The organism is Maribacter sp. UH1 (assembly GCF_056839145.1).
This window is the reverse complement of the sequence record NZ_CM166387.1, coordinates 4,063,747-4,525,119: the sequence shown is the minus strand read 5'-3', so window position 1 is coordinate 4,525,119 and position 461,373 is coordinate 4,063,747. Positions and strand designations below refer to the sequence as shown.

Annotated in this window: 425 protein-coding genes, 2 tRNA genes and 1 riboswitch (2 of these 428 cut by a window edge); of the genes, 209 read left to right on the top strand and 218 right to left on the bottom strand. The window is 34.2% G+C overall.

What is annotated here, in order from left to right; translation table 11 throughout:
• From UH1x_RS19680 to UH1x_RS19630, 11 genes are all read left to right on the top strand, one after another.
• Positions 1 to 178: the end of a glycosyltransferase family 4 protein gene (locus tag UH1x_RS19680; protein WP_482623804.1), read on the top strand. Its footprint begins 974 nt before the window's first position; the window shows 178 of its 1,152 coding nt (coding positions 975-1,152); the start codon falls outside the window, past its left edge; its stop codon occupies positions 176 to 178.
• 1 nt (position 179) lies between these two features.
• Positions 180 to 1,133 carry a hypothetical protein gene (locus UH1x_RS19675; protein WP_482623802.1) on the top strand — a complete coding sequence of 318 codons (954 nt, stop codon included), beginning with the start codon at positions 180 to 182 and terminating at the stop codon, positions 1,131 to 1,133.
• Between the two features lie 4 nt (positions 1,134 to 1,137).
• A complete protein-coding gene (locus tag UH1x_RS19670) occupies positions 1,138 to 1,545 on the top strand; it encodes a hypothetical protein (RefSeq protein WP_482623800.1) in 408 nt (135 codons plus the stop codon).
• Positions 1,545 to 2,648 (top strand): glycosyltransferase family 4 protein, encoded by a 1,104-nt coding sequence (locus UH1x_RS19665; RefSeq protein ID WP_482623798.1) that lies wholly within the window; start codon positions 1,545 to 1,547, stop codon positions 2,646 to 2,648. Before UH1x_RS19670 ends, UH1x_RS19665 begins: the two co-directional genes overlap by 1 nt.
• Positions 2,645 to 3,253 carry a hypothetical protein gene (locus tag UH1x_RS19660; RefSeq protein ID WP_299799759.1) on the top strand — a complete coding sequence of 203 codons (609 nt, stop codon included), beginning with the start codon at positions 2,645 to 2,647 and terminating at the stop codon, positions 3,251 to 3,253. The genes UH1x_RS19665 and UH1x_RS19660 overlap by 4 nt, the downstream gene beginning before the upstream one ends.
• Complete coding sequence (locus UH1x_RS19655; protein WP_482623796.1) at positions 3,253 to 4,059, top strand: hypothetical protein; 807 nt, start codon at positions 3,253 to 3,255, stop codon at positions 4,057 to 4,059. Before UH1x_RS19660 ends, UH1x_RS19655 begins: the two co-directional genes overlap by 1 nt.
• A gap of 416 nt (positions 4,060 to 4,475) precedes the next feature.
• On the top strand, positions 4,476 to 5,105 hold the full coding sequence (locus UH1x_RS19650; protein WP_482623794.1) for a TIGR04282 family arsenosugar biosynthesis glycosyltransferase: 630 nt from the start codon (positions 4,476 to 4,478) through the stop codon (positions 5,103 to 5,105).
• A 55-nt stretch (positions 5,106 to 5,160) separates the two neighbouring features.
• On the top strand, positions 5,161 to 8,181 hold the full coding sequence (locus UH1x_RS19645) for a TonB-dependent receptor (protein ID WP_482623792.1): 3,021 nt from the start codon (positions 5,161 to 5,163) through the stop codon (positions 8,179 to 8,181).
• Between the two features lie 33 nt (positions 8,182 to 8,214).
• Positions 8,215 to 9,156, top strand: a complete 942-nt coding sequence (locus UH1x_RS19640; protein WP_482623790.1) for a nucleoside hydrolase — start codon at positions 8,215 to 8,217, stop codon at positions 9,154 to 9,156.
• A gap of 5 nt (positions 9,157 to 9,161) precedes the next feature.
• Positions 9,162 to 10,136: a phosphotransferase gene (locus tag UH1x_RS19635; protein ID WP_482623788.1), complete on the top strand. Its 975-nt coding sequence runs from the start codon at positions 9,162 to 9,164 to the stop codon at positions 10,134 to 10,136.
• A 490-nt stretch (positions 10,137 to 10,626) separates the two neighbouring features.
• Positions 10,627 to 11,478: a formate/nitrite transporter family protein gene (locus tag UH1x_RS19630; protein WP_482623786.1), complete on the top strand. Its 852-nt coding sequence runs from the start codon at positions 10,627 to 10,629 to the stop codon at positions 11,476 to 11,478.
• Between the two features lie 195 nt (positions 11,479 to 11,673).
• Here UH1x_RS19630 and UH1x_RS19625 read toward each other — a convergent pair whose 3' ends face one another.
• From UH1x_RS19625 to UH1x_RS19600, 6 genes are all read right to left on the bottom strand, one after another.
• Positions 11,674 to 12,438 carry a phosphoribosyltransferase family protein gene (locus tag UH1x_RS19625; RefSeq protein WP_482623785.1) on the bottom strand — a complete coding sequence of 255 codons (765 nt, stop codon included), beginning with the start codon at positions 12,436 to 12,438 and terminating at the stop codon, positions 11,674 to 11,676.
• A 4-nt stretch (positions 12,439 to 12,442) separates the two neighbouring features.
• The gene (locus tag UH1x_RS19620; protein WP_482623783.1) at positions 12,443 to 12,988 is read right to left on the bottom strand and encodes an NADAR family protein; all 546 of its coding nucleotides are present in this window, start codon (positions 12,986 to 12,988) and stop codon (positions 12,443 to 12,445) included.
• A gap of 11 nt (positions 12,989 to 12,999) precedes the next feature.
• The gene (locus UH1x_RS19615; protein ID WP_482623781.1) at positions 13,000 to 14,454 is read right to left on the bottom strand and encodes a nicotinate phosphoribosyltransferase; all 1,455 of its coding nucleotides are present in this window, start codon (positions 14,452 to 14,454) and stop codon (positions 13,000 to 13,002) included.
• A 10-nt stretch (positions 14,455 to 14,464) separates the two neighbouring features.
• On the bottom strand, positions 14,465 to 14,902 hold the full coding sequence (locus UH1x_RS19610; protein ID WP_482623779.1) for a nucleoside 2-deoxyribosyltransferase domain-containing protein: 438 nt from the start codon (positions 14,900 to 14,902) through the stop codon (positions 14,465 to 14,467).
• 98 nt (positions 14,903 to 15,000) lie between these two features.
• Positions 15,001 to 15,675, bottom strand: coding sequence for an NUDIX hydrolase (locus UH1x_RS19605; RefSeq protein ID WP_482623777.1), 675 nt, complete (start codon positions 15,673 to 15,675; stop codon positions 15,001 to 15,003).
• Positions 15,676 to 15,774: 99 nt separating this feature from the next.
• Positions 15,775 to 17,028 carry an NAD(P)/FAD-dependent oxidoreductase gene (locus tag UH1x_RS19600; RefSeq protein WP_482623776.1) on the bottom strand — a complete coding sequence of 418 codons (1,254 nt, stop codon included), beginning with the start codon at positions 17,026 to 17,028 and terminating at the stop codon, positions 15,775 to 15,777.
• 97 nt (positions 17,029 to 17,125) lie between these two features.
• On the opposite strand from UH1x_RS19600, the gene UH1x_RS19595 reads away from it, so the two are divergent.
• Complete coding sequence (locus UH1x_RS19595) at positions 17,126 to 17,488, top strand: DoxX family protein (RefSeq protein WP_482623774.1); 363 nt, start codon at positions 17,126 to 17,128, stop codon at positions 17,486 to 17,488.
• Here the strand turns inward: UH1x_RS19595 and UH1x_RS19590 are convergent.
• From UH1x_RS19590 to UH1x_RS19570, 5 genes are all read right to left on the bottom strand, one after another.
• Entirely contained in the window at positions 17,483 to 17,848 is a 366-nt protein-coding gene (locus tag UH1x_RS19590) for a DoxX family protein (RefSeq protein WP_482623772.1), read from the bottom strand. The two genes, UH1x_RS19595 and UH1x_RS19590, sit on opposite strands and share 6 nt — an antisense overlap.
• 39 nt (positions 17,849 to 17,887) lie before the next feature.
• Positions 17,888 to 18,052 (bottom strand): Lacal_2735 family protein, encoded by a 165-nt coding sequence (locus UH1x_RS19585; protein ID WP_348326626.1) that lies wholly within the window; start codon positions 18,050 to 18,052, stop codon positions 17,888 to 17,890.
• Between the two features lie 185 nt (positions 18,053 to 18,237).
• The gene (locus UH1x_RS19580) at positions 18,238 to 18,825 is read right to left on the bottom strand and encodes a dual specificity protein phosphatase family protein (RefSeq protein WP_482623770.1); all 588 of its coding nucleotides are present in this window, start codon (positions 18,823 to 18,825) and stop codon (positions 18,238 to 18,240) included.
• Between the two features lie 71 nt (positions 18,826 to 18,896).
• Entirely contained in the window at positions 18,897 to 19,673 is a 777-nt protein-coding gene (locus UH1x_RS19575; RefSeq protein ID WP_482623768.1) for a hypothetical protein, read from the bottom strand.
• A gap of 103 nt (positions 19,674 to 19,776) precedes the next feature.
• Complete coding sequence (locus UH1x_RS19570; protein WP_482623766.1) at positions 19,777 to 20,580, bottom strand: hypothetical protein; 804 nt, start codon at positions 20,578 to 20,580, stop codon at positions 19,777 to 19,779.
• Positions 20,581 to 21,043: 463 nt separating this feature from the next.
• On the opposite strand from UH1x_RS19570, the gene UH1x_RS19565 reads away from it, so the two are divergent.
• Entirely contained in the window at positions 21,044 to 21,688 is a 645-nt protein-coding gene (locus UH1x_RS19565; RefSeq protein ID WP_482623764.1) for a thiamine phosphate synthase, read from the top strand.
• Positions 21,689 to 21,733: 45 nt separating this feature from the next.
• Here the strand turns inward: UH1x_RS19565 and UH1x_RS19560 are convergent, their stop codons facing one another.
• From UH1x_RS19560 to UH1x_RS19550, 3 genes are all read right to left on the bottom strand, one after another.
• On the bottom strand, positions 21,734 to 25,228 hold the full coding sequence (locus tag UH1x_RS19560; protein WP_482623763.1) for a prolyl oligopeptidase family serine peptidase: 3,495 nt from the start codon (positions 25,226 to 25,228) through the stop codon (positions 21,734 to 21,736).
• A 277-nt stretch (positions 25,229 to 25,505) separates the two neighbouring features.
• Positions 25,506 to 28,733 (bottom strand): WD40/YVTN/BNR-like repeat-containing protein, encoded by a 3,228-nt coding sequence (locus UH1x_RS19555; protein ID WP_482623761.1) that lies wholly within the window; start codon positions 28,731 to 28,733, stop codon positions 25,506 to 25,508.
• Between the two features lie 311 nt (positions 28,734 to 29,044).
• Positions 29,045 to 29,782 (bottom strand): DUF5995 family protein, encoded by a 738-nt coding sequence (locus UH1x_RS19550; RefSeq protein ID WP_482626528.1) that lies wholly within the window; start codon positions 29,780 to 29,782, stop codon positions 29,045 to 29,047.
• 372 nt (positions 29,783 to 30,154) lie between these two features.
• On the opposite strand from UH1x_RS19550, the gene UH1x_RS19545 reads away from it, so the two are divergent.
• Genes UH1x_RS19545 through UH1x_RS19535 form a run of 3 tightly spaced genes read left to right on the top strand, consistent with a single transcriptional unit; the run spans position 30,155 to position 33,107 of the window.
• A complete protein-coding gene (locus tag UH1x_RS19545; RefSeq protein WP_482623760.1) occupies positions 30,155 to 30,571 on the top strand; it encodes a DUF6789 family protein in 417 nt (138 codons plus the stop codon).
• Positions 30,572 to 30,578: 7 nt separating this feature from the next.
• Complete coding sequence (locus UH1x_RS19540) at positions 30,579 to 31,313, top strand: flavodoxin family protein (protein WP_482623758.1); 735 nt, start codon at positions 30,579 to 30,581, stop codon at positions 31,311 to 31,313.
• 48 nt (positions 31,314 to 31,361) lie between these two features.
• A complete protein-coding gene (locus UH1x_RS19535) occupies positions 31,362 to 33,107 on the top strand; it encodes a thiamine pyrophosphate-dependent enzyme (protein ID WP_482623756.1) in 1,746 nt (581 codons plus the stop codon).
• A 175-nt stretch (positions 33,108 to 33,282) separates the two neighbouring features.
• On the opposite strand, the gene UH1x_RS19530 is transcribed toward UH1x_RS19535, so the two are convergent.
• From UH1x_RS19530 to UH1x_RS19460, 15 genes are all read right to left on the bottom strand, one after another.
• A complete protein-coding gene (locus UH1x_RS19530) occupies positions 33,283 to 34,056 on the bottom strand; it encodes a 3-keto-disaccharide hydrolase (RefSeq protein ID WP_482623754.1) in 774 nt (257 codons plus the stop codon).
• Between the two features lie 199 nt (positions 34,057 to 34,255).
• Entirely contained in the window at positions 34,256 to 34,735 is a 480-nt protein-coding gene (locus tag UH1x_RS19525) for a DUF4625 domain-containing protein (RefSeq protein ID WP_482623753.1), read from the bottom strand.
• Positions 34,736 to 34,793: 58 nt separating this feature from the next.
• On the bottom strand, positions 34,794 to 35,621 hold the full coding sequence (locus UH1x_RS19520; RefSeq protein ID WP_482623751.1) for a DUF4625 domain-containing protein: 828 nt from the start codon (positions 35,619 to 35,621) through the stop codon (positions 34,794 to 34,796).
• A gap of 62 nt (positions 35,622 to 35,683) precedes the next feature.
• The gene (locus UH1x_RS19515; protein WP_482623750.1) at positions 35,684 to 38,056 is read right to left on the bottom strand and encodes a TonB-dependent receptor; all 2,373 of its coding nucleotides are present in this window, start codon (positions 38,054 to 38,056) and stop codon (positions 35,684 to 35,686) included.
• 154 nt (positions 38,057 to 38,210) lie between these two features.
• Positions 38,211 to 38,513, bottom strand: coding sequence for a hypothetical protein (locus tag UH1x_RS19510; protein WP_036154617.1), 303 nt, complete (start codon positions 38,511 to 38,513; stop codon positions 38,211 to 38,213).
• A gap of 138 nt (positions 38,514 to 38,651) precedes the next feature.
• Entirely contained in the window at positions 38,652 to 39,089 is a 438-nt protein-coding gene (locus UH1x_RS19505) for a hypothetical protein (protein WP_482623748.1), read from the bottom strand.
• On the bottom strand, positions 39,079 to 40,329 hold the full coding sequence (locus tag UH1x_RS19500; RefSeq protein ID WP_482623746.1) for an ABC transporter permease: 1,251 nt from the start codon (positions 40,327 to 40,329) through the stop codon (positions 39,079 to 39,081). Before UH1x_RS19500 ends, UH1x_RS19505 begins: the two co-directional genes overlap by 11 nt.
• Positions 40,326 to 40,955, bottom strand: a complete 630-nt coding sequence (locus UH1x_RS19495; RefSeq protein WP_482623744.1) for an ABC transporter ATP-binding protein — start codon at positions 40,953 to 40,955, stop codon at positions 40,326 to 40,328. The genes UH1x_RS19500 and UH1x_RS19495 overlap by 4 nt, the downstream gene beginning before the upstream one ends.
• Before the next feature lie 17 nt (positions 40,956 to 40,972).
• Positions 40,973 to 42,169, bottom strand: a complete 1,197-nt coding sequence (locus tag UH1x_RS19490; RefSeq protein WP_482623742.1) for a GTP-binding protein — start codon at positions 42,167 to 42,169, stop codon at positions 40,973 to 40,975.
• Positions 42,166 to 43,083 carry a GTP-binding protein gene (locus UH1x_RS19485; RefSeq protein ID WP_482623740.1) on the bottom strand — a complete coding sequence of 306 codons (918 nt, stop codon included), beginning with the start codon at positions 43,081 to 43,083 and terminating at the stop codon, positions 42,166 to 42,168. The genes UH1x_RS19490 and UH1x_RS19485 overlap by 4 nt, the downstream gene beginning before the upstream one ends.
• A gap of 23 nt (positions 43,084 to 43,106) precedes the next feature.
• The gene (locus UH1x_RS19480) at positions 43,107 to 44,786 is read right to left on the bottom strand and encodes a PhoX family protein (protein ID WP_482623738.1); all 1,680 of its coding nucleotides are present in this window, start codon (positions 44,784 to 44,786) and stop codon (positions 43,107 to 43,109) included.
• A gap of 7 nt (positions 44,787 to 44,793) precedes the next feature.
• On the bottom strand, positions 44,794 to 45,288 hold the full coding sequence (locus UH1x_RS19475) for a hypothetical protein (protein ID WP_299317219.1): 495 nt from the start codon (positions 45,286 to 45,288) through the stop codon (positions 44,794 to 44,796).
• Positions 45,289 to 45,324: 36 nt separating this feature from the next.
• Positions 45,325 to 46,089, bottom strand: coding sequence for a hypothetical protein (locus UH1x_RS19470; RefSeq protein ID WP_482623736.1), 765 nt, complete (start codon positions 46,087 to 46,089; stop codon positions 45,325 to 45,327).
• A 21-nt stretch (positions 46,090 to 46,110) separates the two neighbouring features.
• Complete coding sequence (folE, locus tag UH1x_RS19465) at positions 46,111 to 46,779, bottom strand: GTP cyclohydrolase I FolE (RefSeq protein ID WP_482623734.1); 669 nt, start codon at positions 46,777 to 46,779, stop codon at positions 46,111 to 46,113.
• Complete coding sequence (locus tag UH1x_RS19460; protein ID WP_482623733.1) at positions 46,769 to 47,173, bottom strand: MerC domain-containing protein; 405 nt, start codon at positions 47,171 to 47,173, stop codon at positions 46,769 to 46,771. The genes folE (UH1x_RS19465) and UH1x_RS19460 overlap by 11 nt, the downstream gene beginning before the upstream one ends.
• 81 nt (positions 47,174 to 47,254) lie before the next feature.
• Between UH1x_RS19460 and UH1x_RS19455 the strand changes: the two genes are divergently transcribed.
• From UH1x_RS19455 to UH1x_RS19415, 9 genes are all read left to right on the top strand, one after another.
• On the top strand, positions 47,255 to 47,635 hold the full coding sequence (locus UH1x_RS19455) for a Fur family transcriptional regulator (RefSeq protein ID WP_482623732.1): 381 nt from the start codon (positions 47,255 to 47,257) through the stop codon (positions 47,633 to 47,635).
• A gap of 146 nt (positions 47,636 to 47,781) precedes the next feature.
• Positions 47,782 to 48,084 carry a hypothetical protein gene (locus UH1x_RS19450; RefSeq protein ID WP_482623731.1) on the top strand — a complete coding sequence of 101 codons (303 nt, stop codon included), beginning with the start codon at positions 47,782 to 47,784 and terminating at the stop codon, positions 48,082 to 48,084.
• Positions 48,085 to 48,329: 245 nt separating this feature from the next.
• A complete protein-coding gene (locus tag UH1x_RS19445) occupies positions 48,330 to 49,019 on the top strand; it encodes an ABC transporter ATP-binding protein (RefSeq protein WP_299317213.1) in 690 nt (229 codons plus the stop codon).
• 7 nt (positions 49,020 to 49,026) lie between these two features.
• On the top strand, positions 49,027 to 51,522 hold the full coding sequence (locus tag UH1x_RS19440) for a TonB-dependent receptor domain-containing protein (protein WP_482623729.1): 2,496 nt from the start codon (positions 49,027 to 49,029) through the stop codon (positions 51,520 to 51,522).
• 2 nt (positions 51,523 to 51,524) lie between these two features.
• Complete coding sequence (locus UH1x_RS19435) at positions 51,525 to 52,964, top strand: ABC transporter permease (RefSeq protein ID WP_482623728.1); 1,440 nt, start codon at positions 51,525 to 51,527, stop codon at positions 52,962 to 52,964.
• Positions 52,965 to 54,305: a DUF3526 domain-containing protein gene (locus UH1x_RS19430; protein WP_482623726.1), complete on the top strand. Its 1,341-nt coding sequence runs from the start codon at positions 52,965 to 52,967 to the stop codon at positions 54,303 to 54,305. It begins immediately after the preceding gene.
• Between the two features lie 214 nt (positions 54,306 to 54,519).
• Positions 54,520 to 56,583 (top strand): tetratricopeptide repeat-containing sensor histidine kinase, encoded by a 2,064-nt coding sequence (locus UH1x_RS19425; RefSeq protein WP_482623725.1) that lies wholly within the window; start codon positions 54,520 to 54,522, stop codon positions 56,581 to 56,583.
• A 212-nt stretch (positions 56,584 to 56,795) separates the two neighbouring features.
• Positions 56,796 to 57,170 carry a response regulator gene (locus UH1x_RS19420; RefSeq protein WP_482623723.1) on the top strand — a complete coding sequence of 125 codons (375 nt, stop codon included), beginning with the start codon at positions 56,796 to 56,798 and terminating at the stop codon, positions 57,168 to 57,170.
• Between the two features lie 122 nt (positions 57,171 to 57,292).
• Positions 57,293 to 58,039: a hypothetical protein gene (locus tag UH1x_RS19415; protein WP_482623721.1), complete on the top strand. Its 747-nt coding sequence runs from the start codon at positions 57,293 to 57,295 to the stop codon at positions 58,037 to 58,039.
• Positions 58,040 to 58,051: 12 nt separating this feature from the next.
• Here the strand turns inward: UH1x_RS19415 and UH1x_RS19410 are convergent, their stop codons facing one another.
• Positions 58,052 to 59,134, bottom strand: a complete 1,083-nt coding sequence (locus UH1x_RS19410) for a serine hydrolase domain-containing protein (protein ID WP_482623719.1) — start codon at positions 59,132 to 59,134, stop codon at positions 58,052 to 58,054.
• A gap of 207 nt (positions 59,135 to 59,341) precedes the next feature.
• A riboswitch (SAM-I-IV-variant riboswitch) is annotated at positions 59,342 to 59,439 on the top strand.
• A 69-nt stretch (positions 59,440 to 59,508) separates the two neighbouring features.
• On the opposite strand from UH1x_RS19410, the gene UH1x_RS19405 reads away from it, so the two are divergent.
• From UH1x_RS19405 to UH1x_RS19370, 8 genes are all read left to right on the top strand, one after another.
• On the top strand, positions 59,509 to 60,789 hold the full coding sequence (locus UH1x_RS19405; protein ID WP_482623717.1) for a Na+/H+ antiporter NhaC family protein: 1,281 nt from the start codon (positions 59,509 to 59,511) through the stop codon (positions 60,787 to 60,789).
• A gap of 193 nt (positions 60,790 to 60,982) precedes the next feature.
• Positions 60,983 to 61,504, top strand: a complete 522-nt coding sequence (locus UH1x_RS19400) for an RNA polymerase sigma factor (protein WP_482623715.1) — start codon at positions 60,983 to 60,985, stop codon at positions 61,502 to 61,504.
• A 37-nt stretch (positions 61,505 to 61,541) separates the two neighbouring features.
• Positions 61,542 to 62,450 carry a FecR family protein gene (locus UH1x_RS19395; protein WP_482623713.1) on the top strand — a complete coding sequence of 303 codons (909 nt, stop codon included), beginning with the start codon at positions 61,542 to 61,544 and terminating at the stop codon, positions 62,448 to 62,450.
• Positions 62,451 to 62,481: 31 nt separating this feature from the next.
• Entirely contained in the window at positions 62,482 to 64,977 is a 2,496-nt protein-coding gene (locus UH1x_RS19390; RefSeq protein ID WP_482623711.1) for a TonB-dependent receptor plug domain-containing protein, read from the top strand.
• 169 nt (positions 64,978 to 65,146) lie between these two features.
• Entirely contained in the window at positions 65,147 to 66,601 is a 1,455-nt protein-coding gene (locus UH1x_RS19385; RefSeq protein ID WP_482623709.1) for a vanadium-dependent haloperoxidase, read from the top strand.
• 145 nt (positions 66,602 to 66,746) lie between these two features.
• Positions 66,747 to 67,958, top strand: a complete 1,212-nt coding sequence (locus UH1x_RS19380; RefSeq protein ID WP_482623708.1) for a cytochrome-c peroxidase — start codon at positions 66,747 to 66,749, stop codon at positions 67,956 to 67,958.
• Between the two features lie 414 nt (positions 67,959 to 68,372).
• The gene (locus UH1x_RS19375) at positions 68,373 to 69,233 is read left to right on the top strand and encodes an outer membrane beta-barrel protein (RefSeq protein WP_482623706.1); all 861 of its coding nucleotides are present in this window, start codon (positions 68,373 to 68,375) and stop codon (positions 69,231 to 69,233) included.
• Positions 69,234 to 69,488: 255 nt separating this feature from the next.
• Complete coding sequence (locus UH1x_RS19370; protein ID WP_482623704.1) at positions 69,489 to 71,516, top strand: oxidoreductase; 2,028 nt, start codon at positions 69,489 to 69,491, stop codon at positions 71,514 to 71,516.
• 119 nt (positions 71,517 to 71,635) lie between these two features.
• Here the strand turns inward: UH1x_RS19370 and UH1x_RS19365 are convergent, their stop codons facing one another.
• Positions 71,636 to 72,925 (bottom strand): putative glycoside hydrolase, encoded by a 1,290-nt coding sequence (locus UH1x_RS19365; protein WP_482623702.1) that lies wholly within the window; start codon positions 72,923 to 72,925, stop codon positions 71,636 to 71,638.
• 119 nt (positions 72,926 to 73,044) lie between these two features.
• Between UH1x_RS19365 and UH1x_RS19360 the strand changes: the two genes are divergently transcribed.
• Positions 73,045 to 74,388 carry a hypothetical protein gene (locus UH1x_RS19360; protein ID WP_482623701.1) on the top strand — a complete coding sequence of 448 codons (1,344 nt, stop codon included), beginning with the start codon at positions 73,045 to 73,047 and terminating at the stop codon, positions 74,386 to 74,388.
• A gap of 96 nt (positions 74,389 to 74,484) precedes the next feature.
• Here UH1x_RS19360 and UH1x_RS19355 read toward each other — a convergent pair whose 3' ends face one another.
• The 5 genes from UH1x_RS19355 to UH1x_RS19335 form a co-directional block, all read right to left on the bottom strand.
• Entirely contained in the window at positions 74,485 to 74,784 is a 300-nt protein-coding gene (locus UH1x_RS19355) for a hypothetical protein (RefSeq protein ID WP_482623700.1), read from the bottom strand.
• 124 nt (positions 74,785 to 74,908) lie between these two features.
• Positions 74,909 to 75,703 carry a 5'-methylthioadenosine/adenosylhomocysteine nucleosidase gene (locus UH1x_RS19350; protein WP_482623698.1) on the bottom strand — a complete coding sequence of 265 codons (795 nt, stop codon included), beginning with the start codon at positions 75,701 to 75,703 and terminating at the stop codon, positions 74,909 to 74,911.
• Positions 75,694 to 76,998: an NCS2 family permease gene (locus UH1x_RS19345; RefSeq protein ID WP_482623696.1), complete on the bottom strand. Its 1,305-nt coding sequence runs from the start codon at positions 76,996 to 76,998 to the stop codon at positions 75,694 to 75,696. Before UH1x_RS19345 ends, UH1x_RS19350 begins: the two co-directional genes overlap by 10 nt.
• Before the next feature lie 153 nt (positions 76,999 to 77,151).
• Positions 77,152 to 77,892, bottom strand: coding sequence for a hypothetical protein (locus tag UH1x_RS19340; RefSeq protein WP_482623694.1), 741 nt, complete (start codon positions 77,890 to 77,892; stop codon positions 77,152 to 77,154).
• Between the two features lie 251 nt (positions 77,893 to 78,143).
• Positions 78,144 to 79,418, bottom strand: coding sequence for an arylsulfotransferase family protein (locus UH1x_RS19335; RefSeq protein WP_482623692.1), 1,275 nt, complete (start codon positions 79,416 to 79,418; stop codon positions 78,144 to 78,146).
• A gap of 276 nt (positions 79,419 to 79,694) precedes the next feature.
• Between UH1x_RS19335 and UH1x_RS19330 the strand changes: the two genes are divergently transcribed.
• Positions 79,695 to 80,387, top strand: coding sequence for a nitroreductase family protein (locus UH1x_RS19330; protein ID WP_482623690.1), 693 nt, complete (start codon positions 79,695 to 79,697; stop codon positions 80,385 to 80,387).
• 66 nt (positions 80,388 to 80,453) lie between these two features.
• Here the strand turns inward: UH1x_RS19330 and UH1x_RS19325 are convergent, their stop codons facing one another.
• Together UH1x_RS19325 and UH1x_RS19320 are read right to left on the bottom strand one after the other, a co-directional pair.
• Positions 80,454 to 80,636, bottom strand: a complete 183-nt coding sequence (locus tag UH1x_RS19325; RefSeq protein ID WP_316930801.1) for a BBE domain-containing protein — start codon at positions 80,634 to 80,636, stop codon at positions 80,454 to 80,456.
• A gap of 34 nt (positions 80,637 to 80,670) precedes the next feature.
• A complete protein-coding gene (locus tag UH1x_RS19320) occupies positions 80,671 to 82,023 on the bottom strand; it encodes an aminopeptidase P N-terminal domain-containing protein (protein ID WP_482623688.1) in 1,353 nt (450 codons plus the stop codon).
• Positions 82,024 to 82,261: 238 nt separating this feature from the next.
• Here UH1x_RS19320 and UH1x_RS19315 point away from each other — a divergent pair, with 238 nt between their 5' ends.
• A complete protein-coding gene (locus UH1x_RS19315; RefSeq protein ID WP_036154549.1) occupies positions 82,262 to 83,122 on the top strand; it encodes a sigma-70 family RNA polymerase sigma factor in 861 nt (286 codons plus the stop codon).
• Between the two features lie 82 nt (positions 83,123 to 83,204).
• Here UH1x_RS19315 and UH1x_RS19310 read toward each other — a convergent pair whose 3' ends face one another.
• From UH1x_RS19310 to UH1x_RS19300, 3 genes are all read right to left on the bottom strand, one after another.
• Entirely contained in the window at positions 83,205 to 84,557 is a 1,353-nt protein-coding gene (locus UH1x_RS19310) for a DEAD/DEAH box helicase (RefSeq protein WP_482623686.1), read from the bottom strand.
• An 89-nt stretch (positions 84,558 to 84,646) separates the two neighbouring features.
• Positions 84,647 to 85,216, bottom strand: a complete 570-nt coding sequence (locus tag UH1x_RS19305; RefSeq protein WP_482623684.1) for a hypothetical protein — start codon at positions 85,214 to 85,216, stop codon at positions 84,647 to 84,649.
• Positions 85,217 to 85,337: 121 nt separating this feature from the next.
• Positions 85,338 to 86,552, bottom strand: a complete 1,215-nt coding sequence (locus UH1x_RS19300; RefSeq protein WP_482623682.1) for a patatin-like phospholipase family protein — start codon at positions 86,550 to 86,552, stop codon at positions 85,338 to 85,340.
• Between the two features lie 246 nt (positions 86,553 to 86,798).
• Between UH1x_RS19300 and UH1x_RS19295 the strand changes: the two genes are divergently transcribed.
• The 6 genes from UH1x_RS19295 to UH1x_RS19270 all read left to right on the top strand — a co-directional run bounded on the left by UH1x_RS19295 (position 86,799) and on the right by UH1x_RS19270 (position 91,672).
• Positions 86,799 to 87,383 (top strand): TetR/AcrR family transcriptional regulator, encoded by a 585-nt coding sequence (locus UH1x_RS19295; protein ID WP_482623680.1) that lies wholly within the window; start codon positions 86,799 to 86,801, stop codon positions 87,381 to 87,383.
• 1 nt (position 87,384) lies between these two features.
• Complete coding sequence (locus UH1x_RS19290) at positions 87,385 to 88,056, top strand: NAD(P)H-binding protein (RefSeq protein WP_482623678.1); 672 nt, start codon at positions 87,385 to 87,387, stop codon at positions 88,054 to 88,056.
• 10 nt (positions 88,057 to 88,066) lie between these two features.
• A complete protein-coding gene (locus UH1x_RS19285) occupies positions 88,067 to 88,699 on the top strand; it encodes a nitroreductase family protein (protein WP_482623676.1) in 633 nt (210 codons plus the stop codon).
• A gap of 50 nt (positions 88,700 to 88,749) precedes the next feature.
• Entirely contained in the window at positions 88,750 to 89,907 is a 1,158-nt protein-coding gene (locus tag UH1x_RS19280; protein ID WP_482623675.1) for an iron-containing alcohol dehydrogenase, read from the top strand.
• Positions 89,908 to 90,045: 138 nt separating this feature from the next.
• The gene (locus tag UH1x_RS19275) at positions 90,046 to 90,945 is read left to right on the top strand and encodes an EamA family transporter (protein ID WP_482623673.1); all 900 of its coding nucleotides are present in this window, start codon (positions 90,046 to 90,048) and stop codon (positions 90,943 to 90,945) included.
• A gap of 115 nt (positions 90,946 to 91,060) precedes the next feature.
• Positions 91,061 to 91,672, top strand: a complete 612-nt coding sequence (locus tag UH1x_RS19270; RefSeq protein ID WP_036154532.1) for a DEAD/DEAH box helicase — start codon at positions 91,061 to 91,063, stop codon at positions 91,670 to 91,672.
• An 11-nt stretch (positions 91,673 to 91,683) separates the two neighbouring features.
• Here the strand turns inward: UH1x_RS19270 and UH1x_RS19265 are convergent, their stop codons facing one another.
• The 12 genes from UH1x_RS19265 to nfsB (UH1x_RS19210) form a co-directional block, all read right to left on the bottom strand.
• Positions 91,684 to 92,451, bottom strand: a complete 768-nt coding sequence (locus UH1x_RS19265) for a patatin-like phospholipase family protein (RefSeq protein WP_482623671.1) — start codon at positions 92,449 to 92,451, stop codon at positions 91,684 to 91,686.
• Between the two features lie 30 nt (positions 92,452 to 92,481).
• On the bottom strand, positions 92,482 to 93,066 hold the full coding sequence (locus UH1x_RS19260; protein ID WP_482623669.1) for a DUF6134 family protein: 585 nt from the start codon (positions 93,064 to 93,066) through the stop codon (positions 92,482 to 92,484).
• A 196-nt stretch (positions 93,067 to 93,262) separates the two neighbouring features.
• Positions 93,263 to 93,853, bottom strand: a complete 591-nt coding sequence (locus UH1x_RS19255) for a DUF6515 family protein (protein ID WP_482623667.1) — start codon at positions 93,851 to 93,853, stop codon at positions 93,263 to 93,265.
• A 173-nt stretch (positions 93,854 to 94,026) separates the two neighbouring features.
• Positions 94,027 to 95,934, bottom strand: coding sequence for a monovalent cation:proton antiporter-2 (CPA2) family protein (locus UH1x_RS19250; RefSeq protein ID WP_482623665.1), 1,908 nt, complete (start codon positions 95,932 to 95,934; stop codon positions 94,027 to 94,029).
• 43 nt (positions 95,935 to 95,977) lie between these two features.
• On the bottom strand, positions 95,978 to 96,529 hold the full coding sequence (locus UH1x_RS19245) for an NAD(P)H-dependent oxidoreductase (RefSeq protein ID WP_482623663.1): 552 nt from the start codon (positions 96,527 to 96,529) through the stop codon (positions 95,978 to 95,980).
• Positions 96,530 to 96,571: 42 nt separating this feature from the next.
• Complete coding sequence (locus UH1x_RS19240) at positions 96,572 to 97,195, bottom strand: MarC family protein (protein WP_036154525.1); 624 nt, start codon at positions 97,193 to 97,195, stop codon at positions 96,572 to 96,574.
• Between the two features lie 154 nt (positions 97,196 to 97,349).
• Positions 97,350 to 98,840 carry an aldehyde dehydrogenase family protein gene (locus tag UH1x_RS19235; RefSeq protein WP_482623661.1) on the bottom strand — a complete coding sequence of 497 codons (1,491 nt, stop codon included), beginning with the start codon at positions 98,838 to 98,840 and terminating at the stop codon, positions 97,350 to 97,352.
• A 25-nt stretch (positions 98,841 to 98,865) separates the two neighbouring features.
• Entirely contained in the window at positions 98,866 to 99,804 is a 939-nt protein-coding gene (locus UH1x_RS19230) for an NADP-dependent oxidoreductase (protein WP_482623659.1), read from the bottom strand.
• Between the two features lie 18 nt (positions 99,805 to 99,822).
• Entirely contained in the window at positions 99,823 to 101,259 is a 1,437-nt protein-coding gene (locus UH1x_RS19225; protein WP_482623657.1) for a carboxymuconolactone decarboxylase family protein, read from the bottom strand.
• 167 nt (positions 101,260 to 101,426) lie between these two features.
• Positions 101,427 to 102,050 carry a putative quinol monooxygenase gene (locus tag UH1x_RS19220; protein ID WP_482623655.1) on the bottom strand — a complete coding sequence of 208 codons (624 nt, stop codon included), beginning with the start codon at positions 102,048 to 102,050 and terminating at the stop codon, positions 101,427 to 101,429.
• Between the two features lie 29 nt (positions 102,051 to 102,079).
• Complete coding sequence (locus UH1x_RS19215) at positions 102,080 to 102,928, bottom strand: hypothetical protein (RefSeq protein WP_482623654.1); 849 nt, start codon at positions 102,926 to 102,928, stop codon at positions 102,080 to 102,082.
• Between the two features lie 22 nt (positions 102,929 to 102,950).
• Entirely contained in the window at positions 102,951 to 103,604 is a 654-nt protein-coding gene (gene nfsB / locus UH1x_RS19210) for an oxygen-insensitive NAD(P)H nitroreductase (RefSeq protein ID WP_482623652.1), read from the bottom strand.
• A 225-nt stretch (positions 103,605 to 103,829) separates the two neighbouring features.
• Here nfsB (UH1x_RS19210) and UH1x_RS19205 point away from each other — a divergent pair, with 225 nt between their 5' ends.
• Positions 103,830 to 104,213 carry a winged helix-turn-helix transcriptional regulator gene (locus tag UH1x_RS19205; protein WP_036154512.1) on the top strand — a complete coding sequence of 128 codons (384 nt, stop codon included), beginning with the start codon at positions 103,830 to 103,832 and terminating at the stop codon, positions 104,211 to 104,213.
• Positions 104,214 to 104,281: 68 nt separating this feature from the next.
• Here UH1x_RS19205 and UH1x_RS19200 read toward each other — a convergent pair whose 3' ends face one another.
• The 5 genes from UH1x_RS19200 to UH1x_RS19180 form a co-directional block, all read right to left on the bottom strand.
• On the bottom strand, positions 104,282 to 105,400 hold the full coding sequence (locus UH1x_RS19200) for an esterase-like activity of phytase family protein (RefSeq protein WP_482623650.1): 1,119 nt from the start codon (positions 105,398 to 105,400) through the stop codon (positions 104,282 to 104,284).
• 81 nt (positions 105,401 to 105,481) lie between these two features.
• Positions 105,482 to 106,270 (bottom strand): SDR family NAD(P)-dependent oxidoreductase, encoded by a 789-nt coding sequence (locus tag UH1x_RS19195; RefSeq protein WP_482623648.1) that lies wholly within the window; start codon positions 106,268 to 106,270, stop codon positions 105,482 to 105,484.
• Positions 106,271 to 106,344: 74 nt separating this feature from the next.
• Positions 106,345 to 107,307: a 2OG-Fe(II) oxygenase gene (locus UH1x_RS19190; RefSeq protein ID WP_482623647.1), complete on the bottom strand. Its 963-nt coding sequence runs from the start codon at positions 107,305 to 107,307 to the stop codon at positions 106,345 to 106,347.
• A gap of 245 nt (positions 107,308 to 107,552) precedes the next feature.
• Positions 107,553 to 108,392: a zinc-dependent alcohol dehydrogenase family protein gene (locus tag UH1x_RS19185; RefSeq protein ID WP_482623645.1), complete on the bottom strand. Its 840-nt coding sequence runs from the start codon at positions 108,390 to 108,392 to the stop codon at positions 107,553 to 107,555.
• A gap of 300 nt (positions 108,393 to 108,692) precedes the next feature.
• Positions 108,693 to 109,538 (bottom strand): enoyl-CoA hydratase/isomerase family protein, encoded by an 846-nt coding sequence (locus tag UH1x_RS19180; RefSeq protein WP_482623643.1) that lies wholly within the window; start codon positions 109,536 to 109,538, stop codon positions 108,693 to 108,695.
• A gap of 169 nt (positions 109,539 to 109,707) precedes the next feature.
• On the opposite strand from UH1x_RS19180, the gene UH1x_RS19175 reads away from it, so the two are divergent.
• Positions 109,708 to 110,118, top strand: coding sequence for a hypothetical protein (locus UH1x_RS19175; RefSeq protein ID WP_482623641.1), 411 nt, complete (start codon positions 109,708 to 109,710; stop codon positions 110,116 to 110,118).
• Here UH1x_RS19175 and UH1x_RS19170 read toward each other — a convergent pair whose 3' ends face one another.
• The 10 genes from UH1x_RS19170 to UH1x_RS19125 form a co-directional block, all read right to left on the bottom strand.
• Positions 110,119 to 110,985, bottom strand: a complete 867-nt coding sequence (locus tag UH1x_RS19170) for an AraC family transcriptional regulator (RefSeq protein WP_482623639.1) — start codon at positions 110,983 to 110,985, stop codon at positions 110,119 to 110,121. It abuts the gene before it with no gap.
• A gap of 12 nt (positions 110,986 to 110,997) precedes the next feature.
• Positions 110,998 to 112,644 carry an FAD-dependent oxidoreductase gene (locus UH1x_RS19165; RefSeq protein ID WP_482623637.1) on the bottom strand — a complete coding sequence of 549 codons (1,647 nt, stop codon included), beginning with the start codon at positions 112,642 to 112,644 and terminating at the stop codon, positions 110,998 to 111,000.
• 11 nt (positions 112,645 to 112,655) lie between these two features.
• Positions 112,656 to 112,925, bottom strand: a complete 270-nt coding sequence (locus UH1x_RS19160) for a UBP-type zinc finger domain-containing protein (protein WP_482623635.1) — start codon at positions 112,923 to 112,925, stop codon at positions 112,656 to 112,658.
• 18 nt (positions 112,926 to 112,943) lie between these two features.
• On the bottom strand, positions 112,944 to 113,417 hold the full coding sequence (locus tag UH1x_RS19155; RefSeq protein WP_405397003.1) for a Dps family protein: 474 nt from the start codon (positions 113,415 to 113,417) through the stop codon (positions 112,944 to 112,946).
• Positions 113,418 to 113,674: 257 nt separating this feature from the next.
• Positions 113,675 to 114,511, bottom strand: a complete 837-nt coding sequence (locus UH1x_RS19150) for a DUF4437 domain-containing protein (protein WP_482623633.1) — start codon at positions 114,509 to 114,511, stop codon at positions 113,675 to 113,677.
• A gap of 281 nt (positions 114,512 to 114,792) precedes the next feature.
• Complete coding sequence (locus tag UH1x_RS19145; RefSeq protein WP_482623631.1) at positions 114,793 to 115,275, bottom strand: cupin domain-containing protein; 483 nt, start codon at positions 115,273 to 115,275, stop codon at positions 114,793 to 114,795.
• 148 nt (positions 115,276 to 115,423) lie between these two features.
• Positions 115,424 to 116,431: a zinc-binding alcohol dehydrogenase family protein gene (locus UH1x_RS19140; RefSeq protein ID WP_482623629.1), complete on the bottom strand. Its 1,008-nt coding sequence runs from the start codon at positions 116,429 to 116,431 to the stop codon at positions 115,424 to 115,426.
• Positions 116,432 to 116,451: 20 nt separating this feature from the next.
• Positions 116,452 to 117,111 carry an oxygen-insensitive NAD(P)H nitroreductase gene (gene nfsB, locus UH1x_RS19135; protein ID WP_482623627.1) on the bottom strand — a complete coding sequence of 220 codons (660 nt, stop codon included), beginning with the start codon at positions 117,109 to 117,111 and terminating at the stop codon, positions 116,452 to 116,454.
• A 209-nt stretch (positions 117,112 to 117,320) separates the two neighbouring features.
• Positions 117,321 to 117,620 (bottom strand): putative quinol monooxygenase, encoded by a 300-nt coding sequence (locus tag UH1x_RS19130; protein ID WP_036154492.1) that lies wholly within the window; start codon positions 117,618 to 117,620, stop codon positions 117,321 to 117,323.
• A gap of 61 nt (positions 117,621 to 117,681) precedes the next feature.
• Positions 117,682 to 118,311 (bottom strand): alpha-ketoglutarate-dependent dioxygenase AlkB family protein, encoded by a 630-nt coding sequence (locus UH1x_RS19125; protein WP_482623625.1) that lies wholly within the window; start codon positions 118,309 to 118,311, stop codon positions 117,682 to 117,684.
• A gap of 163 nt (positions 118,312 to 118,474) precedes the next feature.
• Between UH1x_RS19125 and UH1x_RS19120 the strand changes: the two genes are divergently transcribed.
• From UH1x_RS19120 to UH1x_RS19100, 5 genes are all read left to right on the top strand, one after another.
• Positions 118,475 to 119,371 carry an AraC family transcriptional regulator gene (locus tag UH1x_RS19120; RefSeq protein WP_482623623.1) on the top strand — a complete coding sequence of 299 codons (897 nt, stop codon included), beginning with the start codon at positions 118,475 to 118,477 and terminating at the stop codon, positions 119,369 to 119,371.
• A 221-nt stretch (positions 119,372 to 119,592) separates the two neighbouring features.
• Complete coding sequence (locus UH1x_RS19115) at positions 119,593 to 120,333, top strand: SDR family oxidoreductase (RefSeq protein WP_396634443.1); 741 nt, start codon at positions 119,593 to 119,595, stop codon at positions 120,331 to 120,333.
• Positions 120,334 to 120,351: 18 nt separating this feature from the next.
• Positions 120,352 to 121,749, top strand: a complete 1,398-nt coding sequence (locus tag UH1x_RS19110; protein ID WP_482623621.1) for an NAD-dependent succinate-semialdehyde dehydrogenase — start codon at positions 120,352 to 120,354, stop codon at positions 121,747 to 121,749.
• A 233-nt stretch (positions 121,750 to 121,982) separates the two neighbouring features.
• Positions 121,983 to 122,981, top strand: a complete 999-nt coding sequence (locus UH1x_RS19105) for an NADP-dependent oxidoreductase (protein WP_482623619.1) — start codon at positions 121,983 to 121,985, stop codon at positions 122,979 to 122,981.
• Positions 122,982 to 123,023: 42 nt separating this feature from the next.
• Positions 123,024 to 123,701, top strand: a complete 678-nt coding sequence (locus UH1x_RS19100; protein WP_396634446.1) for a type 1 glutamine amidotransferase domain-containing protein — start codon at positions 123,024 to 123,026, stop codon at positions 123,699 to 123,701.
• A 75-nt stretch (positions 123,702 to 123,776) separates the two neighbouring features.
• Here UH1x_RS19100 and UH1x_RS19095 read toward each other — a convergent pair whose 3' ends face one another.
• The 4 genes from UH1x_RS19095 to UH1x_RS19080 form a co-directional block, all read right to left on the bottom strand.
• Positions 123,777 to 124,451 (bottom strand): SCO family protein, encoded by a 675-nt coding sequence (locus UH1x_RS19095; RefSeq protein ID WP_482623618.1) that lies wholly within the window; start codon positions 124,449 to 124,451, stop codon positions 123,777 to 123,779.
• Positions 124,448 to 125,071 (bottom strand): toxin-antitoxin system YwqK family antitoxin, encoded by a 624-nt coding sequence (locus tag UH1x_RS19090; protein WP_482623616.1) that lies wholly within the window; start codon positions 125,069 to 125,071, stop codon positions 124,448 to 124,450. The genes UH1x_RS19095 and UH1x_RS19090 overlap by 4 nt, the downstream gene beginning before the upstream one ends.
• Positions 125,072 to 125,076: 5 nt before the next feature.
• Positions 125,077 to 125,868 (bottom strand): YHYH protein, encoded by a 792-nt coding sequence (locus tag UH1x_RS19085; RefSeq protein WP_482623614.1) that lies wholly within the window; start codon positions 125,866 to 125,868, stop codon positions 125,077 to 125,079.
• A 96-nt stretch (positions 125,869 to 125,964) separates the two neighbouring features.
• The gene (locus UH1x_RS19080) at positions 125,965 to 127,530 is read right to left on the bottom strand and encodes a carbohydrate-binding domain-containing protein (RefSeq protein ID WP_482623612.1); all 1,566 of its coding nucleotides are present in this window, start codon (positions 127,528 to 127,530) and stop codon (positions 125,965 to 125,967) included.
• A gap of 37 nt (positions 127,531 to 127,567) precedes the next feature.
• On the opposite strand from UH1x_RS19080, the gene UH1x_RS19075 reads away from it, so the two are divergent.
• Positions 127,568 to 127,729: a hypothetical protein gene (locus UH1x_RS19075; protein ID WP_482623610.1), complete on the top strand. Its 162-nt coding sequence runs from the start codon at positions 127,568 to 127,570 to the stop codon at positions 127,727 to 127,729.
• A gap of 62 nt (positions 127,730 to 127,791) precedes the next feature.
• Here the strand turns inward: UH1x_RS19075 and UH1x_RS19070 are convergent, their stop codons facing one another.
• The 4 genes from UH1x_RS19070 to UH1x_RS19055 form a co-directional block, all read right to left on the bottom strand.
• Positions 127,792 to 128,409 (bottom strand): hypothetical protein, encoded by a 618-nt coding sequence (locus tag UH1x_RS19070; protein WP_482623608.1) that lies wholly within the window; start codon positions 128,407 to 128,409, stop codon positions 127,792 to 127,794.
• Positions 128,410 to 128,419: 10 nt separating this feature from the next.
• Positions 128,420 to 129,481, bottom strand: a complete 1,062-nt coding sequence (locus UH1x_RS19065; protein ID WP_482623606.1) for a YHYH protein — start codon at positions 129,479 to 129,481, stop codon at positions 128,420 to 128,422.
• Between the two features lie 35 nt (positions 129,482 to 129,516).
• Positions 129,517 to 130,236 carry a DUF6090 family protein gene (locus UH1x_RS19060; RefSeq protein ID WP_482623604.1) on the bottom strand — a complete coding sequence of 240 codons (720 nt, stop codon included), beginning with the start codon at positions 130,234 to 130,236 and terminating at the stop codon, positions 129,517 to 129,519.
• Positions 130,237 to 130,382: 146 nt separating this feature from the next.
• Positions 130,383 to 130,664: an EF-hand domain-containing protein gene (locus UH1x_RS19055; protein WP_482623602.1), complete on the bottom strand. Its 282-nt coding sequence runs from the start codon at positions 130,662 to 130,664 to the stop codon at positions 130,383 to 130,385.
• Between the two features lie 189 nt (positions 130,665 to 130,853).
• Between UH1x_RS19055 and UH1x_RS19050 the strand changes: the two genes are divergently transcribed.
• From UH1x_RS19050 to UH1x_RS19040, 3 genes are all read left to right on the top strand, one after another.
• Complete coding sequence (locus UH1x_RS19050) at positions 130,854 to 131,951, top strand: sensor histidine kinase (RefSeq protein ID WP_482623600.1); 1,098 nt, start codon at positions 130,854 to 130,856, stop codon at positions 131,949 to 131,951.
• A complete protein-coding gene (locus tag UH1x_RS19045) occupies positions 131,944 to 132,618 on the top strand; it encodes a LytR/AlgR family response regulator transcription factor (protein WP_482623598.1) in 675 nt (224 codons plus the stop codon). Before UH1x_RS19050 ends, UH1x_RS19045 begins: the two co-directional genes overlap by 8 nt.
• Before the next feature lie 188 nt (positions 132,619 to 132,806).
• Positions 132,807 to 133,364 carry a DUF4494 domain-containing protein gene (locus UH1x_RS19040; protein ID WP_482623596.1) on the top strand — a complete coding sequence of 186 codons (558 nt, stop codon included), beginning with the start codon at positions 132,807 to 132,809 and terminating at the stop codon, positions 133,362 to 133,364.
• 95 nt (positions 133,365 to 133,459) lie between these two features.
• Here the strand turns inward: UH1x_RS19040 and UH1x_RS19035 are convergent, their stop codons facing one another.
• From UH1x_RS19035 to UH1x_RS18935, 21 genes are all read right to left on the bottom strand, one after another.
• Positions 133,460 to 133,963: a GreA/GreB family elongation factor gene (locus UH1x_RS19035; protein WP_482623594.1), complete on the bottom strand. Its 504-nt coding sequence runs from the start codon at positions 133,961 to 133,963 to the stop codon at positions 133,460 to 133,462.
• 175 nt (positions 133,964 to 134,138) lie between these two features.
• Positions 134,139 to 134,882, bottom strand: a complete 744-nt coding sequence (locus UH1x_RS19030) for a LytR/AlgR family response regulator transcription factor (protein WP_482623592.1) — start codon at positions 134,880 to 134,882, stop codon at positions 134,139 to 134,141.
• Between the two features lie 69 nt (positions 134,883 to 134,951).
• The gene (locus tag UH1x_RS19025) at positions 134,952 to 135,971 is read right to left on the bottom strand and encodes a hypothetical protein (protein WP_482623590.1); all 1,020 of its coding nucleotides are present in this window, start codon (positions 135,969 to 135,971) and stop codon (positions 134,952 to 134,954) included.
• Positions 135,971 to 137,293 (bottom strand): YHYH protein, encoded by a 1,323-nt coding sequence (locus UH1x_RS19020; protein ID WP_482623588.1) that lies wholly within the window; start codon positions 137,291 to 137,293, stop codon positions 135,971 to 135,973. The genes UH1x_RS19025 and UH1x_RS19020 overlap by 1 nt, the downstream gene beginning before the upstream one ends.
• Positions 137,294 to 137,339: 46 nt before the next feature.
• The gene (locus UH1x_RS19015) at positions 137,340 to 138,374 is read right to left on the bottom strand and encodes a sensor histidine kinase (RefSeq protein WP_482623586.1); all 1,035 of its coding nucleotides are present in this window, start codon (positions 138,372 to 138,374) and stop codon (positions 137,340 to 137,342) included.
• 6 nt (positions 138,375 to 138,380) lie between these two features.
• Positions 138,381 to 139,601 (bottom strand): ABC transporter permease, encoded by a 1,221-nt coding sequence (locus UH1x_RS19010; protein ID WP_405414689.1) that lies wholly within the window; start codon positions 139,599 to 139,601, stop codon positions 138,381 to 138,383.
• A 2-nt stretch (positions 139,602 to 139,603) separates the two neighbouring features.
• Positions 139,604 to 140,347, bottom strand: a complete 744-nt coding sequence (locus UH1x_RS19005) for an ABC transporter ATP-binding protein (RefSeq protein ID WP_482623584.1) — start codon at positions 140,345 to 140,347, stop codon at positions 139,604 to 139,606.
• Between the two features lie 2 nt (positions 140,348 to 140,349).
• Entirely contained in the window at positions 140,350 to 141,576 is a 1,227-nt protein-coding gene (locus UH1x_RS19000) for an efflux RND transporter periplasmic adaptor subunit (protein WP_482623582.1), read from the bottom strand.
• 4 nt (positions 141,577 to 141,580) lie between these two features.
• Positions 141,581 to 142,912, bottom strand: a complete 1,332-nt coding sequence (locus UH1x_RS18995) for a TolC family protein (RefSeq protein WP_405396967.1) — start codon at positions 142,910 to 142,912, stop codon at positions 141,581 to 141,583.
• 158 nt (positions 142,913 to 143,070) lie between these two features.
• A complete protein-coding gene (locus UH1x_RS18990; protein WP_482623580.1) occupies positions 143,071 to 146,073 on the bottom strand; it encodes a WD40/YVTN/BNR-like repeat-containing protein in 3,003 nt (1,000 codons plus the stop codon).
• 159 nt (positions 146,074 to 146,232) lie between these two features.
• On the bottom strand, positions 146,233 to 147,081 hold the full coding sequence (locus UH1x_RS18985; protein ID WP_482623578.1) for an MORN repeat-containing protein: 849 nt from the start codon (positions 147,079 to 147,081) through the stop codon (positions 146,233 to 146,235).
• A 21-nt stretch (positions 147,082 to 147,102) separates the two neighbouring features.
• Entirely contained in the window at positions 147,103 to 147,936 is an 834-nt protein-coding gene (locus UH1x_RS18980) for a DUF2490 domain-containing protein (protein WP_482623576.1), read from the bottom strand.
• A 3-nt stretch (positions 147,937 to 147,939) separates the two neighbouring features.
• Entirely contained in the window at positions 147,940 to 149,829 is a 1,890-nt protein-coding gene (locus tag UH1x_RS18975) for a hypothetical protein (RefSeq protein WP_482623575.1), read from the bottom strand.
• A 190-nt stretch (positions 149,830 to 150,019) separates the two neighbouring features.
• Positions 150,020 to 151,570 carry an SDR family NAD(P)-dependent oxidoreductase gene (locus UH1x_RS18970; RefSeq protein ID WP_482623574.1) on the bottom strand — a complete coding sequence of 517 codons (1,551 nt, stop codon included), beginning with the start codon at positions 151,568 to 151,570 and terminating at the stop codon, positions 150,020 to 150,022.
• Positions 151,571 to 151,607: 37 nt separating this feature from the next.
• Positions 151,608 to 152,909: a DEAD/DEAH box helicase gene (locus UH1x_RS18965; protein ID WP_482623572.1), complete on the bottom strand. Its 1,302-nt coding sequence runs from the start codon at positions 152,907 to 152,909 to the stop codon at positions 151,608 to 151,610.
• 31 nt (positions 152,910 to 152,940) lie between these two features.
• Complete coding sequence (locus UH1x_RS18960) at positions 152,941 to 153,387, bottom strand: KTSC domain-containing protein (protein ID WP_482623570.1); 447 nt, start codon at positions 153,385 to 153,387, stop codon at positions 152,941 to 152,943.
• Positions 153,388 to 153,484: 97 nt separating this feature from the next.
• The gene (locus UH1x_RS18955) at positions 153,485 to 158,374 is read right to left on the bottom strand and encodes a DNA repair ATPase (RefSeq protein WP_482623569.1); all 4,890 of its coding nucleotides are present in this window, start codon (positions 158,372 to 158,374) and stop codon (positions 153,485 to 153,487) included.
• Between the two features lie 62 nt (positions 158,375 to 158,436).
• A complete protein-coding gene (locus UH1x_RS18950) occupies positions 158,437 to 160,503 on the bottom strand; it encodes an SPFH domain-containing protein (RefSeq protein WP_215939250.1) in 2,067 nt (688 codons plus the stop codon).
• Positions 160,504 to 160,517: 14 nt separating this feature from the next.
• The gene (locus UH1x_RS18945) at positions 160,518 to 161,228 is read right to left on the bottom strand and encodes a hypothetical protein (RefSeq protein WP_482623567.1); all 711 of its coding nucleotides are present in this window, start codon (positions 161,226 to 161,228) and stop codon (positions 160,518 to 160,520) included.
• Between the two features lie 4 nt (positions 161,229 to 161,232).
• Positions 161,233 to 161,946: a PspA/IM30 family protein gene (locus tag UH1x_RS18940; protein ID WP_405414713.1), complete on the bottom strand. Its 714-nt coding sequence runs from the start codon at positions 161,944 to 161,946 to the stop codon at positions 161,233 to 161,235.
• A gap of 12 nt (positions 161,947 to 161,958) precedes the next feature.
• Entirely contained in the window at positions 161,959 to 162,354 is a 396-nt protein-coding gene (locus tag UH1x_RS18935) for a type III secretion system chaperone family protein (RefSeq protein WP_405414716.1), read from the bottom strand.
• 240 nt (positions 162,355 to 162,594) lie between these two features.
• Here UH1x_RS18935 and UH1x_RS18930 point away from each other — a divergent pair, with 240 nt between their 5' ends.
• Entirely contained in the window at positions 162,595 to 163,350 is a 756-nt protein-coding gene (locus UH1x_RS18930; protein WP_482623564.1) for a helix-turn-helix domain-containing protein, read from the top strand.
• A 56-nt stretch (positions 163,351 to 163,406) separates the two neighbouring features.
• Here UH1x_RS18930 and UH1x_RS18925 read toward each other — a convergent pair whose 3' ends face one another.
• On the bottom strand, positions 163,407 to 163,598 hold the full coding sequence (locus tag UH1x_RS18925) for a cold-shock protein (protein ID WP_027067037.1): 192 nt from the start codon (positions 163,596 to 163,598) through the stop codon (positions 163,407 to 163,409).
• A gap of 281 nt (positions 163,599 to 163,879) precedes the next feature.
• Between UH1x_RS18925 and UH1x_RS18920 the strand changes: the two genes are divergently transcribed.
• Positions 163,880 to 164,722, top strand: a complete 843-nt coding sequence (locus UH1x_RS18920) for a hypothetical protein (protein ID WP_482623561.1) — start codon at positions 163,880 to 163,882, stop codon at positions 164,720 to 164,722.
• Positions 164,723 to 164,725: 3 nt separating this feature from the next.
• On the opposite strand, the gene UH1x_RS18915 is transcribed toward UH1x_RS18920, so the two are convergent.
• The 3 genes from UH1x_RS18915 to UH1x_RS18905 all read right to left on the bottom strand — a co-directional run bounded on the left by UH1x_RS18915 (position 164,726) and on the right by UH1x_RS18905 (position 167,687).
• The gene (locus UH1x_RS18915) at positions 164,726 to 165,565 is read right to left on the bottom strand and encodes an aminotransferase class IV (protein ID WP_482623559.1); all 840 of its coding nucleotides are present in this window, start codon (positions 165,563 to 165,565) and stop codon (positions 164,726 to 164,728) included.
• 153 nt (positions 165,566 to 165,718) lie between these two features.
• Positions 165,719 to 166,909 (bottom strand): PQQ-dependent sugar dehydrogenase, encoded by a 1,191-nt coding sequence (locus UH1x_RS18910; protein WP_482623557.1) that lies wholly within the window; start codon positions 166,907 to 166,909, stop codon positions 165,719 to 165,721.
• A 148-nt stretch (positions 166,910 to 167,057) separates the two neighbouring features.
• Positions 167,058 to 167,687: an SDR family oxidoreductase gene (locus tag UH1x_RS18905; protein WP_482623555.1), complete on the bottom strand. Its 630-nt coding sequence runs from the start codon at positions 167,685 to 167,687 to the stop codon at positions 167,058 to 167,060.
• A gap of 184 nt (positions 167,688 to 167,871) precedes the next feature.
• On the opposite strand from UH1x_RS18905, the gene UH1x_RS18900 reads away from it, so the two are divergent.
• The gene (locus tag UH1x_RS18900; protein ID WP_482623553.1) at positions 167,872 to 168,156 is read left to right on the top strand and encodes a hypothetical protein; all 285 of its coding nucleotides are present in this window, start codon (positions 167,872 to 167,874) and stop codon (positions 168,154 to 168,156) included.
• 63 nt (positions 168,157 to 168,219) lie between these two features.
• Here the strand turns inward: UH1x_RS18900 and UH1x_RS18895 are convergent, their stop codons facing one another.
• A complete protein-coding gene (locus UH1x_RS18895) occupies positions 168,220 to 169,320 on the bottom strand; it encodes an alkene reductase (protein WP_482623552.1) in 1,101 nt (366 codons plus the stop codon).
• Between the two features lie 209 nt (positions 169,321 to 169,529).
• Here UH1x_RS18895 and UH1x_RS18890 point away from each other — a divergent pair, with 209 nt between their 5' ends.
• The 5 genes from UH1x_RS18890 to UH1x_RS18870 all read left to right on the top strand — a co-directional run bounded on the left by UH1x_RS18890 (position 169,530) and on the right by UH1x_RS18870 (position 174,071).
• On the top strand, positions 169,530 to 171,782 hold the full coding sequence (locus tag UH1x_RS18890) for a TonB-dependent receptor (RefSeq protein WP_482623550.1): 2,253 nt from the start codon (positions 169,530 to 169,532) through the stop codon (positions 171,780 to 171,782).
• A 78-nt stretch (positions 171,783 to 171,860) separates the two neighbouring features.
• Positions 171,861 to 172,703, top strand: coding sequence for a helix-turn-helix domain-containing protein (locus tag UH1x_RS18885; RefSeq protein ID WP_482623548.1), 843 nt, complete (start codon positions 171,861 to 171,863; stop codon positions 172,701 to 172,703).
• A 90-nt stretch (positions 172,704 to 172,793) separates the two neighbouring features.
• Positions 172,794 to 172,970, top strand: a complete 177-nt coding sequence (locus tag UH1x_RS18880; RefSeq protein ID WP_405414746.1) for a hypothetical protein — start codon at positions 172,794 to 172,796, stop codon at positions 172,968 to 172,970.
• A 113-nt stretch (positions 172,971 to 173,083) separates the two neighbouring features.
• Complete coding sequence (locus UH1x_RS18875) at positions 173,084 to 173,617, top strand: carboxymuconolactone decarboxylase family protein (protein ID WP_482623546.1); 534 nt, start codon at positions 173,084 to 173,086, stop codon at positions 173,615 to 173,617.
• A 67-nt stretch (positions 173,618 to 173,684) separates the two neighbouring features.
• The gene (locus UH1x_RS18870; RefSeq protein WP_036154402.1) at positions 173,685 to 174,071 is read left to right on the top strand and encodes a hypothetical protein; all 387 of its coding nucleotides are present in this window, start codon (positions 173,685 to 173,687) and stop codon (positions 174,069 to 174,071) included.
• A 94-nt stretch (positions 174,072 to 174,165) separates the two neighbouring features.
• On the opposite strand, the gene UH1x_RS18865 is transcribed toward UH1x_RS18870, so the two are convergent.
• Positions 174,166 to 175,719 carry a DEAD/DEAH box helicase gene (locus tag UH1x_RS18865; RefSeq protein ID WP_482623544.1) on the bottom strand — a complete coding sequence of 518 codons (1,554 nt, stop codon included), beginning with the start codon at positions 175,717 to 175,719 and terminating at the stop codon, positions 174,166 to 174,168.
• A 120-nt stretch (positions 175,720 to 175,839) separates the two neighbouring features.
• Between UH1x_RS18865 and UH1x_RS18860 the strand changes: the two genes are divergently transcribed.
• Positions 175,840 to 176,424: a pseudouridine synthase gene (locus UH1x_RS18860; protein WP_482623542.1), complete on the top strand. Its 585-nt coding sequence runs from the start codon at positions 175,840 to 175,842 to the stop codon at positions 176,422 to 176,424.
• Here UH1x_RS18860 and UH1x_RS18855 read toward each other — a convergent pair.
• From UH1x_RS18855 to UH1x_RS18845, 3 genes are all read right to left on the bottom strand, one after another.
• Positions 176,396 to 177,349 (bottom strand): EamA family transporter, encoded by a 954-nt coding sequence (locus tag UH1x_RS18855; RefSeq protein WP_482626527.1) that lies wholly within the window; start codon positions 177,347 to 177,349, stop codon positions 176,396 to 176,398. The two genes, UH1x_RS18860 and UH1x_RS18855, sit on opposite strands and share 29 nt — an antisense overlap.
• 18 nt (positions 177,350 to 177,367) lie before the next feature.
• A complete protein-coding gene (locus tag UH1x_RS18850; protein ID WP_482623540.1) occupies positions 177,368 to 177,826 on the bottom strand; it encodes a cold-shock protein in 459 nt (152 codons plus the stop codon).
• 1,625 nt (positions 177,827 to 179,451) lie between these two features.
• Positions 179,452 to 180,237, bottom strand: coding sequence for a hypothetical protein (locus tag UH1x_RS18845; RefSeq protein WP_482623538.1), 786 nt, complete (start codon positions 180,235 to 180,237; stop codon positions 179,452 to 179,454).
• Positions 180,238 to 180,407: 170 nt separating this feature from the next.
• On the opposite strand from UH1x_RS18845, the gene UH1x_RS18840 reads away from it, so the two are divergent.
• On the top strand, positions 180,408 to 181,025 hold the full coding sequence (locus tag UH1x_RS18840) for a GntR family transcriptional regulator (protein ID WP_482623536.1): 618 nt from the start codon (positions 180,408 to 180,410) through the stop codon (positions 181,023 to 181,025).
• A gap of 3 nt (positions 181,026 to 181,028) precedes the next feature.
• Here UH1x_RS18840 and UH1x_RS18835 read toward each other — a convergent pair whose 3' ends face one another.
• Both UH1x_RS18835 and UH1x_RS18830 read right to left on the bottom strand, forming a co-directional pair.
• Positions 181,029 to 181,628 carry a hypothetical protein gene (locus UH1x_RS18835; protein ID WP_036154390.1) on the bottom strand — a complete coding sequence of 200 codons (600 nt, stop codon included), beginning with the start codon at positions 181,626 to 181,628 and terminating at the stop codon, positions 181,029 to 181,031.
• 2 nt (positions 181,629 to 181,630) lie between these two features.
• Positions 181,631 to 182,119, bottom strand: a complete 489-nt coding sequence (locus UH1x_RS18830; RefSeq protein WP_482623533.1) for an RNA polymerase sigma factor — start codon at positions 182,117 to 182,119, stop codon at positions 181,631 to 181,633.
• Between the two features lie 148 nt (positions 182,120 to 182,267).
• On the opposite strand from UH1x_RS18830, the gene UH1x_RS18825 reads away from it, so the two are divergent.
• The gene (locus UH1x_RS18825; RefSeq protein WP_482623532.1) at positions 182,268 to 182,414 is read left to right on the top strand and encodes a hypothetical protein; all 147 of its coding nucleotides are present in this window, start codon (positions 182,268 to 182,270) and stop codon (positions 182,412 to 182,414) included.
• Positions 182,415 to 182,417: 3 nt separating this feature from the next.
• On the opposite strand, the gene UH1x_RS18820 is transcribed toward UH1x_RS18825, so the two are convergent.
• From UH1x_RS18820 to UH1x_RS18810, 3 genes are read right to left on the bottom strand one after another with little or no spacing between them, the layout of a single operon-like run.
• Positions 182,418 to 183,506: an amidohydrolase family protein gene (locus UH1x_RS18820; protein WP_482623530.1), complete on the bottom strand. Its 1,089-nt coding sequence runs from the start codon at positions 183,504 to 183,506 to the stop codon at positions 182,418 to 182,420.
• A gap of 1 nt (position 183,507) precedes the next feature.
• Positions 183,508 to 184,134: a nucleotidyltransferase family protein gene (locus UH1x_RS18815; RefSeq protein ID WP_482623528.1), complete on the bottom strand. Its 627-nt coding sequence runs from the start codon at positions 184,132 to 184,134 to the stop codon at positions 183,508 to 183,510.
• Entirely contained in the window at positions 184,131 to 185,138 is a 1,008-nt protein-coding gene (locus tag UH1x_RS18810; RefSeq protein ID WP_482623526.1) for an XdhC family protein, read from the bottom strand. Before UH1x_RS18810 ends, UH1x_RS18815 begins: the two co-directional genes overlap by 4 nt.
• A 210-nt stretch (positions 185,139 to 185,348) precedes the next feature.
• On the opposite strand from UH1x_RS18810, the gene UH1x_RS18805 reads away from it, so the two are divergent.
• Together UH1x_RS18805 and UH1x_RS18800 are read left to right on the top strand one after the other, a co-directional pair.
• Positions 185,349 to 186,440 carry a vWA domain-containing protein gene (locus tag UH1x_RS18805; protein ID WP_482623524.1) on the top strand — a complete coding sequence of 364 codons (1,092 nt, stop codon included), beginning with the start codon at positions 185,349 to 185,351 and terminating at the stop codon, positions 186,438 to 186,440.
• Positions 186,441 to 186,644: 204 nt separating this feature from the next.
• A complete protein-coding gene (locus tag UH1x_RS18800; RefSeq protein WP_396634487.1) occupies positions 186,645 to 187,475 on the top strand; it encodes an OmpA/MotB family protein in 831 nt (276 codons plus the stop codon).
• Between the two features lie 70 nt (positions 187,476 to 187,545).
• Here UH1x_RS18800 and UH1x_RS18795 read toward each other — a convergent pair whose 3' ends face one another.
• Genes UH1x_RS18795 through UH1x_RS18780 form a run of 4 tightly spaced genes read right to left on the bottom strand, consistent with a single transcriptional unit; the run spans position 187,546 to position 191,633 of the window.
• Positions 187,546 to 189,009 (bottom strand): M14 family metallopeptidase, encoded by a 1,464-nt coding sequence (locus tag UH1x_RS18795; RefSeq protein WP_482623522.1) that lies wholly within the window; start codon positions 189,007 to 189,009, stop codon positions 187,546 to 187,548.
• 22 nt (positions 189,010 to 189,031) lie between these two features.
• A complete protein-coding gene (locus tag UH1x_RS18790) occupies positions 189,032 to 189,694 on the bottom strand; it encodes an N-acetylmuramoyl-L-alanine amidase (protein ID WP_482623520.1) in 663 nt (220 codons plus the stop codon).
• Complete coding sequence (locus UH1x_RS18785) at positions 189,691 to 190,116, bottom strand: 3D domain-containing protein (RefSeq protein WP_482623518.1); 426 nt, start codon at positions 190,114 to 190,116, stop codon at positions 189,691 to 189,693. The genes UH1x_RS18790 and UH1x_RS18785 overlap by 4 nt, the downstream gene beginning before the upstream one ends.
• Before the next feature lie 5 nt (positions 190,117 to 190,121).
• A complete protein-coding gene (locus tag UH1x_RS18780; protein ID WP_482623516.1) occupies positions 190,122 to 191,633 on the bottom strand; it encodes an FG-GAP repeat domain-containing protein in 1,512 nt (503 codons plus the stop codon).
• 107 nt (positions 191,634 to 191,740) lie between these two features.
• Between UH1x_RS18780 and UH1x_RS18775 the strand changes: the two genes are divergently transcribed.
• The gene (locus UH1x_RS18775; RefSeq protein WP_482623514.1) at positions 191,741 to 192,145 is read left to right on the top strand and encodes a DUF2452 domain-containing protein; all 405 of its coding nucleotides are present in this window, start codon (positions 191,741 to 191,743) and stop codon (positions 192,143 to 192,145) included.
• 72 nt (positions 192,146 to 192,217) lie between these two features.
• Positions 192,218 to 193,552, top strand: coding sequence for a serine hydrolase domain-containing protein (locus UH1x_RS18770; protein ID WP_482623512.1), 1,335 nt, complete (start codon positions 192,218 to 192,220; stop codon positions 193,550 to 193,552).
• Between the two features lie 422 nt (positions 193,553 to 193,974).
• Here UH1x_RS18770 and UH1x_RS18765 read toward each other — a convergent pair whose 3' ends face one another.
• Positions 193,975 to 194,817: a 1,4-dihydroxy-2-naphthoyl-CoA synthase gene (locus UH1x_RS18765; RefSeq protein WP_036158183.1), complete on the bottom strand. Its 843-nt coding sequence runs from the start codon at positions 194,815 to 194,817 to the stop codon at positions 193,975 to 193,977.
• A 184-nt stretch (positions 194,818 to 195,001) separates the two neighbouring features.
• On the opposite strand from UH1x_RS18765, the gene UH1x_RS18760 reads away from it, so the two are divergent.
• The 4 genes from UH1x_RS18760 to UH1x_RS18745 all read left to right on the top strand — a co-directional run bounded on the left by UH1x_RS18760 (position 195,002) and on the right by UH1x_RS18745 (position 198,111).
• Positions 195,002 to 195,730, top strand: a complete 729-nt coding sequence (locus UH1x_RS18760; RefSeq protein ID WP_482623510.1) for a phosphatase PAP2 family protein — start codon at positions 195,002 to 195,004, stop codon at positions 195,728 to 195,730.
• A 108-nt stretch (positions 195,731 to 195,838) separates the two neighbouring features.
• Positions 195,839 to 196,603, top strand: coding sequence for an SDR family NAD(P)-dependent oxidoreductase (locus tag UH1x_RS18755; RefSeq protein ID WP_482626526.1), 765 nt, complete (start codon positions 195,839 to 195,841; stop codon positions 196,601 to 196,603).
• 215 nt (positions 196,604 to 196,818) lie between these two features.
• The gene (locus UH1x_RS18750; RefSeq protein WP_482623509.1) at positions 196,819 to 197,373 is read left to right on the top strand and encodes a porin family protein; all 555 of its coding nucleotides are present in this window, start codon (positions 196,819 to 196,821) and stop codon (positions 197,371 to 197,373) included.
• A gap of 165 nt (positions 197,374 to 197,538) precedes the next feature.
• Entirely contained in the window at positions 197,539 to 198,111 is a 573-nt protein-coding gene (locus tag UH1x_RS18745; RefSeq protein ID WP_482623507.1) for a DUF2911 domain-containing protein, read from the top strand.
• Positions 198,112 to 198,346: 235 nt separating this feature from the next.
• On the opposite strand, the gene UH1x_RS18740 is transcribed toward UH1x_RS18745, so the two are convergent.
• Positions 198,347 to 199,270, bottom strand: coding sequence for a LysR substrate-binding domain-containing protein (locus tag UH1x_RS18740; protein ID WP_482623505.1), 924 nt, complete (start codon positions 199,268 to 199,270; stop codon positions 198,347 to 198,349).
• Positions 199,271 to 199,378: 108 nt separating this feature from the next.
• Here UH1x_RS18740 and UH1x_RS18735 point away from each other — a divergent pair, with 108 nt between their 5' ends.
• The 14 genes from UH1x_RS18735 (at position 199,379) to UH1x_RS18670 (ending at position 212,226) form a co-directional block, all read left to right on the top strand.
• The gene (locus tag UH1x_RS18735) at positions 199,379 to 200,899 is read left to right on the top strand and encodes a catalase (protein WP_482623503.1); all 1,521 of its coding nucleotides are present in this window, start codon (positions 199,379 to 199,381) and stop codon (positions 200,897 to 200,899) included.
• A 63-nt stretch (positions 200,900 to 200,962) separates the two neighbouring features.
• Positions 200,963 to 201,475, top strand: a complete 513-nt coding sequence (locus UH1x_RS18730; protein WP_482623501.1) for an ankyrin repeat domain-containing protein — start codon at positions 200,963 to 200,965, stop codon at positions 201,473 to 201,475.
• 146 nt (positions 201,476 to 201,621) lie between these two features.
• Positions 201,622 to 202,611, top strand: a complete 990-nt coding sequence (locus UH1x_RS18725; protein ID WP_482623500.1) for a 2-hydroxyacid dehydrogenase — start codon at positions 201,622 to 201,624, stop codon at positions 202,609 to 202,611.
• Positions 202,612 to 202,667: 56 nt separating this feature from the next.
• Positions 202,668 to 203,600 carry a carbon-nitrogen hydrolase family protein gene (locus tag UH1x_RS18720; RefSeq protein WP_482623498.1) on the top strand — a complete coding sequence of 311 codons (933 nt, stop codon included), beginning with the start codon at positions 202,668 to 202,670 and terminating at the stop codon, positions 203,598 to 203,600.
• A gap of 21 nt (positions 203,601 to 203,621) precedes the next feature.
• Complete coding sequence (locus UH1x_RS18715; protein WP_482623496.1) at positions 203,622 to 204,578, top strand: NAD(P)-dependent alcohol dehydrogenase; 957 nt, start codon at positions 203,622 to 203,624, stop codon at positions 204,576 to 204,578.
• Positions 204,579 to 204,676: 98 nt separating this feature from the next.
• Positions 204,677 to 205,777, top strand: coding sequence for a polysaccharide lyase family 7 protein (locus UH1x_RS18710; protein WP_482623494.1), 1,101 nt, complete (start codon positions 204,677 to 204,679; stop codon positions 205,775 to 205,777).
• Between the two features lie 138 nt (positions 205,778 to 205,915).
• Entirely contained in the window at positions 205,916 to 206,707 is a 792-nt protein-coding gene (thiM, locus tag UH1x_RS18705; RefSeq protein WP_482623492.1) for a hydroxyethylthiazole kinase, read from the top strand.
• Complete coding sequence (thiE, locus tag UH1x_RS18700) at positions 206,700 to 207,341, top strand: thiamine phosphate synthase (RefSeq protein ID WP_482623490.1); 642 nt, start codon at positions 206,700 to 206,702, stop codon at positions 207,339 to 207,341. The genes thiM and thiE overlap by 8 nt, the downstream gene beginning before the upstream one ends.
• The gene (gene tenA, locus UH1x_RS18695) at positions 207,320 to 207,973 is read left to right on the top strand and encodes a thiaminase II (RefSeq protein WP_482623488.1); all 654 of its coding nucleotides are present in this window, start codon (positions 207,320 to 207,322) and stop codon (positions 207,971 to 207,973) included. Before thiE ends, tenA begins: the two co-directional genes overlap by 22 nt.
• A complete protein-coding gene (gene thiD, locus UH1x_RS18690) occupies positions 207,961 to 208,773 on the top strand; it encodes a bifunctional hydroxymethylpyrimidine kinase/phosphomethylpyrimidine kinase (RefSeq protein ID WP_482623486.1) in 813 nt (270 codons plus the stop codon). The genes tenA and thiD overlap by 13 nt, the downstream gene beginning before the upstream one ends.
• Before the next feature lie 187 nt (positions 208,774 to 208,960).
• The gene (locus tag UH1x_RS18685; protein WP_482623484.1) at positions 208,961 to 209,785 is read left to right on the top strand and encodes a carboxypeptidase-like regulatory domain-containing protein; all 825 of its coding nucleotides are present in this window, start codon (positions 208,961 to 208,963) and stop codon (positions 209,783 to 209,785) included.
• A 253-nt stretch (positions 209,786 to 210,038) separates the two neighbouring features.
• Positions 210,039 to 210,665 carry a Crp/Fnr family transcriptional regulator gene (locus UH1x_RS18680; RefSeq protein WP_482623482.1) on the top strand — a complete coding sequence of 209 codons (627 nt, stop codon included), beginning with the start codon at positions 210,039 to 210,041 and terminating at the stop codon, positions 210,663 to 210,665.
• Between the two features lie 65 nt (positions 210,666 to 210,730).
• Positions 210,731 to 210,955, top strand: coding sequence for a YgaP family membrane protein (locus UH1x_RS18675; protein WP_299799551.1), 225 nt, complete (start codon positions 210,731 to 210,733; stop codon positions 210,953 to 210,955).
• A 290-nt stretch (positions 210,956 to 211,245) separates the two neighbouring features.
• On the top strand, positions 211,246 to 212,226 hold the full coding sequence (locus UH1x_RS18670) for a PLP-dependent cysteine synthase family protein (RefSeq protein WP_482623480.1): 981 nt from the start codon (positions 211,246 to 211,248) through the stop codon (positions 212,224 to 212,226).
• A 16-nt stretch (positions 212,227 to 212,242) separates the two neighbouring features.
• Here the strand turns inward: UH1x_RS18670 and UH1x_RS18665 are convergent, their stop codons facing one another.
• Positions 212,243 to 214,087: a PLP-dependent aminotransferase family protein gene (locus tag UH1x_RS18665; protein ID WP_482623478.1), complete on the bottom strand. Its 1,845-nt coding sequence runs from the start codon at positions 214,085 to 214,087 to the stop codon at positions 212,243 to 212,245.
• A 132-nt stretch (positions 214,088 to 214,219) separates the two neighbouring features.
• Between UH1x_RS18665 and UH1x_RS18660 the strand changes: the two genes are divergently transcribed.
• The 8 genes from UH1x_RS18660 to UH1x_RS18625 all read left to right on the top strand — a co-directional run bounded on the left by UH1x_RS18660 (position 214,220) and on the right by UH1x_RS18625 (position 222,443).
• The gene (locus tag UH1x_RS18660) at positions 214,220 to 214,507 is read left to right on the top strand and encodes a hypothetical protein (protein WP_482623476.1); all 288 of its coding nucleotides are present in this window, start codon (positions 214,220 to 214,222) and stop codon (positions 214,505 to 214,507) included.
• A 69-nt stretch (positions 214,508 to 214,576) separates the two neighbouring features.
• Positions 214,577 to 215,407 (top strand): hypothetical protein, encoded by an 831-nt coding sequence (locus tag UH1x_RS18655; protein ID WP_482623475.1) that lies wholly within the window; start codon positions 214,577 to 214,579, stop codon positions 215,405 to 215,407.
• Positions 215,408 to 215,478: 71 nt separating this feature from the next.
• Positions 215,479 to 216,135, top strand: coding sequence for a suppressor of fused domain protein (locus tag UH1x_RS18650; protein ID WP_482623474.1), 657 nt, complete (start codon positions 215,479 to 215,481; stop codon positions 216,133 to 216,135).
• 103 nt (positions 216,136 to 216,238) lie between these two features.
• The gene (locus tag UH1x_RS18645; RefSeq protein ID WP_482623472.1) at positions 216,239 to 217,099 is read left to right on the top strand and encodes a hypothetical protein; all 861 of its coding nucleotides are present in this window, start codon (positions 216,239 to 216,241) and stop codon (positions 217,097 to 217,099) included.
• Between the two features lie 188 nt (positions 217,100 to 217,287).
• On the top strand, positions 217,288 to 218,652 hold the full coding sequence (locus UH1x_RS18640) for a Kelch repeat-containing protein (RefSeq protein WP_482623470.1): 1,365 nt from the start codon (positions 217,288 to 217,290) through the stop codon (positions 218,650 to 218,652).
• Between the two features lie 48 nt (positions 218,653 to 218,700).
• Entirely contained in the window at positions 218,701 to 219,888 is a 1,188-nt protein-coding gene (locus tag UH1x_RS18635) for a TlpA family protein disulfide reductase (protein WP_482623468.1), read from the top strand.
• Between the two features lie 300 nt (positions 219,889 to 220,188).
• The gene (locus tag UH1x_RS18630; protein ID WP_482623466.1) at positions 220,189 to 221,493 is read left to right on the top strand and encodes an aminotransferase class I/II-fold pyridoxal phosphate-dependent enzyme; all 1,305 of its coding nucleotides are present in this window, start codon (positions 220,189 to 220,191) and stop codon (positions 221,491 to 221,493) included.
• A gap of 287 nt (positions 221,494 to 221,780) precedes the next feature.
• Positions 221,781 to 222,443 carry a hypothetical protein gene (locus UH1x_RS18625; protein ID WP_482623465.1) on the top strand — a complete coding sequence of 221 codons (663 nt, stop codon included), beginning with the start codon at positions 221,781 to 221,783 and terminating at the stop codon, positions 222,441 to 222,443.
• Positions 222,444 to 222,669: 226 nt separating this feature from the next.
• Here the strand turns inward: UH1x_RS18625 and UH1x_RS18620 are convergent, their stop codons facing one another.
• From UH1x_RS18620 to UH1x_RS18595, 6 genes are all read right to left on the bottom strand, one after another.
• Positions 222,670 to 223,551: an NAD(P)-dependent oxidoreductase gene (locus UH1x_RS18620; protein WP_482623463.1), complete on the bottom strand. Its 882-nt coding sequence runs from the start codon at positions 223,549 to 223,551 to the stop codon at positions 222,670 to 222,672.
• 78 nt (positions 223,552 to 223,629) lie between these two features.
• Positions 223,630 to 224,877 carry a glycosyltransferase gene (locus tag UH1x_RS18615; RefSeq protein WP_482623462.1) on the bottom strand — a complete coding sequence of 416 codons (1,248 nt, stop codon included), beginning with the start codon at positions 224,875 to 224,877 and terminating at the stop codon, positions 223,630 to 223,632.
• Positions 224,878 to 225,254: 377 nt separating this feature from the next.
• Positions 225,255 to 227,468 carry a hypothetical protein gene (locus UH1x_RS18610; protein ID WP_482623460.1) on the bottom strand — a complete coding sequence of 738 codons (2,214 nt, stop codon included), beginning with the start codon at positions 227,466 to 227,468 and terminating at the stop codon, positions 225,255 to 225,257.
• Positions 227,469 to 227,632: 164 nt separating this feature from the next.
• Entirely contained in the window at positions 227,633 to 229,144 is a 1,512-nt protein-coding gene (locus tag UH1x_RS18605; protein WP_482623458.1) for a DEAD/DEAH box helicase, read from the bottom strand.
• Positions 229,145 to 229,242: 98 nt separating this feature from the next.
• On the bottom strand, positions 229,243 to 230,172 hold the full coding sequence (locus UH1x_RS18600; protein WP_482623456.1) for a 2-hydroxyacid dehydrogenase: 930 nt from the start codon (positions 230,170 to 230,172) through the stop codon (positions 229,243 to 229,245).
• 3 nt (positions 230,173 to 230,175) lie between these two features.
• On the bottom strand, positions 230,176 to 230,685 hold the full coding sequence (locus UH1x_RS18595; RefSeq protein WP_482623454.1) for a DUF6155 family protein: 510 nt from the start codon (positions 230,683 to 230,685) through the stop codon (positions 230,176 to 230,178).
• A gap of 172 nt (positions 230,686 to 230,857) precedes the next feature.
• Here UH1x_RS18595 and UH1x_RS18590 point away from each other — a divergent pair, with 172 nt between their 5' ends.
• Complete coding sequence (locus tag UH1x_RS18590; RefSeq protein ID WP_036154298.1) at positions 230,858 to 231,721, top strand: sigma-70 family RNA polymerase sigma factor; 864 nt, start codon at positions 230,858 to 230,860, stop codon at positions 231,719 to 231,721.
• A gap of 757 nt (positions 231,722 to 232,478) precedes the next feature.
• A complete protein-coding gene (locus UH1x_RS18585) occupies positions 232,479 to 233,771 on the top strand; it encodes an interleukin-like EMT inducer domain-containing protein (protein ID WP_482623452.1) in 1,293 nt (430 codons plus the stop codon).
• Here UH1x_RS18585 and UH1x_RS18580 read toward each other — a convergent pair.
• From UH1x_RS18580 to UH1x_RS18555, 6 genes are read right to left on the bottom strand one after another with little or no spacing between them, the layout of a single operon-like run.
• Complete coding sequence (locus tag UH1x_RS18580) at positions 233,761 to 235,074, bottom strand: YaiO family outer membrane beta-barrel protein (RefSeq protein ID WP_482623450.1); 1,314 nt, start codon at positions 235,072 to 235,074, stop codon at positions 233,761 to 233,763. The genes UH1x_RS18585 and UH1x_RS18580 overlap by 11 nt on opposite strands.
• The gene (locus UH1x_RS18575; RefSeq protein WP_482623448.1) at positions 235,074 to 237,455 is read right to left on the bottom strand and encodes a sulfatase-like hydrolase/transferase; all 2,382 of its coding nucleotides are present in this window, start codon (positions 237,453 to 237,455) and stop codon (positions 235,074 to 235,076) included. The genes UH1x_RS18580 and UH1x_RS18575 overlap by 1 nt, the downstream gene beginning before the upstream one ends.
• A gap of 5 nt (positions 237,456 to 237,460) precedes the next feature.
• Positions 237,461 to 238,891 carry a glycosyltransferase family 2 protein gene (locus tag UH1x_RS18570; RefSeq protein WP_482623446.1) on the bottom strand — a complete coding sequence of 477 codons (1,431 nt, stop codon included), beginning with the start codon at positions 238,889 to 238,891 and terminating at the stop codon, positions 237,461 to 237,463.
• Positions 238,884 to 241,265 (bottom strand): HEAT repeat domain-containing protein, encoded by a 2,382-nt coding sequence (locus UH1x_RS18565; RefSeq protein ID WP_482623444.1) that lies wholly within the window; start codon positions 241,263 to 241,265, stop codon positions 238,884 to 238,886. Before UH1x_RS18565 ends, UH1x_RS18570 begins: the two co-directional genes overlap by 8 nt.
• Before the next feature lie 13 nt (positions 241,266 to 241,278).
• The gene (locus UH1x_RS18560) at positions 241,279 to 241,644 is read right to left on the bottom strand and encodes a response regulator transcription factor (RefSeq protein WP_482623443.1); all 366 of its coding nucleotides are present in this window, start codon (positions 241,642 to 241,644) and stop codon (positions 241,279 to 241,281) included.
• A 1-nt stretch (position 241,645) separates the two neighbouring features.
• Positions 241,646 to 243,406, bottom strand: coding sequence for an ATP-binding protein (locus UH1x_RS18555; RefSeq protein ID WP_482623441.1), 1,761 nt, complete (start codon positions 243,404 to 243,406; stop codon positions 241,646 to 241,648).
• A 142-nt stretch (positions 243,407 to 243,548) separates the two neighbouring features.
• Between UH1x_RS18555 and UH1x_RS18550 the strand changes: the two genes are divergently transcribed.
• The gene (locus UH1x_RS18550) at positions 243,549 to 244,838 is read left to right on the top strand and encodes a dipeptidase (RefSeq protein ID WP_482623440.1); all 1,290 of its coding nucleotides are present in this window, start codon (positions 243,549 to 243,551) and stop codon (positions 244,836 to 244,838) included.
• Here the strand turns inward: UH1x_RS18550 and UH1x_RS18545 are convergent.
• Entirely contained in the window at positions 244,835 to 245,239 is a 405-nt protein-coding gene (locus UH1x_RS18545) for an acyl-CoA thioesterase (RefSeq protein ID WP_036154283.1), read from the bottom strand. The genes UH1x_RS18550 and UH1x_RS18545 overlap by 4 nt on opposite strands.
• Before the next feature lie 274 nt (positions 245,240 to 245,513).
• On the opposite strand from UH1x_RS18545, the gene UH1x_RS18540 reads away from it, so the two are divergent.
• Positions 245,514 to 245,924: a glyoxalase gene (locus tag UH1x_RS18540; protein WP_482626525.1), complete on the top strand. Its 411-nt coding sequence runs from the start codon at positions 245,514 to 245,516 to the stop codon at positions 245,922 to 245,924.
• Here the strand turns inward: UH1x_RS18540 and UH1x_RS18535 are convergent.
• On the bottom strand, positions 245,913 to 246,593 hold the full coding sequence (locus UH1x_RS18535) for a DUF2461 domain-containing protein (RefSeq protein WP_482623438.1): 681 nt from the start codon (positions 246,591 to 246,593) through the stop codon (positions 245,913 to 245,915). The two genes, UH1x_RS18540 and UH1x_RS18535, sit on opposite strands and share 12 nt — an antisense overlap.
• Before the next feature lie 94 nt (positions 246,594 to 246,687).
• On the opposite strand from UH1x_RS18535, the gene epsC reads away from it, so the two are divergent.
• Both epsC and cysM read left to right on the top strand, forming a co-directional pair.
• Positions 246,688 to 247,479 (top strand): serine O-acetyltransferase EpsC, encoded by a 792-nt coding sequence (gene epsC / locus UH1x_RS18530; RefSeq protein WP_482623436.1) that lies wholly within the window; start codon positions 246,688 to 246,690, stop codon positions 247,477 to 247,479.
• Entirely contained in the window at positions 247,472 to 248,356 is an 885-nt protein-coding gene (cysM, locus tag UH1x_RS18525; RefSeq protein WP_482623434.1) for a cysteine synthase CysM, read from the top strand. Before epsC ends, cysM begins: the two co-directional genes overlap by 8 nt.
• A gap of 75 nt (positions 248,357 to 248,431) precedes the next feature.
• Here cysM and UH1x_RS18520 read toward each other — a convergent pair whose 3' ends face one another.
• The 3 genes from UH1x_RS18520 to UH1x_RS18510 all read right to left on the bottom strand — a co-directional run bounded on the left by UH1x_RS18520 (position 248,432) and on the right by UH1x_RS18510 (position 251,075).
• The gene (locus tag UH1x_RS18520; RefSeq protein ID WP_482623432.1) at positions 248,432 to 248,974 is read right to left on the bottom strand and encodes a hypothetical protein; all 543 of its coding nucleotides are present in this window, start codon (positions 248,972 to 248,974) and stop codon (positions 248,432 to 248,434) included.
• Positions 248,975 to 249,162: 188 nt separating this feature from the next.
• Complete coding sequence (corA, locus tag UH1x_RS18515; protein ID WP_482623430.1) at positions 249,163 to 250,257, bottom strand: magnesium/cobalt transporter CorA; 1,095 nt, start codon at positions 250,255 to 250,257, stop codon at positions 249,163 to 249,165.
• 32 nt (positions 250,258 to 250,289) lie between these two features.
• The gene (locus tag UH1x_RS18510; protein ID WP_482623428.1) at positions 250,290 to 251,075 is read right to left on the bottom strand and encodes a tRNA pseudouridine synthase A; all 786 of its coding nucleotides are present in this window, start codon (positions 251,073 to 251,075) and stop codon (positions 250,290 to 250,292) included.
• Between the two features lie 285 nt (positions 251,076 to 251,360).
• Here UH1x_RS18510 and UH1x_RS18505 point away from each other — a divergent pair, with 285 nt between their 5' ends.
• From UH1x_RS18505 to UH1x_RS18495, 3 genes are all read left to right on the top strand, one after another.
• Entirely contained in the window at positions 251,361 to 251,846 is a 486-nt protein-coding gene (locus UH1x_RS18505; RefSeq protein ID WP_482623426.1) for a hypothetical protein, read from the top strand.
• Between the two features lie 231 nt (positions 251,847 to 252,077).
• A complete protein-coding gene (locus tag UH1x_RS18500) occupies positions 252,078 to 252,776 on the top strand; it encodes a response regulator transcription factor (RefSeq protein WP_482623424.1) in 699 nt (232 codons plus the stop codon).
• Positions 252,773 to 254,269, top strand: coding sequence for a sensor histidine kinase (locus UH1x_RS18495; protein ID WP_482623422.1), 1,497 nt, complete (start codon positions 252,773 to 252,775; stop codon positions 254,267 to 254,269). The genes UH1x_RS18500 and UH1x_RS18495 overlap by 4 nt, the downstream gene beginning before the upstream one ends.
• Positions 254,270 to 254,370: 101 nt before the next feature.
• Here UH1x_RS18495 and UH1x_RS18490 read toward each other — a convergent pair whose 3' ends face one another.
• The 3 genes from UH1x_RS18490 to UH1x_RS18480 form a co-directional block, all read right to left on the bottom strand.
• The gene (locus UH1x_RS18490) at positions 254,371 to 255,519 is read right to left on the bottom strand and encodes a Calx-beta domain-containing protein (RefSeq protein WP_482623420.1); all 1,149 of its coding nucleotides are present in this window, start codon (positions 255,517 to 255,519) and stop codon (positions 254,371 to 254,373) included.
• 210 nt (positions 255,520 to 255,729) lie between these two features.
• Entirely contained in the window at positions 255,730 to 257,199 is a 1,470-nt protein-coding gene (locus tag UH1x_RS18485) for a MoxR family ATPase (RefSeq protein ID WP_482623419.1), read from the bottom strand.
• A gap of 15 nt (positions 257,200 to 257,214) precedes the next feature.
• On the bottom strand, positions 257,215 to 258,366 hold the full coding sequence (locus UH1x_RS18480; protein WP_482623418.1) for a vWA domain-containing protein: 1,152 nt from the start codon (positions 258,364 to 258,366) through the stop codon (positions 257,215 to 257,217).
• Positions 258,367 to 258,843: 477 nt separating this feature from the next.
• Here UH1x_RS18480 and UH1x_RS18475 point away from each other — a divergent pair, with 477 nt between their 5' ends.
• From UH1x_RS18475 to UH1x_RS18450, 6 genes are all read left to right on the top strand, one after another.
• Positions 258,844 to 259,584, top strand: a complete 741-nt coding sequence (locus UH1x_RS18475; protein ID WP_482623416.1) for a DUF1853 family protein — start codon at positions 258,844 to 258,846, stop codon at positions 259,582 to 259,584.
• 216 nt (positions 259,585 to 259,800) lie between these two features.
• On the top strand, positions 259,801 to 260,379 hold the full coding sequence (locus UH1x_RS18470) for a hypothetical protein (RefSeq protein ID WP_482623414.1): 579 nt from the start codon (positions 259,801 to 259,803) through the stop codon (positions 260,377 to 260,379).
• 216 nt (positions 260,380 to 260,595) lie between these two features.
• Positions 260,596 to 261,285, top strand: coding sequence for a DUF6624 domain-containing protein (locus UH1x_RS18465; protein WP_482623412.1), 690 nt, complete (start codon positions 260,596 to 260,598; stop codon positions 261,283 to 261,285).
• 211 nt (positions 261,286 to 261,496) lie between these two features.
• On the top strand, positions 261,497 to 261,919 hold the full coding sequence (locus UH1x_RS18460) for a hypothetical protein (RefSeq protein WP_482623410.1): 423 nt from the start codon (positions 261,497 to 261,499) through the stop codon (positions 261,917 to 261,919).
• Between the two features lie 61 nt (positions 261,920 to 261,980).
• Positions 261,981 to 262,316, top strand: coding sequence for a hypothetical protein (locus UH1x_RS18455; protein WP_482623409.1), 336 nt, complete (start codon positions 261,981 to 261,983; stop codon positions 262,314 to 262,316).
• 102 nt (positions 262,317 to 262,418) lie between these two features.
• A complete protein-coding gene (locus tag UH1x_RS18450) occupies positions 262,419 to 262,847 on the top strand; it encodes a VOC family protein (RefSeq protein ID WP_482623407.1) in 429 nt (142 codons plus the stop codon).
• A gap of 98 nt (positions 262,848 to 262,945) precedes the next feature.
• Here UH1x_RS18450 and UH1x_RS18445 read toward each other — a convergent pair whose 3' ends face one another.
• Positions 262,946 to 263,791 (bottom strand): DUF4249 family protein, encoded by an 846-nt coding sequence (locus UH1x_RS18445; protein WP_482623406.1) that lies wholly within the window; start codon positions 263,789 to 263,791, stop codon positions 262,946 to 262,948.
• A gap of 3 nt (positions 263,792 to 263,794) precedes the next feature.
• The gene (locus tag UH1x_RS18440) at positions 263,795 to 266,203 is read right to left on the bottom strand and encodes a TonB-dependent receptor (protein WP_482623404.1); all 2,409 of its coding nucleotides are present in this window, start codon (positions 266,201 to 266,203) and stop codon (positions 263,795 to 263,797) included.
• Between the two features lie 191 nt (positions 266,204 to 266,394).
• On the opposite strand from UH1x_RS18440, the gene UH1x_RS18435 reads away from it, so the two are divergent.
• Positions 266,395 to 268,203: a glycoside hydrolase family 2 protein gene (locus UH1x_RS18435; RefSeq protein ID WP_482623402.1), complete on the top strand. Its 1,809-nt coding sequence runs from the start codon at positions 266,395 to 266,397 to the stop codon at positions 268,201 to 268,203.
• Between the two features lie 35 nt (positions 268,204 to 268,238).
• Here the strand turns inward: UH1x_RS18435 and UH1x_RS18430 are convergent, their stop codons facing one another.
• Positions 268,239 to 269,039 (bottom strand): hypothetical protein, encoded by an 801-nt coding sequence (locus tag UH1x_RS18430; protein WP_482623400.1) that lies wholly within the window; start codon positions 269,037 to 269,039, stop codon positions 268,239 to 268,241.
• Between the two features lie 360 nt (positions 269,040 to 269,399).
• On the bottom strand, positions 269,400 to 269,912 hold the full coding sequence (locus UH1x_RS18425; RefSeq protein ID WP_482623399.1) for a VOC family protein: 513 nt from the start codon (positions 269,910 to 269,912) through the stop codon (positions 269,400 to 269,402).
• A 118-nt stretch (positions 269,913 to 270,030) separates the two neighbouring features.
• On the opposite strand from UH1x_RS18425, the gene UH1x_RS18420 reads away from it, so the two are divergent.
• The 3 genes from UH1x_RS18420 to UH1x_RS18410 all read left to right on the top strand — a co-directional run bounded on the left by UH1x_RS18420 (position 270,031) and on the right by UH1x_RS18410 (position 271,065).
• Positions 270,031 to 270,351 carry a winged helix-turn-helix transcriptional regulator gene (locus tag UH1x_RS18420; RefSeq protein WP_482623398.1) on the top strand — a complete coding sequence of 107 codons (321 nt, stop codon included), beginning with the start codon at positions 270,031 to 270,033 and terminating at the stop codon, positions 270,349 to 270,351.
• 66 nt (positions 270,352 to 270,417) lie between these two features.
• Positions 270,418 to 270,606, top strand: coding sequence for a hypothetical protein (locus UH1x_RS18415; protein WP_396634561.1), 189 nt, complete (start codon positions 270,418 to 270,420; stop codon positions 270,604 to 270,606).
• Between the two features lie 45 nt (positions 270,607 to 270,651).
• Positions 270,652 to 271,065, top strand: coding sequence for a GNAT family N-acetyltransferase (locus UH1x_RS18410; RefSeq protein ID WP_482623397.1), 414 nt, complete (start codon positions 270,652 to 270,654; stop codon positions 271,063 to 271,065).
• 188 nt (positions 271,066 to 271,253) lie between these two features.
• Here UH1x_RS18410 and hisIE read toward each other — a convergent pair whose 3' ends face one another.
• The 21 genes from hisIE to UH1x_RS18305 all read right to left on the bottom strand — a co-directional run bounded on the left by hisIE (position 271,254) and on the right by UH1x_RS18305 (position 291,519).
• Positions 271,254 to 271,862, bottom strand: coding sequence for a bifunctional phosphoribosyl-AMP cyclohydrolase/phosphoribosyl-ATP diphosphatase HisIE (gene hisIE / locus UH1x_RS18405; protein WP_482623396.1), 609 nt, complete (start codon positions 271,860 to 271,862; stop codon positions 271,254 to 271,256).
• 148 nt (positions 271,863 to 272,010) lie between these two features.
• Complete coding sequence (gene hisF, locus UH1x_RS18400) at positions 272,011 to 272,766, bottom strand: imidazole glycerol phosphate synthase subunit HisF (protein ID WP_482623395.1); 756 nt, start codon at positions 272,764 to 272,766, stop codon at positions 272,011 to 272,013.
• 23 nt (positions 272,767 to 272,789) lie between these two features.
• Positions 272,790 to 273,305 carry a DinB family protein gene (locus UH1x_RS18395; protein ID WP_482623394.1) on the bottom strand — a complete coding sequence of 172 codons (516 nt, stop codon included), beginning with the start codon at positions 273,303 to 273,305 and terminating at the stop codon, positions 272,790 to 272,792.
• The gene (gene hisA / locus UH1x_RS18390; protein ID WP_482623393.1) at positions 273,298 to 274,029 is read right to left on the bottom strand and encodes a 1-(5-phosphoribosyl)-5-[(5-phosphoribosylamino)methylideneamino]imidazole-4-carboxamide isomerase; all 732 of its coding nucleotides are present in this window, start codon (positions 274,027 to 274,029) and stop codon (positions 273,298 to 273,300) included. The genes UH1x_RS18395 and hisA overlap by 8 nt, the downstream gene beginning before the upstream one ends.
• Positions 274,030 to 274,032: 3 nt before the next feature.
• A complete protein-coding gene (locus UH1x_RS18385) occupies positions 274,033 to 274,455 on the bottom strand; it encodes a GNAT family N-acetyltransferase (RefSeq protein WP_303600585.1) in 423 nt (140 codons plus the stop codon).
• The gene (gene hisH, locus UH1x_RS18380; protein ID WP_482623392.1) at positions 274,455 to 275,036 is read right to left on the bottom strand and encodes an imidazole glycerol phosphate synthase subunit HisH; all 582 of its coding nucleotides are present in this window, start codon (positions 275,034 to 275,036) and stop codon (positions 274,455 to 274,457) included. Before hisH ends, UH1x_RS18385 begins: the two co-directional genes overlap by 1 nt.
• A gap of 84 nt (positions 275,037 to 275,120) precedes the next feature.
• Entirely contained in the window at positions 275,121 to 276,257 is a 1,137-nt protein-coding gene (gene hisB, locus UH1x_RS18375; RefSeq protein ID WP_482623391.1) for a bifunctional histidinol-phosphatase/imidazoleglycerol-phosphate dehydratase HisB, read from the bottom strand.
• Positions 276,258 to 276,281: 24 nt separating this feature from the next.
• A complete protein-coding gene (locus UH1x_RS18370) occupies positions 276,282 to 277,247 on the bottom strand; it encodes a DUF2167 domain-containing protein (protein ID WP_482623390.1) in 966 nt (321 codons plus the stop codon).
• A 17-nt stretch (positions 277,248 to 277,264) separates the two neighbouring features.
• Positions 277,265 to 278,305: a histidinol-phosphate transaminase gene (gene hisC, locus UH1x_RS18365; protein ID WP_482623389.1), complete on the bottom strand. Its 1,041-nt coding sequence runs from the start codon at positions 278,303 to 278,305 to the stop codon at positions 277,265 to 277,267.
• A gap of 43 nt (positions 278,306 to 278,348) precedes the next feature.
• Entirely contained in the window at positions 278,349 to 279,632 is a 1,284-nt protein-coding gene (gene hisD / locus UH1x_RS18360) for a histidinol dehydrogenase (RefSeq protein ID WP_482623388.1), read from the bottom strand.
• 24 nt (positions 279,633 to 279,656) lie between these two features.
• A complete protein-coding gene (gene hisG, locus UH1x_RS18355; RefSeq protein ID WP_036154215.1) occupies positions 279,657 to 280,514 on the bottom strand; it encodes an ATP phosphoribosyltransferase in 858 nt (285 codons plus the stop codon).
• A gap of 235 nt (positions 280,515 to 280,749) precedes the next feature.
• Positions 280,750 to 281,565: a prohibitin family protein gene (locus tag UH1x_RS18350; protein WP_405414953.1), complete on the bottom strand. Its 816-nt coding sequence runs from the start codon at positions 281,563 to 281,565 to the stop codon at positions 280,750 to 280,752.
• Positions 281,566 to 281,575: 10 nt separating this feature from the next.
• Complete coding sequence (locus UH1x_RS18345; RefSeq protein WP_482623387.1) at positions 281,576 to 283,603, bottom strand: VWA domain-containing protein; 2,028 nt, start codon at positions 283,601 to 283,603, stop codon at positions 281,576 to 281,578.
• 67 nt (positions 283,604 to 283,670) lie between these two features.
• Positions 283,671 to 284,420: a 3-oxoacyl-[acyl-carrier-protein] reductase gene (gene fabG, locus UH1x_RS18340; RefSeq protein ID WP_036154209.1), complete on the bottom strand. Its 750-nt coding sequence runs from the start codon at positions 284,418 to 284,420 to the stop codon at positions 283,671 to 283,673.
• Between the two features lie 106 nt (positions 284,421 to 284,526).
• Positions 284,527 to 285,399 (bottom strand): succinate--CoA ligase subunit alpha, encoded by an 873-nt coding sequence (gene sucD, locus UH1x_RS18335; RefSeq protein ID WP_036154207.1) that lies wholly within the window; start codon positions 285,397 to 285,399, stop codon positions 284,527 to 284,529.
• A 71-nt stretch (positions 285,400 to 285,470) separates the two neighbouring features.
• Positions 285,471 to 286,406, bottom strand: coding sequence for a UDP-3-O-(3-hydroxymyristoyl)glucosamine N-acyltransferase (locus UH1x_RS18330; RefSeq protein ID WP_482623386.1), 936 nt, complete (start codon positions 286,404 to 286,406; stop codon positions 285,471 to 285,473).
• 42 nt (positions 286,407 to 286,448) lie between these two features.
• Positions 286,449 to 287,015 (bottom strand): elongation factor P, encoded by a 567-nt coding sequence (efp, locus tag UH1x_RS18325; RefSeq protein ID WP_405414960.1) that lies wholly within the window; start codon positions 287,013 to 287,015, stop codon positions 286,449 to 286,451.
• A gap of 44 nt (positions 287,016 to 287,059) precedes the next feature.
• Positions 287,060 to 287,845, bottom strand: coding sequence for an acyl-ACP--UDP-N-acetylglucosamine O-acyltransferase (gene lpxA / locus UH1x_RS18320; RefSeq protein ID WP_036154201.1), 786 nt, complete (start codon positions 287,843 to 287,845; stop codon positions 287,060 to 287,062).
• 1 nt (position 287,846) lies between these two features.
• Positions 287,847 to 289,247: a bifunctional UDP-3-O-[3-hydroxymyristoyl] N-acetylglucosamine deacetylase/3-hydroxyacyl-ACP dehydratase gene (locus UH1x_RS18315; RefSeq protein WP_482623385.1), complete on the bottom strand. Its 1,401-nt coding sequence runs from the start codon at positions 289,245 to 289,247 to the stop codon at positions 287,847 to 287,849.
• A gap of 2 nt (positions 289,248 to 289,249) precedes the next feature.
• A complete protein-coding gene (gene lpxD, locus UH1x_RS18310; RefSeq protein ID WP_482623384.1) occupies positions 289,250 to 290,266 on the bottom strand; it encodes a UDP-3-O-(3-hydroxymyristoyl)glucosamine N-acyltransferase in 1,017 nt (338 codons plus the stop codon).
• A gap of 23 nt (positions 290,267 to 290,289) precedes the next feature.
• Complete coding sequence (locus UH1x_RS18305) at positions 290,290 to 291,519, bottom strand: HD domain-containing protein (protein ID WP_482623383.1); 1,230 nt, start codon at positions 291,517 to 291,519, stop codon at positions 290,290 to 290,292.
• An 86-nt stretch (positions 291,520 to 291,605) separates the two neighbouring features.
• Between UH1x_RS18305 and porX the strand changes: the two genes are divergently transcribed.
• The 6 genes from porX (at position 291,606) to UH1x_RS18275 (ending at position 296,456) form a co-directional block, all read left to right on the top strand.
• Positions 291,606 to 293,150 carry a T9SS response regulator signal transducer PorX gene (porX, locus tag UH1x_RS18300; RefSeq protein WP_482623382.1) on the top strand — a complete coding sequence of 515 codons (1,545 nt, stop codon included), beginning with the start codon at positions 291,606 to 291,608 and terminating at the stop codon, positions 293,148 to 293,150.
• 10 nt (positions 293,151 to 293,160) lie between these two features.
• The gene (tsaE, locus tag UH1x_RS18295; protein ID WP_036154190.1) at positions 293,161 to 293,574 is read left to right on the top strand and encodes a tRNA (adenosine(37)-N6)-threonylcarbamoyltransferase complex ATPase subunit type 1 TsaE; all 414 of its coding nucleotides are present in this window, start codon (positions 293,161 to 293,163) and stop codon (positions 293,572 to 293,574) included.
• A gap of 229 nt (positions 293,575 to 293,803) precedes the next feature.
• On the top strand, positions 293,804 to 293,935 hold the full coding sequence (locus UH1x_RS18290) for a hypothetical protein (RefSeq protein ID WP_482623381.1): 132 nt from the start codon (positions 293,804 to 293,806) through the stop codon (positions 293,933 to 293,935).
• Between the two features lie 107 nt (positions 293,936 to 294,042).
• Positions 294,043 to 294,699, top strand: coding sequence for a hypothetical protein (locus UH1x_RS18285; RefSeq protein ID WP_482623380.1), 657 nt, complete (start codon positions 294,043 to 294,045; stop codon positions 294,697 to 294,699).
• 97 nt (positions 294,700 to 294,796) lie between these two features.
• On the top strand, positions 294,797 to 295,996 hold the full coding sequence (locus UH1x_RS18280) for an alanine dehydrogenase (RefSeq protein WP_482623379.1): 1,200 nt from the start codon (positions 294,797 to 294,799) through the stop codon (positions 295,994 to 295,996).
• Positions 295,997 to 296,066: 70 nt separating this feature from the next.
• Entirely contained in the window at positions 296,067 to 296,456 is a 390-nt protein-coding gene (locus UH1x_RS18275; RefSeq protein WP_482623378.1) for a DUF4258 domain-containing protein, read from the top strand.
• A gap of 7 nt (positions 296,457 to 296,463) precedes the next feature.
• Here the strand turns inward: UH1x_RS18275 and UH1x_RS18270 are convergent, their stop codons facing one another.
• Positions 296,464 to 297,630, bottom strand: a complete 1,167-nt coding sequence (locus UH1x_RS18270) for a proline dehydrogenase family protein (RefSeq protein WP_482623377.1) — start codon at positions 297,628 to 297,630, stop codon at positions 296,464 to 296,466.
• Positions 297,631 to 297,740: 110 nt separating this feature from the next.
• On the opposite strand from UH1x_RS18270, the gene aroB reads away from it, so the two are divergent.
• Both aroB and UH1x_RS18260 read left to right on the top strand, forming a co-directional pair.
• Positions 297,741 to 298,802 carry a 3-dehydroquinate synthase gene (aroB, locus tag UH1x_RS18265; protein WP_482623376.1) on the top strand — a complete coding sequence of 354 codons (1,062 nt, stop codon included), beginning with the start codon at positions 297,741 to 297,743 and terminating at the stop codon, positions 298,800 to 298,802.
• Between the two features lie 108 nt (positions 298,803 to 298,910).
• Entirely contained in the window at positions 298,911 to 299,240 is a 330-nt protein-coding gene (locus UH1x_RS18260) for a hypothetical protein (protein ID WP_482623375.1), read from the top strand.
• Here UH1x_RS18260 and UH1x_RS18255 read toward each other — a convergent pair.
• The 3 genes from UH1x_RS18255 to UH1x_RS18245 all read right to left on the bottom strand — a co-directional run bounded on the left by UH1x_RS18255 (position 299,237) and on the right by UH1x_RS18245 (position 301,542).
• Entirely contained in the window at positions 299,237 to 299,758 is a 522-nt protein-coding gene (locus UH1x_RS18255) for a DinB family protein (RefSeq protein ID WP_482623374.1), read from the bottom strand. The genes UH1x_RS18260 and UH1x_RS18255 overlap by 4 nt on opposite strands.
• 84 nt (positions 299,759 to 299,842) lie before the next feature.
• Complete coding sequence (locus UH1x_RS18250) at positions 299,843 to 300,322, bottom strand: Lrp/AsnC family transcriptional regulator (protein ID WP_027066901.1); 480 nt, start codon at positions 300,320 to 300,322, stop codon at positions 299,843 to 299,845.
• 116 nt (positions 300,323 to 300,438) lie between these two features.
• The gene (locus UH1x_RS18245) at positions 300,439 to 301,542 is read right to left on the bottom strand and encodes a M14 family metallopeptidase (RefSeq protein ID WP_482623373.1); all 1,104 of its coding nucleotides are present in this window, start codon (positions 301,540 to 301,542) and stop codon (positions 300,439 to 300,441) included.
• A gap of 261 nt (positions 301,543 to 301,803) precedes the next feature.
• Here UH1x_RS18245 and UH1x_RS18240 point away from each other — a divergent pair, with 261 nt between their 5' ends.
• The 3 genes from UH1x_RS18240 (at position 301,804) to UH1x_RS18230 (ending at position 303,419) form a co-directional block, all read left to right on the top strand.
• The gene (locus UH1x_RS18240; protein ID WP_482623372.1) at positions 301,804 to 302,160 is read left to right on the top strand and encodes a helix-turn-helix transcriptional regulator; all 357 of its coding nucleotides are present in this window, start codon (positions 301,804 to 301,806) and stop codon (positions 302,158 to 302,160) included.
• A gap of 69 nt (positions 302,161 to 302,229) precedes the next feature.
• On the top strand, positions 302,230 to 302,607 hold the full coding sequence (locus UH1x_RS18235; protein ID WP_482623371.1) for a hypothetical protein: 378 nt from the start codon (positions 302,230 to 302,232) through the stop codon (positions 302,605 to 302,607).
• Positions 302,608 to 302,609: 2 nt separating this feature from the next.
• The gene (locus UH1x_RS18230; RefSeq protein ID WP_482623370.1) at positions 302,610 to 303,419 is read left to right on the top strand and encodes a TerC family protein; all 810 of its coding nucleotides are present in this window, start codon (positions 302,610 to 302,612) and stop codon (positions 303,417 to 303,419) included.
• A gap of 112 nt (positions 303,420 to 303,531) precedes the next feature.
• On the opposite strand, the gene UH1x_RS18225 is transcribed toward UH1x_RS18230, so the two are convergent.
• From UH1x_RS18225 to UH1x_RS18210, 4 genes are all read right to left on the bottom strand, one after another.
• On the bottom strand, positions 303,532 to 304,488 hold the full coding sequence (locus UH1x_RS18225) for a sterol desaturase family protein (RefSeq protein WP_036154174.1): 957 nt from the start codon (positions 304,486 to 304,488) through the stop codon (positions 303,532 to 303,534).
• A gap of 114 nt (positions 304,489 to 304,602) precedes the next feature.
• Positions 304,603 to 305,031 carry a large-conductance mechanosensitive channel protein MscL gene (gene mscL, locus UH1x_RS18220; RefSeq protein WP_482623369.1) on the bottom strand — a complete coding sequence of 143 codons (429 nt, stop codon included), beginning with the start codon at positions 305,029 to 305,031 and terminating at the stop codon, positions 304,603 to 304,605.
• An 8-nt stretch (positions 305,032 to 305,039) separates the two neighbouring features.
• Positions 305,040 to 307,700, bottom strand: coding sequence for a DNA gyrase/topoisomerase IV subunit A (locus UH1x_RS18215; RefSeq protein ID WP_482623368.1), 2,661 nt, complete (start codon positions 307,698 to 307,700; stop codon positions 305,040 to 305,042).
• A gap of 25 nt (positions 307,701 to 307,725) precedes the next feature.
• On the bottom strand, positions 307,726 to 309,591 hold the full coding sequence (locus UH1x_RS18210; protein WP_036154168.1) for a DNA topoisomerase IV subunit B: 1,866 nt from the start codon (positions 309,589 to 309,591) through the stop codon (positions 307,726 to 307,728).
• Positions 309,592 to 309,829: 238 nt separating this feature from the next.
• Between UH1x_RS18210 and UH1x_RS18205 the strand changes: the two genes are divergently transcribed.
• Both UH1x_RS18205 and UH1x_RS18200 read left to right on the top strand, forming a co-directional pair.
• Positions 309,830 to 310,735, top strand: a complete 906-nt coding sequence (locus UH1x_RS18205; RefSeq protein WP_482623367.1) for a DnaJ C-terminal domain-containing protein — start codon at positions 309,830 to 309,832, stop codon at positions 310,733 to 310,735.
• Position 310,736: 1 nt separating this feature from the next.
• A complete protein-coding gene (locus UH1x_RS18200) occupies positions 310,737 to 311,030 on the top strand; it encodes a chaperone modulator CbpM (protein ID WP_482623366.1) in 294 nt (97 codons plus the stop codon).
• Here the strand turns inward: UH1x_RS18200 and ychF are convergent.
• A complete protein-coding gene (gene ychF / locus UH1x_RS18195; protein WP_482623365.1) occupies positions 311,027 to 312,121 on the bottom strand; it encodes a redox-regulated ATPase YchF in 1,095 nt (364 codons plus the stop codon). The two genes, UH1x_RS18200 and ychF, sit on opposite strands and share 4 nt — an antisense overlap.
• Positions 312,122 to 312,321: 200 nt before the next feature.
• Between ychF and UH1x_RS18190 the strand changes: the two genes are divergently transcribed.
• The 3 genes from UH1x_RS18190 to UH1x_RS18180 all read left to right on the top strand — a co-directional run bounded on the left by UH1x_RS18190 (position 312,322) and on the right by UH1x_RS18180 (position 317,106).
• Entirely contained in the window at positions 312,322 to 312,900 is a 579-nt protein-coding gene (locus UH1x_RS18190) for an RNA polymerase sigma factor (RefSeq protein WP_482623364.1), read from the top strand.
• Positions 312,901 to 312,957: 57 nt separating this feature from the next.
• Positions 312,958 to 313,971 carry a FecR family protein gene (locus UH1x_RS18185; RefSeq protein ID WP_482623363.1) on the top strand — a complete coding sequence of 338 codons (1,014 nt, stop codon included), beginning with the start codon at positions 312,958 to 312,960 and terminating at the stop codon, positions 313,969 to 313,971.
• Positions 313,972 to 314,340: 369 nt separating this feature from the next.
• Positions 314,341 to 317,106: a TonB-dependent receptor gene (locus UH1x_RS18180; protein WP_482626524.1), complete on the top strand. Its 2,766-nt coding sequence runs from the start codon at positions 314,341 to 314,343 to the stop codon at positions 317,104 to 317,106.
• Positions 317,107 to 317,269: 163 nt separating this feature from the next.
• Here the strand turns inward: UH1x_RS18180 and UH1x_RS18175 are convergent, their stop codons facing one another.
• On the bottom strand, positions 317,270 to 317,620 hold the full coding sequence (locus UH1x_RS18175) for a 4Fe-4S dicluster domain-containing protein (protein ID WP_405415008.1): 351 nt from the start codon (positions 317,618 to 317,620) through the stop codon (positions 317,270 to 317,272).
• Between the two features lie 89 nt (positions 317,621 to 317,709).
• On the opposite strand from UH1x_RS18175, the gene UH1x_RS18170 reads away from it, so the two are divergent.
• The 9 genes from UH1x_RS18170 (at position 317,710) to UH1x_RS18130 (ending at position 326,042) form a co-directional block, all read left to right on the top strand.
• Entirely contained in the window at positions 317,710 to 318,780 is a 1,071-nt protein-coding gene (locus UH1x_RS18170; protein WP_482623362.1) for an acyl-CoA reductase, read from the top strand.
• Positions 318,781 to 318,844: 64 nt separating this feature from the next.
• Positions 318,845 to 319,909: a 3-phosphoserine/phosphohydroxythreonine transaminase gene (gene serC, locus UH1x_RS18165; RefSeq protein ID WP_482623361.1), complete on the top strand. Its 1,065-nt coding sequence runs from the start codon at positions 318,845 to 318,847 to the stop codon at positions 319,907 to 319,909.
• Positions 319,910 to 320,092: 183 nt separating this feature from the next.
• The gene (locus tag UH1x_RS18160) at positions 320,093 to 321,043 is read left to right on the top strand and encodes a D-2-hydroxyacid dehydrogenase (RefSeq protein WP_482623360.1); all 951 of its coding nucleotides are present in this window, start codon (positions 320,093 to 320,095) and stop codon (positions 321,041 to 321,043) included.
• A gap of 71 nt (positions 321,044 to 321,114) precedes the next feature.
• On the top strand, positions 321,115 to 321,747 hold the full coding sequence (locus UH1x_RS18155; protein ID WP_482623359.1) for a DUF937 domain-containing protein: 633 nt from the start codon (positions 321,115 to 321,117) through the stop codon (positions 321,745 to 321,747).
• A gap of 67 nt (positions 321,748 to 321,814) precedes the next feature.
• Positions 321,815 to 322,279, top strand: a complete 465-nt coding sequence (locus tag UH1x_RS18150) for a DUF6146 family protein (protein WP_482623358.1) — start codon at positions 321,815 to 321,817, stop codon at positions 322,277 to 322,279.
• Between the two features lie 30 nt (positions 322,280 to 322,309).
• Complete coding sequence (locus UH1x_RS18145) at positions 322,310 to 322,624, top strand: DUF6787 family protein (RefSeq protein WP_482623357.1); 315 nt, start codon at positions 322,310 to 322,312, stop codon at positions 322,622 to 322,624.
• Between the two features lie 58 nt (positions 322,625 to 322,682).
• Positions 322,683 to 322,988 carry a DUF2645 family protein gene (locus tag UH1x_RS18140; RefSeq protein WP_482623356.1) on the top strand — a complete coding sequence of 102 codons (306 nt, stop codon included), beginning with the start codon at positions 322,683 to 322,685 and terminating at the stop codon, positions 322,986 to 322,988.
• Between the two features lie 71 nt (positions 322,989 to 323,059).
• Positions 323,060 to 325,453, top strand: a complete 2,394-nt coding sequence (locus UH1x_RS18135; protein WP_482623355.1) for a TonB-dependent receptor — start codon at positions 323,060 to 323,062, stop codon at positions 325,451 to 325,453.
• 34 nt (positions 325,454 to 325,487) lie between these two features.
• A complete protein-coding gene (locus UH1x_RS18130) occupies positions 325,488 to 326,042 on the top strand; it encodes a type 1 periplasmic binding fold superfamily protein (RefSeq protein ID WP_482623354.1) in 555 nt (184 codons plus the stop codon).
• 66 nt (positions 326,043 to 326,108) lie between these two features.
• Here UH1x_RS18130 and UH1x_RS18125 read toward each other — a convergent pair whose 3' ends face one another.
• The 4 genes from UH1x_RS18125 to folE (UH1x_RS18110) form a co-directional block, all read right to left on the bottom strand.
• Positions 326,109 to 326,597: a monoheme cytochrome C gene (locus UH1x_RS18125; protein ID WP_482623353.1), complete on the bottom strand. Its 489-nt coding sequence runs from the start codon at positions 326,595 to 326,597 to the stop codon at positions 326,109 to 326,111.
• Positions 326,598 to 327,818: a sulfite oxidase gene (locus UH1x_RS18120; protein ID WP_482623352.1), complete on the bottom strand. Its 1,221-nt coding sequence runs from the start codon at positions 327,816 to 327,818 to the stop codon at positions 326,598 to 326,600.
• Between the two features lie 52 nt (positions 327,819 to 327,870).
• Positions 327,871 to 328,170: a hypothetical protein gene (locus tag UH1x_RS18115; protein ID WP_036154141.1), complete on the bottom strand. Its 300-nt coding sequence runs from the start codon at positions 328,168 to 328,170 to the stop codon at positions 327,871 to 327,873.
• A gap of 82 nt (positions 328,171 to 328,252) precedes the next feature.
• Complete coding sequence (folE, locus tag UH1x_RS18110; RefSeq protein ID WP_036154140.1) at positions 328,253 to 328,852, bottom strand: GTP cyclohydrolase I FolE; 600 nt, start codon at positions 328,850 to 328,852, stop codon at positions 328,253 to 328,255.
• A 229-nt stretch (positions 328,853 to 329,081) separates the two neighbouring features.
• Between folE (UH1x_RS18110) and UH1x_RS18105 the strand changes: the two genes are divergently transcribed.
• Genes UH1x_RS18105 through UH1x_RS18095 form a run of 3 tightly spaced genes read left to right on the top strand, consistent with a single transcriptional unit; the run spans position 329,082 to position 331,090 of the window.
• Positions 329,082 to 329,762, top strand: a complete 681-nt coding sequence (locus tag UH1x_RS18105; RefSeq protein ID WP_036154139.1) for an ABC transporter ATP-binding protein — start codon at positions 329,082 to 329,084, stop codon at positions 329,760 to 329,762.
• Between the two features lie 9 nt (positions 329,763 to 329,771).
• The gene (locus tag UH1x_RS18100; protein ID WP_482623351.1) at positions 329,772 to 330,329 is read left to right on the top strand and encodes a CPBP family intramembrane glutamic endopeptidase; all 558 of its coding nucleotides are present in this window, start codon (positions 329,772 to 329,774) and stop codon (positions 330,327 to 330,329) included.
• The gene (locus UH1x_RS18095) at positions 330,326 to 331,090 is read left to right on the top strand and encodes a TIGR02757 family protein (RefSeq protein WP_482623350.1); all 765 of its coding nucleotides are present in this window, start codon (positions 330,326 to 330,328) and stop codon (positions 331,088 to 331,090) included. Before UH1x_RS18100 ends, UH1x_RS18095 begins: the two co-directional genes overlap by 4 nt.
• On the opposite strand, the gene UH1x_RS18090 is transcribed toward UH1x_RS18095, so the two are convergent.
• From UH1x_RS18090 to UH1x_RS18080, 3 genes are all read right to left on the bottom strand, one after another.
• On the bottom strand, positions 331,087 to 332,925 hold the full coding sequence (locus UH1x_RS18090) for a cytochrome-c peroxidase (protein WP_482623349.1): 1,839 nt from the start codon (positions 332,923 to 332,925) through the stop codon (positions 331,087 to 331,089). The two genes, UH1x_RS18095 and UH1x_RS18090, sit on opposite strands and share 4 nt — an antisense overlap.
• A 76-nt stretch (positions 332,926 to 333,001) precedes the next feature.
• The gene (locus UH1x_RS18085) at positions 333,002 to 334,624 is read right to left on the bottom strand and encodes an alkaline phosphatase PhoX (RefSeq protein ID WP_482623348.1); all 1,623 of its coding nucleotides are present in this window, start codon (positions 334,622 to 334,624) and stop codon (positions 333,002 to 333,004) included.
• A gap of 189 nt (positions 334,625 to 334,813) precedes the next feature.
• Positions 334,814 to 335,950 (bottom strand): Gfo/Idh/MocA family protein, encoded by a 1,137-nt coding sequence (locus UH1x_RS18080; RefSeq protein ID WP_482623347.1) that lies wholly within the window; start codon positions 335,948 to 335,950, stop codon positions 334,814 to 334,816.
• Positions 335,951 to 336,170: 220 nt separating this feature from the next.
• Between UH1x_RS18080 and UH1x_RS18075 the strand changes: the two genes are divergently transcribed.
• On the top strand, positions 336,171 to 337,655 hold the full coding sequence (locus tag UH1x_RS18075) for a S10 family peptidase (RefSeq protein WP_482623346.1): 1,485 nt from the start codon (positions 336,171 to 336,173) through the stop codon (positions 337,653 to 337,655).
• 13 nt (positions 337,656 to 337,668) lie between these two features.
• Here the strand turns inward: UH1x_RS18075 and UH1x_RS18070 are convergent, their stop codons facing one another.
• Positions 337,669 to 338,124 carry a hypothetical protein gene (locus UH1x_RS18070; RefSeq protein WP_482623345.1) on the bottom strand — a complete coding sequence of 152 codons (456 nt, stop codon included), beginning with the start codon at positions 338,122 to 338,124 and terminating at the stop codon, positions 337,669 to 337,671.
• A gap of 112 nt (positions 338,125 to 338,236) precedes the next feature.
• On the opposite strand from UH1x_RS18070, the gene UH1x_RS18065 reads away from it, so the two are divergent.
• From UH1x_RS18065 to UH1x_RS18055, 3 genes are all read left to right on the top strand, one after another.
• Complete coding sequence (locus UH1x_RS18065; protein WP_482623344.1) at positions 338,237 to 338,695, top strand: hypothetical protein; 459 nt, start codon at positions 338,237 to 338,239, stop codon at positions 338,693 to 338,695.
• Positions 338,696 to 338,704: 9 nt separating this feature from the next.
• On the top strand, positions 338,705 to 339,394 hold the full coding sequence (locus UH1x_RS18060; RefSeq protein WP_482623343.1) for an SGNH/GDSL hydrolase family protein: 690 nt from the start codon (positions 338,705 to 338,707) through the stop codon (positions 339,392 to 339,394).
• Between the two features lie 86 nt (positions 339,395 to 339,480).
• The gene (locus UH1x_RS18055; protein WP_482623342.1) at positions 339,481 to 341,031 is read left to right on the top strand and encodes a M28 family peptidase; all 1,551 of its coding nucleotides are present in this window, start codon (positions 339,481 to 339,483) and stop codon (positions 341,029 to 341,031) included.
• 131 nt (positions 341,032 to 341,162) lie between these two features.
• Here the strand turns inward: UH1x_RS18055 and UH1x_RS18050 are convergent.
• Positions 341,163 to 341,238: transfer RNA gene (locus tag UH1x_RS18050), tRNA-His, on the bottom strand.
• A 156-nt stretch (positions 341,239 to 341,394) separates the two neighbouring features.
• Here UH1x_RS18050 and UH1x_RS18045 point away from each other — a divergent pair.
• Together UH1x_RS18045 and UH1x_RS18040 are read left to right on the top strand one after the other, a co-directional pair.
• A complete protein-coding gene (locus UH1x_RS18045; RefSeq protein ID WP_482623341.1) occupies positions 341,395 to 343,446 on the top strand; it encodes a tetratricopeptide repeat-containing sensor histidine kinase in 2,052 nt (683 codons plus the stop codon).
• 196 nt (positions 343,447 to 343,642) lie between these two features.
• Entirely contained in the window at positions 343,643 to 345,733 is a 2,091-nt protein-coding gene (locus UH1x_RS18040; protein WP_482623340.1) for a tetratricopeptide repeat-containing sensor histidine kinase, read from the top strand.
• Here the strand turns inward: UH1x_RS18040 and bshB1 are convergent.
• Positions 345,730 to 346,446 carry a bacillithiol biosynthesis deacetylase BshB1 gene (gene bshB1 / locus UH1x_RS18035; protein ID WP_482623339.1) on the bottom strand — a complete coding sequence of 239 codons (717 nt, stop codon included), beginning with the start codon at positions 346,444 to 346,446 and terminating at the stop codon, positions 345,730 to 345,732. The genes UH1x_RS18040 and bshB1 overlap by 4 nt on opposite strands.
• A gap of 26 nt (positions 346,447 to 346,472) precedes the next feature.
• Positions 346,473 to 347,624: a trans-sulfuration enzyme family protein gene (locus tag UH1x_RS18030; protein ID WP_482623338.1), complete on the bottom strand. Its 1,152-nt coding sequence runs from the start codon at positions 347,622 to 347,624 to the stop codon at positions 346,473 to 346,475.
• A gap of 281 nt (positions 347,625 to 347,905) precedes the next feature.
• Here UH1x_RS18030 and UH1x_RS18025 point away from each other — a divergent pair, with 281 nt between their 5' ends.
• Positions 347,906 to 349,177: a M14 family metallopeptidase gene (locus UH1x_RS18025; RefSeq protein WP_482623337.1), complete on the top strand. Its 1,272-nt coding sequence runs from the start codon at positions 347,906 to 347,908 to the stop codon at positions 349,175 to 349,177.
• A 71-nt stretch (positions 349,178 to 349,248) separates the two neighbouring features.
• Here the strand turns inward: UH1x_RS18025 and UH1x_RS18020 are convergent, their stop codons facing one another.
• Positions 349,249 to 352,428, bottom strand: a complete 3,180-nt coding sequence (locus UH1x_RS18020) for a cytochrome c biogenesis protein (protein WP_482623336.1) — start codon at positions 352,426 to 352,428, stop codon at positions 349,249 to 349,251.
• A gap of 138 nt (positions 352,429 to 352,566) precedes the next feature.
• On the opposite strand from UH1x_RS18020, the gene UH1x_RS18015 reads away from it, so the two are divergent.
• The 10 genes from UH1x_RS18015 (at position 352,567) to UH1x_RS17970 (ending at position 361,145) form a co-directional block, all read left to right on the top strand.
• Complete coding sequence (locus UH1x_RS18015; RefSeq protein WP_482623335.1) at positions 352,567 to 353,331, top strand: Rossmann-like and DUF2520 domain-containing protein; 765 nt, start codon at positions 352,567 to 352,569, stop codon at positions 353,329 to 353,331.
• Positions 353,315 to 353,842: a KdsC family phosphatase gene (locus tag UH1x_RS18010; RefSeq protein WP_482623334.1), complete on the top strand. Its 528-nt coding sequence runs from the start codon at positions 353,315 to 353,317 to the stop codon at positions 353,840 to 353,842. Before UH1x_RS18015 ends, UH1x_RS18010 begins: the two co-directional genes overlap by 17 nt.
• Before the next feature lie 3 nt (positions 353,843 to 353,845).
• Positions 353,846 to 354,433 carry a Maf family nucleotide pyrophosphatase gene (locus UH1x_RS18005; protein ID WP_482623333.1) on the top strand — a complete coding sequence of 196 codons (588 nt, stop codon included), beginning with the start codon at positions 353,846 to 353,848 and terminating at the stop codon, positions 354,431 to 354,433.
• A 22-nt stretch (positions 354,434 to 354,455) separates the two neighbouring features.
• Positions 354,456 to 355,403 (top strand): septum formation inhibitor Maf, encoded by a 948-nt coding sequence (locus tag UH1x_RS18000; protein WP_482623332.1) that lies wholly within the window; start codon positions 354,456 to 354,458, stop codon positions 355,401 to 355,403.
• 3 nt (positions 355,404 to 355,406) lie between these two features.
• A complete protein-coding gene (locus tag UH1x_RS17995; RefSeq protein WP_482623331.1) occupies positions 355,407 to 355,985 on the top strand; it encodes a mechanosensitive ion channel domain-containing protein in 579 nt (192 codons plus the stop codon).
• 82 nt (positions 355,986 to 356,067) lie between these two features.
• Positions 356,068 to 358,599 carry a PIG-L family deacetylase gene (locus tag UH1x_RS17990; RefSeq protein WP_482623330.1) on the top strand — a complete coding sequence of 844 codons (2,532 nt, stop codon included), beginning with the start codon at positions 356,068 to 356,070 and terminating at the stop codon, positions 358,597 to 358,599.
• Between the two features lie 111 nt (positions 358,600 to 358,710).
• Positions 358,711 to 360,447, top strand: coding sequence for a sodium:solute symporter family protein (locus UH1x_RS17985; protein WP_036154106.1), 1,737 nt, complete (start codon positions 358,711 to 358,713; stop codon positions 360,445 to 360,447).
• A gap of 20 nt (positions 360,448 to 360,467) precedes the next feature.
• Positions 360,468 to 360,614, top strand: coding sequence for a galactokinase family protein (locus UH1x_RS17980; protein ID WP_482623329.1), 147 nt, complete (start codon positions 360,468 to 360,470; stop codon positions 360,612 to 360,614).
• A 129-nt stretch (positions 360,615 to 360,743) separates the two neighbouring features.
• The gene (locus UH1x_RS17975; RefSeq protein ID WP_482623328.1) at positions 360,744 to 360,914 is read left to right on the top strand and encodes a hypothetical protein; all 171 of its coding nucleotides are present in this window, start codon (positions 360,744 to 360,746) and stop codon (positions 360,912 to 360,914) included.
• The gene (locus tag UH1x_RS17970) at positions 360,915 to 361,145 is read left to right on the top strand and encodes a hypothetical protein (protein WP_482626523.1); all 231 of its coding nucleotides are present in this window, start codon (positions 360,915 to 360,917) and stop codon (positions 361,143 to 361,145) included.
• A 70-nt stretch (positions 361,146 to 361,215) separates the two neighbouring features.
• Here the strand turns inward: UH1x_RS17970 and UH1x_RS17965 are convergent, their stop codons facing one another.
• Together UH1x_RS17965 and UH1x_RS17960 are read right to left on the bottom strand one after the other, a co-directional pair.
• The gene (locus tag UH1x_RS17965; RefSeq protein WP_482623327.1) at positions 361,216 to 362,061 is read right to left on the bottom strand and encodes a DUF2911 domain-containing protein; all 846 of its coding nucleotides are present in this window, start codon (positions 362,059 to 362,061) and stop codon (positions 361,216 to 361,218) included.
• A gap of 77 nt (positions 362,062 to 362,138) precedes the next feature.
• Positions 362,139 to 363,428, bottom strand: a complete 1,290-nt coding sequence (locus UH1x_RS17960) for a hypothetical protein (protein ID WP_482623326.1) — start codon at positions 363,426 to 363,428, stop codon at positions 362,139 to 362,141.
• Positions 363,429 to 363,595: 167 nt separating this feature from the next.
• Between UH1x_RS17960 and UH1x_RS17955 the strand changes: the two genes are divergently transcribed.
• The 3 genes from UH1x_RS17955 to UH1x_RS17945 are packed head-to-tail and all read left to right on the top strand — an operon-like array spanning position 363,596 to position 366,094.
• Positions 363,596 to 364,093: an SRPBCC family protein gene (locus UH1x_RS17955; protein ID WP_036154100.1), complete on the top strand. Its 498-nt coding sequence runs from the start codon at positions 363,596 to 363,598 to the stop codon at positions 364,091 to 364,093.
• Positions 364,094 to 364,783 carry an SDR family NAD(P)-dependent oxidoreductase gene (locus tag UH1x_RS17950; RefSeq protein ID WP_482623325.1) on the top strand — a complete coding sequence of 230 codons (690 nt, stop codon included), beginning with the start codon at positions 364,094 to 364,096 and terminating at the stop codon, positions 364,781 to 364,783.
• On the top strand, positions 364,784 to 366,094 hold the full coding sequence (locus UH1x_RS17945; RefSeq protein WP_482623324.1) for a cryptochrome/photolyase family protein: 1,311 nt from the start codon (positions 364,784 to 364,786) through the stop codon (positions 366,092 to 366,094).
• Position 366,095: 1 nt separating this feature from the next.
• Here UH1x_RS17945 and UH1x_RS17940 read toward each other — a convergent pair whose 3' ends face one another.
• On the bottom strand, positions 366,096 to 367,145 hold the full coding sequence (locus tag UH1x_RS17940) for a DUF6340 family protein (RefSeq protein WP_482623323.1): 1,050 nt from the start codon (positions 367,143 to 367,145) through the stop codon (positions 366,096 to 366,098).
• Between the two features lie 261 nt (positions 367,146 to 367,406).
• Between UH1x_RS17940 and UH1x_RS17935 the strand changes: the two genes are divergently transcribed.
• Positions 367,407 to 368,834, top strand: coding sequence for an amidohydrolase (locus tag UH1x_RS17935; RefSeq protein WP_036154093.1), 1,428 nt, complete (start codon positions 367,407 to 367,409; stop codon positions 368,832 to 368,834).
• Positions 368,835 to 369,177: 343 nt separating this feature from the next.
• Positions 369,178 to 370,176 carry a pirin family protein gene (locus UH1x_RS17930; RefSeq protein WP_482623322.1) on the top strand — a complete coding sequence of 333 codons (999 nt, stop codon included), beginning with the start codon at positions 369,178 to 369,180 and terminating at the stop codon, positions 370,174 to 370,176.
• 80 nt (positions 370,177 to 370,256) lie between these two features.
• Here the strand turns inward: UH1x_RS17930 and murA are convergent, their stop codons facing one another.
• The 3 genes from murA to UH1x_RS17915 form a co-directional block, all read right to left on the bottom strand.
• Positions 370,257 to 371,564 (bottom strand): UDP-N-acetylglucosamine 1-carboxyvinyltransferase, encoded by a 1,308-nt coding sequence (murA, locus tag UH1x_RS17925; RefSeq protein ID WP_036154089.1) that lies wholly within the window; start codon positions 371,562 to 371,564, stop codon positions 370,257 to 370,259.
• 16 nt (positions 371,565 to 371,580) lie between these two features.
• Positions 371,581 to 372,237, bottom strand: a complete 657-nt coding sequence (locus UH1x_RS17920; RefSeq protein ID WP_036154087.1) for a DUF4290 domain-containing protein — start codon at positions 372,235 to 372,237, stop codon at positions 371,581 to 371,583.
• An 81-nt stretch (positions 372,238 to 372,318) separates the two neighbouring features.
• Entirely contained in the window at positions 372,319 to 372,606 is a 288-nt protein-coding gene (locus UH1x_RS17915; RefSeq protein WP_482623321.1) for a DUF493 family protein, read from the bottom strand.
• Between the two features lie 87 nt (positions 372,607 to 372,693).
• Between UH1x_RS17915 and UH1x_RS17910 the strand changes: the two genes are divergently transcribed.
• From UH1x_RS17910 to UH1x_RS17890, 5 genes are all read left to right on the top strand, one after another.
• The gene (locus tag UH1x_RS17910) at positions 372,694 to 373,263 is read left to right on the top strand and encodes an AAA family ATPase (RefSeq protein WP_482623320.1); all 570 of its coding nucleotides are present in this window, start codon (positions 372,694 to 372,696) and stop codon (positions 373,261 to 373,263) included.
• On the top strand, positions 373,256 to 375,151 hold the full coding sequence (locus UH1x_RS17905; protein ID WP_482623319.1) for a RecQ family ATP-dependent DNA helicase: 1,896 nt from the start codon (positions 373,256 to 373,258) through the stop codon (positions 375,149 to 375,151). The genes UH1x_RS17910 and UH1x_RS17905 overlap by 8 nt, the downstream gene beginning before the upstream one ends.
• Position 375,152: 1 nt before the next feature.
• The gene (gene fmt, locus UH1x_RS17900; RefSeq protein WP_482623318.1) at positions 375,153 to 376,100 is read left to right on the top strand and encodes a methionyl-tRNA formyltransferase; all 948 of its coding nucleotides are present in this window, start codon (positions 375,153 to 375,155) and stop codon (positions 376,098 to 376,100) included.
• 173 nt (positions 376,101 to 376,273) lie between these two features.
• Complete coding sequence (locus tag UH1x_RS17895; protein ID WP_027066835.1) at positions 376,274 to 376,546, top strand: HU family DNA-binding protein; 273 nt, start codon at positions 376,274 to 376,276, stop codon at positions 376,544 to 376,546.
• Positions 376,547 to 376,657: 111 nt separating this feature from the next.
• On the top strand, positions 376,658 to 377,218 hold the full coding sequence (locus tag UH1x_RS17890) for a YqgE/AlgH family protein (protein ID WP_036154077.1): 561 nt from the start codon (positions 376,658 to 376,660) through the stop codon (positions 377,216 to 377,218).
• Here UH1x_RS17890 and UH1x_RS17885 read toward each other — a convergent pair.
• On the bottom strand, positions 377,215 to 378,072 hold the full coding sequence (locus UH1x_RS17885) for an aminotransferase class IV (protein WP_482623317.1): 858 nt from the start codon (positions 378,070 to 378,072) through the stop codon (positions 377,215 to 377,217). The genes UH1x_RS17890 and UH1x_RS17885 overlap by 4 nt on opposite strands.
• A 52-nt stretch (positions 378,073 to 378,124) precedes the next feature.
• Positions 378,125 to 378,508, bottom strand: a complete 384-nt coding sequence (locus UH1x_RS17880) for an START-like domain-containing protein (RefSeq protein ID WP_036154073.1) — start codon at positions 378,506 to 378,508, stop codon at positions 378,125 to 378,127.
• Between the two features lie 138 nt (positions 378,509 to 378,646).
• On the opposite strand from UH1x_RS17880, the gene UH1x_RS17875 reads away from it, so the two are divergent.
• Positions 378,647 to 378,720 (top strand) — tRNA-Met (locus tag UH1x_RS17875).
• A gap of 301 nt (positions 378,721 to 379,021) precedes the next feature.
• Here the strand turns inward: UH1x_RS17875 and UH1x_RS17870 are convergent.
• The 14 genes from UH1x_RS17870 to UH1x_RS17805 all read right to left on the bottom strand — a co-directional run bounded on the left by UH1x_RS17870 (position 379,022) and on the right by UH1x_RS17805 (position 398,307).
• The gene (locus UH1x_RS17870) at positions 379,022 to 379,813 is read right to left on the bottom strand and encodes an aspartate dehydrogenase domain-containing protein (RefSeq protein WP_482623316.1); all 792 of its coding nucleotides are present in this window, start codon (positions 379,811 to 379,813) and stop codon (positions 379,022 to 379,024) included.
• Between the two features lie 116 nt (positions 379,814 to 379,929).
• Complete coding sequence (locus UH1x_RS17865; RefSeq protein ID WP_482623315.1) at positions 379,930 to 381,381, bottom strand: SLC13 family permease; 1,452 nt, start codon at positions 381,379 to 381,381, stop codon at positions 379,930 to 379,932.
• A gap of 2 nt (positions 381,382 to 381,383) precedes the next feature.
• Positions 381,384 to 382,193 carry an aspartate/glutamate racemase family protein gene (locus tag UH1x_RS17860; RefSeq protein WP_482623314.1) on the bottom strand — a complete coding sequence of 270 codons (810 nt, stop codon included), beginning with the start codon at positions 382,191 to 382,193 and terminating at the stop codon, positions 381,384 to 381,386.
• 28 nt (positions 382,194 to 382,221) lie between these two features.
• Positions 382,222 to 383,115 carry a BPSS1187 family protein gene (locus tag UH1x_RS17855; RefSeq protein WP_482623313.1) on the bottom strand — a complete coding sequence of 298 codons (894 nt, stop codon included), beginning with the start codon at positions 383,113 to 383,115 and terminating at the stop codon, positions 382,222 to 382,224.
• 12 nt (positions 383,116 to 383,127) lie between these two features.
• Entirely contained in the window at positions 383,128 to 383,991 is an 864-nt protein-coding gene (locus tag UH1x_RS17850; RefSeq protein ID WP_299316796.1) for a creatininase family protein, read from the bottom strand.
• A gap of 49 nt (positions 383,992 to 384,040) precedes the next feature.
• Positions 384,041 to 384,889: an MBL fold metallo-hydrolase gene (locus UH1x_RS17845; protein WP_482623312.1), complete on the bottom strand. Its 849-nt coding sequence runs from the start codon at positions 384,887 to 384,889 to the stop codon at positions 384,041 to 384,043.
• Positions 384,890 to 385,082: 193 nt separating this feature from the next.
• A complete protein-coding gene (locus UH1x_RS17840; RefSeq protein ID WP_482623311.1) occupies positions 385,083 to 387,125 on the bottom strand; it encodes an amidohydrolase family protein in 2,043 nt (680 codons plus the stop codon).
• Positions 387,126 to 387,173: 48 nt separating this feature from the next.
• Positions 387,174 to 388,295, bottom strand: coding sequence for an FG-GAP repeat domain-containing protein (locus tag UH1x_RS17835; RefSeq protein ID WP_482623310.1), 1,122 nt, complete (start codon positions 388,293 to 388,295; stop codon positions 387,174 to 387,176).
• Positions 388,296 to 388,303: 8 nt separating this feature from the next.
• The gene (locus UH1x_RS17830) at positions 388,304 to 390,295 is read right to left on the bottom strand and encodes an amidohydrolase family protein (protein WP_482623309.1); all 1,992 of its coding nucleotides are present in this window, start codon (positions 390,293 to 390,295) and stop codon (positions 388,304 to 388,306) included.
• A 51-nt stretch (positions 390,296 to 390,346) separates the two neighbouring features.
• The gene (locus tag UH1x_RS17825) at positions 390,347 to 391,489 is read right to left on the bottom strand and encodes a dipeptidase (protein ID WP_482623308.1); all 1,143 of its coding nucleotides are present in this window, start codon (positions 391,487 to 391,489) and stop codon (positions 390,347 to 390,349) included.
• A gap of 120 nt (positions 391,490 to 391,609) precedes the next feature.
• Positions 391,610 to 393,013 (bottom strand): RagB/SusD family nutrient uptake outer membrane protein, encoded by a 1,404-nt coding sequence (locus UH1x_RS17820; protein ID WP_167333105.1) that lies wholly within the window; start codon positions 393,011 to 393,013, stop codon positions 391,610 to 391,612.
• A 12-nt stretch (positions 393,014 to 393,025) separates the two neighbouring features.
• Positions 393,026 to 396,364 (bottom strand): TonB-dependent receptor, encoded by a 3,339-nt coding sequence (locus tag UH1x_RS17815; protein WP_482623307.1) that lies wholly within the window; start codon positions 396,362 to 396,364, stop codon positions 393,026 to 393,028.
• A gap of 136 nt (positions 396,365 to 396,500) precedes the next feature.
• On the bottom strand, positions 396,501 to 397,565 hold the full coding sequence (locus tag UH1x_RS17810) for a FecR family protein (protein ID WP_482623306.1): 1,065 nt from the start codon (positions 397,563 to 397,565) through the stop codon (positions 396,501 to 396,503).
• Positions 397,566 to 397,665: 100 nt separating this feature from the next.
• Positions 397,666 to 398,307 carry an RNA polymerase sigma factor gene (locus UH1x_RS17805; RefSeq protein WP_036154059.1) on the bottom strand — a complete coding sequence of 214 codons (642 nt, stop codon included), beginning with the start codon at positions 398,305 to 398,307 and terminating at the stop codon, positions 397,666 to 397,668.
• 382 nt (positions 398,308 to 398,689) lie between these two features.
• Here UH1x_RS17805 and UH1x_RS17800 point away from each other — a divergent pair, with 382 nt between their 5' ends.
• The 9 genes from UH1x_RS17800 to UH1x_RS17760 all read left to right on the top strand — a co-directional run bounded on the left by UH1x_RS17800 (position 398,690) and on the right by UH1x_RS17760 (position 407,279).
• Entirely contained in the window at positions 398,690 to 399,097 is a 408-nt protein-coding gene (locus UH1x_RS17800) for a hypothetical protein (RefSeq protein ID WP_482623305.1), read from the top strand.
• Positions 399,098 to 399,305: 208 nt separating this feature from the next.
• The gene (locus UH1x_RS17795; protein ID WP_482623304.1) at positions 399,306 to 400,019 is read left to right on the top strand and encodes a hypothetical protein; all 714 of its coding nucleotides are present in this window, start codon (positions 399,306 to 399,308) and stop codon (positions 400,017 to 400,019) included.
• 215 nt (positions 400,020 to 400,234) lie between these two features.
• Positions 400,235 to 400,714 (top strand): hypothetical protein, encoded by a 480-nt coding sequence (locus UH1x_RS17790; protein WP_482623303.1) that lies wholly within the window; start codon positions 400,235 to 400,237, stop codon positions 400,712 to 400,714.
• Between the two features lie 107 nt (positions 400,715 to 400,821).
• Entirely contained in the window at positions 400,822 to 401,388 is a 567-nt protein-coding gene (locus UH1x_RS17785) for an ankyrin repeat domain-containing protein (RefSeq protein ID WP_482623302.1), read from the top strand.
• 234 nt (positions 401,389 to 401,622) lie between these two features.
• Entirely contained in the window at positions 401,623 to 402,222 is a 600-nt protein-coding gene (locus tag UH1x_RS17780; protein ID WP_482623301.1) for a toxin-antitoxin system YwqK family antitoxin, read from the top strand.
• Between the two features lie 148 nt (positions 402,223 to 402,370).
• Positions 402,371 to 402,703: a hypothetical protein gene (locus UH1x_RS17775; protein ID WP_482623300.1), complete on the top strand. Its 333-nt coding sequence runs from the start codon at positions 402,371 to 402,373 to the stop codon at positions 402,701 to 402,703.
• A 117-nt stretch (positions 402,704 to 402,820) separates the two neighbouring features.
• Positions 402,821 to 403,090: a hypothetical protein gene (locus UH1x_RS17770; RefSeq protein ID WP_482623299.1), complete on the top strand. Its 270-nt coding sequence runs from the start codon at positions 402,821 to 402,823 to the stop codon at positions 403,088 to 403,090.
• Positions 403,091 to 403,711: 621 nt separating this feature from the next.
• Positions 403,712 to 406,081, top strand: a complete 2,370-nt coding sequence (locus UH1x_RS17765; protein WP_482623298.1) for a TonB-dependent receptor domain-containing protein — start codon at positions 403,712 to 403,714, stop codon at positions 406,079 to 406,081.
• A 52-nt stretch (positions 406,082 to 406,133) separates the two neighbouring features.
• A complete protein-coding gene (locus tag UH1x_RS17760; RefSeq protein ID WP_482623297.1) occupies positions 406,134 to 407,279 on the top strand; it encodes a PepSY-associated TM helix domain-containing protein in 1,146 nt (381 codons plus the stop codon).
• A 294-nt stretch (positions 407,280 to 407,573) separates the two neighbouring features.
• Here UH1x_RS17760 and UH1x_RS17755 read toward each other — a convergent pair whose 3' ends face one another.
• Together UH1x_RS17755 and UH1x_RS17750 are read right to left on the bottom strand one after the other, a co-directional pair.
• Entirely contained in the window at positions 407,574 to 408,251 is a 678-nt protein-coding gene (locus UH1x_RS17755) for a DUF481 domain-containing protein (RefSeq protein ID WP_482623296.1), read from the bottom strand.
• A 240-nt stretch (positions 408,252 to 408,491) separates the two neighbouring features.
• On the bottom strand, positions 408,492 to 412,055 hold the full coding sequence (locus UH1x_RS17750) for a BamA/TamA family outer membrane protein (RefSeq protein WP_482623295.1): 3,564 nt from the start codon (positions 412,053 to 412,055) through the stop codon (positions 408,492 to 408,494).
• A 347-nt stretch (positions 412,056 to 412,402) separates the two neighbouring features.
• On the opposite strand from UH1x_RS17750, the gene UH1x_RS17745 reads away from it, so the two are divergent.
• Both UH1x_RS17745 and UH1x_RS17740 read left to right on the top strand, forming a co-directional pair.
• Complete coding sequence (locus UH1x_RS17745; RefSeq protein WP_482623294.1) at positions 412,403 to 412,921, top strand: NUDIX hydrolase; 519 nt, start codon at positions 412,403 to 412,405, stop codon at positions 412,919 to 412,921.
• Positions 412,922 to 412,996: 75 nt separating this feature from the next.
• Complete coding sequence (locus tag UH1x_RS17740) at positions 412,997 to 413,605, top strand: MORN repeat-containing protein (RefSeq protein ID WP_482623293.1); 609 nt, start codon at positions 412,997 to 412,999, stop codon at positions 413,603 to 413,605.
• A 103-nt stretch (positions 413,606 to 413,708) separates the two neighbouring features.
• Here the strand turns inward: UH1x_RS17740 and UH1x_RS17735 are convergent, their stop codons facing one another.
• The 7 genes from UH1x_RS17735 to UH1x_RS17705 form a co-directional block, all read right to left on the bottom strand.
• On the bottom strand, positions 413,709 to 415,202 hold the full coding sequence (locus tag UH1x_RS17735; RefSeq protein ID WP_482623292.1) for a M48 family metalloprotease: 1,494 nt from the start codon (positions 415,200 to 415,202) through the stop codon (positions 413,709 to 413,711).
• Positions 415,203 to 415,209: 7 nt separating this feature from the next.
• Positions 415,210 to 416,403: a DUF6882 domain-containing protein gene (locus UH1x_RS17730; RefSeq protein WP_482623291.1), complete on the bottom strand. Its 1,194-nt coding sequence runs from the start codon at positions 416,401 to 416,403 to the stop codon at positions 415,210 to 415,212.
• A 39-nt stretch (positions 416,404 to 416,442) separates the two neighbouring features.
• A complete protein-coding gene (locus UH1x_RS17725) occupies positions 416,443 to 417,096 on the bottom strand; it encodes a hypothetical protein (RefSeq protein ID WP_482623290.1) in 654 nt (217 codons plus the stop codon).
• A gap of 12 nt (positions 417,097 to 417,108) precedes the next feature.
• Positions 417,109 to 418,080 carry a hypothetical protein gene (locus UH1x_RS17720; RefSeq protein ID WP_482623289.1) on the bottom strand — a complete coding sequence of 324 codons (972 nt, stop codon included), beginning with the start codon at positions 418,078 to 418,080 and terminating at the stop codon, positions 417,109 to 417,111.
• Between the two features lie 42 nt (positions 418,081 to 418,122).
• Positions 418,123 to 418,533 (bottom strand): hypothetical protein, encoded by a 411-nt coding sequence (locus tag UH1x_RS17715; protein ID WP_482623288.1) that lies wholly within the window; start codon positions 418,531 to 418,533, stop codon positions 418,123 to 418,125.
• A 107-nt stretch (positions 418,534 to 418,640) separates the two neighbouring features.
• Entirely contained in the window at positions 418,641 to 419,378 is a 738-nt protein-coding gene (locus UH1x_RS17710) for a LytR/AlgR family response regulator transcription factor (protein ID WP_482623287.1), read from the bottom strand.
• A complete protein-coding gene (locus tag UH1x_RS17705) occupies positions 419,375 to 421,228 on the bottom strand; it encodes a tetratricopeptide repeat-containing sensor histidine kinase (protein WP_482623286.1) in 1,854 nt (617 codons plus the stop codon). Before UH1x_RS17705 ends, UH1x_RS17710 begins: the two co-directional genes overlap by 4 nt.
• A 315-nt stretch (positions 421,229 to 421,543) precedes the next feature.
• Between UH1x_RS17705 and UH1x_RS17700 the strand changes: the two genes are divergently transcribed.
• The 10 genes from UH1x_RS17700 to UH1x_RS17655 all read left to right on the top strand — a co-directional run bounded on the left by UH1x_RS17700 (position 421,544) and on the right by UH1x_RS17655 (position 438,925).
• A complete protein-coding gene (locus UH1x_RS17700; RefSeq protein ID WP_482623285.1) occupies positions 421,544 to 422,707 on the top strand; it encodes a DUF3095 family protein in 1,164 nt (387 codons plus the stop codon).
• 131 nt (positions 422,708 to 422,838) lie between these two features.
• On the top strand, positions 422,839 to 423,183 hold the full coding sequence (locus tag UH1x_RS17695) for a hypothetical protein (RefSeq protein WP_482623284.1): 345 nt from the start codon (positions 422,839 to 422,841) through the stop codon (positions 423,181 to 423,183).
• A 2-nt stretch (positions 423,184 to 423,185) separates the two neighbouring features.
• Complete coding sequence (locus UH1x_RS17690) at positions 423,186 to 423,344, top strand: lmo0937 family membrane protein (protein ID WP_482623283.1); 159 nt, start codon at positions 423,186 to 423,188, stop codon at positions 423,342 to 423,344.
• 93 nt (positions 423,345 to 423,437) lie between these two features.
• Complete coding sequence (locus tag UH1x_RS17685) at positions 423,438 to 425,075, top strand: ABC-F family ATP-binding cassette domain-containing protein (protein ID WP_482623282.1); 1,638 nt, start codon at positions 423,438 to 423,440, stop codon at positions 425,073 to 425,075.
• Between the two features lie 857 nt (positions 425,076 to 425,932).
• Entirely contained in the window at positions 425,933 to 434,848 is an 8,916-nt protein-coding gene (locus UH1x_RS17680; protein ID WP_482623281.1) for a beta strand repeat-containing protein, read from the top strand.
• Between the two features lie 473 nt (positions 434,849 to 435,321).
• Positions 435,322 to 435,783: a hypothetical protein gene (locus UH1x_RS17675; protein WP_482623280.1), complete on the top strand. Its 462-nt coding sequence runs from the start codon at positions 435,322 to 435,324 to the stop codon at positions 435,781 to 435,783.
• A gap of 270 nt (positions 435,784 to 436,053) precedes the next feature.
• Positions 436,054 to 437,196: an alpha/beta fold hydrolase gene (locus UH1x_RS17670; RefSeq protein WP_482623279.1), complete on the top strand. Its 1,143-nt coding sequence runs from the start codon at positions 436,054 to 436,056 to the stop codon at positions 437,194 to 437,196.
• 38 nt (positions 437,197 to 437,234) lie between these two features.
• Complete coding sequence (locus tag UH1x_RS17665; protein WP_482623278.1) at positions 437,235 to 437,804, top strand: hypothetical protein; 570 nt, start codon at positions 437,235 to 437,237, stop codon at positions 437,802 to 437,804.
• A 9-nt stretch (positions 437,805 to 437,813) separates the two neighbouring features.
• Complete coding sequence (locus UH1x_RS17660) at positions 437,814 to 438,416, top strand: hypothetical protein (protein ID WP_482623277.1); 603 nt, start codon at positions 437,814 to 437,816, stop codon at positions 438,414 to 438,416.
• A gap of 74 nt (positions 438,417 to 438,490) precedes the next feature.
• Positions 438,491 to 438,925 (top strand): hypothetical protein, encoded by a 435-nt coding sequence (locus tag UH1x_RS17655; protein WP_482623276.1) that lies wholly within the window; start codon positions 438,491 to 438,493, stop codon positions 438,923 to 438,925.
• An 85-nt stretch (positions 438,926 to 439,010) separates the two neighbouring features.
• On the opposite strand, the gene UH1x_RS17650 is transcribed toward UH1x_RS17655, so the two are convergent.
• Positions 439,011 to 439,667, bottom strand: coding sequence for a helix-hairpin-helix domain-containing protein (locus UH1x_RS17650; RefSeq protein ID WP_405415300.1), 657 nt, complete (start codon positions 439,665 to 439,667; stop codon positions 439,011 to 439,013).
• A gap of 274 nt (positions 439,668 to 439,941) precedes the next feature.
• Between UH1x_RS17650 and UH1x_RS17645 the strand changes: the two genes are divergently transcribed.
• The 13 genes from UH1x_RS17645 (at position 439,942) to UH1x_RS17585 (ending at position 452,313) form a co-directional block, all read left to right on the top strand.
• Positions 439,942 to 440,271: an ArsR/SmtB family transcription factor gene (locus tag UH1x_RS17645; RefSeq protein ID WP_159303781.1), complete on the top strand. Its 330-nt coding sequence runs from the start codon at positions 439,942 to 439,944 to the stop codon at positions 440,269 to 440,271.
• A 74-nt stretch (positions 440,272 to 440,345) separates the two neighbouring features.
• Entirely contained in the window at positions 440,346 to 440,813 is a 468-nt protein-coding gene (locus UH1x_RS17640) for a DUF6428 family protein (protein ID WP_482623275.1), read from the top strand.
• A gap of 21 nt (positions 440,814 to 440,834) precedes the next feature.
• Complete coding sequence (locus UH1x_RS17635; protein ID WP_482623274.1) at positions 440,835 to 441,467, top strand: arsenate-mycothiol transferase ArsC; 633 nt, start codon at positions 440,835 to 440,837, stop codon at positions 441,465 to 441,467.
• Positions 441,468 to 441,469: 2 nt separating this feature from the next.
• Positions 441,470 to 442,525, top strand: coding sequence for an ACR3 family arsenite efflux transporter (arsB, locus tag UH1x_RS17630; RefSeq protein WP_482623273.1), 1,056 nt, complete (start codon positions 441,470 to 441,472; stop codon positions 442,523 to 442,525).
• A 234-nt stretch (positions 442,526 to 442,759) separates the two neighbouring features.
• A complete protein-coding gene (locus UH1x_RS17625; RefSeq protein WP_482623272.1) occupies positions 442,760 to 443,578 on the top strand; it encodes an oxidoreductase in 819 nt (272 codons plus the stop codon).
• A gap of 28 nt (positions 443,579 to 443,606) precedes the next feature.
• Complete coding sequence (locus tag UH1x_RS17620) at positions 443,607 to 444,713, top strand: MBL fold metallo-hydrolase (RefSeq protein WP_482623271.1); 1,107 nt, start codon at positions 443,607 to 443,609, stop codon at positions 444,711 to 444,713.
• Positions 444,714 to 444,723: 10 nt separating this feature from the next.
• A complete protein-coding gene (locus UH1x_RS17615) occupies positions 444,724 to 445,638 on the top strand; it encodes a helix-turn-helix domain-containing protein (RefSeq protein ID WP_482623270.1) in 915 nt (304 codons plus the stop codon).
• A 157-nt stretch (positions 445,639 to 445,795) separates the two neighbouring features.
• Positions 445,796 to 446,398 carry a TetR/AcrR family transcriptional regulator gene (locus UH1x_RS17610; RefSeq protein ID WP_482623269.1) on the top strand — a complete coding sequence of 201 codons (603 nt, stop codon included), beginning with the start codon at positions 445,796 to 445,798 and terminating at the stop codon, positions 446,396 to 446,398.
• A 53-nt stretch (positions 446,399 to 446,451) separates the two neighbouring features.
• A complete protein-coding gene (locus UH1x_RS17605; protein ID WP_482623268.1) occupies positions 446,452 to 447,231 on the top strand; it encodes a haloacid dehalogenase type II in 780 nt (259 codons plus the stop codon).
• 25 nt (positions 447,232 to 447,256) lie between these two features.
• Entirely contained in the window at positions 447,257 to 447,991 is a 735-nt protein-coding gene (locus UH1x_RS17600) for an SDR family oxidoreductase (protein ID WP_482623267.1), read from the top strand.
• 15 nt (positions 447,992 to 448,006) lie between these two features.
• Positions 448,007 to 448,822, top strand: coding sequence for a hypothetical protein (locus UH1x_RS17595; protein ID WP_482623266.1), 816 nt, complete (start codon positions 448,007 to 448,009; stop codon positions 448,820 to 448,822).
• Between the two features lie 288 nt (positions 448,823 to 449,110).
• Positions 449,111 to 450,829, top strand: coding sequence for a purine-cytosine permease family protein (locus UH1x_RS17590; protein WP_482623265.1), 1,719 nt, complete (start codon positions 449,111 to 449,113; stop codon positions 450,827 to 450,829).
• Between the two features lie 2 nt (positions 450,830 to 450,831).
• Positions 450,832 to 452,313, top strand: a complete 1,482-nt coding sequence (locus UH1x_RS17585; protein ID WP_482623264.1) for a mannitol dehydrogenase family protein — start codon at positions 450,832 to 450,834, stop codon at positions 452,311 to 452,313.
• Here UH1x_RS17585 and UH1x_RS17580 read toward each other — a convergent pair.
• Positions 452,310 to 452,711, bottom strand: a complete 402-nt coding sequence (locus UH1x_RS17580; protein ID WP_482623263.1) for a hypothetical protein — start codon at positions 452,709 to 452,711, stop codon at positions 452,310 to 452,312. The two genes, UH1x_RS17585 and UH1x_RS17580, sit on opposite strands and share 4 nt — an antisense overlap.
• A 93-nt stretch (positions 452,712 to 452,804) precedes the next feature.
• Between UH1x_RS17580 and UH1x_RS17575 the strand changes: the two genes are divergently transcribed.
• The 6 genes from UH1x_RS17575 to UH1x_RS17550 form a co-directional block, all read left to right on the top strand.
• Positions 452,805 to 454,316, top strand: coding sequence for a sensor histidine kinase (locus UH1x_RS17575; protein ID WP_482623262.1), 1,512 nt, complete (start codon positions 452,805 to 452,807; stop codon positions 454,314 to 454,316).
• A gap of 3 nt (positions 454,317 to 454,319) precedes the next feature.
• Positions 454,320 to 455,372, top strand: a complete 1,053-nt coding sequence (locus tag UH1x_RS17570; RefSeq protein WP_482623261.1) for a response regulator — start codon at positions 454,320 to 454,322, stop codon at positions 455,370 to 455,372.
• 68 nt (positions 455,373 to 455,440) lie between these two features.
• Positions 455,441 to 456,277, top strand: coding sequence for a universal stress protein (locus UH1x_RS17565; protein ID WP_482623260.1), 837 nt, complete (start codon positions 455,441 to 455,443; stop codon positions 456,275 to 456,277).
• 115 nt (positions 456,278 to 456,392) lie between these two features.
• On the top strand, positions 456,393 to 459,224 hold the full coding sequence (gene uvrA, locus UH1x_RS17560; RefSeq protein WP_482623259.1) for an excinuclease ABC subunit UvrA: 2,832 nt from the start codon (positions 456,393 to 456,395) through the stop codon (positions 459,222 to 459,224).
• A gap of 42 nt (positions 459,225 to 459,266) precedes the next feature.
• Entirely contained in the window at positions 459,267 to 459,953 is a 687-nt protein-coding gene (locus UH1x_RS17555) for an LOG family protein (RefSeq protein WP_303599267.1), read from the top strand.
• A gap of 8 nt (positions 459,954 to 459,961) precedes the next feature.
• A protein-coding gene (locus tag UH1x_RS17550) for a M1 family aminopeptidase (protein WP_482623258.1) crosses the window boundary here: on the top strand, positions 459,962 to 461,373 show its start. 1,438 nt of this gene lie beyond the right edge of the window; the window shows 1,412 of its 2,850 coding nt (coding positions 1-1,412); its start codon is at positions 459,962 to 459,964; the stop codon falls past the right edge of the window.

Genomic DNA, 461,373 nt, shown 5'->3' with positions numbered 1-461,373 from the left:
TTTACTTTTTGAGCCCGATAGAGAACAAGATTTGGCACGTTGTATTCGGTTTATATTAGATGAGCCAGAACGAAAGAAAACCTATATAGCCAATGCTTTTGAAAAGGTGAAAAGCACTTTTTTGTGGGAAGATCAGAAAGAGAAATTGAAAAACATATACCAAGATTTAACGCTCTAGTATGGATAGACAAGGCAATGTATTAAATAAAGAACAATATATAGGAGCCCCTATAGAAAGAGCACACTTACACCGTGGTTTTAGTTCTAAAAAAACACCTATAAAGTGGATTCGTTTTTTTAGGGCCTGTGTAATGCAACGAGAAATAGCCAGAGAACAAAAGAGTAAGAGAATTAAGCAAATTTGGTTCATTCTTCTCGGTGTCTTCTTATGTAATTTTGTGGCAATTCCTTTGAACTTTATATCCGAGACTTTAGGAGCAATTTTTACGGTAATAGGTATGCTCACTTGTCCTGGGTTGATAGTTGCGGGTATCATGACCTATTTAACGAACAAGAAGTTTAAAAAGAATTATACAGAGGGTTTTGATTTTTTTGCCGACTATTTTTCTGCCTTGTTTACCTTAATTGAAGAAGATTTGCAGTTAGATTCTAAAATAGCATTAGAGGCGAATGTAAAAGATACGGTAACGGAAGAAAACCTTATTAAGAATGAGTCGTATACTAGTGAAACTAGAGGGTTTATATCAGGAATTGAAAAAAACTATGAACGTGTCATTAGTAAAGGGTCCTGTTTTTTTAATGATGAATCGCTTATCTTCTTTCAGTTTAGCGAAAGAACAAGGGAGCGTATTATTAAAAAAAGAGGAAGTAGCGGTAAAAGAAAAACAAAACATAAGTATAGGGCTGCCTATCCTTTTACCATTAAAATGAAAATACCAAAGCACAAATACCAATTAAACCCAAGCGTGGATACATCACAAATAAGTTTTGCTGAAGATGATGAGTATTACGTATTTAAGGTTTACCGAAAATTTGATGTTAAAAAGGAAAATCCGGATCAATACAATCCGTATGAAGAAAGTAGTATTTCTTCATTTGCTGTAGATTATTTCTCTTTAGAAGTTATTAACCTGATCAACACCTGCTACAGTTGTGTAACCCCTAGCGCTTAATTTTATGGAAGATACAATAAAACATTGCGAAGAATATACAGGACTTTTTGTTGTTCGCAATTGCGAAAATAAGGCAACTGTAGTTTGTGAGAAATGCAAGAAAAATGTGTGTAATATACATGCGTTTAAAGCCAACAAAATTATAAGTCAAAATAGTGGGCCTGAGGTTTATAGAAAAAAGAACGCCATATTATGCATCAGTTGTTTTGTAGAATTCGATGCACGACTTACCAATGATATTGAACTCTATTCAAAAGATAGATCAGTTTGGAGAAGAAAAATGATCAATAGATTCCATGCGGAATATCCGTACATGGTATTCATGGCAGATGATTACGGTAGTTTATTCGATAGTAGCTCAACAATTTTCCTTCATGATGATTCTGATGATGGATCTTATTTTGATAGTTAATGAATATACTGTTAATCACTCAAAATTATCCGCCAAATAAAGGAGGAATGGCTGTTTCTTGTGATCGCTTGGTGCGTAATTTTAAGCGGAACGGAATTACGGTACATATCATTCATTTTACGAATAGAAAGAAAAAATTTAGAACAGATACCGTCGTAAAAGGAACCTATTCCGCTGTGCCTATAGAAAACTCTGAGGAGTTTACATTATCGCTAGCGTCAGAATTTATACAGCAACTCCCCTATTTAGATACATTGACCCATGTTGGAGTATTTGGAGGCAACCTACCGCTTAATATAGGTCCAATTTTATCTAAATGGCTACAAAAACCACTTATTACCTTTATAAGAGGAAATGATTTTGACGAGGGTATCTTTTCAAAGAAGCGAAATCAGTTATTATACGCACTAGACAACTCTAGCTATGTATTTACCGTCACGAAGGAGAAAAGAGAAAAAATTGACCGCCTAGTAACACATGACAATACTTATTTTACGCAAAACGGAATTGATACCGCGTTATGGAAACCGTCCAAAAGTCATCTTAAACGAATAGATGAATTAAAAAAGTCGTTCAATTCTAAAATACCTATAGCCTTTGTTGGGCAATTAAAAGCCAAAAAAGGGGTTGTAAACTTTGTAGAGACCTTTGCGAAATTTCCGCACAAGAACGATTTTGTACTGTGTTTAATAGGTGATGTAAGCGAAGAAACAAAAACATACATTCTAAATTTAGAGGTCAATGTTCAGTTTTTTGCTTTTGCGAACCAGAATGAACTTGTATCGTTTTACAATGCCATTAGTATCGTTGCCATACCTTCTTTTTATGACGGTATGCCAAATGTACTGTTAGAAGCAGCAGCAACAAAAAACATTGTAATCGGTGCAAATGTTGGAGGAATAAAAGATGTTATTCGTACTAAAGTCGATGGGTTTTTATACCACCCCTTGCAGACTAATGAACTGTTAGATATTCTGTTGCAAATACATAAAATGACACCTGCAGAAAAGGAAGCTATGGGTGAGGCATTATATCAGAAAATTAAAACGAAGTATACAGAAGAAATAGAAATATCAAATTACCTAAATATTTTAAAACCATGAGAAAATTACACCTACTTTTTGTACTGTCATTACTTCTATTAGGAAGCTGTAAAACAGAAAACAAGAACTCGTCTAGTCCTGCAGAAACCACTACAACTGCTAGTGCAACTACAAATAGCCTTGATGTTACCATTGCAAACGCCGACGGAGCGTTAATAGGTGGATTTGACGTATCGCCAATAAAGATCGTTGCGAACAATACGACGTATACTTTTAAAAGTAAGCCAGATAAGCATAAGTTCTACGCTAACGGAAAAATGAAGTATGAAGTAAAATTCAAAGAAGGAAGTTTAAAATTACGCGATGAAGATTCTGATTTGTTATGGAAAGTGAAAATATACCCAGACAAGGTAAAAATCTCTGATAACGAAGAGAATGAAAATGCTTTTGAAGTCCGCCCTTATGATGATAAGATTAAGGTGAAACGTGATGGTGAAGAGTTATACAGGGTAAATTTAGAAGGAAACATCGTAAAAGTGAATGACAAAGAAGCATTTACACTTTCATCAAACCAAGAAAGTTATGTGTATGCTATTTTGGCAATAGATGAGATACCTAATGAGCATAAAATGTTCATTATAGCAGAATTATTAAATAAGATATAGTGTATTTATTTTATGTCTATGGTGCTGGTTTTGGGCATATAAATAGGATTCTCAATTTTATATACACTCAAAAAATTCCGCTAAAGAATTGTGTGCTATTAACGAATTCTATCTATCACGACCAGGTACCAAAAGATATAAAAACGCTATATAAAGAAGATGTATTTTTTAAGAATCAAGATCGGTTCAGCCTCTTTCTACAAAACTGCGTAAAGGAGTATAATATAGATACATTGGTTGTTGATGTTTTCCCGGCAGGATTTTACGGAGAACTCGAAAAAAGCATCACAGCCATTACTACCATACAGACCATATTACTGGCTCGCATATTAAGCAAAGACTACTTTGAAAAATATGGGAGTCCGGTTTATGAAATTATCTATACACTTGAAAACGGAATTACGTTAGCGAATTATCAATATAAAAAGGTGATTCCGTTTACGCTACAACTTAAACCGAGAGAACGTTCACAAGATGTAGTACTTAAGAAACCTTATTTTCTGGTCATGCACTCCTCCCCTATAGATGAGGTTTTGCTATTGTACAAACAAGCGCTATTGTATCGCACCGATGAACACATTTATATCTATTCATTTTGTGTTATAGATAAGCAGCTAAACCTTGAAAATACAAGCAGTATTAGTGGAAATAGAATAGACGGTCACATATTAGATAATGCTTCAAAAATATTTACGGGCTGCGGATTTAATAGTACGCTAGAGACCGAAAAATATAGAGAAAAACAACATATACTACCTTTTAAAAGAAAGTATGATGATCAGTTTTTAAGAAAGCAGTTGCTTTAAATTGTTCGTTATAATTTCAAATACTATAGATTTTTGGTAATTCAAATAGCTATATAATTTACCATCTGAAGTTACGCTAAAAGAAGAAACCACATTTTTTATCTAATTGATAAGCTATAGTGTTATTAGATTTTTTAATGAAGTCGCTTTGGTGTTGCAGGTTTAAATTTGATCTGAGTCCATTTGAACTACCATAGGTTTAATATCATTCGATTTTTTGGCATTTTGAAATTTAGTACAGTCAAAATGAAATAAAAGAATTGGGTCCTCTCAAAATTTTAACAAATAGAATTGTAGTGTTTTAGATAACTTCACGACCAACGGTTTAAAAATCTACCATTATCACTAAGTTAAGTACTACTGCCGTTCTTGTTTTTGCACTTTCTTCAGAAGAAGAGAGCAAGCATAAACATTTTATGAATTCTGGTGAACTTTCAGAAAAGTTAACGGCTAACAGTATTAGAAAAGCAGAAGCTGCTAATTTAGACTGTATACTTTATACAGAGAAACAACAAAAAGGAAACACCTTTGGGCAACGTTTTAGCAACGCCATGTTATCTGTTTTTGCTTTAGGCTATGATAATGTAATTGTTATTGGTAACGACACGCCTCAGTTACAATCTAAGCATATAAAAGAAGCCCATCAAAGGCTTCAACAAAATCAACCGACCATAGGTCCAAGTTTAGATGGCGGATTTTATTTATTGGCTATTTCTAAAGACCAATTTAAGGCAAAAACATTTCAGACTTTTGATTGGCAAACTAATAAAATCTTTAGTCAGGTTCATCAGTATATTACTATTGAACTTAATGCAGATCAAACACAAAATACAATTCATTGTCTTTCTGCTTTTTATGATCTTGATCATATAACCGGAGTTAAAAAGGTACTTGCCCAATTGGGTGCATCTTTCAAATTAATAAGTACCTGTTTACAAAAATTAATAGAAGCTTCTATTTTAATTGTCCGAAACAGTCAAAATTTAAATGCTACATATTTCTTAGCCTGCTTTTACAATAAAGGCTCACCCAGCTGCATACATTAAACCAAGCTTTAATTTAATGTATCAATTGCACCAACTGGTGCTTTCAAAAATTTTTATGAAAAAATATTTAAGTATAGCACTCTTGCTATGTTGTGCTGTGCTGTCTGCACAAGAAGATTTAGTAGTTACTGTTATTGATTTTAACACCAATAAACCCATTGAAGGAATCACTGTATCGTTATTAAATAAAAACATGGCCTACGAGGTCAATAAAAACACATCAGCTTCAGGTACGGTCTTTTTTAATTCTATACCTGTAGTAAATGGATATCAAGTAGTCTTTGATGGTGACGATACGTATGCAGCCCAAGTTTCAGAACTTTTAGATGTACGCTCAAACCAAGAACTTAGTTTACAATTTTTATTAATTCCTTCCTCCTCCGTAACCGAAAGTTTAGATGAAGTAGTAGTTTCTTCAATAGCCGGTGCTCGTATTAACAGAAAATCTGCAGAAGTTTCTTTTGAACTAAAAGAAGCAGAATTGAAAGAGTTACCCGTAGAAGGTAGAGATATAACCAGGGCTTTGTTTAGGTTACCAAATGTATCTCAGGCTACTGGTTTTTTTCCAGAGGCACCAAATGTAAGTATCAATGGTGGTAATGGTTTATTTACTTCATATCTAATTGATGGTCTGGATAATAATGAACGTTTTTTAGGAGGTCAAAAATTTGCTATACCAGTTGGGTTTACTAAAGATATTACGGTTTTAACCAATAACTATTCTGCAGAATTTGGACTTTCTAATAATGGTGTTATCAACGTAACCACTAAATCTGGCGGTAATGAAATTGAGGGTGAAGTGTTTTTTGTTACAAGACCGGGTGCTTCTGTAGATGCTAGTTCTGCATTTGCACAACGCGATCTTTCAGGAAACCAGGTTCAAGATGGTTTTCAAAGATACCAACAAGGTTTTGCTATTGGGGGTCCGTTAGTAAAGGATAAAACGTTCTTTTATCTAAATGCAGAATATACTAGAGATCTTAAAGACAACCTCTTAAACTCAGAACAACTAAACGTTAACGAAACCGTGAGAGGTAGTAATAATTTTACTTATATCTCTGCAAAGATTGATCAAAATTGGTCTAAAAACTTTAGAAGTTCGTTACGTGCCAATGTTGGTTTGGTAACTATAGAAAGACAAGGTGGAGGTCTTGAAGGCGGAGTTCTTTTTCCGTCTGCAGGAAATTTTCAAGATCGAAACTCATTAAATATCGCCTTTAAAAATGATTTTATAGGAGATAAATACAGTTTACAAAGTAATTTTCAATATTCTCGTTTTAGATGGGATTATGGTAGACCTATAGATGCAGATAGTCCACGTGTTACTATTTTAGATCCAGGATCAGCAGCAATAGCTATAATTGGTCGTCCGGGTTTTGATTTTGATGCATTGGAAAACACTTTTCAATTTCAACAAAAAGGTAAATTTTATTTAGGTAATCATACATTGAAAGCAGGTTTAGGGGTTATTTCTGGTAACCATAGTCTTACTGGCGGTGGTAACCCAAGCGGAAACTATTCGGTAAGATTAACTCAAGATCAACTTAATCAACTTAGTGCAGCTAACCTTGGTAGTAGTTTAAGTATTAACGATTTACCTTCAGATGTTACGGTTACTTCATATGACGTAGAATTACGCCCACAGTCTTTTGGCACTACCCAGAATATTTATTCAATTTATCTAGAAGATGAATGGAGTGCTACCGATAAACTTAAAATTACTTACGGTTTACGATATGATTATGATAACCTTTCTAAAGGTGGTAGTGATAAAGGAGATTTAAATAATATAGCACCACGTTTTAATTTTAACTATCAGCTTGGTGATAATGCAAGTATACGTGGTGGTTATGGTATTTTTTACGATAAAATCAATTATGCTATTTATAGTGATGCCTTACAACAAAATACGAACGGAGCAGATTACCGTGTACAACTTCAAGAATTTATTGATTTAGGTTTACTACCGGCAGATACCAATATTGACCGCGTTACTTTCGAAGGTAATTTAGCAGCATCTTTTGTAGAGGCAGATAATATTAGTTATTTAAACGGGCCGTCTGGCGAAACGTTACAAGCGAATAGAGAAAAGGTTTTTAGTAATGAGCGTCGTATACTAAATCCTGATGGTTACAAAAACCCATTTACACATCAATTTACTTTAGGTTACCAATTACAAATAGATCAAAGTAGTTTGTTTTATGTGGATTTGGTACATAATGAGGCTCGCGATTTATTTAGGCTTCGTAATTTAAATGCAGCGGCAGAATTTCCAATTGATTCGAATTTTACACAAGATGATGTGCGAACTGCGGCAGAAGCAGATTTGTCAAGACCTATACCAATTGAAAATGGTGGTGCAACTATAAATGGAGAACGTTTAACAGGTATTGCCCGTAGCGTAGTTATTACAGAAAGTGAAGGTCGATCACGCTACTCTGCTTTAAGTCTTAACTATCAAAAAGACCGTGGTGAAGGCATATTTGGTTACCGTTTTAACTATACGCTATCTTCTTCTAAAAATGATACGGAGGGAATCAATTTTAGAGCAATGGACGGTAATAATTATGATCTAGAATTTGGACCATCTATAAACGACCGAACACATCTTATCAATGCCATTGGTAGCTTATATCCAGTAAAAGGTTTATCTGTTACCCTTGCAGGGTTATTACAAAGTGGTCAACCTATTAACAGAATACCGAATACGACCATTGTTACTTCAGATTTTGAACAATTTTTAACGCGTGATTTAAATGGTGATGGTACTGGTTTTGGTGAAAACTTTACGGGTAACAGTGACCGCTCTCCAGGAGAGAGTAGAAATAGCGACCGTTTACCTTGGTCATATACTTTTGATTTGGCAGCACAATACCAATTTGAATTATCAAAAGGAAATAAAATAGAGCTAAGAGCAGATGTTTTTAACCTTTTTAATAACGTAAACTTAAGTGGTTTTAGTAATAATGCTACGCAGAGCAACCAGATTCAAGAAGGACCGGCAGATAGCGGTTTTATAGCAAGAAATGCTGCACCACCAAGACAGTTTCAATTTAGTGCTAGATATTTGTTCTAATTGATGAATTATAAAATTTAAAGTAGAAAATTTATGTTGAATAAAATACATTGGGTGTTGTCTCTTTTCGTGGTTTTAATAACCATAAATGGATGTAAGGCACAGTTAAACCAGAAGGTTGAAAAAATTCCTCTAATTATAGATGCCGATACAGCAAATGAGGTTGATGATCTTTTTGCCCTTGTTCGTGCTATAGAAGAACCAAAGTTTAATTTGTTGGCAATTACATCGGCGCAGTTTCACACCTCGCCATATGCTAGCGATAGTACGGTCGTTGAAAGTCAGCAAATAAACGAAAGGTTAATGAGTTTGTTAAACCAAACAGACATTGCGTTACCCTTGGGTAGTAACGATCCTCTTATGGCAAATGATGCCCCACAAAATTCAGAGGCGGCTCAATTTATTATTAAAAGTGCCCATGAAATAAAAGATGGAAATAAATTACAATTGGTCATTTTAGGATCTTGTACCAATGTAGCCTCTGCTATTTTATTAGATAGTACCATTGTACCTAAAATACAAGTGAATTATTTGGGCTTTTGGCATGATCAAGAAGTAAATAGTTATGACAAGAACGAGTTTAATTCTAGAAATGACAGTATTGCAGTAAATGTAATCATGAATTACCCTAAGCTAAAGGTAAGAGTAATGACAGCAACTACAAGTCAACATCTTGTGTTTCAGAAAACAACTGTAGATGCACACTTAAAGGGAAAAGGCGGAATGCCCGATTATTTGGTAAACCGTTGGGAGACTTACCAAAGATGGTGGACAGAGAAAGATCCAGAGAAAACAGAATGGATTATGTGGGACGTTGCTATTATTGAGACCTTGGCCCATCAAGAATGGGCAACCTTAAAAACCTTTAAGACCCCAAAAGAAAACGTACAGCGCGATATTGAAGTATATACGAAAATTGACGTTGAGCAAATGGAAAATGATTTTTGGAAACATATGAACCAACTTATTAAATAATATAGATGCAATTAACAGCTAATATTAATATAGAACTTTTGAGTACTTTTTTGAGCAAGGAAGGTATTTTAGTGGAAGGTGAAAAGGTAGAAAGCACCGAAAAACCAGGAGAAGGTAATATGAATGTTGTGTTACGTGTACGTACTAATCAACGAACTTTTATAGCAAAACAGTCTAGACCATTTGTACAGAAATATCAAGATATTCCAGCACCTGTAGATCGTATTGCAGTAGAGCATCAATTTTATCAGACTATTGAAAAAGGAACAATAGATCAACATTTACCAAAAGTACTAGGGTTTCTTTCTAAAGAACACCTATTGTTTCTAGAAGATTTAGGTGATAGCGAAGATTTTTCTTTTGTGTATAATACACGAGAAATCTCTAAAAGGCATATAGAACAATTAACGTCTATAGCTAGGGGAATTCATGAAAGTACACTTACCAGTTCTTACCCTGAAAACATAGAATTACGTAAACTAAACCATCAACACATATTTGTACTGCCTTTTTTAGAAGAAAACGGTTTCTCTTTAGATGATGTACAAGAAGGTTTACAGGCATTATCATTACCACTAAAGCAAGATTTGCTATTAAAAGAAAAAATAGCTGTTCTTGGAAAATTGTATTTGACTACAACAGGTGGCGTATTGTTACATGGCGATTATTACCCTGGCAGTTGGATGTGTAAACAAGATGAAATATTTGTTTTAGATCCCGAGTTTAGTTTTTTAGGGTTCGCAGAATTTGATTTAGGTGTTATGGCGGCTCATCTTTTTATGGCAACAGGCAATACTAGTATATTAGAAGAAATCATAGAAGGTTATCAACGCCCAATAAATAAATCACTAATGCGAGAATTTGCGGGTATGGAGGTTTTGCGTCGTTTAATAGGTTTAGCTCAATTACCATTGAAACGTTCACTAGAAGAGAAGAAAACCTTGCTTAGCACAGCTCGATCTTGGGTAGTGGGTGGCTAAGGTTTTTAGTTGTGCGTTGACAAATTTTTTTAGATTAATTTTTATGTCTAGTTCATTTTAAAACGATTTTAAGTAACAATCTTATAAACTGGCTAGTTTATATTGAGTAACATATTCATCATCAATTTCTTTGAAGCTATTGATGCAACAGATGTGGTCAATGGTTTCTTTTAATTCATCAAAGCCTTATTTGAATTGTGCATGGGTGATATATTGGTACACCTCATATATTACTGTCTATTTTTTAAGGTTATCTAAAAATTCATCCGGAGTAACTATACTTAGGCTCATTATGTATTTTTAAGAAAATTGGCATGTATAAATTCTATGCTGTGCAGTTAGTTTCAAAACCAAATATTTAAAGTAGCGTAAACCTTACCAGTAGTACCATAGGTTTAGTTGATTATTGTAAGTGTTTATATAACAGTATATTGTATAAATATAGAGATGAGTTGATTACAGCTGCCTTTATAAAATCAACTATTACATTATGGAAAATAAAGAAATAGAACAGGAAGACCATCAGAAAAAACTGGAAAAGAAATCTGAAGAAATTAAAGATGGAAATGAATACAGTGTAATTCTTAGTAGGGTTATTCATGAAGGAGAAGAAATTTTCAAGATAAAAAACAATGCCATGTTTTTAAGTGCAGTAATTGCCGGCTTGGAAATTGGGTTCAGTTATTTTATGATCTGTGCATTTTATTATTTATTAAATGGAACTGTAGATACTACCATTATTTTTAAACTTTTTGCAGTGGTATACCCTGTAGGGTTTATATTGGTTATCCTTGGAAAATCTGCACTATTTACTGAGCAAACCTCTGTATTGGCATTGCCCATGTTAAATGGACAGCGCAGTATCTGGGAGTTGTTTCGAGTATGGGGCGTAGTTATTTTAGGTAATATTATTGGAGGTAATATTTTTGCTTTTTTTATAGGATTACTTGCTCCGCATCTTCATCTTTTTACAGAAGAGACCATGGTAGAAATTGGTACTCATGTAGTCAAAGAAAGCTCTTGGGTTTTATTGGCAAGTGCGGTTGTAGCCGGATGGTTAATGGGATTATTAACCTGGTTATTGAACAGTACTATGAATTCGCTTACTCGTGTTGTATTAATAATTATGATAACTGGTGTGATAGGTTTTGGAGGATTTCACCACAGTATTGTGGGCAATATAGAGGTGTTTGGTGCTTTTTTACATTCTAGTGATATAAGCTTTCTAGATTACCTTTGGTTTCTATTTTTAGCTTTACTGGGTAATAGTATTGGTGGTGCTGTTGTTGTGGGTCTTTTTAAATACCGAATTTTTGAATCTAATTACAAAGAGAAGGTTTAATGTTGTAGTTGAATATGCCACAATCACTTTAGCGTTTCTTAATGTTGTTAGTAGCGAAAAACATATGAATTCTTTACAACTTCCCCTTGGTAAATACTATTGAAACCAACATATATTTGAAGATTGTAATTAAAATATAGACATAAAAAATAGCGCATTACTACGCTATTTTTTATTTTACTATTATGTAGAATTTTACAATCCTTCTAACTTGAATTGCGTTACAAAATCATCATCAATATCCTTATAGCTATTGGTACAATAAATATGGTCAATCGATTCTTTTAATTCACCAAAACCGTAGTTGAATTGTGCGTGGGTGACATAAAGGTACACCTTTTCGGCACCTTGTGTTTTCAAGGCTTCCGCCAAAAATTTGAATGTTCTTCCGCCATCAGCTAAATCGTCTATAATTAGACATTCTTTACCTTTCACATCACCTTGTATACTAATTACAGGAGCACCATCTATTCTCACTTTATTAGAGGGTACTAAATCGCCATTTAGTTTTTCGGCAATTTCATGAGTCGTTTTATACGCACCAGCATCTGGACTCACCAATACTGGGTTACCTATTTGGTTATATGCTTTTTCAACAAAAGCGAAATGAGATATTTTCTCTGAATTATCAATTAATGCCAATGAAATAGGGCTGTGCGGATGCAAAATAGCAACGTTATCAAACCTCATGTCATTGATAAACTTGCAAATGATTTTTAAGTCGAATGATTCACCTTTATTAAATCGTCTATCTGAGCGTTGCCCGATTAGGCAAAATATGGTGAGTTTAGCTATGGCTGTTTTATTAGTCGCATTTTCAGCATCCCAAGCTTCTTTAATAGCAGCAGCTCTGAACAAATCTTCATAACTGTTCCCTCTAATTTTAATATGGATATCTCCGCCTTCAATTATTTTAGCAGCTACTTGTCCGTCGTTAAATTTTTTAATTTCGTATTTCATATCATTATTCTTTTAAAGAATCTCTAACTTCCATTAAAGCGTATCCTAATAAGTTTTGACCTTTCCATTCAGCTGGATTTTGAACAGATTCATCATTTGCCTTCATCCCTATACCCCAAATATTATCATAAGGACTTGCCTCCACTAAAATTCTATTTTTTGTATTAAGCAAAAAGGTTAATAAATCTTCGTTCTGTATAAATTTTAAATAATTTCCTTTCTTTACAATTTCATATTTATGTTTATTCCAAATATCAGCATCAAAGTTGATAATTTGTCTTCCAAATTTTTTTACTTCTCCAGCAGAAACACTGTTCAAAATTTTAGATAATATTTCTTCATTTTTAAACAGTCTTGCTTTTTCAGCCATCATCCAATGTTCAGCTGTAAGATAAGTTATTCCTTTGTGCTCGAATTCTTTTTCAAACCATTGACTAAAGCATGATTTGCCTATTTTACCATTTTTTAATGGTTGATGCCCCCAGAAAAATAAATATTTAACCTCTTTGTTTTCTATCAGATTTTCTAACCATTTATTATTATATTTCATATTCAGCCATCTTAAAGATTACTATTAATACGTTCTCTAATCTCCTGTATATTTACTTGGTTCACAAATTTTCCATCTTCATAGATAACTTGAAGCTCTCCGGTGTTTTCCTCTTCAGGAGTCACTTGATCTACCAATACATATTCACCGTTTTGTAATTCAACCTTTATCAATCCTTTTGCAGATTTTTTAACTCCGTCATCGGTTATAGGATCTTTGAAGATTTCTCTACGTTCACCATTTACCACAACAGAAGTTGCTTTCATAGCAAAACCAAAAGTATCTCTTGTATTGAACTGATAGGTAAAAGAACCAATACCCAATACTACATTGGTCGTAGCAAAACCTTTATCGCTCAAGCGTTGGCAGATAGCCTCTGCTCTTTCTGTGGTAATACTGTCACCATAAATAGCACCAATATGCGAGTCTAATACTTTAAAACCTTGTTCGTTGACAGTTCCGCCAAAAATATCCCAAAGTAGCTCCACTACCCCTTTATCTTTAGGTGTGTTACTTCCAAGTGTGCTAGATTCTCCACAAATAATATCAACAGGATCGCCGCTATCTGGTCTTATGACAAGTTTACCATCTCTAGAAAGTACTTCTTCTTTTAGTTGTGGAAGGTACTCTGTAAGTACTTTCCATAGATCCCAAGTATCGCTAACCACAGATAAAATTCCTGTTGGGTAGGTGTTCATCAAAGCTCTAAACGTACCTATTTCATCATCTTTAGTACCTGCACACATTACAGAGTGTTCGGTAGCATTTACAGAACCTACAACAAAACCTTTTGCATTGTAATAGTGACGCAAACTACTAATTACTGGAAGCGTATCTGATCCTAAAAATACAGATGCATGACCCATACCAGATGATATTGCACTTTGCAAGCCGCCCATACCTCTCATAGAGAAATCGTGTCCTTGAAAATCGATAAAAGCCAAATTGTCCTTATCGGTTTGAAGTGTCCATTTTTTGAAAATTCGTTTGTAACATAAAGCGATAGAAGCCGAAGTCATGGGTTGCCATAACATGGTAGATAATATGGTTTCTAGGAAATTAGTAATCCAGTAGAACTTTTTATCTGTGTTTACGACGGTTACCATAGGTACTCTAATAGGAACCTCTACCCCTTCTACAATCGATTTTACTTTAATAGGTAAATACTGTAAATCATGTAATTCTTCATAATGAGTTACGTCATAGTCTGTACCTAAATAAAGCGATAACTCTTCTTTCAATTCATTACAGACCTGTGCTTTTGGCTTAGAAAAAAAGTTGTCCTGAAAATAATCATGTAACCATTGAAAAACATATTGTTGTCCAAATGAAACCACTTTGTCGCAACCTTTAGGAGCGTATTTATTACTTCTGGGTGTCCAGTTAGAATATACTTCTTCTGTTCCCTTTGGGTATTGTTGGTGGTGTCCTGTTTTGTATCCGTCTGTTAGTAGTAATCCGTTCATAATTATATATTTAAATACTGTTTTTCAACAGTGTTTTCGCTTCTGTGATGTTGTTAAAAATTGGTGTGTTGTACTTTTCGCAAAGGGTATGTACATAATTGCTCTTGTGGAATTCTTGGGGACAAATAACAATAAGTTTGTTTGACCTTACATACATACCTAGTTCTACTAAAGAAATTGGTGATAGCGCATCTGGCAGAAAATTAAGTAAGATCATATCTGATAGCTGTAACGCATTTAATTCCCAATTGATATGCCGCTTCATTTCTTTTGCATTAAGGTGGTCATGATTATTATTTGTTGGGTCAAAAATGGAATACGTACCAAATTCGGCACTTATTTCATCTCTCCAACTGCCCTCCTGTTTGTGATCCATGCTACCTGCTAGAAAAATAGAACGTTGGTTACGTTTATTTATTGGTAGTATGTCGTTAGATGTATACATCATTTAAATCAATTTGCGTATTTATAACGCAAATATAGAATATAAATTAAGTTTACAAAGTATTATTTGTGTTTATTTTACGCAAACTATAAATTAGTTGTTTAAATTTCGAAGATGATTCCTTCTTTTTTAAGCTTGAAGTACCTGTTTTTATTGAACATAAAGAGGTTTGCAGGTCTGCCAGAACCTTTGGAAACTTTTTCGTCTAACTCATCTAAAACATTCAAGCTTAAGATTTTCTTTCTGAAATTACGTCTATCTACGTCCCTACCCAATAACGTAGTATACAATTTTTCTAAGTCTGAAAACGGAAATTTGGTGTCCAACAATTTAAAGCCGATAGGTTCATAGGTAATCTTTGCCTGTAACCTTGTAATGGCAAGTTTTAAAATTTCGGCATGATCAAAAGATAGTTGGGGCAAGTTGTTGATGTGAAACCACTGTGCCTCTTCAGCATCTGTGGAAGCCAATAATTTGAAAGCGCTCGGTTTTATTAATCCAAAATACGCAACGGAAACCACTCTATTTCTAGGGTCTCTATTTGGATTCCCAAAAGTATATAGTTGTTCTAAGTAGTTAATTTTAATTCCCGTTTCCTCCTTCAACTCTCGCTCTACTGCTTCTTCTAAAGATTCTGAGTCTAAAACGAATCCGCCAGGAATAGCCCATTTTCCTTTAAATGGCTCATATTTTCGTTTGATAAGTAAAACAGATATCGTTTCAGATTCATAACCAAAAACGACAGCGTCTACAGAAAGTTTGATGGATTGTTGCATACTATGCGTATATTTTACGCTAATATATGGAATTATAATTATTCACGTTAAACACTTCCTATCACTACTTTCTAGCTTATCACGGTTTCAAAGTGACTATTATTTAAAAATACCTTGTAAATTTTCTAAAACACCAAGCGCAGCTTTCTCCCCAGCAATCATAGCTGCATTTAAAGATCCATTTAGTTGTAAATCTCCAGCTAAATAAACGGTTTCTTTTAATCGTGTTTCTGAAGGCGATATCTCGTAATTTAAATCATTCAATTTTGGTAGTGACTTTGGTATACGGTAGTGTTTTATAAATGTAGAAGAAGTAATACCACAAAGTTCTTTTAACTCTGTTTGCACTTGGTCTATTAAGCTTTTACCAGTTAAACCCTGATTGTCTACAACAGTAACAGAAAGCAATTCTTTACCTGCGTTTATGGCGGTTTTAAGACTTGTATGGTAAAAGATGTTATTGATGACAGTTCCTTGATCAGGAATTAATCCGATAAGGGGTTTTTTAATCGTTCTGTTCTCCGTTTCAAAATATAAGGTATCACAGCTTTGCCATTCAATGGCTTGATTCTTTAAATTTTGAATCAAGTTACTCGCTTCTGTAGCCACAATGATAAAATCACTTTCTATTTTTTGCCCATCAGCAAGCAGAATTTTGCTATCGCCAATAGAAGATACAGACGTGTTATATTTTATAACGGTATTTTTTAATTGATGTAGTAGTTGTTTAGGAATCTCTTCAATACCACCTTTAGGCAATGCAGCATTACCTTCACCAAACATTTTATAAACAAATTCGAACATTCTGCTAGAAGTTTCTAGCTTGTTTTCTAGAAAAATTCCGCTAAAAAAAGGTGTAAAGAAATCGTCAATTATTTCAGAGGAGAAACCTAAATCTGTCAAATAAGAAAATGTTGCTTGCTCTTCATCAGAAAAAATTTCGTCTATAGATTTTTTCTTTAGGCTAGTATTTAATTTCAGAATTTTCAACTTATCGGCAACAGTACCAACATTGGCAAACAACGTAGAAAACAATAAGGATGCATCTCTTAGCGGATCACCAATAACTTCCTGTTTTCCATTTTTGAAAATAGAAGCTCCAGGTAAGAAATTTTGTAGTTCTAAAGAATCATAATCAAGATATTTTTGAGCTGCAGGATATGCGGTTAATAATACTTGAAAGCCGTGATCCAACTGATAGCCGTTTATGACATCTGTTTTGACTCTACCGCCTACCCTATCGCTAGCTTCAAGTAATACAGGAGAATATCCTTTTTGCTCAAGCACCGTTGCTGCTGTTAAGCCACTAATTCCGGCACCAACAATATGTATTTTATAATCCTGTTTATTCATTTTAAAATTTTGTTTAACTAATTTTGCATAAATATAAACAAAATTAGTATTTTTGAAACAAGGTTGATAATGACCTTTACTACAAAACTACTTTAAAATGAATTATTTAATCATTGCTTGTCAAATAATAGTTGGTCTTAGCATATTGAACGTTTGGCTGATACAGAATAAAAAAGATACCAAATGGCGTGGTGGAAATGCAAAAACGATTATAGAGGAATTTAAGGTCTACGGTCTTTCGGAAACAATGTGTTATGTTATTGGTTTTTTAAAAGTAACGTTGGCGGTTTTACTTATAATAGGTATTTGGGTACCTGTATTGACACAACCGGCAGCTTTGGGTTTAGCAGCTTTACTGTTAGGTTCTATTGTAATGCATTTTAAAATAAAAGATCCTTTGTTTAAATCGTTTCCTGCAGCATTGTTTTTAGTGTTGTGCCTTTATATAGCTTTTTTATAAAATCTGTAATTCATTAAGCTGCTGGTAATAACTTATTGCGATATACAAATTTACAAGAGCTAAAATCAAAGATGGTAATGATTCTGGTATGCTGTCCTTAATTTTTATCCTAACCGCAAATCCTAAAAGCATTAGAAGTGTTAGTCCTGCAGCGGCTACAAATGTTAGAATGGGTGAAAAAAAATATCCTAAAAGTAAACCCAAACCTCCTGCAAGTTGCAGGTATGCAGTGAGAACTCTTTGCTTTTTTAAACCAAATCTAGCGAACTCATTTTTCATTTTTTTTGAAAACAAGCATTCTATGCCATAATACAAAAACGCACTGCTTGATAGAAATATAGCTATTTTTAGAATTATCATTTATTTTATTACTGAATGTTTGCGTGAAGGTGAAATGAATTAAGATAACTGTTCTATCTTCTTCATGATCTCATCTGCTTCAAACGCTTTCTGATCACTCATTTTCCTATTGGTTGTTGAAAGTGTATGTGCTTCTTTTAAAAGCTTCTCATATTGAGAACGTAGTTTATCTTTCTCTGATTTCTTTTTAAATAATCCGAACATAGTTTTAGTATTTCTGAAGATTATATCTAGTAATAGACTAGGATATAAAGATACGTAATGTTTAATTATTTTTGAATTTAATTAAACAAAATATTTTTTAGGTATGTAATTAGAAAAGAATAGTTTCTTATCTACTACGAAAAACTATAGTATGGATTAGCTTAAAATATGGATGCTGAACTTACTTAATTGGATTTTGATAATCTAACAGCCGCTAGTTTGTCTTTAAGTTTGTCAACGTCTAGCGTTTCTAATAACGTTATAAGATTAGGGAATCTTGTTCTGTGATATCCAAAGCGTATATCTATGAATTCAGCAATAGCTTTTTCTTTACTCCAATTATCAAACACCATTCTAGAGGCAGCTATGATAGCTCCAGTTCTATCAGAACCGTGCCAACAATGAACAAGAACAGGTTTTTCGGCTTGTTGTATACTATTTAAAGCATTGAAAATATCATCAAAATCTATGGTTGACGCTTTTAATGGAATACGATCTAAATCTAAATTTAGACCTTTTGTTTTTTTTGCATCCGTTGCTTGACGTCTAAGATTTACAATAGATTTTATACCCATTGCCTGCAGCTCTTTCATCCCTTTTTTGGACGGTTGTTCTGAGCGGTACATGCTATCATTTAATTTATATAGGTTATGAAAATTAGTAGATGCGATTTTCTTGGAAGATGAATCTTGAACAATATACGTGGGTTTGGTAAAAGCAAATGATAAACATGAGAAAAGTACGATGATATAAAATGTTTTAGTTGTGTGCATAAATTGAGTTCTAAATATGGTTTTGAAATAAAGAATATATAGGCATATTTCAGCAATAGACCTGCTATTTTTTAAATTACTGTGCCATTGTTTAACCAACGTTGTAACAACCCATCGTTATGAGAAATGGCTACAAGATGAAATTTTGTAAAACGCTTAAATACTCTTGATTCCTTTAAAGTTTCCATACAAACCGATACAGGATTTAGGTAGTTGGAATGTATTAATAATAACTCTCCATCACGTTTTAATAAATATCCCACATGCCCCTCATCAAAACCTATAAAATAAAGTCCCTCTTGGGTTAATGTATCTATTTCTTCAAACGCCTTTTCATGAGTTTCTTCTTCTACTTGAGTAATTACCGAGCCACAACTAATCATTTTAGCCTCGTCAATAGGTGATTTTTGTGCTAATTTATATCGATTGATATTTACGCCCATATCTCTTAGTGTCGTAGAAATAAAATAACCACATGCAATATTGCCCTCATTAGGCGTAGCTGTATGTCCGCCAAAACTCCAAGGAGTACCATACCAATGCGGTATTATTTTATCTACTAATTGATTGGCAAAAGCTGTTTTAATATGGTTTAAAGAAATAGTACCTAACCTAAGGTCTTCTTTTAGTTGCAACCTAAGTTGATCGGTATTTTCTTTAGTACTGGCATAAGAATCCATAATAGAATCTGATGACGTACTAAGTAAGGGTATTTCTTCACCAAAATTCTTAGATTTTTTTACTGACGAAAATGTTTGAGTAGTGATATAATCTTCTTTTACCTTGTCATTATTAGGTGATATTTCATTTGAAAACCCTAAAGAAAGTAGAAGTGAAAAAAGAATCATAGGTTAGTGTAGATTAGAGATAAGCCGTTTTTATTAGAACGTATTAGTAATGAGTAAATTACATATAAAAAGTTAAAGTTTTATCAAGCTTTAAAAGAGAGAATCAGACACTTAAATTTACGGCCCACCATACATCATAATCTCTAGGTACTAGTGGTCTATAACTCTGAAAACCTTGATCTGCAATTCTAAGTCCGCTAATCAAACCATTCTCATCAAATACGTAGCTTATGAAAATAAATGAATGTCCGTATGGATCTAGTTTTTTAACGTCGGTACCCTTTACAACCTCTTTATAATCTTCTTTATAACGCCAAACTTGCATGAGTGCGCCAGGTTCTAATTTTCCATTCCAAATACCTGTTGAATCGACTAATGTTCCCATACCAGCATAGGCAATAGCACCGGCATTACCTTTGCCCCTATATGTTTTAGGTAGCGTTTGCCAGCTTTCGTCTGGTTTTGAAGCCGTCACATAAAGTAAATTGAATACCTGTTTAGGAGTGTATGTAGCAGTAGCCATGCTGTCTGGTAAATCTTGATAAGGCAAATGACCGTGCACTTCTTTGTATGCGTTTTCAAAACGATTTTTACTTACCGAAAGGCAATGACCACCCGGTTCTTTAATTGGGCTATTGAGATAATTTTGAACTATTTTTTTGGCAACTGGACTATTGTTGGCCAATTTAGACGATATCGTATTTTTGTTCTCTTCTGTAACGTTTTTTTTAAGTGCCAACGAATCTTTAGGATTCGTTATTATACTTATATCTGTTGGTTTTAGACTGATATATGAATGGTCATCAAATCCATAATTTTCAACGATGGGTTTTGTTAAAGGAGTGGTGTCCTGTGTAGGTATGATTTTTGACTCAGCGCTAGATATGTTGGAGTTTGTATCGTTCATTTTGGTGGAAGTACAACCCAAAAAGATAAGAACGATAAAAGGGATATACCTAATTGATTTCTTTAGCAACATTTTTAATTGGATGTGTCTCATATTACAAGCTTGTAATCACATTTCATTAAATTGACAGGCTAAATTTATTAGCCATTTACTCCTGTACTTTTAAATACCAGTACTAGTATAAAGATAACATAATTACAGCCTTAATTCAAGCTGATTGATTACAATAGAAATTAAGTTCTATCACTCTATTGATGTAGTTAATTGTTCATACTATTCGGATTTTTTTCACCTAGATATTATCACACAAGACAATAGTTAATTTAATAATTGCTGTTGATTATAGCGATAATATATACTCGTGAGGGTAACTGCTAATTCAGGCAGTTATAAACTATAAGTTGTAATGAATTACCTGGTTTTGCACCGTTGATACCGCACAAATAGCCAAAATACAGCATAGATGATGCTACCTAAATTACATTATATAGCACAAGGAAATTCAGGGAAAGAGCTATTAGAGAATATTCAAAAGGCATGTACTTCTGGTATCGAATTGGTGCAGTTAGGTATAGCAGACGTTTCTGAGAAGAAGTTTTTGAAAATAGCAACTGAAGCAAGAGAAATTACCGCTTATTATCAAACGAGACTACTCATAGAAAATCGGTTCCAGATTGCAAAAGATATAAAGGCAGATGGTGTTGTATTATTAAACAAGGACATCTCCCCTAACGAAGTACGAAAACAGCTGTACACTTGGCAAATGATCGGAGCAATAGCGAATACGGTTCAAGATTGTGAAGTATTGTTGACTAAAGAAGTGGATTATATTGGTTTAGGTCCTTTTAAACATACTATTAATGAAGAGAACTTGAATGCAGAATTGGGTTTAAACGGTTTCACGCTTATTACAGAATCTTTACAAACAGAAACCCCAATTATTGCATACGGAGGCATTACTACTGAAGATGTTACCGGCTTGTTGGCATCGGGAGTTTCAGGTATTGCTGTGTCAGATGGAATAACCCAAAATTTTAATGCTATTAAAGTATTCAACCAATTATTGAAAGCATCTTCTTCTGCAGAGCAGCGGTATACGTTTGAGTAAAGTGAAAGATGTTTTTTGCCAACAAACTATCATTAATAAAAATTTTTAAGGAGTATCTTTTGGTGTGGTATATAAATCATAAATTAAAGCTAGTTTATAAGCACTATCCCTAAAACCAGCAAAGCGTCCAGACCCGCCACTGTGTCCATTAGAAAAATCTGTTTTTAATAAAAGTACATTATCATCGGTCTTGTTAGCTCTTAGTTTTGCTACCATTTTAGCAGGTTCCCAGTATCCTACCCTAGTATCATTCAAACCTGTAAAGAACAGCATATTCGGGTAGTTTTGTGCTCTCACATTATCGTACGGACTGTAAGACTTAATGTATTCGTACGCCTTTTTGTTTTTAGGATTTCCCCATTCGTCAAACTCCCCTACTGTTAATGGCAAATTCTCATCTAACATTGTGTTGATAACATCAACAAAGGGTACATTCAAAATAACGGTTTTAAATAATTCAGGGCGTTCATTGACTACGGCACCCATTAACAAACCACCGGCACTAGCACCTTCCGCTACGATACTACCTTCTTTTGCATAATTTTCTTCAATTAAGTATTCGGCACAAGCTATAAAATCTGAAAAGGTGTTTTTCTTATGAAACATTTTACCGTCTTCATACCATTCCCTACCCATATCATCTCCGCCCCTTACATGTGCAATAGCATAGACATAACCATTATTTACTAAATGGTGCACTGTTGGCCCTCCATTAAGATTTTGACCATAACCATAAGCACCGTAAGACGTTAAATATACTTTATGATTACCGGGTCTGCGTTTTGCACGCCATTTATTACTAATAAGTGTAAGTGGAATTTTTTTACCATCTTTTGCGGTAACCCATTTTCTTTCTATTACATAATTAATAAAAGGCAAGGCATTAGAATTACCGTGTTGTTTGAGCAAGCTTTTCTCCTTGGTTTTCATGTTATAGTTATAAGTAGTCAAAGGGGTTTCAAAAGAACTATAATTGAATTGCAAACTATCGGTTTTAAAATCTGGATTATAACCAATACCAATGTTATTAAACTCTTCTTCGGTTTTAATAAAATGACTTTCACTAGTAGCTTGGTCAATTATTTTAATGCGAGATTGTGCGTTTTCTTTTTCGTTGATTACAAAATAATTATCAAATATTTGAAAGTTTTGAATTAGAATACCATCTTGATGAGGAATAAAATCTTTCCAATTATCTTTTAGTATATCATCAATTGTTGTGGTAACTACTTTATAATTGATGGCATTTTTATTGGTTAATATATAAAACTTGTCTTTGTAATGTGTGGTATGGTAAATATGATTTTTTTCTCTGGGTTGAACAACTTTAAATTGACCTTTAGGTGTATTGGTTTTTAAAAACCAGCTTTCAGAAGATACACTGTTGCCAGTATTTAAGAATATATATTCTTTAGATTTTGTCTTTGCAATGCTAACACTAAAACTAGGGTCTTTTTCCTCGTAAATTATGGAATCGTATGTAGCATCTGTTCCAATGATATGTCGGTATACTTTTGATGCTTGAAAGGTTTCTTTCTCTACATCAACATATAAAAATGTGGAGTTGTCCAACCATACCATGTTGCCAACATTGTTAATGGAGTCTGATAGAAACATGTTATTACTTAGGTCTTTTATTTTTAAGATATATTCATCTTTTCCTGTAGTATTTTCATAAACTGAAATGAGCTGATTATTTGGGCTAACAGGTCCTATCCCTGCATTATAATAGCCTTTGTCTTTTGCCATTTTATTTACATTCAATAATTCTTGAACGCTATCATTTTTTATAGCTTTACGATAGTAGACAGGGTATTCGTCATCTTCGCTGTAGGTACTATAATAGAGATATCCGTTCCTTTTGGTTTGTAAAGAGGAGCTATTTTTTTCGATACTCTTAATCAAATCTTTATAAATGGTTCGTTGTGCTTTTTTAAGAGGAATATTGTAGTTGTCCGTATATGTATTTTCTTTTCGTAAATAATCCATTACAGCTTTATTATTTACAGGTGATTTGGTGTCTTTTAACCACGCATAATTATCGGTTATATTTTCACTATGTATTTTAAAAGTAAAAGGCTCTTTTTTAGCAATGGGTATTGGCATAGAATCATTTCTAATATGCTTATCCCGAAATTGCTCTTCTAGAGGTTTACCAGACTCCATGTCGGTCCTAATCGTAGTATTTATTACGGTAATTGGGTTTTCTGTGGTATAGTTTTGCCAGAAATCATCATCGTATTCTAAAGGAAGTTCATATAACTGATTAGAAGTAGTGTTTGCGAAGTTTTCTTCTTCGGATATTTTAGTTTGATTATTTTGGTCAATATTGGTGGTATTGAATTCTGAAATGGCAGAATAATATGTGGTGGTAACATCGGTAGTGTCCTTGTATATGAACTCATCTTCATGCCGCATTTTATTAATATAATATTGATTCCCTTTTTTCTTATAACTAACATCTAATTTGTAATCAAAATGCTTCACTTCCATATCACCATATCCACAGAAATATTCTTTAAGCTGATTTGGCACTGAACATTCATATCGTACTATGGCAAAATCATCTTGGTTTATATGAATTTTACCTTTTAGTAATTTATGTTTATTAGCTTTATTCCATTGTTTCCTATTATTGGGAGATGAAATGGCATCTAATTCCTCTTTTGTGATTTTGGTTTCAAAGTCAAGCACATATAGCCAGCCCCCAGATGCATTCTCCACTTCAGAGATTTTATAAGTAAAATCTCTAATTGCCTTATTTCCTAAAAAACTCTGCTGGTATTTAACTCTATTTCTGGCGAATAAACCTAAAGGTCCGCCTTCAATATTAGCATCGAATTCTCTTTTGCTTAGGTTAAAACTAGAACGAGAATTAATGATATTTGTTCGTTCTTCTTTTAACGTTCTATGATGAAAATGAATACGATGTAATGAGTTAAGCGAAAAATTAAATGTACCGCTACTAAATGAATAATCATATGGGTTTTGATAATCTTTGTACTTGTATTTTTTATTGGTATAAGGTGTTGCATAATAATCGCAAACGGCATCTGAGTATTTTATATATGCACCATTCTCTTTTAAAGTTTCACGATAATAACCAGTTATTTTTGTTGGAGAGTCCGCATAATTGACAGGTATGTTCTTAATTACTTTTTTTAGTAAAGCCTTGGCACTAGGCATTTTTTTAGGGGTCACCACCACTTCTGATAATTGCAGATTACTAGAAGTCATTTTAAAAACACTATTATTCATCCCTTTAAAATCTTCTACGGTAATGTGCAAATCTTTATAACCAACATAACCAAGGGTTATGGTATGCGCATCATATTGCGCAGGTATTGATAATCTAAATTTACCATCAGCATCTGTTACAGTCCCTAAGGGAACACTATCAATTTTTATATAAGCATAAGGAAGTGGCGCGGTATCCTTTTTATCAATGACAGTTCCCGTTACTACGGTTTGGCAAAATGTATTAAAACTTAAGAATAGAAAAAGTATAAGCGAAGTTTTAGAAAAGAAGCTGATTGTCATATGTTTCTTACTATAGTTGGTGTTTAGCTTTACAAATAAAAATAACCATTTATGTAAATACAATCTAATTCTCTTAAACTTCTGGTAAAGTTTAGTGCATTAAGAAGTTCATATAGAGCATTTAAAAATATAAAAGTGTCCGTAGTTAATTTCTTTGAAGGTGAACATAAAAATACCGCTTAAAGCTAGCTGTATAATTATACGTCTATGCTTTTAAGCGGTATAAGATATTCTTATAAAGCAGTATTACTGGTACTGTTTATAGTGAAGCTAGAAATTAATTTTTAATAAGTCCCTGTCCTTCAATCCATGGTGCACCAGATTTTTTCAATTCGCTTTCAAGTGCTGGCAATTCGCTTTCTATTACAGGTTGAAGTTTTGCTTTTACTTTCTTAAGTTGACTTTGAACACGACTTAAAAAAGCTTGGTGTTCATCTGTTGGTCCGTAAGTATTTCCAAGGGCTCTCCAACCAATTGAATTTCCTTCGCTTGCCGTAGGGTTAGAACGCTCACCAACTTCTTCTTTGATTTTATTACCATTCAGCTCTTTATCAATAGCCTGCAGTGTGTTTTTAGTAGCGTATACTCTTTTATATAAATCATCTGAAGGATTAGATGCCTTATTTAAAGCACGTAACATGGCATCAACAGTTTTTTGACTAGTAGATAAAGCAATTTCCGTGGCTGTTAAATCTTGTTGAAAAGCAAAAGTAGCTTCTCTAAAACTATCTACTACTTCATTTGATTTTCTAGGTAATGAGCTTTCAAAAACAGGTTCTACACTGAACGATTCCGGACCTTGTAATACAGTATTTACACCATCTACACGCTTCATTAGTGTTACTGAATATTCTCCCGGTGTAACCATTATACCACCTCTACGGCGACCTCTTCTACCTTTAGGTTCTTCTAAGCGCTCTCCATTTTTATTAGGATAACTTAAATTCCAACTAACACGATTAAATCCTTCTTTGTTGGTACCTTTTACGGTATTTATAACATTACCATTTGCATCTTTTATTACCAATACGATTGACGGACCGTCTTGTAAATTTTCAGCTTCAAGAGCATCCCAACCAGGAAATTTGCCTGTTCCTTTCTTCTCTGCAGCTTTTCTAATGTCTTTTTTCGACTTTAACTTATCTGACATGAAGTATGTAAACGTGGCACCAAAAGGTGGATTTTTACCTATCCATTCCGCATCACCTTGGCTACCTACTCTACTTGATGGCTTATACCATGGCACTGTTTTAACAGGGAAAAGTTTAGCCGTAGCAGTAACATCATATTCACGTAATGGTGAAATATCATCTAAGATGTAAATACCTCTAGCAAAAGATCCAGCTACCAAATCATTCTCACGACGTTGAATAGTAATGTCTCTTATCGGAATGGTTGGCATACCAGCTTCAAGCTTTGTCCATTTTCCACCTCCATCAAGCGTTGCGTACACGCCGAATTCTGTTGCGGCAAATAGTAAATCTTTTTTTACATGATCTTGTACCAATCTCCAAATCAATAGCTTGTTAGGTAAGTTTCCATTGATAATAGACCAAGATTTTCCTTTATCGCTACTTTTAAGAATGTACGGTTTATAATCTCCGTATTTATGATTGTCTAATGCTGCATATACTACATTAGCATCGAAAAGGTCTGCTCTAACATCATTTACAAACGGAGTATTAGGTATACCTTTTATAGTGTTCAAACTAAACTTCCTCCATGTTGTTCCGCCATCTTCGGTGACCTGAATAAGTCCGTCATCAGTACCTGCATAAATCAAACCTTCTTGTTTAGGAGACTCTGCCAAAGAGGTAATAGTATTGTAGTTAGACATTGCTTTGATATCCCAAGCATTATCCCAGCTTTGCGATGTTCCATAATACGGGAACTCCATTCGTTCTTGGTTCAAGGTAAGGTCTTCTGAAATAGGATTCCAAGCATCTCCCCTATTTTCTGATTTCCATACACGTTGCGAAGCAAAATAAAGCCTTGTAGGGTTATGTGGACTCACAAGAATTGGAGCATCCCAGTTAAAACGTTCAAACGGGTCACCTTCTCTAGCTTGAGGTTGTATAAATACACTTTCTAATGTTTTACTATCAATTCGCCATAAAGCCCCTTGTTGAAATTCGCCATAGGTAATATCAGGATTACCAGGTTCTGTTGCCGTTTGTGCACCATCTGCACCTAAAGTTTTCCACCAATCTGCACTGGCAATACCATCTGAACTTCTTGTTCTTGAAGGTCCGCCATGTGAGCCATTATCTTGAGTACCGCCGTACACATTATAAAAAGGTTTGGCATCGTCAACGGCAATTTTAAAATATTGGGTAATAGGTAGGTTTCTTACATATTTCCAGCTTTCGGTATTATCAAAACTTTCATATAAACCACCGTCTGTACCAATAAGCAAATAATTAGGATCGGATTTTTTAAAGACTAGCGCATGACTATCACTATGCTGGTTAGACCTGCTCATTTGCGTAAATGTCTTACCGTGGTCTTTGGTAACCAAGGCGCTATTATTCATAAAATAAACGGTGCCTTCTTCATGTGGCGAAGCAATAATTTCTTGATAATAATGCGGACCTGTACCACCAGAAACGGCATCTGATTGTTTTACCCAAGACTCACCACCATTGCTGGACATATAAAAACCACCTTTAGTTCTATCAAGCTCTAGCGCTGCATAAATAACTTCAGAATTAAAAGGCGACATGGCTAAGCCCGTTTTACCAAGATTAGATTTTGGTATACCGTTTTTCAAAGGTTTCCAAGTCTCTCCGCCATCTGTACTTTTATGAAGTCCTGATCCAGGACCACCACCAAGATAACCGGCAACCGTACGGTGTCTTTGCCATGTAGCAGCGTATAAAACATCAGGATTTGTTGGGTCTATTAACATATCTGTTGCACCAACCCATTCGGCATCGCCCAAGGTACGTTTCCAAGTTTTACCGCCATCTGTAGTTTTATAAACACCACGATCACCGCCTTTGCTCCATAATGGACCTTGTGAAGCTACCCATAGCGTATTGGAATCTGTAGGGTGTACAATGATTTTTGATAGGTGTTCAGAATTTTCTAAACCCATATTTTTCCAAGTCTTACCATCGTCATGGCTAACGTAAATTCCGTCACCAAAAGCGGCATGGCGACCACCTACATTTTCACCTGTACCTACCCAAATAGTATGTGGGTTACTAGGGTCTATGGTTACACAGCCCATGGAGTATACATCTTGTTTCTCAAAAATAGGTTTCCAGGTAGTACCAGAATTCATTGTTTTCCACATACCGCCAGAACCTACGGCAACATACCAGATGTTTTCATTTTCTGGGTGAATGGCAATATCGGCAATACGGCCAGAGGTCATTGCCGGACCAATATTCCTGAATTCTAGCCCAGCAAAGGGGTTTTTACTTTTTTCTTGCGCACGCAAAGTGTGGCCTAAACTACTAATGCATAGCAATAGTAGAAGGGACTTGATAATAGTCTTCATAGTTAGATTGGTTTGAGATAATGTTAATTTATAAATAACTATAAAACAATAGATTGAAAGGTAAAATATTAGTGCGATACTAAGGGGTTATATCCGTTAGATATATGACCAAAATCCATTTATTTTATATGCTTGAATTTAGCGAAATGAGATAGTTTTTTGGCAGTATTTAATATGGTTTTAACGTACAATTACAAATTTGATAATTGCAAAGGGAATATTTCATAATTGAACACAAAACAATAATATTTTTTAATGAAATACAACTAAAAATGTTAAAGGAAAAATTGGTTTTTCATTGGCAATTAAAACTAATCCTCTCTTAACTTGGAAATTACCAGACCTACATTCTTTTCTTCAAACTTGCCTAAAAACTTTAGGGCGTAAGTAGCAATTTTAGATTTTGGAGCTTTTATAAATTCGCCAAGTCTTAACACGGTGTTGTCCATTTTATGAATAGCGGCATCTTGGTGACCATCTCCTAATCCCCAAAGTAGATTTGCATTGTACCATGATAGTGCTCTGGCTTTACCTAAGCTAAAGTTGATAATTTCTTCATCGGTATTTTTTCCTGCAATGTCCAATAGAAAAAGTAAGGGAGAAACCCTACTTAATCTGTCTTGCATTTCATTGACAATATTGCCAAGAATGGTATTTACCGTATTAAAATCATTTTCTATATCAATTATTTCTTTGCCTTGCATTACAGTGCTTGCTGCTAAACCCAAATCCAGATTAATGTGGGTATTGATGCCTAACATGATATGTTGTAGAATGGTTAGTGGGTCGTTTTTAGTATCAAATGCAAACTGCCAAGATTTACTGATAGGTTGGTTTGTTGTATAACCGTTGTATGCATCTATATAGTAGTTGGCAAAGGCAACATCAAAAGTTTCCATTCGGGCATTATCCTCAAAATTCCCTAATTGTACCTCATTCAGAATTTCAGCAGTAACCCTTCTATATAAAAAAGCAAAATATCCTATGCGGTCATTGTTTACTATAGCATTATCAATGATTTCGTCCAATTGATTTAGAACTTCCTGTATGGTGGTTGGTCGGCTGATGGCAGTAATTGTTTAATTAATTAAAACTTATTTGTTGGTTAGAAATTTCAAGTTAAGCAAATGATTAGAAGTACTTCATTAAAATTTTAAAATCATTTTAAAAGTATTACGTCAATCATTGTAATTAGGTGTTTTATAGCTGAAACATGCCTCTTAAATGATTTCAATAACATAAAATTAAAACAGTATTTATAGTCTTCACGTTAATAAAATAATGGTATGAACTAATGATTTAATGCAACTAAAAATATCTTGCATACTGATAATCAGCTTCATATTAAAAATAGAAAAGTGTGTATGGGTAGCAATTCATATAGACTATAATATTTATAAAAAGCAAAAAATAGTATTTAAATGAAAAATGAATTACCAAAATTGGTATTAGCAGGTATTTTAGGAACAGTGGTAATGACCATAATAATGTTGGTAGCACCACATATGGGCATGCCAGAAATGGCACCATGGAAATTATTGGCAGGCGCTATGAACTTACCCATAGTAGTAGGTTGGGTCTTACATTTTCTTATGGGAATTCTATTTGCTTTAGGGTATGGTTATGTATTTGCTCCTAAAGTCAACATCTCTAATCTTTTCTTGAAAGGAATTGCCTTTGGTATCGTAGCACTTATTATGGCACAGATTGGTATGAAGGTAATGGGAGTGCTATTTGAAATGCCACCAATGGATGGTTCTATGCCAATGCGATTAGTAGCGATGTTAATTGGTCACATAGTATTTGGTGTGGTTACTGTAAAAACTATAGGAAAATAAGAACAATATGAAAAAGACAGATTTTAGTACGTTAAAAGCAATATTCATCAATTGTACCTTAAAAAAATCACCATCTAAAAGTCACACAAGTAATTTAATTGATGTGTCGGCTAAGATTATGAAATCAGAAGGTGTTGATGTAGAGGTTTTAAGACTTGCAGATTTTGACATACCGGTTGGTGTACAGCCAGATATGACCAAAGAAGGATATGATAAAGATGATTGGCCAGAAATTTATAAAAAGGTAATGGCAGCTGATATATTAGTGATAGGTACACCTATTTGGTTAGGTGAACGTTCATCGGTAGCTACAAAACTTATTGAACGATTATACGCTATGAGCGGATACCAAAATGATAAGGGGCAATACGTGTATTATGGCAAAGCGGGTGGTTGTATTATTACCGGTAATGAAGATGGAGTTAAACATTGTTCTATGGGGCTATTATATGCACTTCAACATATAGGCTATAGTATACCACCACAGGCAGATGCTGGTTGGATAGGTAAAGTTGGACCCGGACCCAGTTATGGAGATACGGAATGGGATGGCGAAAAAATTGAGCCACCAGTAGGTTTTGATTCTGAATTTACGAATCGTAACACCACTTTTATGTCATACAATCTAATGCATTTAGCTAAAATGTTGAAGGATAACGGAGGATATTCTTCTTACGGAAATTCAAGAAAAGATTGGGATGATGGCACTCGTTGGAATTTTGAAAATCCGGAGTATAGATAGAAAATGGATGCATAGTTCATCCAATTTAATAATATAAAGAAATTAATTATGAGTAAAAATGTATCAGAACAACTACTAGATATTTTACAAAGTGTTGGAGTAGACAAAGTATATGGAGTAACGGGTGATGCCTTAAACTTTTTTGTTAAAGCAATAGAAGAACGAGACACTGTTGATTGGATCGGCATGAAACATGAGGGTAACGCATCTTTTGCTGCCTTTGGTCATAGTCAAACCAGTAACAATTTATCGGTGTGTGCAGGTACTGTTGGTCCTGGAGCTTTACACTTGATTAATGGATTATACAATGCTAAAAAAGAACGCACGCCGGTAATCGCTATTACAGGTCAAATTAACCAGAAACAACAAGGTACCAATTACTTCCAAGAAGTAGATTTAAAAAAGGTATTTGATGATGTTTGTGATTATCAGGCGGTGATAGAAACCCCAGAACAGGCACCCATGGTTATACAACGAGCCATTAAAATTGCCATGGCTAATAATGCTGTTTGTAGAATAGAGTTACCTGCAAACGTTGCAGAAATGAAGGCGGAAAACGAACATTTTATTCATCCCATTAAAAAATATACATCTCGTTTGGTACCTGATGACACCAGCATTATAGAAGCAGCTAAACTATTAAATAGTGCGAAAACAGTAGGTATTTTAGCAGGTGACGGTTGTCGTGAGAGTCGTAGTGCAGTATTGGAGTTGGCTAAAAAACTACAAGCACCTATAACCCATAGTTTACGTGCTAGCGATATTTTTGATCATGATACTGATAATGTTGTAGGGCTTACTGGCTTAATAGGAAATCCTTCAGGTTATAATGCCGTCATGAATTGTGATTTATTACTGATGCTAGGTACTGATTTTCCATATATAGACTTTCTTCCACATCAAACAAAAACGATACAAGTAGATATTAGACAAGAAAATATAGGAAATAGAACCTCAGTATCACTAGGTGTATGGAGCGATATATCATCATTTTTAGAATTGTTGAATCCGAAAGTTGATCAGAAAAGCGATACAGCGTTTTTAGATAAATTAAGAGGTAATTTTATAGATTGGAGAGCGAATATGAAAAAACAAGCCTCTCCTACCCGTGATCATGAACCATTGCATCCACAAATATTTGCAGACTTGGTAAACGAGCATGCAGCAAACGATGCCATTTTCACCGTAGAAACCGGTACCTCTGCTATATGGGCGGCACACCATATCTCTTTTCATAGTCAAAGAAGAGTTATTGGTTCTTTTAATCATGGTTCTATGGCTGTAGGGTTACCTTCTGCCATTGGCGCTCAATTTGCAAATAAGAATAAAGAAATATGGGCATTTTGTGGAGACGGAGCCTTTAATATGTCTATGCAAGATTTTATAACAGCTGTTAAATACGAATTGCCAATTAAAGTCTTGATATTCAATAATTCAGAACTAAGCTTTGTTAAGTTAGAAATGGAAGAAGCAGGTTTGGCAGCAAGCCTAGACGCTTTACATGAAACCAATGTCAATTTTGCTGAATATGCTAAACTTTGTGGTGGCGATGGTGTTAGGGTCGAGCATGCAGAAGATATCGATGCAGCCATTATACAAGCTAAAGCAAGTAAAAAACCATTTATTATTGATGCTGTAGTTAATAGTGGAGCATTGTCCTTACCGCCTCATATTGGCATTAAAGAAGCTATTGGCTTTGGTACCTCTAAAGTAAAAGAAGTAGGTCAAATAATTAGTGGAGATAAGGGACAATGGGAAAACTTAAAAAAAGAGTTGTATTCTTATTTTGATTAATATTTAGGAAGGTTTGGTATTATGAGTATACCAGCTTTTTAAAGTGATTCTTTATATCTAAAATATGAGATATGAAGAATCACTTTTATTTACAGTAACTTTTTTTGCCTTGCATTACACTTGCTATTAAATTCAAATTTATATTTACGGTATTTGTAATAGAAGTTATTATTTATTACAATTCCCTAATTTTTATATTTCGAAACCAAGACTCAAAATACCAATTTTGAAATGCAATTTTACCTTGGGTTGCTTTACCGAAGCCAGGTGCGTTTTTAAATTTTGAGTTGGCAACTTTATTTTTCCAAGCGGCGGAATTTATTTCTTCTTGGGCCGTAAGTACGCCGTTAAGATAAAACTTAATTTTTCCGTTTTGTTGAATAATTCGTGTGGTATTCCATTGCCCAACCGGATTTGCTTCAACGGTATTTAGTTGTGGAGCTAAGCCCCATATAGTACCTGGTCTTTTTAAAGGAGTTTTAGTATCCATATGTTCTGGTTCCAATAACTGGTACTCAACACCAGTATTGTATGTTGCTTTGTATTCAGGAGTTTCTTGCACATTGATAAATGCACCACCGTTTCCTCTAAGTGCCATTTGCCATTCAAATTGCAACTCATAGTTTTCGTAAGCCTTATTGGTTACTAAATCCCCAAATATTTTACTTTCATCCGTAGCATTACAAAAAATCATACCATCTCTTACTTCCCAAGCAGAAAATTTGGTGGAATCTGGTTTATTGAAAAGATGCCAGCCTTCTAATGATGTACCATTAAAAAGTAAGCTCCAACCCTGTTCCTTTTCAATATCCAATAATTGATTATGTATCTTATTTTTAGCTGCTATTTCTTTAGAACGATTAATTTGGAACTCCTTTTTCTTTTCAGTTTTGCAAGACGTAAAAATTAGTATAACTAAGAGTGAGATAAAAAGGCAAGATTTTGTCATTGACTTAATTTATTATAGTAAAATGATGAATTCGGTCAGGTAATATCAGAAATAAAGTGGTGATTTCAAATAGAAATCACCTCTTTATATAGAAAAGGGAATCAAAATTCTTTTACCATGCAGAAAACCCTTTACTTCACTAATTCATGATAAATCTTAATTACCAATTGTTCGTAGTAATTTCTTTATAATATAATGGTTACTCCACAATTTTGATATCAATAGATGTTCTACTTTGCCAGCCAGTGGCATCTGTAACCGAATAGGCACAGTGGTAATCGCCTGTATCAATATCAGTTGGGATGGTTACTGGAATATTTATTTCATAGCTGGTCAAGGAACCTTCAATTGTAAAATTTTCTACATAAATCAAAGGATTAACAGGGCTTTGAATTTCGCCTAAATCGCATTCGGTTACTTGGTCATCATGGGTATGATGGTCAAAATTATGATGGATATCAATACTGTATGCAGCAAGTTCGCTGTTATCGGTCACCATAGCCCTAAAATTATAAGTTTCTCCTCTGGAAAGCAAAGCACAGCCTTGAGGAAACCCAGCGGTATAATTAACACTTATAGTTGGTTTCTCTTCGTCTATTTCAGTGCTGTCATCACTAGAACAAGCTGCTATTAGCAGTATAATGACTAAAAAATAAAAATTTTTAAATGTAGATTTCATAAGATTAGATTTAAAACCGCACAGCATGTAAGTGTGCTGTACGGTTTTGTTTTATTAATTAAACGGTAACATCTATATGCGTTTCATATTCAATAGTGTCACCATCCTCATCTTCAACAGTAAAGATGATATGATATTCTCCTGCAGGAGCAGTAGCAGGTACATCTATATGCTCATGGAATTCTGCTTCGGTTTCTTCGTGATAGCCTTCTAAAAATTCTTCTTCATAATCCCATTCTACTTCTCCTTCACCAGGTGTAACACCGTCTGCATGAATATCTACAGCAATACTATGTATGCCATGTGCAGCAAGAATCATAAATTCAATATGAAAGTCATCTCCTCTTGCAACCGTTTCATCCATTTCAAAGCCACTAATAGTAATGGTGTCCATGATTTGAAGGTGGCCATCTACTTCTGTGCTATTCCCCAATTCGTCGGTTACCAAAAGTTCAATATGGTACTCCCCTGAAGGAATATTGCTAGGAACATCTACATGCTCATGAAATTCAGGATTAATTACCAAGTATTTAGCATCTGTAAATACTTGTTCAAACTCCCAATCTACTTCGCCTTCTCCAGCAGTTACCTCGTCTGAATGAATAGAAAGCGTTATGCTGCTAACTGTAGCTTCTGCATTGATTTCTGCAGCTAAATGAATGTCTGCACCTTTGAAGGCATATGCTTCTTCTGATTCATGGTCATGGTCATGATCGTCATCCCCATCTTCGTCATGGTGCCCTTCACCATATTCAAAACTGATAATTTCGGGAGCGCTTAACTCAATACTGTCATCATCATCGCTACTACATGATTGTAAAAAGAGTCCTGCAGACGCAATGAGTGCTAAAAATTTTAAATTCGGTTTCATAATAGTTGTTTTCATTGTACTAATTTTTAATTTGATTACTGATTACTGATTACTGATTACTGATTATTGATTATTGATTACTGAAAGGGTATTGTTAGTGATAATGAGATATTTCTACCGGCTTCTGGCACATCTATGAGCCTATAAAAACTAGTATGATTAAAATATTTGGTGTCAAATACGTTGTTCAGTTTTACGCGCATTTCTAGCGGTAAATTATTTTTGAATGCATCTATTTCTGTTAAGAAAGACATGTTTAAAACTTGATAGCTGTCTGTTTTTTCTTCTGGTGGCACAATTTCTTCTTGTGCTGTGGTAATTCTATAATCCGCAATCAATTGTGGTTTGTTAAAAATCAAAAGCTTTTCAAATTGATATCGGGCAGATAACAATCCGGATAACGGCGGAGAAAACGGTAACGTAAATCCTTCTTTAGGACCACTGGTTTGCTCTGAATACACATACTCTAGCGATGCATCTAACTGCAAGTTTTTAGTAATAGTAGCACTTGCGTTGAATTCACCACCTAGTCTAAATACTTCAGCCTGCGTGTACTCGTAAATTTGTATGGTTTCGTAATAACTTGAAGTTGGATTCAGATAAATATAATTTTGAAAAATATTTACAAACGGACTAACGCCAACACTGAAAGAGTTTTCAGTATGTTCTACGGATAAGTCTAGCTGATACGAAACTTCGGGGTCTAAATCTAGATTACCTCTTTCGTAGCGATACATGTGATAGTTAACTCCGTCAGACGCAAGTTCGTTAGCCAATGGCATTCTAAAACTTCTACCTACATTTATTTTGTAACTGGTTTTATCATGAATATAACTTAACCCTAAAGAAGCACTAAGACTCCCAAAATCTAAGGTTTTGTCTTTAGACCTTTGTTGGTGAATATATGATGTGGAACCATCGGCATTATTTACAGTTGAAGGATACCAATCATAATATGCCTTGGTATCTACCCTACCGACATCATAACGCAATCCGCCTAAGACATGAAAATTAGAATTAATCTCAAACTGATCATACGCAAAAACACCCGCTGTAAAACGGTTGTATTCTGGTATTAGAAATCCCCAACCACCAATATTATTATTTTGATATTCCGTGTTTAGACCAACCACCATATCATGTTTATCGGTAGGGTTAAAGTCGTCTCGAAAATTTAAAGAGTAGGTGTTTTTAATGAACAACCTTTCTTTAGTGTCCGGTGGTGTAGGCATATACCCGTGCGGTACAGGTTCTGAATGTTCTTCTCTATTATTGTTTTGATAACCAAGATCTATATGTAATAAATGTTCCCCGGCACTGATTGAAGTATTATTCGTTATTTTAAAGTGATTTACTTTGTGATATGGAAGGTCAACATCTCTGTTAGAGCTATCATAATCTATACTAGAAGTTCGTACTTCTAAACCATGTGCATTTGCAAAGAATCCATTTTTTGCATTTACATTACTAAAAACGGTTTCAGATTTGAATCCCTCAGTTACATAACCAATACCTAAACTGGCATCTGCTTCGTTACCTGCAGTGTTCCTTAAATTATTATCATCTAGTTCAAAAACATAGTTTTCATAATTGATTCTATCTGCGGGAACTTTATAGTCCCCGTAGTCTCTATAAGTAAGTCGCCCTCGGTAGAACCATTTATCTTTTCTAGATGTTATACCAGCTGAAACACCCAACAGATCATTATTACTTTCTCCAAGAATATTGACTTCACCACCAAAAGAATTAGGTAACGGAGTTTGGTTAGGTTGAATATCTACCACACCGGCAATAGCATCAGAACCATATAATAAAGAAGCTGGACCTTTAATGATTTGAATGTTTTCAATACCATGTTGGTCAATTTCTAGACCGTGGTCATTGCCCCATTGCTGTGCTTCGTGTTTAATACCATTTTGTACCACCGCAACCCTATTAAAACCCAAACCTCTTATAGCCGGTTTTGACTGCCCAGAACCAATATTGATCGTACTTACACCGGCAATTTTACTCAAAGTTTGCATTAAGGTGTTTTCTCTATTCTGTTCAAGAAATTCTTTGGTAACCGTTTGGGTAACAATAGGAACTTCTAAAGCTTCTCTTTTTTTTGTTTTACCGTTAACCTTTACCTCTTCAAGAACCGTAGCAGATTCAATTAGAAAAACCTTTACTTCCTCCATATTTTGTTCTACTTCAACAATAATGGTTGTTGGTTCACATCCTATATGAGATACGGTAAAGGAGTATGTACCTTCACGTACATTATTGATGGAAAAAGCGCCAGTTTCTGATGAAACTGCATAAAGATTATTCCCTATAATTGTTGCACCTTGGGCAGGTGTAAAGTCTTTTGCGTGTTGCACAACCCCTTTTATTTGATACGTCTGTTGCGCAAACGCTGTTGAGCAAAGACTAAAAATTAGCCAAATACCCAGTATTTTCTGAAACATAATAGTGTACTATAAGATTGAATAGTTGTCCTTCAAAAAGGACCAAGGCAAAATCAAGACATATAGCTTATTGAAAATAATAGAGTTGTAAATAACGGTTACCCATTGTAGGAACGTTGTAAACTCAATTTCTAAGCGAATATGTAAAGAATACTTATAGTTTTATTGGTGGTGGTCTTGAAAAAAGAGCTCTTGTAATAAGGCTGCTAGTGGTAGAGTAACTATAGTTGTTAGTTACTTCAATCGGTATTAAAAATATAATATGTTCTAATTGGATATCATTGGAATCTGGAGCAATACTTGGGGTCAGATTATGTGTAATGGCATGGTCACATATGGCACATGTATCATCAGCATCATCAATATGAGACATCGCATGAAGACCTGTCAATTTCATGGCTAGAAAAAGAACGAGGAGCAAGCTGGTGATATTTATTTTATATCGACTAAGTTTCATTAAAATGAAAACAGTTTTAAGCGATGGTGTAACAATGTGTTAAAAAATATCTGGTAAATATATCACTTTTTTACTGTAACGCAACTAAGTTGCATTAGTAATTTTAATTGGAAGTATATAATTTTAATTATGCAATTTCTATTTCAATTTGTAACCAGAACAGTCGGTTAGTATGTAATTAAAATGTTCAATATCGTCTTTGTTAAGTTTTAAAGTGCCTGTAATTACAACGATATCATCGGTTTTAAAGCTGGGTTTCGATTTAAATTGAATTTCTACTGCCGTCTCCGGTCCGCCATTACCACAAAAGAAACACGATGCTAACGGGTTTTTAGATAACACAATTAGTTCTCCGGTTGGTGAAATATCTAAATAATAGCCTGATAAGGAAACCTGTTTACCCACAAGGTCGGACATCTCTTTACTAAATTCTGGATATAAGAAATTAGAATCATAGGAAACAAAATACTTTTCAGTGTATGAAATATCTGCCAATTTTTCCCATGTAAGTTCTACTTGGCCTAGGGCGCTTATGGAAATTAGCATTATTAGTATATGGAGGAATCTATTTTTCATCACTTATAATTTTTGAAATATTCATTTTTAATATAGGTAGTATGGCTAAAACAATTGATACCATAGCTATAACTATAATAATACACAATGTTTGTACCATATCAGGAGTTGAAAATGTAAGTACAATATCTTGCTGAAACTGAGATTTGAACATACTTATAATAAACTGCAAGCCTACCTGCGAAAATATGAAACCTAAAATCAATGAAACAGTTAACATGATAATACCTTCAGCGGCTACAATACAAAACAACTGAAAATTACTTGCACCATAGGTACGCATTAGGGCAAGATCAAAAGCACGTTCTTTGACCATTTTGTAAAGGCTAATGAAAATGGTTATGCATGAAATGAGCAATATGACATATGCGATCCAAGAAATGGCTTTGACCCCAACACCGGTAAATTGAAATAACCGTTCTAATTCATATTTAGGCAATGCAGCTTGCATATTGGTTTGGGCATTAATATTTCTGGGCATTGTCATTAATCCCATAGGGCTTTTGAACGAAACTAGAATAGAGGTGACTTCACGTTCATCTATTTCATGTGTATTACGTTCATGTTCATGTTCATGATTTTCTTCATGTTCATGTGTATCATGAATTTCCTCTTTTTCTTCCTTATGATGGTGTACATCCCAAATACTAGAAAGGTTGGTGATGATCAGTCTGTCAATTACTTTATAGGTAGGTTTATAGATACCAACAACTGTAAAAGATTGATCATGTTCTTCAATCGTATTTTCTGTCAGTCCATGAGAACTCAGAAACGTATCGCCTAGTTTTAGTCCTAATTTTTTAGCGACGTCATTACCTAAAATGACCTCTAAGGATTGATTCACTTCTTTTCCCTCTAATAGCTCTGCCTCATAAAGTTTTGCAAAACCTAAAGTAGATCCTACAATACGATAACCTTTATAATTGTCACCATAGGATATAGGAACAGCGTCTTTGACCATAGGGTTTTTAGACAGCTTTTGTACTTCTGTATACGGAATATTTCCCGTAGGATTATCAATATGTAACACAGAGGAAAGTACCAACTGCAACGGACTCCCCTTTGCTCCTACTACCATTTCAATGTTTCCTAATCCGTTTTCGAACTGATTTTGTATTGAGCTGTCAAACTGCTGTATACCTAACAATAGAGCAACACTAATGGAAAGCGAGAAAATGCTAAGAAACGCATAAAGCGGTTTATGAAATAGGTTTTTAAGACTGATGATTAAGTTGTTCATAACGTCATCACATTTTTAAATGATGATTTAATTCGTGCGTCATGGGTGATGACCACTAAATTTGCTTGATGTTGTTTGGCTTGTTGTTGTAATAAATTCATCACAATTTCGCAATTTTCATCATCCAAACTAGAAGTAGGCTCATCAGCTAATATGAGTTTTGGCTGATGAATTACAGCCATGGCAATACCTAAACGTTGCAATTGCCCTACACTAAGTTCATTTACTTTGCTTTTCTTGTTTTCAATTAAATCTAATTGCTTCAATAAAGCATCTATATTTTTTTCATCGCTAGCTTTTTTACTAAAAAAAAGTCGTGCCTTTAAATTATCATACACATTTAAAGATGTAATAGCATGACTTTTTTGAAAGACAAGCCCAATGTGTTGCCCTCTAAATGTATCTAATTGCGAATGGGATAAGGAGTTGATAAGTACTTCATCAATTTTAATAGAACCAACAGTTGATTTTTGTAAACCGGCTAATAAATGAAGCAAGGTAGTTTTACCAATCCCAGATTTACCAAGAATAACTAAATGTTCTTGCTCCTTTAGAGTAATATTAGGAAAGCGAAAAAGCTGTTCCTTATTCTTATATTGAAATTCAAGTTGATCTGTTTGTACCATATAATTTTACGGCGTTTTTATGCTATGGGCCATCGATCTTGTTGTGGAAATAGTTGTTCTTTCCATAAGTCTATCTCTGGTTCAGTTAGAACACACTTTTCTAATTCAGTAATCATTTCTTTTTTATCCACATGCTGCCCTATGAACACCAATTCTATTTTTCTATCTCCAAAAAGCACATCCCAGTCAGACTCGATATCACTTTGGTTTTCAGCAAAAGCACCATAGCTAACGCGTTCTGCCAAAGGCATTGAAGCCCACCAAACCCCAGCGGAATCAGCTTTGCAAGAGCCTCCTGCAGAGCTCCATAGTAAAGCTTGGTCTGAACGTGAAGCTAACCAGAATAAACCTTTACTTCTAATTATATTCTGTGGAAATCGTTGATTTAAGTAATTTAAAAAACGCTCTGGGTGAAATGGTTTTTTACTTCTAAAAACAAAAGAACTTATACCATATTCTTCAGTTTCCGGTATATGTTCATTTTCTAACTCTTGTAGCCACCCTGCTGAAGCTTCGGCTTTTTCATAATCGAATAAACCGGTATTGATTACATTTTCTAGCTCAACATTAGAATTTTCAGCATTGATAATACGCGCCTCTGGATTTAATTTTCCAATAATTACACGTAGTTCATCAAGTTGGTCTTCTGTCACCAAATCAACTTTATTAAGAATAATCACATTGGCAAATTCAATTTGATCGGTCAATAAATTAACGATTGTTCTATCATCACCCTCAATATTGGTGAGGTCTCTTGTCGTTAGATAATCTGAACTAGAAAAATCCTTTAAAAAATTATAGGCATCGACTACGGTCAGCATGTTATCTATATAGCTAAAACGACTTAAATCAATATTGCTATCTTCGCTTTCAAAAGTAAAGGTCTGCGCAACAGGAATTGGTTCGCTTATACCGGTACTTTCAATTAACAAATAGTCAAACCTATATTGGGTAGCCAATTTTTCAACTTCTATCATTAAATCTTCTCGTAGCGTACAGCAAATACAGCCGTTAGACATTTCTACAAGTTTCTCCTCGGTTCTAGAAAGCGTATTTTCATTTTCTATGAACTGAGCGTCTATATTTACCTCACTCATATCATTAACGATTACGGCAACCTTTAAACCTTTTTTGTTATGTAGAACATGGTTTAGCAAGGTTGTTTTTCCGGCTCCTAAAAAGCCACTTAATACGGTTACAGGCAATTTTTTCATGTGTTGACAATTTTGTTTGTGCCTAAGCTTAAATTAATGGCGTTTTCTAAAGTTTGAGGTGTACTACCTGGTCCAATGGTTAATAGTTTAGATCCCGTTACAGGAATACCATTAAATGGTCTTATAAATACTTCACCATCCGGATTTCTCTCAAAATAGGTGTATTCGTTTGCATTATTTATTTGAGTACACCCTTTTACTCTAAGTATACTTTTAGGTAGTTCTTTACAAATATGATATATAGCTTCTGTATTAGATAGGTTTGGAAAATCTGTAGAGCAAGAAGACCAATGTGCTTTTTGGTGGTCTAGTTTTTTTACTGTTTTTTTAGTGGGTTCCAACTCTGGAAGAAGAGAAACATTTAACTCCTCTAAAGTGACAATTTTCGCTGTTGGATTACATGATGTAATGTCTTTTCTAACTTCCAATTCTCTTTTTTTTGTAACTTTTTCTAAATGTGTGAGTACAATGAGAGAAGAGACTTGAATTTGATTCCATTCCAGTTCGTTATGTTCTCCTCTTAGCTGCCAGTTTTTAGTATCTACTACTGATATTTGTATAGGTGGCAAATACCTTTCATTTAGCCCTACTCCTAAAAATTCTAACAGCGAACACGCGTCAGAAGTTCCATTTGCTTCAATTAGTGTAATTCCGTTTTTTCGTTTGGGAATTCTATTTACTGCATCTCTAAGTTCCATAATGCCGCTACAGCAAATACAACTACCACTTAATGCTTTAATAGATTTTAAATCTAACTTGTTGGTCAACTGTTGGGCATCCATATAGGCATTCTCATAATCGTTAAGAACAATGAAAGGATCCCAACCTTTGTCAATATAGCTATTGGCCAAGAATTTTAATAAGGTCGTTTTTCCGGCACCTAAAAAACCAACTACGGTAATAATAGCTTCCATTGTACAATTGGTTTTTTACGGAATTAAATTTCAATTCGGTTCAATAAATTCATTTTTTCAATTAAATCTCCAGTAATAGCAACTACAGCAGGCTTAGGAATATTATCTGCATCAAAAGGCCATGTACTGGTAGGATTATTTTTGTCTACGGTTTGCTCACCTGGGTGCTGAACACTTAAAAACAATGTTTTACCATCTGGTGAAAACCAAGGACCTGTAAGTTCTGCATCCTTTGGAGCAGATACAACACGAATTACTTTTCCGGCATCGGGTCCAAATCTTGGTATTACAAATAGGCTATTGTTTTTAAAAGCCATGTAAGGCTTATCTTCTTTATTCATAGAACTGCCAGACATATCTGTAGTGATCCAAAGATTGCCCGACATATCAAAAGCTAAATTATCTGGGCACGAAAATCCGTTTTCATCGCCTCCCGCCAAATACGTTTCGGCTTTAAAACTCAAAGCGTCAAAAGCTCCGTTGTTTTCTTCGATTTTCAAAATAGAACCGTGAAAATCTCCTTTGGGTTTATTATTGGTGAGTGTAATAAAAATGTTGCCGGTTACAGGGTCTATTTCTATATCTTCAGGTCTGTTCAAAGCTGTGGCACCAAGAAGCTTGGCTGCTTCTCTTGCCCTGATCAATACCTCGGTCTGATCTTTGAAATTACTTTTTAATACAGCTTGAGTTTCCCAATCTAGTGCCAGCCAAATACCATTGATAGTATCGGCTACATATAAGGTTCCTTTTTTTAAGGAACCTGGCTCAGATGAAATAAACTTGTATAAATGTTCATCATTTTTATCATCTGCCGTATAGGCAACTACCCTTTTGTCGTCTAATTCATATAAGGTGCAGCATTCGTGGGCAAATCTGCCTAAGGCAATATGTTTTTGTGCTGTGCCATCTTTTGGGTTTACTTCAACCACCCAACCATAATGCTCTGGTGGGTAGTTATAAAAATTTTCCCAACCGTAATAACTATTTCTATGTGTGGCTACTTTAGCTTCGTCATATTCCGTTTCTCCAAAAAAACCATCATAGTTTTCTTCACAGGTAAGAAATGTTTTCCATGGTGTTATACCGCCTGAGCAGTTGCTATTTGTGCCAATAATAGTTGATTTGCCTTTTATGGGGCTGTCCCAATTAACGCTTATTGGTGTTTTACCATTAATTCTGCGATTATGAGGGTCGTTTTCAACCACTTTCCATGCGCCATTTTCTTCTTTGATCCTTACAATAGTACCACCAACATCATACATCTCTTTATCAACTTGCTCTTTGGTTCTATGTTCAGAAGGGTTTTCATATTTTTTGGCATCAAAATCAGATACATAAAGCGGATTTACATACTCGTGGTTTACCCATAACAATCCGTCTTTTGGATTATTGTCATCGAAAGGAATAAAACAGGTGAAATCATTATTAAAACCAAAAGTGTCAGTATCACTAATTTTATCGCCCCATTTAATGACGGTATGGTAATCAAGTCCGTTAGCCAAAACCAAATCATCTTTATTAGTTGCGGATAAACCCATTAAATCAAAAGCTTTTAATGTACTAAGCTTTTCTTTTGAGATTTGTCCAAACCCATTAGTTGGTGTTGCCGTGCTACCACAACTAATTAAAAACTGTGGCATAACTACAGTAACTAGCCCTGCTTTCCCCATAAAGGAGATAAATTTTCTACGATTGTATGACATAACATTTTTAATTAAAATGGAATTTTTCTTGACAAATTAAATTTGAATAAATAGGATAAAACTTATGTTCCTGTTCGTTGTAAATTTTTCCTTTTATAGTAACGGTTGGTAATAACATAGGGCTTAAATCGTTGCTGAGTTCTTTAATTTTAAAATTCAAATAATATGAAAACAGTAGATTTTCAAATTGGTTATTGTTCCAAAATTTTGAATACCTCTTTTGTTCTTCAATTTTTTTATAAAGATGTTCTAACCCAGTTATATTTTTAAAGATTTGAGTCTCTAGCGCATCTAAAATAATTTTGTTTTTACTGGAGAGTATAAAAAATATAGTTCCAATATTTTTTGTTTTTATTAATGTTTTAAGGCATTCTACTGTTTTTATATCCTTTGAAAAAGTATTCCCTAACGAGGTGTAAAAATAATTTTCGTAACTATACATCGCGTTAATTACCGGTTCTAAATTATCTGTAGGACACAAAAGAAATAGGTTGTTTTGCATTAAGAAAAATATGATAAAATGATAATGGTAAAAAAATTATAAGTTTTTAAATGCTTCTGTTTCCATAATGGATATCGATTCAAAATTGTTTGACTCTTCCGTGTTTATAACATCAAAGTTTCTAACATCAACATAGTCATTAAATTCTTCACTAGTGTTAATTATTACACCACCAAGAAGAAAAATTCTTTTACAAGAGAATTCACTTAAACTCATTTTTACCAATTGTTTTATTTGTTTATCAATGGCAATGTAAGTGTAGTCCGTTATGGCTTTTTTCGGATTATCAGAATTGATGATATCATGTTTAAAAGGCATTAATGACTGTTCCAATTGAATTTGTTGATGATCGTAGTACACGTTTTGTGGAACATAAATTGGTTCTTCACTTTTTTCGCTAAACCGTTCTAAAGCAAGCATTAGAGCACCACAACTGTTTGTTAGCCTAGATTGACCAATTCTGCGCATACGACCAAGTTCACCTTCATCTGTTATGCCAATATGTGGGCCGTAGAAAATAAATGCATCTCCATCATCTGGAATGTGGTGAGAAAAAGCGACCATGCCTGTGAATCCAGAAAAGGGTAATCCACCTAGTCCGCCCATGGTAAATGGTCTACTTAATACTTTACGGAAATCTGTAGAAACATTTACATCATCTGAACAGACTGATGTCGCAAAAAGCATTTTTTTGAGGTCTGATTTATATTCCGTTTCCAAAAGAGATAAATAACTATCGGTTATTTCAGCTCCAGTTTTTGCAGTGGGATAATATTTGTTTACGGTTTCTTTGATTTCCATGATTGTGTCGTTTAGATGATTTTATAAATTGTCTCCTTTCTGTAATGCATTGAAAAATTCTGATCTTATTTCAGGTTTATTGAATTCGCCATCATATTCAATAGTAGTAGTAAAACTATCTTTATCCTTAATGCCCCTAGAAGACACACAAAGGTGTTTGGCGGTAATCATAACAATAACATCTTTGGTATTTAATATCCCTTGTAAATCTTTTAAAATTTGTAAAGACAATCGTTCTTGTACCTGTGGGCGATGTGAGTAATAATCAACCAAGCGGTTAATTTTAGACAAACCGATAACTTTATCCTTTGGAATGTATGCAATATGTGCATGCCCGGTAATAGGTAAAAAATGATGCTCGCAAGATGAATCTATAGTGATATTTTGCTCAATAAGCATTTTCTTGTACTCATACTTATTTTCGAAAACCGAAAGCTTCGGTTTGTTTTTTGGGTTTAAACCGTAAAACAACTCTTTGACATACATTTTTGCGAAACGGTATGGCGTACCAGATAAACTATCATCGGTTAAATCTAGACCTAGCTCTTCCATTATTTTAGAAAAATAGTGCTGAATACTTTCTATTTTCGCATCATCACTTTTTAGAAAGGCATCTTCCCTTAACGGAGTTTCTACGTTTGAGGAAATATGATTGTCCCCTACAATCTCTATGTGTTCTTTATCCTTCATTTACACAACAATTATCTGTAGCACATTTACAGTGTTTTCTATTATATAAATGCAACATTACCAAAGCAATGGCGGGAATATAGATTGCAGATTCAGGTATGGCTAGTAGCTCTAATTTTTCATTTAAAATTATTCCGGCTAACACAGACCAACTTAACCATAGCATTGGTTTCATCCATTTAAGAGTCGTGGTTTTGGTTGACCAGAAAATGGCAAAAAATGAAATTGCCAAAAATAGGTAATCCATAAATTTCCACCATGTCGGCGGACCGTCACAACAAGTTACAGCACTAGCTTGTGCTAAGAATAAAAATGGTGTAACAACGCAATGAGCAAGACATAATGAACTGGCAAAAGTTCCTAAAATGTCCGATTTTTGTTTAATTAATATCATTGAAGTTTTTGTTAATACAACTGAGTTGCAAATGTAGATATAATATTTGTTAATGCAACAAGGTTGCGTTATATTTGTTTTATGGGAGTAATTAGAAAGACTAAAGCAGTAGAAGTTTTACTTAAAGAATTCAATACTAATTCAGTAGCTATTTCTGCAAAAGCATTAATTGAACAGTTGGGTGATACCTTTAATAAAACCACTATTTACCGTGTTTTAGACAAGTTAGAAGATGATGGTATTCTACATTCTTTTTTAGGTAAAGAAGGCTTAAAGTGGTATGCAAAATGTAATGGTTGTACTTCTACCGAGCATAATGATGTGCATCCCCATTTTCAATGCCTTAGCTGTGGCAGGGTAGATTGTTTGACCTTTACCGTACCACTACCACAAATACCGAATAGAAAAATTGAAGTTACTCAGTTATTGATTCAAGGCAAATGTGAAGAGTGTTTTGTGTAAAAAAATGTGTCTTCAGTAATTTTATTTAAATTGAATTTCAGCCTTTATTTTATATAGGGATGGGCTTGTTTTGACGACTTCAAAAAAGGTTTTCCAAAATAAATTCTCAATTAAATCATAAAAGTTTTTATTTTTACCGCTTGTAAATGAAAAACGCCAAGCATCTTATTGCCCTGTTTTATATTACCTTGATATTGTTATTCAAGGTAGCTGGCTTGCATGCACTTTCTCATCATGCAGATGAAACAGACATTCAACATTGCGAGGTTTGCCATATTACCACTGCGGTTAATTTCACTCCGCTTTTAGAAACACAACCTCTAGTAGTATCACCAACAGAATTTTACAATTGGGAGTCAACGATTACCATTGTCACTCCTGTTGTCGCCTTAAATGAAAGGCATTTGTCTAGTTATCTCTTTACTAGACCACCACCACAATTTATCTAGTCCGTATGTATGTTGTAGTATCTTAATTCTTAGGATGACTGCACCTATTTTCTATTGTTATTTTAATTTTAAAGTCACCATTTTTTTGGAGGTTATTATTTCATTATAACTATAATCTGGCATATGGATGCTGTCTTAATCTCTAGACAGATCTTCAATAATATTCAATACCCGTTTACTGTATTTATTACGGTTATACGGAGTGTTGCTACAAGTACTACCAATTTTTAATACACAATACTTATATGCTAAAGGCAGTAAATATTACCAAGTCCTATAACGGAAAAATGGCATTGAAAGATGTTTCTTTTGAGGTCTCTAAAGGAGAGATTTTTTGTTTGTTAGGACAAAACGGAGCAGGAAAAACCACCACTATAAATATATTTTTAGGTTTTATTAAAAAAGATGGCGGACAAGCTTTCGTTGCCGATAAAGAAGTGGGTAAAGATGATACTAATCAGCTAACTGCTTATATACCTGAAACTGTGCAGCTCTACGGAAATCTTACAGGGATTGAGAATCTTAATTTCTTTAGCAAGTTGGCAGGCTTCACCTATTCCACATCAGAATTAGAAGCGTTCTTAACAAAAACAGGATTACAAGCAGATGCTCAACACCAAAGGCTATCTGGTTATTCTAAGGGAATGCGTCAAAAAGTAGGAATTGCTGTTGCACTTGCCAAAAATGCAGAAGTAATTTTTATGGACGAACCTACTTCTGGTCTAGACCCTAAGGCAACAGCAGAATTCACTAAAATTTGTAAAGAACTCGCAAAAATGGGTAAGGTCATTTTTATGGCTACACATGACATTTTTAATGCCGTAGAATTAGGTACCACCATTGGTATTATGAAAGAAGGTGTTTTAGCACAACAACTAAAAGCCAGTGAGATTAACGCAAATGAATTAAATCAACTTTACTTAGAAACTATATAACTAAAACATGAAACACTATATAACCATACTAGCTTTACTTGTTTGTAACATTACATTGGCACAAATTGCTGTAAGCGGAAAAATTTTGGATAATGACGGATCTCCCATTTTTGGAGCTACTATTTCCTATAATCTTGAGAATACTTCTAAAAAAGGAGGTACTGTAACTGGAGACGATGGTCAATTTAACTTTGACCTTTCCGAAACCGGAAACTATCAGATTTCGGTGAGCTACATAGGTATGCAAAGCCAAAGTTTTAATAAATCATTCAACCAATTTACCAATTATGATTTGGGTACGATCAACCTTCAAGAGAGTGTTGAACAATTACAGTCTGTAGAAGTCATTGGTAGAGCAAGAACAGATTACAATAGTGACTATTCTTTTTCGGCTACCAAAGTGGCAATTGCCAATAAAGAGCTACCACAAGCTATAACATCTGTTACCAAAGAATTAATTGCAGACCGTCTTGCTTTTCAAGTGCCAGATGCTGTAAAAACGGTAAGTAATGTTTCGGTAACGGGCTTATACAATCACTATAATATTCGAGGTATTACACAAGCGGATGACGGGCAGGTGTTAAACGGTATGCGTACACGCCAATACTATTTTTTACAACCAATTACCTCGCATCTAGAGCGTGTTGAAGTTATAAAAGGTCCATCATCAGTTACATTTTCAAGTGCCGATCCAGGTGGTACGGTAAACATGGTTACCAAAAAGCCTTTGGCTGAAAAGCGTAGTGAAGTTTCTTTGACTACTGGAAGTTTTGGAACCATAAGAGCTACTGCGGATTTTACGGGACCATTGAACGAATCAAAAACATTATTATATCGTTTCAATGCTGCAATTCAAGAAGCAGATTCATTTAGAGATGTGGTAAACAACAATGCCATTTTGTTTTCGCCTTCTTTAAGTTATATACCTAATGAAACAACGTCGTTAAATGTAGAAATGATTTATAGCGATGCCGTAGGTAATTTAGATAGGGGTCAGCCAATTTTCGGTGCTATAAATGGCGAATACGATATTAATAGTACACCAATTACAATGAATGTTGGTGCATCAAGTGATCACTATAAAAACAAGGAGTTCATTTTCATGGCGAACTTTAGTAAAAAATTGACCAAAAATTTAGGCTTTAATGCACAATTTATGAAGCAAACTTGGGATGAAGATTTAGCCGAACATAGAGTTGATGGTACAGCGGTGGATATTGACGGAAACGTGATTCCTACCTTGGCTAGAATGCGATATGATGAAAGACAACAATATTGGGAAACCGATAATTTTAGTACCTACTTTACGTACGACATTAAAACAGAGAAAATAACCAACAAGATTTTAGTTGGTTATGATGCTACACGTTGGGAAAGAAAAATTGGAGCCGGATTTCTACGTGCCAGAAGGTACTTGACAGTAGATGGTGGTCAGTCTAACTATGACCCTGCAAATGCAGCCAACTTTCAGCAAATGGTGGTAGATGGTGTAACCATGCCAGTGCCTGCCGTTCCTCATTTTAATCTGGAAGATCCTTTTAACGGTGCTAGAAATACAAATGCATATAATCTAGCAGAATTGAGTATTCCAGCAAACTTGAACACTTCAAATGGTTTCTATATTCAAAATCAGTTTAAAGTAGGTAAGTTCTCTGCTTTATTGAACTTGCGATATGAGCGTTTCACTGATATTTTTGATTATGAAGGCGATGAGCAAGAGTTTACAAATGATGCCATTGTACCGAGAATTGGTTTAACCTATGAAGTTACCAATACTGTTAGTGCATATGCTACCTATTTAGAAGGTTTTCAGCCACACACTAATACTGTTTCATTATCGCCAACGGCAGAAGGTTTCTTTTGGTCCACTTCACCAAGCAGATTTGATCCATTGGAAAGTAGCTTAACGGAGTTTGGAGCAAAAGGAGAATTTTTGAACGGAAAAATATTTGCCAACCTAGCTATCTTCAACATTACTCAAAAAAATATCCTTTTAGGTGATACCTATGATTTGGACAATTTAACTACAAGAGGTGAACAAAGAAGCAGAGGTTTTGAGATGGATGTATCTGGTTACATATCACCTAATTTTCAAATTACCGCATCTTATGGTTTTGCAGATGCTGAAATTGTAGAAGATGCCATAGAAGAGTTTATTGGTGAACCTATAGGAGGAGCTCCAAAACACAATGCGAATATTTGGGGGAGATATGATTTTACAAATGAAACCTTAAAAGGAATCGGCTTTGGTTTGGGTGCTCAATTTATGGATGAGCGATATACGTGGTACAACCCAACGTACGATACCGATAGACTTCTATTGCCATCATACACGGTTTTTGATGCAGCAGTGTATTACAAGCCAAATAATACAGGAATACAATTAACCTTAAAATTGAATAATCTGTTTAATGAAACATATTGGTTAGGTGGTCTTAACCCTTCTAGACTAGGTCCTGGGGCACCAAGAAACGTATTGCTAAATGCAACTTATAAATTCTAATAATGAGGAAGAACGTAATAAAACTGTTAGCGCGCCAATTATGGCAAGATGCCTTTAGATCTAAGGTCATGTTGATAGCATCTGCTTTGATGCTGTTCTTGCTACTCTTTTCTGCGTATAGTGGTTATGAGAATTACCATGACCAGAATTTTACACGAGATGAAATTCAACATGAAGTACAGGAAAGCTGGGAAAATAATCCGGATAAGCATCCACATAGAATGTCACATTATGGGTCTTTTGCGCTAAGACTAAAACACGTTTTAAGTGTTTTTGATCTTGGTATGGAAAACTTTGTAGGTAATGCCGTTTTCTTGGAGGCGCACAAGCAGAATACCGTTAATTTTTCCGAAGCCAGTATGTCTACGGGACTTTTACGTTTTGGTGAAGTTAGCCTAGCTATGTTATTAAAGGTAATCGTTCCTTTATTGATTTTCTACTTAGGCTTTGCGACCATAGCTCAAGAAAGGGAAAATGGTACCCTTAAACTTTTAATAGGACAAGGAATAACAAGAAAGGAAATCGTATTTGGAAAATGGATAGGTTTATGGAGCTTGTCACTCATTTTTTTGACCTCAATTTTTTTGGTATTACTTCTTTTTGTTTTGTTAGAATCCCATGATAGCATGCTTACCGATAGTTTTTTTAGGTATTTAGTTCTGCTAATTTCCTATTTTTTATTCTTTGGAATATTAAGCGCCATCACTATTTTGGTGTCAGCTTTTAGCGCAACCGCTAAAGGTGCCTTGATAAAGTTGTTAGGTATATGGTTGTTATTCGTTATCATAGTTCCAAAATCATTACAAGCAATGGGTTTTTACTTATACCCTACTCCTTCTAAAATAGAAATGGAAACAGCTGTTGAACATGATTTGATTGAATTGGGAGATAGTCACAATCCAGACGACCCACATTTTAAGGCATTAAAAGACTCTGTTTTATTAGCTAATAAGGTTACGGATGTTAATGACCTTCCTTTCAATTATGGCGGTTTTGTGATGTCTAAAGGAGAAGAATTAAGTGCTGAAGTTTACCTTGAACACCAAGAAGGACTATATGAAGTTTATCATAAACAAAACAATTTGGAGCGTTATTCCGCATTCATAAATCCGTATTCTGCCATTAAAAATTTATCAATGGCATTTTCAGGAACAGATTTTCAATCTTTTCTTCATTTTAAGGATGAGGCAGAAACCTATCGCTTCAAATTAGCTCAGGATATGAATCAGTTGCAGATGGATTTTATTCCTAATAAAGGCAAAGAAGGACCTAATACTATATCTAGTGATTTTTGGAAAGAGTTTCCTCCTTTTCAATATCATTTTTTAAGTATAAGAGAGGTGTTTAAAAATGAGGTAACCTCTTTAATAGCCCTATTATTATGGAGTATTTTATCCGTTTTTGGATTATTGAAATTATCAACTAACCTAAAAGCCATATAGATGTATAGTTTGTTATTTAAATCGTTTTTTAGAACGAAAATATTCTTGGTTAGTCTTGTTTTATTAATGTCTGTTGGTGTGATAAGCATTTTCATAGGAAAGCAATACTTGGTAAAACAAGAGAAAACGATAGCCGCAGCCCAAGTATTTCAAGAAGAAAGTATTAAAAAGAATATAGAATATCATAGTGAAGATTTAGGATTGCTTTTGTATTATTTACGTTTTACGCTAGCGAAAAAACCTGAAAATATAAGTGCAATTTCAATTGGGCAGAGCGATGTAAATCCGTTATTACAAGCTGTAACCATTCGTGGTTTGGAAGGGCAAAAATATGATACCGATTTTGAGAATCCGTCATTGCTCATGTCGGGTAATTTAGACCTAGGCTTTGTTATTATTTACTTATTTCCGTTGGTATTAATAGCCATGACCTTCAACCTATATTCAGAGGAAAAAGAATTAGGAACTTGGCGTATTTTAGCAGCACAAACGTCAGAAAAAGCCGGATTTTTATTTAAAAAGATGGCAGTAAGAATACTCTTTGTATTTGTGGTATTAATTGTTCTCATGTTTTTGGCAAGTACTATATTACAGATTTCAATGAGCGCCAATTTCTGGGCTATTTTTCTACAAAGTATATTGTATCTATTATTTTGGAGTGCTTTATGTTTTTGGATGGTATCATTATTAAAAAATTCAAGTTTTAATGCATTGGCATTGATTTCAATTTGGGTAGTATTGACCATTTTAATTCCTGCATTAGTGAATAACTATGTTATTAATACCTACCAAGTGCCAGAAGCCTTAGATGCCATGGTAGAGCAAAGAGATGGTTATCATGAAAAATGGGATATGGAAAAGGATGTTACCATGAATGGGTTTATAGGAGCCTACCCGCAATATGTAAATTATGAAGTACCACAAGATAGATTTAGCTGGATCTGGTATTATGGTATGCAACATATGGGTGATATGGCTGCCAAAAAAACAAGTAAAGAAATGAAAGATAAAATTATGCAACGTAATATGGTGAGTGAAAAAGTAGCACTTTTTATACCAACAATGCATGCACAATTAAGTATGAATAACCTGGCTGGCACAGATATGATAAGCCATTTAGGTTTTTTAGATGCATTGACTAAATTTCATGAAAATCTAAGATTGGGCTTTTATGACAAAATTTTCAGTGAAAAGTCCCAGAGTTCAGTAGACTGGACAAAGCACAGCCTTAAATTCTACAATGTAGTATATAGTTTTAGTTGGTTAAAGTTATTATTGCCAACATTTTTAATAACTCTTGTTATTGGATTAATAGGAATTTTTAATCTTAGAAAACTATGATGGTGACTGCGTATAAATATAATTATCGCATGTATTTAAATTGATGATCTAGTAAAGAAATTTACATTTTAATTTTTTCCCTTTGCCCCTACTTTTCAAGCATACTGAATTTTAATAAATACAATTTGTATGAATTTACCTACAATTAATGATGTTTTGCAACATTAATATTTTTATGTAATTAATGTGTAGTATCTTTTTTGAAAAATAAATAATGAAAAAGGTATTTTATACAACTAACCATTTCTATGTTTCAGTTTTTTTGATGCTTTTCAGTATTGTCACAATATTGGCTCAATCAGAGCAAAATACCTTAAGAAAAATTGAAGAATTAAAATCTTCTACGGGTTTTAACGAACAGAATGAAGAATATATCGACTTAGTTTTAGAATTAGCAAAATTAAAAATTAGATCAAATGCTGACAGTGCTTCTATTTTGCTTAAAGAAGGATATGATCTAAGCTTAGAAATGCAATATAAAGCAGGTGAAAGTACCGCGCTATCTACCTATGGGTATTTATATTTTGAAGAGGGCAAAATAGAAAAAGCTCATGAGTATAATACCAGGGCCTTAGATTTAGCTAATTCCTATAATCTTAATAAGCCAAAGTTAAAAGCTTTGAATAATATGGGTCTAGATTATTGGTTACAAGGAGAAGAAGATAGAGCCCTAACTAAATTTCTAGAAGCATTAGCTGTTGCCACAGAAATTAATGATGTGGATAGAATAATCGGTATCAATGTAAACATAGCCAATTTGTATAGTTCTAATGGTGATAATGAAACTGCCTTGACATTTCTGGGAAAAGCAAAAAAACTAAGTACAGAACTGGCAAATGAAGAAGTACTGGCTTATACCCTAATTAATATGGCATCTATATATGCTGATGCAGGTGATTTTGAAGAAGCTGAAAGAATGGTAAATCAGAGTTTAGCATTTTTTAAAAAACAGCAAAGTATAGATTGGATGTCCCATGCTTTTGAACAAAAAGGGTCTATTGCATTGGAACAAGAAAAATATAAAGAAGCCCTGGGTTATTATTTAGAATCAGAAAAATTATGTGATGAAATAGATTTTAGTTACGGTTATACACTTGTATACAATGGTTTAGCAGAGTGTTATTTAGAAATGAACAATATAGAGAAGGCAGAGGAATATGGGTTAAAAGGTTTAGCTATTTCTACTGAGCAACAAATTGCAGGATCCATTAAAAAGTCAAATTTATTATTATCTAAAGTTTACCATCTTAAAGGAGAAGATGAATTAGCATATAAGTATCAATCTACTTATATGGATTTACACGAAAAAAGTTCAACAGAGAAGTTTAAAAAAGGACTTGGTATTTTACGTAGTAAAACAAAGTATGAGAATGAAAAGCGACAATTAATTGCGAATCAAGAAAAAGCTATTGCTGAACAAAAGAAATATGTCTACTTAGCAATTGCGGCACTTGCAATCGTTTCCTTATTTCTTGTTTTATTATATAGAACAGGAAAACTCCAAAAAAAATACAATGAAAAGCTACAGGAAAAACAAGATGCTTTACTAATGCATGAGGCACAACTAGAAGAATCCAATAAAACAAAAGACAAACTATTCTCTATTATTGCCCATGATTTAAAGGGACCTATAAATTCTTTCTACACGCTTATGAAAATGACCTCCAATGAGACTATTAGCAAAGAAGATTATAATACTTTTTTTCCACAAGCTTTAAGGGATATTCAAGGTATTTCTGAAATGTTGAACAATTTATTAATATGGGCAAAAACACAAATGAAAGGTATTGTATTAGATCGTTCTAATATTAAGGTTTGTAAAATTGTAATGAATACAGTTTCAATTTTAACTCCCTTGGCTGAAAAGAAAGAAATTGATATCTTAAATAATATTCCAGAGAATACCATTAGTTATAGTGACGCCAACCATGTCATTATTATAGTCAGAAATTTAATTAGTAACGCTATAAAATTTACAAATAAGCAGGGTAAGATAGTCATTAGCGTTACAGAGAAGGAAGATGAATTACAAATAGAAGTTGCAGATGATGGCGTTGGTATGGATAAAGAAACACAAGAAATGCTTTTTCAAAAAAAGCATATTAAATCAACTTTTGGTACTAATAATGAGAAAGGCACTGGTTTAGGATTGTCTATATGTAAAGATATGGTAGAAAGTAATGGTGGTAGATTATGGGTAGCAAGTGAACCAAATAAAGGAACTTCAATATTTTTTACCATACCAAAAAAAATGGATAATTTAAAAATAGCATCTTAACTATAGTTGCTATAGCGGTAAAATAAATGCACAAATTTAGAGAGCTTGGCTTTATAAATAGGGAAATATTTACTTTTAAAATTCCGAATTAAATTTAGTGTTTTAGATGGGAAATTAACATATAAAGACACTTTCTCACCTTTCAACAGAATTAATTTTTCATTTTCAGACAATGGGGTACTTTTCGTCTCTCAAACCTCAAACTCAGATTAATGAAACTCGAACTAGTAATTGTAGATGACTCTCACCTCTGGTTGTCATTAGCAGAAAAGCTTGCCAAAACGCATCCGTTGGTTGGTAAGGTAACAATCTTTGAAGACTCATATGATGCCTGGGTACATATACAGATAAACAAACCACAATTTGTTATTTCGGATATAGAAATGCCAGGAATGAACGGACTTTCGTTCTTAGAAATGTTCAGTAATAGGTTGCCTTTTATTTCAACTTCTACTAAACAAGAATTTGAAGAAGTGGCAAGAGAGCTTGGTTGTGTAGACTTTATTACCAAACCATTTACCAAAACAGATATACACCATGCTATAGATTCAGTTTACTATCACATGTACGGTAAAAAAGTAAGTTGAACTGATAATTTTCTTACCAATAATTAAGGATGGTAATAGCATCTTATTGGCATACATAATATTTAGATTGGTTATATTTACTTTTTTAGTAAATTCTTGTATCTCAAAACATACATATAACCATGACCCCCGATAAAGATATTTTTAGTACTAAACAAGGTAGATGGGACTTTGCAATTGCCATTGCCGTAATAGCCCTATTCTCTATTTTCATCTACATGTATATGTTTAATAATGAGAATGAAATGACAGAGGCAACTCCTGATTTGGAAACATCGAAAGAACAATTACCTGCTTCTTATCATTCAGAAGATCGAGAGTATGTATATACAAATTCAGAAACTTATGTGCCGGTGACAATACCTGCAAAAGATGCAATTGACCCTAATAAGAAAATTGCAATTATTATTTCTGATGCCCCACTTACTGAGGCTGATTTAGTAGATGATAAAATAGACTCGGTAGTTAAGCAAGAAATAGTAGATAAACCAGAAAATACATTGTCGACCGAATCTGTAAAAACAATGGTAGACACAGTAACTACAGGTGTTGGGGCAAAAGAAATTAAAGAACCAGTTGTAGAAAAAGAAGATGTATTAACAGAGAAATCAAAAACAGTATCAGTAGCTAATACAACTTCAGAATTAAATTGTATGGCTATGGTGGGTGTTTTTAAAGATCAGAATAACATAGCTGCAATTATTACAAAACTAAAAGCTTTAGGGTATACACATGAACAAGGCGCATACCCAAAAGGTTTAACTTACATAAGTGTACCTGTTGATTGCGAGAACGAATCAAAAAAGAAGCAACTTATATCAGAATTAAATAAAGCATTCGGTATTGATTCATGGGTTAAAAAGAGATAAGTTCTTAAAACCTTAAGGTAATTCATAATCTAAGCCTGAATATATACTTAAGGCACCAATTACAATATCATTTGGCACCATGTTTACACCATTAGACAAATAGGTAAGGGTTACATCATCTGACGGAAAGTAGATACTTAAAGATTGATAACCGTCTACCCTGCCATCATGTCCAAATCCACTTTTATTATAAAACGGAATTGTGAAGAGACCGAAGCCATAACCATCATTCATCGTTGTCATTTTATTAAGCGAACTTTCAGAAACCAACCTTCCGTCAAACAAAGCATTATAAAATACATTTACGCCTTTAGGTGAAGATACCAAAGAGCCGGTGCCTTGGAGAATGGTATAATGAGTTTCAACCAAAGCGACCCAATTTTCACTTTCTAATTGATAAGAATATGCTTCATTGTCTGTAGCATTGATTTCTTCTCCATTATAAGTATTTGTAAGTCCTAACGGTGTAGCCAATCTATCTTTAAATGAACTAGCATAAGTTTTCTCGTCAATATCTTCAATTATAAATGATAGCAAAAGGTAATTGGTATTGGAATATTCAAATTTCTCATTTGGATTAAAATTAGTACCGTTTTTAATGAAAATCTCTAAAAGTTTCTGTCTAGAGGCAGGTTGTATTCGGTCTTCTGGGTCATATTCACCCTCAGTAAAATTGAAGAGTCCGCTTCTATGATTCAATAATTGTTCTATAGTAATAATTTTGGCATTAGGTATTTCTGGAAAGTAATTGTCTATTGTAGTTTCTAGAGTCAATTTGCTTTCTTCAACTAGCTGCATGATCATGGTGGCCGTAAATGCTTTAGTAACAGATGCTATTCTGTATTTAGAATTTTTGTTGCCCTCAATTGAATTTTCTACGTCAATAAAACCAAATGAATATTGATAATCCTCTTTACAATTTTTAAAAATGGATATACTGCCCATTCCTAAGTTTTGTTTTTCAATTCTTGAAAAAAACAAGTCCATTTTATCTCGGTCAAAATTTTCACCGAATTCTTCTATTTGAGTTGAACATGCTGTAGTAAAAACAACTAACAAACATGCGAAAATAACTTTAAAGTAATTTGTAATCATATGTAAATGTTTGAATTAGTTTGTGTTATGGAATCAAACTTCGACCATTAAATAGTACGTTGTTGTTAATTAAATAATAATTGACGTTAAAATTTATGTAATAATTCACGAGTGAATACCGCAATCTATTGTAAGAATAATTTGTAGATAAATTAACCTTATTTAAGATTTAGTCATCAGTTTTATACATTATTTTTGCGCCCTTAAAATAATTATCAAGAATCTCAAAAAAGGAGATAGCAACCTGCAATAACAAGCAAGGTGCTAAATAGATAAGCCAATTAATTGGAACAAATGTTAATTCATAATCCTTCTAATTTTTAGCTATTTCTTTTTTTGATTGTGAAGAAAGAGAAATGGAAAGTACCAAAAAGATGACCCCCAAATTTTCTGCCTTAATACCTTTGTTGGTATTTGTATTTACCTTTTTAGGCGTAGGTATCTATCAAAATGATTTCTATGCCCTACCCGCACCTATTGCGGTAATTGTGGGTATTGTAGTTGCGTTCATACTATTTAGGCAATCGATATCAGATAAAATCGATACGCTTTTAAAAGGTTGTGGAGATGATAAGATATTGACGATGTGCCTTATCTATTTATTGGCAGGTGCTTTCGCTGCAATTACTAATGAAACAGGTAGTGTAGATGCCATTGTAAATCTTGGTTTAGACCTTATAGCCATACAATACATATATGTGGGCATTTTTATCATTGCCGGGTTTTTATCTGTCTCAACAGGAACTTCTGTTGGCGCTATCGTAGCCTTGGCGCCAATAGTAGTAGGTTTTGCCGAAGAAAGCAATGCAGAGCTGGCAGTATTATGCGGGGCGTTATTGGGCGGTAGTATGTTCGGTGATAACCTATCTGTCATTTCAGATACAACTATTGCAGCAACCCAGTCTTTAGGTTGTAAAATGAGTGATAAGTTCAAACAAAACATTAAAATAGCTGTGCCAGCAGCGATATTTACCATTGTTATACTAGTTTTTCAAGGCTTAGGGTTAGAATCCGTTGCATCTGAAAACACGATCTATAATTATGATATTGTAAAGATTTTACCGTATGTGTTGGTAATTGTCCTGTCTATTGGTGGAGTCAATGTATTTGTGACGCTATTACTAGGCGCTATAGCTGCAGTTGTATTAGGAATTGTTCATCAAGATTTTACTCTGATTGAGTCCGCCAAAATTGCTTACACAGGATTTACCAACATGACAGAAATATTTCTTTTGTCTTTATTGACCGGAGGACTGGCGGCATTGGTAGAAAGAAATGGCGGAATAGAATTTATATTGGTCAATATTAGAAAGCTGATAAAAAATAAGAAATCGGCACAATTTGGTATAGCTACATTAGTGAGTACAATTAATATGGCAATAGCCAATAATACCGTTTCAATTATAATTGCCGGACCAATTGCAAAGATTATTAATGACGAGTATCATTTAGATAATAAAAAGACGGCTTCTATTTTAGATATTTTTGCCTGTATTTTTCAAGGTTTACTTCCTTATGGAGCACAGGTCTTAATGATTTTAAGCTTCTCTAAAGGGGAAATAGATTATTTAGATTTGGTAAGTAATACATGGTATCTAATGCTTTTGTTTATGTATACGTTACTGTTTATTGGGGTAAGACCTTTACGTAAATAATAAGGTTTTATAATTAAGAACTTAATCTCATTAGTATTATAAACACATAACAATACTCCATAGATAATATTTGAATACTTTGAGTATTATCTTGAGGTAGTTTACTTTAGAGTATCTTGCATTTAAAAGCTTCAATAACTAATATTGGGGTAATAGACCTTATAATTGGTCTTTTAGAATTTAATATTAAAGAATGGGTCAAGAACCATCGGTTTGCGAAGAGAGCGTTTATAATAACATTTATCGAACCCATGCAGAAGGTTTGCGAAATTACCTTTACTATAAGTTTGGCGATATGCAGCGGGCAGAAGATATTGTACATGATTCTTTTGTTAAATTGTGGTCTATGTGCAGTACTGTCGTTTATAAAAAGGTAGCCAGTTTTCTATATAGTATTTCAAGAAATCTAATGATCGATACGCTGCGTAATAAAAAAGTTGCTTTAAAATTTGAAAAAGGATTGGTTAAGGAACAAGATAATGAAGACCCTTATTTTAAATTAAGAACAAAAGAATTTCAGTTAAAACTAGAATCCGTTATTTCAGATTTACCAGAAAAGCAACGCGAGGCTTTTTTAATGAATAGAATAGATAAGCTTACATACAAAGAAATAGCGATTAGGCTAGAGGTCAGCGAGACAGCTATTGAAAAACGTATTTCAAAAGCTTTAATAAAATTGAACAGTATTACAGAAATTAAAGATTTTTCTATTTAGCAGGTTGGTTAAATAGTTTTTTAAACGTATTACTAGTATGAGCAAGCATTTAGAAGATAAAAATTTAATTGCCCGTTGGATGGATGATCGTTTAAGTAACGAGGAGAAAGAACAACTGAAAGAATCGGGTGAACTAGATGCGCTTAAAACTGTAATTGATGATATAGATACCTGGAAGGTAAAACCATTTGATCTAGAGGCAGGTTTAGCCAAATTAAAAGAAGAGAATAAGACAGTTGTTCCATTAAAAAAGAGCAATAAAAACTGGCTGCGTATTGCCGCAAGTGTAGCTATATTACTGTCCTGTAGTCTGCTTTGGTATTTCACGTCTACTAGTTCCACTACTATTGCTACCAAAATTGCAGAGAGTAAAACAGTTGAACTACCAACAGGTTCTTTGGTTGAATTAGATGCGGCATCAAGTATAACATATGATAAAGATGATTGGGAGGACAGTAGAATGCTTACTCTTTCAGGTCAAGCATTTTTTAATGTAACTAGCGGTGCTCCTTTTGTGGTGCAAACTCCCACGGCACAAGTTTCTGTGTTGGGTACACAGTTTAATATAAGTACACAAGAGGAACAGTTTTCGGTATATTGCTATGAAGGTAAAATAGAAGTTTCGTATAAAAACAATTCAGAAATTATTACGAAAGGGCAAAGTGTTTTTTTAGTAGGTGGCAAATTTAAAAAAGACCAACACCAATATTTGAGTCCGGAATGGATGAATGGTTTAAGTTCCTATGATAGAACTCCGCTAAAAACAGTTATAGCTGATGTGAAACGCTATTACAATGTAGATGTAAATCTTCCACAAAAGTATGATACACTTCAGTTTACGGGTACAATAGCGCATAAAGATTTGCAACAAACTTTAAATACCATTTTTACCACCATGGAAATAAAATACGAGCTTCAAGAGGGTAATACCGTTATTTTTGAATAGTATTGAACGTATAAAGCATAATATGAGACCCATGTATAAGCATAAGAGAACACTACTTCAGTTTCTTGTTCTTAGTTGGTGTTGTATTTTATTTCCTTGTATATCATTTTCTCAAAACGGTCCTACATTAAAATTAGTAGATTTTTTAGATGAATTAAAAGCCACTTACAATGTAGATTTTATCTATAACCATACCCTTTTAGATCAAGTTGTACTGCCCTCCTCTTCACATGATTGTGAATCGTTAGAAAATTGTTTATCGAATATAAATGAAGAGGCTCCTGTCAAATTTGTTAAAGACGGAATCAACTCATATATGGTTGTGCCTATAAGAAATGATATTTCATTTAATGTTATAGATGCAGAAAATAGTGAGGTCATTCCTAATATAACTATCCAAATTAATAAGGGAGAAGAGCGCTTTTTGTATCCTATTAATTCAAGGTATACCATCAAGAATATATTCGCATTAGATTCGGTTCATATACGTGCTTCCTTTTATTCCAAATTAGATATAATAGCTTCTGCGTTGGATGCATTAAAAACACCTGTGCGCTTAGAACATGCTATGATTCATTTGAATGAAGTTCAAATTACTGATTATTTGACAAGAGGTGTTAACGCTAAGATTAGTGATAATACCTTTCATATAGATATGCGGTCATTGGGTTTACTAGCAGGGGAAACTGATGGTGATGTTTTTAATGTAGTTAAAAATATACCGGGAGTACATACGCCAAGTGGTAAACCAGGAAGTTTAAATTTTAGAGGAAGTACATTTGACCAATCACTTATTGAAATTGACGATATCCCCATTTACCATAACGGGCATTTTTATGGCGCTATAGCACCCTATAATCCTACAATAGTTAACGAAATTGAAATTCAAAGAAATACCCTTTCTGCAAAATGGGGAGGTCGTGTTGGGGGGCTAATGCATATTACCACAAGCAATAATGTACCGGACTCTACAGCATATAACGTTCAAGCAAATACTGTATATGCCGGTGCTACGGCAAAAATTCCTATTGTAAAAGATAAGCTTGCCTTATATGTAGCCGGTAGGTCTAATTACCCAAGTATTAATTCTCCAAAACTTACCGCCTTTTCTATTCTAAATTTTCAAGGTAGTCGTTTAGAAGATGTTGCGGATAAGGTCAATAGCGAAAATTTTAAAGTTGGATTCTATGATATTAATTCAAAATTGGTTTATGATATCAATGAGAACCATAAAGCCACGATCAGCTACATAAATATTCAAAATATTTTATCGGCAACCTTAGAAGATTCTGAGGATAAGGACAATAAAGATTTTAGGGATTTATCGTTGAATAACTGGGGAATGAATATGAAATGGGAAGGCACTTTGTCAGAGAAACTCAAAGTCCAAGCACGAATCAGTAAATCTATATTATACATCGATAACAAAAGTGAAGGCTTTTTAGCATCTGAACGTTCAAGTTTTGAAAAATACGCTAACACCATTGATGATACACGCCTTATAACAGAAGTTCAATTACAGTTAAACGATAATACCGAACTAGAAACTGGATATACCTTAACTGATTATAGTTTAAGGTTCGATGAGCGTAATGATGAGAATAGTGTAAACAATCGTAGAGATCAAGATGCATTAACTCATAGTGCTTTCTTATCGATCAATAAAAATTGGAACGATAATATAACGGCTAGTTTTGGTATGCATACCGATTATTACGAACCTAATAAAAGGTTTTATGCAGACCCAAGAATTTCAGTTAATGTTAGGACAAGTGATGCCTTTTATTTTAAGACTTCGGTAGGTCGATCTCATCAATTTATTCAAAAAAAGATTCGAGACGATTTTGATGATTTTAATAACCAGACTCAGTTTTGGTATCTTCCTGATCAAACTACTTCGGTACTTGAGGGCTATCAGACAATGTTAGGTGCCTTGTACAACAAATCTGGTTGGTTAATAGATTTTGAATTGTATAGTAAAAATACCAACAATGTAACTTTACAAACCAATATCAGCAACCTACAGAAAGGCAAGTTGAAAAGTATGGGTGCAGATTTGTTCGTAAAAAATAGATGGAACAATTTTGAAACCTTGTTTAGTTATTCGTTAAGTGAAGTAAATACGGACTTTAATGAAACCTTGCCGATATTTTTTGACCAACGCCATATTCTACATGTTACAGCTTTATGGCATTTAGATCCTTTTAATTTGGCGGTAACTTGGGGCTATTTTACCGGTATGCCTGTAATAGTACCGAATTTCGATAGTAGTAGCTCAATTTCACAAAGCGATTTGGATATTGGCTATACCGATCGTTTTCCTAGTATGCATCAATTAGACGTATCAGCAACATATGAATTCACAAATGCTAAAAAAGGTTGGAAGGGCATTGTGGGCTTGTCATTTGTGAATCTTTATGACCAAGATAATATCGTAAACATATTTCAGAATGAGCCACCGGTAGATGACCCCTACCGTAAAACTATAGGCTTCGCTCCTAACCTACAACTTAGCATACAGTTTTAGGTGATCCACTAAAACAAAACACCATTTAATCTTACCAATTTTAAAGTATTCTAAAACTAATTCTATTTTTTTTCAAATTAGGGGTTGGGTAAATCGAACTCTTGATCGTATTAAGGAAAAGGCATAAATAAGCCTTCAATTAAACAGTAACCTTAATACAAAAAATGTTATGCGAAATAATCAATTAAGATGGTTAATAATAATTCTAGCGGTGATTTTAGTACAAGCTTGTGCCAAAGATGAACTTGATGTACTTGAACTAAGCGATGCCGAAGTAGAAGATCTTAATACAGTAGAACAAGATTCTTTAACAGCTAGAAGACAGAACAATAGAAACAACGGTTTAAACCCATCAGAAGAGACAGTACAGCTTATAACGGATTGGAACGATCTGTGGTTAGTATTAGATCGATACACCAACGGATTAAGACCTAACACTACGGCAAGAGCACTTGCTTATATTCATTTAGCTGGTTATGAAACAGCGGTAGCTGATATGGATGGTTACGGATCTACTAGAAATCAATTACAAGGTTTTAATCTAGACCAAGATGATAGACCTGCCAATGTAGATAGAAATTTAGCACTAAACACTTGTTATGCTTTGGTTTTCGATCATTTTATGTTCAGTGTATCCAATAATGCTAAATCTGGTATTGCCACTTTAGAAAATGAAATGGCAGAAGAATTATCTGAAAACTTATCTCAAGAAGAAATAGAAGATTCTGAAGAGTGGGGAGCATTGGTAGCAGAAATGGTCATTGCCTATAGTCAAACGGACAATGCTGCGGAAACACAACAATTAGATCCTAATCCTGCCTCATACGTGGCACCTGTAGGAGTTGGTTTATGGGCTGCATCTGAAGGTGAAAGTGCATGGTTTCCTTATTGGAATCAAGTTAGAACTTTTGTGATTTCTCCTGAACAAACCTCTAGTACGCCCCCACCTTTTGATCATAATGAAAATAGAAATAGTGGTTATTACGAACAAATGGAAGAAGTGGAGATCTCTGCTACAACTGCCAGATTATCGGATAATGAAGATCTGTGGATTTCAGAATTCTGGTCAGATGATGTAGAAGGTTTGATGATGAGTCCTCCTGGACGTCAGTTTTCAATAGCAAATCAGCTTATTGAGCAAGAAGATTTAGATTTTGAAGAAACCTTAGAGCTATTATTGAAATTGGGTTTCGCCATGAACGATGCAGCAGTTTCCGCTTGGGATGATAAATATACTTACAACACGGAGCGTCCAAGTAGATATATTTTAGAATATATAAATGATGATTTTCAAACGAATTTAGCACGGTTTATTTCCTCTCCAAATCCTGCATTTCCTGCCTACCCTTCTGGTCATGCAACCTTTGCAGCTGTGGCATCTGGAGTATTTATAGACATATTTGGTGGTGATGCAATTAATTTCACGGACAGAACCCACGCAGGTCGTTCAGAATTTAGAAGCGACTCTAGAAGCTTCAATTCTTTTTCTGAAATGGCAGAAGAAAACGGATATTCTAGAATACCATTGGGTGTTCATATACAAGCAGATAGCGATGAAGGTGCTCGTTTAGGTTATGAAATTTCAGCAGCTATAAACAGTTTCAACCTTTCCCCAAATTTTTAAGCTTAAACTCTTAATTGTAAAGGTTTCGCCGTTGCTGGCGAAGCTTTTACAATTATAAAAACATCTATCCTGCCAAAATTTAAAAGACCAGAATGACAAAAAACTACTTTTTAATTTTTATCAATCCCTTTAAAATCAATTTAATATGAAAAAGTATGTTGTCACTTTATGTCTAATGACATTTATAATCATTTCTTGTGCAAAAGATGAGTATATAGAAATTCCTGAAGATGAGGAAGAAGTAGTTTTGGTTGAAGATGAAAGTGAAATTGATACCACGGTAGAAGAAGAAACATTAGATATTGTGAAGGTGGATGATTCCATTCTAAACCTACCTGATTCACCTTTTAATTATGCCAATATTCTTTTACCTGATTTTTTCTTTGACAATGATGTCAGAGATGAGGATAATACTCCCAATAATAATGCTACAACAGATAATGGAGCAACTTTAGGGAGGGTTCTGTTCTATGATAAGAACCTGTCAATGAACAACACTGTTTCTTGTGCTTCTTGCCATATACAAGAAAACGGATTTTCCGATCCCAATGCATTAAGTACAGGGTTTAATGGAGAGTTGACTTCAAGAAATTCTATGGGTTTGGCAAATGCCAGGTTTTATGAGAATGGAAGATTCTTTTGGGATGAAAGAGCCGCAACCCTAGAAGCACAAACCTTAGTACCTATACAGGACTTGGTTGAGATGGGGTTAACATTGCCTGAACTTGAAGAGAAACTAACACAACAGCCTTATTACGCAGCTTTATTTACAAATGCTTTTGGCGATGAAACAATAACAAGCAATCGCGTAGCATTGGCATTATCACAATTTATAAGATCAATGGTTTCCTACGAATCTAAATTTGACGAAGGACTTGCTCAGACACAAGATATAGATGACAATTTTCCCAATTTTACTACATCTGAAAATAGAGGTAAGCAGTTGTTTATGAGTAATCAAACGCGATGTTTTGATTGTCATGCCACCAATGTATTTGTTGGGGATGATGCAAGAAACAACGGGTTGGATGCTACCATAACAGATCCGGGTGTAGGTGGTATAACCGGAAACAACAATGAGTTAGGTGAATTTAAAGTGCCATCATTAAGAAATATAGCCTTAACCGGACCGTATATGCATGATGGTAGATTTGAAACTTTAGAAGATGTTGTAGAACATTATAACAGTGGTGTCCAAAATAATCCTAATCTAGATAATAGATTAACCCAAGGTAATAATGTCCGTCGATTAAACTTGTCTGATACAGATAAACAAGCCTTGGTAGATTTTCTAAATACCTTAACAGATGATGAGTTTATAAACGATGAAAAATATGCCAGTCCGTTTATAGAATAAACCAATTTTAAAAACTGGATATTGATTTTTTGGAAGCGCTATTTTTAATTAAAACACCTTAGCTATTATAAGGTAATCATCTTAATAGTTATTGATTAAGTATTGAGAGAATACGTGTTATATCCTAAAAAATTATTAATAAGATTGATATTGGCCTTTAAAATTGATTAATTAATAAAATATAAGGTGAAATAAAGTGTAAATTTTAATTTGAATGTTAAAGCATGCACTTACATATAAGAACTTTCCCTAATAAAGTAACTTTGATAGACTAATTTAAAAGTTACATTTAAACTCGTAGGGATTCATTTAAGTCTTATGACTTAAAACATTGTTTATGAGTTGTTTGTGTGGGTTTATTTTTGCTTTTTAAAAAATTAGGTTAATCAAATTTCAACTTATAAATCATTTATTATGAAACACTTAATCGCTGTATGTACAGCTCTTTTATTAAGCTCGGTATCCTACGGGCAATGGCAAGTATCTGCTAGTTCAGGATTGGCATTTGGTAGTGCAACCATGAAATTAGGAGAAAGAGTTAATGCCTCTGATACAGAGAACTCTTACGGTAGTTATGGAGAAGGCGTAAATTTTCAATTAAGAGGTACGTATTTTTTTGATGAATCTTTTGGGGTTGATTTAGGTGTTGGTTACTTAAAAGGTACAGACCAAGATGTGTCAATTGTAGATTTACCAAGTACGGAAGTAAATGCAATAGCAAGAGCACGTGCATTTGGTGCTTCAGCATCTGTAGTTTATAAGTTTACCAATAACATTTACGGACGTTTTGGGGCATTAATTAAATTAGGTGGAAAAACAGAAGGAGTTATTTATCAAAAATCTGTATTTTCTGAAGCGGAAGCAGAAGCTTTTGGAGTGCCAAACGGATCGTATTCTGAAACAAATTATAAAGAAGATTTCCATGGTCATTTCCCTTTAGGTTTTGTAGGTGCACTTGGGTATAAGTACGATCTAGATTCTAATTTTAGCCTTTTTGCAGAAGTAGAGTATTATGGTATTAGTTTAAAGCGTAAAGATTCTGAAATCTCTGAGTTTAACACAGATGTTAAACTTCCTGATGGAACTGTTGCTGTAAGTGGTTTATATACCATTGATAATTTACCAGAAGGCATAAATAGAAATACTACATATGTAGATGAGTTATCTAATACTAACACAGACACTACTCAAGAACTATCTCAAAAAGTTCCTTATTCTTCATTTGGTTTAAATATTGGTGTTACTTATAAATTTGCAAAAGCAAGTAAGGAGTAATATTAAAGAGTTTATAATAAAAGCCCCTATTGAAACTGTTGTTTCAATAGGGGCTTTTTATATGTTTCAATTAAGAAAGTATGTTATTTAATTCAGCTTTTTGAAGAACTTTGAATGCGCTTGTTTGGCACTAATTATAAATAATCTGTAAACCATTATGATAAAAAAATAGAGCTACTAACTAAATGTTCAATATTTAAAACGTACCTTCAACTATTATGCATGCATAGTAAATTGAATTTAATTAGTAGTAAGATGACCAAGTACAAACATATTTTTGAGCCTTTGGATTTAGGATTTACCACCCTTAAAAATCGGATTTTAATGGGTTCTATGCACACCGGATTAGAAGAGGAAAAAAATGGAATAGATAAAATTGCCGCATATTATGCCGAACGGGCAAAAGGCGGAGTCGGATTAATAGTAACTGGCGGAATAGCGCCAAACGTACAAGGTTGGACAGGTCCTTTCTCTGCACGTATGAGTTCTAAAAAGCATGCGAAACATCATAAGGTCATTACTGATGCCGTACATAAAGAAGGTGGTAAAATCTGTATGCAAATTCTACATGCTGGCAGGTATGGGTATCATCCTTTTGCTGTGGCACCATCCGCTATAAAGTCCCCCATCTCCCCTTTTAAACCTTTTAAGCTCAATAAATCCGGTATTAATCGCACCATTCGTGATTTTGTAAATTCGGCTCAACTTTCCAAACTAGCGGGTTATGATGGCGTTGAAATTATGGGTTCTGAAGGTTATTTAATAAATCAATTTATTGCAGAAAGAACAAATAAACGTACCGATAATTATGGCGGTAGCTATGAAAACCGAATGCGTTTACCAATTGAATTAGTGAAGCAAACACGTGAAGCCGTTGGTCAAGATTTTATTATTATCTATCGCTTATCAATGTTAGATTTGGTAGAAAAAGGAAGCACTTGGCAAGAAGTGGTTGCCTTAGGTAAAGAAATAGAAAAAGCTGGTGCCACCATTATAAATACAGGAATTGGCTGGCATGAAGCCCGTATACCAACTATTGCAACATCTGTACCTAGAGCGGCATTTACTTGGGTGACCAAAAAAATGAAAGAAGAATTATCTATTCCGTTAGTTACGTCTAATAGAATAAATATGCCCGAAACTGCTGAGCAAGTTTTAGCGGAAGGTCATGCAGATATGATTTCTATGGCACGACCATTTTTAGCAGATCCAGAGTGGGTCAATAAGGCTGAAGCTGACAAGGCAGATGAGATAAATACCTGTATTGGTTGTAATCAAGCATGTTTAGACCACGTTTTTCAACGAAAGGTTGCTAGTTGTTTGGTAAACCCAAGAGCTTGTCATGAGACAGTTCTTAATTATAACCCAACAGAAACAAAGAAAAGAATAGCCGTTGTTGGTGCAGGACCGGCAGGATTGGCAGCATCTACAGTAGCCGCACATCGTGGACATGATGTTACACTTTTTGATGGCGAAAAAGAAACAGGCGGACAATTTAACCTAGCTAAGCAAATACCGGGTAAAGAAGAATTTTACGAAACCATTCGCTATTTTAACAAACAACTAGAGCTGCATAATGTAACTGTAAAATTGAATACCAGAGTTAGTGCAGAAGACTTGAAAAATGGCAATTTTGATGAAGTAATTGTAGCGACCGGAATAAAACCAAGAACTCCTAAAATTGAGGGAGTAGACCATTCAAAAGTCCTAAACTATATTGATGTTTTAAAATTTAAAAAATCGGTTGGCAAGCGTGTTGCTGTTATTGGTGCAGGCGGAATTGGTTTTGATGTTTCTGAATATTTAGCCCATGAAGGTGAAAGTACGGCCTTAAATATTGATGCTTGGCTTAAGGAATGGGGAATTGATAAGACTTTAGAAGCTCGTAGTGGTATTGAGAATATGCAATCAGAAATGCATCCTTCGCCTAGAGAAATATTTATGTTTAAGCGCAGTAAAGGTAAGTTTGGTGGTAATCTGGGTAAAACCACAGGTTGGATTCATAGGTCAACATTGAAAAAGAAAAAAGTACAGTTTATCAATGAAGTGCAGTATACTAAAATAGATGATGAAGGTTTGCACTATACTCAAAATAATGAGCAGAAAATACTTGCAGTAGATACTGTTGTTATCTGTGCAGGACAATTACCATTTAAAGAACTTTTAGAACCATTGGAAGCAAAAGGCATGAAAGTACATGTAATTGGTGGTGCGGATGTTGCTGCCGAATTAGATGCTAAACGTGCCATAAATCAGGCTTGTAGATTAGCCGCGGAAATTTAATGCTATAGTAACAAGTGAAGTCATATCGTAGAATGATTTAATCTTTTAGAGGTATGAACGCTCCGTTTTCATACGTTAGTTTTAGAATTTGATTTTTGTGCTGTTATATCTATCGATTATTATTCACTTAACTTTCTAAGCACAGTTCCGCTTAAGGCATTCACTACAATAGAACTTACCTCTTCCCCTACTTCATTTAAATAAGATGTGTCTAAATCTACTTGTATGGTACCAGAATCATTAGCGTTAACGAAAACCAAGGCACGAGAAAATTCTCTTTGGTAGAGTCCGTTTTCTAGTTGCGTATAGCTGCCAGTGGCTTCACCAAAATTCCAATTGTATTCATCTCTCCATGGTGATGGGTCATTATAGTCATCGGTAATTTCTTGTTCAGAAAAATAAGTATTACCGTTGTTTACTAACCAATAGCTGGCGAAAGCATAATAAAAACCTTGATTGTCGGTAATAGAAGTGTGTGGTTGCACTAAGGTAATTTTATCATCCAATTCATTAACTACTACCTCATTGATTTGAGGAATATAACCTTCAGAATAGTCAGAAAGGTAATTTCCATTACCGAAAACAAGCCACCATTCATCTAAAGCACCATCAAGATGTTGCATATAGTCTTCCCAAACCCCTGGGTGTAATCTAGTATCGGTTATATTGGCTATCCCTATTTTATTATCCGTATTTAATCTAGAATGTATTGTGGTCAGCATAGATTTGTATGCAAATTGAAACTCGGCATCGGTTTCATAATTTTTAGGAAAGACATTTTCGTGGTAGGTATCTAGTATGTAAATAGCATTGTCCATAAGCACTCCGTCCCATCCGTTTGCCACAAGTTCATCACCAACTTGATCTGCCCAAAATTGTTGATATTCAATATTACCAATATCCATTTGCCAATGATTGGGGTAGCCTGTGTATTCCAATCTATTATCGTTTTCATCAACTAAAAACCACTCTGGGTGGTTGGTGTTTGCATATTGATAACCAACACCTGTAGGTATATACTCATCGTCAACCTCATTCTCAACGGCATAACTTCTTGTTGATGTAAGATCTTTATAAACTAACATTTTTAAATCAGGATTTACTGCCTTAAATTTTTGCACATACTCATGAAATAAGGCATTCATGACAATGATATCTCGTCTCGGTGCTTCGGTTTCTATTGTTGCGTCTGGTATTTCTTCATGATGCAGATACAACCAAAATAGTTTAGTTTGGTTGACCACTGTATCCGTTAAAATTTCTTCCAATTCTTGTACATCTTCGTCTATATCTAAAGTAGAAGGTTCATTTACATCCAGTTCATTTTCAACATCATTTTTATCACTGCTACATCCATAGGTAAATGTTACAATTACTATTAAAACTAATCTGAAAACAACTTTTTTCATTCTACATTTTTAAGACCTTAAAGATCGGAAAATAAAACTCAAATTACAGAAAACCATTGTTTTAACAACTATATCCATATTTCTAAACGTACATAACATAACCCCAAAATTAAAACGCTATGCGAAAATTGAAGACTTACCTATGGTTGTTAAGCCTTAGTTGTGCCATAATTGGCTGTACTAATGAAGAAGCTATTTTACCAGTAAATGACAGTAATGACGCTGAAATTGAAACAGCAGAAGAAACAGTTGAAGAAGCGGAAGAAACGGAGCCGACAATTGATGAAAATGTAACCTCAGTAGACGTAGCAACAACACTCGTTGCAAACGACCTTGAACCCCACCCTATGCAAGATATTGCAAAACCAGATTATTTAGAAACTATAGTAAATCCGTCTTTTGGAACTATTATTCGTAGAATTTCTAATGCTGGTGCTGGAGGGGTTATTAAACCTATGTACAGTACGATACAAGCTTGGAACGCCGATGAAAGTAGAATGATTTTATATGACCAAACTAATGGAGTTCATCAATTGTTAGATGGAATGAGTTATGAATTTATTCGAAATCTTGATGATGTGCGCCCAGATGATTTAGAACAATTATTTTGGGATTTTAACGACCCTAATATTTTATATTATTTAGACTCCGTCACAGATGAGTTCATTAAGTACTCCGTGTCTTCTGGGAATAAAGAGGTGCTGGTGAATCTAAAAGAACTTACTAATTGTACGGGAAGCATTAGTATGGGTAATGATGTACAAATGATGTCTTGGGATTCTGATGTTATTGGATTTCGATGCGATAATAGCGAGACGTACTCCTATAGATTTTCAACTGAAGAACTCATAACCTTCAATTTAAATGATGTAAACTATACAGCAGCTATGCCAGCACCTAGTGGAAGCTTGTTTTATCATAATGTATCGTCATATGATGCAGACGGTAATTTTAAAGCGAGACTAAATAAGAGTAAACCAGAACATTCATGTTTAGGTAAAATGGTAGATGGTACCGATACCGATTTTTCTGTTAGTTTTGATGCAGGACCAAATGGTGGATGCCAAGGAAATATCATTGCTTATGATTTGAATACAGGTGAATGTCTACCTGTTATTTCGGAAGATTTAGGATATGCATATCCTAAAAAGGGAACCCACATTTCTGCAGTAGCCCATAAAAATCCGGGATGGATCGCTGCATCCATGATCGGTTTTGAAGGAGATGGTCAGGCATTGTTAGATCAAGAACTGGTAATAGCTAGTGTTGAGCCAGGTAATGTTCAAGTATACAGAATAGGACATCATAGAGCAGATGAAGATGAATTTGACTATTGGGGAGAACCGCATGCCGTTATTAGTCCCACAGGTACACGAGTACTTTTTGGTTCTGACTGGAGCGGTAGCGAAGACGGTACATCAGTAGAGTCATATGTAGTAGAGCTGCCTTCGTTTAATCCTTAGGTACTGAATACTTAGTGAGATGTTGTCTTGTTCTAGAATAGAAACTAAAAAAGGCGTATTCATTAGAATACGCCTTTTTTAAAATCATCTTATATATTACTTCAACAAGGCAAGAATACCCTCTAATTCCGTAAGATTAAGACTTGAATTATTATCGGTATCCAAAGTACTGAAATTTTCAGAAACTTCACCAATAGCTTCAGAGGAGCTAATAGCTTGATCGTTGTTCGTATCTAAAAGGCTAAATAAGTTAGCTACTTGTTGAACTGTAGAATTAGAACTTAAAGAACCTAATAGTTGAGCAGCATTTGAAACCTTAGAGGTATCCATATTTTTTACGCTATTACAGCTAGTTATTGTTGCTAATAGAATGAATGTTGCAATTACTTTTTTCATGGTTATGTGTTTTAATTTAAGAGCAAAAGTAATCTTAACGATGTGTTATTAAAAAGATTATATACAAATAAGCTATATAAACCTATTAACCGCCTTTATTTATAGATGAAAACATGAGGTAATTTTATAGCGTATTTTCAAGTAAGGCCAAAACCATTTGTGCAGAATTAATAGCGGCGATTTTAACAAATTTATAATAATCTGTATGCGCATTGGTATTGGCATTATCGCTACAACTACGTATTACAATATAAGGTAGTTTCAACATTGTGCAAATCTGAGCTACTGCGGCTCCTTCCATTTCAGTGGCAAGCGCATTAAAATTAGAGTATAAAGCCTTAGCCTTTTTAGCATTGCTTACAAAAGTATCACCCGTAGCAATAGTACCTACATAGAATTTAGGCACTCTACCTTTAAATGCTTTTAGTTGAATTGTATTGGAGACTATTTTACTAGTATGAAGTAATGTACTATCTACAGAAAGGAGTACAGGATTTTTAGTATTCTTAATAAGATTTCGTGTTGGCCAAGTTATAAACTCATTATCTTGTAATTGCCCAAAATCATATTGAACCAAACTATCGGCAATAACAATATCACCTGGTTGTATATCTGGGTGCAATCCGCCTGCGACACCAGTAAAAATAAGCGCTTTAAGTTTAAAGTGTGTAGTGAGTATTGCCGTACTGTATGCTGCATTTACCTTACCAATACCAGCCTTTAATAGAACAACCTCCTTATTTTTAAGTTTACCGGTATAGAATATAATTCCGTTTTTTTCAATTTCTTCTTTACTTTCTAATTGCCCCTTTAGTAGTTCTATTTCTTCGTCCATAGCACCCATAATTGCAATACGTTGGGCTTTTACTCCGCATAAAGTAAATAGCATTAGAAAAATTAGATAGTGTCTTATAGCCATAGGTAAAGAATTGATAATGCATTTATAATTAATAACACTGGGTTTATTTCCGATTTCTTGCCAACAAAGAGCTTGAGTAAGGTATATGTTAGAAAACCAAAAATGATTCCTGTGGTTATGCTGTACGTTAATGGCATTAGTATCATGGTAAAGAAAACAGGTATAGCTTCATCTGCCGTATTCCAATCAATTTTAGTTAACGGTTTCATCATAAAAGAACCTACTAAAACCAATGCAATAGAACTAGCTATGCTTGGAACTATGGATAACAATGGAGAGAAGAATAGAAACGGTAAAAAAAGAATACCTGCAGTAATTGCTGTAAGTCCCGTTTTGCCACCTTCTCGAATGCCTACGGCAGATTCTATATATGCAGTACCGGAACTAGTGCCTACCAAGCCTGAGAATATGGTGGTAACCGCGTCTACCATTAAAGATTTTTTAAGATTTTTTGGGTTTCCGTCTTCATCTTTATAGCCAGATGCTTCTGATAAACCTACGAATGTAGAAAGACTATCGAATAAATCTGTAAAGGCAAATACAAAGATTACTGGTAAAAATGCATATTTAATAGATCCTAATAAGTCGGCTTTAAATAATAAGCTGAAGTCTGGCAAAGAGAAAACTCCTGAATAATTAACAATAGTGGGTATACCATAGTTTACAAGAGAGGCATCTCCCCACCATCTACCAATGGGCCAAGCAAGAATAGTAGTTAATAGTATACCTATAATCATAGCTCCCGTAACCCTTTTAGCTATTAATATGGCAGTAATGAGTAGCCCTACTAAAAAAGTAAGACACATAGGATCTTTAAGCGAACCTAGACCAACCAAGGTAGCTTTATCATCAATAATAAAACCTGCATTTTGGAAACCTATAAACGAAATAAAAAGTCCAATACCGGCGGCGATAGCAAATCTTAGAGAATGTGGTATGGCTAGTACGATTTTATCCCTGACTTTAAGAACACTTAAGATTAGAAATAAAATACCTGCCCAGAATACGGCGCCCAAGGCAGCTTGATAACTTAAGCCTAAGCCTAGTACGGCAGTATAGGTAAAGAAAGCATTTAAACCCATACCAGGTGCAATAATAAAAGGGTTTTTAGCATATAACCCCATCATAATACTACCAAAGGCACAAACAAGAACCGTTGAGGTTACCGCTGCAGAAAAAGGCATTCCGGAAGCAGAAAGAATTGCTGGGTTTACAATGATGATATAAAATGTTGCTAGAAATGAACTGATACCTGCCAGTATTTCAGTTTGTATAAATGTACTTCTATCTACCATGAAGATTAAAATACTAAGAAAAGAAGCATTTTACACCTATCGTAGACGGAATCTTAAAACATTTTTTGAATCAGCATTTATAACTGTATATTTTAGGGATTAAATCTAATGTAGCACTTATAATTATTGATTTTAAAATGTGAAGCGATCCATTTAACCCATGTCTACTTTAAACCAAATATCAAGAGATGATTCTTCTGGTCTATCATTTTGCTGTGGTGGTCCACCTTGAGATCCGCCACGACCACCGCCGCCTTGACCTCCACCAGGTCCGCCCTGACTTCCTCTACCACCGCCACCGCCTTGGCCACCGCCGCCAAAACTGATGTTAGTATCTTTGTCTTTAGATTCTTTTTCCCTTTTTGGAGTAACGATGCCAATGGATAGTTTAGAGAAGTTAGCATTGCTAATTTCCTGTTTAGGAATAACTAGTTCGTATTGAAGTTCTTTGCTGCCTTCATCATAATTATATGTAATGGAAACTCCAAGCTTGTTTAAGTCCAAATGAAACTCTTGTACCAAATCTAGATTGGTAAATTCAGCCATTTTTGGCATCTCGGCAATCAACTTAGCTATGTCAGGTCCTCTTCTTTCATCTTGGTCTAGCTCCTCTCTATTCCCATTTTCTCTATCGTTTCTATTTGGGCGTTCAGGAGGTGCAATATTAATTGGATATTGCACCGAGACATTCTTTTTTCGCTTGCCCTTAACATCAAAATATACGTAAAAGCCTTTATGTAGCATAGTAAGCATTGTTGCTTGATCTACTGTACTTAACTGTACGTGAACATTTTCATCATTAATAAAACTGCTGTAAGTGATGTTGTCTTCTGTATTTTGCGCTTGGCTTGTTGTTAATACTAAAAGTAATAGTAGTTGAATATATAATCTCATGTTTTAAGTGCTATTTGCTTTAATGGATTTCAAACTTAATGCATATAAAGGGGGCATAATTTTAATTTAAGCGAATGGCAGCTATTTTTTAACGAAAGGATACTTGTATTCAGTAGTACATTAACGTGTAACCAAATGTTTTGATAGTTTTAAATATGAAACAACTTGATCTTAGGTATAACAAAAAGAGTCCCAATATTTCTAAAGGAACCCTTTCTTACCAATCAATCAATTAAACCAAAAAACTATTTTTATAGACCTAGAGCTGATATTGCTTCATCATCTTTAGTAAATGCATAGGCTCGCCACGGTCTGCTGTAATTTGTAAATCTCCATAAAACATCGCCACTACTATTTACTTCCCAAATTGTACCTGTACCCTCCGCAATTAGGGTATTCCCATTACTCATTCGCACACCACTACCTAGTCCGTTACTATATAAATCAGAATCTGTAAACTCCCAAATAAGTTCAGGCTCATTATCTTGCCCAGCTATTAATTCAAAAGGGGGACTCAATTGATATTCGGCTACAGCAGATTGATTATCATATTTGTTGTTAACGAATAGCAACATTTTATTATCATCGAATAAGTTTGGATAGTGTACTCTATTTAATGTGACCTCACCAATATTGTCATACGCCAACGGATTTCCAAAACGATAAACTAAATCACCTCCCAAACCATAGTTGCCGCCTGTACTAGAAGCTGCCTCTTCCGTTGAGGTACTATGATCAATTACCCATACCTCACTGTAAAAGTTAACGGTCATATAAAGCAAATCATTTTCTTCGTCTAATGTAATACCGTTTACATGTGTAATATCTCCATCAGTTTGGTCATTATTGTAATTGATGTCAATCAGGTTTGGAACATCTGCCACTACCCCAAAGTTCTCTTTACTTTCATCAAAATCTTGTACAATATGATCTGTAACATGCCATTCCCAAACTACCTCCTGGGTTAATGGGTTTATTTCTATAATAGCATCCGGATAAATATCAAAATTTCCAGAAAATCCCATTTCAGCAGCATCATCTTGACTAACCTGTTCCCAAATAGGGAAAATGATATTTCCGTTAGAAAGGTAATTTACATCATGGTGCGATATATAGGTGTCACTAGAGTAATCAACATTCCAAGCAATAGTTTGATCTGCGTTGATTTTTCTAAAACTACCACCATAACCACCATAGGTAATTTGTGGATTACCTACCTTAATAGTAGCTACTAAACTACCATCGCTAAGTAGCTCGGCATCATTACCCAGTTGGTCTCCATCAAAATCCCAATCGTACAAGCTATTACCATCGTGGTCAATTAAAAATACACCATCATCCGGTGCAACTGCTAGTATATAAGAATCGGAATCTACGGTACTACTAGCCTCTTCTGTTTCGTCGCTGTCGATTGTTGTAGTATCTTCCGAAAGGGTTAAATCATCGCTATCATCGCTACAAGAGATTAATAATAGAATTGATACGCAAACAGAGGTGAAACCTACTTTTAAAACTGATTTTCTCATACTTCTTATATTTAAGATTAGGTAATTTTTGGGTATTCTATTTGTAGCACTAGTTAAGCAACATGATAAATATAGAATTACCATGCATGCAGTATTTTCCCATTCAGCGTAAAGTGAGTATTATTAAGTAAATGGATGGTTTTACTATGTAAACGAATTATGAATAGTTTAAAAAATCATCTAAACGCCTATTTCATTAGTAAACTGCCTTAAATAGTACAGTAAAAAAACAATATCTTTGGAAGGGTAATCAGCAATTAAAACTCATTAAAAGCAATGACATCTAAAGCTAGTATAGAAGTAAACGGACACACGCATGTACTTTATAAAGAAAATGCATTGTCTAAAGAAGAACTCATTGTCAAAAGTGAGGCCTTTTATAAACATTTAGATGAAAGAAGATCTGTTAGAGAATATGCAAATACACCTGTACCAAAAGAAGTAATTGAAACTTTAATAAAAACAGCTTCTACGGCTCCGTCAGGTGCGCATAAACAACCTTGGACCTTCTGTGCTGTTTCTAATACTACATTAAAGGCAAAAATCAGAGAGGCTGCCGAAGCAGAAGAAAAGGAAAGTTATGAAAGTAGAATGAGCGACCGTTGGTTGAAAGATTTAAAACCGATGGGAACAAACATGTACAAGCCCTTTTTAGAAGATGCACCTTGGCTTATTATCGTTTTTAAAAAAGTACATGATTTAGATAGCGATGGTAAAAAGGTAAATAATTACTACGTTAATGAATCTGTAGGTATTGCCGCAGGTATGTTAATAACTGCAATACACAATGCGGGTTTAGTTACATTAACTCATACTCCTAGCCCAATGAACTTTTTAGCAAAGCTATTGGGGAGACCAAGTAATGAACGTGCATTTTTGTTGTTACCGGTAGGCTACCCCAAGACACCAACGTATGTGCCAGATATTGAAAGAAAACCAATAGAAGCTATTTCAGAGTTCTATGAGTAATACTTTAAGTAATGATACTTTAAATCCTATTTAATAATATTTTAGATAGGATTTTTTATTAGCACATTAGAAAGCAGGCATATTAATTCTAATATTTTTGGTAGATGGTTTAATATTCTGATTTACTCTAAATAAATTCTGTGGGTCATAGCTATTTTTAATTTTAACCAGTCTCACATAATTGTGTTTGTAACTAGCTTTAACACGCTCTTGACCTTCATTCATCATGAAATTTGAATATGCCCTAATTTAGAAATAGCCAATATATAAATTGGGTTTCTTATTACTTCATCAAACCTTCTAAGGCGTCAGGGGTTCTTGGTAAATCACTACTTAAAACTTCACAACCATCTTCAGTGATAAGAATCATATCTTCAGTAAATACTGAAATGTTTTCATCATGATTATAATACCAAGGCTCTACAGTAAAAACCATACCTGGTTTTAGAGCTGCAGAGGATAGGTTTGGATCTCCGGTCGAAAGCCCTAAATGATGACCAAAAAACAAGCCAACTTGCATATATTTTTTTGCCTCATCAGGAATAATACTATTAGTTAGTGTCTGTACATCTTTAAATGTAATACCGGGTTTTAGAAACTTAATTATCTCATCTGCTATTTTAGTTTCCATGACAAGAATCTCTTTCTGTCTATCGGTAAATTTACCAGATACGGGAAAGGTTCTACCAATATCACTAACATACTGCTCATACTCACAACCGACATCAAAAATAACCAAGTCGCCTTTATCCATAACTCTATTTCTACGGTTATAGTGGGTTGCTAATATTCTCCAAGGCCAATGAGAATTTGGTCCTGATTTAATTATGGAACCAAAAGCTAGTCGTTGAGAACCGTTAATTTTAAAGTCGCCTTCTAAAATACCTTCTAGGTAACGCTCATCTACACCAGGTTTAATCATTTTTGCAGATTGCTTAATACCTTCTACCGTTATATTAGCAGCCTTGCGAATGATTTCAATTTCAGCTTCAGATTTAATCATACGTACATTGGCAACTGCATCGTACATATTTTCATGTTTCAATTTGGGATGTTTTTTGACCAAGGCCTGTAACAGAACTTGAACAGGAGAATGGGTAGCTATGTAGGCATCAGATGCATAAGAAATGTCACCTTGTCGTCCATTATTAATTAAAATGGTGTTTTCCTTTTTACTTTCAGTATCCATTAGAAGGGTAAAGTCTTCAATAGATGCAAGAGTTACTCCGGTTTTTTCTGTAATATGCTTATCATACAATAAAGGTCTACCTGGAAAATCATTTGTACGAGAGCCATTTTCAAATCGTAAATCTCGTTCAGGAGTGTATATAGTTACTGATTTGTTGGCTACATTCATAACCAAAATGGCATTTGGTAATTCTAATCCGGTGAAGTAATAAAAATCATCTGCCTGTCTAAATGTTTCTCCGAATGAAAATCCGTCATTAGCAGGAATAATCACTATTCCTGTTTTGCCTTGTTCCGTTAAAATATTTATTAGGTTATCTCGTCGTTCTCTTAACTCTTCTTTTGCAAAAGGTAATGCTGTCCATTCAAAATAAGATTGCACGGGAGTTTGGCTAAAAAGAAAGCTTGTGTAGAAAAATAAGATAATGATAGAAGAGGTCGTTTTCATCTTGGTTTGTTATGGTTAGTCCGAATTTCGAGCTTTTTTCTTGAGGATAAACCTCTAGGGATAACTATTATCTAAGTATTAAAGATTTGATAAAATAAGATCAAAATATCATATAATTTTAAATTTAATTAATCAATTTTTGAAATACATTAAAATAATTATAACAAATACTTAATTTCATTAGGATATTATTAAAAAATAGCTTAAGTTATAACAACGATAAAAATTAAAATAATATATGAGGCAACTGAAGATCACTAAGCAAATTACAAACAGAGACACTAAATCATTAGAAAAGTACTTTCAAGAAATATCAAAAATTGATTTGATTACCGCAGATGAGGAAGTGGAGCTAACTAGAAGAATACGCGAAGGAGATCAAAATGCCCTAAATACCTTAGTAAATGCTAACCTACGTTTTGTAGTATCTACAGCAAAACAATATCAAGGTAGCGGATTACGACTTTCAGATTTAATCAATGAAGGAAATATTGGTTTAGTGAAGGCTGCAAAACGTTTTGACGAAACCAGAGGTTTTAAGTTTATATCATATGCCGTATGGTGGATCAGACAATCCATACTACAATCTATTTCTGAGCAATCTCGTATGGTACGTATTCCATTGAATAAAATTGGGGAAATAAGTAAGATAAATAAAGTATTTTCTACGCTAGAGCAATCTTTACAAAGACCACCAAGTACTACGGAAATAGCTAGAGAACTTGATATGAGTAGCACGCAAGTAAAACTTGCTTTAAAAAATTCCGGAAGACACTTGTCTATGGATGCCCCTTTTCAAGAAGGAGAATCATCTAATTTATATGATGTGGTTAGCTCTAAAGATGCAAACAGACCAGATGCCGGTATGATGATGGATTCACTTAAAACAGATCTTAATCAGGCATTAAATACATTACCAAGCAGAGAAAGTGAAATAATTAAACTCTACTATGGAATAGGTGAAAGTCACCCTAAAAGTTTAAGTGAAATTGGCGAGCTTTTTGATTTAACTAGAGAACGTGTTAGACAGCTTAGAGAAAAGGCTGTTCGCAAGCTTCGTAATAAATCTCAAAACGAAGTACTAAAAGCATATTTGTAGAAGACAGTTTAAAATATTAAAAAAAAAGCCGACTTATTTAAGTCGGCTTTTTTATGCATTAAGATGTTGTAAATGAAAACTATTAGTTGTTCCCAATATGTTTTGTTTTCTTTTTCGACTCTTCAGGTTTTATATGTAGACTTGTGGTTTGGGCTATATGGTTTGCCAATATTTTCTCTACCAATTCTTCTTTGGTCAAGTGATGGAAAATGGTTCTTACTTTAGTTTTAAATTCTTCAGATACTTCGCGATTAGGCTTGGTTTTAAAGATTTTTTTAGCCCAAAGTAATGTGTTGTTTTCTTCGATACTCTGTGCATCTGCTTTTTGGTATTTTGAAAAAGAAATACCTAATTCCTTTTCAAAATCAAATACTTCTGCAACTTCTTCTTTTTGTAAAATGGTTAATGAAAGTCCCTTCGCTCCTGCTCTAGCTGTACGTCCGCTTCTATGAACATAGGCATCATAGGTGTCCGGTAAATGGTAATTGACTACATAACCCAATTCTTTAATATCTAAGCCACGAGAAGCTAAATCCGTCGCCACAAGAATATTGATATGCCCTTCTATAAACTGACCCATTATACGATCACGAATTCCTTGAGATAAACTACCGTGCAAAGCACCTGATGAAAATTTATTTATAGCTAATTTTTTAGCCAACTTATTAACTGCCGCTTTTGTTTTACAGAAAATGATACCACGTTGCCCTTCTTTTGTATTTAAAAAGTGCATAAGCACATCTAATTTTTCAATAGGCTCAACTACCACATATTTATGATCAATACCTTTATGTCCAAGGGTTGCCATATCTGCCTCTTTATGTACTACATGTTTAGACATGTAGTTTTGAACCAATTGTTTAATAGCTCCGGACATGGTAGCGGTGAAGAGAAATGTACGTCTAGCTTTAGGTATACCGGCAATAATAGTATCTAAATCTTCTTTCAAAGCAGTGACCATTTCATCGGCTTCATCTAAAACCAAATACTTTAGTTTTTTAATATCAATAGCCTCACGTTTTACCAAATCAACTAAACGACCAGGCGTAGCTACTACAATATGAGTATCTTCTTTTAAGCGTTCTATTTGAGGTTTTATAGGTATACCACCGCATACTGAAGCAATTGATATTGCAGGACTATGTTTGGCATATGAAATTAGGTTGGCATGTATTTGTTGTGCCAATTCTCTTGTTGGTGCTAAAATAACAGCTTGTACTGCTATATTTTCTGTATTGATTAATTGCAGTAATGGTAAGCCAAATGCAGCAGTTTTACCAGTTCCTGTTTTTGCTAATGCAACAAGGTCATCTTTTTTATTTAGGACAACAGGAATACATTTTTTCTGTATATCTGTAGGTACTGTAATTTGTAATTCCTCTAAACTCTGTTGAATTTGTTTATTGATTCCTAAATCCGAAAACTGATTTGACATAAAATAATTTTCGGCAAAGATAGGTACAGTTATTCAGGGAGTAACAACAATCTGTTTATAAGTGATGTAGATTCCCGGTAATGATTCATTTAATCTACCCAACCCCACGGAGCTTCTGGTTCTTCAATCGGCTTAGTAATATCCATTACCACTTTAAAGACACGATCGGTTCCTAATCTTCTTAAATTATAAGTAAAAGTAGAATCGTTTAATGTAATCCACCAAACATTGGTTGCAGCACCAGGTATCATTTTTTGAGTTGCGACATCTGCTGAGAAAAACTGAATATCAGCTTTACCCACATTACTTGCTGTACCACCATAAAAATTCACATCATCTTCAGTGCCGTCTTCATGCCTATGGTCATGTTTTAAGGTAAGTATTCCATCATTTTTAGTTAAAACCCATGTTCTAGATTTATCGTCACCAACATAAAACGGAATCTTAATTTCGTTATCGCTACATGCCCTAACATGCATAACAAGTTTTTTGCCACCAAAACTTTCATTTTCTTCAGGTAATGCTAAACTACCTTCGTATGCCTTACCACAATGAGATTTTAAATTGTTCCAAAATACTTCAGAAGGGCTAGTTTCTTGAGCCATAAGTGGTACTGCAAATAAAAAAATAATGATGTAAAATTGTTGTTTTAGTGTCATGGTGCAGGGTTATATATTTTTTCAAAAATAGGTAAAAGCATTTATAAACTATACTACGATTGCAAAGCCAAGTATTTAATAAAATATGTTAGTTAAAACTGGGAAATTTTAAGTTGGAAATTTATTCAGCAGCTTCCCAACTCTTCCACCTTTCCATCCCCTCTTGATACCATTTATCGCCTTTAATAAAAGATAAATCGTTATTGCGCTCCACTTTAAATTCTATGGGTTGATTATATAACTTTCCGCTTTTCCAAGCATTAAAACAATTGATCAATGTTTCAATTTCTTCATCTTTGGTTAGGTCCATATCCAATCTGTATAAATCTTGAACTAAAGGAATTATTGATGTTTCGGTTTGCTCATCATAATGAATTAAGGGTGATAAGCGAATAATTTGCTCATTAAGTAATTTGTCCGTAGCTACCTGTAAAAACATCATAGCAATATAGTTGGCCGTATCTGGTGGTTGGTATAAAATTGTTTTTGCTTGGTGTAACACCGTTTCTTTAAAGAAGTTGAATTGCGGTTTCCATTTAGAGAAAGCAAATTTCTTTCTTCTAAAAATTAGTGCAATCTGTTTCCAATCCCAAAAGTTTTTTTTCGCTTCAGACGACATTAATGAATTACTGGTGCCTAGAGATATAATCTGAACCGTTTTTAAGTCAACACCTAGTTTATAGGCTTCTATGATTCCAGCTAGAATAGGGTTATTGAATCCGCCTAGGGCACCATCCCATAACTCATAATATATGTTACTTTGCTTAGCTTTAAAACGTGCCGGGAAATCAAAATATTGAACAGGGGCGTTAGATGATCCGTTTATAGCTTGGGTAAGTCTAACGGAATCGTAAGTATCTGGGTTTGTTGAGAACGATTTAAAGAATTTAGCACGATTATTTAAGGCATCATATGTGGCAACTACTATTTTAAGGGATGCTTTACCAATCAGTTTTGGAATTTCATCCATCTGTATTTCATCAATCTGAGGAAATAGATTTTCAAAAGCTTCCTTTTTTTTAGTTGCACTATATTTTGGTCCAAATCCCGCATTAAAAAGGCCTAAATAGTCAACAGGAAAATAACGATCTTTAAAAGAGTTCTTATGAAAAATAAGTTCTCGGTTTTTCTTTTCCTTAAAAAGGGAAATGGCTTTGTCAATGGTATAATTTTCAGCTAAAGCAGCAAGAACGATACTACCACCCGAATTGGCAATTACAAGATCAATTTTCTTTAAAATATCGTGACCCGTTAAATTGCCATATCTATCTTTTAAGGTAAGTAATTGAATAATAGCCCAACTGCCACCACCGTCTAGAGATAGAATTTTGTACATTTTAAATAATAATTTAGGAAATCAAGTTAAGGGATTCAATTTAAAATTGAAAAGGACGTGGGAACTACCTGTATTGCACTTTCTAAAGTTAGAGAAATTAGAAATAAGTTGTTTGTAGAATGTTCTTAGAAATTATAAGGATATTATGTTTTTTTACATTCCTTCCACGCTATTTAAATTAAAGTTCTGTTAATAAAAAAGAATGAACGTTCATTTTCTGTAACTTTGTACCAAGAAATCATAGTTATGGCAGCATTACAGAAAAGCATAGACAAACGAAACGCATTAATTAATGCCACTATAGAGTTGGTGAACAATGATGGATTTCATGCTACACCAATGAGTAAGATTGCAAAAATGGCCTGCGTATCTCCAGCCACCATATATCTATATTTTGAAAACAAACAAGATTTGGTGAATAAAACCTATATAGAGGTTAAGGCTAATTATACGGCTTATGCTTTTGCCACATATGATGAAACTATGCCGGTTGAAGAAGGTTTTAAAGTAATTTGGAAACGTATAGCCGAGTTTAAGTTAAAGGAAAGCGCCGACGCCATGTTTCTTGCGCAATGTGATAATACCCCAATGATAGATGAAGCTAGCAGGCAAGAAGGCATAAAGCACTTGCAACCCCTACTCGATTTATGGGCACGTGGTAAAAAAGAAGGTGTTATAAAACCATTGTCAGATTATATGTTATATGCCTATTCAATTAATCCGCTTTCATTTTTAATGATTACTCAAAACCGAGGTTCTGTAACATTGGATAAGGAGCATTTAGTCCAGGCCTACGAAGCTGCATGGAGCAGCATTAAAACGTGTAAGTAGAATGAAAAAGACAGCCATCATATTAGGAGCTTCGGGTTTAACAGGAGGATTATTGTTGAAGAAATTACTTATTGACGATAGGTACAATACTATAAAATTATTTTCTAGATCAAGAATTGAGGGCTTGCCAAGTAAAGTACAGCAGTTTATAGGAAACCTTTTAGACTTAGAACAGTTTAGAAAAGAATTTATAGCAGACGAAGTGTATTGTTGTATAGGTACTACTGCAAAGAAAACTCCAGATAAAAAACGCTACAAAGAAATTGATTACGGTATACCTGTTGCTGCGGCAAAATTGGCAAAAGAAAATGGAATCCCTACCTACTTAGTGGTTTCTGCAATGGGTGCAAATAAAAAAAGTAAGGTGTTCTATAATAGAACAAAGGGAGAAATGGAGCAAGATGTTGTCAACCAAGGCATACCCCATACATCAATTTTAAGACCGTCATTAATTGGAGGAGAAAGAGATGAACAACGAACACTTGAAAAAATAGGACTAATAGTATTTAAAGCCATTCAGCCGTTATTTATTGGTCCGTTGAAAAAATATAGAATTATCAATGCAGAAAGCATTGCTCAGGCAATGTTGAATTTAGCAAATACAACGAGTAATACCGATGTTATCATAACATCAAACGATATAGAACAATTAGCAAAACGCAACTTAAATTAGAAAGATTAAAATGGAATTATTAGATAAATTAAATTGGAGATATGCCGCTAAAGCTATGAACGGTGAAAAAGTAGCCGAAGATAAAGTAGAACGCATTTTAGAAGCAGCGCGTTTGGCCCCAACATCAAGCGGCTTACAGCCTTTTGAAATTATAGTGGTTAAAAATCAAGATATTAAGGAACAAATAAGACCTGTAGCTTGGAACCAATCTATGATTACCGATTGTTCTCACCTACTTGTCTTTGCAGCTTGGGACACCTATACCGAAGATAGAATTAATTACATGTTCGATCTAACCAATGAGATTAGAGGTTTTAAGAACGAAGGATGGGAAAACTATCGTAAGATGTTACTAGATTCTTATCCACAAAAAGATGAAGAAGAAAACTTTAACCATGCTGCAAAACAAGCATATATCGCTTTTTCACAAGCGATAGCGGCAGCGGCTTTTGAAAAGGTAGATGCAACCCCAATTGAAGGTTTTGATCCTGCTGCGGTAGACAAAATTTTAGGCTTACGTGAAAAAGGATTACGTAGTGCTGTTTTGTTACCACTAGGTTATAGAAATGAAAGTGAAGACTGGTTGGTTAATCTAGTAAAAGTTAGAAAACCAATGAAAGATTTGGTAACGGTTATAGAGTAATCGTTTATCAAACCATAAATAGATATTACAAATTAAAAAGAAGAGAGAAAATGAACAATTTTGAATTTAAGAACCCTACCAAGATTATTTTTGGAAAGGATACCATAGCGAAATTAGAAAGTGAAATTCCTGCAGATGCTAAAGTACTAATGCTTTACGGTGGTGGTAGTATCAAGAAAAACGGTATTTACGAACAAGTTACCAAAGCATTGTCTAATATAGATGTAACAGAGTTTGGCGGTATACCTGCTAACCCTGAATATGCCTTACTTATGGAGGCCTTACAGGTAATAAAAGATAAAAACATTACTTATTTATTAGCAGTTGGTGGTGGGTCTGTAATAGACGGAACAAAATTTTTATCTGCAGCAGCGGTATATGATGGAGATACCCCTTGGGATATACTTACCAAAAATGTGAGAACCAAAAAAGGAATGCCTTTTGGGACCGTATTGACCTTGCCGGCAACAGGTTCGGAAATGAATTCAGGTGCTGTAATTACAAGAGCGGAAACCAAAGAGAAATTAGCCATGGGCGGTCCAGGATTGTTTCCTGAGTTTTCAATTTTAGATCCACAGGTTATTAGTTCAATTCCTGAACGTCAATTAGCAAACGGAATAACAGATGCTTTCACACATGTATTGGAGCAATACATGACCTACCCAATAGGTGCATCTTTACAAGATAGATTTGCAGAAAGTATTTTGCAGACATTAGTAGAAGTTGCTCCTAAAGTATTGAAAGATCCTACCGATTATACACCTGCCGCAGATTTTATGTGGAGCTGTACAATGGCATTGAACGGATTAATTCAAAAAGGAGTTCCTGGTGATTGGGCTGTGCATATGATGGGTCATGAGTTAACCGCATTATTCGGTATTGACCACGCACGTACATTGGCTGTAATTGCACCAAGTCACTACAAATATAATTTTGAAGCTAAAAAAGAAAAATTAGCTCAGTACGGGGAACGTGTTTGGAATATTACCGAAGGTAGTATCGATGACAAAGCATATGCTGCTATTGAAAAGACCGAGGAATTCTTTCATGAATTAGGTATCGATACTAAGTTATCCGATTACACTAAAGAGTATGAAGGCACTGCCGAAGAAATATCTAAGCGATTTACAGATCGTGGATGGAAATTAGGTGAACGTCAGGCTTTAATGCCAGAAGATGCACAGAAGATTGTGAAAATGGCTTATTAGGTTAAGCGAAGTATTTTTAAAAAGGGCTGTCTAATTTAGACAGCCCTTTTTTATTTCCGGTTATACCAATTACAAATCACATATGAATGACTTATCTAGAAGGTAGAATAGTCAAAAACCAATATCTTCGCGCGCATTATGTGGATGTACCTCGGACTTTTAGCAGCGCTTTTTTTAGGATTACACAACTTATGTAAAAAACATGCCGTACAAGGTAATGATGCCTTTTCTGTTCTTTTAGGCACCTTAATTGCTGGTTTTTTATTGTTTTTACCATTATTTATCGGTTCAAAATACTATCCTGAAGAATTACAAGAAATTGATTTATTTGTATCTGATATTTCCTTGAAAACACATGGGTTTATAGTTATAAAAGCCATGATTATGGCTTCTTCTTGGATATTGGCATATCAAGCTTTAAAACATTTACCCATTACCATTGTAACCCCAATACGTTCTGCAGGTCCGTTTTTTACTTTTATCGGTGCGATTTTCATTTATCAAGAACGCCCTAATTTCTGGCAATGGATTGGGTTTTTCCTAATTATTTTTTCCGTATTTCTTTATTCTAGAATTGGTAAAAAAGAAGGTATTCATTTTAAAAGTAATAAATGGATATATGCAATTATTGGCGCTACTTTTTTAGGAGCTTCAAGTGGTTTGTATGATAAGTTCTTAATACAAAGTTTAAATCTGAATCCCCCTACCCTTCAATTTTGGTTCTGTACTTACACCATGTTGATTATAGGAATGGTAGTGGTCATTACAAGAGCTACTAATGCTAATTTAAAAGGTTCTTTTAAATGGCGGTGGACAATACCTATGGTGGGTATTCTTTTACAAACGGCAGACTATTTCTACTTTAAAGCACTACAAGATCCTGAAGCATTGATCATGTTATTATCTGCCATCAAGCGAAGTCAAATATTGATAGCTGTAGTCGTTGGCGGTTTTATCTTTAAGGAACAAAATAAGCGTAAAAAATTAGTGCCGTTAGCGGGTATTATGCTTGGTGTCTTTCTTATTCTTTATTCATAAGAAATTCCGTATTGCTTTCTTCTCATAAGAAAATAGAGTGCTATAATAGGGTTAGCCCGTTAGTAGACTGTATCTTTGTAGCATTATAGTATGTTTAATTAGTTTAAAGTAGCAAATGTCATTTAAGAAACTGAATCCACACTTATTGGAAAGACTAGAATACCTTTCCATTACAGAACCAACTTCTTTCCAGAAGAAAAGTATTCCCGTAATTAAAAGCGGAGCAAATGTATATTGTACAGCTCCAAAGGAAAGTGGTAAAACTACAACCTTAATCTTGACAACATTACAGAAACTAAAATGTAAAGCCGAAGGCAATGCGCCAAGAGCTGTTGTTGTGGTTGAGAATAAAGAAAAGGTACTGGAACTTTATGATAAGTTTTTTGAATACACCAAGTATACGGATATGAGACTATATGCCAGTTATAAGGAATTGCATATCGATATTCAAAAATCTGAAATATTTGAAGGTATAGATATACTTATTACAACACCTACTACCCTACACAAGTTGTTTTTATTGAATGGAGTAAGTACGTCACAATTGAAGATCTGTAGTATTGATGATGGTGATTTTTTAATTCAGAAATCAGACTATACAGCAATGATTACGGTTGCACAAAGTATTATGAAATGTCAATATGTGATATACTCAGAAAAAATGCATCCTAAATTAGAGCGTTTTGAAGATTATTTTATGGAACGTGCAAGTCATGTAAAACTATAATATAAGCTTTCCTATTGCTTAGAATATCCTTGTTTACGTAGCACATCTATAGTACTATTATAGCCAATATCAAAAATGGCATCTATTGATCTCATGTCAAAAGTTGCATATTCACAAAGCTCTTCAGGAGAAACTACAAACTCGCATTCTGAAAATTTTGCTATGGATTCTGATGCTGATTTTATTTTATACGCTCTTTCCAAAACATTGTACGAATGTTTTAAATCTTTTATTTTAATAGATTTTAGCGCGTTTACATAGCTGCCTATTATTTTATCGCAGTGTGGTTGTAAAGGCTCAATAGGGAAATTGTTCAATACACCACCATCTACGTAGAAAGACCCATTAATATTAATAGGTGAAAAAACACCGGGAAAAGTTGCAGATGCAAGTACTGGTTTTATCAATTCACCGGTATCAAAAATTTTTAATTCCCCTTTAACGATATCCGTAGCTGTTATAAAAAGCTCCTTAGGAAGTGATTCAAATCTATCGGTAGGGAAAAACTTTTTAAACTCATCATAAAACTTCTCGGTGTCTATAAAACCGGGTTTTTTACGGGCGAATCTGTTGGCATGAAAAATAGGAATTACTTTGAAGAATTCTAAAATATCTTCCCATTTTACACCACCTGCATATAATGAACCAACAATAGCACCCGCACTAGTACCAGATATATGAGTTGGGTAAATACCATGTTCCTCCAAGGCTTTTATTACACCAATATGTGCTACTCCACGTATGCCACCGCCTGAAAGTACTAATCCGGTATTTATCATAACTGTTCTATGTTATATTTCTTAAAATAATCATTTTTGGGCAACAATGTCAAATTTTATCAATCCTCCATTTATTTCTGCTTTTTCTAAAAAGCCATCTTTATAATGATATATATTCTCGTTGTTTTTAGCATTTATCTTTTTGTACGAATGATTGCCTAAAGGTATAATCGTATTAAAACTTCCGTCTTGTTCAGAATAGCACCGTTCTATGTCTACTGGTTCCACAAAATATAGCAATATGGTAGCGTACTGGATATCTTCTTGTACCACTAACTCATTTTTATCGTTTTTTGAAATCTGGTAATAATCTATTTCCCAATTGGTAAGAATGTCGGCATAGGGTTTATCATTGACATCTATAAGTACATTAGCCCTCTTCAATTTATTATTTTCATAGATAACATTGTACAAGTAATTTACATCTATTTCTTTGATGATGCGCGTGTTTATGGTAGTTACACTTTGATAATGAATTTTAGAATCTTTAATGGTTTTAGAAGCTTTTAAACTACCTATTACATTGTCTTTATGTACAATATCAAAGAAAAGTGTGTTTTTTAGAGGCTTTACATCATTTGATATAGAACCAATTGATCCTAAAAAAATAAACATACATACTATAATGAAATGATTTATTGATGACATCTTTACGTATAAAGGGGTTCTTGATTGCAATCTACTATACTAAGGTAAAAGTAAGTAATTCGGTTTTTTATAAACCTAACCAATATCATGTTTTATTGATTGGAATAAAAAAAGGGCTTACGAATATTTTCGTAAGCCCTTGACTTTTAAAACGTTTTTTTAATTACTCCATATCAATAATACCTACAACTTCATAAGCTCTTGATCCATTTACTTGTATTTTTTCATACAGTATATTAGAGTATTCATAATATGTAAATCCATCAATAGTAACTTTCTCATATCCATCAGGTAGTTCGCTAACTACTGTACCAATTTCAGGATCTACAACTTCATATCCAGAATTGGCTTCAACGTAGAAGGTGCCACCAACATTAAAATACAAATGGTTATTGAAACGTACCCTAGCATAGTTTGGAGGTAGGCTATTTATTCTAAATCCAATTTTAGGCGCTATGGCAATATATCTACCACGAGATGCGGTATAGTATTTATTATTTGAATAGAAATAATTTTGCCCATTATGTTTTACTACAGTTTTATTAGGTACAGTCCTAACTGCTACCACTTTTTTCTTGGGTGTTTTATACTGAACTCTTTTACTTGAAACTCTACCTGGAGCTTTTGTTACTGTAGTAGTCCTAGTAGTAGTTGTTTTTGTTGACGTTCTTTTACGTGTTTGTGCTGTACTTGGCAATGCGAATGCCATTAAAAATAATCCTAGTATTACATATGTTTTAGTATTTGTTTTCATCGTTTTAAATTTAAAAGGTTAAACTTTTATTTTTACGTTCAATACTTTGACATGTAAATGCACTTGTGGTTTAATCTATATGCTAGTTATTAAGTTAGAAATAGACGAATTGGCACATTCTGTCTATGAATTAGCCTATTTTATAGAAGTATAAAAAAGCCTTTTAGAAGACTTTAGTTGGTTGATGAAGAATTGTTGTTTTGTTGGTCTTTTATTACCTCTCTAATAGATTCACTGTCCCAATGATTATCGTATTCGACGATACCCCTTTTAAAATCTTCTTCCAACAATCGTTCCTGTTCCTCTAATTCTTTACGGACTTTAAATATATAATCTTCATTTCCCTTAGGTTCAGCTGCCAATCTTCTTAAGCTGGTCTCATCATATTTAATGAAATTCTGTACTTGCCTGTTCAATGTGTATTTTCTAAAGCCGAGTTTGCTTAATACGTCTTTTGCTAGAGATAAAGAGGTGTCCAATGATTCTCGGTAAATGTTTTCAAAGCCCATATTCAGCAATTCATAAGCGTCATTTCTATTTTGGGCACGTATCATTAATTCTACATGAGGATATTTTTCTTTAACAAGCTTGGTGATTTCTAGTGTTACCGGCGGATTATCTATGGCACATATCAAAATTTTAGCTTGAGCAATACCCGCAGCTTCAAGAAGTTCTAATCTAGTAGCATCCCCATAGTATACTTCAAATCCCATTTTACGAAGCACATCTACCCTATTTGAATCTTGGTCTAGAATAGTTGCCTCTATACCGTGAGAACGTAAAAAACGACCAACGGTACTACCAAAGTGACCAAAACCGACTAGAATAACATTTTGAGATTTTGCAATATGGTCCATGGGTCTTTTAATGGACTCTTTTGTGCCAATTTTTGGTAACATAAATCGTTCGTTTATAATACTTATAATTGGGGTAATGGACATGGTCAGGGCTGTTATTACAAGCATAATGTCCATCTGTTCCTGATTCAGTATTTTCAATTGAAATGCAAAGGATAGAAGAACAAATGCAAACTCCCCAATTTGTGCCAAGCTAAATGTTAGTAATAGGTTTTGGTCAAGCTTAAGTTTAAATACTTTACCTGTAATAAACAGTATCAATGCTTTAATCAATATTACTGCTAGTAATATACCGCCAATGGTCAACGGAATTTTAGCAATGACCACAAAATTAATAGATGCGCCAACAGCTATGAAAAACAAACCTAATAGCAGGTTTTTAAAAGGCTCAAGATTACTTTCAAGTTCATGTTTGTATTCGCTACTAGAAAGTACAACGCCACCTAAAAACGCACCTAAAGCAGGTGATAGACCAACGTATTCCATTAGATAGGATATACTGAATACAATTAACAAAGCAGAGGCGAATAACAATTCCCTAACCCCTGTTTTTGCAACTCTTCGTAACATGGGTACGATCAAATATTGACCTGCACCGATAATTAACACTACAGACAAGATAATAGCCAGTGTTTGGTAGCCCATGGGCAAGCCATCTAAAAGATTACCGGATGCTTCATGACTGTCTATGGCAGCTTCACTATCAGAGTTTGAAAGCAAAGGAATTGCACCTAACATGAATATTACGATGATATCTTGAAATAACAATATAGAAAATGCCGAATTACCGAAGGTAGTCTCCATGAGTCCTTTTTCATCAATAGTCTGCATTGCAATGGCAGTTGAGGATAATGCTACTGCCATAGAAATAACCAAGGCAACTTTCCATTCAAAATTAAGTAGTATAAAAAAAAGATAAGAGAGTATCATAGTGCCGGCAACTTGTAAACCACCCATTCCTGCAATAGATTTACGCATATTCCAGAAGTTTTTAGGCTCAATTTCCAATCCTATCAAAAATAGCATCACCACCACTCCGAACTCGGCAAAATGAAGAATATCTTCTCCCTCTTCACCTATAAAACCTAAAACATACGGACCTATTAAAACGCCTGCAATTAAATAGCCTAAAACAGAACTTAGACCTAATCTTTTGGCTATTGAAACACAAATGATTGCTCCCAATAAAAAAACAATGGCATCAAAAAGTAGACTTCCGGTCATAATTGGTTAGTTGGTTGGTGAAGTTTATAAAACTAATTACCTTTTATGTGGTTACAATGGCTTCTTTACTTTGTAATTGATCTATTAACATGCTATAATTTTTCCCGTAAATCTTAAGATCTTCATCAGATAACTTATAAGTGCCCATAACGGTAAATGGCTTTTGATAGTGCATTAAACACAAATTGGCAGTTTGTTCAAAAGGTCTTAAAAACTCGGTAATGGTATAGCTATTTGTTCCTTGGGTACAATATAATTCTTTGTTGCCCCCTGTGGTAATAGCGTTTAAACAAATTTTAGAAGATAATGCCTTTCCCTTTGGACCGTATGCCCAATTGAATTCCAACACCATATCGATCCATTGTTTTAATAACGGCGGACAACTATACCAATACAAAGGATGATGCCAAATAATAACATCATGTTCCGCTAACAGTTTTTTCTCAAAAGGAACATCTATATGAAAATCTGGATACTCTTCATATAAGTCATGAAAAGTAACGCCTTCTTTATCTTTGATATAATTCACCAATACATTGTTCGCTCTTGATTTTTCAAACTTCGGATGGGCAAATAAAACAAGTACCTTCTTCATATTCCAATTCGTTTTAAAAAAAGTATCCTTTAATTTAGGTATTTATTTTGTAATCAGGTTAAAGGAAATTTTTATTCCTTCGATAATCATACCCGTTCCTATGATGGCAATAATTAAACCCATAATCTTACCGATAACAGAAATCACGTTGTAACCCACCAATCGTACAATTAAATTACTGAGCCTAAAAGTCAGATAAGTAAGTATACTCATGAAACCGAAAACAGCGATAACGATTGCTATATGAACAGGTTGCGAATTAGAAACAAAGTTCATAGCGGTTACAATAGTGCCAGGACCAGCTAGAATAGGAATTGCCAAAGGTGAAACAGCAATATTTTCATCAATATTTACGTGTTTTATATTCTTTACATTAGATTGTTTTGATTGCAGCATGTCAAAACCGATATAAAATATTAAGATACCACCTGTAATTTTAAAGGCGGGAATACTAATATTAAACAATTCGAAAATATATTTTCCTAAAAGGACAAATACCAATACAATGATAAAGGCAATAAAATTTGCTCTTTTGTTGATATCGGCTTTGGTTTTTTCATCTGCCCCTTGGGTTAAAGATAGAAAAACGGTCATGTTAGATATTGGGTTAGTAATGGCAAAAAAACCAGTAAAAACAGCAATAGAAAACGTAATTAAATCATCCATTATTTTAAACGAAATTTAATCGTGCAAGAACTTGATTTCTTACTGAAATTCCAAGAATATTTTAAAACTTTTACCAATTGTTAGAATATAAGAAAAGCTGAGACTAATTGGAATTAATCTCAGCTTTTAAAAATGTAGCTTAAATTACTTTTGACTACTGAAAATCAGCTGCTTTAAAAGGATATTTTCTTGGTGTTTTTTGAATGGTAATCCAATGTGCTACGGTAAACGATTTCACGCCCCATTGTCCATTAAAACGTCCTAGACCTGAGTTTTTAACTCCACCGAATGGTGCATAGGCACTATCATTAACTGGTTGATCATTAATATGTGTCATTCCAGCTTCAATACCTTGTGCAAATGCCATTCCTTTTGCTTCGTCTTGTGTAAATACAGAGCTAGATAAACCGTAGTCTGTAGCATTTGCTAAGCGTAAAGCATCTTCCGTATCTTTTGCGCGAGCAATGGATACTGCTGGTCCAAAAATTTCATTTTGAAACAACGGACAGTTTTCATCTACATCTACAAAAACGTGTGGTGGCATATGTAAACCTTCTGCTTCTCCACCTAAAGCCATTTTGTAACCTTGTTCTTTTGCATCGTCTATTAACCCTTTAACAGTATCAAACTGATTTTGATCAATTATAGGACCTACAAACGTATCCGGATCATTCATATCCAACCGTTTCAAGGTCTTTACTTTTGCTATAAACTTTTCTGTAAATTCGTCGTAGACCTTATCTTCAACGATAATTCTGTTGATAGCCATACAGATCTGACCTTGGTTCATAAATTTGCCCCAAGCAGCAGCTTCAACCGCTTGATCTATATCTGCATCTTCTAGCACTACAAACGGACTGTTACCTCCCAATTCTAACTCGATATTTTTAATAATATCTGCTTCCAGAGCATTTTTACCAACTTGACGACCCACTGGTGTTGAGCCTGTAAACGAAATTAGTTTTGAAATAGGATGCTTTGTAATCGCAGTACCAATAGTACTTCCTCCACCTGGTAAAACGCTTAATAACCCTTTCGGGAAACCTGCCTCTTCTAAAAAAGAAGCGAAAATTAATCCGCCTGTTACTATAGACGTTGATGCCGGTTTTAAGACCACAGCATTACCAACCGCTAAAGCTGGACCTAAAGTACGAGCTGTTAATTGACCAGGAAAATTCCAAGGAGAAATTAAACCGATAACACCTAATGGTTTTCTAACAGCCATAGATTCTTTGCCATCAATATCTTGTGGTAATATTTTACCTTCTACTTGTAATGGTAAATGCACAGCACTTTCAAAAACGCTAGCTACTAATTCTGCTTCAAAATACCCTTTTGCTAAGGTTGCTCCTACTTCTTTTCTTGCCCATTCTGCAAACTCTTGCTTTCGGTTTCTAACTACTTCGGCTAGTTTTAGCATCATTCTACTCTTTTCAGGAGGTAATACGGCTGCCCATTTTTTCTGCGCAACTGCTGCTTGTTCAAAAGCCTCATTTACATCATCTGTAGTAGCTCCATTTAAAGAGAATAACTCCTCTTGGTTCCAAGGGTTAATATCCCTGATTGCTGGTCCCTTTCCGTCTTTCCATTCGCCACCAACAAATATTTTTCTCGTATAATTCGGTAATTCTTCTTGTAATTTCATTTTCATTGTGTTTTAATAGTTGATACTAAAGTGTCACGATTACTTTACCCACTGTTCTTCCTTTTTCTACTTCGGTATGAGCAGCAGCCATATCTTCAAAAGCAAACGTTTTGTAAATGTTTGGTTTAATGCTACCGTTTTCTAACATTCCTTTTAAGGTATTCATATCTTCACCGCCAGAGTGTACTAAAATGTCTGAAACGGTTTTGTTCTCCTTTTTAGCTGATGTTTTTAAGTCATCTAAGTCCATACCTACTGTTGTATAGGCTGTACCACCGCTTTTTAAAACTTTTACTGAATTTTCTAATACTTCACCACCTTGCGTATCTAACACAAAGTCGATATTAGATATAATTTCTTCAAACTTTTCAGTATGATAATCAATTGCGTTATCTGCTCCAATAGAGGTAACAAATGCACTGTTTTTTGCCGAGGCAGTAGTATTCACAAAAGCTCCCATTGCTTTTGCAATTTGAATCGCAAAATGACCAACACCACCAGAACCTGCTTGTATTAGCACTTTATCACCTTTGTTAATCCTTCCTTCTAAGATTTGTAATGCAGTTAAAGCAGCTAAGGTTGTAGCTGCAGCCTCTTCAAAAGAAACGTTGTCTGGCATTATAGCTAAATGTGCTTCTGGCGCAGCAACAAATTCCGCGTAAGCGTTACCTACACCAGGAAAGTTTACCATACCAAAGACATTGTCGCCTATTTTAAAATTGGTAACATCAGTACCAACTTCTGTTACGGTTCCTGCTATGTCCCAGCCTAAAATAACAGGTCGTTTTTCACCGTACATCATATTCAGCATTTTATCTTGATACTTTGGTTTTACGTCTGCCGGGTTTAATGAAATAGCCTTTACCGCTACTAATACTTCGTTATCTTTTGTGCTTGGTTTTGCTACTTCTGCTAAATGAAGGTTTTCTGGTCCTCCTGCCTTTTCTAATACTATTGCTTTCATAGTGTTTCTATTTTTAAATTATTTTTTATTGTAGACAATGGTCATTCCCTTGCCTTGCTTAAGTGTTAAGCGCATTTTGGTACCTGTAACTTCAATTACAAGTTCATCATACCCTAAATCCATATCTCCGATTTTGCTTGTTCTGGTGAAGAAATTATTCTTCCAATCCCAAGTACCTGTCAAAACTTTACCTCCAAAAACTCCAAATATTTGACCGTCGTGAGTAGCAACAGATTGCCCGTCTTTGTCACCATAAAAATTATCGGCAGCTAACTTTAAATATTCTTCTTTTGTGTTTATTCGTTTCCAATTTTCATCTACAGGTATAGCTTTACTAATCGTTGATGGAAGTGTGTAAGATGCTATTGAATTACTAAATAGAACTGGAGTAAATAACACATTGTTTTCTATGATAATATCTGCTAAACCTTTCGGGAAGTTTCCAATTAATTGTCGCGTATTCTCATTTATATAAAACAAGTCACTAACCGTACCTCCTGTTACTAAAAAACCATCATTAACAGCAGTTAAACCGTCTAAAGCTCCTAGTTGATAACTGCTTTTAAACCGTGTTATCGTTTTATCTTTTAGGTTGACTTTATATAGACTACCGAACTTATCTGGTGAAATTTCTAAAGTCAATTCTTCACCAAAATTTGCAATAACTAAGTCTTCATTTTGAATATAAAGTCCGTTTGGATGCTTAATTTCTGGGGATTGAAACCAAATCTCTAATTTGTTATTTACTAATGTGAAAATCTTACCACTTGCTATATCAGAGATAAAAACCTGTCCGTTTTTAGAAACCACGACATCATTTAATGACACAACATCTGGAGAAGTAATGCTATTTACGACTTTACCATTTTTAACATTGATAATATGTAGCTCCTTACCATCGCCAACGTATAATTTGTCTTGATATAGTGCTAAGCCTGCAGGCGAATTTAAACCTGTTACCCATTTATAATTATCAACTTTTCCGTCCTTTGAAATTCTACTTATATACCCTTTGTTATTTTGATTTACGTTAGAAACATACAACCAATTCTCTGTTGGTGATGCCACAATAGACTCAGGCATAGAAAAACCATCTAATTCCCAGTTTTTAACTAATTGTTGTGTTGTATTTATGTGATTAGATGCCGTATAGTTTGTTTCTTCTAAAACTTCCTTTAAAGTAAATATGCCATTATTTGCAGCTGGAAAGCCCGTATACAAGCTTAACAAAATCATAGTTTCTGAAATCTCATTTGGCGTAGCACCTAAATTTAAGGCAGCCTTTATATGCGACTTTAACTGCGACTTTGCATTTGCTTGTGTAGTAAGACTAGCAATTATTAATAATTCTTTGGTTTTAAAATCTATGCCTTTTCTGTTATAAATTTCTCCAAAACCATAGCGAATAATATAATCTGCCATATCTGGAGAGACACTTTTAAAAGCTGTTTCCAAACCTTTTGAAGCTCCTTCGCCATTAACCTCATTAACAATTTTTACGCCTGTTTTATAGTTGTCTTCTTTAGTGTTTTGCGCATTACTGGAGTAAGCTAAAACTAAAGTGAATAATAAAATTAATTACTTTTTCATAATATTTGTTCTTTATAAAGTTGGGTTATCTCTTAAATTTCTGTAACGAAATTCATATACTGCTTTAAATCACCAATGACAGCTTCTTCCATCAGTTTGCCTGTTTTTACTGCATAAGGTTGATTAAAGTGAATATCCCAAACATCAGATTCTTTTCTCCAATGCTCGTAAACTACTAGGGTATCTTCTTGATTATCTACTGTATACAAATCAAAAAGAATGTTGCCTTCTTCCTCATTTCTTGTGTGGGTAATGTGATCTTCAAACTGTTCAAGAAGTGCTTCTCTAAATTCCGTTTTTAGTTTAAAAATGAAGAAAATAATAAATACGTCATCTTCAGGATTTGCAGATTTTGAATGGTCTGGAAGCGGATTTGTATCGCCTAAAAAGTAGAAATCAGGAGCCGACTGTAAGGCGGTCTGTCCTACTTCCATTAACTTCTTGGTATGTGGCTCGTTATCGTGAGCTGTAATAGCAGCTTTGTCTGCCCAACGTTCATAAACAAAAAACACATTGTCTTCTGCTTTAGATACAAATACTTTAATCTCCTTATTACCAGCTTCTTTTTGTGTTGCCGCTTGTACTTCTTTAAGCGTTGCTACAAACGTATCTTTGTGTTCTGGTTTTGCTGTAAATTTTACAATTGTACTTTTCATAATAATGTTCTTTAAAATTGAAGTACCTTTTATTTTAATGGAGTAAGTGGTACTTTTTGAATGATTGTAACCTCTTTTATTTTTGCAAATCTGTCATTTGGATTATCCTTTACAATCCAATGGTGAGAAGTAGTTGCGGTTAATTTTTGACCTTCTTTTGTTATCCCTTTCCAAACAAAATCTACGTTGACTTCATATTCATTTTCAGAAATTACTTCTACAATAAAGTTCTCTGGAAAATGACTGCTTTCCTTCAATTGTTTTGGTGTTCCATTCAACCATTGTTCTAATTGCTCTATGGTAACAATAGGTTCGCTATTTGTTGAAAAATTAAGTTTAAATCCATCTGCTAATACCTCTTTAAAAGGCGCAACATTACCATCTAACTGTTCCATATTTAAGAGCCAGTAATGCATAAGAGATAACATTCGGTTTTCTGGATATGCATCCTCAAACGTTGGATCTTTAATCTCGCCAGTAGGGTTAATATTAATTTCTGTAAACACAGGTAAAAGCGCACCAGGAACCTCTTTTAAAAATGTGCTGTAATGCAAAGGATAACTGTCATTAGAACCGTCTGACTTTAAATTTTGATAAATAATATCAGCTTCTAAATTAATAGTACCGTTCTCTAATTTATTAACTTCTATATTTTGAATATGATGCGCATTTTTCCATCCTTTATAAACTTTTAATCTTTCAGGATAATTTTCTTTGCCTTGCATTTCTCCAGCTGCAGATTTCATTTTTATATCATCTGCTAAAATTTCTAACTGATTTTCTAGTCGCTGTTTATTTTCAATATCACGTTCATAAAAAAGATACCAACGGTGATATTGTACGATAGCTGCGTGAATAATTTTTGTGTTTGTTTCCATCATTATTGGGTTTTAAGACTGATTATAACTGTGTGATAACTGTTTCTTCAGGAAACCTTGACTTTGGTAATTTTGCATTAAAGTCACTGTCTTTTCTATAACCTAAAGACACAACTGCTAAAGCGGTGAAGCCTTTTTCGCGTAAGCCAAACTCTTCATCTAAGGCTTTTACATCTACACCTTCCATTGGGCAAGCATCAATACCTAAGGCAGCTGCACCTAATAAAAGTGCCCCCATATTTAAATACACTTGCTTTTCCATCCAGTGTGGTAAATCTTTAAGGTCATAGCGGTGAATGTTTGCAAATAGCATACGACCACCGTGCATTTGATCTTTAAACTCCTGTGCTGCAAAACGACCATCTTGGTCTTCTTGCTCCAAAATGCTATTCATATAATCTTCGTCTGCATCTGTGCGAGCTGCGATAACAATTGCGTGAGATGCGTCTAAAACTTTTGGCGTGTTGAATTTGAAAAAACCTTGTGTACCTTTTGCAATTCGCTCTTTACCTTCTTGGGTATCTGCAATTAAAAAATGCCAAGGTTGTAGGTTTACACTAGAAGGACTTAAACGCAGTACATCTTTTATTTGTTGAAAATCTGCATCTGATATTTTCTTAGTTGCATCAAATTCTTTTGCAGAGTAACGCTTGTTTAATATTTCTGTTAGATTCATTTTATGATTTATTTAACTTATTGATTATTAATACTATCAAAATTATAGTACAAATGTATACGTGAAGTTGATACGCGTCAATAACGGTCAAGAAGTATAGTATCTAAAATGAGTTGTAAAATTCTGTATATCAGAAACTTAAATATAATAATAATTACTATAAAAAATATAGTTGCGCACTATTTTAAAGTGCACTATCTTTGCACCTTTTAAAATGTTATGAAAATGGACAGAAAAGAACTGTTTGAAAAGAAACCAAAAATTAAAATCAATAATAAAATATCATTCTGCCCAACGAGCGCAGCAATGGAATTGATAGGTGGAAAATGGAAGAGTGTGATACTAACGCATTTAATAGGCGACAAAAAACGCTACAACGAGTTGCGTAAAGAAATTCCTGGTATTACTGAGCGCACGTTGAGTTTACAGTTAAAACAATTAGAAGCAGATGGTATGGTAAACAGAAAAGTGTTTACTAAAAAACCACCTTTAAAAGTAGAATATACCCTTACTGAGTTTGGGCAAACATTAGTTCCAATTCTGAACCTAATTGTTGATTGGGGATTACACGCAGCAGAAACAAAAGGGGAATTTTTGTTTGAGGAATAGAAATTCGGTTAAATACGAGCCCCTTCTTATCATGAAATAAGAAGGGATTCAATTTTGATTCTCTGTACTTATTTCTGTACTTCAAAAAGTATAACTTGATTAAGTTGTGGACCATAAAGGCTAAAATTATTATCGGCCACCACTATTAAAGAGCGATTACCGTTTGCAAAGTCAGGACCAAAAGAGATTCCTTCAATATTGTCGACAATACCGTTGGTTAATTCATTTCTAATATTCTCAAAATTGAATAAAAGCTTCTTTGTTACTTTGGTATAGCGCTCACCTTTTAAACTATTGATACCACTTACATCAGTCGCTTTTGAAGCCTCAACATCATAAATTTTAACAGTGTTGCCTCCGTCAGAATATCCCATAGAATAAGAACGTTCTAGTACAAAAAATCTATTGGTATCGTACTCTAGAATCTCAACAATACCATTTAGTTCAAATGTAGCTCCGTCAATTGCAGGACGGGTAACTTTGTCCAATTCATATACTATTTCCTTTTCGGAATGCCCTGTTTCTTTATTTATGAAAGCTATTCTTACAGGTGAATCTGTTTCTTCTAAAGTTGGTTCAACTCCGTCTTCTTTCAATGGTAATTCCATCGCAACCCAATAGCCTTTTTTAAGTTTACTTACAGATATTCCCTCAAAAACACCATTATGGCGAGGTCCCAAATCTGGATTCTCATTAGGTAAATAGCGATTAGCAAGATTCAATTCTTTAACAAAATTACCGACTGAATCTGAAATGCGTACGAAAGGTCTCAGACCTTTCTTTATATTTCCTTCACTTGTCCAAATAAAGCATCCATCATCATATCTAATAGATTCGGGATCGACAAATCCTTCTGGTATTACTTCGTCAATTGAATCTTTAAAATGAGTAACGGATGTTATTTCAATCGAATCAAATCCGTTAATATCATAAGAAATATTGGCGCTATAAAAGCGTGGAAAATCACTGTCATCACTAATGGCGTACCAAATTCCATTTGCATAATCTATACCTGATAACCCACCTACCCTGGTGTTGGCAAATGTTGTTTCATCAGGCAAAAGATATTCATCTATAAAACGCAAATTGATATCGGTATCTTTTGGTGGTGATTTTTTAATATTACCACAAGCAGAAACAATAAATAATCCTATTATTGAAAGAAATGTTCGTACTGCAAAGCTCATGTATGGATTTTGAAAACTAAAATTTATACTTGCGAAAGTAAGTCTAATACTATGGTCATTTAAAATTATAGCGCGCGAAAATTATTTAATCAATTTCTTCGTTAACTCAACCAATTCTTTAATTTTTTCATCATCATAGGCATCTGGGTGTGCTTGAGCATAACCTCCTTTATCATTATCAAAATAAGCGTTTGTTTTCGCTTTGTCGGTCATACTTAAATCATAAAGAATATCTACTCCCTTTTCTGTAGGAGACCAATGTTGACCGTAGGCTTCCTTTGCCATCTTGGTATTCAATAACGAACCTGGGTTTACTGCAACAACCAAAATACTTGGTTCCTTTTTTGCCAAATTAAAACTCCACATGGTCAGCGCTAATTTACTTTGTGCATAGGCATCATTAGCCCCTAAACTCATTTCACCTTTTAATGCACTTAAAGAAACTGGGGATTGTGCCGCAGAACTAAGATTTACGATTCTAGGTGCATCGGCTTTTTTCAATAACGGTAATACCGCATTTGTAAATTGATATGGTGCTAAATAATTCACAACCAAACGAATATCTACTCCGTTCGAAGCAGTATCAGTTTTAGCTTTTAAAACACCTGCATTGTTTACCAAAACATCAATTTTCGGCATTTTTTCAGCAACTTCTTTAGTCATTTGTTTAACCTCTGACAAATTTGAGAAATCAGCTAGAAAACCTACTACATTGTCATTCTTTGATTCCGCTTTGATTTCTGTTACAGTAGCTTTTAACTTAGTATCAGTTCTACCATGAACACCAACAAAATGACCTTCTTTCGCCAAACGAAGCGCGAGTAGCTTTCCTATACCGTCTGTGCTTCCCGTAATTAATATATGTTTCATTTTTTAGACTTTAGTATTTTATAAATGGAATTTTGGCAGAATATGTTCTGCCAAAATTCTGTTTTCTTTTATTTTTAAAACGGTGCATAGGTATCTTTGGGACCCTCTGGTAAACTCCAACGCTCGCGAGCCGTAATATTTTCTGCCGCAACAACTTTTGATGTTGAATTATCAACGCTGTCATAACTACTTGCACCTCCTCGTGGTATTTGCATACGATCTCCATACAGCCATACAACCAAGTTACTACGTTGTCCACTTGTAATTGGATGGGTAGCATGAGGTACTTTGCCAGTATGAATTATTGCCTTACCGGGTTCAAAGATAGTTTGAACAACCTTTCTCGTAGACGTATCGTGAAAATCGACTTGTGAACCTGTAAATTTTTCTTCAGGTAAGTTAATATTGATATTCAAAGTAGCTGCAGAAGCATCCGTATGGGCATGCAAATCTTTATCTTTATCTGGGTTATACTGAATAGAAAAACCAAAGGTTTGGTTATCGTAGCCATAAGTACCTAGTAATAAACGGGCGATCGGGCGCATATAGCGATCCATGATTTCGTTATAAAAAGCCTGAAAATTAGGTGCAGCAAGGTGTCCTTCTGAACGTGGGTCTAACATAACGCCATAACGATTCAACTGAATGCCATAAGGTGCACGTCTGGGAATTTCAGAATTTACCGTAGCTTCTAGATATTTACGAAAATCTGCTAGACGTTCTAGATCAAAAAACTGAGCAGAATATACTCCAGGAATAATCTCTTCCCATAAATCAGCAACAGCATTTTCCTTTTCCGGATTTTCCCAAGCATCGTTTATAGCTTTTCTTAATTTTGGGTCAAGTAAGGTTTCATCAGGAACTAGCAAACCGTCTTTATTTTCAATTTCCCATTCGCTCCAAGCATCTTCAAGCAACTTTCGGTTACTATTCCAAAATTGTGACACAGAAGGATCACGATTTAGTGAAGCTTCGCGAGTTGGTAGTGTAAGCGCACGAGCTTGTGCGAGTGCATTTGTATTTGTTATTGTTTTCATGATATATTTGTTTTTCACCAAAACCTCTTTAAAAGTATTTTTGGTTTTATTTACTTATTCTGATAACAAAGTTAGTATGAGACAGCAGTAATTTTTTGGTAGTAAAAACGGTTGTTTAGGTAAATTTCAAGGTTTTGTTTTAAAGCAAAAAAATGCCCCAGAAATGGGGCATTCAACAGAACATATTAATCGACATGTTTAGAGCCTGCAACTCTAATCCTACTACATATTTTATTTACTATTATCTAGTTTTCAACCACAACTTTACCAATGGCTGTACCACTAGCTAAGTGTGCATAAGCATCAGCAACTTGCTCCAATGAAAATTGATTTTCATCAACAATCGGAGTTAAATGACCTTCGTTAGAAATTTCAGCTAATTTTTCTAAAATACTACCGTGATTTTCTCTTTTGAAGTTATGTAACATCGGAATCAACATAAAGACCACTTGTAATGATGCTCCTTTAAAGTGCAACGGAGTTAAATCGATTTCCAACAAGGAAACCGTTGTGGAAATATGACCGTTTAGGGCAACTGCTTCCATAGAATTTGTCAGGTTTGGACCACCAACGGTATCAAAAACAACATCAAAACCACCATCGGTATATTTTGCTGTATAATCTGCTACTTTTTCAGTTTTAAAATCGATAAAGGTTGCCCCGAATTTTTCAACAATTGCTTTTTGTTTGTCACCTGTACCAGTAGCAAAAACTTCTGCTCCAAAATATTTAGCCAGTTGTACCGCTAAATGACCAACACCGCCAGAACCACCATGAATTAATACTTTTTGACCTGCTTTTAAGCCTGCTCTTGTCAAACCTTCATAAGCTGTAATTGCAACTAAAGGTAAAGCTGCAGTTTCGCGCATAGTCAAGTCTTTTGGTTTGTGACCAATTAAATTGCTATCAGCTACAATGTATTCTGTCAATGTTCCAGGTAAATCTGCTAATCCACCAGCACAACCGTATACTTCATCTCCTACAGCATAACCCTCTACACCTTCTCCAACAGCTTCAATTACTCCGGAAAAATCCATACCTAATAAGGCTGGTAAAGCTGGTGACAATGGTAAATCTGACCCCATTTTTTTTAATCATCATATCAATAGTATTGACACTAGATGCCGCAATTTTCACTAAAACGTGATTTGCTTTTATTGCTGGTTTAGCTATTTCTGAAACTTCAAAATTTGCATTTTCTCCGTAACTGTTTAATAACATTGCTTTCATAATCTTTCTTCTTTATTTATTTTGTTAATCTTTAATTGTTTTTCGTTGTTCGTTGTTCGTTGTTCGTTTTTCGCTGTGCGCTATGCGCTCTACATAAAAATTGAAAAGCGATATGCGAAATGCGCTTGGCGCAAAGCGTATGGCGCTCAGCGCCCTTAATTTACTTCTTGAATATCCATAACCATTTGTTCCCAATTCTTTTGGTTGTTATGGTCAAACTGTGCTCCGTTATCATCTGCATAGGCAAAACGTTTTATAGCCGGAGTTTTACTTGTTGCTTGAAATAATTGGTATGCTTCTTCTTTTAAAGCTTCTTTTATTGGTAAATCTATAGATGCATATACTGCACGTTTACTAGCGGCAATAGAATCTGCTGGAAATTGAGATATACGTTGTGCTAAGGCATCTACATAAGCTCCAATTTCATCTGCCTCTAATGCTTTGTTTATAGTCCCGAATTTTTCAGCTTCATCGGCATCCCAATCTTTTGCTCCTAGAATAATTTCTAGTGCTTTTCCTAATCCTGTTTGTCTAGCCATGCGAGACGCTCCACCTCCACATGGTAAAATTCCCATGCCAACTTCCATCTGCATGAACTTAGCCTTTCCTCTAGCTGCAAAACGCATATCTAACGCCAACGCCATTTCGTGTCCGCCACCACGCGCAAAACCTTCAATTTTTGCTATAGTTGCTTGTGGTACGTTACTTAAGCGTTCTAAAACAGCTTGTAAATCCAATAACTGTACTTCGTTTCTTGGAACTGCTTCTATAGACATATCTCTAAGCAAGTTGGTATCATAATGACATACCCAATAATCTGGATTAGAAGATTCAAAAACTACCACTTTTACACTTCTATCTCTTTCTAATCGTAAACAAAGGCTGCTTAAATCTGCTAGCATTTCTTGTCCCTGTACGTTTACTGGTCCGAAGTTGATGTCTACGGTTAAAATTCCGCCTTTTTGTTTTGCCGTAAATGTTTGAAAGTTCTTGTAGTCCATAATATTTATTTTTTGGTTGCTATGCGTTCTGTATTAATTACAGTACAAAGTTATCTAGGGACACAAGGTTAAAATGGGTAAAAAACAAAGTGGTTTAGGTAAAAAAAGAGGTAATTGGTGATTTTTTAAGTTTATGTAAGTAAATTACTCCAATATAATTGAGACTAACATGAGTACATCTTGCAAGCCAGCACCACAGAATAAAAAAGAATTCATTTCTGTTATCGGAGAAATACTAGTTAAGGATAATGGTAAGAAAAAATATTACACACCTGAAGAAGTGAAAAAAGCCCATAGAAAGAGTAAGTGGTATGATTATGTGGATTTATCATGTTGGGCAATGTCCGTTTTTACATCTCATGAAGCCTTTGATTTGTATCATGAATTAGCGGGTGAATCTTGTGATTATGTTGCGATGAAAACTGAAATGCTAAGCGGAATTTCTGCCTCTATCGTCACAGATTGGACCGATATTCCAGCTATTGACTTAGATGCTTCTTGGTTAGATTTTGGCGATGTGTTTGATGGTTTGCTAGAGGGTGTTGGAGAATTTGTTTCAGGAATTTTTGATGGTATTTAATTATGCAGAAATACTAGCTTTATAAGCCCCAATCGTCATCCCTTTATAGCTTTGGAAAGTCTTATTTAAGTGGCTGGAATCTGTAAAGCCTAATTCCAATGCTATTTCTGAAAATTGCATATCCGTATACTTTAATCGGGTTTCTACAAGTTTTAACTTGTAGTTGATGATGTACTTCTTTAATGAAACATCAGTATGCTTTTTAAAATATTCACTCATATAATTATCTGACATATGAAACTCCTCTGCCAGACTTTTGGTGGTAAGCAATTCGGAATTGTAAATATTGGCGTGAATGTAGTTGATGATTTGTTGAATTTTAGATGACTTCACATTCTTTACCGTATCTGCCGTATTAATGAATTGAATATTTCTAGCAATAAGATGTAGAATAACCGATACGGAATTTTGAATGATAAAAATATCAAAGGTCTGCTCGCTCATATATTCAGTCGCAACCATGTTAATAAGAGATACCAAGTGTGACCGGTCAGATTCGGTTGCAAATTGCATTTCACGAAGCTGATGACTTTCGCTATTTAGTATTTCTTCGATTTTTCGAAACCAATCGTTAACCGGTAAGGTTTCGTTTAGCGCAGATGTTTTTTTAAAAAAGCTCTTTAAAAATTTTATTGCCACTGTGGTGGTGGCAGAATCAGGGTTAACGATATAAATATCGTCAGGAATAAAAACAAAAACACTGTTAGAAGTATAGGGTACGGTATTACCGTTTATTTTAATAGTTCCTGTTCCTTTTTCAAAATATACAATTTCAAAAAAACGAATGGTAGTATACTTACAGAACTCAAAAAATGTTTGGTCTTTGTATTTCGCAATAACGATATTCTCTATAATAGTTCTAGCCATGAGTATAAAAGGTTACTTTACAGTTTTTACTTCGTTTTCCAGAGCTAAAAACTTATGGATGTCACTCACCACAATAGACCCCTCGCCTACTGCGGAAGCTACACGTTTTACAGAACCTGAACGCACATCGCCCACAGCAAAGAGTCCGGGTAAACTGGTCTCGAAAGTATAAGGCTTTCTATTGTTGAATACCGTTTCGTTTTTAAGGGCATTATCGCAAATGGTGAGACCCGTGTGCACAAAGCCTTTTGCATCGGTATCGATAATATTGTCTAGCCATTCGGTACAGGGTTTGGCGCCAACAAAAGTGAATAGGTAATTGATGTTATTCTCAATTAACGTCTCATTCTTTTTGATTTCAACCTTTTCTAAATACGTATCCCCGTCAACTTTAACCACGTTACTACTGGTCAATACTTCAATATTTTCGCAAGCGATGATACGTTGCACCAAATAATCGCTCATTTTGGCACCAATATCCTCATTTCTGATGATTACATAAACTAGGTGTGCATAATTAGCTAAAAATAATGCTGCTTGTCCCGCAGAATTACCACCGCCAACAATACCTATTTCACTATTCTTGCACATATTGGCATGCATAGATGTGGCGCTATAGTAAATACCAGAGCCTTCAAATTTTTCAATTCCCTCTAAAGGCAGTCTTCTATATGCAGCGCCGGTTGCAGCAATTACCGTTTTGGCTTTTAATGTTGAAGTGTTGTTAGAGTTGATTTCATAGTAACCTTCTTTTCGTTCAATGCCTTCCACTCTATGCGGTACCGAAATAGTACAACCAAACTTTTGAGCTTGAATGTAGCCGTTGTTGGCTAAATCCCTACCTGAAATACCTGTGGGAAATCCTAGGTAATTTTCAATCTTAGAGCTCTTGCCAGCTTGTCCGCCAGGAGAATTACTATCAATGGTCAATACACTCAATCCTTCTGAAGATGCGTATACGCTAGCAGCCAAACCTGCAGGCCCAGCGCCTACGACCAAAACATCATAGATTTCATCATCTAGTTCTAACCGAACTCCCGTACACATACCAATTTCATCAATTGATGGGCGAATAGAAATCTTATTCTGACTATTGATCAATACCGGTAAATCTGATTCCTTTAAGTTGAATGTATCTAACATCTGTACCAATCCGTCTTCCTTATCAGAATCTATAAAATTGTACCAGATATCATTCTTATCCATAAAATCACGGATAGCATACGTTTCATTAGAATGTTCAGAACCTATTAACTTTATACCCTGAACGTTGTTTTTTAATGCATCTTCCCGCAATAAAAAGGCGTTTAAGAGTACATCGCTAATATCGCTGAATTTAGCAATGGCGCTTTTTAGCTTTTCGGGACTAATTCGTATTAGTTGTGTATTTTCTAAAGTTTCTCCACATACACCAACCGTTCTATGAGATAAAATACTACTTGATCCAGAAAATTGATGCCTTCTATGTATGGTAAGGCTATCATCTTTTTTATCAGGATCAATAATTCTAATTCCGCCAGTAAGCACTACGAAAAAATCATAATGTTGATCACCAAAGTCCAACACCACGGTGGGCTCTTTATAAAATTCGATTTCACCGTAAGATTTAAGCTTCTCTACTTGCAGATCGGTAAGTTCTGGATATTTAGGGTCTATCATGATTGGTTGGTTTAATACGATACAAAAGCTTCATCTTTATAACACCAAAGCCATCTCTCGTTAGGTTCGGCAGAACTAATAACGGGATGGCTTGTTCTATTAAAATGAGCGGTAGCATGCTTGTTTTTAGAATCGTCACAGCACAGTGTAACACCACATTCTTGACATGTGCGTAGATGTACCCAGACATCGCCAAGTTTTACACATTCTTCACATACGTGCTCAGTAGCAGTTTTTAATTCTGAAATGGCATTAATATGTACACATGCATCTTGCTCCATGAAATATTGTTCTTATAATTAACTTACACTGGCACGTAACATCCAAGCCATTTCTTCATGTTCTTGTAAAAGTCCAGTTAAGAAATCTGCTGTACCTACGTCTTTCAAATCTTCTTCAATAGTTGGTATAATTTTTCTGATTTCAACTATAATAGTATCGTGGTCTGCTAATAGTACTTTCATATAATTTAAACTAGAATTATCACCTTCTATTTCTTCTGATAAGTGAGTTAATTCTAAAAATTGCTTTAGAGTACCTGGTGCATAATGACCTATTTTTCTAATACGTTCAGCTACACCATCAATAAATTCTTTAATAGCATTGTAATGATCTTCAAAGAATACATGTTTTGTATGAAAATCAATGCCTTCTAAATTCCAATGAGCCCTTAAGGTCTTGGTATAAAGTACATATTCATCTGCTAAAACTTTTGCTAAGTGCTCAGCGACTTTTTCTCTATTTTCTTCTGTAATTCCGATGTTCGTTTTCATATTTTCTTGTTTTTTATTTAATTCTTAAACTTCTCAGACAAATTAAGCATAGAAATTGATTTTTGCTAGTTCTTAATAAATTGTAAATAGCTCATTTACAATAATTATTAATGCTTTCAATCGCTATTTTTCAATCTGTAAGATTTGTTTTACGAATTATGCTATTCTTAAAAAAAATGAACATATTTAAGCTCGGTTTGTACGGGTAATATGGTTATTTACTAGGACGATGAGCGAAATATGTAAACCTAAATAGTTTAAATGGTCACTTCAAAATCACCGTTACTTCTTATATAAAGAACCGTTTCTTTAGCTGTTGAAATGATTGAGGTTGCGTTTTCTTCTGCGCCAAAATATGAAGGAGCGTCTAATTGATTTTTAGTTCCCTTTTTAGAGAACTGATGAGTTATACCACCAGAAATAACTACAGCTCTAAAATTAGGACTTAAATTTTTAATGCTTCCGCTAAAACCTACTGGTAATCTTAAAAGTGTTGCACGCAATTGATTTTTCTCGTGGCTTCCCCATAAAAAAGCAGTTTCAACATTACTCTTTGCAGAAACCCATTCAATATCGTTAGCATTTAGCCAAACCATATTGGTTTTGTCTACATTAATTGGTCTTTCGCCATTATCAAAAGCTTCAGATGTTGGTTGCACCAAATAAGGTCCTTCTTGAATATCCAAAAAAGCCATATTTTCATTATCATCAGCTGCTGTAATATGTGCTTCTCCTGCTGGTTGCTGCCAATAAGATCCTGCTGGCAACCACTGTTTTTCTGCTTTTTCATCGTCATTGTGTAATAAACCTTGTATTACAACACCTCTATAAGTAATGTTGTGAATGTGTGGCGGCGATGAAAATCCTTTTTTAAATTTCACTAAAAATCCTGCAGGTTCATTTTTTGTACGATCTCCCCAAAGTTTTCCGGCAGCCGGACTTTTGTCTCCACGTAATGGGTTTAACCAACCCCATTCTACATTGTCTGCCGTTACCACCTCATTTACAGATTTGGCAGGATCCGTTGTTGGTGTTTGTGCACTTGTATATGCCGTTGCTATTATTGCTAATACAAGTAATATTGTTTTTTTCATTTTGATATGTTTTATTTTTTTCTATTAATATTGTTTTAAATTGTTTGGTGTTTAATGGCAAACGTGTTCCTAAATTCTCGATACATTTTTATTTCAATGCTACTTCAATAAAACCACTCGAAGTGACAATCTCTTATATTGATTAATAGTTAAAATGTCAGTTCGAGTGAAATTCTATTTTCAGAATTTTATATCAAAAACCTATAATCTAAAAGGTTTCTAGATTCCTTCCCGTTGGTCACCAAAATTTTGGTGCATCAAAATTCAATCGAAGTGACTTACTAATTTTCTTTATCTGTCTTTTTTAAATAATCTGGTAATTCTTTGCTTAACCAATCTTGGCGTACAGGAACATGAACATCTAAATCCACTGTTTTTTCCAATGCCCAAAATTCGTGTGGTACATTTTCTGGAAAAACAATTACTTCTCCGCCAGAAACAATTACAAATTCCTCTTTGCCATCAATTATAGTCTTGATTTTTACCTTACCGGACATAATGTATGTTATCTGCTCATTAGGGTGTTTGTGCCAAGGAATATGTGCTCCTTTTTCCAAATCAAAAATGGTCATTTGCCCTTTTTCACCGTGAAACCATTTTCTTTTAATGCCTTCACCTATGGACTCAGATTCCATTTCATCAAAATTGAAATGTTGCACTTTTGAAGTGGCTACAGAATCTATGGTATTTACTTGAGCATTTGCCGTAGTACTTATAAATAATGCTGTTATAGCTACTGCTGCAAGTGTAATTTTAATTTTCATTTTTATAATTTTATGTTAGATATCCGTTGGAATGAAATTTTAAAAGTCATTAGTATCGAAAAGCAAGCGTGTTCCCAAATTCTCGATACATTTTTATTTCCATGCTATCTCAATAAAAACACTCGAAGTGACATTTATGATAATGGGTTTAAAATCCTTCTAAAACAATTTTACCTTTTGCTTTACCCGTTTCTAAAAAAGCATGCGCCTTTCTAAGATTTTCAGCGTTTATAGTTCCAAAATTTTCTCCTAACGTAGTTCTAATAGTTCCGTTGTCGATTAATTCAGAAGCTTTGTTTAAAATGTTATGCTGCTCTATCATATCTTCGGTCTGAAACATAGAGCGTGTAAACATTAACTCTATGTGCGTAGAAACTGCTTTACCTTTAAAAGGCATTACATTTAGCGATTTTGGATCGTCTATAAATCCGAATTTCCCTTGAGGTTTTATCAGTTTAGCAATTTCATCTACGTGGTGTTCCGTAGCATTTAAGCTTACTACATATTCTGGAGCCGGTAAATTGTATTTCTCGAACTCTTCGCTCAATTTATTTCTGTGGTTAATAACCGTGTCTACACCTAATTCTTTTAACCAAGACGTAGTTTCTTCACGAGAAGCCGTCCCAATAATATTTAGCTTCGTCAGTTTTTTAGCCAATTGCACCAAAATAGAACCTACACCACCGGCAGCACCGATAACCAAAATAGATTTATTGGCATCGTCTTTAGATACCTCTAATCGATCAAACAACATTTCATAGGCTGTAAGTGTGGTTAATGGTAATGCAGCAGCTTCAGCATAAGATAAACTTGAAGGTTTTTTACCCACAATACGCTCATCTACAACTTGATATTCGGCATTACTTCCTTGTCGTGTTAAATCACCGGCATACCAAACTTCATCTCCTACATTAAACAAGGTTACATCTTCTCCAATAGCAGTTACAATTCCCGTTGCATCCCAACCAATTACACTCCAATTATCATCTGGAGAAGGTCTATTGGATCTAATTTTATAATCTACAGGATTTACTGAAATTGCTTTTATTTCTACTAAAATATCTCTTCCCGTAGCTTTTGGAGTTTCCAATTCTACATCTTGCAAAGACTTTATATTGTCTATTGGAAGGTTCTCTTTGTATCCTATTGCTTTCATCTGTATTAGAATTTTTAAAATTATATTATCGTAAAAATTTCACTTTCCGCTAATCTAGATTTTGGCGTTTTATCAGGAGAGTTGAAATCAGATTCCGCTCTATATCCTAAAGAAACAGCAACTAAAGAGGTGAATCCTTTTTCTCTTAATCCGAATTCTTCATCTAAAGCTTTTACATCAATACCCTCCATGGGTGTAGCATCAATACCTAAACTTGCAACGCCTAATAAAAAATTTCCAATGTTAAGATAGACTTGCTTTTCCATCCAGTGCTGTAAATCTTTTAAATCGTATTTATGAATCCCTGTAAAAGCTTTTACAGCCCCTAAAAATCCATTTTTAATATCCTCATTAGGAAATCTTCCATCTTTATCTTGAGTGTCTGCAATGTGCTGGTAGTATGCATCATTCGCATCAATTTTAGAACAAAACAATACAACAGCAGAGGCATTAGTTACTTTTGGCTCATTGAAGCTAAAAAAACCTTGAGTTCCTTTTGCTATACGTGCTTTACCTTCTGCAGTTTCGGTAACTATAAAATGCCAAGGTTGAAGGTTTACACTAGAAGGACTCATTCTCAACAAGTTTTTGACTTTAGTCATATCTGCATCAGATATTTTCTTGCTTGTATTGTATTTTTTTGTTGTGTATCTCCAATCTAATGTTTCTTGTAAATTCATCTTTTTATATTTAATACCGTTGATTCTTATTTTAAAACAAAGATATATACACAAAACACTAAAGTAAGAGTACAAAAAAAGGAGAATAAGGTATAAATAGAGGTTTTTAAGTGGTAAAATCTTAAAATATTGCCAAAAGAAGCTTGTTACAGGTAAAATTACCGGTTTTTAATACATTAATTTAATGTTAAGCCTTTATAATTACAATTCTAATTGGTAAGCTCTGTCATTTTATAAGCAGAAACATTCTCAAGCTTATCTTTAGAGGCAAGTCTATAGGCAGCAATGTGATCACTTTGTGAATGTTTGGTCAAATAATCTTGATTCACCCATTTCTCGTGGAATAAAAATAGATTCGGGTTATCGTTATCTTGATGTAAGTCGTAAGCAATACAACCTTCTTCTCCTCTAGTGGGACTAATAAGTTTTAGCAATTCGGCTTTTATTTCTTCTCTAAATTCTTCTTTTACTAAAATGTGTACCACTAAGGTTAAATACGATTTTTTCATAAGATGCTGTAAATTGGTTCTAAAGTTAGAACTATAAAAGTAAAGATTGATGATGGATAAATTAACCAATCCACCTAAAGGTTAGGTTAATTCTTGGGGAAATCTGTTTTGCGGTCTTCGGTATTTTATGTTTCCAGTTTTCTTGGGTGGCGCCTTGCATCAATAAAAGACTGCCATTTGCTAATGGGATATCTACACGTTTTAAATCTGTTCTTGATACATGTTTTAATTGAAAAGGTCTGGTTGCACCAAAGGTAATTGAAGCAATAACCGTATTTTTTCGTTGTTCTCCTTTATAATCTTGATGCCAGTCTACACTATCTTTTCCGTCGCGATAATAATTGAGCAAACAGCGTGTAAATTTAATAGCTACCTCCTTCTCTATACGTTCTTTAATGAAAAGTAAATCATCATTCCATAAATGCATTTTACTTTTTGTATTCGTGTATTTAATGTCTTTGTCAACATCTCCATACCAAGCGGTCAACCTAGGGTAATCTACCAATTTACCGTGAATGCTAATTTGTTCTTGCTGCCATGGCGTATTATGAAGCAGACTTTTATACAGCTTGTTACTCTCTTCAATACTGAAGAAATTTTCGAACAACGTAATATCCGCTCCTGGTAAATCAAAAGTAGTTTTACGAACTTCTTCCGTTGAAAACAAATTGGTTTGATTAAATAAATCCATTTGAAAATAACATCTAGTAATCATCTATTATTACAAAGATACTGGCTTTGATAGTATTATGAAGTAGTTACAGAGGTTTAAATGGTATAAATAAAGGTTAATATTTGTAACGAGTATTTGTTTTACACTATTTTCGTTCATATATCACTTAATTATCCTAAAAATGCAAGTATTAGAAGCGTATAAACCTTTTGAAATACAAGAAATTGAGCTGGCGGATTGGAAACAACGACCTGTTAAAAATAATTTTTTTGAGCTGGTATTAATAAAGGAAGGAGAAGGTACCCAGTGCATCAACTACAATGATTACGCCTACGGCAAAAATAGCATGTTTTTGCTACCGCCTTTAAAATGCCATTCTTTTGCCATTGAAAAACCGACACGTTTTGTCTTTTTAAAGTTTACCGATTCTTTCTTTAAAAATGCGAATAGAATAACTATTGATAGAAATGAGTGGTTTAAAGAGGCATCGTACATTTTGTCAAATTATAATCAGTTGCCAGGTGATATCATTAAGAACGAATTAGACCGCAATTATCTTGAAAGCCTTATTGAAATGATACTCCAAGAGTCTAGAAATTATGGGGAAGAGTCTATAAATTTAGTGACTAGTTTAATGACTTGTATACTGGAAATTCTGATCCGTAATATAAAAAAGGGTAGCTACTTTGAATTATCAAAGAATAATTCTGATGAAAGAATCGCTAGAATGCTCGCTTATATAAATTCTAATATTCATAAGACAGAATTGTTAAAAGTTGAGAACTTGGCAGATGTTTTTATGATGTCACCCACTTATGTTAGTGAATATTTTAAAAAGCAAGTGAGCATGTCTTTAAGAGAGTATATCATTAAGGCAAAATTAAAGCTTGTAGAAATTCGCCTGCTAAATTCAGACTATACCTTGACCCAAATAGCAGATGATTTAGGTTTTACAGATGTAAGTCACCTTTCAAAAACCTTTAAGCGCTATACAGGTTCATCTATTCGTGATTTTAAAAATAAAGGAGAATACATGTTATTAAAAAGAGCATCTTGTACATCTACCATAAGTGCTTAAATAATTATTTTTTAAACTTCACTACAAAGGCACTATTTACTTTTTTCGCTAAGGCATATATTTTGTTCTAATGTGCATTATTAGGATATGACATTCTCCGTTTTTTTAACTCACATACGGTAAATATTTGTTCGTTTCCTTTTCCGTCAATTCTTATTTTAATCTAGTCAAAAGACATCTTTCATTCAGCGTAATTTAGTTTGAAATTAAAAAAAGACGCAATGAATTTAGAAGATAAAGTAATAATTATAACTGGCGCATCTAGTGGAATTGGTAAAGCAACTGCAGTAAAACTAGCTGAAAACGGTGCCAAAGTAGTGTTAATGGCACGTAGTGAAGATGAATTGAACGACCTTAAATCTGACATCGTAAAAAATGGAGGTCAAGCTTTGGTCGTGCCAGGTGATGTAACCAAAAAGGATGACTTTGAAAAAGTGGTTTCAAAAACCAAGCAAGAATACGGCAAAGTATCTGGTTTGGTAAATAATGCCGGATTAATGCCTTTATCATTTGTTGAAAAGTTGAAAACAGATGAATGGGACAAAATGGTGGATGTCAATATTAAAGGTGTTTTAAACGGTGTAGCAGCAGTTTTACCTGCGTTAAAAGAAAATAAAGGTGGAAACATTATTAATATTTCTTCCATGGCGGCAAATAGATATTTTCCTGGTGGAGCAGTGTACTGTGCTACAAAATCTGCAGTAAAAATGTTTTCAGAAGGGCTTCGTCAAGAATTGGCACCTAAATATGGCATCAATATTACATCTATTGAACCAGGTGCTGTGGCCACTAACTTAACGAGCACCATTTCAGATGAAGATATTAAGGAGAAAATGAAAGAAATGCAGAAAATGGAAACCTTAGAAGCCGAAGATATCGCGAATTCTATTTTCTATGTATTAACCCAGCCTGAAAGAGTTAATATCAATGACGTTTACTTGGTACCAAGTGAGCAACAATAATAATTTAAATAAAAAAATATGTCAACGACAACAAAACAAGATACATTCAAGACAATAAATCCCACAACGGGCAAAGAGATTGCTTCACACACCTACATGACAGATGAACAGGTTGAAGAAAGCATTCAACAGTCTCACAAAGCGTTTTTAAAATGGAAAACAAAATCTATTGAAGAGCGCGGCGAGATTATTAAATCGATAGGTAAAGAGCTTCAGAATTACAAGAAAGAACTTGCTGAGTTAATGACCGATGAAATGGGTAAATTGCTTTCACAGAGCAATCATGAAGTAGATTTATGTACTTCCATCTGTAATTATTCTGCAGAGAATGCACCAGAATTTTTAAAAAGCGAAGAACGTAAATTAGACAACGGTAGAGGAATAATTACCTATTCCCCTATTGGGATTATATATGGAATACAGCCATGGAATTACCCAAGCTATCAGGTATTACGATATACGATAGTAAACTTGATGGCGGGTAATAGTATTTTACTAAAGCATGCATCGAACGTAACAGGAACAGCTAAGTTATTGAAATCAATTTTTGATACGGCAGGTTTACCAGAAGGTCTTTTCAATGTCATGGTGATTGAGCACGAGCAATCTAATGCTATAATAGAGCATAAATTGGTACGTGGTGTTACCTTAACCGGTAGCCCTGTAGCTGGAGAAAAAATTGGAGAAAAAGCCGGTGCACAATTAAAGAAAACAGTATTGGAATTAGGTAGCAATGATGCCTATTTGGTACTTGATGATGCAGATATAGATTTAGCTGTAGAAAAAAGTGTAATGGGGCGTATCTATAACAACGGAGAAACTTGTATTGCCGCAAAGAGATTTATCGCTACGGAAAAAGTATATGATGAGTTTAAGGAAAAGTTTGTGAAAGCGATGGATGCTCTAAAAGTTGGTAATCCTAAAAATGAAGATACCGAATTAGGACCTATGGCGCGTGAAGATCTTAGGGATAAAATTCACGAGCAAGTACAGGAAAGTGTGGAAAATGGAGCCGATGTATTGTGCGGAGGAAAAATTCCTGAAGGGGAAGGTTACTTCTACCCTACTACCGTACTAAGTAATGTAAAACCAGGTCAACCCGCTTACGACGATGAGTTATTTGGACCCGTTGCTTCTTTGATAAAAGCGAAAGACGACGAAGATGCTATGCGTATTGCCAATGATAGTAGATTTGGTCTTGGTGGCGGAATATTTTCCAAAGATGTTGAAAAGGCTACAGAACTAGCAGAAAAACATTTTGACACGGGAATGGTATTTATAAACTCCTTCGGATTGGCAGAACCAAGTATGCCATTTGGCGGAGTAAAAGACTCTGGTTATGGACGTGAACATGGCGGTTTCGGGATGAAAGAGTTCGTAAATGTGAAGTCCATCATTATAGTGGATGATAAATAAAAGAACTTAAAAAGGGGCAGTCAAATGACTGCCCTTTTTATATGGTATAACTATGTTTTTTATAAACTTTCGTTAAAAAATGAATGTTCATTCTTTTTTGTAATATCTTTGAAGTGTCTAAAAAGAAATGGATTAAAAATGTGATATGTGTTATAGCAAAGTATACCTATAATAGCATTTGTAATCACATATCTCTTTGACAATAATTTAGAATAGAATTTAAATAATAACTTATGAATAAGTCCATTAATTTAAAAAAACGTCCGGTAGGTACTCCTACCCTTTCTGACTTTGAATTTGTTGAAACTGACGTAAATCCCAGCATTTCTGAAGGTCAACTATTGTTAGAAGCCAAATATATTTCTGTCGATCCATATTTAAGAGGTCGTATGAGCGATGCGAAGTCATATGTACCTCCATTTAATTTAGATGAGCCCATAAGCTCTGGGGTTGTTGCGGAAGTAGTTGAGTCTAAAAATAGTAATTTCAGTAAAGGAGACTTTGTATCAGGATTATTGCAATGGAAAGAAAAGCAAGTTTCAACAGGTGAAGGTTTGCAAAAAATAGATAAAAGTAAGGCTCCACTTAGTGCATATTTAGGTATCGTCGGCATGACGGGCTTAACAGCTTTTTTAGGTCTTCACGAAATTGGGAAGCCTAAAAAAGGGGAAACTTTAGTAGTATCTGGTGCTGCAGGTGCCGTTGGTAGTGTTGTGGGTCAGATAGGTAAAATTCTCGGCTTAAATGTTATTGGTATTGCCGGTACGGATGAAAAGATTGATATGCTAAAATCTGAATTTGGTTTTGACCATGGTATCAACTACAAAACCACTAAAGATATGCAAGCTGCCATAAAAGAAGCAGCCCCTAACGGTGTAGATATCTATTTTGATAATGTAGGCGGACCTATATCCGATGCTGTTCTCTTCAATATCAATCAGTTTGCAAGAATTATTATTTGTGGTGCTATATCAGTTTATAATAAAACAGAAATTCCAATGGCAGTAGCTGTACAACCATTCTTAGTTAAGAATAGTGCATTAATGCAAGGTTTTATAGTTTCTAATTATGCGGACAAATTCCCTGTAGCCATGAAGCAATTATCTACTTGGTTGGGTGAAGGTAAATTAACGTACAAAGAAACCATTGTAGAAGGATTTGAGCATACACCACAAGCATTCTTAGATATGATGGATGGTAAGAATAAAGGTAAAATGATAGTTAAGGTGTAACTATTTAATTAACTATAAATTAATAACTTAAAAAAAATAACAATGAAAATATTATTTGTATTAACGTCTCATGATGAATTAGGGGACACAGGAAAAAAAACAGGATTTTGGATTGAAGAGTTTGCCGCTCCGTATTACGCATTATTAGACAAAGGCGCTGAGATTACGGTAGCTACTCCAAAAGGTGGTCAAGCACCAATTGATCCAAGTAGTGATTCTGAAGACGCTCAGACAAAAGATACAAAGCGTTATAAGGATGATAAAGATGCGCAAAGCGTTATTAACAATACAAAGAAATTAGCAGACGTAAATGCTTCTGATTTTGATGCGGTATTTTACCCAGGTGGTCACGGACCTTTATGGGATTTAGCGAACGATGCTACCTCAATTAAATTGATCGAAACATTTAATGAGCAAGCGAAACCAGTAGCATTTGTATGTCACGCGCCTGCAGCCCTAAAAGGTGTTAAAGGAACTGATGGAAATCCTTTAGTAAAAGGTAAGAAAGTAACCGGATTCACAAATAGTGAGGAAGCGGCTGTACAGTTGACAGAAGTTGTTCCTTTCTTAGTAGAAGACATGTTACAAGAAAATGGAGGAATCTATTCTAAAAAAGAAGATTGGGCAGCATACGCAATCCAAGATGGTAATTTAATTACAGGTCAAAACCCTGCATCATCTGAATTGGTTGCGGAGAAGTTATTGGCAGCTTTGAAATAATATTTAGAATATTTAATAAAAAAGCCCGTAAACAATAGTTTACGGGCTTTTTATGTTTACTACTTAATCAATCTATCAACTTTCTTCTAATAATGCTTCAACATCGGTTATCAATTGCGCTATCGAAGCTCGGTTGAGTCCGTTATAAATACCGCGTATATGTTTATTTTTATCAATCAACAGAAAGTTTTCTGTGTGTAGAAAATCGTCAATATCCTTAGGAATACCTAAATCATTTTCCACAAAATATTCATTTCTTCCTAAATTGTAAATTTCGTTTTTATCACCAGTAACTAAGTGCCATTTAGAATCTATTACTCCGTTTTTTTCGGCATAAGTTTTAAGTACGGAAACCGAATCTATTGAAGGAGTTACTGAATGTGAAAGAATAGCTACTTCATCATTGTCTAAAAACGCTTCTTGTACTTTGGTCATATTATTCGTCATTTTAAGACAAATACCAGGGCAAGTAGTAAAAAAGAAATCAGTAATATAAATTTGGTTTTCGAAAGACTTCTGTGTCAATGTATCTCCTAACTGATCTACCAGCTTAAAATCAGGAATTTTGTGAAATTGTTTTTCTTCATCAGTATTAGGAGTTATCCAATGTGGGGTAAATGATTCATCATTATAATAAGGCAAGTGCTCTACCCTACTGGTCTCTTTAACCTGTATGTTCTCTTTTTTTACTGTTTGTTTACAAGCAGCAAAAAGAAGTACAACAACTATAGAAAGTACTGTCTTGTTCATAATAATTCGTTTTCTGATCTAATTACAACTTCATCTTCTAATTGATAGCAAGAATTGGCTCTTCTTAATCCAAAAATACGTCCGTTTTTGGCTTCGTAATTTACATACAAGGTTCCGTTTTTTAGCCACGCTTTTTGTAATCCCTCCTCTTGTCCATTTACTAAATTGCGTTCTTTTGCCAATTGACCGTCTGGATACCATTTTTTCTCCTTACCATGCATTTTGCCATTAACATACATGGCATCTTGTGCCAATTGTCCATTTTCCCACCATGATTTATAACTGCCTTCTATTCTGTTATCTTTATAATAATACTCTACCCGCAATACGCCGCTTGCGGAAAACCTTTGCACAACACCTTGTCTTTTTCCTTCAATAAAACCCACCTTTTCAGCCAGTTGCCCATTCTCATGTAAAGCTAATGAATAGCCATCATAAGGTGAGTTTTTATAATACCATGTACCTTCTAATTGATTTAGTTCTAATTCTTCCTTAAACTTAGTTACATTTTCAATAACCAATTGCTCTTCCTTATTTTCTGTTGTTTCAGGTGCATGTTTACAGCTGTTCAATGAAATGAACAAAAGCGAAACGAATAAATAAAGAGAAGTGAATTTCATAAATATTAGTATCCTTGGTATGGACCGGCAAAAGCCAAGTACGAACCTGTTGTTGAATATACCTCATTAATGATATGGTAGTGATATTCCTCTTCACCATCTGTATATTGTGTAGTGGAAGTATGTCCGCCAGAAGCATCTAAATCCGTAGGATAATCTCCGGTTGCACTACATTTTCTTCCGTAAAGAAAAATGCCATCCAATAATATACCTACTAGGTTATCATCATCATCCGTAAAAGCTTTAGGCTCTAAATGGTAATGATAAACTCCAGGACCAATATGAGCACCTGTCCAGTCTAAACTACCTGCAGCCTGGTCTAACGCCCCACCACCTTCTTGATCATTAAAAATTGAGGAACCACTTACTGCTATACCAATAGTATTCAATTCTGTTTCTACAGTGCTCCCCGTTAAATTAGGAGTAGCATCTACACGAATAGTTGTTGCATTATTATTGCTGGACATAATGCTAGGGGTTTTATCCACATCATCTTCCTCTCTGTAAAGAGAATTACCCTCTCCCCAATAAACAGTTTCATGATTAGGTAAACCTGTGGTCTCAATGACCACCTCAGATCCGTCTAAATAAATGGTAACTGCATCTGTATTAAAAGCAGCATATGCAGCATGCAGTTCAGTAGCGATTTCTTCATCTTCCTCTTCACTATCAGAACTTACAATATCTTCAAGAACATCATCATCTACACTATCACTACTACATGCTACTAAGGTTATAAACGAAAGGGCTATTACTAATGAAATGGATAAAAAACTTTGGGAACTATTTTTTCTCATAATATTTAGTTTATTTGGGCATTTTTAAGCGCTGACTATAAAGAGTTTTTTTACTTAATTAAATCGTATTGATTTGTGATACTATTTTAGATTAATCTATCTACCACCATTCTCACCTTGTGGACCTAGGTCTCCTCCAATTTGAGTCACTGTACCATCAATGGTAAAGAAATCACCTGAATCCGTTCCTCCACTGTAAGTTCCTGAAGTATATAGCCCGTTGCTTTCAGAACCGTTACTCACGGTACCTCCTGTATAGATTATATATGTTTCTCCTGTCTCTAATTTTGCATTGGAATATATAATGGTGTTTACACGATAAGGAACTTCATATGTTAAGGCTTCAGTACCATCTTCTGATTGAATGTTCAATAAAGTATTGGCACTTATACCATCAAAAATTACGGTGTTTTGAGTACTTGCACTTTCTGTAGGAAAAGAAGTGTTTAAAGCTAAACCTAAAATAGTACCACCTGTAACCTTAAATAGATTATCATCTGTATCAAAGCTTCCATCAGGTTCGTCTGTTCTAACGGATATGGCAATTGTAGTACCACCGGTAATCGTTATACCTTCATTACTATCTATGGCATCGTTAAGTGTGCTTTTTACAAAAGTATTACCCCCATTGATGTATAAGGTTCCAATAGCATTGAGTCCGTCATCATAAGCATCAATATTTATAGTACCATCATTTATGGTCATCATACCTTTGGCTTCCATTCCTTCTCCTTCAGAAGTTGTAATGGTAAACTCACCACCATTTATTGTTAAATTAGGAGTAATTGAATCATCTGGTTCATCTTCATCATCAATATCGTAAGAAGCAACGATTCCATCATCTATAGCATTTATATTAAACGTACCGGAATTAATGATGATATAACCTTCTTCACAATCCATACCATCACTGCTTGCATTTATATTGATCGTACCTCCATCGACTATGATATAATCATTAGTATGCATTCCATCTGATGCAGCTTCAGACACCGTAATTGTACCGCTAATAACCCTGATGTAATCATCACTTGCAATACCATGTTTATAGTTACCGGCAACATTAAGAGTACCTGTTCCAGAGAAAACCAATTGACCTTCACTAAAGAATGTAGCTTTGGCATCTTCATCATCTGGGATATCACTATAACTAGCAGCATCGATTAGATTGTTTGTACCCTCTAATAACACGAAAATGGTTTTTGATGATTGAATGTTTATTGCAGGACCATCATTATTTGTAATACTTAAATCGGTAAGTGATAATTTAAATTTTTTATCGCTGTACATTTTTAACATTCCGTCTGTAGTGGTCCCTGAAACTTCATAGGCTACTTCTGAAATAGTGGAACTAACCGTAACATCTGCTCCGTCTTGTGTAATAACTACATCATCTGGAACCGGATTGGTAATTGTAACAGATGTTTCTGAAAATACAATTTCAACCGTATTTGTAAAAGTGGCGTTTTCTACTAAATCATCTTCGTCGGCACCCGTATTATCTGTATCACCTTCTGCCGTACCAGATGCATTAGTACTTGTTATTTCTATTTCTTCCGTGGATATTGCTATGTCATTTTCACTATCATCACTACTACAAGAACTAAAAACTACTAGTGCTAATATGAAACTCGTCGCCGTTTTAAATGCTCTATACTTCATAATATTAAGATTTAATCGATTGTTGATTTAATATTTAATGACACAAGTATATGAATATGTTGGTAGCAGAATTTTAACATTCAGTAAATCACATATAGAATTAAGTGAATACCTATTCTTTTATGGTCAACTAATTTTAGAAAATGAATATATAGCTGAAAATGTAGGCGTTGGAGTAACCAAACCGGTTCGGTTTTGATTAAAACAAAAATGGAGCAACTCATATTAGTTGCTCCATTTTAAATAATATCTAGATATTATTTATAGATCATTGTTTGAAAAAATAATCTTGTGTATTAATAAACTAAAAGCTAAAAGGCTCAATACGATCAAAATGATATATTTAGAATCAAAACCTGCATTTTGTTGATTAACTATAACAAACTTATTTCCGCTAGCTTTGAGTTCTAAAGAATGCTCGTTTTCATTATTTAAGATAAACTGATCTTTACTGAAGCCATCTTTAAAAATGAACAATGCACTTTGGCTTCTACCAATATCCTTAAAGGTGGTGTTTGTTACCTTTAAGGACTGTAAATTAGAAGGTATTCCAAATACTTCGAATACGACTTTAGTTTCATGCCCTAGCTTTACTATACCTTGACCAAAGTTGATTTTTGAGCCATTGTCATAGCTAATTTCAAGGTTATTCTTAATATGCTCTAAAACCATTTGTTGAAACTCCTCGGGGGTTTTATACGGAGTTTCAGAAAAATGTGTTCGCACTTCTTGCTGAAAAGCCGTTAAGGAAGAACTAATCTGAAGTACCCAAATATTATTTTCTTTCTCTACTAACATTGTGGTAGAGACATCTGGGTTATGAGCATAACCTAGCATGGAACATAGCACTACGATACAAACTGATATATACTTTTTCATATCCTTGATTTTAATTTACGTACGCACCCTTCAATCCATCGATAAAATTATTGTTCCCTGCTGCATCTACGTGATAATGATAACCTCTTGTATCATCTGTATGCCCTCTTAATTCATCTAAGTCAGTAGCCTCTACACCACTACTGTCCGCTAGTTCGTAAATACCGAAACCGTCTAGAGCATAACCTATTAGTGCGGCATGACCATCATCTTGAATTATTTTTGTGCTAAAACCTGTAGCAGCATGATAATGGTATCCTTGGTTAACATTGATATGCCCTCCAGCATCATCAAAAGGAGCTAATGTATAAGCACCCAATATATTATCAACAGGCGCCGGAGCAGAAAATTCAATTCCATTTAAGGCAACACCACGTGTTGAAGGAGCTGAAGTTGTTCCCGGACCACCTGGTCCACCACCACCAGTAGTAAAAAATACAGCTGTTTCTTGTATTACAGGGGTAATAGGTATTGTCCAAGTCTGACTTAGATCGGTTATATAAGAAGGAAGACATTCTACACAAAAATTCTCATATTCGTCACCAACATTTGGGTTAGCCGCATTTTCACAATCTTCTTGTGTATCGGTAATATAAATATCACCATTAGCATCGTACATTAACCAATTTGGGTCATCATAGAATGTCGCCATATTTTCAACGAAAGCACCATCTACATCATATACTTCGCCACCTTCTAACCAAATACCACCTTCTGTAGCGTCATCTTCAATATTACCAGGGCACCAAGGTCCCATTTCATGATCTCCAGGTAGACTGGTAGTTACTATTTGATAGCAATCAGTTTCTGTACCATCTGATAATGTGCAGGGTACGGTTGTAATAGTAACAGAGCCATCTGTTGTATAAAAGTAAGAAGCATCTACACTTACCGTATTTGTATCTTCATCAGTGGTGTCATCGTCTGTGTCGTCAGAAGTTGTATCGTCTTCATCTTCAATTACCGAATCATCTGTAGTTGAAGAGTCATCACTGCTACAACTTACAAAACCAATAGCGGTAAAGGCGAAAAGGAAGTAGGCCAAAATCAAATATTTGTTTTTTTGTATCATAATTTTAGGTTTAAATTGATAATATATTAAAGGAATTAAGGTCTGTTCAATTCTTGATTCAACTTTGTGGCAATTGTTTTAGTTTTCTCTTTTAAGCTTTTAGCAATCGTCAATTGACCCTTGGTCTGTAGTAATCTGTCTATTACACTATTTTGATATTCACGACTAACAAGTAGTTCTGGGTAATTAGACTGATTCCCATAATTTTTAATACGTTGATAATTATAACTATTCTGCGGCAAAATTTCCATAAGAGAAATGTGTTTTTCTATTACGGGTTTCAAACGATCTGTAATTATATTTTCAATCTTGTTTTGTTGATTATTAAAACTATCTAATTCGTTAGGGTATGCAGAAATTAATTGTTTAAGTGAATCACTTTCAATAAACTCGAATTTATTGGTAGCATTGATAGAATTAATGGCTTCATCTCTTACTATTGTCTTGTTGTAATTTAAATTTACTATCAGAGATTTTGCATCCTGTGTTAATTTCTTGGGCTGTGTTCCTAGATAATTAATGGTATTTTGAAGCATTTGTATACTTCTTGTGTATTCTACAATAGCACTATCTAAAACAACCAAATTCGTATCTAATTCTTGGCTTAAACTTTTATATATTTTAATCTCAACAACTCTATTTTTTCTAGTCTCATTCATATTATTGATTTTCCAGGCAATTAAAAGACCCACCACAATCAATAAAATTTCACCTAGAGCATAAATGAAATACGTTTTAAATTTTTCTAGTTTCAATAACTTACTTCTAACCTTTCTGAATAAGACCATACTTTTGTATTTACCTTCTTATTTTAAATAAAGCTTCATGATCACTCATGAAGCTTTGGGCTAACTACAACAAAAATTATTGATTCAAATTTTTATTTAAAATGAGAGAAAAATTAATTTCTAGGTCTTCCTTTTGGTTTTGGAGCCTCATCAAATTCTTCTTCTGAAATAAAACCATCTTCATTGGCATCTATTTCAGAAAAGTTATCCTTTAAAGGACCTTTTACTTCATCTTCCGAAAGCTGACCATCTTCATCTGCATCCATTTCTTCTAAAAGTTTGGCATATGTAGGTGGTTCTTTTCTTTCTCCTCTAGATTGTGCGTTAACAGCTACAGTTCCAAATGCAACTAACATTGCAAATAGTAATCCTGTTTTTAAAGTAATACGTTTCATATATTTTAATTTTATAGTTAATATTCGAATACAAAGATGTAAGAAACTTTAATGTAATATGAGCGCATTAAGTATTTGCTGTTTACTTTTAAGTGAATGCCATATTATAAACAGCGAACTCTTTATTATAACCTATTTATCGCCATATTTACGGGGTATGTTTGATTTTTTATTCCTTTTATTTGCATCATGAACAGACATAAGAATTTTATATTTCATGTAGCCCTATGGTTACTGATTTGGTCAATTGCATGGATTTTTAGTGGCAGTGATATTCAATTTGCAGTTGAGAATGGATTGGCACTCTTATTTCAGATTGTAGTAATTGCGATATTGATTTATTATACGGTTCCACAATTATTACTTAAAAAAAAGTATATAGCATTTACTATAGTTTCTATAATTACGGTTTTTGTGGTCACGCTAATTTTAACCAATATTGTTCCTGATCAAATACTAGGATCTGAAAATACGATAAGACAGATGCCTGGTCCTGGATTTGGACAGGGACCCGGAGCTGGCGGACCAGGAACGGGACCTAGATTTGAAGATGGACCACCATTAGATATTAATCGTAGACCACCTTCAAGGTATTTTATTAATTTGTTACTAATTGCCTTAGCTTATGTGATTGCTACCCTTGTTGAAATATTTTTATTTGCTCGGCGAAAAGAAGAGGAAATCGTAATCAATAAAAATGAGGCTTTGCAGACAGAGTTGAAGCTATTGAAATCACAGATTAATCCGCATTTTTTATTCAATGCTTTGAACAATATATATGCATTGTCTGCCATAGATTCTGGAAGAACACAACAAAGTATTAGTTACTTGTCAGATATGCTTAGGTATGTTTTATACGAGTGCGAGCAAGAAATTGTGCCACTTTACAAGGAGATAGATTACATTGAAAATTACATAAAACTGTTTTGTCTAAAAAGTAGTAAAACATATCCTATAACGACGACTTTTTCAATTGAGGATCAAAATGTTGAAATAGTACCTATGTTATTGATTCCTTTTTTGGAAAATGCCTTAAAGCATAGTAATATTGAAAAAGTAACAGGAACCTTTATTAATCTTAAAATTACTGCTACCGAAAGTAGTATTGATTTTGAGCTAGAGAACAGTAAACCTGAATTTAAGGTAGTAAAGGATGATGTTGGCGGTATTGGAATAGATAATGTAAAAAAACGATTGGCAATTCTATACCCAAACCGTCATGAATTACTAATTAATGAAACCACAGAGGCTTTTAAAGTGAATTTAAAACTGCAGTTGAATGAATAGTATAAATTGTATAGTCGTAGATGACGAAGAATTGGCACGAGCCCTACTGATAAGTTATATCGAAAAATTAGATTTTTTGAATTTGGTGGGAGAGGCTGAAAATCCGTTAGAGGCTTTACAATTAATGAAAGAACATGATGTAGATGTTTTGTTTTTGGACATTCAAATGCCTGAGATAAAAGGAACTGATTTTGCTAAAATGGTAGATTCTAATACTAAGATAATTTTTACCACAGCATACTCCCAATATGCTTTGGAAGGATATGAATTAAATGCAGTAGATTATCTATTAAAACCAATAACGTTTGAACGTTTTGTTACTGCTGTAAATAAGGTGAAAAGCAATAAAATAGTAGAAAAGTCCGATTCATTTACTATTAAATCCGGCTATGATTTACATAAGGTGAAATTTGAAGATATTCAGTATATAGTTAGCGATAGCGAGTATGTTACCTTCCATATGGCTGACAAGAAAATTATAAGTAATCAACGTTTAAAAGCCTTAGAACAAGAGTTGCCGAGTGCCATGTTTATGAGAGTGCATAGATCATATATCATTAATAAAAACAGTGTAACCGGCTTAAAAGGTAGAGATTTATTATTGTCTGATGTTATGATACCCGTTAGTGATTCTTACTATGACCGGGTAAAAGATGAATTGTTTTAATTCGTAATTCTTTCCAATTTTATACTATTCAATTGTTCAATATTTCAGAAATTATTGAATAACTTCTAAGTGTCTAATTTTAAGTAGACTACACTCATCACTCTTAAATTGTGAATATCTATTGCATTTTTTGGCTTTTCAAACTATGACTAAGAAGTATATTTAGCACCCCAAAATAAAAGGAAATTATGAGTGCAACGTGGTACGAGTGTAAAATAAAATATAGAAAGCTAGACGAAGCTTCAGGAATGTTAAAGGTAAAAACAGAGCCATTTTTGGTTGATGCCATTTCCTATACTGAAGCCGAAAGTAGAATCACCGAAGAAATGTCGGTTTACTTAAGCGATACAGAAGAAATTAAAATCACCAATATTAAGGTGGCAAATTTTGCCGAGATTCATCCGTTCGAAAATTCAGACAGATGGTTTAAATCTAAAGTTTCTTTAATTGCTTTTGACGAAGAAAGTGGTAAGGAACGTAAAACGAACATGTATTTACTAATACAGGCGAATGATGTAAAGGAAGCTTATGACAATACCATAAGTGTTATGAAAGATACTATGGGTGAATACTCTGTGCCGTCAATAGCAGAATCTCCAATTATGGATGTTTTTCCATATTTCTCTGGTGAAGAAGATGATATGGAACGAGTAGAAAAATTCAATGTATTAAAAGATTCGGTTCTAGTTGATAATTCAATGGATGAAGAGTTGGAGCTAAGTGATGTAATGTCAAGCGAAGAATAAGCGCTGTTAGATATATAACATGAAAAAAGAGGACCCACTGGGTCCTCTTTTTTATTATATCAATATAAAGTTTACTGCTTTTAAGACTGTGTTTATTACATGTACGATATCTCTATAATTTTAAAAATACGTTCTACTTTACCTAATTGCAATGTTGCAATATCACCAACATGTTTAGAAATTAATAGTCGTGCAATAGGTGATAGAAACGAAATTTTACCTTTCGCTATGTTTGCCTCATCAACACCAACTATTTGAAATTGTTGTGGTGTTTCTGCATTATCAATTACTACTGTTATAGTGGCACCGAAACGAATTTCATTTTGTGGTTGATTTTTTAGGTCTACAATTTTAGCACTTGCAATTCGCTCATTCAGTAATTGTAATTTCGCATTGATAAAATTACTTGCAATACGTCTTTCATTCTCATTGTCATGTTGTAAAGATTCTTTTTCAACCAAAAAGCCATTCCTTTCTGCTAACAAATTATTATACCCAATTTTAGTAACGTAATTAACGGCTCCGTTAGGTAAATCTGCCCTAGGCGGCACCATCGGTATTTCTTCCTGATCTTCTTCTTTTACAAACCCTCTGCTCATTGTTATTTAGTTTGTAATGAAGTTAAAGGTTATGGCAATGAGGTATTAATGAGATTAAAAATATAATTATCTCAAATAATCAAATTTTAAGAAAATAGTGCTTTATAATATTAATCGTCTTTAAGTAGAAATGCAATCAGATAGCTTTTTTTATCAATGGTATCAATTTTTAACCTTAAGAATTTAATGAATTGTCATTAATGTATTCTAGAAATCGGGGCTTGTACTGTTCAGAGACCGTAATGCGTTGCTTATTGATAATGATTTGACTACGTTCAATTACTTCAACATATTTTAGAGCTACAATGAATGATCGGTGTACACGCATAAAATTAGCAGCAGGTAGTTCTTCTTCTAAACTTTTAAGACTCATAAGAGTTAATATAGGTTTAGGATTATCTATTAGCCAAATTTTAATGTAGTCTTTTAATCCTTCAAAATATAATACATCTGCCAACTTAATTCGCAGTTGTTTGTATTCTGACTTTACGAAAAGAAACTCCTTTTCTTGCGGTATTTCTTGAGTTTGATTGGTTTTATTTCCTCTTACTAATGAAAACCACTCTAAAGCTTTGTTGGAAGCAGTTAAGAATTCAGCGTAATCAAAAGGTTTAAGTAGGTAATCTAAAGCCTCTACTTTAAAGCCTTCTAAGGCATATTGGTCAAAGGCGGTGGTGAAGATGACCTTAGAATTTTTTGGTAACATTTTAGAAAACTCAATTCCTGTTAAATCTGGCATTTGAATGTCAAGAAAAAGAAGATCAACCTGTTCTATATTTAAAAACTGCATAGCTTCAATTGCGCTATTACATTTTCTAATCAACTTTAAATATGGGGTTTTTTCTACATAACTCTCTACTAGATTAACAGCCATAGGCTCATCATCAACAATCATACAGGTTATTTGAATAGCTTCCATATTAGTTTTTAAGATAAATTAAAGAACAGTGTTTTCTTGTATTCAATCAGTTACTTTACAATGAGATATTTATTCTACAGTATACCTAACAAGCACTTCGTTATCCAAAATTACATTAGTAGACCATATAAACTGGGCATCAGCAGAATTATTATCGAAAATATCTGTAAAGTTGGTATATGACGGTTTGTTGTCTACGCCAATAACATCATTTGCATATTCAGATGCATTAGGCCATTTACTATCATCAAAGCTTGTTGATTGCCAATCTGATGGAGTTTGCCAGTGTAAGGCAAAGTAAGAGGTTCCATCATCTGAATCTTCGGTACTGCAATTATCACTTAATCTCAAAGCACCTTTTTCAGAAACACATGATAAATCTTTTATTGGTGCGATGTAATAAGTCTGTGCTTTCCAATTTGAATTTGTAGTGGCAATAATTTCATTATTAGCATTTTTGAAAACGCCAACCATACCACCATCTCCAGGGTGAAATGCTTTTCCCCTATTGCTTTCTGATCCTAGCCCACTATTCTCTTCCCAGTCGACTAGCTTCATGGCGATAGTAAAAGGAGTATTTACTTTAAACCGAACCATGTTAGAATTAAATTGGGTAAATGGAACATTATCTTTACCAACAGGCATACCGTTTATGTACATTTCAAAATAATTGTCAGCAAATATGTAGGCCGTAATTACTTCGCCATCTGCATCTACTTCAACGATATCTTTACCATCTAATGCTGCTAAAGCATCTTCTGCAGAAGCATATTCAACTTTGGTACACGGGTTGAACAAATCTGAAGCCAAAGGGAAATTATCATCGGTGAAATTAACTGTTGACGGTACAGTCCAGCTACTACCATCTATTGCTGTAGATGTTCCAATAGGTGCTTTTCTACCTCTATCACATTCATATATGTTTTCAGTTTCAACTGTTGCAGGTCCTTGAGAAACTGAAGCTGTACCTTTGTAAATACTAATATCTGATTGTGGTGTTGCCTCTTTTTGTGCAGTTTTATTACTATTCTTACAACCAATTATTGTAAAAGAAATAAGCGCAAGTATTACTATTGAAGTTTGTTTCATTATTTTCTAGGTTTGTACGTTTCTATAGTTGATGTTCCATCAGGATTTAAGAATTCGTAGGTGTAAACATTTTCCTTATTCCATCCATAATTTATAATATAGTCTTTAGAATCTAAGTGATAAGTTAAAGAGTACGCGTTAATACCTGTAGATTCAAAATTTATAATTTCAGCTCCGCGTAAAGGTCTTAATGCAGGTCTAAGTTCTTGCGTTCTAGGTTGTGGATAAACTTGGTTTTCAGGAGCTTTGGTTTTAGGGTCTAGCACTACTTCACCTCTCATACCTGCAATAAAATAGGGATATTCATTAATAGTGTGGTATTCATAAGATCCGTCTGAGTTTAGTATACCTAAGTATTCGTCTAGAGTCTCCGTTGTTTTTCCATAAACAGGAAAACCATCAACGGCATAGGCTACAGGGTTGCCTTCTCCTACTTGATCTTGTAAATGTAACGGTGGTAAATGATAATGGTAATCATCTGCACGACCGCAATGTCCACCCCATTTATCTAATTCTCCAATAACATTAGCATCTTCACCTCTATTGTTTAAAGGATTAAAAATTGGAATACCATTAACAGCAACCGCAATTGCACCTTTTAAGAGATTCGTTTTAGTAGAAAGTGGATGTTCCGCCATTTTTGGATGCGTAGGTATAGCCCAACTATTATCACCCGTATAATCTTGTTTGATAGGCACTTGTTGCTGCCAGTTTGTAATACCAACCATCATGTCATGATCTGGTAATCCATTTGATGAAACATACAGGTAGTTCTCATCTGAATGCGTTGTAACACCGTCAAATTTTTTAAAAAAAGTTTGCATAAGCGAAACATCATTTGCTGGCACTTGCACAGTACTGGTTTTAGTAGTACCGGTATTTTTACATGATACTATTAAAATGACACTTAAACCAAGTACTCCGTGAGTTAAGTATATTACTTTTTTTTGTTTTATCAATTTGAAAACAGAAAAGGACAAAAGGAAAATACCTAAACCAATAAGTGCCCAATGAAAACTTGATAATGATTGTGAATCAACCTCAATAGCTTCGCTGTTATTTAAAGAATGAATGAATTTATTCTTTGTTTTAATAAACTTTTGATCAGCTTCTGTAAAGTCTGTAATTTGAAAAATTTGAATAGTTTGATTGCCGTCCATAAGCCAAACTTCACCATTTTCATATGATATAAAATTAGCTTTGATAATTTTATTATTGGCTGGTAATTCCCATTGTCTTAAAGGGTCTCCATGACCACCTTCGTGTGCAAAAAGGTGAATTTGTACTATGAGTGAAATAATCAGTAATAGGTTAATTTTCATATGATTATAATTACAAATTTGTAATTAATTCTATTCAAATCGCTAGTTAAGTCTCTATCTGCAAATTGACCTTGTAGACACCATCTCTAAGTTCTTTTTTGAAAGAATGTTTATTAGGATATAATAATTGTAGTCGTTTTTCCAAGTTCGGTAAACCAATGCCACTACCACTTTTGTCACTATCTTGTTTTGGAAAATTATGATTTTCAATAGTGAAATCCACCTTATTTCCTTTAATAGCCATGTCAATAGAAATCATACTTTTTGTACTGGCAGAAACACCGTGTTTAAAAGCATTCTCAATTAAAGATATAAATAATAATGGCGAAATTTTAATTTGTGAATCACTAACTGGAAAACTAGATTCTACTTCAGTTTTATCTGTTAATCTTAACTTCATTAACTCGATATACTTTCTCATAAATTCAATTTCTTTTGAAAGTGTCACCAATTCTGTATTCGTTTCATAAAGTAAATACCGCATTAGTTTACCTAAACTATGTATGGTAGATTTAGCTTTATCCGGCGAAATATCAACCAATGAATATATGTTATTTAAAGAGTTGAAAAAGAAATGCGGTTGAAGTTGATATCTTAGATGTTGTAATTCTGTTTGTAACTTAAAATTATCAGCTTCTTTTCGCTCTGCTTCTGTCTTCACCCATTTTTTAGTCGATTTAATAGCTATGGACAGTAATACAGGAGCCGCATAAGACAGCATTTGGACATATATGAACAATTTAAACGGTGGTCCTTCCCTATTTGCATTTGGGGGTCTATTATTAATTAGTTCGCTAAAATAATTGTCTTCAATAAACTCTTTCAATAAAATAAAGAAACCGATTAAGACTAGATTGACGATGATAAAAATCAGTGTTTTATTAGAGAAAAGAAACCTGTCTATGAGTACAAAAAAGTTTAAATAAAATATTACAGCATAGAATAACATTGGTATTAAGAAATGTGCAATCAACCTATTTGTATCCAAATCTTGCCCGTAAGATAGAACGAAGGGCATGCTAAACAACACCAGCCAAATTATAAGATGCTGCGCAATTACTATTTTTTTATTCTTGTACATAATTATTTATTCATAACGTAAAGCTGTAATCGGGTCTAAAGCAGAAGCTTTTCTTGCAGGATACCATCCAAAGAAAATACCTGTAACCGCACAAACAGCAAACGAAATTATTATAGAATACATCGCTACGCTTGTAGGCCAATGTAAGAACTTTTCAATAAAAACAGTAGCGCTAAGCCCTAATAATACCCCAAGCACACCGCCCGTAATACTTATTAAAATTGCTTCTATCAGAAACTGCAACAAAATATCAGATCCTTTACCACCTACCGCCATACGTAGTCCAATTTCTTTAGTACGCTCCTTTACTGATACGTACATGATATTCATAATACCAATACCACCAATAAGCAATGAAATACTGGCAACAGCAACTAAAAGTACAGTTAGCATTTCACTAGTAGAACTAAATGTTGATATTAATTCTTCCATAGACCGTACGGTAAAATCATCTTCTTCATTATCCATGAGCTTGTGTTCTTCACGTAGAATATCGGTGACCTCTATAACAGCATCGGGAGCGTCATCTTCACTAACGGCCGACCCCATTATTTGATTCAAATAATCTATTGCTAAAATTCGTTTTTGAACCGTTGTATAAGGAGCAATGACAACATCATCTTGATCTTGACCAAAGGTATTTTCTCCTTTTTCTTCTAAAACTCCTATTACCTTAAACGGAATATTATCAAAACGTATCATTTGCCCTACTGGTTCTTGCCCGTCGGGAAATACATTATCGACTACCGTTTGCCCAAGAATGACCACCTTAGAGGCAGATTTTACTTCGGCATCGGTGAACATGCTACCGCTTTGAAGACCAACAACTTTAATTTCTAGATAATCAGGGTTTACACCGTATATAGTACTAGGCCAGTTGTTTGCACCACTAATGACTTGTCCGCCACCGTTCACCACTGGTGTAATGTAGCTCAATAGTGTAGATTTTTCTTTTATGACTTCATAATTATCTAGTGTCAACGTTTGCACATCACCACCACTACCTCTTGCCGGTCCTCTATCATCCGTACCAGGTCTTATGGTAATCATATTAGATCCCATGCTAGAAATGGTACTTCTTATGCTTTCTTTAGAGCCTTCACCAATGGCCAGCATTGCAATTACAGATGCTACACCTATAATAATACCAAGCATGGTTAACAATGTTCTCATTTTGTTGAGAACAATAGCCTTGAATGCAATTTTAAGTAGATTTAATATTCTCATAATCAATGATTTTCTTGTGGCAATTTTGCCAATTCCTCCGCTGCAGATTGTACTTTATGGTTCTTATAATCTTGCATAATACTTCCATCTTTTAATACAATTGTTCTACTGCTAAATGTTGCTATATCTGGCTCATGAGTAACGAATGTGATGGTAATTCCCTTTTTGTTCAAATCTTGAAACAGTGACATAATTTCATAAGATGTTCTCGTATCCAAATTTCCTGTTGCCTCATCGGCCAATATCATTACCGGGTTGTTTACTAAAGATCTTGCAATGGCCACACGCTGCTGCTGTCCACCAGAAAGTTGAGAAGGAGTATGATGTAATCTATCTCCTAAACCAACCATTTCAAGAGCTTTAATAGCACGTTCCCTGCGTTCTTCCGTAGATACTTTACTATTATATAAAAGTGGAAGCTCTACATTCTCAATGGCTGAAGTTCTAGCTAAAAGATTATATGATTGAAATATGAATCCGATTTTTTCATTTCTGATCGTCGCCAATTCATTTCTACTTAAATCTTTCATGCTTACACCATCAATTTCATAGGTGCCCGATGTAGGTTGGTCCAAACATCCTAAAATATTAAGCATCGTACTCTTACCAGATCCACTAGAACCCATGATGGTTACAAATTCACCTTCTTCAATAGTAAATGATATACCACGTAAGGCATGAACCGTTTCGGTACCCATGGTAAACTCACGCTTTAAGTTTTCAATTTTTATGATTTCTTTACTCATGGTTATTTCTTTTTACCTCCCGGACGTTGTGGCATAAACGGACTCTCTTCTGTACCTCCTGCTGGGGCACCAGATTGAGTAGCTTCTGATTTTAAACTATACACCAGTTTATCTCCTTCATTAATACCGCTTAATATTTGAACGTTTACTCCGTCACTAGCTCCTAAAGTCACCTTTTTTGGAGAAATAGCACCATTGGATTCGAGAACCCAAACCCTTGTACTATCATCATTTTCATCAGGTTTTGGTCCCCCACCTTTTGGAGGTTCCACAGTCAATTCTTCTTGTTCATTATAAGCCATCATTTCAGGGGGAGTCGGCTTAAAATTTATAGCCTTCGCTTCTACGGATAGCACATCTTTTAATTCTAAAGTATAGATTGAAATGGTAGCTGTAAGACCTGGTTTCAATCTTAAATCAGGATTATCGGCTTTAATAACCACTGTATAGGTCACCACGTTCGATGTAATTGTAGGGTCCAACCTTACCTGCGTTACCTCACCTTCAAATTCTTGACCTTGGTAGGCATCCACAGTAAAACTTACACGTTGTCCCTCTTTTACTACACCTATATCTGCCTCATCAACGTCAGCTTCCACTTGCATTTCTTTTAAATCTTGGGCAATGGTAAATAGTGTTGGTGTACTGTAACTTGCGGCAACGGTTTGTCCTTCATCAATATCTCTAGATAGTACTACACCATCAATTGGAGAATAGATATTGGCGTAACCTAAGTTGGTTCTCGCTTGCTGTAGATCAGATAAACGTTGTGTAACCGTACCTTTTGCAGTCTCATAATTGAAAAAGGCATCGTCATAATCAGATTTGCTAATGACTTGATTGTCATATAAGGACTTTTGTCTGTCGTAAATAGTTTGTAAATAATTACGATTGCTTACCGCATTATCGTATGAAGCTTGTGCCTGCGTCATAGCTGCTCTAAGGTTGGTTTTATCTAATTCAGCAATCAATTGTCCTTCTGTAACTACACTATTATAATCCACATAAATCTTCTCTACAACACCCGAAACTTGCGTACCTACATCAACTTGATTTATAGGTTCAATAGTTCCTGTTGCTGTTACCATTGTAGTTACATCACCTTTTTTGGCAGCTACTGTTTTGGCTTCAATAGCAACAGTATCATCACCCTTAAAAAAGCTATATGCAACAAAAGCCAAGATGACCAAAATGACACCGCCTATTATGATATTTTTTTTATTTTTCATTTTGTTAAAGTTTAATTTCGTTTCCTTGATAGAATTGTAATAATTGATGGTATAAAATATTTAGGTATTTAGATTGTAAATAATTCTGTTGGGCATTTGTATACGTATTTTGACTGACTACAAGGTCTGTAGTACTTAAATCTCCCAACTCATATTTCTTTTGAGCTAGATTATACGACTGTTCTGCGGCATCTTGTGATGCTTCTGCAGCAACTAACTGCTCTTGCGATGATAATGCGTTTTGGTATGCTGTTTCTACTTTTTTAATTACCTCTTTTTCTACTGTTTGTTTTTGTATTTCAGCTTTTTCTATATTAAAAGATGCTATTTGTACCGCGGACTTTGTTTGGTTTCTATTGAAAATCGGTATACTAAGACTTAGACCCAATCTTTGATTAAAATTGACATCTAATTGATCTGTGAAATTGTTGTCGCTAATACTTGTGTAACCAGATCCAACACTACCGGTCAATGACAACGTTGGTAAATAACCGCCTTTTGCTATATCTAGCTCTTTTTCATTAATTTCTATAGTGGTTGCACTAGCTTCCACTTCCGGTAAGTATGAAAGGGCATTGGTATAAATAGCCTCTCTATTTAACTCAAGGTGAATTAAATCTTCATTTTCATCCACGGTTTCAATCTGTAAATCTTCTAATGGAGATAATTCTAATAACTGCTTTAGCGTGATGATGTTTAGTTCATAGTCGTTTTTAGCTGCAATAACATTGTATTTATTAGTTGCGGCTTGACTTTGCGCCTCAGTATAATCGCTCAAAGCAATAGTACCGGCTTCTAATCTAGATTTTGCCCGAATTACCTCTTTTTCAGAGGCATTAAGATTGTTTTCGGCAATAGTAATTCCTTCTTTACTATATAGTGTTTGTAGATATGATTCTAATATGCTGATAACAATATTGTTTTTGGCCTCTTGTGCCAATAAACTATTTTGTTCAATTAAAAGTTTGTTCTGCTTAACCTGATTGGTTAACTGATTACCCTGAAAAAGTGTGACGGAACTATTTATTCCAAGATTGGTACTAAGTATTTGATCAGAAACATAATCACTGGTTATGGGGTCAATAGAAGTACCGCTAGAAAAATTTTGAGAAGCACTACCAAAAAGATTCGGTAGTTTGGCAGATTTGGACTGATTGTAATCTACTTCAGAAATACTAGTATTTAAATCGGCATCTTTTAAAGTGATATTATGCTCAATGGCATAAGAAATACAATCTTCTAGTGACCATATTTTTGAAGTCGTATTGGTTTCTACATCTTGACCAAATGTAAATTGGGTAAGTAGAATGACAGCTATGAATATATAATGTTTCATTTAAGCGTGTTTATAATTAACACTCCAAATGTGAAACTTTATACTTCCTTATTAAAAAGGAATAGAAGTCTACCTTATATTTTTATACAGAAAGTGGAATTTTATCGATGAGAATTTTTGGGCAATTACTATTTAAACTGCAATTGCCCATTTTTAGTTTAGTTCAATTCCACTTGATTTTTTATGGTATTAAACTGTAATTGAAGCTCTTTTAAACGCTCTACTTCTTCATTGCCAGGTATTTTATCTGCACCGCCAACGATGTAAGATAAATAGGCAATTTGAGGCACTAGCATTTGCTGCGGATAAGCTCCTTCATCATTCTTGATTTCTTTTAATATTTTCTCTAAAGAAGCTTTTTTGTCTCCTGTTGTTTTCTTGATTTCTTTCTCTAATTGCGATTGAAATTTTCTAGCCTCGGTTAGTAGTGCTAACACTTTGTTTTCAAATACTAAATGATCTTTTATAATTGTTTCATCAATGCCTTCTTCGGCTAATCTTGGGTCAACCAAAATCTCAAAAGGTTGCTCAAATGTTTCTTTACCTACTGTCAGTTTTGCCGTGTAAGTTCCTGGCAGTACCATTGGTCCATTTTTGTAGCTTCTAGATTCTTTGTCGCTCCATGCTCCTTTTTGGCGCATATCCCATTGAAATCTATTAATACCTTTTTTAGTTTCCAATTTATTATCAAAGTAACTAAAAGCCATACTAAGCGCCATATTCTCTACTTCTTCTTTACTGGATTTCACTTTTGTAGAGTCACTTATGATAGTTGCTATAGATTGATTGTTAGCATCTAAAATTTCTAATTGTACTTCGGTTTTAAGTTCTTTTGGTAGGTAGTAATCAATTAGAACTCCCGTTGAAGGATAATTAGGAAATCCTTTTGCTCTTCTAGGCGTACGATATCTAAAGGTATTATCTGGTTTAAACAATACAGGGGTATCGTCTAAATTAGCAATAGCAGAATCTCTTAAAGAGGTAATGTTATCCAATACCCAAAAACCACGTCCCATGGTACTTAAAACTAAATCGCCTCTTTGTATAATGATATCGGTAATTGGTGTTACCGGTAAATTTTGCTGAAAAGATTTCCAATCTTTTCCATCGTTCAAAGAAACGAACATGCCGTATTCAGTACCTGCATATAAAATTCCCTTTGTTTCAGGGTCTTCACGCAATACTTTAGCAGTATAGTCAGACGGAATACCGTTTGTAGCAGTACTCAATAATTCCCAAGTTTTACCATAATCTACCGTTTTATAGAAATACGGAGTAGTATCACCTAATAAATGTCTATCTACAGATATATATGCTATCGCAGGATTAAATTGAGAAGGTTCAATAGACTCCACTCTACCACCTTTAGGCATTTTCTTAGGCGTTACGGTCGTCCAAGTTTGTCCGCCATCTTGAGTCAAAGAAACCACACCATCATTAGATCCTGTCCAGATTAAATCTTTTTTAATTTTTGATTCTCTTATGGAATATATAGTACTGTAGTATTCCTCACCGGTAATGTCTCTGGTAATCGGACTGCCGGAAATCACTTGCTTATCAGCTTCAAAAGCAGTTAAATCCGGAGAAATCGTTTCCCAAATAACACCGTCGTTCCTTGTTTTATGTACAAACTGAGAACCCATATACACAACATCTGGATCATGTGGTGAAACATGAACAGGAGCTACACGCTGAAAACGATATTTTAAATCTTTAGGATTATGTCCATAAATATTAGAAGCACCAATAGAATATTCCCTACCTACACCTGTAATTTTATTGTAAACACTAAATCGTCCTTTACAGTTGTTATAAACGATATTATGATTGCCTGGTTTTGGTATTGAAGGACCGGTTTCACAACCACCTACTTCAATCATAACCTGCGTACCCTGAGCGGAAGTTCCACTAGGTGCTGAACTTGGTATGGCAATGGTGGTATTATCTTGTTGTGCACCATAGATCCAATAAGGATATTGGTCATCCACAGCAACTTGATATATTTCTGCCGTTGGCTGATTGAATTGCGATGACCATGTTTTACCACCATTATGAGAAACATTGGCACCACCATCATTACATTGTATTAGTAAATCTGGATTATTAGGGTTTAACCATATATCATGATTATCGCCGTGTGGAACCGACATCATCGTCCAATCTTTTCCGCCATTGGTAGATTTTAATAATGGGTTGGCATTGGAATACACTATGTCAGGATTGGTAGGGTCTAATTCTATATTAATATAATAGAAAGGTCTATTGACCAACCCTTTATGATTAGATGTCTGTACAAAGGTTTTACCTTGATCTACAGATTTGTATACACCGCCTTCATCACCAGGAGCTTCAATTACAGCATAAAGAATACTTGAATCTACTGCTGAAACTGCTAAATCTATTTTACCGATTAGTCCTTGTGGTAATCCTGTTTCTAGTTTAATCCAATCTTTACCGCCATTTACAGATTTATAGATTCCTCCTTCTTTGTTTTCTCCTCCAGATATAATAGTCCAAGGTGTACGTTGTGCTTTCCAAGCAGCAGCATAAACAATATTAGGGTTTCCGGGTAATAGCTCTATATCTGCAAATCCGGTTGTGTTAGATATGTGTAGCATCTTTTCCCAAGTAACACCACCATCTATAGTTTTATAAATACCACGTTCTTCATTCGCTTTAAATGCATCGCCAATTGCTGCAACCCAAACGATATTGTTATTGGTAGGGTCAATTTCAACCGCACCGATTTGTCCAGCTTTTGCTAATCCAATATGATCCCAGGTTTCTCCGGCATCTATAGATTTATAAACTCCTTTACCACTAATGATGTTACTACGAAGTCCATCAGAACCAGTACCAACATAAACGATATTAGGATCATTGACGGCAACTTCAATAGCTCCAATAGAGGGCGTATCAAAAAAACCATCAGAAACATTGTTCCAAGATGTACCGTAATCATCGGTTTTCCATACTCCAGCACCTGAAGCTCCTAGATAAAAAGTGCCCGGTAAAACAGGTGTACCGGTAACCGTGGTAACACGACCACCTCTTGATGGACCAATTGTACGATACTCCAATGCTGAAAAATCTTGAGAAAAAAGGGATGAAGAAATGCATACAAATGATGCAATGGCTAGGTAACGAAAGAACGATTTCATTTAGGTTTGAATAATAGTTTGGTTAAGACCTAAAGTTACTTAAACCATTACGCAAAACATACGTTCAAGATGATTTTTGCGATTTTCTTATTTTGACAATTCTTTATTGAGATTAGAACTGATCTATTTGATAAAATTTATGCAAAATAAATTCCGGTACTATTTTTTGTTCAATTTGTCAGCTTCCTTAAGCTTATCATTCTCCCAAATGCCACTAATAACAGAGCCTTCTTTCTTGTGAAAAATACCTTTGCCATTTCGCTTGTCGTTTTTCCACTGTCCTTTATACTTTTCACCGTTAGGCCAAAAATATGTTCCCTCACCATTTCGCATGTCATCTTTATAGCTGCCAATATAATATTCACCATCAGGCCAATAAAAAGTACCGTTGCCTTCACGTAAATTATCTTTCCATTCACCTTCATACCTGCTACCGGTTTCAAGAACAGCAATACCTAAACCATTGGCCTTATTGTTTTTTACTTGCCCTACATAATGTAGACCAGTTCCTTTTTTACTAGTAAAACTCAGATATTCACCAAAAGATTTATTGTTCAGTTGCTTACGCATGTTATTTAACTGAACTCGCGCTTTTTCTAGGGCAAAATTAAGAGAATCAATACTTCTTATTTCACTTTGAGATACCGGAGCTATAGCAATTGAATCTACAGAGATTTTTTCAGTTCCCTTTTCAGAAGTATTTACCGTATTATTTTGCATTAATTTTTGAGCCAGGGCAATCCGTAATGGAATAACGCTGTTCAGCTCTTCATGATTTTGAAGTGTGGTATTATAAGATTCAATTGCTTTATTATAATCACCTTCCATTAATACAGAATCAATTGCCACTAATTCTTTATTACCGGTTACAAGTACATCCAATTCCTCTTTTGCCTTGCTACTCTCCCCTATCTCATTTTCTAGAGTACTGGATTTAACTCCGAAATAAAGAGCTAGTGCAGAAATGATAGCAAGCAAACTGTATAATGTAATATCCTTTTTTTTCATACTTTTCTTATTACTGACCCTCTAGTCCGTTAAGTGAATTTCAGGAAGTTTGTTCTTTACCTTTCTAAAATCAGGAGAATAGTAAACATGAAATCTCATTGCCCAGCTTTGCTTATAATATCCTCCGTTAGCTAAATCTTGCCCTTGGGAATACATTGCTCCTGCTGCAACTGTTAATCTTGGTGTTAGAATATAACCTAGTGTAGTGGTTAAACGCAGATCTTCCATAGGGCTTGCAACAACCGCTTTTCCACTTTGCATGATCAATTCTGCCTCTGGTGCAACGTAAAAAGTTTTAGGTTTTAATTTATGATTGTTCAGAGGAATTTTCATTCTAAACATATACCTCCAACGATTTCTAAAGATGTATTCACTATTTTCGGCAAAACCTTGCGTCCATCTATGTTCTATACGAATACGATGATAAATCATCATACTGGCAAGTGATTGTGCAAACTGATATTGATGCCAAATACGCCATTCTGGTACTAAGTTACGATCTGTAGAAGCTTCATCGGTATTGAAGTTAAGTCTTAAAACTCCACCTAATCGAACATTAAAATATTTAGAGTGAATGTACCCAATGGCATGTCTATTATATACCTGGGCTACCTGACCAAAAAATGGTGTAGCTTCTGTTTCCTCTAATCTAAGGTGAGTTTGCGCATCCCAAAATAAGCGTTTGCCAATTCTAATATTACCATAAGTATTGATCCAGGTCTTTGTACCTAAATCTTTATATTTTGAATACTCAGGCAATTCTACAGCCTCTTTCTCTTGTGAAAATCCTTGAAATATTAGAAAAAACAAGAATATGAATCTAAGCTTTAAGCTATATGTACGAAACGTTTTCATAGGCTATTGCTTTGCAGTGTTTTGTACATTCAACATTTCTAATATAGTAATAGGGTCTTTTTGCCTCTTTAACTTGCGTTCAAGTTTTTTGGTGTCCTGGTCTTTTAATTCTAGAATCTTGGTATATGTAGCATTGATAGTGCTGTTTAATTCTTTAGTAGTATCGCAAGACAAGTGTTGGTCTATCTCATTTAAGAAATAAGGTTCTAACGTTTTTGAATAAGCTGATGTTATTCGTTTTTTAATATCCTCATCCATCAAAGTTGCCATAAACGGATTCCAAATTTTATCAGTATAGCTTTCTTTAATTGTAGTTTGATATATTGGCATTTGTGAAACCGTCTTAGATAACTCGTTTAAATTATTTAGACATTCAACAGTTGTTCTAGCAGAAGCTAATCTGTTTTCTGCAGATTTCACTTTAGAATAGTCGTTTATAGTTTTACTGGTAAAAGACTTCAGTTGCTTTAAGGCTGTCGCGTATTTTAAAGGAATATTTGAACTGGTAGAATCAATAAAAATCATCATTGAATCATTTCTAATAATGATTTCTTCTTCCAAGCTAGCCAATTCGTTTTGTCGTTTTTCTTGAGTAAGTGTTTCTTTTACTTCATTTGCAATAGACAATATACCGTCATAGCCCATTTTAGCAACAGCTTCAATTTTTTCTATGTTGGGAGTGTCAGCTGATATTGAAACGCTTGAAGGAATTATATAAGATTTAGAAGATATAACACTATCTATTTGTATCTCAATATCCATTTGAGGTTTTGGAAGTCCGTTAGCAAACACATGATTGATTAATTGCTCTTGAGAAGTGTATTCCAATATGCCCAGTGAATCATAATTTACAATTTCTTGAATAGGATTTAAGAAATTCTCCTTCAATTGAACTACCGTATTATATTGATAAGCAGTATTGTTATCGGATAATCTTAAGATGTTCAATTGTGAATTATGCAAGATAGACTCACCTAACTCATGTGCTTTTTTATAATAAGATACAATGCTATCAATTTTAGTGACCTCTAAGGAATCAAGCGGGTAATAAGGGACCTTTACTTTTAACTCTGGTAGAAATTTTGATTTACCCAATTGAGATAATATTTCATCAACTTCTTGATAACGTGCTGCATTTTGCTTTAAAAGTTCTGGTAGACTATTATGATGAAGAATATCAACATCTACTTGCGAAAGTTGAATTTCTAAAGCATTAATATAACCCGCATTTAGATTGATGATTTTAGTTTTACCGTTATACCCTTGGTAAGCCTTTATAGTTTTATGATCGTTTTCATCATCTACTCTAATAGACTGTAATAGTCCATCTTTAAAAAACCAGCTTTCAGATTGGTCCATACCATTAGAAGGAAACAAGGACCACTCGTCATGCGCCAAACCATCACGTAGAAATCTACCTACAAGTGTATAGTTTTCGTTATTGATGCTAAAGTTTTGCTGTGGTACACCGTTATCGAAAGAGATAACACTTTTAAATAAGGTCTTAGATATTTCGGAATTTTCTATTTCTTCTTCTACAATAGTCCATTTACCATTGGGCTTACCCATTTTAATTTTACCGATAGCAGATTTCTGAATTCCACTCACTAGAACACGGTATTGATAATCTATAACCTCAGACTGACTTTTTGAATTGAATTCTCCGAATTGAAATTTCCAAGGACCATTTGCCGTACCGTCTACGAAAGCACCCTTAAATTGAAAGGAGTAATCTTGTTTCTCTAAGAGTTCTTGAAGATTGGAACGTAGTACTGTAAAATCGCCATCAAGAACGGTGTCGTTCTCAACAATTTTATAAGAATACGTTGCTTTACCATTATACTTCCCTATTTGTAAAGGTCCGTTATAGGTTTGTATTTCTTGTGCATTCATGGGAATTGATATTCCGATGATAATGAACACAAGAAATTGTAGTAATACTTTGATAGTTAGCCTAATCATGTCGCAAAAAAACGAAAATAGATTCAGACTAGTAAATTAGAACAGTAAGAATATTAACTTTTTATTAAATGTTTTTAAACAATTGAGAATGAAGTAATAAAAACTGTAAATCATTATATTATTACCAATCAATTGGGAAGTAATCCTTTAAAAATTTACCACACCAATGTTTACCCGTATTGATACCGTCAAAAAGTGGATCCATTACTCTAGCAGCACCGTCAACAATATCTAAGGGTGGTTGAAAATCGTGTACTTCTTGCTTCTTCTTAGCCAATTCTGCAGGGTCTTCGTCAGTTACCCAACCCGTATCCACTGCATTCATGAAGATTCCGTCTTTTGCTAATTCCCCAGCAGCAGTATGTGTTAACATGTTCAAGGCGGCCTTCGCCATATTGGTATGTGGGTGACGAGATTCTTTAAAGAAACGGTGGAATTTACCTTCCATCGCAGTTACGTTAATAATATGTTTCTGTCCCGTGTTCTTTTTCTTCATCAGCTCTGCCAAGCGATTGCAAAGTACAAAAGGCGCTACGGAATTAACCAGCTGAACTTCAATCATTTCAGTAGTTTCAATCTCGCCTAACTTTAAACGCCAGCTGTTTGTTTTACGCAAATCTACTTGTTGTAGATCGGCATCTAATTCACCCGTTGGAAAAACCTCTTGGGCTACCAATGCATTGTCAAAACTATACGGAATCTGAGACAGCTTTGCAGAAGCTCGTATACCAATACCAGGTTCTGGTCCGTGCCAAGTAACCGGCATGTTTTGATTTGGTGATGCTTGTTTACTAAATCCTTTTAATTCTTGTAAGCAACTTTCATGATCACTTAATACCATTTGTGCAAACTTAGGTAGTGAAGAGATTTCTTTCTCTTCATTTTCCATAAGATGGTGGTAAAACCCAGCGGGTCTACGTACAGTCTGTGCTGCATTATTAATTAAAATATCTAGCTTATCATATTGCTGCTCAATGAAATTGCAGAATATTTCAACACTAGGTATATGACGTAAATCCAAACCATGAATTTTCAGTCTATGCCCCCATTCCATAAAATCTTCTTCCTTGGAAAAGCGAAGTGCGGAATCTACGGGAAAACGTGTTGTTGCAATAACGGTTGCGCCACCACGCAGTAACATTAATGTAATATGATAACCAATTTTTAAACGAGATCCGGTAATAACCGCAACTTGACCTTTTACATTGGCATTTTGGAATCTTTTCGCATAATTGAAATCGCCACAATCGCTACACATGGTATCATAAAAGTGATGAAGTTTTGTGAATTCTGTTTTACAAACGTAACAGTTACGTGGAGTGGTCAATTCTGGTAAATCTTTACTTGCCAATTCAGCAGCGGGTAATAATTTAGGAGCGACAAATACATGAGCTTCACGGGCACTACGAATACCAGTTTCTTTACGTGCATGCTTGTCACGAACGGCTTGCTTTCTTTTAGCGTTTCTTTTGGCATCTTTTACCCTTTTCGCAAACTCTTGTTTACTAGGGCGAGACAATTGGCCAGCTACTTTAATTAAGGCAATGCGTCTCTCTTCTGGAATTTCAAATATCTGATTGGTATCGTTTACCAATCTATTTAAAATTTCAATACAACTTTCAATCTCTGTTAAATCGATTTCAGTTTCGTTTTCGTGTTGTTTATCCTTCATCATACTACCTTAAAAAGGGCAAAAATACTAACAATGATTAAAGTACGGTAATGCGCACTTTTTTCTTTTTTAAACGGGAATTGTTCAATTGATTTGCAAGTTGGTCAGATTTATTCTTTGGCACCGCCACAAAAGCACAATCTTGCTTTAATTCAATATCGCCTAATTCTTCTCTATTCAATCCTCCTTGTTTAAAGAAAAGTCCCGCAATATCACCTTTTGATATTTTATCTTTTCTTCCGCCAGAAATAAATAAGGTCTCCCAAAGAGGATCTCCTAACCTATTGGTTTTACTTATGTTTATTCCGCTAGATTTCTTAATGAATTCGGGTAACGATTCTTTGTCCCATTGCAAAACATATGCAGTTCCCTTTTCATTTACACGTGCCGTTCTACCGTTACGGTGCGTAAACTCTTCTATTCTATGCGGTAATTCGTAATGAATAATGAATTTTAATTCAGGTATATCAATACCCCTTGCGGCTAAATCTGTCGCAATCAAAATACGACTACTGCCGTTTCTGAATTTGATTAAAGCACGCTCACGGTCTTTCTGTTCCATACCACCAGAAAAGCACTCATGTTGAATGTGTTGTTGGCTTAAATAATCACTAACACTTTCAATACTATCCTTGTAATTACAAAAAATAATGCCTGGTTCTTCGCCTATATATTTTAGGAGCTGAACAAGCGTTTTTAATTTGTCTTTATCTTCTGAAATAACAGTGCTGATCGTAAGTTGTGATGGTCTATCATTTTTAAGAAAATTGACTCGCTTCGGATTTTCCATGCCTACAAATTTCGGTATCTTAACACCTTCAGTTGCAGAAGTAAGAATACGTTTTTTAAGGTTTGGAAGCTCTGCAAGAATCTCACTCATCTCCTCTTCAAAGCCTACTTCTAAAGATTTATCGAATTCGTCAAGAACCAAAGTTTTAATATGATCTTTAGTAAAACGGTCTGCAAAGAAATGGTCTAGAATTCTACCAGGAGTACCTATTAATATTGCAGGAGTATGTTTTAGTTCAATTTTATCTTTAGACATGGGTCTGCCACCATAAATGGCATTCACTTTAAAACCAGTACCCATATTTCGAATGACCTGTTCTATTTGAATGGCCAATTCTCTGGAAGGAACCAAAATCAATGCCTGAACTTCAGGGTCGTCATGGTCTAAAATATCTAAAACCGGTAAAAGAAAAGCCAATGTTTTTCCTGTACCGGTTGGAGAAAGTAAAATGGTATTATTCGATGATGAGATAGCATCTAACGCACGCTCTTGCATCGGATTTAACGCATCAATATTCAATTTTGATAAAATCTCTTTTTGATTTTTCATGCGTCTTTGATAACCATTAATTTATATACGATTATGCCTCTTGAAGGTCACGTTTCGATTTTCTGTATAGATAATTTGGGAAAATTGTTCTTTTCGCGAATCTGTTCAATTTGTTAGCATTGATCATTTTCTGAAAAATAGGTTTTGTTACGCCAAAATACTCATACGTAGCACCATCAACGAAAGTAACTTCTAATACCAAACCATTATGCTGGAAATCGGCAACGCCAGAGTTAATAGACTCATTGTATACTTCTTTATTAGCTTCTTTGGTTTCAGGAGCAATACTTACTAAAAAGTGGTATCCGTCAATAATACGACGGCTTTGAACCTCTGCTTCTTCTCTTTTCTCGTCACCCTCTTGAAATTTGTCTGGATGCCATTCTTTTACCAATTTTCTATAGGTAGACTTAAGAGCTTTAAGTTCAATTTCTTTTTCAACCCCGAAGAGTTTCTTATATTCATTAATACGCTTCATAATGCAGCTTTTTTGCGGGTGCAAAACTACATCTTTATTTTGACGTGAAAGCTTGAATTTCAGTAATAAAAGAAAAACTATCTTATATATTTAAACCTTAATCATTATTTAGTCCCTTTTCAAGAACCGATTTGATACCGGCAAGATTATCAGAGAATTCCATCATCTGCGAAAGTACTTGAGCCATCTCATTGGCATTACCAAACCCTTTTAATTTATTGTTCTTTACAAATTGCTCCTTTATAGCACTCCAACGAGCATCTTCTTCCGTAGTAAGATTACCGATCAGCTCATTGTACTTTAACAAGTTTGCTTCTGCAGAACCAGTTAAAGTCTGCGCTTCATTCTCATAATGTGAACGTAAAAGCGTGTTCAATTCCCGCTCATTCATTATAGGCACAATCTGAGCCACCAATTTATTCATATCTCTATAAGAGCCTTGAAGTTTAAAAGAAGGTTCTGTACGGTATTCATCTTGCATTGCGGCACTTTTAATGTACGTTGCATTTACTTTCAACAATACATCTCTTACCCGCAATACTTTTTCGAGAACCTTTTTATATTCTTCAACTTCTTGACTAGAATGGTTTCCAATTAATTGACCCTCATCAGATTTAGATTCAATTTGTTCTACCAATGTATACACATCATCAAATTCTTTACTCGCCAATTGTTGTAAAATAGGATTTGCTGTAAGTGAATTTTCTACAAGGCTGAGTCTAAATAAATGTTCGGTTTCGCCAATAATATCACCAAGGTTATAAATATCGGCACGGTTGGCTAACATATCTGGAATCTGAAATTTCTCTCCGCTTTCCGTATATGGGTTACCTGCCATAATTACGCAGAATTTTTTACCACGTAAATCGTATGTTTTAGGCTGACCTTCGTATACACCTTCTATCTTACGAGTACCATCTGATAAAGAAATGAACTTTTGTAAAAATTCTGGATTACAATGCTGAATATCATCAATATAAAGCATGACATTATTCCCCATTTCAAAAGCAAGGTTCAGCTTTTTAAGCTCTTCACGAGCAGCACTGTTTTTTGCAGAGGCTGGATCTACATTGGTAACCTCATGACCAATTGCCGGTCCATTTATTTTAACGAAAATTAAACCAAGTCGGTTTGCTATATATTCCATCAAGGTGGTTTTACCATACCCTGGTGGCGATATTAAAAGCAACATACCCATTCTATCGGTACGTTTGTTTGCACCTACCGTACCTAGTTGTTTCGCTAAATTGTTACCGAAAATTGGAAGATATACTTCATCAATTAATTTATTACGTACGAAAGACGTAAGCACTCTTGGCTTAAATTCCTCTAACTTTAAATCAATTTTCAGCTTTTCGGTTATTTCGTGTTTTGTCTTTTTAAACTTTAAAAATGCCGGAACTTCATCTGACACAAATAAGCTCATTCTAGAAATGAAATCATGATAATTGAACGTATAAACTCCTTCAACAATAGTTTCATGAGAACCCCTTAAGTCTTTTAAACTTTCATTCGGTGAAACTGCTTTGATTTTAGAAGCAGACTCATCTCTAAACAGAATGGCTCCTACAATTTCATTTTCATATCTGTTTAAATTAATATTAGCATCGACATCTTTTTTAGATTTTAAAAATGCACCTACCCATTGTTTCACCAAACGAACTTTAGATGAAAATTTTGGAGCTTCTTCAACACTTTTCTTAAACTTTAAATCTGCATTTTGAGATTTAAGTAATTTTAAAAATTCATCTTTTAATTGAATAGCAAAGCCACTATACACGAATTCAGAATCCGATTTTAGTTCTTCAAACAAATAATCAGCAATATCTTCGCTTAATAGCGTGTCAAATAGCTTTGTTTCTTCAGAAAAGACTTCTATTTTCTTTTTTAATCCTTCAATGATAGAAGCGTATTCTTTAGATTCAGGAAAATATTGCAATACCTCTCCTGCAGCTTTTAAACCTTTATCTAATTCGGCTTTAACATCTTTATCCAAATCATACCAGAAAAATTGGGCATACCCACGAATTTCTGGTCGGTAAGTAAGTAAATCTAATTCATGGTGTTTATGTACCAAAAGCTTCAGTATTCTTGAAGCATCAACATCATGAACCCCTTTTATATAGCCTTCAGAATAGTCGTTTCTACTTTGTTCTTGAACAAGCTTCAACAACTCTTCATCACTTAAAGGAAGTAAATCGTCTTCGGTGAACTTTGAAAATATTTTGTAACCTAAATATGCAGCACGATAAATATCATCGGTTTCAGAAATATATTCCTGATTCCATAAGTGCCTATTCTTAACAAATTCTTCATTGTTCAGTACTTTGTAAAAATCGGTTCCTGTTAAATGATAATTGAGTTCGTTATCATGAAAAACAATGGTAAGGTCTAACTGTTGTTTGTTAACGCCGAATTTGTGTTTACCTAATCTAATAACACTATCGCCATCTTCATAAAGATCAAGCTTATCCTTTAACTTTCTAAGAGCATCTTCCCTAGCCGTTTTCAATTGGGTTTCAATCTCTTCAGCTTTACCACTATCATCAAGCTCTTGCAATTGAGAAATAATATCACGCAGCTTATTGATCATTAAATCTGACGCAAAGTATCCGTTGATTTCTACGGCAGAATTAAAACTCTGTGCCTTTTTCTGTACCCCTTTTAATATTCTGGCTGATGCATTGGCTAATGCGCTAGATTTTTTATTCCGTTTTTCAATTAAAGAGTTCTTTCTAGCATCAAAAGCAGCATAAACCTCTTCTCTCTTTTCAATAATAGTCTCGATAAATTCTTCAAAATCGGTGAATTTACCCTCTAGTTCCTCTAATTGAATAGATGTTTTAGTTTGATATTCATCACACTTTTCTGGTGTAGATGCCATATCTAGGTAATTGATGATACTCTGATCGATCAATTTCAATTGTGCAGCAAACTCTGCCTTGGCTTCAGATATACCAAGAGAATTTCTTTTGTTTTTTAAAGCCGCCTTAAGTTCATTTATAGTTGAGAAAATCAATGAAATATCATCGATTATCTTAGTGGAATGGGCAGTATCTTCAATTTCTAGATTAGAAACTATATCGATCAGCATTTCTAGTTGCGTACTGATCTCATTAATTTCTTCTTCCTTCTCTTTAGCTACAATTACCTTTTCAACAGTAGCTATAAATTCTTTTTTATCTTTTAAAGCGTCATGGTATGGTTGTAATGCATTCGGGTTTAAAAGAAACTGAACACAACGTTCTGATATTTTTTTGGTCTGCTCCCCTATTTGTTCTTCCAGGACCTCAATATATTCTAAATCAATATATCGTACTTCTTTAAGCGAAATAGCTTCACCTCTTAAAGATCGCAACCTGGTAAGTAATGCAACAAACTCATCAATACTTTTAAATGAGGTGCTTTTGATTTTATTAAATAACTCCTCAGAATTCTGTTGAATTAGTTTTGATTGATTTTGAGCATTTTTACGGAGTTGAACCACTTTTTCAAACTCATCAATAGCAGCGTTAGATGCTTTGTTGATTTCTTCAATAGGCTCGTTTAATTGATGTGTATCTGGCTCTGGCAACCAATAATACGCATCTAAAATATCTTTCGAGAACTTTGCAATATCACTATATAGTCCGGCGTAGTTGTCGTTTTTATTCAACAATGTAATTAAGCCATTGACTTCTGCCATAGCCTTTACAATATCTTTGTTTCCTATTTTATAAAGTAAGGTGTCTTCATGCTGTGAAGGCACGTAATCACCTTTTAAATAAGGTGTTTGCCAAATTTGAACAACATGGTGCTTGGTTTGTTCTTGCTCTGTTTTGAAATAACAAAGTTCACCGTTTTCTAAAATCGTAAATCCGTTACAGATTATCGGTGTCTTAATAACCTGACTTATGATATTATAAGACATGAGGTTATATAAACCTTCTGCAGCAGAATAAAAAACATAAAGAAAATCTTCTCCATTCGGAGAAATAATACGTTCTTGAAATTTTACATTAGAGATAGCATTATCAAAAATGTGATACTCTCCCGTTTGCAAGTAATACCCTGTTGGAAAGATGATACCTTGATCATCTGGCAGTAAAATACAGGCATCTTTAACAGAATCAATTTTTTGAACCTCTCGCATTTTGTCATTAAAAACAAAATAACGGGCAGCTTCTTGAAATGGTTTTATCTCTAAAATTAAAAGGTTGCCTAAATCTCCAAAACGATATTGACCGTCATCTAAAGTTTGGTCAACATATTCTACGGGTTCATCTAAAATACCCTTACCTTCAGCAGTATTGTCCTCAATTTTAATGGTAAGATCACCGCCAATGGTTTCTACAAATACTCGGTCTTTAATTGAAACATGAGAGTGAACTCCATAACGATGCATATCTCTAGTAGCTTCTTGCCATTTAAACTCTTGTTGAACAGGAAATTTGTATTCATGTTCGCTACGGTTATCAATATATTTTAGCGAATTGTCTACCACTAACCATTTAAAGGTTTTGATATCCGTAGGACTCTCACTTAGCTGAAAAACCATATGTAGATAATTTCCAATTACAGCAAAGTTGGAAAATATCGTATTTCTATAGTATTTATATAAATTGGTGAAATCTGTTTTAAAGGTCGCATCTTCTAACAGATCAAGATCAGCAGCTTTAAAACTGTTATCTGTAAAAGTGTAACTGCTAAAAACATCTTTAATATTTATTTCGGTTCTAAGACCAAAATGAACATTATACCCGAACAGGCAAGTGTCACCAAAAGAAACAATATCTCTTGCTATACAATTGTTCTCTGTATTGATTCTATCATTCGCAATAAGTTTAGTTTCTAATGATCCAAAAACGGTTTTTCTATCATCGTTTAGATTAATTAGCTTACTCTGTAACAATTCCTTCTGCTTTTGCAGTCGGTTTTTAATTACATCATAAGTACCACCATCTAAAATATGTTCTTCCGTTTTGTCTGTTCGGGATTCTTCTGCCATAAAAATAACTAGGCTTTAGTACTACATTAATAAATTACTTTAAAACTCTAAGTGTTAAGCGTCTATTTTAATTTTTTATCGCCCATACCTAACCCTTTTGCAAGGTTAAATAGATTGCTAAACAGCGTTTGCTCTTCACTATCGTTAGACTTTGATTTTAAGTCCATCAGTAAATTTGCTATAGTTACGTTTTTAAGGTCTTCAGTAGAGATACCATATTTATCAGCGAATTCTTTTACCTTTTCCAAAAGATTCCCTTTGACATCATCGCTGCCTAAAATAGCATCTTTTACATCTTGTATGTTAGTACTGTTTTCAACCAATCTATCATAGCCTTTACCTTTGGTTATTTGACCGATAATTTGATCAAAGAACATGGTCTCACCACCAACAATATCAATCTTGGCAGCTTTTAATGCATCACCAATAACCTGTGCTTGTGCATCGGCAATATCTTTCTGGATATTAATGTGGGCAAGATCAACTTGTAATTCTTTGTCTAAACGCAGTTTAAATTCTTCGTGTTCTTTACCAACACCATCTAATTTCTTCATTGCATTTGCCTTCTCTTCTATACCAGCAGCATCTGCCATCGCTTTTTCTTTGATAACATCAGCCTCTGCTAATCCATCTTTACGCTTAGCTTCTGCTTTTGCTTCAATACCAACAGCTTCAGCTTTGGCTTTCTTCTCAATGATGATGGCTTGTACAATTCCTTCACGTTCAAAGGCATCTGCTTTCGCATGCATAACTTGAGCTTCAGACATACCCACCGTTGCCTCTTCTTTAGCTTGTGCTTCCGCTAAAATTTTACGTGCTTCAGCCTCTTTCTCACTAGCCTCTTTATGAGCCAATGCTTCAATATTGATTTCTTCCGCTTTTTGTTTTGCAGCCTCTTTTTGAGCCTCTGCCGCTTTAATCGTTTTAATTAAATCTTCTTGAGCGTTTGCTTCAGCAATTGTAATCTTCACTTGTTTCTCACGATCGGCAGTTTTGAAAGCTTCAATATCCTTCATGTTCTCTTGCTCTTCTACTACTCCTTTTTCAAGAGTAACACGATCACGAATAACATCTTGTATATTCTTTTTCTCTACTTCAACAACTTTTTCTTTTTCAATCTGTGCCAGCGTAACAACTCTTTCTCTTTCCGTAGCTTCTAAAAGTCTGTCTTTTTCTACTCTTTCCGTCTCTACGGCATCTGTACGTTGCTTGTTTTTCAAAGCGACAATAATTTGACGCTCCATATTCTCTTCAGCAACTTTTACTTTTTCTTGGGTAGCAATACGAGCAGTTTCTGACTTTAAACGCTCTTCTTCGGAAACTTTTAAAGTTTCTGCCTCTTCGCGAGATTTTATGTTCGCGATTTCTCTTTTTTGTTGTTCTTCTTTTTCCGCTAACTGCTTGTCTAGCTCTAGAATAGCTTCACGAGCTTCTACGTCTTGTTTACGAATGGTTTTCTCCTCGTCACGCTTAATAAGGTTTGATTTTACATTTTGTGCAGCCGTAAGGTCATTAATCTTCTTGATACCTTCTGCATCAAGAATATTATCTGCTTTCAAATGCGCTACGGCAGTTTGCTCCAGATAATCTATGGCACAATCTTCTAAGGTATAGCCATTTAGGTCAATTCCAATAATATCAACGATCTCATCTCTAAACTCTCTACGCGCTTCATATAATTGAATAAAATCGAACTTTTTACCAACGGTTTTTAAGGCTTCGGAAAACTTGGCTTCAAAAAGCTCTTCAAGTGTTTCTTGTCTAGAAGCTCTTTGCACACCAATGGTCTGAGCAACTTTTTTAATAAGGTCAACTTCATTATTTACCCTAACGAAGAATGCTACTTTAATATCTGCACGCATATTATCCTTACAGATAAGACCTTCTGTCGCCAATCTTTCAATTTGAATTTTCTTTACTGAAATATCCATAACTTCAACTCTATGAAATACTGGCACTACATACAGACCTTTGTCCGTAGCTACTTTAGTTCCTCCAAATCCGGTTCTTACCAAGGCTTGACCTTGATGAACTTTTTTGTAGAACATTGCTATGATTGCAAAATAAACAATGATAAGGAAGAGGATTACCCCCAAACCTATACCGATAATTGAAAAGATGGATTCCATAAATGATTTAAGTTTTATTGGTTATAAGATTGTACTAAAAAGTGTGTGTGATCCGCAGATCGTTTGATGATTAAAACCGAACTACCGTAGGTTAACGGTTTACGATCCAAAGATTTTACATAGATAGAATGACTATTACCATCTGCTTTTACTTCTGCATTACCCATTTTATCTTCGCTAATATTAGATAACAAAGTGGCTTGCCTGCCCAAAAAATCAACAGGAGCATCGCCATCTTTATTCAGTTGCTTGAAAAAGCCCTTGAACGGAGTGGTAAATAATTTATTGACGAACAATGCTGGAAAAAGCGAAGCGATCATAATAATAAATCCTATATAATTGTCATAGGTAAACGTCAATGTGGTCGCTAAAGTTGTAATCAACCACCAAACAAATATCCAGCAGGTAAACGTGAACATAAAAGGCAGTCCTACAAAGTTGAAATAGATAAGGAATATTTGCCACCATTTTAGTGGTCTACGTCTCTTTCCTATGACATCTTCCTGGTTGACTTCAGTGTTAGAAATATCTTCAAAATCAAGATTACCACCTTCAATACCAGCGTCTAGATCTACATCGGCGTCTACATCTATATCGACATCAACATCTAGGTCAAAATCAAGACCACCTATCATGGTTATGATCCAATACACCAGAAGGAGTATCAATAATAAGGTTAACGTGATATTTACCTCAGAAAATAATATGTCTATTAGTTGATTCAAATTTTTATTTTTTGGATTTGTTAAACCCTAGTTGTTCTTTAAGTTTTTGAAGTTCGTCATCTGCAGCGGCTTCAGTAGTATCGGCAGCTTTGTCAAGTTCTTCATCTATAGATTTACTCGAATTTGCGATATCACCATAAGCTTCTGCCAAGGCTTCTTCTTGCGCAATTTTCTCCTTCATTCTTTCAAGCATAGAAACAGTACCGGTGCTATCCAATTCAGCCATTTGCTTGTTTAGGTTTTTGGTGGCATTACTAACCTTAACACGTGCTTTAAGTGTTTTAAGCTCATTCTCCCAATTGCCTATGTTTGCTTTTAAAGCTTCTACATTACCTTGCATTTGACTCACATTAGCTTCAAATTTTTCAGTTTCGGTTTTTGTAGCTTCTAATTGCTTTTCATTGGTTTCCTTCTGCATTAAAGCTTCTTTAGCAAGTCTGTCCGCTTCAGCAGCGTCCATTTCTTTACTATTAGCCTTCTTTAAAATTATAATGGCTTTATCTTGATACTCTTTTGCTTTATTTTTATAAACATCTTGATCGTTCTTAGAACGTATGGCAAGTGCTTTAACTTGTGCAAGAGCCTCTAAACTTTTTTCCAAGTCTAGCTTCATATCCCTAATGCCTTGTTCGGTCATCTTAATAGGATCTTCCATTTTATCAATTGCTGAATTAGTTTCAGCCTCTCCTATTTTAAATAGTCTTTTAAATATATTCATGATTTTTTATTTTTAGTATTTAGAAAATTCAATTATTTGATCTGAGTATTCACTCATTAATAAGCTTAGAGAATTTAAGCTGGCTTCTATTTCATTTAAGTCCATATTCTCGATCTGTAACGTATCTCTGAATATGACCCTGTTTGCGGTTTCATCAAGAACGAAAGCTCCATGAATGATATCTCTATTCTTCTGTAGTAAACTTTTAAATATCTTTTCAGATTGATTATGAACAGAAAATATAAATTGTTCCATAATCAAAATTGGAGGTGATACTCCTAGAATGAGATTTTTAATTCCGAAATCTTCTTTCTCTACAACCAAAATACCGTCTGCTCTATTCTCTTTAACGATATTAAAGTTTAATTGAAGAAGATAATCTCTGGTTATATTAAAATGGTTTTTCATATTGGTTAGTTTTTGTAGGTGGATTCTTAGATTCAATAATACAACATATTATTGGTGTGTTTTCTTAAAATCAGATTAAGAACGCTAAAATGTAAACAACGACGATGAACATAATATTGTGTTTTAAATTGGTTAATAAAAAATAACAGCTCAAAATAATAGCAATTCAAATATTTATTGCTAATTTTGTTAGACAAATATAATACTATTTTTAGTATTTGCAAATATTATTAGCAAAAAATGTCATACTTCGGGAAGAATATCAGAAAAATTAGAAGCTTAAAAAGCCTTAGCCAACAGGCATTTGCTGAGCTGTTTGACCTTAAAAGAGGGACTTTAGGTGCATATGAAGAAGGAAGAAGTGAACCTAAATTAGAGACACTAATAAAAATTGCTAATTATTTTAGCATACCTATTGATGACCTACTCACAACTGAATTAACGGTCAATAATTTATTAAAATTCAAAGGCAATTTAACAGTAGAACAAGATTTAGGTGAACAAGAATTTTTTATAAAAGTACCTTGTATTACCGCATTAAATCAAAGTGATTATCTTAAGTATTACAGTAAAGATTCTTACATACAAGACTTACCTTTTTTATCATTACCTATAAATCCTGATAAAAAATTTAGAGCTTATACCGTACAGAATTTAGAAATGAGCAAGAACGAATCTGGCATGTTTCCTAAAGATATTGTTATTGGTGAATTAATACCGCCTGAGGTTTATTCTAAACTGAATAATGGGACTTTAGTATTTACGGTAACCAATCAAAATATCATTTTAAGAAGATTATTTATTACAAATGATAATTTTGTACTACGTGCCGAACATAAAAATGTTGATGATATCTTACTTGATTTAAAAGCGATTAAAGAGATGTGGCGTGTTAGGTATGTGTTTTATCATAGATTACCGGAGACCAACTTTAACTTAGAAGAAAAATTATTTCAGTTAGCACAAGATTTTGATAAACTCAAAAAAGAGCGATAATAAAAAAGCCCTTCATTTCTGAAAGGCTTTTTCTTAAACTTGAAAGTATATATGTCTTAGATAACTTTAACGTTCACTGCGTTTAAACCTTTGTTACCTTCTTTAAGTTCAAATTCAACTTCATCGCCTTCACGAATCTCATCGATTAAACCAGAAATGTGTACAAAGTGGTCTTTTTCAACTCCTTCTTCAGTGATAAAACCGAAACCTTTTGTGTCATTGAAAAATTTTACTGTTCCTTTACTCATTGTAATGTAATTTAATTTATAATACTTATTAAGGCGCAAAGATGACGCCAATAGTTGAGAAACAGCGTTTAAAGTTCTTTTATATCTGTTTTTTGTGAAGACTTTAAGAGTTTTCGTACTTAAATTGAGTTAATAGAAGGTTTGTGGTCATATTATTTCTCAAATAAACCATCCCAAATCTGAAAAATAACTGATTTATTGAATTTATGTTCAATTGTATAATCATAATTTATAATACTTTAGTAGAAACAACTTCATAACAACATACAATACTCATTTCAATGAAAAACTTATTCTTGTTCAAAAATGTCCTGTTTGGGCTACTATCTACATTATTTATTTCTTACAGTATTATAGCCCAAGAACCTAAATTCAATATTTCTAAAGATTTACTGTTAGTTCAATTAGATTGCAAAACAGATATAGACGATTTACACACTGCAGCCGGTTTGGCAACACTTTTAAAACATCCAGATTACAAAGATTTAAATTACTTCGCTGTTGCTGGTACTTATGGCATTCAAAAAGGATTATATGTTCCGCCAAATGAATTAATGAAAATGGCGTTTAAAAGTAATTGGGCAGATGCGGACAAGGAATGGGAAGCATCTTTAGATAAAGTGGTCTATAAAGCGCTGAAAACGATAAAAGACGGAGGTTCGGTTTGGGTTGCCGAAGCTGGGCAATCAGATTTCACTGCAGATTGGGTAAAGAAGTTGTCAGAAAAGAACTCTTCAATAAATATAAAAGAAAGTATTCATGTAGTTCAACATAGCGATTGGAACGAATCTGTTACTGAACCAACTAAATTAAAGTATGCTCAAACTGTAACGGACTACCATAAAATAGCAGATGGTAATGAGGTTGGCAATGGTACACCGGGTTTAAAGTCTGATGGTAAGGTTGATTGGGAATCTAAATTAAACGATGAACATTTGACCAAAGTTTGGAATACTGCTATTCGTTTAGGAAATGAATATAATGGTAAGGACGGCAGATATTTAAATGAAAGTGTTGCAGAAGGCGGATTGGATTTTTCTGATTTAAGTGAAGTTTGCTATATTTTAAACCTTATGAGCATTAAAAATACAGATGAGTTCTTTACCTATTTTATGGTAGAGTAAAACCTATTTTAGTTTTAAAAAGGCCTCTTGCAATCTTTTTGTAATGGGGCCTTTTTTACTTCCTGAATATAGCTGGTGGTCATCAATATTTTGAATAGCTGCAATTTGTGTACTGGTACCTGTTAAGAAGGCTTCATCAATACTTTCAATTTCAGCTACCTTAATGGCTTTTTCTATAATTTTAATACCAAGTAAGTGGCATAGTTCAATGACTACAATTCTGGTAATACCATTAAGAATATGCTCATCTGCTGGGTGAGTATATACTGCTCTGTCTTTTACAAAAAATAAATTACTGTGAGATGCCTCCGTAAAAACGCCATTTCTATGTAAAATGGTTTCATAACAATCATGCTGCATAGCTTCTTCGTTCAGCATTACATTTCCTAAAAGAGAGGTCATTTTAATATCGCATCTAGACCACCTAAAATCTTTTCGTGTAATAACATGTGCATTCACCAAATTTATTTCAGGCAAAAGTTTTGGTACAGCATACATCATTACTGTTGGTTTTATGTTTGACGGAAAAGAATGTTGTCGCGGTGCTACTCCCCTAGTAATCTGTATGTACAGCATACAGTCCACATCTGTCAATTGAGCAGCGTGTAATAATTTGGGTATTTCATTTTTAAGAATAGCTACATCAAAATCAATATTAACTTTATGTAAACCGGATTGCAGTCTTGCCAGGTGCTCTTTTTTATAAAAGAAATTTCCATTTATTTGAACCATAACCTCATAGAGACCGTCACCGAAAATAAATCCGCGGTCAAAGACAGAAATTTTTGCTTCAGCAGAATCTACAATCTGTCCGTTTAAATAAACTTTATCTGGATAACTCATATTATTTTAAAACCTATTAAGTATTAATGGAGCATTAAGGTTATAACTATGTACAATTGAACCATAAATATAGCTACAGAATAAATAACTCTGGCATGGTTGCATAAAAAAAGCAGCCTTATGGGCTACTTCTTTATACATTTTATCTATTTATTAATTGTTGCTGGCTAAAGCTGTTTTGTTATAAGATAACCTATAAATGGCATCACCATAATCATCTGATATAAGCATAGATCCATCTTTTAAAACTAACATATCTACCGGTCTACCTGAAGCTTTTTGTTCAGATTCATCTAACCAGCCATCAATGAAAATTTCGTTATTTACAACTTCGCCATCTTCAATATCAACCATCATAATTCTATAGCCTACTTTCTTACTTCTGTTCCAAGAACCGTGTTCCGCAATGAAAGCTTTGCCCTTATATTCTTCTGGGAACATAGTACCTGTATAAAATTTTATGGCCAAAGGAGCAACGTGAGCATCTAGCTGCAAAGCAGGGTCAACAAAATCTGAACAAGGTCTTAAATCTCCAAATTCTGGATCTTTAACAATACCACCATGGCAAAATGGATACCCAAAATGCTGACCAGCTTCGGTAACTGTATTCAATTCGCAAGGAGGAATATCATCTCCCAACATATCACGACCATTATCTGTAAACCACATTTGCTTTGTATCAGGATGCCACGTAAAGCCAACTGAATTTCTAACTCCTCTAGCATATATTTCACGATTACTACCATCAGCATCCATTCTTGAAATCGTCGCAAAACGTTCATCTTCATCGGTTCGGTTACAAATATTACATGGTGCACCTACCGGTACATATAATTTATCATCAGGTCCAAAGGCTATGTATTTCCACCCGTGGTGAAATTCCGTCGGAAAATCATCATAGATCAATTCCTTCTCTAACTCACCATCTATTTGGTCTTCAATATTTGGGTATTTCCAAAGACTACCTGGTTGCGCAACATATAAATCACCATTTCTCATGGCAATTCCGTTAGGCACTTCCATAGTATCAAGCACTATAATATTGTCCGCTTTAAAATCTCCATTAGTATCTTGTATGGCATATACATTATTTTCTGTTCTAGTGCCTACGAACAATGTTCCGTTATCACCCATTGCCATAGAACGAGCGCCGTCTACTCCCCTAGCATATACTTCAATTTGAAAACCTTCTGGAAGATTCAGGTCTAGTAACGCCAAATCCGTACTATCAAGTTCAATTTCTTTTGCCGTACTATCATTGTTTTCTTTCTTATTTTCTTTACAGGAGTGTAATGCTATAACTACGGACAAAACCATAGCTAATTTTAAAAATGAAGTTTTCATATAGAGGTAGTTTAATTTGATACGAAGATACACAACAGGATTTACTATCAAGATTTTTTGAATACAGTTGTAGATTATTATAATTAAAAAAAAGTCTGTCATAACCAAGTTATGACAGACTTTAACCAACCAAACAATATTTTAATATTTAGGAGTTTCCATCCATAGCCTTGCCAATAAGGGTGTCACCTTGTATAATTTCAAATGTACTATTTATGGCAGCATCATCATGTAAAGACCTTACCAGTGTTTGTGCAACATCATCTCTAGTAATGGAGCCTTGCTTATTCAATTTTGATTTAAGTTCGATTTTACCTGTGCCAGCATCATTGGTCAATGATCCCGGTCTAACTATTGCGTACATTAAATTTTTAGATTTAAGGTATTCATCGGCATTGTGTTTTGCTTTTAAGTACTCTTTTAAATCACTGGCTTCCTCAGGATTGTCCGCACCCATCGAACTTAACATGACAAACTTTTTAATATTCGCTTGCTTAGATGTATCGATAAGATTTTTTGCACCTTCTTGATCAACTTCAACTACTTTTTTACCACCAGATCCGGCAGCAAAAATCACTTTATCAATATTTTCTACAGTATGTGATAAGTCTTTTTCTAAATCACCTAAAACCGTTTTTATATTATCTTTTTCAAATTGTTCTTGCTGCTCTTTTTTGCGCACCATGGCTACTGGTTCAAAGTATTGAGAACTTTTTAAAAGGTTAACTATTTTTTTTCCTGTGGTACCGTTAGCACCAGCAACTAATACATTTTCCATCTTCAAATTGTTTATTTGCAAGTTGGCTAAAATATACAGCTATCATTAATTCGTAAAAAGAAAATCTTAATGCTAAACGTTTGTTTCCTCAGTTTTAGCTAGCCTATTTAATTGAGCTCATAACCATTTGTTTTGTGCTAACAGGAACAAATAAGAAAAGGTAATTTTCAAAAAAAATATTCATATGAAAACTGAAAATAAAACAGAGACTTATAATTCTGATATTCCCCAAGAAGATTTACAAGCTTTAGGAGAAAAGGTGAAAAACACCCGTACGGATAATGGTGATGATAGCCAATTATACGACAGAAATAGAAAAGTTGATTTTGCTGGAAAAGATTTAGATATACCTGGTAGAAGTCTTCCTCAAAATAAGGTTTCAAAATCTTTAAAAGATGAAGAGAACCAGTTATATAGTTTAGGTGGTGCTGAAAATGAAAATTTAGAACATAATAACGATGATATTTAATTAGTGTTATTACACAACATTAAAAAAGGCAGCCATTGGCTGCGTTTTTTTTATACATTATTTTTAATTATTCTTTCCATAAGTTGGGTAGTCTAAATATCCTTCTTTTCCTGGTGTGTAAAAGGTATCGGTATCCCAATCTGCTAATGGGTAGTTGTATGTAAACCGTTCCACCAAATCAGGATTGGAAATAAACGGTTTACCGAATGCCACCAAATCCGCATTACCCTCTTCGATTACCTTGTTGCCTGATTCTTGATTAAAACCAGCATTGATCATTAGAGTACCATTATAAAGAGGTCTAAAATGTTTTGCAATGTGTTTTACTGCAAACGGTATATTAGAAACATCATTAAAAGGTTCGGATAAATGCACATAGGCTAAATTGTAGTCATTTAACTTTTTAATGATATGCTCAAAAGTAGGAATTGTTTCCTCGTCCATGGTAATACCGAACATTCCGTTTAAAGATGGGTTAAATCTAACACCGATTTTTTCTTGTGCGATAGCCTCTTTAATAGCATCTAATACTTCAAAAAAGAAACGAGTTCTATTTACAATGCTTCCTCCATACTCATCCGTTCTGTGGTTAGATGTTCCATTAAAAAATTGATGAAATAAGTATCCATTGGAAGAGTGAATTTCAACACCGTCAAATCCTGCTTCCATAGCATTTATAGCTGCGTTCTTAAAATCTGCTACCGTTTGCTTAATGTCTTCAATGCTCATGGCTTTTGGTGTAACCGTATCTTTAAATCCTTCTGGAGTATATGACTGTGCATTCGGGTTTATGGCAGATGGCGCTAAAGGCAATTCACCATTATGGAAATCTGGGTGAGACATTCTACCCACATGCCAAAGTTGTATGAAAATCTTACCTCCCTTATCATGTACTGATTTCGTTACTTTTTTCCAGCCTTCTACCTGTTCTTTTGAATAAATGCCAGCTGTATTTACATAACCAACGGCATCTTTAGAAACCTGCGATCCTTCAGTAATAATTAATCCTGCGGAAGCTCTTTGCGAATAATAGGGAGCATGTAAATCTTCTGTAGGGATATTACCTTCATTAGCAGCTCTACTTCTTGTCATAGGTGCCATAACCACCCGATTTCTTAGGTTTAAAGTTTTATTATAAGGGGTTAATAATGCTTGATTGCTCATATGTCTATATTTTGTAAAGTATGTTTTTTGTCGTACAAAGTTCAAATAATAACAAGTAGTTTATTGACTCTAATCGTTAAAACAATGTTATAAAACGTATAAAAAATAGATTGCTTCACCAATATTTTATTTTTGTTATTCTAAAAAAAAACCTTTCTAGATTTTTATCGTAGGTAGAGATAATGACAACTTTTCCAAAATATTATTTTATGATTCATAGCCGTAAATGGGCACTAAAACTTACCATATGTATTTTTATATTGAGTGCGACAACAGTTGTAAATGCCCAAACTTTAAAAGGTAATGTTACCGATGCCGAAGGTATTGCTTTAGAAAACGTAGGAATCTTTAATCAGACTTCAGGTGAACATAGCCATACAAATTTATCAGGTACATTTTCGCTCACTTCTACATCGGTAAATGACTCTGTTTATTTTTCTAATTTAGGATTTAAAACATTTATTCTTGTAGTAAATCAAGACCATTTAAAAGAGGGTATAAATATCACTTTAGAAGAATCTAGTATTAATTTAGAACAGGTTGTGGTCGTTTCTAAAGTTGATGCCATGAGTAGAATTGTGAATGTAGATGTACAGAACGACCCTGTAAAATCCTCTCAAGAGATTCTTAGAAAAGTGCCGGGTCTGTTAATTGGTCAACATGCCGGCGGTGGTAAAGCTGAGCAGATTTTTTTAAGAGGATTTGATATTGATCACGGTACCGATGTAGCCATAAGTGTAGATGGTATGCCGGTAAATATGGTATCTCATGCACATGGTCAAGGGTATGCCGATTTACACTTTGTAATACCGGAAACTATAGATAATATCAACTTTGGTAAAGGTCCGTATTACGCGGACAAAGGCGATTTCAATACAGCCGGTTATGTAGATTTGAGTCTTAAGAAAAGCATTGATAAGAGTATGGTCTCTTACGAAGCGGGACAATTTAATACAAACAGATTTGTAGGTCTTTTCAATGTTTTAGAAAGCAGTAAGAGTAGCGCATATGTAGCATCTGAGGTATATTTAACTGACGGCCCATTTGATTCTCCACAGAATTTTAACCGTGTAAATATTCTAGGACGATATAATTATAAGGATATAGGGAAAGAGGAATTAACTTTAACTGCATCGCGTTTTCAAAGTAAGTGGGATGCTTCTGGACAAATTCCACAACGCGCAATTGACCAAAGAATAATAGGTCGTTTTGGTGCTATAGATGATACAGAAGGCGGACAAACTAGTAGAACAAATTTAATGTTGAACCATACTAAATTTTTAGGTGAAGATCAATTTTTAAAAACAAGGGCTTTTGTCAGTAAATATGATTTTGAGTTGTTCTCAAATTTCACCTTCTTTTTAGAAGACCCAGTAAATGGAGATCAAATACGCCAGTATGAAGATAGAACCATAATGGGAGCTGAAACTGTCTTTGAACAAATAGATATAGCCGTTGGTGCAGATGACAGGTTTAAATATTCTGCGGGAATAGGATTTAGAAACGATAACGTAGATGATGTAACCTTAGAGCATACTTTAAACAGGAAGACGGTTTTAGAACAATATGCCTTTGGTGATGTAGATGAAACCAATATGCACGGTTTTGTTGACGGTGAATACAAAACAGGTAACTGGACATTTAATCCGTCCGTTCGGTTCGACTATTTCAACTTTGACTATGAAAACAAACTGAGTGAATTATATGATAATAAAAGCGAAAACAAGGCTATAGTGAGTCCTAAATTGAACACTATTTATTCAGTAAATAAAGACTGGCAGTTATTCTTGAAAACTGGCTTAGGTTTTCATTCAAACGATGCCCGTGTAGTTACGGAAAACGAAGGTAGAGATATTCTTCCAAGAGCATATGGTGTTGATTTTGGAACTATAGTGAAGCCAGTGGATAAATTGGTGTTGAACGCAACCTTATGGGGCTTATTTTTAGATCAAGAGTTTGTATATGTTGGTGATGCAGGTATTGTTGAACCAAGTGGAAAAACTAGAAGAGTTGGTGTAGAAGTTGGTGCACGATATCAAATGTTAGATTGGTTATATTTATATAGTGATGTTAATTATACCTATGCTAGAAGTACAGAAGAAGCTGATGGGGAAGATTATATTCCACTAGCACCAGATTTTACTGCTGTAGGCGGATTGTCTTTTAGTGATATTGGTAATTTTTCAGGTAATTTGAATTATAGATATTTAGGTGATAGAGCGGCTAATGAAGATAATAGTATTGTTGCAGAGGGTTATTTTGTAACAGATTTAAACCTAAACTACCATATCAATAATTGGACAGTTGGTGTAATTGTTGAAAATCTATTCGATACCGAATGGAACGAAACTCAGTTTGCTACAGAAAGTAGACTGTTCAACGAAACCGCATCAGTAGAAGAAATTCATTTTACACCTGGTACTCCGTTTTATTTAAGAGGTAAGGTTGCTGTTAGATTTTAAAGAGTTGTTCTAAAAAGATTTTAAAAGGATGATTTGTTACTTCTGTAATGAATCATCCTTTTTTTAGACCAAGGCAGCATGCAAGAAGTTTTTAAAGATTTTAGTACCGGTGGATTACTGAAAATTGGTAATGAATTATTACTAGAATCTTATAGAAAACCAAAGCAAGCCGGAATCTATATCTTTATAAGAACCACAAATCAAAAAGCTTCTATAGAAGTAGATGGTGTTCCATATACCATTTCTGAAAACAGTTTACTGGCATTAACACCAATTCAGTTCTTACATTATACAGAAGGCAGTAATTTGATCGTCTATCAATTTAACAGAGAGTTTTACTGTATAAAAGACCATGATCAAGAAGTTAGCTGCGCTGGCTTATTGTTTTTTAGTAATGCACATATTCCCGTTATAGATTTAGAAGAAAAACAACAACGAAAGTTTGATACGCTGCACGAGGTGTTTGTTGATGAGCTAGAAACTGAAGATACCATTCAAGCAGAAATGCTTCGTATGCTTATGGCTCGTTTTATGATTATGAGTACGCGACTACTTAAAGCAAAAGAAGGGTTTAGCGAAGCTACCAATGATGTCAAAGTAGATTTGCTCAGAAACTTCAATTTGCTGGTTGAAGAATATTACAAATCGGAACATTCGGTTGCTTTTTATGCCGATAAGTTATTTAAATCTCCAAAAACACTCTCCAACACATTCTCAAAATTTAATACCACTCCCCTACAAATTATTCATGAGCGTATTATTCTTGAAGCAAAGAGATTACTTATTTATACAGATAAGACCACAAAAGAAATTTCTTATGAAATTGGTTTTGAAGATGCCTCTCATTTAAGTCGCTTATTTAAAAAACAAACTCAGCAATCTCCGTCTGATTTCAAGAAACAACTTAAAAAATCATTTTAGGGAAAAATTGACAATACCTCGGGTAAAATTGCCCGTTTTAAGATTCTTAATACCTAGATCTTTGTAGTGTAGAATTAAAACATCAAAGACATGAACTTAAAACACAAATCAATCTTCAATTTAATTGAAATATTTACCTCTAAGAAAACGGTTATACCTAACACTATCAATGTAGATAAGCATTGTCAACATAATCATTTGTCAGATTACTATTGTGATTCTGATAGTACTTCAAGACTAACAAAAGCATTCGGTTCTTTTTTATAAAGGAAAAATTGACATGTAGAAAGGAAGTCTCTACATAATAAGAGTTCCATAGCGAAGCTACCTTTGTACCAGATAATTTAAAGAACAAATCAATAATAATTAAACATAAAAATATGAGCACATTTAATATACCAACAAGAGAAGATGTAAGCGAAAACAATAAAGCGATTTTCGATAATTTAGAAAAAGCTTTGGGCTTTGTTCCTAACTTATATGCAACATATGCAAATAGTGATACGGCATTAGAAAACTACTTGAATTTTGCCAACGCAAAAACATCATTATCAGCTAAAGAGAAAGAAGTTGTCAATTTAGCGGTTAGTGAAGTAAATAACTGTGTCTATTGTTTGTCTGCACATACGGCAATAGGTAAAATGAACGGATTTACTGATGACCAAATTCTTGAACTAAGAGCAGGTAAAGCATCTTTTGACTCCAAATTGGATGCTTTGGCTCAATTAGCAAAAAACGTTACAGAGAATAGAGGACGTACAGATGAAAAAGTTTTAGAAAATTATTTTGCTGCTGGTTATACAAAAGCAAATTTAATTGACACCATTTCATTAGTAGGTGACAAGACAATATCAAACTACATACATAGCACTACTCAGGTGCCAGTTGATTTTCCTGAAGCAGTTGCTTTATAAATACAATTTTACAAACAATAATTATTAATCTATCCATTAGAGCAAAAGCTCACTAAATTTTAAACACATGAAAAAAGTATTATCAATTTTAGTAATCGTATTAGCATTTTCTTTCAACGCAAACGCTCAAGACAAAATGATGAAGCAACCAGTTAAGAAAATTGCTTTAGAGCAAACAACTGGTGAGTTTACACAAAAATCAATTACAGTTAGCGAAGGAACTTATGTTTTTGATGTTGCGAACAACAACGTGGGTAAAGACGTTGGTTTAGTTTTGGTTAAAAAAGGTATGGATGCATCTAAACCAGAAAATCATATCCAAACGGCTTATGTAACAGCTGCGGTTAAAAATAATACTGTAGGTCATTCTAAAGCTACAAAATTGGAAAAAGGAGAATATGTATATTTCTGCCCTTTAAACCCAACTCCGCAATACAGTCTTATTGTTGAATAAGAAGTAATTAGCTATAAATAAAAAGGGCTGTTCTTTAAGAACAGCCCTTTTCGTTTTTATAATATCTATGGAAATAGAAAACTATTTTCTTTGATTAATCTTCTGGCGGATGCCCGTGAATATCTTCAAATACCCTATCGAAATTTTCACGTAAGTAAGCATTCAATTTTTTTTGGTAATCATCTTTCAGCCAGCTTAAGAAATTATATGTACTCTTACTTATGCATTTTCCATATACATGAATACGATTATCAATATCTTCCTTTAACAATTTTGCTAAAGCTAGTGCATCATAAACATCTTCACTATTTTCAATACACATATAAGCATGATGTGCAATGGATCGTTCTAAAACAACTTTTGAAGATTCCCCTGCAAACGTTGCCGTTTCGTAAGTTTCTTTAATATCAAAATAAGTGTCTTCTGAGTTCTTGAATTCTGCTTTTACTTCTTCGGAAAGCTCAAGTTTAAAATCACTTTCAATATCCTCATCATCCTTAATACGGTCCATGTAGAAATTGGGAGACTTGAATATAGCTCCCCAATCTAAATCTGCACCCCATGGTCCAAAACGATAAAGGTTGTTACCTAAATCTATAACCGTAAATTTAGATTTGTTATTCAAAACCCTAGAACCCCTACCGATCATTTGATAATAAAGAGTAAGAGATTTTGTTGCCCTATTTAAGATAATAGTATCAATAGTAGGCTCATCAAAACCTGTGGTCAATATACTTACGGATGTTAGTATAGCATCAGGTGTTTCTTTAAACCATTTTAATATTTGCTTACGCTGCTTTTTGGTAGCAGTATTATCAAGATGCATAATATTTAGACCAGCAGCTTGAAAAGTATGGTATACCTGTATAGAGGTTTCAATACCATTGTTGAAAATCAATGTCTTTTTACCTTTAGAATGTTTGGTATAAGCTTCTAATAGCTTACTTAACATTGCAGGGCTTGTATATAGATCAGCCGAAGATTTTACGGTATAATCACCATTAGATCCAATTTCAAGAGACGTAAGTCCCATGTCGTACTGAAATACCTCCGCTCTTGCCAAGAAATCATTGGCAATAAGATTTTCTATGGTTTCACCTGGTATAAGCTCATCATAGTTTTTGTTCATTGGTAAGTCCTTGTTAGAACTTAACGGGGTTGCCGTAACACCAAGAACAAAAGAATTTTCGAAGAACTTAAAAAGTTTTGTGAAAGAATTATAGTGAGCTTCATCAATAATAACCAAACCAACATCAGAAATATCTAGTTGGTCATCGTTCAACCTATTGTTTAAGGTTTCTACCATGGCTACATAACAACTGTAACGTTCATGGTCATCAAGATTAGCCTTGCTGTTTACTACTTTATTAACAACGCCAAAACTAGTAAGCATGGCAGAAGTTTGGTTACAAAGTTCAATACGATGCGTCATTACCAAAACCTTCTTATTGTGGTTTTTGAGGTATTGACGTACCATTTCTGAAAAAATCACTGTTTTACCACCACCGGTAGGCAATTGGTATAGAAGGTGATAATCTTCTCGTTCTGAATCGAACTTGTCAAAAATTTGTTGAATAGCTCCTTGTTGATAGCTGTAAAGTTCCTTGTCGGTCTTTCTATCTTGTAATTCAAAAACTGTCTCTTGCATAAAATCTTCTCTGGAGTTTACAAAGGTAACATTCTCCGCAAAACATTACTAATACATGGGTTAAAAAGGGTACCTTTTGCGACCATGTGTAAACTATATTAACCATAAGCGTATAAATTATTGGAACATTTACATTATAAAGTGTACAAACCAGTAGGTATGCTAAGTCAAATGACTTCTGGTGAAGACCGTCAACGTCGCAAAAAACGATTTTTGACAGAACTTCATGATTTTCCAGAGGGAATAATGCCAGTAGGTAGATTAGATGAAAAATCTGAAGGTCTTTTGTTAATGACCACTGATGGAAAATTAAGCGATACTATAAATAGAGCAGGTATAGAAAAAGAATATCTAGCACAGCTGGATGGTCTGATAACCACAGAAGCTATAAAAGAAATATCTGAAGGAGTAACTATTGGCATATTTGGTAAAAAGTATATGACCAAACTATGTAATGTAATAATACTAAACGAACCTCCTGCCTTGCCCGATGCTGATGTACAATTACGAATTGGTAGACACAGACCCACCTCATGGATACGTATTGTAATTACGGAAGGTAAGTTTCGTCAAGTGCGTAAAATGACGGCAGCCGTAGGGTTTCCAACATTACGTTTAATACGGGTAAGAATTGGTAATATAGCATTAGAAAAAATGCAACCTAATCATGTTGTACCTATTTCAGATTTTCCACCGCTTTCTTAGGAATTCTCTTTCCTGAAAAACGGGAAAAAATAGTAAGACTCTTTTTGCTGTTTATAAAGTAGACTCCCGTTAAAAGCACAGCCGATGCAATTGCAGATTGTAAAGTAATATCCTCATTTAGAAAATACCAACCTAAAAGCATAGCTACAATTGGGTTTACATATGAGGATGTGGCCACTTTCTCTGGCGAAACTATTCGTAGCAAATAATTGAAGGCAGTAAAGGTGACAATACTACCAAAAATAATTAGTAGCAACATGGAAGTTATAACAGGCGTGCTCCAGTGAACAGGAGATATCCATTCTTCACCAAATAAAGTACTGATGATTAATAATGAAATTCCGCTTGTAAGCATTTGATATCCAGTATTCACAAAGAAATTTTTAGGTAAATCTGCCTTACCAACAAATAAACTACCATAAGACCAACTAAGCATACATATAAATATGAGTACCATACCTAAAACAGCACCGTCTTGGGCAATAATATCATCTTGACCAACTAGGAGAGAAATACCGGTAATACCCAAGATCACTCCAATAATGGACATAGGTTGTATTTTCTTGCCTTGTAAAATCCGCATCATTAGTAAAACAACTAATGGCTGTGCAGAAACTTCTAATGCAGCAAAGCCGCTGTCTACAAATTTCAACGCCCATACAACTACTCCGTTCCCAAATGTTAGGAATAGAAAACCTGCAAGAATAGTATTCTTGAATTGCTGTTTGGTAATTTTAAGGGAGAAGCCTAATATCTTAGATATGATAAAGATTAGACTACCAGCTGTAACAAAACGAATACCTGCCAACATAAAGGCAGGTAATTCCGTTACTGCAATTTTATTCCATAAATAGGTGGATCCCCAAATGAAATAAATGGCAAAAAATGACAATACTACCAGAACGGTGTTGCGTTGCATTTTCACCATTAAAAATATTTAGAACTAAATCTTCTTAACACGAACGGCGTTCATGCCTTTCATGCCTTTTTCTAACTCGTAAGAAACTTTGTCGTTTTCCATAATTTCATCAATAAGACCACTAACATGAACAAAGTATTTTTCATTGTTCTCTGCGTCTATGATAAAACCAAAGCCTTTAGTAGTATCAAAGAAAGAAACCTTTCCGTTTCTTACTGGATCAAATTCTTCAACTTCACCTTCTTCTTTCTTAGGAATACCTAAAACAATATCTTCAGCCTCTACTTCCACCTTCATTGAAGGGTCCGGTGGTGTGTCAACTAAGTTACCGTTGAAGTCTACATAAGCCAATGGAATACCAGAAGTACCATTTTCTTTTGCAGCTGCTTTACGAGCAAGCATTTTTTTCTTCTTTTCTTCACGCTTTTTTAAGCGCTTTTTTTCTTTTTCAGTTTTATTAAATGTTTGTTGCGATTTTGCCATTCGTAATTTTAATGATAATAATAGATTTTGCAATAAAGGAATTGAAATACGTGTTGACGTGTATAACGAACGGTAAGTTTTTGAGTAAACTATTATTCCGTTTGTTGTAAGGTCATTGCAAGAATTATGTGCATCCCTTTAAAGTTCTACAAAGATATGATTTGTATTTCAATTATTTAGCATTAGAGGGACTCAAACTATCAAAGTTTTAAGCTACTTCCATTTAAATTGAATATATCATCACTATATAAAGCAAAATTTTAATGTTTTTTGCCCATTCTCCTACTTCATTATTTATAGAATAAATGAAAATTGAAAAAGAATTGTTAAAATTAATTTTTTGATAAAAAATATAAAATGCTGATTATTAGTATTTTGAATGAAAAATATAAAATTAATTTGTTAAAAATAGTACCTTTTTATACATAGTACTGTAACAAAATAAAACATTCGTCGTCTTGTAAGTATAAGAAAATTATTAATCATCAATTAAAAATCAAATATCATGAGAACTTTCATCAGAAACACACCGACAGAAACAAGAAGAAACACTTTCTTTTCAAGTTTTAAAAACAGTAAAAGAGTACAATGGGTAGCATCAAGAAATCACACTCATTAGTAAAACATCAATCATTCATCAATCACACGGCTAATCACCGAAACTAAAAACGAACATCATGAGAACTTTCATCAGAAACACACCGACAGAAACAAGAAGAAACACTTTCTTTTCAAGTTTTAAAAACAGTAAAAGAGTACAATGGGTAGCATCAAGAAATCACACCCATTAGTAAAACATCAATCATTAATCAATCACACGGCTAATCACCGAAACTAAAAACAAATAACATGAGAACTTTCATCAGAAACACACCAACAGAAACAAGAAGAAACACTTTCTTTTCAAGTTTTAAAAACAGTAAGAGAGTACAATGGGTAGCATCAAGAAATCACACTCATTAGTAAAACATCAATCATTCATCAATCACACGGCTAATCACCAATTAAAAAACGAACATTATGAGAACTTTCATCAGAAACACACCGACAGAAACAAGAAGAAACACTTTCTTTTCAAGTTTTAAAAACAGTAAAAGAGTACAATGGGTAGCATCAAGAAATCATACCCATTAGTAAAACATCAATCATTCATCAATCACTCGGCTAATCACCGAAACTAAAAACGAACATTATGAGAACTTTCATCAGAAACACACCAACAGAATCTAGAAGGAATTCATTTTTTACCAATTTTAAAAACAGTAAACGAATACAATGGGTAGCGTCTAGACATCATACACACTAAGAATACATCATTCAAAATTAAATCATTAATCAATTCGGCTAATCACCGACTAAAAAACGAGCTTCATGAGAACTTTTATCAGAAACACACCGACAGAATCTAGAAGAAATACATTTTTCTCAAGTTTTAAAAACAGCAAACGCATTCAATGGGTTGCGAGTAGAAATCATACCCACTAATTTATGTAAATCTAAATATGGGCTTCTATTTCAAATTGTATTTAAATAGACACGGATAAATTAGACGGAGATTAAGTCTAAAAAAGAAAAAGGATAAAACCTGTAGGCCTTATCCTTTTTTTTCTTTTAAAATTATTGTTTTAATCTTCTAATGTAATCTCCTCTACTACTCCATTAGGGTAAGTTAACGTAGCTACATCATCACATGTAGAATCTCCAAAATCAACATTAACTGTTAATCCGTTTTTTGTTAAATCCATATCTCCTCCAGATACATAAGAGCAGATAATAGCGCTGGTTAGTGCATTATTTACAGTAACATTATAGGTGTTCCCTTTATATTGTACTGTCCAATTCCCCGTAATACTAAACGTAGTAGTTACTTCTCCAAAAATTAAAGTAGTAGCCCTTACGCCATTATCAGAAATAATAGAACCATCTTCCATCTCTGCAATCATATCACTGGTAACCTCAAAGGTTATTGCACTACTATCTATATTAGAGGTAAATACGAACGACCTTGAACCGTTAATTTTTATGTCTCCGATATAGAAATCATCATAACTTGCAGTAAAGGAACCAGATTGATCCTCTAAATCATAAGTTACGGTAAGCACCCCATTTACATTCTCAGTACCATTAAGTACACAATTATTAAATGTAGCAACATAACCGGTTTCTGAATATACGGCAGAATAACAATCAAAACTGTAAGATTTACCAGTAGATTCAGCATTGGCATTTAAATTAAAAAGTGCTAAGTCAACACCATTGGTAATTTCATCAATTTCTAATACTGCCTTCAAATCTGATTGGGTCAGACTAACTTCTTCATTAACAGTATCATCATCACTACAGCTATAACCAATAACTACAACAGTAATTAATATAATAGGCTTTTTGAATATCCATTTTAAATATTTCATTTTTTCTTATTTGTAGGTTGAACTCTTGGAACGTTCAATAATGGATTATAGTATTGATAGAAGGCATATTAACGCTGTATTTTCGATGAAATATAACTTGATTATAAAAGTTATGAGTAAAACGATTTAAATCGTATACGATATATTATATTTGATGTATGCTGGTAAAAATGAACTTAAGAGATCAAGTACGGGATTATCTGTTATCTGAAATGACAACAGGTAATCTTAAAACAGGAAAGACCATTAATTTAGCAGCGTTAGCACGGCATTTAAAAGTTAGTGTTACTCCTATTAGAGAGGCTTTAACCCAATTACAACAATCCCATATTATAAAAGCCGTACCCAATAGAGGATTTATAATAGCAGAATTAGATGTAGAAGAGGCTGAAGATTTGTATGAGTTGGTTGCAAATTTAGAGGTCATGGCCATTGAAAACTCAGAGTTTACCGAAGAACATATTATTGAACTTAAGGAACAGCAAGAGGTATTTGAAAATGCCAAAGATGCTATTTCTAGAATTCAGGCAGATTTGGAGTTTCATAGGTTATTGACCAAAAAATACAAAAATGACTTGGCTTTAAAAATACTACATGATCTAAAGACACGTATTTTTTTTTATGAACGTGCCTTTACAAATGATGACTCCTTCTATAACAAATCTGACAATCAACATGAATCCATTATTTCAGCAATTGCAGACGATAACGTACCTACGGCTTCCCTCCTACTAAAGATGAATTGGATGTTGATTTTAAATTACGTTCAAAAGAAACTTACCGAGTAAAAACTACTCTAAATCTTGTAATAGTTCTTGTGCAGAACGGGTTACTTTAAGGTAACCATTATATGCCCATTTGCAGAAAAACACCATAGCAATCATAGTAATAGCAAATATTACATATTGTTCTGTTTTTAAACTGGTTAGAAAGACATTTTTATTTGAAATAATTTTGGATGTAACTGGTACTATAAAGAAGAGTCCAACAAAACCAATAGCTATACCTACTTGTTGCAATTTTAAAAGTCTATTCTTAGTCTTTAAGTAAAACTTTAAATTGTCTTTATATGAGCCGTTTAAAATATCAATGTTCTTTATTGTTTTTAAGGTAGTTAGCACCATAACAGGTAGTACAATTAAAAATAACAAAGTAAGTATGCCACAAACTTGCAAATACCACGTATCTAATTTACCAAAGTTTAGAATAACAAAAAATGCAATGGCAAAACAGACAAAAGCGCCTAAGGTTTCATACTTTGTAATGGTAGTGAATTTGTTTTGATATTTCTGTTTGGTCATGTCTAATATGATTTTATTCGTTAATTTTTTTTGATGATTTAGTTCATCGCTTAATTGTGTCCAGGCGGACTGTAATTCTTCTAGTTCCATGATTATTGTTTTGTCATGTTCGTTTTTAATTTCTTTTTTATTCGAGATATCTTTGTACCGACATTACTGGCGCTCAAGCCTGTAATGTCTGCTATTTCATTATAGCTTTTACCTTCTAATAGGAGAAAAATAAGTCCTTTTTCTAAGGTGTTTAAATGCTTTAAATGCTGATAAAGTAGTTTTAATCGCTCGTCATACGCATCATCATTAGTATCTGATTGCTTTAAAAAAACATCTGCAATGGGGACCGAATCTGGTCTTCTCTTTTTTTTCTTAATAAATGTGATTGAAGTATTCATAGCTACGCGATACATCCAAGTTGTTATTTTTGAATCGTTACGAAAAGAGTTAATATATTTCCAAAGCTGGTAGACCACTTCTTGAAACAGGTCTTCTTGATCTTCTTTGTTTTCGGTGTAGATTGAAGTCACCTTATATAACAATGCCTGATGCTCTTGTATTAATTCAGTAAAGACTTCTTCTTTTTGCATTTATAAAAATCTATTTACCCATTAGTATGCCTTTTACACAGTTTGTCACACTTTAAAGTAAATTCTTTTTTAAATTAAAGTAAAAACATGCTAACTCATACAACATGAGACATGTATGTGCGTTTTAGTAAAAAAATAAATATAAGGTATGCAGTTCTTAAATCCAGAAATTGAAGCGTTGACCAAGAGAAAAACCACACGAAGTTTAGTTAAGAAAGAGGTCTCATGTGGTATTTTTCAAGATGTAAAAGATATTCCGGTAGTTGCCGAAGCCGTTGTACTTAAAAAAGTATAACTACTATTTAAACAGCAATGCGTCTAATCCTGGAATTAGGTTTAACGCATTTTGGTAATATAGTTTTTTCAGCACATCATCAGGTAGGTTCAATCCGTACATGGACCAAAATGCGTGATATTTCTTATAATAAGGAAAATACTCATCGTTGCTTTCCAATACTCTAAAGTACGTAGGGAATTCTTCTGGTTTCCAACTATCCTTACCGAACAGTACCCTGTCTTGATACTTAATAAAGAATGCCCTAGCATTCTGAGGTTGTCTACCAAGCTCTGCAATTACTGCAGATATACCCACATTCATATTTGGCATTTCATCTAATAGCTCTCCTAATTTTTTAAGGTTGTTAGCATGCCAACCCATGTGAGCATTTATAAATTTGGTATTCGGATGTTTTTTGAATACGTTATGTTGCTCCTGAATAATTTGCTCGAAAGGCGCAGGGTCAGTAGCTGTACGCTTTCTTCTAGGGTGCGTTTTTAATTCTAACCAACGTTCGTTATCAGCATCCATATCATCCCAAAAAGACTTTGGGTCAGCAGCATGAATCAATACCGGTACTCCCATTTCTGCGCATTTAGCCCAAATGGGGTCTAAACGGGGGTCATCTATTGCCAAACGATTACCGTCTGCATCTTTATTACGTAATCCTAAACTTTTAAAAATCTTTAATCCCTTAGCTCCGTTCTTAATATCTTGTTCTAATTGGGCTGCAGCCTGTTTTCCCCATTCCATATCTTTTGCTCCTTCAAAATCTACATTGGCAAAAACTACAAACCTATTAGGGTAACTTTTATTGATATTATCAATTTTCTCCTTGAGACTTGGTCCAGACCTTCCACTCAAGTTCACCATTATGGCTTCGTTCATAACATCCATATAAGAAATTAATCCGTTTAAAGCCTCAACTGACATATCTCGTTGATGGCTATGAACGTCTATAAAAGGAAATTTAGCTTTAGTTATTTCGCCACCAGGCACCACCAACGTAGATGTAGGGTTATATTCTTCAAAACCCATTTCTTGGGCTGTTATAGTAGTAGTTAGTACTAACGTTAGTATAGCATAAACGGTATATTTTAATTTGATCATATTAGGTGTTAAGTGTGTTATTGGTTCGCTTTAATAGATTTTGGTATTCTAGGTTTGTGTCCACATCAATCATTTGATCTGCTGCCTCCAAAGAAATAATTGCATTGCCTTCATTGTTTAAAATTTCCTTGGCACCGAAATCTCCTTTTAAAGTAGTTAATTTTTCGAACAGCAATTTAGGAAACAATGCGGGTACACCCACTTTTTTATGATAGTTTGTTGCAATGATTTTTAATGGATTTTTTGTAACCTCTTCAATTAATGAATCTAAGTATACAGAACTCAATAATGGCTGGTCTGCAAGGCAAATTAAAACACCCTCCAAGCTAGGTGTTTGCTTAAGTAACACTTTAACCCCGTGGGCAATACTTTCGCCCAACCCATTTTCCCAATTAGAATTTACGATTATTTCAATATTTTTTTCCTTCAAGCTACACTCAGCACTAATAAATTCAGCGTTTGAACCTAGTACGACATGAATTGATGTTGCATTGGTCTGTTGAACAGTTTTAATGGTTTCCATTAAGAAATTAGAATCTTTCCATGGCATTAACTGCTTGATGCCTTCCATTCTGCTAGAAGCACCAGCTGCCATAATAAGAACTGCTATATGCACATCTTTCTTCAATGAACAGATTTCAATTTGTCTTTCAACATTACAGGTTGTGTTTTTCTAATTACGGTCAATATTTCCGCAAGAATAGATATTGCTATTTCTTGCGGCGTTTCAGCTCCAATATTTAATCCTGCAGGACCATGAATATTCTCAACAAAATCTAAGTCAATATCCATATCATGTTCCAATAATTCAGATAGCAATTTCTCCCTTCTTTTAATTGGTCCTAAAATTCCTAAATATGTAGGTTTACTATTTTTTAATCTTATTAAATACTTCAAGTCTTTTACATAACTATGTGTCATTAAAAGAATAGCGGTATTCTTATCTATTGTTTCAACAGGAAATTCTTCTGGTTCAAAGTCTAATAATCTATCAATGCCATGAAAATCAGCAATAGTTTTATTCTCTTTTGGTGTTACGGCAACGTTCACTTCCCATCCCATACCCAATCCAAAATGAGCTAGTTGAACCGCATCATGCTCACCTCCTATCAATAAAAGGCGTTGGCAAGGTTCTAATGTCTGCAAAAAGTGTAGACTATTTTGTTGTTCCTTAGTACTAGAATTAAATGTATAGGTAACAGAATTTAGACTTATAAATGTACCGTATCCTTCTAAATCTCCATATTCTTTTATGTAAGATGTGTTAAGCTTGAACGATTTCCTATTTTCTATAACGAAATTAAATTCCGTAATAAGAGCCTCCTCTGGTGAAAAGGATTCCAATAAGATATAAAGTAAACCTTCACAACCTAATCTGAATCTACCATCATAGGTCATTAATTTTGTAATTCCATTCTCAAATACCGATTGTGCTTGAAACAAAACTTCTTTCTCTACACAACCACCACTAACTGCACCTATCATTACATCATCTTCACGAATAAGCATGCGAACCCCAGGTTTCCGATAAGAAGAACCATCTAAATCTACGACAGTTGCAAGGACACACTTCAAATTTGCCAATTTAGCAATGCTGTACTCCTTAATTATTTTCTTGAATTCGTGAGTCATTAACCGTAGATTTTACACCTTCTAAAGTACTAAAATTAATGCATATATTCCTAAAGCTTATTCGTCTTAAAGCCAAATAAATAAAGGTGTTCACATAATTTCAAATACCTAATTTCTTCGGCTTTAACAATCTTTAACATTTATTTTTTCATTCCTCATAATTTAAATAAACTTTGTTCGTTCTGCTAGTTGAACCTATAATTAATTAATATGAAAAATTTCTTGAAGTCCTTTAGTGTATTGTTTATGATAGCACTATTTGTTTCTTGTGGTAATGCAGATGATGATGTTAGTTTGAACTTAAATACAGGAGACGGACTAGGAGAAGGTACCGTGGTAGATGATTGTTTAGGACTAGAAGAAGGTGAACTGGTTCTATCTATACAAGATCAATACACTACCCTACCTGGTAAAGTATCTGTATTTTTTAGAGTATCCGATACTGGTGGAAATCCGGTTCCCGGCTTAACGGCAGATCAATTTACAATTTATGAGCAAGGTAGAAATGACGATTGTTTTAATACGATATCTACATCAGAATCATCGGCACGTATATCACCAAACTCTCAAATTTTCTCAAATAACACATTGCTAGTTTTAGATTTAAGTAATAGTGTTTTGAGCAGTAGCTTAGAAGAATTAAAATTGGCTTCCACTAGTTTCATTGAAGCAGTTATGCCAGAAACAGCAAATGAATCCGTTAAAATGGCTATCTACTGGTTTGATGGTGAAGATGAATTACACTTGTTAAATGAATTGACATCTTCAAGAGTTGAACTTACCGAAGCTGTTGACGGAATAACAGATGATATCAGCAATGACCCTTCTACAGATTTATATGGTGCGGTAATAAAATCTACTGATATCGCGTCTGATTTAGTAAAAGTATCTACTGAAGGTGGTAAAATAGGTGCTGCATCTGTAGTATTGTTTACAGATGGTACAGATCAAGCTTCACGTTATACGGAGGATGCCGCTTTAAAGAAAGTAAATGAGGCAAATGCTAATATCTCTTTTTTCAGTATTGGTTTAGGAGCAGAAATAGACACTGAGGTTTTAACTGCTATAGGTAAAACAGCAAGTGTTTTTGCAACCAATAAAGATGAATTGGAAACAACGTTTAGAGACATCTCTGAAAAGGTTTCTGAAAGAGCCAATAGCTTTTACTTATTTGAGTACTGTAGCCCTAAAAGAGATGGTAGTGGAGAAAACAATTTAGCTATTGAAATCAATACCGGTTCTAGACAAGGAGCAGTACAAACCAAGTTTAGTGCAAACGGATTTACAGGAGGTTGTGAATAAGTAATTCTCACACAGAATATAAGAAGAAGCATGAAAATGCTTCTTTTTTTTGCTCTAATATGAAATGAACAACGTATTGATAATCATCTCATTGCACTAGTAATTTGCAGGGCGAAGCTCTTTCATATTAACATTTAAACATCCGTTTATCGATTTGTGCCGTATATAAAACCGATTAGACTAATATTAATTAAAAAGAACAAAATGAAAAAATTATCCTTAGTTACTATAGTATCGGTAGCACTTTTATCGTCTTGTGTTTCTAAAAAGAAATATGTTGCTTTAGAAGATAACTTATCTCAAACTCAAAGTACATTACAAAAGACCCAAGTTGAGAAAGAAGAGCTACAAGCTCAAATGACAAAAATTGAAGCTCGTGTAGAAGAGTACAATTCAAAAATCAACTCATTAAAAGAGATGAACGATAGCCAGTTCACAAGTGTTGATGATGTTGCCGTTATGAGTAACAATACAAAAGCTAAGATGAGAAATACATTGAAAAATGTTGATCCAGCAAAATTAGCCGGTGCAAAAACACTACAAGATTCAATGAACTTGGCTGTTTCTTATAAATTGAAACAATCAATTTCTGAAGAAGGTGAAGATATCAATGTTAGTATTGATAAGACTGTTGTTATGATCAATATCTCTGATGAGTTATTATTTAACACAGCTAGCTATAATGTAAGCAGCAAAGCAAACAACATTTTACAAAAATTGGCTGACGTAATTAAGTCTGAGCCAAGTATGGAAGTTATGGTTGAAGGTCATACGGATTCTAGAACAATCAACACTCCTATGGTTACCGATAACTGGGATCTAAGTGTAAAACGTGCTACATCTATTGTACGTAAATTACAGAAAGAGTATGATGTTGATCCTTCTCAATTAATAGCTTCAGGTAGAAGTAGCTACTTACCTTTAGTAGAAAATGACACTAAAGAAAACATGGCTAAAAACAGAAGAACTAAAATTATCATCTTACCTAACTTAGATAAATTCTTTGCTCTTTTAGATGCAGAAGATGCTATGTAAGAATTACAATTCTATATACATTAAAAGGGAAGCATTGCTTCCCTTTTTTTATGCTTAAAAATTAAATTTATTATCTAAATATCATTGCATTTGGTACTTGAATCTGAGGTTTATTAAGGTCTACTAAGAATCCGTTAATTACCGCGTAAGCTATAACTCCGTCTTTTTCTAAGAAGAAAGTCGGGTTGATTCCCGGCATTAAATTCAATTCTGGAACTGTATATTTTTCTCCAATTAAATGAACAGGGTAAGGTGAGTTAATATTTTTAGCAGGGAAGGATGATAAACGCAAATATCCATAACCTTGTTTTAATATATCGGTAAAATTTAATCCTTGTACATCGTTAAAGTTATTTAAAGTCTTTGGGTATACTTTTGCTTGTTTGATTGTATAACCAGTAGCATCTAACGTTTCGTAACCATAATACGTTGATAGATCACCTTGATCTAAAATTCTACTACTATACCAGAAAGAGTTATGGTCAGGGTAATCAACTTCAATCTGGTTCATACCTATATCTATTTTATAGGTATTACCCATAAGTTCGTAGTTTGCGCCAACAATTTTTAAATCGAACAGCTTTCTATCATTCTCCGGAATTTTCTCGTATTCATCAATATCGATAGCTTCATAAGACTTTTGAGCGATAGTATAAATGGCAGATAAAATAGAGGTATAATTCAGTTTTCTGATTTCTTGCTTTTCAACATCCTCGGGAAATCCGCCAGATTCAATTAAAATAGTACTCGTCCCCCATTTTTGAATATTATCCCCAAAAGCTCTTGGCTCAAAATCATCATTATATCTACCTACTTGCCCGGGAGCATATTTTTGAAGAATATCGTTCATAAAAACAATAATCTTCATGGCATTACCACGAGTTTCATTAATATCTTTTTCATAATTATAAGCAGGAGCTAGATAAGAGATTGTAGCTGGTTTTTCCGTACGTTCCGCATTATAATACGTGCTTTGATCATGAAGATTGAATCCGAAATCGGCATTAAGACTATCTCTAACTCTTTTCAAGGTTTGAGATTCTGGGGACTGTAAACGCAGCGCATCCCTATTAATATCTATCCCTAACAAATTTCTACGTTGGTAAAGTTCGGCTCCATCAGGGTTGAGCATTGGTAAAAAATGAACGGTAAGATTGGTAAGAATAGCATCTTTCTCTGCTTTAAAATCAGCACTATCAAAGAAATTAAGAATATCAAAAATAGCTTGTGTAGCCGTTGGTTCATCCCCATGCATTTGAGACCAAAGAAAAACATTGGTTTCGCCTGTTCCAATGCTTACCAAGCTTAAATCTTTACCGCCAATAGATTTACCTACGTTACCTACTTTAAATTTAGCATTGGCAGAAAACCTATCAATAAGGGGTTGTATGTCGTTTCTTTTAATTCGCCTTTTACCAATGGTACTTTCTTTGTAATTCTCATAAGTGTCGTACAACTGAGTGGTAATATTATCTGATTGCCCAATTGCAGAAAACGTGCATAAGCTTAGTATGGAGAGTAATAATTTTTTCATTTATAGTTCTTCTATTTTAATGTTATTTTGTCTTTGGTAACTCTTTAAAATTCAATTTCTTGACCGCTTTTCTGACCTTGCCCATGAACTCGGTTCCCGGATCAGTTTTCACAGTTCTATAACCTTCATCTTTTTCTAACCAGAGTGGATGATTTTCAAAAAGGGTGTATTCATAATGTCCGATTAAATAATCGATATCGTACTTATCTTTCAAATACTTTACCAGCCAAATATTAGAATTCAACTGTGCTTTTGTCAAAGGTAGCTCTTCAGTACCACCAACATTCTCCACTCCAATGGCACAATGGTTGAGACCAATGACATGGCGCGCCATGGTAGTTTCTGGTAGTAACTGATATATAGTACCATCTCTATCTACCATAAATTGAGAAGATACATTTAAGCCGCTTACATTTTTAATATCTGGTCTCCAATTAGGTAAGGTTACCGGGTCAAAGGCTTCAAATGATTTTTCGAAAGTGGGAATGACCGTCCAATGTAAAACAATCATTTTAGGTTCAATTTCCGGAGAATCTTGCTCCAAACCATATCTATTTTGCAGATATTCTACAGTTAATATTTTACGTTCCTCATTAAACGTAATGGGGTGCTCCACAATAGTTTTGGAGGAAGAACAAGCAGTTAAAATACAAATAAATAAAAGGTAAATAATAAGATGTTTCATTCTTCAAAAATTTCTAAGCTATCCTTAGCAACAGCGTATGATATGGTAATTTTACGTCTACCCCATTCCTTGGCTTTCTTTACATCTTCTCCCATGTAAATATCAATACGGTTGCGCCAACGAGAATGCATTTTATCTTTTACCAAAAATATACCATCAAAGGTATCTATCTTCACCATGGTATTATAGCTTAATCCTTTCTTTAATAAATCTCTAGAAACAGCAATCCATTTTTGACCGGGTTTTATAGAATCTCCCCATGCAGTAATAGCTGGGTGTTCATAAGACGTTTGGTATGGCAGGGAGTTATACGCAGTTGCGGTAACATTAATAGGAACCCAATTATACTTATCATCCATAGGTTTCTCTGAACAGCTTAAAGCTATTATCAAGATTATTATAATAGATGATCTTTTTATCATACCTACTAATGTAGCTTATTTTCTAAAATTAAAAGATCCGTCTTACTTTCTTTCCACGCTTTTTCTAAATATTCTGGTACAGGCGTAAAAGAAAAAGTAAGTGAACTTAACACGATATCTTCATCACCATCCGCATCAATATCGGCAGCATCCATTAAGAACCACCTCCCCATTTTAATATCTTTAAAGTGCTGCTGCTTAAATTGGTATTGCTCAGTGTTTATATTCTCTAAATACACGAAATTATATTCTGGATGGTTTTCATAATCAGGAAAAGTAGCTAAGAGAGCCAAATCTAAATCACCATCTTGATCAAAATCATTTGCTATTACTCGTGTTGCGCCATTTAAAGGATGAAAATAGGTTTCCTCAAAATTATTTTCACCGTCATTCATATGAATACGCATACCGTGGTATGGTTTGTTTACAAATGATTTATCGGCATTATCGCCGTTTACGGTAATGATATCATCATATCCGTCACCATTATAATCTACCAATTCAAACCAACTAGAACCGTAAACCGGACTAAAGCGTATTACTTTCTCGGCTGTAAATTCTAAGTTATCCTCTTGATATAAAATATAAACAGCCTCATCACCTTGCGACACCATGACCACTAAATCATCTTTGCCATCCTTATTCATATCCTTAGGTATAACCCTTAATGTACCTGGTAAATCTAATAGCGTTCTTTCTTTATAAAAACCATAATTATCTTTTCGCAGTAAAGTCAGTTTCCCTTTTAAATCTCCAAATTCGCTAATAACAATTTCTTCATTTCCGTCATTGTTCAAATCAGAATACATAGTATGTACGGGTCTATGTAATGAATCTTGTAAAACTGCGGTAGCATTACCATGGCGCAATACAGATTGCCCTCTAGGAATTTCATTAGGGTCCATCTTACCCATATTTGTGACATAAATACTATCCTTAAGTATTCTAGCATCAATTATGGCAGAATCAAAATCTCCTAATAACTTAGAAGACTTTGTATTAAGGTTAAACTCGTTTAACTGCCCGTTACGAGTACCCGTAATTATATTTTTTGAATCGTCTTCTATTTTTATGTAAGTGATTAAGCTACCTCCCATACTATCAAGACTAATGGGCATGGTTTTAAATTGAGATAGCGGTGTACTTTCTGCAATGGCATTGTCATTATTTAAACTATCTGGTGCAAGCTCAATAATATACTTTTGTAATAAGTCCCAATTTTCTAAAGGTATCAATGGTTTTGAAGGATAAACACCTGTTTTTATTACAGCAATCTGTTCATGAAAAGGTAATTTGTAGTAAGGATGTTTTTCTGGAGTAATAATACCCATTCTAGCTCCCATTTCTGGTAAAACATAGTCTTGCCAAATATTTTTAGGTAATGATTGAATATCTGGAGCTACATGACAGCTAGCGCAATAGCTATTGTAAAGAACAACTTCTCTAGAAGGCTTTTCCGTATTACACGAAAAAAGCGAACACAATAAAATGAAGTAAAGGCAAGACTTAAAATCCATTAGAATTAAATAGTGTTATTAAAATTGGAATTGAAAAATGGAAGATACCCATACGTAAATAATCTAGCAAGATATAAATGCTTGCTTTTCTTTAAATTTGTAGGGCTATGAAAAAAGAAAAGAAACCAGATAATGTAGTTTTCAATGAAGATACTCAAGAGTATCATGGTAAACTATCACCTTTTGCAACAGGAGTATCGGCTCCAAAAATCACTCCTCCAGACGTAACTTCTTGGAAGAATACGCATATTGTAAGTGCCAATAATCAGTTTAAAGCAGAATATGAAGCATTACAAGAATCGTATAAAAAACTGATGGATAATTTTGAATACAATAATCTTGTATACAGTGCTAAATTTAGCTTTGAGCCTATTGTTGGTAAAGAATACCATTTGTATAAAGCAAAAGATGAAAGTACATTTCTATCATTGATTTTACCTCAGGAATGTAACTTTGACTATGTTGGTAGTTTTAAACTTACATCTGATAAAACATGGGAGAAATTGAAGTAATTCAGATAATTGAACGGTTTATGTCAAAGTAGAATTTGAACACATTTTAATTTTATAAAGAACACGATAAGAATGAAGAAAACAAAACTGCTTTTAGGTATTGTATTAGTCGGTATTATTGCTGCGGCATATTTCAACTACCCCAAACTAAATCTAATCTCAGGCTATGCATCGAAAAACATGGCTTCTAGTGTTTTTATTGCAGATAGAGACCCAGATGACATTACATTGAACGATAATGATATGCCTTTGATTAAATTGGCAGATACAGAGGTGTCAAATGAGAATACATCTGCGACTGCCAAGGTATACGGACTAATGCCTAGAACAGCGGTGTATAAAGAAGGACTTGGAGCTGTACTAACTAACAAAGAGTTTTCTAAACATAATTTCGACATTGTCCCCAATAGATTTATTGTGAAAGATACATTGCCTTTCCCCTATGGAAATAGCGGAGTGATTGATACTATTTTAGAAAATGTAGCCTACGATAAATTAGAAGTAGCATTCGAAAATGCTTTTAAAGATCCAGAACAAAAAACAAGATCTCTTTTAGTTGTTCATAAAAATCAAATTATTGGAGAGCGTTACATTCGCGGGTTTACGAAGGATACAAAAATTCTTGGTTGGTCAATGACCAAAAGTATTTTATCTACGCTTTATGGTATTTTAGAATATCAAGATAAAATTGATATGGAGTATAAGCCATTTTCTGAAAAGATCGGCATGAAGAGTCCGAAAATGAATATAACATTGAATCACCTATTACGTATGCAAAGCGGATTGGAATGGGACGAGAACTATTTTAAAATTTCCGATGTTACTCGAATGCTATTCTTGGATTCGGACATGACTTTGTCTCAACGTAATAAAAGAATAATAGCCCAGCCAACAGAAATTTGGAACTACTCCTCTGGTACCACAAATTTGCTGTCTGGTATTCTAAGAGAGCAGTTCAGCTCCCATCAAGAATATTTAGATTTTCCATATAAAGAACTGATCGATAAAATAGGAATGAATTCCATGCTCTTGGAGACCGATTTATCTGGTAATTATATTTTGTCTTCATACGGATGGGCAACTACCAGGGATTGGGCAAAATTTGGACTGTTATATCTGAATAAGGGAGATTGGAACGGTAATCGTATATTTTCAGAATCCTGGTCAGACTATGTAGCAAAACCTACAATCCATTCTAACGGAACTTACGGAGCTCATTTTTGGCTGAATGCCGAAGGAAAGTACGAAGACATTCCTAAAGACTTGTATTCTGTAAACGGATTTCAAGGGCAACGCATTTTCATAATACCCTCAAAAGATCTTGTGGTCGTCAGAACCGGATTAAAAGAACAGACCGATGAACAATTCAATACCTTATTGAAAGAAATAATAGCTTCAATTCGATAAAAGGGGCAAAATTTTAACCTTTTCAATACAATACCACATTTTTGAACATGTTCACAACAGAATTCTCTTGTCTGGCAACAATAGTTTCAAAGAACCCTAAATGATATATACATTTACAGTGTTATTAAAAACGAATTAAAAATTTTTCATTTTCATATAGTGTTCTCGTAAAAGAGTCTGATCTTCAATGATCGGACTCTTTTTAGTTTAGGGCGTTTTTTAGTATTCAGTATTCAGTTGGCAGTATCAGTTTTCAGTGTTCAGAAGAAACAGTATTAAGTAAAAAGTATTAAGTACTGTTTTATGATACCTAAACGCTTTGCGTTTAAACAACCATCAACGAACAACCATCAACGAACAACCATCAACCATCAACGAACAACCAACAACCAACAACCAACAACCAACAACCAACAACCAATTTACGGTAGCCAATTATCCTTACCAAAATTAGGTTTACGTTTTTCTAAGAAAGCGTTTCTACCTTCTTTTGCTTCTTCGGTCATATATGCTAGTCTTGTTGCTTCACCTGCAAATACTTGCTGACCCACCATTCCATCATCTGTTAGGTTCATAGAGAACTTCAACATTTTTATAGAAGTTGGTGATTTCTCCAAAACCTCTTGTGCCCATTGAAAAGCGGTGTCTTCTAGCTCATCATGAGGTATTACGGCATTTACCATACCCATATCAAAAGCATCTTGTGCAGAATAGTTTCTGCCTAAAAAAAAGATCTCACGTGCTTTTTTCTGTCCCACCATTTTAGCTAGGTACGCAGATCCATATCCACCATCAAAGCTGGTAACATCGGCATCGGTTTGCTTAAAAATAGCATGTTCTTTACTAGCTAAAGTCATGTCGCAAACCACATGCAGACTGTGTCCGCCACCAACGGCCCATCCAGGTACTACGCAGATGACCACTTTCGGCATAAAACGAATCATACGTTGTACTTCAAGTATATTTAAACGGTGCTGACCATCTTGACCAACATACCCCTTTTCTCCCCTAGCCTTTTGATCACCTCCAGAACAAAAAGACCATATTCCGTCTTTAGTAGAAGGACCTTCCGCAGAAAGCAAAACTACTCCAATAGAAGTATCTTCTTGAGCATCGTAAAAAGCTTTAATTAACTCACTTGTCGTATGTGGCCTAAAAGCATTACGCACATTAGGTCGGTTGAAAGCAATACGCGCTACGCCGTCACATTTTTTATACGTAATATCATCAAATTCTATAGCTGTTTTCCAGTTGGGTGATTTCATAATTTCTAACAATTCTATTATCGTATAAAGATAAGGGTTCAAAGTATACCTGTCCAAATTTCAAGACGCTGTTAAAGAACCTAACATGTAGTAATTAACTGAATCGAGTTAGTTATCGATTTCTTTGAAACAGTAGATGTGCCCAATTACTGCTATGTTTACGGCACAAACAACAGAATGTTTCATGAAACAATCCCTTTTTACTTTTATAAAATCGCTTCGTGAATTTTTAGCGAATAAATTAAACCAATACAACACAACATTACCCTATGTAATTACAGTAATAATTGCTTTGGTCATCGTCGTTGGCGGAATTAATTTATTTGTAGAATTGACAGAAACCCTAAAGACAGAAACCCTTGCCACTTATGACACTGCAATTACAGATTATGTAATTTCTTATCGTACACCCAGTTTAACATCTTACTTTAAGTTTATGACCTATGTTGGTGATGTGTATGGATATTTAATAGTACTAGTGGTATTTCTCTTAATCTCACTTTTAGTCTTTAAACGCTGGAAATACGTGGTACAGGCAACATTGATATTAGCTTTGGCTACCATTTCTAATATGGTATTGAAAAGATTTATTGACCGTGCAAGACCAGGTATTGAACATTTAGTTTCTGTAGAAACGTTGAGTTATCCTAGCGGTCATGCAATGAGCGCGATGGCATTCTACGGGTTTCTAATTTTTCTGGTCACCAAGTTCCATATTCAGAAAATGATGAAATATGTATTGATTATCGCCTTAACAGTTATTATTTTAAGCATTGGAATAAGTAGGATTTATTTGGGAGTCCATTTTCCTTCGGATATAGCAGGTGGCTTCATTGCCGGGTTCATTTGGGTAGTCTTCTGTGTACTTGTATTTGATTTGATACAATTGTTTAGACGTGATCCTAAAACATAAACGGCATAAAGTTTTAATATATTAATAACCTTGCTTATACCTTATTAAAAAATTGATATTGATATTTTAGTGAGCTATAAAAAACACAAATAAATTTTAAGAAGTAGAATTATGTCAAGAACGAAAATAGCATTGGTAACCGGTGGTAGCCGAGGAATTGGAAAGAATATAGCATTAAAAATCGCAGAAAAAGGTTTGGATGTTATTTTAACCTATCACTCTAAAAAAGATGCTGCAGAGAAGGTTATAAAAGAAATTGAAAAACTAGGTCAAAAGGCAGTAGCGTTTCAATTAGATACCAGTGACACCTCTAATTTTTCTAGTTTCCTTAAAACGGTTTCCATGTATTTAAATGAAAATTACCGTACAGCTAAATTCGATTACCTGATAAACAATGCAGGAACGGGAATTTACAAGCCATTTCTAGAAACTACCGAAGCTGATTTTGATGCTATGATGAACATTCATTTAAAAGGCGTTTATTTCTTAACTCAGCATGCCGTTGAACAATTAAATGATGGTGGCGGAATCATTAATATATCATCTGGATTGGTAAGGGTAACGATACCTGGCTCTTCTGCCTATGCAAGTATGAAAGGTGGTATAGATGTATTAACAAGATTTTTGGCAAAGGAACTTAGTGATAAAAAAATACGTGCAAATGTAGTAGCTCCTGGTGCTGTAGGAACAGACTTTGGTGGTGGGGCAAATAAGGATAATGAGGAAAGACGTGAAAAAATTAGTAGTAACACCGCACTTGGTCGAGTTGGTGAACCAGAAGATATTGGTGGAATTGTTGCTTTTTTATGTACGGAAGATGCCGGTTGGATCAATGGTCAGCGTATAGAAGCAACTGGTGGGATGATGCTATAAAACCATAATTTAAGAATTATTTTTTAACATAAATAAACTGTGAATACAGGTTTGAACAATTCTTAAAACAAACAATGAGAGTGTAATTAATACATTTTTAAAAATTTGATAATCAGTGATTTATTACACATTGTCATGAAAGTTAAACATATGTGAAAAGTGAGAAAAATCATCATAAATAAGTTTTATTTGTAATTAAATAAATCAAAAAAATTATGCAAAAAATTTTTCTTTTTACTGTAGCCACTTTTCTTTTATTTACAACGACTAATGCACAAGATTTTCAATTAGGTGCCAAAGCCGGTATTAATTTTGCACAAATTAACGGTGACAACACAAACGATTTTGACCCTATTACCGAGTTTCATTTTGGTATGGTAGCAGAGGTGCCGCTTTCCGACTCTTTTTCATTTCAACCCGAGGTACTATTTTCGGGTCAAGGCTATAGCCTAGATGATGATATTATTAACTTAGATTATGTAAATATTCCATTTTTGGCTAAATATTACGTTACAAAAGGATTAAGCATTGAGGCAGGTCCACAATTAGGTTTTTTAGTTTCGGCAAAAAATGAAAATACTGATGTAAAAGAATTTTTTAATAAAACCGATTTATCTTTAAATATTGGTCTAGGCTACAAATTAGGAAGCAATATTAACTTTGCCGTTCGCTACAATTTAGGCTTATCTGATATCAATGATTTAGACGGCTTTTCAGATAAATACAAAAATGGAGTAGTTCAAGTATCTATTGGCTATTTTATATTTTAGTTAATAAACAATAACTATATTTTAAAGGTTGATTATTAGAATTTAATAATCAACCTTTTTTAATTTCAGAATGTCTCATTTTGAAACATATATCCTACAATAAACTGAAATGCTAAACTGATAATACTTAAATTTCATATATAAATAACCACAAACATTTCAAGTATGAAAAATTTTTTCTTGGCAGTAATTGTATTTATTGTTTGTATTAACCTTGGATATTCTCAAGATTTTAGAGGATTAGATAAAAGTCCGCTAGACAGAGTGTATTTACCTGATCATTTTGCCCATGACATAAAATTTGCTCCTGAAAGAAACCTACCCGATTCTCCCATTCTCAGGGTAGATTATAGTAGACCTCAAAAAAATGGCCGTGTGGTTTTTGATGGTATGGTCAAATACAATGAAATTTGGCGATTAGGTGCCAATGAAGCTACAGAGATTAAAGTGTACAAAGATGTAAACATAGATGGAAAATTACTTAGAAAAGGTATCTATACCATGTATGCCATACCTACCGAAGAAGTATGGACAATAATCTTTAATAAAGATGTTGATCAATGGGGTCATTATAGTTATGATGAGAATAATGATGTCTTAAGATTAGATGCACATGTACTACACAATAATGCTCCTGTAGAAGAATTTACTATTCAATTTGAAGATTCGGAGAACGGTATTGCATTAATGTATATTGCTTGGGACATGGATAGGGTTGAAATACCGATAAGCTATTAGAGGGCTAAATTGTTTAGTTTTAAATAATTGCCAATCTAACGTTTTAAGGTCCTGACCACACTAAAGATATGGGGTATTTAGTGTTAAAGAGTTATTCACACGAATACTTAAAATCATAGAAAGCAACATCTGTACAGACACATAAAAATCATTTGTTTTAGCTCAAATCAATTGGTCCAAATTCTAACGTTATAAAAAAACAAACTTGTAGGTTTTCTTTATCTCATAATTAAAACTACCTCCAATTAATTTTAATAAATCGCTTATTTTTCTCAAATTCTTTTGGAGTTTTATCTAATATTTCTAAACGTAAGGCATCAATTAAAACATCTTTAGAAAATGTGTGGTGGGTTACCAAACTAACTTCACGTATAGGTTTAGGTTCGTGAAAATGAAGTATACGGCCCTTGTCATTATCGTTTATAGCCATTTCTGGCACTAAAGTGAATCCGCCATAATTATCGACCATTCTTTTAAGAGCTTCAATAGATCCACTTTGAAATTGAATATTCTTGTTATTATCGCTATTTCCACAAATATTCAATACTTGATTTCTAAAGCAATGCCCATTTTCCAGAAGCCAAATATTATCAAGGTTTTCTATCTCGGTAACACTTAACGTATTCTTCTCCTTTATAAAACTATCTTCTTGCCCGTAGAAAATGAATGGTTCGTTATATAATTTTATTTCTCGAATAAAAGGTTCATTTAATGGTGTCACCAAAATACCTAAGTCTATTTCTTTTTTTTGCAATGCTAAAATAATTTGATCGCTCTCCATTTCTTGAATTTTCAGAATGGTATTGGGATATTTCTCTGAGAAAGTACCTGAAATCAAAGGAATCAAATAAGACGAAATCGTAGGTATAACAGCCATTCTGTACTCCCCTTCTAGATTGTCAAGTTCCACATTCACCATGTTTTTTAATTCCTTTATTTCATGAAGAATAACTTTAGCTTTTGCGATAAAAACTTCCCCAAAATCTGATGGTTTAAAAGGCGATTTACTTTTATCGAAAATTAAAAATCCTATTTCATCCTCTAATTTTTTTACTTGAATGGTAATTGTAGGTTGTGTTACAAAACACTTTTCCGCAGCCGTAACAAAGTGTCTATAAGTATCTAAGGCAATTACGTATTCTAATTGTTGTATGGTCATTTATGGTACATATTAATTTTACCAATACAAGTATATAGAGTATTAATTTGATTGATACGGGTATGTAATTGAATTTTGCAGCAACCTTATAAATTAAATCTATATAAAATGAAAAAGAAATTAGCATCACTTATCATGCTTTCAGTTGGTATAATGGGTTTCTCCCAAACCACCGAAACTATTACAACTAATGGAGGTGTACCTGTTGGTGATAATCAAAACTCAAAAACTGTAGGCGAATACGGTCCGGTTTTATTAGAAGACATCTATTTAGTTGAAAAATTAGCTGCTTTTGATAGGGAAAGAATTCCAGAAAGAGTAGTTCACCCAAGAGGTGCGGGAGCTTCTGGATATTTTGAAGCTACAAAAGATATGTCAGCTTACACTAAAGCAGTTCCTTTTTCCAATGTAGGTAAAAAGACAGAATTGGCTGCACGTTTTTCTACAGTTATTCATGGCAAAGGATCTCCAGAAACAGCAAGAGACCCACGTGGTTTTGCCGTTAAATTCTATACCGAACAAGGAAACTATGATATTGTAGGTAACAATTTGCCAATTTTCTTTATTAGAGATGCTATCAAATTTCCTGACATGGTACATTCCTTAAAACCATCTCCAGAAACCAACAAGCAAGATCCTAACAGATTTTTCGATTTCTTTTCACATGTACCCGAAGCTACACATATGCTTACTAGATTGTATACTGATTTAGGTATTCCTAAAGGATATCAGTTTATGAACGGTAGTAGTGTTCATGGTTATAAATGGATCAATAGTGAAGGAAAAGTAACCTATGTAAAATATGCTTGGGTATCTAAACAGGGTGAAAAAAACTTAACAACTGAAGAAGCTGCAGCGCAACAAGGTAAAGATTGGCAACATGCTACGGTAAGCTTAAGAAAAGATATTGACGATAAGAATTTTCCGCAATGGGATCTTTATGTTCAATTAATTAAACCAGAAGATTTACATTCTTTTGATTTTTGGCCATTAGATGCTACCAAAGATTGGCCAGAGGATAAGATTGAGAAAATAAAGATTGGTACTATGACATTAAATCAGAACCCTATAAATTATTTTGAACAAGTAGAAAGTATAGCCTTTTCTCCTGGAGCATTGATTCCGGGTGTAGAGCCATCAGAAGACAAGTTATTACAAGGTAGATTATTTTCATATTTTGATACACAAAGACATCGTTTAGGTCCTAATTTCTTGCAGTTAGAGATAAATAAACCATTAGAAGAGCCAAAGAATTATAATTCTGATAGTTGGAACAGTGCCGGAAATAAAAGATTTGAAAATCCGGATGTAAATTATCAACCAAGTTCTAAGGCTACATTAAAAGAAGACCCTCAGTATAAACAGTCAGAAACTACTTTAAAAAATGTGACCATTACTCAAAAGAAAATCACAAAGACTAACGATTTTGCACAAGCAGGTGATTTCTACAGATCATTATCAAAACAAGAGCAGAACAATTTAATTAAAAATTTGAAGGGTGATTTAGGACAGGTTACAGATAGAAACATTCAAATGAAAATGATAGGTTACTTCTATCAGGCAGATAGCGATTTTGGCATGAGAATAGCAAAAGAACTAGGCTTTTCTCAAAAAGATTTTATGCACTAGAATAAAAGTAACAATTAACTAAGGGGATGCTTAGTAGCATCCCCTCTTTAATATTTAAAAATTATGAAAAATATACTAATACTATTAATTATGATCAGTACAATTACAAGCAGCGCTCAAGATATTTTTGATGTATCACGTAGTGGAGATATCGATTCTCTTGAAAAAATATATGACTTAAATAAAAATGCTATAAACGCGGTTGATAATAAAGGTTTTACTCCTTTAATTCTTTCAGCATATAATGATCAAAAAGAGGTGGTAGCATACTTGTTAGAAAAAGGGAGTAATGTAAATGCACAAGATGCATCGGGTAATACCGCTTTAATGGGAGTTTGCTTTAAAGGAAATATTGAAATCGCTAAAATGCTTATTGATCATGGGTCAGAAGTGAATCTACAAAACTACAATGATGCTACAGCACTTATTTATGCAAGTACTTTTGGTCATACTGAAATAGCTGATTACTTGCTTAAAAACAAAGCAGATGCATCTATAATGGATAATAGAGGGAACACAGCATTAAAACACGCACAGATGCAAGGTAATACAGAAGTTATTGCACTTTTAAAATAAATTACATATCATCTGATTAAATCACAAAATGCCTTTAAAAAGGGCATTTTGTGGTTTTTGTATTTATCATATTATTTAAAAATGAATATGTTCTTTGCAAGGTTATATTTATCTTCAAATTATATTTCATCCTTAAATAACCAATAATGAGAATAGCTGTTTTTAGTACCAAAACTTACGATCAAGAATATTTTGAAAAATATAATAAGGAGTATAACTATTCTTTTTCTTTTTATGAAACAGCATTAAATCCTGATACTGCCAAATTAACTGCAGATTGTGATGCGGTCTGCGTTTTTGTAAATGATATTGTAGATGATAATACTATAAAAATATTATCCAAAAATGGAATTCAACTAATTGCGTTACGCTGTGCCGGCTACAATAATGTAGACTTGGATGCTGCTGCAAAAGAGAATATAAAAGTTGTAAGAGTTCCTGCGTATTCTCCAGAAGCGGTTGCTGAACATGCCTTAGCGTTAATTCTAACCCTAAATCGTAAAACACATAAGGCTTACAACCGTGTTCGAGAAGGTAATTTTTCGCTTAAAAACCTCATTGGCTTCAATTTAAACAACAAAACCATTGGCGTTATCGGTACAGGGAAAATTGGAGAAACATTCTGTAAAATTATTAAAGGATTCGGGTGTAAGATAATCGCCTATGATATTGCTGAAAACGAGAATTTAGTAAAACTAGGTGTTGAATATATGCCATTGGAAAAGGTTTTTGAACAGTCGGATATTTTATCACTTCATTGCCCGTTGAACAAGCATACCAAGCATATAGTGAACAAAGCCTCTATAGCATCAATGAAAGACGGAGTTATGATTATTAATACCAGCCGTGGTGAATTGATAAAAACCGAAGATGCCATTGAGGGACTTAAGAATAAGAAAATTGGGTATTTAGGTATTGATGTTTACGAGCAGGAAGAGAATCTTTTCTTCGAAGACCATTCTGAAGTTATTATTGAGGATGATATGTTATTAAGACTATTAAGCTTCCCAAATGTATTAATTACTTCTCATCAAGCGTATTTTACTAAGGAAGCCATGGATCAAATAACTACTATTACCTTAGAGAATATTAAATCATTTGTAAATAAATTAGAGCTGAAGAATGAAGTGATATAATTAAACTTCTGACGTTATCAATAATTATTAACTTACTATGAATATATAACCTATACATGAAAGTAAAAGTCTGCCTTATTCAAGATAGTCCCGTTTTTTTTGACATAGAAAAAACTATCGATAAAATAGAAAACCTTGTAAAAACCCATGCCAAGCAAGGGTGCGAATTAATCGTTTTTCCGGAATCTTTTATTCCTGGTTATCCAAGAGGGTTTTCTTTTGGTGCCGTGGTGGGCAGTAGAACTGACGAAGGCAGAAAGCTATATGCTGACTACCATAATAACAGCTTAGATTTAGAAGGTAAAGAGTTACAAAGATTAGTGAAACTAGCCAAAACCGAGAAGGTTTATTTGGTGATTGGCATTACAGAAAAGCAATCTAACAATGGTAGTCTATATTGCTCCATGCTGTACATCTCACCTACTGACGGCTTTTTAGGTGTTCACCGAAAAATAAAACCTACAGGCAGCGAACGTATTATCTGGAGTGAAGATGATGGGAAATCCTTGGTGAGTTTTAATACAAAAATAGGAAAGCTCGGCGGACTCATTTGCTGGGAAAATTACATGCCGTTAGCGAGAATGTCGATGTATAAAAAGGGTGTAGAGATTTATATAGCACCTACGGCAGATTCCCGAGAGGAATGGACATCTACTATGAAACATATTGCATTAGAAGGCAGATGCTTCGTTTTGGGCTGTAATCAGTATTATACAAAGTCCATGTATCCAGAAAAATACCAACATTTGGTTGCCAACGAACCTGAAAATTTATGTTGCGGTGGTAGTGTAATCGTTTCTCCATTAGGTAAAGTAATTGCAGGTCCTTTTTTTAATAAAGCAGGAGCGTTAATTGCAGAGATAGATTTAGATGAAATAGTACATGCAAAGTTAGATTTTGATGTCATCGGGCATTATTCACGTAACGATATTTTCGAATTTAATGCTGTAAATCAGCCAAATATGAAAGTCGAAAAAGGATTAACTTAATCTTACAAATTCTTCGAAAAGATGAAAGCTTTTACTAAAAGAATATATGGCGGTCCAGAAGTGCTAAAACTAGAAGAAGTTGCCAGACCTGTAGTTAAGGATAATCACATTTTGGTAAAGGTAATGGCAAATTCGGCAAATCCGGCAGATTGGCATATTCTTCGTGGAAAACCTTTTTTAGCAAGATTCTCTTTCGGACTGTTCAAACCAAAGCAGCTTGTTTTAGGTACTGATTTTTCAGGGATTGTCGAAGAAGTAGGAACAAACGTAACAGCTTTTAATATTGGCGATAAAGTGTTTGGAGAATCAATAGAAGGTGGTGCTTTTGCAGAATATGTATGCATAAAAAGTAGCGTTTGTGCAAAAATACCAGAGCATATAGATTTCCCTATAATGGCAAGTATACCTGTTGCCGCACAAACCGCTTACCAAGCATTAATTACTCATGGTAAGTTACAAATTGGAGAATCTGTTTTAATCAATGGAGCATCAGGAGGTGTTGGTCATTTTGCAGTTCAAATAGCAAAAATTTATGGTGCTAAAGTAACTGCGATTTGCTCCAACAAAAATGTTGATTTTGTAAAATCAATTGGAGCCGATAATGTCATTGCCTATGATAATGTAAACATTCATGAACATAATGGTAATTACGACTTAATTATTGATACACACGGAAACCTAAAACATGCCGACTATAAAAGAATGGGTAAAAGAGGCATTATTGTTGGTTTTACCACGATGATTCATATGGTTTCTGTTCTTTTTAAAAATGCATTTAGTAAGTTCCCTTTAACCCAATTTACAGCCGAAGCGAACACCCAAGATTTAGAAATTTTGGCATCTCTAGTAAAAGACAATAAGATGAAGGTTCATATTGAAAAGATATATCCATATACTCAAATACCAGATGCAATTACACATTTAGAGAAAATGCGAACCCGAGGTAAAGTGGTTATGGTTTGGAATAATACACTTTAAATATTGTAACCCTTTCTCTTTGCGGTAAACGAATATTCCAAGATTCTTCTTAAAACACTTAAACTATTCATATCTTATCGGTTCATACCATAAGAAAAATGAAAAAATATTCTATTGCCTTAACTTCATTACTATTAGTCTTCTGTTTTACTAGTTGCAAGAATACTACTAAAAAAACATCAGATTCAACCGAAGATACATCCGCAGAAAACCAGTCCGATGAAACCGTTTACGCAAGTAATGTAATTCCATTTTTCGATGATTGGAAATTGATTTTAGGTGATGGGTCAAATGTTGGTATTGCCAATGATTTTGAAAATAAGGACTTCTTCTATACTGAAAATGAAAATGGAGAAGAATGGGTAGTTTTTAAAGCACCCAACGGCGGTGATACGCATGGCACCTCTAATAATACGAGAACAGAGTTGGCACAAATTAAAAAGTGGTATCCAGAAACGGCAGACGATAAATTAACGGCTACTTTAAAAGTTATGAATGTATCTTCTACAGGTAATGCTCGTGTTGCAGCAACACATGCCGTAGTTGTTGGACAAATTCATAGTGCAGATGCATTTGAGAACGAACCTTTGAAAATTTTCTACAAGAAATACCCTGGTCATACTAAAGGTTCCGTATTCTGGCATTATGAAATAAATACTGCTGGGGATGATAATGCAGGTAGATGGGATTACTCATCGGCAGTTTGGGGCAATGACTTTTCCGTAGTTGGAGAAACAGCAGATACCTATCCTGCAGAGCCAGAAGATGGTATTGCATTAGGGGAAGAATTCAGCTATGAGGTTGTTGTAAAAGATGGCATTATGAGCTTGAAGTTTATGAGTGACGGACATGAAACCAAAACGTTCACCAAAAATTTATTGGAATCGGAATACACTACAAAAGCAAATATACCAGAGCAAACCAAAAAAATATTCTTCCCTATCGGTCAAGATGGTGTGGAACGCAAAGAAGCTTACACAGGCGAAGGTTGTTTTTTTAAATTAGGAGCGTATAATCAAACCAATGGTAAATCTCCAGCCGTAAACATGAATTGGTGTTCAGGTGCAGAAACGCATGGTGGCGATATTCAAAAGCAATATGCAGATGGTAATTATGCAGAAGTTTGGTTCAAAACAGCCAGTATAAGCATTAGTGACGCTGCCGTTTCAAATGAAGGTTATTTTACTAAAAACGATTAAAGAGGTCTCCAAAACGAATTTACGTCTAAAGAATATCTCGTTAATAACTTATCATAAAGGTAATACGGTATTATGTTCTATTTTTTTTGAAAATGACGATCTTAGTTGTTCTATAAAATAACCGAATACAATTATTTAATGAGCAATATTTCATCCGTATTAGAACAAGTAAAAACTAAAGGACCATTAGTTCATAACATTACCAATTATGTAGTCATGAATAATACCGCCAATGCATTATTGGCTGTTGGTGCATCTCCTGTAATGGCTCATGCTAAAGAAGAGGTCAAAGATATTGTTACGATTTCTTCTTCGCTGGTTATCAACATGGGTACGTTGAGCGAAAAATGGGTAGAAAGCATGCTTATGGCTGCTGAACAAGCAAAAGCAACCAACACTCCGTTTGTATTTGACCCTGTCGGTGTCGGTGCATCTGCATACAGAACAGAAGTTGCCCAAAAAATTATAGAGACAGCTACGCCCAATGTAATTCGTGGTAATGCATCCGAGATTATGGCATTGGCAAAACTGACGAATTCTACAAAAGGTGTGGATAGTACTATGCATACCCAAGATGCTGTTGAAGGTGCTACCCTATTATCAAAGAAATTTAATAATACGGTGGTTATTAGTGGCGAAACCGATTATATCATTACTGGCGATACCGTTAGTAAGATTGAAAACGGGAGTCCGCTTATGGCTAAAATTACCGGTATGGGCTGCACGGCAACTGCCATGGTGGGTGCATGTTTAGGTGTGGAAGAAAATGCTCATTTGGCAGCTACAGCGGCAATGGCAATTATGGGTGTTGCAGGAGATATGGCTAATGACAAGAGCGCCGGACCAGGTAGCTTTCAAATGCATTTTTACGATAGCCTTCACGAACTTTCGCCAGAAGTCTTAGCTGAAAAAGTAAAAACGAATGCCTAAAGTAGATTACGCTTTAATGTTCGTGACGGATGATAGCATTAGGGATGACAATACCTTCTTTGCCATCTTAGAAGCTGCTTTAAAAGGCAGGGCAACTATCATACAATTACGAGAGAAAACTTTAGATACTTTGGCTTTTTATAACCGTGCATTACGGTGTAAAGAATTATGTAGCACCTATGGAATTCCATTGATAATTAATGACCGATTAGATATTGCACTTGCCATAGATGCGGACGGTGTACATATTGGTCAAACCGATATGCCTTATGATGTTGCTCGTAGATTATTGGGGAATAGTAAGATTATTGGACTATCGGTTAGTAACAAAAAACAAGCCGAACATCAGGATGCGCTATCGGCAGATTATATTGGCATATCCCCTATTTTTTCAACGAATACAAAGACGACGGATTTAGCAAAACCTTTAGGCATTACGGGATTAAAAGAAATACGAGAACTATACAAAAAACCAATTGTTTGCATTGGCGGTATAGATAAAAAAAACACACAAGACATCATAGCAAATGGGGCGGACGGAATAGCAGTAGTTTCTGCTATTTCTAAAGCAGCAAACCCAGAAGCGGCAACAAAAGAACTTAAAGATATTATATGCAAGACTGGTACAAACTAGCAAGAAAAAATACAGATTATATTCTAGAAGCCATAAAAGAGCAATCCTTCATTAAAGAACTGATGAACGGAACGCTACCAACAGACATTTTTCAATTTTATATTAATCAAGATGCCATGTATTTGGCGGAATATAAAAAGGTATTAGCAACTATTGGCGTAAAATGTGAGCATGTCGATGATACCCAGTTTTTTCTAGATTCGGCCACAGGAATTATCAATGTAGAAAATGCCTTGCATCAAATTTTTCTAAAAGATAATCAGTTGGCTCACGAGCCCTCTCCTACTTGCGAACTATATACAAGTTATCTAAGTCGTATAGTGGCAAATCATTCATTAGAAGAAGCATTGGCAGCTGTTCTGCCTTGTTTTACCATTTACAAAGAAGTTGGAGATTACATACAAGCGAATCAGACGAACAAAGCCGATAACCCCTATCAAGATTGGATAGATACTTATGGCGGCGAAGCATTTGCAACCTCGGTAAACAATGCCGTAATTATCACCAATAAGTATGCTGCAAACGCTTCAGAAGAAGTATTGCAAAAAATGAAAACTGCCTTTGTAAAAGCATCTAAATTAGAATGGATGTTTTGGGACAGCGCCTATAATAAAGAAGCATGGAAGATATAAAGACGCCATACAATAGTGTATTGTCCATAGCCGGAAGCGATTCTGGTGGTTGTGCCGGTATACAGGCAGATATTAAAAGTATTAGTGCCTGCGGAGCATATGCTGCTACAGTAATTACTGCAACTACAGCGCAGAATACAATGGGAGTTACGGATATACATGCTATACCCATCGCTCATTTAAAAAAGCAATTAGATGCTGTTTTAAGTGATATTGATTTTGGAGCCATAAAAATAGGTATGCTTCATTCATGCGAGGTAATAAAGGTTGTCCAGGATAAATTAAGCGAATACAAGGCAAAGAATATCGTCTTGGATCCTGTAATGGTCAGTACCTCGGGTCACAAGTTAATTGCTGACGACGCCATTGCCTGTTTAAAGGACTTTTTACCAAACGTCAATTTAATTACTCCTAATATTCCTGAAGCAGAATTATTGATCGACGAGAAAATAGATAGTGAAAACATGGAAGCGATGGCAAAGAAAATTGGGGAGCGCTACCAAACTTCGGTCCTTCTAAAAGGCGGACATATTGATAATGGAACTATTGTAATGACAGATGTTTGCTACAATCACGAAACCAAAGAAGTCAATTTAATAACCAATCCAAAGGTAAATACAAAAAATATTCACGGTACAGGTTGTAGCCTATCGTCAAGTATTGCTGCATTCTTAAGTTTGGGTGAGCCAATAGAAATTGCCATTAGAAATGGCTGTAATTATGTGAACCAAGCCATCATTGCCGGTCAGCATAAAACTCTTGGTAATGGTAACGGACCTATCAATCATTTTGGGTTTTAATTAAACTAGTATCATCATTAAAAATGATGTAAGAAAAGACTTGGTCATATGTATGTAAATAACGAATTTCGTTATCAAGCACTAATAACAAGTAACTGATATTTAGTAGCATACTAACTAACATAAAATAGAACAAGGCGGAGTATAAAATTACTTATAACTTCCATTGAATTTTACAAGAATCATAATGAAAAAATCTATTTTTACGATTACAATATTACTTTTTACATATTCAATTTTTTCACAAAAGGTAGTCTCAGGTACTGTTGTGGACAGTGAAACCAACGAAACAATACCGTATGTAAATATTGGTATACTAAAGCAGACTTTGGGTACCGTTTCAAATGAATCAGGTAAGTTTGAATTTGAGGTAAAAGACGATTTCATGAAAGATACTATTAGGGTATCATCAATAGGTTATAAAACAATTTCGTTGGTAGCATCTGACTTTATCGAGAAAATGAAGGTCAATGCTGTACTTCCTCTAACTGCCGATGTAACTGAATTAAACGAAGTAACCATTACCGCCAGAGAGTTAAAAGAAAAGGTATTAGGCAATAAAGCAAGATCAAAATCTCTTAAACTTGGCTTTAGTGTAAATGAATTAGGTAATGAGCTTGGCATAAAGATCAATATTAAGCACAACCCAACATTTCTTAAAAGCTTCAATACTCATATAGTAACAAACACCAATACTTCTTTAAAGTATCGTTTAAATATTTATAGCATTAAGAACGGACTACCAGATAAAAAAATAGTAAATGAAAATATCATTTTCCCTATTGATGTAGAGAAGGGTGATTTCTCTTTGAACCTAGAAAAATATAGAATTTATGTTGAAGATGATATTTACTGCACTATAGAATTAATTGAAACGCCAAATGAAGATGATGATATTGGTTTTTCAGGTTCACTATTCGGTCACGCTATGATTGTTAGAACTACTAGCCAGGCAGAATGGGAAAAAGTAGGTACCATTGGCGTTGGTTTTAACTGTACGGTTAAGTACTAAAGTTTCTATAACTAGTATTTATTTGTCAATATAAAAACTTAGGTCATGTAATGGACCAATTAATCATTTTAGGCTGTAGTTAATTAACTGTTTCGTTAATAACCTGATTATAAGTCATATTGTTAGTAGTTGATTTCAATTTTTGAAAGAACAAAATTCGTTATTATCCGTTAAATGAACTTTTTGCATAGCATTCCGAACTATTAAAACTCTAATTAGCTTAAAGTAATGAGAAACCAAATAAAAATAAAACTTGGAGTTTGACAGGAAGATATTATCATTTTTAAAGCCTCAATTACTTGAAAGTATATTGGAGAAATCTTCTATTCAGGAATTTGAAAAAGGAACTGAATTATTAAAAGAAAGGCAATACGTTAAAGTACTTCCTATTGTAATCGACGGACTATTAAAAGTTTATTCAAGCTTTGATGAAAAAGAGTTGCTTTTATATTATATAGAACCATCGCAAAGTTGTGTTATGACATTTTATTCTGCATTAAAGAATACACCGAGTAAAGTGTTCGCTACTGTTGAAGAAAAATCAACCATCTTATTACTTCCGATAAAGTTTCTTCCAAAATGGATACAGGATTATCCCGACTTCAATGAACTTTTTTTTAATCAATACAACCTAAGATATCTGGATTTATTAGAAACTATAGGCCATTTGTTAAATGATAAAATGGACAAAAGATTATTCGAACATCTTGAAAAGAAATCACTTCTGACAAATGGAAATCCTATTAAAATGAGCCATAGTCAATTAGCAGCTGAATTAGGAACCGCACGAGAGGTAATATCTAGAGTATTAAAAAAGCTTGAAATGGACGGAAAAATTAAACAAGAACCCCAGGGAATTAAAATTATTTCTTCCCTGTGACTGTGGTCACAGGTATTCACCATTATTTTTTTCAATTTTGCCCGTATAATTAAAATATTCAAAATATGAAGAAAAATGTGGGTTCAGCAGACAGTATTATTAGAATAGTAATCGCTGCTATAGTTGGGGTTCTTTTTTACACAGGAACAATTTCAGGAATTTTAGGGATTGTATTATTAGTTTTAGCTGGTGTATTATTACTAACAGGATTTGTTAGTTTTTGCCCACTTTATTCAATTTTTGGAGTAAGAAGTTGCCCTATTGATACCAATGATAAAAGCAAGAACTAGTAACATATATTGCCTGTAATTGTAAAATGATTTTTCTACCGGAGGGCCGGTATCGAGAAACTTTGGTTCACCTTAAGGTTCTCGATACCCTCCTACTTGGCTCGTTAGCCAATTTCTCGTGCCTCGAAATTCACTCGATTTGACAATTCAATATTAGAATATTCGCGTGTTCCAAATAAACAAATAGCCGCTCTCCGCTCGCTATTTCGAAAATCAATTATTGATGTATCTGCAACAATTTTGCTTTGGTCGATCTAGTTTTATAACTTTGGTCGACTTTAAAAGTAGCTATGGAATACGCAGAAAATATACTTGGTACAATTGGTAACACTCCCCTTGTAAAAATTAATTCACTTACAGAAGAGTTACCTTGTTTGGTATTGGCTAAGTACGAGACTTTTAACCCTGGCAACTCGGTTAAAGACCGTATGGCGTTAAAGATGATCGAAGATGCAGAAGCTGATGGTAGGTTACAACCAGGCGGAACGATCATTGAAGGAACCTCTGGAAATACGGGAATGGGACTCGCATTGGCCGCCATTGTAAAAGGTTACAAATGTATTTTTGTATTGGCGGATAAACAGTCTAAAGAAAAGTGTGATATTTTAAGGGCGGTAGGTGCAGAAGTTGTGGTTTGCCCCACAGCCGTAGAACCAGAAGACCCAAGATCGTACTATTCAGTTTCTAAACGATTGGCAAAGGAAATTCCGAATAGTTGGTATGTAAATCAGTATGACAACCCTAGTAATGCCCAAGCACATTACGAGAGCACCGGACCAGAAATCTGGAAGCAGACCGATGGCAAGATCACTCATTTTGTAGTTGGTGTGGGAACCGGCGGAACCATATCTGGAGTAGGAAAGTATTTAAAAGAACAGAACCCTAATGTAAAAGTTTGGGGTGTAGATACCTATGGTAGTGTATTCAAGAAATACCACGAAACGGGCATTTTTGATGAAAAGGAAATCTACCCATATGTAACTGAAGGTATTGGTGAAGACATTCTGCCAAAAAATGTGGATTTTGACATTATTGACGGGTTCACCAAAGTAACCGATAAAGACGGCGCGGTATATACCCAACGTTTGGCAAAAGAAGAAGGCATGTTTTTAGGAAATTCAGCCGGATCTGCCATTAAAGGCGTGTTGCAGTTAAAAGAACACTTTACCAAAGATGATGTCGTTGTGGTATTGTTCCATGATCACGGTAGTCGTTATATTGGTAAAATGTTCAATGATGATTGGATGCGTGAAAAAGGCTATATAGAATAACTTTTTTCATCAGCGGTTACATACTATCCACAAACTGCTTGAATACTTTTTTATGCTGCTCCAAATCTAAATCTGGAGAAAGGGATACACGGGCAATATAGTCCTTGTCATCTTCTTTCGTAGTGCCTTGCGTAGAAGTAGCCGGTATGGTCCAATAACAACCATGTAACTGTCCGTAGCTTACACAATACTTACTTTCATTTGGTATCTCGGTGATCATTAAGTTGATTAACCTATGATTCTTTTCCCGTTTGTAAGCTTCACGTTCTTCTGCGGTGTTTCCTTTTGTAGGTAGGTCTAATGAAAAGACCGATGGTGTAAATCCTTCCGCTGCCAATTCATCCGATACAAAATTGATTTTAGCGTCTGGCAATGTTTCTGAAATAAACTTTACAAATTCGTGAGTATTCTCATAAGCTTTATGGATTCTCTCGTTCATAGACGGCATTTGCTTTGCCAAAATTTCATACTGCAAATCGGTTGCTTCATTATCGCAAAGGCTTAAATGCAGTTCTATTTTTTGAATTAAAGCCTCCGCCTTTTTATTCGCTATACAATAACCTGCCGTACATTTTCCGCCACTTGGAAATTTTGATCCGCTTGCAAAAGAAATGGTTCTAACGGATGAAAGAATATCGGCATCTTCCAGAAAATGGACATTAGGGCAAAACGTCTGATCCAAAATAAATACGGGATCTATAGCCTCTCCTCCACTTGCAGTTTTTCGCTTAGCACTCAAGGCTTCCCTTAGTTTATCCAGCTCAGGAACTTCAACCCTTGGGTTAGTCGGTATTTCTGCAATAATAAAAGGTACGGCATCTTCTTTGGCTAATTTATTCAGAACCGTATCTATACTCTTAACCATATCATTGTCCCCATCCACAGGTAAATCAACAATTTCAATAGCATCGCTACAGGCTGCTACTCGCCTAGCCTGGTCATTGGTACCACCATAACAGTTTGGAGGTACAACGATTTTGATGGCCTTCCCCTTGTGATCTTCCAATGCATGATGTACCAAGCCCATCATAATGGCGTATTGTATGGATAATCCGCTAGAAGCTACCAGTGGCAATGTATTGGCACCGCTCACCTCTCGTATGACATTTAATACGGCAGCCTTGTTTTCTGCTGAATTTTCCTTTTTAGTATTGCTTGTAGTTTGATGAATCAAAGACTGTAAAGCTACCAAACAGTTTGCGGGAGTCATAGCAACGGTCTCTCTTCTTCTTACGTGTTGAATGTCTGAAATATAGGTTGTATTCTGCTCACCATTCACCAAAAGCACGCTACCCAAATCACCATGAAGATTAATATAAAAATCTATATTCGGGTTGAAGTTTACAGCGGTAATCTCATCTTGTTCAGATACAAAAATGACACTACCATCAAAAGCCTCTATAGAAGAAGCTGAATCAACTTGCTTTATATCAAACGTATAACCATAAACAGCCCGCAATACGTCCACATCAAGAACACTGGGTAATTCACCAGTGTAGGCAATCAACGTATTGCTCTGCTTAAATAAATTTGTTCTTAAAATGGATAAAATAGGCATGGTCTCTGACTGAAAACTTATTACCTGTTCAGATTCAAGATGATTGATATTGCCAATAGCCCATTCTAAAATACAAGATAACGGATGCCCAAGTCTAATGTAATCATAAGCCGTAGGTAAATTTTCTAATGCAGCTGGGCTTGAATTATGCTCCTTCGCTAAAACTTCAAACTGGTCTAAAAACTGAACTTTTGCTAATTCTTCATTATAAATATCCAATCGATGGGTTGTTAAGTTTAACCAATCAGAAGGCATATTCTCCAATACATTTTTTAAATAATCTAGCATTTTATTTAGCTCCATTTTTATCCTCATTTTCACTATTCAAAATTACGTAATTAAAAAAACTTTATTGAAAATTATACAATTTCTATGTCAATGACGTTTATATAATCTCCCCCAACAATTTTGTGTTTTAACAAATAGAATAGAAGTATGAAGCTTTTTATTTTAAGTTCTATAAACCTATTACAATCTATAGAATCTTTCTTTTCTAACCCAGATGTTATACAAACAATTATTGCTGTTGTTATAATTCTATTTGGGCTTGCACACTTGTTTAGATTAGATAAGTATAAAGGCTTAGGCTGGCTTGTTAGCCCTGCTAGTAGTAGGCAAAGAGCTTGGTTTAACACCATTGGCGAAAAATGGTACAGCAGATTAATGGGAAGTATTTTTACAATCTCCGGTTTTTTACTATTGTATTTAATGTGGGGATTTTAATATCTAATAGATTTACATACAATACTTTATAATCAATAATTATTCAACCAAAACTAAAAATTAAACAAAATGGGATTAAAAGACATGTTCATCAATCTAATGCGAAAAGTTGATACGGGTTTCGACACAGAAGATTATACGTATGAACAATTAAAAGAAATGGAAGGGCAAGGCTTTGATGTAAAAGAATTGCTTGAAAAATTCGAAAAAGGAGAAAATAAAAATCAACTTTTAGACCGTATTAGGTATGAAAACGTGGATATGGAAACAAGTAAAATTCCAAATCCTACCGACGTTAATTTACTGAAGCCATACATGTATTCAAAAATTGATATCAATTCAGAATTATTCAAGAAGAGCTTGTCTGCACCTTTAATGGGTAAAGACAAATGGTTAGAAAAAGTAAAACAGGGCGAAGTTATTTTGTCTACCGTTATACAATGTGCGCCACAATTGTGGGAAGTTAATGAAGATGTAGGCTATGGCATGCTAGTTTGTGCATTGGTTGAAGAAGGAGAATACAAGAATACTCCTTTGTTCTTAAAAGCGGTAAGTGCGCTCCTAAATAACTTTAGAGACTTGGAAGAAGATGAATTACCAGAAGGTTTATCTGAACAAATGATTAAATTGTATTATGATTTAGATAATCCGGATTCTACTTTCGATATTAAAATAGATCAAAGTTTATTGGACGCTTATGCGTTTGAATTCGATAATAAAAAGGTTAGTTCAAGTGATATTAGAGTTGCAACTATTGGTTTTTCAGATATAGAAAATGATAAACTACCTAGAAAAGCTATAGGCTCTGACGGACTACTACCATTCATTGCTTTTAATGATAGAAACGAATTTCATGTCAATAATTATAAAGTAGTACATGGTTCTCTTTACAGCATTTAAAATTATATAAAATAGTATTATCAATAGTCTCATAAAATCATTTGTGAGACTATTTTTTTAAATTACAACGAATGGATAAAGAAACATACAAAAAGAATTTTACTGAAGAAGATGCCGTTGGCTGGTTATCCATAGATAATTCACTAGAAAAAATCTATGGTAAAACTGAGCCTAAACATTATGGCCCTTTATGTGGTATTCATTATTCAGTTGGCGGTTCGGACCCCATAGATGGTGCCAGTATATATGAGGCAACAAACCAAGAACCCCATAAACACATGATAAGTTATGGCATGTCTGAGCTCTATTATAACGAAGATAAAACAGATGAAGAATTTAGTAAATGGGGATTTGAATTTACTTTTAGACTAAAGCCATTTAATGAAGATAAAGATGAGCCTATTTGGGCAATTCAGGTCATGAATAACCTAGCTCGTTATGTTTTTAAAAGTGGAAAATGGTTTGAAGAAAATCATTTCATACCTGCAAACGGACCTATTCGTTTAAATACCGACACAAAAATTACCGGTTTTGTATTTGCCCTGGATCCAGAACTAGGTACTATAGAAACACCACACGGAGAAGTTGCTTTTTTACAATTAGTAGGTATTACAGAAAATGAAGTAGAACGGTTAAAAGCAAACCCTACAACTACAGAAGTTGAAAAACTGATTAATGAATTAAAGAAAGATAATCCGTTGCTGATAACAGATTTGGGGAGAGAGTAACCAATGTCATATGTACTATAAACAATACGAATACGAACCTTTATAACCTATTATTTGCATAATTAAAAGAATACAGTTTTCTAGAAAATAATATATATAGACAATGATTTTTGATTTTAAAGATTTCGCTAAATACAAGTATGATATTCTAAATAATAAACTTCCAAATAGTTCAGAATCAGGTATTGCATTTACGCCGACTAGAATTATTAATTCAGATTTTCTATCTGAGAGCTTGAGTTTTATAGAATTCAACAATTACGATTTCAATGAATCTACAATTGATTTTTTAAAAACAAACAGTACCTATTTAAATCAAATAAGTTATTTAAGTTTTTGGAACTCAAAAATCATTAATCTTTCATTATTACAATACTTAAAAAAGGTTGAATTTCTAAGTGTTTCGCATATCTCATATTCTAATTTTAGCTTCAACGGTCTGGAATTTTCTGAAAACTTGAAAACACTTTGTCTATTAAAAACAGGTAAAATCAAAGACTTTAAATCTATTGCTTCAAATAATACAATTGAGAATTTTTCAATCATTCAACCTACAAACATTAAACAAACTTCTGGATTAGGTAATTTAAAGGGATTAAAATATTTGAATATTGAAGGCTCAGCAGATAAGATTTATCACCTAGAAACACTTAACGAAATTGAGACATTAGCTTCTTTAGAAAAAATAAAATTACATAGGGTTAAAATTCCTTTTGAAGAACTAATAGCCTCACTTAAATTACCCAGAAATATAGAGTTTGAAATAGATACAAATATTTATGAAACAGAAGAATACAAAGAGCTAAGTCAAGAACTTAAAAATGTGAAGTCATCAGTGTTTAATCCGTACATAGAAAGAAGAGATTTTTTTGAACCCATAGGAAAAGGTAAAAGAATCATTAAAAAAACGGACAAAAAGTTAGTTGAGAAATTAGAACGGTTACAAAAGGAATGGGATAATTGATTATGCACTATTTCTAAATTTGCGAAATTTTAGAATTTGCACAGCAACCTATAATCTCTTGCACTAATATCTTCCTACAAATAAAGTAGTAAAAAGTTGTATTAATTCATCTTAAAAACGAACTTAGTATTCATCTGCTAAAAAAGGTTTAAAGGTCTTTTAGCACTACCTTAAATTTAATTTTACAAATGCAAGCAAGAATAATATTAACACTACTCCTATTTTTTTCTGTTTTTACTGCAGTTTCACAAAGTATCAGTGGTAAAATATTAGATACTGAAACCAATGAACCAATAGAATTTGTTAATATTTATATAGAAAAAATAGAGAACGGAACAACTTCTAACAAAAAGGGCGAATTTAATCTAAAGCTTAATAAAAAAATTAAATCAAGAGAAATCATTCGTTTCTCTAAAATTGGTTTCACAACAAACAGCTATACCCATTCAGAGCTTGAACAATTAGATTTTGTTGTCCGTTTATCAAAAAAGACAGAGAAACTCAGTGAGGTTACGGTTACATCAAACAAAAAGTTAGATTCAAAAGTACCGTATAAAAAATTATCCTCTTTAGAAAAAGGAGTCCATCAATTTGGCACTGAAATAGTAGACAATAAAATTTATGTTATCGGTGGTGATGAATCCATAATAATCGACACAGCAAAAAAGGCCCTTAATGAGGTGAGCATGAATCCCAATGCCGGAATGGCAGACCTTATAAAGGAATATAAAAGCAATCTTTCGTGGGAAAGATATAGTAACAAACTACAGACCTATGATATCGAAAAAGATAGCTGGTCCATATCAAACCTAGAGTTTAGAAAACGAGCATATCATAAAACCGTTTATATAAATAACAAGCTTTACATTTTAGGAGGCAAAACTTTGTCACCAAACCAAAAATTTGAATATCTAGATGCTAAAATTGAAGTGTTAGACCTCAAAACCAAAGAGATTGTTGTTGATGATATGAATCCACATCAAGCTATAAATTTTGCAGCAGTATCGTATCAAGATAATATAGTGGTTATGGGTGGATCCAATAAACTGAAAAGAAACGGAGAAAAAATCTATAGCGATAAAAACCATATTTACAATATAACTTCTGGATATTGGTATGATTTACCCAAAATGACAAAACCTAAAGAAGCCAATGGGATAATGGCAAATGAAAAAATTTATCTTATTGGTGGTAGCAATGACGCTCCGTTAACAGAAATTGAATCTTATGATCTTTCCAGTGGAATATGGAATAAAGAAGGAGATTTACTTTATGGTATAGAAAATCCGGCGCTTTCATATAACAACAATGTTATTTACATTTTTAGTAATGGTAAAATTCAGACATTTAACATCATAACCAGGGTTTTAAATGAATATAGAATTGGCTTAAATTTGAAAAATGCTTCTATGTATTGTTATGAAGACAAGCTTTATATATTAGGCGGCTATACAGAAGATAGTTATACAAAAACACCTTCTAAAAACTTATATGTAGTGGATTTAATAGCGTTTAAGAATACTAAAATAATAAACGTAAATAAGCCGAATTAAAATAAGTACAAAACTTTTGACGAACCAGTTGACAGTAATTTGATAGAAATGAACACTACTACTTTTAAAATTATTATCGGTGTCGTCTTTTTAGTTTTAAACCTTACAGCATGTAATACTCCCGTAGTCATAAAAGGCACATTAAAAGGTGCTGAACAGGAAAACACCACTATTTATTTAATTAAACCGGATGACCTACAGCATGTGGCAGCTTCTTATTTAGGGAAAGTCGTAGACTCCGCTATTGTAGATACTGACGGAAGCTTTGCGTTTCATAACCTACCTGATACCAAAGAACCAACATTATATGAATTAAGCGTGCAACCCACAGGAAAAGCCGGCAACTATTTCAACAATGACCTTGATACCAGTGCCAATTATATGCCCATAGTTTGGCAAAATGGGTATGAACTACAAATAACTACAAAGCTTACCGAATTTCAAAAAAGCTTTACTATAGCTAATCCTTCAGAAATGAATAGTGCTTTGCTGAACTTAAGGGATATAAAGCAAGAAGCTTACCAAACCCAGCTTGCCAACAAGCAATGGAATGTGGAAGATGGTGATGAATTAATGGCAAAAGAACATGCCGTATTACAATACCAAACAGCGTTGATGGAATTTGCAGAAAGCACTCCGCAATTATTACCTGCGGTTGTTGCTTTACGTTGGGTAAGCCCGGAAAACGATTATGAACGAATTCCGGAATTTTTAGTGGACCAATGCACCAAATGGAAGAAAACACAACCCAATCACCCATGGGTCAAACAACTGTGTAAAGAAAGCGAACCGAAAAATTTACCGGTATTGATAGGTGATAAATTTCCTAATATTCAATTTCCTATGATGACAAAAGACACCTTGCTTTTAAAAGATGTATTGGGTAAAAAATTGACCATTGTGGACTTATGGGCATCTTGGTGTGCGCCTTGCAGAATAGAAAATAGAAAAGTCCTTGCGCCCCTTTATGATGAATACCAAGACCAAGGTTTACAAATAATTGCCTATGCCTTAGAAAGTGATGAAAGAAGCTGGAAAGCCGCAGCAAAACGCGATGGTGCCGATCGTTGGTTGCAATCATCTGACTTACAAGGAGACGATGCCCCTTTCTTAAAGAAAATACGTGTACGTACCATACCTGCTAACTTCATTTTAGATAGTAACGGAGTAGTCATTGCCAAAAATATACATGGGGAGGAATTAATGGATTTGGTGAGGAGTAGTTTTAAAGATTAGGTAGATATTACCCTTAAAAACCACTTTACAATTACCTTTCTCGTTAATAACTAGGGATAACTCCCTTTGTAAGTACTTGCTTTCAATTCTTGAAATAACGAACTTCAAAATAATCCACTAAGAAGAATTGAAATTCTTCTTAGTACAATGCTATGCATGATGCATGTCGACAGTGTTAACTTGAAAATTTGGTGCAAGAAATTAACTTTGACAAATGAAATATATAAACAAAGGAAGCTAAAAAGATTGTAGAGTATGCAAGAAGTTTAAATAAAATCTAACCAAAAAGAATTATAGTAAATGGACAATATTCAAGATGTAACATCAGAATTGCAAACTGATTTAGCACTAAGAGCTTTGGCTAATAAGTTGACGGAAAAAGGAATTACAGATGTAGGTATAATTTCAGAAGTCATGAATATTGCAAAAAAGGCACAGATAATTGATAAGGCATATCCTTTTGAGAGATATACTGAATTCGGTAGCAATACACATGGATCAGTCATTTCGGAATTTTCTGGAGAAAGTAAGCAATGCATCTTATGGTGTATAAATCATTACCTCGGATTAAATAGAAATCCCGATGTAATCACTAAAGTTTGTGCGGCTGTAATGAAATACGGCACAGGATCCGGAACATCAGCATTGTCTGGAGGTAATAATTCTTTACATATTGAAATTCAAGATCGAATAAAAACATTGACTGGTAAAGAAAGTGCATTAGTTTTTCCAACTGGCTATTCTACTAATTTAGGTGCAATTTCGGCTATTGTTGGTAAGAATGATCTTGCTCTTTTTGATAGAGAGTGTCATGCTTCAATTATTGACGGTATTAAACTATCTAAAAGAAAAATGCTATCCTTTAAACATAATGATGTTCAAGACTTGGAAAAAAAATTATCAGAATATTCAGATAGATTTGAAAACATTCATGTTTTTGCTGAATCAGCATACTCCATGAGTGGTGACCTTTGCCCCATAAAGGAAATAATATCATTAAAAGAAAAGTACAAATTTTATCTATACATTGACGAATCACACACCTTTGGACTTTATGGAGAAAAGGGAAGAGGATATTGCCATGAACAAGGTGTTAGCGACAAGGTTGATTTTATTATGTCAACTTTTTCAAAAGCAACCGCATCTATAGGAGGGTTTATTGCAACCAAAGAAAAATTTAAAACACTAATTGAATGGTCAAGCAATGCTGTAATGTTCCAAGCTTGTTTCACTCCTGCTGACGCTGCTGCAATTCTTGCAAGTCTAGATGAAATAGAAAATAACCCAGCTCTTATAGAAACACTTCATAAAAATAATAATTATATGCGTTCCAAATTGATAGAAGTTGGTTTCAATCTTGGCAAAAGCAAGTCACCTGTAATTCCGATTTTCATTCCTGATTACAAAAAACTCTTGAAATTTTCACAGGATTTGTATAACGAAGGTATTTTTTCTGTTGCAGTTGTTTATCCCGCAGTTAGTATAAATGACGGTAGAATTAGATTTATTGTAAACTCAAGTCATACATTTGAACAAATTGAAACAACTGTAAACATATTAGAGAGACTTGCAATAAAATATGAATTGATAAATAATGTATCATGACCGCACATAAAATTTTCTTGTGGACTTCAAAAAATTGTTACATAATCCCGCCGAAGTAAGAATGCATAACTTATTTCTAAAACTTATTTAATCCCATCTTCGATAACAAAACCATAAATGTACCCCTTATTCTTCTCCACAATCCGCTTACTCATAAACTTGGTAGGTATTTAGGTTTTAGTATTTGCATTTAATTTTTATAAAAACGAACTTCGGTGTCATCTGTTAAATAAAATTGCAACTTTTATTAGTTCCTCGATAGCAGTAATTAAAGTAAAATAGAAAAATTGATTAAAGAATACAAAAGAGATTTATCTGAATCGGATAAGAAAGTTATTTTAAAGGAAGTGAAAAAAACAAAATCCTACTTCCCAAAAACAAAAAAATCTGTTCTACTTAAACTTACAGTTTTACTAGGTTTCATAATTATTATTTACAATTTCCCTACGCTATGGTTAATCATTCCAATACTAATAATATCGTTCTTCATGATATGGATGTTAGTAATGGAAGTAAATGATTTAGCCCGTTTACCTAAATTCTTAAAAGAAAAAGAGTCGATAATTAAAACAGGTATCGCAAGAGTACGAGAAATAAATATAGATCGATATGCCAAAATTAAAAGCTACAATGACGAAGGAAATCATTATATCATAGAACGAGATGGTAAATTGATTATGATAGGTGGTCAGGAATTTGATGGGGTAAGAAAGCTCAAGAATAAGATTGAATATATAGATCTTATGGACTCAAGCAAAACATATTGTTACAATACAAGAGTTATAAAAAATGGTCAAAGCCTAGAGCCATATCATGTATTTAAAGGCAAACTACCTGAAGAATTGATGAATTCAGAACTATGGAATCAATTAACGGAACAAGAACCATTTGATGGTAAACTTGAAGATTTAGATAAATACATAAAAAGTAAAGCTGCTAACAAGGTGTAAAAACGCATTTTACGTGGAACGATAACGAAACCCCAACTAACCCCTATTCTTCTCCTCTATCCATTTACTAATAAACTTTGTAGCAGTTAGAACTCTAGATTGAGCTTTAAATAAAAAAGCTAAGCTTCGTACGTACAGTAAAACTAAAAAGTTTCTTTGCTTTCGCACCAAGCTTAGCTTGACAGTTGTGTGAACTATTTCACACAACTAAAAAAATCTTAATTGATTATTTCTTCAACTTCACGAAATAATCAAAGATTTCAGGGACATTTGCACTTGCCATACCTTCATCAAAAGCAGCCTGTAGGCTAGCAGAAGTAGCAGAAGCAACCTTAGATTCTGTACCAAGATCGTCCATCATTTGTACAAAATAACCAAGATCTTTATTCGCATTAGCGATAGAAAAACCTAAATCACTAACATGATCTACTGCGTAGTTTTTACAAAACTTCATGAACGGTGAATTCGAAGGTCCGGAAGACATAATATCAAAAAGTTGTTGTCCATCTACACCGGCAAGTTTAGCTGCTGCAAAAGCTTGTGACATAGCTACAACGGTAGTCATTCCCATAAAATTATTAATCAACTTAGTCGTATGACCAGCACCTAGAGGACCTAAATGAAATACATGTTCTCCTTGAACATCTAATATAGGTTTTACCTTTTCAAAGGTATCTTTATCGCCAGCAGCCATAATGTTTAGTAATCCGTCTTTTGCATGAGCCGGTGTACGACCAAGCGGAGCATCAATCATACCAGCGCCTTTTGTAGCAAGGTCTTTACCAATTTTCTGTGTAGATGCAGGAATTGATGTTCCAAAATCGATCAAAACAGTACCTTCTTTAATACCTTCAAGAATACCATTTTCACCGTAAACGATTTTTTCTACAACAGCAGAAGTCGTTAAGCAGAACATGATAATGTCGCTATTTTCAGCTAATTCTTTTGGAGAGGCAGCTTCTTTAGCATTACCGCGAGCGATAACAGTTGCTACTGCATCTTTGTTAAGGTCCATTACATTTAGTTGGAAACCTCTTTTTTGTAAGTTCTCAACCATGTTGGCGCCCATTAGGCCGAGTCCTATAAATCCGATAGTAGGGTTTTTCATATTTGTTTAATTATTTAGTACAAAGATTTAAATCTGCTAGTTAACATATTTTACTAGTTTAAAAAAGAAACTTAGCAACTATCCTCTATTCTTCTCCTCAATCCACTTGCTCATGAATTTGGTAGCAGTCATAGTTTGATGTTGCAATAAAGCTCCCGTAAAGTTTTGAATTCTATGTGTTATTAGCCCTTTTTGAAGCTGATTAATTTTATCAATAAATAGGTGCTCTAAACTGTGTTTGTTATACAAAGTATTTACTAAAGTTTTTCCTTGATCCTGAGCATTTTGCCAGGTAAGTTGAGTGGTATACAATCTAACAGCAGCTTCCACAAAAGCGGTATGGTCGTTTTCTATATAGCCATTCCAGTCCAGAATGCCGTGCATACCCTCAGCACCAATAGTTGTGGTAACGCTAGGTGTGCCGTTTTGCATAGCTGAAAGTAGTTTTCCTTTAATTCCCGCACCAAAACGTAGTGGAGCTAGACATACTTTTGCCGATTGCATGACTTCATTGACATCTTCAGTCCTACCGTGCACAAGAAATCCGGTTATAGGGTTATGCATTTCTAGAATTTGCTGTGGCAAATATGCTCCGTAAATATGCAATTTAGCTGCTGGTAATTGTCTATGAATTAAAGGCCAAATAATCGATTTTAAGCATTTAACCGCATCTATATTAGGAGCATGCTTTCCGCCACCAATAAATACAAAATCCGTTCTTTCCTCAAAGGTTTTCCAAATGGTCTTTGTAGTGACCTCGTCAACCATAAAAGGAAGTAACAACAATAGACTTTTATCTATTTTGATGACATCGGTCAGCAATTCCAATTCATAATTAGAAATTATCAAAGAGAGATCGCAACGATAAATACTGGCAATTTCTCGCTTGGTTTTATCATCTGCTAACCAAGCATCTGTAGTAAATAAAATATCTTTTTTAAAGCATTGCTCACGCACATGACGTAGAGAATGTAAATCTTCAGTATCTAAAACACGAAGCGCATCAGGGCAGTTTTCCGCCACGCGCCACCCAAATTGCTCTTCGGTCAAAAAGCGATCGAACAACACTACATCAGGATTCAAATCTTTTACAAAAACATCAAAAGAATTATCGTTCATTTTAATATCCGCCGTTTGAAAACCAAGAGCTTCAATATCCGCGGAATAATCCGATTTAGAAGCCGCCGAAGCAACGGTAATACCATATCCCTGCTTTTTAAACACCTCTATTAATTGCATCATACGAACCCCAGCAGCAGTAGATGCAGGCTCTGGCCATACGAGGGCGATTACGAGAAGGGTTTTATGATGTTCTTTAGAGTACAAAGTCCGAAGTATTAAGTACAAAGTTCGGCAAATGGTTATTGGTTGGCAAGTTTTTAGTGCTCCGTATCAGTTGGCAGTGTTCAGTGTTCAGTTGAATTACGTCTTTGCAAGGAGCTTTTCGCGACGTGGCAATCTGTTCGTTTATTACTAGAAAATAGTTTTCAGTGCTCAGTTTCAGTAGGCAGTCTGAGCGTAGCCGAAGACCCTTGCTAGTTCGTTATTATGACAACTGGCGTGTTCCAAAAAATCGTATAGTCGAGCTTTGCTCGCAATTAGAGCAAAACAACCAACAACCAACAACCAACAACCAACAACCAACAACCAACAACCAACAACCAACAACCAACAACCAACAACCATCAACCATCAACTAACAACTAATCCTCCCCAGAAACACCAATTTCATCAAGCACTACTACCCCATAATCTGTTTGATCAAAAATGAATTTGATAGAACTTATGGATTCCACATTAAATTCCGGATTTAAATTAGAGAGTGTTTTCATTGGAAAATGGTAGGTCTGCAACTGCACTTCCCAATCATTACCGATCATGTCTTTATCCAAGAACTTGAATTTGGTGAATCTAGTTTTTAAAGGTTTCGTTATGCCTTTAATTTTACTCACTTTTAAAGCACTGGTTTGTCCGTTATTGTCTGTTAATTGCACCGTAAAATCTAGTTGTGGTACTTCCCGTTTATCATCATCACTTTTGGCTTCCTTTTGTGCATCGGTCAAATTAACATCTAGCCATTCGTGGTTTCCTGCTCCCAGCGTGAATTGTAAACTAGAGTTTGTTGAAAACGGAATAGAATCATCCGCAGAAAGCGTTAGTTCATACATTCCTTTTTCAGAGGAATTCGTTGCATTTTCATCATCCCATCCTAAGATAACCGCGTTGTTTTCTTGACTACCTTCATCACGCGTAAGTAGATTTTGTTCTTTCCATAAAGCAATATTGGTCGCTTGTATTTTTGTGGAATCTATTGCCGTGGTAATATCAATATCTTCCTCAAAATCGGCTATAGTATGAAAATCAGATGACTCAAAAGAAGTCAAATAATGCTCAACAGGTAACCATTCTTTTGCCGTAGCTACTTTCTTGAATATAGAGCAATATGATTGATTTCCTTTTAAAGTAGCCTCAGCAAAAGCACTGATAAAGACTTTGGCAGCTTCTTGCTGCTCGGCTTCTTTTAGCAATGGCTCTAGATTTAACAACCATTTTGAAGGAGCTCCAAAATCCGAATTGCCCCAAGTGGAATTAAACTGCCCGTGATTAGCATGGTGAATATACACTCCCGATTTAAATCGAGAGACAGAATCCGTATACTGCAAACGTCGGTAAGGTCGCATTCCCCAGAAGCTCACTTCATCGGAATCATAAGAACCCTGTATACTCAAGAAATTTATATTATTCAATACTATTTTACGGTCATATCTATAATCTGTAGGTGCCAATGCCACTACCCCTTTAATATTAAAATTAAAATCGAATTTCTCTTTAGCCTCATCAGGAAAATAAGGTAACGGATTATACGCCGCAGCAATGGAAACCGCTTCTCCACCACGAGAATGACCAACGAGCATAATATTGTCCATATCTACTTTTTGGGAAAGCTCATGACCATCTTCACCGTTCCAGTTTCTCCACTGCTCTAAATGCTTTAGCAATAACCAGGCACGAGCTGGCATTTCCTTACCTCTAAAATCACCCGACCAATGTCCGTTCAAAAAATTCTCATCGACCGACACTGCTATTATTCCCCTACTGGCCAACAAATTGCCCAAATAGCCATAACCATCATCAGAATAATCGATCATACTATGATTACCGTGCACGATTAGGGTCAAAGGAAATGGACCATTGCCCTCTGGCATGTACACCCTACCATTTAAGGGAAAGTTTTTAGCCCCGAAACCCCAATACCGTTCGCGCCATTTTTTCTTTTTACCTTTCCAATCCGGTATTAACCATTTGCCATCAACAGCATTGGTTTTAAAAGTAATACCTTTTGAAAACTCTTCACGTTGCTCATCTGTACCGCTACCATAGGTAAATGTTTTCACTGCATAAGAACCTACTTCAGCTGGATTTGTAAACGATGCTTCTGGGAGTATTGACCCACTTTGTTCTGCAAATGCTAGAGGTGTTTCCTTCTCATAAGGGTCAGAACCACTATTTGACAAAGCGTAAAATATATAGCCCACACCAATAAAAGTGATGAACAAGAAAAGGCTTGAAAATAAATTACGTTTTAGTTGATACCTGTATAAGGCAATGCAAAATGTAATACCCAATGCTATGATAGCACTATAAAATACCGTTGGCCAGCCAAAACCAATATATTTTAAAATAATTAAAACACCAATGGTACTAAGTACGGCCGTTGAGGATTTTAAAGGAATATTTTGTAAACCCCTTCCAATAAGAATAAAGAGTCCGTAGATAATTAAATTAACGAGCAAACCAATACTAATGACAATACACATCATTATAATAGGATGCCATCCCGTAAGAAAATGATATCCGGTAATGCCGTAAAATATAATAGTTAAAACAAGGGTAAGATAAAGTAAGTGGTTTTTCATTAGTTGAGAGCGTTGTAGTTGTTCAAGCTCTTGAATTTAACCAACTTCTAGCGATATAAATAACGCCATGCCAATTTTTAAAAATAAGATAATAAAGACCTCATTAGAATATAGAATCAATAACCAGATAAGCTATAATTCTTAATACCTAATCCACATGTAAATCACATTTTAGCGGCAAACAATTTAGAGATCTTAGAACGTAATTTTCGTTCATAATCTTCTTCCAGCCATTCTTTATAGTTCTTGGTATTGTTCATAATACAATAAGAATACTGACGTACACGGTATTTTATTTCTTCCTTCAGTTTTTTAGCTAGAATACGAGCATCAAAAACATCTTCAGAATTCTCTACACAAATTTTTGCATGCTGCTCTATACTTTTCTCCAAGACCAATTTGGATTTTTCTCCGTTGGCGAAACTTTTCTTGTATTCCGCTTTAATGTCAAAATCGATATCGGTAGAATTTGCAAATTCCGCACGTAGATCTGCCGGCATTTCATAGACAAACTCTCGTTCTATCTCCTCGTCGTTCTTAATATTCTCTAAATAAAAATCCGGAAAATGGAAAATCTCTTGCCAATCGATTCCCGCATTCCACAGTCCAAAACGGGCTACATTGTTACCCATATCAATAACATTGAATTCTTGCTTTTGAGGCAAGTATCTAGAACCACGACCGATCATTTGAAAATACAAGGTCAGTGAACGTGTTGCACGATTTAAAATAATGGTCTCTACGCTAGGTTCATCAAAACCTGTAGTCAAAATACTTACCGAAGTTAAAATAGCATCGGGTGTTTCTTTAAACCATTTAAGAATCTCTTTTCGCTCTGCGGCATTATTCTTATTATCTAAGTGACGAATATTATAACCCGCTTTTCTAAAGGTTTCACAAACGTATCTAGACGTATTTATACCATTATTAAAAATCAAGGTCTTAGTGCCTTTTGCAATTTCATTATACGCAGAAACCAACTTGTTGAGCATACTGTGGTTACCGTAAAGCTCATCAGAAGACTTTACCGTATAATCACCACTAATACCTAATTTTAATGTTTGTAGGCTAACATCATAATTATACATGTTTGCCTTAGCCAAGAACTTTTTCTGAATCAAGGATTCTATAGACTCCCCCACAATCAACTTTTTATAGTTGTCTTTCATGGGGAGCTTAATATTTGAACTTAACGGAGTTGCTGTTACCCCAAGGATTACAGAGTTCTCAAAAAACTTAAAAAGCTTACGGAAAGAATTATAATGTGCCTCATCAATAATAACAAGACCTATGTTATTGATTTCAACTTTCTCTTCCTGTAATCTATTGTTCAGTGTTTCTACCATGGCAACAAAACACATGAACTCGTCTTGGTCTTGCCACTCTTTTACCTCGCTATTTATGATTTTGTTCTTTACTCCAAAACCGTTCAGCATTCTAGAAGTCTGCTGACTTAGTTCTATACGGTGCGTAAGTACAATAACCTTTTTATTAGTCTTTGCAATATAGCGTTTGGCAATTTCAGAGAACACCACGGTTTTACCACCACCGGTAGGTAATTGGTACAGAAGGTTGGAATTATCGCCATTCTCTTCTAAATATTTAAAAATAGAATGTAGATCCTCCTCTTGATAATCGTACAGGGTTTTCTCAGTAGTATCGTTTTGTAGCTTCAAAAGGTTTGTAGGCGTTTATTTATGTTAATAATGCAAAAACCTTATAAAATTATAAGATTTTTATGGGTCTAGGAAATAAAAAACTTGAAAAAACAATTTTAGTATCCCTTGTCAGAATCTACTAAATTTTGCAATTTTTCTCCAGAGCTCAACCTTTTATAATTTTCAACTATCTGCGGAATCACAGAACTGGTATCTGAAACACTAGCGTAATGCGGAGTCATGTGCACCTTTTTATGATTCCAGAAAGGATGGGTTTTAGGTAAAGGTTCCGTATGATACACATCTAGGCAAGCACCGGATAAATGACCAGAATCCAGCAAGGCAATTAAATCATCATCTACCATATGACCTCCACGGGCAACATTAATAACAAATGCATTCTTGGGCAGCTGAGATAAAAGTTCTTTATTTAGAACACCCTCCGTTGCGGGAGTCAATGGTAGTAGGCATATTAATATATTTGTAGCACTTAGAAATTCTTTTTGTTCCTCTGCCCCAGCAAATGTTTGTACGCCTTCAATTTCTTTTTTACTCCTACTCCAACCTTGTACATTAAAATTAAAAGAAGAAAGATCACTGGCAGTAAGCGCGCCCAATTCACCAAGACCTAAAATTCCTATGGTAACATCTTTAATGCGCATGTACTGTTTGGGTTCCCAAACATGAGATACTTGATCTAACTTATATTGATTTAAATTTTTTAGATGTGCTAGAATAACCGCCAGCACATGTTCAGACATATCACTAGCAAGGTAAGGGTCAACAATACGTGTAATAGGTATGTTCTTAGGACGCGTATCATCTTCAAAGATATAATCCACACCAGCACCTGCGGAAGCAATGCATTTTAGATTAGGATAATCAGCCAATGACCCCTTAGGGTGTTTCCAGATAACCGCCATGGAGATTTCCTCTTTTGGGTGATCCTCAAGATAGCTGTATACTTTTACAGAGGTATCAGCATTCTGTAAGGCATTTTTCCAAAGGTCTATTCTATCATCTTGTCGTATTACTACTATTGCCATAAGCTAATCTATAATATCCAATGCCTTTGAGAATTCGTCTTCAAAAAGCCATTTTTGATTCTGGGTTTCTGTGTAAATTTTTAGGATACGCTCTCTGAATTCCGGAAAAATTCCTTGGACGGTAGAAAACTGTATCACTTCATTAAATGAATTGAGCATACTTCTGTAGAAGGAGTCCGGTACGTTCTTCTCCATAGAAAATGTCTGTGCAATTTCTAGATTATAGCACATTACATCAGCAATTAAATGAGGGTCTACCCCTAGTTTTATAAAATGCTTTATAAATTTCTGAGCTACGGAACGCCTGGCTTTTGGCCTTCTGCGCTTTAGCGGAAAATATTCATTGGATATTTTTGCTTTGGCATCTTGTACCAACTTATCTTCTTTGGGGTTGAAGGCAAAATCATAATAAGTTTTTACGGTAGGAAATTTTTCGTACAACTCTAGTATTTGCTCTTCAAGCGCTTTTTTAGGAAGCTTGGATATATACGTTTTTAATGCCCGTTTACTCATAAAAATATAGTGTCTATATTCAAAAATAAGCTTTACAAAAACAACCTCCTAAAAGCTTAAATCTTTGTTAAAGCTAATAAAAGCTGTAGAAGTATAGTCAAATTCATTAGGAAAATTGAATTAATTGCACTATACTGTAAACTTGTACAACTTCTAAATTCGAAACAAACATATGAGGCAACTAAAGATTATCAAGCAGGTAACGAATCGTGAATCGAAATCCCTAGATAAATACTTGCAAGATATCAGTAAAATTGATTTGATTACAGCGAATGAAGAGGTAGAATTAGCGCAGAAGATTCGAGAAGGTAGTCAAGCAGCTTTGGAAAAATTAACGACAGCGAACTTAAGGTTCGTAGTTTCCGTAGCAAAACAGTACCAAAATCAAGGTCTTAAATTACCTGATTTAATTAATGAAGGAAATTTAGGATTAGTTAAAGCAGCAAAAAGATTTGATGAAACAAGAGGATTTAAGTTTATATCCTATGCCGTTTGGTGGATCAGACAATCTATACTACAAGCTTTAGCAGAACAATCTAGAGTTGTTCGTTTACCATTAAACAAAATTGGTTCGATCAATAAGATCAAAAAGACATTTTCTTATTTAGAGCAGGCTCACGAACGTCCGCCTTCTCCAGAAGAAATTGCAAAAGAATTGGAAATGACGGTTTCTGAAGTGAAGCAATCACTTAAGAATTCAGGTAGACATGTATCTATGGATGCACCATTACGTGAAGGTGAAGATTCTAACCTATATGACGTTTTACGTTCAGGTGAGTCTCCAAGACCGGATAATATTTTATTACAGCAGTCATTAAATACTGAAATTAATAGAGCATTAGATACCTTATCTCCTAGAGAGGCAGATGTTGTTAAGCTTTATTACGGTATTGGTGATCAACAATCAATGACTTTAGCAGAAATCGGTCAAACGTTCGATTTAACAAGAGAGCGTGTTAGACAAATTCGTGAAAAAGCAATACGTAAATTACGTCATGCTTCTAGAAGCAAGTTGCTTAAAACGTATCTAGGCTAAACATTTATACTGTTTTAAAAAAAGAAAGCGCCCGTTTTTAACGGGCGCTTTCTTTTTATCTAATGTTTGGGAACACTAAGAATAGGATAATTTGTTGATATTAAAGTTTACTAGGATACTATTGAGATCCTGGATAAAATTTTGATACGATGAAAAATCTTGATTTTGGTGTGCCATGGGAATATTTTTTTTGGTTAAGGTTTTGGTTGACTTACATATAGTCCAACTCAGCTAATTCGTTGATACTAAGAATTTCGTTTAAATCTTGAAGAAAAACTAAGTATTCTTCTCCGTAGGTGTCGTAAAGCATATTCTAGTAGGTTTAAAAGTTAATCTTGATTTGGGTAATTATATCTTGAAGTAAATATATACCGATGTTGAGATTGTGACAACAAATTGTGGTGAACCAATTTAAAACTGTTGTAAAACATACACAAATGTGTTGTTTAGGGTTAAAAAACTGGAAACACTAGGTTTTATAGGGGTTTAGAGGAGTGTATTTCATCCTATTTATTGGTATTTTAACGATATAAACTTTTAAATAGACTTATTTACAGACAGTTACATGATAAAATCTTATATAAAAAGCTCAAATAGTTTTTAAATTAAGGTTATAAATGTTTTAATTTTTCTTAAACATATAATGAATCATGCCACCATACATATTGAATTATACCTTTACAATACACTATCTATATATCCGTTTTCAAAGTAACCTTATTAGTATAACTTTGATAAAGTTGAAAATTATAATTTGATGAAGAGATTCTCCCCTATCCTTTTAAGCTATAAAATGGTTTTACTATTAGTTATCCTTTTTGTAGGAAGGCCGGTAAATGCAGCTAGTATAGTTTCTTTAACTTCTTCTACTCAAAATTCAGAGTCGATAGCATTAGTATTAAACAGTCATAGTTTTAATACACATGAACGCAGCACTTTTACCTACGCCTCACAAACCGAAGCCATAGAACGCGGGTTAACCATAGTTCATTTACAAGCAGATAATACGTTTGAGTTCAAGACTTTTGATACTTATGGCAGTAAAGAAGATGTACAGGCATTTGTAGCAGTACTATCTAAAATGATAGACGCTAATGCTGTATTTGCCATACTAGCACATGATAGTGCAGCAGAACAATTAACAGGATTTAAAAATCAATTGAACCAATTGGGTTTTGTTCAATTAAGTAATCTAAAGGGAAGACAAGCTTACACCATGAACAATATTAATGGTGAGATTACTGAACAGGTAAATGATAATTCAATCACAGAAACTATAGACATTAATAACAATACTAATGACAAGGAAATTTATTTTCCAAGAGAAGTTTATGAATTTGAATCTAGTATAGATAGATACATAGCCCATGCCGGCGGTGAGATCAATGGTGTAAAATCTACCAACTCTAAACATGCATTAGATGAAAATTATAAAAAGGGATTCCGCAATTTTGAATTGGACATCATAGAAACATCAGATGGTAAATTAGTTGCGGCACATGATTGGAACATGTGGGCACGATTTACAGATTATGCTGGAAGCTTACCTCCTACGCACGCCCAATTCATGAAGCAAAAAATATATGGCGATTATACTACTTTAGATATGGAAGGCATCAATACATGGTTCAAAAACCACCCAGATGCTACATTGATTACAGATAAGGTAAATGACCCTATAGCCTTTTCTGACGCCTTTGTAGATAAAGACCGTCTAATTATGGAACTATTTAGTGTTATGGCAGTAGAAAAAGCATCTGAGCATGGCATACATACCATGATTTCACAAGAACCGCTATTAGCAATAAAAGGAGATAAAGTAAACTTTCTTAAAGTTAACAACGTGAAGCATGTTGCGGTATCTAGAAGGATAGTATCTAGTCAAAAGAAATTGATGCTACAGTTAAGAGACGCAGGAATTAAAGTATATGTCTTTAACGTAAACTTCGATGCTGGTAAAGACGAACAATATGTCTACGATAATGAACTAGGTTTAATCTACGGGATGTATGCCGATAAATGGATACCTGCTATGCAGTCTAAAAATTAAACTCATAGGTTAAACCGGCAGATATGGAATAGAAATAACTGCCAGGATCAAAAGATTGCTCTTGTCGTAATACGCCCACATTAGTTCTGTAGGCACTTAGATTATTCTTACTTGTGAATTGGTATTCAAAACTTAATCGTTGTGATTCTATATACAATAACGTTTCTGCCAACAATTGATCTCCTGATGTAAACTGCCTTAACTCAGGTGAAAAACCTACGCCTGCGTTTACCCCCATATAATTCTTGGCATCCTTTAAATATTTACGCACCAACAAGTTTCCAGAAATATTAGTCAGATTATCAGACTCAGGTGTTATATAGGAGCGTAAAGAAAAATAGTAATTGCCCGTATAATACCCCAAAGAGTTGGTAATAGATTTGACATCTTTAGTCGCAAAGTTTATAAATCTACCACCGGCAGAAAATTCAATTCCGCTTTTATGATTATAATACACATCTCCACCTACTTTATGATTTGGATATAAGTCCGACTCAGAATACCCATAATTAATATAGGCATAAAATCCTTTTGCAATTTTAGGATATAAATCTAGATCAAGCTGAATCCCGTTCTTACCAACTCTATTACTGTTATTAATTCTTGGTATAATAGCACCATAAGGAGTTTGTCTTTTATATGAAATACTAGATGTGGTTATAGGATCAAAACGTTGATCATAGAACGTAACGGAACTATTGACCATAACCGTATTCTTTAATTTCTCTTCAGTTACTGGTGTTACATGTACATTCTCAATTTCCGCTACATTAGTTTCGTTAGGGACAGCAGATGAATTTTTAGAATCGGTAAATTTAGTGTTGACCGTACTTTCAATATTAAACCAGCCATCTTGATTATATTCCGTACCCTTTATTCCATCCGTAGCTACGGTCTGTAATCTTTTTAATTCTTGGTCGTTTTCTATATGAACCAATGCTTTGTTGGCAAGACCTAATGCAGTAGCGTAATTCTTTGCATATAATTCATTTTTGACTGCAGAAAGCCAGGCTTCTCTATTTGTTTTATTTTTTGATAAAATGGTATTGAATTCCGATCTCGCTAAATCATAATCACCTCTCCAACTCAAGGTGCTAGCCCATAATACTGAAGTCTTGATTCCAGTTTCTGGCTCATTTACCAAATTATACAGCATATTATGAGCAGTATTGGTATTACCCTCATATGCCAAAGCATAAGCAGTTTCAAAAGAAGGTACGGTATTGTCCATACTTTGCCCTTTAACCTTTAAAGCAAAGGCTAGTAAAATCAATAGCATGATATGTAACTTACCCTTCTTCATTACTCTATGGATGCTAACGTATTTTTAGCTTCTTTATTTGTGTTTTTGTGAATATCGATTCCTGCTTTTCGTGCAGAATTTTTAGCCCTGGAAATCTTACTGGAAATTTCATTGGCACTAGCACTATTCTCCTGCACCATATTGACCAAAGCTAGACCTTCGGTATGTTTATCATACCAAAAATACACATCAAAAAGTGCGGCATAAGAATCTATATAATTAGGATTCATAGCAATGCACTCTTTTAAAATTTTAACCGACTCCTCATAGTTTCCTTTCCAGATATGCAATCTGCCCGTTAAAATTTTAGTATCTATATGACTAGGTGATTCTGAAAGAATATAACGACATAACAAAAGGGCATCATCCCATTTTTTGTCAAAAGCCAAATCTCTGGCCTTAAAGAATGAACGGTCAAAATTACTTCCATCATAAATACTATTGATCCAAGTGACTTCCGCCGGAGTAAATTTTTCTTTTTGTACTGAGAAAATGGTTAAACTATCGGGAATTATCTTGTTCTCTGAAGTAACGTAGTGATTTACCGATTTAAAGCGTTCTAAAGTTTTTTCTACCGACCCGCCACCAAATGTAGAACTGATATCCATATCTTCATCAAGCTCCATGATATCACCATCAGTATATAATATTTCTTTACTGATATACTCCTTTAGCTCATTCTTATTTCGCATTAAAGGAATGTTCTTGGTAGACCTGAATGCAGTTTCCATATCAAGGGCACCACCCATCCAGGCTACTTTTTTAGGCATTTTTAATTCGTATGAATCTGAGAGTAATGCCAATATAGAAGGGGTTACATCAAAATGAGAAGATATAGAACTCATCTTACGGGTTCTTTTCAACATTGGGCTGTACATGATCAGCGGTACATGAAAACGACTAATATTATTACGCTGTGGTATAGGAATAAGTCTATGGTCACCCGTAAAAATGAAAATGGTATTCTCATAATTAGGCTGAGATTTATAAGACTCCATGAACCATTTTATAGCATCATCTGTATACAATAATGTAGCAAAAACATTGTCGTTCTTTTTAACTATTTTTTCTACCCTAGAATCAAAATCACCTTTAACCAAAATATCTTTAACCTGTCTTTCAAAAAAATCTTGATTAGGCGGGATAAAGGGTTCGTGCGTACTAATAGTCATGTACACTTCTAATCTAGGTTGGTCTTCGCTTCTTTCTAGACTTAGGCTTTTCTTGAATAATTCCTTATCAGGATATCCCCAAGAAGAACCCGCGGCATCTTCTTCCTGTTTTTGATATTTATTTCCGAATCCTGATTTATCCAATACAAAATCTAAATTCTCACTTCTTAAAAATCTATCTACTTTATCGAAAGAACTGTTGGTTCCCTGGTAAAAAGAAGTATGATACCCATTGTTTTTAAGTACACTGAACATGGTTAATTTATTAGGGTACTCTTCCAACTCCATAAATCCGCTTTTACCAAAAGGCAATGAACCTAACAATGATGGTAAAACACCAAATGTTCTACCAGTATTGCTCAAGAAATTTTCCCAGTATAATGATTTGGTCGTTAGGGAATCTAAATACGGAGTAAACCCTCCAAACTCGGCTCCTTCACCCACAAAATCCCTACCTAAACCTTCTACCATTACAAAGACGATATTTGGTTTTTCTTCTTTTAACTCAAAATAATCTCCCAATACATTCTCAATATTAGGACCTTGCACCAAAGGATATTCTTCAGTTGACGTATATGAATTATCTTCAGAACTTGTATTGTAAACGTTAACGGCCAAGTACTGTACTTTGTTCTGATTTATAGGTTTACCATCGGTAAATAAAGAAGCCATAAACAAGCTGAACAATACTATGGTAAAAGGATACATCTTACTAATTCTATGATAGAATTTAGAAGTGATTCTATATAGTCCCAAAAAGAGACCTATTAATACAATTGAAGCAATAAGCAGATAAACAGAAATCATGAAACCGCCAGAGTTAGCTAATGTAATTTTCATGTCGTCATAGCTATACCCTAAAATATCCGATCCTAAAGGCACTAAAGTTGTACAGTAATATGCGGTAAGAATTGCCTCAAAGATCAAGACCAAACTAAGCAATCCGAAGACAAGATTGAAGCCATATTTAGAACGTAGATTTTCCCAAAAATTAAAAGGAAACACCATGACGATACCCATTAATGCGGTAAAGCCTATTTGATGTACAATAGCTTTTAATAAACTAACGGAAAAAATAGTATCGATAACCCCTTTATAGTACAGCATACCATATTGAAAAAGCGTTAACACGAATAAACATCCAAAAAAGGATATCATAAGCCGCGTATACTGCTTTAAAGAATATCTATCTATACTACTTGTGTTCATTACTTCTAAGATGCTTTTGCAAATCCTTTTCTAACTTGGGATCCCCAACCAGATTTTATTTTAAATAATTTTTTATAATTACCCCTAACCGCAGCATATACTACAATAGGATGAAAAATGAATGGCTCCAAAACAGCCAAGCCCATTAATATTAAAATGTCTTTAGTTTTTCTGTATTGATTATATGAATACACATCCCATAGAATGGCATAGAAAGAAATCATGATCGAGAATAGAAAAATGGCCAAGGTTATCATGAAAAAGAATTCCCAATTTAGAATACCCAAATAGGCAAAAAGAATGATGGTGAAAAAACCAAAAAACTCCAATAATGGAGAAAGCCATTCATAGAAAAACCAATATGGATAGCTCAACAAGCCCAATCTACCATATTTGGAATTGAACAACATATCTTTATGCTTGAACAATGTCTCTAGATTACCACGAGCCCAACGATCTCTTTGATTCACTAATATTTTAAGATCCTCAGGAACTTCTGTCCAACATAACGGATCTGGTATATATTCTATGGTATATGGTTCTTTTCTATCATGCATGTATCTACGCATTTTAAAAACGATTTCCATATCCTCACCTACGGTATTAGTATCATAACCACCAACCGCCAATGCAATTTCACGTTCAAAAAAACCAAATGCTCCAGATATTATAAGTAGGCTATCTATTCTACCCCAAGCCATTCTTCCTAAAATAAAAGAACGGGTATACTCTAACAATTGAAATCTTGCCAGCCAATTGGTAGGCAACCTTATTTCTTCTAACTGACCACCTTGTATAACACAAGAATTGGCTACACGTATAACACCACCAACGGCAATAACCCTTTTTTTGGAACGTTGAAAAAATGATTTAACCACATGTAACAAAGCATCTGGTTGTAAAAGACAATCAACATCTATACAACCAACATATTTACTGGTAGATAATGAAACACCTGCATTTAAAGCATCAGACTTGCCACCGTTCATTTTATCCACCACGGTCAACTTTTCAAAAGCCCTGTTTTTTGATTTATAGATACCACGTACTGGTTTAGATTTCCAGTCTGGATCCATTGCCACATCTATCTTCTCAAGGTCATAAGAATCTATTAGTTTCTGTAACGTATCATCTTTACTACCATCATTAACCACCATTACGTCATAATTGACATATTGAAGCGACAATAAAGAACGAATGTTTTCTACAATAGTCAACCCTTCATTATAGGCAGGAGCAATAATAGTAATTGTTGGAGCTAGCGGAGATGCCATTATTTTGGAAATGTCCGTAAAACTGTTTTTATTTCTATAGTGAAGCGAATTTCTTGTGGAGAAATAAGCCATAAGAGAAAAAAGAATAAACAGAATTATGGTAAACACAAAGAATACAAAGTTGATGTATTCCAGTACCACACCAAATAGCTCACTATCCATTTATCTTATTGTATAAAGAGTTGGACATGGAACATAACTGATCAAACAATGTAGAACCATTATCGTTAGACACTATTTCCTTCTGATCAGTAGGTTCATTTAATTCTAGTTCAAAGTCAAGATTAAAAATTGAATCTTTATCTAATGCAGTAACCGGTGTCTGCTTATTAACGGGCGACTGAGATTTTATATGCTCTAGAACTTCTGTAGCTTTTGCAACAAGTGATTTTGAGTTAGATTCCAGAATACTTTCAAGTAAATGAATTTCTTTTTGGTCACCTACTACCAACATCTCATTTAACAACATCAATTTTGTTTCGTAATCTGCTAGATTATAAACATCTTTAAAAACACTTTCCGTAAGGTCGTTTTCTTCTGAAAACAATTCATTTGGACGCGGAGATTGATAACTGAATTTTTGAATGAGTTCATTAGCCCTATCTATAACAACATCAGAACTATTCTCTTCAACAATTTGGTATAGTAAAATTAGTTCACGGCAATCTCCAAGTTCAGATATATTTTCCAATAATACCATGGCATCAAGCTCTTCTTGACGCATAAAATTTGGAGAAAAAGAAATATCATTATTTTCAAATGAGATTATGGTTTCTTCGGCATCGGCGTCTTTAACCACAACTTTCTTTTTATCCTGATCATCAGAATTCATTGAAGACCAATCAATTTCATTGATTGTCAATTCTGAATTATTTTCGGTCTTAATAGAAGTTATTTCATTCTTTTTTTCTTCAAAAGATGCATCATCTAAAGCAAATATGGGCTCAAATTCATCTTGTTCAATAGCCAAAGTTTCTTCTGTAATTGTGGCTTCGTCCACCACTAAAGGAAGAAAATTAAAAGATAGCTCTTCTTCAGCTTGTTCTTCATGCTCTTTTTTGGATACAGGTTCAATTTCTTCCAAAGGCTCTTCTATAATCTCTTTTGCTATCTTTTCGCTATTAATATGTGGCAAAAAGCTTAAATCAATATCATCAATTGATTTTACTTCTTTAATTTCTTTAGGAAACAATTCAAGCTCCACTTCTATATCTTCTAAATCCTCTTCTTCTGAAATAGCTTCTTCAATCAAACCTTCATTAATCGACGCTTCTACTTGAAGGTCTAAAGCTTTATCCTGTTCAACAGATTTTATTTCGATTGTATCTTCTTTAACTTCAGCATCAACTTCTATCTCTGTAGAGATTTCATTAATAATGTCGTGTAAAGGAATTTCCTCAAGAACATCAACTACTTCATTTTCGTTATCTTGGGTTAAATCATCTAATTCAACATCATAAAAATCTGAGGTTGCTATATTTTTGGTAGGTAATATTCTTTCTGGATCAATTTTATTTAGAGTACCTACAACCTTACTCTTAATATTGAAGTTACGTTCTGTCAATTGTAAATTTTCTAAAAAAGAAACATCTGCTGTTGTTCCCAACTCACCAATAGCATCTAGAATAGCTATTTTAATATCATGGCTTGCCTTAGTATACACAAGCTTTAAAGTGAGTAAAGCATTCACAAAATGAAAATCTTTAATACATTCAATAGCCTCTGCCTGTATATCTCGGTTTTTATGTTTTAATAATGTGATAATTGACTGTTCAGCATCGTTCTGGCTATAATATTTAATTAATCGCAAAGCGAATAATACTACGTGTGTATTGGTGGATGTTAACCAAAGACCAAATTGTGGTGGTGTATAGTTTGGTTTATGTCTAAGTACATCCAGAAGTTTTAACTGTTGCCATTCCGCTATTTTGTATTTTGTATTATCAAGAAAATACTTAATACCCTCTTCCTTAAGATTAACCACAGCAATTTCTGCCTGTTTACGAATGGTACTTTGTCTATGGTTTATAAATTTTATGATCAATCCGTAAGCATCTTCTACCTCCATGGTAGTCAATTCTAGAATCCCGCTGGAAACAACTTGCCATTTACTACTTCTCAGCTTTTCATAAGCGTCATGATGCAATCCTAAGTCCTTATATAAATCAATAAGAACGGTTTGCGAGCTTCCGGAAAGGTCCTTCCGCAAATCCAATAATACCTCTGTAAGCACATCTCGATCAAAATTATTTTTGATCAATTCGCGTATTTGCACTTTAAGATTTAGATAATTCATTTTTTCCTCCTTTGTATTTGAATCTTCATAGAATAGAAATTCATTGATCATAGGGGAAAACTCGACCTTTTTATCTTTTGTACGACTGTTGTTAGATGTAATTTTATTTCTAATGATGAAAACACCCACAAAGTAAATTACAGCCAATACAAAAAACAGTATAGTAAGCCACCATAGATATTCTAAATTGAATTCTGGTGCGGTAATCAGCGGTATTTTAATTTGATTAGGGGGAATCAACAAATTATAATATTTATTTATTTATTTCTCTTGCTATGCGTACTAATAGTTCTGTTGGACTTACTGGTTTAGTGATGAAATCATTTGCTCCTAATTCAAAGGCGGTGAGAACATTTTGCTCATTACCTGCCGATGAAATAATTATTATAGGTGTATTCGATTTTAGGTCATTACGTACATAATCAATAAGCTCTATACCAGAACAATAAGGCATCATGATATCACTCACGATAATGTCTGGCATTTCATTCTTTAAATATTCCTTTACTTCTTTTCCGTTAGGTGAGTGATGTACGGAATAGCCACCTTTTTTCAGCCTAAAATTTAATAAAGAGGCTAAAAGTTGGTCATCATCTGCTAATAGTACACGCTTACCCATATTATTTCTTGTTCATTAATTCTAAACTCTGATTTAAATTATCCTCCAACAAAGGATAATCATTTAAGAAAACCTCATATAGTTCTTTTACTTTTTCAGGTTGATCGGTTTTGCAGCTTTGTTCTAGCTCAACTATTAAGCTTCGCATACCATCTGCTTTGATCATAGCAAACCCAGCTTTAAGTTTATGGGCAGACAAGGCTATTTGTTTTAAATCTAGAGTCTTCAAATGAATCTTTACATTACCTATAAACTCAATAGCGTTAAGTTTAAATAACTTTACTAGTTCATTCAACATATCTATTTCTCCAAAACAATCTTTCAATAATTGGTTTAAATTTAAAACCGTGGTCTCTTTAGGTTCAATCATAGGTTTTTGTAGTATTGATGAAAAATCTGCCTCTTTATTTTTTGTTTCTTTATTCTTTAAAATTGTGTTCAATAAATCGTCTAGGGTATATGGTTTTAATAAGAAATCATTGATTCCTATTTTTTTACAATCTTTGCTGTCCTGTTCCGTAAAATCTGCACTAAAAGCAATAATGGGAACCGAATTAACTCTTGAGTTTTTGTGGTCTCTAATGGCTTTGGACACCTCAAATCCGTTTTGACCGGGCATTTTTAAATCCATCAGAATTAAGTCAATTTTTCTAGAAGACAGTAAATACAAGCCTTTATCCAAATCAATATCAGCATGAACGGTACAGCCATATTGAGTTAACTGTTCAACGATTAAGTGTTGGTTCATTTTATTATCTTCAAATACCAATATTTCAGTACCTGCCAGTAACTTGCTGTCTTTACTATTTTTAGATTTCTTTAATTTCTTGCTTGGTGATGACTGCTTAGTTCCTAAAGAATAAGGCATTCTAAATCTTACAGTTGTACCGCTATTAACGGTACTATCAATTTCTATTTCACCGTTTAGCTTATCTACAATTTCTTTTGTGATAGTTAATCCAAGTCCGGTACCGCCATACTTGTTAGCAGTATTCTCTTCGGCTTGAGTATAACCATCGAAAATTGAATCTATCTTTTCTTGAGATATACCTATCCCAGTATCAGCAACAGAAAATTCTATGAAAAAATCATTGTTTTTTCTATGCTTTGTAAAGACCTCTAATTTTATAAAGCCTCTTTCAACAAATTTTACAGAGTTTCCTAAAAGGTTCAGTAATACCTGAGATAATTTAGATGGATCACCTTTAACAATTTTAGGAACATTTTCATCTATATCTATGAGTAGTTCAATTTTACGATCTACTATTAATGTTTCACATAAAAACATAACATCTTTAAGTAAACTATGCAGATTAAAGTCAACCGACTCAAAATTAGTATTACCAGAAGACATCTTGGAATACTCTAAAACTTCATTGATAAGTTTTAAAAGTGTATTTGAAGCAAATTGTATGGCATCTACTTTTTTATGCTGACCCTGAGTAAGCTTTTCTTCTTTTAAAAGATTGGCAAAACCTATTATACTATTTAATGGAGTACGTATTTCATGGCTAACATTAGCTATAAATTGCTTTTCTGAAAGTTCTTTTTTGCCATCAGCTTCAACCTCTATTTTCTTAGGTACAATTTGCTCCGCTTTAGGGGTATAAATATGTTTTTCCAAACTTGATCTAAATGCATTAAAAGAGTCTTTTAGCTCTTTAGCATCATTGGCATTTAACTCCTCAAAAGAGAACTCACTAACCGTTCTTTCCAATTGAGATAATTGACCAAGTAAATCCTTAGATTTTGAAATTGCCATAAATAGGTATTCTTTAGTTTAAGGGGGTTGTTATTTATAATTACCTAAAAATGGGTCAATACTATTGTGTGGACAATAAAAAGTTCTCAAAGGGTGGTTATTTGTTGTGAATACACTTAAATTGTAGGTCTAAACTTACTATATGAAACAGCTTATCTATTTTTTATGTTTTACAACCATTATTTCTTGTGGAGAAAAAAAAGAGAAAATTGAAGAGACCACATTAGAAAAAGCACATCGTATTCATGATGATGTCATCACTATAGATACCCATAATGACATCAATGTAAAAAACTTCACAGATAGTGTAAATTACAGTCAGAAGCTAGATTCTCAAGTGAACTTACCAAAGATGAAAGAAGGTGGTTTAGATGTTACTTGGTTGATAGTTTATACAGGTCAAGATACACTAACAGATGAAGGCTATGCCAAGGCAAAAGAGAATGCCATGTCTAAATTTGATGCAATACATAAATTATGTGAAGAAATAGCTCCTAATGATATTGAACTAGCGTTAACTTCTGCAGATGTTACCCGAATTGCTGAGTCTGGAAAAAAAGCAGCCATGATCGGTGTTGAAAACGCCTACCCTATTGGTACGGATATGTCTCAGTTTAAAACCTACCATGATTTAGGCGCACGCTACATTTCTTTGGCACATAATGGCCATAGTCAATTTTCAGATTCAAATACCGGTGAGAAAGACGACGTTTGGTTACACAATGGTTTAAGCGATCTTGGAAAGCAAGCGGTAGTGGAAATGAACAAATTGGGTATTATGATAGATATTTCCCATCCATCTAAAGAAGCCATGAAGCAAATGATAGCATTATCAAAGGCACCAATTATAGCTTCTCACTCATCAGCTAGAGCATTATGTGACCATAGTAGAAATTTAGATGACGAGCAATTATTATTGATGAAAGAAAATGGCGGAGTTGTACAGACAGTAGCCTTCAGCTCTTATTTAAATACAGAAAAGCATGAAGCTAGATCTGCATATATGAAATCGATATATCAAAAAGTAGCGGATTCTTTAGATATTAAGTGGTATGAACGTTCTCAATTTTCAAGTTTATCTGACTCAGAAAAAGAAGCTTTTATGGATAACTACCCAAAGGTTTTGAAAATAGGAAAGGAATTAGCAGCTACTAACACTGATGCACCAGAAGCTGTAAATGTTGGCGATTTTGTTGACCACATAGATTATATGGTAAAATTAATAGGTATTGATTATGTTGGTATAAGTTCTGATTTTGACGGAGGTGGTGGTATTGAAGGTTGGAGCGATGCCTCTGAAACCTTTAATGTAACCTTAGAACTTGTAGAAAGAGGATACTCTGAAGAAGATATAGCAAAATTATGGGGAGGAAACCTTATGCGAGTACTTGATGATGTACAGGCAGTTGCTAAAGAAATGGGTGAAAGTTAATTAACTTCACCCATTGCCGCTAGACGGTCTTTAACAAATTCTATTTTGGTTTTACCATGTGCTGCAGGTTTACCATTTTCACCAAGGTTTACCATAATGATATTATCAACGGTAACAATAGTTTCGTGGTTCATTTTATTACGTACCTCACAATTCAAGGTTAAAGAGGTTTTACCAAACTTAACTACTTCAATACCAATTTCTATCACATCACCTTTTACAGCGGCACTCATGAAATTAATTTCTGACATATATTTAGTAACCACTTTACCATTTTCTAGTTGAATAATAGCATATAGTGCTGCCTCTTCGTCGATCCAAGCCAATAATCTACCTCCAAACAATGTACCGTTAGAGTTTAAATCACCTGGCTTAACTAATTTTCTAGTATGAAATCTCATAGCTTCTTTATTTTGAAATTCTACAACGCAAAGTTAGTCCTAAAATTTTTCAATACTTACATTTTCTACTTCTAAGCAGACCGATTTGCCAATTGTAACAATTACGTATTTAATAAGTTACATATTAACAATTGTTGCTTGTTAGAATTATTAGAACCCTAATATTATGAGCAGTTTTTTGTCTCTAGCATGATTGTTCATAACAGGTTAAAAACTTATTACAGGGGTTAAATATCAATTTTATCTTATATGTACCTTTAGGTAAAATCAAAACATAATGGACAGGACACAGAAATTGCAATCTATTCGCCCTTTAATTGCCTCTGCCAAAATAATGCCCAACATGAGTGATGATGAAAGGTTTCAAAACCAGACATTACGCCCAATTATAAAACTTCAAAACGATTTACTTCTAGCATCTTACCAGAATTATATCCATAAAATGAAGAATAGTTTTTATGAACTAAAGATAGAAAAACGCATAGGCTACATTGCCAATTCAATTCAAAAAGATGTTAAGTTCAGAAACTCCTTAAAGGGAATGATCATTGGTCAATTTACTGTTGAAGAGTATGAAATCTATATTAAAAACTCTTCTGCGTTAAATAAAAGAATGATGAATATGGTCGTAAAAAGAATTCAAGATCAAATTCAATATTTTGAAAAATATGAACTAGTCCAATAAAGATTCGCCATTTAAATTAGTAGTTAGAATATTACTCATTAAATCAAAATAAGGGCGAATAGCTATATAACTTTCATTAACTATATCTGCGAAATCATCTGACAATACTTCTTTGTCTGTAAAGTTCTTTACGAAGATGAATTGTTTTTTGCGAATAAATTTAATGTTGGGGTCTTCTTTATCAAATCCTTTTGGTGCGGTTTTCAATTCATCACCAACTAAGTCTCCCCAAATAGATTTAAATTTTTTATCCTCTATAATATCGGTTAAGTCCGTGGTATCTATCTCCCACTCTTTTCTAATACGAAGCAAATCATTTTTTTCAGGATTCCAGAATCCTGTTGCAATAAAACTGTTTCCTGGTTCTATCTGCAAGTAATATCCACCTCTACGATGCTTACCTGCTCTAGCGAAAGAAGCGGAAAGGTGTGTTTTATAGGGTGTCTTATTTTTAGAAAAACGAACATCCCTGTAAATTCTAAATACTTTTAATTTTTCAATTTCATCATGTAATTTTAGTTTATCAAGCACATGATTAAAAAAGCTTTTCACCTTAGTCTCTTCTGCTTTAAATTCAGCCTTATGTTCCGTAAACCAATCCCTGTTGTTATTTTTCTTTAATTTATTTAAAAATTGAAATGTGCTTTTTGTAATATTCGTTTCTAACATTCGACTTAGCTGTTGTGATTTTAAGCTAAAGTTAACCATTAGATGAGAAGTACTTTTACTTATTTGGTTAATTTTGATGAACTAATGAAGAACCATGGACCATCGATCTATTATCGAAAAGATTAATACCCACAAGAAACAACCGAATTTAAGATTTCGTTTAAAAAAGAATACCGAAAAATTCACGGACCTTCTTTTTTATATGCTGTTCGATATTGAAACACCAGTAGCAGAAAGCTTAAATGCTCTTGAAAAGCAATTTGACGAACTGGTAGATCTGGCATGTTGGGAAAGTGATAAACCTTGTAAAAAGGTTTGGGAGAATTATGTAGAAAAATTGCCTTTAGTTTTGGAAAGCTTAAATCTGGATGCCGAGGCAACCGTTAATTGTGATCCTGCTTCTTTATCCATTGAGGAAGTATATATGGCCTACCCTGGTTTTTATGCTATTTCCGTATATAGATTAGCACATGAACTTTACAGGACGGGATTCCCCTTAGTACCCCGTTTAATGACCGAATATGCTCACCGGCAAACAGGTGTAGATATTAACCCTGGTGCTCAAATAGGAAAATCTTTTCACATTGATCACGGAACAGGTGTTGTCATTGGTGAAACCGCCATAATTAAAAATGACGTAAAAATATATCAAGGTGTTACTTTAGGCGGATTGTTTGTTGCGAAAAAGCTACAGCAGACCAAACGGCACCCTACCATTGAAAATAATGTAACTATATATGCCAATGCCACTATTTTAGGTGGAGAAACAGTTATTGGAGCAAATAGCATCATAGGAGGAAATGCTTGGATAACTGCATCAGTACCACCAAATTCAACAGTATTTCATACACCAGAAATTAAAATAAAAACATTACCCCATGTCTAATTCAATTGTATCGCTAATAGGTAATACACCACTAGTAAAATCAAGAGTATTAAATACAAACCCCAATGTATCCGTTTATTTTAAAATGGAAGGACACAATCCTGGTGGTAGTGTAAAAGATCGCGCCGCATACAACATGATCAAAACCGGTTATGATAACGGAGATTTTACCGCTAATGATAAATTAATAGAAGCTACTAGTGGAAATACCGGTATAGCCCTAGCTATGATTGCCGGGATATATGGTCTTGATATTGAACTGGTCATGCCAGAAAACTCTACCATAGAACGCGTACAGACCATGAGAGCATATGGTGCTAAAGTTACCCTGACTTCCTCTGATATAGGTATTGAAGGGGCACGTGATTATGCTGAAAATAAGGTAAAGAATGATGGTTATATCATGATGAACCAATTTGGTAATCCAAATAACTGGAAAGCACATTATAATACTACTGGACCCGAGATATGGAAAGATACCGAGGGTAAAGTAACTCACTTTGTTTCTGCAATGGGTACCACTGGTACTATAATGGGTACTTCTACTTTTTTAAAGGAGAAAAACAGTGATATTCAAATTGTAGGGGTTCAACCTAGTGACAATGCTCGCATACCAGGAATTCGAAAATGGCCACAAGAATATCTGCCAGAAATATTCGATGCTAAAAAAGTAGATCGTATTATGGAGGTAAATGAAATGGAAGCTAAAGCAATGGCAAGAAAGTTAGCCAAAGAAGAAGGTATTTTTTCAGGAATGAGCAGCGGAGGTGCTGCTACCGTTGCATTACGTTTGGCACAAGAGATTGAACATGGAGTTATTGTCTCTATAGTTTGTGATCGTGGAGATCGTTATTTATCATCAAACTTGTTTGATTAAGCAATTTATAGACATGATATAAAATAAAAAAGAGCCGTTATAACGGCTCTTTTTTGCATTCAGAAAGTTAGCATATTACTTCTCTAACATGGCAGTTTCTTTAGGTTTACTATACTCTTCAACCAAAAATTCTAAATTTTCACCATGCTCATTAGTAAATACATAAGTTGTTTTATTATTCATCATTTTTTTGCTTTTAAGGCTTATATTTTCAACAACCTTTAAATTATCACCTTCATTCATGGCTACCACCAATTCATCGTTTTTAGAAACTAAAACAAAATCTTCAGGTGTTTTAGATTCATAGCTAAAAACAATCTTTTCATCAAAATCATCATCATCGTCATTATCTATATTGACCGTTTTAATAATGGTGGAAACGCTGTCCACTACCCTATCTTGATCAACTTTACCTTCATCTTCTTTGGAACGTTCAATGGTGTTTAAACGCTTCGTGGTAATTTCAACGGTATTCTTTACTAATTTTTTACCATCGTTTACAGTATAAGATTTTGAGATCTTGGTATCCAATACTTCTTGATCTTTTTCTTGAGCCATTACCGTTCCTGTTAGTAACAACAATCCAGCAATAGACATATACATCGTTCTAATTTTCATATATAAATTTTTAAAATTAACTTTTGACTTCATCTTAAAAGATATGAAGTCTCTCACATCTAATATTTTAGATATTGGCAAGTTATATGAAAACAGAAATAGTCAGTGACCCATAAAAATTAATAATTAATGGATTTGATTTTAAGAAATAAGAACAGTAAAATGTGATGTTTTAAGTACTTATGAATTTATAGCCATTTTTTCTTTTTAAAATAAATCATCATTCCAACAAAAAGAACGATCATTACTACCCATACAACATAATAACCGTATTTGTAATGAAGTTCAGGCATATGGTCAAAGTTCATACCGTAAATACCCGCAATAAAAGTTAAAGGAATAAAGATAGAAGCCATAATGGTTAAAACTTTCATAACCTCGTTCATTTTATTACTCATATTACTCATGTACATTTCCATTAAACTCATAGACATTTCACGGTATATCTGTAAACTTTCGTTGATTTCTATCGCATGATCTAAAACATCACGCAAGAACAATTTGGTATCCTTTGTAATCTTAGGGTTTTCTGAATCTATCAGCCTACTGATCAATTCTTTTACAGGATAAATCCATCTTCTAATCTTTAAAATTTCTTTCTTTAATTGCTGAATATTTTGTGCTACAATGGGTTCAGGGTTCTGATAAACCTCTTCCTCTAAATTCTCTATTCTATTATTAAGATTTTCAATAGCTAAAAAGTAATTATCTACGATAGCATCTAATAAGGCAAAAAATAGATAATCTGCCCCTCTTGTTCTAATACGACCAAGCTTCCCGGTAATTCGTTCACGTAAACCATTAAATACATCTGCCTTAACCTCTTGGAAAACCAAAACTGTGTTTTCATGCAAAACAATGGCTATATGCTCCCCTATAATCTCATCTTCTCCAGATATGTATAGCATTCTGAATACTCCAAAAATATAATCATCATATTCATCTATTTTAGGTCGCTGCTCCGTATTAACAATATCTTCAAGTACTAAAGGGTTCAGATTATAGTGTTTACCTAGCTTTTCAATAAAAGGCTCATCAGTAATACCTACCACATTTACCCAAGTAATTTTATCTGCACATTCCTCTTTAAAAAACTGGTCTAAATTTTCAAACTCATTTGTTTCAAATCCGTCGGCATTATAGGTGGTGCTATATATGACACTATCACTTCGTTCCTTATCACCCATATAACTTATGGTTCCCGGAGCTTTGCCTAACTTATTTTGTTGGCGAGATTTCTTCTTTTTTCTTTTAGGGAAGTTGAGCTTTTTGTTTGTAGCCATGAACAATTTTATTAATATGTTAAAACTACGTTTTAATTATTGAAGTGTAATTGGTTTAACATTAATCCAGATCCAGGGGCGATCGTATTAAGTTTATGCGTAGACCCGGTAACCAAAGATGCTTTGATTTCATCTAATGTCAATTCATTTTTACCAAGCTGTACCAACGCGCCCATAATCATACGAATTTGATATCTCATAAACCCGTTACCTATAACCTTTAAAATATAACTCTGTTCAGGAAAAAAATTTGCAGTAAGTACATCATTTGCCTCTATGGTACATGAATCAATTTCACGAACGGTTACGGTATTTGGCTTTACCGAGGCTGTATAAACGCTAAAATCATGTGTCCCTGCAAACAAAGAAGCTCCTTGCTTCATTAAATCCAAATTAAGTTCATCAATGTAATTTGTAATAAAAGGAGCGCTAAATGGGTGGTTCTTTGATCCGAAGGAAAAAAAGTAATGATATTCTTTTGTTTTGCTATCCTTTATAATATTAAAATTTGCATCCACAGATTCAATAGATAATAGACGAATATCTGATGGCAAGTTTTTATTAAAATCCATTAGAAAAGTATCAAAATCTAAAATAGGATGTTCAACAAAGAGCTCAAAAGCCCCGTCAAGTGAAGAAACCTTAGAATCTGTTCTTCCTGCTCCTAAAATTTTAAACGGACTATTGGGGTTTAGAAAGGTATATGTTTTATTTAGCATACCTACAATTGTTTTTAGCTTTGGTTGCTCTTGCCAACCATTAAATCTAAAACCCAAATACTGAAGTCTAACCAAATAACAAAACCGCTGTTTCTTCATAATGTAAATGTAATTACATTATATATAAGTAGACACACAATTTCATAGTTAGGAAAATGAACCAAATAATAAAGTGGTAATAGTACTATGAACTCCTACAATTATATTATCAGTTTTTTATTGTTAATTTACAGATAATTGAGTAATATTAGCGTATGATTAACTTAAAACCAAGGACTTGAACAACGAAGTTAGCCGTTCATCGATTTGTTTTAAGTTATAGCAAAGCTTCCCCGTAATTGCAAAGAAATAATGGTTCTCCCGAACCCATGAAAACTAAATTTTATGAATTCTATTAAAGGATTATTTACTTGGAAGCGAACATTGATTGTATCCATTGTTGTACTATTTTTACTGAACATCTTTAGTTTTTACGGGTTGTATACCAATAAATTTTATTTTTTTAAAATAGATAATTACCTCTTCCCTATATTATCGATCATCCACTTTGTATTTCTTTATGTGCTTTGGTTTAAAATCAATGAAAATGAGCTAAGTGACCCACCTATGAGAACATTAGAATATGCTCTTTATGGCATATCATTAGTATACATATATAAAATGGTAGATACGATGATAGTATTATCTAGCTATTCAGAATTTGAGAATCATCTTATACCAAGTACTTTCTTACCTTTAGGTTACATCATGCTGGCACTTTATGCAGTTCTATTACTGGTGACACTTTTGGCTATAGTATATAGAAAAGAGCTAGTAGGCACCTATATTTTTGATGATATGAACCAACATGTTGATCACTGGAACAATTAATAATCAATAACATATACAAACCTCGATAAGAAATTATCGAGGTTTTTTTTTGCCTTTTATTTACAAGCATATTTTTATAAAATGATAAAAAATGCAAAATAATTATTTGATGACCATGTAATTATAAAAATATAATGCGACCTACTATGTAGTAAAATAACCTTGTACCAAACGATTTTATCACCGATGTGATTTTTCTGTGATACTTTTTTTCTTAATTCGTAATCCACTATGAAACGTATATTAATTATTGAGGATGATCCTGAAATCATTAAACTATTAGAACTTCATCTTTCTGATGTTAGCTATGAAACTACTATGGCTATGAATGGGAATGAGGGACTGCAATTAGCCTTAGATTATGATTTTGAACTAATACTGTTAGACCTTACACTACCCGGCTTGGATGGTGTTGAAGTATGTAGAAAATTACGTGCAACCAAGAACACTCCGGTAATTATGCTAACCGCAAAATCTGAAGAAATCGATAGGGTTTTGGGTCTAGAAATTGGAGCAGACGATTATATGACAAAACCCTTTAGTATAAGGGAGTTGTTGGCTAGAATTAAAGCTGTTTTAAGACGCTCGAATAAAGTAGAGAAGAAACAAGAAGACACTTCGATTATTCTTGCAGAAGGGCTTAAAATAGACATAGACAAACGTAAAGTAGTTTTAGGAGATTACAAAATAGACTTATCGCCTAAAGAGTTCGAATTATTGGTGTTAATGGCATCTAACCCAGGAAGGAATTATACAAGAACGGAATTATTGAATATTATTTGGGGCTATAATTTTGAAGGCTATGAGCATACCGTAAATTCTCATATCAATAGATTACGCGCCAAAATAGAATCAGATATGGCAAACCCTAACTACATATTAACCACTTGGGGAGTAGGTTATAAATTTAATGAAGAGATAATGGCATGATGAATAATGACAAAACCCTTACTCCAAAATTGGTGAAAAAATTATGGTTGGCATTTATATTGTTAATTGTATTAATGGGAGCATCATATATATTTATAACAGGCTACCTAACACTAAATTATAACCAAGCAATTACACAACGTATAAATGCAAATGTTGCAGATCATGTTATTCAAGAAAAGTTTACCAATGCCGCTCCATTTTTAGAAGACGGTAATGTTAATAAAGAACTTTTTGGAGATTTAATGCATGATATGATGGCCGTAAATCGCGGCATTGAAGTTTACTTACTGAATAAATCTGGCGATATTTTATATTCGGTAGTTCTTGAGCATAATGAAAATGAGCCAATGAAGTCTGTTTCTTTGGAACCTATTCATAAATTCATTGAGAGCAAAGGCGAAGAATTCGTTTTAGGCGATGACCCTTTAAATGCAGAAGAACAAAATATTTTTTCGGCAGCTCCATTTAATATAGATGGTCGTGAAGGTTACATTTATATCATTGTTGCAGGTAAAGAGTTAGCGCAGATTAGTGATAGCTTATTTAGTTCTTATTTTACCAAATTAAGTATTGGCGCTATTATTTTGACCATGCTATTTTCTGCCTTAATTGGAATTTTAAGTATATGGTTTTTAACAAAAAATCTTAGAATTATCACCCAGACCGTACGTAAGTTTCAAGAAGGCGATTTAGACATTAGAATAGAAAATCCTGAACAATCAGATATTGAAGTGGTTGCCTTATCTTTTAATGAAATGGCGGATACCATAGTAGATAACATGGATAAAATGAAATCTGTAGATAATTTACGTAGAGAATTAATTGCCAATGTTTCTCATGATTTACGCACGCCCTTGGCTGTTTTAAAAGGATACATTGAAACGCTTCAGATAAAAAAAGATTCACTTTCAGAAAGTCAAAAAGAAGAATACTTAAAAATAACACATAACAATATTGATAAACTCTCAAGCTTAATAAACCAGTTATTTGAGTATTCTAAATTAGAGGCAGAACAAGTAACACCTATTAAGGAGCCTTTTTCTATTACCGAGCTTTCTCATGATTTAATAGCAAAATTTAAACTTCTAGCAAAGGAAAAAGAAATTCACCTACAGTTAGAAAATCCTGAGGATAATTGTATGGTACATGCAGATATAGGGTTAGTTGAAAGAGCATTACAGAATTTAATTGAAAATGCCATAAAGTATACGGAACCTAATGGTAAGGTTACATTAAGCCTAGTAAAAATGGGCAAACAAATTGAAATTAATATAACAGACACTGGAAATGGCATACCAATAAACGACCAGCCATTTATATTTGACAGGTACAAGCAAGTAAATAAGAATACTCAAAAAAGAGGTTTAGGCCTTGGTTTGGCAATAGTCAAAAAAATTATGGATTTACATGATACAACAATCGTAGTATTAAGTAAACCATATGAAGGAAGTTCGTTCATATTTAAATTGCCCGCTTATCAATTACAATGAATTTAATTATTGCTATGAAAAAGAGAAAGCCCTATCCAAAATTGGATAGGGCTTTCTTATTATTTCGATAGCTCAAATATAAACTACCTTAAATAAACTTCTTAATTAGAAGTAATTATTTGTGTTATTGTATAAACACCATCTAAAACTTCTAATTCAAATACTGCTACGCTACCATCTACAAATCTATTATTTGCTTCAAAGGTATATGGACCTCCATACGTACCGCCAAATTCATCTAGGAAATTAAAATTCACCGTTTCTGAAGTTAAACCATCAAATTGAAATGCAACCAACTCTATATCATATGTTCCATTTGCTAAGGGAGAAAAATCAAATTTATTAATAAATAAAGATTCACTTCCTTGTTCAGAAGATGATGATGATTCAACTGTATTACCATTAGAATCAGTTATACTTAATTCAAATAGATCACTTTGTGTAGACCATGTGCTGGTTATCTGTAAACCTTCATTAATTTCAGTAGTTGTTATTGCAATACTAGCATTTGACCCTATAGTAACATCATCATTTTCTACGCCATTTATAGTGACTGTAATACTTTTTTCACCTGACGCTGTTATTATACCATCATTAGCATCAACCGTAATCGATTTAGAAGATTGACCTGCTTGAATAATTAATTCACCATTACCCTCAACACCGTATCCGCTATTACCAGTAATACTACTATAATAAACTACAATATCTTCGTTTAAAGCTTTACTTAAATTAAAGTTTAACGTATAAAATGAATTCTCTTCAATGGTAATAGATGAAGTTTCAAAACCTAATAAAGCTTCACCGTCTGTAATGTCAATTTGTACAAAGCTGCCATTTTCACTTGGCGTAATGGTATTAGATAATTCTGCTAAACTAATAACAATGTTTTCCACACCGCTTTCAAAAAGGTCGTCAGAAATTATAGTAAGTTCTGTTGTGCCTGTTAATTCTCCTGCCGAAACAGTAATTGAACTTGAGCTAACAGAATAATCAGAATTTAAAGCTGCAGAACCTGCAAAATTTAATTGTATGGTAACAGCTTCTTCTTGTGCAGCTTCAATTGCTGCAGAAATAATAATTACTTGTTCATCAGATTCTGTAGTCATTGATGTGCTAGAAGCAAGCGAAACTTTAGACAAGTCGATTGCAGTTGGAACTTCAACAATTTTTTCTACTTCAATCTCCTCGGTCTTCGTACACGAAAATAATAGAGCAGCAACTGATAAATACATCAGGGTTTTTCTCATAATAATGAATAAATTAATTAATGGTTATTAAAATCTTATTATAAAGGTATGTTAATACATTTATAAGCGAAAACAGTAATAAAATAGAATTATAAGTAAATTCCTACATATAACCATGTAACTAATTAAATTTCAACACCTAAAGAATCATTAAAAATTTAACATTTATACGAATAAAAAAAGCCCTTTCATTGTTGAAAGGGCTTTTTTCTAAATATCTTTTAAAAAACTGCTGTAAAGGTCTTTAAATTCAAACCCATCGGTGAAACGCTGTTTGTTCAATTTTTTGTAAGAAACTAGCCCCCAGAGTAAAAGCTCTTTTAAGAAATAAACATCTTTAGCATCATAATCTGGCTGATGGTCTTTTAATAACTGATTTAAAGCAGGAATACCATCTAAAGCACGTTTATATTCTTCATCAGTGAAGTCGTCCATCAATTCAAAGCCTTCTCCTTGAAAAAACCAATGTAACAATTCATCGTAAACCGTTTCTTCATCTTTACGTTCAAGTTTATTGATTTTCGGAAAATACTTTGGAAACAATGTTTTTACAGCATCATCTATAAGAATACCAGCAACTCCGTCAGCTCCCTCCTGCTCTCCTTCATAAACCAATTCTATTTTACCGGTAATTGCAGGAATGATTCCTAAGAAATCGCTCAAACGAACCATGGTACTATTTCCACCGTTCAATAAAGATCTACGCTCAGCGGTACTTAACAAGTTTTCAAAAGCAGTAATACTGGTACGTGCACTGACACCACTCTTAGCATCGACATATTCACTATCACGAGCTTCAAATATAATTTGCTCTAATAAGTCTTTTGCTAAATCTGGAACATAAACTGCATCTGTTTGTCTAGAATCTAACTTAGCTTCTTGCTCGGTAATTTTTCTAGCTATCTCAATATCATCTGGGTAATGGGTTAAAATTTGAGACCCAATTCTATCTTTCAGCGGAGTAACGATACTACCTCTATTCGTATAATCTTCTGGATTAGCCGTAAATACAAACTGAATATCCAAAGGCAACCTCAATTTGAATCCACGTATCTGGATATCTCCTTCTTCCAAAATATTGAATAAAGATACTTGTATACGTGCTTGTAAATCCGGTAATTCATTAATTACGAAAATACAGCGGTTGGCACGAGGTATCATCCCGAAATGAATCACTCTGTCATCTGCATATGACAATTTTAGGTTTGCTGCTTTTATAGGATCTACATCTCCAATTAAATCTGCCACGGTAACATCTGGAGTAGCCAATTTTTCAGCAAAACGTTCCTCTTTATGCATCCAAGTAATAGGCGTATCATCGCCTTTTTCTTTGATAAGCTCCATCGCATATCTAGACATCGGTTTCATAGGGTCATCATTTATTTCAGAACCTTCTACAACGGGTATATATTCATCTAACAGATTTACCATTAAATGCGCCAAACGTGTTTTTGCCTGACCACGCAATCCTAATAAGTTAATATTATGACGAGATAGAATAGCACGCTCTAATTCTGGAATTACAGTATCTTCATAACCCCAAACCCCAGGAAAAGCATCTTCTCCTTTCTTAATTTTTTCTACAAGATTGTCTCGCAACTCATCTTTTACACTTTTAGTTTCGTATCCGGCAGCTTTTAACTCCCTTAGTGTGTGTATATTTTTATAATCTAATTTCATAAAATTTTCTTAGTCTTATTTCAATCTTTTTTTTCTGTTTGCTTCGTAATCTTCAAATATCATTTCACCCAATCCTTTTAATCCAGTGAAAAAAGCCTTCCCCTTATTCGCTTCGGTAAAATGTCGAATAAATTGCATTAAGTAAGGATCTTGAGCGATCATAAATGTTGTTATCGGTATATGTAGTTTACGAGCCTGGCGCGCCATATTATAGCATTTCTCCACAATAAAATCATCTAAGCCAACACTGTTCTTGTAATATGTACCGTCTGGCATGCGAAGACAACTTGGCTTACCATCGGTAATCATAAATATCTGTTTGTTGGTATTACGTTTTCTACGAAGCATATCCATTGCTAATTGCAGACCAGCCACTGTATTGGTATGATACGGACCAACTTTTAAATACGGTAAATCTTTAATAGGTATAGGCCAGGCATCATTACCAAATACCAAAATATCTAAAGTATCTTTTGGGTATCTAGTCGTAATTAGTTCCGCCAATGCCATAGCTACTTTTTTAGCAGGAGTAATTCGGTCTTCGCCATACAAAATCATACTATGACTAATATCGATCATAAGTATGGTACTCATTTGGGCTTTGTGCTGGGTATCTTCTACCACCAAATCATTTTCACTTAAATGAAAACTGCCTACACCGTGATTGATTTGAGCGTTTTTAAGACTCTCGGTCATAGATATGTTTTCTAGACCATCGCCGTAACGGTATTCCCTAAGGTCGCCCGTATGCTCATCTCCTTGTCCAGATTTACCAGTTTTATGATTACCGGCACCACTTCTTTTAAGTTTACCAAAAATTTGGTCTAAAGCACGCTGACGTATTATACGTTCCATCTTTGCGGTAATGGAGATATCCCCACCGCCGGAACCTTCTTCGCCGTCTTGTGCGTCGCCACCGCCATCTTTAAACTCTTCGCGTATGTATCCCTTAGCCTTTAAATCCTCAATAAAGTCTTCAATGGTATAGTCTTCAGTAGTAAGTTCATACTCCTTGTCTAATTCTCGTAACCAATCAATAGCTTCGTCAAAATCTCCAGAAGTGTGTGTAATAAGCTCTTGGAAAATATCGAAAAGCCTATCAAAAACTGATTGTTCGGGTGCTTCATAAGTTTCAAAGCGGAACCCCTTTCTTATATTCATAGCCATACTATAAAATTAACACTTTTAGGTTGGATGCCCTCGCCTTTTGGGAAATGTTAACGTTGTTGTTTAATGTTGGTAGTTTGTTGACCGTTGATGGTTGTTCGTTATTGGTTGATGGTTCTTCGTTGTTCGTGTTGAGTTGGACGCTGTTCGCTTATCGCTGAACGCAATACGCTGTGCGCTTTTCGAGTGGCGCAAAAGAATTCGTCTTTGCGAGGAGCTTTTTAGCGACGAAGCAATCTGTTTGTTTCGTGTAACTAAGCTACAAATTGCAATGCATGTAAGCGAAAGGCGCGCGGCGTTTTGCGCATAGCGTTTTAAAAAGTAACTTCGGCTACGCTCAGTCACCGGTATTCAGCAACACTATTTACAAACAACCAACAACTAAAAAAATACACTATCAACAAAAAACCAATTACACTTCAACAATTCAAAGGTTTTTTAAGCACGCCGTCGCTTTGGGAAGGTGAACAGTTTGGTGTGCCTCAGTTTCAATTTCCTGAAGTAGCGATAGATAGTTTTTTGCCCAGTCCCATTCCAGAGAATTTACGGTTGGGGCATCAGATGGAATATGTGTGTAAGCAGTTTCTAGACCAAAGTGATGCATATGATGTGCTTGTTCATAATTTACCCATACGAAATGGTAAACAAACCATTGGTGAAATAGATTTTATACTGAAAGAAACCGCAACACGGCAATTGATACACGTAGAACTTACCTATAAGTTTTACTTAATTGACATGGAAATAGAGAACCCAATTCATCAATTAATAGGACCAAATAGAAGCGATGCGTTTTATAAAAAACTACAGAAAATCAAAAACAATCAATTCTCTTTACTACATACCAATATTGTACGTTCTGTACTTCTAGAGAAAGAAATAGATACTACAAATATTAAACAACAAGTATGTTTTAAAGCACAACTATTTAAACCTTATAAAGCTGATAGTTTACAACTAGACCCATTTAATGCAGATTGTATTGTTGGTTATTGGCTGCGGCTAAAAGATTTTAATGAAAATAGATTTTCTTCATTTCAATTCTATATACCTACTAAAAGTGAATGGGTATTTCATCCATTTGAAGAAGTCGCATGGCTTTCTCACGATGAAATTGTTATAACCATTACAGAACGTCTAAATAATAAAAGTGCTCCCTTGGTTTGGATGAAGAAAAATAACACCACATATGAAAAGTTTTTTGTGGTTTGGTGGTAAGATTCATTTCTAGATATTATTATCTATAACAGCTGTTAATAACTGTTGATAGGTCGTTTTTAAAGTAGGTGAGAATTAGATTACTTTTATAGATGGAATATGTGTAATTGTGCACATATACAATTGTTGTAGTGGATTTAGGCTCAAAAGAATAATTAAAAAGAATTGAAATATCTAACTATAGTTTTAATTAACCTAATCCTACTCCTTACGTTAATGTACTTTGGAATAGATAAGTTTGACGATGAATTTAATGGTGGTAGTTTCTATTTAGAATCTTTAAAACTTATTGGATTATCAATAATCGGTATAATTTCATTGAGAATAGCCATTTTAATTTTCCGAAAAAGAAATATAAAATCGACTTTGAAAAGATTTGGCATTTCAATACTAATTATTCTTTGTATTAGTGGTTATTTTTATTTCACATACGGAAAGAAAATCTATCACAATCAATTTTTGAATAAAGATTTGAGAAATAGTATTGTAAATAAAATAATACCCTACGAAGGAAGCTGGTTTGGGAACAAAGCCGAAAATCTGACTGAAAGAGAATATATTGAAATAACCAAGGTAAAATGGTTTCCAGAATTACCCAAAGGTGCTCAGAATATTAGTTATGATTATGAATACGAAGGATTTTTGCCTGACTATTCATTTTCTATAAGCTATGATTTGCCGTTAAATTCTAAAGTGGAAACAATGGATTATGAAAATGAGACTTTTTCTAAAAGTCGGACTTTTGAAATTATTGAAAATAAAAAAAGAGTAACTTATTCTGAGGGTTCGTGGTAAAAAACGCACTACAACACAACCTATAAACAATACGGGCTTAAGCTTTAAACGCTAAGGTCTGCGTATATTTATAATGTCGCGAAATCTTTGGTATTTCGCTTTGACAGAAAAAAGAAAAAACAAAACCAAAAGATTTCGCTATGTGCGTGGCGGAAAGCAAACGTTAGTTCGCTCCCGTACTGTTCATAGCTCAACCGTTGTAACCAATTTAACAAAATGAAATCCGTTCAAGTATTCTTCTACATTTTAATACTAGCTTTTAATTCCTGTAAGCAAACTAAAAAATCTAATTTAGAACAGGTTAAAATTAACATTGAGCTAAAAGATAAACTCGAAGCTATTTTATTAAAAGACCAAGGAATACGTGAAATAGTAAATGGAAATTTAACCAATGAAAGAAAAATTAATTTGTTAAATGAAATGAAGCTAAATGAAACGGATATAGAAGGAAGTAAAAGGTTTGATTTAATGCGTGAAATTGATAGTATCAATTTAATCGAAACTGAAACTATTATTAGAAATTATGGCTATCCTGGTAAATCTTTAGTTGGAGAACCAGCTAATAAAGCAGTTTTTTACGTTATTCAACATTCAAATAAAATTGATAAATATCTACCCTTGATTAGAAAAGCAACCGAAAATGGAGACATCGCTAGAACCTCTTTAGCAATGATGGAGGACAGGAATTTAATGGATAAAGGAATTGAACAACTTTATGGCACTCAAATTAAAGGACAGGCTAATAAAAACGGTGAATGGATTTACTTTCTCTGGCCAATTAAAAATGCTGATTCAATAAACATTTGGCGAAAAGAAATGGGATTTGAACAGAACGTTGAGGAATATGTAAAGGAGATGGATGTTGAGTTTAAATTATACCGAATCGACGAATTAAACGAATTATAAAAACTGGTTACAACAATACCTAAACGTAATGCGGACTTTAAGGCTAAACTGAAAGGTCTGTGTATATTTATAAAGTCGCTAAATCTTATGGATTTAGCTTTGGAACAAAAAAAGAAAAAGCAAAACAATAAGCTTTAGCTTCGTGCTCAGACGGAAACGAAAAGTTTCCTTGCCTCCGCACTACGCTTAGCCGCAACGTTAGAAAATATTAATGACCAACCAAGAATTAGACAAAATCATTAAAAAAATAGAGCATGAACACTCTAAATCAGATGCCTATTTTGACTGTGAATTTAATGAAGATTTTGGATTTGCTAAAGGGAATAAATCTGGTTTATTGCTTTACGCTAAAGAATTTCTAAAAGCGGCTAGGGAAATTGATAAGAGAAAATTTGACGAAGGAGAAATGGAAGTCTATAATCCTGATTTTAATTGGATAGATGAAATTGATAGTAATCCCTTTCAATATATAAAAATTACAAAAAAAAATAGTGGAGAGAACAAACTTGAAAAGCAAACGGAAAAGGAAAGCTGGAAAAGTAAAATGCTTGGAATAGGGTGTGTAGTTTCTCTAGTTTTTGTCGTGATTTTCAGTATAATTGGAATGATAACCTTTTTTAAATGGTTATCTTAAAATAACATTTGCTAATACAACCTATAACCAATTTTTTATATAAGATTTATATTATAATTCGATGATTGATTTAGACAAATATTATAGCCATTTGGGTCCTTATGAATTAATAGAAATTATCGAATCAAATAGTGATTACAAACCTGAGGTAATAGCATATTGTAAATTAAGAATTGACGAACTGAATTTAGAACTAGATGTTATAAAAACACACGCCTCAGTTGTCTTAAGAAAAAGATTTTCTAAATATTTCACTAATGGAAAATATAAAATAGATAAACCTATTATTTTGGATAGTGAATATTTAAATAGATATGAAGTAAAAAGGTGTTTTGATGAAAGTAAAGCTGAACACATAAGAGACTGGAATTTTATGACAGACGGGTTAGATATATAACTTCGATATACAGCATATTCTAAACTCGATGTAAACCTTAGAACAAAACCAAAATATCTAAATAAAACTTAAGCTCTTAATTTAGGTCTAAAATAAGCACCCATGAATATAACCACATTCTTAACATTTGTAGGCGACCAATGCGGTAAGGCTGAAGAAGCCATAACTTTTTACACCTCTATATTTCCTAATTCGGAAATTAAAAGCATTATAAAATATGCTGAAGGAGAAGCAGGCGGTACACCAAATCTTATTAAACATGGGGTATTTACTTTAAATGGTACAGTATATATGGTTTCTGAAAGTAGCTATGAACATGCTTGGTCATTTTCACCAGGAGTATCACTTTATATTAGTGATACCTCTGAGCAGTTAATACAAACACTTTTTGACCAACTTTCCTCCAATGGTGGTCAAATAATGATTCCTCTAGATAGTTACAATGGCGATGGAGATTACGGGTTTGGTAAAAAATTTGGCTGGTGTCAAGACAAATATGGCATATCTTGGCAATTTGTGTTATCAGAATAAGTATTTTAAAAGAACATGCTGTTATAACCTATAAAAACTAAAAAAACCAAGCCCTAAATACTTTAGCGCTTGGTTTTCTTTTGATATCAATACCCTTTCTACTCTACCGTATAGATTACCGTATTTTTCTGAGTAACCCTAAAATAACCATGTGCGTAATTATCTGGATTTGTCGTGTTAATACAATTGCCTTTTATTGCTACAGGCGTAGACTCAAAAAGACCGACACCACCAAGTTGATCGATTACAATATCAATATAATTGTAATAGGGTCTAGAAATACTGTGCATATTTATGGTTACCACATCACCTGGGGCTAATGGTTTTATTTCTCCCTCTTCATCATCATCTTCATTTATCTCGAACCACCAATCTACCTCGTTACCGTTTATAAATTCATCATCACCTGATTCTAGTATTGGTAAAAGGTCTTGTGGTCTTTCATACTTAAAAAAGTAATTATCACCTTCCGCCTCAAAATCGTTAAAAACAATATGTAATTCAATGGTTTCATCATCAAAACCATCTTCTGTATCTTGAAATACATCTATAATATCTGCCACCGGATTCATGGTGTCATTTGCAGTATATGTTTGTCCGTCATAAATAATTTCTAACGTATAACTAGCTTCTAGTTGCGGATTGAATGTATTGGTTGTATAAGTACCATCAGCTTGGTCTGTAAAGAGATAAACTTCTCCATTAACATCATTGATTACTTTGACCTCTGCACCAACTACATCTGTACTTTGAGTATCGAAAAATGGTGTAGAAGTACGTAACGTTATACTTTGCTCATTACCAGCAGTACCTTTTTCCCAATCTAGAGAAGCTTCTACTACTAAGCGTATGGTATCGGTTTGTACTTCGACATCAATCACATCTGTACATGAGACCATGGTACATAACAATAGGAGTGTTATAAATTTTATTGGATTTTGCATGTTTTAAAATTTGAAATTATACGTTAATGAAGGCACAATACCGAAAATGGCAGTTCTGGTAGCTTCATTAGCCCCTGTTTCTATATTCTGACCAAATGATATGGAAGCCGCATTTTTACGGTTGTAAGCATTATACAGCCCTAATACCCATTCTCCTTTTAATTTCGCATTTGGCTTTCTGTTCGGTTTATAATTAACCGATAGATCTAAACGATGATAAGCTGGTAATCTATCAGAATTTCTGTCGGAATAACTGGCAATGGAAACGCCTTCATACTCATATTGACCATTAGGGTATGTCACCGGTCTACCTGTTTGAAAAACAAGATTGGTTCCAAAACTCCATTTGTCATTTAATTGATAAGAGCCAGAAATGGAAATATCGTGAGTTCTATCATACGGAGTATTGTACCAATTGCCATCGTTAATACCTAGTCCGCCAGCAGTACCACCAGGAGTTCTCTGTTCAGATTTAGAAAGGGTGTAAGCAATCCATCCTGTAAATTTCCCTTCGTTCTTACGGAACAATAGCTCTAATCCGTATGCTCTAGATTCCCCAGTTAAAATTTCGGTTTCAATGGTATTTTGTCCAATAAGGTCTGAACCATCTATATAATCAATTCTATTATCGGTACTCTTATAGTACACTTCAGCTTCCATAGAATAAGCTTTGTTCTTGAAATTACGGAAGTAGCCCAAAGCATATTGATTAGATAGTTGAGGGTCAATATATTGTCCGCTGGGTGCCCAAACATCTAAAGGCGTTGCGGAAGAAGTATTCGATAATAAATGAATGTATTGCGCCACTCTAGAGAAACCAGCTTTTAATGAAGAATTATCATCAATAGTATAGGCAAGTGAGGCTCTAGGTTCTAAATTTCCAAAAGATTTAATGGCATCTCCATTATCGTAAACCGTCTCCCCTATTGCAGTACCCCGCTCATAGATACCTAAGTCTGAATTGTAGACTACCGGTTGGTTATTTTCATATTCCGTCATGGGTTGACCACCCAATCTTGTAAACGCGCTATAACGCAACCCGTACTGAGCCGTTAGTTTATCTGTCAATTTATGTTCGGCATTTATGTAGACACCACTTTCAATAGCCTTTTTATTATCTAACAATAAAGGATTTACAGCAGAGGTTTCAGAAGTTGGCTTTATCTCACCCGGATCAAACTGATAATATATTCCGCTTGCGCCAAAATCTAGTTTGAATTTATCGCTGAAATAATATTTAAGATCATATTTAAGATTGTAATTGGTAATAGAAGAAACCCAGTCGAACTCAGCAAAAGTTAGACCTAACTTATAATCGTACTTACTATAAATAGCAGAAAGGTTAGAGAAAAGCTTGTCGTTAAAAATATGATTCCAACGTAGATTACCAGTAGCATTACCGTAAGAATTGCTGAAAGTATCCCCTAGCTCAAAAGAATCTCTTCCAAAATAACCTGAAAGAAAAAGCCTGTTATTTGCATTGATCTTATAATTGGTCTTTAGATTTAAGTCATAAAAACCAACACTATTATCTTGCCCAGCCGCTTTCAATAATAGATTGGCATACGAACTTCTACCAGCAATTAAAAAAGATCCTTTTTCTTTAAATAAAGGAGCTTCTAAAGCCAATCGGCTAGATATGATACCGATACCACCCGTAGCTGCAAACCGCTTACTGTTCCCATCTTTTTGACGCACATCTAAAACCGAAGATACACGACCACCATATCTAGCAGGTATACCACCTTTATACAATTTTACATCCTTTATGGCATCAGCATTAAAGACAGAGAAAAAACCGAACATATGCGATGTGTTGTAAATTATAGCCTCATCTAACAACACCAAGTTTTGGTCCCCTGCACCGCCACGCACATGAAATCCGCCAGTACCTTCACCATTGTTGGTAACACCAGGTAACATCTGTAAAGACTTTAGAATATCAACTTCCCCCAAAACCACTGGCATTTGCTTTACGGTTTCAATGTTCATTTTAAGAACACTCATTTCTGGTTTACGTAACACGGCAATCTCAGATTCTTCTGCCGTAACTTCCACTTCATCTAGCTGTGTAGATATTTCCGATAGTTCAAAATTAAAGTTTTGGTTGCTGTTCAGGTTTACATCCTGTTTAATATCGGCATAACCCATATAAGTAATAAGTAAGCGATATTCGCCTTTTGGGGCGGTAATAGAATAAAACCCATATTCGTTGGTTACTACACCAATTGTGGTTCCCTCTAAAAAAACAGATGCCCCAAAAAGGGTTTCTCCGTTTTCAATGTCAGATATTTTACCGCTTATGGTATAGCTTTCTTGAGCTAAAACCGGAGTGTAACTAAGTAATAAAATAATAATACTTGTGACGCTAAGCCACCTTAAGCGTACTTTACGCTTTCCTTTTTTAATCATGTGTTTGTATAATTGATTGATGAATACCGCAATATGACTATATCCTTTTAAAAATGTTACACCAAAAATGAATATTTAAGAAAATGCTAACATTAACGGTCATTTTTTAAACACAATAATGTTTTAAAAATATGCCCTGTTTTTAATTAAAACGGTAAATTTCAGGTCTAACTTAAAACTCAGCTTACCAAATGAAAAACCTAAACAACATTGCGCTAGTTTTCTTTATATTTTTCAGCATATCCATTACTGCTCAAAAAACTGAATACGCTAATCTACTTCAAAATATAGATGCTAGACAAAAGACATCATTAAATGGAAAATGGGATATTATCGTAGATCCATTAGAAAACGGATTTTACAATCACAGACTACAAGAGTATGATAAAGGGTATTTTAAAAATGCAAAAATGCAATCGCCTTCAGACCTTATAGAATATAATTTCGACACCAGCCTTCAGTTAAATGTACCCGGTGATTGGAATACGCAAATGGACAAACTTTACTACTATGAAGGTACATTGTGGTACAAGAAAGATTTCAACTATTCTCCTACTTCTAATCAAGAAAGTTTTTTATACTTTGAAGCTGTAAATTATGAAGCGATTGTTTATTTGAATGGAGAGAAGCTAGGCAAACACATTGGTGGTTACACTCCGTTTCAATTTAATGTAACCGATAAACTTGTAGAAGGAAATAACTTTGTTGTCGTAAAAGTCGATAACAAGCGTAAAAAAGAAAATGTGCCAACGGTAAACCAAGATTGGTGGAATTATGGTGGAATTACAAGATCAGTACATTTAATAAACGTACCTAAAACCCATATAGAAGATTATGCTGTTCAATTAGAAAAAGGAGGCACCAATAAAATTAGTGGTTGGGTAAGTTTAGCCAATGCAAAAGAAGGTGATGCTGTAAGCATTCAAATACCTGAGCTAAAGAAAACCATAAAAGCAATAGCAAAAAATGGAAAAGCGTCATTTACCATAAATGCGAAACCAAAACTATGGTCACCAGATTCTCCTAAATTATACGAAGTAATTATAGAAACCAATACAGATAAAGTTGTAGATCAAATAGGATTTAGGACGGTAACCACAGACGGCTCTAAAATATTGATTAATGGAAAAGAAACCTTTCTAAAAGGGATTAGTATTCATGAAGAGGCAGCATTTAAAACAGGGCGTGTAGTTTCTGTTGAAGAATGTAAAGTGCTATTGAATTGGGCAAAAGAATTAGGATGTAATTTTCTACGATTAGCACATTACCCACATAGCGAAGCAATGGTGAAAGAAGCAGAGAAAATGGGCTTTTTAATATGGTCAGAAATACCCGTGTATTGGACCATACAGTTCGATAATGAAGATACTTATGCCAACGCAGAAAATCAGCTTACTGAAATGATCTCTCGCGATAAAAATAGAGCTTCAGTTGTATTATGGTCTATGGCAAATGAAACACCTGAAAGTGAGCCACGTTTATCTTTTATAGGCAACCTAGCCAAGAAAGCAAGACAATTAGACAATACAAGATTAATTACTGCTGCTTTAGACACACAAGGTAAAGGTCATGATGGTAATTTAATAGAAGACCCATTAGGTGAAGTTGTTGATGTTATTGGGATCAATAATTATTGTGGATGGTATTATGGTGATGTAGATTCATGTAGTAGCATTAAATGGGCAAGTGCTTACAATAAACCAATGATCATGAGTGAAATTGGTGGTGGCGCTTTATACGGATTACATGGCGATGCTAATGAAAGATGGACCGAAGAATATCAAGATGCATTGTTTAAATCGAATATTGAGATGATGAAAAACATCGATTTTATGTCAGGATTATCTCCATGGATTTTGATGGACTTTCGTTCATCAAGACGTCCACTACGACGAATTCAAGATGATTTCAACAGAAAAGGATTGATTTCAGAACAAGGCATGAAAAAGAAAGCGTTTTTCACACTACAAGAGTATTATCTTGAGATGGATAAGAAGTAAGACTAATAGCTATGCTAATTGAAAAGTATCATTTTTCAGTTAGCATATTTCCCTTCTGCATAAGATGACAAAATACTACTGTTAGGTGCTTTACAATTACGCGGAAAATCATAAAAATAGATACACTTAGGTAGTCCGTTTTTAAAAGTAATACGCACAGACCCTTTACTATTGCCACTAAACCCAGAAAAGCTATAATTAGCACTTATTTCCATTGGTCTGCCTTCACTATCACGAGTTGATGTTGTAACACTAGAAATACTACCAGCAGTATATCTATTAAAAGACCATGTTTTAGACTGATCGTATACCAAATCATCAATAAGTTTATGATAGTTCTGGTCACCAGTTGGTCCGCCAGACTTTTTCATAGTGGTGTACTTACTAGTCTTTTTCATTCGTATGCTAGGTTTGTCGAGGGCAAAGAGTTTCAAGTTTTCTTCAAATCGTTCTAAACCCGGACTACCACAAGCATTAAGTTTAAAAATTTTAAGCATATCACCTTTAAGTCCGTTAGTTTTATGAATCATATCTACCGAATTCCCCATACTATTGGGGTCGGTAATCATTTCCATCATGGTACCTAGTCCTTTTGATCTTTGCAATTTATCAATTTCACCATACGCCTCATACAGTTCAGGTTTGGCATAAAGTCCGCTACCTACCCACACATATTTAACACATACTCTACTGATAACATCTCCCCATCCATTTTTTGTAACCTCTTCTGTAGCACATTCTTCATTCATAATTTGCACTTTATTTGCGGGTAAAGAACCAGAACATTGTGCACCGTAAGCTCTTAAGTACTGATCAAAAATCAATAGAAATTGCATGTCACCCCTCTTAACATCGATCTCTTCAAAATGACCACGGAAAATATAGTCGTAAAACTCGGCATAATAGAGTCCATCTGTATTTAATTCTAAAACTTCAGAATTATCTTCTTCGTTATAGGTTGAGAATTTGGCAATTTAAAAAATGAAGTAAAAAGCAGCCATATGAGGCCTAATAAGAATACTCTAAGAAAAATAGCAGATGATTTCATAGTGTGATGGTGGTTTTAAAATGAAACAGTCTGAGGGAAGGTTAAATATATAAAATTTATATACACCTAGTAATGAAGACGTTGAAATAAAAAAGCGATTAATGTTTATTTTTAACATTAATCGCTTTTTCAGCTTTGTAATTAAAACTTATCCGATATAGGCACCAGAAGAATACGTTAATTCATAACTATGCGTATAGACCTCAAATACAATACCGAAAGGATCTTCTACATAACACATTTTGTAAGGCTTGTCTTTTGGATAATACTCACGAATGGGCATTCTTTGTTTACCTCCATATTCTACAATTTTGGTTACCAAATCTTCAATATTAGGGTCTTGAATACAAAAGTGAAACAAACCGGTATTAAACGGATTAAACTCTGGAGCTTTTTTTACTCCATGAGGAAAAGAGAATAACTCAACACCTATTCCGTCAGAAGTTGACATGTGGGCAATATCAAACTCTTCCCAATCATCGCCAAAGACATCAATACACATAAGACCGATAGCAGTTTCTTTCTCTTTCTTAATTTTTGATGGTTCCATTATAACATACCAGCCCATTACTTCTGAGTAAAATTTTACAGCCTCAGTAATACTAGGAACTGTAATGCCAATATGTGAAAATGATTTGGGGTATGCTGTATTTGTTTTCATATCTATTATTTTATAGTACAAAATAAATCTATATTTGCCTTATTGACAATAACTTACCTAAAAGTGCTATAGTTACCAAAAAGAGTTAATTACTGATTATTAGTTAGTTATATTTTATATGAATTCAAAAAATTATTGTCCCTTAGACCATACCATGAATTTAATTGGTACGAAATGGAAACCCATTGTACTTTTTCATCTTTTGGAGGGTCCGGTTCGGTCTGGTGTACTACAGAAAAAAGTACCGGGCATATCAAACAAAATGTTTACCCAAACCGTAAGAGAGTTAGAAAAAGACGGATTGATTATACGCGAGGTTTTCCCAGTAGTGCCTCCAAAAGTAGAATATGGTTTAAGCGAGCGTGGAAAATCACTGGAAAATATTCTATTGAGCTTAGATTCATGGGGAGCAAAAGACAACCCTAACAATCTAGTATAAAACTAATTAACTATTCGTTAACACAACAAAATACAGAATAATGGGTTTTATTAAAAAAATATCGGTTTGATCGAAAATAAAAAACCTACTAAAATCTATTCGCAAGAAGTAATTGACACGCAACATGTATTTACAAAAGATGATACCGTTTACATAAAAAATAACGCGTCAACCGAAAGTAAAGACAATTGGTCTCCTATAAAATTTAAGTGGGTTTCAGTAGATAAGGTTCAAGACAAATTAGTGTTTGAATAACCCATAAAACCTGATTACATTTGAGCAACATGTAGTTGCTGGATTATGTCATACAAAATCATTAAAATTACTTCTCAGGAAACATTAGCCATTAGACACCAGGTTATGTGGCCCAACAAGCCGCTAGATTATATAAAACTACCTAAAGACAACGAGGGAAGGCATTACGGTCTATTTTTAGAAGACCAATTAATATCGGTAATCTCTCTGTTCATACATCATAAGGAGGCCCAATTTAGAAAATTTGCTACATTAGAAAGTCACCAAGGCAAGGGATATGGTAGTATATTATTAAACGAAATAATGCAAATAGCCGCTACAGAATCACTAACAAGAATCTGGTGCAATGCTAGACAAAGCAAGAATGATTATTACACTAAATTCGGGATGAAAGTAACCAACAAAACTTATGTGAAAGGTGGAATAGATTTCGTGATTATGGAGAGAACTTTTTCTTAAACCAAATATAATATGTTTAGTTGTTGACTTTAATCAAGGATTATAATAAAGGTCTATTAATAATACTAGTACAACAGATCAACTCCAAAATAGAATAGGTTAACAACAGTTCTCCTAAAAGCAAATACCTATTTAATTGCCTTTAAGCTATTAAATAGGTATTGTTTTAATTTAGTAAAGTATTTAAATTACTTTTTCCTCTTCATTAGTTCCGCTTCAATATCTTTCAGTGTAAATCCTTTTGCTTGTAATAACATTAAATAGTGAAATAATAAATCTGCGCTTTCATACAAGAACAGTTCATCATTATTATCCATTGCCTCTATAACAGTTTCAACAGCTTCCTCCCCAACTTTTTGGGCAACTTTGTTGATACCTTTCTTAAATAATGAAGCTACATAAGATTTACTGTCATCTGCAGTAGTTCTACGTTCTTCAATAGTGCTTTCCAATTCCGAGAAAAATCCAAAATTAGAATTATTTTTTTCACTCCAACAGGTATCAGTACCTGTATGGCACGTTGGACCAACTGGATTTACATTAATTAAAAGGGAATCGTTATCACAATCGTTTTTAATGGAGACCAAGTTTAAAAAGTTTCCGCTCTCCTCACCTTTTGTCCATAACCGCTGTTTTGAGCGACTAAAGAAAGTTACTTTTCCAGTATCGGTAGTCTTAGCTAATGCATCTGCATTCATATAACCAAGCATTAATACATTTTTAGTTCGTGCATCCTGTATGATTGCAGGTACTAATCCGTCACTCATTTTCTCCCAATTCGGTGTATTAAACTCCATATGTATTGTATTCTAATTTATTTTTATTCTATTTTAAAATCGGTTACTGAGCGTAGCCGAAGTGACATTTTGTTTGTCAAAAATGTAAACTGGTACTGATACTGAACACTGGTACTGCTTACTGAACACTGACACTTCCAACAGTAAACTAAACCCTCACAGGAATGCCATTTCCTTGTAACTCAAGTTTCAATTCTTGTATACCAATTTCTTTGAAGTGAAAAACACTTGCTGCCAATGCTGCATCTGCTTTACCTTCTTTAAAAGTATCGCTAAAATGTTGTTTATTACCGGCTCCACCCGAAGCAATTATCGGAATATTTAATTCTGAAGATAATCTTGCTAAAGCTTTATTTGCAAATCCGTCTTTAGTACCGTCATTATCCATAGAAGTAAATAAAATTTCACCAGCTCCGCGTTCCTCAACTTCTTTTGCCCATTCAAATAATTTGCGCTCTGTAGGTACTTTTCCACCTACTAAATGCACTATCCACTCACCATCTATCTGTTTGGCGTCTATAGCAACTACAATACATTGCGACCCAAATTTAGCTACCAGATCATTAATCAACTGCGGATTCTTTACTGCAGATGAATTAATAGAAACCTTATCAGCTCCGTTATGTAATAAAACATCAACGTCTTCAACAGATGATATTCCGCCACCAACAGTAAATGGTATATTTACCTTTTCCGCTACGCGATATACTAAGTCTGCCAAAGTTTTACGTTTTTGTTCCGTAGCAGAAATGTCCAAGAACACCAATTCATCGGCACCCTCGCGACTATAAATTTCAGCCAACTCAACAGGGTCGCCCGCATCACGTAAATCAACGAAATTGACACCTTTTACGGTTCTACCATCTTTAATATCTAAACAAGGTATTATTCTTTTTGCAAGCATTTTTTTTAAGTATTAAGTACTAATTACTCATTTTTAATATTCAAATCGACCCCATCATAAAATCCCAAATCCTTTTCTTTAATAAGTTTCACATAAAAAGCTATTTGACCCGTATGGTAGGAATAGTGCTCTACGGCATGCATAATAGCACCGACCCCAGAAAAAGACATTCCTTGTACAGACCTAACTTTTATCAACTTATCGGCTGTAGAATCGAATATGACCCGTTTTACGGAATCTACCGTATCTTCTAACTTATGTAACAACTCAGCTTTTGTTAGACCTGAATTCATTGAAAACTCGGCGTCTCTATCTCTATTATCATCAATCTCGCCAATAGAAGAAATTACATATTGCGTCATATTACCACATAGATGTAAAATAAGATTAGCCATACTGTTCAAAGAAGGATTAGGCTTCTGCCAAATTTCTTCTTCTGAAATTTCAGCAAGACTTTTCTTGATCATGCGCGTGCTTTCGTCCATACGATACATGGCATTTTCAACAATTTCTTGTACTAATCGTTCTTCCTTATCCATTATTTAAAATATACGATTCCAATTGCTTAAGACTGATTCTATTTTCATAAATCGCCTTACCGATGATAGTACCTTCACAACCCATTTCTGCTAGTTTTGGTAACTCCTCAAAAGTAGATATTCCGCCACTAGCTATTAGTTTTAATCCTGTATCTGTTGCACTTATAATTTTGGAATATAAGTCGAAAGACGGACCTTCTAGCATACCATCTTTACTAATATCTGTACAAATAACATATTGTATGCCTTTTGCTTGGTACGATTGTATAAAGGGAATCAGTTCTTCTTTAGATTCCTCTAACCAACCGGACACAGCTACCTTTTCATCCATAGCGTCTGCTCCAAGAATAATTCTTTCAGAACCATGTTTTTCAATCCAACCCAAAAACGTATCTGAATCTTTGACCGCAATACTACCACCAGTAATCTGCTGTGCGCCACTTTCAAAAGCAATGCGCAAATCATCATCGGTTTTTAATCCGCCTCCAAAATCAATACTCAAATTTGTTTGTGAAGCAATTTGCTCCAATACTTTATGATTTACAATATGCTTTGATTTCGCACCATCTAAATCTACCAAATGTAAATGTTGAATTCCGTGTGCCTCAAATTCTTTAGCTACCTCTAACGGGTTCTCATTATATATTTTTTTGGTATCGTAGTCTCCCTTAGAAAGGCGGACACATTTACCATCAATGATATCTATAGCAGGAATAATTCTCATTCTTTAATCTAAAATTTGTTTATCAACAGACATCCACAATGGTGAATCTCCTATTTTATTAAATCCGAAACGCTCATATAACAAATGCGCATCTTTAGTTTTTAATGCTAATGTTTTAAGTTTTTTAATGGTAGTATCTTCTAACATCGCTTTCACTAAAATCTTACCATAACCCTTACCTTGAAATTTATCTAGAATAATCACATCCATAAAATATCCAAAATAAATATAATCGGTGACTACTCTGGCAAAGCCAATTTGATCATTTTCTTTAGTGTATATTCCAAAACAGTAAGAGTTTTCAATCGTTGTTTTTACTTCTTCTAATGTTCTATTGTCACCCCAATATGAATTAGCAATAAACTGTTGAATTGCATCTACATTGACAAGGTTTTTATCAGTTGAAATAAAATAATCTTGCTTCATTACATTTTTAAAAAATTCTCTAAAATCTTCTCCCCTACGTCACTAGATTTCTCTGGGTGAAACTGAGTACCGTAAAAATTATCTTTTCTCAATGCAGCACTATAATCTAAACCATAAGTACATTCAGCAATTGTTTCAGAACACAATGGCGCATAAAAACTATGCACTAGATAAATATGTTCTTTTTCTTCAATACCATTAAATAATTCAGATTTTAAATTTGTAATCTGATTCCATCCAATCTGTGGAACTTTTACGGTATTATCGAACTTAACAACATCAACATCAAAAATACCTAGACCTACAGTATCTCCTTCTTCAGATGAGTTACACATTAATTGCATACCTAAACAAATACCTAATACAGGCTGTTTTAAAGTCGGGATTACTTTGTCCAAACCACTGTTCAACAACATTTTCATGGCACTACTTGCCTCTCCTACCCCTGGAAATATCACTTTATCGGCACGCTGTATTTCAGAAACATCATTGCTTAAAACAGCTTCATAACCTAAGCGTTTAATTGCAAATTTGATACTCTGAATATTTCCTGCTCCGTAATTTATAATTACAATTTTCATTAAAACTAGTATTAAGTAGTTAGTAAGAAGTACAAAGTAAATATCATAAAGACTTAATACTTTGTACTCAATACTTTTTACTATTTAAAGAACTCCTTTTGTACTTGGTAAAACCATTTTTTCAACATCTCTTTTTACCGCCATTTTTATGCTCTTTGCAAATGCTTTAAAAATAGCTTCAATTTTATGATGCTCGTTGGTACCTTCTGCCTTTATATTTAAGTTTGCCTTAGCTCCGTCAGTGAACGATTTAAAGAAATGATGAAACATCTCCGTAGGCATGTCGCCTACCATTTCACGCTTAAAGTCTGCATCCCATACCAACCAATTCCTACCACCAAAATCTATAGCGGATTGTGCTAAACAATCATCCATTGGCAAGCAGAATCCGTAGCGTTCTATACCAAGTTTGTTTCCTAAAGCTAAGTGAAATACCTCGCCTAAGGCAATACCGGTATCTTCAATTGTATGGTGCTCATCTACTTCTAAATCACCATCTACTTTTATCATTAAATCCATTTGCCCATGACGAGCCAATTGATCCAGCATATGGTCAAAAAATGCCAATCCGGTTTTAATATCACTTTTACCTGTACCATCTAGATTTAGCTTGATAGCAATATCTGTCTCATTGGTTTTTCTATGAATTTCAGCCGTTCTATCATTCAACTTCAAGAATTCATAAATCTTCTCCCAATCATTGCTTTCAATAGCAATATGGCTATTTAAATCATCTCGCTTAACCGTAATTTCCCCAGTACCCAAATTGGTTTCATCATTGATGAATATCCCTTTTGAACCTAAGTTTTTAGCCAATTCCATATCGGTTAATCGATCACCGATAACAAAAGAATTCTCTAAATCGTAATCATCAGAAAAATACTCGGTCAACAGCCCTGTACCAGGTTTTCTAGTATCAGCATTTTCATGCGGAAAAGTTCGATCAAGAAACACCTTATCAAAAACGACACCTTCGTTTTCAAAAGATTTAAGAATAAAATTATGAACTGGCCAAAAGGTGTCCTCAGGAAAAACATCTGTTCCTAATCCATCTTGGTTGGTAATCATCACCAATTCATAGTCTAATTCTTTAGCGATTTTGCCTAGAAAAGTAAATGCTTTGGGGTAGAAAATCATTTTCTCAAATGCATCTATCTGCTCATCTACGGTTTCTTTGATGATAGTGCCATCACGATCAATAAATAGTACTCTTTTTTTCATTTCATTTTCATATAAAAGTAAATACTAAGACAATTTGGAATTGTCTTTAGGACCTTCAATTGCTGTTTGCTCTTTTGATCCAAAAAAGAATTTCTTTGCTCCTGCAAATAGTGCTACTCCGCCAATTGCTATAAACTTCCAAAATTTAAGTATAAGTGCAAAAAAACCAGCTTTAGCCAAAATTTTACCAGCGATTAAACCTCCTATACCATAAGCCGCAACATCATCAAAATCTGGATCAAATTCAGAATACTTATATCCTGTATTAAATGATACACTACCTAAAATTGGATCTAAATTATTCTCAACATCTTCAAGTGTATCCATGTCACCAATTACGTTTAGGTTCATATACCCTTTTCTTCCCAAAACTCTAATATTATAATTTAAAGTGCTGGTTTCCTCTTCTTCAAAAAGTAATTCTTTTGCCCAATATAATTTCTTGTTTTCTGAATCATAGTAAGGTTTTGTAGCCCAACCTATTAAATCTACTGTAGGGTAACCCATACTAGATCTTTGCGGATTTGCTTCCTTGACATCATCCTGCATTTCACTTAACAAGTCATCATAATCCATGTCTTGTGCATCGTCATCCTCAATATATCCGTCCTCTGAATATGAAATTTCAATTGCATAACTAGTATTTACGGGAGTCTCATCCTCTTTAAGCAAAAGACCCATAACGGACTCATCTCTAGGGTTTCCCCATATATCTGAAAGTACTCTTTGTGCTTGTTCACTATCTAAAAACTTATAGCCTTCTGGAACCATAATTTTGGCTACATCTCCGTTTAACATAGACCTATCATAGATATATGTAAATGTATTTTCTACGCTATCAGAATACATTTTATAACTGATTAACGCCTCTGTTTCCTCGTCGCTTAAATTAAGACTATCTGCTATAAATTCTAGTCTTTCAACGTCTTGAGCGCGTATTACACTAATTGTTAATACTAAGGCAATTAAATAAATGAACTTGCTTTTCATTGGTTTTGGTTTAAAGGTTATATCAATTTTAACGCCTTAGCAAGTGTTTTATTCTCTACAGCACTACCTACAGTAAACCGAAGTGTATTCTTACATAATGGTTGGGTCGTTCTATTTCTTACCACGACCCCTTTTTCCAATAATTGATCATATCTAAGTGAGGCATCATCTACTTTTGCCAAGATAAAATTAGCATCTGTTGGATATATCTTTTCAACAAAAGAAACTGTTTTTAATGCCTCTTCTAATTTTGCCCTTTCCGTTAAAATTTGACTCACCTCGTTCTTTACAGCATCTCTATCCAACACACGCAAGGTTGCTTTCTCTTGCGTAAGTTGATTTACATTATAGGGAGGTTTAATTTTATTGACTACAGCAATAATTTCTGCCGATGCTATACAGATACCCAATCGTATACCAGCCATACCATAAGCTTTTGACAAAGTCTGTGTAATGATTAGATTTGGAAATTCAGATAGTTTAGAAGTCCAACTTTCTTCTGATGAAAAGTCAATATAGGCTTCATCAATGACTACTAGTCCATTAAATGAATTCAATAGCTCTTCTATTTTTTTTGTGGAGAAACTATTTCCAGTAGGATTGTTTGGAGAACATATAAACAATAGTTTGGTATTGCTATCAATCGTCTTTAATATCTCCTCAACGTTAGGCTGAAAATCATGTGTCAATAAGACCTCTTTATTCTCAACCATATTAATACCAGAAAGTACCTTATACATTCCGTATGTTGGCGGCAAGGTGATAATATTATCTTGCTTAGGCTCACAGAAAGCCCTGAACAATAAATCTAAGACTTCATCGCTACCATTTCCTAAAAGAATATTTTCTTCTTTAATACCTTTCTGTTCCGCTAAAATAGCCTTTAGACCTCGCTGTTGAGGATCAGGGTATCTATTGACTCCATTCTCAAACGGATTCTCATTCGCATCCAAGAAAACCATTGTGGAACCATCTGAAACATATTCGTCACGTGCGGAGGAATAAGGACTTAAACCTTTTACGTTTTCTCTTGTTATTTTATCTAAATTGAAACTCATCAGTTCAATATGGTGTTGGTCATTGAGCGTAGCTGAAATGACATTATTTTAAACTATTTAATCTTAAAGTAACTGCATTTTTATGAGCTTCTAGTCCTTCTGCTTCTGCCATCAGCTCTATAGCATTACCAATAGTTTGAATGCCTTCTTTTGTAATTTTTTGAAAAGTCATGCTTTTCATAAAACTATCTAAGTTAACACCGCTATACTGTTTGGCATAACCGTTAGTTGGTAACGTGTGATTAGTTCCTGAAGCATAATCTCCAGCACTTTCCGGTGTATAATTACCTATAAATACTGAACCTGCATTTTGAGTATTGTCAATATAAAAATCTTCATTTTCTACGCAAACAATGTAGTGTTCCGGTCCATATTCATTAATCAAATCAATAGCATCTTGATCATTATCAACATATATAAGTTTACTATTGTCAATTGATTGTTTCGCTATTTCTTTACGTGGTAAATCTTCTAATTGCACAGCCACTTCTTTCTCCACAGCATCTATCATTTCTTTAGAGGTAGATACCAGAATAACCTGGCTATCTACACCGTGTTCAGCCTGACTCAACAAGTCAGAAGCAACGAATGCAGCGTTTGCAGAATCATCAGCCACCACAAGAAGTTCTGACGGACCTGCAGGCATATCTATAGCAACACCGTGTTTTGTTGCAATTTGCTTTGCAACGGTTACATATTGATTTCCTGGTCCAAATATTTTATATACCTGTGGTATAGTGTCCGTACCGAAAGTCATTCCCGCAATAGCTTGTATGCCACCAACCTTAACAATTTTAGTAACCCCGCATAAATCTGCCGTATATAAAATAGCCGGATTCAATTTCCCTTCTTTATCCGGTGGTGAACACAAAACTATTTCTGAGCAGCCTGCAATTGCAGCAGGTACAGCTAACATTAAAATTGTAGAAAACAAAGGAGCCGTTCCACCAGGAATATAAAGTCCCACCTTTTGAATAGGTCTTTTTTCCTGCCAGCAAGAAACTCCCGTAGCAGTTTCTATTTTAACCCTATCTGTTTTTTGGGCAGTATGAAAAACTTCAATATTAGATTTCGCCAATTGAATAGCAGCTTTTAATTCCTCAGAAACTAGCGTTTTAGCTTCTTCAACTTCAGCTTCTGAAACCAATAGATTATCTAAGCTTACCTTATCGAATTGCGCCGTATATTTCTTTAATGTTTCATCACCATTACTGGCAACCTCTTTGAAAATACCATCCACCAATCCTTCAATATCGGCAACGGTTTGGGTAGGTCTCCTTAAGACTTCTTTCCAATCTGCTCTCTCTGGATTATATATTTTATTCATTTCTTTAACTAGCTAAAAGCTTAATTACAATACCATTTTCTCAATTGGGCAAACCAGAATACCTTCTGCACCGGCTTTCTTTAATTCGTCTATTACTTCCCAAAACTTATCTTTATTGATAACAGTATGTACTGAGCTCCAACCTTCATCGGCTAAAGGCAATACTGTAGGGCTACGCATACCCGGTAATAGTTTAATAATTTCATCTAACTTATCGTTAGGTGCATTCAGCAATACATATTTAGAACCTCTGGCACGTAATACCGATTGAATTCTAAATTGTAATTTTTCAAGCAATTCCTTTCGCTCAGAAGAAATTTTTGGAGAAACAGCAAGTACAGCTTCACTAGTAAGCATTACTTCTACCTCTTTCAGGTTATTTTTAAACAAGGTGCTACCACTAGAAACAATATCGCAAATAGCATCTGCAAGTCCGATATTTGGTGCAATCTCAACAGAACCGTTAATAATATGTAAATCTGCCTTAACCCCTTTCTCTTTCAAATAATTAAGTACTGTATTCGGATAAGATGTTGCAATACGTTTTCCTTCAAAATCTTGAACAGAATTATACTTTACTGATTTTGGCACTGCCAATGACACTTTACATTTAGAAAATCCAAGTCTTTCGGCAATAGAAATATCTTCACCTTTTTCAATTAAGACGTTTTCTCCAATAATGGCAATATCTACTACTCCATCTCTTAGATACTGAGGTATATCTCCGTTTCTTAAATAAAATACTTCGATAGGGAAATTTCTAGATGATGCTTTTAATTGATCCTTTCCGTTATCTATGGAAATACCGCAATCTTTTAAAATTTGAAGGGATTCCTCATTTAGTCTTCCCGATTTCTGAATAGCAATTCTAATTTTAGTCATTTTCTTTATTTAATGCTTGGCAACCAAAAGAGATTTAAATACAAAACCCGTTTGATTGCTCAAACGGGTTTTTAAAATATGTTGTTCTACTACAATACATTCCTACCTCGCCTGAGCGTGAATATGGAAATGATGATGTGTAGTTCTATTTTTCATTATACTGTAAAAGTAAAAGGTATTTTTCATTTCACAAAACAAAAGTTTAAAATGAAACAAAAATAATTAAGTCCGTGTTTTAGTTATTCCCTAAAATTAAAGGAAGACCAGATTCGCCGCCACCTACTACAATCACTTTAGAATTAGGGGATTCAGACAATTTTAATGTTGCATCAATACCTTTATCTTGAAGAATTTTATCAGTTAATGAGGCACTTAAAATTCTGTTCGCATCTGCCTTACCTTGGGCTTCAATAGTTACTTTTTCAGCTTCTTTTTTAGCGGTAACCAAACGGAACTCATATTCTAAAGACTCTTGCTCTTGCTTCAATTTTCTTTCAATAGCATCCTTAATAGTTGGCGGTAAAGTAACATCTCTAACCAAAATCTCATTCAATTGAATATACTCACGCTCAACAATTTTCTGAGTTTCATCAAATATTTCTTGCTGAATAGCATCTCTTTTACTAGAATATAATTGCTCTGGCGTATAACGACCAACTACGGAACGCGCAGCCGATCTAATTGTAGGCAATAAAACACGCTGTACATAATCTTCACCCTTTTCTTGGTGTAGTTTACCTAAATCATTTCTAATTGGTTCAAACCAAGCTGAAGCTTCTAATTTAATATCCAGTCCGTTACTAGAAAGAACATTCATTTTTTCTAATACTTCTTGTTGTCTTACTTCATATATAAAAACCTTGTTCCAGGGAGCAACAATATGAAACCCTTCTCCCATTGGCGGCTCATCTGTAACCACACCATCACCAAAAGTTTTATACAAGACTCCTGCTTGACCGGAGTCTATTGTAACTGTTGATTTTGAAATTGCAATTACTACTACAATAAAAATAAATATTGCGGGCAACGCAATCTTAGGTAACTTATCCATTAGTGTTTATTTAAATTAATCCGTTATATTTTCTGATAAACCATTCTGCTGCAAAGGCAAAAACTATAAGCCCTAATAGCAGTTTAAAATCAATCAAAGATACGATAATTTCAGTGCTTTTCTCTGTTGGCACGTACGCATCATTTTCTTTCAAGTCTTGCAGTAGCCCATTTATCTGAAAAGGATAAAACAACTTACCACCTGTAATCACTGCCAGTTTCTCCATTTTTTCATTATCGCTAGAAACGAATTGATTTTCCATTTCAAACTCAGAAATGACAAATCTACCCGACACTGACTTCGCTTCTTTTTCTACGGAAACAACAAATTCATAAGAACCTGCAATTAAGTTAGAAAGGTCAGCTTCAAAATATCCGTTCTTTAAAACCATTGGGTTCGTTTGAACGTTTTTGGTTGATGTATTAGTTACTTTAATAATAACTTTTGCGTTTGGATCAAATAGAAATGCCTCATCAAAATAAGTCGCAGTAATTACTGTATTGCTACTACCTTCATATACTTTTTCATAATCGACATTCAATCTCGTCTTATTTTTAGAACTGCTTAAGTAGCGAATTAAGTTCCCGATAAATTCATCGAAATTGACAAAATCATTTGCATTCCTATATGTTTGCATTCTCCATTTCCATAGGTTTTCCCCTATTAAAAATGCCTGTTTCCCAGCATTTTGCTCCATAACGCCCATTAGTGGTTGTTGCACATCAAGTCCTTTAATTTGAGTACCTAACAAAGTTTCATAGGGCGTAGTTATCAAAATAGGACCGGCATCACTTACTAACGGAGGAAAATCAGTAAGGTTAAACTTAGAGATATCGTATTTGGTAAAACCATTATTTAGCAACCCGAACACTTCTTGTTCAGGATACCCATTTTCTATTTCAAAGCCAACATTGCTGCTATTCAAAAATGAATAATCTGTTTGCGTACCCGTAATAATAAATGTGTTAGCATTCTTACTTTTAGCAAATGCGAATAAATTTTTGAACCTAATGGTTGGTTGATAAAATATAAATAAGTCAATTTCTTCTAAAGAACTGTTTGGTGTGCTTGATTTAAAAATAGTTACTTCTCGCTGTTCATTACTTTCAATTGCCTTTTTAAGCGCACCCAAGTCTGGATGTACAATATCGGATATTAAGGCAATCTTAGTTTTTTCATCTATAACCTCAATACTTGTACTTCTACGGTTATTTTCAATATTTCGCTCTTCTGGTAATTTAGTTACTTCAACAATTAGATTTTTTATTCCAACGGAGTTAGCATCGACTTCAATGTTAATCGTTTTAAAATTAGCCTGAGCGTCTAATCTTAGGTTTTCTTTATGCACAACTTTGTCATTCATTTTTACCGATACAGTTGCCGATACTGGCGTATTCCCTTGGTATGAAATGTATGATTCTAAAGGAAATTTGTTTTTTAGAAATGCATATTTATTTGTTAGAATGGGACCGACCGAAATATCTTTATACTTGGTGGTATCCCCTAAGACCATAGCATAAATAGTATTATTTTGATCTGCTTTTAAATAACTATAATCCTCACCAACGGTTTGGTTACCGTCTGATAGTAATATAGTTACAGTTTGCTCACGAGCATAAATATCTTTTAAAGCCAAAAGTGATTTGGAAATATTAGTATTCTTATCAGTAAACGAAAGACGATCAAGAATATCTAACTTAGACCCAAATTTATAGGATGTAATTTTAAATCTGTCGGTAACTTCTTCAGCATCTTTTAATTCAGAAATTAAACGTCGTAAATCATTTTCGCTCTCAGAAATAGAAGTGGAATTATCAGCTAGAATAACCAAATTAGGTTTTTCTAATGTATATGATTTTTGCGAAAACTTAGGATTAATAAGAAGTAATAGCAGTCCGAAAACACCAACAAAACGCAAAAAGGCTAAAAGCCAGTGAATATTGCTTTTAGCCTTCTGCTTATATATGTACTGAAAAACAACGATACCCAGCGCTACTATCGTAGCAAGAATAATATACAATACCGTTATACTCTCCATGTATGTTATAAAGTTGAACTTAAAAAAGGAACAATATACTCTTGTTCCATAGAAAATCTATGTTGACTTAGGTTAACATACCACCATCAACATTCAATACTTGACCAGTAACATAGCTAGACAAATCTGATGCAAAGTATAGACAAGCATTTGCGATATCTTCAGTAGTCCCACCTCTTTTTAATGGAATACCATCTCTCCATCCTTGAACAGTCTTTTCATCAAGCTTATCTGTCATTTCAGTTTCAATAAATCCTGGTGCAATGGCGTTACATCTAATATTTCTAGAACCTAATTCCAAAGCTACAGATTTTGTAAATCCGATCATACCTGCTTTAGAAGCCGCGTAATTTGTCTGACCCGCATTACCTTTTACACCTACAACACTACTCATATTAATGATAGAGCCTTTACGTTGTTTCAATAAAGTTCTTTGTACAGCCTTGGTCATATTAAAAACAGACTTCAAATTAATATCGATTACGGCATCAAAATCAGCTTCAGACATACGCATAAGAAGATTGTCTTTTGTAATACCCGCATTATTGATCAATACATCTATTCTTCCATCAAAATCTTCCAAAACTTTAGCAACCAATTCCTCAGCTTCTTGAAAACTAGCAGCATTACTTTTATAAGCCTTTGCTTTAACCCCCTTTGCTGTCAATTGTTTTTCCAATTCTAAAGCCGGAGCTTCACTTGAGCTATATGTAAATGCAACATTTGCACCGTGATCAGCAAATACTTGGGCAATACCCATACCAATTCCTCTACTTGCTCCTGTTATGATGACGTTTTTATCTTCTAATAATTTCATAAGTCCGTTATTTAAAACCGAAGTTTACCAAATATACCTTTTGTTTAATTTATAGGCTAAAAAAAATCCCGCTATAAACGGGATTTTATATGAAAAATATGAGTTCTTAACCCATTACTTCTTTTACTTTCAAACCAATTTCAGCAGGAGAATCTACTACGTGAATACCACAATCTCTCATAATTTGCTTCTTAGCTTGAGCGGTATCATCGCTACCACCAACAATAGCACCTGCGTGACCCATTGTTCTACCTGCAGGAGCAGTTTCACCAGCAATAAAACCAACAACTGGTTTTTTACTTCCACTAGCTTTGTACCATTGTGCAGCATCCGCTTCTAATTGTCCACCAATTTCACCAATCATAACCACACATTCAGTTGCAGGGTCATTGATTAAAAGCTCAACAGCTTCCTTGGTAGTTGTTCCAATAATTGGATCACCACCAATACCTATTGCAGTTGTAATACCTAAACCTTGACGTACTACTTGATCAGCAGCCTCGTAAGTCAATGTACCAGATTTAGAAACGATACCTACATTACCTTCTTTGAAAACAAAACCTGGCATAATACCAACTTTAGCTTCACCCGGAGTAATAACACCAGGACAGTTAGGACCGATTAAACGACAATCTCTATTTTTAATATAGTTGGCAACCTTCACCATATCAGCAACAGGAATACCTTCTGTAATTGTAATAATAACTTTAATACCAGCTTCGGCAGCCTCCATTATTGCATCTGCCGCAAATGCTGGCGGAACAAAAATGATAGTAGTATCTGCACCAACTTTCTCAACAGATTCAGCAACCGTATTAAAAACCGGTTTACCTAAATGCTCTTGCCCTCCTTTACCCGGAGTAACACCACCTACGATATTAGTACCGTACTCAATCATCTGTCCAGCATGGAAAGTACCTTCACTACCAGTGAAACCTTGTACGATTATTTTTGAATCTTTATTAACTAATACGCTCATACTACTGTAGTTTTATTTTTTTGTTAGAACAAAAATATAAGTTGTTAATGAATTTTAAAGCATTAACGGACTTATTTATTATCCATTTTTTTAATTATTTGTGGAATTTGCTTCAAATAAGCCAATTGTTTCAATTTTTCTCTAGATTCTTCTATAGGAGTACCAAAATAACTCTTGCCACCCTTCACGGATTTTGTAACTCCTGTCTGCCCCATTATTACAGCTTTAGCACCAATAGTTATTCCGCTATTCGTACCTACTTGACCCCATAAGGTAACTTCATCTTCAATAATAACACAACCAGCAATACCCGTTTGTGAAGCTATTAAACACTTTTCTCCTATAACGGTATCATGACCAACATGAACTTGATTATCCAACTTTGTTCCAAAACCAATGGTGGTATCACCTGTAACGCCTCTATCAATTGTGCAAAGGGCACCTATATCAACATTGTCTTTTAAGACAACCCTTCCTCCAGAAATTAATTTATCGAATCCCTCTGGTCGCTTTTTATAATAAAATGCATCGGCACCTAAAACACTACCAGCATGTATGGTCACATTATTACCAACAATACAATTATCATAAATAGTTACATTTGAATGAATTAGGCAATTATCACCTATTTCAACATTATTCCCAATAAATGTATTTGGTTGAATCACTGTGTCTTTACCAATTTTTGCAGTTGCAGCAATTGTTTGACTGCTAGGTACAAAAGGCTGAAAGAAAGTCGTCAATTTATTAAAATCCCTAAACGGATCATCAGAAATTAATAAAGCTTTACCCTTAGGGCATTCTACATTTTTATTGATTAAGATAACCGTTGCCTTAGACTCTAATGCCTTATCATAATACTTTGGATGATCTACAAATACGATATCTCCAGATTCTACAACATGAATCTCGTTCATTCCCAATACAGGAAAATCATCTTGTCCAACATAATCGCTAGATATAATATCTGCGATTTGTTTTAACGAAAAAGTAGTCGGGAATTTCAATTGACTGTCTTATGTCTAATTAGTGAATTATAAAAAATACCCCTACTCCTTAACACGTTCCATATAAGAACCGGTAGCAGTATCTATTTTAACCTTATCACCTTCGTTTATAAATAAAGGAACATTTACCTCTGCTCCAGTTTCTACAGTTGCAGGTTTAGTAGCATTGGTTGCCGTATTACCTTTAACACCAGGTTCTGTATAAGTAATTTCTAAAATTACACTTGCCGGCATATCAACAGATAAAGGCATACTATCTTCAGTATTGAACATAATCTTAACCACTTCTCCTTCTTTCAAAAGACCCGGTGCATCAAGAGAGCTCTCTTGCAATGTAATTTGATTATAATCATCTGTATTCATGAAGTGATATGTTTCTCCTTCAGGATACAAGTATTGATAAGAACGTGTTTCTACACGAACATCTTCAATTTTATGACCTGCAGAAAAAGTATTGTCCAATACTTTACCAGAGGTAACACTTTTTAATTTTGTACGAACAAAAGCAGGACCTTTACCCGGTTTTACGTGTAAAAATTCAATTATTTTGTAGATATCATTGTTATATCTAATGCATAGTCCTTTTCGTATATCTGATGTAGATGCCATTCGTAATGAGTATTAATATTGTTAACTTAAGTTTTAAAAATAATTTAATTATTGCTGAAATATCCCTTCATGATACCGCGTTGAGAATCGCGTATAAATTGTAATATTTCATCGCGTTCTGGAGTAGCCTCCATTTCAGCTTCTATAATTTGAACTGCTTGCGTGTTGTTATAATTCTTTTGGTAAAGAATTCTATAGATATTCTGTATTTCTCTAATCTTATCGGAAATGAATCCTCTACGTCTTAATCCGACAGAATTGATACCTACATAAGATAACGGTTCTCTTGCCGCTTTTACGTAAGGAGGCACATCTTTTCTGACCAAAGAACCACCTGTTACAAAAGCATGTTGACCAACAGATACAAATTGATGTACTGCAACCAAACCTGCAAGAATAACATTATCACCTATGGTTACGTGACCGGCTAAAGTTGAATTATTCGAAAAAATACAATTATCACCAACTAAACAGTCATGGGCAACATGGCAATACGCCATAATAAGGCAGTTTTTACCAATAACGGTTTTCATACGATCAGATGTACCTTTATGTATAGTAGCGCACTCTCTAATAGTCGTATTATCACCGATTACAACAGTAGTATCCTCACCATCGTATTTCAAATCTTGTGGAGATGCGGATATTACTGCGCCTGGAAAAATATTACAATTTTTACCAATGCGAGCACCTTCCATTATTGTCACATTAGACCCGATCCAAGTGCCATCGCCAATAATAACATTGTTATGAATAGTTGTAAATGGTTCAACTACTACGTTTTTAGCAATCTTAGCTCCCGGATGTATATAGGCTAAAGGTTGATTCATTCTATGTTCTTTTTACAATTTGAGCCATCATTTCCGCTTCACTAACCAATTTATCATTGGCATAGGCATAAGCCTGCATATGGCATATTCCCCTTCTTATTGGGGTAATTAAACTACAATGGAAAATTAAAGTATCTCCAGGTAGTACTTGTCTTTTAAATTTCACCTTATCGATTTTCATGAAAAGGGTCAAATAATTTTCAGGATCCGGAACCGTGCTCAACACTAAAATTCCGCCAGTTTGTGCCATTGCCTCAACTTGCAAAACTCCTGGCATTACCGGAGCTCCAGGAAAGTGACCTACAAAGAAAGGTTCGTTCATGGTAACATTCTTCATTCCCACAACATGAGAATCTGAAAGCTCCAAAATACGATCGATCAATAAAAATGGAGGTCTATGTGGCAGCATATCCATAATTTTATGAATATCCATTAATGGAGGTAAACTAAGATCGTATTTAGGCACGTTATTACGCTTCTCTAATTTAATGATCTGTGCAATTTTCTTAGCAAACTGGGTATTTACAAAATGACCTGGTTTGTTAGCAATTACCTTACCTCTAATTCTAGTACCTGCCAATGCCAAATCACCAATAACATCTAATAATTTATGGCGTGCAGCTTCATTAGGCTGGTGTAAAGTTAAATTATCTAAAATACCGTTTGCCTTTACAGAAAGCTTCTTTTTATTAAAAGCCTTCTCCAGCTTTTTCATGGTTTCCTCAGAAATCTCCTTATCAACATATACAATGGCATTATTTAAATCACCACCTTTAATAAGTCCGTTTTCCAATAACGCCTCCAATTCGTGTAAAAAGCTAAATGTACGAGCGTCAGCAATTTCAGCTTTAAAATCAGAAAGTTTCTCTAAAGTAGCATTTTGAGTACCTAAAACCTTTGTACCAAAATCTACCATAGTAGTAACTTGGTAAGTATCTGAAGGAATAATGGTTATTTCACTACCTGTTTTCTCATCTCTATAAGAAATTACTTCTTTGACTACATACTCTTCACGAAATGCTTCTTGTTCTACAATACCGGCTTTTTCTAAAGCTTCTACGAAAAATTTAGAAGAACCATCCATTATCGGCGGTTCAGCGGCATTCAATTCAATTAAAACATTGTCTATTTCCAAACCTACCAAAGCAGCCAAAACATGCTCTGAAGTTTGAATCTTTACTCCGTTCTTCTCAAGATTTGTTCCTCTTTGTGTATTGTTCACCAAAGTGGCATCTGCCGGTATTACCGGGGCACCTTCAAGATCTACCCTTTTAAAGGCATAGCCATGGTTTTTATCCGCAGGAACGAATTTTATGGTAACATCACTTCCAGTATGTAAACCTACTCCCGTAAGACTTACTTCCTTACCTATTGTTCTTTGTTTAATAGTTGTTGTGCTCATCGTCAATCTTTCTTTTCTAAGGTGTCGATTCTACTTATTATTCTTGGTAAATTCTTAAAATGAACATATGATTTATTATAATCACCGTAATTCAACGCGGGCGAACCTTGCAGCACTTCATTATCCTTCACATTTCTACCTATACCCGATTGTGCTTGTATTTTCACATTATCGCCAATAACAATATGACCAACGATACCCACTTGCCCACCGATCATGCAATGCTTGCCTATCTTAGTGGAACCTGCTATTCCGGTTTGAGCGGCAATAACGGTATGCTCGCCAATTTCAACGTTATGCGCTATTTGTATTTGATTATCTAGCTTTACTCCTTTTCTTAAGATGGTAGAACCTAAAGTAGCCCTATCTATAGTAGTACCCGCACCAATATCTACATTATCTTCAAGAATAACATTACCGGTCTGTGGAACCTTAGCGAACTCTCCTTGCTCATTGGGAGCAAAACCAAATCCGTCCGCACCAAGCACTGACCCGCTATTTACCACACAATTATTTCCGATAATGGTTTCTGAATATACTTTGGCTCCTGCAAAAATGATAACATTGTCTCCAATTTTTACATTATCACCTATATAAACATTAGGATAAATTTTTACATTATCACCTAAAGAAACATTATTCCCTAAATAAGCGAAAGCACCAATATATACATCAGCACCATATGTAGCGGTATCTGATTTAAAAACAGGTTCTTCAATACCTACTTTATTGTTTTTAACCTGATTATAATATTCCAACAACTTAGAAAACGACTTATAGGCATCTTCTACTTTAATTAAGGTAGTATCTAAGTCTTGTTCTGGAACAAAACTCTTATTTACTATAGTAACTGATGCTTTTGTCTTGTAAATGAATGAAGTATACTTCGGATTAGCTAAAAAAGTAAGGGAACCTTCTTCACCTTCCTCTATTTTAGCAAGTTTATGTACGGCTATTTCTGGATTTCCATGCACTTCTCCTTCTAAGATACCTGCAATCTGACCTGCTGTAAATTTCATGAGCGTAAAAGTAAGAAAAATTGTTAAACCCCTTCTTTAGGATAACACATATAATATTTGGTTACCGTTTTTGAAAGTGCATTTAAATTAAGGTGGTCAGATAATTTCGCAACATCCGTAATCTTTCCGTTTTTCCTTAAAATGTTGATAGTCTGATGTTGCCTATCATAAGCTTTATTTTTAAGCTCGCCTTTAAAGACAAAATAAGAAGCGTCTTCATCTGTGAGATTATACTGAGTTTTTACCTTATTTAAATGCATTAAAAACTTACTTTCAGCAATAGGCTCTTTTTTTACCTTAATATGAAGAAGTTTTCTGTTGATAATCATTTCACACAAAGAAGCAAGAACAAAATCCTCTGAATATTGCCATTCCTTTAACGCAGAAAGAATATCTATATCATCAAGCTTTGCAAACTTTGCCAAGGTTTCGTTATCAAAATTATTAATATCGATATGGTTCGTCAGAAAAAAATGTAGCGCATCACTAGAATTTAAAGTTTCACCTTTTTCTATTAAGAAACGAGCTCTCTTTAAAATACTGATCAGTAACCGCTCTGCAACGACAGCGGTTTTATGAAGATAAACCTGCCAATACATAAAGCGACGTGCCATTAGAAATTTCTCTACGGAATAAATTCCTTTTTCCTCAATTACCAAATTACCATCGACTACATTTAACATGGTAATTAATCGTTCTGCATTTGTATTCCCTTCAGCAACACCGGTGTAAAAACTATCTCTTTTCAAATAGTCTAATCGATCCATATCTAACTGACTAGACACCAACTGATTTAAAAACTTTTTTGAATGATTACCGGTAAAAATGGAGATGGCTTCCGTTAAACTTCCGTTAAATCGTTCATTTAGCTCATGCATGAATTGCAGTGAAATAAATTCATGACTTACACCTTCAACGATACTATGCTCCATGGCATGGGAAAAAGGTCCATGTCCTATATCATGTAAAAGAATAGCACACAGAAGTCCTTCTTCTTCTGTTTCTGTAATCTCAACTCCTTTAAAACGAAGCACTTGAATAGACTTTTGCATTAAATACATACAACCTAGCGCATGATGAAACCTAGTATGGTGCGCCCCTGGATAAACCAAATAGGATAAGCCCATCTGTGAGATTCTACGAAGCCTTTGAAAGTAAGGATCTGCAATGAGGTCGAAAATGAGCGCATTGGGAATTCTAATAAATCCGTAAATTGGATCATTAAAGATTTTCAATTTGTTTGATGTCTTCAAGATAATGTCGTCTTTTCTGAGATTAACATTTCAAAGTTATACAAAAGCATTAGCATAGAATTTGATTATCGTCAAATAATAATTCAATGAACAAAATAAAAATATTGTGGGTAGATGATGAAATCGATTTACTCAAGCCCCATATCATCTTTTTAGAATCTAAAAATTACAGCGTAATCACCTGTCAAAGCGGTCAAGAAGCCATAGAGGAGCTAGCGGAAACAAGAGTGGATATCGTTTTTTTGGACGAAAACATGCCCGGTATTTCTGGACTTGAAACACTTTCGGAAATTAAAATTATAGATAACTCTTTGCCTGTGGTCATGATTACCAAGAGTGAAGAAGAATCTATAATGGAAGAAGCCATTGGCTCTAAAATTGCGGATTACCTAATAAAACCAGTAAATCCTAATCAGATATTACTTTCCCTAAAAAAGAATTTAGACCACTCAAGATTGGTTTCTGAAAAGACCACAAGTAATTATCAGCAAGAATTTAGAAAAATTGCAATGGACCTTTCTATGGTAAGCACTTACCAAGAGTGGGTAGATTTATATAAAAAACTGATTTACTGGGAATTACAGTTAGAAGAAATTGAGGACAGCGGAATGTTCGAGATACTAGAATCTCAAAAGACCGAAGCAAATCAACAATTCGGCAAGTTTGTAGATCGAAATTATGAAGATTGGTTTACAGATATTGATGCACCTGTAATGTCTCATACCCTATTTAAGGAATGGATTGCGCCAGAAATTAAAGACCAAAAGACATTGTTGATAGTAGTAGACAATTTACGTTATGATCAATGGTATGCTTTTGAAGATACGGTCAACACCTTTTACAAAAAGAAAAAGGAAGATTCATATTATAGCATACTCCCAACAGCTACCCAATATGCAAGAAATGCAATATTTTCAGGGCTTACTCCGCTTGCTATGGAAAAAAAATATCCAGAATGGTGGAAAAACGATACCGACGAAGGAGGCAAAAACTTATTTGAAGATAAGTTTCTAGGAGAACAGCTTAAAAGATTGGGCTTAGATTTAAAATGGGAATATCACAAGATTAGTAGCTTAAAGCAAGGGAAGCATCTTAGCCAAAATTACAAAGCACAAAAAGACAATGACCTAACCGTAATTGTATACAATTTTGTTGATATGCTTTCTCATTCAAAAACAGAAATGGAAGTAATTAAAGAGTTGGCGTCAAATGATAAATCTTACAGATCGCTGACTACCAGTTGGTTTAAGAATTCGCCAATGTTAGAAATCATACAGCAAGCCCAAACTTTGGGAATGAAACTGATTATCACAACGGATCATGGAACTATAAATGTAAAATCCCCTTCTAAAGTGGTAGGCGACAGAGACACAAGTTTAAACTTACGCTATAAAACAGGCAGAAGCCTTACCTACGAAAAGAATGATGTCCTTGCCGCAAAAGACCCAAAATCTATTCATTTGCCGAGTATAAATATGAGCAGCTCTTACATCTTTGCCAAGAACGATTTGTTTTTCGCTTACCCAAATAACTACAACCACTATGTTAGTTATTACCGGAACACTTACCAACATGGCGGCGTTTCACTCGAAGAAATGATCATACCTTTTGTAGTTTTGGAACCAAAATAAATTACAGATTATGGAATTCATTTATCAAGAAGGTGAATTAAAGAATATTGCTAAGCAGATTATTAAACACGCCAGTAGCAAGACCCTTGCTTTTTATGCCCCCATGGGTGCAGGAAAAACAACATTAATTAAAACACTCATAAAAGAATTAGGTAGTAGCGATAATGTAAGCAGCCCTACATTTGGTTTGGTTAATGAATACGCATTGGAGTCTGGTGAGCTATTAGGTTACCATTTCGATTTTTATCGGTTGGAAGATGAGGAAGAAGCTATGGACATGGGACTAGATGATTATTTAGCCTCCGGCGGATGGATATTTATGGAATGGCCAGAAAAAATACCAAGCTTAATACCCAATGATGTTCAGAACATAAAAATTGAAATTTTAGATGAAACTACTAGAAAGTTAATTATCTTAAAATAAAACCTACGGCAATTCATGAAGTTTAATGATTGTTCTGAATTAGTAATTCGCACATCGTTCTAAGTAAAGATTTATTGCATTTTTTCGATGAAAAACGAAGAATTCGATAAAATGTTCAAAAAATCGGTTTAAGTACATAATTTTAACGACAAAAGGGTATTTAGTTGTATATTTTTTCTTACGTTTGTAGGAGAACTAAATATTTAGTATAACCAAAAACCCCTTGAAAATGAAAAACAAAAAAACATTCTTAGCATCAATCGCGTTAGGCGTATTTCTTTTAGCTATGACTGCACCGATTATTGATATTGATAATCAAGATTTAAATGTTGATAAGAGAAAATTGACTAAAAGAATTTAATTACAACTAATTTTAGTTTGGAAAAGGGAGCAATTATATTGCTCCCTTTTCTGTATATAATAATAAATACTTTATGTCGTTAACATATAGTAACGCTATTATGTATAATGATTAGTAAAGTAAAAAAGACAAAAGCTAAAAAGAAGATTTTTTTAGAAACTCTTCTAGTTTTCTTTATAGCAATTTCACCTTTTCTATACAAGGTATATGACTACTTGCCATATGATGAAAACGGTGATGCTATAATTCTTGGTTTAACTTTAGGAAACAATGGTTTTCCAGACACTTTGACTTACCTATGGTATTTAACGTCTAAAATTGTTCCACTTTATTTAATGATTTTTTGGTTTTTGACCTCTAGAAACTGGTGGTATCATATCATTCTTATACCAATTGCTATGTATGCATTTCAATTTTTTGAAGTGTTTTATGATTCAGATAATATGATTGACACAGATAATATATGGTGGTTGATTCCTGTTTGTATGATAACTATTCCTTTTGTTTATTTTATACGCATTAAACTATATGATAAACACGTTCATGGTATAGACCTGGAGGCAATGGAAGCTGAATTAGAAGAATTAAAGACAAAGGGGATTCATAATACTAATGACACAAGCAACAACCCTACAAATGATCAAACTGTTGAGATCCCTACAATAACAGAAGATATAAACGAAAAATTATCAACAGGAAACTTAGAGAACATTTTTAAGAATGTTCAAAATCGCATTCAAGGTTGGCTACAGCTGAAATCGTAACTATTCAATATCTTTAAAAAAGTACAAATCATTCATTTCTTTAAAAATTGTACATTTGAGATTCAGGTCATTGATTTGAACAACTCATTATTAAGTTATGAACCAACCCACTTCACCTTTTAGTAAGCACCAATTAATTCCACAAGAGGAAACCTTAGAGGTTTTGCGTCAAAAAGGAGAATTATTTATAGGTATTCCAAAGGAAAATCAATACCAAGAAAAAAGAATTTGTCTTACTCCAGATGCCGTAAATGCTATTACCGCTAACGGTCATCGTGTTTTAATAGAATCTGGTGCTGGTGAAGCTGCACATTACTCTGATGCAGATTATGTTACTGCAGGCGGAGAAATTACTAGAGACACCAAAAAAGTTTTCGCTTGCCCATTAATTCTAAAAGTTGAGCCTCCTACCCTAACTGAAATAGAATATATAAACCCGCAGACAACAATTATATCTGCACTTCAGATTAAGACACAGTATAAGGAATATTTTGAAGAATTAGCAAGAAAACGAATTACTGCCATTGCATTTGAATATATTAGAGATGAAGAAGGTAAATACCCTGCAGTAAGATCACTTAGTGAAATTGCCGGTATTTCTTCAGTTCTAATTGCAGCAGAATTAATGGCTGCTAATAACAATGGTAACGGGCTCATGTTTGGTAATATTAGCGGTGTACCACCTGTGGAAGTTGTCATTATAGGCGCGGGAACAGTTGGTGAGTTCGCAGCTCGATCAGCTATAGGAATTGGAGCAAATGTCAAAGTTTTTGACAACTCCATAACCAAGCTTAGAAATATACAGACCAACTTAAAACAAACAGTTTACACATCTACCATTCAACCCAAAAACCTATTAAAAGCCTTAAAACGTTGCGACGTAGCAATTGGAGCAACTAGAGGGAAAGATCGATCGCCCGTTGTTGTGACCAGTACTATGGTAGAGCACATGAAAAAAGGTGCTGTCATTATTGATGTAAGTATTGATACAGGTGGATGTTTTGAAACCAGTGAAATAACCGACCACAACAAGCCCACTAGAAAGAAATTTGATGTTATACATTATGGTGTGCCAAACATTCCGTCTAGATATCCAAAAACTGCATCGGTAAGCATTAGCAATATCTTTACGCCATACCTACTAAAAATAGGAGAAGATGGCGGATTAGAAAATTCCCTTCGCTTTGACAAAGGTCTTCGTAACGGACTTTATATGTACCATGGCATTTTAACCAACAAGTCGGTAGGCGAATGGTTCGATTTACAATACAGTGACATAAATTTCCTTATTTTTTAGAATACAAAAGACATTCCTTTTCCTATCCATTTTAAAAGGCATAATTTTGCGCTCTTAAAAGTATTGAAGCATGAATATGGATTTTATTAAAAGGTTAGGTTTTTTCTTAGTTGGCTTATCAATTGGTATTGTGTTTCTAACTTTTTTTCTGAAAAAGAAATCTCAAGAAACGGGAGTATATTTCTGTTACCTACCAGATTGTAGAACATTAAAAGATATTAGATCTAAATCAATGTACTACAGTGATGAAGCTACACAAAAACTTAAAGAGTTTGAATTAGATTCTATAGGCGTTACTTATATATTAACCGAAGGAGATGTTGATTTTAGTAAAAGTGATACAAAATCCGTTCCCTGTAAAACTTACGTTGTAGAGTCTGAATACAAGGAACGTGATTATATATTTACTGTTAGAAATTGCAGAGAAAAAGCTACAATACAGAAAGTAGAAAGAGAATAAAATCTTTTTACATTTTTCTACGCTTTCTTTCTTTTTTTAATAAAGACAACTCTCTACTTGTTTGTCCGGCAACAGATGTATTTTCATCTGCCCTTCTAATTAAATACGGCATAACATCACGCACAGGACCAAATGGCAAATATTTAGCAACATTATACCCATTAGCCGCTAAGTTATAAGAGATATGATCACTCATACCATAAAGCTGGCCAAACCAAATATGGGTGTTATTCTTATCAACCCCGTTGTCTTCCATCAATTGCATTAAACGGTAACAACTTTCTTCATTATGTGTGCCGGCAAATATGGAAAGCGTATCTAAATGACTAATCATGTATTCAATAGTAGCATTGAAATTATCGTCAGTCTCTGCTTTGGTTTTACATATTGGAGAAGCATACCCTTTTTCCTTCGCACGGTCATTTTCCTTTTCCATATAAGCACCGCGCACCACTTTCATACCTACCAAAAAGCCATCTTTAACGGCACGTTCATGCAATGACTTTAAATAAGGTAAGCGGTCCCATCTGTAAGTCTGTAAAGTATTAAAAACAATACGCTTCTTTTTGTTATACTTACGCATCATGTCCTCGGCTAAATCATCTGCCGCATCTTGCATCCAACTTTCTTCTCCATCGATCAAAAGAGAAACTTCTAAATCATGCGCTTTCTTACATACCTTATCAAATCTATTCACCACACGTTGCCATTCCGCCTCTTCAGACGAGGTAAGCTTTTTCTTTTCGCTTATTTTTTGATAAAGCGCAAAACGACCAAAACCCGTTGGTTTAAAAACGGCATACGGTATTGCTTCTTTTTCTTTCACGAAATCTAAAATTGTCAAAATAATTTCAGTAGCCGCATCAAAAGGATCTTCCTCTTCCTTACCTTCAACAGAATAATCGAGTACAGAACATACTCCTTTCTCCCACATGCGGTCTACCACAGGTAAACAATCACGTTCGTTTACCCCACCACAGAAGTGGTCAAAAACTGTAGCTCTTATTAAACTTTCAACCGGCAAATGGGCTTTAAATGCGAAGTTTGTAATTACCGAACCCATTTTCACTAACGGTTCATTGGAAATCATTTTAAAAAGAAAGTATGCTCTTTCTAATTCCGAATCGGTTTTTAAGGCAAATGCAGTTGCAGTATTTTCAAAAATTTGGTCCATTCTTTATAATTTCAATAACGATCAAATATAATCACAGAATTTATAATCCTAAGACTAAAAATAACCTTTATTTTGCGGTAGAATTGCAAACACAAAAAGCCATATTTTCAATGGATTCTATAATTTCAGATTCTTACGCAGTACATTTTAACGAGGAAGCTTTTAAAGCTTTAAATGCTCATTTAGCCGATAAAAAATATTCTATAGTTTTTATTCTGGTTGATGAGAACACCCACGAGCTTTGTTTACCAAATTTTATGGCAGAGATCAATGGGGATTATCAATTTGAAATTATTGAAATAGAATCGGGCGAGATTAATAAAAACATTGAAACATGTGTTGGTGTATGGGAAGCCTTATCAGAATTAGGAGCTGACCGAAAAAGCGTTATGATCAATTTAGGTGGCGGAGTATTAACGGATATGGGAGGCTTTATTGCTTCAACCTTTAAAAGGGGCATAGACTTCATTAACGTACCCACTACCCTATTATCTATGGTAGATGCCTCTGTTGGCGGTAAAACCGGAATAGATCTAGGCGCTTTAAAAAACCAAATAGGTGTTATAAATCAACCGGTAATGGTACTAGTCATTCCTGATTTTCTAGATACGCTAGAAAATAGGCAAGTTATTAGTGGTTTTGCAGAGATGCTAAAACATGGTCTTATTCAAAGTAACAGCTACTGGGAAGCACTCAAAGAAGCAAATAACTTAGAGGATATGAAGATGCATATTCTTACTTCTATCCAAATAAAGAATGAGGTAGTACTGCAAGACCCTACGGAACAAAATATACGCAAGATTTTAAACTACGGTCATACCCTAGGTCATGCTATAGAATCTTATTTCCTAGAGAACGAATCAAAGGAAATGTTATTACATGGAGAGGCTATTGCTGTAGGTATGATTTTAGAAGGATATCTTTCACACAAACTTTTAGGACTATCAGAACAATCATTAAATGATATCAAAACGACTTTTTTAGATAAGTACGAAAAAGTTGAATTTTCTGATGATGATTTTGAAAATATTTTAAAGTTAATGAAATATGACAAGAAAAATTCTCACGGAAAAGTAAATTTTGTACTCTTAAAAACTATTGGCGAGCCCATAATTGATGTTGAAATTCCCGTAGAATTATTCGCCGAGGCATTCGCATACTACAAAGTTTAAAAACTTCACATACCAAAAATAGCACTTTCACAACTCTACAAAGAGAGATGTAAGTATAATGACTAGCTTAGTTATAGATAAATACAACCTTCTATAAATAAAATAGTTATGACACGACGCCTTATTGATTACCGTAAATTAGACCACCAATTAGCAGCCCTTTTAATAGAAACTTATCCTTATGGATATGGTGATGAAGACATCATCTCTTTCAAGAATATTAAAGGCGATTATGTTGAAGCTGTTGAAATTAAAACAGAAGACACCTTGTATCTGGTTAAAATAAGTAAAAGCCTTTCTAACTTCATTGCCAATTTTGAAGAAAACATAGAAAAAGAACTAGAATCTAAAACTCCAGAGGAAGTAATGCAATCTGAAGATATGACCAAAGCACTTTATCTTAATTTTGAAACAGAGAGCGAAGAAGAGCTAGATTAATTGAAATAACGTTCTTGCAGTATATTTTCATGGTGCTGTTGATGACCGCTTATTACCAAGCCTAAAGCAGCAACTGACCAAGGAATACCACTCGCAGTCCCTACTCTTTTTAAATTTTCATCAAGCATTGTGTCAAACAAACTAATTGATGTATCACGAACGGAAAGATATTCGGCTAAAATATCTTCTTTTGTACGTTGATTTGCTTTGCTCTCTTCCACAAAAATATTGTGATCAAAACCCGGTAAAGGTGTTTTGTCATTCCTAGATATTCTAAATGCCCTATATTGAAATACGCGCTCAGTGTCAATTAGGTGCACTAAAACTTCAGCAATAGTCCATTTACCTTCTCCATAGCTAAATAGAAATTGCTCATCGGTTAATCCATGAACTAAATCTTCAAAACTTTTTCTCCCTTTTAATAAAGCAGATTTTAAATCTTCCTTCTCGTCAAGAGTTTTTAAATAAGTACTATAAAAAAATTGCAATTCGTCTTCCTGTAAATCCTTAACCGTCATTCTAAAAATTTAAATATTTCAAATTAAAAAAGCCCAATCATAATTATAACCGGGCTTTTTTTAAGTTAGTTGAATAACCTATATCTATAATTCATTAAAGATTGTATGCATCAAACGTTTTTTATCGTTGAAGCTTTCTTCTAATGAAATCATTGTTTCTGTTCTACTAATACCATCTATATCATCTATTTTAAAGATAATATTTTTAGCATGTGTAGTATCCTTTGCTCTAATCTTACAGAAAATATTAAACTTCCCTGTTGTAATATGTGCAATGGTTACATTAGGTATTTGATTTAAACGCTCCAATACAAATTTAGTTTGGTGTGTTTTTTCAAGAAAAATACCAACGTATGCTATAAAAGCATAACCTAACTTTACATAATCTAAAGTAAGTGAAGAACCTTTTATGATTCCTGCTTCTTCCATTTTCTTAACTCTAACATGTACCGTTCCGGCAGATATAAGAAGTTTCTTTGCAATATCAGTAAAAGGAGTTCTGGTGTTGTCAATCAACATATCCAGAATTTGGTGGTCTATTTCGTCTAATTTGACTTTACCCATAGTTGTACAATTTTTGCCAAAAATAAAAAATAATCACATTAAATTCATTGAAACTTCATTTTTTTTAATGAAACCGTAAACAATTTCACTATTTCAAAGAAATAAGATAACAAAAATCACACAAGTAGATTCAACAAATCGTTACTTTTTAGCCATTCCATATCTTTTTCATCATTGCAATTCAAGGTTTTATGACCAAAAATCTCTGTTGGTTCTTTTTCAAAAACGTGTAGACCTGGCACAAATTCCAATTTCTTATCTTTTAATACTTCTTTATATTGTATAGCAACAATACCGCTTTTGGTCAATTTATTTACGTGAAAATCTGGATTAAGAACTAAAATGTCTACAAATTGCTTACCATTTTCTGGAATAGCTTCATATTGTTTTACCGTAAACTTTTGAATTTTATCATAAACAATAGTATCTAAAGCTTTTAATAAAACTTTAAAGATATAACCTCTGGTTATATCCCTATTGTAATCATTACTATAATGACCTGCCTCAAACAGTATAGTAGGTGTTTTTTTCATTTGAAAGGCATCGCCAACACAATTAGCGTTAAATCCGTCATCATACCTACCTACTTGTCCAGGAATTTCTTCTTGCAAGGTGCTATTCATTGCAGCAATTAATTGCATACTTATTTCGCGTGATGGAGAATTATTACGTTCTACATCAAAAGCAGGAGCCAAAAATGAAACGGTGGCCGGTTTGCTGGTATCCCCTACATTGAAAATAGTACGTTGATCATGAAGATTAAAACAAAAGTCTGGTTTAAAATTTTCATACACTCTTTTTAAAACACGGCTTTCAGGTTGAGTTAAATCTTGCGCATCCCTATTAAGATCAATTCTATTTGCATTGACCCTGGTATAGACCCGAGCACCATCCGGATTTAAAATGGGTATTATTTTAATAGTGCATGCTTTTAAAATTTCATTTATATGTGTAGAATCTTTTTTAAAATAGTTCAATAAATCAATAGCAGCTTTGGTAGTGGTAGATTCATTACCGTGCATTTGTGACCACATTAAAATACGATGAGAACCATTTCCAAACTCAATACTTTTTATAGATTCACTGCGTACAGATTTCCCTTCTTCTTTAATTTTAAATTCCGGTGGCAGTGCATTTATAAATTCATTTAAATGGTCGTAATTAATATATCGTCCAGAAATTTCCGAGACATAAATATCATTATAATTCAATTCCTTCATTATCATTCAACTTTTATAAAAGACAAAAATACTACAGGTGTTGTTTACAATTGTAAACATTCAATGATATTATAAAACCAATTTACAATAGTACAAAATTTACAATTTTAACAAACAATATATTTTTAAACACTAAATACTAATATTCAGTTAGTTAATTAAAAATATATGAAGTCAAACTTTATTGATTAATTCTACTTATTGAATGATAACAATCTATATTAACAATTCTAAATTGCATAATGTATTAACTTTGTAAACATGTTAGACCCCACTTCTTTCCTTACTAGATTAAAGGCGATTTTAGCGCACAAAGAGCTTTCTTCTGCTGCATTTGCAGATTTAATTAATGTGCAACGATCCAGCATTTCTCATTTATTAAACGGAAGAAACAAACCAAGCTTGGAGTTTATTTTGAAAGTAGACGATGCTTTTCCTGAGGTAGATTTACAATGGCTTCTTTACGGTAAAGGCACATACCCAAAATCTACGCAAAGAAATAATGTAACACATAACACACCCAAAGAACCACTACAAAAAGTAACGACCGATAAGAAGGTTGATCGCATTGTTATATTTTTTACAGATGGTACATTTAAGACATATTCTGAAATTTGATTATAAGCAAATGACGAAGTATTCTCTAAATTTTTAATTACATCACCCCTATTTTCATTATTTTGCAGCATGATAAAAAGTATATTTTCGACCCTTGTATTATGTTTAATATTAGGCTCGTGTTATGAACCTGAACGTGATTGTGAAAAGTATAAAACAGGCACTTTTAAATTTAATTATGAAATAAATGACACTTTAAAAGAAGGCAAATTTATTAGAACAGAAGATTATAGCGTGGACTACTATGAGAACAAAATAGACAGCGCCACCGTACGCTGGTTCAACGATTGCGAATTCGTCTTACAAGATATCAATAGCAAGACAGCTATACATTACAAAATTATCAGTACTACAGATTCTTCATACACATTCCAATACAAAAGTGCTGTAAAAGATCCCAATAAAAAATTAATAGTAAAAACCGGAACCGCAATTAAAACCAACTAACCATGTTCGAAATTTTCACTAATCCAGATGCCTGGATTGCACTACTCACCTTAACGTTTCTTGAAATTGTTTTAGGAATAGATAATATTATTTTCATTTCCATAGCCGCAGGAAAACTAGACCCAGCACAACGAAAAAAAGCAACCAACATAGGTCTTGTATTGGCAATGGTTATGCGTATAATATTATTATTCGGTATAACACTACTTACTTCAATGAAAAAGCCATTTTGGGTATTTGATAGTAACTGGATCACTGGTGGAATAAGTGGACAAGGTATTATCCTTTTCTTGGGTGGATTGTTTCTACTCTACAAGAGTACCAAGGAAATTCATGAAAAAGTTGAAGATAAAGGTCACGATGAACGTGAAGTTAAAAAGGCTAGATCAACATCATTAACCAATGCTATACTCCAAATAACGGTAATAAACATTGTGTTTTCATTTGACTCTATACTAACGGCAATAGGGATGACCAACGGAATATCACCTAATCCAAACGATGCACTTGTATTAATGATTGTCGCAGTAGTCATCTCTGTAGTCATTATGATGTTATTCGCCAACCCCGTGGGTGAGTTCGTCAACAGGCACCCTTCCATACAAATTCTTGGGCTATCATTCTTAATACTGATTGGCTTTATGCTTATAGCAGAATCAGCACATTTATGTCACTTGGTAGTATTTGGCAACGAAGTTGGCACCATACCAAAAGGTTACCTGTATTTCTCAATAGCATTCTCCTTAATGGTTGAGTTCTTTGACCTACGAATGAAAAAGAATAAAAAACCAATTACCGAAGTAGAAGATTAAAATACTTTATTATTCTAACAAAAGAATCCCGATTAAGCTTATGCTCAATCGGGATTTTTATTTATACTATTAACCAGAAACCAATAAACCGATTTTAGTAGCTTAGATTGCTTTAATTAGGTCTATCAAAGGAAACACTTGGATTAGCTTCTTTTTGCTCTTTAAACAAGCGCTGTTGCTGCTTAACTGTCATTGTACTTCCATCATGGCTCCATCCCGGAGGTCCGAAAATGTACATCAACTTATGACTAAGCTTTTTAGACTTCTTGGTATCTGCCCAAATATCCTTGAACTCATGAGTTAGAATAACTATAGGATTGTTAGAGTTTGGAGCATGTATAACACCAAATTTTACATCTATATTCTCATCATATTCTTTCCAAGTACCAAAAATCTTATCAAAGAAATTTAAGAATCCACCATGATTTTTATCTAAGTACTCCACATTTTGTGCGTGGTGCACCTGGTGCATGGTATGCGTATTAAATATTTTTTCAATGAAACCCATTTTAGGAACGTACTGCGAATGCAGTTGAAATTGCCAGAACGACTCAATAGCCAAACATACTACAACCATTTCTACCGGGAAACCTATAATAGGCATCCAAACATAGAAAAAGGGCTTATAAAGCAACGTAAACCATCCATTACGAATAGCGGTGCCTAAATTAAAGTTGTCAGATGAATGATGTACTATATGTGCCGCCCATAGAATTCTAATCTCATGATTAGCTCTATGAAACCAATAGTATGTAAAATCATCTGCCAATTGACAAAGTAACCAAACATACCAAGCGTAGCCAAAAGACTCATACCCCATAATATTAGTTCTTACACCGTCTACAAGCGGATTAAATAGTTCATAAGCATATTCAAAAAGAACAACTAATAAAATTACTTTAAGCAAAGGACCAATAATTGCTGATCCAATACCCATTGCACTACTTGCCGCAAAATCTTTCCAATCATAAAGATCATCATCTCCATGAGTTTTACTGTAGGTCAATTCTAATAAAATAAAGGCAATAAAAGCTGGCGCGCCATACACCAAGGGGTTAGTGAAATCCATTAAATAATTTATTTTTTTTTTGTAAAAGTAGTTATAAAAGCAATTATTATAAGAGTTTGTTTAATCTTAACATTCTATCTAACAATAAGGCTTCTCAATAATTAAACAATTTAATTACTTTTTATTTTTAAGAATAGCATTTTGTTCTTGCAGCAATTTCTCCATATTAGATAATAAAACAATGTTTTTGGGAGTTTCCACTTCTTTATTGGAAGGATCTTCTGATTTCTCTTTAAATCTATTTATAAATTTGACCATAACGAAAATGGTAAACGCTATTATACCAAAATCTATTAATGATTCAATAAGCTCACCATAACCTATGGCAACTTCTTCTACGGATTCTGCAGCATCCCTAAGAACCCACTTTTTATTGGACAGATTAACATCATCGGTCAATAAAGAAAGGGGCGGCATAATAATAGCCGAAACAATTGTGCTAACCACTTTATTAAATGCAGTACCAATAATAATACCTACCGCCAAATCTATCATATTGCCTTTTATGGCAAAGTTCTTAAACTCTTCGAAAAACTTTTTCATAACACGGACTAATCAAATAATGTTGGTTCATCTGCTGACCCGGCATCTTCATCTTTAGACTTTCCTTCATCATCACCAGACGCTACAGATTCTTCATCTACCACTTCAATATTCTCAACCTCTTCAGGAACCTCTGGCTCATATGGCAACGGATCAAGAAGATTTATATTCTTTACCTTCTCCGTAATAAACTGATTACCTAAAGCTTTTATTCCCTTAATCGATATAAAACCTTCAACATCAACAGATTCATTTTCTTTTGCTTCCTTACCTCTTGGCTTAGGGAATTCAATTTCAACCATTGGTTTCCAATCTGTAGAAACAAGCTCCAAATAAGATTTTGGATGCTCGGAAATAAACAATTCTTCTTTGTTTTCGTTTTCGATCAAAAACCTCTTGATATAATATCGCTCCTTTTCACCTTCCCAGTAAATAGCCGAAATAGGCTTTTCAGGTATCCATTTCTCCAATACGATCATGTCGTCATCAAAATGAGAAGTAAGTACTGGCAGAAAGGTTTTTGCAACCCCTTTTTGATTTATAACCAGGATTAGATCATCTCCCTTAAATTCCCCTAATAATTCACCTCTTCCATCTACATTCAACCTTCTCACTACATCATCGAACCAAATTTTTCTTGGTTTAAGGGTAGAAACCCCTTTTTCTTTCAATTCTATGCGCTTAACAGAATATTTGGTAACAATATTTCCTTTTGAAGCCCTTCCTTTGATAAGGACATCCGAAAAGTCAATATCCCACTTCAACTTTTTAACACTACCTACCTGACGTAATAAAACAGTTACCACTTCAGCTTCTCCATTTGGGTTAGCGGAAAAATACAATACTTGAGACCCCGGCTTACCAGTAGTTAAATCATATTCCCTATCCCTCGTTATGCTTGTAACATTAAAGCGTTTAATATATGTAGCCCCACCTTTACCATCTTTGTAAACTAAATTATAGGTAGTACGCTTATCTTTTTTCTTAAATACCGCAACGTGGATAATACCTTTACCCACAAATATTTTAGAATCTACTTTTGACACCATCATTTTACCAGAACTGGTAATCATAATAATATCATCAATATCACTACAATCCGTCACATACTCATCTTTCTTTAACGAAGTACCCACAAAACCTTCTTCCCTATTGACATAAAGTTTCGTATTCCTGATAGCAACTTTTGTAGCTTCAATATCATCGAAAACACGAATTTCAGTCATACGACCTCTATCCTTACCGTAGGTTTCTTTTAGATTTTTGAAGTAGTTAATGGCAAATTCAATGAGATTAGCTAAATGATGCTTTACCTCTGCAATACGCTCTTGAAGACTTTCTAGATGCTGTTGAGCCTTATCTAAATCGAACTTAGATATCCTTTTAATACGAATTTCTGTAAGTCTAGTAATATCTTCTACAGTTACCGCACGTTTTAAGTGTTTCGTAAAAGGAGCCAAACCTTTATCAATAGCACTTATTACCCCTTCCCAAGTTTCCTCTTCCTCGATATCACGATAAATACGATTTTCAATAAAAATTCGCTCTAAAGATGCAAAATGCCACTGTTCTTCTAACTCTTTAAGTTGAATTTCCAGCTCTTGTTTCAACAAATCTACCGTAGAATCGGTAGACCTCTTAAGCATTTCGGTTACTCCAATAAATAAAGGCTTGTTGTCTTCTATAATACACCCAAGAGGAGAAATAGAAGATTCACAAGAGGTAAAAGCATACAAGGCATCAATAGTTCTATCTGGAGAAATACCCGATGGAAGATGTATTAAAATCTCAACATCGGCGGCAGTATTGTCCTCTATTTTCTTGATTTTTATCTTACCCTTGTCATTAGCTTTTAAAATTGAATCTATTAAACTACCAGTATTGGTACCATAAGGTATCTCATTGATTACTAGCGTATTCTTATCTAACTGAGATATTTTTGCGCGGACTCTAATTTTACCGCCCCTAAGACCATCATTGTAATTAGTAACATCTATAATACCAGCTGTAGGAAAATCAGGATAGATTTTAAATCGCTGCCCTTTTAGATGCTTAATAGAAGCATCAATTAGTTCAACAAAATTATGAGCAAGTACTTTAGTAGATAAACCAACAGCAATACCTTCCGCCCCTTGAGCTAATAACAGAGGGAATTTTACCGGCAAGTTTACCGGCTCCTTCTTTCTTCCATCATAAGAAGCCTGCCATTCTGTAATTTTGGGGCTAAAAATAACCTCTAAAGCAAATTTTGATAATCTCGCTTCAATATATCTCGATGCAGCTGCTCTATCACCCGTTAAAATATTACCCCAGTTACCCTGAGTATCAATTAACAGGTCTTTTTGACCAATCTGCACCATAGCATCAGCAATACTAGCATCCCCATGAGGGTGATATTGCATGGTATGACCAACTACATTGGCAACTTTATTGTATCTACCATCATCAAGTTCTTTTAACGAATGCATGATACGGCGCTGTACAGGTTTGAATCCGTCTTCAATGGCAGGTACCGCTCGCTCTAAAATTACGTAAGATGCGTAATCCAAGAACCAGTCTTTATACATGCCAGAGACTCTGGTTAATGCATCAGAAGAATCAATATTCTCATTATTCTCTTCGGAAAGGTTGTCGTTAATTTCCTCGTTCAAATCGTCATTTTCTTCCATTCAGAAGCAATCGTATTAACTTAATTTATACTACTTTATCTTCTATCAAATCAACCTCCACTTTAAGGTTATTGATTATGAATTTTTGTCTGTCAGGGGTGTTTTTACCCATATAAAAACTTAATAGCTCTTCAATAGACATAGCCTTGTCAAGCATAATAGGTTCTAATCTAATATCATCACCAATGAAATGCCTAAACTCATCTGGTGATATTTCACCCAACCCTTTAAATCGAGTTATTTCAGGTTTGCCGCTTAGCTTGTTTATTGCCATTTGTCGCTCTTCATCACTATAGCAATAAATAGTCTCTTTTTTATTTCTTACCCTAAATAATGGAGTTTGCAAAATATACAAATGATTCTCTTTGATCAGTTCTGGGAAAAACTGTAAAAAGAAGGTTATTAATAGCAAACGAATATGCATACCATCAACATCGGCATCGGTTGCGATTATGATATTATTGTAACGCAAATCCTCAATAGACTCCTCTATATTCAAAGCAGCTTGTAAAAGATTGAATTCTTCATTCTCATACACAATCTTTTTGGACATACCGTAAGAATTCAAAGGCTTACCTTTTAGACTAAAAACAGCTTGGGTATTTACATCCCTAGATTTTGTAATTGATCCAGATGCAGAATCTCCCTCGGTAATAAACAAGGAAGTCTCTAATCGCCTATCTTTCTTTATATCACCTAAATGTATTCTGCAATCGCGAAGCTTTTTATTATGAAGACTAGCTTTCTTAGCTCGATCACGTGCCAACTTTCTAATCCCAGAAAGCTCTTTACGCTCCTTCTCTGCCATCATAATTTTACGCTGAAGCTTCTCTGCAGTATCGGCATTCTTATGAAGGTAGTTATCTAAATATTTACCAACAAAATCATTTATATAAGTTCTAACCGTTGGAAAATTGCCTCCCATTTCGGTCGACCCCAGTTTTGTTTTCGTCTGACTTTCAAAAACGGGCTCCATTACTTTTATGGAGATGGCAGAAATTATAGATTTCCTTATATCTGATGCATCATATGATTTACCATAAAAATCACGAATTGTTTTTACTATAGCCTCCCTGAAAGCAGCTTGGTGCGTACCACCGTGCGTTGTATGTTGACCATTGACAAAAGAATGATACTCCTCACTATACTGTGTTCTACTATGCGTAATGGCAACTTCAATATCATCTCCCTTTAAATGTATAACAGGATACAGCATATCCTCAACATTATTATTATCCTCTAAAAGATCTTTTAATCCATTTTCAGAATGAAATTTTTCACCGTTGAAAACAATGGTCAAACCCGGATTTAAGTATACATAGTTCTTAAGCATGCGTTCTACATACTCATTTCTATATTTATAATTTTTGAAGATAGTGTCATCAGGAATAAATGTAACCTTGGTTCCTTTTCTTTTTCCCGTTTCCTCAGGACCAATTTCCTTTTCTAAATTACCAGAACTAAACTGAGCCGTTTTTAATTGATTCTCTCTAGAGGATTGAACCTCAAAAAAACTGGACAAGGCATTTACCGCTTTAGTACCAACACCATTTAGTCCAACAGATTTTTTAAAGGCACGGCTATCGTACTTACCACCAGTATTCATTTTAGAAACTACATCTACTACTTTACCTAAAGGTATACCACGACCGTAATCCCTAACTTTTACCACTTTATCTTTAATAGAGATTTCAATGGTTTTACCGGCACCCATTACAAACTCATCTATACAGTTATCTATAACCTCTTTCAACAAAATATAGATACCATCATCTGCAGACGAACCATCACCTAATTTACCGATATACATACCAGGTCGTAATCGGATATGTTCTTTCCAATCGAGCGAGCGTATATTATCTTCAGTATATTGAGTTCCGTCTTGAGACATTTAAAAAAGTTTAAGATAGTTGCGCTAAAGATAGCACCACTCAGCAAAAAATAAAATAGCTATCTGTTAAAGTAATTAACAATAAAATAAGCCTGTTTGTTGATAGCTCGTAGTGCTTACAACAATTGTGGAAAAAGTTAAATGTTGAAAATTAGTAAAAAAGACAAGTTAAATTATGACATGTATCATGACAATAATTTTATCCTTTTTATATCTTTAATGTAGATTTTGAATAGCTATGGAATTTATTGATTACTACAAAATTCTTGAAATTGACAAGAAGGCATCACAAGCCGATATAAAAAAGGCATATCGGAAATTAGCGCGTAAACTTCATCCAGATTTAAATCCGAACGATAGGAGCGCACAAGAAAAATTTCAGCGTATAAATGAAGCGAATGAAGTTTTAAGTGATCCCGAAAAGAGAAAGAAATACGACCAATACGGTAAAGATTGGGAACATGCCGATGCTTTTGAAGAAGCAAAAAGAAACCAACGCAGCTCTTCTGGCGGAAACAGAAGAACATACTCCAGTTCTACCGGGTCACAAGAAGATTTTTCAGATTTCTTTGAATCTATGTTCGGTGGTGCCGGAGGGGGTTTTAGTGGTGGTGGAAGACAAAGATCAACACAATTTAAAGGTCAAGACTTAAATGCAACTTTAAAATTAAACCTATTAGATATTCTTGAAGACCAAAAACAAACCCTTGACTTAGGAGCTAAAAAAATTAGGATAACCATACCCGCAGGAGTTGAAGACGGTCAAACCATTAAAATTGCCGGTTATGGCGGAGAAGGTATGAATGGCGGACCCAAGGGAGATTTATACTTAACATTTGAAATAAACAATAACACCAACTTCAAAAGAGTGAAGAACGATTTATATAAAAATGAATCAATCTCATTATATGATGCCATGCTAGGAAGTTCTATAGAAGTAGAAACCTTGACAGGAAAAGTAAAATTAAAAGTAAAACCTGAAACCCAAAATGACACCAAAGTGAAATTGAAAGGAAAAGGTATGCCGGTTTATAAGAAAAAAGGTGCTCATGGAGACTTATATATTACCTATAAAGTAATTATGCCTACAAAGCTTTCAGAAAAAGAAAAAGAATTATTTAAACAACTTTCAGAATTACGATAATATGAATTCAGAAAACTACATACAGATAGAAGTATACTGTCAACGAACACAAACTCCGATGAAATTCATAGATGACCTTTTAGAATTTGAAATGATCGAAGTACAGCAAATTGAAAATAAAATATATGTTGAACCACAATATATTGTTGAGATTGAACGCATATATAGATTACGAGAAGAGCTTGGTATTAATATGGAAGGCATAGACACCTTAAACCATATGATAAAAAAAGTCAACCGATTAGAGCAAGAATTAAAATTGCTACGTGACCGGTTGACTATATATGAACATTAAACATTAAAACGGAAATGCATTACATCACCATCTTTAACAATGTACTCCTTACCTTCTACTCTCATTTTACCAGCTTCCTTCACTTTTGCTTCACTACCTAAAGCAACGTAGTCATCATAAGCGATAACTTCTGCACGGATAAAGCCTTTTTCAAAATCGGTATGAATAACTCCCGCAGCTTGTGGAGCAGTTGCTCCAACAGGAATAGTCCAAGCACGAACTTCTTTAACACCTGCAGTAAAATAAGTTTCCAAATCAAGTAACTTATAAGCTCCACGTATCAATTTAGCAGAACCAGGCTCTTCCAAACCTAAATCTTCTAAAAACATTTGACGCTCGTCATAAGTCTCCAACTCCGTAATATCCGCTTCCGTACCAACCGCTAAGAAAATAACTTCAGCATTTTCAGCTGCAACCGTTTCTTTCACTTTTTCAACATATGCATTACCAGATACCGCAGCATCTTCATCTACATTACAAACATACATCACCGGCTTATCCGTAATAAACTGTAAAGGTTTTACAAACTCCAATCTAGATTCCTCCTCAATTTCAATAGCCCTTACCGATGTACCAGCCTCTAATCCGTTTTTTACGGCAAGCAAAACAGCCTCTTCTTTCTGGGCATCTTTATTACCTGTTCTAGCTGCTCTTTTTACTTTCTCCAGTTTCTTTTCAACGGTCTCCAAATCTTTTAATTGAAGCTCCATATCAATAGTCTCCTTATCTCTAATGGGATCAACACTACCATCTACATGAACAATATTGTCATTATCAAAACAACGCAATACATGTAATATAGCATCTGTTTCACGAATGTTTCCCAAAAACTGATTTCCTAACCCCTCACCCTTACTAGCTCCTTTAACCAGTCCGGCAATATCAACAATCTCTACAGTGGCAGGCAAAACTCTTTCAGGATCAACCAACTCTTCTAACTTTTGCAAACGGGCATCCGGCACATTTACTACACCTATATTAGGCTCTATCGTACAAAAAGGAAAATTTGCACTTTGCGCTTTTGCATTGGATAAACAATTAAAAAGTGTTGATTTACCTACGTTTGGCAATCCTACAATACCTGCTTTCATAATTAATCATATTTCAAGGATGCAAATATAGTTTTTACTAAGACAATTTTCATTCAATTTTTACATATAACTTTCAACAGGTTTCCTACAAATTAATCTATTAATATTCAAATTATTTAGCTATTCGGTATTAAAAAATGACATGTTTAACACTTTTTAATAAATTATTATTAATTTGGCGGAAGAACTTGTAAGAATTTATGGAACTTCATTCAGATGAAACTATATGGTATTTTTTTAAAAAGGGCGAATCCCATGGGTTCAGCTTACTTTTTAAAAAGTATTATCCTCAACTACATGTTTATGGTTTAAAATTGAGCAATAACCTAGAATTGACTGAGGATTGCCTCCAAAATTTCTTTATTCAACTTTTCGAAAATAGAGAACGTTTAGGAAAAATAAACAGCTTAAAAGCATACTTGTTCGTTTCATTTAAAAGAAGATTAGTAAAACAATTACAAAAGAATCAGAATAATATTCCAATATCAGAAGCTCAATTATTTAAAACAAACTTTACTTTTTCGATTGAGGAAATATCCATTAAACAAGAAATTCAATTCCTTTGCACCTCTACCCTAGCTACACTTATCAATGAATTATCACCAAGACAAAAGGAAGCTATTTATTTGAAATATTACAGCGGAATGACTACCACTGACATCGCCGAAGTAATGGATATGAACTACCAAAGCGTTTTAAACACACTGCAAAAAGCATTAAAAAAACTTAGAATAGCATCTGAAAATCAGCAGATTAAAACTATTTTGAAAAAAAACTAAAAAAAGTAGGGTATATTTTTAAGAGTTAAACCTCTTACTAACGGAACACCTTACTATATGAACAACAATAATAAATTCGATTTAGATTACTTCCTATCGGATGCATCATTTAAAAACTGGGCAAAAGGCTTAAATAAAAATGATATCGCTTATTGGAATAAGTGGATTCAGAATAATCCAGCACATATAGAAACGGTAGAGAATGCCAAATCTATTATTTTAGGCATCAATTTTAACCAGCAACTGCCAAACAATACTGCGGTTAATGATGCATTAGCCAAAGTTTTACCAAAAATAAAGTTAGAGCCAACCCCAAAGAAAATCCTCAAAAAAACGCATACAGTAAACAGTTCTTTGCTAACCGCAGCGGCTGCAGTATTATTAATTCTTATAAGCTGGACAAGCTATACTTTAATAAACAATGATACTACAACCATTCACAAAACCAATTTTGGCGAAATAATCGACTTAAAATTACCAGATGGCACTTCTGTAGTACTTAATGGTAATTCTGAAATATGGTATGAAAAAGACAATCCGCGGTTGATTAACTTAAAAGGTGAAGCTTATTTCAAAGTCAAATCTATACCAAGTACCAATGCGAAATTTTGGGTTATTACAGATGACCTTAAAGTTGAAGTACTAGGAACACAATTTCATGTGAATACAAGAAAGCACAAAACCAATGTAGTGCTTGATGAAGGTTCTATTCATTTAGAGCTAAATAATGGAGAAGTTAAAAAAATGATACCTGGTGAAATGGTTTCTTTTTCAAACGAAAGCAAAAAACTAACGCACCAAAAAGTAGATATAGAAACCCCTTACGCGCTATGGCGTGGCGGCACATATGCTTTTAACGAAATATCATTGAAGGAGGTAATGTTCAATCTTGAAACCACTTACGGACTAGAAGTGATATATGAATCTGAACATTTAAAGGAAATACCCATTTCTGGTGGTATACCTAATCACAACTTACAAATATGTATAGCCGCTATTGAAAAAGCTACAGGAACTAGAATCATTAACAAAGAAAACAAATTACGCGTACAAGAAAACCCTATTTATTAACTAAACTATTTATTTATGAGAACGAACAAACTAATGAGATTGCTGCTTGCGGTAATGCTTTTTTCAAGCATCACCAGCGTAACAGCAGCTAATGAACTCAAAGAAAACGTTACTTTAAGCGAGTTTCTTAATGAGATCAGTGAAAAACACGAAGTTTTTTTCACTTACAACCCAGCACTGGTTTCCAATACCAGCTTAAACCCTGAGGAATACAAATTTCCTGTACTAGATAAGATCATCAATAAACTAGAGCGCAAGACTAGTTTTGATTTTGAATATCTAGGAAACAAATATTACGTTGTTTACCATAAAAAAACTGAAAGAGCCAAGGTTTTAAAAATTAACTCAAGTACTAATGGAATTACGGCAATGACTTTGAATGAAAAAATTCAAAACAGCATTACCGGTAAAGTAACAGATGATTCTGGAATGCCATTAGCAGGAGTTAATATTGTTGAAAAAGGTACGACTAACGGAACTACTTCTGATTTTGATGGAAACTACACCATCAATGTAACTGATGACACTAAATTAGTATTTAGCTATATTGGTTTTGCAACCCAAGAAGTTTCAACTGCAGGAAAAAATACAATTAATGTGCAACTGTCCGAAGGTATGCAGTTAGATGAATTTATCGTCGTTGGTTCTCGTACAGCGCCTAGAAGTAATGCGGACACACCATTACCTGTAGATGTAATTGGAGCTAAGGATTTAAGTTCAACAGGACAAGCTACTTTTGATAAAGCCTTGCAATACAAAATCCCTTCTTTTAACACGGTACAAACGCCTGTAAATGATGCAACATCTTTATTGGATCCTTATGAAATTAGAAACATGGGACCATCTAGAACATTAATTTTGATTAATGGTAAGCGTAAGAACTTAAGTGCCTTGTTATATACACAAACATCTCCGGGTCGTGGTGAAACAGGTGCGGATATTTCTGCTATACCTACAGATGCAATCAAGAGAGTTGAAATTTTACGTGATGGTGCTTCCGCACAATATGGTTCAGATGCCATTGCAGGTGTAATGAACATTATATTAAAAGACGCTCCAAATGAAGGTTCTGCTACAGTAAGAACAGGTATCACTTCTGAAGGCGATGGTGAAATGTTTGGTGTTGCAATCAATAATGGTTCTACTATTGGTGATGATAAAGGTTTCGTAAACTACACTGTTGATTTATCTAAAGTGAATCAAGCTAATAGACCAGGTACTGTAGATGCAGCTGGTGAAGCTGGTGATTTTGGTGCTGATATTGCAGATGTACAGGAATTCTTATCAAGACGCCCAGATGCGGGAAACATTAACGGTTCTCCAGAAACTGCGGCTGCAAAGTTTTCTGTAAATTTAGGTTATGACTTAAGTGAAAATACCTCATTATACGGTAACGCTGCTTATGTTTATAAAGCCGTAAACAGTTTTGCAAACTACAGAACACCTTATTGGAGAACAGTGGATGATTTTCCTTATTTAGCAGATTTCTTTCCTGGTGACAACCCAAATACAGCTGGCGGATACGATGGTTACTTACCAACATTTGAAGGTTTATTAAGCGATTACAATGCTACCATTGGATTTAAATCGGTAATAAACGATTGGAATATTGACGCAAGTTTCACGACTGGTGGCAACTTACAAACTTACAAGGTAAACAATACCCATAATAGAAATGTTGTTTATTCTCCTTCTGTATTTATAGACGCAAACGGGAATGGCTCTGTAGATGACGGTGAAATTACCGAAGGTTCTGAGCTTTATAGAGAAAATAGTCAACAATCATTTGATCCAGGAGGAACTAGATTTTCTCATAACGTTGGTAACATTGATATTTCTAGATTATTATCTGACAAAGTTAGTATTGGTGTTGGTGCCGAGTTCAGAACAGAAACTTTTGAAATCATAGAAGGTGAATTGGCTTCTTATGATGGTGGTGGTGCAGATTCATTTGCAGGTGCCTCTCCTCAAAACTCAGGAAAATTCAATCGTTATAATATTGGTGGTTACTTAAGTTTAGATTATGATGTGTCTGACGCTTTCTTATTAAGCGGTACCATTAGAACGGAGAACTATTCAGATTTCGGTAACACATTTATATACAAGTTTAGTTCTCGTTACAAGTTTAGTGATGAATTTACATTAAGAGGTTCTATATCTTCTGGATTTAGAGCTCCTACCCTACACCAAATTTATACTCAAAAAGCACAATACAGCTTTGTGCCAGGTCAAGGTATTCAAGTTGGTGGTTTAATAAACAATGTATCTACACAAGCAAAATTATTGGGTATACCGCAATTAGATGCTGAAACCTCTACTAACTTTACTGTTGGTTTTGGTGGAAAAATTGCTAACAAATTCAGTTATACTTTAGATTACTACAATATCAAAGTAAAAGACAGAATTGTATTGGGTAATGAAATAGGCGGAAGTGGCGACCCAACAAATCCTTTAGATGTTCTTTTAGCAAATAACAATTTAAGTGATGTTAGCTTCTTTTCTAACGCTATAGACACTAAAACCTCTGGTGTAGATGTTGTTCTAGCTTACAAAGGAATTAATATTGGTGAAGGAAGCTTAGATCTAAACTTATCAGGTAACTATACTATACAGAATGAACTTGACGGACCTGTAAATGATATTGATTTAGTAGCAAATTCTGGTCAATCTGTAGTAAACCAAACTCAAGAAGCCTTATTCTTTACTTCAAGACCTAAGACTAAATGGATTTTAGGAGCTAATTACGAAATAAATAAATTCGGATTTTCTTTAAATAACACTTTATTTGGAAAAACTAGTTTCTTTCAACAAGGTTTAAGTACTGACGCAAATGGTAATTTTAACTTAGGTACTGAATTTGACCCTAAAGTAGTTACTGATTTAGGAGTTAATTATAGCGCGACAGATAAATTGACAATTGCACTTAACATAAATAACTTGTTGAATGTATTACCTGAATGGAATTTTGTTTCTCAGAATGCTGCAGGAGATGCTATTTTGGCTGATCCGGCTCAAACTCAAAACCAATCTAACTTGATTACTTTCAACCAACGTTATTCTCAAATGACTTATGATGGTTATCACTTTAGCCAATTAGGAACTATGTTCAACCTATCGTTGAATTATAAATTTTAGTTTGATTTAGTTTTAATAAAAAAGCTACCTATTCATTTAGGTAGCTTTTTTTATTTAAAACAAGTTTGTTATGTAATTATAATTTCTTCATAAAAAGGTAAACAATAAAGCAGTCTAAAGATTAACTACAATTATCAAAACCTTTAAAGAAAATATAAGTTATTTACTCTGGGTGCATGAATTTTTGCTTCGCCAAAAGCACCTCTTCAGTTTCTACATGATCATCATCTGGCACACAACAATCTACAGGGCAAACCGCTGCACACTGCGGCTCTTCATGAAAGCCCATACATTCCGTACATTTATCCGGAGCTATGTAATAAACTTCATCACTAATAGGTTCTTGAACGTCATTTGCATCAACTTCCTTACCATCAGGCAAGACAACATTGCCATCTAAAGAAGTTCCATCAGCATATCTCCATTCATCTGCACCTTCATATATTGCCGTATTAGGACATTCTGGTTCACAAGCCCCACAATTTATACATTCATCTGTTATTATAATTGCCATAATTTCTTCTTCATTAATATGCCCAAAAAAGAACGGGCATGCTTATTTTTGCACAAAGGTAATTCCTACCGAATTAGTATACAAATATAATGGCCCATAGCAACCTTAGTATAGAAGCTTTTGTTAAACTTGGAAATTTTCTAAGAACATTTTGCGATTTAGTCACAACAAATACAATTTCTGACCATTTAAATGACAAATGGATCGAGCAGTTTAAAACCGAAGCGGAAAGAGCCCAACATTATAATGGGTGGTTTTCAGAAAAAAACTGTATTCATGCTTTTCAAGAATGGGGTAATGCTCTCACCGAAAAAAATATAGAGAACTGGCTTAAAAACTATGACCTAGAAACTAATGAAGAGAAAGTTGTAGCCCTAATTATGGCTGGCAATATACCGCTGGTAGGGTTTCACGACCTTCTGTGTGTATTGATTACAGGAAACAAAGCATTGGTGAAGCTATCTAGTAACGACCAGAAATTAATTCCTCTGCTTATTGACTATCTTATAGAAATTGAGCCCCGATTTAAAGACAGGGTTACGTTCACCAAAGAAAAGCTTGAAAACTACGATGCAGTAATCGCCACCGGAAGTAACAATACCGCAAGATACTTTGAATATTATTTTAGTAAAAAACCAAACATTATTCGTAAAAACAGAAACTCTGTTGCGGTACTTAATGGAAAGGAAACTCCTGAAGAACTTGAAGCCCTTGGTGAAGATATTTTTAGATATTTTGGATTAGGATGCAGAAGTGTCTCCAAAATTTACATTCCTAAAAATTACAAGGTAGATACATTTTTTGAGGCAATGTTTCCATATAGCGATATAATAAATCATAACAAATACGCTAACAATTACGACTATAACAAAGCCGTTTATTTAATGAGCGAGTTTAAAATCTTAGATAATGGTTTTCTCATTTTAAAAGAAGAAGAAAGTTTTGGCTCCCCTATTGCATCTCTATTCTACGAGTATTATGAAGATACCGATGCTTTGAAAGCAAGCCTAAAAAATCAAGAAGATAATATTCAATGTATAGTATCATCGGGCTTTATTGATAATGAAATTCCGTTCGGTAAAACACAGCAGCCTTCATTGAACGACTATGCCGATGGCATAGATACAGTTGATTTCTTGTTGAGAACATCCTTGAATTAAATAGGCATACTGCCCATAAATTCTTAAAAAATCCTGACATTTGCATCCTTAAATTACACACAAAATGAAAAAACATAATTTTAGCGCTGGTCCTTGTATATTACCAAAAGAAGTATTGTTAAAAGCTTCTGAAGCAGTTATGGACTTCAACGGCTCAGGACTTTCACTTATTGAAATTTCTCACAGAAGCAAAGATTTTGTTGCCGTAATGGAAAATGCAAGATCATTGGCCTTAGAGCTACTTGACTTAAAAGACAAAGGGTACAAAGCTCTTTTTCTTCAAGGTGGCGCAAGCTTAGAGTTTTTAATGACTGCATATAACTTGTTAGAATCAAAAGCTGGATACCTAAATACAGGTACCTGGAGCGACAAGGCAATTAAAGAAGCTAAATTGTTTGGGGAAGTTGTTGAAGTTGGATCATCTAAAGATGAAAATTTCAAATACATACCTAAAGGATATTCAGTACCTACTGGTTTAGACTACTTACATATTACATCAAATAACACCATATACGGGACACAGTTTAAAAAGTTTCCAAAAACGGACTGTCCACTAGTATGCGATATGAGTTCTGATATTTTTTCTAGAACCATGGATTTTTCTCAGTTCGATTTAATATATGCTGGAGCACAAAAAAATATGGGTCCTGCAGGGACAACGTTGGTCATTGTAAAAGAGGATATTTTAGGAAAAGTTTCTAGAAAAATTCCTTCTATGTTAGACTACCAAGTGCATATTGCAAAAGACAGTATGTTCAATACCCCACCGGTATTCGCGGTTTATACTTCCATGCTAACTTTAGAATGGTTAAAAAATCTTGGTGGTATTGCTGCTATTGAAGAGGTAAATGAGAAAAAAGCAAGATTGTTATATTCTGAAATAGACTTAAATCCGGTATTTGAAGGTTATGCCAACGTTGAAGACCGTTCTTTAATGAACGCAACATTCAATATTACAGATGAGGTTTTAAAATCTACATTTGACAACATGCTAAAAGAAGCAGGTATTAATGGTTTAAACGGGCACCGCTCAGTTGGTGGTTACAGGGCCAGCATGTATAACGCCCTTTCTTTAGAAAGTGTTGGCGTGTTAGTTGATGTAATGAGTGAAATGGAGCGAAAAGGATAATCGTTTTAAATGATTTTTTCAAACATCATTACATTCTGTTTTAAATTAAAATTTAGCAATACACTTTATGCTAAACACATAAAGTATTGCTTAAGAAAACATAGGTAAAATTTCGAGATCTATTAAAATGGTAAGCGCAAGCTAACCTAAGAATATAAAAATCTCGATTATCGAGTGAAACATATGAAGATATTAGCAAATGACGGTATTTCTCAAAACGGTATAGCCGCATTAGAGAAATCAGGATTTGAAGTTTTAACGACTACTGTTGCTCAAGAACAGTTAGCCAACTATTTAAACGAGCATAAAATTGATGCCTTACTGGTACGTAGTGCAACTAAGGTCAGAAAAGAATTAATTGACGCCTGCCCTACTTTAAAGTTAATTGGTAGAGGTGGCGTAGGCATGGATAATATTGATGTTGATTATGCTAAAGAAAAAGGTATTCATATCATCAATACACCAGCTGCTTCATCAGAATCTGTAGCAGAATTGGTATTTGCACATCTTTTTGGTGGTGCGCGTTTTTTATATGATGCTAACAGAAATATGCCTTTAGAAGGGGATAGCAACTTTAAAGGTCTTAAAAAATCATATTCAAAAGGTACCGAATTAAGAGGTAAGACCTTAGGTATTTTTGGCTTTGGAAACATTGGTCAGGCAACAGCAAAACTTGCCATTGGTGCAGGTATGAATGTTGTTTATTGCGACCCAGAAGTAGAACAAACCGATATTGAACTTTCCTTTTTTGATGGTCAGAAAGTGACATTCAATTTAAAGAATTCAACTAAAGAAGAATTACTAAAAAAGGCAGATTATATCTCGTTGCATATCCCAGGTCAAGACAATTATGTTTTAGGCAAATCAGAGTTCTCCCAAATGAAAAAAGGAGTTGGTATAGTAAATGCGGCCCGAGGCGGAGTATTGGACGAGGTTGCCCTAATTGAAGCTTTGGAAAACGGAACTGTAGCTTTTGCAGGTTTAGATGTTTATGAATCAGAACCAAAACCTGAAATCAAAATTTTAATGCATTCCAGCATTTCACTTTCACCACATATTGGTGCAGCAACGCTTGAAGCTCAAGAAAGAATCGGTTTAGAATTGGCAGAACAAATAATATCCTTACTAAAATAGGGTGCCCAATAGGCAATATTGTTGTCACTTTTTCGTATTTTACAACATAAACATTAAATTAACTTATTATAATGGCAGGATTATTAGATCTTTTAAATAGCCCAATGGGGCAACAATTAATTAGCGGAGTAGCAGGTCAGACAAATCAACCGGCAGATAAAACCGCAAATGTACTTAGTATGGCTATGCCATTAATATTAGGTGCAATGAAGAAAAACGTTTCTACACCAGAAGGCGCACAAGGTTTAATGAGTGCATTATCAAGTAATCATAACGGAGGAATTTTAGATAACCTAAGCGGTCTTTTTGGCGGTGGTGTTGACGATAGTGTAATGGCGGATGGTGCTGGTATTTTAGGTCACGTTTTTGGAGACAAGCAACCACAAGTAGAAAGTGCCCTAAGTGCTAAATCTGGCATAGACTCTGGATCAGTTGCTCAAATATTAAAAATAGCCGCTCCTATAGTTATGGGAATGATAGGTAAGCAAACTGCACAAAGCAATGTTAGTGACGGTACTGGTATGAATGCTCTTTTAGGTAGTATGCTAGGTGGGCAACCACAAGAAAACCAAAGCTTAATTACTTCTTTGTTAGATGCAGATGGTGACGGTAGTATTTTAGACGATGTTGCCGGTATGGTAATGGGCGGTAATAAAAGTAGTGGCGGAATTGGCGGTCTTTTAGGAGGTCTGTTCGGTAAATAAAACTTAAAGATTCTATTTATACAACCCGCTTGCAGCTGCAAGGGGGTTTTTTTGTATCTTATATTCTATGAAAAAGACATATTTGCTATTTCAACACTTGCTACTACTTACTTTGCTTATATCATTTATGATAAGTTGTGGTAGTACAAAAGAATCATTATCCATATCTAGTGATGAAGAACAGGCTTTTAAGCAAGTTCAAGGCGACACCATTACCATCTCAAGCGACAAAACAGCGTATGAAATAATTATTATAGAACCAGGTTTTAATGTCTGGTTAAATTCCGTTGCAAAACCTGAGGGGTATTATTCTCAAAATTTTCTTGAGAATAGGAATTACATTATGGTTTTAGAATGGAACAATAGAGTTATGCAGCCGGCTAGATTTGACCCCGATTTATATGAACTACAAATTAATTACGCTAACCAAATAGATTATGGATATGAAGTTAATTACAAACTATATAATTACTTCATCTATTTTCAAAGAAAATACAATCAACGTTTAGGTCCTTTTGTACCACGTATTTAAAAAGTATATTTGTGGCACTCAAAAGATGTCATGCAAAAATTAAAAGAGCGCTGGGGCGTTACCAGTAATTTTCAATTAACAGTTATTTTCATTGTATTTGCCATTACAGGATCATCTTCTGTCTTTGTGGCTAAACCTTTTTTAAATTTAATTGGCTTACAACAGGCTAATTTTCCTGATGCATGGTGGGGAACAACAATCTACTGGATATTGCGAATTCTTTTAATTTTTCCGTTTTATCAGATACTATTAGTAATATATGGCTGGTTATTTGGACAATTCAAATTCTTTTGGGCTTTTGAGAAAAAGATGCTAACTAGATTAGGCTTAGGATTTTTATTCTAAACAGTTTTGTTAGGTTTTCTTTAACATTCAGTTCTACTACTTTTAGTACTTTAGCGACGTGAAGAATTCAATATTTACATATATCTCTGTATTTATTTTGTTTTGCCTTATGCTAATTAAGGTGACTTCATTTCATGTGTATTCACATGATGACAATTCTATTGACACTATTGAGAATTGTAATATTTGTGATATGGCAATTCAGAATCAGAATTCTGAATTTACTTTTGTTGCCGTTTTGCTTTTTATCCTATTACCATTGATCTCTTTTAGTGGTAAAAGAATTTCACCTTTAGTTTTAGAGGCACCTTCATTTTATTTTAGGTATCCCACTTTCGGCAGACCTCCTCCTTCCCTATCGTAGCTAGTCTACACCCCATTAGATAAATTGGTTTCAATTTTTAAACCGATATATACTCGCGCTAAACTTATATAATGAAATATTATTTATATGTTTTCGTAATCTTCTGTAGTTCAATTATTTGCGCTCAAGATTGCAATTCAATATTATTAGGAGAAATAGTTGATTTCCATGACAACAGTACGTTGAGTGGAGCAACTATTAATATCACAGGTAAAAACCTTTCAACAGTTTCTAAAGAAAATGGGAAATTTACTTTTAAAAATTTGTGTGATGGGGTTTTAGAATTAGAAATATCACACCCAGAATGTACTACCAAATTTGTTACGATAACAATCAATGGCGATACTTTTTCCGAGATTAGGCTAGAACACCATTTAGAAGAATTAAGTGAGGTAAAAGTAGTTGGTGACGTTCCCAAAAGTACCAACTCTGCACAAGAGAATATTTTATCAGTAAAAGATATAGAACGAAATAGTGGAAATAGTCTAGGTGACGCTTTAAAGAAAATTGCTGGAGTATCAACATTAAATACCGGTGGTAATATCGTCAAACCTGTAATACAAGGCTTAAACGGTAGTAGAATCTTAATTCTTAACAATAACGTTCGCATGCAAGACATGGAATGGGGAGAAGAACATGCCCCAAATATTGATGTCAATGCTAACCAGAATATAAGTGTTATTAAAGGCGCTGCAGCAATTGAATACGGTGGTGATGCCATAGGCGGAGTAATAGTTCTAGAGCCGTTACCTGTTGTTAGAACCGACTCCTTGTTTGGTAAAACACAATTAAACCTATCGTCTAATGGTCGTGGTGGTAACGTCACATCTTCATTGACCAAATCGTACAAATCTGGACTATATATTAAAGCCCAAGGTTCATATAAGAAATTAGGAGATTTAGAAGCTCCAGATTACATACTTTCAAATACTGGTATTAACGAAAGCGGCTTATCACTAAATGTCGGAAAACGTGATTTTGAACAAGGTTGGGAAGGTTATTACTCATACTTTAATTCGGAGATCGGTATATTAAGAGCTTCACATATCGGTAATGTAGATGATCTTATAAACGCAATTAACAGTGATGTACCCAGTATAATCAATGACTTTACTTATGATATTACCCAACCCAACCAAGAAGTAACCCATCATTTAGGAAAACTTAGTTATTACCGAAGATTTGAAGGTTTTGGAAAATGGACCACACAATATGATTTTCAACAAAATAGAAGATTTGAATATGATATTCGTGTAGGTGACGATGCCGATAAAGCATCGTTGGATTTGAAACTAACAACACATTCTGTTTTAACCAATATAAAATTTGATGCAAAAGAAGGTTTTGACCTCAAAGTAGGTGCATTAGGCAGATATCAAACCAACTTTGCAAATCCTGATACTGGTGTAAGAAGACTAATCCCTGATTACGATAAATACGATTTTGGATTATTTGCAATTGGTAGCTATGAACTAAACACTGATTGGACGCTAGATGCAGGTGCTCGTTATGATTTTAGTAGAATAGATTCAAAGAAATTTTATAGAACTTCACGTTGGGAAGAACGTGGTTATGATGTGGATTTTGCAGATATAATTATTGAGGACTTAGGTACACAATTGCTTGTAAACCCGGTTTTTGACTACCATAATTTCTCTGGGACTGCAGGGTTTCATTATGAGATAAACGACAAAGATCATTTACGTTTTAATTATGCGTATTCGCAAAGAGCACCCAATCCATCAGAATTATTTAGTGATGGGTTACACCACTCTGCAGCACGTATAGAATTGGGTGATTTAAGAATTAAGAGCGAAACGTCATCTAAACTCTCCGCATCCTTAGAAAGAAATACCAGTACGTGGGGTTATACTTTATCTCCTTTTTTAAATAGTATTAAAGATTTTATACTTGTTGAACCAACAGGTGTAGAATTCACTATAAGAGGTGCTTTCCCCGTATGGTCTTATAGACAGACCGATGCCATTTTATTGGGAGTTGACGCATCATTATACAACAATTGGTCTTCTAAAATTAGAACAGACCATAAGTTTGCTTGGGTAAGAGGAACGGATACAGAAACAGACACACCGCTGATAAACATACCCGCTGCCAATTTTACAAATACTATTACATATACTAACCCTAAATGGAATAATTTTCTAGTAAGTCTAGAAAGTCAGTATGTATTCGAACAAATGAGATTTCCAGATAACATTGAGGTCTTTTCACCAGAACAGCAAGAAAATGTGATTTTGGATATCAATACACCTCCAGATGCTTATCATCTTATAACCCTAAATACCGAAGCATCATTTACCCTTAAAAACAAAAACGATTTAACTGTAGGTCTTAGTGTAAGTAACCTATTAAATACTAATTATCGTGATTATTTAAATCGCCAACGATATTTTGTAGACGACATGGGCAGAAATATAAGTCTGCGCCTAATTTTTAACTATTAATATTAATTCCTAACATTTTAAAACAAGTACAACTATGAAAAGAAACAAAACCTTAAAAACAGTTTTAGCTTTAAGTTTAATGGCTACGGTAATGACATCATGTTCTAGTGATGACGATACCCCAGAAGTAGTAAATGAAGAAGAAATTATTACAACAATGACGGTTACTTTAACTAGTGCTGATGGTACTGCAACACTACAATCTCAAGATTTGGATGGTGACGGACCAACTGCCCCAGTAGTTACAGCAGATAACTTAACTGCAAATACAACTTACACAGGTAGTATTGAATTATTGAACGAAACTGAAACTCCTGCTGAAGACATTACCGAAGAAGTAGAAGAAGAAGCTGACGAGCACCAGTTTTTCTTTGGACTAAGTGGTTCTTTAACAGAAGTAACCTATTCTGATGAAGATGGTGATGGAAATCCAGTAGGACTTGAATTTGAATTGACAACTGGTGATGCAGGTACAGGAACTGTAACTATTACATTACGTCATGAGCCAACAAAACCAAACGATGGTACATTGGCAGATGCTGGTGGTGAAACCGACATTGCTCAAACTTTTACTGTAACGGTAGAGTAAGGACGAACACAAATTTCTATAAAAAAAGCCTTTGAATTTATATTCAAAGGCTTTTTTTTATGTTTTCTATTCTTCTTCTAATTGATACCACTCAACATCTGTAAGTACTGCTCTCCTACCCACTTTTTTTGGTGGATAATTAGTTACTAAATAATTGATAATTACAGCTTCATTCTCTCCCAAATCCCACAAGTTTTGGGTTTCTTGCATCCATTTAATAGTCGATTTCCAACGTTCTTCGTTCATTCTGTTTTGAATGACCAATTTAGAAGAATGACAATTAGTACAATTCTGAATAGTTTCTATCATACCCGGTGCCTCTATAAATCCAGTATTTACATGAATTCCATTTTCTATTTTATCAAAGTCATCTTCAACAGGTATTTCAACAATTTCTATTTCTGGTTCGTTTCCTTTGAAAGCAGATAGACTAGGATCGTAAATAAAGTATATCAAAGCTAAACCTCCAATAGCCACAATAACAGTCGCTAATATGATCTTTTGATACAAACCTTGAAAATCGCGTTTCAATTTGTCATGATTCTGTTTTTTCATCTATGCGATTTTTACAGCTATTCTATGGCAAGCATTATTTAAGTAACCTTTGGGGTTCCAACCAGGTAATAACATTGGCTGGCTTACACCATTAGTATCCGTAGCTTTTGCCCAAACTTCATAATACCCTTCTTTAGGAAATGAGATTGCGGCAGAAAAATGCTGCCAAGCTAAACGGTTAGCAGGTTTTTCTAAATTACAAGATGACCAGGTAGCACCAAAATCTATAGAATATTCCATTTTCGCAACTTCAAGTTCACCTGCCCATGCATGACCTCTTATTTTCAGTTTCTTTCCTTTAGACAATGTTGCCCCAGATTTAGGGTAAGTAATTAAAGACTTGACCGGCATAGATTCTATAATGCACATATCTTCATCTGCTACCTTTTCACCCGGTGCCACCGGTTTACAAGGCACTCGATAAGCTGTACCTGTCATTTTAGTGCCATCATGAACTATATTTCTAATACTGATACGTTGCAACCATTTTCCAGAAACCGAAGCTGGCCAACCACCGGCAATTACCCGTAACGGATAACCGTGGGCTAATGGTATGTCCTCTCCGTTCATTTTAAAAGCCAATATAGTTTCATCTTGCAATGCCTTTGACATAGGAGCACCCCTAGAAATGGGTTCTTTGGTTGGGTCTCTACTCAAATGTACATCTGCAGCATGATACCCAAAGTAAACGGCATCGTCCTTTATACCTACATCTTCTAAAACATCGCGCAATCGTACACCAGTCCAACTGGCACAATACACAGCACCAATGGTCCATTGATTTCCCTTTGCAGGTGGATCAAATTCACTTCTACCATTACCACCACATTCAAGGGTTAATTGATAAGTGTAATGTTTAAATTTGGATTTAAGTTCTTTTAAGGAGTACGTTTTTTCCTGTTGAACGGATTCACCATCTATGGTAAGCGTCCAGTTTTCTACATCGATTTCCTCAGGAATGAGTCCGTTATTTCTAATAAATATAGATTTGTTCGGTGTTACTTTATCATCTAGGAGATGAGCTTGAGCCTCCATATTCCAAGGTTTATCGTTTAAAACGACCATTCCCTTGTCTTTATTGAATAATTTGAATGGATCAGAATCTTGCCAGGCTACAGGAGTATAACCAGCTGGCATAACATTTTTATAAACTATATCTACACCTAATAAGGCAGCTAGACCACCTAAACTAGATTTTTCAACAAAATTTCTTCTCTTCAAAACTCACGTGATTTGAGCTAAAGTTAAGATTTTTAATAAACTAAAAGTAAGTTTACACCTCTATTGTTTGCCCTTTTTTGGACGCCTTAAAAACGTATGTATATAACCACATAAGTGTAAATGATGGTATAACATCAAACCCTGGTATAATCTCTTCCAAGAAAGTAAATGCACCAGCTGCTTGACCTACCTTGCCTTTATACATTCTAGTCATAAGCCAACCTGCTAAGGGTGCCCAAACTATATCTGAAAATTCACCAACAAATGGTATAACGAAAGACAGCATACCTATACCGTCAAAAAGCAAACCCATAAAAAGTTGCTTGTATTTTTTATCTTTTAAAATTGACATATTGAAAAATTAGTTATTCTAACTAAAGAATGCAACAAAGATGCCAAATTTTAAAAATAAATAAAAGACGAGTTAAGGCCTATTAAGAAAGTTTTGCGCTTATCAATTTCAAGAATTCGTTTCTTGTTTCAATTTTCTCGAACTGACCTCTAAAGCCTGAAGTTGTAGTTACCGAGTTTTGTTTCTGAACGCCACGCATCATCATACACATGTGCGATGCTTCAATTACCACAGCAACACCCTTAGGTTTTAAAGTATTGTTGATACACTCTAAAATATCATGTGTTAGCCTTTCTTGCACTTGTAACCTTCTAGCGAAAACATCAACTACACGTGGTATTTTACTTAGCCCAACAATTTGTCCGTTAGGGATATATGCAATATGAGCCTTACCAAAGAATGGTAACATATGGTGCTCACATAACGAGTATAATTCAATATCTTTTATGATGACCATATCATCATAATCTTCTTTGAACATTGCCCCTTGTAAAATCTCTACAGCATCTTGCTGATACCCTTGTGTTAAAAACAACATGGCTTTAGCTGCACGTTCAGGTGTTTTAACCAAACCTTCCCTAGATACATCTTCACCTATTTCATCAATTATTGATGAATATCTGCTTTTAACTTCATCGGTAATTTCAAGATTGTATTCTTCTAAATTTTTATATGGGGACATAAATTTCTATTTGTGTTTAACCTAATTAAATTTAAGTTGAACAAATTTAATGATTTCTTTCATCATCAAACGTAAAAATATCATAAATAGTTCACATTGCAGTATTGCCATATCTAATCACCCTTTAACTATATTAAGATTAACTTAAAACGAATAACTATTTTTAGCATGCTCCTTTTTCATTAATTTTGAATTTTAATATAATTATACTTCTAACACCAACTTTCTCATGATAAAGGCTTCTAACATTCATAAATATTACGGAGAATTAGAAGTACTGAAAGGTGTTGACCTTCATATAAAGAAGGGAGAAATCGTTTCCATTGTTGGTGCTTCAGGAGCCGGTAAAACTACTTTATTACAAATTTTGGGAACCTTAGATGTACAGTCTAACCGAAAAGACAGTACCCTACTTATAAATAATATTGAAACTACAAATTTGAATGATAAAGATTTGGCAAAGTTCAGAAATGAACATATAGGTTTCATCTTTCAATTTCATCAGCTATTACCAGAATTTACGGCCATTGAAAATGTATGTTTACCTGCATTCATTAAAAAAACACCAAAGGCCGATGCTGAAGTAAGGGCAAAGGAACTTTTGGATTTCTTAGGATTATCGCATCGATATAATCATAAACCATCAGAACTATCTGGTGGAGAACAACAACGCGTTGCCGTTGCAAGAGCATTGATCAATAATCCGTCCATTATTTTTGCCGATGAGCCTAGTGGTAATTTGGATTCTGAAAGTGCCGACAATCTTCATAAACTATTCTTTGAATTAAGAGAAAAATTTGGACAAACGTTCGTTATCGTTACTCATAACAGCGAACTGGCAGAAATGGCCGATAGAAAATTAACTATGGTAGATGGTAAAATTGTTGACAAAGAAATCATTTTAGCATAAGCAAAACAGATGCTAGAAGAACTTTTATTATTTGCAAAGAATCCGATTTATGAACAGGATATCACTAATCCATTCGCTAATAAATTAAGAACATCTTTTAAGCTTTTGATTATAGCATTATGCACAAGCATTGTGCTTTTACTGATTGCTAGTGGAGTTGAAAATTTACTTCAACTTGAGATGGGCAAACATGCAATGGACGATTTGTTCGAGAACTATTCCCCTTTACTTATTTTCTTCTTAGCAGTAGTAGTGGCTCCTTTTTTTGAAGAATTACTTTTTAGAGGACCATTAATCTTTTTTAAAGATTCAAAATTTTTCAAATATGCTTTCTATGTATTCACTATCGCTTTTGGCTTCATGCACATTAGTAATTTTGAAATGAGCACACAAGTAGTATTGTTTTCACCATTATTGGTCGCACCACAAATAGGTGTTGGTTTTCTTTTAGGATTTATACGTGTTAAATTTGGACTGGTTTGGTCAATGGCACTGCATGCTTGCTACAACATGGTGCTCATAGTCCCCGTATTGATAATGCAAATTTTAGAAATACCCATTGAATGACAAAAAGTGAGTTAAAAGTATTTTTAGACGAAAAGGTTATTCAGTATAATAATCCTGAATTCTTAGAAACTGACCCTATACAAATCCCACATCTTTTTACATTAAAAGAGGACATTGAAATAAGTGCATTTTTAACGGCAACAATAGCTTGGGGTAACAGGAAGAGCATCATCAATAATTCGCATAAACTCATGGAAAGAATGGAGCAAAGTCCGTATGATTTTGTAATCAACCATACTGATGATAATCTAGAAAGTTTAGCTGGTTTTGTTCATAGAACTTTCAATGACATTGACCTTACCTACTTTATTCAGAGTCTAAAAAATATTTACAAAAACCATAACGGATTAGAAGGTGTTTTTACAACACATCAAACAAAGGATAGTCTACAGCCCACCATTTCAGAATTCAAGAAAATATTTTTTGAATTACCGTATGAGCAACGTACAACCAAACATGTTTCTGACCCATTAAGGGGTTCTGCAGCAAAAAGAATAAACATGTTTTTACGTTGGATGGTTAGAGATGCCACCACCAACGTAGATTTTGGAATCTGGAAACATATTGATCCCTCAAAATTATCTTGCCCATTAGATGTTCACTCTGGTAATGTAGCCAGAAAATTAGGTTTATTGAAACGAAAACAAAACGATGCAAAGGCACTAGCCGAGTTGGATAAAAATCTTAGAAAACTGGACCCATTAGATCCAGTTAAATATGATTTTGCTCTCTTTGGTTTAGGTGTATTTGAAAAGTTCTAGTTTATTGCCTCTTTTTCAAATCTTTTATCGGTCAGTGTTTTCATAAAAGCAATAATTGCCTTTGATTCTGAATTGGTAAGGTTCAAAGAATCTGGAGGCAAAGTTTGGTAAGGCACATCTAAGCCCATACCTTGACCACCGCCAACATTGTAAAATTCAACCACTTCCTCTAATGTTTTATACACCCCATTGTGCATATATGGTCCGGTTAAATCAACATTTCGTACGGTAGATGTTTTAAAGAAATGCTTCTTCTCCTCTACTTCGTAAGGATAGTACTGCCCCCAATCATCATCTAAAACAGGATTCTCAAAACTTGCGTTTTTTGGCACTCCAAGATTTTCAAATTCGCTCTCCATATATTTTGGTGGAACGGTACCGTTAAAAGCTGGTGGAAAATGACAAGTGGCACACGCAGCCTTGCCCATAAAAAGGTTAAAGCCTTTAACTTCTTCATCGGTCATAGTTTCTTCAATATTGTTCATATTTCGATCAAATTTAGAATCGAAAGGCGCTAAACTTCTTATGTAAGTTGCTATAGCGTTACGAACATTCATATCGGTAATTTTACCATCATAAAGCGAATCAAATTGAACTTTATACGCTGATTTTGCTTGAATTTTCTCTTCTAATTGATCTAAATCAATATGAAACTCATTTTCATTATTGGTAACACCAACAATTTGATCTTCAAGTCCGTCTGCCCTACCATCATAAAATAAAGAACGCTGGTAAACTGCATAGGTTAAGGTTGGTGAATTGCGTTGTAAATCTTGTCCGTTAATTCCCTTGGCTATTTTATGACCATCGGTAAATGCTTTCTCTTTTACATGGCAAGTGGCACAACTTATAGTACCGGATCCAGATAAATCTTTATCATTGAACAACTGTCTACCTAGTTCAATTCTTTCTTCAGTAATATCTGGTGCTCTTTGGGTAGAGAACATTTTCATGTTAAAAAAATTCTTGTCAAACAAACTAGTTACTTTGGGGTCTAGCGCCCGAGATTCACTCAATTCAATATTCCAATCTTGCGCGGTTTTAGCCACTAAGTCCAATTGATTATTAGTGTGTTGTTTTATGAAAGAATAACGATCAAAATCATCAAAATTTCCATTTTTAAGTACATCAATGGTAGCAGTAATTTCATCTTCCCATTGCGTATACAATTTTTTATTTGCAAAAGCCTCTTTGTAGATAGCTAAAACAATCTGTAAGGTTTCGTAGTTATAAATGGCTTCATTTAGGGAATTAGCCAACATAGGAGAGTCAAACCCAGTAATACCTTTTGTAGCGACATTTACAATAGCATCGCGAATCATTTTTAAATGATGCCTATCTCTTTGTGTGATGAGAATATGATTTTTACGTACAAATGGAATTCTAATTTTTAAATATTCTAAAACAGTATATACTTCTTTGTTTGTGAATCCTTCTTCAGCATACAACAACTCTTCTAAAACTTGAAAACTCTTCGGTTTAAGGATTTTAATATCTTGATGGTCATCAATTTCAACTTTTAGCAGATTAGGTGCGTTCATTGAAATATAATTTTCATAGTCATAGGCTATCAGCATTGGTTCTACTCTTTTATACCATTCTCTACTTTTAAGAAAAAGACTTTTATTCTTTAGCAGGGTATTAGAAGTATCTATTTGCTGCATATAATAAGAAGTACTATCCAATGCCATAAAATAATGTTCACGAATAGCATCGTTGAACATTGATGTATCATTAGAGTTAATAGCCAATAATGGTTTGGTTTCTTGATCCTTACAAGAAATAAAAAAACCAAAAAGAGCAACAACAATCCATTTATTATGCAGTATTCTCATGTTATATTTTAAAATTTATAAATAGAAAAAAGGTTCCCAGTTAAGGGAACCTTTATAATTGGTTAAATTATTTCATTTATCTAGGTAAGCCTGTCAATTTGAACAAAACAGAACCTTCTAACCTAGCACTACCTTCACTAATTGCAGTTGGATCAACAAACTTAAGTCCGTCAGCTCTTACTGCAGTATCAGGAGTTGTACTGAAATTCCATCCATGCACCTGAGCACCACCAATAAATGTTGGCTCAGAAGCACCGATAATATCAGTAACATCTATTAAACCTGTAATTTCCCACATACTATCAGTATTACCAATACCAACACTAGAAGCATAAGTTTGGTCACATTCCATCACCTCTACAAAATCACCAGTATTTAAGTCTAATTGCCATAGTTTAGCAAAACCTGAAATATCTGCATTCAAATCAGCATATCCATTTGGATCTTCTTGAACGTATGCATAGTTTTCTGTAACCAAAATATTATCAGGAGAATGCATACCGTCACCTTTACCACCTTCTAAATCACCGTCTACAACAACAGTTAATTTAGCAGGAGCTGTTGGGTCATCTGAATCAAGAACTAACTTGTAAACACGTCCAAAACCAGTACCTCTTAAGTTAAGATCTGGATTATCTCCACGAATTCTACCCGTTGCATTAAAATAAACTTCTCTTTGAGCTTCGGCTGTACCTCTTCTCCAATCGATATCTTCAATTCTCTGAAAACCAATAGCACCTAAATCAATTGCTTCTTGGTTTAACTCGTCAATTGTTCTTTCGGTAACTTCTACCCATTCAACATCATATTCAATATCTTGAGCCATTCCCATTTCAAATAACTGACCACCTTCACCAGGAGCAGACTCTACAGGATTTGTACCTCTTAATACATATAATTTACCTCCGTCAAGATCACCTCTTTGACCAACGTACATTCCAAAATGCGCTTGTGGATACGTATTATCACTATGATCATCTCCCATAAAAACCACAGTCTGTGATGTATATGCATCTTTACCAATAACAACAGCATTTTCAGTAGACCACTCTCCAAGCGCAGGAAGTCTTTCTACTTCTACTCTATCTTCTGTAGCTCTAAAAGGATTTACTTTGAATACACCTTTAGCGTTACCGCCCCATTCTCCACCAGAAAGAAAAAGAGGACCAAAACCATGCTCTTCAACAGTTATAGAAGAACCAGAACACATAGCTGTAAATGCTGTAGCAGTAGAGTTTACTATATAGTCACCTTGTAAAGGTTGTAATTCAGAATTTAACATTATTCTTGCAATAGAATAATCTGCTTCTAAGTTATTGATCAATGCGAAGTTACCGTCTTCAGCAGGGTAAAGTGCAGCACCATCCATATAAGATCCGTACACAAAAGTAGAATCAGATTCTAAAATATCTGCTGATGACATAATCATGTTTAATTCAGCAGAACCGCTAAATGCACCTTTTAATTCAAATAGCTCATTAGGCGTTACAGAGCTTGTTAACGGAATTGATTCCGCCAAAGTTAAATCTTGACCGTCGGCTCCATCAGCACCATCGGCTCCGTCAGCGCCATCTGCACCATCAACACCGTCTATACCGTTGGTACCATCAATTCCGTCTTCTCCATCACAGCTAATGACTGCAATTCCTAGACAAGAAAGAAACAATGCCTTAATTAGTAAATTTTTTGATTTTTTCATTATCAATATAGTTTTTAGGTTATAAGCGCAAAACTATAGAGACAACCTTTTAATAAGGTATTCTAAAAATTAGGAATAAATGAACTAAACTTTATGTTAAAGTTAACATGTAAACTTAACTTGAAATTGAGGTGATCAAATCTTGAACTAAAGTTTAAATTAAGTGTTAACTAATTAAATTACAGATATTTAAGGCACGATACCCATATCATCCAAAGATAATAATTGTTCTTTACCGCCTTCTAGAATTGATTTATAAATGGCTTCAACAATAATCATATCTCTTTTGCCCATTTCACCAGGAACTATGTTTTTGGTTCCCAATTGCACATGTTTAGCAAAATCGTCCATTTGTAAAGCTTGTTGTTTTTTAAATGGAAATTCTATAGTATTCCCGTTTGATGTTCGCCCACTTATTGGTCCATAACTATGAGCAGGATCAAGTTCAAACCAACCATCACTACCATGCACCTTCAATCTATTACCGTTTGCGTTGTGTGAGGTCATCATATGAGCAACCGCTCCATTGGCAAATTTGAATTGTGCAGTAATGGTCTCATCGGTATCTTTAAAATACTCTGGTCTTGTACTGAACTCTTGAGCAGAAACAGAAATAGGATTTTGTCCTGCACCATATATACTGGTTTGTATGGCATACACTCCCATATTCATTAAAGCACCACCTCCAGAAAGCGATTTATCTAAACGCCATTGATCTGGGTTACCATTAGATATATAACCGGCGTCAGAAGAAACAAAAAACACATCACCAAAAGTTTTCTCTTTTACATATTTCTTTACCTCATGGGTATATGGATCACTTTGCATTCTATAACCTACACCCAGCTTTACATCATTCTCTTTACAGGTATTTATTATTGCATCACATTCCTCTACGCTTACAGCCATTGGCTTTTCACATATAACATGCTTACCTGCTTTAGCTGCCCGAATACAGAAATCTGCATGCATACTATTTGGCAATACCACATAAATGATATCGATATCATCATTCTTAGCTATGGAATCAAAATTTTCGTAGTTATAGATATTCTTTTTTGGGATATTATATTTATTGGACCAAATGGCTTCTTTTTCTTTAGTTCCCGTTACAATACCAGCTAAATAACAATGTTCTGTTTCTAATAATGATGGTGCCAACTGGTAGGTACTATAACTGCCTAAACCTACTAAAGCAATACCCAACTTCTTATTATTTTGCCCAGTTGTAAAGCCTTTTGCTAATGGAATACTACCAAATAATGCAGTGCCTATAACTCCTTTCGTGGTCAGACTACTAAAAGAACGTCTTGTTAAATGTTTCATATGTTTATTTTATACCTAAGAAATTTAAATAAAAAACATTGAACTTCACGAATCATTTGATAATTTTTACATTAAGAATAATTCAGGTTTTAAAATAGCTTATTCTTTAAAATAATCAGTAAAAATGGTTAATCTGCATTTAAGTTTCAATCCAATTTAATAGAACTAAAAATTAAGCATTTATTCTTATTTTCGTTAGACAACAGAACCTTATCAAACCATGAGAAAATTACTACAACTATCAATTTGTTTGGCAACTATGTTTGCCATTGGTCAGTCTAGGGAATTACCCATAGATACCATAATTACCACACAGCATACAGCCACCATTAATGGATCAACTTTTTCGTACACAGCACAAACCGGTACGCAACCTGTATGGGATGAAAATGCAAAACCCATTGCCTCCTTACATTATACCTATTATACCAGAAATAATATTAAAGATTCAGCTGCAAGACCATTATTAATATCGTTTAATGGCGGACCGGGATCTGGTTCTGTTTGGATGCATCTAGCATACACAGGCCCAAAGGTTTTAAAAATTGATGATGAAGGCTACCCTGTACAACCTTATGGCGTGAGCGCAAATCCGTATTCAGTTTTAGATGTTGCAGATATAGTATATGTGAATCCTGTAAATACTGGATACAGCCGTACCGTACCTGCAAGCGGTAAAGAGGTGGACAGGGATAAGTTCTTCGGTATTAATGCAGACATCAAGTATTTAGCCGAATGGCTAAACACCTTTGTTACTAGAAATAACAAATGGCGTTCCCCTAAATACATTATTGGAGAGAGCTATGGCGGAACGCGTGTTATGGGACTTTCTTTAGCATTACAAAATCAGCAATGGATGTATTTAAATGGTGTTATTATGGTTTCTCCGGCAGATTACAAAGTTATCCGTAATTCAGGTCCTGTAGCTGAAGCAATCAATCTACCCTATTTTACCGCTGCAGCTTGGCATCATAAGGCTTTACCTCCAGCACTACAAAGTAAAGATTTACTGGAAATTTTACCGGAATCAGAAGCATATACCATAGATAAATTGATACCTGCATTAGCTAAAGGCGGATTCTTAGATACTACTGAAAAAGATGCTATTGCAGATAAAGTGGCTTACTATTCAGGATTGGACAAAAAAGACATTTTGGATCAAAATCTTGTGGTACCAACCTCTTTCTTCTGGAAAAATTTATTAAAAGAAAAAGGTGGTTACACTGTAGGACGATTAGATTCTAGATATTTAGGGATCGATAAGCAACTTGCAGGTATGAAACCAGATTACAATTCTGAATTGACTTCTTGGTTACATAGTTTTACACCGGCAATAAACTATTATCTGCAAGAGGAATTGAACTTTAAAACCGATGTAAAATACAACCTTTTTGGTCCTGTTCACCCCTGGAACAATGAAAACGATAATACTAGAGATAATCTAAGACAAGCAATGGCACAAAATCCTTATTTGAACGTTATGATCCAATCGGGCTATTATGATGGTGCCACAACGTATTTCAATGCCAAATATACCATGTGGCAAGTAGACCCAAGCGGTCGTATGAAAGACAGATTTAGCTTTAAAGGATACCGATCAGGGCATATGATGTATTTGAGAAGAGAAGATTTAAAAAACGCAAATGATGATATTCGCGAATTTATTAAGCGCACAATCGCTACAGAAAGAAGCGCTAAATATTAAAAGTATTAGAAAATTATTTTTCTAGAACAGTAGTAGACATTCCCAATACAAGCAATGAATTTATTTTCGTTGTTTCTGTTGGGAATTTCTTTTGATATCCAGTATCGGCAGACTTAATTGCATTTCTAAACAATTCTTCTCTTTTACGCTGCTTTCTCTTTTTAAAAATATCAATAGTGACCCCAACGGTAACACCTCCTAGAACAGTAGCTAGAAGATCTTCATTGCTCCATCCGCCATATTGGTTTTGATCAATACCTTCCTTTGCCAAACCTATAAGCAAACTACCGCCAACGGCACCAACAAACGTCCAAGTTCTATCCCCATCAGAAATTTCATTTGCAATGCCAGCACCAACTAATCCGTATAAATTCCCGCCTAAAAAGTGCAGCACCTTATCTTGCTTGATCTGACTATAAGTACCATTAATGGAAAACAATAAAAAAAGAATAGCTAGTATTTTTTTCATACCGTGCAAAGATAAAGATTCTACAAGATGAACAATGTTATAATAGTGGTACAAATAAAGGCTTGTTTCTTTATGCTTATTATTTATATTATCTTAGAAAATTAAAAAGCTTATGGATTTAAAGAATTTTATCAAAAGCCTGTCGATAGTACATTTATTACTATTGGGCGTATTAGTCGTTATCACTATTTGGGTAATTTATAAAGTCAATTCATTTAACTCTAACACTACAATTGAGGGTATGTTGCTTTATGTAGTGCCACTTTTTGCCATGGTCGGTTATTTTGGAAGTCAGTGGATTTTAAAAAAAATGATTTCCAGTATTCAAATAGAAAGCAGTTTAGAGGATAAATTAAGAAAATATAAATCTGCCTTACAACTTAAATATACTCTTATAGAAATACCTGCATTTATTGGTCTTTTTGCATATAACAATTCTGGTAATGCACTACCATTGGTCATATCAATCTGTTTAATAGCTTACTTAGCAGTACAGCGACCTAATAAAGGTAATATCATAAAAAGTGTTCCGCTTACAAGTGATGAACAAGCAAAAATTGAAAAAGCATAAACAACTAAAATGAAAAAAGTAAATGTATTAATTATATCATGTATGCTATCATTATTAGGGTTAACTACAATACATGCACAAGACTGGGCAGATTTAAATCATTTTAAAGAAGCCAATTCAACTGTTCCAGAATTACAGGACAATGAAAATCGTATTGTATTTATGGGTAACTCCATTACCATAGGATGGTTAAATAACAGGCCAGATTTTTTTGAAGGCAAACCATATATTAACAGAGGTATTAGCGGGCAAACAACTCCTCAAATGCTTATCCGTTTTAGACAAGATGTTATTAATCTGAATCCGAAAGTGGTGACCATACTAGCGGGCACCAATGATATAGCCGGTAATACAGGTCCGTCAACCTTAGAGATGATTATGGATAATATAAAAGGGATGGCAGAACTTGCCCATGCTAACGGCATAAAAGTTATTTTGTCCTCTACCCTACCAGCTTATGATTACCCGTGGAAACCAGGTGTAGAACCATCAGGAAAAATAATTGCTTTAAACAAAATGATAAAAGAATATGCCAAAACTAATGGTCATATTTATTTAGATTATTTCTCGGCAATGGTAGATGAAAGAAATGGTCTGCCAAAAAAATACGCTGAAGATGAAGTACACCCAACAGTTGAAGGCTATAAGGTTATGGAGCCCTTAGTGGAAGCTGCTATTGCAGAAGCTTTGAAAAAATAAGATATACCAAAGTATTTGAATGTATATCCTAGCTATTCATACTAGTTAAGATTTGATTATTTTTGAAAAAATTTGATTACTATAAAATGAAAAAAACACTATTCCTATTGGTCGCTACGGCCATTTCATGTAACTCTTCTCAAAAAACCGTTAAAGATGTCGCTGCGGAAGCGTCAACGGCAGCATCAGAAATTACGTTTGCAGAATCTATTACAGAAACAGAATTAAAAGACCATCTGTACATTTACGCGTCAGATGAGTTTGAAGGTAGAGAAACCGGACAACCAGGTCAGAAAAAAGCAATTGAGTACATAAAAGCTGAATATGAGAAATTAGGTATTCCTGCTGCTAAAACAGATGGAAACTATTTTCAAGAAGTACCATTAGAAATCAGTAAACTTCCTAAAGGAAAACTTAGCGTCAACGGAACAGATTTTCCAATTGGTGAGCATGTTTTGACTTTTACCGCTGCAAATAACACTGCAGATGAAATAGTGTATGTTGGTTATGGCATTGAAGATGAAACCTACTCTAGTTACAATGATATAGATGTTAGTGGAAAAATCGTTTTATTAAAATCTGGCGAGCCTAAAAATGCAGATGGAAATTTTACCATTTCTGGAACCACTGAAGCTTCGATATGGAGTAACATGTCAGAATCAATCACAAAGAGAATACAGATCGCAGTTGACAAGGGCGCTATTGGTGTGCTGTATTATGATACTGATAATTTTAGCAGATTTAAACGCAGATTTGAATCTATGAAACAAAACAACAGTGGCAGAATGGAAGTCGTTGACAATAACGCACCTGAATTCTATAGTTTGTTTATTGATCAAGAGCTTGCTAAAAGTTTGCTTTCAAATATAGAAACTGATAACGAAACCAAAGTACTTTCTAAAAAGCTTGATTTAAATTTTGAAAGTTCTAATGATAAAATAGGATCCGAAAATGTAGCAGCGATGATTAAAGGTTCAGAAAAACCAGATGAGTATTTGGTAATTTCATCTCACCTAGATCATATTGGTATTACCGGTGACGGAGAAATCAATAATGGTGCAGATGATGATGGATCTGGTACCGTTGCTCTTTTAGAAATAGCCGAAGCCTTCAAGAAAGCTGCAGATGCAGGTGTGGGTCCTAAAAGGTCTATACTATTCTTACATGTTACAGGTGAAGAAAAAGGATTATTAGGCTCACAATATTACACAGATGTAGACCCTATTGTTCCACTTGCTAATACCGTCGCCAATTTAAATATTGATATGATTGGTAGAATAGACCCCGAACGTGAAGGAGACCGTAACTATATCTATTTAATAGGCTCTGATAAATTAAGTTTAGAGTTGCATAATCTATCTGAGGAGGTGAATAAAAAGTTTATGAATATAGAACTTGATTATACATATAACGACGAGAATGATCCTAACCGTTTTTATTACAGAAGTGACCACTATAACTTTGCTAAAAACAATATTCCTATTATATTTTATTTCAACGGTACACATGCAGATTACCATAAGCCAAGTGATACACCAGATAAAATAAACTATGATTTACTTGAAAATAGAAGTAGATTGGTTTTTTACACTGCTTGGGAAATAGCCAATAGAGCGCAAAAATTGAAAGTAGATTAAATATAGACAATGTTATTCTAAAGAGCCTAGTAATGTTTACTAGGCTCTTTTTTTTATGCTATAAATTTGATAATCAATATTATAAAACAAAAAAGTCTTGGAAATAAATCCAAGACTTTTTATCTGCTTTAGGGTGGAAGACCGGGTTCGAACCGGCGACCCTCGGTACCACAAACCGATGCTCTAACCAGCTGAGCTACAACCACCATTTGTAAGCGAGTGCAAAGATAATTTTTTTAAACAGTTCTAACAAATAATAATTTGAATTTTGAATAAATATTTAATTTTAAGAATGTTTTATTTATTTATTTTTAACTTGAAGTTTTAAATTTAACGACCTACTTGATTTTTACCACACATCTAATGCATTCTAAATCAAATTATAAACATAATTTTTTACTATTCGCATTTGTATGTTTCGGCTTTTTTACTGCTATAGCACAAAAAGACAGTATTAATTATTATCATGAAAAAATTTCGAAATTAGTTAATACCCCTAATTTTTCTGAAAACTTACCTGATTTTATTGACAACCTAAACCAGCTTTCTTATTATCAAAGACTAATTGAGCAAGACTCCTCTCTAATAAATGCAGAACGAGCACTTGCACTGAGTAAGAAAAATAAATATATACAAGGTGAGCTTGAAGCATTGGCAAATCTTGCCACGTTATACCTCTATACGGGTCAAACAGACAAATCAATTGAATTATCTTTAAAAGTTATTGAAAATTCTGAATTAAGTAATTTCCCAAAAACAGAAATGAAGATATATAATATTCTTGGACAAGGATATTATTTTAAAAATGACTATCCTTCCACGTATACTCAATTCTTACATACGCTAGCTATAGCAGAAAAAACAAACGATCAATTTCATTTATTTCGAATGAACATGAATTTAGGTACAATTTTCAGTCGCCTAAATGATAAGGAGGAGGCTTTGAAATATTATGCGGTTGCATTTAAATACGTTAAAAATTTAAAAGACCCTACTAAAGAAGCTATGCTGCTAAGTAATATGGCATTCTTAAATATTGAGTTAGGAAATTTAGACCAAGCAAAAATTGAATTAGACGAAACATTCGCGCTGTTTGAAAAAAATAAGCAGATGACATGGTTAGCATGGACCTACTCTACATTAGGTTTATATTATTTAAAACTAAATGATTTTAATAATGCTTTAGTAAATTATCAGATATCTTTAGATATGCATGATGGATTTAATGATGTAAAAGCAAAGGCTGAAGTAAAATATGGTCTCGGAAAATCTTATTTAGGATTAAATAATTTAGTAAAAGCCAAGGCAAGTATAAATGAAAGCATACCTCTTTTTGTAACTTCTGATTATGAAAAAGGTCTAGAAGGAGCGTATAGAACGCTATATGAAATTAACAAAAGTCAAGGTAACATAGCCGAATCTTTGAAATATCTTGAATTAACCGAAAAACTTTCTAACGACATTTTTAAGAAAAACAATAGACGAAATTTGACCATGCTCAACGCAAAATTAAATTTTGAAAAGGAAAAGGAAGATTTAAAAGCACAAAATGAATTGGCATTAAATGAACAACGGAAATATGTAAAATGGGCTTTAGCCGGACTTTTCGCTTTAATGATTATTGTATTTATAATATTGAAAGCCAATAACCGTGAAAAGGTTCTAAATAAAAAACTAGCAAACCAAGCTGAAATATTAAATAAGAATCAAAATAAACTTACCCAAATAAATGATAATCAAGACCGTCTATTTTCAATCGTTGGCCATGACCTTAGAGGACCAATTATCTCATTGAACGAAATTTTAACACTATACTTAGAAGACCCTGAAGGCAAAGAGTATTTTGAAAAGTTTGCGCCACAATTAAAAGATGATTTAGAACAAGTACAATTTACCATGGATAATCTTTTACATTGGGGAAAGACGCAAATGCAAGGCAATACAGTAACTATTAAAAGTATACTGGTCAAAGATGAGTTGGACATAATTTTACAATTATATAGAAATGAAATCAACAAGAAATCTATTGTTATAAACAATCAAGTTGCCGTCAATGATAAAGTTTTTGCAGACGAACAGCAATTCAATATTATCTTTCGAAATCTAATAAACAACGCCATTAAATTCACTCCAAATAATGGAATGATTTCTATATCTACTGAAATTAAAAACAAAAATCTAGTAATTCAAATTTCAGATACCGGTGTAGGTATGACAGAAGCAGATGTTTCAAAGCTGTTTAGCAACACTGAAAATTTCAGTAATTACGGAACCAATTCGGAGAAAGGAACAGGTTTAGGATTAAGACTGGTAAGAGCAATGGTTATTAAAAACAATGGAGATATTACGGTTAAAAGTCAACCTAACAAAGGAAGTCAATTCATTATTGAACTACCAGTTGATAGCGGCGCTTAAAACTAATATTTTTGAAATGATTAAATAACACAACCTAACTTTTTATAAGAGAATTTTAAATTTATAAAAAAGCTAAATCATCGACGAACTACACCTTTAGGACGTCAAAACACACAATAAAGCGTGTTTCACAACATTTATTCTCAATCCCTCAACTTCTAAACTAATTTTAGGATCGCATTACTAAGCGATATCTATGAATATTGGTTTATTAAAATATTACAATCAAAACAACCTTCTAAAAGGTTGCATGCTTGTATGCATATTTTTAAATCTTAGTATTCATACAGCAGTTGCTCAAAATTCCAATAAGGATTCCCTTAGTAGTAAAATAGAGCAATTTAGAAAATCAGCGAACTTTAGCAGTGTAGATACACTTTACATAAATAATTTACTAGCCTTAGCCAAAGAATATCGTTATCAAAACCTAGATAGCTTAATTAACTTAAGTACAAAAAGTCTTGAACTAAGTAAAAACGCAAAATATATAAATGGTGTGATCAATTCTTATCATGCGTTAGGTGGTTATTATTCTGACAAAGGAAAAATAGACCAGTCAATTGAATATTTTATTAAAGCGTACGACCTTGCGAATGCTAATGAAAGACATTTTTTAAAGGCTAGAACATTGAATGATTTAGCTAAGGAATATGGTTATAAAGGAGAATATTCAAAAGCCCTGAAATGGTATTTAGCAACCATAGAAATTGCCGAAGAATATGATTATAAAAATATAGTATCAATTGTAAACGACAACATTGCACATCTCTATCTAGAACAAAAAGACTACGAGCAAGCAATGGTATTCTTGCAAAAATCTAAAAGTATTCACGAAGAAATAGGTAATCCAGTTTTTTTAGCTGAAACACTTAGTAATATTGCATCTACATATGCAGATATGAACGAGTTAGATTATGCTATGTATAATATTAATGTAAGTATTGCAACATTTGAAAAGGAAAAAATATTAGAATGGTTAGCTTATTGTTATGAAATAAAAGGGAAAATATACCTTAAAAAAAACAAGAACACTTGGGCTCTTTATTGGTACAAACAAAGTGAATTATTACATCAACAAATAGAGGATGACCGTGGTAAAATAGATTTATTAAACGGCATGACACAGGCTTATTTAAATCTCCAAAAAGACAGTATAGCTGAAATATATGCACTGGATGCGTTTAATTTATCCAAAAAAATAGGACTTAGATCAGGAATTAAAAATAGCTCCAACAAACTAGCAAAAATTTTCAAAAATAAAAAAGACTTTGAAAAATCTCTTTGGTACCACGAGATATATCAAGCAACATATGAATCTCTTTCTGCGACTAGTAATGAAAAAGCATTGAACATGCTTAAAACAAGAGTTGCTTACGATCAGCAAAAGCAGCAATTAATTCTGGATAATGAAAAGGCGCTAGCGGAACAAAAAATATACACTTATGTATTTATTGTAATCCTATTTATCTTCGCCATTATCACATTTCTTATTCATAGAAACGAACAAGAACAGAAAAAATTAAATCTTGAGCTAAGAAATAAAAAAACTGACCTAGAAGAAAAACAAGCTTATTTAAACGAATTAAATCAAACAAAAAATAAACTATTCTCTATTATCGGTCATGACTTAAGAGGTCCCATAGGAGCATTTCAAGGTCTTTTAAAATTATTTAAAGAAGGAGAAATGACAAAGGAAGAATTCTTGAATTTTGTTCCTAAACTAAAAGTCGATATCGACACTATATCATTTACCCTCAACAACTTACTATCTTGGGGGCAAACACAAATGAATGGGTCTATCACCAAGCATTCGGTAACCAATTTGGATTGCATCGTTGAAGAAAATATTGCGTTACTATCTGAAATTGCAGAAGCAAAGTCCATTGCGTTGGTCAATAGAATTGAACCTAATTGCCAAATTTGGTCAGATCCAAACCAAATTGATATTATCATTAGAAACCTATTAAGTAATGCCTTAAAATTTACTCCAAATAACGGCCAAATTGTTATTGGTGCCATTCAAAAAATTAAAACTTGTGAGATATACGTAAAGGATAATGGCATGGGTATGAGTGAAGATATTATTAGCAAATTATTTGAAAAAGATTCTAACCATACCACTTACGGTACCAATAATGAAAAAGGTACTGGATTAGGGTTGTCTTTATGTAAAGAAATGGTAGAGAAAAACAATGGTAAAATATGGGTACATAGCGCCATAGGTAAAGGCTCTAGTTTTTACTTTACCATACCAAGATTACAAAAGCAATACAAAGAATCTGCTTAAATTAAATGGTCTAGTGATTCTACAGCTACCATTCTTTCAACAGTAAAACCTTCGGCATAGTCAACACCTACTAATCTACCTAAATCTTTAGCTCTATAGTGCACGCTTTCTATAAAAGTTTTGCTACTAATAGGCGTTTCTGGCTCTCTACTATCCGGGTCATGAAATTGAGAAGTATATGCTAATATAGCATCAGTCTTAGCATCTATATAATCACTGATATCAACAACAAAATCAGGAGTAATATTTTTCCACTGTATATAATGATAAACGAGTTTAGGTCTCCACTCTTGTTGGCTCTCCTCTCCTATTTTAGTTTCAATGCGTCTTAAACCACTTAAAAAACAAGCATCACTCACTAACTTACTTCCTTTACCGTGGTCTATATGGCGATCATCAATAGCATTACATAAAACTGTATTTGGTCTATATTTACGGATCATTCTAATAATTTCTATTTGATGTGACTCATCATTAATAAAGAAACCATCTCTAAACCTTAAATTTTCTCGAACTGATACACCTAAAAGGTTTCCTGCAGCAGCTGATTCCCTGTCACGTATTTCTGCTGAACCTCTAGTACCTAACTCTCCACGGGTTAAATCTACAATCCCTACTTTTTTACCTAAGGCTATCTCTTTGGCAATAGTACCACCTGCCCCTAATTCTGCATCGTCAGGATGCGCTCCAAATACTAAAATATCCAACTTCATTTTATACTAATTGTAATTTATGTCTACTATTTTATTTGTGCAATAGCCTGTAAAATATCTTCCTTTAAATCTTCTACTTCTTCAATACCGACAGAGAAACGGATTAATCCGTCAGCAATACCTTGCTCAGCCCTAACTTCTGCACTCATTAAAGCATGCGATGTTTGGGTAGGTGAGATAATAGTGCTCTCAACACCTGCAAGACTCATAGATGGTTTTATTAAATTCAAAGCTTTTGAAAACTTAGAAGAATCTAAATTCTCTTTCAATTCAAAAGACAACATACCACCAAAACCTTTCATTTGTTTTTTTGCCAAAATGTGTTCGGGGTGAGCTGTTAAACCGGGGTAGTATACTTTTTCAATATCAGACAAACCGTCTAAAAAATGAGCCATAGCCATAGCATTTTCATTCTGAGCTCTTACACGAATACCCATGGTTTTCATACTTCTCTCTAATAACCAGACAGTGTAATCACTTAAACTACCACCAAAATTTTTAGCTAGATGAAATATACGCTCCATATTTTCAGTAGTCGAAGCAACAGCACCTGCACATATGTCAGAATGCCCACCCATATATTTCGTAGCACTATGTATAACTACATCAATACCAAAATCTATAGGGTTTTGATTGACAGGACTAGCGAATGTATTATCTATTAAAGTTATAATACCGTGCTTTTTTGCTATGGTGGCAACAGCTTCTAAATCTGTAATTGTTAGTAAAGGATTAGATGGCGTTTCTATATAAATAACTTTTGTATTCTCTTTAATCTGGGCTTCAAAAGCTTCGGCACTCCAACCTTCGGTAAATGAATATTCTATTCCATATTTAGAAAACTCTTCGTTAACCAAGTTATAAGTGCCTCCATAAAGCGTTTGTTGTAGAACCACGTGATCTCCTGAGTTCAAAAAAGCTAACATTGCCGTACTTACAGCTGCCATGCCACTACCAAAAATAAGGGCGGATTCCGCATGCTCTAAAGCCGCAACTTTTTTACAAAGTCCTTCTTGGTTAGGCGTATTAAAATATCTTGGATAGCGCTTAACATCCACATCTTCATAAGCATAAGATGTACTCATATATAAAGGGGATACTGCTCCTCTGTGTTGTTTATCCTCTAATTCACCCACGTGGGTACATATGGTATTCAAGCCTTTTTTATTCGAATTCATGTACAATTAATTATAGAAAATAAAGGTAAGGAATTAGAATGTAAATGAATCTTAATCAACTTTACAGATACTCTTATTTTAAAATCTCTATTTATGTCTTACAACAAGTATAAACCTTTCAAAAAACATCTATTTAAAGAATAATTCAATAAAAGAATACATGAATTAAGAAATATGGAATACTTCATGGATTTTGCCAACAAACGTAGAAACTTTTCAATTATAGTTGATAGATTTATAATACAAACTACACAGGACTTAAACTAAATGATATTCTAAACATGAAAAAAGTATTTTATATAGCACTTCTTATAATATTCATAATTGCATGTAAAAATCAAAAACCCGCTGCTCAAGGATATCAAGGCCAGGGTAAAAGCGCCGTTGTATCTACATTATCCAAACCAGTACAAAAACAATGGAAAGGCATTTGGACCTTTGACAATGAAACTACGTTTTTTAGCAATGACTTTGAAAGCGGACGATTAAACGGAATAATAGCTGACGGAAATAATCACTACACAGCCTTAATAACCGCTGAAAATACTCCAGTAAACGTAAGTCCATGGTACGCGTTTAAAGTTTGGTCAAAAACGCCAAAAACCATCACCATTAAAATGACGTACCAAGACTCTAGAAGCAGGTATTACCCCAAAATAAGTACTGATGGTGAGAATTTTACTCCGTTAGATAGTACCAATTTCACAGGTATAAATAAAGGAACAGGTGATTTCGGTATCAAGGCAGTACCAGAGATTGTAGAAATAAAAATAGATATTAGCGAAAAGCCTACTTTCATAACAGCGCAAGAACTATACGGCTCTACAAGAGTAAAAAGTTGGATAGATTCTTTAGCTACGAAACCTTTTATCTCTACTTATGAAATTGGAAAAAGTAGAGAGCAAAGGGCCATGAACTTGATGGAAATTAGCGACGGAGAACACAAAAAAGCTGTTATGGTTATTTCTAGGCAACACCCTCCAGAAGTTACAGGATTTCTAGCAATGAAATCATTTATTGAAACTTTAAGCGGAGACTCGCCAAAAGCTCAAAAATTTAGAGAAAACTATGATTTATTTGTTGTACCATTAATGAATCCTGATGGTGTAGATAACGGTCATTGGCGCCATAATACAGGCGGAATAGATTTAAACAGAGATTGGCAAGATTTTAATCAACCAGAAACAAGAAGTGTTAGGGACTTTTTAGTAAAAAAAGAATCTGAAGGTTATGAATTTGTCTTCGGTGCGGATTTTCATTCTACATGGGACGATATCTACTACCCTATTGACACAACGATTACCGGTAAAAAAGGAAAAATTGTTTTTGACTGGATTAATAACATCACTAATAGACTTCCTCAAAAACATACAAATGTAAAACCCTCTACAGCTATTAAACCAACCATGGTATCCCGTAATTACTTTTATGTAAATCACGGTATGCCTGCCATTGTCTTTGAGTTGGGTGATAATACTCCAAGAGACTTTTTAAAAGAAAAAGGCAAGGTAGCAGCTGAAGAACTTATGGATTTACTTGATAGTCAAAACTAAATTTTCATAAACTACTAGAAATAAGATAGCCTCATGGAATTTCCATGAGGCTATCTTATTTCATATCTTTTTTACTTGCTATAATTAACTTTATATCTCCAATAGCTGATACCACCTAAAACTAGCACTCCGGCAACCAAATAGTATATAAATGTTGGTGTAATCACCTGTGCTCCACTTGCGTAACTATGCAGACCTACTAAGTAAAAGTTAACTCCAAAATAAGTCATCATAATACTACCAAAGGCAACAACGCTCATAAAGTTAAATGTCCATTTACCTCTTAAGCCTGGTACTAGTCGTGTGTGAATTACAAAAGCATAAATCATAATGGAAATTAATGCCCAGGTCTCTTTTGGATCCCAGCCCCAATAACGACCCCAACTTTCATTTGCCCACTGTCCTCCTAAGAAATTACCTATAGTAAGCATGACAAGCCCAGTTGTCAATGCCAATTCATTGATTATGGTCAATTCTTTTATATTTATTGCCATTCGTTTTTTATTCTTTTCAGTAGTCAATATCATTAAAATCAATGATACTAGACCTAGAATCATACCCACGGTCAAAGGACCGTAACTACCTACAATAACCGCAACGTGTATCATTAACCAATAACTATCCAAAACCGGCTGTAGGTTAGCAATAGACGGGTCTATCCAACTTTGGTGTGCTATCCATAAAAGCATAGATGTCACAAACGCAGATGCGGCAAAAGTCATATCGCTTTTACGCCCTAATGCCCAACCAATACCCATGGTTGCCCACGCCACGTACAAAATACTCTCATAAGCATTACTCCAAGGTGCATGCCCAGAAATATACCAACGCATGACCAGACCGGCAGTATGCCACAAGAATAATAGCATAATAGTTCCTTTAAAGAAGTATATGGCCACCCGCCAAATAGAACGATCTTTAAATATTTGGAATATTAAGGTGAAAAACATTAACAAACCAACAAGCGCATAATACCGATATAACCTATTGAAAATGTTAAGTTTATTATAGATCACCTCAAGATCTACTTTCTGTTGAGAAGGCAAAACTTCACTACCATGATTAAGTTGATTTTGGTGAAATGCAGCCAACAGTTTATCTGCAGAAGCATAATCTCCGCTTTGTTGTGCTTTACCTAAAGTCATTAGATAATACGGCATTGCATTTTTTACAAAGTTAGAATACAGCGAATCTCTTATTTCATACTGACCTCCTCTGTACTCAACAGCAGAAATCCATTTATTATTCTCATCATCCAGTAGCGGAAATATCTTAACGATATCTTGCCCTAATGCCTGATTTAAAAGGCTTAATCTAATATTGGCATCCTTAAAATCTTGTTGAAATTTATTCGGATTTGCGGTTGCTGTAGCCTCTCTTAAAAAAGGTTCTAACTTGTACTGTCCTTTTTTATCAAAGAAATCCGTTGCTTTTACATACTCTTGCCCTGAAGGTATTCCTATCACATTTCTAATACTATCATTCTGCGATTTTTTATCCAGTGCAATGAACTCCGTATTATACCAAACCGCAGGATTCATCATCATAGAAAGCAAAATCTGATCAGATGTATAGCCCAAATAAGTATCTTTTAAGCTTAGCTTACGAAGTAGTTCTGATGAAAATGTGTTAATAGGCTTCATACGACCACCTTCATCTTGTATGACCAGCTTACCAAATTTGTCGGCATGCTCTTTACTGACCATACTAGCTTCAAGCAAAGAATCTATTTGTGCTTTACTTGGTGCTTGTTGATGTCCTTCCTCTGGTGTATGTTGTTCTTGCGCAAAAGAAGAAAACGAGAATGCCATTAAAACAGCTATTACTCCAAACATTTTTTTCTTCTTGACCTTTAATGTATCTAAAGAATCCGCCAAATCTTTAAAACGAGTTTTACCGAAAAACATAATCCCCATTAACCCTATGTACAAAAGAAAGTACCCAATGTAAGTAATCCATGTTCCCCAAAAATCATGATTTACAGATAAAACAGTACCTTTTTCATCAGGATCAAAACTAGATTGAAAAAAGCGATACCCTTGGTGGTCTAACACATGATTCATAAAAATATCATAGTCAAAAGGTCTTTCATCTTCAATAGTAACTCTACTCATATATGAAGAATACCCTTTTTCCGTGCCTGGATATTTCTCCGCGATAAAATCATTCAACTTAATACCAAAAGGTAAATCATAAACTTTTGATCCGTAACGAATAGAAAAATTGAGTCCACCAACATTTACTTTTTCACTAAAATCCGAAGGTCCTTTATTGCCTAATAATTTAATTTGTTTTGTTTCTCCATTCGCAGTAACATCAAAAACTATAGCATCTTGATCTATTTTAGATTTCTCTGCTTCAGGTATTTCAACTATACCGTATGAACCTTGTGTTACAGAATCCGGAATTACAAACTGCATACCAGCAGTATTATATAACGAACGCAATACTAAAGGTTGTAAACTATCTTTCACTAAAACACCTTGAAACTGGTCTGCCATACGCATATAGTTACCATCAAAAGGAGAGTGAATCTGATATACAGAATCTGTGGTCATAATATTGATGGCGCCATCTGTATTATTATTTAATGCGAAAAGTACATTATGTATACTTGCCACCTTACCATCTTCCAAATAGTGATCATGGCGTTCACCGTCACCTGCTTCAACAATCTTTAGAAATTTAGTTCCATTAGAATCTGGCAGTAGACCTTGCTTAGCTCCTTTTATAAATTCAACATAAGAAACCTCAAAATCTTCACCATTAAAATCTGCTTTCCATGGAAGGTTAGATTTAATAGCTTCTGGAGTAACGATCAAATCATCTTCTAATACTTTTCTTCGTGCCTCACCTTCAATTTCACCATCAACATAAACAGTTAGATACGTTTTATCAGAATAGAATACTTTTTCCGTCTTCCCTTCACGTATTGGCATCATACCCTCAAAACTGATATAACGTGTTACAAAAGCTCCAATTATAATCAATACCCAAGATAAATGCAGCACTAAAACTGGCCATTTCTCTAATCGCAGTAAACGGTATCTAGAGATATTACCAAGAAAGTTGATTACAAAGAATACCATAATCACTTCAAACCACCATGCATTATAAATCCAGATTCGCGCAGTTTCTGTACTATACCAACTTTCTATAAAAGTACCGAAAGCCATTGCTGTGGCAAAAACGATAAATAGGATGGACATTAAACGTGTAGAGAAAAATATTTTTTTGAACATTTCCGTCATGGAAGATAGGAGTTGATTTTCAAGATGCAAAAATAAGGCCTTTTCACCATTTACGAATGCCTTTTATCTCTTTTAAACTTCATTGAAACTGTTAATTTTAATACAAAAAGACTTCTATAAACTTTGTACTTTTGCAGTATGATATCAGTAGTTATAGTAGGTTCTGGTAATGTAGCACAAAATCTGTTTCATGCATTCCAAAAGTCTGCAGATGTTACCGTAAAACAGGTAATAGGCAGAAATAGAGAACACTTGGCATTTGTACATGACAATGCACTTATTAGTACTCAATTTACTAGTGATATAAGCGCGGATGTCTACATACTAGCCATTTCTGACGATGCTATAAGTACAGTTGGCGAAAATTTTAAAAATGTAGAAGGCATTTTAGTCCATACTTCTGGCGCAACACCGCTTAACGCTATAAAATCCGCAAAGAGACCAGGTATTTTTTATCCCTTACAGACATTTACAAAAGGGAAAATTATTTCAATTGATGATATTCCTATTTGCATTGAAGCGACTAACAATAAAGATCTTGAAATATTAACAACACTAGGAAAACAACTTAGTGAAAATGTAGTTGAAATAGATTCTGAGCAGCGAAAAACACTACATGTGGCAGCGGTATTCGTAAATAATTTCACTAATTACATGTATACCATGGGATCTGATGTTTGTGCAGAGCATGACTTAGATTTCTCATTGTTAAAACCCCTTATTAAAGAAACGGCTGCAAAATTAGACACATTAACACCCATGCAGGCACAAACGGGACCAGCAAAACGCGGAGACCAAAAAACATTACATAATCATTTACAAATTATAAAAGACAAACACCAAAGGGAACTGTACACCCTTTTAAGTAACGCAATAAAAGAAAAACATGGAAAAGAGTTATAAAGAGTATTTAAAAGATATTACCACATTTATTTTTGATGTAGATGGGGTGTTTACAGATGGAAGTCTTTTAGTTACCAGCGAAGGAGAGTTGTTACGTAAAATGAGTGTAAAAGATGGTTATGCCCTAAAAGTTGCGCTTAAGAAAGGTTACAATGTATGTATTATCACAGGAGGAACAAATGAAGGTGTTCGCATAAGATTAAAAGCACTTGGAGTTACAGATATCTATATGGGTGCACATTACAAAATGGATGCGTTAGAGGAATACATGGATCTTAATCATATAGAATCCGAAAACATATTATATATGGGTGATGACATACCAGACATTCCACCATTACAAGCGGTTGCTTTAGCTACTTGCCCTCAGAATGCTGTTGCAGAAGTTAAAAGTGTAAGTCAATACATTTCGCATATAAATGGCGGTCATGGCTGTGTACGTGATGTCATTGAACAGGTTTTAAAAGTACGTGGAGATTGGACCAGCCATTTTAGTGCTGCAAACGACTAGTATATGTTGAAGAATAAACTTAAAGAACATCATCTAATCTTAGCATCTGGCTCCCCAAGAAGGCATCAGTTTTTTAAAGAAATGGAGCTTGATTTTGAAGTGAGAATCAAATCTGTAGATGAAGTCTATCCAGCTGAATTAAAAGGAGCTGAAATATCTGATTACTTAGCAAAATTAAAAGCAGAAGTATTTTTACCCGAATTACAATCAAAAGATATTCTAATAACCTCAGATACGGTTGTTTGGCATAATAATAAATCTTTGGCCAAGGCAGAAGATAACACGGAAGCTGAAGAAATGCTAAAAAAACTATCTGGAGATTGGCATCAGGTAATTTCTTCTGTATGTTTTACCACAATTGAACGACAGATAGTTCAACATTCAATAACGGAAGTCAAGTTTAAGAGTTTATCAATAGATGAAATTCGGCATTATATAAAGGAATATAAGCCATACGATAAAGCAGGTGCATACGGCATTCAAGAATGGATAGGTCTCATAGGTATTGAAAAAATTAAAGGATCATACACAAATGTAGTTGGTTTACCAACACAACTAGTTTATGAAACCTTATCACTTTTAATAACATAGCATAATTTAAATGATAACAGGTATGAAACTATTAAAACTAAACAAGGCAGTTTACAGCCTTTTCGGATTGGCAATTCTATTTACTAGTTGTAAAGAAAAACCCAAAACCAATAGCGATACATTAGCTATGTTATCTACAGAAATAAAAACGGAAGCTCCTAAAAAAGAGCTTTCGCAAGAATTTAAAGATTATTGGTATAACGGTACAGCAGAAATCACTTCCTACAATTTAGAACAAGCTAGATATGGCGAGATGAGAGAAGGCAGTGCTGTATTAATTTATGTAACCGAACCATTTTTACCAGATGCTCAAGTAAAGGCAGATAATAGTAATAAAAGTAACATTCCTGTTTTAAAATTGAATACCACCAAAAATTACATTACGGGTATTTACCCCTACTCTATAATGACCAGTAGCTTCTACCCTGTGCATGATAATAAACATGCGCTTAAAGTATCTTTTTCCGCGCAAGAATGGTGTGGTCATGTTTATGCACAATTAAATAATAAAGATGATTTTGAAATAATGAGTCATTCTTATTTTGAATCTGAAGGTGACCAAGATTACCAAATAGAGAAAGCTATTCTTGAAAATGAAGTTTGGAACAAAATCAGGGTAAACCCAGAGAATTTGCCTATTGGTGAAATTAAAATGATTCCTTCTTTGGAGTTCATCAGAACAACTCATGAAGAATTCAAGGCTTATAAGGCAATAACTTCGCTGACAGAAGTTGATGGTATGAACACATATGAAATCAGCTATCCTGAATTAGAACGTACTTTAAAAATCAATTTTGAAAACAAGTTTCCGTACTTAATTGAAAGCTGGACAGACACCTTTCATGATGGGTATGGACAAAATAAAAAAGTTTTAACTTCTAAAGGAACAAGAATTAACAGGATTACAACACCCTATTGGCAGCAGAAATCGAATAAGGATTTATCTTTGCGCGATAGTTTAGGGTTATAGCGTATGAAAGAGTTTATTGCTGAACATCATAATGAGTTAATCTACAGTCTCATTATCTTAATTGTTATCATTGTTTTAAAATTCCTTTTTACCACAGCTGTTAAAAAAGTGAGTAAAATAAGTGATTTTAATCCGGTTAGGACCAACCTAATAATTAAGTTCATCAATATAGCATTGACCATAATCGCTGTAGTGGCACTTACCTTAGTGTGGAGTGTAAATTATCAAGACCTAGGGGTCATGTTATCCTCCGTGTTTGCGGTAATAGGTGTCGCCCTTTTTGCTCAATGGTCAATTTTGAGCAACATTACAGCTGGTGTTATTCTTTTCTTCTCATTTCCTTTTAAAATAGGAAACACAATTCGAATTTTGGACAAAGAACTACTTGACCCTAATAATTCAGATTTAGATCAATTTGTAATTGAGGATATTAGAGCCTTTCACTTACACTTAAGAAGGAGCAATGGAGAAATTCTAACCTATCCAAATAATTTGGTTCTTCAAAAAGGTGTCATTTTAATATCTACCTATCAACAAGGTGAATTTATAAGTGTTGAAGAACAAGAAGAACAAACCACATGATTTTGTTAAAGAAGTCGTAAAAACAAGTACGCGTAGGACCTAATCTTATTATATTTGGAATTACTACCAAAACCAACTTAAAATGCGATATCTATTAGGGTTTCTAGCCTGTAGTCTTTTTGCACTCAGCACCCTCAATGCCCAAACCCCAAAGATTAGTTCGTCCACAGACATTTACCACTCCATTGAAAAGCTTAATTTTCTAGGTACTGCACTTTATATAGCCGCACACCCAGATGATGAAAATACGCGTCTAATTGCCTATTTAGCTAATAATGTTAAAGCAAGAACCGGTTATTTATCCCTTACAAGAGGTGACGGTGGGCAAAATTTAATTGGTCCGGAATTACGCGAACTTTTAGGTGTATTGCGTACGCAAGAATTACTTGCCGCAAGAAGGGTTGACGGGGGAGAACAATTTTTTAGTCGCGCCAATGACTTCGGCTATTCCAAACAACCAGATGAAACCCTAGAAATTTGGGACAAGGAAGCTATTCTTGGTGATGTGGTTAGAACTATCCGCAAGTTTAAGCCAGATGTGATTATCAATAGGTTTGACCATAGAACTCCCGGCACTACCCATGGCCATCATACTTCATCGGCAATGTTAAGCTTTGAAGCTTTCGATCTAGCAAACGATTCTAATGCCTACCCAGAACAATTATCTTCAACAAACACTTGGCAGCCAAAACGATTATTTTTTAATACATCGTGGTGGTTTTATGGTAGCCAAGAAAAATTTAAAGCGGCGGATAAAACCAATCTTTTGCATATGGATGTAGGCACCTACTACCCTATGCTAGGAAAATCTAACAACGAAATTGCCTCATTAGCCAGTAGCCAACATCTATGTCAAGGTTTTGGTAGACTAAGTTCAAGAGGTAGTGAAGATGAATATATAGAATTATTAAAGGGTGATTTACCACAAGACAAATCCAATCTTTTTGATGGCATAGATACAACCTGGTCTAGAATTGATGGTGGTAAGGCAATTGGCGATATCCTTTATGATGTACAAGAAAATTTTAATTTTAAAAATCCTTCGGTTCATATTCCTAAATTATTAGAAGCCTATAAATTATTGCAAAATGTTTCTGATGAACATTGGAAACATTTAAAAACAGTAGAATTAACTACAATTATTTCAGCCATATCAGGATTACATTTAGAAGCGTTTACCAAAATCTCATCTACAAATCCTGGTGAGAATGTCGATGTTCAAATCCAAGCATTGAACAGAAGTCATATCAATATTGAATTAAAATCGGTATTTGTCAATAATCAGAATACAAATATTGAGCTGAGTACTTTGAACAATAACAAATTGTTTGAAAAGAAAATTAATTTAAATATTCCGGCTTCAACTGATTTTACCAGTCCGTATTGGTTGATGGAAAAAGGAACTTTAGGCACCTATACTGTTAAAAACAGAGCTTTAATAGGAAAACCGGAAACGCCAAGAGCTTTTAATGCTACTTTTAATTTGAACATAAGCGGTGTTTTAATTCCTATTACAAGACCTGTGGTATATAAATATGCAAAACCCGATAAAGGAGAAATTTATCAACCTTTTGAAGTGGTACCTGAAGCTACCGCAAGCTTTACAGATAAGGTTTTAATATTTGCCGACGCATCACCAAAAAGAATTCCTGTTACAATTAAGGCGCATAAAGACAGTATTTCTGGTACAGTTGATTTAAAACACGGCACAGGATGGCAAGTTGATAAAAAACTGCAACCATTCTCGATCAACAAAAAAGGAGATGAACAAACCGTTTATTTTACGTTGAGTCCGCCAGCTACAGAGAACGAAAGTAGCATCTCCCCTATTATTAAATTGGACGGCAAAGAGATTACCAAAGAGCTAGTAACTATTGCTTATGACCATGTACCTACTCAAACAATACTGCTACCATCCGAAACAAAAGTAGTTCGATTAAACATTCAGAAAGCAGGAGAAAATATAGGTTATATTATGGGTGCTGGTGATGAAGTACCTACAAGTTTAGAGCAAATAGGATACAATGTTCAACTAATAGATCCTACAACGATTACTAAAGAATCCCTAAAAAAATATGACGCTGTTGTTTTAGGAATTAGAGCCTACAATGTAGTAGACGAACTTAAATTTAAACAACGTTTTATTTTAGATTATGCAAAGAATGGTGGTACGGTAATTGTGCAATATAATACCGCAAGTAGATGGGGTTCTCAATTTGAAAATATTGCACCTTATGAACTAGAAATCTCCAGAGATCGTGTTACCAATGAAAATTCTGATGTAAAGATTATTGCAAAAGATAACTCACTGGTACATTTTCCAAACGAAATTAACGAGAGTGATTTTAATGGATGGGTTCAAGAAAGAGGATTATACTTTCCTAATAAATGGAGTGCTGAATTTACACCTATTTTAGAAATGCACGATAAAGGGGAGGAATCATTAAAAGGTAGCTTATTAATTGCCCCATATGGAAAGGGAAACTATATTTATACCGGACTGAGCTTTTTTAGGGAATTACCAGTTGGTGTTCCAGGTGCATATAAACTTTTCTCAAATATGTTATCCGTTGGAAAAGATAAAGTAGAAACGAAAGCCAAAATCAAAGGATGAGTAACGAACGAGATGAAAATAAAACTTGGAAAAAAGAGTATAGCATTGTATTGGTGCTTAATCTCATATATGTTCTTATTTTCTATTACGTAATGACTTCATTCAATTAATATGGAAGGATTAGATTGGATTATTCTTGCCGGCACACTTCTTTTCATCGTAGTATACGGTGTTTGGAAAACAAAAGGAAGCAAAAATGTCAATGACTATGTTCGTGGTGGCAATGATTCTAAATGGTGGACTATTGGTCTATCGGTTATGGCAACTCAAGCCAGTGCAATAACATTTTTATCCACGCCCGGTCAAGCATTTCATGACGGTATGGGCTTTGTTCAGTTCTATTTTGGGCTACCGTTGGCCATGATTATCATTTGTATGGTATTTGTTCCGCTTTACCATAAAATGAAGGTATACACCGCCTATGAATTTTTAGAAGGTAGGTTTGATCTTAAAACCCGTTCGTTAGCTGCGGTTCTATTTTTGATTCAAAGAGGATTAGCAGCAGGGATTACTATTTTTGCCCCCTCAATCATTTTATCCGCGGTACTAGGATGGGATTTACGCACGCTAAATATCATACTGGGAACCTTAGTAATCATTTACACCGTATCTGGTGGAACCAAAGCCGTTAGTGTTACCCAAAAACAGCAGATGTTCATTATCATGACAGGTATGTTCATTACCTTCTTTTTTATATTAGGCTACTTACCATCAGATATCACCTTTAGCAAAGCCATGAAAATTGCTGGTGCCAGTAACAAATTAGAAATATTAAATTTTGATTTGGATACTTCTAGCAGATATACTTTCTGGAGTGGTATTACGGGCGGACTTTTTCTTTTCTTGGCATACTTTGGTACAGATCAAAGTCAGGTACAACGGTATTTATCCGGTAAATCCGTAAGAGAAAGTCAGTTAGGTCTAATTTTTAATGCCATTCTAAAAATACCCATGCAGTTTTTTATCCTTCTGGTAGGTGTAATGGTATTCGTGTTTTATCAATACAATCCTTCACCTTTAAACTTTAATCCGTCTGCAACACAAGCCGTAATGGAATCTAGTTATGCCGAAGATTACAAATTACTGCAAGAAGGGCAAATTGCATTGGAAGCCGAAAAAAGAATTGCGCAAAATAAATTCTCTGCAGCTTTAGAAATAAAGGAATACACCGCTGTAGAAGAAGCAAAAAAGCAAATTATTCGTATAAATCAGAAAGATAGTACCAATCGTATCGCTGCCAAGTCTTTAATAAAACAGGCAAATGATGTAGTTGAAACCAATGATAAAGATTATGTCTTTATTCACTTTATACTTAACAATTTACCAACAGGATTAGTTGGTTTGTTATTAGCGGTAATTTTATCGGCAGCAATGTCATCAACAGCTTCTGAACTTAATGCTTTAGGTACCATAACCGCCTTAGATTTATATAAAAGAAATAGAAAATCAGATAATTTATCTGAAGAGCACTATGTGAAAGCTTCAAAGTTCTTTACTTTAATTTGGGGTATCATCGCTATATTAATAGCATGTGTAGCAAACCTATTTGATAATTTGATTCAGCTTGTAAATATTATTGGTAGTATTTTTTACGGTAATGTTTTAGGTATTTTCTTAATTGCATTCTTCTTTAAATTTATAAAAGGAAATGCGGTGTTCTTTGCTGCGGTAGTTACACAGATTATCATATGCATTATCTATTATTATCTTATTCATATTTATCCTTCAGGTCAAGAAAAATTAGGCTACTTATGGCTTAACTTTTTTGGTGCAGCCTTGGTTATTACAATATCCTTTATATTTGAGGCCTTTGACCGCATGTTAAAAAAACCATTGGCAACCAACTAAGAATAAACCAATTACCATTAATGATACATAAAGAAATTGCGTCGTTTTTTCAAAAAAATTACACAACACAGCCAACTCTTATAAAAGCACCGGGACGAATTAATTTAATTGGAGAACATACAGATTACAACGAAGGTTTGGTGCTACCTGCTACAGCTGGGTTTTAATGAATTCCAACATCAAGCATAATTTAGCGGTAGATTCCGAGTATAATAAAAGACGTGTTTCTTGTGAGAACATTGTAAAACAGGTTAAAAAGTACAAACACTTCTTTAAGAGACGTTACCCTTGAAGATTTGTTTACCGTAAAAAACAACGTTAAAGAAATTGACATACAGCGTGCCAAATATGTAATTGAAGAAAATGATCGCGTTCGTAAAATGATGAAGGTACTAACTTATGGCGATGCTAACGCAGTAGGTGATGTTTTAAAGGAAGGTCATTGGGCAATGTCTACACAATATTAAATAACCACTAATGAATTAGATACTTTAGTTAAAATTGGTGAAAGCCTAGATGGTGTTTTGGGGTCTAGAATGATGGGCGGCGGATTTGGTGGTTGCACCATAAACCTTATAAAAACGGACAAACTGGAAGACAGCATAAAATCAATTTTAACACAATACAAAGAAGAAACTAAGATTGATGCCGAGTATTACCATTTGGCAATTGATGACGGAGTAAAAGTCTTTGAATAAGAGCTTAAAATTATAGCATAAAAAAATCCGTGTTTTTCAACACGGACTTTTAATTTTATATAATGGATATTTACTTAGAACTCCATTCTTTAATAGAATCATTGTTCATTTTTATATAATCATTATTACCAGCTGCAGTAGCACCTGTTAGTGATTTTTTAGCAGCTTCAATAGCTCCTTTTTTATCACCAGCTTTCGCTAAGATTAAAGACTGTTGTCTTAGTTGCCAAAATGCTGGCTTTTCTGTCATGGACATTGCTTTGTTCATCCATTCCTTAGCTTTATTTATATCCTTACCTTCGCTAGAATAATATACAGCAGCAGCATAGTAATCAGCTGCAGAAGGTCCGTTTAAGGCTTTATCAATACTACTCATTACGGCAGCATCTGTACCTACAGTGAATGGAATGGCAACGTATGTATTTTCCCAAATGATACCAATATTTGCTCCGTTACTTTTTACATCATCAAAAGTAATTGTAAAAGTTTCAACAGGCATTTCAATTTTGTAGACCGGCACAGATAATTGAGCAACTACCTTACTTTCCTCCCAATTACTTGGTGTACCACCACCAACAGTATCAGTGTAAATAAATACTTCCCAGTTAGAAGCTCCTGGTTTGGTGAAAATAGAATAAGTACCAGCTTTTACATCTTTACCTGCTATAGTTACGTCTGCATCAAAGGTTACTAAAGTGTAACCGTTTGCTCCTGTTCTCCATAATTTATCAAAAGGAACTAGGTTACCAAATACTTTTCTACCTCTCATTGAAGGTCTAGAATAATCAATGCTTACTTCTGTTAAACCTACGGTCTGCATAATTTTTGCAGCAGGACTAGGTGCAGGTGTATTTATTTGTGCTTCAACCGTTAAGGAAGCAACAATTGCCAATAAAAAGAGTACTACTTTGTTCATGATTGTTTTACTGATTAGTTATTTATAGCAAAACTACTTATAAAGGAGAGGTAGAAATGTTAACAATTTCTTAAATGCTAATAAACAGCAAAAGAAGTAGCAATTACGCCATCTTCCAAAAACAAGGCTAGGTAATAAATGGAAGATTCTAAATGATGAGAAATAATTCCTTTTTTTTCTATATTCCCTGTATTTTGCCAAACCTCTTTACCAGATACATCATAAATTACCTGTCCAAAAACTGTTTTATCCGTGGCAATGGAGTAATAATAATGACTAGAATTATTATCTCGATAAATGATTAGTTTACCATCTTGATCGGCATCTTCAGTAATTTCCGGTATTAACGGATTCTCAGATTCTTCAGGATTCTCAGGCTCCTGTGGTACCTCTGGATTTTCAGGTTCTTCAGGGTTTTCGGGCTCTTCAGGGTTTTCAGGTTCTTCAGGAGTTCCCGGCTCTTCAGGGGGTTCTGGATTATCTGGTTCTTCCGTCATTGCATCGGAAATTTGAAAAGAAAACAAACGTGATGCAGATACAATGGTTGGCGTTTGCCGAGAATAATATTCTGATGAAAAGAAATAACTCTCGGACCCGGTTTGGGTAACTCCTTCCGCTTGTACAAAATTTAGTCCTAAGGATTGCTGTTCATATCCTTCAAAAACAGAGTTGAAATTTAAACTTTCTACCACCCCCACAAACGGACTCAATATAGAGGAATAACCAATTACAACTAATCGGTTTGATTCCGCATCATAAGTAGCATCGGTTATTAAACCAACATCTTCAATAGCACCAACCCTACTTGCTATATAAGTTCCTGGAAATTTTGAAAACTCATAAGCCACAGACCCTAACGATTGCCATTGCTTGGTCAATACCACTATACGATCATCAATAACAAAAAATGCTTCCGCATCCCAATCGCTATTACTGTTATTATCAAAATTCTGTTGATCTTCATAAGAAAAGTTAATCGTGGTGGCAGAAACGGTATTAGAATTCAAATACTCTTCTTTAGAAATGACATGAATAGCCAAATTAGTTCTTGAGCCTACATTATTACCAAAATCACCAATGTAGATATATTCATCATCTTGTGAAATAGCCTCCCAATCTATATTTTGAATATTGGCAACATTCACTCTTCTCTGTATAGATAGCGTCAAAGTATCTAACTCATAAAGTACGGCTTCGTTACCAGAATCATTATGGGTAATTAAATTACCGTTGAAATAGATTAATCCAGATGTTTCAAATACCTCATTAGGCAGTTCACCAACAATTCCTACATTCTCTTGTGCAGCTAACATAGCTGTACTTATGAAAAGAAGAATAAGACCCAATTGTTGAACAAGAAGCTTCATTGCTGCAAAATAAGTTAGAATAAATTTAATCAACTGTAAATAAGTGACCTAAATTCAATTTAATCGATAAAGTTAATTTTTAAACTTATAACAAAGTATTTTTAAAATTGTTTAACTATTTTTGATTTTTGTTAGACATATAATCTAACCTTTATAATGATGTATTTATGAAATTATATCAATTACATTCTCAACAAGCATTACCAATTACTAAAGAAGTAGCATGGAATTTTTTATCTGACCCTGCAAATTTAAAAGTAATTACTCCAGAACATATGGGTTTCAACATATTGGATGGTGCAGATAGAGATATGTTTCCTGGTCAGATTATTCAATACAAAGTTTCCCCATTTCCAGGATATACTACTAAATGGGTTACTGAAATTACACATGTAGACCAAGGAAATTATTTTGTTGATGAACAAAGGTTTGGACCTTATGAACTATGGCATCACAAACATTTTATTAAAGAAATTGATGAAGGTGTTTTAATGGAAGATATTATAGATTACAAAATTCCCCTTGGCATATTAGGTCAAATAGCACATCCATTAATTGTAAAAAAACAGCTTCTGGAAATATTTAAATTCCGTGAGCAAAAATTAAAAGAACTCTTTGGTGTGGTAGATTCCATTCCAAATCAACTTCAACTTAAATCATTTTAAATGAAAAATATATTATTAATAGGCGGTTCTCATGGTATTGGACTATCAATAGTTAAAGAATTACAAGACACACATCAACTTTTTGTAGCATCTCGTACAGAGGAAGATTTACAACATGAAAATATTACACATATACCTTTTGATGTTACTACAGATGTTTTAGATGTTTCTGTACTACCAGAAAAACTAGACGGTTTTGTATACTGTCCGGGTAGCATTAATTTAAAACCATTTAAAATGATTTCCTTGGACACCATTAAAGATGATATGGAACTTAATTTCTTTTCTATGGTAAAAGTGGTGAAAGAGATTATATCAAAAATGGACGAGGGTTCAAGTATGGTCTTTTTTAGTACTATTGCGGTAGGTACAGGTATGCCATTTCATACAAGCGTTTCTGCAGCAAAGGGTGCTATTGAAGGTTTTGCTAAGTCTTTGGCTGCAGAATATGCTCCAAAAGTAAGAGTCAACGTTGTTGCTCCATCTTTGGTAGATACCCCCTTAGCTAAAAGACTTTTAAACAATGATAAAAAACGAGAGATGATGAGTGAGCGCCATCCCTTAAAAAGAGTTGGTCATGCAGATGACATAGCCAATGCAGCAATTTTTCTTTTAAGTGGAAAAAGTACTTGGATGACCGGACAGGTAATTGGTGTAGATGGTGGATTATCAACTTTAAATATAAATTAAATGTCAAAAAAAGTATCTATATTTTGGTTTAGAAGAGATTTGAGGTTTGATGATAATGTCGGTTTCCTTGAAGCCTTAAAAGGAGACTATCCCGTCTTGCCTATTTTCATTTTTGATGAAGAAATTCTTTCCAAATTACCGAAAGACGATGCAAGGCTCACCTTTATACATGAAACATTGCAGCACATGCGCAATCAGCTACAAGAAGAGAATGACTGCTCAATAGCAATGTTTCATGGCAAGCCAGTAGCTATTTTTAAAAACTTAGTAAAAGAGTATGAGGTTGCGTCTGTTTTTACAAATAGAGACTATGAACCTTACGCTAAAGAGCGCGATAAAAAAATATCAGATCTTTTATCCAAAAATGATATTACTTTCAAAACTTTTAAAGATCAAGTAATTTTTGAAAAGGATGAAATAGTAAAAGGAGATGGCGACCCATATGTAGTTTATACGCCATATAAGAATAAATGGCAAGATAAATTTAATGCCGATAAAGACTTAAAGATTCACTACACAAGTCAACATTTATCTAACCTGATTAAAAATTCACGATTACCTAACTTATCACTAGCTGATATTGGTTTCAAAAAATCAAAAATAGAGGTTCCGCAATATGATGTAACCCCTACCCTAATAGATAATTATGAAGACACTCGTAATTTTCCCGCGAAGGAAAGTGGAACTTCACGACTAGGTCCTCATTTACGATTTGGAACAGTATCCGTACGTAAAATGATGAAAAAGGCAATTGCCGAAAATAATACGGTTTTTTGGAGCGAATTAATTTGGAGAGAGTTTTTCATGACTATTCTTTACCATTTTCCAAAAACTGTGGATAATGCGTTTAGAGCAAAATATGACCGTATAGAATGGCGTAACAACGAACAAGAATTTGAAAAGTGGAAAAATGGTGAAACAGGTTATCTTTTAGTAGATGCCGGTATGCGTCAACTAAACGAAACCGGATACATGCATAATCGAGTTCGTATGTTAGTAGCTAGTTTTCTATGTAAACACTTGCTTATAGATTGGCGCTGGGGAGAAACCTATTTTGCAGAAAAACTACTGGATTACGAAATGAGCTCTAACGTTGGTAATTGGCAATGGGCTGCAGGTAGTGGCGTTGACGCTGCACCATATTTTAGAATATTCAACCCTATGACCCAAGTAGATAAATTTGACAAGAGCAAGGAGTATATTAAAAAATGGATATCTGAATACGGCACTGATAAGTACCCAGAAAAAATGGTAGACCACAAAATGGCTAGAGAGAGATGCTTAGAAACTTATAAAGCAGCTGTCAGCTAAATTATTTCGCCAATTGGCGGTTTAATTCTTGTTGATTAACAACTCTTCTTTTAAGCATGTTGATATAACGCAATGCTTCTTTGTTTTCGTAATCAGTATACGCTTTAGAAGCATATTCTATAGCTGTATTAAGGTTACCATTAATTTCATTGCTAATAGCCATATTATAATATGCCCTACCGGCTACTTTACTTTTGGCATTGTTTAAGTCAGCATTCCATAATTCTGCAGCACCATCCCAATCACCGGCTTTAGCACGTCTATCTGCAATCTCTAAATTTTCACTTCCTCTAATAAAGTAATCCCTAGCAATTCTAATTTTTTCAGGTCTAGTTATTAGTGCATAATTAGCACCAAGCTTAGAACTTGCACTTATAACAGCTTCTTTTCTACCAACAACGGCTTCAAATGCCTTTAGAGGATTTATCCCTTCACCTACAGAGAACAAACTATTACTTGATACGTACTCATCTATAATTCTTCTATCTGCTGGATCATAAATTCGCCATCCATTCTTAACAGCTGTATTAAGTTCTATTCTATGACCTGGTACATTTGCTTCAACCCCTAGATTATTAGGTATTTTAACTGTAGTCAATTCATAGTTAGCGGCAGTATCGGTATCATAAAATTCTAAAGAAAACAATACATCAACGCCATTTTCTTTACAAATACGGTCTACTATATCCCAAGAAAGCTCGGCAGGAAAAACACTTAATCCTTTATTAATGTCTTTTTGGTTTTCAATAATTTTTATTGCTTCAAACCTGTTGCCTCGCTCCAATTCATATTTTAATCCTGAAATGGCATTCTTAGCACCCTCTTTGTCTAAATTAAGACCTTCTAAAGACAAAATCTTATCAATATCATCTAAAACCTTATTGTTTTCAGAAGCACTACTTCTGTTCACTATTCCTACATTGATAACATCGTTTGGTATTGCAACCTTAGCTGGCTGCGTAATACCCATCGTCATTCTGTTGGTGGAGCTACAAGATATAATTGAAAAAAATGCAGTAGACAAAAACAATATGAAGGCTGTATTTTTCATAATTCGATTTTTTTTAAAACAAAGGAATTTGATTAATAACGAAAAATTTAGCTTTAAATTATATAATTGACGATTGATGACCACTTAAATTTTTAAATCAAAAAAAATGATTTCAAATTATGGAAAAGCGCCATATACTCATGATGAGCGCTTTTTATATATCGTGAATTACACCATTTTATTTGGTATATTTACTATGGATTTTAACTGGTAATAGCACTATTATTTAAAATTAGGAATCCAATAACCAAAACGACTATAATGAAAAAAACATTTCTACTTGCGCTGTGCTTTTGCATTAGTGCATCGGTTTTTGCTCAAAAAATGAGTAAAGACAAAAATCTAATTATTTCTTCTGTAGAAAAACACAAAGAAGAACTTATTAAAATTAGTGATTCTATTTGGGCACTTGCTGAAACCGCTTTTGACGAAACTGAATCTTCAAGAATTTTAGCGGATTATGCTGAGAAAAATGGAATGACCGTAACAAGAGGTGTGGCGGATATACCAACAGCATTTACGGCAACTTACGGGTCTGGAAGTCCTGTAATCAGTATTTTAGGTGAATTCGATGCCTTACCGGGAATTTCTCAAAAAACATCTCCCGTTAAAGAGCCTTTTAAAGAAGGAGCTGCAGGTCATGGTTGTGGACACAACATGTTCGGTACAGCTAGTTTAGGCTCTGCAATTGCTATTAAAGAACTAATGGATGCTGGAAAAATAAAAGGAACTGTTAAGTTCTTAGGCACACCGGCAGAAGAAAAATATTTTGCAAAAGTATGGATGGTAAAAGCCGGACTTTGGGATGATGTTGATGTCAATGTAAGCTGGCACCCAGGCGCTGGTATAGAAGCCGATGTACAAAGTGGATTATCACTTATTGATTTTGTTGTTGAGTTTTATGGTCAAGCGGCACATGCTTCTATGGACCCTTGGAATGGTCGTAGCGCATCTGATGCATTAGAGTTATACACTACAGGAATCAACTATTACAGAGAGCATATTTTACCATCTTCTAGAATTCATTACCATATACAAGATGGCGGCCAAGTTGTAAATGTAGTGCCTGATTATGCAAAACTATGGGTTCGTGTTAGAGACCCTAAAAGATCGAAAATGCTACCTACTTACGAGCGTGTAAAAGCTATGGCAGAAGGTGCAGCAATTATGGCTAATGTAGATTACAAAATCTCTTTGGTTTCTGGTATCTACGAAACTTTGGTAAATCGTTCTGGCGGAGAAATCATGCAGAACAATCTAGAATTGTTAGGTCCCATCACCTATACCGAAGAAGAAACTGTTTTTGGTAAAGCAATTCAAAAAGCAACAGGTAAACCAGAAGTTGGTTTTGACGGAACGGTTCACCCATTAAGAGAAACTCTTGAAAACCCAGGTGGAGGATCAACAGATGTAGGTGATGTTAGTTGGAATGTACCAAACATTAATTTAAGTGTTTCAGTAGCTCCTACAGGAACACCTTGGCATTCATGGGCAGTTGTTGCCTGTGGCGGAATGTCTATAGGTCATAAAGGAATGATTCATGCATCTAAAGCTATGGGCATGACCATGCTTGATTTATTTCAAAATCCTAAATTGGTAACCAAAGTAAAAGAAGAATTCAAAACCAGAAAAGGTGATGAAGTTTATGAACCAATGATCGATGGTCCACCACCGTTAGATGGAGAATAAACATAATTAAAAGAAGCTATCTTAACGGGTAGCTTCTTCTATTTTATTAGTAACTTAAACTATATCAAATAAATGATTGGTATTAATATGTATTAATTTTAAATCGTTTACCTCAGATCAATCCTTAAGTTTTCAATACAATCATAACTCAGTAATACCAAAAGAAACAAATAAGTAAATAATTACTTTTAAAAATATTAATTACCAATTACAACTGACCAGAAAAAGAAAAGTCAGTTATCCTCAGAGCGGTAATAGTAATACGGTTATAATCGGATACACCCAGAAACAATTAGGTTGTAATTAACAATGCAGCTGATTAATTTTATGTAATTTGTTTCATATGAATAACGAAATAAAGCAAATTTTTCAATTGGGTTTTCCATGGCAAACACAAGATCCATTTTTATTCTGCGTATACCATTTAGACCATTATCCCAAGGGAAATGGAGAACTTGGACCTGCAGATTCTTTAGAAGGAAGAAATCTTGGAAATGATTTTCAAATAAAAGATGGTTATAGAATGTACCATGGATCTACAGTACCAGGATTCCCTGCACACCCACATCGTGGATTTGAAACTATTACCGTAGTAAACAAGGGGTTTTGTGATCACTCTGATTCATTGGGTGCAGCAGGTAGATTTGGAGAAGGAGATGTGCAATGGATGACTGCTGGCAGCGGAGTACAACATTCAGAAATGTTTCCGCTGATTCATACCGATAAAGAAAATACATTAGAGCTTTTTCAAATATGGTTGAATCTACCCGCTAAAAACAAATTTGCAAATCCACATTTTAAAATGCTTTGGCATGAAGATATTCCAGTATTAAAATTAGAGCAATCCACAGTAAAAATTATTGCTGGTAGGTTCGGTTCTGTACAAGCATTAGAACCTGCACCTAATTCATGGGCTTCAGAGACAGAGAATGATGTTGCTATTTGGAATATAAAAATTGAAACTAATGGCTCCATAACCCTACCAAAAGCTAATAAAGGTTCAACACGAACCATTTATATCTATGAAGGCGAGACCATAGAGGTTCTAGGTGAATCAATACCTCCAAATTATGGTATTGAAGTAGCGTCTACATCAGAAACAATAATTAAGGCAATTGGCAGAGAAGCCAGCATTCTTGTATTACAAGGTAAACCAATTAATGAACCTGTTGCCAAATACGGCCCGTTTGTTATGAATACCGATCAAGAATTGCAAAAAGCCATGGATGAATTCAGAACAACACAATTTGGTGGTTGGCCGTGGAGACACCCAGACCAAACACATGAAGTGGATAGAGAAAGATTTGCAAAATATCCTGACGGTACTATAATTGAAAAGTAAAATCAGATAGCTTTATAAAATAAAAGCTCCATAAAAGGTCAAACCTAATTATGGAGCTTTTTATATCATATGAATAAAGCTTATACCCTAACGATCTTAGCTCCTATTGCACGCAATCTTTCATCTATATTTTCATAACCACGATCTATCTGCTCAATATTATGAATAGTAGAAGTTCCTTTCGCGGATAACGCCGCAATTAACAAAGAAACACCCGCCCTAATATCTGGCGATGTCATTGTTGTCGCTTTTAAAGTAGACTGAAAATCATGACCTATAACTGTAGCCCTATGTGGATCACAAAGAATAACCTTTGCTCCCATATCCAATAATTTATCCACGAAGAACAAACGACTTTCAAACATTTTTTGATGAATTAAAACTTCACCTCTAGCTTGTGTTGCCACCACTAAAATGATACTCAACAAATCAGGAGTCAATCCTGGCCATGGTGCATCTGCTATAGTTAAAATAGAACCATCTATATAGTTTTGAATCTCGTAGCCATCTTTATGAGCAGGAATGTAGATATCATCACCTTTTCTTTCCAAGGTAATACCTAGTTTTTCAAATACGGTTGGTATTTGACCTAAATCGTTCCAACTAACATCTTTAATAGTCAATTCACTTTTAGTCATTGCTGCCAAACCGATCCAACTACCTATTTCTATCATGTCAGGTAACATACGGTGATCCGTACCTCCTAATTTCTCAACACCATCAATAACCAAAAGATTAGAACCAACACCAGATATTTTGGCACCCATTCTATTCAACATTTTACATAACTGCTGTAAATATGGTTCACAAGCCGCGTTGTAAATTGTTGTTTGTCCTTCTGCCAAGACTGCTGCCATAACAATGTTCGCAGTACCGGTTACAGAGGCTTCATCTAACAACATGTAAGTACCTTTCAATTTATCCGCTTCAACCCCGTAGAAATATTCCTCGCGGTTATAACGAAATTTGGCACCTAGCTTAATAAAACCTTCAAAGTGTGTATCTAAACGTCTACGACCTATTTTGTCACCACCAGGTTTAGGTATATAACCTTTACCAAAACGTGCTAACAACGGTCCAACTAACATAATAGAGCCTCTTAAGCCTCTACCATCTTGTTTAAACTGATCGGATTGTAAATATTCTAAATTAATGTCATCAGCCTTAAAAGTATAAGAGCCTTTGCCTTTCTTTTGAATTTTTACACCAAGATCCTCTAAAAGAGCTATTAGTTTATTTACATCAACAATATCCGGAATATTGTTGATTGTTACTTTTTCATCTGTAAGTAATACTGCGCAAAGTATTTGAAGTGCTTCGTTCTTTGCCCCTTGAGGTGTTATTTCACCAGATAACTGGTGCCCTCCTTCAATTTTGAATGTCCCCATCTAGAGAAGTGGAAATTTAATAGCGTTTTTTACCGCGGTTATTATTTCTTTGATTTTTCTTTCCCGAATTATTGGAACGAGGTGATTTTGCAACTCTGTTCTTAAGGAACTGTCCGCTATCCGTTAAGCTTTCGCCTTCAGCGGCTAAATCTATACGACCATCACTCAATTCGAATAAATGTTTGAAAATAGCTTTATCATCCACTACATCTTTATTCCAATTTAAGTAGCATTTTTTCATATGATTGGCAATTGCATATTCCAAACCAGAACGCTTATCACCTTTCTCCCACTCTACGGCAACATCAATCATACGTTTAATGTTGTTTCCATAAAAACGGTATTTTGGAAAATTTTGAGGATACTCTAAAGCATCAGGTCTTTTTCGTAACACCTCTTTTGAAGTAATAGGAAAAGGAGAGTCTACATCCAACTTAAAATCGGACATAATGAACAATTGATCCCATAATTTGTGCTGAAAATCAGGCACATCGCGTAAATGGGGCTGTATATTTCCCATAACACTTATAATTGCTTGCGCAACTTTATTTCTTTCTTCACGGTCTTCAATTGATATTGCATGGTTCACCATTTTTTGAAAATGACGACCGTACTCTGGTATAATCAAATGCTCACGCTCCGTATTATATTCTAGGTTTTCTACTAATTGCAAATTGAAAATTTTAGCTTAATGTGTTTGAGAAGTATTCTTATAACGATGCCAAATTAAGAAAATTATAGATGAAATGCTATTTTACAGGGATATTACGCCCTCTAATTTACCTACTTCTTTATATTTTTCTATAACCGCGTCTGGGCTTTTTAAGTTTACTGTTATTGAAACACTGGTATATTTACCATTTTTAGATTTTTTTAAATTAATAACCGCTCCCGTATTATCGAAAATGGTATTTATTTTATCAATTTTATCCGTTTCTGTTTCAACAATAAATTTATAAAGATAGTCAGAAGGCCACTTTGATGTTTCTGTTAATTGTTCGTGTAATTTTTTATAAAATTCTTCTGGGTTATTTTCGTCCATCTCTAGTATTTTATGCAAAGATAAGTGTAATGTACCAGTTTTTTAATACTGTTGATTATTGTACTTTTGCTTTTTTAAAATAAGAGTTTGAAAAGCAAGAGAATTGTTGTAACAGGTGGTCCGGGAACAGGCAAAACGGTATTAATTTCTTCACTTGAAGAAAATGGATATTATTGCTTTCATGAAGTAATTAGAACAATGACTTTAGATGCCTTGGGCGATGTTGCCTTAGATGATAAATTAGTGAACCCAATTGATTTTGTTGAAGATTCAAAAAGTTTTAATGATGAATTAATCAATGCTCGTTTACAACATTTCATTAATGGTAATAAAATAGAAAAAGATCATTTGTTCTATGATCGCGGCTTACCGGATGTACTTGCATACATGGACTATTTTGGTCAGTCATCTGAACAACATTATACTGATTTATGCCTAGAACACAGGTATGACGAAGTACTGATATTACCACCGTGGAAAGAAATCTATGTTCAAGACAACGAACGAATGGAAAATTTTGAACAAGCCTGCGGAATTCACGAAAAGCTCGAAAAAACGTATATTGACCTTGGCTACACACCAATAGAAGTTCCCTTTGGCACTATTGAAAATCGTATGCAGTTTGTAGTAGATTTTATAAATAAAGCGGGTGAGTAATACACCAAAAGAAATTTTATCTAAATATTGGGGTTTTGATAGCTTTAGAGGCTCTCAAGAAGAAATCATCAATGCCATATCTAACGGTCAAGATGTTTTAGGTTTGTTGCCCACAGGAGGCGGTAAATCGCTTTGTTTTCAGGTACCTGCATTAATGAAAGAAGGTATTTGTATCGTTATTTCTCCACTAATAGCACTAATTGAAAATCAGGTAGACAACCTTCAGAAACTAGGTATCAAAGCCATAGGTCTAAAAGGTGGACTCAAATTTACCGAGGTAGATAAGCTATTGGACAATTGTATCTACGGCAATTATAAATTCTTATATCTATCGCCAGAACGCTTACAGCAAGAATTGGTACAAGAACGTATTAAGGCAATGAACGTTTCTATGTTCGTTATAGATGAGGCGCATTGTATTTCTCAATGGGGTCACGATTTTAGACCAGCTTATTTAAGTTGTTCCATATTGCGAGAATTACACCCCACCCCACCCATGGTTGCATTAACGGCAACTGCAACAAAAAGAGTTAGCGATGATATCATTAAATCATTGGACCTTACCTATCCTTTTGTTGTTAAAGATTCTTTTTTTAGAAAAAATATAGGATTTGGAGTCCTATTGACCGAAGATAAAAATGGGCGTTTAAAACAATATTGCCAGCAAATAAAACACAGTGCTATTGTATATGTTAGAAGCAGAAGAAAGGCGGAAGAATTATCTAAATTCCTTGTAAATAATAATTTAAAGGCAACCTTCTATCACGGTGGTGTTGATCAGAAAATGAAAACTGAGCGACTAAATCTGTGGTTAGAAGATAAAATTCAAATCATGGTTGCCACAAATGCATTTGGTATGGGCATAGACAAACCAGATGTTGAATTGGTTGTTCATTTTCAAATACCAGATAGTTTAGAGAATTACTTTCAAGAAGCAGGTAGATCCGGTAGAAACGGAGACTTTGCAAAAGCAATTTTACTAACCAATACAACAGATAAGGTTTTAGTGAAAAAGCAATTCATTGAGATTCTACCAGATGTAGCTTATGTAAAAATGATATACAGAAAATTAAATACATTTTTTCAAATAGGATATGGAGAATTTACAGATGCAAAGTTTCATCTAAATTTCAATGAATTCTGTAGCATTTATAAACTAAACACATTTTTAACTTATAACGCATTACAACTACTAGATAGAAATTCAGTATTGTCATTATCTGAAAATTTCTCTAAAAAAATTACTATTAAATTTATTACGGATAAAGATACCTTGTATCGATATATTGACAGTAATTCTAAGCTTGCCGATTTCATGAAAGTAGTATTACGCACCTACGGCGGACTCTTTGAATTCGACACTCAAATAAACACCTATTTATTATCCAAGAAAACATCAATATCAGAATCATTGATTCATCAGAATTTTGAGGTATTAAAAAAGGATGAAATCATTGAATATACGAGTGTGTCAAGTGATTTAGAAATGCTGTTTTTAGTACCACGTGATGATGACCGTACCATAAACATGTTTGCAAAGAACATTGAAGAGCAAAATCAACTCAAAATTGAGAAAGTGACTAAGATGTTAAGCTACATTGAAAATAATACTGTTTGCAGAAGTATTCAATTATTAGAATATTTTGGAGAGATACAAGAAAAAGAATGCGGTATTTGCGATGTCTGTATGAGTCAAAAAGCAGGCAATACGGATATTGTACATGCTAAAATTAAAATCATTAAAATATTAAAAGAGGGCAAGGCAGATTCTCGCGAATTACAAAAACTCTTGAACATTGCTCAAGAAATACTTATTGTAGGTTTACAAGAACTATTAGAAGACAATTATATATCATTAAACGCAACAAACGAATACCAACTATTATAATATGAAAGCATTGAGAATTGTATTTATGGGAACGCCAGATTTTGCCGTGGGCATTTTAGACAAACTGGTAAAAGAAGAATATAATATAGTTGGCGTTATAACTGCACCAGATAGACCGGCAGGAAGAGGTAGAAAGTTAAATGAATCCGCGGTTAAGAAATATGCGGTTGAAAACGACCTTAATATTTTACAACCTACCAATCTAAAGGACCCCGAATTTTTAAGTAGCTTGAAGTCTTTAGATGCCAACCTACAAATAGTAGTTGCTTTTAGAATGCTGCCTAAGCTTGTTTGGGATATGCCAGAATACGGTACATTTAATTTACATGCATCTTTATTACCACAATATAGAGGAGCCGCGCCTATTAATTGGGCTATTATAAATGGTGAGACAAAAACAGGAGTGACTACATTCTTTATTGACGAGAAGATCGATACAGGTGCCATTATAATGCAAGACGAAGCCATTATAGAAAAAACAGATAATGCAGAGGACTTACATGACAAGTTAATGCATTTAGGTGCAGCCACCGTTGTAAAAACCGTAGCTCGTATTCAAGAAGGAAATTTTGAGACAACAAAACAACCAGATTCAGATGATTTAAAAGATGCCCACAAACTTTTTAAAGAAACGTGCGAAATAGATTGGAACAAACCTGCAGAAGATATTTACAACTTTATAAGAGGTTTAAGTCCGTACCCAGCAGCATGGACAACTTTAACAAACGGAGACCAAGCGATAACTACCAAGATATACAAGGCACATATAGAAGTCGAAGAACATGACTCACCAACGGGAACTCTGCTTTTTACTAAAAAAGAGATGAAAGTTGCCGTGCAAGGTGGCTACCTAAATCTCGATGAAATACAACTTCAAGGCAAGAAAAGGATGTTGGTAAGAGATTTATTGAACGGCCTTAATTTGGAGAAAAATGCAAAAATGGGGTGAGACCCCGTGTTTGTTGGGCTGCGAGAAACGTAAAAAAAAACCTACTTTATCAACAAACACGCTGAGTTATCAACAAAATAGGGGATTTCCGCCCGTTTTACTTGTGTTGCTCAGAAATCCATATAAATTTGTTAGTAGGTATAAATTATTTAATCACAATTAATTATCACATTATGAACAAAACAGAATTGATCGATGCAATGGCAGCTGACGCTGGCATCACAAAAGCTGCGGCTAAAAAGTCATTGGAATCTTTCTTGGGAAATGTTGAAAATTCTCTTAAAAAAGGAGATAGAATTTCTTTAGTAGGTTTCGGTTCTTGGAGCGTATCTAAAAGAAATGCAAGAGAAGGTAGAAATCCATCAACTGGAAAAACTATCCAAATCGCTGCTAAAAATGTAGTTAAGTTTAAAGCAGGTGCTGATTTAGGTAAAGCTGTAAACTAATTTTACACTGATAAATTTATTAAAAGCGCCTTAATTGGCGCTTTTTTTATTTCTATGTTTTTGCGTTTAGACAGATTTGTCTTACTTTAGGTATATAATCATAGTAAATATATGATCGCATTAAAGCCAACCAAAGGAAAATTACTTGTTGCCGAGCCGTCTTTAACAGGAGATGTTTCTTTCAACAGGTCCGTTGTATTGTTAGCAGAACATAGCAATGAAGGTTCTGTTGGTTTTATTCTAAATAAACCTTTAGAATACCAAATAAACGAGCTTGTAACTGAAATTGAAATCCCTTTTCAAGTATATAACGGTGGTCCTGTAGAACAAGACAATCTTTATTTTATCCATAAAGTGCCTCACCTGATAGATAATAGCGTAGAAATATCTGATGGTATTTATTGGGGTGGTGATTTTGAAACAACCGTAGAACTAATTAATAGAGAGATTATTTCTGAAGATGATATAAGGTTCTTTTTAGGTTATTCGGGCTGGTCTTCATTACAATTAGATGAAGAATTGACCTCTAAATCATGGATTGTTGTTGAAAATGAACATGAAAGCAGAATCATACAAAAAGCCGCAAAAGCAATTTGGAAAGAAAATATGATTCAATTAGGCGGTGATTACCTTCTTTGGTCAAACGCTCCAGAAAACCCTAGTTTAAACTAAACACTTTTAGTTAAAGACATTCTTGTCGCTGCATTTAATTTACCGATCAGGCTTTTTGCTATTGTATTAACAAACTTTTTCTTTCTATATTTTGTTACGGAAATTATACCATCAATATTATTTACAATGAATAATTCATCTGCTTTTTGAAGTTCAAAAGGCGAAATACTATCTTCCAAAAACTCAAAATCATTTAGTTTAGATACCATCTCAATAAGCTTTTTTCTTAATATGCTATTTATGCAACCATCTGTTACAGGGGCAGTTTTAATTTGATTGCCCTTAACTACAAATAAATTGCCATTTAGAGCCTCTATAACCTGCTTTCTCTCATTAAGCAATAAACAATCTTGATAATCATTTTCTTGAGCGTAAATAGCTCCTACGACGTTCAATACTTTGTTATTAGAATCTAGATTAGAGAGCATACTAGAATTCTTATAGAAATCCTTAAAAAGCTCCACTTCGTAATCATCCTGATTTAAAATAAAAAAAGGATTGGCTAATGTTTTACTAGTAATAAAATAAGAAATGCTATTATCAGAAATAGAAAAGTCATCTAAGCTATTTCTAAAAACGGTGAATTTTATTTGTTTGGCTTCTTTTAAATCGTTCTCAGAGATGCATTTTAGAATCTCTTCTTCCATAAATTCCATTGTAAAATTCATAGGAATCTCCATTCGCAAAATTCTCATGGAAGACATTAATCGTAAATAATGATCCTCTAAAAAAATGATGTCACCGTTTAGAACGCGTAATTCTTCAAAAACGGCATCACCAAGCTGTACTCCCCTATTCTTTTCGTTTAAAAAAGAAGTGTTATCCTCTAGAAGTTCGCCATTAAAATTGAACATAAAAAAAGCCTTAAAAAATTAAGGCTCAAAGATACTGTAAATAAGGCTATTTTTAAGATGATCCTAACACCTGTTTTAAATCTGACACTTGGTTGGTCCAAAGCATTTTAGACTCATCAATTTCGTCATCCTCTGCGAAGTCAGTTATAAACAATGAAACATCTTTCGTTATTTCATCAACAATTATTTTCATTTCAAAAAAGCTATCATCTTCTGCTTCATCCCAAGCAAAACGTACAAACTCGTCTGTTTTTCTTTTCAACAATTTAGCTTCTTCTTCAGCTCCGTCCCAAATAAATGTAAACTTTTCACCTCTTGAGTTCACGTTATCCGCAAACCACTCTGACAGTCCAGATGGGGTTGCAAGGTATTGATATAACATCTGTGGTGAAGACTGAATTACAAACTCTATTTCAAATTTTATTTTATCGCTCATGTTCATGCTACTTTAATACGGGCAATATATATATTTCTAAATGATAAAAAAATAAATGACCCGTATTATTTTTTTAATCAACTTTTGTTGAAGAACAAATAAATTACCACTATATTTGCAGCCGTTTAAAAATAATATGGCGAGGTAGCTCAGTTGGTTAGAGCGTCGGATTCATAACCCGGAGGTCGGGGGATCGTGCCCCCCTCTCGCTACAGAATAAAAGGCACATTATAAACGGTTTAACGAAAGTTAGACCGTTTTTTTTATGTTCAAAATTCACACATAATTACATTAGAACACAAAAGTAAACACGGTTTGTTTACTTAAAAAGCTTTAATTCCTTAGTTGCTTACACAACTAAAGAGTTTTAAACTTATAAATTATAGTAACAATCCTTACTAGAAATACAGTACTTCATTTTTTTAATTCCTACAATTTAATATATCAACTTAAAAAATATCGAATAGAAGCTATTCAGGAAAGTATTATAATTATTAACCTTTACAGAAAAAATTAATTGATTTTAATATTTGAATTCATATTTCTCAGAATACTAACTACACTCTTAACAGCTAAAAAACTTGTTTTTGGATTAGCAGGACTTGGTTTATTCTCCGTTCGCGTATAAATCTTGCCAAAATCACCCTCACACGTTATCTCGTGCATATTATTGGTAGTGTTAGGGTCTGCAACTATTTCAATTTTTAAATCTTCACATTTGGATGCAAAATAAATACTTGCAGCAACATTAATATTTTTAGGAAATTGTTTTACGGCTTCACTTACTTCACCTTCCCAAATAGTCTGAGGCATTTTTATCGATGATAATTCGATATTTGAGGTTTCAAAAAATGGAGCTCCCTCTAAACTTTTAGGATGCTTTGTTGTCTTTATCTTAATTGAAGTAATTTCATCATTAACAGCTTTTATAGCATCTAGACCTGCAATTGCTCCTACCGGTAAAATAAAATCACATTTTTTGAACTTATCTAATGTTGCTTTGTTTTGATACAATCCGCCCGTACTGATAATAATAATTTTTTTATCGATACGGTTTATTTCGTCAAATTTCAACAGTTGCGTTACAACCTCCTTTGTAGCACATTCAATAATAATGTCTACATCATTGATCAGATCAGAAGTAATTTCTTTTTTAAATACTACAGGTTGATTTGCAAAATCGCTATTCTCTTTATCAATTTGTGTTCTAGTTATAATATATTTTAACTCATAACTAGACTCATTAACAACCCATTTCGCAAGATATTTACCAATATTTCCAAAACCTATTATAGCTATTTTCATTCTGTAGATGTTATTATTTTAAGTAAAAGTTAATTAAGAGTACGATCATGATTTCATAGTTTACATTTAAACTACATTTTAAGTCACCATTCGGAAACCGACTAAAATATTCAATGTTAAACAGTTGTGCTTAAATCCCAAACCAACGGAAGTACAATATAAACTACTACTGTAAGTATTAAAATAGAGATAATATTTAGCCAGAATCCTTTTTTGACCATATCCTGCATTTCAAGATAACCTGAGCCAAAAACAACTGCATTTGGCGGCGTAGCCACAGGTAACATAAAAGCACAGGATGCAGCTAATGTTGCAGCGATCATTAAATAGTAAGGATGAACTCCTAGTACTGGTGCCAATGACACTAGAACAGGCAGTAGAATTGCTGTAGTAGCTATATTAGAAGTTATTTCTGTTAAGAAATTCACTATCGTAATCAATATTAACAATAACAAAAAGAAAGGTAAGACCTGTAAGGCAGATAGTTTATTTCCAATCCATAGTGCCAATCCGCTACTGTCAAATCCTAAGGCCAATGTTAAGCCTCCTCCAAATAGTAATAAAATACCCCAAGGTAATTTAACCGCATCCTCCCATTCCATCAATTTTTTGCCTTTTTGACGCGTAGGTATTAAGAATAGAACAATTACCGTACAGATGGCAATTATGGTATCGTCCATAGCCGGAATAAAACGTTGAATTAGAAACGAACGTGCTATCCATGCAAAACCCGTAGCTGCAAAAACAACCAGCACCAGTTTTTCTTCATAGCCTAATTTACCAAGTTCTTTAAGTCTTAACGCTATTTCTTTACGACCACCCGGAAATTCTTTTTGTTTAAATGTAAAAGCGAATCTCGTTAAGTAGTACCAACATAAAAACAACAGCAGTATGGCAATAGGAAAACCTAAAACAAACCATTCTGAAAATGTAATCTCTTTACCAAAGGTTGATTGCACTACTCCTGCTAAAACCAAATTTGTTGGTGTCCCAATTAATGTAGCTATACCGCCAATAGATGCGCTATATGCAATTGCCAACATTAATGCTTTTCCAAAAATTTTATTTTCATTTTTCTCTGTTTCAGGGTTATCGTTTAGTTGATAAACTATAGCCATTGCAATGGGTAAAATAATTACAGCAGCTGCTGTATTGGAAATCCACATGCTTAAAAAGGCTGTTGCAAGCATAAATCCAAGAATAATATTGATGACATTGGTACCAATAAGATTAATAATTGTCAATGCTATTCTTTTATGTAAGTTCCATTTTTCAATAGCAATGGCAAGAATAAACCCTCCCATATATAAAAAGATATATTTATGACCGTAGGACATAGCGGTTTCAGACAAACTCAATCCTCCTGTTAGCGGAAACAAAATTAAAGGTAGTAATGCGGTAACATAAATAGGAATAGCCTCTGTTATCCACCAAATAGCCACCCAAGCTACAGATGCTAAAACGGCATTAGCAGTCTCAGAAAGGTCATCTGGCTTAAAAAAGAAAAGAATGTAAAAGAAAACCAATGGTCCTAAAACCCTACCTATATTTTGTTTCGAAAATTGCATAGTTATTTTTTTAAGATAAAGTCGACCCCTGCCATAGAATGAATTTTAGTTGTGTCAAATATTGGAGTGTCTAAATCATCTTGAAATATCATTAAAGGAAACTCCGTACAACCCAAAACCACTCCCTCTGCACCTTCTTCAACTGAGTTCTGTATTACGTTCAACACATATGCTTTTGAAGATTCAACGATGTTACCATAGGTAAGTTCTTCAATAATAATTCTATGAAGTTCGTCTATCACTTCTTGCTCTTGTGGAACCAAAACATCGATGCCATTATCCTCTATTCTTTTGGTTATAAAGTTTTCTTGCATACTATACTTAGTTCCCAAAAAGAGTACTTTTTTCAACTCTTGTTTATGAATGGCAGTAGCAGTGGCATCTGCAATATGTATAACAGGAATGTCTAATTTTTCTTGAACGGCATCATATACTTTATGTGGTGTATTGGCACAAAATAGAACAGATTCTGCTCCTGCTTTGTTAAGATTTAAACCGGCATTAACTAACATATGTGCTATAGAGTCCCATTTATTTTCCACTTGAAATCGATGTACTTCAGCTTGGTTCAAGGTATACACCAATAAAGGCGGATTTGTATTATTACCAAAATGCTTATTTACAGTTTTATTTATAGCACTATAATACTCTATCGTTGAATGCCAAGAAGTACCTCCTATTAGACCTAATACATTCATTTCTGAGTTGTTTTTAATTGGTATTTCAGATTGAGCATTTTTATTATTTTCAACTTTAGCATCATTACAGCACACCAACAATAAGGCAATTGAGAAGTAGAAATATTTTTTCATAGAGATTTTTTTATATACCTATTAACTATTAATTACCATCACCCAGCAATGTTACCCATTGTTCTTTGTACCCTAAATTTCGCACTCCATTAGAATGTGCTCTTTTTCCTTGTGGCACCTCTAAGTCAAAGGCATGAACATGACTATCGGGAATTTCCATTGCTTTATACGTTTCGATAATTACATTAGCTGTTGGTTCTTTAACATGATAGGTTCCGTAATATCTATCAAGTGGTGTTTTACTATTTTTGAAATACCAGTTGGCTATTTTATTTTTTGCCGAATAATCCCATCCGCCAGAAAAATCAATTACCCTATGTACCAAATGAGTTTTTGCTATAAATGCAGACATTCCACCACCTTGAGATTGACCTGCAAGGGCAATTTCATTCCAATTAGGCTCTCCATTCTTAAGATAGCGTTCCCAATTACCAGATTTATCATTCTCGGTAAGGTATACTAACAGTTTGGTAAGCCTATTAACGATGGCATCATACGGCATGTCTTCAATTAAGCTAAATTTAGTATCGCCATATACTCTTCTATTTCTAAAATCTTCAGCACAATCAGCGTTTTCCAATAGATTGTCATCTTTACAAATTCGTGCAATTGCAGGTGTATTGATATAGGATAAATTAATAACCGAATAGCCTTGTTCTACAGCGGTACTGAACAAATGCATAGGTCCTTTTAAAGCAATACCATTGGTACCGGGAATAAAGAGCAGTAATTTTCCTTTTGTGTTATTGGTATTGTAAGCAATAAAATGCGGGGTATTGGCAGTTGTAATTCTTGAATCGGTTTTTGAAGGTTCTATTTTTAGAACCTTGGTTGACTCAGGGAACATAGTTACGTCTTGTGCCTTTATACATACAACACTTAAAAAACTTAAAACTGAAACAACGCCTCTTATATTTATCATGTGATACTATTTTTAATCTTCAATTAGTTCATTCCATCTATCTATAAATTTTACACTTGCAGCAATTTGCCGTTCAATGTTTCTAGCTCCTCTTTCTAACGTTGCATCTTTTGGATCCAACTCGCCCCAAACACCTGTACTAGTCATTTCTTTAGTAGAGGTTTTCTTTCCGGTTTCCACTGCTTTTAAGCCCTCAGAAAGAAATAATAATTTAGCAATTGGTTCCTCTTTTATAACATCCGGTAGCATTTTAGCCAAATGATTAGGAAGCGTTAATTTGGTTGCAGTAGCCTTTTCTTGTTGTACCAAACTAGGCATTAAGAATAATGAGTCTGATGTTTCACCAGTACCTGCATGACGATCTAGTTTCGTAATATTGATAGGTGCAGCTTCTTTTAAAAACGGCTTGGTAACCACGGCATAATCAACCGCAACTGCAGCTGTTTTTTGATTTATCTGATCAACCAAAAATGTAGTTATAGCCGTATTACCACCATGAGAATTCATAAATACGAAGCGTTTAAAACCATGCTTTATTAAACTCTCTACGGTCTCCATATGTACCTTTACAATTACCTCAGCACTTAACGTTATTGAACCGGCAAATGCCATATGATATGGAGATTGACCTGCCATTAAAACCGGCGCTACCAGAATATCTCGTTCTTGTGCAATTAGTTTGCAAAGCTCTACGCCGTTTATAAAATCCGTACCTATGGGTAAATGACTGGAATGTTGCTCTAAAGCCCCTATGGGTATGATAACCATATCTGACTTTTTCAGAAAAGCTTCCACTTCTGGTACCGTCATATGAGGTAAATAATTTTTAATCTTAGCCTCTTTCCAAAGAGGATTAGTTTTGGTGGTACTTGTCATGTAAATAGCATTGAATGCAAACGATAATTCTGTTTAAATTACAGTCGCTTTATTTAATTAATATGGTTTCTAAATGAACGGGAATGATAACGTTGGCATCTGGCATTACGGCTTTTACTTCTTCTATAAAAGGCAGTACCTTTTTCTTGATCGGATCTTCTTGAGAAAAACCATAGGGTATTCTAAAATTATCCCAATGTGCAGGAATTATAGTCTTTGGGTATCCGGTTAGTTCTAATAGCCTTTCTGTGTATTTATATACTTCTAATCGAGAAAGGTTTATTCCCGGTATCAGAACGTCAGGTTGGAGTCCGGCTACTTCTCTTTCTATAAAATTCATTGACCCAGAAGTAAGTATTTTATGCGAATCGACACGCAATAGAAACATTAAAGAGCCACCCTCTATAAATTCTCCTACTTTTAAAGGGATAGTTAACTCATCCGGATCAGAATATGTTCTTGAATCAAAATAACGCTTATCCCCTAATGCCGAATGAATAGAGGGGATCACCCTAACAGAAAAATCATCGAATTGATAATCTTCTCCACCCTTTACGGTAATCAATTGCTTTTGCGGTATACCATAAGCCTTTAGAATTGTAGTTGTAGTTTCCGTTCCAATAACAACAGAGCCCGTCTTTTTAGCTATATATGGCACATCTGCTAGGTGATCAGTGTGTGAATGATGCACCAAAATATAATCTGCTTTAGTAATTACTTTATTAATAGCAACGGTATCCGGTTCATAGATGTCATCACTATTAAAAACTTTACGTTCATCTCCTTCGCCATAAAATCGAGGATTTCCTTTTAATTTGAGTCTAGATATATAAGGGTCTACCAGTACTGTAAGACTATCATTTGAAATTTCCCAGCCTGCCACACCTAGATATTTCATTTTCAGTTCTTGACTCAATAAATTTTGAGCACTCATTAGAATGCAACAAAAACAGATATACTTTATGAAAGTTGTTTTTAACTTGACCATATTATTTTTCTCAATTTTATATTTCTACTATACACTATATCTCTACAGCATGTGTCCTAGATGTCATGATAATGCCAAAAATTAATTTTGGTGAAATTATAGTCTAGTCTCTAGTAGGTTTAAAATCGGCAGCTTCCCATAATGGTTCACTTTCATAGTAATTACCATTAGTCATCACTGCGGAAACTGACCTTAAATTGGCAATATCCGTTAATGGATTTTTGTCTAAAATGGCAATATCAGCCTCTTTGCCAATTTCTAATGTTCCTGTTTCATCTCCCTTACCCATTACAGTTGCTGGGATTATGGTTGCTGTTTGAATTGCTTCGAAAGGAGTTAATCCTCCATATTTCTGATATGTTTCCAATTCTAAAAAGTGTCCGAATCCTGGTGCAAAATTATCTGTACCAGCAACTACCGGAATTCCGGCTTTAAAAAACTTACCGATAACCTCAGCTGATTTGATAATGTTTTGTTTGGACAATTCAGCACGCTTTTCATTAGCTCCACTTCTAAACCTTTTACTTTCAAAAAGCTCATATGCCATTCTACCGGCATCTGGCTCCAAAGTCTCCATCAGATCTCCTTTAGGTAACGTACGAATAACACCTAAACCAAGCGTAGGATCCAACACCGTACCATGTTTTAAATAAAAGGCAATCGCTTCATTTATTTGTGCATCTGTAATGTCATTTTTTGCCATATAGAAAGCTCCCAAGTCAGATACTTTTTGATCAGGAAACAATACTGCCAATATTCTATTAGAATGGCTCAACATATCCATACCGCTTTCAACTGCCTTATTAGTACTATTTACCAAAGCTGGTACATGACCTGTTACCGTCATACCTACTTTATGAGCCTCATCTGCCAAAACCTTTAAGATTTCTGGTTCTATAGAAGTATAGATCTTAATTTGTTCGTAACCATTATCATGATATAATTTTACGACCTCTTTAGCCTCTTCAACAGATCTAGCCCTAATAATACCATTTCCTTTAGGACCAGGTCCGTCAGTCATACCTGCCAATACGATATCTGGTCCTGTTGCACCATCTTTAGCTATAGCATCTCTAAAAGCGGTAGCGAACTCTAGCTCATTTCCATTATCTCTAATTGTTGTTACACCACCAGCTAAATAGGCAGGAGCCCATTGTACTTGATTAGAATGCGCATGCATATCCCACATACCGGGCATTAAGGTTTTTCCTGATACATCTATAACTTTAGCATTATCAGGAATGGTAATATCGGGGGAACTACCAATTGATGTTATGCGACCTTTTTCTATAATAATGGTCATATCTTTTTGTGTAGCATCTTTTAAACCATCAACAACATCACCACCTACCAAAGCAGTAATTTGTGATTCTTCACCTTTTAAGCTTTTGGTATACTCAGAAAGTTGCGCCATTTGCTCTTCTACATTTCCTCTAATAAAATATGGCTTAGCTTCCTCATATCCTTTTTTGATCAACTCTCTAATTTGAGTATTTGCCTTAACAACAGCTACCAAGTTCTTAGACTTGTCCAACCAAATTGTTCTACCGCCCCAATTAATACCCTCTACAACATAGCGGTCAAGTGCAACGTCTTTACCATCAATCTGAACAATATCTTCTCCTTTATGCGTCAAAGAAACTTCTCCTCTTGGTAAGGTAGGTAACGCAGTAGTGCCATTTTGCTTAAAGTAATAATGGTATAACATCATTTCAATACCAGCAGGAATATTACTATTTACGGTAAAGAATGCATCCTTTTTATTGGTAGTGACAACATCAAAATGCTTTTCCCAAATGGAAACCTTATCTCCATTTATTTCCATCTTAATAATATTGGTAGTATCGTTATTAGAAATACGTCTACTGAAATAAGAAATTGGTTCTAGGTCTGTTGTCAAGTAAAGTTTTGACTCTACTCCACTAATTCTTCCTCGTTCATTTTCTCCCTGAATAGAGGTTACTATAATAGTGTCATTCTTAGTAGTAACGTTATAGCTCTCTTCTCCTATTTGAGATTGCCTACGGTAAACAAAAAATGTACCCTCATCTTCATAATTTTCCCATTCAGAGGTTTTAGAAGTTTCAGAAGAGCACGCTGTAAGCAATGCTAATAAACTACAAGTGATTAAATATTTTACTTTCATATTATTGTGTTAGTTGTATTCTTGTATGATTATGAAACCCTATTCCTATTATGGAAATTCAGGAGTGAATCTATTGAAGTAATAACGGTTGATCTCGTCTGAGTTACTTTCAATTATATCTAATTTATCATCGCCGTTTAAATCAAAAACCGTAATATCATAAGTACTAAACTCTTCATCTGCCAAGCTTATTTTCTCCCAGGTTTTTCCATCATTAGAATTAATAAAAACTGAATTAGATCCTCTGACATTAGCTATAATAATGTCCATATCCCCATCCTTATCCAAATCACCTAGAGCTATAGAATAAGATTTATCTTCACTAGGGTCAAATGCTATCTTACGTTGGTACGTTTGTTTTTTATCCCCAAAATAAATAACATTAGATTCCCCAATATTAGCCGTTATAATATCTAAGAAACCGTCTTTATCTATATCTGCAATAGCTACAGAACGTGTAATGTCATTACCTGTGCCATATGGCACTTTCTTAGTAAACTGTAAATTACCATCATTCAAATACACAAAATTTGGTTGATCATCTCTGTTCGCCAGTATTAGATCAAGATTCCCATCACCGTTCATATCTGCAACTTCCACATCAATTGTAGAATCTTCCTTATTTCCAAAACCTATTGATTTAGAAAAAGTTCCATCACCGTTATTCAGACATATCTCATTCTCTTTACCCCTATTGGTTATTAGAATATCCTTATCTCCATCTTGGTCAATATCCGCAACTACTATATTCCTAGTTGGCGCATATGAAACACCAAAACTTGCAGCCCTTGTAAAGTCTCCTTTTCCATCATTTAGAAATATGTAATTTGGTGCCATGTCGTTACCTACGGCAATATCTAGATCTCCATCACCATCAAAATCGGCAAGTTCCGTAGAATAGGTTGTCTCACTCTCTAAGCCCAAGCTTTTAGAAACTGTAAATACGCCTCTACCATTATTAACGAATATTCTGTTTTGTCCTGGCCAGTGACGACCGTTGGCGACTAAAATATCTGCATCGCCGTCATTATCTATATCGCCAACGCCTACAGATGCCGTTCTCTCTTTATGCGTACCCAATATTAACCTACCACTGGTAAAAAACTCCAGTGATTGCCCATTCACAGTAGATAGCGCAAGAGAAAAAAGAAGAATTAATTTTACTTTCATTTTATATATTATTTAAAGTGTTTGATACCCATTTTGTTATAAAGCTTCTCTGCAAAATAAAGATGTCCGCCCTTTATCGTCCACTCTACTCTTCTTATATCACTGATATTTTCTACAGGATTACCATCTATTAGAATAAGATCTGCTTTTTTACCTACTTCAATAGACCCTAAAGAATCTGAAACGCCCGTTATCTTAGCAGAATTAATGGTAGCCATCTTTAATACTTCTGCCGCAGGAATACCTGCCTTTTCATATAACTCTAACTCTCTATGGTATAAAAACCCTGGTAAACCATCTGTACCCGGAACAATAGATACACCTCTTTTGTACATGTCGTTCAACGCATTAAGCATATTCGTATAACTATCTTTATACAAAGCAACCTTTCCAGCTTTAGGTAGCCCTCCACTATAGAAAGCGCGCTGTTCTATTAAAGGCAATCTATTCATGATTTTGCTATATGTTGGACTGGGTTCTCCTTTTTGAGAAACAAACATATTTTCAAAAATTGCCATTGTAGGATCTACAAGAATGTCTTTCGATTTTAATAGCGTAACAAAATCTAAATATTCTTCTGACTTCAAATCAATATCAACACCATGATTGGCCACCATAGTAAATCTTAGTGGTGTTCTAGTATCTATAGTATCTGACATAAAATTCAAGAACAACATATTCATATGTTGAATTTCATTATAGCCCTGGTTTATAGCTTGCGATGCTGTCATATAAGCAGGTATATGACCACTTACACGCATTCCTAACTCATGTGCTTTTGTTGCTAGAGGTTTTACCCATTCCGGTCTTATTGAACTGTATAATTTAATTTGATCGTAGTCTAAATCTTTATACGATTGTATTTCAGCCAAACCTTCCTCTAAATTATCAACTACGTTTCTTTGATTGGCGAATGGTCCTGATCCATCTATAATACCACAGAAAGTGACAATATTTGGACCTATAATCTCATTAGTATCGAACTTAGCACTTAGTTGATTCAACTGCTTATTATTGGCTAGATCCCTAACTGAGGTTACACCACCTGCTACATGTAAAAGTCCTCTGAATTTGGTGTTGTGCGTATGCATATCAAACATACCGGGCAAAAGTGTTTTTCCTGTACCATCGATAACCTGAGCAGTTCCATTTAAAATTTTCCCTTTTGATGGTTTAATAGACTGAATAACTTTGCCATCTATAAAAACATCTTGGTTGTATACGATAGTTCCATCAGGAGAAAAAATATTTACATTTTTAATGATAGCCTTATCAATTTGATGAGAAAGCTCTTTTGATATTTTAATAAGGTAGTTATCCTCATAGGTATCTTGTAAAGATTTTAGCTCTTTTCTGAACTCTTTAAAATCTTGTCTTATAATATGAAGGTTACCAGAAATACTGGCAATCATATCACTGTCCTGCATCCACAGATATATAGGATTCATATCTAAACCCTTAACCATTAAAAGGTTTACTGGTGTACTATCCGAAAGAGTTAATGGAAAATTATCAACCAACTCTACTTCACCCTCAGGATATAGACTTATTTTTTTATCCTCGGACTTTAATAAAAGTTGCGCAAGAATTTCATAAACAGCTGGTGAACCATCATGTCTAAAATATAGTTGACTTCCATTAAAGTCACCATTATCTTCACTCATGGGATTTTTCCATGAAGCAGTGCTATTTGTACCTGTAAAATTTTCGCTAATGGAATCTTTCAAATAATTAACACCAGTTATCTTTTCAGAAACGATAAAGTTATCTTGGTTAAGCATAATTTCCTCAGTAACCTCAGGCCCACGACCTCTATCAGTATAGGTATAATAATAACCATAACTATTATCGCCTGTACTCCATTTTTCATAGGTACCCGCAAGGTTTTCACGAAATACTACATCGTAAATCGTTTTTATTTCAGTTTTTGAAGTGTTACTGTCTTTGCACGAAAAAAGTATTCCAAAAATTAAGATGACGTAAATACTACTGTTTTTCATAAATGTATTTAGTGGTTACTAGATTGGTATAAAAAATTCAAAAACTCTATGTTATGGTTTTAAGACTTCCTTGTTGAAGCGTATCCAGTTTTGACCTAATATTTTTTCTATATCTCCCGTACTGTAACCTCTTTTGTCAAGAATCTTTGCAACCTGTAAATATCTATCGGGTTTATCCAGTTCAGGAATCCATGGTGGCCATTGTACTTTGTATGAAGGTTTAAATCTAGTTAGTCTTGGCACATACCAGTTTTCTCGTGTTGCACCTGTAGCTTCTAGACCTTGTATAGCAAAATCTGCAGCTACACCTACATGGTCAATTCCACCTATTTTAACTGCGTGATCTATATGGTCTACATAAGTTTCTAATGTTGTATCCGTCCCTAAGTTAGGTCCGATCATATACCCCAGACATATGATACCTATAATACCCCCTTTATCTGCCATAGCCTTTATCTGCTCATCAGTTTTGGAACGTGGGTGATTCTTGTGCAATGCCTCGCACATAGAGTGATTTATGGAAACCGGAGATTTACTAAATTTTATACCATCGTTGGTTGTTTGCTTACCACAATGAGAAAGGTCTATAATAATACCCAGTTCATTCATTCGTTCTACAACTTCAACGCCATAGTCAGATAACCCAACATTGGTTCTTTCTGTACTCCCATCTCCAATTAAGTTACGAGAGTTGTATGTAAGTTGCATCCATCGCATACCAGCCTCATAAAGGGTATCTAAATTTTTTATAGTGCCTTCTAACATTCTAGAACTTTGAAAACCTAACATTACGGCCACTTTATCTTCTTTTTTGGCAGTAACAATATCATTGGCACTTTTGGTCAACAATAATCTATCTGGATTATTACTGATAATTTGTTTCCATTCCTCTATACTCTTCAAAGATTTTTCAAGTTTCCCAGAATCTAAAGAAGCATTAAAACCGGTATAACCAGATTCAGCCAAAGCTTTAAAAGAATCTTCATTCCAATTACGAGAAATGACCAGACCATCATAGACGACAGCTTTTTTAAACAATTTCTCTATTCCTTTTTCCCCAAGGGTCTGTAATAATTGCTTACTTGAGTCTGCAGGTATAGATTCTAAAATATTATTCAACGAATAAGCTGCTTGAGCAGGAAACAATGCTCCTAACGAAAGTAATTTCGCAAGATTTCTACGTTGTGTATCCATATAATTCTTGATTTTTAAAGTGAAAAAAATCCAATATTTTTATGCTGTAAAAAAGTACACATTGAGAGAAACGAAGTCTCTCAATGTGTTCAAAAACTAACAAACAAATTAGTTTACTAATTAATACCCAGGATTTTGTTCAATGTTAGGATTAACATCTGTCTCATCTTGAGGTATTGGCATTATTACCGTATCTGCACCATAAGGAATTAAACAGATCTGTGCCGTACAGTTTGTTCTAACAATATCCATTTTATTACGCATTAAATCCCATAGACGTTGACCTTCAAAAGCCAACTCTAATCTGCGTTCCAAGAAAATAGCATCGCTAAGAGCATCGCCAGAATCTGAATTATCCGGCTCGTCTGCAATGGCACGTTGGCGTACCATGTCTAAATCATCTTGCGCACCAGCTATATCAGTACCTATTTCCGCTCTAGCTTCTGCACGTATTAAATACATTTCTGCGAGTCTAACAACCTTTACATTATCAAAACCATTGATATCTGGATATTTGATCATTCTATTTGGTGCAAATTCACCAGTTAATAAAGTATCTACTTCAAAGGTGCTTAAACGAGCATCATTCTCAGGATAAAGATCGGCCACATCATTGGAAGGAAGGTAATCACCAAAACCTGCTTGTAGATAAAGACCTGCAATACCATTACCTCCAACATTATCTGTTTCGGTCATCGATATTTCAAAAATAGACTCAGAGCTATTATCCGTAGTCCATAAATCATAATAATTATCATTGGAAATTAAACTATAATCACCTGATTCTATAACACTTGAAGACATTGCTTCTGCATTTGTCCAATCTTCTTGAAAAAGATAAACTTTTGCTAATAATGCCCTAATAGATGTAGGTGATAAAGTATTTGAATTACCACTTCTAGAACTGTCATTCATAAAAGAAATACCTGTAGTCATATCAGAAATAATTTGCTCATAAACTTCCGCTACTGTACTTCTAGACGGTTCATTGTCCAAGTCAAAATTTAAAACGATAGGAACCCCAGGGTGACTAGCATCTGCAGTATAGTTATACTGCTGCGCAAACATGCGTACTAGGTCAAAATACATTAACCCTCTTAGCGCATAAGCCTCACCAATAATATGGTTTTGCTCATCTAAAACAGCATCCGCCAAAATAGTTTCTGAATTAATGATAGCATTTGCCGCATTAATACCTTCATAAGCACTACCCCAAAGCGCTAGTGCCTGCCCGTCAGATACTCTTTGAATATGCTCGGCATAATCTACAATTCTGTTAGCTTGTCCATTTTGTTTTACGTCATCTGCCAATACATCAGGTATCATAATCATGTAACGCCCGTAATATTCAGAGCCAGACAATTTGTTATATATACCGGTAATAGAAGATTCATAACCATCAAGGTCCAATAAGGCCTCTGTATCCGAAACAGATTGTTGCGGAGTAAGTTCTAAAAAAGAGTCTGAACAAGAGAATACGAGTCCAGCCAATATTGTTAATATGAATATTTTATATGTTTTCATGTGTTTCATCATTTAAAGTTGAATATCTAAACCAATGGAAATAGTTTTCACTGCAGGTGTCTGCCCTGTGTAACTACCATTAATTCCCTGCTCTGGATCTATGTAAAGGATATCTTCTTTTACAAAAGTCAAGATATTGGTTCCTCTAGCATACAATCGCATAGAATTCAAACCTAATAGCGAAGTAATTTTTTCGTTAAAATTATAAGCGACGGTTAAATCTCTTAATCGAATATAACTACCATCATATAACCATCTAGTTTGGTTCGCTTCATTACTACCATTACGACCACCCCAAACAAACTGAGGTACCAAGGCATCTGTTGAACCAGGCTGCCATCTGTTATCATAAATAAAATCTGCAGTACTTCTTGGCGTTAACCTTCCATCACCTAAAGTACCTCTTGCTCTAGAATCAAAAATGTAGTTACCGTAAGAATAAATGAAGTTGGCACTAAGACTTACATCTTTATAAGTGAACATAGTATTGAAACCTCCAAAAAATTCTGGAGTTGCAGATTTATCGTCTAAAAAACGCTCTGCATCACTGATATCATTGGTTATCGTAGTTTTAGAAGCGTCAGTATACCACTGTGGATCACCATTTTCTTGGTTTACACCAGCCCAACTATACAAGTAAAAAGATTGAAAATCTTCGCCTTCTTGTCTTCTATAAGCACCATCTGTAAAATCGTCTGTAAGTTCTGTAATCTCATTCTTTAAAAATGTGGTATTAAAACCAACGTTCCAACTAAAATCCTCTTTGTCGATAATATCCGCATTCATAGATATCTCTAAACCAGAATTTTTCATTTCACCAAAATTTTGGGTCAACGAGGAGAAACCTGATGTTAATGTAATAGGCACATTCAAGATAAGATCAGAAGAAGTACGTTCAAAATATTCAACCGTACCGCTAATTTTTGAGAATAGACCAAAATCTACACCTACATTAAAATTCTGCTGACTCTCCCAAGTAAGATCAGGATTAGCAATTTGGCTTGGACTACCACCTGGATTACCGTCATAATCTTGACCAAAAACGTAAAGTCCTTGTGAAGGGAAATTACCAATGGCAGCATTACCTGTTACACCCCAAGAACTTCTAACTTTAAGTAAATCTAAAAACGAAACATCCTGTAAAAAAGATTCTCTACTAGCAACCCAACTACCACCAAACGAATAAAAAGTACCCCATCTATTATCAGCACCGAATCTTGAAGACCCGTCTCTTCTTAAACTAGCTGAAAGGAAGTATTTTCCATCGTAATTATAATTGGCTCTAGAAAAAGCAGAAACGAAAGTATATTCAGATTTTGAACCGCTAATGGCAAATTCTGCCGATGCACTATTTAACGTTCTTAAACTTTGATTTGGAAACTGTGTTCCAGAAGCACTAAAAGACTCATTATTGGTTTCTTGAGCTTCAAAACCGGCAAGAACATTAAAATTATGGTTATCACCTAAAACAAAATTATAGTCTGCCGTTTGTGTACCTACAAAAGTTCTTAAAGAAGTATTGGCTTCGTAACCAATTCCGCCAGAGTTTCTTCCACCACCATATCTTGGGTTTTGATATTGCGATTCTGTTAACGTAAGAAGGTCAAAATTCAATTGCGAACGTAAGGTCAAATTCTTTATTGGCTTTACGGAAACCGCAAAATTATCTATAACTCTAAACTGCTTGTTTTCCCAAAGGTCATCACCACTTAAAGAACCAACAGGATTAGCACCACCTAAAGGAAAATAGTTGGCATGCTCCCCATTAAATCTTCCTTCTTCATCATAAATAGGAATTAACGGTGATAATTCTAAAGAGTTTTTAAACGGATTGTTGAAAGAACCACCATCAAAAAACGTATTTGTTGTACTGTTAGAAACAGATATATTATTTGAAATAGTTAAATAATCCGTTGCTTTAAATTCTATATTACTACGTGCACTTAACCTTTCAAAGCCAGACCCAATAATGTAGTTCTCTTGATCATAATAAGCTCCAGAGAAAAAATATTTTAAATTGTCCGTACCACCACTTGCACTTAGATCGTAACTTTGGGTTATTCCCGTTCTAGTTATAGCATCTAACCAATTGGTATCTGTTGGTTCTCCGGTAGAAGGATCAATCAATTGCTGAAAAGTGGCATCAAATCTAGCCTGAGCTTCTTCAGCTGTATCACCCAAATTCACATAACCTTCAAGAAAAAGTTCTGTATATTCTGCAGCATTTAATGGCTTTAGAATATTATTGTAAGCTTGTGAGTTAAAACCAGTTAATGTTTTCAAGGTAATTTTAGCCTTACCTGAACTACCAGATTTTGTAGTAATCAAAATAACACCGTTTGCACCCCTAGACCCATAAATTGCTGTAGAAGCCGCATCTTTTAACACTGAAATAGATGCGATATCATTTGGATTAATTGATGCCATTACATTGGTACTACTACCACCGTTATCTATGGTACCTATACTACCGTTCTGTACAGGAATACCGTCTATAACATATAAAGGCTCACTAGAAGCAGATATAGAACCAATACCTCTAATTCTAACCTGTGTATTACCACCTGGAGCACCATCTACCGCACTTGCTTGTAGACCTGCGGTACTACCTCTTAATGTCTGCTCAAAAGTAGATACCGGTATCTGTTCTAGCTCCTCACTTTTAACAACACTAACAGAACCTGTTAATGACTCTTTTGTAGATGTACCATAAGCTACAACAACTACTTCATCCAATGAAGCCACATCTTCTTGAAGTACAACGTTGACCGTTGTTCTATTATCAATTGATACTTCTTTAGAAAGCATACCGATATAAGAAAAAACCAAAGTGGTACCATCAGCTATATCAATAGCATAATTACCATCAAAATCTGATTGTGTACCTACGGTTGTACCTTTAATTAAAACATTTACCCCAGGCAAAGGTTGTCCACCTGCATCGGTAATGGTTCCGCTAATAGTATTTTGAAAAATTGTTCCTAAGCTTAAAGAACTTTCGTTTTTTGAAATTGGCGGCAATTTTTTTACAACTACCTGATTTCCAATTATTTTATAGCTTAAATCGGTATTAGAAAAAGCTTTTTCAAGAACAGCGTTCATTTTGGCGTTCTTCAACTTCACCGAAATTTTCTTACTTGTATTTAAAACGTTGTCCTTATAAAAAAAGACATAATCACTTGATTTCTGAATTTCTTCAAAAAATTCTTCGACAGAGATATTCTTTACGTCTATCTGTATTTTATTTTGTGCAAATACAGAGTTAGCGTAAACAGATGATAGGCCTATACCGATAAATAGTAGAAATATTCTCATAATCGTTAGAATTCCGACTGGTATGATATTTTTCATATTTTTGTGTTGGTTATTTAATGTTGCTGCAAAACAGCAATATTGATATTAATTGCCGGAAGATGCGGGAACATCTTCTGGCTTTTTTTTATTGCTACTTCAAAAAATTATTCAGTTTCAATTCATTGGCAAAAGTTTATTTAATTGTTATTGTATTATCAGTTTGTAAATATTCCATATTGGTGCTTTCCTTAATACTATTTATCACAGAAAGTATATCTTCATTTAAATCTAGATAGCCAGAGAAAGTTTCTGTAGCCAATTCTTCATTTTCTATTATTATTTCCAGATTATAATATCTTGATATTCTTTTCATTATGAATTCCATGTCATTATTCTTGAATATGAGAAAACCATCTTTCCAAGAAAAATAATTATCTACGTCTACTTTCTCAGAAACAATACTTTTAGTATTCTTATCATAACTGGCCTTGGTACCAGGAGAAATTTTCATTTTATCTGAATGACTAGAATTCGCTTTTATATTTTGATAACTAATTTGAACACTACCACTTTTAAGAATGGTATTCGTTGAATTTTCATCAGGGTAATTGGTAACTCCAAAAACAGTACCTAGCACTTCTACAACCTGTGTATCTGAAATAACATAAAAGGGTTTCTTTTTGTTATGGGTAACTTCAAAAATTGCTTCGCCCTCTATATAGACCTCTCTCTTATCTTCATTAAAGGCAATTGGGTAAATTAATTTAGAACCTGAGTTCAACCATACCTTACTTCCATCAGAAAGAGTCAATGTTGAACGCTTACCATAAGGAACCCATAATGTATTAAACACGGCCTTATCTGTATCTGCTATATTTTGATTAAAAGTCTGACCATTACCTATGGTGACATTTTTACCGCTTTTAGAATAATTAATATCAGCAACATCTTCTTTGATTTTTAAATCGTTGCCTTTACCTAAAGTAAGAACAACTTCATCTGATGTTGGAGTATTACTGTCAATGGTTGAGGAATTAACAAAGTCAGTTATAGAATTTGTTTCTGAAGTCATATTGTAGTAATAAAACCCAAGACCTATACAACCAATAAAACATGCTGCAGCTAAACTTTTATACCATACATTTCTATTTCTTCTTTTATCCTTTTGGATCGTATTAAAAATTCTTTTTTTCAAATCCGTATTTTCCTCATCGGTAATCGATGAAAAATTTACATTATTCGGATTTATCTTTTCCATAGTTAAATATTAATTATTGGTAAGGCTTTTAAACCTATCAAAGCACTCTAAAATAATAAGCAAGGATTATTTAATTTATAGACAATTTATTTTAAATAAACTACCTTAACGCCTTCAAAGCCCTATACACTATAGTTCTAGCAGTTTGCACAGAGACATCCATTATCTCAGAAATCTCTTCATAACTGCGATCCTGATTAAACCTTAAGAACAAACCTTTTCTTTGTTTTTTGGTTAACGAATCTAAGGCTGCCGCCAAAATCATACGTTTTTCGGTTACAAGTTCTTTTTGAATAATTTCCTCTTCACAAGAAGTAGTATAATTTCTTGCCTGTTGATCTAATGAATATTGATATTCATCTGTAATAGATACCGTCTTAGTGGCGTATTTTCTATTTATCTTTCTCTTTAAGCATTTAAACAAATAGAACTTTACATTATCGGTCATCGATAAATTTTCGCGGTATTTGTATAGATCAACAAAAAGATCATGAATACAATCCATGACATAAGTTCTATCCTTTATACAATTTATACCATAGCTAAATAAACAGTCTATATAAATGTTGTATAAATCTCCAAGAGCAGACTCATCTCCATCTATTAATTTTCTCCAAACGTGGGTCTCTGTATTCTTAACAACAAAAACCTTTTTCTTATTTGCGCCCGACTCTTTACCTTCTTCATCTTGCACACCAAAATCAGAATTTACGGCTAAACCAAGTTTACTATGTTTTTGCATGAAATAAAGAATTTAGTGGATTCATCAACAATCCCTTTCTATTCTAAGTAATATATTTAAGTTTTATAGACATCATTGAGAATTATTTAATGAATTTTACAATTCTTTCAATTTTAGACTATTTATATTTAATTATTCTTAGTAGAAGCGCCTCTAAAAACGCTTTCTCATAATAATAAATTAACATTTAATTTACACGATTAGTTTTTGAATAATAATATGCTAAAATGTAATAGTGTTTTAATTTCAGTTTAAATGTTTAAAATACAAATAGAGTCAAAATTTGTCTAAATAGATAAATTAATTCTTTTAGATTAGTGTTTCTAAAATAGAAATATTTGTAATTGTACACATATCTGTACGTTGTGCAACAAGTTTAAAAATGACTCTTCAAAAATATAAAATACCAATAGTTGTATGTTTGATTTTTCTAATCACTTCGCCAATTGGACAAATGGTTTTCGGATACGCAGGTGGATTTTTAGCTTACTTGGCATCCGAAATATTACCATACTCAGCTCACGAAGTAGCTACGGAATTAATGTTGGTTCTAAGCCTGATTTGCTTGGTTGGATTTTTTTATGTGAAAAATAAAATTGGACTAGTAATTACAAGTGTGTTATCTACGTTCTTTATTTGCAATACTATTTTGTTTTATGCTATGAATTCTAAAGCTATGCGCGAATATTTTTATCCTGATAGATATATAATTGGAGCAATTGTTTCTTTAATAATTCTTGGAATCCTAACTAGATTGAAAACAAAAAAACCAGTTGCTAACAATGCCTAAACGTAATGCGGACTTTAGGGCAAAACCGAAAGGTCTGTGTATATTTATGAAGTCGCTAAATCTTTGGGATTTAGCTTTGGACAAGAAAAAATAAAACTAAACCAAAAGCTTTAGCTTCGTGCGTAGACGGAAACGAAAAGTTTCCTTAATACCGCACTACGCTTAGCCGAGAACGTTGTAGGTAATTTAAAAAACCTAAATATTGAAAATGAAAAATCGATTTAAATTCAAAAATTGGAAAAAATATCTATTCGAATTTCTTTCGATTTTTCTTGCTGTTACTCTTGCATTTCTAATGGATAGATGGAATGACAATAGAAAAGATGGCATTGCAGAAAATAAAATCCTCGAAGAAATTTATAATGGATTAGAACGTGATAGTTTAGATATTGCCAACGACGAGCAATATTACAAGATTGCATTTAGTGGACTTAAATATTTCAACAAAATCATAGACGGAGAAACTATTCAAAATGATTCACTAGTTTCCTTCTATCACCTATTCTCTAGAGAAAGTATAGTTGTTCAAAATAAATCTGGATATGAATCTTTAAAATCACGAGGTTTAGAAACCATTAAAAATGATTCCTTAAGGAGCTCAATAATCGATTTGTATGAAGTTGATTATGAATTAGCTAGAAAGTTTAACGAGGAACATAGCGAATACAAATTTATGGACAATTATTTCCATAAGATAAATGAAGTAATTGCCCCAAATTTCATATATGATGAGACAAATAATATAACGGGCATTAAACTTCCAATAGAGCTAGATGAAAAAGAAAGGAACTTATTGAAAAGTTATATTTGGAAAATCGCAGTTGGGAAACAAGACAGAGTCGATGCTTCCCGATATGGAAAAGTTAAAATTGGCGAATTAAGAACGCAAATTAAAAAGTATATAAATAACAAGCTGCAGTAAAACTACCTACAACACAAACTATAAACAATACGGGCTTCGGGCTTAATCGCAGGTTTTGCGTATTTTTATGAAGTCCGCAAAATCTTTGGGATTTTGCTATGACCAGAAAAAAGAAAAAACAAAACCAAAAGATTTCGCTATGTGCGTGGCGGAAAGTCAAAGCTAGTTTGCTCCCGTACTGTTCATAGCCGAGACGTTAGCAAACATTAGAGAATATGATATTTAATAGAAAAAATAAAAAACTTAAGACATACATAGCATTACTCGAAGAAATTGGACAGAAAGAGTTTTTGATGCCAATAGAAGAAATAAGATTAGGAAATCAGTTTGCAGAATTAAAAGACTCAGAACTTCTAAAGAAGACTCTGCTCGTGGACAAATATCTTAATCACAAAAATTATCACTTAAAAAGAGTTATTGCAATAGCCTTTAGACGATTAGAAATATTTGATGATGCTGAAATAAATCAAGCAATGAGTAGATTCCTTTCTGATTCCGCCCATTGGGTCGTTTATGATGCAATCTGGTATTTCAAGGAGGCTAAAACAACTGACGAACAAATAATTGGAACCATTAAAAACATATCTGTAAAAACTGAATTGACTGATGAGCAATTAGCCGAAACATCACCATCATCAGACTCGACTGTTAATATGAAATGGATGTCTGATGAAGCACTTGAAATACTAAAATAACGATTTGCTAACAAGGTGTATAGTGCATACCCTCCGGGATACGCACCATACACTAAACGTTGTACTGCATTATGACCAACCATCAAATTTTTATTTAAAACAACAAAATGCAATTGGAAAAAGAGCTATTTACAGCTTTGTTTGAAGCTAATAAGAATCGTGTAATTGAGCTAATAGAACGCAATAAAATAGACATAAATAAATACTCGGAATTTTCTAGTGAAAACTCAATTTTAATTGAATCGCTTTTATGTCAATCTGAATTTAAGGGTTCACAAAAACAACTTGAAATCGTTAATTTTTTAATAGAAAACAACGTCAATCTCAACTGGAAAAACAAACGTGGATTCAATGCTCTCCATATTGCACTTGAATATCACGAACTTTCAAAAATATCACTTGCCTTAATCAAAACCGGTAAGATGGACATCAATATTGCGGAAGAAAAAAATGGAAATAATCCTATTTTTACTGCCATTAGAGAGTACGGAAAAACTTGGCGAGAGGAACAAAAAGAATTAAATAAGATAAGATTCGAAATCATAAAAGAATTGCTAAATCTTGGAGCGGATTTGGACAAACTTAATAAAAGTGGAATTTCATCAAGACGGTGGATTGAGATATCAAATGACAAAAAATTGCATGAATTGATTGAGAAACACGACGCAAAATAACGCAGTACAACAATACCTAAACGTAATGCGGACTTTAGGGCAAAACCGAAAGGTCTGTGTATACCTGCCTGCCGGCAGGCAGGTTTATAAAGTCGCTAAATCTTATAGATTTAGCTTTGGAACAAAAAAGAAAAAGCAAAACAATAAGCTTTAGCTTCGTGCGCAGACGGAAACGAAAAGTTTCTTTGCCCCCGCACTACGCTTAGCCCGAACGTTAGCTGCAATGCCGAAAAAATGAAAAACATCGCATACATATTAATCATTCTATTCCAATTTCAGTTCGTAATCGGACAAGAAGATGTAATCTATATCTCGAATGACAAACAATACGGAGAATTGAAAAACGGACTTCCTGAACGAGACTCAATAATTGAATTAACTCGCAACGGAAAGATAATCGGAAAAGGTGCTTTAGCAGTTGACAAAAACGGAATTAGTGACTTAAAGGTTGGATATTGGAAAGAATACTATGAAAACGGAAAGTTAAAATCTGATGGAAATTACAAATTAGGCTCTTATATAGGCTGTGGTGTTGGTGGAGCGTTCCGTGCTTTTCATTATTATCGAAATGGATTATGGAAATTCTATAACGACAAAGGAAAACTGATTTATGAATTGATTTTTGAGCCGACTGAATTACACATTGCAACGACCTGCGAAGGTGGAGATAAATTACTTTTCGGAATTATTAAAGAAATCCCGCTAAAATATTGGGGAGATTTAACGAGTGATAAAGTATTTGAATTACAGAAAATTAAAAACGAAGAAGATGATTTTACAGAAATATGGACACCTTTAAACGGGCGAATATTTATAGAAATAATTAAAAATTAGTGAATAAAGCACAGCAGCTAACACCGTATAAAAAACATAGGGCGTTTGTGCTAAACTGAAAGGTCTGTGAATATTAATGAAGTCCGCTAAATATAAAATTTGGCATTTTCAATAATAAAGATAAATACAAAATATTATATTTGGCTAAGTGTTAAACCCCAAATGTAGTGCTTATCACCTGCCCTACGTTTCTTATACTGAACGTTGTAGTGCATTTAAGAAAATGAAAGCAACCATTAAGATATCGCTACTAATTTTAATTATGACAACAATTGGTTGCCAGGATTCTGAACGTAGGAAAAAGAATGAACAACTAGCTCTAATTGAATACGGAAAAATCAATAATCAAAAAGATAGCTTGGGTGTAGAACTTGAGCTAAGTAAGTTTGAAAATTTCAGAGAACTACTGAATCGGACTGAAGAGGTCGCTTGTCATGATAGTCTGCCAAAAGTCAACTTCAGAACTGCTACAAATTTATAAACAGTATACTTCCATAATCCATGTTGGAAAAAGTACCTGTGCATACTTTTCAAGCATAAAAATACGATTAGAATCCACAACGATACAGTAACTAAATCATGGGATTTATATTACCCATTGGACAGTATAGAAAATGTTTTAAGAAGGGACATCGAAAACTATGGCAAAAACCCAATGCTAGCTGACAAACCTGAAAAGCTACTTATTTATATCTCATACGACACAAATGGACTTAAGAAATTACCTAAAACTTTGGATAGGCTTACCGAAGCTTACTCAAAAATTACTGATAGTACTAATATAAATATATGGCTAGACGAAAAATTTGACATACCACCTCCGCCAAACGAACCTGAATATGTAGAGGAAATAGAGTTTACGGAATAAAAACGCACTACAACAGAACCTAAAATTAATACGGTGGTTTGGTGTTTATTCCGAACGTTAGTGTAATTTTATAAGGTCGTCAAATCTGTTTGATTTGACATTTTTAATAACAAAAAAATAAACGCAAACAAAAAGCTTTGTCTTAGCACGAAGACGGAAACTTTACAGTTTCCTTGGTTCCGCACTAATCTTAGCTTTGGCGTTTTGCGAAAGTTTGACTCGTCCTGTAATATATATATTACATAATGAATATGAAAAAAGATTAAGGGGGATATCTTAAAAGAAATTGTACAAGAATTGGATTACGGAAATAACTGTAATTACAATATAAAATATAGATAAAATTGTCACCATTCCTAATGTCTTAGATACTTCAGCAGAATAAGATTTAGTAGAATTTTTACGAGATGACTTGAATAAGATAAATAACCAAAAAGCAAATTAGATAAAATTAGAAGTGTGAAAAAGCTTCGATTCATTATAAATATCTTCGCATAATAGCAGCAAATCAATTCGTTAACAATTACTATTTAGATTTGTTATAAATAATTTGGATAATTTAAAATGCAAATATACATTTGCCTCAAATTCATTATTTAAATTAAGTCTAAATTAAAACAGATGAAAAGAATACCAATTGTCATTATCGTAATGCTACTCTATAATTTTACATTTGCACAAAACGCAACGATAACAGGAACAGTAACCGACATAGATAAAACACCCCTATTTGGTTTAAATGTTTCAATATTAAGTACGGTCAAAGGAACACAAACCGATGAAAACGGAAAATTTGAAATCGCTAACTTGGAACAAGGAGATTACACTGTTATCTTTTCTTATATAGGATTTAAAACAAAAGAAATTCCGGTTACCGTTTCAAACGATCAAAACATAAATTTAGGCTCAATTCAACTATTTGAAGGAAATGAGATATTATCAGAAGTTACGGTTGAAGCTGAACGTAGAAACAAATTTTCTCGAAAACAGACAGCCTACGTTTCTAAAATGCCCTTAAAAAACATTGAGAATTCTCAAGTTTACAATACAATTACCAACCAGCTACTTATTTCTCAATCAGTAAACACCTTTCAAGAAGCTTTATCTAATGCCGCAGGTATTACTCAATTATGGTCATCTACGGGTAGAAGTGGTGATGGTGCAGGGTATTATTCAAGTCGAGGTTTTGCTGTTCAACCACAATTGGTAAATGGCGTACCTGGTATTACAAATGGTTTTATAAACCCGTCTAATGTAGAACGCATTGAGGTAATCAAAGGTCCCTCTGGCACTTTGTTCGGTAGCTCTGTAACTTCTTATGGCGGTCTAATTAATATTGTAACAAAAAAACCATACAGTGGTACAGGTGGTGAAATTACTGTTTCAGGTGGATCTTATGATTTTGCAAAACTAAATGCAGATGTAAATGTTAGCCCTAACGACAACTTATCTTTACGATTTAATGCTGGTTTTCAGCAAGAACATAGTTTTCAAGATGCTGGTTTAAAGAAATCAGTTTTCGTAGCTCCGTCAATTTCGTATAAGGTTAATAATGACCTTACGCTTAACTTTTCTTATGAAGCATCTGGTAACGAACAAACCAACGAAACGTTTTTGTTCTTAAACCGATATGCTCCTTTAGCTTTTAATTCTATTGAAGAATTAGATTACGATACCAATCTATCTTTTACTAGTAATGATGTTACTATTGACAATATCACTCAAAATTACAGAGGTGAAATCGCCTATAAAATTTCAGACCAATGGGATTCTCAAACTTTAATCTCTGGTGGTCTTGCTAAATCATTAGGTTATTATACTTATTTATGGAACGGCTCTGATAATCTGTTCAATTTATATGCGCAAGACACTGACGCAAGAACAAAAACACTTAACCTACAACAAAACTTTACAGGAACTTTTAAAATTGGTGATATACAGAACAAATTATTAGTGGGTATAGATTATTTAGATTACAATATCATTGATAACAGCTCTAATTGGGGCTATTTACATACTATAAATTTAGATGGTGATTTGGTTTTCGATGAGCCTGAGATAAATGAAGAAAACTTAAGTACCGCATTAACAGGACTAGGTTATTTAGACAGTGATATTCAACAAAATATTTTTGGCGCATATATTTCTGATGTTATTAATATATCGCCTTCGTTATCTGTAATGGGAAGCGTTCGTTACGATAGATTTAACTACCAAGGTGATAAGAACACAGATACTGATGATGACACCGAATATACAGAAACTACGTTTTCTCCGAAATTTGGGATTGTTTACCAACCTATCATCAACGAACTATCGCTTTTTGCAAACTACCAAAATGGTTTCTCTTACGTAAACCCACAATATATTACTGATTATGATTCAGGGGAAGTTACGCTTCAAGCTTATGATGTTGAGCAAGCCAATCAATTTGAAGTTGGTGCAAAATCGAATATGTTCAACAGCAAATTAGAAGCAACTTTAAGTTACTACAATATTAATGTTGATAACAAATATTATTGGGCGACACAAACTCAAGATTTAGAAGTCAATAGTCAAGGTATAGAATTAGAAGTAAATGCCAACCCAATTGAAGGCTTGAACATTCACTCTGGGTTTAGTTATAACGATTCTGAAATAACTAACTCTCCTTCTGCTACAGAATTAATAGGAAACAGATATGGCGAGTCTGGTCCAGAAATAACCTATAACTTTTGGACTGATTATAAATTTCATAAAAACTTTGGAGTTGGCGCAGGTTTCAATGGTCAAAGTGAATATGACACCATGGTAGACTACAAAGCAACAACAGGAAGTTTTTTCATACCAGGGTATACTATTTTTAATGCATCTATCTATTATGAAACAGATAAATATAGAATTGGTGTTAAAGGAAATAATCTAGCTGACAAAACCTATTATTCAGGATGGAGCACTATAACGCCACAACAACGAAGAGTAATTCTAGGTACGTTCAGTTTTAAATTTTAGTATATAACAAACAAAGGCAACTGAGAACAGTTGCCTTTACTTCTCTTTTGATATGGCGATAAAAAAACATATTCTAACACTACATAAAATACTGGGTCTAGCCACAGGAATTGTAGTCTTTATTGTGAGTATTACCGGTTGTTTATGGGCTTTTAGAGCAGAAATAGAAAGTACTTACAACGAATATAAAAAAGTAGTACCTCAAGATGCCCCCATACTTACACCTACAGAAGCAAAAACAATTGCTAAAAAAGTATTTCCTGACAATCATATTCACGGAAGCCTCTTTAAAAAAGCAGATGATGCCATAGAAGTTATATTTTATGATGCTGAACCAGAATTTTACCGTAGTGTATTTTTAAATCCATACACAGGAGAAGTAATTCAAGTAGACGATCACCTTACCGGTTTTTTTGCTTTTGTTCTTAAAGGGCATGTACGAATGTGGTTACCTAAAGGTATTGGAGAACAGGTGGTAGGCGCATCAATTTTACTATTTATATTCATTATCATTTCCGGTTTTATTTTATGGATTCCTAAAAAAAGAAAAAACTTAAAACAACGATTAAAATTCGATTGGAAAAATACCACAAGATGGAAACGCAAAAACTTTGATTTACATACTGTCGTTGGTTTCTACATTTGTTCGTTGGCATTAATATTAGCCTTCACAGGCTCAATGATGTCTTATAACTGGTTAATGTATGTTGTTTATAAATCTGTTGGTGGCAACAAAGAAGTAACATTTATTATTCCTGAAAACAAAAGTCAAACCTTAGCTAAAAAGAGTGAAATACCTATGGACGGGTTAATCGTAAAACTGATGAAAGAATCACCAGAAGCCACTTCATATGAACTGCACTACCCGAGTTCTAAAGATGAGAGTATTTATGTTGAAGTGTCTAACAGTGAAGATTTATATTACGATGCCGATTTTAGATTCTTTGACCAAAATACTTTAGAAGAAATAGAAACACCAAGTATTTATGGTAAATACAAAAATGGCAAAGCTGCCGACAAAATTGTTCGTATGACCTATGATATTCACATTGGAGCAATTGGCGGTATAGCTGGTAAAATTATTGCTTTTATAATCAGTTTACTTACAGCTAGTTTACCCGTAACTGGTGTATTACTCTGGTACGGAAGAAACTACAAAAAGAAAGACGGAAATTTAAAAAAAGAACAATCTTACTAAATTTAATGATTATGCCTCAATTCAAATACTGCTAGTAGCCGTCGAGCTTTTAATCGTTACGCGAATTTTTACAGGATTATTTTTATTTTAGCACTAAAACAACTGAAAAAAAAGCAAATATTTTAGAGATTACACTAATACTAAAGATCTGCGTATTTTATTAGGTTGCTAATCCCAAAAGCTATTGGGAATAGATTTAACTTTCAACAGGAAAAAATAAAACAAAGCAGTAATATTATATAAACCTGATAGCATTTAGCATATTTCAATTATACAACAACTAACTGCGCATTACTATAAATTCAACGTAAGCCCAAAACTAACATTAGAAGATTTATTATCGTCTAGCTCAGAATTAAAATTGATTACCGAGTAGTTATAAAGTGCAGAAAAACTGATTCTTTTTGTTAGCGGCATTTGCGCCTTAAACTGACTTAAAATTCTATGATTACTAATATTATCGTACAATGGCTGAAAGTAAAAAGTTCCAGTAATATCTAAATTATACTTTTTAAAATTCTGATTTAAAGAAAGGTAACTACTGTTTCTATGATTGTAGAATTTTTGGTCTGATGATGCAACTGACTCTACTTCATAAATATATGAGTTACCCAAATAAGCCAATGTTCCTTTTTTATCTAAAATTTTAAGACGTAAACCAACACCCAATAGGTTTCTATCGGATATGGTCAAGTTCTCATTATATTGATTTTGAACAAATGCCTCTAAACGAAACAGGTCTGTCAATTTCTGATTAAACCTAGCATGTAGAAAATATGAATTTTGAAAGTCTTCATCTTTAGATCGTATTAAATTTACATTTCCTATAAAAAAGTAAATACTCTTAAGATTTTTAGACTTAAACTGCGTTGTAACATTTGAGTTGATCTGAAGAATATATTCGCCATTGTTATCGGTATAATTAAAAAGCAAATCGCTATTCAAAACAAACCTCAACGAGTCTGTATGCATGCGTTTAGATTCTATATTCACTAACTGAGCCTCGACAAAAAAGCTTATGAAAAATATGGAGATACAGCAAATTAATGTAATAAAATTTAAGGTCGGTTTCATGGAAAGTCGCACTTCTAATTCTTTAGCTATGTAGGCAGCATTTGTTTACAAAACTATTGCTAAATATTTTCTAAGAAAAGAAGTAAAGACTTCTATTTCAACAAAAACAATGATTGTTCGTTTTTATGCATTGTCAACTTAAAAGTTAAAGCCCAAGCTAAACACTAATCTATTTCCATCTCCACCATGGTAAAAACCCAAATTTCCTGTTAGGGCACTAAACCCTGAAATCCAAACAGACCCACCATAATCATTGTGCCATTTAGAAGAATTATCATTATCTGACCAAATACGCCCGTAATCAAATCCGGCACTTACGCCCATTTGTATAGGTATAAAATTAGTTCTAAACCTTGTTACACCTACTCTAAGGTCGGTACTTTGGTAAAAGGAAGATTTACCGTTGAACCTTTCATTTCTATAAGCTCGTAAGCTGGTATTACCACCTAATACAGCACCATGATAAAATTCATAATTATCACCTAGTATTGCTTCTCCCGCTATCTTAGTTGCTATGACCGCTATACCACTTGGGTGTAATGGGTATGTTAATGAAACGGAAGGTTTTATATAGGCAAAACTATTATCATAACCATTTATATTGGATTTATAACCCGTGGCAATATCTGCAGCCATTACACGATTTGGAAATGCAGGATCATTTTGATTTTTATACCCATACCCTATTTCACCAGACAAATACAATTGTTGATCATAAACGTCATTATCCTCTGTAAATACCTGCCCAACTAGACGCTCATCATCATTGGAAACGTCAAAAGATTCTAGAGATGATTTTACATAGAAACTACTACCCATACTTTTGTGAATTAAATATGGAGATATATTCCATTGTCTTATACGTACCCTATTAAAATCTCGGTCTAAATCAGAATTATATTGCGACTCATTACCTTCTCCAAAATAATTCATTGTAAAATTAGGACTAGCATACCTTGCATCAAATCCAAAGTTCCAATCATAGAAAACATGTGCAAACTCTGCATTATAGTCTATAGCATAACCATTAGTAGCAAAAAAATATTCAGCACCAATGGTATGCTGTGATTTAAATGGATTGTTTGCCAGACCATAGGTTGTAAAACGGTCTTTTAATCCTATTCTAAAGCCGGTATCTCCATCAAATCCTATACTAGGAAAAACAACGTTCTCTGTATATTTTCTTTTCTGATAATCATATGTATTGATGTCATAAGAATCCGTAAGCCATTTTTTAGACTTTGGGTTGATGATAGTATTGTTCTTACTTTTAAAATCATACAACTTTATCTTTCTGGTGGTTTTAAAATCATAGGTGTCATTTTTCTTGCCACCAATAATTTTTATATCTATAAAATCATCTCCCTTACCTTCAACAGTAAAAGTATCTTTACCATCCAAACCGTATATCCAAATTTCTTCCGTTTGTTTTGCGTTATAGGTATTGTTGAAAATTACAGAATCATGAGAAATTGAAATATTGGTTTCACCATTAGATTTTCTGGTTATTACCACCTCATCGTCATCTTCAGTACCTAGAATTACCTCAAAATTATTAAGGTAATCGTAATAAGACTTTGCTATGGTCTGTAAACCATCTCGGCGAGATTGTAGGTTCTTTTTTATCTCATCTATACTTTGGTCTTGAGCAGCTTCTGGTAAGGTATTAAATGCCGATGCTATAGCTTCATCAGATAAATTTTTTTGAATAAAATCTACTTGCTTTTTCCAATCGTTCCAATTAGCAGTTTTTATAAAGGTCTTATCTAATGGATAACCAGATAGATTAAACCACTTTACATTCTTTACATCAGCATCATAACTTTCCATTTTACGAAGCAATGGAAAAGTAAACTTTAATAACCTTATAATGGTTCCGTCATATTTAGGAAAAGCTTGATCCCAATCTCTTGGAATAGCTTCGTATCTCTTTTTACCGTCTTCTGTTTTAAATTGAGCCCAACGCCATTGATCTTGATGACGATCCCAGTTTCCTACTAGCATATCAAATAAACGAGCTCTGATAAAACTAGGTTCATCTACATAAGAATTTTTAGTTTCCATCAATTCTAATCGTAGATCTGTAGTGCTTATAATATCGTCGGGTTTACCAAAAGTTTCAAAGTTTTTGTTTTCGTCACCTGCGTGCTCTTCTAACATAAAAAGCGCGTTGCCGTAATCTTCATTATAAATACCCAATCCTTTTTGTTTAGGTACATAGTAAATTTTAGGGTTCGCATGCAGCACATTTAAAGTTTCGGATAAATCGTTCATTGCAAATTGGGCATACGGGTGTGCAGTGGTATAGAAATCCATCAAATATCGCTCGGCAACGGTACCGTCAAGGTAATCTTCAACATAGTGATTGTTAATTGCATTAGTTTGCAAAAAACGCAATGCACTCTTACGTAATGCACGTAAGGTATATTCATTTTCATTATCATCTATAAGTCTAAGCGATCTTGATTGGGTTCCCCCACCTTCAGAAACTGGTTTTACATTATTGGGCAATTCATCTAAATACAATACCGGAGCTTCAATTTCTTTACTATAAAGACTTCTAAAATGATCGCCCCAAAACCATTTATAAAATCCGCTTTTATCAGTTTCTTCTTTAGAATAAATAGATGCCTTTGCTGTATTTGTATTTAGTTTTTTAGGATAAGAAATATCATCTAGAGAAAGGCGTTCTCTTTTTATATTTTGGTTAAAAGCTAAGGCTGAAACACCATTTTCAATCTCTATTAAATCAACCTCAGAACTGCCATCTTTATAAACGGTCAGTTTTGCATAACCATTTTTATCAGATTTAACATGTTCTTCTTTAGGGGCTCTAGCTTTTTCAGTTTCACCCACTGCCCCACTAATAATTTGAGGGATACCATCGTCTTCTAGATACTGTAAGTTTCTGTCTTTACCAGAAACAAAAATAACATCATTGAATTGACTGGCAATAGTTTCCATTCTACCACGTAAATTTCTGTTTTCTTTATTTTGGTATGATTGTGGAGTAAAACCTCCCATCTTGTCTATTGCAGAAATTTTAGAGTTACTCATGACCGGTTGATACATAGCAACGATTACTGTTTTTCCTTGACTATCCTTTAAATCATCTTTAAATTCTGCCAAAAACTGATCTCTGGTCTTTATTTCACACTTCTGATTGATGTACGGGTGATTATCCCAATCTTCTAAAAACCACTGAGAATCTACCATTTCTAATACAACTTCATCATTTATTGTTTCCTTCTCAATTGGGCAACCGTCATTTGGCCAAAATTTGGCTTTACTGTTATCCTGTAAAAAGGATTCAAGGTCATCTATACTTTGTGGTGCACCTGTTAGCCATTCATTTCTGCCAGGTGTTAAAATAACATTACCGTCAAATTGGTCCCAAAGGGTCATTAGGGGTTTTAAATATGCCTTTGCCATGCCTTGGTTTTCTTCTTTTCCAGGAAAACCTTTTTGATTAATGACATTACCTAAAAGCAATAATGTAGCATTGGTATCATTTTTAGAATCCAGATTAATTTGTTCTAAAACCTTTTTGGCTTCTTGAAAAGAAACGTTGCCCACATTGGAAGTAATGTAAAAGGAATGGGAAACCTCTTTTTCTGAATTGGATTTTAACTCATTTACATTTTGAGAGTAAATAAAATAATGTCCAAAAAGAAAAATCAATAATATGAATTGTGAACGCATGAAGTTGTTTTTGTTTGTCTGATTGATGTTATTATAGTCGGTCTCTTACTTTTATATTTTATAGATGTTTGTCAAGTATAATAGACAACACACCTAATTTTATAATTATAATTAAAGCGTCTATATATTACTTTAATATCAGTTATAAATCGATGACCATATTTATCGGTTGTAGTACAAAAATACCTAGGTATTTAGTAGTGAATTAACTCGATTAAGAATTTAAGTAGCCATAAAAATTATCTACATCTTCGTTAATTTATAATGACCAAAGGTTTCTGTATTTTTGAAGCTTAAGAATAGCTTAAAACATATTAGAATTTAAGATTAAAGTCTATACTTCCCAAATGCAAAATTTAAAAATCCATTATCACCCAGACATTTCGTCTTTAGAGCACAAATCAATTTTTACCAGACTTGCAACAAGGAGTATTGCTATACAGGGCGATACTATTTTATTGCTTTATACAGAAAGATATGAAGACTATAGCTTACCCGGTGGTGGTTTAGATGACGGCGAAGATAAAATAGAAGGTATGATTCGTGAACTGAGTGAAGAAACCGGAGCGTTAGAGGTGAGAAATATTAAACCCTTTGGCATATATGAAGAATATAGACCATGGCACAAACCAGATTTTGATATTCAACACATGATTTCTTACTGTTATACCTGCGAAATCAATACAGAGCTTGGCGCATCTAAAATGGAACATTACGAAATTAAAAATGGCATGACAGCAAAATGGGTAAACATTTACGAAGCCATTGCTCACAACAAAAAAACAATGCTTGAAAGTGCTAAAAAAGGAATGTCCATTGAGAGAGAAACCTTTTTATTAGAACTGTTGGCTGAGCGTATGTCATAAAAATAGTTCTGAATAATAAATTATAGTAAAAGCGTAATACTCACCGCTCCACACCTATCTAGAAATATCATAAAAATGAAAATTCAACTCTTAAGTTTTGTAGTATTACTTACCATTACACAATCATTAATTGGGCAAACTAAAAAGCAGCAGAAAGAAGCAGAAGCTTATTATAAAAATGAGCAATTAGTTAACAAATTTACAAACTCATGGTATTGGCTATTCGGACCATCTAATAGCCAAGAAAATAATAAAGATTACAGTATTGTACATTGGGAGTTAAATGAAGGTGGTTGGTATTCTGGACAAGGTTTCAACAATGATTATAACGGTTATGGCATTCAACATAAACCAAAAGACAACAGCTTTATTTTTAGTAATTGGAAAAATACGAGCCCTAACGGAATGACCTTGTCACAAAGTCTGGATTATAGCTTTATGGGCACATATGAAAACCAAGAGAAAAATGGTTTTGGTATTACTAAGTGGTCTAATTACAAGCCTTTTAGTAATGAAAATTATAAAAATGTTATAAAATATGTAGGTGAGTATAAAGATGGTGTATGGAGTGGCTACGGCATCATTTACTTTAGAAATGGCACGTATAAATCTGGCATTTTTGTAGATAGCATATTAAGTAAAGAATTACCTAAAATTGAAGTACTAGAAGCTCTAGGTTTTTAAAGAGTCTCTTTTAGTTAAAAGGTAAATTATCAATAAAAAGGCAGCAATATAAATTGCTGCCTTTTTTATTTTTATAAGATGTAATATCAATAGACTATTGTGTTTAGTCTATGCCCTGTGCATCGCTAATAACACGATCAATGAAGTCGGTATTTATATATAAAAGCCTTGCTAGGTTGTACAGTACATTAACTTCACTATCATCTATATGCCCATCTGCATAAGAGATAATAGATAAATCTCTAAGAATATTTAGCTTTTGCATAACCGAAAGAACAATATGTAAATCATGGGTAAGTTGTTGTACCTCACTGATCATTTCATCTTCAGTTAGACCTTTAATGGTCATCATACAATTTGCAAATATTTTAGGAGCTACAATGCTACTTAACGCTTGTATTTCTGAATCGTCTACTACCCCATCTGCATTAGATATTAAATAACCGCCTAAGAACATTAAACGCTGAATTTTCTCTGAATGTTCGCCCTCTTCCTCTAGGTTTTCTGGCTCCATTAATGACATAATGCGTTTAATTTCAACCTCCATAGCCTCTTCGGTAATTTCACCCGTAATGCTATCGTTAAATGCCGCATACGTTTCACTCTTATTAAAAAGCTCTAACGCTTTAATTCGTAATGGGCTAAATGGGTGGCTACTGTACCAATCTGAAGGATCATGATTGGCATCATTCAAAACCTCTTCTAAATCTACAAACTGCTCTATATAAGAATTCAATTGAAAGTCTAAAGAATCTGTAGTTACCCCAGAAGATAGTTTAAAGAAGGTACGCCCCACAGCCTCAAAATCTTGACAACATAGGAGTCCGGCTCTATCCGCACTGATTTCTGCATTTCTGTTCCATGCATAAAGTTTCATTGCATGTATTGGTGCCAAATCATTTTCACCAGTATCTAGAATTTGCCTTACCGGATAATCAAAATGCTCAAATAGCACATGCCCTATTTCATGACCAACAACAAAGGTCAACTCCTCTTTAGAAAAACGCTCTAAAATACCTGATGATAAAATGATATATAATTTATTCTCATCTGGCGGATAACAAGATGCATTGAACATATCGCTTTGATATACAAAAAACTCAATGTCAGCTTTAAGCTTTAGAATATTCTTGCAATGCTCACCAATTTCATGAAGCATCGGTGCCAAAGTTTTTGTTAGTCTTAAACTAGATTTTAATAAGTGTTTTCTAGATTTAAACTTACCGCTATTGGTATTTACTTTTTCTAAAGTTTTTTGTATTAATTCATCTTGTTGAAAAGCGATAACATAATCTCTATCAGCATCATAAACCAATAAATTTAAATCTATATCCGCTCTTTTATTAGTGTAAATTTCTGGTTCTTCAGCTACAATTGCTTTATGGTTCAATGCATTGATTTCTTTAATTTTGGCAGTATATTCTGTTGCCAATTCTGTAGTTATATTTTGAAAAACTACACTCGCTTCTTGTATTTTTTCTAAATTACCAGATGCTTGAGCTTCGTTCAACTCGGTCAACATTCTTTCTTGCGCAGTATTGATAGCCGCTTGATGTTCCTTTTCTAAATCTGCTAATGTTTGTGATGTATATGACATAGTTTGCTTATGCTTGAGTTAATAGATTTGTATTAGATATTTTCATTAGGCGACCTTTTAAATCGAATATTCCCAGTATTTGATCTTTTCCATTTTTAGCTACTACATTATTACCGGGTAGCTCTACTTCATACCCTTTAGATTTTAAGTAAAAGAACAAGCTGTATTTATGTGGAAAATTGTATTCTGATGCTACTTTGGAAAAGTGAGAGCAAATTAACGCTGGTGCAGTCCTTGCCTTACTATCTGCCTCTTCTGATTTTATGGTAACATATACTATCAATCCTTTAAAGGTTAAAGGCACGTAACAGCTTTCTCCTAAAATTACCGATGCAATGGTGGAGAAAAACACTCCGGGATCCGAATCTGTTTCTATTTTAGGAATTGTGAAATCTTCTATTTGGTACGTTTCTCCTAAAGCTTTTACACCTAATGATGTTTGTATGAATTTCTCAGGAATACCACTTTGGTTATTTCCCCATGCCCACAACCAACTTTTCTCGTTCTCAGAATACGTTCCAAGCACTTGAATATTAAATACCTTATCTTCTCCAAAAGTTACTTTTCCATCAAGCATATCACAGCTCCAGCCTAAGCCTTCCACCATTTCTCCAAAAATTTCTTGTTTTTCAATAGAACCTACAAAAGCCTGGTTATAAAGCTCTTGTATAGAAACAGCTTCTTTTTGACTTTCTGTAGTACTTTCAGAACTATTCTCTTTAGCACAAATAGCAGTACTTCCTGTTTCTGTTCCTATATTAGAAGCAGGACTACTATTCTCTGCAAAATCTTCCAATTTATCTTCTAACAAAGAGATAATACGCGCTGTTCTATCTTCTACTTTATCTGCGTTTATTACCGGACTATGATCAATTTTTAGCACACCATCTTCAAAAGTTATAGCGCGCTCTTCATTATGATGATCATTTTCATTGATGATGGTTACTTTTTTTAATCCCGCTTTTAATAAATCAATACCCATATCATCTACACAAATTGCTTTAAAGGCTTCAATTAATGGCAGAAAATATATTTTTGGAAATGTATCATTATACAGGTGAGAAAAGCGATCTTCTTGTAATGTATCCCATTGAATTTCTATGGCTACATTATGTCCTGCAGCTGCATAGATATCAGCTTCTAATGCTGGGTATAAATCGTTCTCAAATGCTTTAATTATTCTTTTTTCTTTAAGTCCCATAATGGTTTAATTTTAATTATTGATAAATGATTTGTTTGTTTATAATACTTGAAGAAGCTTTTCTTCTATAACCTCAGATAGCTTATTAGGCAAAGCTTTGCTAATAGCTATTGAGATGGTTAATACGTTATCAGTGATTTTAAGTTGTACCGTATCACCTTGCCTTAAGGCTATACTATGGACACCTTGCCAGGCTTCTTTACCTAAAGCATCTTTGGTAATTTGGTTTATCGCATTATTTAATGCCTTAAACACATCTTGAATATTTAATCTATTGTTTAGCTCATCTATAGAAATACCTTCTATATTGAATTCTTGAATGTGGCTTCCCAATTGAATTTGTTCATTCTGCAACCATCGTTTAAGTTGTAAAACGGTAAGCTTTTCATCTGTAGAAGAAAGAGGTCTACTAATGGCGCCCTTAGATAATTCTACGACCATTTTCTTTGGCTGTTTTATAATTACAACCGCAATACGGTGCACATTAAAAAAGGATACTTGCTCATCTTGCGACAGTATACATAACGATCTCAGGTGATTGTCGTCTTTAGAAATATTCAGAATAATACCCTCTAAATAAGTTCCGTTATCTAATGAAATACCTATAAGAATATCTTCTTCTTTTTTAAAAACTGACATAAGTATTTCCTCTGGCGTTTGAGCTACAAACGCTTTGTAATATAATTTTTCCATGATAAAATTTGGTTATGATTCTACTTCTAGATATTGATACTCTTCTGGTAGTTGTTTTATTAGATAGAGATAAGTATTCTCTTCAGAGATGGTTTTGTAATCGTAATATTTATAAGTATCAAGTGCTAAATCTGGATAGGTCATTTTTACCAATCCCATACCTACGCCTTCCGTTAATTGGTTGTTTTCAAAAGGATCTTTTCGTGGCTCATGCTTTTCAAAAGCAATATAAAATGTGTTTAAACATTTTTGATGAACCCATATGTGATTAAGGTATACTGGTGATTCTGGTTTGGAAAATTGCTTTTCAACAACCTGAACAATATGGGCTGCTTTTGCAGAACCATAATTATTAACGAGAATAGCATTGTGCTTGTAATTAAATGAATGATTGTAATCATCATTTGTATTAGGTTTTATAATTAATTCATAAAAACCTTTATTCTCATCTTTTACACTAAAATTTATATGTCCGTCAAGATCCCATGTATCTGGGTATTGTTTTAAAAGACCGCATATTTTATTTGAAAAATATTCAAAGTCCTCTAGTGTAGGTTCAGCTTCTAAGCCTAAATCTAGTGTGTGGTTAAAGACATCTATATCAATCTTCAGAACATCCTCTTGCAACAACTCATGTAATTCTTTCTCTAATATTATTGCTTGCTGCTGATACCTTGTTAAAGATTCAATACCCCTATCATTATTTGTATGATAAGGAAAATGAACATCCTTATTTTTAGCATCCCATTCAAAAGTTATTACAATATTGATATTTTCTTTAAGCTCTAATTCTACCCGGTATAAATGAGGGTTCATGTTAGCAGCGTTAAAGTTTCTTTTAAAAGTCAAAATTTCATACTTGTCGTTATGAAACTCATGTAAGTGAGCTACAAAGTCTCTTTTTGCTTTTACATCAGATAATTTAAAGCTCAAGACAAACAATAAAATTACAAGTACAAAGACGCAAATAATAAATTTGAACATAACTCTATCTTTAACCAATTACACTTTCGATTTAAAGGTTGTCTATAAATTATTTTCTAATAATTCTGACAGTACAGTAGTACGCTCTTCTACATGATCAGCATTTATAATCGGACTATGGTCAATAGTTAATACTCCGTCAGAAAAAGTGAATCCGTTCTTTGGGTTATGGTGATCTTTAGTATTGGTAATGCGAATTTCTTTTAAGCTTTCTGCTAAAGCTTCTTTACCCATATCATCAGCAGTAATTGATTTTAAAGCTTCGATTAGAGGAATGAAATAAATTTTTGGATAAGAGTCATTGTAAAGATGCATGAAGCGATCTTCAAATAAAGTCTCCCACTCAATGTTTAAAGGAACATTAAAAGCTGCGGCTTCAATAATTTGAGCCTTTAACTGTGGAAATTGTTCTTCTTGAAAGGTCTTTGTAAAACGGTTTTCTTTTAATCCCATGATGTATATTTTTAAGGGTTATTTGTTTATTTACCTCAAAACTATAACATGAATTAGCAGACTTTAAATCCGTTTTATAAGTGCATATCTCTATTTTATATTTGCGTCTAAAGCGTATCTAAAATCTGTTTTAAGTACGATTTTTTACGTGTGGCAACAGGTATGGTTTCATCATTAGTTAAGCGAACAGTATTATTTACGTTCACTGTTTTAATATACTTTATGTTTACCAAATGAGATTGGTGTACACGAACAAAAGTGTGCTCGCTTAATATATTTTCATAATACTTAAGATTACGTGCACTCATAATCTTTTTATCCGTAGTATGAAAAGTAGTATAGGCACCATCTGACTGGCACCTGACTATATCTGCTATTTGTAGAAAATATTGAGCATCGGCAGTTTTAATCAATAAGGTTTTTTGAATTTCTTTTTCATCTAGTTCAGAAACTTTCTCTACCGCATTTTTATAAACCTGCTCTTTCTTAAAGCCAACTCTAAATCTATCTATACACGAAGACAACTCTTCAGAATCTATAGGTTTTAATAAGTAATCTATAGTATCGAATTTTATAGCCTTAATTGCGAACTCGTCATAAGCCGTGGTAAAAATTATTTTGAAAGCAATACTTTTTAAAGATTCTAATATTTTAAAAGCATTACCACCAATAAGCTCAATATCCAAGAAAACAAGATCAGGATTATTAACCTTTAAAAATGAAATAGCTTCTTCAACATTATCTATTTTAGCGATAACATCTATATCTTTTTGGGTGTATGTAATGAGCTTATCTAAAGTATTAAGTGCATTAAACTCATCTTCTATTATGACAGCCTTTATCATGAAAGTTTCAATTTAAAAAATACTTTTGTACCTGTAGGTTTTCTATGTTCATCAAATAAATCTTCTATCATAAAAGATTTTTCCTCTCCCTTCTTTCTCATTTTCAAACGCTCTAAAAATATAGTTGTAGCATGTAGCTCTTCCGTTAACTTTTCTTTCTTTGCTTTTGCTGATCTACCTAAACCATTATCAATAATTACAAACAATAAGCCCTCAGGGTCCTTTTCTATTTTCAATATAAGTTCGCCACCATCTTTCTTCTCTTTCAACCCATATTCTATAGCATTCTCAACAAATGGCTGTAGTAACATTGGTGGTACATTTATAGAATTTACACCTAAAGAATCTTCAATTTCTATAGTATAAGAAAACACATTATTAAAGCGCAACTGTTGGGTTTCTATGTAATTTTTTATCATAGAAATTTCTTTATCAAGAGATATAGATTCTTTTCTGACATAGTCGAAATTTTGTCTTATCAACTTAGAGAACCTAGCAATATAATTAGATGATTTTATAGGGTTACCTTCTAAGGTAATATTCTGAATAGCCGCTAAGGTGTTAAATATAAAATGCGGATTCATTTGTACACGCAAAAGACTCTGCTCTAATTTAGAAGCCTTATTGGCTGCTTTTAATTTGGTATTGTATATATAAAAACCAGTAGCGATCAAGATGAAAACAAACAACATAATAGCACTGGCTAAAAGCAGCTGATTTCTATTATTGATTTCTTTTTGATAACTTATTTCGGTCTCTTTCTGTTTCACCTCATAATTAACATTAGCAAAGTTCAAAAGCCTATCTTTTTCTAGATTGCTAACGGTCAACTGTAAACTATCTCTCAGAATTTGGTGATCTAATGCCGTAGTATAATCACCAGACATAATAGCTATAGCTATTAGTTTATCCCTAACTTCTATTTCCTCTTTTATATTATGGTTAGCTATGTATATTTCTAAGGCTTTTTTATAATTTACTTCTGCCGAATCATTTTCGGTTTTTAATAAAAATAAGTTCCCCAAACCTTTATATGGTGCTGCATTGATTGCTTTTATGTTTTTATTTAAAGTAGCAGAACCTCTTAAAAATTTTTCGGCACTTTCATATTCACCTGCTTCTATATAGGTATAGCCAATATTATTTAAAATACTGACCATAGTCTTTGGATCTCTCTGAGTTTGACTTAAGGCCATGGCTTCAGAAAAACTGGTCAAAGCTTTGTTATATTCTTTTAGTTTTAGATAAACACTGGCCTTGTTACCCTTAATAGCAATTATAGAAGTGGTGTCTGTACCTTTAGAAAATAAACTATCGGTAGCTTTTACATAATTTAAGGCCTTATCATAATCTTTAAGTTGAAAATGAAGTTTAAAAAGTTGATTATAAGCTTTTCCCTCAATTCGTTTATCATTAATTAATTGCGCCATACTCAGTGCTTTTAAGGCATAAATTTGAGATGTTTCAACATCTCCCATATGCAGTGAAGCCCCGCTAAGGGTAATTAAACTTCTACTCTCATTATACGTATCATTAAGTTCAACAAATAAATCAAGGCTTTTTGTTTGAGTATTAAAAGCTTCTTGATATTTATCGTTAAGGTATAAAGCTTCCCCTTTATTGAATAACAACATGGCTCTTTCCAAGGTTGTTAATTGCGTAGTATTTTGCAATAAACTATCTAGTTTTAAGATAGATTGTTCAGGTTGTTTTTGAATTAAACTATCAATGGCTATTAAGCTATTTTCTATCCTAGGGCGTATTGTATCTGCTTTGGTACAAGCAAAAAGTGACAGTATAAAAAAAGCATAAAAACCTAATCGTCTTAGGCTCATGTATATTGCAGTCATATAGGTTGATCTGGGGGTGGTTTGAGTATGCTAAAATAAGAAATCATCTATGTTTAGCAGCAGAATTTAACTTAAACCAATAATTGCTCTTCAACTACTTTATTCTGGTTTTAAGCTACATATAAAAGAGGTAAATTACACTTAAGGTATACTTCATAAGTTGTACAAATTTTTATAAAACACAAAAAAAATTGCTATAAAGTATTAATCATACAAGTTAAAACTTAGACCATTTATCTGCCCATTTTTAAATCTAACCAGATAAGAGAATAAACTTGTAATTTTACTTTTAAAGTACGACTAGCTAAATACCGAATGAAAAATACCAAATTCTATACCGAGCTTAAAAAGTCGAAGAAACCATTAGTAGAACTTCTCGCTAATGAATCTGACTTTTTAGATGTGCCCCAAACTTGGCACGTTGTCGTAGTAGATATTCAAAACTCTACGCAAGCCGTAGTAGATGGTAATCATCATCAAGTAAATTTAACGGCAACCGGAAGTATTATTTCGGTTCTGAATACAGTACGCAAATTCAAGAAAAATATTGAGATTCCTTATTTTTTTGGTGGTGATGGCGCCACCTTCCTCATACCGTTTAGCTTAAAAGATAAAGTAATAGCCGTACTTGACAATTACAGTTTACATATTAAAAGAAAGACCAATTTAGTATTAAGAGTAGGTCATGTTCCTGTAAAAAATCTGTTATCAGACCATTGTCACCTTAAGATTGCAAAACTCCAATTAACACAACGCTTAACTATCCCCATTATATTGGGCAACGGCTTACACAAAGCTGAAGAAATCATTAAATCTAATTTTAAGGAACTACCACATGCTACTTTCAATGAAAGCCTATTGAATTTAGAAGGTATGGAATGTAGATGGGAAGAAGTGAATCCTGATCAAAATCAAGCCAAAGTGGTTTGCTTGCTGTTAGATGCCGTAGAAGAAAAAGCACAACGAGAAGTATATAAAGAGGTGTTATCTAAAATGGATGAAATTTTCGGGTCATTTAACGATCGGCAACCCATAAAAAGCGAACGCTTAAAACTAGATGCCAGCTTGTACAAAATATGGGAAGAAATGAAGGTAAGCCTCGCGGATAAAAGTTGGTCGTACTTTTTAAAAAATTGGATCAAAACCAATATTGGTCGTGCATACTTTAGTCTTTCTAAAAGCGGCAAGCAGTATTTAAAGCAAATTGGTCAATTATCACACTCATTTATGTTAGACGGTATGATTAATACCATTTTTACTGCAGATCAAGATAAAATAGATCGCTTTACTAGCTTTCTTGATGAATTAGAGGCAGAACATAAAGTAATATATGGTATTCACGTAACGCACGCCTCAGTAATGTCATGCTATGTATTGGATATGAAAACCAGCCACTCCCATTTTGTGGACGGTACCGAAGGCGGATACACGTCTGCGGCGAAAATGCTAAAAATCAAGAAAAAGGCAAAATCCCAATAAGTTTTAACCCAAAATATCTTCTAACTAAAGTGTTGTAAGTTTTATTAGGTCAATTAATAAAATGTTAGAGCAAATCTATATCTGATTGTGTGGCTACCTTGCTGTCATTAGTAATAATTAAAATTATAAAGATGATTACAGAAGATAAAAGCATTCACAAAACAAAAAGCACTGGCGGGTTAGAAAATGATACTCCTCAGAATAATGGTATATCTCAAAACGAAAATTCAAATGAAACCTTAGATGAACCCGTAAATAATGGCGGAGTAGCAACGTCTAGCTATGATTTACATCTAGAAAAGCAATGGTTGGCAGTAAAAGATGAATATTTAGCGAATTTTCCAGAAACACAAGATGTAGACGATAATGGAGAGCTGGACGGTGTTGAAGCTTTAATAAGCACTATTGCAAAAAGAAGAAAGAAATCTGAACAAGAGATTCATGATGAAATTATGAACTGGTCATTAAACAAATAGAGATGAAAAATATTATATATATTTTAGTAGCCGCATTGGTCATAAGTTGGATATTAGGCTTTGTTGTTTTTAAGGTTATGGGAGCACTTGTTCATTTACTATTGTTACTAGCCGTAGTATTATTAATCTATAATTGGTTAAGCAACAAGACAAGTACTTAAAAAGTTAAGTCCCTTGTATTGCAATAACTTTTTACTGTGGTAAGTACCAAGCACCACATCTTATTACTAGTTTTGCTTTTTTAAATAAAAAGCATGATTTCAGTAGATAACCTAGCCGTAGAATTCAGTGGCACTACCCTATTCAGTGACGTTTCCTTTGTCATAAACCCAACCGATAAAATTGCCTTAATGGGTAAAAACGGAGCCGGTAAATCTACCATGATGAAGATTATTGCCGGTGAGCAAAAAGGAACTCGAGGCAATGTTAGGGTACCAAAAGATGCTGTCATTGCTTATTTACCACAACATTTACTTACAGAAGATAATTGTACCGTTTTTGAGGAAGCTGCTAAAGCATTTAAGCATGTTTTCAGCATGCGCGATGAAATGGACAAGCTGAACAAAGAACTAGAGACCAGAACAGACTATGAGAGTGATGCCTACATGAGCATCATCGAAAAGGTATCTGATCTTGGTGAAAAATACTATGCTTTAGACGAAGTCAATTACGATGCTGAAGTTGAAAAGGCATTAAAGGGATTAGGATTTAAACAAGAAGATTTCACTAGACAAACCAATGAGTTTAGTGGTGGTTGGCGTATGCGTATAGAATTGGCAAAAATTCTATTACAAAAACCAGATTTAATTCTGTTAGATGAGCCTACAAACCACATAGATATAGAATCGGTTATTTGGTTAGAAGACTTTTTGTTGAATAAAGCCAATGCTGTTATGGTAATTTCTCACGATAGGGCTTTTATCGACAACATTACCAACCGCACCATTGAAGTAACCATGGGGCGCATTTACGATTATAAGGCGAACTATTCTCACTATTTACAATTACGTGAAGATCGTAGGTCTCATCAAATAAAAGCCTACCAAGAGCAGCAAAAATTCATTGCCGATAACATGGCTTTCATAGAGCGATTTAAAGGCACCTATTCTAAAACGAATCAGGTGACATCGCGAGAGCGCATGTTAGAAAAGCTAGAGATTATTGAAATAGATGAGATAGATACATCATCTTTAAAATTACGCTTCCCTCCAGCTCCAAGATCAGGTGATTATCCTGTCACTGTAAAAGATGTTTCTAAATATTATGATGACCATATTGTTTTTAAAGATGCCAATATGTCTATTGCAAGAGGCGAAAAAGTATCTTTTGTTGGGCGTAACGGAGAGGGTAAATCTACCATGATAAAAGCCATATTGGGTGAAATTCCCGTAGAGGGCACATGTCAACTAGGTCACAATGTCAAGGTAGGGTACTTTGCCCAAAACCAAGCTTCATTATTAGACCCAGATCTAACCATATTTCAAACGGTTGATGAAGTTGCCTTTGGCGACATTCGAAATCAGATTAAAAATATTTTAGGTCGCTTTATGTTTAGTGGTGACGATATTGATAAAAAAGTAAGTATGCTATCTGGTGGAGAAAAAACCCGATTGGCGATGGTAAAATTATTATTAGAGCCGGTTAACCTTTTAATATTAGATGAACCAACCAACCACTTAGATTTAAAATCTAAAGATGTATTAAAAGAAGCCTTATCAACGTATGATGGTACATTGATATTAGTTTCTCACGACAGAGATTTTCTACAAGGCCTGTCACAAAAAGTATTTGAATTTAAAGAGCAACGTGTATTAGAACATTTTGAGACTATTGACGCTTTCTTAGAGCGAAATAAAATTAAGAGTATTGCCGAAATCAATTTAATGAAATAAAAATTTTCTTTTCTATTAATCTAAATAAAGAAGATAGTCGAATAATCATAAAAGAATGGCAAATATTTTCATCTGTAAAATATTACTATTTCTATGTTCATCAATAGTATTAAACTATTAGTTCTAATACTACTATAATATTGGTTAATTATATATAGAAAGAATATATCTTTCACTTATTCCTACAAAAAAATAGCATATTCTTTCTACAAATTTTAAATAACGAATACTTAAAAAATTACAACTCATTATTTATTTAAAAATTAAAAGCGCTTAATAAAACCAAATCTGCAAATAAATTTAACATTTGCAAATGATTGTTGGTATCCTACAACTAAAAACAGCGCTTTCACAACATTTTATTTTCACACACTTATAAATAATTATTTTTACTTTAATATTATTTTTCTTACAAATATTAAGGAATAATATTATGCATATAAATGTAAGTATTCTAAATCGAAATAAGAGATGAAAATATTAAGGGAAACTAGACAAACTATAAAAGATACCAAAAAGATAAATTTTCTCTGCACGACGCAAAATAATAATAACACAAGAATTCTTATAAAAAAGTTTCTTTTCAATCCTTTTATATGTCATTCCCAACATTAGATAATTATCTATATAAAAATCACTTAATCATTTCAAATTTAATTACCCCATATCGACACTTATTCCTATTTGGCATACACATATCCGTAATCTACACACATGAAATTATAATAGAGAATTTTTAGATTATTATTATCGATATGTAAATTTTTATGATTGAATTTTAAACTACTCATAACACACACCTATAAACCAATCCCCCTATTATGAAATATCACAAGAATCCTTTCCACATTTTTACTGTGAAAAAAATAGTATTTGGGGTATTATTTTTTAGCATATTATTTATACAAACTGCTCAGACCCAAGATACGGATGGTGATTCAGTAAATAATGATATTGATTTAGATGATGACAATGATGGTATACCAGATGAAATAGAGAACAAAGAATGTGCTCTTTTTTCAGAAGATTTTAATACGGGCTCATACCCAGGTGATGAATTACCTATAGGTTATACCACGTATAATTATAGAAGTGATATCGTTACTAATGCAAATTATCCAGATGCTTTAAATGACGGAGATTATACCATAGCAAATTTTGTAAATCAACCAGAAGGAAGCTGGCAACCAAATTTAGGAGATCATACTACTGGCTCCGGATATATGATGGTAGTAAATGCAAGTTATGCTGTGGGAGATTTTTACAATAGAACCGTAACTGTAACTCAAAATACCACATACAAATTTTCTGCTTGGCTAGTAAATGCCAATAGCGATGGAAATCAAACATATTGCGAAACACAACCGGATGGTTACATTTTACCAAACGTAAGGTATGAAATTAGAGATTTAGATAATGCTAATCTACTTATTGCTTCATTTGATACAGGAGACATTGCGAGAACAGGTGAATGGATTAATTATAATTTCGAATTCAATACTGGTACTTCCACGAACCTAGAAGTTGCTTTAATAAATAATAATACAGGTGGTTGTGGTAACGACTTAGCTTTAGATGATATTTCATTAATACCTACCTCATTATCAGGTGGTGGTATTCCTTGTGATTTTGATGGTGATGGCATACCAAATTCAGAAGATTTAGATTCTGATAACGATGGTATTTATGATATTGTTGAAGCCGATGGAGTTGATGTAAATAATGACGGACTTGTAGATAATACAGACGATTTAGATAATGATGGTTTAGTTGATATCTATGATAATAATTGTGCAAATACCTCTAGTGGCATCGTAAATGCTTCAGCTGCCAGTGTTTTATCGGGTTCAATTTCAAATGAAAACTATGCTACTGGCTTAACGGGTTTAACTGATGCTACGGCAGCCGTATCTAATAACGGTGCACAATTACTATTGAATATGGGCACAGTAATTCCTTCTGGTAGCATCATAACCGTTTATATGGCACACGCAACAGGCGGTAGTCAACAAGGTCAAATACATCAATCTAATGCTTCTGGAAATCCTATAGGGGGCGAAATATTAAACTATAGCGTAGATGGAAGTACGGTAACTGCTTATAACGTCACAACTAATGTTGACACACAATATTTTAGAATTACAACGTATTGGGCTGATGTTCAGATTTTTGGAATTGAAGTTAATGCTACCACAACAATCAACTGCTCTGGCAATAGCCTAACCCCACCAGAAACAACATCAGGAACACCCAACTTTTTAAATCAAGACTCTGATGGTGATGCCTGTTCAGATGTAAAAGAAGCAGGTTTTACAGATGCTGATGAAGATGGTGAAGTTGATGGCACCGGATATTCTACCTTAGGTGTAGTTGAAGGTAGTAACGGGTATACTGGTACAACCACTGCGGTTATAGATACTTCTAACTCTAGTGCTTGCGGAGGTCCTGCTGGTCCTGATTATGATGATGATGGCATTTTAAATGATGTTGATTTGGATAATGACAACGATGGTATTTTAGATGCCGATGAATTAGCATTATGTACACAAACAAGAGTTGAATGGGAACACAATGATTCTGAAATTCCAAATGCTTCAACTGTAGGAAGCACGAACCCAGGAGACTCTGATTATGCAACTTATGATAGACGTACCTTAATAAGTAGTTCAAATTTTACTTCGGCGGCGAATATTTCATTTGGCTCGCTAAATGAAACAGGCAGTCAGTATACTTATGTTTTTGACAATGCCAATCAGAGTAGTTTTGCTACTGCAAAATCAGCAAATCATTACGTAGAAATATCCTATACACCGGCTGTAGATTTATGGACACAAAATATTGCTATAGGTTTTTATTCTAGTAGCAGTGGTCCAGATACTACGTATGGTAATTTTGATATGGCGCTTGAAATGGATACCAATGCTAGTTTTAGCAGTCCAACAATTAAAGTGCAAGATTTACATGTAGATAGTATGATTCCAAATGATTATCTATCTTATAGTATTGCCTCTAATGATTATTTGTCTGCAGGTACCACGTACTATTTTAGATTTTACCTATACAATAACCAGAACGGAACAGGTAGTGTAAGATTTGATGATGTTGGTTTTGAACACGCATTGGCTTGTGATACCGATGGAGATGGAATTCCTAACATTTTTGATTTAGATTCTGATAATGACGGAATTTATGATGCTGTAGAAGCGGGTCATAATGTTACACAAACAGAAGGAGAAATTACAGGTAACGTAGGTCTTGACGGCGTACCAAATGCTGTGCAAGGTGGAGGAAACGAAGACGCAGGTACAGTTAATTATACCATTTCAGATTCAGAAATAGTACCAGATGATATTCCAGATTATTTAGACTTGGATAGTGATGGTGACGGGCTTCCAGATAATATAGAAGCACAAACAACAACTGGTTATGCAGCACCAATTGCTGATGATGCAATAACATATGAAACAAATAAAGGGGTAAACTCTTCATATTTAGGTGGCTTAAATCCAGAAAACACAGATGGTACGGATACACCCGATTATTTAGATTTAGATTCTGATAACGAAGGTGATGACGATACTACGGAAGCAGGTTTCTCATTGGCTAATGCCGATGCAGATAATGATGGGTTAGATGATAATACAGATGCTACGTCTGGTTATTCAGACCCTAATGGTGCTATCGATGATCCTATAACATTACCAAATACTCAAAATTCGGGAACTACGGAAGTCGATTATCGTGAAGATCCTGCAGTCAACCCTTGCGGTACAATAGATTCTGATAACGATGGTATTTTTGATGGATGCGATTTAGATGATGACAATGATGGTATACTAGATACAGATGAATGCCCTTCAGTTGTTGGCTCAGTTAATTCAGGTAACAATTCAACTCACTTAACTGGTTTTTATGAAGCAAATGGGAATAATATATTAGGATTTACTATAAATCCGGAGTATGCCTCAAAAGTACTTCCATCGACTTCAGGTATACAAATACGATGGGATCAAGGAACAACAGATGCTGTTACCTTAATAGATCTTATATTAGATGCACCAACTTCAGGAAGATTAGAGTCTGTTATTTTAGGAAATGGAGCAGAAGGTGTTACGATTTCAACTACCAATGCTTACAAAGAAATAACCCTTACATGGAGTGGAGGTGGTTCAGCTATCTTAAATGACCCTTTAGATGAAGTTACAGGTCGAGATACCGGAGATATTCTATTTTCAGGCGATGTTATTGAAATTAATAATGGAATTCGTTATTCTTTGCAAGATACAGAGTGGAGTATTGAGGTTGATATGTCCAATGTAACAACTTTTCCAACAACAGTTTCGTTTTCTGCAGATTCAAGCATTGGTTCAAATTATAATAGAGAAGGTTTTGCATTTACACCCGTTATTAATTGTCCTGATACAGATGGAGATGGAATTTCAAATTCGTTAGACCTAGACTCGGATAATGACGGTTGCCCAGATGCTTTAGAAGGTGACCCTAATTTTAATTATTCAGATTTAGATACAGACACTTCATTAGGAGACACCGTTGATACCGACAATATTAGTCCAACTTACGGTGTACCAACATCTGCGGGTGCAAGTACAGTTGGTAGTTCTGAAGATGCTGTGACACAAGCAACGGAGTGTGACTCTTGCGATAGTGAAAGTACACTATTTGTTGATAGCGATGGAGATACAATTGGAGATGGATGTGATGACGACGATGATAATGATGGTATTTTAGATACCGAAGAAGATTCCTGTACGGGTTACACTGTAGTTAGACCAAGTGATTTAGGCTATACAGGTAATGAGGTAATTGCAAATGCAGTACATGATGTAAGTAATCTATTTGGGTTAAGCACTGGGGCTGTAATACTAACGCTTAAAGATGCCTACGTGAATGCCACAGGTAGTTCTTGGAACACTTCAGTATTAAACCCAGCTTCTTCCATTGCCATTACGGGTACAATTCCTACACGAGTACGAATAGACCATGGTTCTGGACTCGCTTCTGTGGGTAGTAAAGAAGGAATTCGTTCCAATGGAGAAGAGTTTAATTTTACAGGAGTTCTTAATACAGGCTTTACCGCTATCAGTCAAGGCAATGAATATTATGTGGAAAGAGATGCCTCGTCAGTTGATAATAATGCAGGTACCGAAACATGGGAGTCCGACAGTTATACTTCATTTGTAGAATTTTTCACTTCAGATACAGCTAGTGTTGTTATTTTTAGAATGTGTCCAGCAACAGATACTGATGATGACGGTATTGCTGACCATTTAGATACCGATTCTGATAACGATGGTTGTCCAGATGCTTCAGAAGCAGGTCATGTTTATGATAGTGTTGAAGATGAGGTTGATGGTATAGGGTACGGTACAGATGGTCGTGTTACTGGTGCAACTACTTCGTATACAGGTACAAATACCGGGGTTACAACTGCTGCAGACACTAGTATTTATACTGCTCCAACAGATCAAGAAGAGCGGGTTGGAGATGATGCTACTTTTACTGTAGCAGCTTCTGCACTAGAAGCCTCTTCGTATACTTCTGGAACACCAACTTATGATGTTAATGCCGATGCAGGATTAAGTTACCAATGGCAAGTAAGTACAAATTCTGGCTCAACTTTTTTAGATATTTCTGAAGCTACAAATGCTAGTTTAACAATTTCAGATGTTACGCTAATAATGGATGGTAATATTTACAAGGTATTAGTTAGTAATGCCAACAATACCTGTTCAGAAGAAGCTGAAGCTACCTTAACAATACTAAATAATGTAGATGCAATAAATGATGTAGAATCAATTACTATTATAGAGGGTTTTACGGGAGTAACAGATGTGTTGAATGTATTTGATACTGATGAGTTTAACGGTGTTACTCTTACTCCAACAAGTGTTACGATAACACCAGTAACCAACGGACCTTTAACAGTTAACGGTGATGGTTCTGTAGATGTTGCTAATAATACAGGTACAGGTTCTTACACTGTAAACTACCAAATATGTGATGCGACTAACTCTACAAATTGTGATATCGCTACGGTTACTATAAATGTTGGCGTTAATAGTTTACCGATTGCGCAAGATGATGAGGTTTCAGTTGCTCAAAATTCAAACAATAATAGTATTGTAGTCTTAGCTAATAATGGTAATGGTCCTGACTCCTTTGGTAGCGACGGTCCAAATTCCGGAGCAATTACACTTCCTAGTGCTACAACTACCAATGGAGGTACGGTTTCAATAGATAATAATAGTACGCCATTAGACCCAACAGATGATGCTGTATTATACACACCTGCGGCAAGTTACAGTGGTGCTGATTCATTTACGTATACAATTACGGATGCAAATGATGATACATCCACAGCTACTGTAAATGTTACGGTTGTTCCAACACCAACTATCGCAATAAATGTAGTAGCCTTAGATGACATTATCAATGCTACAGAAGACGATAGTCCTGTGACTATCTCTGGTACAACAACTAATGTAGAAAATGGACAAATTGCAACAGTAGTATTAAACGGAACTACCTATTCTCCTGTAATAACAGGAAATGCATGGAATTTCGATATAACTGCTATGGAAGCGCAAGCTTTGGACCCTACGGAAACTATTACTGCAGATGTAGAAAATAGTTCAGGCACTTCTGCTGTTCAAGCCACTAAAGATATTCAACATATTACCACATTGCCAGTTCCAGTTCTAGAAATTGACGATATCACCGCAGATAACATCCTAAACGCAGCAGAAGCTATTGCCGGTGTTGCCGTAGCAGGAACTGTATCTGGTGATTTCAATACAGGAGATACGGTAACCTTAACGGTAGATGGTACCAATTATACAGGTTCTGTAGACGCATTAGGTGATTATAGCATCGATGTACCTGGTAGCAAACTGGCTGCCGATGCAGATACCATAGTTGATGGTAGTGTGACCACTACGGATACCGCCGGTAATTCTACTAATGCAACGAATACACAATTGTATGTTATAGATACAACGGCTCCAACTATTACAATTAGTGTAGTTGCTGGTGACGATATCATCAATGCAACGGAAGATAATAATGATGTCACTATTAATGGCACAACAACAAATGTCGAAAATGGACAAACGGTAACGGTAACCTTAAACGGGGAAATCTATACCACTATTGTTTCAGGAAATACGTGGACATTAGATGTTCCTTCAGCAGATACTCAGGCATTAAATGCTACAGAAATTATCAGTTCAAATGTCAATGACCTTGGAGGGAATCCTGCAACACAAGCTAATCGTGTTATTCAACATATCGTGACTCTTCCTTCTATTAATATTACCACTCCTATTGAAGGGGATAATACTGCCGATATTAGCGAAGCATTCGATGTTACTATTTCTGGAACGACTACAGATATTGAAGACGGTCAAATTGTTACCGTTACCTTTGATGATGGCGTCAATACAACAATTACAACTGCTGCTACAGTTAATAATGGTACTTGGATAGCTACTGATGCAAATATTGCTAGTTTAAATGAAGGAACTATTACTGTAATAGCGGATGTAACCGATGTTGCATTGAACCCGGCTACCGATAATGAATCTATTAATTTGGATATCACTCTTGTCGAACCTACACCTTTCATTTCTATTACTACCCCAATTGAAATAGATGATATCGTAAATGCTATGGAAGCAGGTGATATTATTATCTCTGGAATAACTCAAGATGTGGAAGATGGACAAATAGTCACAATGACCTTATCCGATGGTATAAATCCAGATGTAATTTCAACAGCAACAGTAAGTGGTGGTGCTTGGATGGCTACCGCCGTAGATATATCTGGATTAAATGATGGAAGCATTACCGTAAGTGTTAGAGTGTCTGATATTGCAGGATTCGCTGCCAATGCTAATCAATCAATTATTTTAGATACAACAGCCACTATTAATATAACCACTCCTATTGAAGGGGATAATACTGCTGATATTAACGAAGCATTCGATGTTACTATTTCTGGAACGACTACAGGTATTGAAGACGGTCAAATTGTTACCATTACCTTTGATGATGGCGTCAATACAACAATTACAACTGCGGCTACAGTTAATAATGGTACTTGGATAGCTACCGATGCAGATATTGCTAGTTTAAATGAAGGAACTATTACTGTAACTGCGGATGTAACCGATGTAGCATTGAACCCGGCTACCGATAATGAATCTATTAATTTAGATATCACTCTTGTAGAACCTACACCTATCATTTCTATTACTACCCCAATTGAAATAGATGATATCGTAAATGCTGCTGAAGCAAGTGATGTTACTATCTCTGGAACAACTCAAAACGTAGAAAATGGACAACTCGTCACAATGACCTTCTCCGATGGTATAAATCCAGATGTAATTTCAACAGCAACAGTAAGTGGTGGTGCTTGGACGGCTACAGCCGTAGATATATCTATATTAAATGATGGAAATATTACGGTAAATGCAACAGTAACAGATGTTGCGTTGAACGTAGCAACAGATTCTGAAGCTATAAGCTTAGATAAAATTAACGTTATGACTCCATTCGTTATAATTACAGAAGACCTTAATAATAATGGAATTCTAACCAGTAGTGAATTAGAAGGAGACATCGAAGTACAGATTACCATACCTGCAGATGCTGTAGCAGGTGATATTGTAATAGTGATCGATGAAAATGGAAATTCTGTAGAAGTTATTCTAGATGCTACGGATATTACCAATGGAAATATCAATTTAGAATTTGTTAGTCCAGGTGATGGAGAAACCATTATAGTAACAGCAGCTATAATTGATATCGCCGGTAACAGAGGACCTGATAGTGTTATTGACAATGCTACACTACAACTTACGTCCCCTATAACCGACAGTGATGGTGACGGACTTAACGATGATGAAGAAGTTCTTTTGAATACAGATTTGAACAATCCTGATTCTGATGGAGATCTCATAAATGATGGTCAAGAAGTAAACACAGATAATACTGACCCACTTAATGATTGTAGTTCAAATGGAGGAACAGCTTTACCTAATAGCGATTGTGATGCAGATGGGTTAACTACAGCAGAAGAATCTACCCTAGAAACTGACCCTACTAACTCTGATTCTGATAATGATGGTTTAGAGGATGGAGAAGAAGTGATTTTAGGTACAGACCCTTTAAATCCTGATTCTGATGGTGACCTTATAAATGACGGACAAGAAGTAATAGATACAACAAATCCTTTAAATGATTGTGATTCTATTGGTGGTAAAGTTTTATCAAATAGCGATTGTGACAACGATGGTTTAACAACTTCTGAAGAAGATGCAATAGGTACAGATCCTAACATTACAGATTCTGATGGAGATCTAATAAACGATGGTCAAGAAATTATTGACGGGACAGACCCATTAGATGGTTGTAACTCTAACAGGGGTACGGTACCTGTTGGTTCCGTTTGTGATATTACAATCGAAAATGATTTAATTAACCCTAATACGAATAACGGAATTTTTACTATCAATAATATTGAATCGTTTCCTAATAATAATGTTCAAATTTATAACCGATGGGGCTTACTGGTATTCGAAACTAAAGGTTATGATAATAATGGAAATGCTTTCAGGGGTATTTCAAATGGTCAAGCAATAATTAGCAAGAATAGCAAATTACCGGCAGGTGTTTACTATTACCTAATTGACTATTCAAAAAATCAAAAAACTGAAACAATGAATGGTTATTTATATATCAATAGGTAAGAGAAATAGTTGAGCTGAGATTTACAGAAAAGCTGCGAATATCTAAGAATATTAAATTTTGTGCCAACTGAAATTAGTTGTCAAAATTTTACTTTTACGTTAATTACTTTGAAATTTAAATAGGGTAAAAGAAATAAACACTATCACTTGCCAAGAATTTCATATTCGGGGTGAAAACATCTATTTTCTTGGGTTGGCACAAATCAATGGCAAGAAATTTTACACCTTAAAATAGTAGAATTATATAGTTGAAAAATTCTTTAGCCCCTCTGAGAATAAATCAAATAAGTAATAATAACAGTTTACAACGGTATAAAAAAACATAAGAAATATGTATTAAACCAAAAGGTCTGTGTTTATATTTGGCTTAATACCTATCCTTAACGTATCGCTTATCACCCACTCTACATTTCTTATACTTGCGATTAGGTATTAATAGAAAAACGAACTCTGAAACAAAATCTTAAGAAAAATTGATAAGAAAATATTCTTTAATTGTAATCAGCATTTTAGTAGTCGGCCTATTATTATATTATATAGGTTGGTCTTTTTCTCCCGGGAGCTATGGGAAAGCTGAAACCTATGAATTGAATATTTCTGAAGAAACTCTTATCGAAATTATAAATGAAGTAAAATCAGAAAATAATTTAGACACGAATAGTTTCGCTGACCATAAAAATGGACACTGGTTCTCTGTCTATTTTGAGTATAAAGATAAAAACCAGATCATTCATGCTTTGATTAGGCCGAAGAATAAAAAATCGACAACTTTTTATTTTTCTGCATATAAAAACAAAACTGACAGCGGAAATTGGATTGATGCGAATGAATATTTTTGGTGGTGGAAAAACTCGCAAGCAAAAAAGGAATTTAAATCAAGAATATTGAATAAAATTGAGCAAAAAATAAAAACACAAGTACTCAATACTGATTAGATACCATTACTGCTTATGATTAATCCAAAGGGTGTTGTGTGTTTATAATGTAGCTGAATCAAATGAATTTAGCTTTAGACAAAAAAATAAATCAAAACTATAAGAGTACACTTTTAACTTGCAGGAATGCAAATAGTATTATCTACTGTCTCAACGCAACCTCATCCTCACGAAAGACCAACAGCCTCTGCCATTTCAAAAGTACTTTATCTTAGCCCATAAACTGTTGAATTATTGTAAATTAGCAGTACTAAAACACACAGACCATAAATGAAAAATTTCTATTTTACTTTCTTAACCATTTTCGCTCTATCGTTCACGATACATTCTCAAACAGTAGATACCCTAGTAGATATTGGTGGCTATAATATGCATTTCAATATTATGAAAGGAGAAGGAACTCCTATTCTTTTTGAAGCTGGTGGCGGTGATGACAGTTCTGTTTGGGCACCTATTTTAGAAAGGATACATAAAGTTACAGGTACAACGCTAATTACCTATGACAGATCAGGTTTCGGACAAAGTGAATTGAATCCGAAATTGAAGAACGATTCAGATTTCGATATTGAAAACGGAATAAAGGAATTAGAATCCGGACTTGCAAAATTAGGATACGATGATGATATTATTTTGGTTTCACATTCCTATGGTGGTCTCTATAATCTATTATACGCGAATAATCATCCTAAGAAAATAAAATCGATTGTTTTAATAGATGCTACGCTAAGTGATTTTTGGAATGATGATTTCTTAGCTATGAGAGATATGTTTGTTGACATAAATACCATACCAAAGGGTACCGGCGATTATTACCTGAATTTTAATTACAATGAAATTATGCGTTCATTACGAAACACTCAGTTTCCTGAAAATATTCCTGTTACAAATATTTTTCCAGATAAATCCGCTCCAGTATATCCAGAAGAATATTCAAATAGATGGAAAAAAGTTCATTTAGATTTAGGTAATAATAACAACAATGTAACCAACATTATAGCTGAAAGCAGTGGTCATGCTATTTTTTATGATAATCCTGGTTTAGTAATCAACGCCATTGTTAAAGCCTATGTAAAAACATTAGACGAAAATCAACAAAATGTAGTCTTACAAAAGGCATTAGACAATGCTATTGACTTAGCAATTGTAACTAAGGTCCATAATCGTTCAGAACACGACTTAAATACATTGGGCTACTCCTTTTTACAAACCCAAAAATTAGACAAAGCACTAGATGTATTTAAAACAACAACACTATTATTTCCAGAAAGTGCCAATGCTTATGATAGTTATGGTGAAGCTTTACTCATGGCAGACAAGAAGGATGAAGCTATTAAAATGTATGAGAAATCTATAGACTTGAACCCTAATAATGAACACGGTAAAGAGGTACTGTTGAAATTGAAAGAAGATTAATACTTAAATAGAAATATTAAATATTACAACGCATTCGTATGGGTCTATTTGATTTTTTAAAGAAGAGCGACAATAAACAAGAACTAGTTCAATTACAATCTAAAAAAGAAGCGAACATTGCAAAAATCAAGCAGTACATTGACATACCAGAATCTATAGCAGATAGAGCAGCCGACATCGACAAAATCACCACGAATAAAGATTTAGATGTGGAGACTAGGGTTAACCAACTCATGAAAATTTATGAATCGTTAACTGATGACCAAAAAAGAACTAGAGGAGGTAGATATGTAATTATACATATTGCAGAAGTTTGTTTTTCCGAAAGATGGATTGAAGATGCTTTTGATAATTTCAATTTTGCAATGCAATTTAAAGACACTATCGGCAATCCGTTTTTACATTTAAGGCTAGGGCAATTAAACTATTTAGTGCAGAACAAAGATAAAATGCATGATGAGTTAAGCAGAGCCTTAATTATGGTTGGAGAACCAATTTTTAAAGATGAAGACCCAAAACTTATTGAAATGGTCAAAAGCATATTAAAGGAACCCGGAGATTGTTCTTGGACAGAATACGAAGGTCAAGATTGGGCAATAACCAAATAGTAAGCTATAATGACCAAAAAAATAGTATTGACGCTCTTATTAGTCATAACAACAACTATTTCATTTTCTCAATATACTTGGACCAACGGTGAGGTAATCCTTAAAAATGGTAAGACTATTTCAGGCGAAGTTAAGATTCCTGTAGTTTCAAAAGACTTAATACATTTTAACGGTAAATCTAAGGTTAGAGTAAAAGACAAAACAAAGGGTGGAAAATCCGTATTTGACGAAGATGAAGTAGAGTTAATTAAATTTATCTACTCTGATAACGAAGTCGCATATTTCACATACATACCTGTTTCTAAAAAGAAAAAAGAAATATTTTGCATTATCACCACTGGTCCTGTTACCCTCTATGGCAGAGCTGTTGGAATGACTTCAAGCTACCCTGGCATGATCACCTTTCACAGCCTAAATGAATTTTATGCTCAACGAGCTAATGAAAAAATTGCAACACCTTTACAAACTGCAAGACCCTCAAAATCATTTAAGAATCGCGCAATTGACTACTTCAGTAATTGCCCTACAGTAGTATCCAAATTAAAAAATAAAACTCTTAACAAAGATGATATCATGAGAGTTATTGAAGAATACAATGATTGCGCAGGCTAACTCTTTAGTATTATAACAAACAACAAAACAGTATCATGAACGTTACTAAAGCTCAACTTAATCCATAAATTATCATGTATAATAAAGTATTTTTAGTAATTGTAATGATAGTCGCCTTTGTAAAAACAAGCACAGCGCAAGAGTTACAAACACAAGTAGAAGCAATCAATGCATTTATAGAAGGGCATAGTGAAGGCAACAGAAATTATTATGCAAAAATTAATGCAACGCAAGGTAACGTGTACTTCTATAATGAAATACAGCATGCAATGCAGCTCACATTCCCTGTTCTAAAAATGGACGCTGATAATATAAAAATCACCAAAAAAGGACTGACATTCTATCCTAAAGAAAAAGGCTTGGTTGTGATTAAAAATTTTTCAACTTTTGCTGCTAAAGACATTGGTACGGCTTGGCTTAATATTATTAAAATGAGCAAGAAAGATAAAACGGAACTACAAAAAATGATGAAGAAGTTCATTATAGATTATCAAACTGCAATGAAATAGTAGCTTCTAATCAAACGACTGTTTAGTAAAGAAAAAGCCCTAAGAATATATACCTTAGGGCTTTTTGTTTGTATGAATTAGGGTGTTATTTACCACCGTCCAATTTATCTTGTAAAGTTTTTAATTTATCCCAATCACCAGAAGCAGCTAATTTAGCTTGTTTTGGCCAGCTACCTGGTTTATGCATAGTATAACGTGGTCCGGCTTCTTTTAAAATTCCTTCAAGTGTTTTTACAGAAGCTCCTGCTAATTTCTCAAAAGTTCCTATCCCCTTCTCTGTTAATATAGAAGCAATTTTAGGTCCTATACCTTCAATTTTCTTTAAATCATCTTTCTTAGCCTTAGCTGCAGGTTTCTTTGCTACAGGCTTTTTAACTGCAGGTTTTTTGGCAGCTGCCTTTTTAACCGGTTTCTTTTTCGCCGGTAATGCGGTTAAATCAACAACACTATTATCTATGCCTGCATACGGAGATGGAACATAAGCATCAGCGGCATGGTCATTAAACCATCCTTTGTCTTCGCTCAAGTATCTAAACTCATAACTTTTACCTGTTTCCAGTTTTATACTTTTTACATACGATCCGTTCTTTTTTTCCATTTGGTAAGAACTATCGTTGGTTTGCCAATCATTGAAGTCTCCCAACAATATCACATTCGCCTCACTTGGAGCTTCATTTGCCCCAACGGTAAACGTAACCGTAGTATGCGTACCCTTTCCTTTTGTCTCTTTTGTTAATGCCATTTTTCTGTAGTGTTTTAATTCTAGATAAAAGTTACATAGAAATTACTCATTTTCAAAAGTTTGCATTAAAATATTAGAAGATTTTAAAATATTGGATAAGATTGGTCTATTGAAATGCCTTTTAATTAAAAAGACAACAACTAATTATTAAATCTATATTATGATTATTACTTTAATACAGACCGAATTGGTATGAACTAGTTAAAAAAACAATTTTATATAATTTATAAAATATATTATCGTAATATTGCAATGAAACAATTAAGTTAAAAGAATGGGATTAGCAAAAACAGAGATGTTTACCGATGAGCAGAACAAGATTTCCATGTTCGCAAAAGCCTTTGGGCACCCTGCACGGGTTGCTATATTACAGCATTTATTCAAGATAGACACTTGTATTTGTGGCGATTTAGTCAGCGAAATAGGCTTAGCACAACCTACCATATCGCAACACCTTAAAGAATTGAAGAATTTAGGATTAATAAAAGGTAATGTAGAAGGTACTAGCGTTTGTTATTGTATAGATAAAGACAACTGGTCTAGCATGAAAGATATTATGGCGCAATTTCTAGATCAAGATATCTCTAGCAACAGTTGCTGTTAAAAAAAATTTAACTTAATTAATCGTTTTATTGCGATATAATAATATTAAGAAGCAAAAATTTAAAACATAGCATTATGAAATTATCAGAAATTAAAAATCATTTGACAAAACTGGACACTATAGCATTTGAATTACCAAATGGTGAGTTAGTGCCAAACCATTTTCACGTAACCGAAGTAGGTAAGATCACCAAGAATTTTATCGATTGCGGTGGTACGGTCAGAAATGAAGAAGTAGTAAATTTTCAACTTTGGAATGCCAATGATTATGATCATAGATTACACCCAGAAAAGTTGATCAATATTATTGAACTATCGGAAAAGGTTTTAGGGATAGATGATTTGGAAATTGAGGTTGAATACCAAGGACAGACCATAGAGAAATTCGGATTAGATTTTGACGGTACCAATTTCAAACTAACCTCTAAACAAACAGACTGTTTGGCAAAAGATAATTGTGGTATTCCTGAAGAAAAGCAAAAAGTAAAACTTTCGGATATTAATAATGAACCATGTTGTGCACCTGATGGCAATTGCTGTTAACCTTTAAATAAACCAAAGAAAATGATTACTACAAAAACAAATATGTTACCAGAAATTGAGAGTTTAATTAAAGAACTGAATACCAATTCTATCACAGCAGATCGTAAAGTTGTTTTACAACCATTGGTAGATTACATTCAGGAGAAAACGAATGCTAGTGAGGAAATCAGAATAAATTTCATCTGCACCCACAACTCCAGAAGAAGTCATTTATCTCAAGTTTGGGCACAGACTATAGCAAACTATTATGGTATTAAAAATGTGTTTTGCTATTCTGGTGGTACAGAAGCTACCGCCCTATTCCCTATGGTGGCGGAAACATTAAAAAATCAAGGTTTTCAGATTCAAAAATTATCAGAAACCAGTAATCCGGTTTATGCCATTAAATTTTCTGAGAACGAGCATCCGGTAATTGGCTTTTCTAAATCATATGAAGATCCTTTTAATCCGTCAGCACAATTTGCAGCAGTCATGACATGCTCTCAAGCAGATGGCGGTTGCCCCTTTATAGCTGGAGCGGAAAGAAGAGTTCCTATAACTTTTGAAGACCCAAAGGCTTTTGATAATACTCCTCAGCAAGCAGAAAAATATGCTGAAAGAAGTATACAGATTGCAACGGAATTATTTTACATATTCTCACAAATCAACAAGTAAAAATGGCTTCTAAAAAATTAAGTTTTCTAGATAAAAATCTAACCTGGTGGATTTTTGCCGCCATGGCTCTTGGTGTTGGTATAGGGTACTTCTTCCCCACTTTCCCTGATTTCATTAATTCATTTAGCAGTGGCAGCACAAATATTCCTATTGCTATTGGGTTGATTTTAATGATGTATCCGCCACTGGCAAAGGTAAATTATGCATTGCTACCTAAGGTGTTTAGAAATACCAAAATACTATCTATAAGTCTAATTCTAAACTGGATTATAGGTCCTGTTTTAATGTTTATACTTGCCATTACCTTTTTATCTGACTATCCAGAATATATGGTTGGTCTTATTCTTATTGGTTTAGCACGTTGTATTGCCATGGTTTTGGTTTGGAACGACCTGGCCGATGGTAGTAGCGAGTATGGTGCAGGGTTAGTTGCACTGAACAGTATTTTTCAGGTATTTGCCTATAGCTTTTATGCATGGATATTTATTACCGTACTTCCACCCTATTTTGGGTTTGAAGGCGCAATCGTAGATATTTCTATTGGCACCATTGCCGAAAGTGTAGCTATCTATTTAGGTTTACCCTTTTTAATGGGAATATTAAGCAGGCTGATTTTAGTGAAGTTAAAAGGCGAAGAATGGTATACCAACAAATTCATACCGGCAATTTCACCAATGACATTGATAGCATTATTATTTACCATTGTTATCATGTTCTCTTTAAAGGGAGAATTAATAGTAGAAATACCTATGGATGTGCTCATCATTGCAGTACCATTACTAATCTACTTCACCTTAATGTTCATTATCGGATTCTTTTTTACCAAGGCAACAGGTGCAGAATATGACAAAACAGCATCAGTAGCCTTCACAGCAGCCGGAAACAATTTTGAACTTGCTATAGCTGTAGCCATTGCAGTTTTCGGATTAAATTCCGGTCAGGCATTTGCAGGTGTTATTGGTCCACTAGTTGAAGTACCTGCTCTAATTTTTTTAGTGAAGGTTTCTTTTTGGTTGAAGAAAAAGTATTTTAATACAACTAAAGAACCAGTAGTCTAAAATAGTTTGTGCGTGTTAAATCACGCAAGAAACCAATACATAACGGGAATTTATAATGGATTAAAGCCTCTATCTACAAATTTTGTACATAGAGGCTTATTTGTTCCATAATGTTACCTGAACAAGTACAATATGCAAAAAGTATTCAACATTCGGCAATTAGCATACAATTATCAGCAAGTATCCCTTTAATTTTGTCAAAGTATAATCAATTCTATATTCTAACAAATACGCATGAGTAAAGTAGCATTAATCACTGGGGCATCATCTGGCATGGGAAAATCTACAGCCAACATATTAAAAAGTCAGGGTTACATTGTATATGGAGCTGCAAGAAGGATGGAAGAAATGCAAGATTTAAAAGCGCAAGGAATACATATTGTGCCTTTAGACTTAACCAAAGATGATTCCATTGTAGCGTGTGTAAATACCATAATAGATAAAGAAGGTAGAATAGATATTCTAATTAACAATGCCGGTTACGGATCTTACGGCACGGTGGAAGATGTTCCGTTAGAAGAGGCCAAAAGACAGTTTGAAGTAAATTTATTTGGTTTGGCACGTATTACACAATTGATCATACCAAAAATGAGGGAACAGAAGTATGGTAGAATTGTAAACATATCCTCTATGGGTGGAAAAGTGTATTTACCATTAGGAGCTTGGTATTTTGCCACAAAACATGCTTTAGAAGGATGGAGCGATTGCCTGCGTCTAGAGCTAAAGCCATTTGGTATTGATGTAGTCATTGTAGAACCTGGCGGAATAAAAACTCCTTGGGGATTAATTGCCGCCGAAAGTTTGAGAGAAACTTCAGGTACGGGCGCCTATGCAACATTTGCAAATTCAGTGGCAGATACCATGAAAAAAGATTTTACAAATGATCGTTTTACAGATGTCAACGTATTAGGCAAGACGATAGCCAAGGCGGCTACAGTAAAAAAACCGAAAATTAGATACGTTAAAGGTTATTCTGCCAAGTTAGCAATAACGGTCCGCAAATGGTTTGGTGACCGTATATTTGATAAAGTGATTATGAGTCAATATAAATAGAATGATCAAAAGAATCTTAAAAAAAATAATGATAACAACCCTAGCTATAATAGGTATATTGGTTATCGCCGTTCTGGCATTCACCAATTTTTACCCAAGTTTTGGAGGTAACAGCACTAAAGAGCAAAAACGAACTTATGAAAAATCCAACCAGTTTAACAACGGTAAATTCCGCAATGTAAAACCTGTTCCAGAAGACTTAAGCTTTTCTGACAAGCTAAGTTTAGCGTATACTTTTTTCACCACTAATGTACCTAATGGCCGCCCCAAAGAAGATTTAAAACCACGTAAAATAGATTCAACCGATATTGCCGATTATAAAGGAGAAGCAAGATTGATATGGTTTGGGCATTCCTCTTTTTTATTACAGATCGAAGGAAAAAATATTTTAATAGACCCAATGTTTGGCGCGGTGGCAGCCCCTCACCCACTTTTAGGTGAGAAGCGTTTTAATAAAGAATTTCCAATTGCAATTGAACAATTACCACAGATTGATGCAGTTATTTTCTCACATGATCATTATGATCATTTGGATTACGAATCTGTTCTAAAAATCAAGGACAAAACAAATCACTTTTATACACCCCTTGGTGTTGGCAATCATTTGACCGCATGGGGAGTTTCTGATGCTAAAATTACAGAGATGGATTGGTGGCAAGAGACACAATTTGACTCGCTAAAATTTGTTTGTACGCCAGCACAACATTTCTCTGGTAGAGGCTTAAACAACGCACAAAGTACACTTTGGAGCTCTTGGGTAATTACTTCAGAAAACGAAAATATATTTTTTAGCGGAGATAGTGGCTACGCAGATCATTTTAAAGAAATTGGAAACAAATATGGTCCTTTTGACATTGCGTTAATGGAATGTGGTCAATACAACAAATTATGGTCAGATATTCACATGATGCCAGAAGAAACGGCACAAGCCGGCATAGACGTAAAAGCAAAAAAGATAATGCCCATTCACTGGGCAGGTTTCAAATTAGCATTGCACGAATGGACAGATCCAATTATTAGAGTTGAAGCAAAAGCTACCGAACTGAATATTAAAGTAATTGCACCACAAATTGGGCAAGAAATAATAGTAAAAGATTCAGTTACTACCTACCCAAACTGGTGGCAAAATATTTAACTTATTTGTAATGAAGGAAATAATTAAAATAGACAGTGTTGCTGATGTTCACTCTTACTTTAGTCTAGAGAAACCAAAACACCCCCTAATTTCGGTATTGCGAATTGGCGAAAATTGGAACCAAATTGGTCTAGAAAATTTTAAATATTCCTTAGGTCTTTATCATATCAGTTTAAAAGATAATTGTGCTTTTACCATTAAAAATTACGGTAGAAATTCATATGATTACCAAGAAGGTTCAATGATTTTTATGGCTCCTGATCAAATCATGGAGTTTGAAAAACAAAACATTAATACCAGAGACCAAGGTTGGACAGTAATGTTTCATCCAGATTTAATTAGAAAATCTGAATTAGGTAAAAAAATAGAACAGTTCTCCTTTTTTGAATACGCATCTAACGAAGCCCTACATTTATCAGATGATGAAAGAAAAACAGTAACCGAAATAGTTCAAAAAATAGAAAAAGAATATAGCAGTAATATAGACACTCATAGTCAAACCATTATTATCTCTAATCTAGAATTGCTACTTAATTATTGTGTAAGATTTTATGACCGACAATTTTATACAAGAACCAATTTAAACAAAGACATAGCTAGCAATTTCAATACACTATTAAAAGAATATTACAGCCAGAACAAACAAATTGAACTTGGTATACCAACGGTTCAATATTGTGGAGAAGCATTAAATATATCGGCTAAATACCTGAGCGATTTACTTAGAAAAGAAACTGGTCAGGGAACACAAGATCATATTCATCAATACATCATAGAAAAAGCCAAGAACAAACTTTTGAACTCAACAAAAAGTGCTAGTGAAATAGCTTATTCACTTGGCTTTGAATACCCCCAATATTTCAGTAAAATTTTTAAAAAGAAAACTACTATGAGTCCTAATGAGTATCGACTGAATCTAAATTAAAAGAATTTTTAGTCGCACAAACCTATAAATTTCACATTGTTGCTCACTAACTACATTTTATATTTAAAACAAAAAAACCAAACTGTTAGGTAGTTAAGAATACGTTAAACACTATCAAAAACATTCTACTCCGTATTTTATTGGGCATATTTACTGTATGAAACAGGCATTAAAATCAGAGCTATCAAAACAACTCATTCTCACTGAGGCTTTTAAGCTGTTTTATGAAGATGGTTTTAAAACCACTAGCATAGAAAAGATAATGAAGGCAACTACTTTGACCAAAGGAGCTTTCTATCATCACTACGCAAATAAAAAAGAATTAGGCATAGCCGTTATTACCCAAAAATTACAAAGTAGAGTTCAAAAAAGAATGGTGTATCCGCTTTATCAAAATGGTAATGCATATACTATTTTAGAAGAAACTTTTCTAAACAGCCTTAAGTCTTTTACAATCTACGAGAAGAAACACGGTTGCCCAACAAATAATCTCATCAATGAAATCGGGGATAATGAAAAGGTTTATCAAAAAGCACTGAAAAACATTATTGAGGAATGGAAAAGAGCCCTTATAGAATTAATAGAAAGAGGAAAGACAGAGCATTCTATTAAAAAAGATATTTCAAGTGCCGCAGCAGCTATTTATTTAATTAGCGCTTTTGAAGGCATACGTGGAATTCGTAAGCTTTATGATGATGACAAAGTGATTGATGAATATCTAAAGGGACTATCTATTTACTTAAAACAGATAAAACAATAATTTTTTTTACCCAAAAACATACTACATAGAATGTTTTTATAATCTTAAATACTATGAACAAAGACAGAAGAGACTTCATTAAAAAATCTACCATACTTGGTGCCGCCGGTGCAACCATCCCTGCCATGGGGTTTGCCAATAAAAAAGAACAATTATTTGAAAGACCAAAAGTCCTTTTCTTTGATGTCAATGAAACCCTGTTAGATTTAACAGCAATGAAAGACAGTGTTGCAAAAGCTTTAAATGGGAGAAATGATTTGCTCCCACTTTGGTTTACGACCATGTTGCAATACTCTTTAGTATCAACAGTTGCAAATCAATACAATGATTTTGCAATTATAGGTGCTGCAGCATTACAGATGGTTGCTGCAAATAACGGTATTACGCTAAGCCATGAAGAAGCCAAAAAGTCTATTGTAGACCCAATACGTTCTTTACCTGCTCACCCAGAAGTTCCATCAGCTTTACAATCTTTAAAAGATGCGGGATATACATTGGTTTCTTTCACCAACTCATCCAACAAAGGAGTTGAAACCCAATTTAAAAATTCTGGGTTGACCAAATATTTTGATCAACGCTTGAGTATTGAAGATATGGGAAAATTTAAACCACATGTAGATGCATATAACTGGGCTGCCAGAAAAATGAACATTCAACCAAAAGAGTGTCTGCTTGTAGCTGCTCATGGCTGGGATATTTCCGGGGCACTTTGGGCTAATTGGAGAGGTGCTTTTATTAGTAGACCTGGCGCACAACTATACCCTTTGTCCCCTACTCCAGAGATTCATGAAACTGACTTAACATTGGTAGCAAAAAAATTAATCAGCCTATAAAAATATTCCAAAAAAAATAAGGGAAATGAATTTAGAAAACAAAGTTATCATTGTTACCGGTGCCTCTAGAGGTATTGGTCAAGAAGTAGCATTTCTATTAGCCAAAAATGGAGCTAAAGTAGTTGTAAACCATTCTAATAGTTCAAAAGACGCAGAGAAAACCGTAACTAAGATTAAAGATAATGGTGGTGAAGCAATCGCTATTAAAGCAGATGTTAGTAATAGAGAACAAGTTACCCAGCTGTTCGACAAAACTATAGTCGCATACGGAGAAGTAAACGTATTGGTAAACAATGCTGGAGTTATGATTTCCAAAGAGCTGAAAGATAACACCCAAGAAGATTTCAGTAAGTTATTTGATGTTAATGTAAGAGGCATATTCAACACCTTACAAGAAGCAAACACTAAGCTTGCAGATAAAGGTAATATTATAAATTTCTCTTCTAGTACGGTAAAACTAATGTTCTCTACCTACGCACTGTATTCTGCTTCTAAAGCAGCGGTAGAACAGATGACACGTGTTTTTTCTAAGGAAATTGGTAGAGGCATTTCAGTTAATGCCTTGGCACCCGGAGCTACGGAAACAGAATTGTTCATGAAAGGGAAATCACAAGAATTAATAGATAAATTAAGTTCTATGAATGCTTTTGACAGACTTGCACAACCTATAGACATAGCAAGAGTTGTACTATTTTTGGCAAGTGATGAATCTAAATGGATTTCTGGTCAAACTATTGGCGCCAATGGTGCTCTAATCTAAACCTAAATAATAGAAATGAATTTAAAAATTACCACACTACTAGTTTTAACCATTATGATAACTTCTTGTAAAGGAGAAAAAACGGTAAAAAAAGAAGAAATAAGCACTCCTACCTATGACAACAAAGGTCAAGAATTAGTTTCCAAAATGGTAGAAAAAGTAGGTACTTACCAAACGTTGAGAAGTAAAAAAGATGTAATATACACTTACAGCTATCAAACTCCAGATGGTAAAACAGATATTTCCAATGAAAAATACATTTTTGATGGTGAACTATCTTATGGCAAATACGACAAGCACCAAAGAACATTAAGCAATTTTGAAGGTACTATTGAACAAGGCTATGATGGCAAAGAGTTTTGGCTTAAAAACAATGGGGAAATCATTTTAGATAGTAGTGCCCTAAAAAGAGTTTCATTCAACAGACCCACTAATTTTTATTGGTTTGCAATGTTTCAAAAGCTAATGGACAAAGGTGTATCTTACGAATACCTAGGCGAAGAAACGTTGAACCAAACTGTATATGAAATCGTTAAGGTATCCTTTGATTTTGGGAACTCCAAACCTACGGACATCTATCAATTATATATTAATAAAAACACTCATTTGGTAGATCAATTTCTATTTACGGTTGCAGATTTTGGAGCAATGGAAACACCAAATCTTATGGTTTTAGAATATGAAGATGTAGATGGGATGTTAATTCCTACAAAAAGAAAATATAAAAAATCTACTTGGAAAGCAGCCGTTAGCGATGCTCCATGGATAAACGTAAATTGGTCCAACATTAGTTTTAATAAAAGCTTAAAACGTAAAGAATTTAAAAAATAAGTACCTGATAACTAAATTATTAAATAGTAATACCTAAGTTATACCTATTGAAACGATTTACCTTATGGTAAATCGTTTTTTACTTAAATCCATAATTTAAAAACCACCTTTAACCGCATATCATTACCTTCTACACCACAAGACTGATGGAAGATTAACAAAATTTAATCAAGGTTCTTAACAAAATTAAATACATTGCAAGTCTGTTTAAAATCAGCTATTACTCTAAAAGCTTTTAAACAGAGTACAACTTAAAATATATTAACGACCTAACTACCAACTCAACATATGTCAACAAAAACCGACTACTCCACGTTTGATAATTTAAACGAAGAACAACTACCCGTTGCAAAACATAAGTTACATGATTGGACGCATTTTGCGGGCTTATATGCTGCAGAACACGTTGCAGCAACAGAATTTGTAATTGGTGCTACATTTGTAGCGCTTGGAGCTAAAACAATGGATATCATCTTAGGTCTGCTGATTGGAAATATCTTAGCAGTCCTGAGCTGGACCTTCATCACCTCTCCTATTGCAGTAGAAACTAGATTAAGTTTATATACATACCTAAATAAAATTGCAGGAGATTCTATGACAAAGCTCTATAACTGGGCAAACGTCATTATATTTTCGGTCATATCCGCTGCAATGATTACCGTATCGGCTACCGCAGTCCGTTTTGCTTTTGATATTCCCGCTCAATTAAACTGGTACCCTACCAACATGTGGTTTGTAGTTATCGTATTTTGTGTTGGGCTCGTTGTGGTATCTATAGCCTTATACGGATTTAATGCAGTTTCTGAATTTTCAGGTATTTGCGCACCATGGCTTTTTGTAATGTTTACAAGTGGTGCCATGGTATTACTACCAGCTCTTTCTTTAGATGTTTTAGGCACAACATTACCTAACGGATGGAACGATCTGATATCGCTCGGAGACCAATCTATATGGACCGGAGTAGATAGTGCCGGAGAACCCGGTATTGGGCTCGTAGAAGTTATAGGTTTTGCATGGGCTGCGAATACAATCACTCATTTTGGATTAATAGATATGGCATTGTTACGTTTTGCCAAAAAGAAATCTTATGGTCTTGCCACCAGTACAGGCATGATGTTTGGGCACTATGTTGCTTGGATAGCAGCAGGGATTATGGGTGCAGGTGCAGCGGTTATTATTGGTAAAACTATTGTAGAACTGGATCCGGGCGATGTTGCATTTTATGCTTTAGGTTGGTCTGGTTTCGTAATCGTAATCGTAGCAGGTTGGACAACAGCAATAACAAATTTATACAGAGCAGGGCTAGCGGCACAAGCTATTTTCCATAATCATTCACGTAAAAAGACAACTATTGTTGTTGGTTTAATCACGATTGCCATAGCCTGTTTCCCATTTGTATTTTCACAGATTTTACCGCTATTAACCTATGCAGGTTTATTGGTTGTTCCTGTTGGTGGTATTGTGTTTGCTGAACATCAAATATTTCCAAGAATAGGATTTACACGTTATTGGTCTCAATACCGAAATTTAACGTTTAGTACGCCAGCAATTGTTTCATGGGGATTAGGGTTGGTATTCGGTTTTGGCTTAAATGCATTAAACGTGATGTCTTTCTTCTACCTATTCATTCCTACTTGGATTTTCACTATTGTTATTTACACTATTCTTGCTGGCAAATACGGAGCTAAAAATAAGTACCCGCAAGCTGAGGAAAACGAAAAGTTGAGAAACCAGGAAATTGAAGCATATCAAGAAGAAAAAAGCAAATTAGAGACAAAACCTAAAAAAGACACCTCGCTACTAACTAAGGTCATACAAATGGTTTCAATTGTGGCACTTATAATCACCTTGGTATTGGCAGGCATTGTACTTTTTGACAGTGCTAACGAAAATATCTATGTTGAAAATAGAGAAACCTTTTATCGTTACGCCTTTATATGTACTGTAACATATTTTGTTACTGCTTATTGGGCATTACTACGTGGCAAATCAAAAAAACTAAGCTAAAAATGACAAAAGAAATCATGCTGAATAATGAAAATTTAGCAGAAATAAGCAAACAATTACCTACCCCTACATTTGATAGAACTTCTCTTAAAGTAGGTATCGTTCACGTTGGTGTTGGTGGTTTTCATAGAGCTCACCAAGCTTTTTACACACACTTGCTTCAAGAAAAAGAAAATGCTTCTGAATGGGGTATTTGCGGTATAGGGTTACGAAAGGGAGATCAAAAAATCCATGACGTACTTCAGAAACAAGACGGCATGTACACTTTAATCATAAAGTATCCGGATGGGAACATAGATTCTCAAGTAATTGGCTCCATTATCGACTTTAAATTAGGGTATGATACTCCCAAGGTGGTAGTTGATCAAATGGCGCATCCAGATACAAAAATAGTCTCCTTGACCATTACTGAAGGTGGCTATAACTTTAATCCGGCAACGGGTGAATTCGATTTTGAAAATGCAGATGTACAGCACGAATTACAGCATCCAAACGACCCTAAAACCATATACGGATTTTTAACCGCTGCCATTAAAAAAAGAAAAGAAGACGGGTTACCTGCCTTTACGGTAATGTCTTGCGACAATATTCAACATAATGGAGATGTTGCAAAAGAGATGTTATTGACGTTTGCACAAAAACAAGATGCGGAGTTAGCGGCATACATAGAAAAGGAAGTAAGTTTCCCCAACAGTATGGTGGATCGTATTACTCCCGTTACTACGCAAGCAGATATTGATTATTTAGAGAATACATACGGTCTTAAAGATGAATGGCCAGTAACTTGCGAACCATTTATTCAATGGGTCATTGAAGATAATTTCTCTAACGGTAGACCAGAATTTGAAAAAGTAGGCGTGCAGTTTGTACCAGATGTTAAGCCTTATGAAAAAATGAAATTGCGTCTTTTAAACGCAGGTCATTCCGTTCTTGGACTTTTAGGAGCAATACATGGTCACCCAACTATAAATGCGTGTATGGAAGATGATTTGTTCGTTTCCTACTTAAGAGCTTTTATGGACAAAGAAGCTACACCCGTTTTAGACAAACTAGAAGGTATAGATCTATCAGCCTACAAAGACAGTTTACAAGAACGTTTTGCTAACCCTAACATAAAGGACAGCGTTAGTCGTATTTGCTCTGAGAGTTCCGCTAAATTACCTAAATTTTTAATTGCTACAATTCAAGATAATTTGGCTAACGGTGGTAGTATAAAATTTGCCACCTTAGTCATAGCCGCGTGGTGCTATTATAGCGACAAAGGACAAGATAAAAATGACAACCCTATTGAGATTATTGACGCTATGCAGGAGCAGTTGCACCAAGCTGCCAGTAAAACTCAATCTGACCCACTAGCCTTTATAAAACAAGAATCATTATTTGGTAATCTAATTAACGAAGATAAATTCACTAGTCTATATAGCGACTTAGTTCAAAAAATTTATGCTAATCCCAATATTAGAGAAATAATGAAAACACTTTAATTGAACAGAAGGTCAATTTTAGCTAATATAATTAATTCAGATTTATTATTTCCTGAGAAAGAATCTGCAATAGCCTTGGCCGTTTTTTTGGTCAAGGCTTTTATTTGTTCAGAAAATGCATGAGGGTGAATATTATAGAAATCTTTAAACTCATCAAAACATTCTTCACTACTTTTTTCAGACTCCATTAAAACATCGAATACAATTTCAATTTGGTTTGCAGCATCTGTACCATAGCGGTCGGTAAAATCATCTACATATAACCAATCCTCCTTAACGTACTCTTTAACCTTTTCCCATTCATTGTTATGAACGGTACCGTCACTAATGGCTACGGCATAAAAAAGCTTCCCTAAATTTTCATATAGTCCGTTTATTGTTTTCGCTGTATTTTCCATTTTAGCAGTTTTTAGTTGATGTTTACGTAAAAATATGAAGTAACCTGCTGTTTTAATATGACAATAATCAGTGTTAATCAATATATTTGATATATGCAGGATTTTCAAAAAAACAGTGATATTTTTAATTTACTTTCAGAAGGTGTTTCTGAAGGAATTATCGTGGTAGACTCCAATCAAATCGTAGTAGCCACTAACACTTCATCAGAACAAATGTTCGGTTATGAAAAAGGAGAACTGCTAGGAAAACCCTTAGATGTTCTTATACCTAAGAGATACCATGCTAATCATGATGCACATGTAGAAAAGTTTATTGCAAAAAGTGATAAGCGCCAAATGGGTCATGGCAGAAATCTGTACGGAATTTGTAAAGATGGTAAAGAATTTCCTGTGGAAGCCGGATTAAATCCGTTTGAATTTTATGGTTCCACTTACGTTATGGCATTGATTATTGACATTACCGAACGTAAGAATAGAGAAAAAGAATTAAGCCATTGGGCACGTATTTTTGATGAATCGCTGAATGAAATTTTTGTATTTGATGCCAAAACTTTAAAATTCTTAAACATAAATAAAGAGGCTCAAAGAAATATTGGTTATTCATTCGATGAATTGTATAATATGACACCGGTTGACATTAAACCAGATGTATCAATTTCTCAATTTGAAGAGCTAATAGCACCTCTATTAAAAGACGAGACCTCTAAAGTCAAATTCGAAACCAAGCATGGTAGAAAAGACGGCACTACGTACCCTGTAGAAGTACACCTGCAATTATCTACTTTAGGTGAAAAGAAAGTTTATGTAGCCTTTATACTGGATATTACAGAACGTAAAAATTACACTGAAAATCTAGAAAAAACAGTTGAAGAACGCACGCAACAACTTACAGAAGCCTTAGCGGTAGAAAAAGAACTCAACGAACTAAAAACCAGATTTTTATCATTAGTATCCCATGAGTTTAAAACACCTCTAAGCAGTATATTAACCTCTATTACGTTACTTGGCAAATACACAGAAACGGAGCAACAGCCAAAACGAGATAAACACGTTACCACCATAAAAAACAAGGTAAAATATTTAGACACAATACTTAATGATTTTCTATCTGTAGAGCGCTTAGAATCCGGTAAAGTGAATTATAAAGTAGTAGAATTCCCATTAAGTAAAATTGTCAATGAAGTAGTATACAATAGCAATATGTTACTTAAATCCGGACAACAGATTCATTACCCCGATAATATAGATGAGCTAAATATAAATTTTGACGAAAAAACGTTAGAGCTGGCGTTATCAAATTTAATACACAATGCCATAAAATATTCGCCAGAGGATACCACTATTGACATCAAAGTAGAAATTTTAGATAATGGTTACTTCATTAACGTCATTGACCAAGGTATAGGCATACCAGAAGAAGAGCAGAAACACATATTTAATCGTTATTTTAGAGCAGAGAATGCTTTATTGACCCAAGGAACGGGTATAGGTCTAAATATTGCGAAACAACATATAGAAAATTTAGGAGGCAGTCTTGAGTTTACAAGTGCCGAAAATAAGGGATCAACGTTTACTTTATTCATACCTAAATTAAAAACCAACTAGAAGATGAAAAGAATTTTATTGATTGAGGATGACAAAGCCTTGCGTGAGAATACTGAAGAACTTTTAGAATTATCTGGTTATAATGTAACAACCGCACCCAATGGCAAAATAGGTATAGAAACCGCAATTGAAAACTTACCGGATATTATAATTTGTGATATTATGATGCCGGTGGTAGATGGTTATGGGGTTCTTGAAAGCCTGTCTAACAACGAAAAGACAAAACAAATACCGTTTATCTTTCTTTCTGCAAAGACAGAACATAAAGAAATAAGAAAAGGTATGGATCTAGGGGCAGACGACTACCTAACGAAACCATTTGAAGAAGAAGAGTTAATGAGTGCCATTGAAAGTAGATTGGCTAAAGCTGAACTACTGAAGCGTATGCAAGATGAAACATCTAAAGAACACGGTGTTTCAGAAAATGAAATGCGCACCATTCATGAACTTAAAAACTTTTTTGATGATAATGGAGAGCTGTCTAATTTTAAACAAGGAGAAATTATATACGAAGAAGGTGCTCGTTCAAATAAAATCTATCTCGTTTTAAAAGGGTTAGTCAAATGCTATAATATGGACCCAGACGGCAAAGAATTAATCACCTCATTATCTAAGGCTGATGACTTTTTGGGCTTTACATCTTTTTTAAACAATGAACCCTATCAAGAATCTGCTACAGCACTTGTAGATGTAGAACTGGCAGGCATATCTAAAGATAACCTAAAAGAGATATTAAATGAAAACAAGACCATTTCATTAGAACTAATGGAGTTTTTGTCTGCAAATATTTCTAACATTAAAGCACAATTATTACAAATGGCATACAGTTCCGTACGTAGAAAAACGGCACAGACTTTATTACAATTTGCTGATATCATGAATACCAAACCAGATGAACCCATTAAAATTTCACGGAATGATTTGGCAAGTGTTGCAGGTATTGCCACTGAAAGTTTAATACGTACCTTATCAGGTTTTAAAAAAGAAGGGCTTATTGCAATTGAAGGAAGAAATATACAAATTGTGGAACTGAAAGCTTTACAGTACGTAAATTAATCGAAATCTGATAAATATCATTTATTACCCTTCTTTATGCATTTACTTTTGTAACGTAAGTTACATAAATGAAACACATTTTAATACCCACAGATTTTTCTGAAAATTCTTGGAATGCCCTTGAATATGCTGCGTGCTTTTTTGAAAACATAAAGTGTACCTTTTATGTATTGCATGTAAATGATTTAAGTAATTCTGACATAGCCGGCAATTCTTTCATTACATTGAATGCCAAAGAAAAATTTTGTGCTAAAGATAAACTCAACGAAACCATTGATCAAATAGGATTGTGCTGTCCAAATCCTGATCATAAATTTATTTCACTTGAAGAATATGGTAATTTCATTGACATTACAAGAAAGACGGTAGAGGAGAAAAAGATAAATTTAATAGTTATGGGCACAAAAGGTGCCTCTGGTATAAAGGCAAGTATAATGGGTAGCAACACGGGTAACGTTATCACAAAAATAGCTTGTAACGTACTTGTAATACCTGATAATATCATTGCTCAAAAACCTACTAAAATAGCTTTCCCAACAGATTTTAATCTATTCTACACCTACCCAATATTAAATTCTATAACGGAAATACTGGAAATTTCTAACGCAGACTTAGAAGTAATTCATATGTCGCAATCAAGACCCAACTTTTCCAACACACAAGTAATAAACAAAGCATATTTACATGATTACTTAAAAGAAATATGCACTGAAAGCCATAGCTTCGAAAACATACTTGGCAAGAACATTAGAGAAACCATAGTGAGTTATATCAGTGAGAACAAAATTGAAATGCTGACCATGGTCGCTAAAAATTTAAACCTGTTTCAGCAATTGTTCTTCAACAACTCAATAGAGCAATTAAGTTATGAAACTACGGTCCCGTTATTCGTAATGCATGAGTAATGGTTGAATTTTAATGTTTTGGGTTAAAATTTAAGTTTCTAGAACATTTCAAACAATAACATAACATATGTAATTAACCTTCAAAATCGTACTTTTGCAACTTTGCTGTGAATACATGATTAATTTTGAAGAAAATATAGAAGTTAAGGGCGCTCGCGTTCATAACCTTAAAAATATTGATGTTACCATTCCCCGAGATAAATTGGTTGTTATAACCGGCTTGTCTGGTAGTGGTAAATCTTCTTTGGCTTTTGACACCATTTATGCAGAAGGACAAAGACGATACATAGAAACTTTTTCTGCGTATGCAAGACAATTTTTAGGTGGATTAGAACGCCCAGATGTTGATAAGATAGACGGACTATCTCCCGTAATAGCCATTGAACAAAAGACGACCTCTAAATCACCTAGATCTACAGTAGGTACTATCACTGAAATTTATGATTTTCTAAGATTGCTTTACGCCCGTGCTGCAGATGCACATAGTTACAATACGGGAGAAAAGATGGTAAGCTATAGCGATGAGCAAATTAAAAATTTGATCATTGAGTCTTATTTAGATAAAAAAATAAACATACTAGCTCCAGTAATTAAGTCTAGAAAGGGTCACTACCGTGAACTTTTTGAACAAATTGCCAAACAGGGATTTGTAAAAGTCAGGGTAGATGGTGAAGTAAAGGATATCGTTAAAGGAATGAAAGTGGATCGTTATAAGACCCACGATATAGAAATTGTAATTGACCGTCTAAAGGTTGCAGAAAGTGAAGACTTTCACAAGCGATTATCTGAAAGTATAAATACGGCCATGTACAGCGGCGATAACGTATTAATGGTACTTGAAGAAGGTACTGAGGTTCCTAGATATTTCAGTAGGGATTTAATGTGCCCTACAACGGGTATCTCCTACCCTACGCCAGAACCTAACACTTTTTCGTTCAACTCACCAAAAGGCATGTGTCCCAATTGCAAGGGCTTAGGTCATGTTTATGAGGTAAACGAGAAGAAAATATTTCCAAACAAGAAACTATCCATTAAAGGAGGCGGAATTGCACCTTTGGGAGACTATAAAAAATCATGGGCGTTTAAGCAGATAGAAACCATTGCAGAACGCTATAATTTTGAGATTACCGCCCCTATAGATTCAATACCTAAAGAAGCTATAGATATTCTACTGAATGGCGGTAAAGAAAGTTTTGAAGTAGACTCTAAATCCTTAGGAGTTAAGCGCACCTACAAAATTGATTACGAAGGTATTTCCAACTTTATTAAAAATCAGTTTGAAGAGGCTGCTTCCACTTCTATTAAAAGATGGGCCAAGGAATACATGGACAAAATTACTTGTCCGTCATGTACAGGTTTTCGACTTAAGAAAGAATCACTCTATTTTAAAATTGAAGACAAGAACATTGCCGAATTGGCAAATTTGGATATTGTTGAACTTGCTTCGTTTTTTAAAGGTTTAGATAAAAAAATTAGCGGTAACCAACTTAAGATTGCCGAAGAAATAATCAAAGAGATCAGTACAAGAATTCAGTTTCTATTAGATGTTGGTCTCGATTATTTATCTCTGAACAGAAGTTCTAAATCACTTTCTGGTGGTGAGGCGCAACGTATTAGATTAGCTACCCAAATTGGTTCGCAACTAGTAGGTGTGCTATATATTTTAGATGAACCAAGTATTGGTCTACACCAGCGAGATAATGAACGGCTGATTAAGTCTCTAGAGTCTCTTAGAGATATAGGCAACTCGGTAATTGTAGTGGAACATGACCGCGATATGATAGAGCGGGCAGACCATGTTATTGATATTGGACCCAAAGCTGGCAAAAATGGTGGAGAAATCATTTCAGAAGGTACTCCAGAGCAGCTGAAGCATGTACATACATTGACCGCGGATTATATGACCGGTGTAAAGGAAATTGAAGTGCCTAAAAAGAGAAGACCCGGTAATGGCAATGAAATTGTATTATCTGGTTGTACAGGGAATAACTTAAAAAACATTACAGTTAAGTTTCCTTTAGGAAAAATGATCGGGGTTACAGGAGTTTCAGGAAGTGGAAAATCTACTTTGATAAACGAAACACTTTACCCAATCATGAACGCCCATTATTTCAATGGCGTTAAGAAGCCAATGCCGTATAAGAAAATTACTGGTCTTGAGCACATAGATAAGGTTATTGACATTAACCAATCGCCCATAGGTAGAACACCAAGATCAAACCCGGCTACATACACCGGTGTTTTCAGTGAAATACGTTCTTTGTTCGCCAAAACTACAGAAGCATCCATAAGAGGCTACAAGCCCGGAAGATTCAGCTTTAATGTCAAAGGCGGTCGTTGCGAAACTTGCCAAGGTGGTGGGCTTCGTGTCATAGAAATGAATTTTTTACCAGATGTTTATGTAGAATGCGAAACATGTAACGGAAAGAGATTTAACCGAGAAACCTTAGAAATTCGATATAAAGGCAAGTCCATTTCAGATGTTTTAGAAATGACCATTAATGAAGCGGTATCATTTTTTGAACTTATTCCTAAAATACATCGTAAGTTAAAAACCATACAAGATGTGGGCTTAGGTTACATTTCTCTTGGGCAACAATCCACTACCCTTTCAGGTGGTGAAGCACAACGTATTAAATTAGCAACAGAACTATCAAAGAGAGATACAGGTAATACATTCTACATTTTAGATGAACCTACAACCGGACTTCATTTTGAAGATATTCGGGTTTTAATGGAAGTTTTGAATAAATTAGCGGACAAAGGTAATACCGTATTGGTAATTGAACACAATATGGACGTAATCAAAATGGTGGATTACATCATTGATATAGGTTACGAAGGTGGGCGATCTGGAGGACAATTAGTAGCAAAAGGAACTCCGGAACAAGTTGCAAAAGACAAGAAAAGCTACACCGCAAAGTTTTTAAAGAGAGAATTAAAATAATAATTAGATATAAATTTATCTAAAAAGCATACAAAATAAAGAATGAGATCAGAAAAACATCACAAAGGCTGGAACGAAATTAAAACAAATGATTCTTGGGCCATTTTTAAGATAATGGGCGAATTTGTCAACGGTTTTGAGCGTATGAGTAAAATAGGACCATGTGTTTCTATTTTTGGTTCAGCAAGAACAAAGGAAGAAGATCCATATTATAAGCTAGCCGTATCTATTGCAAAATCTATTGCAGAAGCAGGTTACGGAGTCATTACCGGAGGTGGACCTGGTATTATGGAAGCTGGCAATAGAGGTGCAAATCTTGCCGGTGGTACATCTGTAGGTCTAAATATTGACTTACCTTTTGAGCAGCATGACAATCCGTATATCGACAATGACAAGAGTTTAGATTTTGACTACTTTTTCGTGAGAAAAGTAATGTTCGTAAAATACTCTCAAGGGTTCGTTGTAATGCCTGGAGGCTTTGGAACATTAGATGAGCTTTTTGAAGCCATCACCCTTATTCAAACACATAAAATTGGTAAGTTCCCAATTATATTGGTAGGTAGCGAATTTTGGACAGGACTAATGGACTGGATCAAAGGAACCATGTTAAAGATGGGTACTATTAGCCCAGAAGATTTAAATCTTATTAAAATAGTAGATACAGAAGAAGAGGTAGTTGAAATTATAGATTCATTTTACAAAGGGCACAGCATGAGTCCTAATTTTTAATTTACACCTTGACGAAACGATTAAAATTACTTTTCTATCTGTGCATAGTAACATTTGTTACTAATGTATGTAGTTGCTATGCACAGTATGAAACCGACCTTACAGTTAGTTTAAACGAGTATACCAAAGAATTGGATATTCGTCAAGAGTTCACCTATTACAACAATTCCAATTATAATTTAGGTGTTATTTACTTTAATGACTGGGCTAATGCCTATTCAGATAAAAATACCGGATTAGCAAAAAGGTTTGCTCAAGAATTTAAAAAATCGCTTCACCTTGCAAAAGCAGATGAACGTGGTAAAACTACTATTATCAGTGTTGTTGATGACTCTTATAATGGTCTTGAATGGAGCAGAACCGAAGGCAAAGACATTTTAAAGGTCACTTTAGGTGATGTGCTACCACCCAAAACATCAACTAAAATTTTCATCACCTATAAAGTAAAATTACCACCAAATAAATACACCCGTTACGGTTATGGTAGCAGAGGAGATTATTACTTAAAAGATTGGTATTTAACGCCAGCGGTATACGATGGCAAATGGCATCTGTATTCAAATAAAAATCTGGAGGATCTTTATATGAACGAGACCAATACTATCATTAATTTTAAATACCCTGATAGTTTATACCTTGCCTCTAATTTTGATATTAAAACCGAATCTACCTTCCCAAATGGGCAGTTTGCCCAATTAAAAGGAAACTTGCAGCGCGGTGGGGAAATTATTCTGAACACACAGAAAAATTTCTATACCCACAGAACTCCCTACATGACTTTTTTGACCGACATTAGTGCACCAAGGTACAGTCCAATTGGTCAAGGACTATCCATAAATAAAGTTGCCAATTTTATCCATAATAACTTAGGTGACTATCCGCATGAGAAAATTCTGGTCAGTGAGCTAGACTATAGCAAAGACCCACTTTACGGTATAAACCAACTTCCCTCTTTTATAAGACCCTACAAAGAACAGTTTCAGTTTGAAATGAAATTCTTGAAAACGGCAATCAATAGTATTCTAAGAGAAACCATGTTCCTAAATCCACGTAAAGAACAATGGTTAAATAGCGCTATTGCAAATTATCTAATGATTGCTTACGTTGAGAAATATTACCCAGACCAAAAGTTAATGGGTAAACTTTCTAAAATATGGGGCTTTAGAAGTTTTGAATTGGCAAAAATGGATTTTAACGACCAATATTCCTTTTTGTACAATCTTACTGCTCGTAAAAATTTAGATCAAGCATTACAAACATCTAATGATTCGCTGATAAAATTCAATCAAAAAATAGCTAATAAATATAAGGCTGGTTTAGGATTAGCATATTTGGCGGATTATATTGGGCAAGAGCATGTAGATGAAAGTATTAAGACCTTTTTTGAGTATTACAAGCTTAATAATGTAAAGGTTGATGA

Bases quoted from the DNA above. Each gene is read 5' to 3' on its own strand.
- UH1x_RS19675 (WP_482623802.1), top strand. From the start codon at position 180: ATGGATAGACAAGGCAATGTATTAAATAAAGAACAATATATAGGAGCC.
- UH1x_RS19670 (WP_482623800.1), top strand. From the start codon at position 1,138: ATGGAAGATACAATAAAACATTGCGAAGAATATACAGGACTTTTTGTT.
- UH1x_RS19665 (WP_482623798.1), top strand. From the start codon at position 1,545: ATGAATATACTGTTAATCACTCAAAATTATCCGCCAAATAAAGGAGGA.
- UH1x_RS19660 (WP_299799759.1), top strand. From the start codon at position 2,645: ATGAGAAAATTACACCTACTTTTTGTACTGTCATTACTTCTATTAGGA.
- UH1x_RS19650 (WP_482623794.1), top strand. From the start codon at position 4,476: ATGAATTCTGGTGAACTTTCAGAAAAGTTAACGGCTAACAGTATTAGA.
- UH1x_RS19645 (WP_482623792.1), top strand. From the start codon at position 5,161: ATGAAAAAATATTTAAGTATAGCACTCTTGCTATGTTGTGCTGTGCTG.
- UH1x_RS19640 (WP_482623790.1), top strand. From the start codon at position 8,215: ATGTTGAATAAAATACATTGGGTGTTGTCTCTTTTCGTGGTTTTAATA.
- UH1x_RS19635 (WP_482623788.1), top strand. From the start codon at position 9,162: ATGCAATTAACAGCTAATATTAATATAGAACTTTTGAGTACTTTTTTG.
- UH1x_RS19630 (WP_482623786.1), top strand. From the start codon at position 10,627: ATGGAAAATAAAGAAATAGAACAGGAAGACCATCAGAAAAAACTGGAA.
- UH1x_RS19625 (WP_482623785.1), bottom strand. From the start codon at position 12,438: ATGAAATACGAAATTAAAAAATTTAACGACGGACAAGTAGCTGCTAAA.
- UH1x_RS19620 (WP_482623783.1), bottom strand. From the start codon at position 12,988: ATGAAATATAATAATAAATGGTTAGAAAATCTGATAGAAAACAAAGAG.
- UH1x_RS19615 (WP_482623781.1), bottom strand. From the start codon at position 14,454: ATGAACGGATTACTACTAACAGACGGATACAAAACAGGACACCACCAA.
- UH1x_RS19610 (WP_482623779.1), bottom strand. From the start codon at position 14,902: ATGATGTATACATCTAACGACATACTACCAATAAATAAACGTAACCAA.
- UH1x_RS19605 (WP_482623777.1), bottom strand. From the start codon at position 15,675: ATGCAACAATCCATCAAACTTTCTGTAGACGCTGTCGTTTTTGGTTAT.
- UH1x_RS19600 (WP_482623776.1), bottom strand. From the start codon at position 17,028: ATGAATAAACAGGATTATAAAATACATATTGTTGGTGCCGGAATTAGT.
- UH1x_RS19595 (WP_482623774.1), top strand. From the start codon at position 17,126: ATGAATTATTTAATCATTGCTTGTCAAATAATAGTTGGTCTTAGCATA.
- UH1x_RS19590 (WP_482623772.1), bottom strand. From the start codon at position 17,848: ATGATAATTCTAAAAATAGCTATATTTCTATCAAGCAGTGCGTTTTTG.
- UH1x_RS19585 (WP_348326626.1), bottom strand. From the start codon at position 18,052: ATGTTCGGATTATTTAAAAAGAAATCAGAGAAAGATAAACTACGTTCT.
- UH1x_RS19580 (WP_482623770.1), bottom strand. From the start codon at position 18,825: ATGCACACAACTAAAACATTTTATATCATCGTACTTTTCTCATGTTTA.
- UH1x_RS19575 (WP_482623768.1), bottom strand. From the start codon at position 19,673: ATGATTCTTTTTTCACTTCTACTTTCTTTAGGGTTTTCAAATGAAATA.
- UH1x_RS19570 (WP_482623766.1), bottom strand. From the start codon at position 20,580: ATGAACGATACAAACTCCAACATATCTAGCGCTGAGTCAAAAATCATA.
- UH1x_RS19565 (WP_482623764.1), top strand. From the start codon at position 21,044: ATGATGCTACCTAAATTACATTATATAGCACAAGGAAATTCAGGGAAA.
- UH1x_RS19560 (WP_482623763.1), bottom strand. From the start codon at position 25,228: ATGACAATCAGCTTCTTTTCTAAAACTTCGCTTATACTTTTTCTATTC.
- UH1x_RS19555 (WP_482623761.1), bottom strand. From the start codon at position 28,733: ATGAAGACTATTATCAAGTCCCTTCTACTATTGCTATGCATTAGTAGT.
- UH1x_RS19545 (WP_482623760.1), top strand. From the start codon at position 30,155: ATGAAAAATGAATTACCAAAATTGGTATTAGCAGGTATTTTAGGAACA.
- UH1x_RS19540 (WP_482623758.1), top strand. From the start codon at position 30,579: ATGAAAAAGACAGATTTTAGTACGTTAAAAGCAATATTCATCAATTGT.
- UH1x_RS19535 (WP_482623756.1), top strand. From the start codon at position 31,362: ATGAGTAAAAATGTATCAGAACAACTACTAGATATTTTACAAAGTGTT.
- UH1x_RS19530 (WP_482623754.1), bottom strand. From the start codon at position 34,056: ATGACAAAATCTTGCCTTTTTATCTCACTCTTAGTTATACTAATTTTT.
- UH1x_RS19525 (WP_482623753.1), bottom strand. From the start codon at position 34,735: ATGAAATCTACATTTAAAAATTTTTATTTTTTAGTCATTATACTGCTA.
- UH1x_RS19520 (WP_482623751.1), bottom strand. From the start codon at position 35,621: ATGAAAACAACTATTATGAAACCGAATTTAAAATTTTTAGCACTCATT.
- UH1x_RS19515 (WP_482623750.1), bottom strand. From the start codon at position 38,056: ATGTTTCAGAAAATACTGGGTATTTGGCTAATTTTTAGTCTTTGCTCA.
- UH1x_RS19510 (WP_036154617.1), bottom strand. From the start codon at position 38,513: ATGAAACTTAGTCGATATAAAATAAATATCACCAGCTTGCTCCTCGTT.
- UH1x_RS19505 (WP_482623748.1), bottom strand. From the start codon at position 39,089: ATGAAAAATAGATTCCTCCATATACTAATAATGCTAATTTCCATAAGC.
- UH1x_RS19500 (WP_482623746.1), bottom strand. From the start codon at position 40,329: ATGAACAACTTAATCATCAGTCTTAAAAACCTATTTCATAAACCGCTT.
- UH1x_RS19495 (WP_482623744.1), bottom strand. From the start codon at position 40,955: ATGGTACAAACAGATCAACTTGAATTTCAATATAAGAATAAGGAACAG.
- UH1x_RS19490 (WP_482623742.1), bottom strand. From the start codon at position 42,169: ATGAAAAAATTGCCTGTAACCGTATTAAGTGGCTTTTTAGGAGCCGGA.
- UH1x_RS19485 (WP_482623740.1), bottom strand. From the start codon at position 43,083: ATGGAAGCTATTATTACCGTAGTTGGTTTTTTAGGTGCCGGAAAAACG.
- UH1x_RS19480 (WP_482623738.1), bottom strand. From the start codon at position 44,786: ATGTCATACAATCGTAGAAAATTTATCTCCTTTATGGGGAAAGCAGGG.
- UH1x_RS19475 (WP_299317219.1), bottom strand. From the start codon at position 45,288: ATGCAAAACAACCTATTTCTTTTGTGTCCTACAGATAATTTAGAACCG.
- UH1x_RS19470 (WP_482623736.1), bottom strand. From the start codon at position 46,089: ATGGAAATCAAAGAAACCGTAAACAAATATTATCCCACTGCAAAAACT.
- folE (WP_482623734.1), bottom strand. From the start codon at position 46,779: ATGAAGGATAAAGAACACATAGAGATTGTAGGGGACAATCATATTTCC.
- UH1x_RS19460 (WP_482623733.1), bottom strand. From the start codon at position 47,173: ATGATATTAATTAAACAAAAATCGGACATTTTAGGAACTTTTGCCAGT.
- UH1x_RS19455 (WP_482623732.1), top strand. From the start codon at position 47,255: ATGGGAGTAATTAGAAAGACTAAAGCAGTAGAAGTTTTACTTAAAGAA.
- UH1x_RS19450 (WP_482623731.1), top strand. From the start codon at position 47,782: ATGAAAAACGCCAAGCATCTTATTGCCCTGTTTTATATTACCTTGATA.
- UH1x_RS19445 (WP_299317213.1), top strand. From the start codon at position 48,330: ATGCTAAAGGCAGTAAATATTACCAAGTCCTATAACGGAAAAATGGCA.
- UH1x_RS19440 (WP_482623729.1), top strand. From the start codon at position 49,027: ATGAAACACTATATAACCATACTAGCTTTACTTGTTTGTAACATTACA.
- UH1x_RS19435 (WP_482623728.1), top strand. From the start codon at position 51,525: ATGAGGAAGAACGTAATAAAACTGTTAGCGCGCCAATTATGGCAAGAT.
- UH1x_RS19430 (WP_482623726.1), top strand. From the start codon at position 52,965: ATGTATAGTTTGTTATTTAAATCGTTTTTTAGAACGAAAATATTCTTG.
- UH1x_RS19425 (WP_482623725.1), top strand. From the start codon at position 54,520: ATGAAAAAGGTATTTTATACAACTAACCATTTCTATGTTTCAGTTTTT.
- UH1x_RS19420 (WP_482623723.1), top strand. From the start codon at position 56,796: ATGAAACTCGAACTAGTAATTGTAGATGACTCTCACCTCTGGTTGTCA.
- UH1x_RS19415 (WP_482623721.1), top strand. From the start codon at position 57,293: ATGACCCCCGATAAAGATATTTTTAGTACTAAACAAGGTAGATGGGAC.
- UH1x_RS19410 (WP_482623719.1), bottom strand. From the start codon at position 59,134: ATGATTACAAATTACTTTAAAGTTATTTTCGCATGTTTGTTAGTTGTT.
- UH1x_RS19405 (WP_482623717.1), top strand. From the start codon at position 59,509: ATGACCCCCAAATTTTCTGCCTTAATACCTTTGTTGGTATTTGTATTT.
- UH1x_RS19400 (WP_482623715.1), top strand. From the start codon at position 60,983: ATGGGTCAAGAACCATCGGTTTGCGAAGAGAGCGTTTATAATAACATT.
- UH1x_RS19395 (WP_482623713.1), top strand. From the start codon at position 61,542: ATGAGCAAGCATTTAGAAGATAAAAATTTAATTGCCCGTTGGATGGAT.
- UH1x_RS19390 (WP_482623711.1), top strand. From the start codon at position 62,482: ATGTATAAGCATAAGAGAACACTACTTCAGTTTCTTGTTCTTAGTTGG.
- UH1x_RS19385 (WP_482623709.1), top strand. From the start codon at position 65,147: ATGCGAAATAATCAATTAAGATGGTTAATAATAATTCTAGCGGTGATT.
- UH1x_RS19380 (WP_482623708.1), top strand. From the start codon at position 66,747: ATGAAAAAGTATGTTGTCACTTTATGTCTAATGACATTTATAATCATT.
- UH1x_RS19375 (WP_482623706.1), top strand. From the start codon at position 68,373: ATGAAACACTTAATCGCTGTATGTACAGCTCTTTTATTAAGCTCGGTA.
- UH1x_RS19370 (WP_482623704.1), top strand. From the start codon at position 69,489: ATGACCAAGTACAAACATATTTTTGAGCCTTTGGATTTAGGATTTACC.
- UH1x_RS19365 (WP_482623702.1), bottom strand. From the start codon at position 72,925: ATGAAAAAAGTTGTTTTCAGATTAGTTTTAATAGTAATTGTAACATTT.
- UH1x_RS19360 (WP_482623701.1), top strand. From the start codon at position 73,045: ATGCGAAAATTGAAGACTTACCTATGGTTGTTAAGCCTTAGTTGTGCC.
- UH1x_RS19355 (WP_482623700.1), bottom strand. From the start codon at position 74,784: ATGAAAAAAGTAATTGCAACATTCATTCTATTAGCAACAATAACTAGC.
- UH1x_RS19350 (WP_482623698.1), bottom strand. From the start codon at position 75,703: ATGGCTATAAGACACTATCTAATTTTTCTAATGCTATTTACTTTATGC.
- UH1x_RS19345 (WP_482623696.1), bottom strand. From the start codon at position 76,998: ATGGTAGATAGAAGTACATTTATACAAACTGAAATACTGGCAGGTATC.
- UH1x_RS19340 (WP_482623694.1), bottom strand. From the start codon at position 77,892: ATGAGATTATATATTCAACTACTATTACTTTTAGTATTAACAACAAGC.
- UH1x_RS19335 (WP_482623692.1), bottom strand. From the start codon at position 79,418: ATGAGAAAATCAGTTTTAAAAGTAGGTTTCACCTCTGTTTGCGTATCA.
- UH1x_RS19330 (WP_482623690.1), top strand. From the start codon at position 79,695: ATGACATCTAAAGCTAGTATAGAAGTAAACGGACACACGCATGTACTT.
- UH1x_RS19320 (WP_482623688.1), bottom strand. From the start codon at position 82,023: ATGAAAACGACCTCTTCTATCATTATCTTATTTTTCTACACAAGCTTT.
- UH1x_RS19315 (WP_036154549.1), top strand. From the start codon at position 82,262: ATGAGGCAACTGAAGATCACTAAGCAAATTACAAACAGAGACACTAAA.
- UH1x_RS19310 (WP_482623686.1), bottom strand. From the start codon at position 84,557: ATGTCAAATCAGTTTTCGGATTTAGGAATCAATAAACAAATTCAACAG.
- UH1x_RS19305 (WP_482623684.1), bottom strand. From the start codon at position 85,216: ATGACACTAAAACAACAATTTTACATCATTATTTTTTTATTTGCAGTA.
- UH1x_RS19300 (WP_482623682.1), bottom strand. From the start codon at position 86,552: ATGTACAAAATTCTATCTCTAGACGGTGGTGGCAGTTGGGCTATTATT.
- UH1x_RS19295 (WP_482623680.1), top strand. From the start codon at position 86,799: ATGGCAGCATTACAGAAAAGCATAGACAAACGAAACGCATTAATTAAT.
- UH1x_RS19290 (WP_482623678.1), top strand. From the start codon at position 87,385: ATGAAAAAGACAGCCATCATATTAGGAGCTTCGGGTTTAACAGGAGGA.
- UH1x_RS19285 (WP_482623676.1), top strand. From the start codon at position 88,067: ATGGAATTATTAGATAAATTAAATTGGAGATATGCCGCTAAAGCTATG.
- UH1x_RS19280 (WP_482623675.1), top strand. From the start codon at position 88,750: ATGAACAATTTTGAATTTAAGAACCCTACCAAGATTATTTTTGGAAAG.
- UH1x_RS19275 (WP_482623673.1), top strand. From the start codon at position 90,046: ATGTGGATGTACCTCGGACTTTTAGCAGCGCTTTTTTTAGGATTACAC.
- UH1x_RS19270 (WP_036154532.1), top strand. From the start codon at position 91,061: ATGTCATTTAAGAAACTGAATCCACACTTATTGGAAAGACTAGAATAC.
- UH1x_RS19265 (WP_482623671.1), bottom strand. From the start codon at position 92,451: ATGATAAATACCGGATTAGTACTTTCAGGCGGTGGCATACGTGGAGTA.
- UH1x_RS19260 (WP_482623669.1), bottom strand. From the start codon at position 93,066: ATGTTTATTTTTTTAGGATCAATTGGTTCTATATCAAATGATGTAAAG.
- UH1x_RS19255 (WP_482623667.1), bottom strand. From the start codon at position 93,853: ATGAAAACAAATACTAAAACATATGTAATACTAGGATTATTTTTAATG.
- UH1x_RS19250 (WP_482623665.1), bottom strand. From the start codon at position 95,934: ATGACCGGAAGTCTACTTTTTGATGCCATTGTTTTTTTATTGGGAGCA.
- UH1x_RS19245 (WP_482623663.1), bottom strand. From the start codon at position 96,529: ATGAAGAAGGTACTTGTTTTATTTGCCCATCCGAAGTTTGAAAAATCA.
- UH1x_RS19240 (WP_036154525.1), bottom strand. From the start codon at position 97,195: ATGGATGATTTAATTACGTTTTCTATTGCTGTTTTTACTGGTTTTTTT.
- UH1x_RS19235 (WP_482623661.1), bottom strand. From the start codon at position 98,840: ATGAAATTACAAGAAGAATTACCGAATTATACGAGAAAAATATTTGTT.
- UH1x_RS19230 (WP_482623659.1), bottom strand. From the start codon at position 99,804: ATGAAAGCAATAGTATTAGAAAAGGCAGGAGGACCAGAAAACCTTCAT.
- UH1x_RS19220 (WP_482623655.1), bottom strand. From the start codon at position 102,050: ATGAAAAGTACAATTGTAAAATTTACAGCAAAACCAGAACACAAAGAT.
- UH1x_RS19215 (WP_482623654.1), bottom strand. From the start codon at position 102,928: ATGGAAACAAACACAAAAATTATTCACGCAGCTATCGTACAATATCAC.
- nfsB (WP_482623652.1), bottom strand. From the start codon at position 103,604: ATGAATCTAACAGAAATATTAAACAAGCGTTACTCTGCAAAAGAATTT.
- UH1x_RS19205 (WP_036154512.1), top strand. From the start codon at position 103,830: ATGGACAGAAAAGAACTGTTTGAAAAGAAACCAAAAATTAAAATCAAT.
- UH1x_RS19200 (WP_482623650.1), bottom strand. From the start codon at position 105,400: ATGAGCTTTGCAGTACGAACATTTCTTTCAATAATAGGATTATTTATT.
- UH1x_RS19195 (WP_482623648.1), bottom strand. From the start codon at position 106,270: ATGAAACATATATTAATTACGGGAAGCACAGACGGTATAGGAAAGCTA.
- UH1x_RS19190 (WP_482623647.1), bottom strand. From the start codon at position 107,307: ATGAAAACAATAACAAATACAAATGCACTCGCACAAGCTCGTGCGCTT.
- UH1x_RS19185 (WP_482623645.1), bottom strand. From the start codon at position 108,392: ATGGGGTCAGATTTACCATTGTCACCAGCTTTACCAGCCTTATTAGGT.
- UH1x_RS19180 (WP_482623643.1), bottom strand. From the start codon at position 109,538: ATGGACTACAAGAACTTTCAAACATTTACGGCAAAACAAAAAGGCGGA.
- UH1x_RS19175 (WP_482623641.1), top strand. From the start codon at position 109,708: ATGAGTACATCTTGCAAGCCAGCACCACAGAATAAAAAAGAATTCATT.
- UH1x_RS19170 (WP_482623639.1), bottom strand. From the start codon at position 110,985: ATGGCTAGAACTATTATAGAGAATATCGTTATTGCGAAATACAAAGAC.
- UH1x_RS19165 (WP_482623637.1), bottom strand. From the start codon at position 112,644: ATGATAGACCCTAAATATCCAGAACTTACCGATCTGCAAGTAGAGAAG.
- UH1x_RS19160 (WP_482623635.1), bottom strand. From the start codon at position 112,925: ATGGAGCAAGATGCATGTGTACATATTAATGCCATTTCAGAATTAAAA.
- UH1x_RS19155 (WP_405397003.1), bottom strand. From the start codon at position 113,417: ATGAAAACGAACATCGGAATTACAGAAGAAAATAGAGAAAAAGTCGCT.
- UH1x_RS19150 (WP_482623633.1), bottom strand. From the start codon at position 114,511: ATGAAAAAAACAATATTACTTGTATTAGCAATAATAGCAACGGCATAT.
- UH1x_RS19145 (WP_482623631.1), bottom strand. From the start codon at position 115,275: ATGAAAATTAAAATTACACTTGCAGCAGTAGCTATAACAGCATTATTT.
- UH1x_RS19140 (WP_482623629.1), bottom strand. From the start codon at position 116,431: ATGAAAGCAATAGGATACAAAGAGAACCTTCCAATAGACAATATAAAG.
- nfsB (WP_482623627.1), bottom strand. From the start codon at position 117,111: ATGAATTTACAAGAAACATTAGATTGGAGATACACAACAAAAAAATAC.
- UH1x_RS19130 (WP_036154492.1), bottom strand. From the start codon at position 117,620: ATGAAAAAATCGTATTTAACCTTAGTGGTACACATTTTAGTAAAAGAA.
- UH1x_RS19125 (WP_482623625.1), bottom strand. From the start codon at position 118,311: ATGGATTTATTTAATCAAACCAATTTGTTTTCAACGGAAGAAGTTCGT.
- UH1x_RS19120 (WP_482623623.1), top strand. From the start codon at position 118,475: ATGCAAGTATTAGAAGCGTATAAACCTTTTGAAATACAAGAAATTGAG.
- UH1x_RS19115 (WP_396634443.1), top strand. From the start codon at position 119,593: ATGAATTTAGAAGATAAAGTAATAATTATAACTGGCGCATCTAGTGGA.
- UH1x_RS19110 (WP_482623621.1), top strand. From the start codon at position 120,352: ATGTCAACGACAACAAAACAAGATACATTCAAGACAATAAATCCCACA.
- UH1x_RS19105 (WP_482623619.1), top strand. From the start codon at position 121,983: ATGAATAAGTCCATTAATTTAAAAAAACGTCCGGTAGGTACTCCTACC.
- UH1x_RS19100 (WP_396634446.1), top strand. From the start codon at position 123,024: ATGAAAATATTATTTGTATTAACGTCTCATGATGAATTAGGGGACACA.
- UH1x_RS19095 (WP_482623618.1), bottom strand. From the start codon at position 124,451: ATGAACAAGACAGTACTTTCTATAGTTGTTGTACTTCTTTTTGCTGCT.
- UH1x_RS19090 (WP_482623616.1), bottom strand. From the start codon at position 125,071: ATGAAATTCACTTCTCTTTATTTATTCGTTTCGCTTTTGTTCATTTCA.
- UH1x_RS19085 (WP_482623614.1), bottom strand. From the start codon at position 125,868: ATGAGAAAAAATAGTTCCCAAAGTTTTTTATCCATTTCATTAGTAATA.
- UH1x_RS19080 (WP_482623612.1), bottom strand. From the start codon at position 127,530: ATGAAGTATAGAGCATTTAAAACGGCGACGAGTTTCATATTAGCACTA.
- UH1x_RS19075 (WP_482623610.1), top strand. From the start codon at position 127,568: ATGACACAAGTATATGAATATGTTGGTAGCAGAATTTTAACATTCAGT.
- UH1x_RS19070 (WP_482623608.1), bottom strand. From the start codon at position 128,409: ATGAAAAAGTATATATCAGTTTGTATCGTAGTGCTATGTTCCATGCTA.
- UH1x_RS19065 (WP_482623606.1), bottom strand. From the start codon at position 129,481: ATGATACAAAAAAACAAATATTTGATTTTGGCCTACTTCCTTTTCGCC.
- UH1x_RS19055 (WP_482623602.1), bottom strand. From the start codon at position 130,664: ATGAAACGTATTACTTTAAAAACAGGATTACTATTTGCAATGTTAGTT.
- UH1x_RS19050 (WP_482623600.1), top strand. From the start codon at position 130,854: ATGAACAGACATAAGAATTTTATATTTCATGTAGCCCTATGGTTACTG.
- UH1x_RS19045 (WP_482623598.1), top strand. From the start codon at position 131,944: ATGAATAGTATAAATTGTATAGTCGTAGATGACGAAGAATTGGCACGA.
- UH1x_RS19040 (WP_482623596.1), top strand. From the start codon at position 132,807: ATGAGTGCAACGTGGTACGAGTGTAAAATAAAATATAGAAAGCTAGAC.
- UH1x_RS19035 (WP_482623594.1), bottom strand. From the start codon at position 133,963: ATGAGCAGAGGGTTTGTAAAAGAAGAAGATCAGGAAGAAATACCGATG.
- UH1x_RS19030 (WP_482623592.1), bottom strand. From the start codon at position 134,882: ATGGAAGCTATTCAAATAACCTGTATGATTGTTGATGATGAGCCTATG.
- UH1x_RS19025 (WP_482623590.1), bottom strand. From the start codon at position 135,971: ATGAAACAAACTTCAATAGTAATACTTGCGCTTATTTCTTTTACAATA.
- UH1x_RS19020 (WP_482623588.1), bottom strand. From the start codon at position 137,293: ATGAAAATTAACCTATTACTGATTATTTCACTCATAGTACAAATTCAC.
- UH1x_RS19015 (WP_482623586.1), bottom strand. From the start codon at position 138,374: ATGTACAAGAATAAAAAAATAGTAATTGCGCAGCATCTTATAATTTGG.
- UH1x_RS19010 (WP_405414689.1), bottom strand. From the start codon at position 139,601: ATGAGAATATTAAATCTACTTAAAATTGCATTCAAGGCTATTGTTCTC.
- UH1x_RS19005 (WP_482623584.1), bottom strand. From the start codon at position 140,347: ATGAGTAAAGAAATCATAAAAATTGAAAACTTAAAGCGTGAGTTTACC.
- UH1x_RS19000 (WP_482623582.1), bottom strand. From the start codon at position 141,576: ATGAAAAATAAAAAAAATATCATAATAGGCGGTGTCATTTTGGTCATC.
- UH1x_RS18995 (WP_405396967.1), bottom strand. From the start codon at position 142,912: ATGAAACATTATATATTCATAGCTGTCATTCTACTTACCCAATTTACA.
- UH1x_RS18990 (WP_482623580.1), bottom strand. From the start codon at position 146,073: ATGAAATCGTTCTTTCGTTACCTAGCCATTGCATCATTTGTATGCATT.
- UH1x_RS18985 (WP_482623578.1), bottom strand. From the start codon at position 147,081: ATGAAAAAAAAGGATATTACATTATACAGTTTGCTTGCTATCATTTCT.
- UH1x_RS18980 (WP_482623576.1), bottom strand. From the start codon at position 147,936: ATGAAAACGTTTCGTACATATAGCTTAAAGCTTAGATTCATATTCTTG.
- UH1x_RS18975 (WP_482623575.1), bottom strand. From the start codon at position 149,829: ATGAATGCACAAGAAATACAAACCTATAACGGACCTTTACAAATAGGG.
- UH1x_RS18970 (WP_482623574.1), bottom strand. From the start codon at position 151,570: ATGAAGGATAAACAACACGAAAACGAAACTGAAATCGATTTAACAGAG.
- UH1x_RS18965 (WP_482623572.1), bottom strand. From the start codon at position 152,909: ATGAAAAATCAAAAAGAGATTTTATCAAAATTGAATATTGATGCGTTA.
- UH1x_RS18960 (WP_482623570.1), bottom strand. From the start codon at position 153,387: ATGAAGCGTATTAATGAATATAAGAAACTCTTCGGGGTTGAAAAAGAA.
- UH1x_RS18955 (WP_482623569.1), bottom strand. From the start codon at position 158,374: ATGGCAGAAGAATCCCGAACAGACAAAACGGAAGAACATATTTTAGAT.
- UH1x_RS18950 (WP_215939250.1), bottom strand. From the start codon at position 160,503: ATGGAATCCATCTTTTCAATTATCGGTATAGGTTTGGGGGTAATCCTC.
- UH1x_RS18940 (WP_405414713.1), bottom strand. From the start codon at position 161,946: ATGAATATATTTAAAAGACTATTTAAAATAGGAGAGGCTGAAACTAAT.
- UH1x_RS18935 (WP_405414716.1), bottom strand. From the start codon at position 162,354: ATGAAAAACCATTTTAATATAACCAGAGATTATCTTCTTCAATTAAAC.
- UH1x_RS18930 (WP_482623564.1), top strand. From the start codon at position 162,595: ATGTCATACTTCGGGAAGAATATCAGAAAAATTAGAAGCTTAAAAAGC.
- UH1x_RS18925 (WP_027067037.1), bottom strand. From the start codon at position 163,598: ATGAGTAAAGGAACAGTAAAATTTTTCAATGACACAAAAGGTTTCGGT.
- UH1x_RS18920 (WP_482623561.1), top strand. From the start codon at position 163,880: ATGAAAAACTTATTCTTGTTCAAAAATGTCCTGTTTGGGCTACTATCT.
- UH1x_RS18915 (WP_482623559.1), bottom strand. From the start codon at position 165,565: ATGAGTTATCCAGATAAAGTTTATTTAAACGGACAGATTGTAGATTCT.
- UH1x_RS18910 (WP_482623557.1), bottom strand. From the start codon at position 166,909: ATGAAAACTTCATTTTTAAAATTAGCTATGGTTTTGTCCGTAGTTATA.
- UH1x_RS18905 (WP_482623555.1), bottom strand. From the start codon at position 167,687: ATGGAAAATGTATTAGTTGCTGGTGCTAACGGTACCACAGGAAAAAAA.
- UH1x_RS18900 (WP_482623553.1), top strand. From the start codon at position 167,872: ATGAAAACTGAAAATAAAACAGAGACTTATAATTCTGATATTCCCCAA.
- UH1x_RS18895 (WP_482623552.1), bottom strand. From the start codon at position 169,320: ATGAGCAATCAAGCATTATTAACCCCTTATAATAAAACTTTAAACCTA.
- UH1x_RS18890 (WP_482623550.1), top strand. From the start codon at position 169,530: ATGATTCATAGCCGTAAATGGGCACTAAAACTTACCATATGTATTTTT.
- UH1x_RS18885 (WP_482623548.1), top strand. From the start codon at position 171,861: ATGCAAGAAGTTTTTAAAGATTTTAGTACCGGTGGATTACTGAAAATT.
- UH1x_RS18880 (WP_405414746.1), top strand. From the start codon at position 172,794: ATGAACTTAAAACACAAATCAATCTTCAATTTAATTGAAATATTTACC.
- UH1x_RS18875 (WP_482623546.1), top strand. From the start codon at position 173,084: ATGAGCACATTTAATATACCAACAAGAGAAGATGTAAGCGAAAACAAT.
- UH1x_RS18870 (WP_036154402.1), top strand. From the start codon at position 173,685: ATGAAAAAAGTATTATCAATTTTAGTAATCGTATTAGCATTTTCTTTC.
- UH1x_RS18865 (WP_482623544.1), bottom strand. From the start codon at position 175,719: ATGCAAGAGACAGTTTTTGAATTACAAGATAGAAAGACCGACAAGGAA.
- UH1x_RS18850 (WP_482623540.1), bottom strand. From the start codon at position 177,826: ATGGCAAAATCGCAACAAACATTTAATAAAACTGAAAAAGAAAAAAAG.
- UH1x_RS18845 (WP_482623538.1), bottom strand. From the start codon at position 180,237: ATGAAATATTTAAAATGGATATTCAAAAAGCCTATTATATTAATTACT.
- UH1x_RS18840 (WP_482623536.1), top strand. From the start codon at position 180,408: ATGAACTTAAGAGATCAAGTACGGGATTATCTGTTATCTGAAATGACA.
- UH1x_RS18835 (WP_036154390.1), bottom strand. From the start codon at position 181,628: ATGGAACTAGAAGAATTACAGTCCGCCTGGACACAATTAAGCGATGAA.
- UH1x_RS18830 (WP_482623533.1), bottom strand. From the start codon at position 182,119: ATGCAAAAAGAAGAAGTCTTTACTGAATTAATACAAGAGCATCAGGCA.
- UH1x_RS18825 (WP_482623532.1), top strand. From the start codon at position 182,268: ATGCAGTTCTTAAATCCAGAAATTGAAGCGTTGACCAAGAGAAAAACC.
- UH1x_RS18820 (WP_482623530.1), bottom strand. From the start codon at position 183,506: ATGATCAAATTAAAATATACCGTTTATGCTATACTAACGTTAGTACTA.
- UH1x_RS18810 (WP_482623526.1), bottom strand. From the start codon at position 185,138: ATGACTCACGAATTCAAGAAAATAATTAAGGAGTACAGCATTGCTAAA.
- UH1x_RS18805 (WP_482623524.1), top strand. From the start codon at position 185,349: ATGAAAAATTTCTTGAAGTCCTTTAGTGTATTGTTTATGATAGCACTA.
- UH1x_RS18800 (WP_396634487.1), top strand. From the start codon at position 186,645: ATGAAAAAATTATCCTTAGTTACTATAGTATCGGTAGCACTTTTATCG.
- UH1x_RS18795 (WP_482623522.1), bottom strand. From the start codon at position 189,009: ATGAAAAAATTATTACTCTCCATACTAAGCTTATGCACGTTTTCTGCA.
- UH1x_RS18790 (WP_482623520.1), bottom strand. From the start codon at position 189,694: ATGAAACATCTTATTATTTACCTTTTATTTATTTGTATTTTAACTGCT.
- UH1x_RS18785 (WP_482623518.1), bottom strand. From the start codon at position 190,116: ATGATAAAAAGATCATCTATTATAATAATCTTGATAATAGCTTTAAGC.
- UH1x_RS18780 (WP_482623516.1), bottom strand. From the start codon at position 191,633: ATGGATTTTAAGTCTTGCCTTTACTTCATTTTATTGTGTTCGCTTTTT.
- UH1x_RS18775 (WP_482623514.1), top strand. From the start codon at position 191,741: ATGAAAAAAGAAAAGAAACCAGATAATGTAGTTTTCAATGAAGATACT.
- UH1x_RS18770 (WP_482623512.1), top strand. From the start codon at position 192,218: ATGAAGAAAACAAAACTGCTTTTAGGTATTGTATTAGTCGGTATTATT.
- UH1x_RS18765 (WP_036158183.1), bottom strand. From the start codon at position 194,817: ATGAAATCACCCAACTGGAAAACAGCTATAGAATTTGATGATATTACG.
- UH1x_RS18760 (WP_482623510.1), top strand. From the start codon at position 195,002: ATGAAACAATCCCTTTTTACTTTTATAAAATCGCTTCGTGAATTTTTA.
- UH1x_RS18750 (WP_482623509.1), top strand. From the start codon at position 196,819: ATGCAAAAAATTTTTCTTTTTACTGTAGCCACTTTTCTTTTATTTACA.
- UH1x_RS18745 (WP_482623507.1), top strand. From the start codon at position 197,539: ATGAAAAATTTTTTCTTGGCAGTAATTGTATTTATTGTTTGTATTAAC.
- UH1x_RS18740 (WP_482623505.1), bottom strand. From the start codon at position 199,270: ATGACCATACAACAATTAGAATACGTAATTGCCTTAGATACTTATAGA.
- UH1x_RS18735 (WP_482623503.1), top strand. From the start codon at position 199,379: ATGAAAAAGAAATTAGCATCACTTATCATGCTTTCAGTTGGTATAATG.
- UH1x_RS18730 (WP_482623501.1), top strand. From the start codon at position 200,963: ATGAAAAATATACTAATACTATTAATTATGATCAGTACAATTACAAGC.
- UH1x_RS18725 (WP_482623500.1), top strand. From the start codon at position 201,622: ATGAGAATAGCTGTTTTTAGTACCAAAACTTACGATCAAGAATATTTT.
- UH1x_RS18720 (WP_482623498.1), top strand. From the start codon at position 202,668: ATGAAAGTAAAAGTCTGCCTTATTCAAGATAGTCCCGTTTTTTTTGAC.
- UH1x_RS18715 (WP_482623496.1), top strand. From the start codon at position 203,622: ATGAAAGCTTTTACTAAAAGAATATATGGCGGTCCAGAAGTGCTAAAA.
- UH1x_RS18710 (WP_482623494.1), top strand. From the start codon at position 204,677: ATGAAAAAATATTCTATTGCCTTAACTTCATTACTATTAGTCTTCTGT.
- thiM (WP_482623492.1), top strand. From the start codon at position 205,916: ATGAGCAATATTTCATCCGTATTAGAACAAGTAAAAACTAAAGGACCA.
- thiE (WP_482623490.1), top strand. From the start codon at position 206,700: ATGCCTAAAGTAGATTACGCTTTAATGTTCGTGACGGATGATAGCATT.
- tenA (WP_482623488.1), top strand. From the start codon at position 207,320: ATGCAAGACTGGTACAAACTAGCAAGAAAAAATACAGATTATATTCTA.
- thiD (WP_482623486.1), top strand. From the start codon at position 207,961: ATGGAAGATATAAAGACGCCATACAATAGTGTATTGTCCATAGCCGGA.
- UH1x_RS18685 (WP_482623484.1), top strand. From the start codon at position 208,961: ATGAAAAAATCTATTTTTACGATTACAATATTACTTTTTACATATTCA.
- UH1x_RS18675 (WP_299799551.1), top strand. From the start codon at position 210,731: ATGAAGAAAAATGTGGGTTCAGCAGACAGTATTATTAGAATAGTAATC.
- UH1x_RS18670 (WP_482623480.1), top strand. From the start codon at position 211,246: ATGGAATACGCAGAAAATATACTTGGTACAATTGGTAACACTCCCCTT.
- UH1x_RS18665 (WP_482623478.1), bottom strand. From the start codon at position 214,087: ATGGAGCTAAATAAAATGCTAGATTATTTAAAAAATGTATTGGAGAAT.
- UH1x_RS18660 (WP_482623476.1), top strand. From the start codon at position 214,220: ATGAAGCTTTTTATTTTAAGTTCTATAAACCTATTACAATCTATAGAA.
- UH1x_RS18655 (WP_482623475.1), top strand. From the start codon at position 214,577: ATGGGATTAAAAGACATGTTCATCAATCTAATGCGAAAAGTTGATACG.
- UH1x_RS18650 (WP_482623474.1), top strand. From the start codon at position 215,479: ATGGATAAAGAAACATACAAAAAGAATTTTACTGAAGAAGATGCCGTT.
- UH1x_RS18645 (WP_482623472.1), top strand. From the start codon at position 216,239: ATGATTTTTGATTTTAAAGATTTCGCTAAATACAAGTATGATATTCTA.
- UH1x_RS18640 (WP_482623470.1), top strand. From the start codon at position 217,288: ATGCAAGCAAGAATAATATTAACACTACTCCTATTTTTTTCTGTTTTT.
- UH1x_RS18635 (WP_482623468.1), top strand. From the start codon at position 218,701: ATGAACACTACTACTTTTAAAATTATTATCGGTGTCGTCTTTTTAGTT.
- UH1x_RS18630 (WP_482623466.1), top strand. From the start codon at position 220,189: ATGGACAATATTCAAGATGTAACATCAGAATTGCAAACTGATTTAGCA.
- UH1x_RS18620 (WP_482623463.1), bottom strand. From the start codon at position 223,551: ATGAAAAACCCTACTATCGGATTTATAGGACTCGGCCTAATGGGCGCC.
- UH1x_RS18610 (WP_482623460.1), bottom strand. From the start codon at position 227,468: ATGAAAAACCACTTACTTTATCTTACCCTTGTTTTAACTATTATATTT.
- UH1x_RS18600 (WP_482623456.1), bottom strand. From the start codon at position 230,172: ATGGCAATAGTAGTAATACGACAAGATGATAGAATAGACCTTTGGAAA.
- UH1x_RS18595 (WP_482623454.1), bottom strand. From the start codon at position 230,685: ATGAGTAAACGGGCATTAAAAACGTATATATCCAAGCTTCCTAAAAAA.
- UH1x_RS18590 (WP_036154298.1), top strand. From the start codon at position 230,858: ATGAGGCAACTAAAGATTATCAAGCAGGTAACGAATCGTGAATCGAAA.
- UH1x_RS18585 (WP_482623452.1), top strand. From the start codon at position 232,479: ATGAAGAGATTCTCCCCTATCCTTTTAAGCTATAAAATGGTTTTACTA.
- UH1x_RS18580 (WP_482623450.1), bottom strand. From the start codon at position 235,074: ATGAAGAAGGGTAAGTTACATATCATGCTATTGATTTTACTAGCCTTT.
- UH1x_RS18575 (WP_482623448.1), bottom strand. From the start codon at position 237,455: ATGAACACAAGTAGTATAGATAGATATTCTTTAAAGCAGTATACGCGG.
- UH1x_RS18570 (WP_482623446.1), bottom strand. From the start codon at position 238,891: ATGGATAGTGAGCTATTTGGTGTGGTACTGGAATACATCAACTTTGTA.
- UH1x_RS18560 (WP_482623443.1), bottom strand. From the start codon at position 241,644: ATGGGTAAGCGTGTACTATTAGCAGATGATGACCAACTTTTAGCCTCT.
- UH1x_RS18555 (WP_482623441.1), bottom strand. From the start codon at position 243,406: ATGGCAATTTCAAAATCTAAGGATTTACTTGGTCAATTATCTCAATTG.
- UH1x_RS18550 (WP_482623440.1), top strand. From the start codon at position 243,549: ATGAAACAGCTTATCTATTTTTTATGTTTTACAACCATTATTTCTTGT.
- UH1x_RS18545 (WP_036154283.1), bottom strand. From the start codon at position 245,239: ATGAGATTTCATACTAGAAAATTAGTTAAGCCAGGTGATTTAAACTCT.
- UH1x_RS18535 (WP_482623438.1), bottom strand. From the start codon at position 246,593: ATGTTAGAAACGAATATTACAAAAAGCACATTTCAATTTTTAAATAAA.
- epsC (WP_482623436.1), top strand. From the start codon at position 246,688: ATGGACCATCGATCTATTATCGAAAAGATTAATACCCACAAGAAACAA.
- cysM (WP_482623434.1), top strand. From the start codon at position 247,472: ATGTCTAATTCAATTGTATCGCTAATAGGTAATACACCACTAGTAAAA.
- UH1x_RS18520 (WP_482623432.1), bottom strand. From the start codon at position 248,974: ATGAAAATTAGAACGATGTATATGTCTATTGCTGGATTGTTGTTACTA.
- corA (WP_482623430.1), bottom strand. From the start codon at position 250,257: ATGGCTACAAACAAAAAGCTCAACTTCCCTAAAAGAAAAAAGAAGAAA.
- UH1x_RS18510 (WP_482623428.1), bottom strand. From the start codon at position 251,075: ATGAAGAAACAGCGGTTTTGTTATTTGGTTAGACTTCAGTATTTGGGT.
- UH1x_RS18505 (WP_482623426.1), top strand. From the start codon at position 251,361: ATGAATTCTATTAAAGGATTATTTACTTGGAAGCGAACATTGATTGTA.
- UH1x_RS18500 (WP_482623424.1), top strand. From the start codon at position 252,078: ATGAAACGTATATTAATTATTGAGGATGATCCTGAAATCATTAAACTA.
- UH1x_RS18495 (WP_482623422.1), top strand. From the start codon at position 252,773: ATGATGAATAATGACAAAACCCTTACTCCAAAATTGGTGAAAAAATTA.
- UH1x_RS18490 (WP_482623420.1), bottom strand. From the start codon at position 255,519: ATGAGAAAAACCCTGATGTATTTATCAGTTGCTGCTCTATTATTTTCG.
- UH1x_RS18485 (WP_482623419.1), bottom strand. From the start codon at position 257,199: ATGAAATTAGATTATAAAAATATACACACACTAAGGGAGTTAAAAGCT.
- UH1x_RS18480 (WP_482623418.1), bottom strand. From the start codon at position 258,366: ATGGCTATGAATATAAGAAAGGGGTTCCGCTTTGAAACTTATGAAGCA.
- UH1x_RS18470 (WP_482623414.1), top strand. From the start codon at position 259,801: ATGTACTTTGGAATAGATAAGTTTGACGATGAATTTAATGGTGGTAGT.
- UH1x_RS18465 (WP_482623412.1), top strand. From the start codon at position 260,596: ATGAAATCCGTTCAAGTATTCTTCTACATTTTAATACTAGCTTTTAAT.
- UH1x_RS18460 (WP_482623410.1), top strand. From the start codon at position 261,497: ATGACCAACCAAGAATTAGACAAAATCATTAAAAAAATAGAGCATGAA.
- UH1x_RS18455 (WP_482623409.1), top strand. From the start codon at position 261,981: ATGATTGATTTAGACAAATATTATAGCCATTTGGGTCCTTATGAATTA.
- UH1x_RS18450 (WP_482623407.1), top strand. From the start codon at position 262,419: ATGAATATAACCACATTCTTAACATTTGTAGGCGACCAATGCGGTAAG.
- UH1x_RS18445 (WP_482623406.1), bottom strand. From the start codon at position 263,791: ATGCAAAATCCAATAAAATTTATAACACTCCTATTGTTATGTACCATG.
- UH1x_RS18440 (WP_482623404.1), bottom strand. From the start codon at position 266,203: ATGATTAAAAAAGGAAAGCGTAAAGTACGCTTAAGGTGGCTTAGCGTC.
- UH1x_RS18435 (WP_482623402.1), top strand. From the start codon at position 266,395: ATGAAAAACCTAAACAACATTGCGCTAGTTTTCTTTATATTTTTCAGC.
- UH1x_RS18430 (WP_482623400.1), bottom strand. From the start codon at position 269,039: ATGCAATTTCTATTGATTTTTGATCAGTACTTAAGAGCTTACGGTGCA.
- UH1x_RS18425 (WP_482623399.1), bottom strand. From the start codon at position 269,912: ATGAAAACAAATACAGCATACCCCAAATCATTTTCACATATTGGCATT.
- UH1x_RS18420 (WP_482623398.1), top strand. From the start codon at position 270,031: ATGAATTCAAAAAATTATTGTCCCTTAGACCATACCATGAATTTAATT.
- UH1x_RS18410 (WP_482623397.1), top strand. From the start codon at position 270,652: ATGTCATACAAAATCATTAAAATTACTTCTCAGGAAACATTAGCCATT.
- hisIE (WP_482623396.1), bottom strand. From the start codon at position 271,862: ATGGAGTTTAATACACCGAATTGGGAGAAAATGAGTGACGGATTAGTA.
- hisF (WP_482623395.1), bottom strand. From the start codon at position 272,766: ATGCTTGCAAAAAGAATAATACCTTGTTTAGATATTAAAGATGGTAGA.
- UH1x_RS18395 (WP_482623394.1), bottom strand. From the start codon at position 273,305: ATGGATAAGGAAGAACGATTAGTACAAGAAATTGTTGAAAATGCCATG.
- hisA (WP_482623393.1), bottom strand. From the start codon at position 274,029: ATGAGAATTATTCCTGCTATAGATATCATTGATGGTAAATGTGTCCGC.
- UH1x_RS18385 (WP_303600585.1), bottom strand. From the start codon at position 274,455: ATGAAGCAAGATTATTTTATTTCAACTGATAAAAACCTTGTCAATGTA.
- hisH (WP_482623392.1), bottom strand. From the start codon at position 275,036: ATGAAAATTGTAATTATAAATTACGGAGCAGGAAATATTCAGAGTATC.
- hisB (WP_482623391.1), bottom strand. From the start codon at position 276,257: ATGAAAAAAAGAGTACTATTTATTGATCGTGATGGCACTATCATCAAA.
- UH1x_RS18370 (WP_482623390.1), bottom strand. From the start codon at position 277,247: ATGAAAAGCAAGTTCATTTATTTAATTGCCTTAGTATTAACAATTAGT.
- hisC (WP_482623389.1), bottom strand. From the start codon at position 278,305: ATGAGTTTCAATTTAGATAAAATAACAAGAGAAAACGTAAAAGGTTTA.
- hisD (WP_482623388.1), bottom strand. From the start codon at position 279,632: ATGAATAAAATATATAATCCAGAGAGAGCAGATTGGAAAGAAGTCTTA.
- hisG (WP_036154215.1), bottom strand. From the start codon at position 280,514: ATGACTAAAATTAGAATTGCTATTCAGAAATCGGGAAGACTAAATGAG.
- UH1x_RS18350 (WP_405414953.1), bottom strand. From the start codon at position 281,565: ATGGATAAGTTACCTAAGATTGCGTTGCCCGCAATATTTATTTTTATT.
- UH1x_RS18345 (WP_482623387.1), bottom strand. From the start codon at position 283,603: ATGGAGAGTATAACGGTATTGTATATTATTCTTGCTACGATAGTAGCG.
- fabG (WP_036154209.1), bottom strand. From the start codon at position 284,420: ATGAAATTATTAGAAGATAAAAACGTCATCATAACAGGAGCAAGTAGA.
- sucD (WP_036154207.1), bottom strand. From the start codon at position 285,399: ATGAGCGTATTAGTTAATAAAGATTCAAAAATAATCGTACAAGGTTTC.
- efp (WP_405414960.1), bottom strand. From the start codon at position 287,015: ATGGCATCTACATCAGATATACGAAAAGGACTATGCATTAGATATAAC.
- lpxA (WP_036154201.1), bottom strand. From the start codon at position 287,845: ATGAATCAACCTTTAGCCTATATACATCCGGGAGCTAAGATTGCTAAA.
- UH1x_RS18315 (WP_482623385.1), bottom strand. From the start codon at position 289,247: ATGAGCACAACAACTATTAAACAAAGAACAATAGGTAAGGAAGTAAGT.
- lpxD (WP_482623384.1), bottom strand. From the start codon at position 290,266: ATGAAATTTACAGCAGGTCAGATTGCAGGTATCTTAGAAGGAGAAGTG.
- porX (WP_482623382.1), top strand. From the start codon at position 291,606: ATGAACAAAATAAAAATATTGTGGGTAGATGATGAAATCGATTTACTC.
- tsaE (WP_036154190.1), top strand. From the start codon at position 293,161: ATGGAATTCATTTATCAAGAAGGTGAATTAAAGAATATTGCTAAGCAG.
- UH1x_RS18290 (WP_482623381.1), top strand. From the start codon at position 293,804: ATGAAAAACAAAAAAACATTCTTAGCATCAATCGCGTTAGGCGTATTT.
- UH1x_RS18285 (WP_482623380.1), top strand. From the start codon at position 294,043: ATGATTAGTAAAGTAAAAAAGACAAAAGCTAAAAAGAAGATTTTTTTA.
- UH1x_RS18280 (WP_482623379.1), top strand. From the start codon at position 294,797: ATGAACCAACCCACTTCACCTTTTAGTAAGCACCAATTAATTCCACAA.
- UH1x_RS18275 (WP_482623378.1), top strand. From the start codon at position 296,067: ATGAATATGGATTTTATTAAAAGGTTAGGTTTTTTCTTAGTTGGCTTA.
- UH1x_RS18270 (WP_482623377.1), bottom strand. From the start codon at position 297,630: ATGGACCAAATTTTTGAAAATACTGCAACTGCATTTGCCTTAAAAACC.
- aroB (WP_482623376.1), top strand. From the start codon at position 297,741: ATGGATTCTATAATTTCAGATTCTTACGCAGTACATTTTAACGAGGAA.
- UH1x_RS18260 (WP_482623375.1), top strand. From the start codon at position 298,911: ATGACACGACGCCTTATTGATTACCGTAAATTAGACCACCAATTAGCA.
- UH1x_RS18255 (WP_482623374.1), bottom strand. From the start codon at position 299,758: ATGACGGTTAAGGATTTACAGGAAGACGAATTGCAATTTTTTTATAGT.
- UH1x_RS18250 (WP_027066901.1), bottom strand. From the start codon at position 300,322: ATGGGTAAAGTCAAATTAGACGAAATAGACCACCAAATTCTGGATATG.
- UH1x_RS18245 (WP_482623373.1), bottom strand. From the start codon at position 301,542: ATGAAGGAATTGAATTATAATGATATTTATGTCTCGGAAATTTCTGGA.
- UH1x_RS18240 (WP_482623372.1), top strand. From the start codon at position 301,804: ATGTTAGACCCCACTTCTTTCCTTACTAGATTAAAGGCGATTTTAGCG.
- UH1x_RS18235 (WP_482623371.1), top strand. From the start codon at position 302,230: ATGATAAAAAGTATATTTTCGACCCTTGTATTATGTTTAATATTAGGC.
- UH1x_RS18230 (WP_482623370.1), top strand. From the start codon at position 302,610: ATGTTCGAAATTTTCACTAATCCAGATGCCTGGATTGCACTACTCACC.
- UH1x_RS18225 (WP_036154174.1), bottom strand. From the start codon at position 304,488: ATGGATTTCACTAACCCCTTGGTGTATGGCGCGCCAGCTTTTATTGCC.
- mscL (WP_482623369.1), bottom strand. From the start codon at position 305,031: ATGAAAAAGTTTTTCGAAGAGTTTAAGAACTTTGCCATAAAAGGCAAT.
- UH1x_RS18215 (WP_482623368.1), bottom strand. From the start codon at position 307,700: ATGGAAGAAAATGACGATTTGAACGAGGAAATTAACGACAACCTTTCC.
- UH1x_RS18210 (WP_036154168.1), bottom strand. From the start codon at position 309,591: ATGTCTCAAGACGGAACTCAATATACTGAAGATAATATACGCTCGCTC.
- UH1x_RS18205 (WP_482623367.1), top strand. From the start codon at position 309,830: ATGGAATTTATTGATTACTACAAAATTCTTGAAATTGACAAGAAGGCA.
- UH1x_RS18200 (WP_482623366.1), top strand. From the start codon at position 310,737: ATGAATTCAGAAAACTACATACAGATAGAAGTATACTGTCAACGAACA.
- ychF (WP_482623365.1), bottom strand. From the start codon at position 312,121: ATGAAAGCAGGTATTGTAGGATTGCCAAACGTAGGTAAATCAACACTT.
- UH1x_RS18190 (WP_482623364.1), top strand. From the start codon at position 312,322: ATGGAACTTCATTCAGATGAAACTATATGGTATTTTTTTAAAAAGGGC.
- UH1x_RS18185 (WP_482623363.1), top strand. From the start codon at position 312,958: ATGAACAACAATAATAAATTCGATTTAGATTACTTCCTATCGGATGCA.
- UH1x_RS18180 (WP_482626524.1), top strand. From the start codon at position 314,341: ATGACTTTGAATGAAAAAATTCAAAACAGCATTACCGGTAAAGTAACA.
- UH1x_RS18175 (WP_405415008.1), bottom strand. From the start codon at position 317,620: ATGGCAATTATAATAACAGATGAATGTATAAATTGTGGGGCTTGTGAA.
- UH1x_RS18170 (WP_482623362.1), top strand. From the start codon at position 317,710: ATGGCCCATAGCAACCTTAGTATAGAAGCTTTTGTTAAACTTGGAAAT.
- serC (WP_482623361.1), top strand. From the start codon at position 318,845: ATGAAAAAACATAATTTTAGCGCTGGTCCTTGTATATTACCAAAAGAA.
- UH1x_RS18160 (WP_482623360.1), top strand. From the start codon at position 320,093: ATGAAGATATTAGCAAATGACGGTATTTCTCAAAACGGTATAGCCGCA.
- UH1x_RS18155 (WP_482623359.1), top strand. From the start codon at position 321,115: ATGGCAGGATTATTAGATCTTTTAAATAGCCCAATGGGGCAACAATTA.
- UH1x_RS18150 (WP_482623358.1), top strand. From the start codon at position 321,815: ATGAAAAAGACATATTTGCTATTTCAACACTTGCTACTACTTACTTTG.
- UH1x_RS18145 (WP_482623357.1), top strand. From the start codon at position 322,310: ATGCAAAAATTAAAAGAGCGCTGGGGCGTTACCAGTAATTTTCAATTA.
- UH1x_RS18135 (WP_482623355.1), top strand. From the start codon at position 323,060: ATGAAATATTATTTATATGTTTTCGTAATCTTCTGTAGTTCAATTATT.
- UH1x_RS18130 (WP_482623354.1), top strand. From the start codon at position 325,488: ATGAAAAGAAACAAAACCTTAAAAACAGTTTTAGCTTTAAGTTTAATG.
- UH1x_RS18125 (WP_482623353.1), bottom strand. From the start codon at position 326,597: ATGAAAAAACAGAATCATGACAAATTGAAACGCGATTTTCAAGGTTTG.
- UH1x_RS18115 (WP_036154141.1), bottom strand. From the start codon at position 328,170: ATGTCAATTTTAAAAGATAAAAAATACAAGCAACTTTTTATGGGTTTG.
- folE (WP_036154140.1), bottom strand. From the start codon at position 328,852: ATGTCCCCATATAAAAATTTAGAAGAATACAATCTTGAAATTACCGAT.
- UH1x_RS18105 (WP_036154139.1), top strand. From the start codon at position 329,082: ATGATAAAGGCTTCTAACATTCATAAATATTACGGAGAATTAGAAGTA.
- UH1x_RS18100 (WP_482623351.1), top strand. From the start codon at position 329,772: ATGCTAGAAGAACTTTTATTATTTGCAAAGAATCCGATTTATGAACAG.
- UH1x_RS18095 (WP_482623350.1), top strand. From the start codon at position 330,326: ATGACAAAAAGTGAGTTAAAAGTATTTTTAGACGAAAAGGTTATTCAG.
- UH1x_RS18090 (WP_482623349.1), bottom strand. From the start codon at position 332,925: ATGAGAATACTGCATAATAAATGGATTGTTGTTGCTCTTTTTGGTTTT.
- UH1x_RS18085 (WP_482623348.1), bottom strand. From the start codon at position 334,624: ATGAAAAAATCAAAAAATTTACTAATTAAGGCATTGTTTCTTTCTTGT.
- UH1x_RS18080 (WP_482623347.1), bottom strand. From the start codon at position 335,950: ATGAAACATTTAACAAGACGTTCTTTTAGTAGTCTGACCACGAAAGGA.
- UH1x_RS18075 (WP_482623346.1), top strand. From the start codon at position 336,171: ATGAGAAAATTACTACAACTATCAATTTGTTTGGCAACTATGTTTGCC.
- UH1x_RS18070 (WP_482623345.1), bottom strand. From the start codon at position 338,124: ATGAAAAAAATACTAGCTATTCTTTTTTTATTGTTTTCCATTAATGGT.
- UH1x_RS18065 (WP_482623344.1), top strand. From the start codon at position 338,237: ATGGATTTAAAGAATTTTATCAAAAGCCTGTCGATAGTACATTTATTA.
- UH1x_RS18060 (WP_482623343.1), top strand. From the start codon at position 338,705: ATGAAAAAAGTAAATGTATTAATTATATCATGTATGCTATCATTATTA.
- UH1x_RS18055 (WP_482623342.1), top strand. From the start codon at position 339,481: ATGAAAAAAACACTATTCCTATTGGTCGCTACGGCCATTTCATGTAAC.
- UH1x_RS18045 (WP_482623341.1), top strand. From the start codon at position 341,395: ATGCATTCTAAATCAAATTATAAACATAATTTTTTACTATTCGCATTT.
- UH1x_RS18040 (WP_482623340.1), top strand. From the start codon at position 343,643: ATGAATATTGGTTTATTAAAATATTACAATCAAAACAACCTTCTAAAA.
- bshB1 (WP_482623339.1), bottom strand. From the start codon at position 346,446: ATGAAGTTGGATATTTTAGTATTTGGAGCGCATCCTGACGATGCAGAA.
- UH1x_RS18030 (WP_482623338.1), bottom strand. From the start codon at position 347,624: ATGAATTCGAATAAAAAAGGCTTGAATACCATATGTACCCACGTGGGT.
- UH1x_RS18025 (WP_482623337.1), top strand. From the start codon at position 347,906: ATGAAAAAAGTATTTTATATAGCACTTCTTATAATATTCATAATTGCA.
- UH1x_RS18020 (WP_482623336.1), bottom strand. From the start codon at position 352,428: ATGACGGAAATGTTCAAAAAAATATTTTTCTCTACACGTTTAATGTCC.
- UH1x_RS18015 (WP_482623335.1), top strand. From the start codon at position 352,567: ATGATATCAGTAGTTATAGTAGGTTCTGGTAATGTAGCACAAAATCTG.
- UH1x_RS18010 (WP_482623334.1), top strand. From the start codon at position 353,315: ATGGAAAAGAGTTATAAAGAGTATTTAAAAGATATTACCACATTTATT.
- UH1x_RS18005 (WP_482623333.1), top strand. From the start codon at position 353,846: ATGTTGAAGAATAAACTTAAAGAACATCATCTAATCTTAGCATCTGGC.
- UH1x_RS18000 (WP_482623332.1), top strand. From the start codon at position 354,456: ATGAAACTATTAAAACTAAACAAGGCAGTTTACAGCCTTTTCGGATTG.
- UH1x_RS17995 (WP_482623331.1), top strand. From the start codon at position 355,407: ATGAAAGAGTTTATTGCTGAACATCATAATGAGTTAATCTACAGTCTC.
- UH1x_RS17990 (WP_482623330.1), top strand. From the start codon at position 356,068: ATGCGATATCTATTAGGGTTTCTAGCCTGTAGTCTTTTTGCACTCAGC.
- UH1x_RS17985 (WP_036154106.1), top strand. From the start codon at position 358,711: ATGGAAGGATTAGATTGGATTATTCTTGCCGGCACACTTCTTTTCATC.
- UH1x_RS17980 (WP_482623329.1), top strand. From the start codon at position 360,468: ATGATACATAAAGAAATTGCGTCGTTTTTTCAAAAAAATTACACAACA.
- UH1x_RS17965 (WP_482623327.1), bottom strand. From the start codon at position 362,061: ATGAACAAAGTAGTACTCTTTTTATTGGCAATTGTTGCTTCCTTAACG.
- UH1x_RS17960 (WP_482623326.1), bottom strand. From the start codon at position 363,428: ATGAAGCTTCTTGTTCAACAATTGGGTCTTATTCTTCTTTTCATAAGT.
- UH1x_RS17955 (WP_036154100.1), top strand. From the start codon at position 363,596: ATGAAATTATATCAATTACATTCTCAACAAGCATTACCAATTACTAAA.
- UH1x_RS17950 (WP_482623325.1), top strand. From the start codon at position 364,094: ATGAAAAATATATTATTAATAGGCGGTTCTCATGGTATTGGACTATCA.
- UH1x_RS17945 (WP_482623324.1), top strand. From the start codon at position 364,784: ATGTCAAAAAAAGTATCTATATTTTGGTTTAGAAGAGATTTGAGGTTT.
- UH1x_RS17940 (WP_482623323.1), bottom strand. From the start codon at position 367,145: ATGAAAAATACAGCCTTCATATTGTTTTTGTCTACTGCATTTTTTTCA.
- UH1x_RS17935 (WP_036154093.1), top strand. From the start codon at position 367,407: ATGAAAAAAACATTTCTACTTGCGCTGTGCTTTTGCATTAGTGCATCG.
- UH1x_RS17930 (WP_482623322.1), top strand. From the start codon at position 369,178: ATGAATAACGAAATAAAGCAAATTTTTCAATTGGGTTTTCCATGGCAA.
- murA (WP_036154089.1), bottom strand. From the start codon at position 371,564: ATGGGGACATTCAAAATTGAAGGAGGGCACCAGTTATCTGGTGAAATA.
- UH1x_RS17915 (WP_482623321.1), bottom strand. From the start codon at position 372,606: ATGGACGAAAATAACCCAGAAGAATTTTATAAAAAATTACACGAACAA.
- fmt (WP_482623318.1), top strand. From the start codon at position 375,153: ATGAAAGCATTGAGAATTGTATTTATGGGAACGCCAGATTTTGCCGTG.
- UH1x_RS17895 (WP_027066835.1), top strand. From the start codon at position 376,274: ATGAACAAAACAGAATTGATCGATGCAATGGCAGCTGACGCTGGCATC.
- UH1x_RS17890 (WP_036154077.1), top strand. From the start codon at position 376,658: ATGATCGCATTAAAGCCAACCAAAGGAAAATTACTTGTTGCCGAGCCG.
- UH1x_RS17885 (WP_482623317.1), bottom strand. From the start codon at position 378,072: ATGTTCAATTTTAATGGCGAACTTCTAGAGGATAACACTTCTTTTTTA.
- UH1x_RS17880 (WP_036154073.1), bottom strand. From the start codon at position 378,508: ATGAGCGATAAAATAAAATTTGAAATAGAGTTTGTAATTCAGTCTTCA.
- UH1x_RS17870 (WP_482623316.1), bottom strand. From the start codon at position 379,813: ATGAAAATAGCTATAATAGGTTTTGGAAATATTGGTAAATATCTTGCG.
- UH1x_RS17865 (WP_482623315.1), bottom strand. From the start codon at position 381,381: ATGCAATTTTCGAAACAAAATATAGGTAGGGTTTTAGGACCATTGGTT.
- UH1x_RS17860 (WP_482623314.1), bottom strand. From the start codon at position 382,193: ATGAAAAAATATTTCTACTTCTCAATTGCCTTATTGTTGGTGTGCTGT.
- UH1x_RS17855 (WP_482623313.1), bottom strand. From the start codon at position 383,115: ATGATAAATATAAGAGGCGTTGTTTCAGTTTTAAGTTTTTTAAGTGTT.
- UH1x_RS17850 (WP_299316796.1), bottom strand. From the start codon at position 383,991: ATGACAAGTACCACCAAAACTAATCCTCTTTGGAAAGAGGCTAAGATT.
- UH1x_RS17845 (WP_482623312.1), bottom strand. From the start codon at position 384,889: ATGAAATATCTAGGTGTGGCAGGCTGGGAAATTTCAAATGATAGTCTT.
- UH1x_RS17840 (WP_482623311.1), bottom strand. From the start codon at position 387,125: ATGAAAGTAAAATATTTAATCACTTGTAGTTTATTAGCATTGCTTACA.
- UH1x_RS17835 (WP_482623310.1), bottom strand. From the start codon at position 388,295: ATGAAAGTAAAATTAATTCTTCTTTTTTCTCTTGCGCTATCTACTGTG.
- UH1x_RS17830 (WP_482623309.1), bottom strand. From the start codon at position 390,295: ATGAAAAACAGTAGTATTTACGTCATCTTAATTTTTGGAATACTTTTT.
- UH1x_RS17825 (WP_482623308.1), bottom strand. From the start codon at position 391,489: ATGGATACACAACGTAGAAATCTTGCGAAATTACTTTCGTTAGGAGCA.
- UH1x_RS17820 (WP_167333105.1), bottom strand. From the start codon at position 393,013: ATGAAAACATATAAAATATTCATATTAACAATATTGGCTGGACTCGTA.
- UH1x_RS17815 (WP_482623307.1), bottom strand. From the start codon at position 396,364: ATGAAAAATATCATACCAGTCGGAATTCTAACGATTATGAGAATATTT.
- UH1x_RS17810 (WP_482623306.1), bottom strand. From the start codon at position 397,565: ATGGAAAAGATAAATCCGAATAATGTAAATTTTTCATCGATTACCGAT.
- UH1x_RS17805 (WP_036154059.1), bottom strand. From the start codon at position 398,307: ATGCAAAAACATAGTAAACTTGGTTTAGCCGTAAATTCTGATTTTGGT.
- UH1x_RS17800 (WP_482623305.1), top strand. From the start codon at position 398,690: ATGACTCTTCAAAAATATAAAATACCAATAGTTGTATGTTTGATTTTT.
- UH1x_RS17795 (WP_482623304.1), top strand. From the start codon at position 399,306: ATGAAAAATCGATTTAAATTCAAAAATTGGAAAAAATATCTATTCGAA.
- UH1x_RS17790 (WP_482623303.1), top strand. From the start codon at position 400,235: ATGATATTTAATAGAAAAAATAAAAAACTTAAGACATACATAGCATTA.
- UH1x_RS17785 (WP_482623302.1), top strand. From the start codon at position 400,822: ATGCAATTGGAAAAAGAGCTATTTACAGCTTTGTTTGAAGCTAATAAG.
- UH1x_RS17780 (WP_482623301.1), top strand. From the start codon at position 401,623: ATGAAAAACATCGCATACATATTAATCATTCTATTCCAATTTCAGTTC.
- UH1x_RS17765 (WP_482623298.1), top strand. From the start codon at position 403,712: ATGAAAAGAATACCAATTGTCATTATCGTAATGCTACTCTATAATTTT.
- UH1x_RS17760 (WP_482623297.1), top strand. From the start codon at position 406,134: ATGGCGATAAAAAAACATATTCTAACACTACATAAAATACTGGGTCTA.
- UH1x_RS17755 (WP_482623296.1), bottom strand. From the start codon at position 408,251: ATGCATACAGACTCGTTGAGGTTTGTTTTGAATAGCGATTTGCTTTTT.
- UH1x_RS17750 (WP_482623295.1), bottom strand. From the start codon at position 412,055: ATGCGTTCACAATTCATATTATTGATTTTTCTTTTTGGACATTATTTT.
- UH1x_RS17745 (WP_482623294.1), top strand. From the start codon at position 412,403: ATGCAAAATTTAAAAATCCATTATCACCCAGACATTTCGTCTTTAGAG.
- UH1x_RS17740 (WP_482623293.1), top strand. From the start codon at position 412,997: ATGAAAATTCAACTCTTAAGTTTTGTAGTATTACTTACCATTACACAA.
- UH1x_RS17735 (WP_482623292.1), bottom strand. From the start codon at position 415,202: ATGTCATATACATCACAAACATTAGCAGATTTAGAAAAGGAACATCAA.
- UH1x_RS17730 (WP_482623291.1), bottom strand. From the start codon at position 416,403: ATGGGACTTAAAGAAAAAAGAATAATTAAAGCATTTGAGAACGATTTA.
- UH1x_RS17725 (WP_482623290.1), bottom strand. From the start codon at position 417,096: ATGGAAAAATTATATTACAAAGCGTTTGTAGCTCAAACGCCAGAGGAA.
- UH1x_RS17720 (WP_482623289.1), bottom strand. From the start codon at position 418,080: ATGTTCAAATTTATTATTTGCGTCTTTGTACTTGTAATTTTATTGTTT.
- UH1x_RS17715 (WP_482623288.1), bottom strand. From the start codon at position 418,533: ATGGGATTAAAAGAAAACCGTTTTACAAAGACCTTTCAAGAAGAACAA.
- UH1x_RS17710 (WP_482623287.1), bottom strand. From the start codon at position 419,378: ATGATAAAGGCTGTCATAATAGAAGATGAGTTTAATGCACTTAATACT.
- UH1x_RS17705 (WP_482623286.1), bottom strand. From the start codon at position 421,228: ATGACTGCAATATACATGAGCCTAAGACGATTAGGTTTTTATGCTTTT.
- UH1x_RS17700 (WP_482623285.1), top strand. From the start codon at position 421,544: ATGAAAAATACCAAATTCTATACCGAGCTTAAAAAGTCGAAGAAACCA.
- UH1x_RS17695 (WP_482623284.1), top strand. From the start codon at position 422,839: ATGATTACAGAAGATAAAAGCATTCACAAAACAAAAAGCACTGGCGGG.
- UH1x_RS17690 (WP_482623283.1), top strand. From the start codon at position 423,186: ATGAAAAATATTATATATATTTTAGTAGCCGCATTGGTCATAAGTTGG.
- UH1x_RS17685 (WP_482623282.1), top strand. From the start codon at position 423,438: ATGATTTCAGTAGATAACCTAGCCGTAGAATTCAGTGGCACTACCCTA.
- UH1x_RS17670 (WP_482623279.1), top strand. From the start codon at position 436,054: ATGAAAAATTTCTATTTTACTTTCTTAACCATTTTCGCTCTATCGTTC.
- UH1x_RS17665 (WP_482623278.1), top strand. From the start codon at position 437,235: ATGGGTCTATTTGATTTTTTAAAGAAGAGCGACAATAAACAAGAACTA.
- UH1x_RS17660 (WP_482623277.1), top strand. From the start codon at position 437,814: ATGACCAAAAAAATAGTATTGACGCTCTTATTAGTCATAACAACAACT.
- UH1x_RS17655 (WP_482623276.1), top strand. From the start codon at position 438,491: ATGTATAATAAAGTATTTTTAGTAATTGTAATGATAGTCGCCTTTGTA.
- UH1x_RS17650 (WP_405415300.1), bottom strand. From the start codon at position 439,667: ATGGCATTAACAAAAGAGACAAAAGGAAAGGGTACGCATACTACGGTT.
- UH1x_RS17645 (WP_159303781.1), top strand. From the start codon at position 439,942: ATGGGATTAGCAAAAACAGAGATGTTTACCGATGAGCAGAACAAGATT.
- UH1x_RS17640 (WP_482623275.1), top strand. From the start codon at position 440,346: ATGAAATTATCAGAAATTAAAAATCATTTGACAAAACTGGACACTATA.
- UH1x_RS17635 (WP_482623274.1), top strand. From the start codon at position 440,835: ATGATTACTACAAAAACAAATATGTTACCAGAAATTGAGAGTTTAATT.
- arsB (WP_482623273.1), top strand. From the start codon at position 441,470: ATGGCTTCTAAAAAATTAAGTTTTCTAGATAAAAATCTAACCTGGTGG.
- UH1x_RS17625 (WP_482623272.1), top strand. From the start codon at position 442,760: ATGAGTAAAGTAGCATTAATCACTGGGGCATCATCTGGCATGGGAAAA.
- UH1x_RS17620 (WP_482623271.1), top strand. From the start codon at position 443,607: ATGATAACAACCCTAGCTATAATAGGTATATTGGTTATCGCCGTTCTG.
- UH1x_RS17615 (WP_482623270.1), top strand. From the start codon at position 444,724: ATGAAGGAAATAATTAAAATAGACAGTGTTGCTGATGTTCACTCTTAC.
- UH1x_RS17610 (WP_482623269.1), top strand. From the start codon at position 445,796: ATGAAACAGGCATTAAAATCAGAGCTATCAAAACAACTCATTCTCACT.
- UH1x_RS17605 (WP_482623268.1), top strand. From the start codon at position 446,452: ATGAACAAAGACAGAAGAGACTTCATTAAAAAATCTACCATACTTGGT.
- UH1x_RS17600 (WP_482623267.1), top strand. From the start codon at position 447,257: ATGAATTTAGAAAACAAAGTTATCATTGTTACCGGTGCCTCTAGAGGT.
- UH1x_RS17595 (WP_482623266.1), top strand. From the start codon at position 448,007: ATGAATTTAAAAATTACCACACTACTAGTTTTAACCATTATGATAACT.
- UH1x_RS17590 (WP_482623265.1), top strand. From the start codon at position 449,111: ATGTCAACAAAAACCGACTACTCCACGTTTGATAATTTAAACGAAGAA.
- UH1x_RS17585 (WP_482623264.1), top strand. From the start codon at position 450,832: ATGACAAAAGAAATCATGCTGAATAATGAAAATTTAGCAGAAATAAGC.
- UH1x_RS17580 (WP_482623263.1), bottom strand. From the start codon at position 452,711: ATGGAAAATACAGCGAAAACAATAAACGGACTATATGAAAATTTAGGG.
- UH1x_RS17575 (WP_482623262.1), top strand. From the start codon at position 452,805: ATGCAGGATTTTCAAAAAAACAGTGATATTTTTAATTTACTTTCAGAA.
- UH1x_RS17570 (WP_482623261.1), top strand. From the start codon at position 454,320: ATGAAAAGAATTTTATTGATTGAGGATGACAAAGCCTTGCGTGAGAAT.
- UH1x_RS17565 (WP_482623260.1), top strand. From the start codon at position 455,441: ATGAAACACATTTTAATACCCACAGATTTTTCTGAAAATTCTTGGAAT.
- uvrA (WP_482623259.1), top strand. From the start codon at position 456,393: ATGATTAATTTTGAAGAAAATATAGAAGTTAAGGGCGCTCGCGTTCAT.
- UH1x_RS17555 (WP_303599267.1), top strand. From the start codon at position 459,267: ATGAGATCAGAAAAACATCACAAAGGCTGGAACGAAATTAAAACAAAT.